The organism is Pseudomonas sp. H1_D04 (assembly GCF_054683855.1).
On record NZ_CP162826.1, the window covers coordinates 3,135,001 to 3,588,393 of the forward strand.

Sequence of the window (453,393 nt, forward strand, 5' to 3'; positions counted from 1 at the left end):
ATAAAGGCAAAAGCGCGCTTGACTGCGAGACAGACACGTCGAGCAGGTACGAAAGTAGGTCTTAGTGATCCGGTGGTTCTGTATGGAAGGGCCATCGCTCAACGGATAAAAGGTACTCCGGGGATAACAGGCTGATACCGCCCAAGAGTTCATATCGACGGCGGTGTTTGGCACCTCGATGTCGGCTCATCACATCCTGGGGCTGAAGCCGGTCCCAAGGGTATGGCTGTTCGCCATTTAAAGTGGTACGCGAGCTGGGTTTAGAACGTCGTGAGACAGTTCGGTCCCTATCTGCCGTGGACGTTTGAGATTTGAGAGGGGCTGCTCCTAGTACGAGAGGACCGGAGTGGACGAACCTCTGGTGTTCCGGTTGTCACGCCAGTGGCATTGCCGGGTAGCTATGTTCGGAATAGATAACCGCTGAAAGCATCTAAGCGGGAAACTAGCCTCAAGATGAGATCTCACTGGAACCTTGAGTTCCCTGAAGGGCCGTCGAAGACTACGACGTTGATAGGTTGGGTGTGTAAGCGCTGTGAGGCGTTGAGCTAACCAATACTAATTGCCCGTGAGGCTTGACCATATAACACCCAAGCAATTTGCTTGCTTCGAGCTGAAAAGCGAAAGAGCACCAGATTGCGGTGTGTGAAGACGAAATGAACCGAAAGTTCGACTCTTGCAAACACCGAAAGCTATCACATACCCAATTTGCTGAAGCGAGGCCAACTGGCCACGACTCAGTCCCCGAATTTCTTGACGACCATAGAGCATTGGAACCACCTGATCCCATCCCGAACTCAGTAGTGAAACGATGCATCGCCGATGGTAGTGTGGGGTTTCCCCATGTGAGAGTAGGTCATCGTCAAGATTAAATTCCGAAACCCCATTTGCGAAAGCAGATGGGGTTTTGTTTTGGGCGATCGGAAAGTGCGAAGACGCTCATCCGAGCAATCTTCAGTGCTAAAGTCCATGCCTCGATTTTGCTTTTCCCAAGGAAGCCGTTATGCCGGATGCGACGTCCCCCAGCGCTGGATTTATGGTGGTTCATGGCAATCGCCTGGACGAACTACGCAGCCTGGTGGTGAGCTGGATGCGCCGCTACCCACTGGCTCCCCTGGAAAACGAAATTGCCCTGGTACAGAGCAACGGCATTGCCCAGTGGCTCAAACTGGCCCTGGCGGAAGACCCAGAAGACGGCGACATGGGCGGCTGCGGAATCGCTGCCGCGATCGATGTTCAGCTCCCCGGCAGCTTCATGTGGCAGCTCTATCGCATGGTCTTGGGTCGTGACGAAATCCCCCCCACGTCCCCGCTCGATAAAGCCCCACTCACTTGGCGCCTGATGCGCTTGCTTCCTGAGCTCATTGATCAGCCGCACTTCGAGCCATTGCAGCGCTTTCTGACGAACGACGCGGACTTGCGTAAACGCTACCAGCTCGCGGAACGCCTGGCTGACTTGTTCGACCAATACCAAGTCTATCGTGCCGACTGGCTGGAGGACTGGGCCGCCGGCCGCCACCAATTGCGCAACGGTCGAGGGGAATCCAAGCCTCTTAACCCCGCCAATTGCTGGCAAGCCGAGTTATGGCGCGCACTGCTGTTGGACGTCGGGGAAGAGGGGATGGCCGAAAGTCGCGCCGGCGTCCACCAACGCTTTATCGAACGTATCAATGCTCTTGAGGAAGCGCCGAAGGGCTTGCCTTCTCGGGTGATTGTTTTCGGGATTTCTTCCTTGCCTGCCCAAGCGCTCGAAGCGTTGGCTGGCCTTGCCCGTTTCAGCCAAGTCTTGCTGTGCGTGCACAATCCTTGTCGCCACCACTGGTCCGACATCGTCGCCGACAAAGATCTACTGCGTAACGAATACAAGCGTCAATCACGCAAAGCCGGTATGCCGGTCACCATCGACCCACAAACCTTGCACCAGCACGCCCATCCGCTGCTGGCCGCCTGGGGTAAACAAGGCCGCGACTACATCAGTCTTCTGGACAGTTACGACGACCCGAACAGCTACCGCGCTGCCTTTCGTGATGGCCGCATCGACCTGTTCAGTGACAGCGAGCCCACGACACTGCTCAACCAGCTCCAGGACGATATCCTCGAACTGCGCCCACTCAACGAAACCCGCGACCTATGGCCCGCAGTCGATCTGGAGCGTGACACCTCAGTTCGCTTCCACATTGCCCACAGCGCCCAGCGCGAAGTGGAAATCCTTCACGATCAACTGCTCCAACGCTTCAGCGCCGACCCCACGCTTCGTCCAAGGGACATCATTGTCATGGTCCCCGACGTCGACAGCTACGCACCGCATATTCGTGCGGTCTTCGGCCAGTTGGAAAGAAGTGATTCACGCTTCATCCCCTTTACCCTGACCGACCAAGGTCAACGTGGCCGCGACCCTCTGCTGATCGCCGTCGAACACCTGCTCAAACTCCCCGACAGTCGCTTTCCCGTCAGCGAGATTCTTGATCTGCTGGACGTCCCGGCCTTGCGTGAACGCTTTGCCATCAAGGAGCGCGACCTGCCCACATTGCACCGCTGGATTGAAGGTGCCGGTATCCGTTGGGGGCTCAACGCGGAACAACGGGCCGGCCTCGGTCTGCCAAGTGAGCTGGAACAAAACAGCTGGAGTTTCGGCCTTCGCCGTATGCTGCTGGGTTACGCCGTCGGCACCGGTGCTGCCTGTAACGGCATTGAACCTTACGACGAAATTGGCGGACTCGATGCGGCATTAATCGGCCCGCTGGTGGCTTTACTCGACGCACTCGGCGATGCCCATCAGGCGTTGTCCCAACCCGCAGCTCCCCACGAGTGGGGCGAACGTTTGCAACGCCTGATGCAACTGTTTTTCCTGCCCAGCAGTGAGCACGACGATTACCTGCTGGGTCAGCTTGAGCAACTAAGGGAAACCTGGCTGGTAACCTGCGAGTCAGTAGGCCTACAGGATGAGTTACCGCTCACCGTAGTCCGTGAAGCATGGCTCGCCGGCCTGGACCAAGGTCGTCTATCCCAGCGATTCCTCGCCGGGGCTGTCAATTTTTGCACCTTGATGCCTATGCGCGCGATTCCGTTCAAGCTGGTTTGCCTGCTTGGTATGAACGACGGCGACTACCCGCGAGCCCAACCACCCTTGGATTTCGACCTGATGGGCAGCGACTATCGCCCAGGCGACCGTTCGCGCCGCGAAGACGACCGTTACCTACTACTTGAAGCGCTGCTATCGGCCCGAGACCAGCTTTACATCAGTTGGGTCGGCCGAAGCATTCGCGATAACAGCGAGCGTCCTGCGTCTGTTTTGATCGGCCAACTGCGCGACCATATCGCCAGCGGCTGGCATAACGCAGAACCAGAAAAGCCACTGCTGGACGCGATGACCCAGGAACACCCACTCCAACCTTTCAGCGCCCGCTACTTCCACGAAGGCGATCCGCTGTTCAGCTACGCTCGCGAATGGCAGTTGCTACACGAAGCGCAGGTAGCCGCACCTGAGCAAGATGATCTGGCACAACACCATCAGGAAGAACCCCTGAGCCTCGGCCAGTTGCAAGATTTCCTACGCAACCCGGTCAAACACTTCTTCAGTCAGCGTCTGAAAGTGTTCTTCGAGGCCGCCGAAGTGCCGCTGGCCGATGAGGAACCCTTCGTTCTCGATGCGCTGCAACGTTACAGCCTGAGCGATAGCCTGTTGAATGCGGCGCTGTCCCAACCCGATCACCTGGACCAAGCCCTCAACGCCCAGGCCCTGCGTTTGCAAGGAAGTGGCTTACTGCCCATGGTCGGTTTTGGCGAGTGCCTGCGCAACGAATTGATCGAGCCTCTGCCGGGTTTGCTGCAACGCTACCAACAATTACTGGCGCTCTGGCCCACTCCACACATCGGTGCCGAACCGATCAGTTTTGAGCATCAAGGCATTGCATTGGAAGGCTGGATCAGCGGCCTGCACCGACGCAGTGATGGCGGATTGCTTAGCGTCACCACCATCCCCAATAGCATTGGATCGATCAAGGCACGCAAGTGGCATCGACTGATCCGCCCTTGGGTCAACCATGTGGTGGCGTGCGCCTGTGGCCTACCGTTGAGCACGGGTCTAGTGGCAAGTGACGATACGTTGTTACTGGCCCCGCTGGATAAGCCCGTCGCCCAAGAAATCCTCAGCAACCTGCTGCTGGCCTGGCACAGTGGAATGAGAAAACCGCTGCCGGTAGCCGTCAAAACGGCCTTCGCCTGGCTTAGCCAAACCGACCCGGCCAAAGCGCAGGCGGCAGCGAGCAAAGCCTATGAAGGTGACGGCCTGACCACCGACGGCGAACGCCGCGAAACTCCGGCGCTTACCCGGCAGTTCCCCGATTACGCAGCCTTGATTGCCAGCGAAGAATTCGAAGGCTGGTGCGAAACCTTATATCGACCGCTGATCAATGCCCCATGGCGATCACTTACAGGCGAAGAGGCCGGCGCATGAGCAGCAAACCCTTGGCCCTGGCCTTCCCGCTGAGCGGCAGCCAACTGATCGAAGCCAGCGCCGGTACCGGCAAGACCTTCACTATTTCTGCCTTGTATCTGCGTCTGGTACTGGGTCATGGTGGTGATGAAGCCGGGTTCGGTCGCGAGTTGCTGCCACCGCAAATCCTCGTCGTCACCTTTACCGATGCCGCCACCAAAGAACTGCGCGAGCGTATCCGCATTCGTCTGGCCGAAGCCGCTCGTTTCTTCCGCGATGAGATCGAACAACCCGACGCGCTGATCGCTGACCTGCGCGCGCAATACCTCCCGGAGCAATGGCCCGCCTGCGCCAACCGCCTGGACATCGCCGCGCAATGGATGGATGAAGCAGCGGTTTCCACGATTCACAGCTGGTGCCAGCGCATGCTGCGCGAGCACGCGTTTGACAGCGGCAGCTTGTTCACCCAAACCCTTGAAACCGACCACAGCGACCTGCTCGGCGAAGTGCTGCGCGACTACTGGCGGCTGTTTTGCTACCCAATGCGTGACGACGCGCTCAACTGGGTGCGCAACAACTGGGGCGGTCCTGCCGCATTGATGCCTCGGGTGCGCGCGCTGTTCGGCAGCGATAGGCCCACCGATGAAACCCGCGAACCCGCGGAGCTGATCAATGCCTGCTTGCGGGAGCGCCGAGAAGCCCTGATAGAACTCAAGGCGCCCTGGCAGCAATGGGCCGCAGAGCTGCGTGACATCTGCCTGCAAGCCGTGGCCGCGAAAGCCGTTGACGGGCGCAAGATGCAAGCGCGTTACTTCGAGCCCTGGTTCGAAAAAATCAGCGCCTGGGCCGCTGATGAAACCTTGGAACAACTGGACATCGGCACCGGCTTCACCCGCCTCACCCCCGACGGCATGGCCGAAGCATGGAAGGGCGACCCGCCGCAGCACCCCGGCATCGACGCCATGGCCGGCCTCAAAGCAGCTCTCGACGCCTTACCAACCCCTGACGCCGCCGTGTTGCAACACGCTGCCGGTTGGGTGGGTAAACGCTTCGAAGAAGAAAAACGCCGTCGCGCAGAAATGGGCTTCGACGACATGCTGATCCGCCTGAATGCCGCTCTGCAGGCAGAGGGTGGCGAACGCTTGGCCAGCGTGATCCGCGAGCAATTCCCGGTGGCTCTGATCGACGAGTTCCAAGACACCGACCCGGTGCAGTACAGCATCTTCGACAGCATTTACCGCATCGAAGAGAACCACCTCGACAGTGGCCTGTTCCTGATCGGCGACCCCAAGCAAGCGATCTACGCGTTCCGTGGCGCCGACATCTACACCTACCTGCGCGCCCGCCAATCCACCACCGGCCGCCACCACACCTTGGGTACCAACTTCCGTTCCAGCCATGCGATGGTCGAGGCGGTGAACCATGTGTTCCAGCGCGCAGAAACGGGCCGGGGCGCGTTCCTGTTCCGCGAGCCGAATGGCGATAACCCGGTGCCGTTCCAGCCGGTGTTATCCCAAGGCCGCAAGGAAAAACTGCAGGTCGACGGCCAAACGCTACCGGCCATGCACCTTTGGCACCTGCCCACCGACCAGCCGGTGTCCAACGCGGTGTACCGCCAACAACTGGCCGCCGCCTGTGCTACCCAGATTGTCGAGTTGCTCAACGGCGGCCAGCAAGGCACGGCCGGTTTTTTAAGGCCGGATGACAGCTTCAAAGGCGTACTGCCGTCAGACATCGCCATCCTCGTGCGCGACGGCAAGGAAGCCCAAGCGGTGCGCGCCGAGTTGGCCGCCCGTGGTGTGCGCAGCGTATACCTGTCCGACAAGGATTCGGTGTTCGCCGCCCAGGAAGCTCACGACTTGCTGGCCTGGCTCAAGGCCTGTGCCGAGCCGGACGTCGAGCGGCCGCTACGGGCTGCCCTGGCTTGCGTCACCTTGAACCTATCACTGCCCGAACTTGAGCGTCTGAACCAGGACGAACTGGCGTGGGAACGCCGCGTGATGCAGTTCCGTGGCTACCGCGTGATCTGGCGAACCCAAGGCGTGCTGCCGATGCTGCGTCGTCTGCTGCACGACTTCAAACTGCCGCAAACCCTGATTGCCCGCAGCGACGGCGAACGTGTGCTGACCAACCTGTTGCACCTCAGCGAGTTGTTGCAACAAGCCGCGTCGGAACTTGACGGTGAACAGGCGTTGATCCGCCACCTGGCCGAACACCTCGCGTTGTCCGGTCAAGCCGGGGAAGAGCAAATCCTGCGCCTGGAAAGTGATGAGCAACTGGTCAAGGTCGTGACCATTCACAAATCCAAGGGCCTGGAATACGACCTGGTCTTCCTGCCCTTCATCTGTTCGGCCAAGCCGGTCGACGGTAGTCGCCTGCCGCTGCATTACCACGATGAAACCGGCAAGTCGCAAGTCAGCCTGCGTCCTACGCCTGAGTTAATCGCCCAGGCCGATGACGAGCGCCTGGCCGAAGACCTGCGTTTGCTCTACGTGGCCCTGACCCGCGCCAAACATGCCTGCTGGCTTGGCGTTGCCGACCTCAAGCGCGGCAACAGCAGCAGCTCGGTATTGCACCTGTCGGCGCTGGGCTACTTGCTCGGCGCTGGAGCTTCGTTGGGCGAGTCTGCGGGACTGGCGCGCTGGCTGCTGGATCTGCAGGAAGGCTGCCCGGCCATCCACTATGCCCACGTGCCCGATGCCCAAGAGATCATGTTTCACCCGCCGCGCAACCAAGCGACTTTGCTCGCACCGTTGCTGCCTAAGCGCAAAGCTGCCGAAAACTGGTGGATCGCGTCCTACAGCGCCTTGCGAATGGGTGAAAGCATGAGCGTCGCCAACCTCGAAGCGCCAGAAAGCCCACAAGCGCAAAAGCTGTTTGATGACGAACGCCTCGATCCCGACGCACCGCGTGAAGTAGCGGCTTCCGGCGGCGATATTCACCGTTTCCCACGCGGTCCTAACCCAGGCACCTTCCTTCACGGCCTCCTGGAGTGGGCCGGCGAAGAAGGTTTCAACGCGACGTCGCAAGCCATCGAGAACGCTGTAGGTGCGCGCTGCAATCGCCGCAACTGGGAAGGCTGGATCATCACCCTCAGCGATTGGCTGGGTCACTTACTGCACACGCCATTGCCTGTGGATAACGACCACGTCAGCTTGAGCAGCCTGCAGCAGTATCAGATCGAAATGGAATTCTGGTTCGCCAGCCACAAAGTCGACGTGCTTGCCCTCGACAAGCTGGTCTGCCAGTACACCCATAACGGTGTCTCCCGTGTCGCTGCCGAGCCGGTGCTGCTCAACGGCATGTTCAAAGGTTTTATCGACCTGACCTTCGAACACGATGGCCGCTACTACGTGGCTGACTACAAATCCAACTGGCTCGGCCCTGACGACTTGGCCTACACCCAAGCGGCCATGGAGCAGTCGATCCTTGAGCATCGATATGACCTGCAATACGTCCTTTACCTGCTGGCGCTGCATCGCCAGCTCAAGGCGCGTCTGCCGGACTACGACTACGACCGCCACGTCGGTGGCGCGCTGTATGTGTTCTTGCGGGGCACCCAAGCCGTCAGCCGAGGAGCGTTTTTCACCCGGCCGCCGCGTGAGCTGATCGAAGGCCTGGACCTGCTGTTCCAGGGCAAGCCCATCCCGCCCAAGGTTGAGCCTGCCTGGGAACAAGGAGTGTTGTTATGAGCCTGTTGCCATCACCGCTTGAGGCACTGGAACCCCTGAGCCGCGCTGCCGACCTGGTGCAGTTGCTGGAGCGTTGGGTTGACCGCGGTTGGCTGCGCGCATTGGACAAAGCCTTCGTCGGTTTCCTGCACGAACTCGACCCACACGCCGACCCTTTGGTGTTACTGGCCGCGGCGCTGACCAGCCATCAACTGGGCCACGGCCATGTGTGCCTGGATCTGTTCGAAACCCTCAAAGCGCCAGACTTTGCATTGTCCTTGCCGCCCGAAGGCGACCTGCAAACCGGCGCCATGCTGCTGCCGTCTCAGTTGCTCGACGGCCTCGACGGCGCCCACTGGTGTCACGCATTGGCCGCCAGCCCGTTGGTCGCCCTGGCGGTGGACGGCAGCGAATCGGCACACAGTCGTCCCTTGGTACTGTCGGGCACACGCCTGTACCTGCGCCGCTACTGGACCTACGAAAGGCGCATCGACACCGCATTGCGCTTGCGTCTCGCCACCCAGGAAAGCGTCGCCGCGGATTTGCCCCAGCGCTTGAATGGCTTGTTTGACCAGCCGCCGCCCGACGGCGTGATCGACTGGCAAAAACTCGCCTGCGCATTGGCCACCCGCGGTGCCTTCAGCATCGTCACCGGTGGCCCCGGCACCGGCAAGACCACCACCGTGGTGCGCCTGCTCGCACTCTTGCAAGCGCCAGCGGTAGAAACCGGCAGCCCGTTGCGTATCCGCTTGGCCGCGCCTACCGGTAAAGCCGCCGCGCGCTTGACCGAATCCATCAGCCAGCAAGTGCTGTCGCTGACAGTGCCGCAAAGCGTGAAGGAAAAGATTCCGACCCAGGTCACCACGGTTCATCGTTTGCTGGGCAGCCGTCCGGGCACTCGGCACTTTCGCCATCACCTTGGTAACCCGTTGCCCCTGGATGTGCTGGTGGTGGACGAAGCCTCGATGATCGACCTGGAAATGATGGCCAATCTGCTGGACGCGTTACCGCCCCATGCCCGCTTGGTGTTACTAGGCGACAAGGACCAACTCGCCTCGGTAGAGGCTGGCGCCGTACTGGGTGATTTGTGCCGCGACGCCGAAGCCGGCTGGTACAGCCCTCAGACTCGTCAATGGCTGCAAGCCGTCAGCGGTGAAGACCTCGACGCCAGCGGCCTGCTGGAGGACCTCGACGGCAGCCATCCTCTGGCCCAGCAAGTGGTGATGCTGCGTTACTCGCGACGTTTCGGCGAAGGCAGCGGCATCGGCCAATTGGCGCGCTGGGTCAACCAGCAAAACGCCGAAGAGGCCCGCAAGTTATTGGCCGCGCGTAGCCATAACGACCTGTTCTGCGTCGGCCTTAAAGGTGAGCATGACCACGCCCTGGAACGGCTGGTGCTGGATGGGCAGGGCGATGGCGCCCAGGGTTATCGCTATTACCTCAACTTGCTGCACAGCGCGCGTCCGGCCCTCGAAACCCCGCGCGACGATCTCGCCTGGACCCAGTGGGCGCAACAACTGCTGCAAGCCTTCGATGCGTTCCAACTGCTCTGCGCCGTGCGCAAGGGCCCTTGGGGTGTGGAAGGGCTGAACGTGCGCATCACTGCAGCCTTGCGCAAAGTGCGGCTGATCGAGGGTGACGAGCAATGGTACGAAGGTCGCCCGGTGCTGATGACACGCAACGATTACGGCCTGGGCTTGATGAACGGCGACATCGGTATCGCCCTGAAGCTGCCCGAAAGTGACGGCGGCCCTCAGGTGCTGCGCGTCGCTTTCCCACGTAACGACGGCCAAGGCGGCGTGCGATTTGTATTGCCCAGCCGTCTGAATGATGTGGAAACCGTATACGCCATGACCGTGCACAAATCCCAAGGCTCGGAATTCACCCACACCGCGCTGATCCTGCCGGACGCCTTGAACCCGGTGCTGACCAAGGAACTGATCTACACCGGCATCACCCGCGCCAAACGCTGGTTTAGCCTGATCGAGCCCCGTGGCGGTGTGTTTGAGGAGGCCGTGCGGCGCAAGGTCAAACGCTTGAGTGGGCTGATGCTGGAGTTGGGTCCGGAGTCAGAAATATCTGACGCTGTGCTATCGTTGCGGCATCACCCCGATAACACCTGAGAGTATCGCTGCATGAACGTGGCCGTCTCGCCCACTGAGCGTAGTTTGAGCTGGAGACGCCTACTGCTGATGGCGGTTCTATGCCTGCTGGCACCTCGCGTATTTGCCGAAGCCCCGGGCCCGGCTGATCAGCGCGCCCAGGCGGTCACCCAAGTGGTACTTGGTATTCTCAGTTATGCCCGCTGGCCCGTGGAGCCTGAGCAACTGCGCCTGTGCATCCTCGGCCCGACTCAATACACCGACGATCTGATCAAGGGCACCACCCAGGCCACCGGTCGTCCGGTCGTGGTGCGACGCCTGCTGGTCGACCACCCCGATGTCGTCAACGCCTGCGATGCCGTGTACATCGGCAAACTCAGCACTGACGAACGCAGCCGCCTGTTTGACTCGTTGATCGGCCATCCGGTGCTCAGCATCAGCGAAGGCGGTGACCAGTGCACCGTGGGCAGCCTGTTCTGCCTGCGCGTGGGCGATGAGCAGGTGTCGTTTGAGGTCAACCTCGACTCGGTGGCGCGCAGCGGCGTGCGTATTCACCCCAGCGTGCTGCAACTGTCCCGTCGTCGGGCGCCGGCCTCATGACAGCCGTGACTGTGCGACCCACTCTGCGCTCCGTTATCGGCCGCGGGCATATGATCCTGGCGCTGGTAGCGGTGACCCTGGCCAGCGTGTCCCTGACCCTGCTCGGCGTCTTGGCGCTGCGGGTCTACGCCGAACACAACCTGCACCTGATCGCGCGTTCCATCAATTACACCGTCGAAGCGGCGGTGGTGTTCAACGACCGCGCTGCGGCCACCGAAGCCCTTAGCCTGATTGCTTCAACTGAAGAAGTGGCCCAGGCCGATGTGTTCGACGCCAGCGGCAGGCTGTTGGCGCATTGGGAACGCCCGGAAACCGGCATGCTCTCGCGGGTTGAACTGGCACTGGCGCATACCCTGCTTGAACAGCCCATCAATCAGCCGATCCTGCACCAGGGGCGGACCATCGGCAGCATCCACCTGACCGGCCACGGTGGCAGCCTGCTGCGCTTTCTACTCAGTGGTCTGGCGGGGATCCTGATCTGTACCGCTCTCAGCGCTTGGGTTGCCCTGCACCTCGCGCGCCGTTTGCTGAAGGGCATCACCGGGCCGCTGCAAAGCCTCGCCGCCGTGGCCCACGCCGCGCGCAGCGAACGCGACTTCGACCGTCGCGTGCCGCCGGCGCGCATCGCCGAACTCGATAGCCTGGGCAGCGACTTCAATGCTTTGCTTGGCGAGATGGAAGCCTGGCAAAGCCACCTGCAAAGCGAAAACGAAACCCTCGCACACAAGGCCAACCATGACAGCCTTACCGGCTTGCCGAACCGTGCGTTCTTCGAAGGCCGGTTGATCCGTGCCCTGCGCAGCGCTGCCAAGGCCAAGGAACAATTGGCGGTGCTTTACCTCGACAGCGACCGCTTCAAAGAGATCAATGACAGCTTTGGACATGCGGCAGGGGATGCCGTGCTCGTGGCCGTCGCCGAGCGCGTGCGTGCGCAACTGCGAGAAGACGACCTGGTAGCACGCCTGGGCGGCGATGAGTTCGCCATCCTGCTGGCGCCGCTGCACAAGGTCGAAGACGCCCAGCGCATCGCCGACAAGATCATCGCCAGCATGGACACGCCGATTGCCGTGCCTGGCGACACCCAGGTGTTTACCTCCCTCAGTATTGGTATCGCCATCTACCCCGAACACGGTGTCACCCCCGGCACCTTGCTCAATGCCGCCGATGCGGCGATGTACCAGGCCAAACGGTTTTCCCAGGGCGGCCAGCAAACGGCAGAGTCGGAGCACTCTACCGCCAATGTTCAACACAGGAGTTGATCCCTTGTTTTCTAGCGCGCGCTTTTTACTTATCTCGTTGCTCGTGGCCTTTCTCGCCCTCGGCGGGTGCCAGACAGCCCCACCCAAAGGCCTGAGCCCGGCGCAGGTCGCAGTCCTCAAACAACAGGGTTTCGAACTCACCGACGAAGGCTGGGCATTCGGCCTGTCGGGCAAAGTCCTGTTTGGCAGCGACGTAGAAACCCTCAACCAACCCAGCACCGATATCGTGCAGCGCATCGGTAAGGCCTTGCTGGGCGTGGGCATCGAACGCGTGCGCGTTGACGGCCACACCGACACCTCGGGCAAGGAAACCTACAACCAGCAACTGTCCCTGCGCCGCGCGAAAAGCGTGGCGACGGTGCTGCAAGGCGTGGGCATGAAAGAAGAAAACATCCAACTGCGCGGGCTGGGCAGCGCTGAACCCGTCGCGTCTAACGCGACAGCGGCGGGGCGTACCGAGAATCGACGGGTGTCGATTGTAGTCATCGCCGACTGACTGGACTCAGCGCGACAGCACTTTGCGATGCAATCAAATGTGGGAGAGGGCTTACCCCCGATGAGGGAGTATCAGTTGATGCATTTTTGACTGATCCACTGCTATCGGGGCAAAGGCCTCTACCTAACTCCCAAAGGCTGACACCTAACTCTGTGGTGAGCGGGCTTGCCCCGCGCTGGGCTGCGAAGCGGCCCCAAAACCAGCCGCTGAGTTCTAACAGGAAACTCACCGGGTGATAGATGAGTAGATACCCATGTCTTGATGGCCGCCTGATAGCCGACCCGGGATGCTGGCCGAGTACATACCCGTTGCTGCGGTAACGGCGACTCAGGGTTCCGCCCTTACGGCGGCTCACTTTTGAAAAGCGCAAAAGTAAGCAAACCGCTTCTTAAAAAATCGTCGGCGCTGGCCCTTTAATCCGCGAACGTGATCTCCCGCGTCTCCCCCATCAACAACCCCTGGTTCTGCTCCGTCACTTCCCTGATGTAATCCCACAACAACGTAATCCGCTTCAGCTTCCTCAAATCTTCCCGGCAATACATCCAGAACTGCCGCGTAATCGCAATCTGCTCCCCCAGCACGGGCAACAACCGTGGATCTTGCGCTGCCAGAAAGCACGGCAAGATCGCCATCGACCGGCCCTGCTGCGCGGCCACGTACTGCGCAATCACGCTGGTGCTGCGCAGGCTGGCGCTGGCGCCGGGCACTACGTTGGCCAAGTAAAGCAGCTCGGAGCTGAACGCCAGGTCGTCCACGTAGCTGATAAACGGATGCTCGGCCAAATCCGCGGGTTTGCGGATGGGCGGATGTTGGTCGAGGTATTCCTGGGTCGCATACAGCTGCAGCTTGTAGTCGCACAGTTTGCAGCACACGTAGGGCCCGTGTTCCGGGCGTTCCAGGGCGATGACGATGTCGGCTTCGCGTTTGGACAGGCTGATGAAGTGGGGCAGGGGCAGGATGTCTACCGAGATCGCGGGATACGTGTCGACAAAGTGGCTCAACTGCGGGGTCACGAAAAAGCTGCCAAAGCCTTCGGTGCAGCCCATGCGCACATGGCCGGACAGCGCAACGCCGGAGCCCGAGACTTGCTCGCAGGCCATGTGCAGGGTGCTTTCGATGGACTCGGCGTAACCCAGCAGACGCTGACCTTCGGGTGTCAGGACGAAGCCGTTGGTCCGGGATTTTTCGAACAGCAACGTGCCGAGGGACACTTCCAGTGAACTGATGCGACGCGACACGGTGGTGTAGTCCACCGCCAGGCGTTTGGCGGCGACGCTGGCCTTGCGCGTGCGGGCCACTTCGAGGAAAAACTTCAGGTCGTCCCAGTTCAGGGAACCCAGTGATGTGATGTTTTTTTGCATATTGGACCGGCTTTTATGTGCGTTCTTATTAGAGATTTGCACATCTATACTCCAAAAACAGTCCGAACGCCTCATTCTTCAAGGCGATTCAACGCCTTGGTTCTCTAGCATAAATATAAGATTTGGAGACCACATGAACGCATCTGCCGATATTTCCGTGCAACAGGTCAAGTTGCTGATCAACGGCGAGTGGGTCGAGTCCAAGACCACCGAGTGGCAAGACATCGTCAACCCGGCTACCCAGCAAGTGCTGGCCAAAGTCCCGTTCGCCACGGCCGATGAAGTCAACGCCGCCATCGACGCAGCCCATCGCGCCTTCCAGACCTGGAAGCTGACGCCGATCGGCGCGCGCATGCGCATCATGCTCAAGCTACAAGCCTTGATCCGCGAGCATTCCAAACGCATCGCCGTAGTCCTCAGCGCCGAGCAGGGTAAGACCATTGCCGATGCCGAGGGCGACATTTTCCGTGGCCTGGAAGTGGTGGAGCACGCCTGTTCCATCGGCACCCTGCAAATGGGCGAGTTCGCCGAGAACGTCGCGGGTGGTGTCGACACTTACACCCTGCGTCAGCCCATCGGCGTGTGTGCCGGCATTACCCCGTTCAACTTCCCGGCAATGATTCCGCTGTGGATGTTCCCGATGGCCATCGCCTGCGGTAATACCTTCGTCCTCAAGCCGTCCGAACAAGACCCGCTGTCGACCCTACTGCTGGTGGAGCTGGCGCTGGAAGCTGGTGTGCCGCCTGGCGTGCTGAACGTGGTGCACGGCGGAAAGGCTGTGGTGGATGCGCTGTGCACCCATAAAGACATCAAGGCCGTGTCCTTCGTCGGTTCGACGGCCGTCGGTACCCACGTCTACGACCTGGCGGGCAAGCACGGCAAGCGCGTGCAATCGATGATGGGCGCCAAGAACCACGCCGTGGTGCTGCCGGATGCCAACCGCGAACACACCCTCAATGCTCTGGTCGGTGCCGGTTTCGGCGCGGCGGGCCAGCGTTGCATGGCCACCTCGGTGGTGGTGCTGGTGGGGGCGTCCAAACAGTGGCTGCCGGATCTCAAGGCGCTGGCGCAAAAGCTCAAGGTCAACGCCGGTAGTGAAGCGGGCACGGATGTCGGCCCGGTGATTTCCAAGCGCGCCAAGGCCCGTATCCTGGAGTTGATCGAAAGCGGCGTGAAAGAAGGCGCCAAGCTGGAGCTGGATGGCCGCGACATTCAGGTGCCGGGCTTCGAGCAAGGCAACTTCGTCGGTCCGACCCTGTTCTCGGGCGTGACTACCGACATGCAGATCTACACCCAGGAAATTTTCGGCCCGGTGCTGGTGGTGTTGGAAGTCGACACCCTCGATGAAGCCATCGCGCTGGTCAACGCCAACCCGTTTGGCAACGGCACCGGGCTGTTCACCCAAAGCGGTGCGGCGGCGCGTAAGTTCCAGAGTGAAATCGATGTAGGCCAAGTCGGCATCAACATCCCGATTCCGGTGCCGGTGCCGTTCTTCAGCTTCACCGGTTCCCGTGGCTCCAAGCTCGGCGACCTCGGCCCGTACGGCAAGCAAGTGGTGCAGTTCTATACCCAGACCAAAACCGTCACCAGCCGCTGGTTCGATGACGACACGGTCAACGATGGCGTCAACACCACCATCAACCTGCGCTGATTCGGGAGACGACCATGAAGATTGCATTTATCGGCTTGGGCAACATGGGCGCGCCAATGGCCCGTAACCTGCTTTTGGCTGGGAATAAGCTGAATGTATTCGACGTTAATCCAGGCGTGTTCAAGGAGTTCGCAGAACTGGGCGCCACCGTCACAGGCTCACCGCGTGAAGCTGCACAAGGCGCCGAGCTGGTGATTACCATGCTGCCAGCCGCCGCCCATGTGCGCAGTGTCTGGCTGAATGAAGACGGTGTATTGGCCGGGATCGGCAACGGCGTGCCCGCAGTGGATTGCAGCACCATCGACCCGCAGACCGCGCGCGATGTCGCCGCTGCTGCCGCCAAGCAAGGCGTGGTGATGGCCGATGCACCGGTCTCCGGCGGCACGGGCGGCGCCCAGGCGGGCACCCTGACCTTTATGGTCGGCGCCACCCCGGAACTGTTCGCCACCCTGCAACCGGTGCTGGCGCAGATGGGCCGCAACATCGTGCATTGCGGTGACGTGGGCACGGGGCAAATCGCCAAGATCTGCAACAACCTGCTGCTGGGCATCAGCATGGTTGGCGTCAGCGAGGCTATGGCATTGGGTGATGCACTGGGCATCGACACCCAAGTGCTGGCCGGGATCATCAACAGCTCCACCGGGCGCTGCTGGAGTTCGGACACCTACAACCCATGGCCGGGCGTGATCGAAGCGGCGCCGTCATCCCGAGGTTACACAGGCGGGTTTGGTGCCGACCTGATGCTCAAGGATTTGGGCCTGGCTACCGAAGCGGCTCGCCAGGCGAAACAACCCGTGATTTTGGGTGCAGTGGCTCAGCAGTTGTACCAATCGATGAGTCAGCGTGGGGAAGGGGGGCAGGACTTCTCGGCGATTATCAACAGCTATCGCAAGCCCAAATAACCCACCGGTGGGACGGCAATTGTAGTGAGCGGGCTTGCCCCGCGCCGGGCTGCGAAGCGGGCCCATTCTTTCAGAAAGAATGCGGCGTTTGTTCTCAGGGCCGCTTCGCAGCCCAGCGCGGGGCAAGCCCGCTCACCACAATAAGTGGCTCAGCTCGGTATTTGGGCATGGCTACTGAAGCGGCTCGCCAGGCGAAACAACCCGTCATTCTGGGTGCAGTGGCTCAGCAGCTGTACCAATCGATGAGTCAGCGTGGAGAAGGGGGGCAGGACTTTTCGGCGATTATCAACAGCTATCGCAAGCCCAAATAACCCACCGGTGGGACGGCAATTGTAGTGAGCGGGCTTGCCCCGCGCGGGGCTGCGAAGCGGGCCCAATGAAAACGCCGCATTCTTTCAGAAAGAATGCGGCGTTTGTTGTCAGGGCCGCTTCGCAGCCCAGCGCGGGGCGAGCCCGCTCACCACAATAAGTGGGTCAGCTCGGTAAACCGGAGCACCACAATAAGTGGGTCAGCTCGGTAAACCGGAGCACCACAATAAGTGGGTCAGCTCGGTAAACCGGAGCACCACAATAAGTGGGTCAGCTCGGTAAACCGGAGCACCACAATAAGTGGGTCAGCTCGGTAAACCGGAGCACCTCAATAAGTGGCTCAGCTCAGTAAACCGGTGCACCACAAAAACCTCAGGCGAATACAAAATACTTGCGCACCGTCTCGACCACTTCCCATGTCCCCTTCATCCCCGGCTCTACCACAAAGATATCCCCAGCCCGCAGGTGAATCGGCTCCATCCCTTCAGGGGTGATGATGCAGTAGCCTTCCTGGAAGTGGCAGTACTCCCACTTCACATAATCCACGTACCACTTGCCCGGGGTGCAGATCCAGGTGCCCATGATCTTGCTGCCGTCTTCGCTGGTGTAGGCGTTGAGGTTGACGGTGTGCGGATCGCCTTCGAGTTTTTCCCATTTGCAGGCATCCAGGACCGGCAGGGGATGGGTGTCGCGCAGTACGGTAATGGGCGTGGACATGATGGCTCCGAGGCAGGTAATGGGAAGATGCACCCTAAGGCCTTGTGCGTTGCGCCAGTGGTCTGAACTCGACATCGGGATGCCCAGAAGCGCAGGTGAATGCGACTCCTCAGGTCATGCGCAGTCAATGTGGGAGGGGGCTTGCCCCCGATGGCGCCGGGTCAGCCTGCACCTGTGTCAACTGACCCACCGCCATCGAGGGCAAGCCCCCTCCCACATTAATCCTTGGTGGCAGCTCCACCGTGGCCAGGCGACACTTCTGAGCGTAAATAAGTAATTTCCTCGCAGTAAGTGCGAAAGATTTCCCGCTTGGCGCAGGAATTCGCAAGAAAATTCAGCCCTGGCCCTCGTATCATTCACCCCAGTAACCGCCGAGAGCCTTTAAATGAACCCAATAAAAACGTGGTGGGATATCAGCCCGCCCTTGAGTACGGCGACCCCGACCTGGCCGGGTGATACGCCGTTCCAGGAAGAGCGCGTGTGGCAGTTCGGCCCGGAGTGCCCGGTGAATGTAGGGCGCATTACCTTGTCGCCGCACACCGGCGCCCACGTGGATGCGCCGCTGCACTACAGCGCAGACGGTGCACCCATCGGTGAAGTGTCGTTGGACGTGTACATGGGCCCGTGTCGGGTGCTGCATTGCCTCGGCAGCGGCGCGCTGGTGCAACCGCATCAATTAGAAGGCCGTGTGGATAACTTGCCGGAGCGTGTGTTGCTGCGTACTTATCCACAAGCGCCGCTGACTGAATGGGACTCGAATTTCACCGCCATCGCGCCGCAAACCATTGAGCTGCTCGCCAGCCTGGGCGTGCGCCTGATCGGTATCGACACGCCCTCGCTGGATCCGCAACAGTCCAAGACCATGGATTCCCACAACGCCGTGGCCCGGCATGGGATGGCGATTCTCGAAGGCATCGTGCTCGACGAGGTAGCGGAAGGCGACTACGAACTGATCGCGCTGCCGCTGCGCTTTGCCAACCTGGACGCCAGCCCGGTCCGCGCTATTCTCCGTCCGCTCAAGGAGCCCACGCGATGAGCCAATGTCCCTTCTCTGCTGATTACCAACCGCCGGAAGAATGGCATAACGCCGAGCTGAATTTTTCCGAGTCCATGAGCTACGGCGACTACCTGGACCTGGGCAAAGTCCTCAGCGCCCAGCACCCGCTGTCGCCGGACCACAACGAAATGCTCTTCATCATCCAGCACCAGACCTCTGAGCTGTGGATGAAACTGATGCTCCACGAACTCAAGGCCGCCCGTGAGCATGTGCGACTGGGCGAGTTGCCACCAGCGTTCAAGATGCTGGCGCGGGTGTCGCGGATCTTTGACCAACTGGTGCACGCCTGGGCCGTGCTGGCGACCATGACGCCTTCGGAATACAAAGCGATTCGTCCGTTCCTGGGGCAATCGTCCGGGTTCCAGTCGTTCCAGTATCGCGAGATCGAATTTATCCTCGGCAATAAAAGCGCGGCGCTGTTGCGGCCTCACGCCCATCGGCCGGAGTTGTTGAACGAGTTGAAAGTGGCGATTGCCACGCCGTCGCTGTATGACGAAGCGATCAACTTGATGACCAAGGCGGGCCTTGCGATTGATCCCCAACGCGCCGAGCGCGACCCGACGGCGGCCACCGTTCACGATGAGTCGGTGGAGGCGGCGTGGCGCGAGGTGTATCGCGATCCGAGCCGTTATTGGGATTTGTATCAGTTGGCTGAGAAGTTTATCGATCTGGAAGATTCGTTCCGCCAGTGGCGCTTTCGGCATGTGACCACCGTTGAGCGCATCATCGGTTTCCAACCCGGTACTGGCGGCACCGAAGGCGTGGGGTATCTGCGCAAGATGCTCGACACCGTGCTGTTCCCCGAGTTGTGGCGAGTGCGCTCCACGCTGTAAACAAAAAGCCCCGGATTACCGGGGCTTTTCATTTGCAATGCAATCAAATGTGGGAGGGGGCTTGCCCCCGATGGCGGTGGGTCAGTGGGCACATAAGTGACTGACACGCTGCTATCGGGGGCAAGCCCCCTCCCACTTGGGTATTACTGCGCAGCGGCGACCGCTTTCGCCTTACTCACTCGCAACCGGTAAGCCACATAGATAATCCCCACCCAAATCGGCATCGCATACACCGACTCGCGAATACCCGGGATCGCCAGCATCACGCTGATGATCATCAGCATGAACGCCAGGCACAGGTAGTTGCTGAACGGGAACCAGAAGGTCTTGAACGATGGCGTCACGCCTTGCTCGCCCATGGCCTTGCGGAACTTGATGTGGGTGATGCTGATCAGCGCCCAGTTGATCATCAGCGACGCAACCACCAGCGCAAACAGCAACTCCAGCGCACTCTGCGGCGCCACGTAGTTGACCACCACGCACAGCATCGTCACCAACGCCGAGATCGCCAGAGCCCGCAGTGGCACGCCTTGCTTGTTGAGCTTCATCAGCGCTTTTGGCGCATCGCCTTGCTCGGCCAGGCCGAACAGCATGCGGCTGTTGCAGTACACGCCGCTGTTGTACACCGACAGCGCCGCGGTCAGCACCACGAAGTTGAGGATGTGCGCGGCGGTGTCGTTACCGATCAGCGAGAAGATTTGCACAAACGGGCTGCCGCTGTAGGGGTCGCCCGACGCGCCGAGGGTTTGCAGCAGTTGGTCCCATGGGTACAGCGACAGCAGCACGGTCAGGGCACCGACGTAGAAGATCAGGATCCGGTAGACCACCTGGTTGATCGCTTTAGGAATCACTTTGCGCGGTTCGGTGGCTTCGGCGGCGGTAATACCCACCAGCTCCAGGCCACCGAACGAGAACATGATGAACGCCATCGACATCAACAGCCCCATGCCGCCATTCGGGAAGAACCCGCCGTGGCTCCACAGGTTACTGATGGACGCTTGCGGGCCGCCGGTGCCGCTGAACAGCAGGTAGCAGCCGAGCACGATCATGCCGACAATCGCCACCACCTTGATGATTGCGAACCAGAACTCGGTTTCACCGAAGAACTTCACGTTCAGGGTGTTGATCAGGTTCACCGCAACAAAGAACACCAGCGCGCTGACCCAGGTCGGGATCTCCGGCCACCAGAACTGGATGTACTTGCCCACGGCCGTCAGTTCGGCCATGCCCACCAGTACGTACAGCACCCAGTAGTTCCAACCGGCCAGGAAGCCCGCGTAGCCGCCCCAGTATTTGTGGGCGAAGTGGCTGAACGAGCCGGCCACCGGCTCTTCGACGATCATTTCACCGAGCTGGCGCATGATCAGGAACGCAATGAAGCCCGCAATCGCGTAGCCCAGGATCATCGACGGGCCCGCCGACTTGAGCACCCCGGCCGAGCCGAGGAACAACCCCGTGCCAATCGCCCCTCCCAAGGCGATCAGCTGAATATGCCGGTTCTTCAGGCCACGCTTGAGGCCCACCGGGTTAACCATGTCATCCGCCATTAACGTTCCCTTCTACTTGTTTTTCTTGGGGTTGATTGCACGCCGCACCAGCCCCTCAGAAGTGCTGAGGAGTCAGATATTACTCTGCGTAAACTTTTCGTAATACAGCTGAACGCCATCAAGTGCCTGATCCGCCAGCCATTGTTGGATGGATTCGACCATTGGAGGGGGGCCGCAGACATACATATCCGCCGATCCGTCCCGCAATTCGGCCAAGTCGAAATGTTGGGTGAGGTAGCCGCGCTTTCCGGGCCAGTCATCTGCGGGGTCGCTGAGGACTTCGGTGTAGCGAAAACCCGGCAGTTTCGCCGCGTAGGCCGCGATGCGTGTTGCTTCGCATAAGTCCTCGGCACCGCGCACGCCATAGTAGAGATGCACCGGCTGGTCGCAGCCAGTGGCGGCCAGTTGATCGAGCATGCCCAGCAGCGCCGACAACCCGGTGCCGCCGGCGACCAGCACCAGCGGTTGGGTGACGTGCCGAAGGTAGAACGCACCCAGCGGTGCCTCCATCAGCAGTTCATCGCCGATTTGGCAGCGCTCACGCAGGTAGTTGCTCATCACCCCATCGGGCAGCAAGCGGATCAGAAACTGCACCTGATTGCCCGCCAGGTTGGCGAAAGAGTAGGAACGCCAACTGTCCGTGCCAGGCACCGAGAGGCGTGCATATTGGCCGGGTAGAAAATCCAGTGGCGCGTCCAATTGCACGTTGAGGATCGCCGTACTGGCCGACACCAGTTGCACCTCGCTGACCGTTCCGCGCACCTGCACCGGGTTCGGTGCATTGCACAAGCTCGAATCAAAGTCGAAGTAGAAGGTGGCGTCGGACTTCACCCGCGTCTGGCAACTGAGCATCTTGCGTTGTTGCAGGTCGAGGCTTGAGAGGGCTTCGTCGTCCACGTAGTCCTGGGTGTAGTCGCCCGATTCGCAACGACCCTGGCAGGTGCCGCATACACCTTCGCGGCAATCCAGGGGGATCTTGATGCCATTGCGCAGGGCCGCATCCAATAGGATTTCATGGGCGCCCACGGGGAAAAACAGGGTCTTGCCGTCGGCAAAACTGAAGGCCACTTTGTGATTCATGTGTTGTTCTCTGCATATTTATGACGTACGTACGGCCTGTTGGGGTGAGCGGTCTTGCCCCGCGCTGGGCTGCGAAGCAGCCACATGAGAGTCGCCGCATTTTTCCCGCCAAACCGCAGTGCTTGCACCAGGGGCCGCTGCGCGGGGCAAGCTCGCTCACCACAAAAAGCCCGCTCACCACCACAACAAGGGTGCTTTAGAGGTGATAGAAATCCAGCACCGAGTTGATGGTGTCGTTGAGCAGCAGCGCATGCTTGCGAGTGATCAGCCAACTGTCTCCCTCAGGTTTGAGGCGGTAAGTGGCCTGTCCGTAAAACTGCTCCGAAGTCGCCAGCCGATAGAACAGCGTGTGCCAGTTCAGCTTCACTTCCAGCGACCCATCCGCCTGTTCTGCGATGCGCACGTTATTGATCAGGTGCAAGGTGCGCGGCATTGGCGTGGCCGAGGCTGCCTTGCCGGTGCGCAGGCGAAAGACTCGGTCTTCCAGGCCTGAGCGGTTGGCGTAGTAGATCAACGACATCTCGCGTTTGGGATCGCGGGTGTACACATGCTCCGAGTCCCATTGCGGCAGATGGAACTCGCTCTGCGGATCGAACAGCTGCACATAGGCGTCCCAGTCTTGGGCGTCGCAGAGTTCGGATTTTCGGTAGAAAAACTGCTCGATCCTGTATTGCAGTTGGGCATTCATCATTGCACCTCCCGCAGTGTCAGCGCTTGTCGATCAAGGCCGTTGAGCAGGAACTGCTGCCAGCTGCGGTGCTGGTTGACGTACAGCCCTTCGTGGGTGAATTCAGTGCCGGTCATGGCCGGTTGGATGCCGATGGCTTCACTGTTCGGTGTCGGGCCGGTCTCCCAGCGATGGCTGCCACGGGAGATATCGCTCCAGCGCTCCAGGCGGCCTTGGAAACCACGCTGGGCTTCACGAAACTCCACCAGGTCGTCCGGCGTGCCCATGCCCGATACGTTGAAGAAATCCTCGAATTGGCGAATGCGGTTTTCGCGGTCAGCGTCGGACTCGTTTTTCACCCCCAGGCATTGGCTGATGATCTCGGTCTTGTTCCACGCAACCGGGCGGATGATGCGCAGTTGCGAGCTGATCTGATCGAGGAAGAACAGGCTCGGATAGATGTTCAGATTGCGCAGGCGGTGCATCATCCATTCGGCTTTTTGCTGGCCGTGTTCTTCCACCAGGCGCGGCATGATGGTGGCGTAGCCGGAACGCACGGTCGGGTTGGGCATGTCGCTGAACAACAGGCTGTGGCCGTTGTTGAAGGCGAACCAACCGTCATCGGTATTCGCGTCGCCTGCACCGAGTTTGCTGTAGTCCAGTGTGGTGCCGGAACCGGTGCCGTTCTCGGTATTCACCTGTTGGCGATGCTGCACCGTGGCCACGTAGTTGTAGTGCACGGTGCTCACGTGATAACCGTCCAGACCGTTTTCGTTCTGCAGCTTCCAGTTGCCGTCGTAGGTGTAGGCGGATTTTCCCGGCAGCACTTCCAGCTCACCGGTGGCGGATTGCGCGACCATCATGTCGAAGAACACTTTGGCATCGCCGAGGAAGTCTTCCAGGCTGTCCGTGCCGTTCACGTCCAGACTGATAAACACAAAACCTTTGTAGCTTTCGATTCGCGCTTTTTTAAGGCCGCGGGTGGCTTTGTCGAAACCTTCCGGGTATTCCCCCGGCGCCTTGACCTTCACCAACCGGCCATCGCTCTTGTAACACCAGGCGTGAAACGGGCAGGTAAAGGTGGACTGGTTGCCCTTGCCGACGCGGGTGAGGGTGGTGCCGCGATGCTGGCAGGCGTTGATCAGCGCATTGAGCTGGCCTTCGCCATCGCGGGTGATAATCATCGGCTGGCGCCCGGCGCGCATGGTCACGAAGTCATGGTTATGGGCGAGTTCGCTTTCGTGGCAGGCGTAGATCCAGTTCTTTTCGAAGATCAGTTCCATCTCCAGGTCGAACAGTTGCGGCTCGGTGAACATGTCCCGGGCGATGCGGAACACTTCGTCTGCCGGACGAAAATCCAGGCAGCTTTCGATAAAGCTTTTCCACTGCTCGACGCTTCTTGCACCACTCATGGGAGGCACCTTTTTGATAGGGGCTAATCGGTGGTTTATTAGAGGCAGCGGGGCAGGGCGTGGGCTATCCGCTTAATGGGGGAAGATGGGCCGCAAAGTTGGGCGCGGAGTACCCAATACGGTGCGGCGAGGTAACGTCATGCGCTACTGTCATAGGGCGCGAGGGGCATGAAAACCGGTGACTTATCCACATAGTCGGCCCTTGCTATCCACCCAGTGGCGCTACCACCGGCGTGGCGCAGAACTTGCTGTCCAACAACGATAACGACGCGCCGTCAGAGCGCGCAAACGCCTAACCGCCGTGGGTGCACCCTGATGAGCAGCCAGACACGCGATATCCATATCCAACGCTTCGACCTCGAAGGCGCCCGCAGCTGGATGTCCGGCATCTGCGGGCCGCACCGCCTGGCGACGACGACCCCGGAGCGCCTGCGTTTTCACCACAGCGCCAATGTGTTCAAGTCCCGCGCGACCACCTTGGGCGTGATCGAATACGGCACCGACGTGACCATCGATATCGAGGATGCCGAGCACTTCAGCAGCTACAGCCTCAGCCTGCCGTTGGTGGGTGAGCAGGAGTTGAGCAAGAACGGTGAGCTCCTGAGTTCCAACCGCGACCAAGGCGTGATCATCTCGCCCAACGAGCACCAGGTGCTGGCGATTTCCGGGGACTGTCGCAAGCTGCAAGTGGTGATTACGCGGGCAGCGATGAGTGAGTCACTGGAAGGTTTGTTGCAACGGCCCATCGACGCGCCGCTGCGCTTTGAGTCGGTGATGGATGCGGTGGATGGCGCCCCGGCCTCGTGGTGGCGCATGGCGCGTTACTTCATTGCCGAACTGGAGCGCAGCAGCGAGTTGTATGAACAGGCCGCGTTTACCCGGGATCTGGAAAGCTCGCTGATCAAGGGGTTGATCCTGGCCCAGCCCAGTAATTACTCCGAAGAACTGCGCGACGTACTGGGCGTGAAACTGCCGCATTACTTGATCCGCGCGCGCCAATACATTCACGACAACGCCCGCGAAGCGCTGCACCTGGAAGACCTGGAAGCCGCAGCAGGCGTGTCGCGCTTCAAGCTGTTCGACGCTTTCCGAAAGTACTTTGCCCTGTCGCCGATGGCCTACCTGAAGAAGTACCGACTGGGCGCGGTGCGCCAGGAAATCCTTGAGCACGGTTCAATTCGTACCATCTCCGAGATTGCCTTGGGCTGGGGCTTTACTCACTTGGGACGGTTTTCGGCGGAGTATCGCAAGCTGTTTGATGAGTCGCCCAGCCAGACGCTGCAGCGCAATCGCCTGCGCAGTACTTGAGCCTGATGAAGAGCAAAATGTGGGAGGGGGCTTGCCCCCGATAACGGTGGATCAGTCAGCCCATTCGTCAACTGGCACACCGCAATCGGGGGCAAGCCCCCTACCACAGGGAGATCGCAGTGTTTAGAGAATTTCAGATCAGTTCTTCAACCAACTGCAGGCAATGACTAAGCCCCGGCGACTGATCATTCACCCTTCGGCTGAGAATAATCGGCGAGGTCGCGGTGGTTTCCACAATCGGCGTGTAACCGATATCCGCCCGATGCAGCACCTGCACCGACGCAGGCACCAGCGTCACGCCCATGCCAGCGCCGACCAGGCCAATCGCGGTCTGCAGCTCGTTAGTCCACTGCGCCACCTTGAGACTTAAACCGTGGGTATCGAACAGCGCGATCACATGGTCGGCATAACTGGGGCGTGGGTTGCCGGGGTAGAGCACAAACGGCTCGGCGGCCAATTGGGCGAGGGTGGCCGGCGCAGCCAGCAGCGGGTGGCCGGCAGGCAGTACCGCCACCAGTCGATCCTCCACCAGTACACGCTGGTCAATGGCTGGGTCGTCGATGCGGATACGCCCGAAGCCGACATCGATGCGCCCGGCTTTGAGCGCTTCAACCTGCTGCAAGGTGGTCATTTCGGACAAACCCAATTCCAGCTCCAGCGCGTCATGGCTGCGCAGCCGCCGGATCAGCTCGGGCAGTACGCCATACAAAGTCGACGGCGCAAAGCCGATGCCCAGCCAGGTCTTTTCGCCCTGGCCGATGCGCCGGGTGCTGTCGCAGACCTTGTTCAACTGTTCGAGCAGCACATTGGCGTGTTCATAGAAAAACCGCCCGGCTTCGGTCAGTCGCAGCGGGCGGCCGCGTTCCAGCAGAATCACCCCCAGCTCATCCTCCAGTTGCTGGATCTGCCGGCTCAACGGTGGTTGGGCGATGTGCAGGCGTTCGGCGGCCCGGGTGAAGTTGAGGGTTTCGCCCAGCACTTGGAAGTAGCGCAGATGACGCAGTTCCATGACGGCTCCTTTCATACCTTGAGAGTATTGTTCGAGACTAATTCTATATTGGCTCCACGCAAAGAGCGGGAACAGAATCAGCGCAGACCTATAAAGAACCCAGCGGGTATTGCCATGCCGATTTGCGCCATTGAGTCGATCGAGACCATTATCGTCGACCTTCCCACCATTCGCCCGCACAAGCTGGCAATGCACACGATGCAGAACCAGACCCTGGTGATCATCCGCGTGCGTTGCGCCGACGGCATCGAAGGCATCGGTGAGTCCACTACCATCGGCGGTCTGAGCTACGGCAACGAGAGTCCCGACAGCATCAAAATCAATATCGACCGCCACTTCGCGCCGCTGCTGATCGGCCAGGACGCCAGCAACATCAACGCCGCCATGTTGCGCCTGGAGCGCAGTATTCGCGGCAATACCTTTGCCAAGTCCGGCATTGAAAGCGCGTTGCTCGATGCATTGGGCAAACGCCTGAACCTGCCGGTGAGCGAGCTGCTCGGCGGCCGTGTACGTGACGCGTTGCCGGTGGCCTGGACCTTGGCCAGCGGCAACACCGAACAAGACATCGCCGAAGCCGAAAAGATGCTCGACCTGCGCCGCCACCGCATCTTCAAACTCAAGATCGGCGCCGGTGAAGTCGGTCGCGACCTCGCTCATGTGATCGCGATCAAAAAGGCCTTGGGCGAGCGCGCCAGTGTGCGCGTCGACGTCAATCAGGCCTGGGATGAAGCCGTCGCCCTGCGCGCGTGCAAGGTGCTTGGCGACAACGGCATCGACCTGATCGAACAACCGATCTCGCGCAATAACCGTGGCGGCATGGCCCGGCTGAACCTGTCGAGCCCAGCGCCGATCATGGCGGATGAATCCATCGAATGTGTCGAGGATGCCTTCAACCTCGCCCGTGAAGGTGCGGCGTCAGTGTTCGCCCTGAAGATCGCCAAGAACGGCGGCCCGCGTGCGGTTTTGCGCACGGCCGCGATTGCTGAAGCGGCGGGTATCGGCCTGTACGGCGGCACCATGCTCGAAGGCGGCATCGGCACCCTGGCCTCGGCCCATGCGTTCCTGACCTTGAACAAGCTGGCGTGGGACACCGAACTGTTCGGTCCGCTGCTGCTCACCGAAGACATCCTCACCGAACCGCCGGTGTACCGCGATTTTCAGTTGCATGTCTCCACTGCGCCGGGCCTGGGCCTGGCCATCGATGAAGAGCGTCTGGCGTTCTTCCGTCGTGACAAACACTAAGAGGCGCTTGCCATGTTGTTCCACGTAAAAATGACCGTGAATCTGCCCGTCGACATGAATCCGGAGCGCGCCGCCCGCCTCAAGGCCGACGAAAAAGCCCTGGCTCGACGTTTACAAGAGCAAGGCAAATGGCGCCACCTGTGGCGCATCGCCGGGCTTTACGCCAACTACAGCGTGTTCGATGTCGACAGCGTGCAAGAGCTGCACGACCTGCTGATGCAACTGCCGCTTTATCCCTACATGGCCATCGAAGTGAACGCTCTGTGCCGGCACCCTTCGTCGATCCATGAGGACGACCGTTAAGCCTGTTCTACACCTAACAATTACAAGATGAGGATCGCACCATGTCCATCCGACTGTCCCAGACTGCCCACGCCCAACAGTTTCTCGAAGAAGCCAGCGGCAACCTTAATGACGGCGGTAACCCGCGCACCAAAGCGCTGATCTACCGGATTTTGCGCGACACCGTGAACATCATCGAAGACCTGGACGTGACGCCGGAAGAGTTCTGGAAGGCGGTCAACTACCTCAACGAACTGGGCAAGAACCAGGAAGCCGGACTGCTTGCCGCCGGGTTGGGCCTGGAGCACTACCTGGACATGTTGATGGACGCCGCCGATGAAGAAGCCGGCAAATCCGGCGGCACGCCACGTACCATCGAAGGCCCGCTGTACGTGGCCGGTGCGCCGCTGTCCCAGTACGAAGCGCGGTTGGATGACGGGACGGATGCCGCAGTGCCGCTGTTCATGCGCGGACAAGTGCGCGACACCAACGGTAAACCGTTGGCTGGGGCGATTGTGGATGTGTGGCAGGCCAACACGGGCGGCACTTATTCCTGGTTCGATAACACCCAGTCGGAATTTAACCTGCGCCGACGCATAGAGACCGACGCCCAGGGTAACTACCGTTTTCGCAGCATCGTGCCGTCGGGCTACGGCTGCCCGCCGACTGGACCGACCCAGCAACTGCTCGATCAATTGGGGCGCCACGGGCAGCGGCCGGCACATATCCACTTCTTCATCTCGGCGCCGGGGCATCGGCACCTGACGACACAGATCAACCTGTCGGATGACCCGTACCTGCACGATGACTTTGCCTACGCGACGCGGGATGAATTAATTGCCGAGATTCGCTTCAGCGACGATCAGCAACTGGCGCGGGAGTTTGGGGTGGAAGGGCGGTTTGCACAGATTGATTTTGATTTTGAGTTGCAGACGGCTGATGCGCCGGTAGAACAGAAACGCATGCAGCGAGTCCGCGCCCTCGAAGACTAAATGCGGTCAAAAATGTGGGAGGGGGCTTGCTCCCGATAGCGGCGGATCAGTCAACATTTAAGTGACTGACACACCGCCATCGGGGGCAAGCCCCCTCCCACATTTGATCTGAGACGTGGCTGACTATTTGCGTACGACGAGATCAAGTACCTCATCCTTATCCTTGATCTTCTGCAGCACGATTTCCGAGCGTATATCCATCACCCCCGCCGTGCGGTTCAGGTGGTTCACGATAAAGTCCGAAAAGTGCTTGAGGTTGCGCGCCTGCACCCGCAGCACATAGTTGCTGGCGCCGGTGATCACATAGGCGCTGGCCACTTCCGGCCAGCCTTGCACCTTCTTGATAAACGTCTCATGCCAATCCTCCACATCCTGGCGCAACGACAGGTGGACGATGGCTTCCAGCTCGATCCCCAATTGCTCGGCATTCAGCACTGCGCGGTAGCCGCTGATGATTCCTTCACTCTCCAGCAGACGCAAACGGCGCAGGCAGGCGGAGGGCGACAGTGCGACTTTTTCCGCCAGTTCCTGGTTGCTGATACGGCCATCCTGTTGCAGGAAATGCAGGAGTCGCAGGTCGGTGGCGTCAAGAATCATGGTTTGAATAAATCCGCGTGTTTAGGGGTTAAATTCGAATTTCCTACTGCTTAATTAGCCTGTTACCCACCACTTTGCACGAAAATTCTCTAAAGCTTCGTTCATTATTTGGTTCATTCCCACCTATAAAAACCAGGACTCTCCATGACCACCCGAAGCCATTGCCAAGCCCTCGACGCCCAGGACCCGCTGGCGCCGTTGCGCAATCAATTTTCCTTGCCGGAGGGTGTGATCTACCTCGACGGTAACTCCCTTGGCGCGCGTCCGGTGGCATCGCTGGCGCGGGCGCAACAGGTGATTGCCGAGGAGTGGGGCAATGGCTTGATCCGCAGTTGGAACAGCGCCGGCTGGGCAGACTTGTCCCAGCGCCTGGGCAATCGCCTTGCGCCGCTGATCGGTGCGCGGGACGGCGAAGTGGTGATCACCGATACCACCTCCATTAACCTGTTCAAAGTGCTCAGCGCTGCACTGACGGTGCAGCGCCAACGCGCAGCAGAGCGCAAGGTAATCGTCAGCGAAGCAAGCAACTTTCCCACCGACCTGTACATCGCCGAAGGTCTGGCTGAATTGCTGCAACAGGGTTACTCCCTGCGCCTGGTGAATAGCCCGGACGAACTGCACCAGGCCATCGACGCCGACGTGGCGGTGGTGCTGCTCACCCACGTCAACTACAAGACCGGCTACATGTATGACATGCAGGCGCTTACTGCCTTGAGCCATGAATGTGGCGCGCTGAGTATCTGGGATTTGGCGCACTCGGCGGGTGCGGTGCCCATCGATCTGCATAACGCCGGGGCCGATTACGCGATTGGCTGCACTTATAAATACCTCAACGGCGGTCCGGGCTCCCAGGCGTTTGTGTGGGTCAATCCGGCGTTGGTCGACCTCGTACGCCAGCCGCTTTCGGGCTGGTTCGGGCATACCCGGCAGTTCGCCATGGAAGCCAACTATGCGCCGAGCGCCGGTATTGCCCGCTACTTGTGCGGCACCCAACCGATCACCTCGCTGGCGATGGTGGAGTGTGGGCTGGCGATTTTTGAGCAGACTGATATGGCCAGCCTGCGCACTAAATCCCTGGCGTTGACGGATCTGTTTATCGAGTTGGTTGAAGCCCGTTGCGCGGCTCATGGCCTGGTGTTGATCACCCCGCGTGAGCATGCCCGGCGCGGTAGCCATGTGAGTTTTGAGCACCCCGAAGGTTATGCAGTGATTCAGGCTCTGATTGCCCGTGGCGTGATCGGCGATTACCGCGAGCCGCGCATCATGCGGTTTGGGTTTACGCCGCTGTACACGAGCTTTACTGAGGTCTGGGACGCTGTGGAAATCCTCGGTGAGATTCTCGACGAGAACACCTGGGACCAGCCGCAATTCAAAGTCCGCCACAGCGTCACCTGAATAAACGCAGACAACATTATGGGAGAGGGCTTGCATCAGATACACAATGGATAAACACCAAAGACCTCATGTGGGAGGGGGCTTGCTCCCGATGGCAGTGTGTCAGTCGCCGGATTGGCAAGCTGATACACCTCCATCGGGAGCAAGCCCCCTCCCACAGGGATCTGCGGCAACAGACAAATAGTGCGACCACAATAATAAAGGGGCACCCCACGTGACTACGCCAGACACCGGCTTTGCCGAGATCACCCAACGCGAACTGGGCCTTCGGCGCCAGCTCACTTCCGGCCAGATGAGCATGATCGCCATCGGTGGCGCCATCGGCACCGGGTTGTTCATGGGCAGCGCCTATGCCATCGGTTATGCCGGGCCGAGCGTGCTGGTGAGCTACGCCATTGGTGCACTGATCACCTTGCTGTTGATGGGCTGCCTGGCGGAGATGACCGTTGCGCATTCCACCTCGGGTTCCTTCGGCGCCTATGCCGAGTTCTACATCAGCCCGCTGGCTGGGTTTCTGGTGCGTTATGCCTATTGGGCGGCGATTGTGCTGGCGGTGGGCGCCGAGGTCACGGCGGTGGCGATGTACATGAAGTACTGGTTCGCCAACGTGCCGGAGTGGGTGTGGATCGTGTCGTTTTCCAGTGTGCTGATCCTGCTTAATGCAATCAGCGTGAAGACGTTTGGCAACTTTGAATACTGGTTCTCCACCATCAAGATCAGCGCCATCGTCGGCTTCATCATCCTGGCCGTGTATGTGGTGTTCGGCTCCGGCAACCCGGAGTATGGCGTGCAGAATTACACCGCACACGGTGGTTTTTTCCCCCATGGCTTGAGCGGCATGTGGATTGCGGTGATTGTGTCGATCTTCAGTTACCTGAGCGTCGAGATGATCGCTGTGGCTGCCGGTGAAGCCGCCGACCCGGAGCAGGCGGTGAAGAAGGCCTTTCGCGCGACCATCGTGCGCCTGGTGGTGTTTTACCTGCTGACCCTGGCGCTGATGCTGGCCATCGTGCCGTGGAATCAGGCCGGGCAGACCCAAAGCCCGTTCGTTACAGTGATGCAGACCATCGGCATTCCCGGTGCCACCGGGGTGATGAATTTCGTGATCCTGATCGCCGCGTTGTCAGCGATGAACAGCCAGCTCTACATCACTACACGCATGATGTTCAGCCTGTCCCGCGCGGGCTTCGCGCCCAAGTCCATGGGCGCGTTGAGCAAAAGCGGCATTCCGCTGAATGCACTGCTGCTGTCCAGTTCGGGCATTGCCCTGGCGACCTTGTTGAATGTGGTGTACCCGGAAAGCTCGTTCACCCTGATGATGGCGATCTCGATGTTTGGCGCGATCTTTACCTGGTTCATGATCTTCCTCACGCACCTGTTTTTCCGTCGCTATCGCAAGCGTCACGGCGGGGCGAAGTTGTCATTCCAACTGCGCCTGTTTCCCTACAGCACATTGCTGGGTCTGGTGCTCATGGGCGCGGTGATGATCACCACGTATTTCACCGAGGCGTTCAAGATGACGTTGGTGTTTGGCGTGCCGTTCCTGTTGATTCTGTCGGCGGTGTATTACGGGGTCTTCCGCAAGGGCAGGGCCAAGGCGTTGAACAAGGCTTTGGCGTAACCCGGCAGTTGCTCGAACGAACGTGCGCAAAGCAACAGCTGTCGGCGGGCCCAGTCTTCTCCCAGAGGCTGGGCCTTGAAGTGGCGCGCCAAGGGCCAGCGATCCAACGCGGCCTGGGGCACGATGCCCAGGCCAGCACCTCGTGCGACCATCCGAATCACCCCATCAAAGCCCTCGGCGCGGATGCGCGTCTGTAAGCGGAACCCTGCGTGCAGCGCTTGTTCTTCCAGGTACACCGACAGTGCGCTGTGGGCCGCGAGGCCGACGTAATCGTGTTGCAGGCTGTCGATAAAACTCACCGGGCTCGCTGCCAGGGGATGATCCAGGGGCATGATCAGCACCAGCGGGTCATCGCGAAAGGGCAGGGTCTGCAAACCGTGGGTGTCTACTGCATCGGAGATGATCCCCAGGTCGGCCGTGCCCTGACGCAGGGCCTGGATGATGCGCAGGCTGGGCAACTCCTGCAGGTCGATATCGAGGTTGGGGTGTTCGCGTAGAAAGTCCGCGAGCAGTTCCGGCAGGTATTCGCTGAGCGCAGTGGTGTTGCAAAGCAGGCGCACTTGGCCTTTGATGCCGTTGGCGTATTCGGCGAGGTCCTGTTGCAGATGGTCGGCCTGTTGCAGCAGCAGGCGAGCGTGGCGCGCGAGGGCTTTACCTGCAGGTGTCGGCGTGACACCCCGACGGCCCCGCTCAAGCAATTCGATGCCCAGCGATGCTTCCATAGCGCGGATGCGTGCGCTTGCGGCTGCCAGGGATAAATGGCTGCGGCTGGCGCCGGCGGTGATGTTGCCGGTGTCCAGGGTATGCAGGTAGAGGCGCAGATCGATCAGGTCAACGTGCATGGGTGGGGTTCTCGGATGGCTCTACTGGCCGCATCGGGGGCAAGCCCCCTCCCACATTTGGATGGGGGAACACAGTCTAAGTGGGAGGGGACTTGCCCCGATGAGGCCCCAAGGCTCTTGCTAAACAAGAGGCTGCCTCAGTATATGGCGAATTTCAGAGCGCATCGAAAAGTCGCACACTCTGCCCATGATTACCTTCCTTGCGTTCTACCAAAATCTCGGTCCCGCCGTTACTTTGCTGGTGATTGGCACGTTCCTGCTGGCGGGCACCGTCAAAGGAGTAATCGGCCTCGGCTTACCGACAGTCGCCATGGGCATGCTCGGCTTGGCTATGTTGCCGGCGCAGGCTGCGGCGTTGCTGATCATTCCTTCAACGGTCACCAACCTTTGGCAACTGGCATTCGGCGGGCACCTGAGTGGCTTGCTCAAACGCCTTTGGCCGATGCTCGTGCTGATTTTCCTCGGCACCGGGCTGGGTACGGTGTGGCTTGGCATGGAAGGTGGGCACTGGGTGGTGCGCGCGCTGGGCGCGGCGTTGCTGGTGTATGCGTTGAGCGGGTTGTTTTTGCCCACCTTCAAGGTCAAGCCGCAGACCGAACGCTGGCTGGGCCCGTTGTGTGGGCTGATCACCGGCTTGATCACCTCGGCCACTGGCGTGTTCGTGATTCCTGCGGTGCCGTATTTGCAAGCCTTGGGCCTGAGTCGCGATCAGTTGGTACAGGCCCTCGGCCTGTCGTTCACCGTGTCGACGCTGGCGCTGGCGGCGGGATTGGCTTGGCGTGGCACCTTGGGCGGCGGTGAAGTGAGTGCCTCGCTGCTCGCGCTGGTGCCGGCGCTGCTGGGCATGTGGCTGGGCCAAGCGCTGCGCCAGCGCATCAGTGCCGTGTTATTCAAGCGGGTATTTTTCATCGGCATGGCCCTGTTGGGCGGTCATCTGCTGATCAGTGGTTAACAATCTCATGGGTATTCGTGCTTTTTGATCAAAGGTATTTTGCCGGGTGACGGCTTATTCCGAAGGGTCATGGCCGATAGTCTGCGTCCAGACATTTTCAACCTTCTGGATCCCCTCCCATGAAAAAAGTACTCCTGCTCAACGGCGGCAAAAAATTCGCCCACTCCGATGGCCGCTACAACACCACCTTGCATGAAACCGCCCTGGCTGTGCTGGATCGAGGCGGTATCGACGTTAAAGTCACCCATATCGACGAAGGCTACGACGTGGCCGAAGAGGTGGCCAAGTTCCTCTGGGCCGACGTGATCATCTACCAGATGCCTGGTTGGTGGATGGGGGCGCCGTGGATCGTCAAGAAGTACATCGACGAAGTCTTCACCGAAGGCCATGGCAGCCTGTACGCCAGCGACGGTCGCACCCGTTCCGATGCCTCGCAGAAATACGGCAGTGGCGGCCTGATCCAGGGCAAGCAGTACATGCTGTCCCTGACCTGGAACGCACCGCAGCAAGCCTTCGACGACCCGAGCGATTTCTTCGAAGCCAAGGGCGTGGATGCGGTGTACTTCCCGTTCCACAAGGCCCACGAGTTCCTCGGCATGACCGGCCTGCCCACGTTCCTGTGCGTGGATGTGATGAAACGCCCAGCCATCGAGGCAGACGTGGCGCGCTATGAGCAGCATCTGGCGCAGGTGTTCAAGCTCTCGGTGTAATAAGCTGCACTGAACCGATACCGAGGACCGTCCGTGAAAGCCCGATCCGATGAGCTACAGATCTTCGTCAGCGTCATCGAGTGCGGCTCGATTTCCGCAGCGGCGGAGCAGGTCGGGCAGACGCCGTCGGCGGTCAGCCGTACCTTGTCGCGCCTGGAAGCCAAGCTCGACACCACGCTGATCAACCGCACCACGCGACGCATGGACCTGACCGAAGAGGGCAAGTATTTCTTCGAACAGGCCAAGCTGATCCTGGCGCAGATGGATGAGCTGGAAGAGCGCCTGTCGTCACGTCAGAAGAACCCTGCCGGGCGGCTGCGTATCAACGCGGCCGTGCCGTTCATGCTGCATGGGATCGTGCCGTACATTGCCGAGTTTCGCAGCTTGTACCCGCAGATCCAGTTGGAGTTGAACAGCGATGACTTGATCATCGACCTGCTGGAACAGAGCACCGACATCGCCATTCGCATCGGCGCCCTGGCCGACTCGACCTTGCATGCGCGTTCCCTCGGTTGTACGCCGCTGCATATCCTGGCCAGCCCTGAATACCTTAAGCAATACGGCGCGCCCACCACGGTGGCCGAGTTGGCTGACCACACGTTGCTCGGCTTCAGTCAGACCGAAACCCTCAACCACTGGCCGCTGCGCCATGTGGAGGGTGACCGCTGGCTGATTCAGCCGAGCATCGCTGCCTCCAGCGGCGAAACCCTGCGCCAGTTGGCGCTGGAGGGGCAGGGTATTTGTTGCCTGTCGAACTTCATGACCAGCGCCGACATCGACGCCGGCCGCCTGGTGCCGGTGCTGGAAGCCTTCAACAGCGGTTATCGCCAGCCGATCCACGCGGTCTTCTACCGTAACTCGCAGTTGGCGTTGCGCATCCAGTGCTTCCTGGACTTTATCCAGGCCAAACTGGCGCGGTATGCCTGCTGATTCGTGACTGCCACGCAAGATTGAATTGGGCGTCAGGGGCTTATTCGGTAAGGGTGGGGCCGGGATACTGGGCCTATCACTTACCCAGTCAGGAGAAACCTCCATGAACGTATTCGTTACCGGCGCCGCAGGTTTTATCGGCGGTTCGATTGCCACCGGCCTGGTCAAGGCCGGCCATCACGTCACCGGCCTGGTACGCAGCGCCGAGCAAGCGGCTGAGCTGACGGCCCTGGGCATCGCTCCGGTGATCGGCAGCCTCGATGACGCTGCCGTGCTTACCGAGCAAGCGCACAAGGCCGATGCGGTGATCAACGCCGCCAGCAGCGACCATCGTGCTGCGGTAGAAACGCTGTTGACCGCCTTGCAGGGATCAAACAAGCCGTTCCTGCACACCAGCGGTTCGAGCATCGTGGGCGATGCATCGGGCGGTAAGGCCAGCGACGTGATCTATTTCGAAGACAACCTGCCGGAGCCGACCGTCGACAAGGCCGCGCGTGTGGCCATCGACAACCTGATCCTGGCTGCTGCCCAGGACGGCGTGAATTCGGCGGTGATCTGCAACACCCTGATCTACGGCCACAGCCTGGGCGTACAGCGTGACAGCGTGCAATTGCCGCGCTTGCTCAAGCAGGCGCGCAAGAGTGGGGTGGTGCGCCATGTGTGCACAGGGCAGAACATCTGGTCCAACGTGCACATCGAAGACGTGGTTGCGTTGTACCTGCTGGCGCTGACGAAGAACGTACCGGGCACGTTCTACTTTGTGGAAAGCAGCGAAGCGGCGTTTGTCGACATGACCACGGCCATCGCTGACGCGCTGAAGCTGGGCAAGCCGCAGGACTGGCCATTGGCCGAGGCTGAAGCCGAGTGGGGTTATGAAATGGCCAATTACGGCCTGGGTTCAAACAGCCGGGTGCGCGGCAAGCACGCCCGCGAACTGCTGGGCTGGGCACCAAAGCGCACGTCGGTGGTTGAGTGGATTCGTCACGAAATGGTGTGATGTTCGCTTGAGACCGAGTCGGCCATCGGGAGCAAGCCACCTCCCACATTAGAATGCGTTCCAAAACTGGAACACGGCCAAGTATGGGAGGGGGCTTGCCCCCGATGGCGACCACTCGGTCTTCCAGACTAGCCCCACCCCGCTCATTTCCGTACCATTCCCCGCCTTATCCCCCGCAACTCCCTGGTACCTCATGAACCTCACCCGACTGCGCGCCGATGCCCTGGCCGGCCTCACCACGTCTTTCGCGCTGCTGCCCGAATGCATCGCCTTTGCTCTGGTGGCTCACCTTAATCCGCTGATGGGCCTTTACGGCGCCTTTATCATCTGCACCCTGACGGCCTTGTTCGGCGGTCGGCCCGGTATGGTCTCCGGCGCGGCGGGCTCGATGGCGGTGGTGATCGTCGCGTTGGTGGTGCAGCACGGCGTGGAATATTTGCTGGCAACGGTGCTGCTGGGCGGGTTGATCATGGTCGCCTTCGGCCTGCTGCGCCTGGGCAAGCTGGTGCGCATGGTGCCGCATTCGGTGATGCTCGGGTTCGTCAACGGCCTGGCGATCATCATTGCCCTGGCGCAGTTGGAGCATTTCAAGAGCGGTGAAACCTGGCTCAGCGGCACGCCGTTGTATGTGATGACCGGGCTGGTGGCGGCGACCATGGCCATTGTCTACCTGCTGCCGCGCCTCACCCGCGCGGTACCGCCGGCCTTGGTGGCGATCCTCGGCGTGGGCCTGGCGGTGTACCTGCTCGGTCTGCCAACCCGCACCCTCGGCGACATGGCCCACATCGCCGGTGGCCTGCCGACCTTCGCGTTGCCGCAGATCCCCTGGACCCTGGAAACCCTCGGCATCATCGCGCCCTACGCTTTCCTGATGGCCATGGTCGGCCTGCTGGAAACCCTGCTGACCCTGAACCTTACCGACGAAATCACCGAAACCCGCGGCTATCCTGATCGCGAAAGCGTGGCGTTGGGTGCGGCGAATATGGTCTCGGGCCTCTTCGGCGGCATGGGCGGTTGCGCGATGATCGGGCAAACCGTGATCAACCTAAGCTCCGGCGGACGTGGGCGCTTCTCCGGGGTGTTTGCCGGGGTGATGATTCTGTTGTTCATTCTGTTTCTGTCACCGCTGATTGAGCGGATCCCGCTGGCGGCGCTGGTGGGGGTGATGTTCGTGGTGTCCCAGCAGACCTTCGCCTGGGCGTCGCTGCGGGTGATCAACAAAGTGCCGCTCAATGATGTGCTGGTGATTATTGCGGTGACGGTGATCACGGTATTTACCGACCTGGCCACTGCCGTGCTGTGCGGTATCGTGATCGCCGCGCTCAACTTCGCCTGGCAACAGGCCCGCGAGTTGTACGCGGATGAGCACCTGGAAGCCGACGGTAGCAAGCTCTATCGCCTGCACGGCACGTTGTTCTTTGCCTCGACCACGCCGTTTTTAAACCAGTTCGACCCGTCCAATGACCCGGATCAGGTGACGCTGGATTGTCGTCACCTGAGCTTTGTCGACTACTCAGCGATTGCCGCGCTGATGACCTTGCGCGAGCGTTATACCAAGGCCGGTAAGCATCTGCGGGTGTTGCATTTGTCTGAGCGCTGCAAGAAGTTGCTCAAGCGTGCGCGGGTGCATCACGACTAATTGAGCCTCTTTGGCGAGGGCGCTTACTACCAAGATTTGCGGCCGCTGCGCAGCCTAACGGGAGTAAGCGCCCTCGCCACCACATCACGGCCCGACCAGGTCTTCCAATTCCTGGGCGCGGGTCTGGGTCATGTCCAGCACGCAGCCGGAACCGTTGACTTGGTCGATGGTGCCGCCGGTGGCGGAGCCGGCGAAGGCGCAATTGGCGTCACGGTATTTGATCCACAGGCGCTGCAGGTCCTGCAGTTGCTGCTGGCGCGTGCCTTCCAGGGCGGCGATGGCGGTCTTGTAGGCTTTGTTCAGGCGAGTGTCCTGCACCTTGGTTTCCTTGACGTTGCAGCTGACCATATCGGCAGTGGTGTTGGCGCCGTCCATGCATTTTTTCAGCGCCGGGTTGTCGGCAGCGGCGGCAGTGCCGCATACGGCGAGAAGCAGGACGCCGGCGGCGAATGTGGTGCGAATCATGCTCGATTTTCCTGGCAACAGTGGGTGTGCATTCTATGACTCAGCCCGCTGGGCTGAGTTTCCGGTCTTCTCTGATCTTCATGTAAGAACAGCCCCCCAATTTTCATACGCAGGTGTAGGGCATGTCCCAACGCGACAGCGCTTGTCTGTGGGCGAAACTTACTTTCATAAAATTTGAAAATGATCCTCAGTAATGATTTATGAGTTTCACAACCAATTCGACGTGACCCTTTCCGAGGAGTACCGCATGGCCGCATCACCGGGCTTCGGGCTGTTGGCATACGCTGCCATCGCCATCATTGCTTTGATCGTGCTGATTGCACGTTACCGACTCAACCCGTTTATCGTCATCACCCTGGTATCCATCGGCCTGGCGCTGATGGCCGGGATGCCAGCGGACACCATCATGGGCTCCTACGAGGCGGGTGTTGGCAAGACCCTTGGGCACATCGCGCTCGTTGTGGCGCTGGGCACCATGCTCGGCAAGATGATGGCCGAGTCCGGTGGCGCCGAGCAGGTGGCGCGCACGCTGATCAATCGTTTTGGCGAGCGCAACGCCCATTGGGCGATGGTGTGCATTGCCTTTCTGGTGGGGTTGCCGCTGTTTTTCGAGGTGGGTTTTGTGTTGCTGGTGCCCATCGCCTTTACCGTCGCCCGACGCGTAGGCGTGTCGATTTTGATGGTCGGCTTGCCGATGGTCGCCGGTTTGTCGGTGGTACACGCGCTGGTGCCGCCGCATCCGGCGGCGATGATGGCCGTGCTGGCGTATAACGCGTCGGTGGGGCAGACGGTGCTGTATGCGATTCTGATCGGTATCCCCACGGCGATCATTGCAGGGCCCGTCTACGCCAAGTTCATCGTGCCGCACATCCACCTGCCGGCAGAAAACCCGCTGGAACGCCAATTTATCGAGCGTGAACCGCGCACCCGTTTGCCGAGTTTTGCACTGACCATGGGCACCATCCTGTTGCCGGTGGTGCTGATGATGATCGGCGGATGGGCCAACGTAATCTCTACGCCGGGGACCGGTTTCAACCAGTTCCTCTTGTTTATCGGCAACTCGGTCATCGCGTTGCTGGTGGCGACCTTGGTGAGCTTCTGGACCTTGGGGCTGGCCCAAGGCTTCAACCGCGAATCGATCCTCAAGTTCACCAACGAATGCCTGGCGCCGACGGCCAGCATCACCTTGCTGGTGGGGGCGGGCGGCGGTTTGAATCGCATCCTGGTGGACGCTGGGGTGACCAATGAAATTCTCGGCCTTGCCAATGCGTTCCAACTGTCGCCCCTGGTGATGGGCTGGCTGTTCGCGGCGTTGATGCGCATTGCGACCGGCTCGGCCACGGTGGCCATGACGACGGCGTCTGGCGTGGTCGCGCCCGTCGCCATGGGCTTGGGTTATCCACACCCTGAATTACTGGTGCTGGCCACCGGTGCGGGCTCGGTGATCTTTTCTCACGTGAATGACGGCGGCTTCTGGCTGATCAAGGAATACTTCAATATGACGGTAATCCAGACCTTCAAGACCTGGACCGTATTGGAGACTCTGATCTCTGTGGTTGCCTTCGGTCTGACTTACGGCCTGTCCTGTATTTTGTAACCCGGAGCCCCCATGGACATCCTCTACCAGATCCGCGCCCGCCAGGCTTCTTTCAGCGCCGGCGAAGGACGTATCGCCAAGCTGATGCTCGATGATGTGGGTTTTGCGGCGTCAGCCAGCCTGGATGAGTTGTCCCAACGAGCTGAAGTCAGTACGGCGACCTTGTCGCGGTTTGCACGCAGCGTCGGTTGCCGCGATCTACGCGATTTGCGCCTGCAACTGGCCCAAGCCAGCGGCGTCGGCAGCCGTTTCCTGGACCCGGCGGGGTTGCCCGAACAGTCGGCGTTTCACCGGCAGATTCTCGGTGATATCGAGGCGACGTTGCGTCAGCACTTGTCGGGGTTCAACCAGGCGAGTTTCGCCGATGCGGTCAGCCTGCTGAGCAAGGCCCGGATGATCCACGCGTTCGGCATGGGCGGCCCGTCGAGTCTGTGCAGCGACGAATTACAGGTGCGCCTTGTCCGCCTGGGCTACCCGATTGCCGCTTGCCATGACCCGGTGATGATGCGCGTCACGGCCGCCACCTTGGGGCCGGAACATGCGCTGACCGGTATTACGCCGGAACTGCTGGACGTGGTGGACCTGGCGCGCAACTACGACGCCCGCATCATCGCTATCACCTTGGCCGATTCCCCCCTGGCGCGATTGGCGGATGTCCTGTTGCCGCTGCAACCAGCCGAAACCAGCTTTATCTACAAACCCACCGCAGCGCGCTACGGCCTGCTGCTGGCCATCGACCTGCTCGCTACCGAGTTGGCGCTGGCCCTGCCGGACGACAACCAGGAACGCCTGCGCCGGATCAAACTGGCCCTGGACGATTATCGCGGCGGCCCCGATAGCTTGCCGCTTGGAGACTGATATGAAGTACGACACGCTGATTCGCCACGCGCTGATCATCGATGGCAGCAACACACCCGGTTATGTCGCGGATGTGGGGCTGCGCGATGGGCGTATCGAGACAATCGGTGATCTGTCTGCTGCGACGGCCGAGCATGAAATCGACGCCACCGACCGCGTGTTGGCGCCGGGGTTTATCGATGTCCATACCCACGACGACACGGTGGTGATCCGTCATCCGCAGATGCTGCCCAAGCTCAGTCAGGGCGTGACCACGGTGATTGTCGGCAACTGTGGCATCAGCGCTTCGCCGGTGAGTTTGCGCAACGACCCGCCGGACCCGATGAACCTGCTGGGCAGCGCTGCGGCGTTTGTATATCCCCGTTTCAGCGACTATCGCAGCGCCGTTGAAAGCGCCCATCCAGCGCTCAACGTCGCGGCATTGATCGGCCACACGGCGCTGCGCAGCAACCACATGGACGATCTGCATCGCACCGCCACACCGGATGAAATCACCGCCATGCGCGTGCAGTTACAAGAGAGTCTTGAAGCCGGCGCCCTCGGCTTATCCACAGGCCTGGCCTACGCCAGCGCGTTCAATGCCGAGACCGATGAAGTGCTGCAACTGAGTGAAGAACTCACGGCCTACGGCGCCGTGTACACCACCCATCTACGCAGCGAATTCGAGCCAGTGCTGGAGGCGATGGACGAAGCTTTTCTGATCGGCCGGCACGCCAAGGTGCCGGTGATTATTTCCCACCTCAAATGCGCCGGGGCGGGTAACTGGGGGCGCAGTCCGCAGCTGCTGGCCGCTCTGGAGCAGGCGGCGAAAACCCATCCGGTGGGATGTGACTGTTATCCCTACGCAGCCAGTTCTTCGACTCTGGATTTGAAGCAAGTGACCGATGCGTTTCGCATCACCATTACGTGGTCCACGCCCCATCCGGACATGGGCGGGCGAGATTTGCAGGACATTGCTGGCGAATGGGACGTCTCCTTGATGGACGCCGCCCGCCGTCTGCAGCCTGCGGGTGCGGTGTACTACGGGATGGATGAAGCGGATGTACGACGCATCCTCGCGCATCCATTGTCGATGGTGGGGTCGGATGGCTTGCCTGAAGATCCGTTTCCGCATCCACGCTTGTGGGGTGCGTTCCCACGTGTGTTGGGGCATTTCAGCCGGGATATCGGGTTGTTCCCGTTGCATACCGCCGTGCACAAAATGACCGGCTTGTCGGCGGCGCGTTTCGGCCTGGTCGAGCGGGGTGAAATTCGTGAAGGGCACTGGGCGGACCTGGTGTTGTTCGACCCGTTGCGGGTGCGGGATGTGGCGGATTTCAAAAATCCAGAGCAGGCGGCAGAGGGCATTGATGGTGTGTGGGTCAATGGCGTGTTGACCTACAGCGATGGACAGGCCAATGGTCAGCGCCCAGGACGATTCCTGGCTCGCCAGGGAGATTTGCGTCGGGGGTTCAGCGCTCTATAGTGGGCGATCTCAAAAACGGAGCGGTTGCCATGCACTTAGGAAAAGTCACCCCTATCCTGCGGATTTTCGACGAGACCAAGGCGTTGGAATTCTATGTGGAGTTCCTTGGGTTCAAGGTTGATTGGCAGCATCGTTTCGAGGCGAATTACCCGCTGTACCTGCAAGTATCATTGGGCGAGTGCGTGCTGCATCTGTCCGAGCATCATGGCGACGCTTCGCCGGGCGCGGCGGTGCGGATTCAGGCGCAAGGGGTAGATGCCTACCAGCAGCAATTGCAGGCTAAGGATTACCGTTATGCCAAGCCCAGCGTTGAAGAAACGCCTTGGGGATCGCGGGAGATGAGCATCAAGGATCCATTTGGGAATCGTGTGGTGTTTGTTGAGGAAGGCGAGGGCTGAGAGGCCAATCGCAGGCAATAAAAAAACCGCCTTAGTAGGGCGGTTTTTTATTGCAGCCCCAGCTTTTGGCTGGGGCTGCATCTGTGGCGGGTCAGGTATCGCAGCGATTCTTAAACCCGGAAATGGCTGACCATCTGCTGCAACTGGCTGCCCAAACGTGCCAGTTCCACACTCGATTTGGCCGTCTCGTCACTGGCGGTGGCGGTCTGTTCCGACACGTCACGTACATTGACGATGCTGCGGCTGATCTCTTCGGCCACGGCGCTTTGTTGCTCGGCGGCGGCGGCGATCTGCTGGTTCATCGACTGGATGTTCGACACCGTACGGGTGATGTTTTCCAGGGATACACCGGCCTTGCGCGTCAGCTCCACGCTGCTGTCGGTGAGGCTGCGGCTGTTGTTCATCACATTGGCCACTTGCTGGGTGCCGTTCTGCAAACCGGCGACCAGACCTTCGATTTCTTCGGTGGATTTTTGCGTGCGTTGGGCCAGGCCGCGCACTTCGTCGGCGACCACGGCAAACCCGCGACCGGCTTCACCGGCGCGTGCTGCTTCGATGGCGGCGTTGAGGGCCAGCAGGTTGGTTTGTTCGGCCACGGCTTTGATCACGTCCATCACGCTGCCGATCTTGTTGCTCTCTTGTTGCAGATGGCTCATGGCGTCGGTGGAACGCGCCACTTCGGCGGCCAGGCGTTCGATCTGGGCAATGGCTTCGGCCACCACTTTGTCGCCTGCACGGGCTTGGCCGTCGGCATCGGCAGCGGCCAGGGAAGCCTGTTCGGCATTGCGCGCGACTTCCTGCACGGTAGCGGTCATTTCATGCATCGCGGTGGCGACTTGATCGGTCTCGATCTTCTGGCTGTTCACGCCGGCACTGGTCTGCTCGGTCACGGCCGATAGTTCTTCGGCGGCGCTGGCGATCTGGGTCACGCCGTCACGAATACCGCTGATCAATTCACGCAAGGTGGTGCCCATGCGCTGGATGCCTTGTTGCAGCACGCCCAGCTCATCGCGGCGGGTGACCTGGATGTTGTGGCTCAAATCGCCGGAGGCAATGCGTTCAACCACGGCCAGGGTTTCCTGGATCGGGCGAGTGATCTGGCGGGTGATGACCAGCGCGGCAATGATGCCAACCAGCAGGGCCAGCAAGGTGCTGATCAATTGCAGGCTACGGGCCTGGGCGCTTTCGGCGTCGCGGCGATCCAACTGGATCTCGTAGAGCTTGTCGCTGATGTTGACGATATCAGTGCCTTGGGTGGTCATTTCTGCGCGAGCAGCAACGATATTGGCGTTGGCCACCTTGTAGTTCTGGACAGCCGTGCGGTAGGCGCCAAGAGCGGTTTCCAGCGCGGTCAGCGCGCTTTGCTGGCCGGCGCCAAAGGCGGCACTGAGGTCTTTCAAGCTGGCAATGGCTTTGTCGATCTGTGCGGCAGCGCGGGCTTCGGTATCCGGGCTGACGTTGCCGGTGTAGCCGCGCACTTCGTAGCGGGCCAGTTGGAATTGCATCTTGGCGTCGGCCACGGCCTGGAACTGAGCAAAGTGCTCCGCGCTGTCAGGCATCTGCTTCACGCTGGCTTCCAGCGCGTCGATCTGGGCGTTGGCGCTGTCGGCCTTGTCGCCCATCACTTGGCGAGAGGCATTGCCGTTACGGTAAGCCTCGCGCATTTTGTTCAGGGATTGCTGGTAGGCAGTAATGACCGATTTCTGCTCATTGAGCAGCTTGAGGTTTTCCGGGCTCTTGAAGCTGTCCAGCAGTTTCTGTTGCTGGGCAACGAACGCATCGAGGCTGGTCTGCACGTTCTGCGCCACGGCTTCGTCACCGTTGGCCAGCATGTATTGAAGGCGCACGATGCGCAGTTTGGTCAGCGACGCGTTGAGCTGGGTGATGTCGCTCATCCAGTTGCTGCGGTCGATCAGGCCGCCCAGGCTGGTCCAGCCAGTGAGTGCCAGGATCGAGGTGAGGACAAGCACCAGGCCGAAGCCCAGGCCCAGTTTGAGGTTGACGCTGATGTTACCGAACCAGCTGTTCATCGAATGCTCCGCAAGAGTGATGTCTGTTTGCTGGACGGTGTTGTTATTTGAGCCAGCCAAGGTGTAGCGCTGTATCGGCGGCGGGATGTGAATCTGAAGGGCGTTTTATTTCAAGTGGCGACGAAGGGTCGTCAGCGGTGTGCAGAACCACTGAGGGCTCATCAACGGGCGGTCTTGTGTGCTAGTCTGCGGGCCCTTTTAGTTTTGGGCAGCGCGGGAAATCGCGTTGTCCTGCAGCGGAGCCTCTTCATGTCCGAAGTTAATCTGTCCACCGACGAAACCCGCGTCAGCTACGGTATCGGCCGTCAGTTGGGCGACCAACTGCGCGACAACCCGCCACCGGGTGTGAGCCTGGACGCAATCCTGGCTGGCCTGACCGACGCGTTCGCAGGTTCGCCAAGCCGCGTTGACCAAGAGCAAATGGCTGCCAGCTTCAAGGTGATCCGTGAAGTCATGCAAGCCGAAGCAGCCGCCAAGGCTGAAGCCGCTGCTGGCGCTGGTCTGGCCTTCCTGGCTGAAAACGCCAAGCGTGATGGCATCACCACCCTGGCTTCCGGCCTGCAATTTGAAGTGCTGACTGCCGGTGAAGGCGCCAAGCCGACCCGTGAAGACCAAGTCCGTACCCACTACCACGGCACCTTGATCGACGGCACTGTGTTCGACAGCTCCTACGAGCGTGGCCAGCCAGCAGAATTCCCGGTTGGTGGCGTGATTGCCGGTTGGACCGAAGCCCTGCAACTGATGAATGCTGGCAGCAAATGGCGCCTGTACGTGCCGAGCGAACTGGCTTACGGCGCTCAAGGCGTTGGCAGCATTCCGCCGCACAGCGTTCTGGTATTCGACGTCGAGCTGCTCGACGTTCTGTAAGACCTGCTGATTACCTGTGGGAGCGAGCCTGCTCGCTCCCACAGTGTTTTAGGGGGTTGCTCATGGATGAAACTTGCCATTGAGCTCCGTCGCCGGGCGCAACGCTCGGGCATAGCAAAACAGAAACAGATTACGCACCACCTCTTTCAGCACACCGGGTTCACTTGAACTCAGGCCATTGACGTCCAGGTCGCCCTGGTCCTGCAATTCATTCAGCGCTTCTTCTTCCAGTACTGCACAGACTTCGCCGGTTTCCCGATGCAGTATCCGCAGGTAAGGGTGTGGGCGGTCCAGCCAGGCATCTATCAAATAAGTCATGGTGCATCTCCTTGATCGGTTTCAATGAGAATAATTCTTATTCGTAGAATAGCAAGCGTCTATTGGCGGTTTCTTGGTTTTTCTGTGTGGATATTGAGGCATTTCAGGGGGAGGGCAAAACGCCATCCCGCGGCTGGCGCGGGATGGATACAGCAGATTCAGACTTTGCGAACGAACTCGGATTTAAGCTTCATCGGGCCGATGCCGTCGATCTTGCAATCGATATCGTGGTCGCCATCGCACAGGCGGATGTTCTTGACCTTGGTGCCGACCTTAACGACCAGAGACGTGCCTTTGACCTTGAGGTCCTTGATCACTGTGATGGTATCGCCGTCCTGCAGGACGTTGCCCACAGAGTCTTTCTTCACGGTTTCATCGCCGGCCACTTCGGCCTCGCCATTGGCGGACCACTCATGGGCGCATTCCGGGCAGATCAGCTGGGCGCCGTCTTCGTAGGTGTATTCGGAATTGCATTTCGGGCAGGGTGGCAACGTGCTCACTAAAGCTCCTTAAAGGTCAGGATGGCTAAAAGTCGCACATTATATAGGGTTTTGTGGTGTTGCAGGCTCTATGAAATTCAAATGTGAGAGGGGGCTTGCTCCCGATAGCGGTGGATCAGCCAGTCATATATCGACTGAGCACCGTCATCGGGGGCAAGCCCCCTCCCACATTGGTCTGTGTCTGCAGGTATGGCTTAGTGCGTACGAGCGACTGCAAACTCACTCAGCTCAACCAGGGCGTCCCGGTATTCGCTGGCAGGCAGGGCTTCCAGGCACTTGATCGCACGGGCCACGTAGTCACGCGCCAGTTGTGCGGTGTAGTCCAGGGAGCCCGAAGCTTCCACGGCTGCGCGGATGCTTTCGAGGTCTTCTATGCCGCCTTTCTGAATCGCCTTGCGCACCAAAGCTGCCTGTTCTGGCGTGCCTTCGCGCATGGTGTAGATCAGCGGCAAGGTCGGCTTGCCCTCGGCCAGATCGTCGCCGACGTTCTTGCCCAGGGTTTCAGCATCGCCACGGTAGTCGAGCAGGTCGTCTACCAGTTGGAACGCCACGCCCAGATGGTCGCCAAAGGTGCGCAGGGCTTCGGCCTGTTCGGCGGTCGCGCCACACAATGCCGCGGCGCTGTGGGTGGAGGCTTCAAAGAGCATCGCGGTCTTGCCGCGAATCACTTCCATGTAGGTTTCTTCGGTGGTGCTGGCGTCGCGGACCTTCGACAGCTGCAACACTTCGCCTTCAGCGATGATGCGCGTGGCCTGGGACAGGATCTTCATCACCGGCATCGAGCCCAGTTCGACCATCATTTCGAACGAGCGCGAATACAGGAAGTCGCCGACAAGCACACTTGGTGCGTTACCCCACATCGCATTGGCGGTCTCGCGGCCACGGCGCATGCCGGACATGTCAACCACGTCGTCATGCAATAGGGTGGCGGTGTGCAGGAACTCGATGGTGGCGGCCAGCAGGCGCAGGTCATCGCCTTCGCGGCCCAGGGCCTTGCCGCACAGCAACACTAATAAAGGACGCAGGCGCTTACCGCCCGCCGACGTAATATAGTCGCCAATTTTGGAGACCAGCGGCACTTTAGACGTCAGCTGCTGCTTGATGATGCCGTCGACGGCGCTAAAATCGTCCGCGACCGCGCGGTAGAAAGCTTGGGGTTGCATCAGCGACAGTCGCTCCAGAAGGGTTGCGCGGCATGCTAGGACCCTGACCCCGTAGTGTCAAGGCGCGATGGACGGCCACTTGCAACACCCATTTACCTTGCGTACAATCGCGCACCCTGAACTTCCTGGGCAGCACCTGCCTTACGCAATTGCATTCGGGACGTCCATCCCATGCAGCCATGCCAGCCAATACCTCTTCTTATAAAGCGCTGGGTGAGCAGGATTATCGGAGAAATACCATGTCGTACGCAGTAATTGTTACTGGTGGCAAGCAATACAAGGTCGCCCCAGGTGAATACCTGAAGATCGAAAAACTGGAAATCGCTACCGGCGAATCCGTTACTTTTGATCGCGTTCTGTTGGTCGCCAATGGCGATGACGTGAACATCGGCGCTCCAGTTGTTGCTGGCGCTACCGTTGTGGCTGAAGTGATCTCCCAAGGTCGTCACGATAAAGTCCGCATCATCAAGTTCCGTCGTCGTAAGCACCACATGAAGCGTATGGGCCACCGCCAGTGGTACACCGAGATCAAAATCACCGGTATTCAGGCTTAATTTCAGCCTAATTCCTCACTAGGAGAATTGACTCATGGCACACAAAAAAGCTGGTGGTAGTACCCGTAACGGTCGCGACTCAGAAGCCAAACGCCTTGGCGTTAAGATGTATGGCGGCCAGAAAATCATTCCGGGCAACATCATCGTGCGTCAGCGCGGCACCCAATTCCACGCCGGTTACGGTGTAGGCATGGGCAAAGATCACACCCTCTTCGCGAAAATCGAAGGCGTGATCAAGTTTGAAGTAAAAGGCGCGTTCAACCGCCGTTACGTGAGCGTTGTCGCAGCTTAATTGCGAAATCGCTGGAAAAGCCCTGTCTCGCGACGGGGCTTTTTCGTTTGTGGGGTGAGTCTCTTGCAAAGCTGTTTGTGATGGGCTCCGGCGCTGGATTTGCGGTCGCTGATTGAGGTCGCTGCGCTCATTTTTGCAAGAGTCTTATGTCTTGGTTTCTTAAGCTCGTCCATGCGGCGAGAGGCGTTTTGTTATGAAGTTCGTTGATGAAGTATCCATCCGAGTAAAAGCAGGCGACGGCGGTAACGGTTGCATGAGTTTCCGTCGCGAAAAATTCATCGAAAACGGTGGCCCCAACGGCGGTGACGGCGGTGACGGCGGTTCCATCTACATGATGGCCGACGAAAACCTCAACACCCTGGTCGACTACCGTTACACCCGGCACTTTGATGCCGAGCGTGGCTCCAACGGCGGCAGTACGGACTGCACCGGTAAAAAAGGCGAAGACCTGGTACTGCGCGTACCGGTTGGCACCACGATCATCGATTCCGCGACCCAGGAAGTGATTGGCGACCTGACCAAGGCCGGCCAGAAACTGATGGTTGTGCAGGGTGGCTGGCACGGTCTGGGTAACACCCGATTCAAGTCCAGTACCAACCGTGCACCGCGCCAGACCACGCCGGGCAAGCCTGGCGAGCAGCGTGACCTCAAGCTGGAAATGAAAGTACTGGCAGACGTGGGTCTGCTGGGCTTGCCGAACGCAGGCAAAAGTACCTTCATCCGCTCGGTATCGGCCGCCAAGCCGAAAGTCGCTGACTATCCATTCACTACCCTGGTGCCAAACCTGGGCGTGGTCAGCGTTGACCGCTGGAAAAGCTTCGTGATCGCCGACATTCCAGGCCTGATCGAAGGGGCTTCCGACGGCGCAGGCCTGGGGATTCGCTTCCTCAAGCATTTGTCCCGCACCCGTTTGCTGCTGCACCTCGTCGACATGGCGCCATTGGATGACACCAGTGCACCAGACGCCGCCGAAGTGATCGTCAGCGAGCTGACCAAGTTCAGCCCGGCCCTGGCCGAGCGTGATCGTTGGTTGGTGCTGAACAAGTGCGACCAGATCCTCGAGGAAGAGCACGAGGAGCGCGTCAAGGAAATCGTTGATCGCCTGGAATGGACGGGTCCGGTCTACGTGATCTCGGCCATCGCCAAAGAAGGCACCGAGCGCCTGACCCGCGACATCATGCGCTACCTCGAAGACCGTGCTGACCGCCTTGCGGCCGACCCGGTGTTCAAGGCCGAACTCGCCGAACTCGACCAGCAGATCGAAGACGAAGCCCGTGCCCAGCTGCAAGCTCTGGACGACCAGCGTGCCCTGCGCCGCAGCGGCGTGAAGTCGGTCCACGACATCGGCGACGACGATTGGGACGAAGAAGACGTGGATGATGAAGACGGTCCAGAAATCATTTACGTGCGCGACTGATTCGTTGCAGTAAACTTAAGCGCCGCTCACATGAGCGGCGTTTTGGTATCTGGGTATTACGTAGCCACGAATAACGTTATGGGCAGCGCTGGGTCGCGCGGCCCTCTATCTAAGGTTGAAGATGATGCGGAGCAAAGTGACAGGTGCGCAGCGTTGGGTCGTAAAGATCGGAAGTGCGCTGCTGACGGCGGATGGCAAAGGCCTGGATCGCGCAGCAATGAGCGTCTGGGTGGAGCAGATGGTGGCCTTGCATGAGGCTGGTGTCGAGTTGGTGCTGGTGTCGTCCGGGGCGGTTGCCGCCGGGATGAGCCGTCTCGGCTGGACCGCGCGACCCAGCGCGATGCACGAACTGCAAGCCGCTGCCGCCATCGGCCAGATGGGCCTGGTGCAAGCCTGGGAGTCCAGCTTCGCCGAGCACGGCCGCCACACGGCGCAGATCCTGCTGACTCACGACGACCTGTCCGACCGCAAGCGCTACCTCAACGCCCGCAGTACGTTGCGCGCCCTGGTGGAGCTCAAGGTGATCCCGGTGATCAACGAGAACGACACCGTGGTCACTGACGAAATCCGTTTCGGCGACAACGACACCCTGGCCGCACTGGTAGCCAACTTGGTGGAAGCCGACTTGCTGGTGATCCTCACTGATCGCGACGGCATGTTCGACGCCGATCCGCGCAACAACCCCGATGCGCAGCTTATTTATGAAGCCCGCGCCGATGACCCGGCGCTGGACGCCGTGGCCGGCAGTGTCGGCGGTGCCCTGGGCCGTGGCGGCATGCAGACCAAGCTGCGGGCTGCGCGTCTGGCTGCACGCTCCGGTGCCCACACCATTATCGTCGGTGGGCGCCTGGAGCGCGTGTTGGACCGCCTCAAGGCTGGCGAACGCATCGGCACGTTGCTGTCGCCGGAACGCGGCATGCTGGCGGCGCGCAAGCAGTGGCTGGCCGGGCATCTGCAAACCCGTGGCACTCTGGTGCTGGACGACGGCGCGGTATCGGCACTGTCCCAGGGCAACAAGAGCCTGCTGCCGGTGGGCGTCAAGCTGGTACAGGGCAGCTTCCGCCGCGGCGAAATGGTGGTGTGCGTAGCGCCCGACGGTCGTGAGATCGCCCGTGGCCTGGCCAATTACAGTGCCCTGGAAGCACAGAAAATTATTGGACAATCGTCTGACGCGATTGTCGGACTATTAGGTTACATGGCCGAACCTGAACTGGTTCACCGCGACAACCTGATCCTGGTCTAACCAAAGGAATATACGATGCGTTTAGTGAAGTTTGCGTTGGGCCTGCTGTTGCTGACGCCGTTGCTGGCCAGCGCCGAAGAGGTTGGCCAGGTGTCGACGGTGTTTAAATTCGTCGGCCCCAACGACCGAATTGTCGTCGAAGCGTTTGACGACCCCAAGGTCGACGGCGTGACCTGCTACTTGTCCCGCGCCAAGACCGGTGGTGTCAAAGGCGGCCTGGGCCTGGCCGAAGATCGCGCTGAAGCATCGATTGCCTGCCGTCAGGTCGGCCCGATCCGCTTCAAGGGCGAACTGAAGGACGGCGACGAAGTGTTCAAGGAGCGCACCTCGCTGGTGTTCAAAACCATGCAAGTGGTGCGTTTCCTCGACAAGAAGCGCAACACACTGGTGTACCTGGTCTACAGCGACCGCCTGATCGAAGGCAGCCCGCAGAACGCCGTGACCGCAATTCCGATTTTGCCGTGGCCGACCGCTCAGTAATCCGCAGGCGGGTTTTGTAATCGGCGTCTATGATTGCAGGCTTGCGGGTTGTAACCTCAAGGCGCCGCTTTGCTAAGAACATGGGATATCTGGAGTTCGTCATGAGTGCTTTCCACGACCTGAAACTCAAAGCTTTGGACGGACAAGAGTTGCCACTGGCGCCCTTCAAGGGGCAAGTAGTGCTGGTGGTCAATGTAGCCTCCAAATGTGGCCTGACCCCGCAATATGCGGCGTTGGAGAACCTCTATCAGCAGTACAAGGACCAAGGGTTTACTGTGCTGGGCCTGCCGTGCAACCAGTTTGCCGGCCAGGAACCGGGCACTGAGGAAGAAATCCGCGAGTTCTGCAGCCTGAACTACGGAGTGACTTTTCCCTTGGGCAGCAAGCTCGATGTCAATGGCCCTGAGCGTCACCAGCTCTACCGGTTGCTGGCGGGTGAGGGGGCCGAATTTCCCGGCGATATCACCTGGAATTTTGAGAAGTTCCTGCTGGGTAAAGATGGTAGGGTCCTTGCTCGATTCTCACCGCGTACCCCGCCGGAAGACCCTTCGATCGTCCAGGCCATCGAAAAAGCCTTGAGCTAAATCACTTCTCTTGTGGTGAGCGGACCTTTCCCGCCTTGGGCTGCGTAGCAGCCCAAATACCCCACCGCTTTTACCCCTTAATCACCAAAATCAATAGTACTACCGGGCGCGTTCCACTCCTCATATTATCCGCATCATAAACCCAGTCTCCCGTGGAGTGCTCCATGCCCGTCCAAGCCTTGTTCAAACCCTTCCAGCTCGGTGCACTGCAACTGTCGACCCGCGTGGTCATGGCGCCGATGACCCGCTCGTTTTCTCCGGGTGGTGTACCTAATTCCAACGTCATCGAATACTACCGTCGCCGTGCGGCCGCTGGCGTGGGCTTGATCATCACTGAAGGCACCGTGGTCGGTCACCAGGCCTCTAATGGCTACCCGAATGTCCCGCATTTCTACGGTGAAGCGGCCCTGGCCGGGTGGAAGAAAGTGGTCGATGCCGTGCACGCCGAAGGCGGCAAGATTGTCCCTCAGTTGTGGCATGTCGGCAGCGTGCGCCGTATCGGCACTGAGCCTGATGCCAGCGTGCCGGCCTATGGTCCGATGGAGAAACTCAAGGACGGCAACGTGGTGGTCCATGGCATGACCGCCCAGGACATCAAGGACGTGATCAACGCTTTCGCCCAAGCCGCCAAAGACGCTCAAAGCATCGGCATGGACGGCGTGGAAATCCATGGCGCCCACGGTTATCTGGTCGATCAGTTCTTCTGGGAAGGCAGCAACCAGCGTACCGACGAGTACGGCGGTAGCCTGGCCAACCGCTCGCGTTTTGCCATCGAGCTGATCCAGGCTACGCGCGCCGCTGTCGGCCCGAACTTCCCGATCATCTTCCGTTTCTCCCAGTGGAAGCAGCAGGACTACACCGCGCGTCTGGTACAAACCCCTGAGGCGTTGGGTGAATTCCTCAAGCCGCTGTCCGACGCCGGCGTGGATATTTTCCACTGCTCAACCCGACGTTTCTGGGAGCCGGAATTCGAAGGTTCCGACCTCAATCTGGCCGGTTGGGCGCGCCAACTCACCGGCAAACCAACTATTACCGTGGGCAGTGTCGGCCTGGATGGCGAGTTCCTGCAGTTTATGGTCAACACCGACAAAGTCGCGCAGCCGGCCAGCCTTGAGAAACTGCTGGAGCGCCTGAACAACGACGAGTTTGATCTGGTTGCCGTAGGTCGTGCGTTGTTGGTTGACCCGGATTGGGCCGTGAAGGTGCGTGAAGGACGTGAGGGTGACATCCTGCCATTCAGTCGTGAGGCGTTGACGACTCTGGTGTAAGTGGCGTCAGGGCGGGCTCCAGGTGCCCGTCCTCGCACACACCGCGCAACTGGCGTTCGAACTGCTCGATAATCGCTGGCCAACCCTGGCGACTGGCATGTTGGCGAGCATTCAGGCGGGCCCTGCGCAACGTTTCGCGTTCTTCCAGCAGCCAGATGGCTGCATCGCAAAACGCCTCTTCATCCCCCGGCATCGCCAGTGCGCCGCTATAGCCGTGCCGCAGGTGCTGGCTTGCGGCTGCCTGGTCGTACGCCACCACACCAAGGCCTGAGGCCATGGCTTCCAGCACTACATTGCCGAAGGTCTCCGTCAGGCTGGGAAACAGAAACAGGTCTCCCGACGCGTAATGCCGTGCCAACTCTTCACCGCGTTGGGTGCCGCAGAATACTGCTTCGGGCAGGTCGTGCTCCAGCAGTGCCCGTTGCGGGCCATCCCCGACGACAATCAGCTTCATTGGGCGGGATGGGTACGTTTTCTGTAGCGCATCAAAGCAGCGCTTGAGCAGCCCGAGGTTTTTCTCCTGGGCCAGGCGGCCAACGTGCAGCACAGCGATATCGTCGTTCTCTAAACCCCAGCTTTCACGCAGTGCATTGTCACGCTTGGTCGGGTGGAATAACTGGCTGTCGACACCCCGCGACAACATTCCCAGGCGCTCGAAATGCCGACGCTCCAACTCCAGGCGTTGGCTGGCGCTGGGCACCAGGGTCAACGTCGAACGGTTGTGAAACCAGCGCAGGTAATGCGTGACCATTCGGCTGAGCAGGCTCAAGCCGTACTGGTTCGAATACTGTTGGAAATTGGTGTGAAAGCCGCTGACCACACTGATGCCCAGGCGCCGTGCTGCACGCAGTGCCGACAAGCCCAGCGGGCCTTCAGTGGCGATGTAGAGCACATCCGGGCGTTGGCGTGTCCAGCGGCGCAGCAACTTGTGCATCGACGACTGACCCCACTGCAGGCCCGGATAACCCGGCAGTGGCCAGCCGCGGCACAGCAGGAGTTCGTCGTCGCTGAGCCGGCTCTGATCGACGCCTTGGCGTGGGCGTACCAGTTCGACTTGATGGCCGCGCGCGCGCAAACCCTCGCACAGGCGACCAAGGGTATTGGCCACCCCGTTGATCTCTGGCGGGAAGGTTTCGGTGATGAGGGTGATATGAAGCGAGGCTGTCGTCATGACCCACAGTGTCCGTGTGGGCCATGTCGCCATTGTGTCATCCAGATGATGGATTTATGACTTGGTGACCTTGGGGTTCGCCATCGCCTCGGCGCCTTGCTCGCGCACCCAGAACAAGGTGGCGCCAGCCACCGCCGCGGGCATCATCAGCAGGTTGACCACCGGCACCAGCAATACCAGATAGACGATGCCGCCAAAGCTCATGCTCTGCCAGCGTTTCTGGCGCAGCCAGGCGAGCATTTCGTTCCAGCCTAGTTTGTGGTTGTCGGCCGGGTAGTCGATGTATTGGATTGCCATCATCCATACGCCAAACAGCAGCCACAACGGCGCGGCGATCAGGTTGACCACGGGAATAAACGAAAGGATAAACAGGCCGATCGCCCGTGGCAGGAAGTAGCCGAGCTTGCGCATTTCTCGGGCCAGGGTGCGGGGGACCATGGCGATCAACTCGCCCCAACTGAAGGCCGGGAAGTCATCGGTACCGCGCACCACCACTTCTACCTTCTCTGAGAGAAAGCCATTGAACGGCGCCGCGATGATATTGGCGAGCATGGTGAAGGTGAAAAACACCATCAGCACCACCAACACTACAAAGAGCGGCCATAGCAGGTAATTCAAAAAGCTCAGCCAACTCGGCAGCGTCGGCATTAAGTGCTCGACCCACAAGCTGAACTGGTGGCCGGCGAAGTAAATCAATCCGACGAACAGCACCAGGTTGATCATCAGCGGCAGCAGCACAAACAGGCGTAGGCCAGGGCTCAACACCAGTTTGAGGCCTTCACGCAGGTATTGCGGGCCGGAAAGAACAGGGGCAGGCATGGAGAACTCCGAGCAGGATGACGAACGCGCCGACCTTACCGACTTTGTATCCGAGGTGAAAGCGGCGACATCAACAGTAACAAACGCCTCGATTAGCTGGGCTGACAGCATAGAGACCGCCTATGAGCTGGATTGTTAAACCGTATTTCCTTAATCTTGCCCCCCTCTATACGCTGCACCCATTATTTTTAGGATCTGCGAGTTAAAGCCTTCCCCAAGTGCTTCGCAGTCCTTTTTTATTCCAGCCGCCTTGTAGTCCGGGCGGTCGATAGGAGTGAGTCATGTCTGATACCCGTCATTCGCGAGTGATTATTCTCGGTTCCGGCCCTGCCGGTTACAGCGCTGCTGTCTATGCTGCCCGGGCCAACCTCAAGCCGCTGCTGATCACCGGCATGCAGGCGGGCGGTCAGTTGACCACCACCACGGAAGTCGACAACTGGCCTGGCGACGTCCACGGCCTGACTGGCCCGGTGCTGATGGAGCGTATGAAAGAACACGCCGAGCGCTTTGAAACCGAGATCGTTTTTGATCACATCAACCAAGTCGACTTCTCGAAAAAGCCTTACAGCCTGACCGGCGACAGCGGCGTTTACACCTGTGACGCGCTGATCATCGCCACTGGCGCCAGCGCCCGTTACCTGGGCCTGCCATCGGAAGAAGCGTTCATGGGCAAGGGCGTTTCAGCCTGCGCGACCTGCGACGGTTTCTTCTACCGCAACAAGCCGGTCGCTGTAGTCGGCGGCGGTAACACTGCCGTTGAAGAGGCGCTGTACCTGGCCAATATCGCCAGCACCGTGACCCTGGTTCACCGCCGCGAGACTTTCCGCGCCGAGAAGATCCTGATCGACAAGCTGCACGCCCGTGTCGCTGAAGGCAAGATCATCCTCAAGCTCAACGCCACCCTGGACGAAGTCCTGGGCGACAACATGGGCGTGACCGGTGCTCGCCTGAAAAACAACGACGGCAGCTTCGACGAGCTGAAAGTCGACGGCGTGTTCATCGCCATCGGCCACACTCCGAACACCTCGTTGTTCGAAGGCGTGCTGGAAGCCAAAGATGGTTATCTGGTGGTGCAGGGCGGCCGTGAAGGCAATGCGACTGCCACCAATATCGAAGGCATCTTTGCTGCCGGTGATGTGGCTGACCACGTGTACCGCCAGGCCATTACCTCGGCTGGTGCCGGTTGCATGGCAGCACTGGATGCCGAGCGTTACCTCGACGGTTTGAAGGACGCTTCGTTCTAAATCGTTGGAATAAAAAAACCGGCTGCGAGGCCGGTTTTTTTATGAGTGCAATTTAAATGTGGGAGGGGCAAGTTCCCTCCCACATTTTGATCCGCGTCTGACTCAGGATTTGCGGGTCAGGGGCTGCGCGGTGAATTTCACACCGGCCAACCCATGGGCAATCAACGCCCGAATATTGCCGTGGTCGCTGCCCTCAGGCGTCGCCACCACCGAGCGGTAATGTTCACCAAACGCTAGCAGCGCTTCTTGGTCGCTCAAGCCTTCCAGCACCGCCAAGCCCAAGGTCTTGCACGACCCTTCATTCTGCCCGGCCGCGTTTTCCACGGTGCCATTGGTGAAGGCCTGCGGTTGGTAATCGTAACCGGCCGCGACAAATGCCAGGGTGTCGGCAAAGACGTGTTCGCCGCTGTTGAGGTTGGCGCGCAGGGTGTTCAAATCAGTCATGGGTTTTTCCTTTGGCGAACGCTGCCTGTTGGTCAGCGCTGGCTTCTTTCTGGTATTGGGCTTTCCACTCGGCGTACGGCATGCCGTACACCACTTCACGAGCGTCATCGAGGCTCAGCTCGATCTGGCGCTCGTCGGCCTCGGCCTTGTACCACTTGGACAGGCAATTACGGCAGAAACCGGAGAGGTTCATCAGGTCGATGTTCTGTACATCCTTGCGGCTGTCCAGATGTGCTACCAGCCGGCGAAAAGCGGCGGCTTCGAGTTCGAGGCGTTGTTGATCGTTCATAGGGTCCACTTCAATGTCAGCGGCTGGCCGCCAGGGTAATCGAAACCGATTCGGCAAAGCGCAGCGCATGGGGCTTATCCACTTCGACCTCGGCGTACAGCACCGATTCATTGCTCATCACCAGGTCCAGCAATTCCTGGGTCAGGCGTTCCAGCAGCGCGAAGCGGTTGCCTTCCACGTGGGCGATGATCGCCTTGGTGATGGTGCGGTAGTTCAACGCGTGGTCAATATCGTTGTCGCGCACGGCGTCCTGGGCGGCGTACAGGATGGTCAGGTTGATCAGCACATCCTGCTTGTTGAGGATTTCGTCCTCATTGATACCGATGAAGGTACGCAGACACAGGTCCTTGACCCGGATGCGTGCCATGCCTGGTTGAAGTTGTGGCATTGCTACTTGCTCCGTCCAATCAGTTGCAGGAACTCCATGCGCGTGGTGTTCGACTCGCGGAACGCGCCGAGCATCACCGAGGTGTTCATGGTTGAATTCTGTTTTTCCACGCCGCGCATCATCATGCACATGTGCTTGGCTTCGATCACCACGGCCACGCCGGCGGCCTGGGTCACGTCCTGGATCGCGTCGGCGATCTGCCGCGTGAGGTTTTCCTGGATCTGCAGGCGCCGGGCGAACATGTCGACAATACGCGCCAGTTTCGACAGGCCGAGCACCTTGCCGGTCGGAATATAGGCCACGTGGGCCTTGCCGATAAAGGGCAGCAGGTGATGTTCGCACAGCGAGTACAACTCGATGTCCTTGAGGATCACCATCTCGTCGTTGTCGGAGGCGAACAGTGCACCGTTGACGATTTCTTCGAGGTTCTGCTCATAGCCATGACACAGATACTGCATGGCCTTGGCGGCGCGCTTGGGGGTGTCGAGCAAGCCCTCGCGTTCCGGGTCTTCGCCCAGGTTCTTGAGGATCTCGCGGTAATGGTGGGGCAGGGATAAGGTCATACAACATCCTCACAAACGGCTTACTTGATATGCCGCCCGCCGTTGACGGTCAGGGTGGTACCGGTGACATAGGGGTTGTCCAGCAGGTAGCGCACGCTCTGGTAAATCACCTCGGGTCCTGGCTCGATGCCCAGGGCTGATTTGGCCAACACCCGAGTGCGATAGGCCGCGTCGTCGTCTTCGTTGAACATCACCATCGCCGGGGCGATGCCGTTGACTTTGATCAGCGGCGCGAACTGTGCGGCAAACGACAGCGTAAGGCTGTCGAGCCCGGCCTTGGTGGCGCAGTAGGCGATGTGCTGGCGGCTGCCCTTGCGCACCACGTCATCGCTGATATGCACGATATCGGCAGGTGAAGAGCGTTGCAGCAAGGTCGAACAATGCAGGTTGATCAGGTACGGCGCAAGCATGTGTACGCTGAACATATCGGTAAACGCGCGGCTTTCGTCGCCCGGCGTTTCCGCGACCCAGGCCGAGGCGTTGTGGATGATCGCGCGCAGGCTTTGGGTGTGGGTACTCAGTTCAGCGATAAACGCCAGGATCCCAGCTTCGTTGGAGAAGTCGGCAAACACACCGATCGCGCCACGCTCGCGCAGGGCCTGTACGCCGGGGCGTTCGCTGCGGTAGCTGAAAATCACCGGTTGGCCCTCGTCCAGCAGGCGCTGGGCGCAATGCAGGCCGACACGTTGGCCGGCGCCGGTGATCAGGATCGGGGCGTTCTTTGCAGTCATGGGAGGCTCGCGTCGCTGGCAGGCGCAAATCATACCAGCGACGGGTCGCCCCTGTACTCACGCCGCCGCTTCGGTGGCCTTGCGCGGTGCAGGCGTGGGATGCAGCCAGTTCGCCAGCAGGTGTGTGGACAGCGGAATGAACCAGTAAACCATCAGAGGCGTGAGTGCCATCGTGCTGACCAGTACGCGGGGCACCAGGTCGAGCCCATTGAGCAATGGCCCCAAGACAAAGTTGAACAGCAGCGACACCGGGAAAAACGCCAGCCAGATTGCCACGGCCTGCTTCCAGCGCGGCGGACGGGCACCCGCGGCACCAAACCAGCCATCGATGCCGCGCACACGGTGCTCGGAGGGGTCGGCAAACAAATCGCTGCCGCGGCTAAGCCAGGCACAACGGGAGGCGGAGAATTCCCAGGCATGCAGTGTTTTTTCGTCGGCGAAGCGGAAAATGATCTGGAATTCGTCATCGTTGGGCGGCGGTGCAAGTACGCCGGAGCCCAGATAACCGGGGAAGTCGGTAGCCAATTGCTCGCCTTCGCGCAGCCAGGCCATCAATTCTTCGTAGCGCCCTTTGGCGACGCGGCGCGCAACCATCAAGGTGACGGGAGAGGTAGACATTGTGTATCTCCAAATGTACGGGTGCGCTGATCCGGGTAGGTGGCGCACAAACGAAGCTGCGGGGTGTTGCAGCGACGTAGAAAAAACAGGCAAGGATTATTCCGGTTTTGCCGAAATACGCCAGCGACATTGGTCCGAAAAGTACACACCTTGAAAAAGAGGAGTCTATAGGCGTTAAATGACCGCCCAATTACCGCTGGTTTGTTGGTCTTGAATGCCAGTGATTACTGCTCCTGCTGACAGCATTTCGCATCTGGATTCGCCTGATTGCGCTGAGCTTTTTCCAATTCGTGATGTATCAAGATTGACAGGCGTCAACCCGGTCACCTTGCGTGCATGGGAGCGTCGTTACGGCCTGATCCAGCCCATCCGCACCGAAAGTGGGCACCGCCTCTACTCCAAGGCCGATATTGAGACGGTCAATCGCATTCTTGGTTGGATTGAGCGTGGCGTGGCGGTGAGCAAGGTCGGCAAGATTCTCGCCCGCGACGATCAGCAGGCCGAAGCGATTCGCGCTGAGCGCGACTCAGTCGAGGAAAGCGAATTGCCGCAATGGCGGGCGAGGCTGTTGCTGGCGGTCAAGGCCTTTGACGACCGTCAGTTGGAAAGCCTGTATGGCCAGATTCTCGCTACCTATCCCCTCAACGTGGCGTTCCAAGAGATCCTGATGCCTCTCTGGAACGAGCTCTTGCGCCACCAGGGGCGTTTTGGTCAAGCCAGCGAATGGCTGTTTTTCGACGCCTTCTTGCGTATCCATGCCTTTCAGCGCCTGCAAGCGGCCACACTGTCGCCTGCGCCTCGGGTATTGCTGTCAGCCATACCCGGCGAATGCCGCAAACTGGAGTTGCTGGTGGCGGCGCTGTTGATGAGCAGCGATGACCTGGTCGTGAAGGTGCTGGGGATGGGGCAGCCGTTTGATGAGCTGACCCTCGTATGTGAAAAGACTCATCCCCAGGCGCTGATCATCTTCTCCAACCACTCCCATAACGTTGATCTGGCTGGCCGCCTCAACCGTTTGGCGTTGACCCTTGATTGCCCGTTATTTCTTGCTGGCGCAGTGTCGGACCTGGCGCAGAGCGCGCTGGCAGGTTCTTCCATCGGTTGTCTGGGCAGCGAAGGGCGCCAGATGCAACGCCGCTTGCAGCAGTTCCTCAGCGGTAACCTGGATACCTGAACTCAGGCGTGCATCTGCGGGTGCACCAGGCGGTGCTGATGCAGGATGAACTGGCGCAGGCGTTCGATTTCATCCGCATCGCTTTGACTGAGGCGATAGGCAAACAAACCCCGCGCGGTTTCCCTCTCAAAGGCGCCGCGCAGGGCAATGCGCTCATAGCCGGAAGGGCTGAACCAAAGGGAAAAGGTTTTTGGTGGTTTGATCCGGCCACGAATCTCCACCAGCACGCCCTTGAATGACACCTCATGCACCCACAGCGCACTTGCGGTGCCCTTGATGTTCTCCAGGGCCACCGGAGCTTCAAGTGCAAGGCGCCAGGCGCGGATCACCGGACCGTCTTCAAAAATACTCGGCACACCCAGACGCAGATGCACTGCATTGAACTCATCCTCCACCAATTGGAGGGGAAAGGTCAGTTGCTGGTTGTCGAACTGCGCTTGGATGGTGACATGGTCGTGGGCGGCCAGGCGGGTGAGCAAGTCGCGAATCTGCGCACCGCCGTTGACGGTCAGGCTCGACGACGCATCCCGCAGATTAAGTTGCGGGTTGTGTTGCATGTTCTGAATGAAATCCAGCTCATCCTTGGTCAGAAGCGCATCGCGTTGCATTGTGCTTGCTCAATAGAGGGGCATTAAAGTGCCATTATCCGCTCATATGGCCGTATTTTCTAAATTTTGTTCAATCCATTTGTCGACTTGAACGCGGCCAGTTCGGCTTTGACTTGGGCCAGTTCGCTTTCTAATTGCTCGACACGCTGCTGGGCCTTGACCTGGAGCGTGACGTCTTTTTGTACGCCGATAAAATAGGTTTGCTTATCAGCCGTGTTGAACACCGTTGAAAGCGACAGTTCGTTCCAGAAATGGCTGCCGTCCTTACGGTAATTGCGCAGGGTTTCCCGGCACGAACCACCCTTCGCCAAAGCATCCCGAATCACCGTCAGCGCTGGCTGATCACGGTCGCCCGACTGCAGGAAGCGGCAGTCCTGATAGAGGATTTCGTCCAGTGTGTAGCCGGTCATCCGTTCGAAGGCCGGGTTCACATAAATCAGGGGCTTTTCATCGCCTTCGCGTTCGGCGACCACGATGCCTTCGTTGGAAGCGTCGATCACCATCTGCATCAGCTTGGCGTTAATCATTGAGCGGTCCGTGGCGTGTTGTTGGAATGGGCAGTTTATGGCAAGTCGTGAATCTTGCACGGTGCGCCCCGAAATATTTGCGTCGCTGTTAATATCCCAGGCTTTCGCTCAACTACAGGATCAGATTGATGAAAGTCGCCATCCTTTCCGGCTCGGTCTACGGCACGGCTGAAGAAGTCGCCCGCCACGCCGCCGGCATCCTCAAAGACGCTGGTTTTGAAGCCTGGCACAACCCGCGCGCGACCCTGGCGGATGTGCAGGCGTTTGCCCCTGAGGCGTTTCTGGCGGTGACTTCGACCACCGGCATGGGTGAATTGCCCGATAACCTGCAACCGTTGTATTCGACGATTCGCGACCAACTGCCTTCGGCCTGGCGCGGTTTGCCCGGTGCGGTGATTGGTTTGGGCGACGCCAGCTATGGCGACACCTTTTGTGGTGGCGGTGAGCAAATGCGCGAGCTGTTTGGCGAGTTGGGCGTGCGCGAAGTACTGCCCATGTTGCGCCTGGACGCCAGCGAGAGCGTGACGCCGGAAGCAGATGCCGAGCCGTGGTTGGCAGAATTGGTCACTGCACTGCGCGCTTGATTGAGCGGTTCCAGCGGTTTTCAGTCCCTTTATTGACGGCGTCTCTTTGACGCCGTTTGTATAGATCTAAACTATTCTCATAGCTGACTCGTACGGTCATCAAGCTGGCTGCGAAGGCAACTCCGTCCGCCAGGGCGTCTGACTAGACTGGCCCATCACTCGAAAAATAATAAGAAGTGCGCCAAGGAGGTCGTTACCGTGAGCCTAGCCCCTGTTGTGCCGCCACAGAATGTCAAAGATCAGGTCAGTGCTGCCGAGTGGCAAGTTCGTGTCGACCTGGCGGCCTGCTATCGCCTGGTGGCGCTGCATGGCTGGGACGACCTGATCTTCACCCACATCTCGGCCAAGGTGCCCGGCACCGATGATTTCCTGATCAACCCCTACGGTCTGATGTTCCACGAGATCACTGCGTCGAGCCTGGTCAAGGTCGACCAGGCCGGCAACAAGCTGATGGACAGCCCCTACGAGATCAACCCGGCGGGCTACACGATCCACAGCGCCATTCATGAAGTTCGCCACGATGTCACCTGCGTGCTGCATACCCACACTGCCGCCGGTGTGGCGGTGGCGGCACAGAAACAGGGCGTGCTGCCGATCAGCCAGCAATCGATCTTCGTGCTGTCGAGCCTGGCCTATCACGCCTATGAAGGCGTCGCGCTGAACCACGAGGAAAAGGCCCGCCTGCAAGCCGACCTTGGCGACAATAATTTCTTGATGCTGCACAACCATGGCCTGCTCACCTGTGGCAGTACCATCGCCGACACGTTCCTGATGATGTTCACCTTTCAGCGCGCCTGCGATATCCAGGTGCTGGCGCAAAACGGCGGCGCTGAATTGATCGCCATTGGTCCGCAGATTCTTGCGGGCGCCAAAGCCATGGTCGCTGCTGTCACCAAGAGCGCTCAAGGTATGGGGGGCGCGCTGGCCTGGCCGGCGTTGCTGCGCAAATTGGATGCTCAAGATCCTGGGTATAGAAGCTGATGCCACTTGCCGAGATCCCGCTCAGAGCCTGGCGCAAACGCAGCCAGAGTTTCGAATTTCACGGACGCACCATCCGTTACTGGGTGTCGGGGCAGGGCGAACCGTTGCTGCTGATCCATGGCTTTCCCACCGCCAGTTGGGACTGGCATTACCTGTGGCAACCCCTGGCCCAGCACAACTTGGTCATCGCCTGCGACATGCTCGGTTTCGGCGATTCAGCCAAGCCTCTGGACCATGGCTACTGCCTGCTGGAACAGGCGGATTTGCAACAGGCTTTGCTGGAGCATCTGCGGGTGGATCAGCCGGTGCACGTGCTGGCCCACGACTACGGTGACAGCGTCGCTCAGGAACTGTTGGCCCGGCACTATGAAGGCCGATTCAAGATGGCCAGTTGTGTGTTTCTCAACGGCGGGCTGTTCCCGGAAACCCATCGCCCGGCGCTGGTGCAAAAACTCCTGCTCAGCCCGCTGGGCTGGATGATCGGCCGCGCATTCGGGCGCAATGCCCTGGCCGACAGCTTCGGCCAGATCTTCGGCCCCAACACTCGCCCCAGCGAAAGCGCACTGGACGATTTCTGGAGCCTGATCGACTGCAACGATGGCACGCGCATCCTGCACAAGCTGATCGCCTACATTCCCCAGCGTCGGCGCCTGCGTGATCGCTGGGTGGCGGCGATGCAGCAGGGTGACGTGCCATTGCGAGTGATCGACGGCGAGATCGACCCGATCTCCGGTATCCATATGGTGGAGCGTTACCACCAATTGGTGCCCCATGCCGACACGGTGTTACTGGCCAACATCGGCCACTACCCGCAGATTGAAGCGCCGGTGCAGGTGCTCAAGCATTACCAGGCGTTTCGTGATCGGATTGGGCAGGTTGAAACCCGCGTGGCTTATTCCTGAGCCTTAGGATCATCCCTCTGCCTTATCGAGCACCATTCAGCCTTGGCTGTCTTTATTGTGACCGGCAGCCCTGTGCCTGACACTCGACCCATTCCCATTGTCGCCATTGGAGTTCGGTATGAGTGAGTCAGTGCAGTTCCAGGATAAGGTCGTGATCGTCACCGGTGCCGGCGGCGGATTGGGCCGGGCCCATGCGCTGTTGTTCGCTAAACATGGGGCCAAGGTGCTGGTCAACGATCTCGGCGGTTCCACCCAAGGCGAAGGCGCCAGTGCTTCGGCGGCCGACCGTGTAGTGGCCGAGATCCGCGAGGCGGGTGGTATTGCGGAAGCCAACCACGACTCTGTCACCGATGGTGACAAGATTGTGCAAAACGCCCTCGACGCTTTTGGCCGCATCGACGTAGTGGTCAATAACGCCGGCATCCTGCGCGACAAAACGTTCCACAAAATGGAAGACGCCGACTGGGACCTGGTTTACCGGGTGCATGTCGAAGGCGCCTACAAAGTCACCCGCGCCGCCTGGCCCCATCTGCGTGAGCAAGGCTATGGCCGGGTGATCTTCACCGCGTCCACTTCGGGCATCTACGGCAACTTCGGCCAGTCCAACTACGGCATGGCCAAGCTCGGCCTGTACGGCTTGACCCGTACCCTGGCGCTGGAGGGGCGCAAGAACAACATCCTGGTCAACGCCATCGCCCCAACTGGCGCCACGCGCATGACCGAAGGCCTGATCCCGCCGCAAGTGTTCGAGCGCCTCAAGCCGGAATTGGTCAGCCCGCTGGTGGTGTACCTGGGCAGCGAAGCGTGCCAGGAAACTTCTGGGTTGTTTGAAGTGGGCGGTGGCTGGATTGGCAAGACCCGCTGGGAGCGCAGCCTGGGTGTGGGCTTTGATCCCGAAGCCGGTTTTTCACCGGACGATGTGGCGGCGCACTGGCAGCAGATCTGCGATTTCGAAGGGGCGGCTCATCCCAAGGACAACATCGAGGCCTTGAAGGAGATGATGGCCAACTTGCAGAAGTACAGCCTGTGATCATTGCTTGAAAAAGTTTGAATCTTACGGGGCGCTGATGGCGCCCCGTTTTATTTCAGGCAAAAAAAAGCCGCTGCAAACGCAGCGGCTGAAGTAAGACGTTGGATCAAGGAGCGACAAATCAACGTCAGTGAACACCGGTAACAGATTGAATAAAGACATCAATCCATTTGAGTCTGGCTTTTCTTCCGTTTGGGGAAGCGGGCCGTTTGCCCTGAAAGCCCGGCAAGAATAGTCGTTTGCGACAAGATGAGTAATAGCGCTTCGGGACAAGGACTGTTGTAAAAACTGCAACAGTCTTGACGCTCGCCATCCATGGCCCTGATAACCCGCCATCCACACGGTTCATGCCCCCGCCCAGACCCAGGCCAGAGCGCCCGGTAATCCTTTCGAGCGACAACACGAATCCCTCCTTGGTGCGCTTATCGCTCCTGATGTGCGGCAGTAGGGTGGGGCCTTCTGTCACTCACCGGGGAAGACGCATGACAAAAACAACAATGCGCGCCATCTTCACGCCACAGGCGCTGGCCGCTGCGGTTGCCTTGGGTTGCTGTGCCCAGGCTCAGGCTGTTTCGTTCAATATTGGCGAGATCGAAGGGCAATTCGATTCGTCGTTGTCGGTGGGTTCGAGTTGGGGCATGCGTGATGCCGATAAAAAACTCGTGGGTACCGTCAATGGCGGCACGGGCCAGGCTTCCACGGGGGATGACGGACGGCTCAATTTCAAGAAGGGCGAGACCTTCTCGAAAATCTTCAAGGGCCTGCACGACCTTGAACTCAAGTACGGCGACACCGGTGTGTTCGTGCGCGGCAAGTACTGGTACGACTTTGAGCTCAAGGACGAAGACCGCGAGTTCAAGCAGATCAGCGACCACAACCGCAAGGAAGGCGCCAAGTCCAGCGGTGCGCAGATCCTCGATGCGTTCGTCTATCACAACTACTCCCTGGGCGACCTGCCGGGCACCGTACGCGCCGGTAAGCAGGTGGTCAGTTGGGGTGAAAGTACCTTCATCGGCAACTCCATCAACAGCATCAACCCGATTGACGTGTCGGCGTTCCGCCGCCCGGGTGCCGAGATCAAGGAAGGCCTGATCCCGGTGAACATGCTGTTTGCGTCCCAGAGCCTGACCAACCAACTGACCGTAGAAGGGTTTTATCAGTTGGAGTGGGACCAGACCGTGCTGGATAACTGCGGCACCTTCTTTGGCGGTGACGTGGCGGCGGATGGTTGCACCGGTAACTACACAGTAGGCAGCCCTGGGATCGCGCCGCTGCAATCGATTGCGGCAAACCGCGGCCAGGGTTTTGTGGTGACGCGCGAGGGTGTGGTGGTACAGCGTGCGGGCGACCGTGATGCGCGGGACTCCGGTCAGTTTGGGGCGGCTTTGCGTTGGCTGGGTGACGACACCGAGTACGGTTTGTATTTCATGAATTACCACAGCCGCACACCCACTGTAGGCACCATCACCAACAACACCACACTGCAAACCATCGGTGGCATTGCCGCCGCCGCTGGAGGTTTCGGGCAGGCCCTCGCCCAGAGCACCATGCTCGGCCGTGGCCAGTATTACCTCGACTACCCGGAAGACATCCGCCTGTTCGGCGCGAGTTTCTCCACTACCTTGCCCACCGGCACGGCGTGGACCGGGGAAATCAGCTACCGGCCCAATGCCCCGGTGCAGTTGAATACCACCGACCTGACATTGGCCTTGCTTAACCCAATCGCCGGCCAATTGGCCTCACCCATCCGCAGCAATTTCGGCAGCGACAACAAAGGCTACCGCCGCAAGGAAATCACCCAGATCCAAAGCACCATGACCCAGTTCTTTGACCAAGTCCTCGGCGCCGAACGCCTGACTTTGGTGGGCGAAGCGGCCGTGGTGCACGTGGCTGGCCTGGAGGACAAATCCAAACTGCGTTACGGCCGCGATTCGGTCTACGGCGCTTACGGTTTCGAGGGTGACACCGACGGTTTCGTCACCTCCACCTCTTGGGGCTACCGCGCGCGGGCGATCCTTGACTACAACAACGCCATTTTCGGGGTGAACCTCAAGCCCAACCTGTCCTGGTCCCATGACGTGGCTGGCTATGGGCCCAACGGGATCTTCAACAAGGGCGCCAAGGCGATCAGCGTCGGTGTGGATGCGGACTACCGCAGCACCTACACCGCCAGCCTCAGCTACACCGATTTCTTTGGTGGCGACTACAACACCCTGACCGACCGCGACTTCCTCGCCCTCAGCTTCGGCGTGAACTTCTGATTTGGCTTAAAGAAGGACAAGAACTTATGCGTAAGACAATTGCAGTGTTGGCCCTGAGTCTGTTGGCTGCTCACGTAATGGCGGCGGTGTCGCCGGAAGAAGCGGCCAAGCTGGGCACCACCCTCACGCCGGTCGGTGCCGAAAAAGCCGGCAACGCTGACGGCTCGATCCCGGCCTGGACTGGCGGTATCCCGAAAAACGCTGGCGCGGTGGACAGCAAAGGCTTCCTGGCCGACCCGTTCGCCAATGAAAAACCGCTGTTTGTCATCACCGCCGCCACCGTCGACAAGTACAAAGACAAACTCTCCGACGGCCAGGTGGCGATGTTCAAACGCTACCCCGAGACCTACAAGATTCCGGTATACCCGAGCCACCGTACGGTCAACTTACCGGCGGACATCTACGAATCGATCAAGCGCAGCGCACTGAACGTCAAGGCTATCAACGACGGCAACGGCCTGGAAAACTTCACCGGCAACCGCTACTACGCGTTCCCGATTCCCAAGAATGGCGTGGAGGTGCTGTGGAACCACATCACCCGTTACCACGGCGGTAACCTGCGCCGCATCATCACCCAGGCCACTCCGCAGACCAATGGCAGCTACACGCCGATCCGCTTCGAAGAAGAAGTGGCGGTGCCTCAAGCGATCCCGGATATCGACGCGGCCAAGGCGGCCAACGTGTTGAGCTTCTTCAAGCAATCGGTCACCGCCCCAGCGCGCCTGGCGGGCAACGTGCTGCTGGTGCATGAAACCCTCGACCAGGTGAAAGAACCGCGCCTGGCCTGGATCTACAACGCCGGCCAGCGCCGTGTGCGCCGTGCTCCGCAGGTGTCCTATGACGGGCCGGGCACCGCGTCCGACGGCCTGCGTACCACCGACAACTTCGACATGTTCTCCGGGGCCCCCGACCGCTACGACTGGAAGCTGGTGGGCAAGAAAGAGATGTACATCCCCTATAACAGCTACAAGCTCGATTCGCCGAGCCTCAAGTACGACGACATCATCAAGGCTGGTCACATCAACCAGGACCTGACCCGCTACGAACTGCACCGCGTGTGGGAAGTGGTCGGCACGGTCAAACCGAGCGAGCGGCACATCTACGCCAAGCGGCACATGTACATCGACGAAGACAGCTGGCAAGTCGCGCTGGTGGATCACTACGACGGTCGTGGCCAACTGTGGCGCGTCGCCGAAGGTCATGCGCAGTTCTACTACGACCACCAGGTGCCGGCCTACACGGTCGAAACCCTGTACGACATCATTGCCGGGCGCTACATCGCACTGGGCATGAAGAACGAGGAGAAGAGCAGCTTCGTGTTCGGCTTCGCGGCCAAGGCAGCGGACTACACTCCGGCAGCCTTGAGGGCTGAAGGCGTGCGCTGATCCCGGATCGAAGCGGGGTCAAAATGTGGGAGGGGCTTGCCCCCGATGAGGGAGTATCAGTCACTGGATTGGTTGACTGATACACCGCCATCGGGGGCAAGCCCCCTCCCACATTGGGTTCTGTGCATGGCCTTCAATCACCCTGCTGAATACTTCTTCAACAACCCCCCGCCACAGGACTAGGGTACGCATCACGTTGCATAACAATAAAAAAGCAGGATGCAGCAATGACCGCCATGACACGCTGCCTGGACCGTCCTGGATTCATGCCCCGGCTGTCCGCCCATCATTTGCTGCGCCCCCGCCTGGCCGAGCCTTTGCTGGGAGCACCGGTCAGGGTCAAGTTGTTATGCGCCCCCGGCGGCAGCGGCAAGAGCGCGTTACTCGCTGAATGCGCGTTGCAGGCGCCCATCGGTTGCCAGGTGTACTGGTTGCCGCTCAATGGCGCGTCGCTCAGCCCCCTCGATCTGTGCCAACGGCTGGCGCAAAACCTTGGCCTGACGTTTACCGACGAAGCCACATTGCTGCTGGACCTCAGCCGCTGGCAGGCCCAGGCATGGGTGTTCCTCGATGATTTCTGCCGCTTACCCACTCAAGACACCGACGCCTTGCTCGATCGCCTGCTCACCGCCAGCAGCCCGGCCCTGACCTGGTGGCTGGGCGCTCGACGGCGTCCGGCCTGTAATTGGCCTCGGCTGCTGCTCGACGATGAGTTACTTGAGTGCGGCGCCGAACTGGCATTTACCCCTGTGGAAATCCAGGCACTGCTCAGCCATGCGCCGGCCCAGTCCGTCGACAGCGTGCTGCAGTTCAGCGCGGGTTGGTGCGCGGGTGTGCGCATCGCCTTGCTGGGTGATGGTCATCCCGATAAGACGTTGCTCGACTACCTGCAACACGAACTGTTCAGCACGCTGCCGCCGGAGTTGGCCGAGGCTTGGCGGGTGCTGGCCCATCTGCCGCGCTTCAACACTGGCCTGTGCGAACACTTGTTCGGCGCTGGCGACGGTGGCCAGTACCTGCGGGATTTACACGCGCTGGGCGCATTTATCGAGCCGTGGGAAGACACCGACTGGTTGCAGGTTTTCCCGCCCCTGGCGCAACTGATGCACAACGAACCCTGGCCTGCCAGGCGCTCTTGGCATCGACGCGCTTGCCAGTGGTTTTGCACCGAGCAGGATTGGCAGGCCGCTTTTGAACAGGCGCTGCTGGCCGAAGAATATGAAATGGCAGTAAGTCTCTTGCAGCACTTCAGCTTTGAGGACCTGTTCCGCCAGCAGAACGCCGTCTTGCTGTTGCGCCTGCATGAGCAGCATGGCGATGAGCTGATGCTCGGCTCGGCGCAACTGGTGGGGTTGGTGACTGCTGCGCTCCTGTTCGCCGGGCGCTTCGAACAGGCGGCTGCGTGCATCGATCAGCTCGCTCGATTTGCCCCGCAACCCTCGGCGGCGCAACAGCGTTATTTACTGGCGCGCTGGCAGGCGCAGTGGGGCTGGTTGCTGCACCTGGGCGGCGATGCCGAGAGTTCCCGTCTGCATTTTCTTGAGGCCCTGCAAGCTTTGCCCGAGAGCGCCTGGACTTCGCGCCTGATGTGCCTGTCGGGGCTGACCCAACAAGCCTTGCTGCGCGGTGAACTGGACGCAGCCCAAGGCCTGAACCGCGAAGCGCTGTGCCTGGCGCGCGCCCATGGTTCGTTGGTGTTGGAGGCGTTGCTGGAGTTGGATCACGCGCAATTGCTGGAACAGCGTGGCGCGCCGTATCGGGCGCAAAGCCTGCTGGAAACGGTGCAGGCGATGTTGCTCAAGCAGCGGCTCAAGGCCGGGCCACTGGTTGGGCGCATCGCCTTGCGGCGCGGGCACTTGGCGCTGCGCCAGGGCCAGGACAGCTTGGCCGCCGACTGTTTCGAGACTGGCCTGAAGATGTGCCTGCACAGCCAGGACAAACGCGTGCTCTACGGGTTTCTCGGTCTGGCCTTGCTGGCCGCCAACCGGGGTGATTACGCCCAGGCCTTTGTGCAACTGCGCGAGGCCGAACGGCTGATGCAGCAGCGCCAGGTGCCGGACACGGTATACCGGGCGGTGCTGTTGTTGGTCAGTGGGCATTTCTGGTTGCAGCAAGGCCGCGCCGAATTGACCGTGGAAGCGGTGCGCCGTGTGCTGCGCCACTTCCGTGGCCCCCAGGCCAAACAGGCGCCACCGGCCACCCTGGAACTGATTCCACGCCTGGAATACCTGCTGGTGTTGGCGGAGGTGAAACTGGGCTGCGCCGATCAACCTGTGGCACGGCTCAACGCGTTGCTGGAAACCACCCATCAGCGCGGCATGCTCTGCCTGGAAACCGAGCTGCACCTGGTGCTGGGCGAAGTTGCTTGGCAACTGGGCGATGCTGCCTTGGCGCGCCGTTCGCTGCAAACCGGCCTGGAACTGGCCGGGCGTTGTCAGGTGCAACAAGCGATTCGTGAACTGCGTTTGCGCTCGCCGGGACTGTTGAGCGAGCTGGGCATGGAACCCCAGGCGTCAACCCCCGGCACGGTAGAAAACCCCTTGAGCCAGCGTGAATTGGAAGTGCTGCAACTGATCGCCCTGGGCAGCTCCAACCTGGAAATTGCCGACCGGCTGTTTATCTCCCTGCACACCGTCAAGACTCACGCGCGGCGCATCCACAGCAAGCTGGGCGTCGAGCGGCGAACTCAGGCGGTGGCCAAGGCCAAGACGTTGGGCTTGATGGTTTAAATGAACGCCTGACGGTAGTCGCCGGGCGTGGCACCCATGGCCTGGCGGAAGCGATGAGTGAAGTGACTGGCACTGGAAAAACCGCACAGCAAGGCAATCTCGCCCAAGGGCAGGGCACCGCTGCGCAGCAGGTGTTGCGCGCGGGTCAGCCGACGCGCCAGTAAGTACTGATGGGGCGGCAGGCCGAAGCTTTGGCGGAACATCCGCGCAAAATGGTATTCCGACAGCGCGCACAGGCCAGCCAGTTGCCCAAGGCTGATGGGGTCTTCCAGGTGCTGGTCGATGTAGTCCACCAACAGCCGTCGCTGGTACGCCGCTAAACCACCTTTCAAACGCAGGCCTTCGCGGGCGCCTACCTGGCTGAGCAGGGTGTGGCTGAGCATTTCATGGGCCAGGCTGCTGGTCAGCAGGCGTTCGGCGGGCTCCTGCCAGTTGAGCGCGATCAACTGGTGGAAGCGTCTGGCCTGGCTGTCGTCTTGCAGAAAGGTGCTTTCGCGCAGTTCCAGGGTGCGCGGTTCGCGGTCGAGCAGGGTGACGCAGCCGAGGGCAAATTGCTCTGGGCTGAAATACACGTGGGCCAGGCGGATTTCACCGTTGATCACCCACGCCGACTGATGCTCGGCGGGCAGGATACACAGCTTGTCGGGGCCGCCCTTGGTGCCCGGCTGGTCACGCCGAAAGGTGCCAGTGCCACCGCCGATGTAGCAGGATAAGGTGTGATGGCTTGGCGCCTGGTAGTCCTGGGAATCGTGATGGTTGCTCCACAAAGCTGCCGACAAGCCGTCACCTAGCTCGGCGCAGGCTTCAAGGCGTGCGTTGGGCGAGCGGTTAAGGGCTTGAAAGACTTGTAGGGATTCCAGATCTGACATGGTGTGTTCTCCGACGCCTTGCATCCTACTCCGCGAGGTGGGCGCTGTGAGCCCACCACCCGACAAAAGCGCAAGAATCTGCAAGAGCGCGGCGCCGTTGAGGGCGACACTGTGGCTCAACCGATGGAGCCCGCTATGAACCTTTCCCTGTATTTACTCACCGTGCTGATCTGGGGCACCACCTGGATCGCCCTCAAATGGCAATTGGGCGTAGTGGCGATTCCTGTGTCCATCGTCTATCGCTTTGGCTTGGCGGCGCTGGTGTTGTTTGCGTTGTTGCTGCTCAGCCGCAAGTTGCAGGTGATGAACCGGCGCGGGCATCTGATCTGCCTGGCGCAGGGGCTGTGCCTGTTTTGCGTCAACTTCATGTGCTTCCTGACCGCCAGCCAGTGGATTCCCAGCGGCCTGGTGGCGGTGGTGTTTTCCACCGCCACGTTGTGGAACGCGCTGAATGCGCGGGTGTTTTTCGGCCAGCGCGTGGCACGTAACGTGTTGATGGGCGGTGGCCTCGGGTTGGCGGGCTTGGGCTTGCTGTTCTGGCCGGAACTGGTGGGGCACACCGCCAGTCCGCAGACCTTGTTCGGCTTGGGGCTGGCGTTACTGGGGACGATGTGTTTCTCGGCCGGCAATATGCTGTCGAGCCTGCAACAGAAGGCCGGCTTGCGGCCGCTGACCACCAATGCCTGGGGCATGTTGTACGGCTCCTTGATGCTGGCGACCTACTGTGTGGTGCGGGGCATTCCGTTTGAGATGGACTGGAGCGCACGGTACATCAGCGCGCTGTGGTACCTGGTAATTCCGGGTTCGGTGATCGGCTTTACGGCCTACCTGACCCTGGTTGGGCGCATGGGGCCGGAGCGGGCAGCGTATTGCACGGTGCTGTTCCCGGTGGTGGCGCTGAATGTGTCAGCGTTTGCCGAGGGCTACCAATGGACCGCGCCCGCGTTGGCGGGGTTGGTGCTGGTGATGTTGGGCAATGTGTTGGTGTTTCGTAAGCCTAAGTCTGCCAGTCCGGTCTTCCAGGCGAAGACAGTCTAATGGGGGAGGGGGCGTGCGCCCGAGGGCAGTGTGTCAGCCAGCCCCTCTATAGCTGGCCCACCGCTATCGGGGGCAAGCCCCCTCCCACATTCCCTGCATTGCATACATTTGGCCGAGCTGTCCTTGCTATTTCAGTCCGAGGCGCTTGGCCATGCGGCCCAGGTTGGCGCGGTCCAGGCCCAGTTCGCGGGCCGCGCTGGCCCAGTTGTGTTGGTGGCGTTCCAGGCAGGCGCTGATGATCTGGCGTTGATAGTCTTCGGTGGCCTGGCGCAGGTCGCCGGTGACCACGGGTGCGGCTTGAGCCTGTGCTTCGATGACCGGCGCATTCACCGTCGGCAAGTCCAGATCCTGCGCACTCAAGCTCAGAATCCTCGGCCGTTCGCGACAGTTGCCCAATGCCTTCAACGCGCTGCGTCCGATCAAGTGTTCCAGCTCCCGCACATTCCCCGGCCAGTTATAGGTCAAAAGCGCGGCCTGGGCATCGCTGGTCAGCCGCAGACTGCCCAGGCCCATGCGTGAGCGGTTCTGTTCGAGGAAGAAGCCCGCCAGCAGCAACACATCGCGCCCGCGCTCGCGCAGTGACGGCACTTGCAGCGGGTATACGCTCAGACGGTGGTAGAAATCGGCGCGGTAGTGGCCGTTGCGGACTTCGTCGGCGAGGTCGCGGTTGGTGGCGGCGATCAGGCGTACGTCAACCTGATGCTCCTTGTCCGAACCGAGGCGCTGCAACTGACCGCTTTGCAGCACCCGCAGCAGCTTGGCTTGCACGGTCAGCGACAGTTCGCCTACTTCATCTAGGAACAAGGTGCCGCCGTTGGCCAGTTCGAACTTGCCGCGACGCTCATTGAGCGCGCCGGTAAAGGCTCCGCGTACGTGGCCGAACAACTCGCTCTCCACCAGCGTCTCCGGCAGGGCGGCGCAGTTGAGGCTGATGAGCGGTTTATCCGCACGATTGGATGCCGCGTGGATAGCCTGGGCCACCAATTCCTTGCCCACTCCGGTTTCGCCGGTGATCAGCACGGTGAGGTCGCTGCCGCCCACCAGTTTGATTTCCTCGACCAAGCGTTTGTGGCTTTTGCTCTGGCCGATCATTTCCTTGTGCTGCTGGCCGCTGGCTTGACGGTAGATCTCGGCACGTTGGTGTTCGTCTTCAGCGCGCAGCGCCAGGCGCTCGATGCGTTCGGCGACGTTGACGGTGGCGGCAGCGAGGCTGGCGAAGGCTTGCAGGGCGTCCAGTTCAACCCGTTCGAAACGTTCGGTGTCTAGGGCATCCAGGGTCAGCAGGCCCCAGGGCTGGTCGTCGACAAACAACGGGCAGCCCATGCAGTCGTGCACTTCCAAGTGTCCGTGCAGGCCATCGACCAGGCCGTCGTAGGGATCGGGCAATTCACTGTCGCTGTCAAAGCGCGTCGGGCCGGGGCTGCCGAGCAGGACGGCGAAGCGCGGGTGCTCGCTCACCTTGAAGCGTCGGCCCAAGGTGTCGGCGCTCAACCCGTCTACTGCCAGCGGCACCAGCCATTCACCGTCCAGGCGCAGCAACGCTGCGGCGTCGCACGGCAGCAGGGCACGCATGGCTTGCAACAGGCGGCGATAGCGCTCGCCTTCGGGCAGGTCGCGGGACAGGTCGGCGACCAAGGGCAGGAGGGTGGTGAGCAATGATTGCGCAGTCATAATGACTCCTTGTAGTCCTTATGACTATAGAGTGTAGGAGGTCATACTGACTACACAATGTTTAAGGTATTGAAAATTAACGATTTATTAGTTGGCATGAATACTGAGTAGCTAAGGGTAATCAGTAAAGAAGCCCAGGAGGCTCCCATGCTTAGTGCCCAAGACCGTGCCATCGTCAAATCCACCGTGCCCCTGCTGGAAAGTGGCGGTGAGGCGCTGATCACCCATTTCTACCGCATGATGCTCTCCGAGTACCCTGAGGTGCGCCCGCTGTTCAACCAGACCCACCAAGCCAGCGGCGACCAGCCTCGCGCCTTGGCCAACGGCGTGTTGATGTACGCGCGGCATATCGACCAGCTCGACCAACTGGGCGACTTGGTGGCGAAGATCATCAACAAGCATGTGGCGTTGCAGATCCTGCCGGAGCACTACCCGATCGTGGGCGCCTGCCTGCTGCGGGCGATTTCCGAAGTGCTGGGCAGCGAGATTGCCACGCCTGAGGTGATGAAGGCCTGGGGCGCCGCCTATGGCCAGTTGGCCGACATTCTGATCGGTGCCGAAGCCGCCATCTACGAAGAGAAAGCCCAGGCTCCCGGCGGCTGGCGCGGTGCGCGGGCGTTTACGTTGGTCAAGCGAGTGGAGGAGAGTGCCGAGATCGTCTCTTTCTATTTCGCGCCTGTGGATAACGGTCCGATCCTTGCCGCCGCGCCAGGCCAATACATCGGTATGAAGCTGGTGCTCGACGGTGAAGAAGTGCGCCGCAACTATTCCCTGTCGGCCCTCAGCGATGCTGGGCAGTATCGCATCAGCGTCAAGCGCGAAGCCGGTGGGCGGGTGTCCAGCTACCTGCATGACCAGTTGCACGTCGGCGCAACCATCGACCTGTTCCCGCCGTCGGGTGAGTTCATCCTGCAGGCCAGCGATAAACCGTTGGTGCTGATCAGCGGCGGCGTGGGCATCACGCCGACCCTGCCGATGCTTGAAGCCGCTCTGGCCACCCAGCGTCCGGTGCATTTTATCCACTGCGCGCGTAACGGCGGGGTGCACGCGTTTCGCGATTGGGTGGACGCGCTCGCCGCGAAGCACCCGCAACTCAAGCGCTTCTATTGCTATGCCGAGGATGACGGCGTGAGCCCAGCGGCGGATAAGGTTGGGCTCTTGAGTCTGGAGCAGTTGCAGGCCTGGTTGCCGCAAGAGCGTGACCTGGACGCGTACTTCCTCGGGCCTAAAGGTTTCATGGCCGCAATCAAGCGCCACCTCAAGGCCCTTGGTGTGCCCGAGAAGCAAAGCCGCTACGAGTTCTTCGGCCCGGCTGCTGCCTTGGAATAACACGGTCAAAATGTGGGAGGTGGCTTGTCCTCGATAGCGGTGTGTCAGTTGAAGATAAGCTGGCTGATCCACTGCTATCGAGGGCAAGCCCCTTCCCACATTTGGCTCTCTATTTCTTCAGATTAATCCCCCGTTAACCCCCCTCTGTTTAAACCACTCTCTGTGTGTAAACTTGCGGCCATTGGCACAACCAAACAAAGGGATACGGGGATGAGTGACGAATTGCGTTTAGGCAGGGAGCGGCGCTTTCTGGTGTTGCTGGGCATCATCTGCCTGGCGCTGATCGGTGGGGCGTTGTACATGCAGGTTGTGTTGGGCGAGGCGCCGTGCCCGCTGTGCATCCTGCAACGCTATGCCTTGTTGTTGATTGCGATCTTCGCGTTCATCGGCGCAGCCATGCGCACCAAGGGTGCCCTGACCTTTTTCGAAGGGCTGGTGATCCTCAGCGCCGTCGGCGGAGTGGCCGCAGCGGGTCACCACGTGTACACCCAGTTCTTCCCGCAGGTCAGCTGCGGCATCGATGTGCTGCAACCCATCGTCGATGACCTGCCCCTGGCCAAGGTCTTCCCGCTGGGCTTTCAGGTCGATGGCTTCTGCAGCACGCCGTACCCGCCGGTGCTGGGCCTGTCCCTGGCGCAGTGGGCCTTGGTGGCGTTCGTGCTGACGGTGATCCTGGTGCCGCTGGGCATCTATCGCAATCGCCAGCGCAAGGCCTGAACCCAACTGTCAAACGCCCCGGTCCTTCTTTGACGAAGGCCGGGGCGTTTTTGTTTGTAGGCTTTTGTGAATAGAGCGTGACACGGGACAACTGAGGGTGCGCGAAGCGTGCGACATGTTGTCACACAGAGGCCGCCGCAGGACGTTTCTGCTCCGCGAAGCCATCGCTTAAATTTGCAAAAAACGCCCAAGGTGTGCTGTCAGTTCGTGGTCTGGACAACGTTGCGCACCTCGCGGCGGACACACCTTTGCGTGATGTCCCAATGCCTTGTTTTCTGGGGGGTTAGATAGGTTTTGCATGCCCTTACGACGACTGAAGGCCGTGGCGGTTCAGCCTATAACACCGCAATTTTTGTGGTTTTTGTTGAGAATCGAACGCGATAAAATCGCGAACCGTTGCAATATCGGTGAAGGATTATTGCTGTAATCGATAAAAATTATTTCTTTATAAGACATGGTTTATACATCGCTAGCTAACTACAATCGCACGCACTGAATGTCCCGTGCTGTTCAATATTTGAGCACTGGAGCGGTCGAGGGGCAGATGGATGGCTCTGTGCGACCCCAAGGTTCCGGCAGCCTTTCAACTATCCGCACCAAACGGAATTGGTCTGTAACAAGGCCTTTAACCACGAAATCGAATAAGAACTCACCGCAGGTCCGTGAAACGCTCCGTTATGGCGTGCCGGGCAGGCTCTTATTCAATCGAAGAGAAATGCCAACCCTTGGCAGGGTGAAGTGTTGGCGATCAAAACCCAACTGCATTGCGCAAGCTGCTTTAGAGGTCGTGAGATGAGTAAAAACAGGTACCCCCGATTACTAGGCTTTTTGCCGCTGCTTGGCATGATGTTAATGCTGGGAGGCTGCAAGTGGACCTTGATGGACCCAAAAGGACAGATCGGTCTGGATCAACGAAACCTGATCATCACTGCCACCCTGCTGATGCTGTTGGTTGTGGTGCCTGTGATCATCATGACCTTCGCCTTCGCCTGGAAATACCGCGCGTCGAACACCAACGCGACCTACGCGCCTAAGTGGTCGCACTCCACCAAGATCGAAATCGCGGTGTGGCTGGTTCCGATCCTCATCATCATCGCCCTGGGTTACATCACCTATAAGTCGACCCACGAGTTGGACCCGTACCGTCCGCTGGAGTCCGACGTCAAGCCGATCAACATCGAAGTGGTCGCGCTGGACTGGAAGTGGCTGTTCATCTACCCGGACCTGGGTATCGCCACGGTTAACCAGATCCGGTTCCCGGAGAACACCCCGCTTAACTTCCGGATCACCTCCGACGCCGTGATGAACTCGTTCTTCATCCCAGCCCTGGGTGGCCAGATCTACGCGATGGCAGGCATGCAGACCCGTCTGCACCTGATCGCGAACGAAAAAGCTGAAATGGAAGGCATCTCCGCGAACTACAGCGGCGCTGGCTTCACCGGCATGAAATTCAAAGCGATCTCGACGAGCCAGGAAGATTTCAACGCCTGGGTAGCCGAAGTCAAGGCCGCACCTAAACAGCTTGATCAAGCTGAATACGACGCCCTGACCAAACCAAGCCAGAACAACCCAGTCGCTCTGTACTCCGCGTATGAGCCGAACCTGTTTCAGAAAATCGTCGACAAGTACGAAGGTATGAAGCCAGGCAAGCCGGTCAAGCACGAGAAGAAAGAAGTGGCCGCGGTTGAAGGTTCTGACACGGGCTCGCATTCAACTGCTGGGGCAGAGGAGTAAACGATGTTTGGTAAATTAAGTTGGGATGCGGTCCCGTTCCACGAGCCGATTGTGATGATTACCATCGCCATGATCGCGCTGGGTGGTCTGGCACTGTTTGCAGCAATCACTTATTTCAAGAAGTGGACCTACCTGTGGACCGAGTGGCTGACGTCGGTCGACCACAAGAAAATCGGCGTGATGTACATCATCGTTGCCATGGTCATGCTGCTGCGCGGTTTTGCCGACGCCATCATGATGCGTACCCAGTTGGCCATGGCCACCGAAGGTTCGCCTGGCTACCTGCCGCCTGAACACTATGACCAGATCTTCACCGCCCACGGTGTGATCATGATCATCTTCATGGCGATGCCTTTCTTCACCGGCCTGATGAACCTTGCGGTGCCGCTGCAGATCGGTGCCCGTGACGTTGCCTACCCGTTCCTGAACTCCCTGAGCTTCTGGCTGCTGGTATCCGGCGTTGTGCTGATCAACGTGTCCCTGGGCGTCGGCGAATTCGCCAAGACCGGTTGGGTTGCGTATCCGCCATTGTCGGGTATCCAGTACAGCCCTGGCGTGGGTGTGGACTACTACATCTGGGCGCTACAGTTATCAGGACTCGGGACGACGCTGACGGGGGTCAACTTCCTGGCCACCGTCCTGAAAATGCGCGCCCCTGGCATGAAACTGATGGACATGCCGATCTTCACCTGGACCTGCACCTGGGCCAACGTCCTGATCGTGGCTTCGTTTCCGATCCTGGCCGCTACCATGGCGCTGCTGTCGCTTGACCGTTACCTGGATTTCCACATTTTCACCAATGAACTTGGTGGCAATCCAATGATGTACGTGAACCTGTTCTGGGCATGGGGTCACCCTGAGGTGTACATCCTGATCCTGCCAGCGTTCGGTATCTTCTCCGAAGTGATCTCGACCTTTACCGGCAAGCGCCTGTTCGGTCACCACTCGATGGTTTATGCATCGGGCGCGATCTCGGTACTGGGCTTCATGGTTTGGCTGCACCACTTCTTCACCATGGGCTCGGGGGCCAGCGTCAACGCCTTCTTCGGCCTGGCGACGATGCTGATTTCCATCCCGACGGGGGTGAAGCTATTCAACTGGCTGTTCACCATCTATCACGGTCGTCTGCGCATGACCAGCCAGGTTCTGTGGACCCTGGGCTTCATGGTGACCTTCGCCATCGGCGGCATGACCGGCGTACTGCTGGCCATCCCGGGTGCTGACTTCGTACTGCACAACAGCCTGTTCGTGATCGCTCACTTCCACAACGTGATCATCGGTGGTGCTGTATTCGGTTACATCGCTGGTTTCAGCTTCTACTTCCCGAAAGCGTTCGGCTTCAAGCTGCACGAAGGTTGGGGCAAGGCTGCATTCTGGTTCTGGATCTCGGGCTTCTTCGTCGCGTTCATGCCGCTCTATGCACTGGGCTTCATGGGCATGACCCGTCGTCTGAACGCCACTACCAACCCTGAGTGGGTACCGTACCTGTACGTTGCCATGTTCGGTGCAATCATGATCGCTGTGGGTATCGCCTGCCAGTTGATCCAACTGTACGTGAGCATCCGTGACCGTAAGCAGAACGCTTGCGACTCCGGCGACCCATGGAATGGCCACACCCTGGAATGGTCGACTTCGTCGCCGCCGCCGTTCTACAACTTCGCCGTGATCCCTACTGCGAACACCATTGATGCGTTCACCGAAGCCAAGGAAGACGGTACTGCGTACCAGCGTCCTAAGCACTACGAGCCGATCCACATGCCAAGCAACACCGCCACTGGCGTGGTGATGGGTGCGCTGTTGACCGTGTTCGGTTTCGCGATGATCTGGCACATCTGGTGGCTGGCAATCGTGAGCCTGGTGGGCACCATCGGCTACTTCATTGTCCACGCAGCACGTGATGATCAAGGCTACATGGTGCCGGTCGAAACGATCGAGCGCATCGAAGCCGAGCAGCACGCTCGCCTGGTCGCCGAGAAGAAAATCCCGGCCAACCGTGTAGAAACCTCGTTGGAACAGGCTTAAACCATGTCGAACTTAGTGACCAATGCTGGACACGCCCATGTCGATGACCATGGGCACGATGACCATCACCACGACTCGGGGCCGATGACCGTTTTCGGTTTCTGGCTCTACCTGATGACCGACTGCATCTTGTTTGCGTCGATCTTCGCGGTGTACGCGGTACTGGTAAACAACGTAGCGGGTGGCCCGTCGGGCCACGACATCTTCGAACTGCCTTACGTGCTTGGCGAAACCGCCTTGCTGTTGTTCAGTTCGATCACCTACGGCTTCGCCATGTTGGCCTTCTACAAGGGCAACAAGAAAGGCGTGCTGACCTGGTTGGGTATGACCTTCCTGTTCGGCCTGGGCTTCATCGGCATGGAGATCAACGAGTTCCACCTGTTGATCTCCGAAGGCTACGGCCCGCACCGTTCCGGTTTCCTGTCGGCGTTCTTCACGCTGGTCGGCACCCACGGTCTGCACGTTACTGCCGGCCTGCTGTGGATGGCGGTGATGATGTATCAGGTCAATAAACACGGCCTGACCAACACCAACAAGACTCGCCTGACTTGCCTGAGCCTGTTCTGGCACTTCCTGGACGTGGTCTGGATCTGCGTCTTCACCGTTGTTTACCTGATGGGGACTCTGTAATGGCTAATGCACACTCCCATGACCATGACAGCCATGATTCGAGCCACGGCAGCGTTAAGTCGTACGCCATTGGCTTCATCCTGTCGGTAATCCTGACGCTCATCCCGTTCGGTCTGGTGATGTACCCGACCCTGCCGAAGTCGATCACCTTGATGATCGTATTGGCATTCGCGGTGATTCAGGTCCTGGTTCACCTGGTGTACTTCCTGCACCTGGATCGTTCTAAAGAGCAGCGCGATAACGTGATTGCGTTCGTGTTCGCAGGCTTAGTAATCCTGCTGCTGGTTGGCTTGTCGATATGGATCATGTTCAGCATCCATACGTTCATGATGGCGAAGTGAGGTAAGACCCGATGTCGCTTAAGCACTTTATCCAAATCACCAAACCGGGGATCATTTTCGGTAACGTGCTTTCTGTGGCGGGCGGTTTCTTCCTGGCCTCCAAGGGACATGTCGATCTGGCCATCTTCCTGGCTGCGATGATCGGTACGTCCCTGGTGGTTGCTTCCGGTTGTGTCTTCAACAACTGCATCGACCGTGACATCGATATCAAGATGGAGCGCACCAAGAATCGCGTGCTGGTCCAGGGCCTTATCTCCCTGAAGCTGGCACTGATCTACGCGACCGTTTTGGGTGTTGCCGGTGTGGCACTGTTGTACAAGGTGGCCAACCCGTTGGCGGCGCTGTTTGCCGTGATCGGCTTTGTCATCTACGTCGGCCTCTACAGCCTGTACCTCAAGCGCAAGTCGGTTCACGGCACGCTGGTGGGCAGTCTGTCGGGGGCGATGCCGCCGGTGATTGGTTATGTGGCTGTAACCAATAGCTTCGACATGGCCGCGCTGGTGCTGCTGGTGATGTTCAGCCTGTGGCAGATGCCGCATTCCTACGCCATCGCGATCTTCCGTTTCAACGACTACCTGGCTGCATCGATTCCGGTTTTGCCGGTCAAGCGTGGCATCCAGGTTGCCAAGAAACACATCCTGCTCTACATCCTGGCTTTCCTTGTGGCGACCTTGATGTTGACCTTCAGTGGCTACGCCGGCATGAGCTACCTCGCCGTCGCGGCTGCCATGGGCATGTACTGGTTGTACATGGCCTGGACAGGCTACAAGGCGGTAGATGACACCGTCTGGGCGCGCAAGCTGTTCGTGTTCTCGATTTTCACCATCACCGCGCTCAGCGTGATGATGTCCCTGGATTTCCAAGTGCCGAAAGAGCTGTTGCTGACCTACGCACACTGAGTGTCTGAGTAGCAAAAGGCCCCGCCTTCGAAAGAAGCGCGGGGTTTTTTATTGAGTGACCTTTAAACTATGCCCACATCCTACCCATGCAGGACGCAGAACGATGAGTAAAAAAGCCGTAATCGTGTTCAGTGGCGGACAAGACTCCACCACCTGTTTAATCCACGCACTGCCGCACTACGATGAAGTGCACTGCATTACCTTCGACTACGGCCAACGCCATGTGGCGGAAGTCGAAGTCGCCCAGCAGCTTGCCAAGCAGTTGGGGGCCACCGTTCACAAAGTGATGGACGTGTCGTTGCTCAACGAGCTGGCCATCAGCAGCCTGACCCGCGACAACATTCCTGTGCCGACCGTGAACAGCTCAGGTGAAAGCCTGCCCAGCACCTTTGTGCCGGGGCGCAATATTCTGTTTCTGACCCTGGCGGCAATCTACGCCTACCAGGTGAAAGCCGAGACCGTCATTACAGGCGTGTGCGAAACCGACTTCTCCGGTTATCCGGACTGCCGCGATGAATTCGTCAAGGCGCTGAATCAGGCACTCAAGCTGGGCATGGAATACGACGTGCGCCTGGAAACCCCGCTGATGTGGCTGAACAAAGCCGAGACCTGGGCCTTGGCCGATTACCACCAGCAACTGGATTTGGTCCGCCAGCAGACCCTGACCTGCTACAACGGCGTCCTCGGCAGTGGCTGTGGCGAGTGTGATGCGTGCAACCTGCGTGCACGGGGCTTGAATGAATACCTGCAGAACAAGACGGATGTCATGCAGAACCTGAAGCAGAAGTTGCAGCTGAACTAAGGTGATGAAGCCGATGGGCAAGGCCCATCGGCGTGTTTCAATCAGGCAGCGTTGCCGGTGATATAGCGCTTGAACAACGAACGCGCGCCATAGGCTGGCAGAATATTAAAGAACGCAAAGCCCACCTTAATTGCGATCTGCACATAGATCATGCTCAGGATATCGCTGGTCTGCATGGCGCCGTAGAACGCAATAAAGCAGAACAGGAAGCTGTCGATAATCACCGCAAAGAACGTACTGAGGAAGATGCGCAGGTATAGGTATTTGGAATTAGTCAGCTCTTTGATCTTGCACAGCAAATACGAGTTAATGTTTTCCGACACCAGGAACGACACCGACGACGCGATCAACACCGACGACACCTGCACAATCACATCGTTATAGGGACCGTCGAGTTTCCAACCGGGCAAGCCGGGTAAGAAGGTGGAGCCGTAGAGCAAAATGATGATCATCGCGTTGCTGGCAAAGGCAAACAGGATGGCCTTCCTGGCGAGCCTCAGGCCAAAGTTTTCGTTGAGCAGATCCACGATCAGGAAGGTCAGCGGGTATAGGAAAGTGCCCGGCGTAACGATGATGTCGAGGGACTCGATGTAGATCGGTTTCGTCGCGGCAATGCTGGTGAAGATGTAAAAGGTGAAGAGCAGCAGGTTGAGGATGATGTAGATCATCCACGAACTTTCATTGCGATCGTTGAGGTCGTACGCCGTCACCGTGCCCGCTTGGGAGTAGTACTTCTTGTACAGGTTTTTAACTTCCATTTTATTCAAGTTATCCATGATTTCGCTGTTTAAGACTTCGCTCAACTTGACCCGAATGATCTTGCCCGTGGCGATGATCATGATCACCGCCAGGCGCTTATCATTTTCGAAGCCCAGCAGTTTGTATTTGCTGTTTTCGATCTCGCTTTCATACGTGGTCATTGAAGCGCTCCTCAATGATATCCCCCAGTACACACAGGCGTTCTGAGCTGGCGCAGGCTTCACGGCTGATAAACAGCGTGTGGGTAGCCCTGTCGAACACCAGTTTTTCCTTATCGTCGCTCGACGAACCCTTCTGGATGATCAACAGGTCACCCGGCTCATTCGCACCCGGTATAGGGCGCTCCAGTCGCACGCCGATCAGGTTGTGGGAGGTGCCGAAGTAGTAAGTGAGCGGGAAGAGGGTAGCCAGTTCGCCAATGCGCTTATCCAAGTGCTGCATGACCTGGCTTTGCTTGAGCACCGGCACGGCTGCGGGGTTCATGTTGCCTTGGGGCGAGGCACTGCTCTCGATGATTTCCTTGGCTTCAAAATCGATGGTCTCGATTTCTTCGTAGGACACGCCGAAGAAGTCGGAAATCTTGCGCAGGGTCGACTGCTGAACATTGACGACCTTGCCTTCGAGGATGTTGTAGATCGTAGTGCGGGTCAGGCCGGCGGCGTTGCACAGCGACAGCTGGGTCTCGCCACGGCTCTTGATCAAGTACTTGATGTTGCTCTTCAAATGCTCGGTTTTTTCTCGTCTGTGCATCACGTGCTCACCACTTCCCTATAGTAAAAACCGTCGATCTTTGAAGACGCCGTATAGATTGTTTCAACAGTGAAACGCCCATCCAGGGCGTTTCATACGTCGCGGCGGGCGCAAGTGTTGCACGCGTGCGACCTAACAATAAAGTCCCGGATGCGAGGGATCCGCATTGCGCAAGGCAAATGGCCATCCGCTCGGTAAGGGGGGACAAAAGCGAACATTTAATTTGGAAAATGTTTAATTTCCTGTTTAATTGAACGCCACGGTTCAGGACGAACTGATACGCAGCGACCAAGGAAAGGACACCCGCCATGGCATTCAATACCGTACACCTGCAGGATCAGGCTGACCTGTTGCGCCGAGGCATGGCGGACCTGCGCGCAGAGGACCTGGAACTGGCGATGCTGCTGGACGCCGAAGTGGCACGCCAACATCGCACGCTGTCATTGGTCGCGTCCTCCTGTGCAGTCAAGCCTCGCACCCTGGCGGCTTCCGCGTCCGCACTGGTCAACGTTACTGCTGAGGGTGCGCCCGGCAAGCGTCATCGCGCCGGCTGCGAGAATGTCGATCTGGTTGAGTCCCTGGCGATCCGCAGGGCGCGTGAACTGTTCGACGCCCACTACGCCGGCGTGCAATCGCACTCGGGTTCCAACGCCAACGCCCAAGTGTTGTCCGCTCTGCTTGAGCCGGGTGATACCTTGCTGGGCATGGCCCACGATCACGGAGGTCACCTGACCCACGGCAGCCCCGCCGTGTTTACCGGGGCCTACTACAAAGCGATTCGCTACGGCACCACTGCCGAGGGCCTTATCGATTACGAGCAGGTGCGCAGCCTGGCGCTGGCCCATCGTCCACGGATCATCATTTGCGGTGCATCGGCTTATTCGCGTGTGCTGGATTTCGAGCGGTTTCGTGCGATTGCCGATGAAGCAGGCGCGATCCTGTTGGCCGATATTTCCCATATCGCAGGGCTGGTTGTGACCGGTCGCCACCCCAGCCCGATTAACGCGGCTCACGTCACGACCACTTGCACTCACAAACAGTTGGGTGGCCCGCGTGGTGGGCTGATCCTGTCCGGTCGCGACGCCCATACCAAGGTGCCTGGCTTGAAGGCGACTTTCAGCCGTGTGCTGGATCAAGCCGTCTTCCCGCGTATGCAGGGCGCACCGGCGGTCAATATGATCGCCGCAAAAGCCGCGGCGCTCGGCTACGCAATGACGGCGGAATTCGACGTTTGCATGGGGCGGGTTCGCGCCCTGGCCGACGAAGCGGCCTACGCGTTTCAGGCCCATGACTATGACGTCGTCGGTGGGCGCAGCGAAAACCATACGGTGTTGATTCGTTTGCGCGGGGACATGACCGGTGCCATCGCTGAGTCGGCGTTGGAAGGCTGCGGAATCGTTGTGAATAAAAGTCGCGTCCCCGGCGAGACCCGTTCGTCTGCCGTTGCCAGTGGCCTGTGTATTGGCACAGGTTCCATGGCCCAACGCAATGTGGATGCCGATGGCTGTCGGCAAGTCGTCGATCTGGTGTGCCGGGTACTCAACCAGGTGACGCCGCTTGGTGAATACGAGTACCACTTCGAGCCCACTGCGCAGGCGCAATTGCGCTCTGAACTTGAGCATTTGTGTGCCAAATACCCCATCGCGGACTATTGGGAGCACTGAAAGCCCGCCCATGAAAAAGCCCCGTCGTCGAAAGTCGTACGGGGCTTTTTCATGGGCGCTCGGTTAAATCCGCTGCGTATTGTCTCGTCATACTCACTTGTACGAGCAGTGCGAATCCATCATCCGCCTACAAGGAGTAGTCACCATGGTCAGCGTTAGTCGTCGATCCCTTCTCGCCCTCGGCGCCGCCCTGCCTTTACTCGGGCGCCTGGATTGGGCGGTGGCCGCGTCGTCGGCAACCAAGACTGACAAGGTGCTGCTCAACTACAACGAAAGTCCCTACGGGCCCTCGGCAGCGGCCCGCGAAGCGATGCAGCGCGGCATCGACACTGCAGGGCGTTATCCGTACAAACACATGTACGCCCTGGCCGAGTTATTTGCACAGCAACAAGGGATTGCCGAAGATCAAGTGGCGGTGTTTTCCGGCTCCATGGCCGCACTGCGCTACGCGGTGCTGGCGTTTACCAGCGAAATCCGGGGCCTGGTGATGGCGACGCCGTCCTACGAGGTACCACGCCAGGCCGCCAAATCACGCAAGGCGCCGGTGAAAGAAGTGAACCTCAACGCCGAGCATGCCCACGACGTCCAGGCCATGCTCGCGGCTGACCCCCAGGCCGGCATGCTCTACCTGTGCAACCCCAACAACCCGACGGGCACCGTGACGCCGACCGAGGCCATCCGCCAGGCTTTGGCGAACAAACCCAAAGGCTGTGTGCTGGTGGTGGATGAGGCCTACATCGACTTCGCCGATACCCCAAGCGTGGTGAGCTGGGTCAAGGACCACGACGATCTGCTGGTGCTGCGTACCTTCTCGAAAATCTACGGCATGGCCGGCGCTCGTCTGGGCCTGGCGATCGGCCACCCGGCGCTGCTGGAGCGCTTGGCGGTATTCGGCGGCGACAACGTCCCGGCCGGTTCGTCCTTGCTCGGCGGCCTCGCCAGCCTGGAAGATGTGAAGGTGCTGCCCCAACGCAAGGCGCTCAACGCGCAACTGCGCGAAGAAACCATCACCTGGCTTAAGGGCCGTGGCTTCACTTGCACGGCATCCCAGGCCAACTGCTTAATGATTGACGTGAAGCGCCCGGCAGAGCAGGTCATCGACACACTGGCCGCCCACGGCGTACTGATCGGACGCGTGTGGGAAAACTGGCCGCAGTGGGTGCGGGTCACGGTGGGGAATAAGCGGGAGATGGCGCGGTTTCGCGAAGTGTTTGCGGCGCAGATTCAGGGCGCCAGCTGACACCGCGCAAAAAAAATGTGGGAGAGGACTCCCACATTGATCCGAGGGTGTTGGTTACTGCTGCGCGATGCTGTAACCCGCAAACGCCGTCTGCTGTTGCAGTGCAGTAATCACGCTCTTGCGGCTCAGCGGCTGCTCGACGCCGGCGTTGTCCACAAAGCTTTCGACTTGCAGCTCGGCTTCATCGCCTTCACCCACAAAGCTGAAGCCCAGGAACTCGAACGCCTCGCGGTCGACGTTCAACTTGGAACGTGGCGTGCGCAGCGGCAGCGTGACGCTGATGCCGTCCTTGCTGATCACAAACACTTCAGCTTCTTTCTTGGGGCGAGCCGCCTTGCCCTTGCCGGCGCTTGGGTTGCTGATTGCCTGGTGAGACTGGTTCAGCACCTTGAGGGCCAGGCCGTAGACCAGTTCCTGAAACTCGGGGTCGTCCTTGAAGCTGGACAGGATGCGGCTGATGGAGAATTTGCTGCTCAGGTCTTCCAGCGCGATGTTATCGGCGGCTTCGGCGTCCTTGAGCTGCTTGAGCTGGCCCATCAGGTCGTAGGCCTTGTCGTCGTCGAAGGCGTCGTGGGCCTGGCGGATGGCGACGCGCAGTTCGCGGATCTGGTCGCTTTCCTTGGAGGTGTGAAAGGCGTCCAGCACCATCTCGCTGATGATCTTGGCGGCTGGCACGTGCTGTGAAAGATTGATGGCGTTTTCGTATTCAGCTTTGGCGTGCAAGGCGACTACGGATTCTTCGGCGGAGTGTTCGGTGTAAGAATCGGACATTGAAATTTCACTACTTCAGTAAACGGGGAAGACAAAAAAGCGTCGCGCATTTTCAGGGGGGAGGGGGATCAGGTCAAGGCAGCACAATGCCCCTATCGCGGCGCAAGGCTGCCGACCGGCGGATACGGGCGTTAAACCAATTGCTTGAGGCACGCTTGAAGAATATCCAGTCCTTCTTCCAGGACCGCAGGCTCAATGGTCAGTGGCGCCAACAGGCGAATGATGTGCCGCGACCTGCCGCTGGGCATCAATAGCAACCCGGCGTCTCGCGCCAGGCTCAACAATTGGGTCAGTTGCTGAGGCGCTGGCGTGCCGTCGGTGCTGGTCAGTTCGATGCCGCGCATGGCGCCGACGCCGGTCAGGCGGCCCAGGTACGGCGACAGGCGCTGCGAACGCCAGGCTTCATAACGGCCGACGATCGCTTCTTCCTGCTGCGAGCTCCACTCCTGCAAATGCTCATCGGTCATTGCATCGAGGGTGGCCAGCGCCGCTGCGCAGGCAATGGGGTTGCCGGAGTACGTACCGCCCAACCCACCTTTGGGCAGGTTGTCCATCAACGTCTTGCGCCCGACCACTGCGCCCAAGGGGACGCCGCCGGCGATGCTTTTGCCGAGCAGGATCAGGTCCGGTTCTATCCCCAGGCGCGAGAAGGCAAAACGCTGGCCGGTTCGGCCGAAGCCGGATTGGATTTCGTCAGCGATCAACAGGATGTCGTGTTCATCGCAAAAGCGCCGCAGCGCCTGAGCGAACTCGATATCCAAGGCGAGGAATCCGGCTTCGCCCTGCACCGGTTCGATGATGAAACAGGCTACGTCGCTGATATCGATTTCCACACTGAACAGTCGATCCATAGCCTTCAGTGCCTCAGCGCAGCTCACGCCGTTATCGGCGCTGGGGTAGGGCAGGTGATACACCGGGCCGGGCAGGACGCCGACCTTTTGTTTGTAGGGCGCCACTTTGCCATTGAGGTTGAGAGTGGCCAGGGTGCGGCCGTGGAAGGCACCGTCAAAGGCGATCACTGCAGTGCGGCCGGTGGCGCCGCGGACGATCTTCAAGGCATTTTCCGCGGCTTCCGCGCCGCTGTTGGTGAGCATGCCGCTGACGGGGTAGTTCACTGGGATAAACGCTGTCAGGCGATCCATGAGTTCGATGTACGGCGTGTGCGGCGCGGCGTTGAACGCAGAGTGGGTCAACTTCGTCGCTTGTTCACGAATAGCCTCCACCACACCGGGATGGCAATGGCCGAGGTTAAGCACGCCGATGCCGCCGACAAAATCGATATAGCGCTTGCCCGTGGTGTCCCAGACTTCGGCGTTCTTGCCGTGGCTGAGGCTGATGGGATGAACGATGGAAATCGACTGGCTGATGGTTTCGCGGCTCATGAATCTCGGACTCGGCAGTGGCGGGCGTCGTTTCATCTAAGCCGCAGGCCAGCCCTTGTCGCAAACGAAATAAAGTCGCCGGGTCATTCCAAATCGGAAGGAGCCATTGCCAAAAGTCGTTTGTGGCAACGCGCTGAACCCGTCAAGCGCGGCCTCAATGCGCTGTGGAGCAGAGGCGGCATCCAGTACCCGCCGACAGTGCCTTGACGGGCTTGGCCTACTCCGACACCCCATCTTTCCCCGCCGCTTTGGCGCGATACAGTGCCTGGTCGGCACGCGCCATCAGTGCGGCGGGGGATTCATCCATGCGCCGCTCGGCCACGCCCAGGCTCAGGGTGACGGTGAGATCTCCGCGCATCGGGATCTTGCGCATCGTTCGGCAGATGTTCTCAGCCAACGCCCTGGCGGTTTCCAGTGAGCTTTTGGGCAGCACCACCATAAACTCATCACCTCCCCACCGAGCCAGTAGGTCGCCTGGGCGAATGCACCTCTCCAGGCATTCCACGACGTGCACCAGGGTTTGGTCGCCCACGCCGTGGCCATGTCGGTCATTGATTGGTTTGAAGTCATCGATATCCACCGCGATCAATGCCAACGGCAGGCGAAAACGCTGTGCGCGGCCGCACTCTTCCAGCAGTACTTTTTCCAGGCGGTAGCGGTTGGCGACGAGAGTGAGGGCGTCCCGCTCGGCCAGGGAGCGGTTCTCGTTCAGCTGTAGTTGTAATTGCTGATTGACCCGCGACAGCTCGCGCGTCCGCTCGGCCACCAGTGCCTCAAGGGATTGATTGCGTCGCTCCAACTGTTCAACGGAGGATTTGCGCAGATCGATGTCGCGATGGGCGCCTACCATCCGTGCTACCGAGCCGTCCTCATTGCGCGCAATGACATAGCCGCGATCCTCTATCCATAGGTAGCTGCCATCTTTTTTGCGGCAACGGTATTCGGTTTGGTAGTGAGGGGTACGCTGGTGGACGTAGTCATCGAACACCGTCATCACACGGGGGTAATCGTCCGGATGGATAACGTTTTCCCAGGTAAACACGTTGTTTTCCAGGGAATGGCGAGGGTAGCCCAGCATTTCGTACCAGCCTGGGTTGCGGTAGACGAACCCGGTATTGGCGTTCCAGTCCCAAATGCCGTCGCTGACCAACTCCAGCACGGCATGCAACATGTCGGCGTTAAGGTGGGAAAAATCATGGTCCAGCGGGTTGTTGCCGGAAGTATCGTCCATCTGCGCATTCCTTGCGTGGGCAGGCGCCTAGGCCTGCCAATGTTGTCGCCGATACTCCGTGGCTGGGGCTACTGTACAGCGGGGATTGAAGGCTTTGAATAGGATGGGTGTGCTGCTTTTGGATGATGGCTATTGGCTATTGCTGCGGCGCCACCATCCTTGTTCGAGGTTTGCCGTCCGCGTTGTGCTGGTAAATAGCCTCAGGCTGCCCCCTTTCGTTGAAAAACACTTGGCCAATTCCGGCCGAATTCCATAACCGTTCACCGGCTTCGGCATGTTCCGGGATATGGGGGACCACCTGCATGGTGCGGCGGCGAGTGAACCAGTTCAGGGGCGATCGCGGCGAGTAAAGCCAGCGGTTGAGGCGGTCGAACCATTCCAGCAATCGAGGTGGGAATTCGTTCTTGATGCCGCTGCTGGTGATCTGCCAGATTCTGGGGCCGGCGTTGCGGTGGCGTATCAGCACTTCATAGACAAACGAGTAGTGCACGTCGCCCGAGAGGATCACGTAGTTACCCGGCGTGCGCGAGTGGCGGAAGATGTTGAGGATGACCTGAGCTGCGCCGCGATGAGCCATCCAGTTCTCGGCGTCCACCAATAAAGGATGGCCGCACCAACTGAAGATTTTTTGCACGGTCTCGATCAGCTTGACGCCAAAAATCGGCGCGGGAGAGACGATGATGGCTGAGGGATGATCGAGCAGCTCTTGTTGCAGTTCGCTCAAGGCTTCCCAGTCAAGGAGGCCTGATGGGTGCTTGAGCGTGAATTCGCTCCGCCAGCGCCGGGTGCGGGTGTCGAGCACCACCAAGGCCGGCGTTGTGGGCAGGACGTAATGCCACTGCTGGAACTTCAGCAGTGTCTCCACCAACTGGTCCTGCGCGAGCGCGTCCAAGTGATTGTCCTGCGTGTGGGTGACCAGTGTCTGGGTTTGGCCCACCAGCTCAACAAAGGCATCCGGGTTATTCCCCCAACCCTGGCACAGCAGGTAGGCGAGCAGCGCGTTACCTATGATGCGTTTGGAAAACGGATGGCCGTAGGCGGTTTCTTCCCATTGGGCGCTGAGGTTCCAGTCGTCGGTGATGTCGTGGTCGTCAAAGATCATCAAGGTGGACAGGTGGGCGAACACCCGTGCTACGTCCGGCAAACCCTCACGGAATGTATCCAGCGTTACTTGCTCGCGCGCATAGCGCGATGACTCCTCGGCGCTCAGTTGCGGCGGTTGTGGGGTGATCAGGTTCCAAGGCGCAGGAGACCACACCAGCAAATACATCGCCATGACTTCGGCGAAGGTCACCAGATGGTTGTCGGCGGTGCTGCTGGTGAAAATCGGTTTTTTCACGCCGCCAAAAAAACGTTCACGCAGGGTCTCGTTGCTGTCCAGCGCCGGGAGCAGATCGGCGCGGTTGTAGTAGCTGGCGTGATGCCCGTAGAGGCTGGCGCTATCGTCTACCACGGCGCCTTCCAGGTATTCGTCGAACAGGCCCAGGCGCGCAATCAGCCCATGGATCGCGCGCAGCATCGGCCCGGCGACATCGTCGGCATACACTTGGTCGCCGCTCATCATCAACAAGGCCGGGCGCTCGGTTGGGTTCTGCGCATTGGCCAGCAGGCGATCAACGCAAAGCAGGCCTTCGTCGGCACTGTGGTGAGGTTTGCGGCACGAGCCGTGCACCAGTTGATGGATACGGCTGTGCAGCACGAAGCTCGGGTATTGGGCGTTGGCGTACAGCAAGTGGGGCGCCCACTGGGCTATGCCGGTGCCGTCGACGAGCAAGTCATAGTCGATGATCACATCCTGCGGCAGCGCCTTTTCCAGCCGTATATCAATCAGATGGACAAACGCCTCGCGACCCACCTGCACGACTTGGCATTGGTCCTGGCCCAGCGGGATATCCAGGTGCTGCTCGGCAGATTGCAGCCTCAGGGTCAGGGTTAATGCTCGGCTTCCCACCAGCCACAACACCAAGCGTTGGGGTTCCAGGCGCCGCAGCAGAGGGCCGGCGAGTACGGCGGGCAAGGTGTCGGGATGTGGCATGCAGTAAAAGGCTCCGGCCAGGGTTGAACCGGAAAGGTTAGCGCAACGGATGTCAGTGTTTTGTTAAGACGCGACGACCTACAAAGACGAGGGGCAGTGCACTGCCCCTCGTACGACGGTTTAAGGCAAGTTGCCCTTGCCCAGGCTGTCTAGGCTGCCGGTATTCCTGTGTCGGCCATCGCGCGCCGAACCGTCAGCGTCCAGAGGTTCGAGCTGCGATTGAGGGCCGTCGATGCTGCGCTTATTGCGTTGAAGGGGGGCGTCGTCATGCGGTGCAGTGGGGTATTGAGCAGGCAGAGGGGGAGAATTTATAGGGCCGAGCATGGAAGTATCCTTCTATCAGTCGAGGGTGACTTCGCCCTGTTGAGCGAAGTGGCGACAAACTTATAGAGGACGAGGGGCGTCGAGCTATAAACGCCCTGCTGCAAGATATGACGGAGGTTGAGGCCCGCTCTCTAGAGCAAGCCATGCCTGGCTATTGCCACAGACCCCTTGCCACAAGGTCGCTGGCGCTTAGGTCGGTGAGTTTTCAATTACGTTCGGCACCGTAAACCGGAACTCGCTGCCGCGCCCCACTTCACTTTCAGCAATGATCTTGCCGCCGTGGGCGTGGACGATGCCCTGGGTGATGTAGAGCCCCAAGCCACTGCCCGTTGGATTGTTTTCGGTCTGGGTCCAATAGCGGTCGAACACATGGGGCAATTGCTCCGGCGCAATGCCTTCGCCGGAGTCGCGCACCGAAAACACGGTCTCCTCACCATTGCTCATGGCACTGATGCCGATAGTGCCTTGGCGCGGCGTGAACTTGATGGCGTTGCCGATCAGGTTCGAGAGCACCTGGAACATCCGCTCAGGGTCGCCGTTGATCACCAGATCAGGCTCGGCGCTGAACGACAGGTCGATGCCTTTTTCCATCGCCAGCGGTGCGAGCAACGAGTAAGCCTCTTCGAACATCTGGCTCACATCCAGCGCCACTGGCTTGACCACATAGCGCCCGGCCTCGATTTTCGAAGTGTCGAGCAAGTCTTCCAGCAGCACATTCATACGCCCGGCGGCTTGCTGCATGGTGTCGATGGCCGTGGAAATCCGCCGCGACGTGTGTGGGCCATCGGAGCTGAAGGCCTTTTGCATCATGCCGCACAACATCGAAATGACCGTCATCGGGTTGCGCAAGTCGTGGGATACCACCGCCACCAGTTCATCACGGGCGCGCACGGCTTGTTGCTCACGCGCTACCTGGCGTGCCAGGTCGTTTTCCAGGGCGGAGCGACGCAGGTCATTGGCGGCAAACAGGTCACCATGGCTCCACTTGGTGGAGATGCCGGCCATTTCCACTTTCCAGATTTCAAACGAAGTGCGTGGGCGAAGGCGCAAGCCAGCGTCGGAGTTTTCCAGATCCAGTGGCTTGTTCGGGTCGCCGCTCCAGTTGATGTTCTCCTTCACTTCCGGGCGGAACCACAGCACACCGTTATCCACCGGTTTAGGCAGGCTCATGGCCAGGACACCGCTGGCCATCTGCTGAAACTCAGCGGCCGGCGGGTAGACGGAGGCCAGGTTATGGCTTGAAAACACCGTATCGCCGCTCTCTTGAAGCCACTTGTGCAACGCGCGGATCTGCGCCGGTTCCGGGCAGTTGCCGTAGCGGTGCAGTTGCTTGTCTTCGATGATCGCCACACCGCCGGACAGGGTCAGGTCCATCAGCACTTGGCCTTGCAGGGCCAGGCCATCGAACACGTTGTCCGCCGAGGCTTTCATCGCCTGATCCAGCAACGCCAGGGACTCGACTTTTTCCTCGCGCTGGCGGCTCAGGTCCAAGGCTTCCATGGCGCTGATCTGCAATGACAACACCTGGCCGATGGTCTGGCAGGCGGTGCGCAACTCGTTGGGCACCAGCAGCGGTTCACGGTTGCCGCAGCTGATCAGGCCCCAGAGTTTGTCGCCCTTCATCAGCGAGATGCTCATGGACGACAGCACACCCATGTTCTGCATGTACTGACAGTGAATCGGCGACACACTGCGCAGGGTGGCGAAGCTGAGGTCCAGCGGCTCACCGTTGTCCGGGCGCAGTTTGGGCAGCAGTGGCACTGGCTCGTAGGCCGCGTTGGGAATGATGCGCAACCAGTTGGTGCGATACAGCTCGCGGGCCTGCTCGGGAATATCGGACGCGGGGAAGAACAGCCCGTTGAACAGTTCCATGGACGGCGCGGACGCTTCGGCGATCACTTGGCCGTGGCCTTCCTCTTCGAAGCGGTAGATCAGCACGCGGTCGTAGCCGGTCATGGCTTGGATTTCATGCACGCTGATTTCGTACAGCGCTTGCAGGGTTTTCGCCGCCTGCAAACGTTGCAGCATCTTGCCCAAATCACTGGTGCGACGATTCATTGCCCGCGGCTGGAAATTCTCCAGCAACGGTTCGAATTCCAGTATCAGGACGCCCTGATGGCGATGCAGCAGGCCATCGAACTTGGCGCCGTTGAAAGTAACGTGCAGCGGCGGCGCGTCGATAAAGTTGTTGAGCTCGACCATGTGTTGCACAGCCTTAGCGTGCTCTGCGCCCAGCAACCGGTGCAGCGGCTGGTCCAGCAGCGTCTCGGGTGCATGATTGAACAGGCTGGCGACGTTGGCGCTGACTTGGATGATCTGCAAGCCGGGGTCAGACAGCGTCAGCAACACACCATGGGGCTGGATGGCCCCTGGAATGCGAATAGGCTCGTCCGCACAGTTGGCAAGCAGCTCTTCAAAATCATCGGGTTTCATAGCAATACCTCCTGGCTGTCGAGCCATTGCTCAAAGCAGCGGAATGTCGAACGGGCCGCGTCTACCGCGTGTTGTTTGGCTGGTGCGTCCAGCGGCTGGTGGCCCAGATAGTCGAGAAAGTCTTTCCAGCGCCGACCAGTCTCGGGGCCATACACATTGAGAAACGCACCGCCGTTATCGGCGTCCAGATCCAGGCGCTGAGCCATTTCCCGGCGCAGTACCTGGCCGCCCAGCGTAGCGCCTTCGAGCACATACAAGGCGCCCAGGCAGGCAGCAGGGGTATCGAGGAGCGGCAATTGGGTGCAGCGGGGCAGGTCGTTGATAGCCATGTCATTCAGGCCAAGGGCGAGAAGATCGCTCAACAGAGTGGGCGTTTTCACACGCAGCTCTGTGTCATAGCCATCAGGGATCAACTCACAATCGTACAGCGCGGCTTCCATTGGCCCATAAAACCCGTAATACGCCTGGAGCAAGCGTCGAAACCAGTCGGTATCCAGGTATTCGCTGAAAAACGGCAGGCGCTTTTCCAGCGCTACATGCAGCAGGGCCGTGCCTGTGCGCAACGCTTCCAACAACGAGGGCACACCACCGTCAGGGGCCTGTGAATGCATTCAATAAGCTCGAACTGTGGGCCTGCCGGCCATAAATGACGCATAGAATTGGGCAGTGATTCTACACACCTCATGGCCATTGGCTGTACGCACAAGGCGAAAAGCCTGACCAGCGGATCAGAAAAGTCTCTCCTTGCTCATTAATGACCGCAGTGTTTGTCCCAAAGTTCGGCTTCAGTGATGTTGCGATGCTATCAATGCAGGTGCGGGCTTTGCTGGGTCAGTGCCGTTTGCACACACTCAATCAGGTGTTCGGCGCTCCACGGTTTCGGTAGAAACCGCACAGAGCTACCCAGTTGCGCCGCGATCTTAGTGTTGCCGGATGTCAGCACTACCTTTACCTCTGGCCAACGATGGGCCACTACCCGGCTCAAGTCATAGCCGTTGAGCAAACCTGGCATCTGAACATCACTGACAATCAGGTCGACCGGTTCATCATCCCGCTCCAGAAAAATCATCCCTTCATCCGCCGAAGGAAATGACGTCACATGAGCCCCAAAATCCTCAAGTACATCCACCATTAACGAGCGAATGATCTCGTCGTCTTCCAGTACTAAAATCGATGGCTGAGCCATGATCGTTACTCCACCATCAGGGTTCAGTAAGGTGGAGTGGAAGACCATCGGATAGGTTCGATTGGATATGTCCAAAACGATGGGTGGTTACTCAGAGGGTCTATTTTGCTTGTTTGCGGGGAGGTGCGGCACGATCCCTGTGCTCTGCAATGCACGCAAAAGGCTGTCGACCCTGAATGCTCCCCTGATCGAGCGTGGACCGAAGCGCTGATCTGGATGGGCATGCGTTCCTGACAAACAGGCATAATCGCCCGCATTCGCCGATGTGGAGTTCCCATGAAGTACGTCCTGCTCACCCTCGCCCTGATCCTCAACACCCAGTCAGCCCTCGCGGCCGGCGACGCCGAGGCGGGTGGCAAGCTTTTTACCAAGACCTGCGGCGGCTGCCACAGCGTCGGCGAAGGGGCGCGTGGTGGGTTCGGCCCGGAACTCAACGGCATCATCGGCAGGCCTGCCGGTACCACCACTGACTATCAGTATTCTGACGCGATGAAAAACTCCGGCGTGGTCTGGACGCGGGACAAACTCGCCGCCTATATCGAGGCACCGAAGAAGGTGGTGAGCGGTACGCGGATGATCTTTTGGGGCATCAGTGATCAGGAGAAAATCGACAACATCCTGGCCTACCTCGAAACCTTCCAACCCAAATAATCACTCCCGTACATTTCTGAACAGCATCAACCGCGCGCTCTCATGCAGCCCACGGGTCAGCGCCTGCAAACGCTGAAACTCTGCGGGATGTTGCGTTGCCACATCCTCTCGCGGCGTCTTTGAGGCCAGGTCATGCAGGGTCGGTGAGCTGCCGTCGTGTTGCATTTGCAACAGGAAGTGTTGGGTCACGCCGCCGATGATTGGGAACGTCCCCTCACGCAACACCAGCGGCACCACGCGCTCGCCTTCCGGAGCAGGCTGTTGGATATCCCGGCCCATGGCGCCACTGGTGAACGGCACGCCTGCCATGCCCGCAACGGTCGGCAACAAATCCGCCAGGCCAACCGCCTGTTCGATCACCCTAGGTGCCAGGCCCGGCGCGTGGATCAACAGCGGCACGTTGTTGCTTTCCAGCCCTAGTTGTTCAAAGGCAGGCGCCATGTGCGGGATCTGGCTGATGCGCGTGTTGTGGTCGCCGAAGAACACAAAAATGCTGTTGTCGTAGTAACCACCGGCCTTGGCGATTTCCATCAAGCGGCCGATGTTGTAGTCGAGCAGGCGCACTGCGTTGTATTGCTCGACACTGCGCGAACCGGCTGCCTGGACTTGCTCCAGGGTCACGTCCGCCACCTGGAAACCGTCGTTGTCTTTGGGAATCGTGAAGGGTCGATGGTTGCCGGAGGTTTGCAGGTAGGCGAAGAACGGCTGGTCCTTGGGCATCCTGCTCAACAGTTCGTCACCTTCCTTGAACAGGTCCAAGTCTGAAATGCCCCACACATCCACCCGTGGCGATTGCCAGTCGCTCTCTTCAAACAGCTGCACGTCGTCGATGCTCTGGCGGATCAGCGCGTTGATATTCGCCCAGCCGGCGTTGCCGCCGATCATGTAGAACTTCTGATAGCCCTCGAATGCGTTGATCAGCGTGTGTTGCCGGGTGATCAGCGGATTGCGCGTGGCAGTCTCCTGGCGGGTGACGTCGGGCACGCCGGTGATGCTGGCCCAGACAGTCTTGGCGGTGCCGGTGACCGGTACGTAGAAGTTCTTGAAGAACCAGCTTTGGCTGGCCAGTTTATCCAGGTTCGGCGTGGGATTGAGCGGGTTGCCGTAGGCCCCGACGGCGCTCGTGCCAAGGGATTCGAGCATCACGAAGATCACGTTCAGCGGGCGCTCGCCGGCCAGGCGATAGGGCTGCACACCCTGGTGGCGGGTGAAATTCAGTTGCTGGGCGTCCGGTTGATCCACCCCCAAGTACTGGGCGACTTGCGGGTAATGCTTACGCACCTGGGCTTCATCGAACTGCGATTGGCCGACCTTGAGGGTGTCGTACAAAAACAGCACCGGGTTGAGGCCCACGGCGGCCACCTGGCTGTTGCCGGAAAAGAACGCATCGCTCCAGCGCAGCGGCACCGGGTTTTCTAGGTTGAGGTTGGCCACGCGCCCCAGCAGGGCGAGCAGCACGGCGACCACGCCAACCACTGAGACTGACGTCACCGCCCATCGATTAATGGGGGTTGGCGCACGGTCCAGGGTCAGGCGCTCCAGGCAGATCAACGCCCATACCCACAACCCCACTGCCGCCAGCCAGCAGGCGGTTATCCACAGCACTGGATAGGTTTCCCACACCATCTGTTGTGAAATCTGTGCGTCTTGCAGGTAGCGCAGCACCGTCGCATTGATGCGTACGCCGAGGTAGGCGTAATGGCCGAAGTCGATGATGTACACCAGGCCGATCATCGCCAGTGCGACCACCAGGTAGGCACGTGCCAGCCAGCGCAGGACTGGCAGCGTGGTGAGGTTCCAGCGCGGCAGCCATGCCAGCACGGCCAGCGGCAGCAGCAGCAACACCGCCAGGCGCAGGTCGAAACGCAGGCCGATGCCGAGGGTTTCCAGCAGCGCCGGGGTTGTCACATCGAGGCCGGAAAAACCCAGCACAAACACCAGTCGCAACGCAGCCAGCAGCACAAACACCAACCCAATCGCGCCCATGCCGTAGCGCAGGCGACGTGATTGCAACGCACTCATCAAATTTTCCATTCTTTAAAGCAGTACAGTTTGAGTTGCATTAATCCAGCGACGACGCAGTAGGCTGCCAAGAGCGGATCAACCAGATAATCCCAATAGTTCTCTGAGGCCTTGAGCCGCAATGCGAACGCCAGCGTGCCGATCACCAACATCCACACCGCCAGCGCATTGCGCAGCCACAGCATCAACAGCGCCGCCACCTCGACCAGCACAATCATCGGTCGAGGGTTGAAGCCCAAGCGGTACGGGTCGAAATAGGTCAGGCCTAACGTGGCCGGGTAGAGCACCAGGCTCAGCAGGCCAAACAGCAGCAACATCTGCACCTGATGTGGTCGAGCCAGCGGCTGCACCACGCCCAGACGGCTCAGCGCAACCCACCCCAACAACACCAGCGTGCTGATCGCCAAATCATCGGTAAAACTGCGGACATAGGCCGCCAATGGCAGCTCATTGATCGGGATAACGCTCACCACCACCAGGACTGGCAGCAACCACGGTCGCCATCGGGCGGTAAATCGAAACGTGCTTAACAGCACAAACCCCAACAGCACAAAACTCAAATGCGCCTGCCATAGCAACACCATCACAGACGCTCCGCGAGCCAGGCTTCGTTGAAGCTGACATGTTTGATAAACGTGTTATTCCATGAGTACACCAGGTGGTACATACCGTCCGGGCTGCGGCTGAAGTACGGGTACTCGTACTCGAAATCGCAGCCACGGGGTTTGCACACGCGGTAGTCGAGGCTGCTGAGAAAACGTTGCTCCAGCGGTAAACGCTGCGCGCCGCTGGAGGCGCGAAAGCCTTCGCCGATGATCTCTTTATAAGCTTCGGGGGCGAACGGTTGGCCGAGCGGGTCCGGTGATTCGTCCAGTTGCACCACAGTGCGCCACTGGCTGAGCTGGGCGTCGGTGCCATAGAGGCTGAGCTTGAAGCGGCCGTCCTGCAGGTCATTGAGCGCCACCAGCAACCCATCGTCCACCGTGCCCACCGCCGCCAGCGACGAGTTAGGGTTGGCCGGTTCCAGCGGGTACGGCTGGCTCCAGGTTTGCCCGGCGTCTTCAGTGCGGCTGGCCAGCACGCGGTGATGGGTGTCGCCGGCATAGCGCAACATCGCCACGGCGCGTTGGCCGTCCAGGGGCACGATGGTCGGTTGCAGGGAATTCTTGCCGCGGCTGATACGGAATTTGTCGATCACCGCTCCGTCTGCGCTCAGGTACAGGTACTCGGCAAACTTGCCCATGAACTCGTGGTACACCGGCAGGCCGATGGAGCCGTCGGCGTGGAACACCGGCGCGGCGCGAACCAGGGTGCTGATATTGAAGAACGGCGAGGTCACCAGTTGCCGAGGGGCCGTCCAACTGCCCCCCAGGTCATCCGACACCATCACGTTGATCGCACTGGTGGCCCAGCCGCCCACTGACACCGACACATAAAACATCCACAGGCGTTTATCCGGCGCCAGGGCAATTACCGGGTTGCCGAGCTTGCGGATATAACGCTGGGTTCCGTCGCGGGTGCTTTCCCGCGTGGCCAGCACCTGTTCGGCGCCCCATTCGCCGGTACGTGCATCAAAGCGCGCGGTGCGCACCTGCACATCAGCGGCACCTTCGCGTGAGCCGGCGAACCACACCGCCATCAAGTCGCCGCCGGGCAGGGCGGTCACGGATGAGGAGTGCACAAAGTCGGTGAGCAGGGTGGATACGAACCGGCTGCTGTACTGCGCCGGCGCCGCCACTTTTGCGGTGTTCGGGCTGGTCTGGGCAAACGGCGCCAGCACATGGGGCGGATGGCTTTGCCAGGCAGCGAAAAACACTGCCAGCAGGCTGCATATCAATAAGGCGGAGCGCATAGGGAACCTGTGGGTAAAAGGATTACTGCGCACGTTCATCCGGCAGGCGCTTCCTGCGACCGGTGAGCATGGATAACGGCAGGTTGTCCCGCACCTGGATACTTTCAAACACGGCAGCCAGTACATGCAGGCAAACCAAGCCAAGCAGCGCATTGGCGGCGGTCTCGTGGACTTGCAGCGGCCAATCGGCGCCCCAGAGGGCATCGACTTCCTGCATCAAAAAGCCACTCACGCCGACGGTGAGTAACGCCAGCAACATCAACAGCATCACCAGCGCGCCAATCGGCGAATGCCCCAAGCGGTGTTGCGGCTTACCCTTGAGCAACGAGCGCACGTGGGCATTCAGCCTTTTTGGCGTAGGCCAAAAGTCTGCCCACCGCGCGCTGCGCGGTCCGACAAATCCCCACACTGTTCGCACCAGCAGCCAGGCCATGGCGTAATAACCCAGCGAGACATGCCAGTCGTCGCCGGCTTCGTTGAAGAAGTAATTGGCGACGAAGACCCCGGCGATGGAGGCATGGAACAGCCTCACCAGCGGGTCCCACAGGCGTAGGGATTCGCCTGGCATCAGCCTTTGATCTCAGTCTTCACGGCCTTGCCGGTGACCGGGTCGTGGTAGATCTCAACTTTGCGCTTGTCCTTGTCGAACCCGTAGATCTCATAGCAGTTTCCATCAGTGACCTTGAACTTGCTGATGGTGTAGCCCTCGGCCTTGAGCTTGTCCTGGAAGGCTTTTTCGTCTTGCCATTGCGAGCGCTCGGCGGTGGTGCATTGCGGGCCGGCGAAGGCCAGGGGGCTGGCGAGGATCAGGGACAGCAGGAGAATTTTGCGCATGGAAAAGCTCTCAGCAAATGTGGGAGATTTCACAGTGCAAAACCAACCTTAGGGCAACCTTAGTTGGCAACGAGCCGTAACATCTTTGCTGAAATAGCCCCGGCCATAACCCGGCATGATGCCGCCGATTCCTACAGAGATTTTGCTATGCGCCTACTCCTTGTCGAAGATGACCGTGCCCTCGGCCAAGGGATTCGTGTGGCCTTGGGCGCCGAGGGCTACACCCTGGATTGGCTGCAGGATGGCGTTGCGGCGCTGCATGCGTTGCGCACGGAGAGCTTCGATCTACTGCTGCTGGACCTCGGCCTGCCCCGCCTCGACGGCCTCGACCTGTTGCAGCAACTGCGCGCCGAGCAACATGATCTTCCGGTGCTGATCCTCACCGCCCGCGACGGCACCGCCGAGCGCATCGCCGGATTGGACGCCGGCGCCGACGACTATTTGGTCAAACCCTTCGACGTCGAAGAGCTCAAGGCACGTGTGCGCGCGCTGTTGCGCCGCAGCCAGGGCCGTGCGCAACCGATGCTCGAACACGCCGGCGTCAACCTCGACCCCGCCACCCAGCAGGTGCGTTACCTGGATGAGGACATCATCGTCACCCCCATGGAATACCAACTGCTGCACCAACTGATGGTACGCCCCGGCAAAGTGGTAACCCGCGAGCGCTTGTCTCGCGCGTTGTATGGCTGGCAGGACCGCGTCGAAAGCAACACCTTGGAAGTGTTGATCCACAACCTGCGTAAAAAGTTATCCACAGAGCTCATACGCACCGTGCGCGGCGTTGGCTATGTGCTGGTGCTCAAGCCATGACCTCCGTGCGCGCGCGCATCCTCGTGCCGGTGCTGGTGTTGATCCTGCTCGGCGATGCCCTGATCAGTTGGCTGGTGCTGCGCGACAGTCACCACGAAATCGAAGAAGTCTACGACGCCCAACTCGCCCAAAGCGCGCGCCTGCTGCAAGGCGTACTGCGCCAGCGCGACCCCGGCGAGGCGGATTGGGACCGCTTGTACCAGGCGTTTGATCAGGCCATGAGCCGCGTGGGCGAAGAGGGCGTGGCTCATCCCTATGAAACTCGCCTGACCTTCCAGGTGTGGCGCAGCGACGGCCAGCTACTTGTACGCTCAGCCGAAGCGCCGGTGCTGGCCGCACCGCCCGCGACCCTTGGTTCCCACGACATCATCGACAACGGCAACGACTGGTGCGCCTTCCTCCTCGCCGACCCGCAACAGGGCCTTTTGATTTGGGTGGGTGAGCGCGACGACATCCGCCAAGACGTGATCCAACGCATCATGCGTCACACCCTCTGGCCGACCCTCATCGGCGTGCCGCTGCTGACGGTGTTGATCTGGCTGTTAATCGGTTGGGGTCTCAAACCCCTGCGCGCCATGGCACTGTCGATTCGTGGACGCAATTCCGACACCTTGCAACCGCTGCACCTCAAACCGCTGCCCTCCGACCTGGAACCCATGCAAACCGCGCTCAACCGGCTGTTGGTGCAGGTGGACGAGTTGTTGGAGCGCGAACGCCGGTTCATCGCCGACGCCGCCCACGAACTGCGCACCCCCCTGGCGATCCTGCGTATCCATGCGCAAAACGCCCAAAGCGCGGAGACAGTGGAGCAACGACGCGAGGCATTGGAATTTCTGGTAAGCGGTGTCGACCGCGCCACCCGCATCGGCAGCCAGTTACTGACCATGGCGCGCATTGAGCCGCAGTTGAACAACCCTGTGCGCAGCCGTGTGCAATTGACAGAGTTAGTACGCGAAGAATTGGCAGAACTTACCCCGCTGGCCATGGAGAAAGGTGTGGAGCTGGTGCTGGAGGGTGACGAAGAATGCTGGGTTGAAACCGAGCCCGTGGCACTGGCCATCGCCCTGCAAAATCTGGTGACCAACGCTCTCAACTTTTCCCCCCGGGCAGCGAGGTGAAGGTGGTGATTGGTGCCTTTTGCCTGAGCGTGCAGGACCAGGGGCCGGGGATTGATGAAGCGGAAATCGGGCGTTTGTTTGAGCGGTTTTATAGCCGTGACAATGCCAATGGCGCCGGGTTGGGGCTGGCGATTGTCGAGATGATCGTCGGCAAGATCGGCAGCCGGCTGGCGTTGCACAACCTGGAGCGTGGTGGGTTGTGTGCGCGGTTGGTATTTAACGAAGAAATCCAGAACAGCAGCCCTTCAACTGCCTGAGCTGAAAGGGCATGTGTAGTGAGCGGGCTTGCCTCGCGCAGGTCTGCGAAGCAGCCCCAACTCGGCCACCGAGATTTTCCATAGGAACCGCAGGGCTTGGTTTCAGGGCCGCTTCGCGCCCCAGCGCGGGGCAAGCCCGCTCACCACAAAAAAAGCCCGCTCACCAGGGAGATCCTCGTCAGCCTTTAGTCGGCGAATGGAGTTTGAATGCCCCTTGGCTCACTTAGTCGTGTGAGGTAATGAATAAGTCAAAGTGAGTGGGCAGCTTTAGAGCAATCGCTTTTTCTATCTTGAGTACTTGTTCTTCCGTCAGTAGATAGTCAAATACGCAATCCTCCAGTTTCTCCCACCCCATAATGTCCATCAGGTCTTGAGTGGACAGAGGTAGCGCCTGTTCAAAGGATGCAAAGTCCTCGTTAGGCAAAACGCCCATAACTGAGTGGTTCATGGTTCTACCGTCCTTTCAGGCTTGGCTGGCTTACGTTGGTTACCGGTCAAATGATCGAACTCGCCGAGATGAATTCCGCGCTTGGAGGACTTTTCCACAGCGCCATGTTGAGCGTCCCATTCATAGATCGTCCCGTCGGGATCTTTCCATCTTGGGCGTTGGCCACCCCCGTCATTGGAGTTTTCGAGCGAGCCCACTTGGCTTTCGGAAATGCAGCTAGGAGTTTTGGTTTGGGGTGATAGGTATGATCCCCAGCCCGAACACTGACCACCACATACAACGGCCGAACCCCCCACTCCACCGGGAACACCAGAATAAAATCCCGATATTCCGGCGGATAAACCGGGTTCACCAAAATCTGCGCAGCCTTCTGGTTTGGCGGGTAAATCCAAATTACCGGCGCCTGCGGTGCAGCCTCCAACGCTGGGATTCCCAGGGCGTCCCCCGGATTCAACCGCAGGCGTCCAGATCTGCTCCACACCTTGGCCCAAATCCGCCACAAACTGATCGCCACGGCTTTGCAACTGCACCACATCGATCATCTGACAGTCGGCATTGTTGCCGGTGTAAAACCCATAGCCCTTGAGCGTGCCGTCCTTCAACTGCTCAACATGCAAACGCATCTGTGAGCGCGCCCGTTGCATCGAGCGCAATTGCTCATCGCTGTACAGCGCGCTATCACCCAGCGCCGATGGCCAAGCCAACGCCACTAACCCCGTCAACAACGCCCCGGCTACAGAGCCGACAGCAGTCGCTGCCGACTCCAACACCGCTGCACGCAACGCCAACTGCCCCAAGCCAACGGGCAATGCGCTTCCGCTGATCTTGCGCAGCGAGACCGTCCCCCGAGCGTCCACTTCACGCCCGCCCAGCAGGCTGAAATGTCCGTATTCCTTGACCAACTCCAGCGGTACGAAACCGCAGGGATCGGCGTAGTGGGTGATGCCGTCGGGCAGTTGGCAGGGTTTGGTGAATACGCAGCCGGGAGGCTTGGTGGGGGAGGGGGCTGGCGCGGGAGGACGGTCGAGTAGATGGAGCGGTGGCGAAAAAGGCCGTGCCGGTTGCGGTGTCAGGATTCGCTGTTTGAGTTGTTGTTCTTCGGTGAGAGGGTATGCGCGCTCTGACATGACAGGCTCACCTCCTTGTGTGGGGACGTGAGCCTAAGAGGGGGTATGAGCGGACTAAGTCGGATTTGTTCGATGATGGGTGTGGGAAAACGAGACAGGGGTCAGAAGAGCGCTATCGTTTCGAATATTTTGATTTTTACCTGCTGATCAGGTCAGCAGGTGCTTGGAAATCAACCGCGAAATCTCAACAATCGACGTCTTCCCCGTAAATTCAAATTTCACCTTCCCCAGCGAAGAAAAGTAAATCTCCAACTCCGAATCCAGATCAAACGTGCCGGACGTTTCCACCGAGTACGCCACGATATTTTTATACGGCAGCGACGTGAAGTCCTTCTTGCTCCCGGTAATCCCCTGCACGTTCACGGCGATGATGCGCTTGGTGGTAAACACTACGCCGTCGCGCATGGCTTTGTAGGCGTCGACCACTTCCTCGCCGTCCAGCAGCAGGGCGGCTACGCGTTCGGCGTATTCGTTGTTTTGTTTGAGCTTGAAGAAACCTTTGTTGTTGAAGTCGATCATGGGCCTGCCTCGTGGGTGTATGCCGATTTGCTCGTGGATCTGTATCTAACGCGGGCATTTTGAACGCCCTACCATGGCGACCAACCTTACAACCTTGCCCAGATGTTTCAACAACCGGAGCCGCACCATGCCTGAACTATCCAGCTGGCTTGCCTATGCGCTGATCTCCCTCGGCATGGTGCTGACGCCCGGACCGAACATGATTTACCTCATATCCCGCTCGATCTGTCAGGGCCGTACGGCTGGATTGATTTCCCTGGGCGGCGTGGCGTTGGGTTTTTTGGTTTATATGCTTTGTGCGGCGTTGGGAATTACCGCGTTGGTCATGGCGGTGCCGTTTGCCTACGACGCGCTGCGGTTTGGTGGGGCGTTGTACCTGGCCTATATGGCGTGGCAAGCGATCAGACCGGGCGGGCGTTCACCGTTTCAGGTGCGCGATTTACCCAAGGACAGCCCACGCAAGCTGTTCACAATGGGGCTTGTGACCAACCTGCTGAACCCCAAGGTGGCGGTGATGTATTTGTCGTTGCTGCCCCAGTTCATCGACCCGAACGGCCATAGCAGTGTGCTGACACAATCACTGGTGTTGGGCTTTACGCAGATTTTTATCAGCGTGGGTGTCAACGCGGTGATTGCCACCCTGGCGGGCTCCATCGCGGTGTTTTTCGTCACCCGGCCCGGTTGGCAAGTGGTGCAGCGCTGGCTGATGGGCTCAGTGCTGATGGGGTTGGCGGTGCGCATGGCGGTGGAAGGGCGGCGGTAGGTCGCCTCACTGGATGTCTTTCAGATAATCCTTGAGGGTGGTTAACGGCTCGGGCAGTTCATCCAGTTGATGGGCATTTTGCACAGCCGCCGCCAGCCGTTGCAGTTCACGTCCCAGTACTGTGTCGGCACCGCCCACCGCCATCAAAGCCTGGCCCGCACACTCATCAATCTTCACCAAGATTTCAGCCAAATCCCCCTGCCGCACCAACAGCCCAAACACCTCCCTGTCATAGCCAACCATCACCGGATCATCCCGCAAAACCGGGCTGCCACCGTCCACCTCATGCACCAACTTGAGTGCAAAAAGCGCCACAGCTTCCAGCGTCAATTCCATGGTCTTGGTTCCTCAACATACGGGGGGAGGGGGATGATCACTGTTCTGTGTGTGAAAAAAAAGACCTGGCCCACTTTGCGGCGTGCATCACATTAAGGCCTCTGCACAAGGAACGATACTAATTGGCCATGTTCCAACTCGCCGTGCCAAGCGCACCCAAGCAGCCCGCTTTATCTACTTACAAGGACGCAAGCCCCCATGCCCTCATCCCCTTTTCAATCGCCTTCCAATACTGGTGAGCTGATCGCCAGCTTCCGTCATGGCAAAGCCTTTCTTGTGGTCAGTTTGATCTTTGGTTCTGTGATGCTGGCGATGGCCGGGTTTGTGCTGTACCTGAGCACCATCCTGCCGCAGGGCAACAATGGCCCCGTCACTCTCCAGACGTCACGCGGCATGACCTTGAATTTCAGCGACCCGCTTATGGTGTTTTATGCCACCAGCGCCTTGCTGGCGGTGATCGGCCTGAGCATGTTTGCGGTCTACGCCTGGCACAAAAAGCTGCGTGCGCCCCGTTATGACGTGTACGAGCATGGCATCGAGCGCTTCGTGAACGATGAGCGCGAATACACGGCCTTTGCCGATATCGAGGACTTGTATCTGTTCGGCTCCGGCCAAACCGTGTTGACCGGTATGGTTACCAACGTTGCCTATCGCCGCAATGCTTCGGAACCGTTTCACCGGGTGATCGAGACCCTCAAGGGCTTTCACGATTTCCAGCAACTGGTGCGTGAACTGCACGTACGCGCACGCCTGCCGGCGGTGGCGGCGACGCTGGAGGCGGGCGGGGCGGTAACGTTCAATTGCATCAGCACTGCGCAGGTCTGGGGCAAGCGGGTCAGCGGCAACTTCCTCAAGATCACCACGACGCCAATTCTGGTCAGCGCCGCCTTCCTTGAGTACCAGGGCCGCAAAGTGCCGATGGCATCGTTGCGCACCGTCGACCTCAACGCCTGGACCGAGAACGTGGTGATCAAGGACGACAGCGGCAAGCCCGTGCTGTCGACCATCGCCACCGGCATCCTCAGCCATGACCTGTTCCTCAACACCCTGGATGTGGTGTTTGCGGTTGAAGAACAAGCCCGTGAGTTGGCCTAAGCCCAGGAGTATCAAACGATGATTTATCGCGGCGCAGGCTGGCTCACGCTGTTCACTCCGGTGGCCATGGTGCTGTTGTTGATGGGGTTGTGGCCTGATCCCAGCGTCAAGCCAGGCAATGTCTCGCTGATGCAGTTCCTGATAGGCGCGGGTGTTGGCTCGGCGATCAACGTGGTGCTGGGCTTCGTGCTCAATCGGCATCCGCACGCTGATGGGGTGCGCCATCACTTCTTTTTCATGCCGATGCAGTGGCCGGCGCTGGTGATCACCGTGGTCTGTGCGCTGATCGCCCTGTTGAAATAAACCTACCGGCCGCTCGGCAAGGGCGGCCGCGTGTCGCGTTGTTCCAGATTGACGCGGAACGTGGTGTACGTGTCGCCATCGGCCAGGTAGAGGTTGCTTCGGTACACCTCGACTGCACCATCGAGTTTGATGTACAGGCCATTGGCGACCCGTTCGATCACTACATTCTGCAAGTCGGTGTCCGAAACCAGGAACGGTGGCTTCTTGCCCAGGCGCACCTTCATCACCTCGTCGCTGCTTTCGTAATCGTCTGCGTAGAACCGCAGGCTTTTGGGCTCCCCTGCGTTCCTCGCGCCTTGCACGATGTACACCCACTGCCCGGGTATGAACGCTTGCTTGAGGACTATTTGCGACGGGAATTGCGGTTTATGTACGAGCGCGTAAGCCAACAGCACTGCCAGGCAGGTTAGAAAGGCCCAACCGAGAAGCGTTTTGGTCCGTTGAGTCATCACTTTGCTCAGCTGTAGTCGAAGGTAAATAACACCAGGCCTTCAATCGGCTCGTAGAACATCACGATCAAGTCGGCCCCCGCGGTGCGGTAATGCCAGCCGGGCACGCTGGCGACGTGGAAAAACCGGTTGCCGGCCGGGCTCAAGGGATACACGTTGGAATCGCCACGGTCGGGGTCCAGTTCAATGATCTGCATCGGAAACTCCACCGATTCCACCCAGTTAGCCAAGCCGTCGACTTCGCCGCCCAGTTGGGTGACAAACTCCACCGCATCCAGCGGCTCGCCGTCTTCGCGCGCCAGTACCCCGTGGGTGTTGAACCGCTCGACCGTGCGGGCAAATGCGCGGTGTTGCTCAGCACAGTGACGCTCCAGGTCCGCCCGCGCGCCGGGGTGAGGGTCGGCCAGTTGCGCGTTGCCTGCATGGAGAAAGAAGTAGCGCGGGTCGCCGCATAGGCGGTATCGCCCCTGCTCAAGCTGAAATCCGATCCAGTTGGTTTTCAGCAGGTCACCGTGAAAGCCGTCCCATTCGGTCAGCTCGCCGACAAGACTCTCATAGGGCTCCAACGGGCTCAGCATGTGCACGACGCCCGACCATTCGGGATTCACCTGGCCTAGGTCAAGGCTGAAGAGCGGATGCAGATGCTTGGCCAGTTCCAGTTGATCGGCGACGAACACGTCTTCAATCGCCGGAAAGGGCTGCATGCCTGTGGGGATTTGGGTGAAGTCTTGGGAGAGCGTATTGGTCATGGGGTGTCTTCCTTGATCGTGGATATCAACGCAAAAAATCAGGTAACGGGCATGTTAACGCCATGCCCCTCGGGTAAGCGCGGTGCCGGGCAATTCCAACTGTATATACGCAATCACCGCGACCATTACTGCGCAAAACAGCCATTGGAGCGCACTCAGCCCGGCAATCCGATAGATCGCCTGCAACGGTCGCCGCCAGCGGTACTCATACTCGGCAGGTGCCCAGCGTGCCGGCTGGAGCACGCCGATCAAACCGGTCACTGCGTAGGTAGCAAGCCCCAACCACCCAAGCCATTGCCACACGACAAAACCCAGCGCTACTAATGGGCCGCCGTTGCGGATCACCCGATAGCGGCGGTCGGGGATCCATTTGCGGCGCACACACCAGCGGCTGACGCGTTGGTCGAGGTCTTGCAGGCTCTCGGCCATGACGGTCCAGTAGGTCAGCAGCCACTGGCCGACGCGGGCCATCAACCAGCCGCCCAGTAGGTATAGCGGCAGCATCAATAAGGTCGGGCCGAGTGCGAATCGGCTGGAGAGACTACCCAACGCCAGGCAGGTTGCAAGGACGGCGGTGGCTCGTTTCAGGCCGTGGCGGGTGGGGCGATAGCCGACGAGGGCCTGCCAGAACCACGGGTTGTGATTGGGGAACAAGCCCAGCAGGTCGGGGAACCGTGTGGAAAACGCTGCGGACAGTTGCTCGCAGGCCTGCCAGTCGGCTTCTCCGAACGTGGCGGCCAATTGCGCTTGCTGCGCGGGTTTTGCACACATCAAAAACAACGCCGCCGCACCCGGTTGTTGCGCCTGATCTCGCAACGCGTTCAGCCAGACGTATTGCTCGCTGCGCCGGACCAGGGCCTGCCACTGGGCTTGATCGATAGGCACCGCAGCGCCAGCGTCCCAGGCGAACAGCTGGCAGACCTGTTGGAAAAGAGTCAGCGACCAGCTTTCTTGCACCGTGAACAGGTGCAACACCTGCACCTGCAACGCCTGGTGATGGGTCAGGTCAACCAGCCAGCCCTGGCGGCATGCCCGTTCCAGTCGTTCGAAGAACGCTCGAGGCTGGGCGTCTGCCAGGTATTTTTCAAGGTCGTCGTACAGCGCGCACTTGAGTGCGTGGACCAGGCGTTGATGGGGAAAACCGCCGCTGTTTATTTGCTGCCATGGCGTGAGCCATTGGCGTTTTTCAATGCCCCAGGTCAACAGCGGTAGATGCCGGTCGGGTGCGTTGACGCAACGCTGGAACAGCAGTTGTTCAAAGTCGGCGGCACACCCTTGTGCCACGGCGCGGGCCCAGCATTCGTCGACTTTCCAGTCATCGAATTCGGCCAGCAGCGCCATCGCTTGTTCATACGCAGCAGGGGGGAGGGCGTGGGCGACGAGGCTGTCGCCGTCACGCAGTCGCTGCAACGCCCGCTCGTACGCTTCCCGCAGACGCTGGAAGGCGACGGGATCATCGTCCGGCCGCGTTACCTTGAGCAGCTTGGCGTACTGGCGTTTGAGGGTGCGCTCGTCAGGGCTGGCCAGCAGATCGTCCATGTTCAGCATCGCCAACCGTTCTTTCAGGGGGGAGGGCGATGATCACTGTTCCTGCGCGCTAAAAACAACCCCGCTGCTCACCGCTCCAATATCCATTCCACCCGGCGGTTATGCGCTCGCCCTTCCGTCAGGCGATTGATAGCGGGACTTATCAGGTCTGCGCGGATTCAGTGTGAGGGGAGCTAAGTCTGTGCGCCGGGCGCGCATTGCTGGGTGGGCTGCTGCATATATTTTGGATCGTGCGGGCTGATGACAGGAGTGGGCTATCTATGCATCTATCTATAGCTGCGCTGCTGCTGGTGTTGCGTTTACCACCGGTGATGCGCCGAATCCCACGGCTTATTGCGAAAAAAGCACCTTCTGCAACAAAAGCGTAATTAACGCTTGACCGCAGATTCTGGGAGCCTATAATTCGCCCCACTTCCGGCGCAGTCGAAACGGAAAACTCCTTGGTAAACAATGAGTTACGCAGTTTTCGGCAGTGAGTTGCTTCAGTTCATCGAAGCCAAAAGGAAGTTGAAAAAGAGGTGTTGACAGCAGCGTGTAACGCTGTAGAATTCGCCTCCCGCTGATGAGAGATCAGAAGCGCAAGTGGTTGAAGTTGTTGAAGAAATCTTCGAAAGCTTCTGAAAATAATCACTTGACAGCAAATGAGGCTGCTGTAGAATGCGCGCCTCGGTTGAGACGAAAGATCTTAACCAACCGCTCTTTAACAACTGAATCAAGCAATTCGTGTGGGTGCTTGTGGAGTCAGACTGATAGTCAACAAGATTATCAGCATCACAAGTTACTCCGCGAGAAATCAAAGATGTAACCAACGATTGCTGAGCCAAGTTTAGGGTTTCTTAAAAACCCAAAGATGTTTGAACTGAAGAGTTTGATCATGGCTCAGATTGAACGCTGGCGGCAGGCCTAACACATGCAAGTCGAGCGGTAGAGAGAAGCTTGCTTCTCTTGAGAGCGGCGGACGGGTGAGTAATGCCTAGGAATCTGCCTGGTAGTGGGGGATAACGTTCGGAAACGGACGCTAATACCGCATACGTCCTACGGGAGAAAGCAGGGGACCTTCGGGCCTTGCGCTATCAGATGAGCCTAGGTCGGATTAGCTAGTTGGTGAGGTAATGGCTCACCAAGGCGACGATCCGTAACTGGTCTGAGAGGATGATCAGTCACACTGGAACTGAGACACGGTCCAGACTCCTACGGGAGGCAGCAGTGGGGAATATTGGACAATGGGCGAAAGCCTGATCCAGCCATGCCGCGTGTGTGAAGAAGGTCTTCGGATTGTAAAGCACTTTAAGTTGGGAGGAAGGGCAGTTACCTAATACGTGATTGTTTTGACGTTACCGACAGAATAAGCACCGGCTAACTCTGTGCCAGCAGCCGCGGTAATACAGAGGGTGCAAGCGTTAATCGGAATTACTGGGCGTAAAGCGCGCGTAGGTGGTTTGTTAAGTTGGATGTGAAATCCCCGGGCTCAACCTGGGAACTGCATTCAAAACTGACTGACTAGAGTATGGTAGAGGGTGGTGGAATTTCCTGTGTAGCGGTGAAATGCGTAGATATAGGAAGGAACACCAGTGGCGAAGGCGACCACCTGGACTGATACTGACACTGAGGTGCGAAAGCGTGGGGAGCAAACAGGATTAGATACCCTGGTAGTCCACGCCGTAAACGATGTCAACTAGCCGTTGGGAGCCTTGAGCTCTTAGTGGCGCAGCTAACGCATTAAGTTGACCGCCTGGGGAGTACGGCCGCAAGGTTAAAACTCAAATGAATTGACGGGGGCCCGCACAAGCGGTGGAGCATGTGGTTTAATTCGAAGCAACGCGAAGAACCTTACCAGGCCTTGACATCCAATGAACTTTCTAGAGATAGATTGGTGCCTTCGGGAACATTGAGACAGGTGCTGCATGGCTGTCGTCAGCTCGTGTCGTGAGATGTTGGGTTAAGTCCCGTAACGAGCGCAACCCTTGTCCTTAGTTACCAGCACGTAATGGTGGGCACTCTAAGGAGACTGCCGGTGACAAACCGGAGGAAGGTGGGGATGACGTCAAGTCATCATGGCCCTTACGGCCTGGGCTACACACGTGCTACAATGGTCGGTACAGAGGGTTGCCAAGCCGCGAGGTGGAGCTAATCCCATAAAACCGATCGTAGTCCGGATCGCAGTCTGCAACTCGACTGCGTGAAGTCGGAATCGCTAGTAATCGCGAATCAGAATGTCGCGGTGAATACGTTCCCGGGCCTTGTACACACCGCCCGTCACACCATGGGAGTGGGTTGCACCAGAAGTAGCTAGTCTAACCTTCGGGAGGACGGTTACCACGGTGTGATTCATGACTGGGGTGAAGTCGTAACAAGGTAGCCGTAGGGGAACCTGCGGCTGGATCACCTCCTTAATCGACGACATCAGCTGCTCCATAAGTTCCCACACGAATTGCTTGATTCATTGAAGAAGACGATAAAGAAGCAGCCCGAAATTGGGTCTGTAGCTCAGTTGGTTAGAGCGCACCCCTGATAAGGGTGAGGTCGGCAGTTCGAATCTGCCCAGACCCACCAATTTTGTGTGGGAAACGCCTGTAGAAATACGGGGCCATAGCTCAGCTGGGAGAGCGCCTGCCTTGCACGCAGGAGGTCAACGGTTCGATCCCGTTTGGCTCCACCACTACTGCTTCTGTTTGTTGAAAGCTTAGAAATGAGCATTCCATTGTGATGATGGTGAATGTTGATTTCTAGTCTTTGATTAGATCGTTCTTTAAAAATTTGGGTATGTGATAGAAAGATAGACTGAACGTTACTTTCACTGGTAACGGATCAGGCTAAGGTAAAATTTGTGAGTGGCTCGAAAGAGTCAAATCGAATTTTCGGCGAATGTTGTCTTCACAGTATAACCAGATTGCTTGGGGTTATATGGTCAAGTGAAGAAGCGCATACGGTGGATGCCTTGGCAGTCAGAGGCGATGAAAGACGTGGTAGCCTGCGAAAAGCTTCGGGGAGTCGGCAAACAGACTTTGATCCGGAGATGTCTGAATGGGGGAACCCAGCCATCATAAGATGGTTATCTTACGCTGAATACATAGGCGTAAGAGGCGAACCAGGGGAACTGAAACATCTAAGTACCCTGAGGAAAAGAAATCAACCGAGATTCCCTTAGTAGTGGCGAGCGAACGGGGACTAGCCCTTAAGTGGCTTTGAGATTAGCGGAACGCTCTGGAAAGTGCGGCCATAGTGGGTGATAGCCCTGTACGCGAAAATCTCTTAGTCATGAAATCGAGTAGGACGGAGCACGAGAAACTTTGTCTGAATATGGGGGGACCATCCTCCAAGGCTAAATACTACTGACTGACCGATAGTGAACTAGTACCGTGAGGGAAAGGCGAAAAGAACCCCGGAGAGGGGAGTGAAATAGATCCTGAAACCGTATGCGTACAAGCAGTGGGAGCCCACTTTGTTGGGTGACTGCGTACCTTTTGTATAATGGGTCAGCGACTTATTTTCAGTGGCGAGCTTAACCGAATAGGGGAGGCGTAGCGAAAGCGAGTCTTAATAGGGCGTCTAGTCGCTGGGAATAGACCCGAAACCGGGCGATCTATCCATGGGCAGGTTGAAGGTTGGGTAACACTAACTGGAGGACCGAACCGACTACCGTTGAAAAGTTAGCGGATGACCTGTGGATCGGAGTGAAAGGCTAATCAAGCTCGGAGATAGCTGGTTCTCCTCGAAAGCTATTTAGGTAGCGCCTCATGTATCACTGTAGGGGGTAGAGCACTGTTTCGGCTAGGGGGTCATCCCGACTTACCAAACCGATGCAAACTCCGAATACCTACAAGTGCCGAGCATGGGAGACACACGGCGGGTGCTAACGTCCGTCGTGAAAAGGGAAACAACCCAGACCGTCAGCTAAGGTCCCAAAGTTATGGTTAAGTGGGAAACGATGTGGGAAGGCTTAGACAGCTAGGAGGTTGGCTTAGAAGCAGCCACCCTTTAAAGAAAGCGTAATAGCTCACTAGTCGAGTCGGCCTGCGCGGAAGATGTAACGGGGCTCAAACCATACACCGAAGCTACGGGTATCACGTAAGTGATGCGGTAGAGGAGCGTTCTGTAAGCCTGTGAAGGTGAGTTGAGAAGCTTGCTGGAGGTATCAGAAGTGCGAATGCTGACATGAGTAACGACAATGGGTGTGAAAAACACCCACGCCGAAAGACCAAGGTTTCCTGCGCAACGTTAATCGACGCAGGGTTAGTCGGTCCCTAAGGCGAGGCTGAAAAGCGTAGTCGATGGAAAACAGGTTAATATTCCTGTACTTCTGGTTATTGCGATGGAGGGACGGAGAAGGCTAGGCCAGCTTGGCGTTGGTTGTCCAAGTTTAAGGTGGTAGGCTGAGATCTTAGGTAAATCCGGGATCTTAAGGCCGAGAGCTGATGACGAGTTAACTTTTAGTTAACGAAGTGGTTGATGCCATGCTTCCAAGAAAAGCTTCTAAGCTTCAGGTAACCAGGAACCGTACCCCAAACCGACACAGGTGGTTGGGTAGAGAATACCAAGGCGCTTGAGAGAACTCGGGTGAAGGAACTAGGCAAAATGGCACCGTAACTTCGGGAGAAGGTGCGCCGGTGAGGGTGAAGGACTTGCTCCGTAAGCTCATGCCGGTCGAAGATACCAGGCCGCTGCGACTGTTTATTAAAAACACAGCACTCTGCAAACACGAAAGTGGACGTATAGGGTGTGACGCCTGCCCGGTGCCGGAAGGTTAATTGATGGGGTTAGCTAACGCGAAGCTCTTGATCGAAGCCCCGGTAAACGGCGGCCGTAACTATAACGGTCCTAAGGTAGCGAAATTCCTTGTCGGGTAAGTTCCGACCTGCACGAATGGCGTAACGATGGCGGCGCTGTCTCCACCCGAGACTCAGTGAAATTGAAATCGCTGTGAAGATGCAGTGTATCCGCGGCTAGACGGAAAGACCCCGTGAACCTTTACTATAGCTTTGCACTGGACTTTGAATTTGCTTGTGTAGGATAGGTGGGAGGCTTTGAAGCGTGGACGCCAGTCTGCGTGGAGCCAACCTTGAAATACCACCCTGGCAACTTTGAGGTTCTAACTCAGGTCCGTTATCCGGATCGAGGACAGTGTATGGTGGGTAGTTTGACTGGGGCGGTCTCCTCCTAAAGAGTAACGGAGGAGTACGAAGGTGCGCTCAGACCGGTCGGAAATCGGTCGTAGAGTATAAAGGCAAAAGCGCGCTTGACTGCGAGACAGACACGTCGAGCAGGTACGAAAGTAGGTCTTAGTGATCCGGTGGTTCTGTATGGAAGGGCCATCGCTCAACGGATAAAAGGTACTCCGGGGATAACAGGCTGATACCGCCCAAGAGTTCATATCGACGGCGGTGTTTGGCACCTCGATGTCGGCTCATCACATCCTGGGGCTGAAGCCGGTCCCAAGGGTATGGCTGTTCGCCATTTAAAGTGGTACGCGAGCTGGGTTTAGAACGTCGTGAGACAGTTCGGTCCCTATCTGCCGTGGACGTTTGAGATTTGAGAGGGGCTGCTCCTAGTACGAGAGGACCGGAGTGGACGAACCTCTGGTGTTCCGGTTGTCACGCCAGTGGCATTGCCGGGTAGCTATGTTCGGAATAGATAACCGCTGAAAGCATCTAAGCGGGAAACTAGCCTCAAGATGAGATCTCACTGGAACCTTGAGTTCCCTGAAGGGCCGTCGAAGACTACGACGTTGATAGGTTGGGTGTGTAAGCGCTGTGAGGCGTTGAGCTAACCAATACTAATTGCCCGTGAGGCTTGACCATATAACACCCAAGCAATTTGCTTGCTTCGAGCTGAAAAGCGAAAGAGCACCAGATTGCGGTGTGTGAAGACGAAATGAACCGAAAGTTCGACTCTTGCAAACACCGAAAGCTATCACATACCCAATTTGCTGAAGCGAGGCCAACTGGCCACGACTCAGTCCCCGAATTTCTTGACGACCATAGAGCATTGGAACCACCTGATCCCATCCCGAACTCAGTAGTGAAACGATGCATCGCCGATGGTAGTGTGGGGTTTCCCCATGTGAGAGTAGGTCATCGTCAAGATTAAATTCCGAAACCCCATTTGCGAAAGCAGATGGGGTTTTGTTTTGGGCGGGCGGAAAGTGCGAGGACGGATCAGGGCGAGCTCTCGAATATCCTCAGGGGCGGCGGGCCTGAACTGGCCTAATGATTTTGAACACTTCAATCGGGCGCTATATTGGTACCCAAGTCTGAGGTGTTTGGATACTTCGCCAAAAAGTGCGCCTTTATCAAGCAGCGCACGGGCGACTACTCGATTCGACGGCTTTGCCTGACGCTGATAGTGCATCCCGGTGGTTATTACAGCGTGGCGGTCTGAGCCGCAATCTATACGCGCCAAAGACGACCAGCGACTGCTGGGTTTGGTCAAGCATTCCTGGCTGGAGAGCGGCGGCGTTTACGGCTATCGCAAAATCCATGACGATCTGCGCTAGGTCTGTGAGGATTGTGGTGGTCATTGTGTGGCTAGGCTGATGCGTCTTTAAGGTATGCGTTCTCAGACAGGTTATCGACGCCGCCCCGGAAAGTGCGGCGGTAAGCCAGCGGTAGCATTACCCAATTTGTTGAAGCGCCAGTTCGATGTCTTGGAATCCAACAGGGTTTGGGTCACTGACATCACCTACATTCGTACGTATGAAACAACGTAAAACGCCGCCATGGTTTCAACAATCAGCTGCCATCGGTAGAGTTTGAAAAGCGTTACGCAGTGAGCTTGCAAGGTGTCTAGAGAATCCGGGGCGATTCACACTGATTGAGAAGGCGCGGGATGACCGGCAAATAGTTAGGATTATTTTTGCCGTCCGAGTTCGGACGATCAATCGCATCTTGAACGTCAAGGATAACAATCAGGATAGGGGCGGATTGGTCCTTCATCTCATCTCCTTTGGGTAGGGCGGCAGGCCGAGTGTGCTGAGACGAGCCTCAACCAACAGTTGATTGCACTCGAAACCTGCCTACAGCTCTTTGCGAAGCCCTCCATAATGAATCTCAAGCTTATGCAAGTTGAGTTCGGCAGACGCTTACCGATACGCGCACTGCCTGATGCGGAACATTTGCCAGGATTCCTACCGGATATTGCCTTCTACCTAAGCTAGAAATCTCTCAATGATCGAGCCTGGGTGTTGCCGACGCCTCGGCGTAGCCCAAATTCGTCCAATCGATAAGGCCGATATCGTAATTCGAGATTCGCGCGTTGGCTTATGCGTGATGGGAGGTGAGCGAGAGTGGGCTTTCGATGTCATCACAAGGCTTCTGGGGCGGGGCGTGAGCGCGCTCAACGATCTTTAAGGCTTGTAACTATCTTGTGGGCTGGTTTTGTCTGTTCTCGCCTTCTGGGCACCTTTGCCGGCCTCTGGCGACGTGACTTCACTTTTCCACAGACGAAAAAAAAGACCTTGAAATTCAAGGTCTTTTTTTAAGATGGTGCCCCGAGGGAGACTCGAACTCCCACTCCTTTCGAAAACGGATTTTGAATCCGCCGCGTCTACCAATTCCGCCATCAGGGCTCAATGGCGGCGAAGTATAGAGATGAGATTACCGTTGGTCAATCACGTTTCATGGTCTATTTTCACTATTTCCGCTAAACTTCCCGGCCCTGCTAGACGAACCCCATCATGCGCGTTTCTGACTTTACTTTTGAACTCCCTGATTCGCTGATCGCACGCCACCCTTTGGCCGAGCGTCGCGCCAGCCGACTGCTTACCCTGGAAGGGGTCAGCGGTGCCCTCGCACACCGTCAATTCACTGATTTGCTTGAGCATTTAAACCCAGGCGACTTAATGGTATTCAACAACACCCGCGTAATTCCTGCGCGGTTGTTTGGCCAAAAAGCCTCCGGCGGCAAGCTGGAAATTCTGGTGGAGCGCGTGCTGGACAGCTATCGCGTGCTAGCCCATGTGCGCTCCAGCAAATCACCGAAGCCGGGTTCGAGCATTCTGATCGAAGGCGGCGGCGAAGCCGAGATGGTGGCGCGCCATGATGCATTGTTCGAGCTCAAGTTCGCCGAAGAGGTTCTGCCTCTGCTGGAGCGCGTCGGCCATATGCCGCTGCCTCCCTATATCGACCGCCCTGATGAAGACTCGGACCGCGAGCGCTATCAGACGGTGTACTCCCAGCGCCTAGGCGCGGTTGCCGCGCCAACGGCCGGACTGCATTTCGACCAGCCGCTGCTGGATGCGATTGCGGCCAAGGGCGTCGAGACGGCCTATGTGACCCTGCACGTGGGGGCCGGCACCTTTCAGCCGGTGCGTGTGGATAACATCGAAGACCACCATATGCACAGCGAGTGGCTGGAAGTCAGCCAGGAAGTTGTCGATGCGGTATCTGCGTGCAAGGCTCGTGGCGGGCGTGTAGTCGCAGTGGGTACCACCAGCGTGCGCTCCTTGGAGAGCGCGGCGCGTGATGGTGTGCTCAAACCGTTCAGTGGCGACACCGATATATTTATCTTCCCAGGCCGGCCGTTCCACGTCGTCGATTGCCTGGTCACCAATTTCCATCTGCCGGAATCCACGCTCTTGATGCTGGTGTCGGCATTTGCCGGTTACCCGGAAACCATGGCGGCTTATCAAGCGGCCATCAATAATGGGTACCGTTTTTTCAGCTACGGTGATGCGATGTTTATCACCCGTAACCCGGCGCCACGCGGCCCAGAGGAAACCTTATGAGTCGTATGTCGTTTGAATTATTGGCCACCGACGGCAAAGCCCGTCGCGGTCGCCTTACTTTCCCTCGCGGTACGGTAGAGACGCCGGCGTTCATGCCGGTTGGCACCTACGGCACCGTAAAGGGCATGCTGCCCCGTGACATCGTCGCCACCGGTGCCGAGATCATTCTTGGTAACACCTTCCACCTGTGGCTGCGTCCGGGCACGGAAGTGATCAAGAAGCACGGCGACCTGCACGATTTCATGAAGTGGCAAGGCCCAATCCTCACCGACTCCGGTGGTTTTCAGGTGTTCAGCCTGGGCGCCATGCGCAAGATCAAGGAAGAGGGCGTAACGTTCGCCTCGCCGGTGGATGGTTCCAAAGTATTCATGGGGCCGGAAGAGTCGATGCAGGTACAGCGCGACCTGGGTTCCGACATCGTGATGATTTTCGACGAGTGCACGCCTTACCCGGCCGATGAAGATGTCGCGAGAATCTCCATGGAGTTGTCGCTACGTTGGGCTCAGCGGTCGAAGAACGCCCACGGTGATAACACCGCTGCGCTGTTCGGTATCGTCCAGGGCGGTATGCATGAAAGCTTGCGTAAACGCTCGCTTGAAGGCCTCGACAAAATCGGGTTCGATGGCCTGGCCATCGGCGGTTTGTCGGTAGGCGAACCCAAACACGAGATGATCAAGGTGCTGAACTACTTGCCAGGCCTGATGCCCGCTGACAAACCTCGTTACCTTATGGGCGTTGGCAAACCGGAAGATCTCGTAGAGGGTGTGCGCCGCGGTGTGGACATGTTCGATTGCGTGATGCCAACCCGTAATGCCCGCAATGGGCATCTGTTTATCGATACAGGCGTGCTGAAGATCCGTAACGCGTTCCATCGCCATGATGATTCGCCGCTGGATCCCACCTGTGATTGCTACACCTGCCAGAACTTCTCCCGTGCTTATCTGCACCATCTGGACAAATGCGGGGAAATGCTGGGTAGCATGTTGAATACCATCCACAATTTGCGTCACTACCAAGTCCTGATGGCTGGTTTGCGCGAGGCTATTCAACAGGGTACATTGGCCGCCTTCGTCGATGCCTTCTATGCCAAGCGCGGGCTCCCTGTGCCGCCCTTGGACTGAGTTTTCCGACCCTAAGATTCACTATTTGCAACTGGAGTGCTAAATGAGCTTTTTTATCTCTAACGCCATGGCTGACGCCGCTGCGCCTGCTGCTGCCGGCCCTATGGGCGGTGGTTTCGAGTGGATTTTCCTGGTCGGCTTCCTGGTCATCTTCTACCTCATGATCTGGCGTCCACAGGCCAAGCGTGCCAAAGAGCAGAAAAACCTGCTGGGCAGCCTGCAGAAAGGTGACGAAGTTGTGACCACTGGCGGTATCGCCGGCAAGATCACCAAGGTTTCCGACGCTTTCGTGGTTCTGGAAGTCTCCGACACTGTAGAAATGAAGTTCCAGAAGGGCGCCATCGCCGCCACGCTGCCAAAAGGCACGCTCAAAGCGATCTAAGTAACAACCTTTACCAATCGACGGGGCGCGCAAGGCGCCCCGCGTTATAAGCGGGCGGCGTGATGCTGAACAAATACCCTCTGTGGAAATACGTACTGATCCTGGCGGTGCTGGCGATCGGTTTTATTTATTCCGCTCCCAATCTCTATCCTGATGATCCGGCGATCCAGATCACTGGCGCCAGCACTTCGTTGCAGGTCAATCAGGCTGACCTGGAACGCGCGAGCAAGGCTCTGAACGACGCGGGTATCCAAGTTAAAGCGGCAACATTGGCGGCTGGTGCGAAGGGCGGCTTGTTGCGCCTGACCAAGCAAGAAGACCAATTGCCGGCCAAAGACGTCGTGCGCAAGGCCATGGGTGACGACTACGTCGTTGCGCTGAACCTGGCACAGACCACGCCGCAATGGCTGCGCAGCATTGGCGCGCACCCGATGAAGTTGGGTCTGGACTTGTCCGGCGGTGTGCACTTCCTGCTGGAAGTCGACATGGACAAAGCCCTCGACGCACGCCTGAAAGTCTATGAGGGCGATGTGAAGAGCCTGCTGCGCAAAGAAAAGTTGCGTTATCGCAGCCTGCCGCAGCTCAACGGCGCCATCCAGTTGGGCTTCTCAGACGAAGCTTCCCGCGAACAGGCCCGTGCGCTGATCCGCAAGAACTTCAACGATTTTGACATCGTACCGGCTGACCTGAACGGTCAGGCCGTGCTGCGTCTTGCAATGAGCCCGGCCAAGATCGCCGAAATCCGCGAGTATTCCATCAAGCAGAACTTGACCACGGTACGTAACCGCGTCAACGAGCTGGGCGTGGCCGAGCCGATCGTTCAGCGCCAGGGCGCCAACCGCATTGTGGTTGAGCTGCCAGGCGTGCAGGACACCGCTGAAGCCAAGCGTATCCTGGGTAAAACTGCCAACCTGGAATTCCGTCTCGCAGCTGAGCCAGGCGCTTCCCGCGCGACTTCCGAGGAGTTCGAATTCCGTGAAGGCAATCGTCCGCCGGCGCAAATCGAGCGTGGTTTGATCATCACGGGTGATCAGGTGACCGACGCCAAGGCCGGGTTCGGCGAGCACGGCACACCTGAAGTTAACATTCGCCTGGATGGTCACGGCGGCGAACTGATGAGCCGCGCCACGCGCAGCAACGTCGGTCGCAGCATGGCGGTGATCTTCATTGAGCAGCGTCCTGTTACTACCTACACCAAGCAGATCGTCAACGGCGTCGAGAAAGACGTGCCGGTGCAGACCTTCAAGGAAGAGAAGAAGATCATCAGCCTGGCGACCATCCAGTCGCCGCTGGGTGCTCAGTTCCGTATCACTGGCCTGAACGGCCAGGGTGAATCCTCGGAGCTGGCACTGCTGCTGCGTGCTGGTGGCCTGGCGGCGCCGATGTACTTCGCTGAAGAGCGCACCATCGGCCCAAGCCTGGGTGCAGACAACATCACCAAAGGCGTGGACGCTGCACTGTGGGGCATGTTGTTCGTGTCGCTGTTCATCATCGCCATCTACCGCTTCTTCGGCATCATCGCTACCGTAGCCCTGGCGGGCAACATGGTGATGCTGCTGGCTTTGATGTCGCTGCTGGGCGCTACGCTGACCTTGCCGGGTATCGCCGGTATCGTACTCACCATGGGTATGGCGGTAGATGCCAACGTGCTGATCTTCTCGCGGATACGTGAAGAGATCGCCGCAGGCATGACTGTGCAGCGCGCAATCAACGAAGGCTTCGGCCGGGCATTTACCGCGATTCTCGACTCCAACCTGACCACATTGCTGGTTGGCGGGATTCTCTTTGCCATGGGCACCGGCCCTGTCAAAGGTTTTGCGGTGACCATGTCCCTCGGTATCTTTACCTCGATGTTCACGGCCATCATGGTGACCCGCGCAATGGTCAACCTGATCTTTGGCGGGCGTGACTTCAAGAAGTTGTGGATTTAAGGGGCTGCCATGTTACGTACAATCAACTTCATGGGCGTTCGCAACATTGCGTTCGGCGTCACTGTGCTCCTTACCGTTCTGGCGTTGTTCAGCTGGTTCCATAAGGGCCTGAACTACGGTTTGGATTTCACCGGGGGTACGCTCATTGAGCTGACCTACGAGAAGCCGGCCGACGTTACCTTAGTGCGCAACGAGCTGGTAAAGGCCGGTTATCACGAGGCCGTGGTGCAGAGCTTTGGTGCGACCACCGACCTGCTGGTGCGCATGCCAGGCGAAGATCCGCAACTGGGTCACCAAGTAGCCGAAGCCTTGCAAAAGGTTGGCGGCGACAATCCCGCGTCGGTCAAGCGCGTCGAGTTTGTCGGCCCGCAAGTAGGTGAAGAGCTGCGCGACCAAGGCGGCCTTGGCATGCTGATGGCACTCGTCGGCATCATGATTTACCTGGCTTTCCGCTTTCAGTGGAAGTTCGGTGTCGGCGCGATTGTGTCGCTGATCCACGACGTGATCGTGACCGTAGGTATTCTGGCGTACTTCCAGATAACCTTCGATCTGACCGTACTGGCCGCTGTGCTGGCGATTATTGGTTACTCGCTCAACGACACAATCGTGGTATTCGACCGGGTTCGTGAGAACTTCCGCGTATTGCGCAAGGCGACGTTGATCGAGAACATCAACATCTCCACCACTCAGACCCTGCTGCGTACCATGGCGACATCAATCTCCACTTTGCTGGCGATTGCTGCGCTGATGATCTTCGGCGGTGACAACTTGTGGGGCTTCTCCCTGGCGCTGTTTATCGGCGTTCTGGCGGGTACTTACTCGTCGATCTACATCGCCAACGTTGTGCTGATCTGGTTGAACCTCAACAGCGAAGACTTGATCCCTCCAGCCGCGACTGGCAAGGAGGTCGACGACCGCCCTTAATGAGCGCTTGTTGATCTGCTGTTACAAGAAAGGCACGAGTATTGAACTCGTGCCTTTTTTTTTGCTCCAAGGCTGGGTATAGCGCGGATCTTTCGGTCCGTTTGTGATGGTCAGGAGGTTCAACGTGAACAAGTCGTTACTGGTTGGTGCGGTATTGGGTGCTGTCGGTGTAACTGCCGGGGGTGCTGTCGCCACCTACAGCCTGGTAAAAAGCGGCCCTGAGTATGCGCAAGTGCTGGCGGTGCAGCCGGTAAAAACCCAGATCAAGACCCCTCGCGAAGTCTGTAAGGATGTCGCAGTTACTCGGCAGCGACCGGTGCAGGATCAACACCAGATCGCAGGTACCGTTGTGGGTGCATTGGCGGGTGGTTTGCTAGGTAATCAGATCGGTGGCGGTAACGGTAAGAAGCTAGCGACGGTAGCCGGTGCGGTCGGTGGTGGTTATGCCGGTAACAAGGTTCAAGAGGGTATGCAGAATCGCGATACCTACACCACCACACAAACGCGTTGTAACACCGTCAACGACATCAGCGACAAGGTAGTCGGCTATGACGTGCGTTACACCTTGGATGGTAAGGAAGGCTCGGTGCGGATGGATCGTGATCCGGGTGGCCAGATTCCGGTCGATAAAGAAGGTCGTTTAGTGTTGGGTCAAAACCAGCAATAATTTGAGGCTTGTCATAGTTGAAGGTGTGAGAGGGGGCTTGCTCTTGATGTGGGCGCATCGGTTAATGAGTCTGTAACTGAGCTGCTGCCATCGGAGGCAACATCCCTTTCACATTGATTGGTAGCGTTGCTGGTATTCAAGTTCGCACCAAATCGCAGGCATAAAAAAAAGCACCCCGAAGGGTGCTTTTTTTTATGCTCGCTAGCTTAGCGCTTCAGCGAGGCTGGCAGGTGTGGCTGTATAGCCGTCAGCACTGCCTTGAAGCATTTGGTGTTGCCAGCAACGACGTGGCCTTTTTCCAGGAAGTCGTGACCACCGGTGAAGTCGCTCACCAAGCCACCGGCTTCCTGGATTAGCAGAGCGCCTGCAGCCATGTCCCACTCGGACAGGCCTGACTCCCAGAACGCATCAAAACGACCGGCAGCAACATAGGCCAGGTCCAGGCTGGCTGCGCCAGCGCGACGGATGCCTGCGGTCTGGCCAACCAGGGCGCGGAACATGCCCAGGTAGTTTTCCAGGTTGTCCATCTGGTCGTCACGGAATGGGAAGCCGGTACCCAGCAGGGCGCCGTCGAGACTGGTGCGGCCGCTGACGCGCAGGCGACGACCGTTCAGTTGGGCGCCACGGCCACGGCTGGCGGTGAATTCTTCCTGGCGAACCGGGTCGAGGACGACGGCATGTTCCAGGCGGCCACGGTATTTGCAGGCGATGCTTACTGCAAAGTGGGGGATGCCGCGCAGGAAGTTGGTGGTGCCATCCAGTGGGTCGATGATCCACAGGTAGTCTTCGCCTTCGCCGCTACCTTTATGCAGGCCGGTTTCCTCACCCAGGATGCCGTGGGTAGGGTAAGCCTTGCGCAGTGCGTCGATGATTTTCTGTTCGGCGGCGCGGTCTACCTCGGATACATAATCCTTGGCGTCTTTTTCGTCGACCTTGATGGTATCCAGGCGCTCGATGGAGCGGAAAATCAATTCACTGGCGCTGCGGGCGGCGCGCAGCGCGATATTCAGCATGGGCTGCATGGATGTGTCACCTAAGGTTGTTAAAGAAAGCCGAGCATTCTAGCAGAAACTTTCTTCAGGTGAAGGACGACGTTAGCTTTCATGGCATAACCTTAGGCTGTTCTGTAAGATTTGCTCCCCTTTCCCATGTCCGAGAGCGCCTCCCTTGCTGCAAAACATTCGTGTCGTCTTGGTCAATACCAGTCATCCCGGCAATATCGGTGGGGTGGCGCGTGCCATGAAAAACATGGGGCTGACGCGCCTGGTGCTGGTCGAACCGCGCGTGTTCCCGCATCACGAGGCCGATGCCCGTGCATCCGGTGCCAATGACATCCTTGAAAAAGCCCAGGTCGTCGCCACCCTGGAGGATGCTTTGGTCGGCTGCAATCTGGTGCTCGGCACCAGTGCCCGTGATCGTCGCATCCCCTGGCCTCTGCTGGATCCCCGTGAATGCGGCGGTAAAGTGGTGGAAGAGGCTGCTGGTGGCGCTGAAATCGCCTTAGTGTTTGGTCGTGAAGACTCCGGCCTCACCAATGAGGAGCTGCAGCGATGTCACTACCATGTGCACATTCCATCGGACCCTGAATTCAGTTCACTGAACCTCGGGGCTGCGGTGCAGGTGCTGACTTACGAAGTGCGCATGGCGTGGCTGGCAGCTGCCGGTCAGCCAAGCAAAATGGAAAAGGAAGAGGTTGCGTCGACCAAAAGTGGCGAGCTGGCCACCATGGATGAGCTGGAGCGGTTTTATGAGCACCTGGAGCAAACCCTGGTGGCTATCGAATTCCTTGACCCTGACAAGCCGCGGCACTTGATGGCGCGCCTGCGTCGGTTGTACGGGCGCAGTTCGGTAAGCCGGGCGGAAATGAATATATTGCGTGGCATCCTCACGGAAACCCAAAAAGCGGCCCGTGGCGAGCTTCTTAAGCGGAAGGATTAAAAATGTTCGAGCGTTTGCGAGAAGATATCCAGAGTGTTTTCCACCGTGACCCGGCGGCCCGCAACGCCTTTGAAGTGCTGACCTGCTATCCGGGTATGCACGCGATCTGGATTCATCGGCTATCCGGCGCCTTGTGGGGCATGGGCTGGAAATGGCTGGCGCGACTGGTGTCGAACTTCGGCCGCTGGTTGACGGGTATCGAGATTCATCCGGGGGCCAAGGTTGGGCGCCGTTTTTTTATCGATCATGGAATGGGTATCGTCATCGGTGAAACTGCTGAGATTGGCGACGATGTCACGCTCTATCAAGGTGTGACGTTGGGCGGCACTAGCTGGAACAAAGGCAAGCGCCACCCAACGTTGGGCGATGGCGTGGTGGTAGGGGCCGGCGCCAAAGTGCTAGGGCCGTTCACTGTAGGTGCTGGCGCTAAGGTTGGCTCCAATGCGGTCGTGACCAAGGCTGTACCGCCTGGCGCAACCGTGGTGGGTATTCCGGGCCGAATCATCGTCAAGCCGGACGTTGGCGATGAGCAGGAAGCAAAGCGCAAGGCAATGGCCGAGAAGATCGGCTTTGATGCCTATGGAGTCAGTGAAGACATGCCTGATCCGGTCGCGCGCGCCATCGGCCAGTTGCTTGACCACTTGCAGGCGGTGGACGGGAAGCTGGACGGTATGTGCGGCGCGCTGAAGGAGCTGGGCAGCAGCTACTGTGCGAAAGAACTGCCCGAACTGCGCGAAGAGGACTTCGCAGAGATCAAGGACGAAGCTGCGACGAAGACTGGTTGAGGTCTTCCAGGCACTGAAAGTCACCTGTGGGAGGGGGCTTGCTCTCGATAGCGGTTTGTTAGTCGTTCCCTGCGTGGGCTGGTCCGCTGCTATTGGGAGCAGTTGCCTCCTGCATCTTGACCTCCATTGGTCTCGGAGTAGCCGCTAGGCCCTGTTCCCGCTGTTCGTCCCCACCCCATCCTGCTATGATTCGCGCGCCCTTTTTACGGGTAATCCTGACTAAAGTACTAGGTCTTATAGTTGACTTAAATACTCGGGAATCGCATACTTGCCCACATTCTGAAACACCTTGGTAATTGTCCATGAGACTGACTACAAAAGGCCGATACGCGGTGACTGCCATGCTCGACCTGGCTCTGCACGCGCAAACTGGGCCGGTGTCCCTGGCCGATATCTCCGAGCGCCAAGGAATTTCCCTGTCCTATCTTGAGCAACTGTTCGCCAAATTGCGCCGTAGCAATCTGGTCTCCAGCGTGCGTGGGCCAGGTGGCGGCTATCAGTTGTCCCGCGATATGCAGGGCATTCAGGTGGCCCAGGTAATCGATGCGGTCAACGAATCCGTCGACGCGACCAAATGCCAGGGCCTGGGTGACTGCCATGCAGGCGACACCTGCCTGACGCACCATTTGTGGTGTGACTTGAGTCTGCAGATCCATGAGTTTTTGAGTGGTATCAGCTTGGCTGATCTTGTGACTCGCCGTGAGGTACAAGAAGTAGCCCAGCGTCAGGACCAGCGCCGTTGCAACACTAAGGTGCCGCGTCTGGACAAGATTGAAGCGTCCGCCGTCGAGTGACAGCCGAAGAGCTAACGGCACGCCAGCCAGCCTGATTTAGGAGAAAGTCCATGAAATTGCCGATTTACCTTGATTACTCAGCGACCACCCCGGTTGATCCGCGTGTCGCGCAAAAGATGAGCGAGTGCCTGCTGGTCGACGGAAACTTCGGCAACCCGGCCTCCCGTTCCCATGTATTCGGCTGGAAAGCCGAGGAAGCGGTCGAGAATGCTCGTCGCCAAGTCGCCGACCTTGTTAATGCCGACCCGCGCGAAATCGTCTGGACTTCCGGCGCCACTGAGTCCGACAACCTGGCAATCAAGGGCGCGGCGCATTTCTACGCGACCAAAGGCAAGCACCTGATCACCACCAAGATTGAGCACAAGGCTGTCCTCGACACCATGCGTCAACTGGAGCGTGAAGGTTTCGAAGTTACCTACCTTGAGCCGACCACCGACGGTATCGTCACCCCGGCCATGATTGAAGCCGCGCTGCGTGAAGACACAATCTTGGTTTCCGTGATCCACGTAAACAACGAAATCGGCACCATCAACGACATCTCGGCCATCGGCGAGCTGACTCGCTCCAAGGGCATTCTGTTGCACGTTGACGCTGCTCAGTCCACCGGCAAGGTTGATATCGACCTGTCCAAGCTGAAAGTTGACCTGATGTCGTTCTCGGCCCACAAGACCTACGGGCCTAAAGGTATCGGTGCGCTGTACGTGAGCCGTAAGCCACGCGTGCGCATCGAAGCCACCATGCACGGCGGTGGTCACGAACGCGGCATGCGTTCTGGCACCCTGGCGACCCACCAAATCGTAGGCATGGGCGAAGCCTTTCGTGTGGCCAAGGAAGACATGGCTGCCGAAAACGTGCGCATCAAGGCCCTGAGCGATCGCTTCTACAAGCAGGTCGAGAACCTTGAAGAGCTGTACATAAACGGCAGCATGACCGCCCGCGTACCGCATAACTTGAATTTGAGCTTCAACTACGTCGAAGGCGAGTCGCTGATCATGGCGCTCAAGGACCTGGCGGTTTCGTCCGGTTCGGCCTGCACCTCGGCCTCTCTTGAGCCTTCGTACGTACTGCGCGCCCTGGGCCGTAACGACGAACTGGCACATAGCTCGATCCGCTTTACGTTCGGCCGCTTCACCACCGAAGAACAAGTCGACTACGCCGCGCAGAAAGTCTGCGAAGCCGTCAACAAGCTGCGCGTTCTGTCGCCGCTGTGGGACATGTACAAAGACGGTGTCGATATTTCCAAGATCGAGTGGGCGGCACACTAACTATAGAAGCCGCCACCCAAGCTCTGTAGGAACGTGGCGGAAAACGCAGGCGTTTTTACAGGGTTCCAGAGCGGCCCTGATGAGTGAGGATTCAGTACCATGGCTTACAGCGAAAAGGTCATCGACCACTACGAAAACCCGCGCAACGTCGGCAAGATGAACGCGGAAGATCCTGATGTCGGCACCGGCATGGTCGGCGCTCCGGCGTGCGGCGATGTGATGCGCCTGCAGATCAAAGTCAACGAAGCTGGCGTCATCGAAGATGCCAAGTTCAAGACTTACGGTTGCGGTTCGGCCATCGCCTCCAGTTCTCTGGCAACCGAATGGATGAAAGGCAAGACTCTGGATGAGGCTGTGACTATCAGCAACACCCAGTTGGCCGAAGAACTGGCCCTGCCGCCAGTGAAAATCCACTGCTCCGTACTCGCAGAAGACGCCATCAAGGCGGCCGTTCGCGACTACAAGCAGAAGAAAGGCTTGATCTAAGCATTTGGCGACGAGTAAGGAGTCAACGATGGCTATCAGCATGACAGAAGCGGCTGCGCAGCATATTCGCCGCTCCCTGAATGGGCGCGGTAAAGGTGAGGGGATTCGTCTGGGTGTTCGCACCACGGGCTGTTCCGGCCTTGCCTACGTGCTGGAGTTTGTCGACGAGGTGGTTGAGGAAGATCAGGTGTTCGAAAGTCACGGAGAGAAAGTGATCATCGATCCTAAAAGCCTGACCTACCTGGACGGCACCGAACTCGATTTCGTCAAGGAAGGGTTGAACGAGGGCTTCAAGTTCAACAACCCCAACGTACGCGGTGAGTGTGGCTGCGGCGAAAGCTTCAACATCTGAGGCTATTCGTGGGTACTCCTTGTCATTTCGCTTTATTCGAGCTGCAGCCGAGCTTTCGGCTGGACCTTGAGCAGCTTGCCACGCGCTACCGAGAGTTGGCGCGTGGGGTGCATCCGGACCGCTTCGCTGACGCTTCCGAGCGTGAGCAGCGCCTGGCCCTGCAGCAGTCGGCCAGCCTCAACGAGGCCTATCAGACACTGAAGAGTCCGCCAAAGCGCGCGCGTTACCTGCTTGCCATGAACGGCGGCGAGTTGCCGATTGAAGTCACGGTTCACGATCCCGACTTCCTGATGCAGCAAATGCAGTGGCGCGAAGAGCTCGAAGACCTACACGACGAGGCCGATGTGGCCGGTGTCGCCGTCTTCAAGCGCCGTCTGAAAGTGGCCCAGGATGAGCTCAACGAAAGCTTCGCAGCCTGTTGGGATGATGCAGCGCAACGTGAACAGGCTGAACGCCTGATGCGGCGTATGCAGTTCCTCGAAAAGCTCACCTACGAAGTGCGCCAGCTAGAAGAGCGCCTCGACGATTAACCCAGTGCTGCCCGTGATGCACGCCTGATAGACAGATAAGACCTGATTACCATGGCATTACTGCAAATCGCCGAACCCGGCCAAAGCCCTCAACCGCACCAGCGTCGTCTGGCGGTCGGGATTGACCTGGGCACCACCAATTCCCTGGTCGCTGCTCTGCGCAGTGGCCTGTCCGAACCGCTGCCGGACGCTGATGGCCAAGTCATCCTGCCCTCGGCCGTGCGCTATCACGCTGATCGCACCGAGGTCGGTGAGTCTGCCAAGTTGGCGGCATCTAGCGATCCTTTGAACACTGTGCTGTCTGTCAAGCGCTTGATGGGGCGTGGCTTGTCCGACGTCAAGCAGCTCGGCGACCAACTGCCGTATCGCTTTGTCGGCGGCGAATCCCACATGCCTTTCATCGATACTGTCCAGGGGCCGAAAAGTCCGGTGGAAGTGTCGGCTGATATTCTCAAGGTGCTGCGCCAGCGCGCAGAAACGACCTTGGGCGGCGAATTGGTCGGTGCAGTGATCACGGTTCCCGCTTATTTCGACGACGCACAGCGTCAAGCCACCAAGGATGCGGCGAAGCTTGCCGGCCTCAACGTGCTGCGCCTGCTCAACGAGCCGACTGCTGCTGCTGTGGCCTACGGTTTGGACCAGCACGCCGAAGGTCTGGTTGCCATTTATGACTTGGGCGGCGGCACTTTTGATATTTCGATCCTGCGCCTGACCGGCGGTGTGTTTGAGGTGCTGGCTACTGGTGGCGACAGCGCGTTGGGCGGCGATGACTTCGACCACGCGATCGCAGGCTGGATCATCAGCAGTGCCGGCTTGTCCGCGGACTTGGATCCAGGCGCACAGCGCAACTTGCTGCAAACTGCTTGTGCCGCTAAAGAAGCGCTGACTGATGCTGCCTCTATTGACGTGTCTTACGGCAACTGGTCGGCACCGCTGACGCGCGAAGCCTTTGATGCCTTGATCGAACCAATGGTCGCCCGCAGCCTCAAGGCGTGCCGTCGCGCCGTACGTGATTCCGGTATCGAGTTGGAAGACGTCGGTGCCGTGGTCATGGTGGGGGGGTCGACCCGTGTGCCGCGTGTTCGTGGGGCAGTTGCCGAGGCTTTTGGTCGCGAGCCACTGACCGAAATCGACCCCGATCAAGTAGTCGCCATCGGCGCAGCGATCCAGGCAGACACCTTGGCCGGCAACAAGCGCGATGGTGGCGAACTGCTGCTCCTCGACGTGATTCCGTTGTCCCTGGGGCTGGAGACTATGGGCGGCTTGATGGAGAAGGTGATTCCGCGCAACACCACCATCCCCGTCGCCCGCGCCCAGGACTTCACCACTTATAAAGACGGCCAGACGGCCATGATGATTCATGTGCTGCAAGGCGAGCGCGAGCTGATCAGTGACTGCCGCTCCCTGGCGCGTTTCGAATTGCGTGGTATCCCTGCAATGGTAGCCGGTGCTGCGAAAATTCGTGTGACCTTCCAAGTCGACGCCGACGGCCTGCTTAGTGTCGCGGCCCGTGAGCTGGGGTCTGGTGTTGAAGCCAGCATCCAGGTGAAGCCTTCCTACGGCCTCACCGACGGCGAAATCGCCAAGATGCTCAAGGACTCGTTCCAGTACGCCGGTGACGACAAGGTCGCCCGTGTGCTGCGCGAACAGCAAGTGGATGCGCAGCGCCTGCTTGAAGCGGTGCAGGGCGCCCTTGAGGCTGACGGCGAACGCCTGCTGGATGCCGAAGAGCGCATGGTCATCGACCTGCAGATGCATGAATTGGCCGAACTGATGAAAGGCACTGATGGTTATGCTATCGAGCAACAGACCAAGCGCTTGTCGCAAGTGACCGATGCCTTTGCCGCCCGCCGTATGGACCAGACGGTAAAAGCCGCCCTGGCGGGACGCAACCTGAATGAAATCGAGGAATAATTAATGCCGCAGGTCATTTTTCTGCCACACGCCGAGCATTGTCCGGACGGTATGGTTGTGGAGGCTGAGACCGGCAAGTCCATCCTCGAAGTTGCCCATGACAACCACATCGAGATCGAAAGCGCTTGTGGTGGCGTGTGCGCCTGTACCACTTGTCACTGCATCATTCGCGAGGGTTTCAATTCGCTTGAAGAAGCCGACGAGCTGGAAGAGGACTTTCTCGATCGTGCCTGGGGCTTGGAAGCGCAATCGCGTCTAAGCTGTCAGGCAAGGGTGGGAACTGAGGACATCACTGTCGAAATTCCGAAATATTCGCTCAACCATGCGGCCGAAGCGCCGCATTGATTCAAGGAACTGTCATGAGCCTGAAATGGGTTGATGTACAAGAAATCGCTATACAACTTGCTGAAGCTCATCCTGAGGTCAATCCTCTTACCGTGAACTTCGTCAAACTGCGTGATCTCGTAATGGCGCTGCCGGAATTCGATGACATCCCGGATCGGGGTGGCGAAAAGGTTCTGGAGGCGATTCAGGGCCTGTGGATCGAAGAAGCAGACTGAGCCGCCTTTTACGCAGTTAGGCAATACCCAATAACCCGCGTATAATTCGCGGGTTTAATTTTTCGTAAATTACCGTTTCTGGAGTTACACCATGGCTGTTCAACGTACTTTCTCCATCATCAAGCCTGACGCTGTTGCAAAAAACGTCATCGGCGAGATCACCACTCGTTTCGAAAAAGCCGGCCTGAAGGTTGTAGCTTCGAAACTCAAGCAACTGTCCAAGGCTGAAGCTGAAGGCTTCTACGCTGAGCACAGCGCTCGTGGCTTCTTCGGCGACCTGGTTGCCTTCATGATCTCCGGTCCTGTTGTTGTTCAGGTTCTGGAAGGCGAAAACGCTATCGCTCTGAACCGTGAGCTGATGGGCGCTACCAACCCTAAAGAAGCTGCTGCCGGCACTATCCGTGCTGACTTCGCTGAATCCATCGACGCCAATGCTGTACACGGCTCGGACTCCGAAGCTGCCGCTGCTCGCGAAATCTCGTACTTTTTCGCTGCTACTGAAGTAACCGCTCGCTAAGCATTGGCTTAAAGAGTGAGGGTGAATCCATGACTACATCGACTGTTAAAACCAACCTGCTGGGTCTGACTCAGCCGGAAATGGAGAAATTCTTCGACTCAATCGGGGAGAAGCGCTTCCGTGCCGGTCAGGTAATGAAATGGATTCACCACTTTGGTGTCGACGATTTCGACGCCATGACGAACGTCAGCAAGGCCCTGCGCGACAAGCTCAAGGCCATTGCTGAGGTCCGTGGTCCCGAAGTTGTCAGCGAGGACATTTCCACCGATGGCACCCGTAAATGGGTGGTGCGCGTGGCGTCCGGCAGCTGCGTCGAGACCGTGTACATTCCCCAGGGCAAACGTGGCACCTTGTGCGTTTCGTCCCAGGCAGGCTGTGCCCTGGATTGCAGTTTCTGCTCCACCGGCAAGCAAGGCTTCAATAGCAACCTCACTGCCGCCGAAGTCATCGGCCAGGTGTGGATTGCCAACAAATCCTTTGGCAGCGTCCCGGCGACCGTCGACCGTGCCATCACCAACGTGGTGATGATGGGCATGGGTGAGCCGCTGCTGAACTTCGACAACGTGATTGCGGCCATGCATCTGATGATGGACGACCTGGGCTACGGCATCTCCAAGCGCCGTGTGACCCTGTCGACCTCCGGTGTGGTACCGATGATTGATGAGCTGGCCAAGCACATCGACGTATCCCTGGCTTTGTCGCTGCACGCACCTAATGACGCATTACGTAACCAATTGGTGCCGATCAACAAGAAGTATCCGCTTAAGATGCTGCTCGAATCTTGCCAGCGTTACATGGCGACTTTGGGTGAGAAACGCGTGCTGACCATTGAGTACACCATGCTCAAGGACATCAACGACAAGGTCGAACACGCGATCGAGATGATCGACTTGCTCAAGAACACCCCGTGCAAGATCAACCTGATCCCGTTTAACCCGTTTCCCCATTCTGGCTACGAGCGGCCGAGCAACAACGCCATTCGTCGTTTCCAGGATCAACTGCACCAGGCAGGCTACAACGTCACCGTACGCACCACTCGTGGTGAAGACATCGACGCCGCCTGCGGCCAATTGGTAGGACAGGTGCTGGATCGCACCCGTCGCAGCGAACGTTATATCGCCGTGCGTGAACTGAATGCCGCCGACGACATGCCGCAAATCGCTGTGAATCGAATCTGAGAGAGGATCTCTATGCCCTTGCGCCTTGCGCTGCTTCTGCTTGTTGCCGGCCTCGCGGCCGGTTGTGTTTCATCGGGCCATGAGAGCCCTTTGCAAACCGGTAAAGGTCGTGATGAGGCGCGAGTTGCCTATGTGCAACTGGGGTTGGGTTACCTGCAGCAGGGCATGAGCGAGCAGGCCAAGGTGCCTTTGAAAAAGGCCCTTGAGCTGGACAACAACGATGCCGACGCCAACGCTGCATTGGCCTTGGTGTTCCAAGCCCAGGCCGAGCCTGAACTTGCCGATCAGTATTTCAGAAAGGCTTTGGCCTCCCGTCCTGCCGACCCTCGGCTGCTGAACAATTACGGCAGCTTCCTGTTCGAACAGAAACGTTATGACCAGGCTTCCCGTTATTTCCAGCAAGCTTCTGCCGACATCCTTTATCCAGAGCGTTCACGGGTCTTCGAGAACCTTGGGGTGACCTCAATGCGTCTCGGCCAGCGCGACAGTGCTCGCCAGCAATTGGAAAAAGCCCTGCACCTGAACAGTCGCCAGCCGCGGGCATTGCTCGAAATGGCTGAGTTGTCTTACGAAGACAGGCATTATGTGCCGGCACGTGACTATTACGAGCGTTTTAGCCTGCTCAGCGGGCAAAATGCACGTAGTCTATTGCTCGGTGTGCGCCTGGCGACAGTTCATGAAGAACGCGACACGGCCGCACATTTTGGCCAGCAACTCGAACGACTCTATCCCGGTACGCCGGAATATCAGCAATACCTGTCGGAGCAATGATGAAAGCGGCGCACCCGGAAGTTGTAGCAGCTAATCGCGTAAACCCAGGCGAAACCTTGCGTCAGGCCCGCGAAAGCAATGGTTGGTCGCTGGCGGAAGTGGCCCTCAAGCTCAATTTGACCACCACGTCCTTGGGCAATCTGGAAGCTGGCGCGTTCGATAAGCTGCCTGGGCACACCTTCGCCCGAGGCTATATCCGCGCATACGCCAAATTGCTGGGTATCGACCAGACCGTTCTGGTTCAGGAGTTCGACCAATTCACCGGCACCGATTCCCAGGGCAGCAGTGTTCATGGCCTGGGTCGTATCGAAGAGCCAGTGCGCGTTTCCCACACCATTTTGCGAATTGTTAGCCTGTTGCTGCTTGTTGCGGTGATCGGTGGCGGGTTTGTCTGGTGGCAAGACCAAGCCTCTCAGCGCAGTAAAGACCTGACCAGCAGCGCGATGGAGCACGTCGAAGTCGAAAGCGCCGATGGCACCACTCAGATCCATCCGTTGGATGAACCGGAAGACCAGGCTGTTGCCGAGGGGCAGGCCACGTCTGAAGCGCCGCTCGCGACCGAGCAACCGGCACCGGAAACCGCTCCTGCGACAACCGCCGCTGTGCCTGCTCCTGTAACGCCAGCGACTCCGGCAGCGCCCACCGCCCAGGCTCATACGCCGGCAGCACCCGCGTCCGCGCCCCCCGCTCCAGCAGCCTCGGCTACGCCAGCTATTTCGCCACCTACCACTCCAGCATTGATCGCCGGTGACGGGCGCGTACAAGTGACCTACATTGCTGACTGCTGGACGCAAGTCACCGATGGCAACGGTAAAGTGCTGTTTAGCGGTCTTAAGCGTAAGGGAGATACTCTTGACCAAGGCGGTAAGCCTCCTCTGACGCTGCGTCTGGGCTTCGCCCGTGGCGCGCAAGTGGCCTACAACGGTCAGCCTGTGGACGTGGCGCCGTTCACCAGTGGCGAGACTGCTCGCCTCAAGTTGGGACAATAGTCATGCACGGCGAATCTCCAATCAAACGTCGCGTATCGCGCAAGATCTGGGTCGGCTCGGTGCCGGTGGGCGGCGACGCCCCCATCGCAGTACAAAGCATGACCAACAGCGACACCAATGATGTAGCCGCCACTGTGGCCCAGATCAACCGTTTGGAAGCCGCTGGCGTGGACATAGTGCGGGTTTCCGTGCCGGACATGGACGCTGCGGAAGCCTTCGGCCGCATCAAGCAGTTGGTCAAGGTGCCGTTGGTTGCAGACATTCACTTCGACTACAAGATCGCGTTGCGCGTGGCTGAACTGGGTGTCGATTGCCTGCGTATCAACCCAGGCAACATCGGTCGTGAAGACCGTGTGCGCGCGGTGGTGGATGCTGCCCGTGATCGTGGGATCCCGATCCGCATCGGCGTCAACGCAGGTTCTCTGGAAAAAGACCTGCAAAAGAAATACGGCGAGCCCACTCCGGCGGCGCTGGTTGAGTCGGCATTGCGCCACGTTGAACACCTTGAACGCCTGAATTTCCAAGACTTCAAAGTCAGCGTAAAGGCCTCCGACGTGTTCATGGCGGTTGAAGCTTACCGGCTGCTGGCCAAGGAAATCGTGCAGCCATTGCACTTGGGTATCACCGAGGCTGGCGGTTTGCGCTCAGGCACAGTGAAATCTGCGGTAGGTCTCGGTATGCTGCTCGCCGAAGGGATTGGCGATACTATCCGCATCTCGTTGGCGGCAGACCCTGTAGAGGAAGTGAAAGTCGGTTACGACATTCTCAAATCCCTGCGTTTACGTTCCCGTGGCATCAACTTCATTGCCTGCCCGAGCTGCTCGCGGCAGAACTTCGACGTGGTGAAAACCATGAACGATTTGGAGTTGCGCCTTGAAGACCTGCTGGTACCGCTGGATGTTGCGGTGATCGGTTGCGTGGTCAACGGGCCGGGTGAAGCCAAGGAAGCGCATGTGGGCTTGACCGGCGGTACACCGAACCTGATTTACATCGACGGCAAGCCGTCGCAGAAGTTAACGAATGACAATCTTGTGGATGAGCTGGAAAAGCTGATCCGCGAGAAAGCGGCCGAAAAGGTCGCCGCTGACGCAGCGCTGATCGCTCGCGGCTGATTGAACGAATTTAAGGATTTGATGTGAGCAAGTCTCTGCAAGCCATTCGTGGCATGAACGACATTCTGCCGGAGCAGACGCCCCTGTGGCGCTACTTCGAGAATACTGTCGCGCGTCTGCTGGATAACTACGGTTACAAGCAGATCCGCATGCCGATCGTCGAGTTCACCGAGCTGTTCAAGCGCTCCATCGGTGAAGTGACCGATATCGTCGAAAAAGAGATGTACACCTTTGAAGACCGTAACGGCGACTCCCTGACTCTGCGTCCGGAAGGCACTGCCGCGTGCGTGCGCGCTGTGCTTGAGCACGGCCTCACCGGTGGCGGCCAGCCGCAAAAACTATGGTACATCGGTCCGATGTTTCGCCACGAGCGTCCGCAAAAAGGCCGCTATCGTCAGTTCCACCAGATCGGCCTGGAAGTATTTAACCTCGACGGTCCGGACATCGATGCCGAGCTGATCGTGATGACGTGGCGGTTATGGGGCATGCTTGGCATTCGTGATGCGGTCAAGCTTGAACTCAACAGTCTGGGCACCAGCGAATCCCGTGGCCGCTACCGCGTCGCACTGGTCGAGTACCTGTCTGCGCATCTGGACAAGTTGGACGAAGACAGCCAGCGCCGTCTGAAAACCAACCCGTTGCGCGTGCTGGACACTAAGAACGCCGACACGCAGGCCGTACTGGTCGATGCGCCGAAAATGGCCGACTACCTGGATGACGAATCCCGCGCGCACTTCGAGGGCCTCAAGGCTCGCCTGGATGCGGCCGGCATTCCCTACGTAATCAACCCTAAGTTGGTGCGTGGTCTCGATTACTACAGCAAAACCGTGTTCGAATGGGTCACTGACAAACTAGGCGCCCAAGGCACTGTGTGCGCGGGCGGCCGTTACGACGGCTTGGTCGAGCAGATGGGCGGCAAGCCGACCACCGGCGTGGGTTTTGCCATGGGCATCGAACGGCTGATCCTGCTGTTGGAAACTCTGGAGCAAATCCCCGCAGAAATCTCCCGTCAGGTGGATGTGTACCTGTGCGCCTTTGGTGAGGCAGCCGAACTGGCGGCCCTGGCCTTGAGCGAGAGCGTGCGCGACCAGCTGCCGAACCTGCGCCTTCAGATCAATGCTGGCGCGGGCAGCTTCAAGAGTCAGTTCAAGAAGGCCGACAAGAGCGGTGCACTGTATGCACTGATCCTCGGCGATGACGAGTTGGCCCAGCAAGTGATAGGTTTCAAACCCCTGCGTGGCCAGGGCGAGCAACAGAACATTGCCTTTGATGCGCTCGCTGCGCACTTGGCCACCTGCGTCGTGCAGGGTTGAAGCTGTCGAACAGCCGAATTTAGCGATTAAGGAGTATTGGGGTGTCGAGTACTGATGATGAGCAGTTGGCCGAGTTCAAGGACTGGTGGCAGCGTAACGGCAAGCCCCTGGTTACTGGCGGTCTGCTGGCTTTAGTGGTGGTGTTCGGCTGGCAAGCCTGGACAAAATATCAGGCCAACCAGTCCCAGGGCGCCTCTATCCTCTATCAGCAATTGCTGGAAACCACCCTGACGCCGGACGGCAAGCCCGACCCTGCGCAAGTGGCGGACCTGGCCGGCAAGCTGAAGAACGAATTCGGCGGTAGCACCTACGCCCAATACGGCAGCCTGTTCGTCGCGAAGGTCGCGGTCGATACCGGCAAGCTGGATGACGCCGCTGCAGAACTGAAGGCTATCGCCGACAAGCCGACCAACCCGACCCTGGGTGAAATCGCACGTCAGCGCCTGGCCCAGGTATTGGCGGCACAGAACAAAGCTGACGAAGCACTCAAACTGCTCGACGGTGATGCGGACAAGGCATTTGTTGCTACTCGCGAAGAGCTCAAGGGCGACCTGTTGGTCCAATTGGGTCGCACCGATGAAGCCAATGCTGCGTACAAGAAAGCCAAGGCGGCGCTGTCTGATGAAGCGGCGGTCGGTGGCTTACAAATCAAGCTCGACGACTTGGCCAAAGGGGATGCGTGACGTGATCCGTTGGAAACATGCAGCATTGCTGGCTCTGGCCGTTCTGGCCGCGGGTTGCAGCAGCAACAGTAAAAAAGAACTGCCTCCGGCCGAGCTGACCAGCTTCAAGGAAGAAGTAGTCCTGCAAAAGCAATGGAGCCGCTCCATCGGTGACGGCCAGGGCGAGACCTACAACATGTTGGTTCCGGCAATCGACGGTGACAACATTGTGGCTGCTGACGTGACCGGCGTAGTGATCTCCATGGATCGCATGAACGGCGATGTGAAATGGAAGACTGACCTCGAATTGCCTGTGTCCGGCGCCGTAGGCGTTGGTTATGGCCTGGTGATGGTCGGCACGCTGAAAGGCGAAGTGGTTGCCCTCGATTCCAGCACCGGTGAAGAGAAATGGCGCGCTCGCGTGACCAGTGAAGTCCTCGCACCCCCTGCCACCAACGGCGACATCGTTGTGGTGCAGACCCAGGATGACCGTGTAATCGGTCTGGATGCCGCTACCGGCAACCAGCGCTGGTTGTACGACAGTACTCCTGCGGTGTTGACCCTGCGTGGTACCAGTGGTCCGGTTGTAACCAACAATCTGGCCGTTGCAGGCCTGTCGACCGGTAAAGTGGTCGCCCTGGACACCCAGAACGGCGTGCCGGCCTGGGAAACCCGTGTGGCGATCCCGCAAGGTCGTTCCGAGCTGGATCGTGTAGTGGACATCGACGGTGGCTTGCTGCTGTCGGGTGAAACCCTCTACGTCGCCACCTATCAGGGCCGTGTTGCGGCGCTGGACCTGCAGAGCGGCCGCGTTAACTGGCAGCGTGATGCTTCCAGCTACGCCGGTGTCTCCCAAGGGTTTGGCAGCGTCTACGTCAGCCTGGCATCCGGCACTGTTGAAAGTGTCGACGAGCGTTCCACCACCGCGTTGTGGAGCAACGACTCCCTGGCTCGCCGTCAACTGTCGGCACCGGAAGTGTTCTCCAGCTACGTAGCGGTCGGCGATTTCGAAGGCTACTTGCATCTGCTGAGCCAAGTGGATGGTCGCTTCGTAGGTCGTGAGCGTATCGACAGCGACGGCCTGCGCGCGCGTCCGCTGGTGGTGGGTAACATGCTTTATGTGTATGGCAACAGCGGCAAGCTGGAAGCCCTGACCATCAAGTAAGAACTATGCTTGGGGTAACACCCAGGCGGCCCCGTTTCGGCGGGGCATGCGGCATCTGACGATGCTGCCCCGAGCACCAGCCGCTGCCCTGCAGCGGCTTTTGTATTTTCTGAAATAACGAAGTGGAGAGCCGCATGGTTCCCGTAATCGCCCTGGTGGGCCGACCTAACGTCGGCAAGTCCACCTTGTTCAACCGCCTGACCAGGACTCGCGACGCTATTGTCGGCGACTTGTCCGGTCTGACCCGTGATCGCCAATACGGTGAGGCAAAGTGGCAAGGGCGCTCCTACATTATTGTCGACACCGGTGGTATCTCCGGTGATGAGCATGGCATGGACGAAAAAATGGCCGAGCAGTCGCTGCTGGCCATTGAAGAAGCCGATGTCGTGTTGTTCCTGGTGGACGCCCGCGCTGGCTACACCGCTGCCGACCAGATGATCGGCGAGCACCTGCGCAAGCGTAACAAGCGTTCCTATTTGGTCGCGAACAAGATCGATAACATCGATCCTGAGGCGGCCCGTGCTGAATTCAGCCCGATGGGCCTGGGCGACGCGATCCCGGTTGCCGGTGCCCACGGCCGCGGCATCACGCAGATGCTGGAAATCGCTCTGCGCGACTTCCCGAAGGATGATGCTGAGGAAGAAGACGGCGAAGAAGAGATCGTTGCCGAAGGTGAGGAAGCCAAGCGCATTCCTGGCCCTAGTGAAAAAGACGGTATCAAGATCGCCATCATCGGCCGTCCTAACGTCGGCAAGTCGACCCTGGTCAATCGTATGCTCGGTGAAGACCGGGTAATCGTGTACGACCAGCCTGGCACCACCCGCGACAGTATCTACATCCCGTTCGAGCGTAACGACGAGAAGTACACGCTGATCGACACAGCCGGTGTGCGCAAGCGCGGCAAGATCCACGAGGAAGTTGAAAAGTTTTCCGTGGTGAAAACCCTGCAAGCGATCAAAGACGCCAACGTGGTGATCTTCGTGATGGACGCCCGCGAAGGCGTGGTGGACCACGACCTCAACTTGCTGGGCTTTGCCCTGGAAGCGGGCCGGGCATTGGTCATCGCGATCAACAAGTGGGACGGCATGACGCCGAGCGAGCGCGATTTCGTCAAGATCGAGCTGCAGCGCCGCCTGTTCTTCGTCGAGTTCGCCGATATTCACTTTATCTCGGCATTGCACGGTACTGGCGTGGGTAACCTGTACGCTTCCGTACAGAATTCGTTCAAGTCCGCAGTCACCCGCTGGCCGACCAACCGTCTCACCCAGATCCTGGAAGATGCGGTGGGCGAGCATGCGCCGCCGATGGTCAACAACCGCCGGATCAAACTGCGTTACGCCCACTTGGGTGGTGCCAACCCGCCGATTATCGTGATCCACGGTAACCAGATCGAGAAGGTGCCTAAGTCCTACGTGCGTTACTTGGAAAACACCTACCGCCGTGTCTTGAAACTGGTCGGTACGCCGATCCGTATCGAGTTCAAGGGGGGCGAGAACCCATACGAAGGCAACAAGAACACACTGACTGACCGTCAGGTGAACAAGAAGCGTCGTTTGATGACTCACCACAAGAAGGCCGACAAGAAGCGCCGCGACAAGCGCTGATTCAAGCTTTAAAAAGGCGCCGGTGGCGCCTTTTTTACGCCTGCGATTCGGAAAAATAACACGCCAGCAGGAAGGTTGGTTCAAGCGTGAGGCCTGATAAGGACATCAATACGAGCAATCGTTTTTGTTGGTCCATGACCAGCCCAATGGGCTCGCTGAACTGCTGGTTGAAGTCCAGCTCAACGATGCCGGTGCCGTTAGGCCCGAAGCTTGTATCTATCTCGCCATTGCTATTGAAGCGCGCCATCACGGCCGTTTTGTTCAATACCTCTTCAAGGGTGCCGACCGCTACGATTTTGCCAGCGTCCACCAGCAACTTGTGCCAACGGGTCACGTTTGCCGTGATTACCGGTAGGCCATTGTTGAAGCCGGGATCCGGCACGCCGTCGGGGTCTAGTGAGATAAGCAGTGCTCCTTGCGCAGCAGAGCCGCACGCAAGGATCTTTTCATGGGTGGCAACGAGATCAAGGTATTGATGATCCTGGGTTCGGTACTCGCCGCTGATCGCGAAGGTTGTATCTACCGCACCTTCCGAGGTGTAACGGTGGACGATTCCCGTCTTGATACCCCTGACATGGACGCTGTGGCCGTAAGCGAGAATCTTGTCGTCCGCTTGAATGGCGAGGCCTGCTAAAGCCGTGTTCTCGCCCGCCTTAAGGGTGTCGATATAGCCACGGCCACTATTGAAGGCGAGGTCGGTTTGGCCGTCGGCATTTATACGGGCTATCAGAGCTCCCCAGTGTCCGGGTTCGCCTGTGTACAAGTGCAGGGTGATTATCTTCCCGGTACTTTGAAGGGCCGCGTCCACGCCTGGCGCTTGGTTGGGGCCTTGTTCGTAGGTGATTGGCAGATTCAGTACCGATAGGCCGTTTTTACCGAATTGAGGGACGGGGGCTCCGGTTAGTTGGCTTTTAGCTACTGCGGGTACGGGAGTGCTTGAGTTGTGCGTCAGGGCTCCGCACAGCAAGTAGGACTGGTGATCCGCCGTGAGCACTTTCAGGCCATTTGAGGGCCATTGCTGATCCGATGGTTCAAAGAGCCCTGTCACGATTCCATTTTTACCGAAACCTTGATTGGGCTGCCCATCTGCTTGCAGGTTGAAATAGACGAAGTGGCCTTGGGTGTAAGTGTTCATATCCTTCAGAACACTGGCGGAAACCAGTAACTTGTCGTCAATGCTGTTCAGTCCATATGCCCTGAAAATCGCTCCATCTTCGATGTTGAGCGGCAAGACTCCGCGTTCACCAAACGACGGATCCAGTTCACCGGTTTTGTGGAGGAGAGTGGTTGACATGGGTTGCCTCGCTGATGGGGTAAGCCTGATTAGTTAGGCGCTTTTTTCTTCGTTGAGGTAACTGTCAGAAATACCTGTTATGCACACTGAGACAGTCCGTTCGTCGCAGAGGACGCGGTAGAAGGCCGATACTGGTCATGGCTATCAATGGCGCGTGCCGGCTTTTTTTCTGACAACCGCATGGGCTATCCTCGACCCTTACCGCGCCATTGCAGCGACAGGTGTTCAGCAGGGACTCACCGAATGATCAACAGCAAGTTACCGAATGTCGGCACCACTATTTTCACCACTATGTCGCAATTGGCTGCCGAAACCGGTGCGCTCAACCTCTCCCAGGGGTTTCCCGACTTCAACGGCCCCCAGGCTTTACTCGATGCCGTGGGCAAACATGTTGCCAGCGGGCATAACCAATACTCCCCGATGACCGGCCTTCCGGCGCTGCGTCAACAGGTGGCGGGCAAGATCGCTCGCAGCTATGGCGCCACGGTCAACCCGGACAGCGAAGTGACCATCACCCCCGGTGCCACGGCTGCGATCTTCTGTGCAATCCAGGCGGTGATCCGCAGTGGCGATGAAGTCATCGTGTTCGATCCCTGCTACGACAGCTATGAGCCCTCGGTCGAACTGGCCGGGGGACGCTGTGTCCATGTGCAACTGAGCCTGCAAGGCTTTGCATTGGACTTTGAGAAGATCAAGGCCGCGCTGTCGCCACGCACGCGCATGATCATCCTCAACACCCCGCACAACCCGACTGGCGCGCTGATCAGCCGCGCCGAGCTGGACCAGTTGGCAGAACTGATCCGCGATCGCGATATCTACCTGCTCAGCGATGAGGTCTACGAACACCTGGTATTCGACGGCGTGCCCCACGTGAGCGTGCTGGCTCATAAAGAGCTGTACCTGCGTGCGTTCGTGGTCAGCTCCTTTGGCAAGACCTACCATGTCACCGGCTGGAAAACCGGCTACGTGGTCGCGCCACCGGCCCTGACGGCTGAATTGCGCAAGGTGCATCAATACGTCAACTTCTGTGGCGTAACCCCGTTGCAGTTCGCCTTGGCCGATTTCATGGCCGAACACCCGGAGCACGTCGACGAACTGCCTGCGTTCTATCAGGCCAAGCGCGATCTGTTCTGCGACCTGCTGGCGCCGTCGCGCTTCAGCTTTACCCGGGTGACCGGAACCTACTTCCAATTGGTGGATTACTCACAAATACGCCCGGAGCTGGATGACGTCGCCATGTCCCTGTGGATGACCCGTGAACACGGTGTGGCGACTATCCCGGTCTCGGTGTTCTACCAGACCCCACCCCAAGGCCAGCGCCTGGTGCGCCTGTGCTTTGCCAAACGCGAGGAAACGCTGCAACAGGCAGCTGAAAAACTATGCGTGATCTGAGTGCACTGCCGAATCTGAATATCGCCCTGATCCAGACCACCCTGGCCTGGCACGACCGCCAGGCCAACCTCGAACATTTCGAAGGGCTGCTGGAGCAGGCCCGCGGCGCCGACCTCATCGTGCTCCCGGAGATGTTCACCACCGGTTTCTCCATGGACTCGCAAACCCTCGCCGAGCCGGAAAACGGCCCGACCCATCATTGGCTCCAGGCCCAGGCTGCGAAGTACAACGCGGTGATCACCGGTAGCGTGATCATCCAGGCCGCTGATGGCAGCCACCGCAACCGCCTGTTATGGGCGCGGCCGGATGGCGAGGTGTTGCACTACGATAAACGTCATTTGTTTCGTATGGCCGGTGAACACAATCACTACACACCCGGCGAGCGCCAGGTGCAGTTCGAGTTGAAAGGTTGGCGTGTTCGGCCGCTGATTTGCTACGACCTGCGCTTTCCGGTGTGGAGTCGGGATCCCCAGGACACTGACTTGCTGCTGTACACCGCCAATTGGCCGGGCGCGCGGCGCCAGCATTGGAACCGGTTGTTGCCGGCGCGGGCTATCGAGAACCTGTGCTACGTAGCGGCGGTCAATCGAGTAGGCACCGACGGCAAGGGCTTTGCCTACACTGGCGATAGCCAAGTGCTGGATTTCCAGGGCGAGAGCCTGCTGAGTGCGGGGGAGGCGGACGGGGTGTTCCAGGTGTGCCTGGACGCGGCTGAACTGGCTGCGTATCGCACCAAGTTTCCGGCGAATCTGGATGCCGATAGCTTTCAGTTTGTCTGACAGACCGCTATCGGGGGGCAAGCCTCCTCCCACACTTTGATTTGGGAATACATTCAAAATGTGGGAGGGGGCTTGCCCCCGATGAGTCCCTGACAGGCAACCCAAATCTGGAACTCAATAAAAAGGCCCCTGGGTTCTCACCCAGGGGCCTTTTGTATGACGGCTAAGGTTACGCCGCTTTGGCTTCCTGCTGGCTCAGCGATCGGTTCAGCGCACTGAACAGCGCCTTGAAGCTCGCCGTGGTGATGTTTTCATCAATGCCCACGCCATGCACTGGACGTTCACCGTTCACACGCAGTTCGATATAGGCCGCTGCCTTGGCGTTGGTGCCCGCGCCGATCGCATGTTCGTTGTAGTCCATGATTTCCACGCCAATCGGCAGGCCAGCCACCAGGGCTTCCAGTGCGCCGTTGCCCTTGCCCTTCCAGTGCAGGTTGGTTTCGCCCTGGCCCTTGCCCGAGACTTCCACTTCGACAAAGCTGTTGCCGTTCTCTTCCTGCAGGCGATGGCTGACCAGCGCGTACGGAGTGTTGGCTTGCAGGTATTCACGCTGCAGCAAGGCGTAGATCTGTGGTGCGGTCATCTCCAGGCCCACGCGGTCGGTTTCGGCCTGGACTACCTGGCTGAATTCGATCTGCATGCGGCGTGGCAAGCTGATGTCGTATTCCTGTTCCAGCAGGTAGGCGATGCCGCCTTTGCCCGACTGGCTGTTCACGCGGATCACCGCCTCGTAGCTGCGACCGATGTCAGCCGGGTCGATCGGCAAGTACGGCACTTCCCACAGGGCATCATCTTTCTGTTGGGAGAAGCCTTTGCGGATCGCGTCCTGGTGGGAACCGGAGAACGCGGTGTGCACCAGATCGCCGACGTACGGATGACGGGGGTGTACCTGGATCTGGTTGCACTCCTCGACGACTTTGCGCACACCGTCGATGTCGGAGAAGTCCAGCTGCGGGTCCAGACCCTGGGTGTACATGTTCAACGCCACGGTGACGAGGTCGACGTTACCGGTACGCTCGCCGTTACCGAACAGGCAGCCTTCGACACGGTCGGCGCCGGCCATCAGACCCAGCTCGGTAGCGGCCACGCCGGTACCACGGTCGTTGTGGGTGTGCAGGCTGATGATCACGCTGTCACGGCGGTTGATATGGCGGCCGAACCACTCGATCTGATCGGCATAGATGTTAGGCGTGGCGCACTCCACGGTGGCTGGCAGGTTGAGGATCATCTTGTGCTCAGGCGTCGGGTTCCACACCTCGATCACCGCGTCACACACTTCCTTGGCGAACTCCAGTTCAGTGGCACTGAAGGTCTCTGGGGAATACTCGAAGGTCCACTGGGTTTCCGGCTGCTGGGCAGCGTATTTGACGAACAGCTTGGCTGCATTGACTGCGATGGCCTTGATGCCGTCCTTGTCCTGGTTAAACACGATGCGGCGGAACGACGGCGAGGTGGCGTTGTACAAGTGCACGATGGCTTTCTTGGCGCCGCGCAGGGATTCGAAGGTGCGTGCGATCAAGTCTTCACGGCCCTGGGTCAGCACCTGGATGGTGGTGTCCTCGGGGATGTGATTGTCTTCGATCAGGGTGCGCACGAAGTCGAAGTCGGTTTGCGACGCGGCAGGGAACGATGCCTCGATTTCCTTCACGCCGACGGCTACCAGGGTCTTCCAGAAGCGCAGTTTTTTCACTGCGTCCATCGGCTCGATCAACGACTGGTTGCCATCACGCAGGTCGGAGCTGCACCAGATTGGCGCGGTGGTGATGGTCTTCGATGGCCAAGTGCGGTCCGGGATATCGATGGTCGGAAACGCGCGGTACTTCGAAGACGGGTCTTTGAGCATGCTCATCGGGAAATCCTTTGTTGTAGGGGCCGAGAAAAGGCGGCCTGCCGTGGAACTGTTTTTGGGGATAAAGCGTAGAGACGAGGCAGATCGATTCAGCCTGGCAGTCGTGCGCTGACGAGGCACAGGCTGCGGTGCTGGCGGAGCTGAATGAGGGTGTGAGAGGTTTTCATAAGCTCAACCCTAACCGCCGGGGTGAAAGATGGCAAGCAGTCGAGAAAAATTGAGAGAAGTTCTGCTATTTACTTAGAAGGCGAGATTTTATGCCTGAAAATTCGGTGGGTTCTGAATTTAATTGCGCGCGCTTTGCAGCGCACGCAATCGAGTCATTCAGGGCTGGAACGCGCCGATAAAGATCGCAGGGTCCACCCGCGCATCGTTGAGGCTGACGTTCCAGTGCATATGTGGGCCGGTGGCGCGGCCGGTCGCGCCGACCTTGCCCACCACTGTCCCACGCACCAGTTGCTGGCCGACCTTCACGTCTATCTTCGACATATGACAGAACATGCTGATAAAGCCTTGGCCGTGGTCGACGAATACGGTGTTGCCGTTGAAGAAGTAGTTACCGACCAGAATCACCTTGCCGTTCGCCGGCGTCTTGATCGGCGTACCGGCCGGCACGGCGAAATCCAGGCCCGAATGCGGGTTACGCTCCTCGCCGTTGAAGAAACGGCGCACACCGAACTTGCTCGACAGGGGGCCGTTTACCGGTTTATCCAGCACCAGGTTACTCGGCAGGTTGGGGCTGAAGCTGCGGTAGGCCTTGAGCTGTACGGCCAGTTCGCCTTCGATGCGCTTCAGTTGAGCCGGGTCGGGGTTGACCTGGCTTTTGTTTTTCAGGGTGATGCGCTGTTCCGGGTATTTCTTATAGCCGACGATAAACGGCAGGCTGCGCCCGCCGCTGCTGATGCGCTCGTTACCCGGCTTGACGCTCAGCGGGATACCGACAATCGCCAGCCAATTGTCCTGTTCCTTGACCACCAGCACCGGCTTGCCTTGATAGGTCGCTTTCGGCGCTGCCGCCGAAGGGCCCAGGTCGACCACGGCCACACCACCCGGCACCGGTTTGTTCAAGGTACGGCTGATATAGCTATCGGCGTGGGCATTAAAGGTAAGGCACAGCAGCATCAACAAACTAAAGAGACGAGGCATCAATCAATCCAATAACGAAAGGGTGACGGGTGTCAGGTGGTTGTCTTCCACGCGCACTTGCAATTGGCCTTCACCGAGACGCGCGGTGAGACGCTGGCCGGTGTGGGTTTGCGCCGCGTTGCGAATGGCATGGCCGCGCTCATCCAGCAGGATGCTGTAACCACGGCCCAAGGTCGCCAGCGGGCTGACCACCTGCAATGTCTGCACCTGGCTTTGCAGTTGCAGGCGACGGGCCTTCAGGCCTTCGCGCATGGCGCGGGGCAAGCGTTCGGCGAGGCTGTTCAGGCGCTGGCGCAATAGCGCCAGTTGACGGCCGGGGTGCTGGCCGGCGAGGCGGGTTTCCAGGCGGATCAGGCGCTCGCGACGGGTATTGAGGCTGCGTTCAAAGGCGCGGCGCAGGCGCATATCCAGATCATCCAGGCGCTGGGCCTGCTGGCGCAGACGTTCGCCGGGGTGGCGCAGGCGACGGGCCATGCCTTCCAGACGCAGGCGGTCGTGGGTCAGGCGGTTACGCATCAGCATGACCAGGCGGCGATGCAGGTTTTCCACCTGACGCACCAGATGGCTGGCGTCCGGTGCCAGCAATTCGGCGGCGGCGGACGGGGTAGGGGCGCGTACGTCCGCCACGAAGTCGCTGATGGACACATCGGTTTCATGTCCGACGGCGCTGACAATGGGGGTCACGCAAGCGTCCACCGCCCGGGCTACGGCTTCTTCGTTGAAGCACCAGAGGTCTTCCAGGGAGCCGCCGCCACGGGCCAGAATCAGTGCGTCAAAGCCTCGCGCATCGGCCAGTTTCAGCGCGCGGACAATCTGCGGGATCGCCTCGCGGCCTTGCACGGCGGTCGGGATCAAGGTCAGCTCAATGTTTGGCGCCCGGCGGCGGAACACGCTGATGATGTCGCGGATCACTGCGCCGGTGGGCGAACTGATAATGCCAATGCGTCGAGGATGGGCCGGCAGTGGGACCTTACGCTCGGCACTGAACAAGCCTTCGGCGCTGAGCTTTTCCTTCAAGGCATCGAAGGCCAAACGCAGCGCACCATCACCGGCGGGCTCCACGGTGTCGAGGATCAGTTGGTAGTCGCCACGGCCCTCGAACAGCGAGACCTTGCCGCGCACCTTCACCGCCAGGCCATCTTTCAGCGCCTGGCGCACCCGTGCGGCATTGTTGCGAAACAACGCACAACGTACTTGGGCGCCGCTGTCCTTGAGGGTGAAATACACATGGCCGGAGGCTGGGCGGGCGAGGTTCGAGATCTCGCCTTCGACCCAGATATTGGTGAACACGTCTTCCAGCAACACCCGCGCACGGCCGTTGAGTTGGCTGACAGTCAGGACTTCACGGTCCAGGCCCAGGCGGGCAAAGGGGTCTTTAATCATGGGCGGCAGTTTATAGGCATTCGTGCAAGGTTTGACAGAACTGCTCAACCAACCGGCTCGGCGTCGGTGGGCAGGCCAGGGCCACGGTGCTCAGGCAATCCGGATCGGCCAGCGGTAGAAAGTGCACATTGGCGGGAGCAATGTCCTGCATGGATTTTGGTAATAAGGCGATACCAAACCCGGCCTGGATCAACTGTAGCTGAGTGGTCTTTCGTGACATGACCCGCGCAGCCTTAGGGAAAAATCCGGCGCGCATGCAGAGCTCGGCCGCCAGATAACTCAGGCCGCCACGCTGTGGGTGGGGGATCGAGATAAACGCTTCATCTTTGAGCTGTTCCAGGTCGATGGGCTCGTTGCTACGTGCCAAACGGTGATTCGGCGGCACAGCAAGCAGCAATTGTTCTTTATATAAGGGCTCCACACGTACCCCTTCACGCTGGCGCAACACCGGCAACCGTAGCAGTCCGATATCCAGCCTACCGTCGGCGATTTCCTCCAGTTGCGCCTCGGATGACAGTTTGACGATGTCCATTGATACGCCGGGGCAACGCTCCAACCACGTGTTGATGCCTTGCAACAAAACGCCGCTCATCGGCACGGTGCTCGAATGGCTCAGCCGCAGGGTGCCGAGCTGGCCGTTACCGACCTGGGTCGCGGTTTCACTGGCCTTGAGTAGCTCGCTCAGCAAATTGCGTGCCCTCGGGTAGAACGCTTCACCGGCGGCGGTCAGGCGTGGCTGACGCGCGGTGCGTTCGAACAATGGCGTTTGCAGCTGTTTTTCCAGCTCCTTGATCTGTCGGCTTAGAGCCGATTGCGCCACAAACAGACGTTCGGCGGCGGCGCTGAAGCTGCCGCTGTCGGCGATTTCAACGAAGTAGCGCAGTTGGCGAGTGGAAATCACGCGTCATGCCTTTTCGAGATGGATGGAGGGCTTTGAAGATATTAGTCGCAACCCTCGCCGATGGCTAAAGTGATGGTTATCTCTTACAAGGAAGACTCCATGAGCCCGCTTGAGCTGATGAGCCAGTGGTCGTTTAGCGGTGTGGATTGGCTGGTGATCGGCCTGGGTGTCGTCGTGGCGTACATCGTGTTTGGTATTGCCGGCTTCGGGACGGCGCTGGTGGCGGGGCCTATCCTGATTCTGTTTATGCCGCTGTCGAAGATCATTCCGTTGCTGGTGCTGCTGGATTTTGTCGCGGCCTTTGGCGGCCTGCTGCAAACGCGGAGGGATGTGAATACGTCGGAATTGCTGCGGCTGCTGCCGTGTATGGCCATTGGTTGCACACTGGGCGTGGTGTTTTTGCTCAATCTGCATTCGGACTTGTTGCTGCTGTTGATGGGGCTGTTTATCAGCGCCTATGCCGTCTACACCTTGGCAGTAAAAGCCCGTCCCACGCAGCTCGGCAAAGGCTGGTCGATTCCCATGGGCACCGTCGGCGGCCTGTTTGGCGCGCTGTTCGGCAGTGGCGGCTTTTTATATGCGATCTATCTGAACAGCCGATTATCCAAGGACGCGGCGCGGGCGACTCAAAGTGCGCTGATCAGTTGCAGTACCGTGGTGCGCCTGAGCCTGTTCCTGATCGCCGGGGTGTATGCGGATGTGCCTTTGTTGCTGTTGGCGCTGTGCCTACTGCCAGCGATGGGCCTTGGGCTGTGGTTTGGGCGTAGGTTGACGATGCGTATGTCGCGTGAGGCGTTTGTGCGGTTAGTGACGTGGCTGGTGCTGGCCAGTGGTATTGCGTTGATTGGACGGTATCTGAGCACTTGACCGGATTTCTTCAGGGATTAAGCTGCCAGCCTCCCGGGCGTCATCGCGGGCAAGCCCGGCTCCCACAGTTGAGCGCATTCCAATATGGGAGCCGGGCTTGCCCGCGATGACGCCAGAAGCCACACCGCAGGACTCTCATGAACTCCCAAAGCATCCTTGTCCCGAAAATCTCCACCTTGCCCGTCCACGAGCCCCGCGCGCGCGCGATCGTGCGTTGGCTGGTGCGCAAGAACATCATCAAGGAAGAACTCACCACCTGCGGGCGCACCGGCAACCGCATGGCCTACGCCCTGGCCGACGGTGCCCGCGCCGTGGTCCGGCACCCCGAAGCGCTGCCGTTCAACGAGCCGGTCAATGGCCTGGAGATCATCTACAAACGCTGCATCTACACCCCGGCCAAGGGCTTTCTCGAAGAAGCCGGCTGCCCGGAATGTCGCAAAGAGGTCGGCGAGGCGCTGTTTGAAAGCCTGGAAGACTGGATGCCCGGCCACACCGACAACTTCACCTGCCCGCTGTGTGGGCATGAAGATGACATCAATGGGTTTCTGTTCCTGCAGGAATGCGGGTTTTCCAACCTGGGATTCATCTTCAATAACTGGGCAGAGGCGGGGTTCAAGCAAAGCTTCATCGACGAATTCGCCGATTGGCTGGACCAAAAGATCAGTTGGGTTAAGGTCGAACTTTAATCCATCTATCAGTATTACCAAGTTTGTCAGAGTTTTACATTGAGCCCGACAGGGTGCATGTATATAATGGCGCGCTTCCATTTTCCCGCTCGGGAGCCCCCGCGATGCTGCGTATCAGCCAAGAAGCTCTGACATTCGACGACATTCTCCTAGTGCCCGGTTATTCCGAGGTGCTTCCTAACGAAGTCAGTCTCAAGACCCGCCTAACCCGTGGCATCGAGCTGAATATTCCCCTGGTTTCCGCTGCGATGGACACCGTTACCGAAGCCCGCTTGGCCATTGCCATGGCGCAGGAAGGCGGTATCGGGATCATCCACAAGAACATGACCATCGAGCAGCAAGCTGCCGAAGTGCGCAAGGTCAAGCGTTACGAAGCCGGTGTGGTGAAAGATCCAATCACCATCGAAGCCGACGCCACCGTGCGTGATCTGTTCGACCTCACTCGTCTGCACAACATCTCCGGTGTTCCTGTGCTGCACGATGGCGACCTGGTCGGCATCGTCACTTCCCGTGACGTGCGTTTCGAAAACCGTCTTGAAGTCACCGTCCGCGAAGTGATGACGCCTAAAGAGCGCCTCGTGACTGTCAAGGAAGGCGCCGACAAGAACGACGTGCGCGAACTGCTGCACAAGCACCGCATCGAGCGCGTGCTGATCGTCGACGACAAATTCGCCCTCAAAGGCATGATGACCGTCAACGACATCGAAAAAGCCAAGGCTTACCCGCTGGCCAGCAAGGATGACCAAGGTCGTCTGCGCGTGGGCGCTGCCGTCGGTACCGGCAAAGACACCGGTGACCGCGTTGCAGCCTTGGTAGCCGCGGGTGTGGACGTGGTGGTGGTCGATACCGCTCACGGTCACTCCAAAGGCGTGATCGACCGCGTACGTTGGGTCAAACAGAACTTCCCTGACGTGCAGGTGATCGGCGGCAACATCGCCACCGGCGCAGCGGCCAAGGCCCTGGCCGAAGCCGGCGCTGACGCAGTCAAGGTCGGTATCGGCCCTGGCTCGATCTGCACCACGCGTATTGTCGCTGGTGTGGGCGTGCCGCAAATCAGCGCCATCGCCAACGTTGCCGCTGCCCTTGAAGGCACCGGCGTTCCGTTGATCGCTGACGGCGGCATCCGTTTCTCCGGTGACCTGTCCAAGGCCATCGTAGCCGGTGCCTCCTGCGTGATGATGGGCTCGATGTTCGCCGGTACCGAAGAAGCACCGGGTGAGATCGAACTGTTCCAGGGCCGTTCGTACAAGGCTTACCGTGGCATGGGTTCGCTGGGCGCCATGTCCCAGGCTCAAGGCTCGTCCGACCGTTACTTCCAGGACTCCTCGGCAGGCGCCGAGAAGCTCGTTCCGGAAGGCATCGAAGGCCGTGTTCCTTACAAAGGCACCCTGAGCGCCATCATCCATCAACTGATGGGCGGCCTGCGTTCTTCGATGGGCTACACCGGCAGCGCCGACATCGAAGAAATGCGCACCAAGCCAGAGTTCGTACGGATCACCGGCGCCGGCATGGCTGAATCCCATGTCCACGACGTGCAGATCACCAAGGAAGCGCCAAACTACCGCGTAGGTTGAGGCTTCCAGCAAAATGTTAAGTAACCGGGGCTGTTCTTCAGCCCCGAGTTGTTTCTGATTCATTAGACGAGACTGACTTCATGGCCCTCGACATTCACGCCCACCGCATCCTGATCCTCGACTTCGGTTCCCAGTACACCCAACTGATCGCCCGCCGCGTGCGTGAAATCGGCGTGTATTGCGAACTGCACCCGTTCGACATGGATGACGAAGCGATTCGCGAATTCGCACCGAAAGGCGTCATCCTCGCCGGTGGCCCCGAGTCCGTGCACGAAGCCAACAGCCCGCGCTGCCCTCAAGCCGTATTCGACCTGGGCGTGCCGGTCTTCGGTATCTGCTACGGCATGCAGACCATGGCCGAGCAACTGGGCGGCAAGGTTGAAGGTTCCGAGCTGCGTGAATTCGGTTATGCCCGTGTAGATGTGGTCGGCAAAAGCCGCCTGCTGGACGGCATCGAAGACCACGTTGACGCCGATGGCCTGTTCGGCCTCGACGTGTGGATGAGCCACGGTGACAAGGTCACCAAGATGCCGGAAGACTTCCACATCCTTGCCAGCACTCCAAGCTGCCCGATCGCCGGCATGTTCAGCGACGAGCGTCGTTACTACGGCGTTCAGTTCCACCCGGAAGTGACCCACACCAAGCAAGGCGGCCGCATCCTGTCGCGCTTCATCCTCGACATCTGCGAGTGTGAAGCCCTGTGGACCCCGTCGAAAATCGCTGAAGACGCCATCGCCAACGTGCGTGCCCAGGTTGGTACCGACAACGTGCTGCTCGGCCTGTCCGGCGGCGTTGACTCCTCTGTGGTTGCTGCGCTGCTGCACAAAGCCATCGGCGACCAACTGACCTGCGTGTTCGTCGACAACGGCCTGCTGCGCCTGCACGAAGGTGAGCAAGTGATGGCCATGTTCGCCGAGAACATGGGCGTCAAGGTGATCCGCGCCAACGCCGAAGACCAGTTCCTCAACAACCTGGCCGGCGAGTCCGACCCGGAGAAGAAGCGCAAGATCATCGGTCGTACCTTCATCGACGTATTCGATGCCCAGTCCAACAAACTGGACAACATCAAGTACCTCGCCCAAGGCACCATCTACCCTGACGTGATCGAGTCGGCCGGCGCCAAGAGCGGCAAGGCCCACGTGATCAAGTCCCACCACAACGTGGGTGGCCTGCCTGAGGAAATGAACCTCAAGCTGGTAGAACCACTGCGCGAATTGTTCAAGGACGAAGTCCGTCGTCTGGGCCTGGAACTGGGCCTGCCGTACGACATGGTCTACCGCCACCCATTCCCAGGCCCGGGCTTGGGCGTGCGTATCCTCGGTGAAGTGAAGAAGGAATACGCCGACCTGCTGCGTCGTGCCGACCACATCTTCATCGAAGAACTGCGCAAGGCCGACTGGTACCACAAGGTCAGTCAGGCGTTCGTAGTGTTCCAGCCGGTGAAATCGGTTGGCGTTGTCGGCGATGGCCGTCGTTACGCCTGGGTCGTTGCCCTGCGTGCCGTAGAAACCATCGACTTCATGACCGCCCGCTGGGCCCACCTGCCGTACGAACTGCTGGAGACTGTCAGCGGCCGTATCATCAATGAGATCGAAGGCATCTCGCGCGTTACTTATGACGTGTCGAGCAAGCCGCCAGCGACGATTGAGTGGGAATGATTGGGCGTCCGGCATTGTCCGGTACGATCTAGCAAGAAATACCCTGAAGCCCGCGTAATTGCGGGCTTTTGGTTTTTTGGTGCTGGCAAATTCTGGCCGCTTTGTGCATCGCTAAGACAGTTACTTCATCAACGATACTCAAGCTGTATCACAGTCTTCCAGTAGGGGGCTAAACCAGTAGATGCAGGGCATTTTCTGCTCCGCCAAATCAAGGATGGAACATTTATGAAAATACGGATCTGGCTCAAAAGCTTCGCGTTGCTAATGCTGGTGGGCCTGGTGTTGAGTACAACGCTTCACCTCGCGCTTTACCTGCCGTTCATTGTGAAATACGTGGGGGTGGGTAGTTCACTCGGCCAGAAGATGCTGATATTCACTGCCATGGACATCCTTGCTTACCTAGTCTGGGTCTTGCCGGCAGGGTTGTTGTTGATATTCAACTTACGAAAGTCCGCCTACGGTGTAATGCTCATCGTAATTCTGACCTCCCTGAAATTCCCAGAGGCTCTTGCGCTGGCGCAATTGCTGATGTGGCTGTGGGCTGTGTGTCTGGTGCTGAGGACTGTGTTGCTGGCGGTGTGGCTAAGCGGGTGCAAACTTCGCGACCTTTATAACTATCACCGTTCCAAATGATTGCGACCCCAGCAGGGCTTCAAGCGAGTTAGAAGAATTCATCCAGCAAGCAGTAAAACCTCATGCGCTGCTCATCAGGCTCAATACCGTAACGCTCGAAAAATGGCTTTACCCATTCCTGCCCAAGGTTACGCCCGATGCTGCGTGCCGCGAGCGCCAAGTCTTGGTATCGGTCGCTGATACCCAGGCGCCCGCAGTCGATGAACCCACTGAAACGGCCGCCTTGCGCCATGAAATTTGGCAGGCAGGCGTCACCATGGGCCACTACCAGATCATGGGTGTTTGGCTGAGTCGACAAGAGTTCGGCCAGCACATCTTCCGCGCTGCGTCCGAGTCGTTCGTCGTCGAAGTCTGTCTCATCGACCAGCCCGGCACGAACGCGCTCCCGCGCGAGCCCGATGCGTTGCTGTAGAGGGTGATCGAAGGGGCATTGCGCGAGGCGTATCTGGTGCAAGGTACGCAGGGCCGTTGCCAGTATGTCGATGGTTTGCGCGGCAGACAGCGTGTTGGCGCTGGCCAGGTCCTGTCCCGGAAGGGCGGTCATCAGCACCCAGTGGTGATGGTTTTCTGTCAGCTGAGCCAGCACGATGGGCGCCGGCAAATTAACCTGCTGGAGCCACCGAAGGCGCTCGACTTCATCCGCAAGCTCACCGAACGCTGCCTGGGGCTCGGCCTTCAGGAACAGGTCTGCACCACAGCCCTGGCTCAGGCGAAACACGTCAGCCCGCGATTCACCGATGGCCTGTTGCTCAATCAGCGCCTGCGGGAACTGTTCACGCCACGCGTTCGGAATATTCACTGTGCTTTCCGTTCTCGGCTCAGCGCCGCGCAATATCCGAAAAGTAAAACTTATCCAACGTATGCCGCGACTCGGTGTACTCGAACTGCCGCCCATCCTGCAAAAACGTCTGGTTGCTCACCACGATCACGTGGCTTTGGCCGTCGAGGTCTAGGTGTGTCTGGTCGTCTTTACTGCGGGGCAGGGCTTCGATGGTGCGTTGGGCGTAGCTGATCTGCAGCTGCAAGGTCTGCTCGATAAACGCGTAGATCGACTGCTCGGCAATTGCTTGGTCCAGGCCAGGGATCAGGTCGGCGACAAAGTGGTTGATGTCGAGAATCACCCGTTTACCACCGATGCGCCGCACGCGTTTGATGCGGGTGATCAGGCTGCCGGGTTCGGCTTCGATGTGTTGCTGCAATGAGCCTTCCAGCGGGAACTGCGTGAACTCGACCACTTCGGTGTGTACGTCATCGCCCAGGTCGGCGTGAGTTTCGTGGAAGCTGACGATGCCACCCAGTTGAAATTCGATCGGGTTGGGCGACAGGACGAAGGTGCCTTTGCCGTGGATTTTTTGCGCAAAGCCGCGTTCCTGCAGCTGCTCGATGGCGCGACGCACGGTGCCACGGCTGGCCTGGTAGCTGTCCATCAATTCGGTTTCGGAAGGAAGGCGCGTACCGCGTTGCAGGCGTTCAGTGGTGATGCTGGCAAGCAGATCCGTATAGATCTGGTTGTATTTGCTCATGTGATGGCTGCTCTGTGCCCGGCTTTCTGTAGGTGAACGGTGCGTTCAAGGCAGGAACCTTAGTGGCAGCGGTGGGGTTTGTCCATTGGGCCTTGGAAAGCGGTAAGCCAATATTTTTAAACTCGTCTGTACGAGTTGTTGCTTTAACTCGTACAGACGAGTACTTTTGGCTTCGGCGTGCTGCCAATGACTGCCCTCAAATAAAAAAATCAAAGTGGAAACCAAGCATGAGCCACGACTATTCAACGATCGCCCGCGAGATTCTCGACAACCTCGGGGGGCGCGAAAACCTTGAGCAAGCTGCCCACTGCGTGACCCGCCTGCGCCTGGCGCTCAAGGACCCAAGCCTGGTCAATAACAGCGCGCTGAACCAGGTCGATCTGGTCAAAGGCTCGTTCTTCACCGGTGGTCTGTTCCAAGTGGTCATCGGCCCCGGCGAAGTGGAAAAGGTCTACGCCGCCCTGCGCGAACAGACCGGCCTCGCCGCTGCCACCATCGCCGACGTAAAGAAGAAGGGCGCCGACAAGACCAACGCCATGCAGCGTCTGGTGCGGGTGTTTTCCGATGTGTTCATGCCGATCCTGCCGGCGCTGATCATCGCCGGCCTGCTGATGGGTGTGAACAACCTGATGGGCGCCAAGGGCATGTTCATCGAGGGCAAGACGTTGCTGGAGGCGTATCCGAACCTGGATGGCCTCTGGAGCCTGATCAACCTGATGGCCAACACCTCGTTCGTGTTCCTGCCGGCGCTGGTGGGCTGGTCGGCGGCGAAGCGGTTTGGCGGCAGTGAAATCCTCGGCATCGTGCTCGGGCTGATGCTGGTGCACCCGGACCTGCTCAATGCCTGGAACTACGGCAAGGCGGTGGCGGGGCTCGACGGCCAGAGCCTGCCGTATTTCGATATTTTCGGCTGGTTCAAGATCGAGAAAGTCGGCTACCAGGGGCAGATCCTGCCGATCCTGATGGCGGCGTATGTGATGAGCGTCATCGAGAAATGGCTGCGTGCTCGCGTGCCCAATGCCATTCAACTGCTGGTCGTGCCGATCACCACCATCGTTGTTACCGGCGTGCTGGCGTTGGCGATCATCGGCCCGGTGACCCGTCACCTCGGCATCCTGATCACCGAAGGCGTGGTCACCCTGTTTGATCTGGCGCCCATGCTCGGCGGGGCGATTTTCGGCCTGCTGTATGCACCGTTGGTGATCACCGGCATGCACCACATGTTCCTCGCCGTGGACCTGCAACTGATTTCCACCCAAGGCGGCACCTTTATCTGGCCGATGATCGTGATGTCCAACCTGGCCCAGGGCAGTGCCGCGCTTGCGGTGTTCTACATGACCCGTAATGCGCGGGACAAAAGCATGGCCTCGACCTCGGCGATTTCCGCGTACTTCGGTATCACTGAGCCGGCGATGTTCGGGGTGAACCTGCGCTTCAAGTTTCCGTTCTATGCGGCACTGCTTGGCTCGGCGCTGGGCAGCATTTTCCTGTCGATGAACAAGGTGCAGGCGTCAGCCATCGGGGTGGGTGGCTTGCCTGGGTTTATTTCGATCGTGCCGAGTGCCATTCCGATGTTTGTGATTGGGATGGTGGTCGCGATGGTGGTGCCGTTTGTTCTGACCTGTGCGTTGAGCATGAAGATTGTTCGGCCGGGTTATCGCGTCGCCTGATCGACCGCTATCGGGGGCAAGCCCCCTCCCACATTTGACCGCGCTCCCCTGTGCCGGCGATAGGGCCCAAGAGGCCGGCACACAATTCAACTGAAGGAACCCAGCATGCAAACCTGGCAACACTCGGTGATCTACCAGATCTACCCCAAAAGCTTCCACAGCCACGCGGGTAACGCCACCGGTGACCTGCTGGGCATCGTGGACAAACTCGATTACCTCCAATGGCTGGGCGTGGATTGCCTGTGGATCACGCCGTTCCTGCGCTCGCCGCAACGGGACAACGGCTACGACATCAGCGACTACTACGCCATCGACCCCAGCTACGGGACCATGGCCGACTGCGACCTGCTCATCAGCGAAGCGGCCAAGCGCGGAATCAAGTTGATGCTCGACATCGTGGTCAACCACACCTCCATCGAGCACGAGTGGTTCCAACAAGCGCGCAGCAGCCTCGACAACCCGTACCGCGACTTCTACATCTGGCGTGACCAGCCGAACAACTGGGAATCCAAGTTCGGCGGCTCGGCCTGGGAATACGAAGCGCAGACCGGCCAGTATTTCCTGCACCTGTTTGACCACACCCAGGCCGACCTCAACTGGGACAACCCCAAGGTCCGTGCCGAAGTGTTCAAGCTGATGCGCTTCTGGCGCGACAAAGGCGTAGGCGGTTTCCGGCTGGACGTGATCAACCTGATCTCCAAGCCTGCCGACTTCCCCGAAGACACCAGTGACGGCCGCCGCTTCTACACCGACGGCCCCAACGTGCACGAATACCTGCAAGAGATGCACCGCGAAGTCTTCGAAGGCCATGACCTGATCAACGTCGGCGAAATGTCGTCCACCAGCCTGGAACACTGCATTCGTTACTCTCGGCCTGAGTCGAAAGAACTGTCGATGACCTTCAACTTTCATCACCTGAAAGTGGACTACCCCAACCTGCAAAAGTGGGTAAAGGCCGACTTCGATTTCCTGCAACTCAAGCGGATCTTGTCTGACTGGCAACTGGGCATGCAGGCCGGTGGCGGTTGGAATGCATTGTTCTGGTGTAACCACGACCAGCCGCGAGTGGTCTCGCGCTTTGGGGACGACGGTGAACACCGCGTGGTCTCGGCGAAGATGCTCGCCACGGCGCTGCACTTCCTCCAGGGCACACCGTTCGTGTACCAGGGCGAAGAGTTGGGCATGACCAATCCGGGTTTCGACGCGATCGAACAGTACCGCGATGTGGAGACCCTCAATATCTATCGCCTCAAACGCGATGCCGGTGAATCCGAGGCGTCGAGCATGGCGGCGATCATGCAGAAGTCCCGCGATAACGGACGCACACCGATGCAGTGGAACACGCAGGCCAACGCTGGTTTCAGCAGTGGCGAGCCGTGGATCGGCGTTGCGGCCAATGCGGCGCAGATCAATGTCGACAGCCAGCGTGATGACCCGGACTCGGTGCTGCATCACTACCGCGCGCTGATCGCCTTGCGTCGTCACGAACCGCTGATTCAAGAGGGCGTTTACTGCGAACTGCTGCAAGACCATCCCCAAGTCTGGGCTTACCTGCGCGAGGGCCACGGCGAACGCCTACTGGTGCTGAACAATTTCTACGGGCAGCCCTGTGACATCCAACTGCCCGAGAGCGTGATCAGTGCGGCGAGCGAGCAGCGTCTGTTGATCAGCAATTACCCCGACTGTCCGCGGCGTACGTCTTCGGTGGTGCTGCGCCCTTACGAATCCTTCGTGCTGCACCTCAAGGACTAAGACCCGTTGTAACCCCCGTATGGGAGTGCGGGGGCGCTGCAAAAAAACATAATAAAAATATCGGAGTGCTTCATGAAAACAACAATAAAGTTGGGCCTCGTTGCATCCTGCCTGAGCCTGCCTCTCGGCGCTCAAGCCCTCGAATTCGCCGGCTATTTGCGTAGTGGCGCGGGGACGTCAACCGGCAGTGGCCCGCAGCAATGTTTCCAACTGCCGGGCGCGCAATCCAAATACCGTTTGGGTAATGAATGCGAGCAATACGGCGAACTGGAACTGCGCCAGGACCTGCTGACCTTTGACGATGGCTCGGTGCTTAGCGTCGATGCCATGGCTTCCCTCTACAACAAGTACGACCGCGAGCTGAAATTCCAGGGCGAGAATAACGGCTCGGCGCGCATGCCGCAGATGTATGCGCAATGGTCGAACCTGCCCGCCCTCAACGGCGGTTCGGTGTGGGCCGGTCGGCGTTACTACAAACGTAACGACATCCATATCTCCGATTTCTACTACTGGAACCAGAGCGCCACCGGCGGCGGCATCGAGGACGTGCTGATCGGCGACCTTAAATACAGCTACGCCATTTCGCGCAAGGACAACCTGTACCAGAAGGAATACGCCACCCGTCACGACTTCAACGTCGCGGGCTTCAAGACCAACCCCGGCGGCGAGCTGGAGCTGGGCTTGAGCTATATCGAGAAAGCCGGCGGTCGCGATACCAACAGCGGCTGGGCACTGACAGCGCAGCACGTGCAAAAACCTTTCCTCGGCGGCAAGAACAAATTCGCCCTGCAATACGGCGAAGGCCCCGGCACTGGCCTGGGCTACACAGGCAATACCTTCCTGGATAAAAGCAGCAAAAGTTATCGCGCCGTGGAGTTCTTCGACTGGCAAGTGACCCCGCGCTTTGGTGGGCAGATCGAGGCGGTGTACCAGAAGGATATTCGCCCCGGCAGCCAGGACCAGACCTGGATGTCCATCGGCGTGCGCCCGGCCTATGCCCTCAGCGAGCAATTCAAACTGGTCACCGAGCTGGGCCATGATCAAGTCGATGCCAGCGGCGGTACGCGCAAGTTGAGCAAATTCACCTTCGCCCCTACATGGTCGCCCAAAGGCCCGGATTTCTGGGCACGGCCCGAAGTGCGCTTGTACTACACCTATGCCACCTGGAACGAAGCTGCCAAGCGTGCGGCGAATGAACTGGCGGCTGGTTCGGCGTTATCCGACACCGGGTCCTACGGCACCGCGCGGCATGGATCGAACTTTGGTGTGCAGGTCGAGTATTGGTGGAAGTGATCCCTCTTCTGCCCAATGATTTTTACAGAACCAAACAGCAGGTGACGTCATGACCGCAACTCAACCCCTGGAATTGCTGGCGCCTTTATCCGGCGTGCTGCTGGCGCTGGATCAGGTGCCGGACCCGGTGTTCGCCAGCCGCATGATCGGCGACGGCCTGTGCATCGATCCCACCTCGCAGACCTTGTGCGCACCGTTGACCGGGGTGGTCAGCAATATTCAGAACACGGGGCACGCGGTGAGTATCACCGACGACAACGGCGTGCAGGTGCTGATGCATATCGGCCTGGATACCGTGAACCTGGCGGGCAAGGGCTTCACCCGATTGGTCGAAGAAGGCCAGCGGGTGGAGGCCGGCGAGCCGCTGATCGAATTTGACGCTGACTACGTGGCGCTCAATGCCCGCAGTTTGCTGACCCTGATGCTCGTGGTCAGCGGCGAACCGTTCACCCTGCTGGCAAACGGTGCTGTCGACATCGGCCAGCCGCTGTTGCAGGTATCCCCAGGCGAGCCGATTGAAGCTGCAAGCGAGGAGGAGGGTGATGCGCTGTTCTCCAAACCGCTGAGCCTGCCCAACGCCAATGGCCTGCACGCGCGCCCGGCGGCGGTATTTGCCCAGGCGGCGAAGGGGTTCAATGCGAGCATTTATCTGCACAAGCAAACCCAAAGCGCCAACGCGAAATCCCTGGTGGCGATCATGGCGCTGCAAACCGTGCAGGGCGATATCTTGCAGGTGAGTGCGGCGGGAGAAGAGGCTGAGGCGGCCATCAAGGCGTTGGTGGAATTGCTGGCGCAAGGGTGCGGCGAGCCGGTCGCGGCAACGGTGGCGGTGGTTGAGTCGGTGGTGTCTGCGACTGTGCTGCGAGGTGTTTGCGCATCGCCGGGTTCGGCGTGTGGTCATGTGGTGCAGGTGGCTGAGCCTGAACTGAACATCCCTGAAAAGGGCGCGGGCGAAGCGGTCGAGCGTGCCGCGCTGGCGCGTGCGCTGCGGGCTGCTACGGAAGCGCTGCAAACCTTGCAAGCCAAGGCGGTCGGCAGTGCCCAGGCGGAGATTTTCCGTGCTCATCAGGAATTGCTCGAAGACCCGACCCTGCTGGAACACGCCCATGGCCTGCTCGCCGCTGGCAAAAGCGCAGCATTTTCCTGGCACAGCGCCACGGCGGCCACGGTCAAGTTGTTCCAGGGGCTGGGCAATGCGCTGATCGCTGAGCGTGCAGCGGACCTGGCCGATGTGGGCCAGCGCGTACTCAAACTGATCCTGGAAATTGAGGACCGCGCCTGGGATCTGCCCGAGTGCGCCATCTTGATCGCCGAGCAACTGACCCCGTCACAAACCGCCAGCCTCGACACCGGCAAGGTGTTGGGGTTTGTCACGGTCGGCGGCGGTGCGACCAGTCATGTGGCGATCCTCGCCCGTGCTTTGGGTTTGCCAGCGATCTGTGGTGTGCCCGTGCAAGTACTGGCGCTGGCCAACGGCAAACACGTCCTGCTGGATGCCGATAAGGGCGAGCTGCACTTGGAGCCGAACCAGGCTGAGATCGAACAGTTGAAAGCCGCACGTCAACAACAGGCACAGCGACAGCAGCGCGACGTTGCACAGGCTGCGTTGCCCGCCATCACGCGCGACGGCCATCACGTTGAGGTCACGGCCAACGTCGCCTCATTGCAGGAGGTGGAGCAGTCGCTGACTCTCGGCGGTGAAGGGGTCGGCTTGCTGCGTTCGGAGTTTCTGTACCTCGACCGCAACCGCGCGCCGAGCCCGGAGGAGCAGGCCAGCACCTACACGGCCATCGCCCGCGCCCTGGGCGCTGAGCGCAACCTGGTTGTGCGCACGCTGGACGTGGGCGGCGACAAACCGCTGGCCTACGTGCCGATGGAGGCCGAGACCAACCCGTTCCTGGGCTTGCGCGGCATTCGCCTGTGCCTGGAGCGCCCGGAACTGTTGCGCGAACAGTTCCGCGCGATCCTCGCCAGCGCCGGCTTGGCGCGGCTGCATATCATGTTGCCGATGGTCAGCCTGCTGTCGGAACTGCACCTGGCCCGCAGGATTCTCGAAGAAGAAGCGCTGGCGCTGGGGGTGGCCGAGTTGCCGAAGCTGGGGATCATGATCGAAGTGCCCTCTGCGGCGTTGATGGCTGACGTGTTTGCGCCCCATGTGGATTTCTTCTCCATCGGCACCAACGACCTGACCCAATACACCCTGGCCATGGATCGCGACCACCCACGCCTGGCCAGCCAGGCGGACAGCTTTCACCCGGCGGTATTGCGCTTGATCGCCACCACCGTCAAGGCCGCCCATGCCCATGGCAAGTGGGTTGGCGTATGCGGCGCGCTGGCGTCCGAAGCGCTGGCGGTGCCGGTGCTGATCGGGCTGGGGGTGGATGAGTTATCGGTCAGCGTGCCGTTGATCCCGACCATCAAGGCCACCGTGCGCGAGCTGGACCTGGTCGACTGCCAGAGCATTGCCCGTCAGGTGCTGGGCCTGGAAGAGGCCGCCCAAGTGCGCGAGGCCTTGCGTGGCTTTCACGCGGCGACCGTCGAAACCTCATCTGTGCTGGAGAACTGAGCATGTTGGATAAATTGAAGCAGGCGTTCTGGAAAGCCCTGACCCCGGATTTGATTGCCGAAACGGTCGAGGCGCCGACGCAGAGTCTAGTGTCGGCCGACGTGCTGAATGCGTTGGGTGGCGCGGATAACCTCACGTCGCAACAGCGTGTGGCACTGACGCGGGTTAGGGTGCAATTGCAGGATGTGGGGCGGTTGGATGAGTCAGCGTTGAAAGCGGCGGGTGTGCCGGGTGTGATGGTGTTGGCGGGAGGTGTGGTGCACCTGATCACTGGCCTACAAGACGACGGTGATCGAATGTGAGCCGTTTGAATGGGGTGGAATTGACTTGCTTGTGGTGAGCGGGCTTGTCCCGCGCTGGTTGGTGGCGTTTAGAGCTTAGGGTTGTCTTCCGCAGGCTTGGTCTTGTCCACACCTGGCACATGCAGGTTGCCTTCGACCACCTGGTTGCCTTCCAGCTGCGGCTGCGTCACCCACGTCAGAATGTCGTAGTAGCGCCGGATGTTCGCCACAAAGTGCACCGGCTCACCGCCCCGGGCGTAGCCGTAGCGGGTCTTGCTGTACCACTGCTTCTGCGACAGGCGCGGCAGCATTTTCTTCACATCCAACCACTTGTTCGGGTTCAGGCCTTCTTTCTTCGCCAGGGTGCGCGCGTCGTCCAGATGGCCGGTGCCGACGTTATAGGCGGCGAGGGCAAACCAGGTGCGGTCCGGCTCGGCGATGCTGTCGTCCAACTCATCCTTGATTTTGGCCAGGTACTTGGCGCCGCCCATGATGCTCTGCTTGGGATCCAGGCGGTTGGACACGCCCATGGCCTGTGCGGTGTTCTGTGTCAGCATCATCAGGCCGCGCACGCCGGTCTTGGAGGTGACCGCCGGTTGCCACAGTGATTCCTGGTAGCCGATGGCCGCTAACAGGCGCCAGTCGACCTTTTCTTCCTTGGCATAGGCTCGGAAGTGTTTCTCGTATTTGGGCAGGCGCTGCTGCAGATGCTGGGCGAAGGTGTAGGCGCCGACATAACCGAGCACATCGACGTGCCCGTAATAGCGGTCTTTGAGACGTTGCAGGGTGCCGTTCTTTTCCACCTTGTCCAGGTAGCTGTTGATCTCGTTGAGCAGGCTGTTGTCTTCGCCGGCGGCCACGGCCCAGCTCTGGTTGCTGGCGTTGCCCAGGTCGAAGGCCACTCGTACGTTGGGGAAGTACACCTGGTTCATCGCGACTTCGTTGGAGTCCACCAGGGTCAGGTCGATTTGCCCCTCGTCCACCATGCGCAGCAGGTCGACCACCTCAACCGCGTCGGATTCTTCGTACTCGATTGCAGGGTTTTGCTTTTTCAGCTCGGCCAATTGCTCGGCGTGGGTACTGCCCTTGAGCACCATGATCTTTTTGCCCACTAGGTCCGCCGCGTTCGTCGGCCGTGACTGGCCGTTGCGGTAGATGACCTGCGGAGTGACTTCAAGGTAAGGATGGGAGAAACGCACCTGTTGCTGGCGCTGCTCGCTGCTGACCAGGCCGGCGGCGGCGAGCACCGGGCCATTGGTCTTGCCCAGTTGGCCGAACAGGTCGTCGAGGTTGTCGGCAGTCTCGATCTCCAGCTTCACGCCCAGGTCGTCGGCAAAGCGCTTGACCAGTTCATATTCGAAACCGGTTTCACCGTTGCGGTCCTGGAAATACGTGGCCGGGCTGTTCCGGGTAATGACCCGCAATACGCCATCCTCCTTGATTCGCTCAAGCGTGCTGGGTTTATCAACACAGGCGCTGAGCATCAGGAAGAGTCCGGTGGCGATGAGCCATTTGGCGCATCGCGGGCGCAAAGCAGTTGGTGAGAACATCTGCGCAGTATACGCAAACGGCCCACGGCGCCATATCTCGACAGCGGGGGACTTGTCTGCTAGCGCCGCCAAAACTGTGCTGCAGCCCGCAGAAACGTGGCTTGGCGGGCAAATGTGACGGTTAAAATAACTACGCGCAATGCCTTGGATAACGCCCCGATAGTGTGCAAACCGTGCCAACTGACGTCCGGCAGCAGCCAGCGATGCCGTTTCGGGTGCCGTTGGCGATGGTTTACGCTAGAATGCACGGCCTCAAAGCACACCCCTTCCCGAGGCTGTCCCGAAGATGTTGATCCTGCGCGGCGCTCCTGCCCTTTCTGCCTTTCGCCACAGCAAACTCCTTGAACAACTGAGCCAGAAGGTTCCAGCGGTTACAGGCCTGTATGCTGAATTTGCTCACTTCGCCGACGTTACCGGCGTATTGACCGCCGACGAACAGCAAGTGCTCGCACGCCTTCTGAAGTACGGCCCAAGCGTTCCCGTTCAAGAGCCGACCGGCCGCTTGTTCCTGGTTCTGCCACGGTTCGGCACCATCTCGCCCTGGTCGAGCAAGGCCAGCGACATCGCCCGCAACTGCGGCCTGGAAAAAATCCAGCGCCTGGAGCGCGGTATCGCCTTCTACGTTGCCGGCCAGTTCAGCGATGCCGAGGCCGAGCTGATCGCCAGCAGCCTGCACGACCGCATGACCCAGATCATCGTCAGCCAGCTCGAACAGGCTGCCGGTCTGTTCAGTCACGCCGAGCCCAAGCCGCTGACCGCGATTGACGTGCTTGGCGGTGGCCGCGCCGCCCTGGAGAAGGCCAACACCGAACTGGGCCTGGCTCTCGCCGAAGACGAGATCGACTACCTGGTCAACGCCTTCAACGGCTTGAAGCGCAACCCGCACGACATCGAACTGATGATGTTCGCCCAGGCCAACTCCGAGCATTGCCGTCACAAGATTTTCAACGCCAGTTGGGACATCGACGGCCAGAGCCAGGAAAAAAGCCTGTTCGGCATGATCAAGAACACCTACGTGATGCACAGCGAAGGCGTTCTGTCGGCGTATAAGGACAACGCCTCGGTGATCGTCGGCTCCGTCGCCGGCCGTTTCTTCCCGGATCCAGAGACCCGCCAGTACGGCGCGGTTCAGGAACCGGTGCACATCCTGATGAAAGTCGAAACCCACAACCACCCGACCGCGATTGCCCCGTTCCCTGGCGCAGCCACCGGTTCCGGCGGTGAAATCCGTGACGAAGGTGCTACCGGACGTGGCGCCAAGCCAAAGGCCGGCCTGACCGGTTTCACCGTGTCCAACCTGCAGATCCCTGGCTTTGAACAGCCGTGGGAAGTGCCGTACGGCAAGCCTGAGCGCATCGTTACCGCCCTCGACATCATGATCGAAGGCCCGCTCGGCGGCGCCGCGTTCAACAACGAGTTCGGTCGCCCGGCTCTGACTGGCTACTTCCGTACCTTCGAACAGTCCATCACCACGCCCCATGGTGATGAAGTGCGCGGTTACCACAAGCCGATCATGTTGGCCGGCGGCATGGGCAACATCCGTGAAGAACACGTCAAGAAAGGCGAGATTCTGGTCGGCTCCAAGCTGATCGTGCTGGGTGGCCCGGCGATGCTGATTGGCCTGGGCGGCGGTGCTGCTTCCTCTATGGCAACCGGCACCAGCTCGGCTGATCTGGATTTTGCTTCCGTACAGCGTGAAAACCCGGAAATGGAGCGTCGCTGCCAGGAAGTCATCGACCGTTGCTGGCAGTTGGGTGACAAGAACCCGATCAGCTTCATCCATGACGTCGGTGCTGGTGGTTTGTCCAACGCCTTCCCGGAACTGGTCAACGATGGTGACCGTGGTGGCCGTTTCGAACTGCGCAACATTCCAAACGACGAGCCGGGCATGGCCCCGCACGAAATCTGGAGCAACGAATCCCAAGAGCGTTACGTGCTGGCCGTCGGCCCTGAAGACTTCGCGCGCTTCCAGGCCATCTGCGAACGCGAGCGCTGCCCGTTTGCCGTGGTCGGCGAAGCCACTGCCGAGCCGCAACTGACGGTCACTGACAGCCACTTCGGCAACAGCCCGGTGGACATGCCCCTCGAAGTGCTGCTGGGCAAAGCCCCGCGCATGCACCGTTCAGCGGTGCGTGAAGCCGAGCTGGGCGATGATTTCGACCCAAGCACACTCGAACTGGCCGACAGCATCGAACGCGTGCTGCATCACCCGGCCGTGGCGAGCAAAAGCTTCCTGATCACCATTGGTGACCGCAGCATCACCGGCCTCGTAGCCCGTGACCAAATGGTCGGCCCATGGCAGGTGCCGGTGGCCGACGTTGCCGTCACCGCCACCAGCTTCGACGTCTACACCGGTGAAGCCATGGCAATGGGCGAGCGCACGCCGCTGGCCCTGCTGGACGCCCCGGCGTCGGGCCGCATGGCCATTGGTGAAACCCTCACCAACATCGCCGCGTCGCGTATCGGCAAACTGTCTGACATCAAACTGTCGGCCAACTGGATGTCCGCTGCCGGTCACCCGGGTGAAGATGCGCGTCTGTATGACACCGTAAAAGCGGTCGGCATGGAGCTGTGCCCGGAACTGGGCATCACCATTCCAGTGGGCAAGGACTCGATGTCCATGGCCACCCGTTGGAACGAAGACGGCACCGACAAGAGCGTGACCTCGCCGCTGTCGTTGATCGTGACCGGTTTTGCACCGGTTACCGATGTTCGCCAGACCCTGACCCCGCAACTGCGCATGGACAAAGGCACCACCGATCTGATCCTGATCGACCTGGGCCGTGGCCAGAACCGCATGGGCGCCTCGATCCTCGCGCAAACCCACGGCAAGCTCGGCAAAGTGGCGCCGGATGTTGACGACGCTGAAGACCTCAAAGCCTTCTTCGCCGTGATCCAGGGCTTGAACGCCGACGGCCATCTGCTGGCTTACCACGACCGTTCCGACGGCGGCCTGCTGACCAGCGTTGTCGAGATGGCGTTTGCCGGTCACTGCGGCCTGAACATCGTGCTCGACAGCGTTGCCGAGGATGCATCCGAGATCAACGGCATCCTGTTCAACGAAGAGTTGGGCGCCGTGATCCAGGTTCGCCAGGACGCGACTCCGGACGTACTCGCTCAATTCAGCGCCGCTGGCCTGGACGACTGCGTGGCGGTGATTGGCCAGCCGATCAACAACGGTGAAATCAATATCTCGTTCAATGGCGATACAGTGTTTGCCGGTCAACGCCGTCTGCTGCAACGCCAGTGGTCCGAGACCAGCTACCAGATCCAACGCCTGCGTGACAACGCCGATTGCGCCGAGCAGGAATTCGACGTGATCCTGGAAGAAGACAACCCGGGCCTGAGCACCAAGCTCAGCTTCGACGTCAACCAGGACATCACCGCGCCGTACATCAAGAAAGGCATTCGCCCACAAGTTGCTGTGCTGCGTGAGCAGGGCGTCAACGGACAGGTGGAAATGGCGGCGGCGTTCGACCGTGCCGGCTTCAATGCGATTGACGTGCACATGAGCGATATCCTCGCCGGTCGCGTTGACCTCAACGAGTTCAAAGGCCTGGTCGCTTGCGGAGGTTTCTCCTACGGCGACGTGCTGGGTGCCGGTGAAGGCTGGGCCAAGTCGGCCCTGTTCAACAGCCGTGCCCGCGATGCGTTCCAAGGCTTCTTCGAGCGCAACGACAGCTTCACCCTGGGTGTGTGCAACGGTTGCCAGATGATGTCCAACCTCAGCGAACTGATCCCGGGCAGCGAGTTCTGGCCGCACTTTGTGCGTAACCGTTCCGAGCAGTTCGAAGCCCGTGTCGCCATGGTGCAGGTGCAGGAGTCCAACTCGATCTTCCTGCAAGGCATGGCCGGTTCGCGCATGCCGATCGCCATCGCCCACGGCGAAGGCCATGCGGAGTTCGCCAGCGAAGAAGCCTTGCTCGAAGCCGACCTGTCCGGTTGCGTGGCCATGCGCTTCGTCGACAACCACGGCAAAGTCACCGAAAACTACCCTGCCAACCCGAACGGCTCGCCGCGCGGGATCACCGGCCTCACCAGCCGCGACGGCCGCGTGACCATCATGATGCCGCACCCGGAACGTGTATTCCGCGCTGTGCAGAACTCGTGGCGCCCGGAAGAGTGGAACGAGGACGGTGCGTGGATGCGCATGTTCCGTAACGCTCGCGTTTGGGTGAACTAAGGTCGTGTACAAGCTTGCCTTCTTTGTGCCCGACAGCCATGTAGAGACGGTGAAAACCGCCGTCTTTGCAGCTGGCGGCGGGCGCATTGGCGACTACGACAACTGCGCCTGGCAAGTGCTGGGCCAGGGCCAATTCCGCGCGTTGGACGGCAGTCAGCCGTTTATCGGCCAGGTTGGCCAGGTCGAAGTCGTCGAAGAATGGAAGGTCGAGTTGGTGGTGGCGGATGCGCTGATCGTGGCTGTTGTGGCTGCGTTGAAGCTGAGCCACCCCTACGAGACACCGGCGTATGAGGTGTGGCAGTTGGCGGATTTCTGATTCGTTGACTGCATAAACAAGAAACCCGCTGGGCCAGTTTGGTCAGCGGGTTTTTTGTTGCCTGGATTACGGCGCGGGCGTCAGTTGTACCTGGGCGCGTACGGCGTCGATCAAGGTGGTTTGGTAGAGGAAGCGCTGCTGCGCCATGCCCCAGCGATCGATGTAGAACAGGCCCTGGTCATCGACCTGGATCGGGGTCGAGACGATTTCGCCGCTGCGGGATTTGTGCAGCAGGTTGCTTTCGGCCATTGACGGGTGTTCGACCAGAAAGTGTCCGGACACTTTCAGTCGGGTGCGGTCCAGCGGTACGAATGCGGCAGGCTCACGCATGCCAGCCACGCCGACCTTTAGCGTGAAGTCGCTGCGCAGTGCCGTCCAGCGGGTTTCCAGACCTGTCTCCCAGCGGCCGGGGTGGATGGGGGACGCCAGGTTGGGCGCAGCATCGCGGATATGCAGGCTGGCGGCGCCTTGCAGCTCGGCCAGGCCGGGCACTTGCAGGTTGGTGTTGGTGTGGGCGCTGCCGATGAACGCCACCCATTTGTGTGGGCCGTGCGCCGCCTGGTCAGCGTCGATCACCCGTGACGCGAAGTAGCTGAACATCTGGTTGCGCGCCTCTGTGTTGGCGCCCTTGACGTGGTAACTGGCGGTGCAGTCGAGTGCGCGTACACGCAACCCATATTTGTTGGCTTGCTGGATCACTTCGAAGTAGGTGTTAGCGCCACTGTAGAGCGGCATGTGCCCGGCATCCTGGCGTTTGAGGTAGTCCTTGAGCGTGGGCGAAAGGCGTTTGGATTGGCGGAAGGCATCCAGCTCTGCCTGGTGCAGGTCGGTGAGCAAATGTTCGACGTACAGCGTGTCGAACTTGAGCGCCTTGAGTTGCTTCATGTGTTTGATCAGAAACACCTTGCTCGTCTGCGCGCTGTGGGCCTCGCCGATGACCAGCCCCGCCAGCCGGCTTTCGCTGACAGCGCGCAGAAACGGTTCCGGCTGCGTCTGCCCGCTGAGTCGCGACAGTTCCGGGCGAGCCGGCAGGGTGTGCTGGCTGAAGTACTGCTGTGCATCTTGGGTCAGACGCTCCCGCGTTTTCTTGAACACTGAAAACGCCTTGCGGTGCTCGGGGGCCGGCAGGAAATGACTGTCCAGGCCGTGGGACTGGTATGACTGGGTCTGGATGCTTTCGCGCAGGTCCGCAGCGATATCGTAGTCGCTGTAATGCGTGACCGTTGCCGCACCACTCGACGGGCCAGGGGATTCTACGGTTCGTTCAGGCCCGCGCACGGCCAGGGTGTAATCGGCGGAAGCGTCGCTGGCGTCGATGCGCAAACCCACGGCATGGTCAGCGCCGACATTTTCCACGCGCACAGAAACCGCCTTGTGCAGATCGGCCAAGCCCGGGACTTGATCAGCCGCGCGCATGCGCGCGGGGTCCAACAGGGCAATCCAGCGCTCATCGGGCAGGGCTTCGCTGTCGCCTTGCAGGACTTTGTGCGAGTAGAAATTGCGCAACTCAGTGCTGCGCGTTGTGGTGGGTGGGGTGTCGCCTAGGTTGAGGGCATCATCCAGGTCGTAGCAGGTCGAGGCGTCCAGTGCCTTGATCTTGATGCCTTTGGCCGAAGCCTTGCGTACCAGCGCCACGTAGGAAAATTCGGCGTTGTCGGCAAAGCCCATTGCCTTGTCGACGAGCTTCAGATGCCGCTCGATGTGCTTCCAGGATTTGCCGCTGTTGAGCTTGTCCAGTTTCGGGCGGAACACATCACCGGGCAGGTATTCGATGTACAGGCGCTTGAAGCCTTTGTTGAGCAGCGCGTCGATGTTCTCGATAAGCACCTGCTGGCCGACACCGCTGCCGGGGATGGCGCCAATGATCAGGTTCGGTGCGCGGCTAAATGCGGGGTTATCGGTGAGCGTGGCCAACGATGTCTCCCGCGTTACGGTAGGTACCTCGGCACGGGGCGCGACGGGCGGCTGCTGGCGGAAAAAGTCCTCGGCGTCGCGGGTCAATTGGCTGACTTGTTGCTGATACACATCGCGCACCGGCTGCAATTCCCGGGACGCCGCAGCGACGGTGACGTGCGGGTTTTGGTACACCCAGTCACCCTGTTGGCGCAGTTGCGCCGTGAGGTCGGGGTTGAGCACCTGCTCCAGTTTGTCCGCGTACTGGGCGGGCATCTCGTAGTGCTTGAGCGCATCGGGGGCCTGCGGGACTTTTTGATACTTCGGCGCGCCGCCAGTCACTCCGGTACGGCGCCATACACCTTGGGCATCCGGTGCGGCGAGGCGGGTGGTGGAGACCAGCTTGCCGGTGACCGGGTCGAGGCGATAGAGCAAATAGCGTCCGATCGGGTCCGGGGTCTGATGAGCCCAGAGATATTCGCCATTGAACAGCACCGATTGCATCCCCGCAGGCTTGAGTGGCGCCGGTTCCACGGCGCTGATCAACTGCAGTGTCGGGCTCTGTACGAGGCGCCTTGGGGCCTGGTGCACGGCGAACTGTTGCAAGGTGCCGAGGGCCGGGCGCAGGTCGGTGAACAGCCCGCCGGCGCTGTTGAGCAGGTAACCCATCAAGTGTTCCAGGGCCTGGGCGTTGTCGCCCTGGTGGTAAGCGTGCAGAGCCAGCATGGCGTCCTTGAACGCCAGCGCCAGACCGATGCTCAGGCTCAGCACTGGAAAAGGCGCGGTAGCGATGGCGGCAACCCATTCCACACAGGTCCAGGCGATGCCGCTGATCATCTGAGTGCGGTTGACGGTAGTCGCGTGAACATCATCAATGGTGCGTTGCAGCTTGAGGTCATACACCTCGCGCCGCAGGTCCTGGATCTGGGTTTGCGCGCGTATCGGGTCATAGCGCGGCGGGCTGATGCTGGTTTTATCCAGCCCTTCAGGCAACTGGTGCCGGGCGTCCTCCAGGAATGTGCGCACTCGTCCCTGGGACTGCACCGCGACGCGTTGCACCAGGTAACCGAGCATGCCGGGCAGCTTTTTCAGCAAGTAGTTGAACTGCCTGGCTTCACGCACGCTGATGCCGTCCGGAGCATTGGGGGTGTAGAGCAGCGTTGGGTCATCGGCATGGGTGAACAGATAGCAGCCGATCACCCAGTCGCCGTCGATGACCAGGCGGTGGATCCCATGGTCGCGGCGGATGGCCGGTGCCGTCTCGCCCATCTTCGCAATACTGCGCTCCAGCCATTCCCGGTCGATGGACGCGATATCCCCCTGCAAGTGAGATTCCAGAGCGGCACTGCGCAATTGCCATTGAGTAATGGCCAGTGTGGTATCGCGGCGCAGCTTGTAGTCCGGGCTGCCGACGTTCAGTAGGCGTGTCTTGATCTCATCGATGTAGCGCTGGCCGATCCAGACGCCGGTGACCGAGCGTGCGACTTTTTCGGCGGTCAATGGGCTCAGGTCGATGCCTTCGGGGCCTTTGAAACGTGCCGAGCGCGAGAACTTTTCGTCGAGAAAACCGATGCCGTCGGCATAGCCGTCGCGATACAGCTGGGTGTAGTTGATGGGCGCAGCCTTTGCCGACCCCGGTGAGTAGGCCCAAACAGTGTCGGGGTCGACATCGTTGCGTGGGCGTCCCAGCAGCTCATTCAGACGGGCGCGCGCCTGCTCATGCAGGTAAGCGCTGAAGCCCGGCACTTGCGCCTCGGACAACGAATAATCGTTGTAGGCGCGCAGACCGCCTTTGGTGTCGTCCGCCAGTTTCATCAGGGTTCGCCGCGTGGTCAGCGGCGCCGCGCGGAACCAGGTGGGCGTGCTGAACTCATCGTCATCCAGGCGCGTGGCCAACACATGGGTGGCCATGGCCTTGAGGCAATCGGCATGGCTGCCGGCGTGTCCGAAGCTGATTTCGCGGTGTTCCTGGGCGTGAAACTTGTAGCTCAGGCCGCTGAGCACCTGTTTCATCTTGGCCCGAAAGCGCAGGGCGACGCGGCTGATCAGGTAATCGGTGAGGGTACCTGGCGGCGATTTGAGGCCATTGTCCAAAGTCCAGACGAGGATGTGGTTCTGGCAGGAAATTTCACTGTCGAACGCCTGGAACTGTTGCTCGCGCGGAGCCTGCGGCGTACACAGCAACACGCGGTCGACGGCGCCGCTGGCGTCGCGCCGGAGCAGCACCCACAGGTCTTGCAGTTGGGCCTCGTGCAGCGCCAGGGTCGTGGCGCTCAGCAATGGATCGCTGCCTTGGCGCACGCGTTGGATCAGTTCGAAATCGTCAGCAGTGAGATGCCCCTGCAGCATTGCGGTGCAGGCCAGCGCGTTGATTCTGTGGTCGAGCATGGCTTCGATGGCCTGGCACAGCTCGGTCTTGGCATGCAGCTGCTTTTGCAGGTCCCTGAAGTCGATACGCGGTTGCAACGTGCCCATTTGTTGCGCGAGCCAGGCCGGTGTCAGCGCGGCGTAGGTGTCGGGCAGTGGCGCGCCGTCGTAGCTGAGGCTGGTCTTTTCGAGGAAATCGGAACCGGCGTTTTCATCGTCGGGATGCAGGCCGCGCAAGGCCAATTCGACCAGGTCGCGTTTGTGGCTGTATTCACCGATCGGTGTGACGGCGCGGCGGGTGGTCACCAGCAAGCGTTGTGGTTCCAGGTCGTGGATATCCAGGTCATCGCTCAGGCGCTCCAGCCATTGGTGGCGTGCCAGGGTGTACGGCGTGGCCAGGGCACCGAACAGTTGTTCCAGGCGCTGCCGGGACTGGTCGTAATGCTGCAAGTGTTCGGCGAGTCGTGCGCGTTGGGTGTCTGAGGCGCTGCGGTACCAGTCTGGCGCGCTGTGCCGCAACCATCGGTCGAGCAGCAGTTGGGCGCGCCATTGCAGTCGCGCGCCGAGGTCGGGCACGGCGTCGACGATGGCCTGCTCCAGCGCATTGATCAGTGCCTGCGCGTCAGTGTGCGGGTTGTCCACCAGGCTCAGGGCGCGGTCAATGTCGGCACTGCGCTTGGCGATCAGTTGGTTGTCGAGGTGCTCGAACAGTGGCCGTTCGCTGATCGGGGTCAATGCCAGCGGCCAGATGGCTTGCGGCGTCAGTGCGCGGTAGTCGGTCGCCAGCATGCCCATGAAGTGAGTGCGCTCGGCGGCGGCGTCCAGGCGTTGGAACAGATCGCTGTTGAGGTCGGCCAGGGAGGCGAAAAATTCAATCCCGCGCGAGGGAGTGAACAGTGCCACGCGGCCAACCGGCGTGCTCGATTGAAGCTCGCTTACCACCGGGCTTGAATGTTCGGTCAGCACAAACGCACCGGCCAGTTCGATGGTTTGCCCCTGGTATTCAAAGGTCAGTGCATACAGGCCGGGGCGTTGCGTGACGCCCAGTGGTACGCGGTCCAGGATCGCCTGCTCTTGAGGGTGGAACAGGCGATCGGCGACCGCGAGTGCGGTTTCGTGGGTCAGTGCGATGTAGCCGGCTTCAAAGGTCATGAAGGATTTGCGCGCTTTGCCGTCGATCTGCTCGCGGCTATCCATGTCCAGCAATTGCGTGTTGAGCGTGGCCTTGAGCGTGGTCAGCAGGGCCTGACCTTCAGTACTGCGCAGATCGCTGTTGTCCAGGTTCTGGTACAGCACGCGGCTGTTTGTCAGGAACTGCTGGCGGTAGTTTTCCAGATGGGTATTCAGGCGCTCCAGGTACGCGAGTGGAGGCGACGCCGGCTGCGTCGGCAGCAGCGGTGCATCGAGGTCGAGCAGGTGATGGCCGATCAAGTTGAGTGAGCCTTTGATCTCGTCAAAGGTCAGGGGTGGGGTGGAAGTGCTCACGGGCACAGGCTCCATGCTGAGGATTGGAGCCCTCAGCATGGGCACGACCGCCCCGAACAGGGCGGTAGATAGGTAGGTCAGGCGCCGGCGCGGACTGGCTGGCGAGAGGTCAGGGTCTTGAGTGCGGCGCTTAAGCCTTGGGCCTGCTCGCCGACCAGCAGGTGCCACACACCGGCGTCGATCCGGCTGACACCCTGGCAACCGAGTGCCGTGAGCTGTGCCTGCGACAGCGCGTTTTCGTCGGCCAGGTGCAGGCGCAGGCGGGTCATGGCCACGCATTCCAACTGCACGACATTGGCCTGACCGCCCAGCGCATCCAGCCATTGCTGCGCCACGGTCGAGGCAACGTTGCTGGCTTGAGTCGGCGCAGTGGCGCTGGCAGGTGATGTGCTGGCGGAGGTCGGCATCGCCAGACGAATCTCATCGGCAATGCTGTCTGCCAGCGGCCCGACCACTACCTGCAAACTGCCCCCGTTGCCCGGCCGCACAATGGCCATCGCGCCCAGGGCTTTGAGCTCGGCATCCACTGCCTTGTTGCGGTCAACCATGTCCAGGCGCAGGCGAGTGGTGCAGGCGCCGACGCTCAGCAGATTGTCCGCGCCGCCCAAGGCGCGGATGTACGCCGTGGCGCGCTGGTTGTCGCTCATTGCTTCGGCCGGTGCCACTTGGCCGTCTTCACGGCCCGGGGTTTTCAGGTTGAAGCGGCGAATGCAGTAGCTGAACACCGTGTAGTAGATCGCTGCGTACGCCAGCCCCACCGGCACCACCAGCCAGCCATTGGTGGACTTGCCCCAGCCCAGCACCATGTCGATAAACCCGCCGGAGAAGGTAAAGCCCAGGTGGATATTCAGCATATTGGTCACGGCCATCGACAGACCGGTGAGCAGCGCATGGATCAGGTACAGGAACGGCGCGAGAAACATGAATGCGAATTCAATCGGCTCGGTCACGCCGGTGAGAAACGAGGTCAGCGCCATCGATAGGAAGATCCCGCCCATCACCTTGCGCCGTTCCGGCAGGGCGTTGCGGTACATCGCCAGGCACGCGGCGGGCAGGCCGAACAGCATCACCGGGAACATGCCGGTCATGAATTGGCCACCTTTGGGGTCACCGGCAAAATAGCGGGTCAAGTCGCCGGTCACTACGGCGCCGGTGGCCGGGTCGGTGAAGCTGCCGAACACAAACCAGGCCATGTTGTTGAGGATGTGGTGCAAGCCGGTGACGATCAGCAGGCGGTTGAACACGCCGAACACGAACGCGCCGATGCTGCCGCTTTCCATCAGCAGCACGCCGAAACTGTTGATGCCGTGCTGGATCGGCGGCCAGATCAGGCCAAAGATCACCCCCAGCCCAACCGCTGAGAACCCGGTGACAATCGGCACGAACCGTCGCCCGCCGAAGAAGGCCAGGTACTCAGGCAGCTTGATGTCCTTGAAACGGTTATACAGCGCACCGGCCATCAAGCCGCTGGCGATCCCGGCGAGCATGCCCATGTTGATGCTGGTGTCCATCACCTTGAGGGTAGAGATCATCACCAGGTAGCCAATCGCACCGGCCAGCCCGGCTGTGCCGTTATTGTCGCGGGCAAAGCCCACGGCGATACCGATGGCGAAGATCAGCGCCAGGTTGGCGAAGATCGCCTGGCCGGCATCGTGCATCACTGCGATGTTGAGCAGGTCGGTATCGCCCAGGCGCAACAGCAGGCCGGCAATCGGCAGGATGGCGATAGGCAGCATCAGCGCGCGGCCCAGGCGTTGCAGGCCTTCGATGAACAGTTGGTACATGGCGGGTCTCCTTTTTCTTGTTGTTGTCAGCTCAGCGGCCAGTGGTGTTGACAGGCTTGGCGTACGGCTTTGGCGCTGCTCAGGTCGAGCAGGCTAAGGCTCAGTTGCCGGCATTGCGCCGCATCCAGGTGGCGGACGCGGTCCTTGATTTCTGCGATTTGCGGCGGGCTCACCGACAGCTCGCTGACCCCCAGGCCGATCAGTGCGGGGGTGGCCAGCGGGTCGGACGCCAGCGCGCCGCAGACGCCAACCCAGCGCCCATGCTTGGCTGCGCCGTCGCAGGTTTGGGCGATCAGCCGCAGCAGCGCCGGGTGCAGCGCGTCGACCCGCGCGGCGAGTCCGGCGTGGTCGCGGTCCATGGCCAGGGTGTACTGGGACAGGTCATTGGTGCCGATGGACAGGAAGTCCGCATGTTCGGCCAGTTGTTCGGCCATCAGCGCGGCGGCGGGAACTTCGATCATCACCCCCAGTTCAGGGCGCTGGGTCAGCTTCAGCTGCGCACACAGTTCATCCAGGCGCTGGCGGATCTCCAGCAGTTCGTCGACTTCGCTGACCATCGGCAACAGGATGCGGCAGCGCGCCAACGGTGTGAGTTGCAGCAGCGCGCGCAGTTGCTGGTCGAGCAGTTCGGGACGCACCTGGGCCATGCGGATACCGCGCAGGCCCAAGACCGGGTTGGCTTCGACGGGCAGGGGCAGGTAGTCGAGTTGTTTGTCGCCGCCCACATCGATGGTGCGGATGATCACCGACTTGTCGCCCATGGCGTCCAGCACGGCTTGATAGGCCTGGCGTTGCTCCTGTTCATCCGGCGCGGTGCGGCGGTCGACAAAGAGGAATTCGGTACGCAGCAGGCCGACACCATCGGCGCCGTTTTCAAACGCTGTTTGAGCTTCTGCGCTGGAGGCAACATTGGCAGCCACTTCAATGCCTACGCCGTCACTGGTGCGTGCCGGTTGGTGGGCCTGGGCCTGTTGCTGTTGGCGGCGCAGTTTTTGCGCGTCGCGAATCTGGTGCACTTGAGCGTGACGGGCTTCGCTGGGCGCCAGTTCCAGGCGACCGTTGGCGGCGTCTAGTACCACCCGCTGGCCTTGCGGTACGTCGAGGACTTCGCTGCCCAGCGCGACCACGCAGGGCAGCCCTTTGCCGCGCGCCAGAATCGCCACATGGGAGGTCGCGCCGCCTTCGGCCATGCACAAGCCGGCGGCCTGCTGCGCGCTCAGTTGCAGCAAATCCGAGGGCGTCAGTTCATGGGCGCTGACGATGGCGCCAGCGGGTAACTCGAAGTGCCAGGCTTCACCCAGCAAGGTGCGCAGCACGCGTTGTTGCAGGTCGCGCAGGTCGTTGGCGCGCTCGGCGAACAACGGCTTGCCCAATGCCAGCAGCACTGCGCACTGGGCCTGGATCGCATCGCGCCAGGCATGGGTGGCGGCGCTGCCTTGCTCGATGGCACCCGTGGCGGCTTCCAGCAGGGTCGGGTCTTCCAGCAGGGCCAGGTGGGCGGCGAAGATGTCTTCTTCCTCGACGTTTTTACGCTGGCGGGCGTGCTCCAGGGTGTTGCGGATTTCACCGCGCACCTGCTCCAGCGCCGTGTCCAGACGTTGCAGTTGTTCGTCGGCCGAATGCTGGCCCGTGTCTGCGGGCAGCTCGATACCGCTCAGGCGAAACAGCGGCCCGCAGACCAGGCCGGGCGCCGCGCAGACACCTTGCAATACACCGGCTTCGGTATTGGCTCGGCGTGGCGTAACGGCGGCAGGCGCGTGATGTTCTTCTTTCATCGGTGCAGACAGCGCGGCAACCAAGGCCTGCAACGCCGCCTCGCAGTCCTTGCCGCGGCAAGTGACGCGCACTTCGTCGCCTTCGCCGATGCCGAGCCCCATCAAACCGATCAAGCTGTCGCAGGCGGCCGACTTGTCAGCGTAGTGCAAGCGCGCCTGGCTGCTGAAGCCCTGGGCCGTCTTGCGGATCAGCGCTGCGGGCCGAGCATGCAAGCCGCCTCGATGGGTGATGTGCACACGGGAGCTGGCTTCTTCGATGGAGTTATCCACAGCCGTCTGAGCGGGCGCTGTCGACCGCGCGATGACCTGCATCAGTGGCTCGCCGACGTTGACGGTTTGCGACGCCAGAGGCAGCACGTCGAAGTGCTCGCCATTGGTTAGGATGATCAGGCTGATAAGGCTCTTGCACTGGCGCGCAATGCAATCCAGGTCAAACCGTACCAGCGCCTGGCCCAGGCTCACCCGGGCGCCCTGTTTGACCAGCAGCGCAAAACCTTCGCCCTTCAGCTCGACGGTGTCGATGCCCAGATGCATCAGCAGCTCGGCGCCATTGTCGGCGCGGATTGTCAGCGCGTGGCCGGTACGCGCGACGTGAATGATCTCGCCGTCGCAGGGCGCATGCAGGCAGTTATTAAGCGGGTCGATCGCAAGGCCGTCGCCCATGGCACCGCTGGCGAATACCTCGTCGGGGACGTTGCCCAGGGTCAGCACCGGCCCACTGAGGGGGGCGCTGAGGGTCACTGCATTATTGTTGTTAGACATGGGCACGGTACTCATCAGGAAAACACGGCACACCACTCAGTGAGTGCGGGTGACTTTGCTCAGGTGGCGCGGTTGGTCCGGGTCCATGCCGCGGGCGACCGCCAGACCGGCGGCCATGACGTAGAAACTCTGGATCGCCAGCACCGGGTCCAGGCTCGGGTGTTCGGCGCGGCTCAGGGTCAGGTCGCGTTCGGCGATATCGTCCGGCGCGGCCAACAGCACGCGGGCACCGCGCTGGCGCATGTCGGCGGCCAGGCTCAACAGGCCTGCCTGCTCGGCGCCGCGCGGGGCAAACACCAACAGTGGATAGTTGTCGCCGATCAAGGCCATCGGCCCATGGCGCACCTCGGCGCTGCTGAAGGCTTCGGCCTGGATCGCCGAGGTTTCCTTGAGCTTGAGTGCGGCTTCCTGGGCAATGGCAAAACCGGCGCCACGGCCGATCACCATCAGGCGCTGACTGTCGCGCAGGGCGTCGATGGCGCGGCTCCAATCCTGGCGGGCCGCTTCACGCAGGCCATCGGGCAACGCCTGGCAGGCTTGCAGCAGGTCGGCTTCCTGATTCCAGTGGCCGACCAACAGCGCGCTGGCGCTGAGGGTGGCGATAAAGCTTTTGGTCGCGGCCACGCTGAGTTCCGGCCCGGCGCACAGCGGCACGTGGAATTCACAGGCGGCTTCCAGCGGCGAGTCTTCGGCGTTGACCAACGAGATGCTCAAAGCCCCGCGCTTACGCAGCAGGCGCAGGCTGTTGACCAAGTCCGGGCTTTGGCCGGACTGCGAGAAACCGAACGCCACCTGGCCGCTGACCTTCAACGGCGCTTGCAGCAAGGTCACCACCGACATCGGCAACGACGCCACCGGAATGCCCACATGCTGCATGGCCAGGTAGGCGAAATAGCTGGCGGCGTGGTCCGAGCTGCCACGGGCGATGGTCATCGCCACTTGCGGCGGCTGGCGGCGCAGGCGGCCGGCGATTTCTTCCAGTGCCGGGTTCAGGCGTTGCAGTTGCGCCGCGACGGCGTCACAGGAGGCCAAGGCCTCTTCAAGCATTTTTGAAGACAATGGTTTCTCCTTCGACCATGACGTCGGTGAGTTGCAGGGAGCGGTCCAGGCGCACGCAGTCGGCAAAGCTGCCGGGTTGCAGGCGGCCGCGTTCTTCCAGGCCCAGGTAATCCGCAGGAAATTGCGACAGGCGTTGTGAGGCTTCGCTGATAGGCAGGCCGATCTTCACCAGATTGCGCAGCGCCTGGTCCATAGTCAGCGTGCTGCCGGCCAGGGTGCCGTCGGCCAGGCGTACGCCGCCCAGGCATTTGGTCACGGTGTGGCTGCCCAGCTTGTATTCGCCATCGGGCATGCCGGCGGCGGCGGTGGAATCGGTAACGCAATACAGGCAAGGGATCGACCGCAGCGCCACGCGCATTGCGCCGGGATGCACATGCAGCAGGTCCGGAATCAACTCGGCGTACTTGGCGTGGGCCAGCGCGGCGCCGACGATCCCCGGCTCGCGGTGATGCAACGGGCTCATCGCGTTGTACAGATGGGTAAAACTGGTGGCGCCCGCAGCGAGGGCGGCGACGCCTTCTTCATAGCTGCCCAAGGTGTGGCCGATCTGCATGCGTACGCCGCGCTCGCTGAGGGTGCGGATCAGGGCGTCGTGGCCGGCGATTTCCGGGGCGATGGTGATCACTCGGATGGGCGCCAGGCGCAGGTACGCCTCGACTTCTTCCATCAGCGCGGTGTGGGCGAAGTTGGGTTGGGCGCCAAGTTTGCCTGGGTTGATGTAAGGCCCTTCCAGGTGTACGCCGAGTACTCGGGCGCTGCCGGCAGGGCGCTGCTCGCAAAAGCCGCCGAGTTGACCGAGCACGCTGGAGATTTCATCCACCGGCGCGGTCATGGTGGTGGCCAGCAGCGAGGTGGTGCCAAAGCGCACGTGGGTGCGGGTGATGGTCTCGAAGGCGTCGATGCCTTCCATGATGTCCTTGCCACCGCCGCCGTGCACATGCAGGTCGATAAAGCCCGGCAGCAGGTAGGGCAAATCGTTTTGCGTCGGGTCGCAAGGCACGCCTTCAATGGCGGTTACCTTGCCGTGTTCATGCACCAGGCGGCCGCGAATCCAGCCGTGGGGCGTGAGGATATTATCTTCGGACATGGGCAGTTCTCTAAGGCCGCTACTCGGCGGCAAAGTCATATCGACGCAGCTCTGCGACAAAGTCGTAGTAGTCGTTGCGGCAGTAGGTGTCGGTGATTTCAATCGGCGTGTTGTCGGCGGTGTAGCCCACGCGGGTCATCAGCAGCATGGCGGTGCCGGGGGCGATGCCCACCAGGGCGGCGAACTCGTCCGAGGCGTTGACCGCCTGGATATGCTGCAGGGCACGGACGATGGGCTTGCCGATACTTTCCAGGTACTCGTACAGCGAGCTGCCGATGGCTTGCGGTTGCGGCAGCACCGAGGCGGGCATCGTGGTCATCTCAATGGCCATGACGGTGTCGTCGACTTTACGCAAACGCTTGAGGCGCGCCACTTTGTCGGTGGGCGACAGGGCCAGGCGGATCAGCTCTTCATGGGTCGGCGGGGTGATGTCACGCTCCAGCCATTGGGAGCTGGGCACAAAGCCCTTGAGGCGCAACATCTCGCTGAAACCCGACAGGCGTGAGAGCGGCTGTTCCAGGCGAGGCGTGATAAAGGTACCGGAGCCCTGGCTGCGGCGGATCAGGCCTTGGGCAAACAACACTTCCAGCGCCTTGCGGGCGGTGACTCGCGAGATGCTCAGTTGCTCGCTAAGGACGCGTTCAGACGGCAATGCCTGTTCGGATTTCCACTCGCCGGCATGGATGGCCGCTTCCAGCTTGCGGGCCAATTGCAGGTAAAGCGGCGTGGATTGTTTGTCGTCAGGGCGCAGGGCCAGGATGGGATTCATCTGTCAAGTTTCCGATGCGTTATTGGAGTGTTGTCGCCCGGTATTGGCCGGAAATTAATACCACTTAAATACCATGTCAATGCAGCGAAAACGGTGCAAATCCGGTTTTTATGGCCCTATAACGGGGCTCGGTCTTAAGTGGTATTAGAGAGGTCTTTATGGCGCGCAGAACGGCGCAGCCCGCGCGGTGAACTGGTATTCACCGGCGGGCGCTGTTGAAGGCGGGAAAAATTTTCGAATTATTTTACGAACGGTCGACGATTACGGCCGAATCTCGATCAGGGTGCCGTCTTTGACCAGGGTCCAGACTTCACGCATATCGACGTTGCGCATGGCGATGCAGCCGTCGGTCCAGTCCAGGGTGTGGAACCACTGTTCGGGATAGTCTTCGGTGTCAGGCGTGCCGTGGATCATGATCATGCTGCCGGGCTTCACCCCTTCGCGGCGCGCGCGGGCGGCGTCGCTGATATTGGGGTAGGAGATGTGCATGGCCAGGTTGAAGCGGTCGCTGGTCTTGCGCCAGTCGATCCAGTACAGGCCTTCCGGGGTGCGGCGGTCGCCCTCTATCAGCTTGTGGCCCTTGGGGTTTTTGCCCAGGGAAATGCGGTAAGTCTTGATCGGCTTGCCGTCGTTGATCAGTTGCAATTGATGGGCGGACTTGAGCACCAGGACTTTTTCGACGGTTTTGCCGCCCAGGGTCTCCACGGTAGAAGCCGGCGAAAGGGTAGCGAACGACAGGCAGAGCAGAGCAAGCAACCAACGCATTAAAACGATTTCCCTTGATGCCGGATTATTATTGGGCGGGCTTGCCCATCGGCGGCACAGCCTCGCTGCGCACCGGGTAGGACTCAAGTCTGCGGTCAGCGAAAAAGCATTCTAAGGTACGTCCCACCGTGCGGAAAGCCAGCTCGGACCAAGGGATGTCGGCTTCGTCAAACAGCTGCACTTCAAGGCTTTCGGGGCCTGCGGCGAAGTCCAGGTCGACCAGTTCGGCGCGGTAGAAGATATGCACCTGATTGATGTGCGGCACATCGATCAGGGTGTAAATCGCCAGGTTGCGCACGCGTGCGCAGGCTTCTTCCTGGGTTTCGCGCGTGGCGGCCTGCTCGACGGTCTCGCCGTTTTCCATAAAGCCCGCGGGCAGGGTCCAGTAGCCCAGGCGCGGTTCGATGGCGCGTCGGCACAGCAGCACTTTATCGCCCCACACCGGCACGGTCCCGGCGACGATATTGGGGTTCTGATAGTGAATGGTCGAGCAGTGATCACACACAAAACGCAGGCGCCCGTCGCCTTCTGGAATGCGTTGGGTGACCGGTTTACCGCACTGGCTGCAGAATTTCATGCTGGGGTTCCTGGAAAGTGCGCCTATCTTGGCGTGGCGGGCAGGGGCCTGCAAGTTGTCGTTTAGCGACACCCGCCGGGTTTTGGGGTTGGGCGCCCGCACGCTTTGGTGCATGATGCATGGTAGCCAACAGACCGAGATGACTCATGCTGGACGAGCTACTTCGCCGGGTAAGCAACCACACCCCCCACACGCTGGAAACCGACGGGCGTTTCCCCGAGGCTGCGGTGCTGGTGCCGATTACCCGCAGTGATGAACCCGAGCTGATCCTGACCCTACGCGCCAGCGGCCTGTCGACCCACGGTGGCGAAGTGGCGTTTCCCGGCGGTCGTCGCGACCCCGAAGACCCGGACCTGATTTTCACCGCCCTGCGTGAGGCCGAAGAGGAAATCGGCCTGCCGCCTGGCTTGGTCGAAGTGATCGGCCCGTTGAGCCCCCTGATCTCCCTGCATGGTATTCGCGTCACACCTTATGTCGGCGTGGTCCCTGATTACGTCGAATACCTGGCCAATGATGCAGAGATTGCCGCCGTTTTCAGCGTACCCCTGGACTTTTTCCGACAGGATCCGCGCGAACATACCCACAGAATCGATTACCAGGGCCGCAGTTGGTATGTGCCCAGCTATCGGTTTGGCGAATACAAGATTTGGGGGCTGACGGCGATCATGATCGTCGAGTTGATTAACCTGCTCTATGACGACGCCCAGATCAGCCTGCACCAGCCGCCCAAGAGCTTCATCAATATCTAAGCCATCGTTTGAATGGCAAGCCGTGAGGACACACCATGAAATACCGCCTGGGCGACGCCCGCGTCGAGACGCATCCCAACAGCTGGGTGGCGCCGAACGCCACGCTGGTGGGCAAGGTCAAGCTGGAAGAGGGCGCCAACGTCTGGTTCAACGCGGTATTGCGTGGCGACAACGAACTGATCCTGATCGGCAAGAACAGTAATGTGCAGGACGGCAGCGTGATGCACACCGATATGGGCTATCCGCTGACTCTGGGCACGGGCGTGACCATCGGCCATAACGCCATGCTGCACGGCTGCACCGTGGACGATTACAGTCTGATCGGCATCAATGCAGTGATCCTCAACGGCGCGAAAATCGGCAAGCACTGCATCATTGGCGCTAACTCGCTGATTGGCGAAGGCAAGGAAATTCCCGATGGCTCGCTGGTCATGGGCTCGCCGGGCAAAGTGGTGCGGGAGTTGACCGACGCGCAAAAGCGCATGCTCGAAGCCAGCGCCGCCCACTATGTGCATAACTCACAGCGCTATGCCCGCGACCTGGCTGAGCAGCAAGAATGAACCCGATTGAACGCCCCGTTGGCTCGCCGTGCGTGAGCATTTGCGCGCTGGATGATGACGACATCTGCACCGGCTGCCAGCGCACCGTGTATGAAATCACGCGCTGGAGCCGCATGGACAACGCCGAACGCCGGGCGGTGTTGTGCTTGTGCCACGAGCGAGCGGTGGCGGCTGGGCTGGTGTTTATGGCTTCTGGTAAATCCGGCGCCTGATAGATCGCCATCGGGGGGCAAGCCCCCTTCCACACTTAACCGCGTTTAATCTGTAGGAATACGGTCAAAATGTGGGAGGGGGCTTGCCCCCGATGAGGCCCTCCCAGACGACATATTTCAAAATGTGAAGTACCCTGTGCCCCTTGTTCACAGGTCTTTCGCCCCATGCTCTTCCTGATCGCCTACATCAGCAGCGTCGTGCTGATCAACTTCGCTTTCTCCACCGCCCCGCACCTTGACGTGATCTGGTCCGCCTGGGGTGGCCTGGTATTTATTCTGCGCGACATGGTGCAAACCCGCTTCGGCCACGGTGCGATCATCGCCATGTTGGCGGCGCTGGTACTGTCCTATGTCACTTCCGACCCTGCCATTGCCCTGGCCAGTGCCACGGCATTCGCGGTGTCCGAATGCATCGACTGGCTGGTGTTCAGCATCACCAAGCGCCCGCTCCACGATCGCCTGTGGATAAGTTCGGCGCTGAGCATTCCCCTCGACACGTTTATCTTCTTCGGCCTGATCGGCGCGCTGACGCCGGCGGTGGTGGGTACGGCCTTGGCATCGAAATTCGCCGGGGTCACGGTGGTGTGGCTGATCATGGCCTGGCGTATCCGCAAGCGGGCCGTCGCCAACTGAGGCCAATTTTTACAGTTCATGTAAAATGCCGGCCTTTCTCCCCATGATCCGCTCCCCTGAGGACCTGAGATGACCCGAATCGGAACTCCATTGTCGCCAACCGCGACCCGCGTTTTGCTGTGTGGCTGCGGTGAGCTGGGCAAGGAAGTGGTGATCGAACTGCAACGCCTGGGCGTTGAAGTGATTGCCGTGGATCGCTACGCCAATGCGCCGGCCATGCAGGTTGCCCACCGTAGCCATGTGATCAACATGCTCGACGGCGCCGCCCTGCGTGCGGTGATCGAAGCGGAAAAACCGCACTTCATCGTGCCGGAAATCGAAGCCATCGCCACCGCTACCCTGGTGGAGCTGGAAGCCGAAGGCTTCACCGTGATCCCGACCGCGCGCGCCACGTCGCTGACCATGAACCGCGAAGGTATCCGTCGCCTGGCCGCCGAAGAACTGGACCTGCCGACCTCGCCGTACCACTTCGCCGACACCTTTGAAGACTACAGCAAGGCCGTCCAGGATCTGGGCTTCCCGTGCGTGGTCAAGCCAGTGATGAGCTCGTCTGGCAAAGGCCAGAGCTTGCTGCGCAGCGCTGACGATGTGCAGAAGGCCTGGGATTACGCCCAGGAAGGCGGGCGGGCTGGCAAAGGCCGCGTGATCATCGAAGGTTTTATCGACTTCGACTACGAAATCACCTTGCTGACCGTGCGCCATATCGGCGGCACCACCTTCTGCGCGCCAGTCGGCCACCGTCAGGAGAAGGGCGACTATCAGGAATCCTGGCAGCCACAGGCCATGAGCCCGGTTGCCCTGGCGGAATCCGAGCGCGTTGCCAAAGCCGTGACCGAAGCCTTGGGTGGCCGTGGTCTGTTTGGCGTGGAGCTGTTCATTAAGGGCGATCAGGTGTGGTTCAGCGAAGTGTCGCCGCGCCCGCATGACACGGGTCTGGTGACCTTGATTTCCCAGGATCTATCGCAGTTTGCCCTGCACGCGCGCGCCATTCTGGGCTTGCCAATCCCGTTGATTCGCCAGTTCGGGCCTTCGGCCTCGGCGGTGATTCTGGTGGAAGGGCAGTCGACCCAGACCGCATTCGCCAACCTCGGCGCTGCACTGAGCGAGCCGGACACCGCGTTGCGTCTGTTTGGTAAGCCAGAAGTGAATGGCCAGCGCCGCATGGGCGTGGCGTTGGCGCGGGATGAGTCGATTGAAGCGGCTCGGGCCAAGGCAACCCGTGCTTCCCAGGCGGTTGTGGTAGAGCTCTAGAAAGCATCGGGGGCAAATCGAATCTTCGCACCGCCCCTCCCACACTTGACCGCGTTTAATCTGTAGAAATGCGCTCAAAATGTGGGAGGGGCGGTGCGACGATTCGACTTGCCGCCGATAGCGGTCTATCAGGCAACCTTGTTCAAATCATTATCCCGCGTCTCTTTCAGGCACAGCACAGCAATCAAGCTGAGCAACGCTGCCGCCGACACATACCCGCCGACATAACTGAGCCCGCCCATCGCCACCAGCTTGGTTGCGAAAAACGGTGCCGCCGAAGCGCCCACAATTCCACCCAAGTTATACGCCGCCGAAGCGCCGGTATAACGCACGCGGGTTGGGAATAGCTCTGGCAGCAGGGCGCCCATCGGTGCGAAGGTCACACCCATCAGGAACAGCTCCAGCGCCAGGAACAGTGCCACGGCCCAGGTCGAGCCATGAGTCAGCAGTGGCTCCATGGTGAAGCCGGACAGGATCGCCAGGACTGCGCCGACGATCAGCACCGGCTTGCGCCCGTACCGATCACTGGCCAAGGCAGCCAACGGTGTGGCCAAACCCATGAACAGCACCGCGAAGCACAGCAGGCCAAGGAATGTCTCGCGGCTGTAGCCCAAGGTCGACACGCCGTAGCTCAGGGAGAACGCCGTGGTGATATAGAACAGCGCATAGCACACCACCATCGATGCGGCGCCCAGCAGCACCGGCAGCCAATGCTGGCTGAACAATTCCACCAGCGGCACCTTTACCGGTTTTTCCTTGGCCACGGCGTTGGCGAACACCGGGGTTTCATGCAATTTCAACCGCGCGTACAGGCCGACCATCACCAGTGCTGCGCTGAGGATGAACGGGATGCGCCAGCCCCAGCTACGGAATTGCTCGTCGTTGAGGCTCATGGCCAGGATCAGGAACAAGCCGTTTGCGGCCAGGAAGCCGATCGATGGGCCAAGCTGCGGGAACATGCCGAACCAGGCGCGTTTGCCCTTTGGCGCATTCTCGGTAGCCAGCAGCGCCGCGCCGCCCCATTCCCCGCCCAGGCCAAGGCCCTGGCCGAAACGCAGCACGCACAACAGAATCGGCGCCCAGGCCCCGATGCTGTCATAGCCGGGCAGCAAACCGATCAACGTGGTGCACACGCCCATCAGCAGCAGTGAAGCCACCAGCGTCGACTTGCGGCCGATACGGTCGCCAAAGTGGCCGAACAGCGCTGAACCCAGTGGGCGGGCGATAAAGGCGATACCGAAGGTCAGGAATGACGCCAGCATCTGCGCGGTGCCGGAGGTTTGCGGGAAGAATACCGGGCCGATCACCAGGGCAGCGGCGGTGGCGTAGATATAGAAGTCGTAGAACTCGATGGCGGTACCGACGATGCTCGCGGTGGCGACTCGTGCAGTCGAGTTGGTCGGGGCGGCGGTCGCAGCCTCGTTATAGGTGGTGCTCATTGAGTTATCCCTGACAGTCATTGCGCGTTTGGACGCGGATTATTATTGGTCGAACACCCCTGGATCAGGGTTGTGCGCGGGGCGGCTCGGGATGGGAGCGTACACCGGTCAGACAGGATGCTGCGGTGCCTGGACGCGCTCAGTGCGGATAGCACACGGTCGGGCGGGGCTTGGGTAAGCCGACCCGATTATAGGAAGGGGGTTGCGCATCGAACAAGCGGATTAAACGGCCACCGGCACTCGACTGGTGTGCCAGATCAGTACCTTGCTCACCCGGTTGTCCTCGGTTTCGAGGATTTCCAGGCGGTAGCGGCCGATCTTCAGGCACACCGCGCAATCCGGAATTGTCTCCAGGGCTTCGGTCACCAGGCCGTTGAGCGTCTTGGGGCCGTCGCTTGGCAGGTGCCATCCCAGGCTCTTGTTCAGTTCGCGGATCGAAGCGGCGCCATCAATGATGTAGCGGCCATCGGGCTGCGCTTCGATATGCGGGTTGTCCGTACCCTGTTCACTTTCGAACTCTCCGACGATTTCTTCGAGGATGTCTTCCAGAGTAACGATGCCCAGCACTTCGCCATATTCATCCACCACCATGCCCAAGCGCCGCTGCTGTTTGTGGAAGTTCAGCAGTTGCAGCTGGAGGGGCGTGCTTTCCGGTACGAAGTAGGGTTCGTAGGAGGCCTCGAGCAAAGCTTCCTTGGTCAGGCTGGCGTCCGGCAGCAGATGCTGGATCAGTCGGGTGTTCAGTACGGCTTCGACCTGATTGATGTCACTGTGGAACACCGGCAGGCGAGTGCGCGGTGAGGTGCGCAGTTGCTCGATGATTTCTTCGATCGAGTCATCCAGGTTGATACCGTCCACTTCGCTGCGGGGTACCAGGATGTCATTGACGGTGATGTTGTCCAAGGCGTGGATGCCCGGCATACCAGGGGTGCGGCTGTCGTCGGCCTCGGGCTGCGGCTCATCGTCGTGGTCGGGCTGTGGCTCGTCGCTCTTTTTCACCACGCCGGGCTTTCGGGCAAACGGGCGTAGCAGCAACAGGCTGATGCCATTGAGCAGCCAGGCGGCGGGATAGAGGATTTTCAATGGCACGCCCAGCAGCGTGTTGCCGAAGCCCAGCACCGCTTGCGGATGGCGGGTTGCCAGGGCGCGTGGCAGGTAGTCGGCCAGGATCAGTAGAACAGCGCAGGAGATCAGCCAGCCGAGCCACGGGCCGTTCTGTGCCCAGGCATAAATCGCCAGCAGGGTGCAGAGGATTACCACGGCCGCACGGCACAGGCTGTTGCACAGGATCAGGCTGTGGCGCGGGAAACTCAGGCGGGCGGCAGCCTTGTCGCCCTGACGTGTACCGGGGCGCAGGGCCAGCAGGTGTTGTTGTGCGGCTTCGATGGCGGTAAACAGCGCCGCCCATAACACCAGCAAGGCGATTACCGCGAGCATCGGCCCAAGGGGCAAGTTGTCCATGATTGCTGCCCGTCAAATATGCAGGATGTATTCGCGAACCAGCTTGCTGCCGAAATAGGCCAGCATCAGCAGGCAGAAACCGGCCAGGGTCCAGCGGATCGCCTTGTGCCCGCGCCAGCCGAGGCGATTGCGGCCCCACAGCAACACGCTGAACACCACCCAGGCCAGGCACGCCAGCAGGGTCTTGTGCACCAGGTGCTGGGCAAACAGGTTCTCGACGAACAACCAGCCGGAGATAAGCGACAGCGAGAGCAGCGTCCAGCCGGCCCATAGGAAACCGAATAGCAGGCTTTCCATGGTTTGCAGCGGAGGGAAGTTCTTGATCAGGCCGGAGGGGTGCTTGTGCTTGAGCTGGTGATCCTGCAGGAGCAGGAGCAGGGCCTGGAACACCGCGATGGTGAACATGCCGTAGGCCAGTATCGACAACAGAATATGGGCGAGGATACCGGGTTCTTCGTCAATCACCTGCACCGTGCCGGTGGGCGCGAACTGCGCCAGCAGCACCGTCAGTACGCCCAGGGGGAAGAGCAGGACCAGTAGGTTCTCAACGGGGATCCGGTAGCAGGCCAGCAGCGTCAGCGCGATGACCGCTGCAGCGATCAGGCTGGCGGCACTGAAAAAGTCCAGGCCCAGGCCGACCGGCGTCATCAGGTGGGTGAACAGGCTCGCGGCATGAGCCAGCAGGGCGAGTACGCCCAGGCCGACCAGCAGGCGTTTGTCCGCCTTGGTGCCTTGGGCAAGACGAGTGCCCTGATAGAAGGTCGCAGCGGCATATAAGAGGGCGGCGGCGAGACTGGGTAGCAAACTGGGTGACAAGGGGACCATAAATCCTGATAGACAAGCCCGAAAGGCGCTGAGTTTGGCATACACCTGCGTTCCACGAAAGACTCCCGGACCAGACAGCGGGTGTGCATGGGCGCAGTCTTCGCTATAATCCGCGACCTGCCCACGCCGCAGGCTCGCCGAGCGCTGTTTTTAATAGCGATTTACCACAGCCTGGGCCGCCATTACCTCGGTCTACAATGCATTTCGATGAATAGGGCCTGAAAGGATCGCGCATGTTTGAAAACCTGACTGACCGTCTCTCGCAGACGCTGCGCCACGTAACCGGCAAGGCCAAGCTGACCGAGGACAATATTAAAGACACCCTGCGTGAAGTACGCATGGCGTTGCTGGAAGCCGACGTGGCCTTGCCTGTGGTCAAGGACTTCGTCAACTCGGTCAAGGAGCGTGCGGTCGGCACTGAAGTGTCCCGCAGCCTGACCCCGGGCCAGGCCTTTGTGAAGATCGTCCAGGCCGAACTCGAAAGCCTGATGGGCGCCGCCAACGAAGATTTGAACCTCAGCGCCGTGCCACCGGCCGTCGTGCTGATGGCCGGTCTGCAAGGTGCGGGTAAAACCACCACCGCCGGCAAGCTGGCGCGCTTCCTTAAAGAGCGCAAGAAGAAGTCAGTAATGGTTGTGTCGGCCGACGTGTACCGTCCTGCGGCCATCAAACAGTTGGAAATGCTGGCGGGCGAAGTGGGCGTAACCTTCTTCCCGTCCGATCTGAGCCAGAAGCCAGTCGACATTGCCAACGCAGCTATTAAAGAGGCCAAGCTCAAGTTCATTGATGTCGTAATCGTCGATACCGCCGGTCGCCTGCACATTGATGAAGAGATGATGGGCGAGATCAAGGCGCTGCATGCCGCGATCAATCCGGTCGAGACACTGTTCGTGGTCGACGCCATGACCGGCCAGGATGCGGCTAACACCGCCAAGGCTTTCGGTGATGCGCTGCCGCTGACCGGCGTGATCCTGACCAAGGTCGATGGCGACGCCCGTGGCGGTGCTGCGCTGTCGGTACGCGCCATTACCGGCAAGCCGATCAAGTTCATCGGTATGGGTGAGAAGAGCGAAGCGCTTGAACCGTTCCACCCTGAGCGTATCGCCTCGCGTATCCTCGGCATGGGTGATGTGCTCAGCCTGATCGAACAGGCCGAAGCCACCCTCGACAAGGACAAGGCCGATAAACTGGCCAAGAAGCTGAAGAAGGGCAAGGGCTTCGACCTCGAAGACTTCCGCGACCAGTTGCAACAAATGAAGAACATGGGCGGCCTCGGCGGCCTGATGGACAAGCTGCCGAACATCGGCGGTGTGAACCTGGCGCAAATGGGCAATGCCCAAGGCGCGGCAGAGAAGCAGTTCAAGCAGATGGAAGCCATCATCAACTCCATGACCCCGGCCGAGCGCCGCGACCCTGAGCTGATCAGCGGTTCGCGCAAGCGTCGGATCGCCATGGGTTCCGGCACCCAGGTGCAGGACATCGGTCGCTTGATCAAGCAGCACAAGCAGATGCAGAAGATGATGAAGAAATTCTCCGCCAAAGGCGGAATGGCCAAGATGATGCGCGGCATGGGCGGTATGTTGCCCGGCGGCGGCATGCCGAAAATGTAAAGAATTCGAGCGCAAGTTCGCTTGCGCTCCGACCCACAGGGATGTGGGATCTCCAGCAAACCCGCCGTTGGCGGGGGCTGACCTGCCGTTTTAAACGACGGCTCTATAGCAGATCTGAATGGCACGCTGATAGGCGCCAGAAAAAGACATTTGCAAAAGTCCGGATATTCCTTAGAATATGCGGCCTTTCGGGCACCTATGCCCGCTGTGCATTTAGATTTGCAGCACCGACTACAGGAACGATCTTCACATGCTAACAATCCGTCTTGCCCTCGGCGGCTCCAAAAAGCGCCCGTTTTACCACTTGACCGTAACCGACAGCCGCAACCCGCGCGACGGTTCGCACAAAGAACAGGTTGGTTTCTTCAACCCTGTTGCTCGTGGTCAAGAAGTTCGTCTGTCCGTGAACCAAGAGCGCGTAGCCTATTGGCTGAGCGTTGGCGCACAGCCATCCGAGCGCGTTGCAAAACTGTTGAAGGACTCGGCTAAGGCCGCAGCCTGAGCAATATGAACGCGACGCCAACTGTTGCTGATGATTTGATCGTTATCGGCAAGATTTATTCTGTTCATGGCGTTCGCGGCGAAGTGAAGGTGTATTCCTTTACTGATCCGACAGAAAACCTGTTGCAGTACAAAACCTGGACGCTCAAGCGCGAAGGTAGTGTGAAACAGGTCGAGCTGGTCAGTGGGCGTGGGAGCGATAAGTTCCTGGTCGCGAAGCTCAAGGGTCTTGATGATCGTGAAGAAGCTCGTCTTCTGGCTGGTTATGAGATCTGCGTGCCGCGCAACCTGTTCCCTGAATTGACCGACGGCGAGTACTACTGGTACCAGCTGGAAGGTCTGAAGGTTATTGATCAACTCGGGCAATTGTTCGGGAAAATCGATCATCTTCTGGAAACCGGCGCCAATGATGTAATGGTGGTCAAGCCTTGTGCTGGCAGCCTGGATGATCGCGAACGCTTGTTGCCCTATACGGAGCAATGCGTGTTGGCTGTTGACCTGGCAGCGGGCGAGATGAAGGTGGAATGGGACGCGGACTTCTAAGCGTGGCTAATTTGCGCATTGAAGTGATCAGTTTGTTTCCCGAGATGTTCTCCGCCATCAGCGAGTACGGCATCACCAGTCGGGCGGTGAAACAGGGGCTGTTGCAGCTCACCTGTTGGAACCCGCGAGACTACACGACGGATCGACATCACACTGTGGACGATCGCCCATTTGGCGGTGGCCCGGGCATGGTGATGAAGATCAAGCCCCTGGAAGACGCGTTGGTTCAGGCCAAGGCAGCTGCTGGGGAGAAGGCGAAGGTAATTTACCTGTCCCCTCAAGGCCGTCAGCTGAAACAGGCGGCGGTACGCGAACTGGCGAATGAGGAAGCATTAATCCTGATTGCCGGTCGCTATGAAGGCATTGACGAGCGCTTTATTGAGGCTCATGTCGATGAAGAGTGGTCGATTGGGGACTATGTCCTGTCTGGCGGCGAGCTGCCGGCGATGGTCCTGATAGATGCGGTTACACGACTGCTGCCTGGAGCTTTAGGGCATGCGGACTCCGCGGAGGAAGATTCCTTCACGGATGGTTTGCTGGATTGCCCGCACTACACCCGTCCGGAGGTGTATGCGGATCAGCGTGTTCCCGACGTATTGCTAAGTGGCAATCACGCACACATCCGGCGTTGGCGTTTACAGCAGTCCCTTGGTCGGACCTATGAACGACGCGCCGATCTTCTGGAAAGCCGCTCGCTTTCTGGAGAAGAGAAGAAGCTGCTCGAGGAATACATCCTCGCGCGGGACGATAGTTAACAACGTATCGATGGTAGGTCCATTGACTTACCTTAGGAGCACAGCATGACTAACAAAATCATCCTTGCACTCGAAGCAGAGCAGATGACCAAAGAGATCCCTACCTTTGCCCCGGGCGACACTATTGTCGTTCAGGTGAAAGTGAAGGAAGGCGACCGTTCGCGTCTGCAAGCGTTCGAAGGCGTGGTAATCGCCAAGCGTAACCGTGGTGTGAACAGTGCTTTCACTGTTCGTAAAATCTCCAACGGTGTTGGCGTAGAGCGTACTTTCCAGACCTACAGCCCGCAAATCGACAGCATGGCCGTTAAGCGTCGCGGTGACGTACGTAAAGCCAAGCTGTACTACCTGCGTGACCTGTCCGGTAAAGCAGCTCGCATCAAGGAAAAACTGGCTTAAGTCCAGCTTTCCGATGCAGAAAAAAGCAGCCTACGGGCTGCTTTTTTGTGCCTGAAATTTGTCCATTTTCCGGTATTTGCCCATGACTACTCGCCTCGAAGAAATTCAGCGCCGTACTGACCTCTCTGTCACCCATGTGACCAAGGCTGTATTCCCGCCGACGACCAACCACCACAACACCTTGTTCGGCGGCACTGCACTGGCCTGGATGGATGAAGTATCGTTCATCACTGCCACGCGTTTTTGCCGTTTGCCGTTGGTGACGGTTTCTACCGACCGCATCGACTTCAATCATGCGATCCCGGCGGGTTCCATCGTTGAGCTGATCGGCCGTGTGATCAAGGTCGGCAACACCAGTCTCAAGGTTGAGGTGGAAGTGTTCGTCGAGAGCATGAGTGCCGATGGCCGTGAAAAGGCGATCCAGGGCGTGTTCAGCTTTGTCGCGATTGATGCGGACAAGCGCCCAGTACCTGTGCTGCCGGGATTTGCAAACTGAAACATCCTTTTGTAGGGGCCGGCAAGCCGACTTCTACATGCGGTAGCATCCCCCTATTCTTTTCAGCCCCGAGCCCTCATGCCTGCTATCGACCACCCCCTGATCGACCGCTTCCTAGACGCCCTCTGGCTGGAAAAAGGCCTTTCGGACAACACTCGCCAGGCTTACCGCAGTGACCTGGCGCTGTTCAACGGCTGGCTGCAGGAGAATAACCTTGAGCTGGTCAGCGCTGGCCGTGAGCTGATCCTCGATCACTTGGCCTGGCGCCTGGATCAGAATTACAAGCCGCGCTCCACTGCACGGTTTCTATCTGGTGTACGTGGCTTTTATCGCTATCTGCTGCGAGAAAAGCTGATTGCCCTGGACCCGACCTTGCAAGTCGACATGCCGCAACTGGGCAGGCCATTGCCCAAATCCCTATCGGAAGCCGACGTCGACGCCTTGCTCGCCGCCCCTGACCTGAGCGAAGCCATCGGCCAGCGTGACCGCGCGATGCTTGAAGTGTTGTACGCATGCGGGCTACGAGTTACCGAGCTGATCAGCCTGACCCTGGAGCAGGTTAACCTGCGTCAGGGCGTGCTGCGTGTGATGGGCAAGGGCAGTAAGGAGCGGCTGGTGCCGATGGGGGAGGAGGCGATTGTGTGGGTCGAGCGTTATATGCGCGATGCCCGTGGCGAATTGCTCGGTGGGCGCCCCAGCGATGTGCTGTTTCCCAGCCTGCGCGGTGAGCAAATGACCCGCCAGACTTTCTGGCATCGCATCAAGCACCAGGCCAAGGTCGCCGGAATTGGCAAGAGCCTGTCTCCCCACACGCTACGCCATGCATTTGCCACCCATTTGCTCAACCACGGTGCGGATTTACGCGTGGTGCAAATGCTGCTCGGGCACAGCGACTTATCCACCACCCAGATCTACACCCATGTGGCGCGTGCGCGATTGCAGGATATGCACGCCAAGCACCACCCGCGCGGCTGAAAACCGCCAATTTATCCCGCCGCGGGCTGCCCTGCGGCCCAACTGTGGTAGGCTTTGCCGGTTAGCAAAGGTGACGGTCCCGACCCGTGTCTACAGAGACAGCGGTGTTCCTTCCCGTCCCTGCATCTGCCTTCAGGAGTTCCCATGCGCTTGACCCAGATTATTGCCGCCGCAGCCATTGCGTTGGTTTCCACCTTTGCCGTCGCCGATGATGCTGCCGAGCAGACCATCCGCAAGAGCCTGGCCAACCTGCAACTTGATACCCCGATCGAAAGCATCAGCGCCAGCCCGATGGCCGGCCTGTATGAAGTCAAGCTCAAGGGTAGCCGCGTGTTGTACGCCAGTGCCGATGGCCAGTACATCGTCCAGGGTTACCTGTTCCAGTTGAAAGACGGCAAGCCGGTCAACCTGACCGAGAAAGCCGAGCGCCTGGGCGTGTCCAAGCTGATCAACGGGATCCCGGTGGCTGAAACCGTGGTTTACCCAGCTATCGGCGAGACGAAGACCCATATCACCGTGTTCACCGACACCACCTGCCCGTACTGCCATAAGTTGCACGCCGAAGTGCCTGCGCTGAACAAGCTGGGTGTGGAAGTACGCTACGTAGCGTTCCCGCGCCAGGGCCTGGGTTCGCCGGGCGACGAGCAGCTGCAAGCCGTATGGTGCTCGGCCGACAAGAAAGCGGCCATGGACAAGATGGTCGATGGCAAGGAAATCAAAGCCGCCAAGTGTGCCAACCCGGTGTCGAAGCAGTTTGCCCTGGGCCAGTCCATCGGCGTCAACGGTACACCGGCTATCGTTTTGGCTGACGGCCAGGTTATTCCGGGCTACCAGCCGGCGCCACAAGTTGCCAAACTGGCGCTGAGTGCCAAATAAACCAGCATCGTCGAACCTTTGACGATCATGGCTCGTTGATCAGTCGACGGGTCATTAATTGAAAGCCGCAGTTGTGCGGCTGTTTTCCACGGCCGACCTAGCGTCGGCCGTTTCATGGGGAGTTCTTCAGTGAAACCGGTCAAAGTAGGCATCTGTGGTTTAGGGACCGTCGGTGGCGGCACCTTCAACGTACTTCAGCGTAATGCTGAAGAAATTTCCCGCCGTGCAGGGCGCGGGATTGAAGTGGCGCAAATTGCCACGCGTTCGCCAAAGCCTCAGTTCGAAACGACCGGTATTGCGATTACCAACGATGTCTTCGCCGTGGCCACCAATCCGGAGATCGATATCGTCATCGAGCTGGTAGGCGGCTATACCGTTGCCCGTGAGCTGGTGCTCAAAGCCATCGAGAACGGCAAGCACGTGGTCACTGCCAACAAGGCGCTGATCGCCGTGCACGGCAACGAGATCTTCGCCAAGGCGCGTGAGAAGGGCGTGATCGTAGCGTTCGAAGCCGCAGTAGCCGGTGGTATCCCGGTGATCAAGGCGATACGTGAAGGCTTGTCCGCCAACCGTATCAACTGGGTGGCCGGCATCATCAACGGCACCGGTAACTTCATTCTCACCGAAATGCGTGAGAAGGGCCGTACCTTCGAAGACGTGCTGGCAGAAGCCCAGGCTCTGGGTTACGCCGAAGCCGACCCGACTTTCGACGTGGAGGGGATCGACGCGGCCCACAAGCTGACCATCCTGGCGTCCATCGCCTTTGGTATCCCGCTGCAGTTCGACAAGGCCTACACCGAAGGCATCACCAAGCTGACCACGGCCGACGTGAACTACGCCGAAGCCCTGGGCTACCGCATCAAGCATCTTGGCGTAGCGCGCAGCACCCCGGCTGGTATCGAGCTGCGTGTGCACCCGACGCTGATCCCCGCCGATCGCCTGATCGCCAACGTCAACGGCGTGATGAACGCAGTGATGGTCAACGGTGACGCTGCGGGTTCCACGCTGTTCTACGGCGCCGGAGCTGGTATGGAGCCGACCGCTTCCTCGGTGATCGCCGACTTGGTAGACGTGGTTCGCGCCATGACCAGCGACCCGGAAAACCGCGTCCCGCACCTGGCCTTCCAGCCTGATTCACTGTCGGCCCACCCGATCCTGCCTATCGAAGCGTGCGAAAGTGCCTACTACCTGCGCATCCAGGCCAAGGATCATCCGGGCGTATTGGCCCAGGTCGCCAGCATCCTGTCGGAGCGCGGTATCAACATCGAGTCGATCATGCAGAAGGAAGTCGAGGAGCAAAATGGCCAGGTGCCGATGATCCTGCTGACCCACCGCGTGCTTGAGCAGCACATCAACGACGCCATCACCGCGCTGGAAGCCTTGCAAGGCGTTGTCGGCCCGGTCGTTCGTATTCGTGTTGAACACCTGAACTAACCGATTGTTCCAGGGGCCCCGCGCGTTCGGCGGCCTCTGTTCGAGAATGTTTTAGAGGAGCCAGTCATGCGTTACATCAGCACCCGCGGCCAGGCACCGGCCCTGAATTTCGAAGACGTTTTGCTGGCAGGCCTTGCCACTGACGGCGGCCTGTACGTGCCGGAAAACCTGCCACGCTTCACTCAGGAAGAAATCGCCTCCTGGGCCGGGCTGCCGTACCACGAACTGGCGTTCCGAGTGATGCGTCCATTCGTCACCGGCAGCATTCCAGATGCGGACTTCAAGAAGATTTTGGAAGAAACATACGGCGTGTTTTCCCACAGCGCCATCGCTCCGTTGCGCCAACTGAACGGCAATGAGTGGGTGCTGGAACTGTTCCACGGCCCGACTCTGGCGTTCAAGGACTTTGCCCTGCAACTGCTCGGTCGCCTGTTGGATTATGTGTTGGAGAAGCGCGGCGAGCGCGTTGTGATCATCGGCGCTACCTCCGGTGATACCGGTTCGGCCGCCATCGAAGGCTGCAAGCACTGCGAAAACGTCGACATCTTCATCCTGCACCCGCACAAGCGTGTGTCGGAAGTGCAGCGCCGTCAGATGACCACCATCTTTGGCGAGAACATCCACAACATCGCCATCGAAGGCAACTTCGATGACTGCCAGGAAATGGTCAAGAACAGCTTCGCTGACCAGAGCTTCCTCAAGGGCACCCGCCTGGTCGCGGTGAACTCGATCAACTGGGCGCGGATCATGGCCCAGATCGTTTACTACTTCCACGCATCCCTACAGTTGGGCGGCCCGGCGCGTTCGGTGTCGTTCTCGGTGCCGACCGGCAACTTCGGCGATATCTTCGCCGGTTACCTGGCGCGTAACATGGGCCTGCCGATCAACCAGTTGATCGTCGCCACCAACCGCAACGACATCCTGCACCGCTTCATGAGCGGCAATCAGTACGTCAAGGAAACCCTGCACGCTACCCTGTCGCCTTCCATGGACATCATGGTCTCGTCGAACTTCGAACGCCTGCTGTTCGACATGCACGGTCGCAACGGTTCGGCGATTGCCGGCTTGATGGACACCTTCAAGAGCGGCGGCGGTTTCAGCGTTGATGAGGAGCGCTGGACCGAAACCCGCAAGCTCTTTGACTCCCTGGCCGTGGACGATGCACAGACCTGCGAGACCATCGCCGAAGTCTATGCCCAGACCGGCGAACTGCTCGACCCGCACACCGCCATCGGTGTGAAGGCCGCCCGCGAATGCCGTCGCAGCCTGGATATTCCAATGGTGATCCTCGGTACCGCGCACCCGGTCAAATTCCCGGAAGCGGTGGAGAAAGCCGGTGTCGGCAAGGCGTTGGAGCTGCCGGTGCACTTGACCGACCTGTTCGAGCGCGAAGAGCGTTGCACGGTGTTGGCCAATGACTTGAAAGCGGTGCAGGCGTTTGTCAGCCAGCACGGCAATCGTGGTAAGCCGTTGTAAGGCAGACCGCGTACACAAAAACGCCGCTTTCCCTTGCTGGGTCAGCGGCGTTTTTTGTTTTTTGGCAGCGCTCATTAAGTAAAGGGGCGACCTGCGATAGCGCCCGGCCAAACCCCAAACCACCGCCCATTGCGCAAGCATTTATGTGTCGCCGTTTTTTGCTTGTCATATTGCAAGCGCATGCTGGAAACCTCATCCCCCGGTAACCCCCGTAAATACGAAAAAGCGAACTTTCCTACGTCATAACCAGTCACTTAGGATAGATGCAGTTCCCGTTGAAACGATTGTTCCCGAACTATTGAGTGGTGATCGAGATGGAAAGTATCAGCCTATTGCTCGAAGAAGCACTGACCCCTTATCAGGTTACGCTGACCACTGCGGGTGTTCAGGACGAGTGCTTGGTGACAGTAAAGAATCCTACTGGCGCTATTGTGGTCGAGCGTGAGGTTGACCGTGCCCAATTGATGGATAAACGCGTGCTGGTGGACGTAGTGGACTGCCTGCTGCGTGACATCAAAATTGCAGAAGGCCGATTGGAACCCTCGGTCATCGCCGCCTTACGCAATGCCGCCCAGACCCGTGGCATTGCCCGCGCATGAAGAATTGTTCATCGATGGAAACTTCCTACGGCATGGCCGGTCAGATTTTGTAACAGCAAGAGCAAACATTGTGCTCCGGTGTTTGTGGCTTGCTGTACTGGTCTTTGTTGGCCACGTTTAACCCTGAAGTGTCTCCCCACGCTTCGGGGTTTCTTTTTGCCCGCGATTTGTCAGGGCGTAGGCGCGTCTTGGTAAAACTGGAGATGGTCGGTCAGGTATTGCGCGCGCAGCGCCGGGTCGAGCCAGGCGGCATAGGCGTGCAGTAGTTGAGCCTGGGGCAGCGCGTTCAACACTTGGTTGATGTGTTCAATTGCCTGGTGGCCCTCAGGCGTATCGGAGCAGCCGATATGCACACGCTGGTAGGGCATGACGCCAGCAATCGGATAGAACGCCAAAGTCAGCGGATCAATCCCCTGGCGCAGGGCGTGATAGCGAATTTCAGTCCAGTAGCCCAGCACGGCTTCCAGGCGACCCAATCGCTGCATTTGCAGCAGGCTGCCCAGGGCGTCGTTTCCGTAGTGCAGCACGCGGGTGGGCGCATCCGTTTGGTCCAGCATTTCATCGATGAGCGTCCCGTAGCTGCGCTCGGCCACCACGCCCAGGCGTGCGCGCTTATCCAGCAGGAGCGCCGCGAGGTCCACCCTTTGCTGTGCGACAAGCGGCGCGAGCACGTCACGGCGGTCCTGACGTACCACCACCCCATTACTGACCATGGAAAAAGCCGGGCGCGAATACACCACCCACTTGGCCCGTTCTGCGGTCCATAGCATGGTGGGGTCGCAGGTCAGTGCGGGGGTCTGAAGTATCTGCAGGCCGCGTGCACGGTTAACGTGCAAAATCTTGTGTTGGTACTCGGGCAGGCGCTCCATCAGCATCGGCAGCAATTCGTCGATGACGCCCTGGCCCTTTTGCGGGCCGTCGAGGATGGTCATCGGGGGCAGGTCGCGGATTAACCAGGTCAAGGTGTCCGCTGCCTTGGCAGACAGCGGCAGAAGCCCGAGCAACGGTGCACAAACACCCAGGAGCCAACGCCGCGCCATTATTGCGAGTGCGCCATCAGATCGCGCCTTGTTCACGTAGCCGGGTGATCGCGGCCGCGTCGTAACCCAGCTCGTTAAGCAGCACGTTGGTGTGCTCGCCCAACTGCGGCCCGACCCACTCGCAGCTCCCGGGCGTGTCCGACAGCTTGGGCACGATGCCCGGCATCTTAAAGTCCTTGCCGCCTGGCAGTTGCGCCTTGAGGAACATCTCCCGCGCCAGGAATTGCGGATCGCCAAGCATGTCCTCGGCGCTGTAGATCCGGCTGGCGGGTACCTCGGCCTTGTTCAGTTGCTCCACCACCTGCTCCAGTGACAGCGAATTGACCCAACGATCAATCACGCCATACAGCTCATCACGGCGGGTATCACGCCCGTCATTGCTCGCCAACTGCGGATCATTCGCCAGGTCTTCACGGCCAATGGCACTCATAAACCGTTTGAAGATTGCATCCCCATTTGCGCCGATCTGCACATGCTTGCCGTCCGCGCTGGTATGGATCGACGACGGTGTAATGCCGGGCATGATGTTGCCGGTGCGCTCACGGATGAATCCGAACACGTCAAACTCAGGAATCATGCTTTCCATCATGGCGAAGATAGCTTCATACAGCGCCACATCCACCACTTGGCCTACGCCGCCATTCACTTCGCGATGACGCAGCGCCATCAATGCACCGATTACAGCCCACAACGCAGCGATGGAGTCGCCAATGGAAATCCCTGTGCGCACCGGCGGGCGGTCCTCGAAACCGGTGATGTAACGCAGCCCGCCCATGGATTCACCGACGGCACCAAACCCCGGCTGGTCTTTCATCGGTCCGGTCTGGCCAAAGCCCGAGAGGCGCACCATCACCAGTTTCGGGTTCAGCGCGTGCAGGGTTTCCCAGCTCAGGCCGAGCTTCTCCAGTACACCGGGGCGAAAGTTCTCGATGAGGATGTCGGCGTTCGTCAGGAGTTGCTTGAGAATCTCCAGACCGTCCGGGTGCTTTAGGTTCAGCGTCAGGGATTTTTTGTTGCGTGCCTGCACGAACCACCACAGCGAGGTGCCCTCGTACAGCTTGCGCCATTTGCGCAGCGGATCGCCGCCATTCGGGGATTCGACCTTGATCACTTCTGCACCAAATTCAGCGCAGATACGCGAAGCGAACGGGCCGGCGATCAGGGTGCCGAGTTCGATGACTTTCAGGCCGGCAAGCGGTTTGGCATTAAACGACATGGGGATCCTTGTCTGCGCGGAGCGGGTGTGTGATGCCTTTTAACATAGGCGAGCGGCCAGGGATAAGCGTGAAACAGCGCAGGATTCGTTGAATGGCACCACCATCAGTTAGACTGGCCGCCTTTCCCTGTCTCTAGAAGCCCGTTCATGGCCCAGCCGTCCACGACCTACAAATTCGAACTCAACCTCACCGACCTCGACCGTTCGGTGTACGAGAGCGTCAAACAGACCATCGCCCGCCATCCTTCGGAAACTGAAGAGCGCATGACCGTGCGCCTGCTGGCCTACGCCCTTTTTTACAATGAGCAATTGGCATTCGGTCGTGGCCTGTCAGATGTAGACGAACCAGCCCTGTGGGAAAAAAGCCTGGATGATCGGGTTTTGCACTGGATCGAAGTCGGCCAGCCCGATGCCGACCGCCTGACCTGGTGCTCGCGTCGTACTGAACGTACCAGCCTGCTGGCTTATGGCAGCCTGCGTGTATGGGAAGGCAAAGTGGTGCCGGTGGCGAATAATCTGAAAAACGTACACATCGCTGCGGTGCCCCAGGAGATTCTGGAGGTTCTGGCCAAGGACATGCCCCGCGTAATCAAGTGGGACGTGATGATCAGCGAAGGCACGATCTTCGTCACTGATGACCGTGGCCAGCATGAAGTGCAACTGCAATGGCTGGTCGGCGAGCGCGGTTGAATACTGCGGGGAGGGCTTGCCCCTTCCACATGCGCCCCGTGTTGCCTTCAGCGTTGTCGTTTAACCGTCGTATCAAAGAGAAGCGCCCATCACCCCATGCGTATCGATCCTCGTCCGTTGCCCGCTGTCCTGCCATTTCTCGGTGAATTGCCACCGCTGTTGACCCGTCTTTATGCCGCACGCGGGGTGCAGTCCGAGGCCGAGCTGGATAAAAGCCTGGCAAGGTTGATTCCCTATCAACAGCTCAAGGGCATCGACGCCGCCGTAGACCTTTTGGTGACGGCCTTGGAGCAACGCCAACGCATCCTCATCGTTGGCGACTTCGACGCCGATGGCGCCACCGCCAGCACTGTAGGCACCCTGGGCCTGCGTTTGCTCGGTGCCGCCCATGTCGATTACCTGGTGCCCAATCGCTTCGAATACGGCTACGGCCTGACGCCGGAGATTGTTGCCGTGGCCCTGCAGCGCGAGCCGCAGTTGCTGATTACCGTGGACAACGGCATCTCCAGCGTCGAAGGCGTGGCGGCGGCGAAGGCGGCGGGGTTGCAGGTGTTGGTCACCGACCACCACTTGCCCGGAGACGAGCTGCCGGCGGCAGACGCCATCGTCAATCCTAACCAGCCAGGCTGTGAGTTTCCGAGCAAGGCGTTGGCCGGTGTTGGCGTGATTTTCTACGTGCTGATGGCGCTGCGCGCGCGCTTGCGTGAGCTGGGCTGGTACGCGAACAAGCCGCAGCCGAATATCGGCGATCTGCTCGACTTGGTTGCCCTGGGCAGTGTCGCCGACGTGGTGCCGCTGGACGCCAACAATCGCATCCTGGTGCACCAAGGCCTGGAGCGTATCCGCGCAGGTCGCGCGCGGCCGGGGATCAAGGCGATCCTTGAAGTGGCCAAGCGCGATGCGGCGCGCATCACCTCCACCGACCTGGGCTTTATTCTCGGGCCGCGGCTCAACGCCGCCGGGCGCCTGGACGACATGAGCCTGGGTATCGAATGCCTGCTCACCACGGATTTCGCGGCGGCGCGGGAAATGGCGGCGCAACTGGACGGCATGAACCAGGACCGTAAATCCATCGAGCAAGGTATGCAGCGCGAGGCTCTGGCCCAGCTCAAGGACTTGCCGGTGGAATCAATGCCCTTTGGCCTGTGCCTGTTCGACCCTGAATGGCACCAAGGCGTGATCGGCATTCTGGCGTCGCGCATGAAAGAGCGTTATTTCCGCCCGACCATCGCCTTCGCCGATGCGGGTGATGGCCTGCTTAAGGGCTCTGGGCGCTCTGTGCCGGGTTTTCACATCCGTGATGCGCTGGCGGTGGTTGCTAGCCAGCATCCCACTCTGATCGCCAAGTACGGCGGCCATGCCATGGCGGCGGGTCTGACATTGCCAGAGGCGAATTTCCCTCTGTTTGCCGAAGCTTTTGATGCCGAAGTGCGTCGTCAACTGCGTGAAGAAGACCTCACCGGTCGCCTGTTGTCCGACGGCACACTGGCGGTTGAGGAGTTTCACCTGGAGCTGGCCCGCGCCCTGCGGCACGCCGGTCCTTGGGGGCAGCACTTCCCCGAGCCGCTGTTTCACGGTGTGTTTCAGTTGGTGGAGCAACGTGTGGTGGGGGAGCGGCACCTGAAAGTGGTGCTCAAGAGCGAATGCGGGTCAGTGAAGCTCGATGGCATCGCCTTTGGCGTGGACCGTGAGGTCTGGCCGAATCCGACCGTGCGATGGGTGGAGTTGGCCTACAAGCTGGACGTGAACGAGTTTCGTGGGAATGAAACCGTGCAGTTGATGATTGCCCACATCGAACCGCGCTAGATTTTATTAACACCGCAAAACAACTGTGGGAGGGGGCTCGCCCCCGATAGCTGAGTGTCAGTCAACAATGCTGTGACTGACCTACCGCTATCGGGGGCAAGCCCCCTCCCACATTTTGATTTGTGTAAGGCCTGGGGTTATTCGCTTTTGGCCTGGTGCTTGACGATGATATCCACCAACCGCTTGGCCAGCGCCGGGTAGTTCTCATCGAAGTGATGCCCGCCGGGCAGCTTCACAGCCTCGCCCACGGCGGTCTTGTCGGTGCAGCCACTCTCGTCGACTTCTTCGGCGCCGTAGATGCACACCACTTTCTCAGGCGGCAGCTTGGCCATTTCCGGGCCGGTCGCGGCTTCTTTGCCGGCGTTGCCCAGCCAGCCTTCCACTTCGATCTCAAAGCTACCTGTCCGGGCGAAGGCCAGCAGGATGATCGCATCGACGCGCTGTTGCTCGTTCTCCGGCATGCGGTTATAGATCGCTGGCAGCACGTCGGCGCCGAACGAATAACCGGTCAGCACAAAGCGCTTGGTGCCCCACTTTTGCCGGTAGTGCTGCATCAGCTCGGTCAGGTCTTTGGCGCTTTGTTCCGGCGTCTTGTGCTGCCAGTAGTAGCGCAGGGTATCGATGCCGACCACTGGGTAGCCGATCTTGGCCATTTCACCGGCCACGTCGCGGTCCAGGTCCCGCCAGCCGCCGTCCCCGGAGAGGAACAGGGTTACGGTGTCCTTAGCCTGGCCTGCCGGGACTTCCACCACGGGAATCGCTAGGCCACCGTTATCCGAACCCACCAGTTGCTTGCGCAGTTCGTTGTTCAGTACTTGCGGGTAGTGAATGTCGTAGTCACTGATGCTGGTTGTGGCGCGTGGTGTATCGCGTACGAAACTGGCGCTCTCGTCGTCAGGGTTGTCGTTCCACGCCACCAGCCAGTTGCCGTGCTCTGCAGTTTTCGGCAGCGGATCTTTGCAGCCTTCCTGCGCCAGAGCGAAGCCGACAGAGATGGCATTGGCCTTGTCGTCGTTCTGAGTGGCCAGCCAGCGCCAGGCAAGCGCCGCGCCAGGGCCGATGCCGCTGACCAGCGTCGCTGGGCCCTTGAGCTGGCTCAAGGCGCTTTGCAGCGCTTGTTCCTGCAGCTTGCAGTCATCTTTTGGCAAGACCACCTGGACGATCTGCGCTTTGCCACCCTGGCTCAGGGTTAACAACTGGCTATCGGTCAGGGTTTCGTCGGCCATCACCGCCACGGCCACACGGACTTTCGGGTTGCCGGCCGGGGTCACGCGGGTCATTACCGAGCCATCGGCCTGGGGCAGTTGCTCCAGGGTCGGCTGCGGGGCAGGGCGTTTCAAATACCAAAAGCCGCCACCCAGAACCAGGGCCAGCAGCACTACAAAGGCCAAGACATACCGCCAGGAGCGTCGAATCATCAGCGTTTCACCAATCCAGTCAAGCCACCCGCGATCAGGGCGGCGGTATCGGCCAGTGCCACCAGCGGATCAAGTCCTGCGGGCACGGCCATGTAACGGGGTTCCCAGTCTGGCTGGAACTTATCTTTGAAGCGGCGCAAACCTTGGAAGTTATACAGTTGCTCGCCACGACGGAACACCATCGAACCCAAACGCTGGGTCAGTGGCGCGCCGCGTCGCGGTTGCAGGCCCGACAACGGCACCATGCCGAGGCTGAAACGGGCGTAGCCGTGACTCTTATAGTGTTGAATCAGACCGACCATCATGAATTCCATGGTCAACTTGGGCGCATCCGGATGGGCGCGCATCAGGTCGAGGCTGGCCAGGTCGTGATTGTAAGTCTCAAGCAAGTTGGCGAAGGCTACCGGGCGTCCTTCGAAGCGAATGATCGCAATCCGAAAATGCTTGAGGTAGTCGTCACTGAAGCGTCCCAGGGAAAACCCTTTTTCGCGCACATTCTTACCGGTAAGCCATGCGTCCGAGATGACTTTTAATTCATCCATCGGCGCCGTACCCGGTTCATGGATCTCCAGAGACAGACCGTCCCGGGTGCCACGGTTCCAGGTGTAGCGCAGATCCTTCATCTCTTTGCCTTTGGCTTCCAGGTCAAAGCGTTTCAGGTCGACGCGCGCCTCTTCGCCCAGCTTGATCGCGGTTAGGCCGATGTCCATGTAGTAGGGCAGGTTCTCTGCCCGTACCTGATAGAACACCGGACGCGCGTGGTGGATGTCGCACAGGTCGCGGAACTGCCAAATCATCTCGGCCCTTGGCTGGGTCGGTCCAATTGGGTCGTACAAGGCCACCAGGCTGCGGCCGCGACGGGCATACATCAGGAAGGCTTCGTCGTTGGGGTGGAACAGCAGCGCCTTATCACCGGTCAGCGCAAGGCCACCGTCGGGTTGGGACGAAGCCATCAGGATCTTCGAGGCGCGCTCCAGCTCATCCGGGGTCGGCAGGTGGATCACCGGGCGGGCGGTGCGCAGCAGCCAGGTCAGCGATACGATCACCAGCAGCACGGCGGCTCCCAGCAATGAGCGCAGGCCGCGTGGGGCGTTGGCATCGAGGGTGAACTGCCACCACAGTTGATGGCTGTACGGCACATCTTGATAGGCAAACAGCAGCAGCCAGATCGAGGCACCCAGCACGCAGACGCTGGACACCAGGTATAGCGGTGAGAACGGCAGTTCTGTCAGGCGGCTGGCGCGGTAGAACGAGCGGCGAAAGATCGCCAGCAGCACCGCCGTCATGGTCATCAGGCTGGCTTCTTCCCAGTCGAAGCCTTTGAGCAGCGAGAGCAGGGCGCCCACCAGCAGCAGCACCATGGTCAGCATCCAGGCCGCCGACAAACGTCGACGCAGGCCCTGGGCCAGCAATAGGCACAGTACGCCGATCAGGCTGGCACCAAAGTGCGAGGCATCAATCAGGCGGTGGGGAATCAGGAAGCCGATGTTTTCCAGGCGTGAATCGATCTCTGGCGTGGCGCCTGAAAACAGCAGGACCACGCCGGACAAAAAAACCAGTACGGCCAGCACTGGCGCCGCCAGACCTGAGGCTACGCGCAGGCTCTGCTGGGTCTGGAATAGTCGTTGCGCCTCGTTGATCAGCAGGAACACGCACGCGATCAGGAGCGGCAACACTACGTAGATCATGCGATACAGCAGCAGGGCAGCGGCCAGTGGTGCGGCGCCGAGCTTGTCTGCAAACGCGGCGAGCAGGATCGCTTCGAACACCCCGACTCCGCCCGGTACGTGGCTGAGCACGCCAGCGGCGAGGGCCAGCAGGTAAACCAGCAGGAATGGACCGAAGGGCGGCGCTTCTGGCAGCAATAGATAGAGGACAGTGGCGGCGGCGGCGACATCCAGGGCAGTGATGACCAATTGCAGGAGCGTCAGGCGCCGGCCGGGCAGGCGCAGGGTGCGACGGCCGACTTTGACCAGCAGGTTGTCCGGGTAAGGTTGCTCCGGCAAGCGGCGGCGGTAAATGCCGATACACAGCGCGGCCGACAACAGCAGCACGGCACCGGCAATCGCGCCGAGCAGGCCTTGCGACAGATGCAAGTAGGTCGACGCCGCAGGCAGGTTGCTCAGTGTCGCGAGTGCGGCCAGCGGGGGCAGGGCGCAGCCCAGGGCCAGGCTGGCGAACACAGTCATATGGGCGACTTCCGAGGCCCCGATGCCATGGCGTGCATATAAACGGTAGCGCACCGAGCCGCCGGAGAGCATCGACAGGCCAATCGCATTGCCAATGGCAAAGGCGGTGAAGCCGCCATGGGCCAATGTCTTGGCGGGCAGCTTCACGCCGGCATAGCGTGCGCCGGAGAACTCATAGCCGAGAAGAATGACAAACCCTGCGACGCCCGCGGCAAATGCTCCCAGCAGTGCAGGCTTCGGCACTTCCAGGATCGAGTCGTGAAGTGCGTACAGGTCGAGTTCCAGCAGAAGGTGGCGGCAAGCGATCAAGGCGATGGCGAACAGCAACAGGGTGACCGCCAGCCCGAGGGGTTGCCGGTACTTGCTGATCAGATCCAGCCAACGCAATCGGGTAGGCGTGATCGGTTGTTCTGCTGTGACGGTGTCTTGTGGTTCAGACGAGTTGGCGCGCATCAATCACCTCGTGGATTGTGCGCGACAGGATGGGGGTATCCAGCCAAGTTACCAATCCCTATGGACAAAATAATTACAAATATTAACGCGTATCACCGGGGGCGGCGACAGCGGCCCTTGGTCGTAGAGGAGTAAGCATAGCGTGCGATGAGATGGACTCTACAAACCGTGTACGGTTTCATGAAAGATGCCATCCCATTGTTTCAGAAGAACTTTTTCACCGGATACAAAAAAGGCCACTCTTTCGAGTAGCCTTTTTTGATGTTTGGTTGCGGGAGCCGGATTTGAACCGACGACCTTCGGGTTATGAGCCCGACGAGCTACCAGACTGCTCCATCCCGCGTCTGTGGGCGGCATTCTACAGCCAAGCGGCGAGGTGTCAACCGTTAATCAACCGATGGTGCAAATAAGTGTGAATTAACCGCCCATGCAACCTAAGTTCTCGATTGAGAAGGCTTTTTGTGGTGAGCAGGCTTGCTCCGCGTCGGGCGCGAAGCGTTCGTAATGAAGTGCACGCGATCCAGGTTTGAAAAACACACGCGCACAAAAAAGGCCACTCTTTCGAGTAGCCTTTTTTGATGTTTGGTTGCGGGAGCCGGATTTGAACCGACGACCTTCGGGTTATGAGCCCGACGAGCTACCAGACTGCTCCATCCCGCGTCTGTGTGTCGGCATTCTACAGAGGATCACGAGTGTGTCAACCTGTGAGTTGAAGAAAAGCGCTTGTGCTTCAATCGGTTAGCTCTCCAGAAAGCCTTGTAGGGGCCGCGCGAGCCAGGCGGGCCAAGGGTTTCGGCTCTATCGGGATGCTGTTTTCGATTGAAAAAATAAATCCATTTGTGAAATTTCCTACCGCTTAGGCAGAAGATTCAAACTACTGGTGCTATATACAGGTGCGAGTGCGATACTGCCCACCCGTAGGATTTCACCCCTCTATATATGACGCAGCGCAAAATCATCCACGTCGACTGTGATTGCTTCTACGCCGCTATCGAGATGCGCGATAACCCGAGCCTGGCGCAAAAGCCTCTGGCTGTGGGTGGCTCGGCGGACCGAAGGGGCGTGATCGCTACGTGCAATTACGAAGCGCGGGCGTACGGGGTGCGCTCAGCCATGTCGTCGCGCCATGCCTTGAAGCTTTGCCCGGACCTGACCATCGTCAAGCCGCGCATGGATGCTTATAAAGAAGCGTCGAAGGAAATTCAGACGATCTTTCGCGACTACACCGATCTGATTGAGCCATTGTCCCTGGATGAAGCCTATCTGGACGTCTCGGACAGCCCGCATTTTGGCGGCAGTGCCACGCGTATTGCCCAAGACATTCGTCGGCGGGTCTCCAACCAGTTGCACATCACCGTATCCGCCGGCGTGGCCCCGAATAAATTCCTGGCCAAGATCGCCAGCGACTGGAAAAAGCCCAACGGCTTGTTTGTGATCACCCCGGACCAGGTCGAAGACTTTGTCTCGCAGTTACGCGTGAGCAAGTTGCACGGCGTCGGCAAGGTCACGGCCGACAAGCTGGCTCGTTTGGGCATTGAAGACTGCCTGCAACTGCGCGAGTGGAGCAAACTGGCGTTGGTACGGGAATTCGGTAGTTTTGGCGAGCGACTCTGGAACCTGGCTCGTGGGATCGATGAGCGCGCGGTGCAGAACGACAACCGTCGGCAATCGATCAGTGTGGAAAATACCTACGACGTGGACCTGCCGGATCTCTCAAGCTGCCTGGAAAAACTCCCTGAACTGATGGAGACCCTGGCCGGGCGCATGGCGCGCATCGACAGCAGTTACCGTGCGGGCAAACCGTTCGTTAAGGTGAAGTTTCACGACTTTACCCAGACCACCTTGGAGCAGGCGGGGGCAGGGCGGGATCTGGAGAGTTATCAACAGCTGATGACCCAGGCGTTTAATCGTGGTGATAAACCGGTGCGATTGTTGGGTATTGGCGTGCGGTTGCTGGACCTAAGCGGCGGCCACGAACAGTTAGAGTTCTCTTGGTAGAGACCGGAAACAAAATGTGGGAGGGGGCTTGCTCCCGATAGCGGTGGGTCAGCTACGTATAAGCTGACTGATGCACCGCAATCGGGAGCAAGCCCCCTCCCACATTTGGATCTACAGTGTTTTCGAAGTCTCAGCGTGCTCCGGGATCTGCGACTAACCGCCCCGCGTCCTTGGTCAGCGCCTGCAGGAATTCCTGCTGCAGCTCCGGATCATTTCGGGTCAGCTCAATCAGGCTTTGTTCCAGTTCACTGGCTTCTTCTTCCAAGCCCAGCTCCGACAGACGCTTGACCCGGTGCACCCATTGGCTGACTTCGTCGTCTTCCAGGTCGTCGTAGATCAGGCCGTGGGCTTCCAGCAACTTGCCGCGCAAGGTACTGCTGATTGCCAGGGTCGAGTCCGAATGTACGTCGTCCTGGCCATCTTCCACGCTGATCTTCAGCGTCGTGATGCGATTCAGGTCCTGCTCGGCAAACGGGCTGTCCAACAGGTTCAGGCGCAGGACGCCGTTGCGGTCGGTGGTCAGCTCGTGAATCTTTTTGCCGGCGGTGACCTGCACCGGTCGTTCGCTCCAAGGCAGGCTTGAATACTCCACGCGCTTGTCACGCTGGACTTCATCGATACCTGCCAGATTCTGTTGCGCCCGGCCGTGGGATTGCACGTTCATGAACGGGTTGAGACCGTCCACGCCGTAAGTCAGCCAGTCGTGGGTCATGCTGGTAGGCAGGTTGCCGAGGGCGAAGATATTCGCCACGTTGGCACCCGCGCCCGCCACCAATGCCACCGCACCCAGGGGCAACTCATAGAGTTTGCGCCAGGGCTGGTAAGGCGTGTAGCGGTCGTAGCGACGGGTGACTTCGAATTCGGTGACCTCGAAAGTCTTCTGCTCGTGAATGCGAACCCGGCGTTGCGGCAGTTCCAGCACTTTGGGATCGCCTACATCGATCTGCAGACTGTGGTCGAGCAACTTACGCTCGACCCGCTCCTCGTGCTCACTGCGTTGCGACATCTGGTTGGCGCAGCCGCTGACCAGCAGGGCGCCGCACAAGGCGGCGCCCCCCAGGGCTCTGGTGTTTCGCTTGAACATGACTTCTCTTGATCTGGTTTTCAGCGACGAATACGCGCCTGAAGGAAAGACAGCACGTCAGCCACCGGTAATGGTTGGGCTTCGGCTTCGGTCCGGCTCTTGTATTCCAGATTGCCATCGGCCAGGCCGCGGTCACTGACCACGATCCGGTGCGGGATGCCAATCAGTTCCATGTCGGCGAACTTGATGCCCGGGCTGGTTTTCTTGTCCCGGTCATCGAGCAGCACTTCAAAACCGGCGGCCGTCAGTTCGGCATACAGTTTGTCGGTGGCTTCGCGTACTTGCTCGGTTTCGTAACGCAGCGGTACGAGCGCGATCTGGAACGGTGCCAGGGTGTCGCTCCAGATGATGCCTTTCTCATCGTTGTTCTGCTCGATAGCAGCAGCAACCACGCGGGATACGCCAATGCCGTAGCAACCCATGTCCAGGGTGATCGGCTTGCCGTTTTCGCCCAGCACTTCGCACTTCATCGCCTTGCTGTACTTGTTGCCCAGCTGGAAGATGTGCCCGACTTCGATGCCGCGCTTGATTTCCAGGGTGCCCTTGCCATCCGGGCTTGGGTCGCCGGCGACGACGTTGCGCAGGTCCGCTACGGTCGGAACTGGCAGGTCACGTTCCCAGTTCACGCCGAAATAGTGCTTATCGTCGATGTTCGCGCCGATACCGAAGTCGCTCATCAACTCTACCGAACGGTCGATGATGATCGGCAGTGGCAGGTTCAGCGGGCCGAGGGAACCGGCGCCGGCGCCAATGGCGTTGCGCAGTTCGTCGTCGGTGGCCATGACCAGCGGGCTGGCCACGCCAGGCTGTTGGGCAGCCTTGATTTCGTTGAGTTCGTGGTCGCCACGGATCACCAGGGCGATCAGTTTGCCTTCTTCCTCGGCGCGCACGATCAGGGTCTTGATGGTCTTTTCAATCGGCAGATTGAATTTTTCCACCAGGGCCGCGATGGTCTTGGTTTCCGGCGTGTCCACCAAGCGCAGTTCTTCAGCCGGCGCTGGGCGCGAGGTTTCGCGCGGTACGGCTTCGGCTTTCTCGATGTTGGCCGCGTAGTCGGAACCGTTGCTGAACGCGATATCGTCTTCGCCGGATTCAGCCAGCACGTGGAACTCGTGGGAACCGGCACCGCCGATGGAGCCATTGTCCGCTTCAACTGCCCGGAACTTCAGGCCCAAGCGCGTGAACACATTGCAGTAAGCCTGGTGCATACGATCGTAGGTGACCTGAAGCGATGCCTGGTCAGCGTGGAACGAATAGGCGTCCTTCATGATGAATTCGCGGCCGCGCATCAAACCGAAGCGTGGGCGGATTTCATCACGGAATTTGGTCTGGATCTGATACAGGTTCAGCGGCAGCTGCTTATAGCTGCTCAGCTCGTTGCGCATCAGGTCGGTGATCACTTCTTCGTGGGTCGGGCCAGCGCAGAAGTCGCGGCCATGACGGTCTTTGAAGCGCAGCAACTCAGGGCCGTACTCTTCCCAGCGCCCGGATTCCTGCCACAACTCAGCCGGTTGGGTGCTCGGCATCAACACTTCGAGAGAGCCGGCGGCGTTCATTTCTTCACGAACGATGGCTTCGACCTTGCGCATCACCTTCAAGCCCATGGGCAGCCAGGTGTACAGGCCGGAGGCCAGTTTGCGGATCATGCCGGCGCGCAGCATCAGCTGATGGCTGATCACGACCGCGTCGGAAGGCGTTTCTTTCTGTGTGGCGAGCAAATATTGACTGGTACGCATGGTAGGCCGTTGTCGGTTGCTTGGACTTGAAATGACTTGGGATTGTACGGGCGCAAACTGCCGCCGTACAGGCATCAGAATATAGGGCTGTTTGAAGGAGCGAGGGGGACGCCTAGTTCATGCTCGCTATGGGGGCGCCGCAGTCTGGCTTTTAAAGGGCCCCCAAAATCAGTCTTCTGCCGGCGGATTCAACCGAATCCGCCGATTCTCCTGAAACCAGTGCAACGCAATCAGCAGCAGCGTCGGCACCCCCAGCATGCAGGTGATCAGGAAGAAGTTGTGATATCCGAACTTCTCCACCATCACCCCCGAATACCCACCGATCAGGCGCGGCAGCAGGAGCATGATCGAACTGAGCAAGGCATATTGAGTGGCGGAAAACTTGAGGTTGGTAAGGCTCGACAGGTAAGCCACAAATGCCGAGGTGGCCAGGCCGGAGCTGAAGTTGTCCAGGGAGATGGTGAAGATCAGCATCTGCAGGTCGGGGCCCATGTCTGCGAGCATCACGAATAGCAGGTTGGTGCCGGCCGACAGGACACCGCCGATAAACAGGATCGGCAGGATGCCGAACCGCACAATCAGCAAACCACCCATGCCGGCGCCGAGCAGGGTCATGATCAGGCCGAAGATCTTGCTGACCCCGGCGATCTGATCCTTGGTAAAGCCCTGGTCGATGTAGAACACGTTGGCCATCACGCCCATCACGGTGTCGGACATGCGATAGGTGGCGATTAGCCCGAGCAACAGCAGTGCCTGCCAGCGGTAGCGCAGGATAAAGTCGTTGACCGGTGTCAGCACCGGCGCCAGGCCGCGACGGCCCATGGTCGAGAGGCACAGTGCGGTGAGGATGATATAGAGAATGGCGCGCAGGAACGCGCGGTCCTCCATCAGCAGGTCCCACACGCTGGTGTCGTGGAACACCACGCTTCCGAAGTCGGTGTTGTACAACTGGGTAAACATGGCGGGCACTGACACCAGCAGAACGATCAGCACAAACACCGACATCAGTTGGTGCATGAAACTGTAGCGCCCGGCCTGCAGCTGGGTGCGCAATGGCACATTGGGTTCGCGCATGAACAGGGTGGTCAGCAGCGCCGGGATCATCAGCACGCCGAACAGCACATAGGTGCCGGTCCACGCCGAGTGTTTATAGTTGAAGCCGGTGGAGCCAAAGCCTTCGGCAAAGAACAGTGCACCCGCCGTGGCCAGCAGGGCGGCTATGCGGTAGCCGGACATATAGCTGGCGGCCAGCGCGGCCTGGCGGCTGTCGTCGGCGATTTCCAGGCGATAGGCATCGACCGCGATGTCTTGGGTGGCGGACGCGAAGGCGACGACGACGGCAATAGCGATCAGCCAGGACAAATGTTTCTGCGGGTCGCAGAAACCCATGCCGATCAATCCAAGGATCACCAGCGACTGGGCCAATACCAGCCAGGAACGACGCCGTCCAAGTTTGCCGAGCAGCGGCAGGCGCCATTGGTCGAGCAGTGGTGACCAGACCCATTTGAAGGCGTACGCCAGACCGATCAGGCTCGCATAGCCGATGGTCTCGCGGGCCACACCGGCCTCGCGCAGCCACACCGAAAGCGTCGAGAACACCAACATGTAAGGCATGCCGGCGGCAAAGCCGAGCAACAACAGCACTAACGTCGAGGGGCTGGCATAGGCGGCGAGCGCGGCGCGCCAGGTTTTACGGGGCATGGGCTGGAGTCTGCCTCAGGTTTGCGGAAACAAAGCGCGCACTCTAACCGCTGTGCTCTACCGGGCGCCAGCCATGGCGCTGAATATCCACGCGATTATTACGGACAGTGACGCCTTCATCGCGCAAACGCGCGCGCTGCTCGTCGCCCGAGGCGCTGCCCACCGGCAGGCTTATCCGACCGCCGGCACCCAGCACGCGATGCCAGGGCAATGTGGTGCCTTCTGGGAGTTGGCTCAAGGTGCGCCCCACCCAGCGTGCAGCGCGGCCCAGCCCGGCCAGTTGCGCCAGCTCGCCGTAACTCACCACGCAGCCGGCGGGGACTTGCGCCAATGTCAGGTACAACGCGGTACGGCGCATCTCGGCCGCGTTTTGCGGGGTGTTGGCAGATTGATTCACTGAGGTGCTATCCGTTGAAAATGTCGGCATATCTGTAAGAAATATGCTGTAAGCAGGGTGTTGAGAATTGAACTCAATACAGATCCTTGAGTCAGTCCTTGCTAACACGTCATCTAAGACGATAATGCCCTCTTTTCGCCAAAACCGAGCCTCGAATCCGCATATGTTGTCCAGAACCCTGCTGTGCCTTGCTGTTTTCAGCGCCTCAACACCTTTGCTCGCCGATACCGTCTGGTTGAAGAACGGTGACCGCCTGACCGGCAAGATCAAGGTATTTGACGGTGGCAAGCTGCTGATCCAGACCGACTACGCGGGTGCAGTCCCGGTGGACTGGAAGCAGGTTAAAACCCTGGAGAGCGACCAGGAGTTGTTGGTCAAGCAGGACGCCTACACTGGCGAGAAGGCTAAATCCCTCAAAGCTGCGGATGATGGCAAAGTGGTGCTGGCCAATGGCGAAGCGCCCAAGACTGTAGAACTGGCCAGCATCCAGCAGATCATCAAGCCCAAGCCTGTGATCGAAGACCTGGTGTGGAAGGGCAACGTCGACATGGCGCTGGACTACAAACGCGCCGAGAACGACACCAACGACTACGATATCGACTTCAAAACCACTGCCCGCCATGGCCAGTGGCGGCATACCGGTCAAGGTGAGTACAACCGAGAATTCCAGGACGACGTGACCACCACCGACAACTGGGCTTTGGAATACGACCTGGACCGGTTCATCACCGAGCATTGGTTCTGGCAAGGGCGTTTGACCTACAAGCGCGACAAAGTGGAAGACCTTGCGCGTCAACGCACGGTCGGTACCGGTCCGGGCTACCAGTTCTGGGACGACGAATTGGGTGCGTTCTCCCTGGGGTCGCTGGTCAACCGCACCGATTATGAATATGCCGATGGCGGTAAGGACAACTTCTATTCCCTGGCTATGAAGTGGAACTACAACCGCTATCTGGTGGGCAAGACCGTCGAGTTCTTCACCACTGGCGAACTGGGCAAGCCTATCGATGCGCCCGCGGATTACTCTCTGGATGCGGAAGTCGGCCTGCGCTACAAGGTCACCGAGTGGGCTTCCCTCAATCTCAAGGCCGAGCGCGACGTTATCAGTGGCGACTCGGAAAGCAGTTTGAGCAAGACCCGCTACACCGCAGGCTTCGGCGTGGCCTGGTAATAAGGCTGCATAAAACCTGCTTGGCAACATGCGCGGATATTGATTACCTTGTGTTGCGATCCATTCCCATATGGGTTGGGCGGCTGAATACCCGAGGAGTCACACGTTGAGCGCGCACGTTGCCAAGAACGCCCGAGAGCTATTGCTCAAGGAATACCGTGGGGCTCTCGCCACACAGTCAAAAGCCATGCCGGGTTTTCCCTTTGGTTCGGTCGTGCCGTACTGCCTGGACGAACAGGGTCGCCCGCTGATCCTGATCAGCCGTATCGCCCAGCACACCCACAACCTGCAAAAAGACCCCAAGTGCTCGCTGCTGGTGGGCGAACGTGAGGCCGACGATGTGCAAGCCGTTGGGCGTCTGACCTACCTGGGTGAAGCCGAGAAGTTGGAGGAGGGCGCCGCCATCGAGGCTGCCGCCGAGCGCTATTACCGCTACTTTCCCGATTCTGCCAACTACCATAAAGCTCACGATTTCGACTTTTGGGTGCTCAAGCCGGTGCGCCACCGTTACATCGGCGGCTTTGGCGCGATTCACTGGGTCGACCAGTTGACCCTCGCCAACCCGTTCGCGGGCAAGGATGAGCGCAGCATGATCGAGCACATGAACAGCGATCACACCAAGGCCATCGCCCATTACGTTCAGCTTGCCGGCCTGCCTGCCGTGGAGCCCGCGCAATTGGCCGGCATCGACAGCGAAGGCATGCACCTGCGTATCGGCCAAGCCCTGTACTGGCTGCCGTTTGCCGAGCCTTGCAACACGCCGACACAAGTACGCGAAGCCCTGGTTTCATTGGCCCACGCCCAAGCCTGGCCGAAAAAAGCCGCGGCTGACGCTTGAATTCACGAAACGGCGACGTCATCTAAGGTGGACTGGCAAGGCATTCTTGCGTTGAGGAACCATTTGATGCGCCCTTTTTTATTGCTCTTTCTGCTGTTCCCGGTGTTGGAGCTGTTCGTATTCGTCCAAGTCAGCAGTGCGATCGGGTTTTTCCCGGCCCTGTTGCTGATCATTCTCGGCTCGATGCTTGGCGTTCTGGTGCTGCGCGTCGCCGGCCTGGCAACGGCACTGCGTGCCCGTGAAAGCCTGAACCGTGGCGAACTACCGGCCCAGACCATGCTTGAAGGTCTGATGATGGCCCTGGCGGGTGGCCTGTTGATCCTGCCGGGTTTCGTCAGCGATGTTGTCGGGCTGCTCCTGCTGCTGCCGTTCACTCGCAAACTTCTGGCGGGCAAGATGCGCCAGCGCGCCGAAGAGGCGGCGATTCGCCAGCGTGCGTTCGCCGACGACCTGCAACCCCGTGGTGGCCCGGCTCCGCGCCAGCCTTTGGGGCGTGAAGGCGATGTGATCGAAGGTGAGTTCGAACACCGCGACAGCAAATAACCGCTTTATTGACACGGCACCTGCGGGTGCCGTGTTGCTTTTATCGCTCGGCAACTGCAAAAAAATTCCGCCGATCGCCCTTGTAATAAGCTTATGCGCCCTTATGTAACGGTCACCGCAAGGTTTCTGGTGGCGACACCAGACAGACTTCCGCGTCTTGCTTGGCGAGGCGCGACCGGCACAGCCGGATAACAACCTGCCGGTACTGACACCGGCCGATGAAAAACACAATTAGGAGAGATCGACAATGAGCAAGCTTCGTCCTCTGCACGACCGCGTCGTAATCCGTCGCAGCGAAGAAGAAAAGAAAACCGCTGGCGGTATCGTTCTGCCAGGTTCGGCTGCTGAAAAAGCCAACCACGGTGTGATCGTCGCTGCAGGCCCAGGCAAGACTCTGGAAAACGGTGACGTACGTGCGCTGGCCGTTAAAGTCGGTGACAAGGTTGTATTTGGCCCTTACTCCGGCAGCAACACTGTGAAAGTCGACGGCGAAGACCTGCTGGTTATGGCTGAGAACGAGATTCTCGCTGTTCTGGAAGACTGATTTCCCCGCTCATTTTCCCGTTACTACAAAGTATTTAAGGAATATCGATCATGGCTGCTAAAGAAGTTAAATTCGGCGATTCCGCCCGTAAAAAAATGCTCACCGGTGTCAACATCCTGGCTGACGCAGTAAAAGCTACCCTGGGCCCGAAAGGTCGTAACGTGATCATCGAGAAGAGCTTCGGCGCTCCGACCATCACCAAGGACGGCGTTTCTGTAGCAAAAGAAATCGAACTGGAAGACCGTTTCGAAAACATGGGCGCGCAGCTGGTCAAAGACGTTGCCTCCCGTGCCAACGATGACGCAGGCGACGGTACTACCACCGCCACCGTTCTGGCTCAGTCGATCGTCAACGAAGGCCTGAAAGCCGTCGCTGCCGGCATGAACCCGATGGACCTCAAGCGCGGTATCGACAAGGCCACCATCGCCGTTGTTGCCGAGCTGAAAAACCTGTCCAAGCCATGCGCTGACACCAAGGCTATCGCTCAGGTAGGTACCATCTCCGCCAACTCCGACAGCTCCATCGGCGACATCATTGCCGAAGCCATGGAAAAAGTCGGTAAAGAAGGCGTGATCACCGTTGAAGAAGGCACTGGCCTGGAAAACGAACTGTCGGTTGTAGAAGGCATGCAGTTCGACCGTGGCTACCTGTCCCCGTACTTCGTCAACAAGCCAGAAACCATGGTTGCCGAGCTGGAAAGCCCGCTGATCCTGCTGGTCGACAAAAAGATCTCCAACATCCGCGAAATGCTGCCAGTGCTGGAAGCCGTTGCCAAAGCCGGCCGCCCACTGCTGATCGTTTCCGAAGACGTTGAAGGCGAAGCCCTGGCGACTCTGGTTGTGAACAACATGCGTGGCATCGTCAAGGTTGCAGCCGTCAAGGCTCCAGGCTTCGGCGACCGTCGCAAGGCCATGCTGCAGGACATCGCTGTTCTGACCGGCGGTACCGTAATCTCCGAAGAGATCGGCCTGAGCCTGGAAAGCGCCACCCTGGAAAACCTGGGTAGTGCCAAGCGCGTGACCATCTCCAAAGAAAACACCATCATCGTTGACGGTGCTGGCGTTGATGGCGACATCCAGTCCCGCATCAATCAGATCCGCGCCCAGGTTGCCGAGACTTCCTCGGACTACGACCGTGAAAAACTGCAAGAGCGTCTGGCCAAGCTGTCCGGCGGCGTTGCAGTGATCAAGGTTGGCGCCGGTTCCGAAGTCGAAATGAAAGAGAAGAAAGCCCGCGTTGAAGACGCCCTGCACGCAACCCGTGCAGCCGTTGAAGAAGGCGTGGTACCTGGCGGTGGCGTTGCGCTGATCCGTGCTCTGGAAGCCTTGGTTGACCTGAAAGGCGATAACGCTGACCAGAACGTCGGTATCGCTGTTCTGCGTCGCGCCGTTGAATCCCCACTGCGCCAGATCGCTTCCAACAGCGGCGACGAGCCAAGTGTTGTGGTCAACGAAGTGAAGAACGGTAAAGGTAACTACGGTTACAACGCTGCAACCAGCGAGTACGGCGACATGGTTGAAATGGGTATCCTGGACCCAACCAAAGTCACCCGTTCGGCACTGCAAGCTGCCGCTTCGATCGCCGGTCTGCTGCTGACTACCGAAGTTGCCATTGCTGACAAGCCGAAGGCTGAAGGCGCTGGCGGTGGCGGTATGCCAGACATGGGCGGCATGGGTGGCATGGGCGGCATGATGTAAGCCAGCCTTACCCCTGTACTGAAAAAGCCCCGCCTGCAGTGATGCAGGCGGGGCTTTTTTGTGGGCGTTGCTTTGGGTTCAGGTGTGCGTTGCGCGCTTGGATGGCCGGTACAGCAAAAGGCAATACAGCCCCAGGCAGATCAGCCAGCAGAAAATCGCCGTCCACACGTTATGGGAAAAGAAGTGTGCGCCTTGCATCATGCGGCTGACGGAAAAGACGCTGCCCAAGCCGACGGCGAAGATGAATGCGTAGCGAGCCATGCGCGGCTGCCTGTCACGCAGTGCAAAAAACAGCGCGAACAAGGCGAATCCGGTGGCGGCATGACCGCCTGGCCAGCAGCGCCCGGGTTTATCGGTGGGCGGGCGAGGGCTCAGCAGTTTGCTGTAGGTTTCCTGACCGCCGAACTCCTGAACACTCCATGGGCACTGGACGCCGGTGATGGTTTTCAGCGGAGAGACAAACGCCGTCGCCAGCCCGAGTGAGAGCACCAGGCAGCCCAGTTCGCGACGATAGGGTTTGAGCCGTTGGAGGACAAACGTGCCGACAAATCCCAGTATCGCCAAGACCGAGAACAGGATGACCAACTCTTTGGCGCGGTCATGCAGGATGTCTTCGAGGAAGAAACTGTAACGCCCGATGAAACCGCCCTCCGCGCCGTTGTAGAACAGCTTGGCGAGGTCCATGTCCAGCGAGGTTAGCTCCAGCAACAGCAATAGGAGCGCAGCGCCGCCAGGGATGCCGAGGCATAGCCATAAGTTGAGAGGTTTGGAAGCCGGTACGGCGGGGGTGGTTCGCATGGTGAACCCTGGTGAAACAGTCCCGTACTGACCTGTACGGGACGTTTTGGTTAGCGCGTGCTCAATGCCGGGGCCTCTTCCTTGGGCGCCCTCCAGCTCAGCAACTGTTGTTTGAAACCATAACTGGCAGCCTGGTAGTAGCTGATCGCCCGCTGGATCAACGGATCATCGCTGCCGACGCGCAGCTCTTTGCTTTCACCTAGGGCTTGGTCGTGGCGGCGTAGGCCCAGGCGCGGGCTGAGAATGGCCAGGTCCTTGCCGTCGAACAATCCCAGGTGCTGGTAGTTACCGACCACGACCCGAGGTGGCAGTGGGTTTTCCTGCAGCAGGTTACGGCCAAAGAACGTTGATTCGTAGCTCAGGTTGAGCAGGCCCAGTAGCGTAGGCGCCAAGTCGATCTGGCTGGCCAGTTGCGCGCTTTCTCGTGGGTCGATCAGCTTGGGCGCATAGATGAAGAGCGGAATCTGGTAGTTGGTGATGGGCAGATCTTCTTTACCTGCGCTGCCGGCGGTGTGGTCGGCGACGAAGATGAAGATCGTGTTATCGAACCAGGGTTTTTGACGGGCGGCTTCCAGGAATTGGCCGATGGCATGGTCGGTGTACTTCACGGCGCCGTCGCGGCCATTCCCGGATTTGATGTCGATGCGCCCATCCGGGTAGGTGTAGGGGCGGTGGTTGGAAGTGGTCATCAACTGCAGCAAAAATGGCTGCTGCTTGGCGTAGTCGGTGTCGGCCAGTTTCAGGGTTTGTTTGTACAGGTCCTCGTCAGCCATGCCCCAGGCGTTCTTGAACGAGATTTCCGACTCGGGCACGCTGCTCTGGTCCACGACGCGATAACCGTTACCGCTGAAAAACGCGTTCATGTTATCGAAGTACCCGCGCCCGCCGTACACAAACACGCTGTCGTAACCGACGGCCGTGAGTTGCTGCCCCAGGCTGGCGAAGCCGCTTTCACGACCAATGCGCTTGACGATCGAGCGCCCGGGCGTAGGGGGGATCGCCAGGGTAATTGCTTCCAGGCCACGGTCGGTGCGGGTGCCGGTGGCATAGAAGTTATTGAAATACAGGCTCTGTTTGCGCAGCGCATCGAGGTAAGGCGTGAGGTTGCGTTCGTCGCCGTTGCTGCCCATGTATTTGGCGCTGAAACTTTCGATAGTCACCAGCACGATATTGGGTTTGCGCGGCGTGCCCGGGTTGGTGATGGCGCGGCGAATATCCAGCGGGTCCTGACCGATAAAACGGGCGTTGGGCTCGCTGAGTTCGGTGCGCATTTGCTGGGCAACGACGTCCGTTGGCAGGGTTTTGTAGAACTGCGGGTAATCCAACTCATTATTACGGAAGGCGGCAAAGAACTGATACGGGCCATTGCTGGCCAGTTCGTTCTTGTAAGCGTTACCGCCCTGGGCGCGCGGGCTGTCTTGGCTGATCAGTTGCAGGCTCAGCCCGGTCACGATCAGCAGGCCCAAGGCATTCGCCAGCCGGCCACGCATTGTCGGCAGTGGGGCGCTCACCGCCGCGTTGAACGGCTTGCGCAAGGCCAGGCTCAGCACAATGGCCAGCATGGCTAGCAGGCTCAGCAGTTTACCGATCGGATAGGACTCCAACAGGTTGTTCAACACCTCATCGGAATACACCAGATAGTCAACGGCAATAAAGTTGAAGCGCACGCCGAACTCATCCCAGAACAGCCACTCGGCCACCGAGGTAAACAGCATGGCGAACAGGCTGACGGTGAGCACCGCCTGCAGGAACCAGCGGTGACCGCGACGGCGCCACAGCGCGGGTGGGCACAGCAGCAAATACAGCCCCAGCGGCAGTGCTGCATAGGCCAGGAAACCCAGGTCGTACAGCAGGCCCACGCCAAACACCGGCAGCAGGTTGCCGCCGACTTCATCCAAGTGGGTGATGAGCAGTACGCTGCGAGTGAGCAGGAAAATAACCAGCCAGGCACCGGTTACCAACAGCAAATAGCGCATTGGCGCCATCTTGAGAAACCCCATGTCAATGTTCCTTATATCAATGGGAGGCGATCTTCTGCCTGACACTGTAGTCAGTTTGTGAAGCTATAGTGAAAAACTTGTTCAACTCCTTACAAGGTTGAAAACCTTTATCGTCGTACCTCTCAGCTCTATCCCTTAGCCACACTTGGCCTTAAGCTGCGCGAGCCAACACGGCCGTTACCGCGTACGGAGACACTGCCCATGCGAATTCTATTGGTTGAAGACAACCGCGATATTCTGGCCAACCTGGCCGACTACCTGGGGCTAAAAGGCTACACCGTGGACTGTGCGCAGGACGGTTTGTCGGGCTTGCACCTGGCCGCAACCGAGCACTACGACTTGATCGTGCTCGACATCATGCTGCCTGGCATCGATGGCTACACCTTGTGCAAACGCCTGCGTGAAGACGCCCGCCGCGACACGCCGGTGATCATGCTCACCGCTCGCGACCAGTTGGATGACCGGTTGCAGGGCTTCAAGTCCGGCGCCGACGATTATTTGCTCAAACCGTTTGCCCTGTCGGAATTGGCCGCGCGTATCGAAGCCGTGCTGCGGCGTGCCCAAGGTGGCGGCCGTCGCGCCCTGCAAGTGGCCGATCTTAATTACGACCTCGATACCCTAGAAGTTACCCGCGAAGGGCGCCTGCTCAAACTCAACCCGGTCGGCCTGAAGCTGCTCGCGGTCTTGATGCAGAAAAGTCCCCACGTACTGCGTCGGGAAGTGCTTGAAGAGGCGCTGTGGGGCGATGACTGCCCGGACAGCGACAGCCTGCGCAGCCATGTGCACCAGTTGCGGCAAGTGATCGATAAGCCGTTCGCCAAACCGCTGCTGCAAACGGTGCATGGTGTGGGTTACCGCTTGGCCGAGGGCCGTGATGGAGTTTAAGCAAAGCCTTGCCCAGCGGATCATCATCGCCTTTGCCTTGATGAGTGCGTTGGTGGCGGGCGCCTTCGCCATGGGCATCGTCGCGACCGTGCACCTGGTGGAAGAGAAGTTGATCTCGGCAGGCTTGGGCGGTGACTTGCAGCGCCTGCTGCTGATGGACACCGTTGAGGACTGGCGGCACCGGCCCGAGCCCGATCAGCTGTTTTACTTCAGCGGTGGCCCCGGCGATTTTGAATTGCCCAAGGACCTGCGCCATCTGGAGCCAGGGTTTCATGAGGTGTTTCGGGAGGCGCTGTCGTACCACGCCATGGTCGAAGTAGTCGACGGTCGGCGCTATGTGCTGCTGCAAGATCAAAGCGATTTCGAAGAGCGCGAGCGCGTGCTGTTTGCCGTGGTGTTGGTGGGCTTCGTGCTCAGCCTGGCGCTGGCGGTGTTCCTCGGTTGGGTGCTGGCCCGTAAGGTGATGGCGCCGGTGGTGCGCCTGGCTCGTCAGGTGCGCCACCGTGACCAGTTGCTTGGCCTGGCGCCGCCCCTGGCGCCCGACTATGCCGCCGACGAAGTGGGGGAGTTGGCCGTGGCCTTCGACGCCACGCTGGGGCGCCTGCGTCAGGCATTGTCACGCGAGCAGTTGTTTACCAGCGATGTCAGCCACGAACTGCGCACGCCCCTGATGGTGCTGGCCAGTTCCTGCGAACTGCTACTGGAAAACCCCGCGATCGATCAGCGTGGGCGTAACCAGGTCGAGCGAATCGCCCGTGCCTGTGAAGAAATGCGTGAACTGGTCCAAACCTTCCTGATGCTCGCCCGTGCCCAACATGACGATGGCAGCATGTCGCCCAAGGTCAACCTGTCGCAGGTGGCTGATGATCTGCTTGGCATTTGGCGCGAGCCCATTGAGCACAAGGGCCTGGAGTTGATCTACCAACCGGGCAACCCTTTGGATACCCGCTACAACGCGACCTTCCTGCATGCCGTGATGGGCAACCTGTTGCGCAATGCGCTGCATTACACCGAACGCGGTTTTATCCGGCTGACCCTGGAGCCTACCGGGTTTGTGGTGGAAGACAGCGGCGTCGGCATTCCCGAAGATAAGCGCGAAGCGATGTTCGAGCCGTTTGTCCGCGGCAGTGAGAAGCGCGGTGAGGGCCTCGGATTGGGTTTGTCACTGGTCCAGCGAATCTGCGAGAACCAGGGCTGGAGCGTTACCCTCAGCACTATGGAACCCAATGGCTGTCGCTTTCATGTTCAGTTGAGTCAGGTCAACGCCTGACCGTTTCCCCTGCCGTTATCCTGCCAGAGATCGCCGTAATTCGGCGAAGATGGCCCCATGATATTGCTTGTATCTGTAAAGTCTTGAAATATATGAGATTGGACAGGACAAGTTTTTCACAATGGGTTGACCTGTTGATCACAGGACGCTGCTTAAGGTTGTAGGCATCAGCAACAGGAGATCCGTTGATGCCTACCCCGATCAAACTCGAATTTTCCGACAAGTACGACGACGAACACGCCCACGAATATTTGCTCAAGCATCAGGACAATTTGGCCCGCCGCTTGTCCCACAAGCGCGACGAACAATTGGCCCGTGGTGCGTTGGCGATGGCGGGTGAGCCTAGCCTGGTGCTGGACTTGCCGTGTGGTGCGGGGCGCTTCTGGCCGTTGCTGGCGGAAAAACCCAACCGTGTGATTATTGGCGCCGACAATTCCGCGTCGATGTTGAAGGTCGCAACCGCCGCCCAACCGGCGGATGTGGTGAAACGGGTACGACCTTTGCAGACATCTGCCTTTGATATCGATTTGCCGGATAACTCGGTCGATAGCATTTTCTGTATGCGCCTGTTGCACCACATTGGTGATCCGGCGCACCGACTGGCGATATTGCGGGAGTTTCAGCGTGTTACCCGCGACAGCGTGATCATTTCGCTGTGGGTCGATGGCAATTTCAAAGCCTGGAAACGCAAACGCCTTGAAGGGCAGCGACGCAAGAACGGTGAGCAAGAAGGTTACCAAAACAGATTTGTGTTACCAGCTGCTACTGTTGAAGCAGAATTTGAGCAAGCGGGTTTCCGTGTTCAGGATTCTCTGGATTTCATCCCGCTGTACGCCATGTGGCGAGTGTATGTATTGCGCAAGAGGTAAGAGCATGGCAGTTGAGTGCGTAGCAGGCAGTCACGTAGCTCCCGAAGAAAGATTTGATTATTTCTGGCGCCAACAAGGCGAGTGGGTCGAAGAGCCCAATCGTCGTCGCGGCGGTGAAAGTGGTGTGCAGCGAGTGATGAGCGCCAATGGGCGTCTTCTCTACAGCAAGCGCCAGACTGGCCACATCTACCGCAGTTGGCTGCACCCCTTTGGGCGCCCCACGGTGCTGCGCGAGCGTGATGCCCTCAAGGGGCTGCGCTTGCTGGATGTGCGGGTGCCGGAGTTGGTGTTCTGCGAGGCGCGCCGCGATGCTGAGCACCAGTGGCAGGCGTTGCTGGTCACCGCGTCCCTAGACGGTTTTGACGAAATTGAAAACTGGTACTCCGCGGGTGGCCGTGAACGCTACGGCGAATTAGTCCACGAGCGCGTACTCAAGGAATTGGCCTGCACCCTGGCACGTATGCACAAGGGGCGTTGGCAGCACGGTTGCCTGTACATCAAGCATATCTTTGTAAGGGTGACGGGCGAGGGCGACGCGGCCAACGTGGAAGTGGCACTGCTGGATTTTGAGAAGTGCCGCCAGCGCATTACCGCTCATAAGGCAGCGTCCCACGACATGCTGCAACTGCGCCGCCATTCGTCGTGGAACGATAGCGACTGGGCAAAACTCAGCTACTTTTACGAGACGGCGTTTGGCAGCGCTATCAAGGGTTTAACCAAATGAAGCTAGAAATAGCACGAGGTGTGTTTCTGGTAGGGGCGTTAGGCGTTGCAGCCTTGGCCCTGGCCGCGTGGGAACAGCCTCGCACACAGGTACTCAGTGCGACGCAGGACGGGGCGCAATGCCTGTTGCCGCGCGTCGTCAAGGCGAGTGTGGCGGCCAAGCCTGATCACGAGTTGCTCCTGTTCATGTTTGGAATGTCTCAAGGGATGAGGCCGCAGAGTTGAAACGATTTAAACCACCCCGAAAGGGCCTTGCGATGCGAGGCCCTTTTTTTTGCTTCAAGCCTTATCCGGTTTGGACAGGAGGGTATAAACGCAGGGCAGTACAAACAGCGTAAACAACGTACCGATCGACATCCCCGTCGCAATCACCATCCCGATATCAAACCGGCTGACGGCACCCGCCCCGGTCGCGAAAATCAGCGGCACCATGCCGAACACCATGGCGGCTGTGGTCATCAGCACTGGTCGCAGGCGAATCGATGCGGCTTCCTCCACGGCTTGTCGGGGCGTGAGGCCCTTGTCCTTACGCAACTGGTTGGCAAATTCCACGATCAGAATGCCGTGCTTGCTGATCAAGCCGATCAGCGTTACTAACCCCACCTGGGTGTAGATGTTCATGCTCGACCAGCCCAGGAACAGCGGAATCAGCGCCCCACAGATCGACAACGGCACCGTCACCAGGATCACCAGCGGGTCACGGAAGCTTTCGAACTGCGCCGCCAACACCAGGAAGATAATCGCCAGGGCCAGGCCAAAGGTTACCCACAGCGCCGAGCCTTCCTGAATAAATTGTCGGGACGCACCGCTGTAGTCGAACGCATAGCCGGGTGGGGTTTCTTCAATGGCGATCTGGCGCACGGTGTCGATGGCCTCGCCCATGCTCACGATCGGAAAGCCTGATATCAGCGCCGAGTTGAGTTGCTGGAACTGATTCAACTGGCGCGGTCGGGCGCGGTCGGTGAGTGTGATCAGGGTCGACAGCGGCAACAATTCACCCTGGGTGTTTTTCACGTAGTAGTTGTTCAGCCAGTCGGGGTTATCGCGGTAGGCGCGTTCTACCTGAGCGATCACCTTGTAACTGCGCCCATCGAGGGTGAACCGGTTGATCTCCGCCTCCGCCAGCAGGGTTGCCAGGGTGCCGCCGAGGTCTTGCATCGACACACCCATCTGCGCCGCCTTGGCGCGGTCGATATCCACCACCACTTCGGGTTTGTCGAAGGCCAGGTCAATGTCGACAAAGGCAAACTTGCCCGACTCCATCGCGCGCTTTTTCACGCGGTTGGCCACTTCCAGCAACGACTCATAGTCATTGGCGGTGTTGATCACAAAGCCAAACGGCAGGCCCTCACCCGTGCCGGGCAGGGACGGCAGGTTGAAGCCGAACACTTGCAGGCCGGGAATCTGCTCGAGGCGATGCTGCACCTCGGGGAGGATTTGCATCTGGGTGCGGTCGCGCTCGTTCCACGGCTTGAGCAGGAAACCGCCGATGCCCGATTGCACGCCGTTGAAGCCATTGATCTGGAACGAAGAGTAGTACTCCGGAAACTCCTTGAAGATGTTGATGAACTCGTCGGTGTAGGTGTTGAGGTAGTCCAGGTTGGTGGGCTGCGGCGCGCTGGCAATCATGAAGATGATGCCCTGGTCTTCGTCCGGGGCCAGTTGCGACTGGGTGAACTTGAGGAACACCGGGATCAGGCACAGCACGATCAGCGCAAACACGATCACCACCGGCCGCGTATTCAGGGTGCCGTGGAGCATGCGTTGATAACGCCGCTTGAGTCTGTCAAAAATCCGATCGAGGCGATGAGCCAGGCCGCTCGGGTTTTCATCGTGGCGCAACAGCAGGGCGCACATCATCGGTGACAGGGTCAGGGCGACAATGCCGGAAATGATCACCGCCCCGGCCAGGGTCAGGGCGAACTCCTTGAAGAGCGCCCCGGTGAGCCCTTCGAGAAAACCAATGGGCGCATACACCGCGGCTAACGTGATGGTCATGGACACCACCGGCAGAGCAATTTCCCGCGCGCCTTCCAGCGCCGCATCCAATGGCGTCTTGCCTTCCTCGATATGCCGGTGGATGTTTTCTACGACCACGATGGCATCGTCCACCACCAGGCCGATGGCCAATACCATCGCCAGCAGCGTCAGCAAGTTGATCGAATAGCCCATCAATTGCATGAAAAACAGCACGCCGATCATCGACAGCGGGATGGTGATCACCGGGATCACCACCGAGCGCAACGCGCCGAGGAACAGGAACACCACCACGATGACGATCAGTACCGCCTCAAACAGGGTCTTGACCACTTCGTTGATGGAGGCCTGGATAAATAGCGTGGCGTCGTAGGCAATTTCTGCCTTGAGGGTGGGCGGCAGCTGGGCTTCCAGCTCCGGCATGATCTTGCGCACTTCCTTGATCACCTCCAACGGGTTGGCGCTGGGGGTTGCCTTGATACCGATGTACACCGAGGGCGTGCCGCCAAACGAGCTGATGGCGTTGTAGTTTTCCGCGCCCATTTCTACGCGGGCCACGTCCCGCAGCAGCACACGGCTGTCACCGTCGGTTTTAACGGCGATGGCGCCAAAGGCTTCAGCGGACTTGAGGTCGGTGTTGGCGTTGATGCTGGTCACCACGAACTCGCCCTTCACCTCGCCGGCGGCGGACAAGAAGTTGTAACGGCGCACGGCGTCGGTGATGTCGCTGGCGCTGAGGCCGAAACCGGCGAGCTTGACCGGGTCCAGCCAGATACGCATGGCGAACACCTGATTGCCGAGGATCTCCGCTTCTGCCATGCCCGGCAGGGTGGCGAGCTTGGGCTGGATGACGCGAGACAGGTAGTCGGTGATCTGCGGGTTGCTCAATTGCTGGCTGGAGAAACTGATGTACATCAGCGCCGAAGCGTCGGCCGCCTCTTTGCTCAACACCGGGTCTTCGGCGTCTTGTGGCAGTTTGTTTTTTACCTCATTGGCTTTGGCCAGCAACTCGGTAAACAAGCGGTCACTGTTGGCGCCGATGCGCGCGTAGATGGAAATCACCGAAAAGTTCTGGCGACTCACCGAGGTCATGTAGTCGATGCCCTCGGCGCTGGCCAGGCTTTGCTGCAACGGCTGAGTGATATAGCCCTGGATGGTTTCGGCGTTTGCACCGGGGTAGGCGGTGGTCACCGTTATCAGGGCGTTTTCCATGGTCGGGTATTGGCGCAGCGGTAACTTGCTGTAGGCCTGCAAACCCAGCAGCACGATGAGCAGGCTGACCACCATGGCCAGCACCGGACGGCGGATAAAGGCATCTGTGAACTTCATGGCTCAGTGCCCTGCCGGCAGGTTTTTGTCCGGACTGATGGCGATGGGCGTGCCGTTATCCAGCTTGAGCTGACCGGCGCTGACCACCTGCTCACCGGCGCTCAAGCCCTTGCTCACCAGCACCAGGCCGCCGCGTCGTTCGCCGGTCTCGACAAAGCGTCGCTCGGCGATCAGCAGCGGTTGGCCATTGGCGTCCTTTTCCAGCTCGCCGCTTTCGTTCTTCTTCTCGGCCACGGCGTACACCGAGTTGCCGTAGAGGGTGTAGGTAATTGCGCTTTCCGGCACCACGATCTGTGCGGTGGGGTTGGGCAGCAAGACGTCGAGGCTGGTGAACATGCCGGGCAGCAGTGTGTTGTCCGGGTTGGCCAGGGTGGCGCGCACCAGGACATTGCGTGTGCTGTCCTCGACCTTGGGGTTGATTGCGCTGATGCGACCGGGGAATTGCTGCCCGGGGTAGGCTGAGACCTGCACCTGCACGGTTTGGCCGATGGCGACCTTGGGCACCGCGTGCTCGGGGATATAGAAGTCGACATACAGGCTGCTGATGTCCTGCAAGGTGGCGATCACCGTGCCGCTGGCCAGGTAGTCGCCCACGTCCACCTGGCGAATGCCGATGGTGCCGCTGAACGGCGCGACAATATGCTTCTTCGCCAGTGAGGCCTTGAGCTGGTTGACCGTGGCTTTGTTCTTTTGCAGTTGCGCGGACAGGCGGTCGAACTCGCCTTTGGAAATCGCCTGGCTGCCCACCAACTGGCTGCCGCGTCCGTAGTCCAGCTGGGCCAGGCCCAAGTCGGCCTGGGCAGTTTCCAGCAGCGCGCTTTCTACGGCGCTGTCCAGTTGCACAAGGGGTTGCCCGGCCTTGACCTTCTGCCCGGATTCGAACTGCACGTCTTTGACCGTTCCCGCAATTTCCAGGCTCAGGTTGACGCCTTGCAAAGCCTTGAGCGTGCCCACCGACGGTAGGCGTTGCTGCCATGGCTGCTCGACAGCGGTGGCGACGGCGACACTCACGGGCGGCTTGGGTTTGGAAAAGACCTGGATCTGCTGATAGATGGAAAAGGCTTTATAGCCCGCCAGCAGCAGGACGATTAACAGGACGACACCCAACATGATCAGCATGCGACGGCGCAGCATATTCCGGTTCCTTGGAAAAACTGAGACAGACGAAAACAGACAAGCTCGAAACATTACTCCGAGTGTAGTGGGGATTCCAGACGGTATTTTTGACAGGTCAACGGCCCTGTAATAGCCCGACTTGCCGGCGATGGCGCCTTCAAGCCCTGCGGCGATTTGAAGTACACCATCGCCGGCAAATCGGGCGGCTACAGGGGGATGTCAGATCAAGTGGAGATGGTTGTCCCAGAGCCCTGCTGGTAATTCCAGCGGTTTGGCGACCAACTGTTTCTGGCGGCAATCGTAGTAGCGGCAACGGCCTTGGCCGGAGGTGACGACAAACCCATCCTCTACTGCACCGACCCCTGCGCAATCGGGCAACGGACCATCAAGACGCAGTTCGCCGCTGTCCATGTCCCAGATAAAGAAGCGATTGCCACGTGGCGCCGTCAATGCCACCAGGCGCAACTCGCTGTGCACCGCGACGCTGGCGGTGTAATGCCCCATGGCCTGCAATTGCTCGTCTGCCACTGGAAACGCCACGAACGGTTGCCCCGGACGCTTGATCGCCAGCAACTCGGAACGCTCCTGGGACGGCCCCATGAACTGCTGCCCGGTAAGGATGGTGCCATCGCTGGCGATGCCCATATGGCGCACGCTGTTCATCTGCTGGGCCAGGGTTTCCTTGCTGATGAGCGTGCCATCGCGCTGCATCAACACCAGGCTCGGCTCCATGGCATTGAGGTTCATCTCCACGCGGCTTTCGGCTTCGGTGCGAATGCCGCCATTGGCCACGATCAACGTCTCGCCGTCGGGCATCCACGACACCTGGTGCGGGCCAATGCCGTGGGTGGAAAGTTCGCCGCTGTGCACCAGCCGCTCGCCTTCGAACTTATACACACCGAGCAAGCCACGGCCGGGGTCTGACGTATCGTTCTCGGTGGCGTACAGCCAGTCGCCGCTCTTGTGAATCACCGCATGGCCGTAGAAGTGGCGATTGGTGTTCGAGGTGATGGTTTGCAGCAGCGCGCCATCACGCAGGTCGATCAGGTAACTTTCGGTGCCCGGGCGACGGGCGACGAACAGCGCAATCGGCAGTGTCGGGTGGTTGATGATGTCGTGGCAGCGCTGGCCGACCTGAGTGGCAAACACTTGCTTGCCGTCCAAGTGATAGCCCACGGCGTAGTGCTTGCCGTCTGCATCATCGCGCGCCGACAGCAGCAGCGGACCCTTGTCTTTCTGCTTGAACAACGTCCAACCACCCAGTGTGAGTGCGCTGAGCAGTACGCTGCCAACCGCCAAAGCCTGTCGCCTGAGCATCATCAGTCACCGTCGTTGGCGTTAAAGCCCAGTTGGATGCCCAGCGCCTTGGCCAGTTCGCCTTCGTGCAGGCGGTGGACGACGTTGAGGCTGTCATAGATGTCGTTGAGTTGCTGGCGACCGGCGTCATCGTTCAACAGTTCGTTGAGGGTGCGCTGGTTGCTGGCGAACAGTTTCAGGGACGCGGCGTAGGCGGCGTCGATTTTGTCGGCCAATGGTTTCTGATCCGACGGCAGCAGGCCACGCAGGCCTTTGTTGTCGACGCCGACCCATACGGTCTGGGCGGCAGCAAGGCTGGCCTCCAGGCTTTGCAGGGACGACTGGCTGCGCCACGCGTCGGCCTGGAACGGCTGCGGGATGCCCTTGGTCTGGCGGCCCATGGGCGTGCCGAGTTTTTTCTTCAGGCTGTCCAGGGCGGTCACTTGGACGCGCAGCAGGTCGGCGATGGCTTCGTGGGAATCGGCGTAGCGCTGGTTCGGAAACTTGGTCATCTGCGCGAGCATGCCATCGGTGCTGTTCCAGCTGGCTAGGATCTCTTCGGCCAGGGTTTTCTGACGCTCGCCGATGGCCACCAACAGTGGGCAATAACGGGCTTTGTTCGCATCGTCGGCGATGTCGGTCTTGGCGTCGTAGAGGATGTATTCGTAGGCCGACAGGCCTTGCACGACTACGCTGGACTTGGCCAGGGCGGCGCCGTCGATCTGCGGCTGGCTGGTGACCAATTGCTCGACCTGGCGCCCGACCAGGTTTTTCTTGTCCGGCCAGAACTGTATTTGCCATGCACGGTTGCCCTCGGCCAACGGGCCGATCAGCAGCGGTTGCAACTCGGCCCAGGCTTTTTGCGCATGGATGAAGTCGGCGCGGGCGGTGTCCAGGCTTTCCTTGCCCTGGCAGTAGGCGAGGGCGCTGACGGCCAACTGACGGTCGGCTTCGACCCAGCGGCTGTAGGTCGGCAGGATCACTTGTTTGGCGATCGCTGCAGAGGTCACGGCTTGCGGGTCTTGTGGCGAGCAGGCGCCCAGGGCGAGGGCGGCCAGGCTGGTGAACAACAACTTGGGACGGAACATGTCGAGCTCCCTTCTGTAAGTGGGGCGAAGCTTATAAAGAATTCAGGAACGCCAGCAACGCAGCGCGCTGTTCGGCATTAAAGGACAACACATGCTGCTGCGCCGCTTGTGCCTCACCGCCGTGCCAGAGCACGGCTTCCAGCAGGTTGCGGGCGCGACCGTCATGCAGAAACTGGGTATGGCCACTTACGGTGTGTGTCAGGCCAATGCCCCACAACGGCGGCGTGCGCCAGTCGCGGCCACCGGCCTTGAATTCGCTGCGGTTGTCGGCCAGGCCATCGCCCATGTCGTGCAGCAGCAAATCGCTATAGGGGCGGATCACTTGGTTGGCCAATTCAGGCTCGGCGGCATTGGCTGAGGTGGTGAACGTCGGCTTGTGGCACCCCTGGCAACCGGCCTGGAAGAACAGGTTTTTTCCGGCCAGGACTTGCGGATCGTTGACTTGGCGGCGCACGGGCACGGCAAGGTTACGGGTGTAGAACAGCACCAGGCGCAGAATGTTATCGCTGACTTCCGGCTCGCCATCGGCGCCATTGCCGTTGGGCGCCTGTTTGCAGGCCACTTGGGCGTCGGTGCAGTCATCGAAGGGTCTCAGGGACGTAGTGAGGCCCATATCACCAGAAAACGCGTGAACATTTTGTTGATTGAGGTTGGGTTGTCCGGCTTTCCAGCCAAAACGCCCGAGCACGGTTTTTTGCTGGGCGTCATCCCACACCTGATTGGCCCGGCCGACGATGGCTTCTTTATCGGCGGTTTTGGGGTCGGTATTGCGCAGGATGTCCGCGTCGCTGATGGCTTCAAGCAGGCCAAGGCCGATCATCGGCGGGGCGATGCGCGCCGAAAAACGGGTGTCGGGGTGCATTGGGCCATAGCCGAGTTGGGTGATCTGCAGGTCCGGCTTGCGCAGTTCGACGACGGTGCCGTCCTTGAAGGTGACGTTGACCGGTGTGTAGTCGACCCGCACTTTGCCTTCCGGAGTGACGCCGGGCACGGCCATGTCCTGCAATTGCCCGCCGTATATCGGCTCTGGCACCACGCCTGCTTGCTCGATGAGTTTGGCGTAGGGTTGCTGATCCTGAGTTGGCAGGGCGATCGACAGGCGCACCAGCATCGAGACCGCATTGGCTGCGTCGGGCAACGGCGGGTGGCCACGGCCGTCCTTGATGTGGCAGTTCTGGCAAGCGTTGGTGTTGAACAACGGTCCCAGGCCATCACGGGCGGTGGTGGTGGACGGCGCGATCACCCAAGGACTGCGAAAGAAACTGTTGCCGACGCTGAAGTCCAAGCGGCGCGTCGGCGACAAGTTGGCCGACGGCAGGGAAAACGCGTTCTGGTCGCGCTTATTCACCGTCGTCGCGCCGCCTGCCCGCGATTCACCCGGCTCGGCCTTGGTGAACCTGGGGGCGTCATCGCACGCAGTCAGGCCCAAGGCCATGCATACGACGGACAGACGAAGAAGCGAACGGAACATCGAGTTTCCTGAACGAGCGTGAAAAATATGGTCGCAAAGTCTAACAGGGCCGGGGGGAATGAATAAGAGCAATTATCGTTTGGTGGTCGCCGGTTTATTCCCGCTAGAATGACCGCACATTTTTTCTGGAGGTGGCCAATGCAGGCTCTCGACGCTTTGCTCAACCGTGTTTCCGTGCCGCGTTTGCTGGAGCCGGCACCGACCCAGGAGCAGCGCGACGTGCTGTTCGCCGCTGCCATGCGTGCACCCGACCACGGTCAATTGCGCCCTTGGCGTTTCCTCACCGTAGAAGGCGCCGCCCGTGAGCAGATGGGGACGCTGCTGGCCGAGGCTGCACGCCTGCAAGACGCCGACGCTCCGCAAGCCGCCATCGACAAGGCCCAGAACGGCCCATTGCGCGCACCGCTGGTGGTGGTGGTGATCGCCCGTTTGCAGGAGCACTTCAAGGTACCCAAGTCTGAGCAACTGCTGGCGGCGGCCTGTGCGGCCCACGGCATTCTGTTGGCGGCCTATGCCCAAGGGATTGGTGCGGTGTGGCGTACGGGTGAGTTGTCCTACTCGGCCCACGTTGCCAAAGGCCTGGGGCTGACGGCGGATGAGGAAGTGATTGGCTTCCTCTATTTGGGTACCCCGCAGAACCCGCCGCGTACGGCGCCGAAGGAAGATGTGGCGGCGTTTGTGCAGGCTTGGACGGGTCTCTAAGCAGTACGCGATCAAAATGTGGGAGGGGGCTTGCCCCCGATAGCGGTGTCTCAGTCAATGAATCTGCTGAATGACACACTGCTATCGGGGGCAGGCCCCCTCCCACATTTCACCTGTGGTGTTTCTTAAACCTTGAACTGATCCATGAGTTTCATCTGCTGGCTGGCCAACGCATTGAGTTGGCTGCTGATAGCCGCCGATTCGGTGGCCTGGCCGGTGAGGGTTTCGGTCACGGTGCGGATCGCCGAGACGTTACGGTTGACCTCTTCGGCCACCGCGCTCTGTTGTTCGGCGGCGCTGGCGATTTGCAGGTTCATGTCGCTGATCACCGTCACGGCGTCGCTGATCTTGCCCAAGGCCTGCACGGCCTGATGGATCTGCCCGGCATTGCTCTGGGCCTGGCTTTGGCTTGAGTGCATCGTCGCGACCACGCCACGGGTGCCGCTCTGGATGCGTTCGATCACCAGGCGGATCTCCTCCACGGAATCCTGGGTGCGCTTGGCCAAGTTACGGACTTCGTCGGCCACCACCGCAAAGCCGCGGCCGCTTTCGCCCGCGCGTGCCGCTTCAATCGCCGCGTTCAGCGCCAGCAGGTTGGTCTGTTCGGCAATGCTGCGGATCACTTCCAGCACCGAACCGATTTGCTCGCTGTTGACTGCCAGGGCTTCGACTTCGCCCACGGCCCTGCTGACTTCTTCGGCGAGGATCGTGATATCCCGCGTACTCTTTTCAATGATCTGCATGCCTTCGCGCGCCGACTGATCGGCACCGCGTGCCGCGCTGGCGGCATTCGAGGCGCTGTTGGCGACGTCATGGGCGGTGGCGCTCATTTCGTTGGACGCCGTGGCCACTTGGTCGATTTCACGGAACTGCACCTGCATGCCTTCGCTGGTCTGGCGGGCGATGGCCGAGGACTGGTCCGCCGTGCCGCGGGCCTCGGTGATGCTTTGCTTGATCTGGGCGATAGTCGGTTGCAGCTTGTCGAGGAAGCGGTTGAACCAGTTCACCAGTTCGCCCAGTTCATCCTTTTTGCTGTAGGCCAAGCGTTGGGTGAGGTCGCCGTCGCCGCTGGCGATGTCCTTGAGCATCGCGGCCACGCTGTTGATCGGGCGGGTTACGCCGGTGGCGGTCAGCCAGATCAACAGCAGGCCGAGCAACGCGGCGGCAGCCGCTACCAGTAAGGCTTTGAGCGTACCAGCCGCCTGCGCATCATCGAGCACGGCTTGCAGCTTGACGTTATCAGCCAGCATCACGGCTTTTGGCAGCTTGATCACCACGCCCCAGGATTTGGCATCGCTAATCGGCTTGACCGGGTACACGGCGCGAATGGTATCGCCCTGTTCTCGGATCACGTGATTGTCACTGGCCAGCAGTTGCACGATCTCTTTGCCTTCGGCGCCGAGGGTATCGATAAGATTCTTGCCGACCTTGGCTGGTTCGCCGCTGTACGCAGCAATCAGGCCGGTGCTGGAGAGAATCTCCAGGTGCGCCGCGCCATTGAACAAGTCTTTCTGTGCGGCATCGGTGGACGCTTGCAGGGCGGTAAGGGCGATATCGACACCAACGATACCGATGACTTTGCCTTCCACGATCAGCGGCATCGAAATGGTGGTCATCAGCACGGGTTTGCCGGCCACTGTGTCTTCATACGGGTCCAACAGGCATGTACTGCGGGTGTCGCGCGGGCAGGTGTACCAGATGTTGTAGGGCGTACCACTGAGGTTGAGGGTAGTCTTGGTCAGGTCGTCCTCGACCATGATGGTGTTCAGGCCTGCGCCACCGGCTCGGCTCCAGTAGCTGGAGAAGCGGCCTTTTTCGTTGGACACGCGAGCCTTGTCGTCGACGAATTCGCTGTCCTTGCCATCCAACCCGTTGGGCTCGAATGACAGCCAGATGCCCAGCACCTTGTTGTTGCGCTCGAATGCGGTTTTTACGCTCTGGTTGAGTTCTTCGCGCAGGGCGCCGGCTTCAAGGGCACGTTTGGTCCCCAAGTTACGCAGGTCTTTGATCTGGTCGGCAAGGGCAGTCAACGCTACCTGACTGTCACCGAAAGTTTTCTGCAGTTGCACGGCCTGCTCCGCAGCCTTGGCTTGCAGCAACTGTTCCACGCCAGCGGTGAGCATGCGTGAGCTTGAATCACTGACTAACTGATCGTTCTGGTTAGTGGTGTAGATATTGATGCCGACCACCAGTGCAATCACGCCCAATAGGCAAAGCCCGGACAGCAGCACGATTTTCAAGCGGATAGAGAGGGTGTCGAACATAGGTTCACTCACGAATGGTCTTGTTGGAATGCACAGCACGGCCAAGTCCATTCAGCGCTATATCCGGAGCATCGGCGCGGTAGGGGCTTTCATGAGCAGAAGGCGATGGGCGGTAGGAAAACGCCTACAGGTAGGGTTATACGGGCTGTGCGAGCCGTTCGGGGCGTGACCAGATCCACAGATTGCCCAGGCTCATCCCGGCAATCGCCAGGTAGATGGGCCAGCCATGGTCGAGCATCACCAGCATCAGGATCGCGCACAACAGCATGCTCACGGTGGCACTGACTTTGGCCCGGCGCGCGATGATCTTGCCGTTGCGCCAGTTGAACAGGATCGGCCCAAACAGGCGGTGGTTTTCCAGCCAGGCGCTGAGGCGTGGCGAGCTTTTGGTCGCGGCCCAGGCGGCCAGCAGGATGAACTCGGTGGTGGGCAAACCGGGTATCACAATCGCCACCAGCCCGATGCCCAGGCTGACATAGGCCAGCAGGCCAAACAGGATCTGTGCGATTTTCGAGGTGGATTGGGTTTTGCCGGTCATGGTGAAGCTTTTCTTGGGGAAGGTTTACAAAAAAGTCCGAACTCAAATGCGATCAAAATGTGGGAGGGGGCTTGCCCCCGATGGCGGTGGGTCAGTTACCTATTTGTTGGCTGATGCACCGCTATCGGGGCAAGCCCCCTCCCACATTGGGTTGCATTTCAATTTGCGGGATCAGGCCAGTTCAGGCGCGCTAGCGTACGCCTGTTCCAGCAACACGGTGAAGCGCACAAACGCATCCACCGCGCCTTTTTCTACTGCGGCCTCTTCCTCGGGGCTGAATTGCAGGCCGTCGAGGGTGCGGGTGAAGCGCTTCCAGCCTTCGGCACGACCGCCGGCTGGCTCACCCAAGTGGCGGGCCCCAAAGGTTTCGCTCAAGCCGAGGCCTACGGCGCGCTTGATCAGGAACGCGGCGCCCAACTTGGAGCCTTCCGAGACGAACAGCCAGCCCAGGGCTTCGGCTTTGCTCGGGTTGCTCACTGCACCGGCCACCGCGGCCGGTACTTCGGTGTCCAGGTCGGCGAGGTCCAGCTTGGCGGCTTCGGCGCGGCAGCGTGCGGCGAGGTCTGGCACGATCTTGATCAGTTCGGCATCGTTGTACAGGGCCACCAGTTCAGACTGGAACAGGTACTGCGCCACCACGAAACGGGCAAAGTTGGCCTGGGTTTCGAACGGGGCATGGGCCTTCACCAGTGCATCCAGCTTGGTGTGCGGCTCGTTGGTGATCTGGTTCAGGCGCTGGGAGCGCAGGCTTGGACGTTCTGCGTTAGGAGAAGCGGTCATGAAAAAGTCCTTGAGAAGGGGAGCGCCTTGGTGCCCGAAAGAGAGCGGTTATCAACTAGACGAACAAGAAGACGCGGCACAGTAAAAAATCCTCACCTCGTCGTTGATATTTCGACGAGGTGAGAAGGGCTTGGTCAGATATCCCAGATCACGTTAATCGCAAAGTTGCGGCCGGGCTGGGTGAGGCGGTCGAGGTTGGCCGGGCCGGTTACCGCGGCTTCGCCGACGCTGTCGTAGCTGCGTACGTCATCCCAGTTCCAGTACTTCTTGTCGGTGAGGTTGTAGAGGCCGCCGTTGATGGTCACGTCGCTGGTGACTTTGTAGTAGGCGGTCAGGTCGACAACGCCGAAGCCGGGCGTCTTGAATGGGCCGCTGGTGTCGCCGTCCGGCGCGTGGAAGGTGGAGCTGTCTACGCGATTCTGCTTCTTCACCAGGGTCCAGCTCAGCAGGCCGCCGTAATTGTCCTGGTCGTAGCCCAGGCCGAACACGCCCTTGAGCGGGTTGACGCTGTTCAGCGGTTCGCCGTTTTGGTCGTTGCGACCGTAGGCATAGGAGACCGCACCCTGGGTGTATAGGCCTTGTGGGGCACCGAATGCATCCAGGTTCAGGCGGCCCTTGGCTTCGGCGCCCTTGACGCTGGCGCGCTTGATATTGACGGCTTGGAACTGCTCGGCAGTGCCGCCGACCACGACGTTGTCTTCGTCGATAAAGTCGCGGTATTTGTTATAGAACACCGCCACCTCGAAGGAACCCTCGTCGAACTTGCCGCGAATCCCGGTTTCGATGCCTTTGCTGGTCTCCGGCTTGAGGTCCGGATTGGGTTCAACGGTGTAGCCCAGGTTCAAGTTTTCAAAGCGGCCGTACAGCGACTTGGCGGACGGCGTGCGGAAACCTTCGGCGTATTGGCCGAACCAGGTGTATTGGTCCGTCAGCGCGTAGGTCAGGCCAAACTTGGGCGTCACGCGGTGCCAGGTTTTCTTCTTGTCGCTCACCATTTCCGCACCTGTCGGGTTGACGGTGTTGAGGAATTCCTGGGTCAGCTTGGGTTTGAGCTGGGTGTAGTCATAGCGCACGGCGGGGAGGAAGGTCCATTTGTCCCAAGTGATCTGGTCCTGTGCGAACAGCGAATAGGTGTTGATGGTCGGGTCGGGGAAGTCGCTGGCCTTCTTCACGCTATCGGAGGCCATCGGGCTGGGCGCGCCGATGGCGGTGCAACCGCTGCCGACGGCCACGCAGGTGGCGCTGCCCTCGCGCGAGCCGGTGACTTTCTGCTGCTTAAGGGTGGTGCCGTAGGTCACTTGGTGATCGGTTTCACCGAGGCTGAACGCTTTGTCCAACTGTGCATCGAAAACCCACTGTTTTTCCTGGTAGAGCGTGTCACGTGTGCGCAGGACGCGACGACCGGATTGATAGATTTCGGCGGTGGTCTGGTCGGTCTTGGCGATCTGGTAATTGACGCTGGTCTTGATGCGGTCGGCAATCGGCGACTCAAGGGCGAAGCTGTTTTCCAGGCCGAAACGTTCACGGGTGATGGTGTCGTTACCACGACGATCACGGTAGAGGTTGAAGCCTCGGCCGCCGATGAACGGGCCGCCCACCGCGTTCTTCAGGTTGACGTCGCGATCATCCTTGTACTTCTCGTACGTCAGACCCAGGCGGTTGTCATCGCCATAGTTCCAGCCGAGCTTCGCCAGGATGTTAGTGGTGCGCGCTTCTTCCGGGTTGGCGCCTGTGCGATCCAGGCCGGTGGCGTTGTTGCCGTCGTAGGACTCAGTTTCGTGACCGTTGCGCTGGCTCAGGTGCAGCAAACCGTCGAAGTCTTGAACGCGGCCGGCGAAGGTGCCAGAGGTCAGCCAACTTTCGTCGGCGGAGCTGTAGCCGGTCTTCAGGCGGGCGCCGAAGTCTTGGCCTGGCTTGATGATGTCAACCGGGTCGAGGGTGAAGTAACTGACGGCGCCGCCGATGGCGCTGCTGCCGTAGAGGGCCGACGCCGGCCCGCGCAGGATTTCTACGCGCTTTACGATTTCCGGGTCGACGTAGTTGCGGCGGGTCTTGGCGTAGGGGCCGTTGAAGAAGTTGCCCGGCACTTCCACACCGTCCACTTGAGTAAGGATACGGTCGCCATCGATGCCGCGAATGTTGAAGCCGGCATTACTTGCTCGTGTACCAGCGCCGCCCACCGAGACGCCGGGCTCGTAGCGCACCAGTTCCCGGATGTTGTTGACGTTCTGGCGGTCCAGTTCCTCACGTTCATGCACGCTGACGGTGCTCGGCACGCTGTTCACATCCTGCGCGTTACGGGTTGCGCTGATGGTCACCTGTTGCAGGTTGAGGGTGCTACCCGCTGCGCGCTTTTCCAGCACGATGTTGTTATTGCCCAGTTTGCGGTAGCTCAGGTTGGTCCCCACCAACAGCCGGTCTAACGCTTTTTCTGGCGACAACGGGCCGCGTGCGCCAGGAGACGACACGCCCTGGCCCAGCTCTGCGGGCAGGCCGACTTGCCAGCCGGTCACGGCGGTAAAGGCATTGAGCGCCGAGACCAGCGGCTGCTGTTCGATGCTGAAGGTGTAGTTGCCCTGGCTGCGCGAAACCGGTTCGGCAGCGGTGGCGGCCATGGCCGGCGCGCCGGCCAGCAGGATGGCGGCAGTCAACAAGGACAGGACGGGCGAAGAAGACCGGCGGTTGAAACGAGAGGACATCGAAAGCGCTCCGGGGGACGAATCTTATAGTTGCGAACCGAATCAAATAGGAATCAGTTGCATTGGCTAAGACGAGACGTACCGCCGAAGGTTATCGAGTAAAAATAATTCTCATTTAGTTCAGGATGACCAGCGCCGGGTATTCCGAGAGCTTGGCAGAGGTGATGTGCGCCAGTGAGCGCACGACGTCCAGGGGTTGATCGAGCCGGTAATTGCCGGTGACCGCGACGCTGGCGAGTTGGTCGTTGGTGTTGACGATCCAGCCGGGGTAATAGCGGCGCAACTCGGCGAGCACTTCGCTCATCGGGCAGTTTTCAAAAATCAACCGGCCTTGCACCCAGGCCAGGTCCTTATTGGCGTCCAGCTTGGCCGGTTGGCCGAAGCCTTTGGGGCCGATGCGGATACTTTCGCCGGCGCGCAGGCGTACGCGGGCATCGTCGAAAGTGTTGCTCAGGTCGACATCACCGCGCTGCACTTGCACCTGGGCCTCGCCATTGAGGTAGCGCACGGCGAAGGCGGTGTCGCGCACGCTGGCGCGCACCGGGCCGGCGTCGATTTCCAGGGGCTGGCCATGGTTGGGCACAACCTCGAAAAAAGCCTCGCCCTGGTACAGGCGGGCGATGCGCTGGTGGTCCTTGATGCTGCTGGAGAACGCCGAGTTGGTGTTCAGCAATACTTTCGAGCCGTCGTCCAATTGCAGACGTTGTCGTTCGCCCACCACGGTGAGGTGGTCGGCCTGCAGGCGCACCGGCAGGTTGCTGAAGCTGAACAGCCCGATCAGCAACACGGCGGCGGTGGCGAGCGGTTTCCAATGGGGTTTCATTCGGCGCCAGGCGCTGGGCTTGCGCGGCGCGGCCAGGGCCACCGCGGCGCTGTGAACCGGCGCGCCACCCCAGGCGGCCTGGGCCTTGGCGAAGGCGTTGACGTGGGCCGGATCGCGGGCCAGCCAGGCTTCAAACTCGGCCTGCTGCCCAGCTTGCGGGCACTGCAAGGCAATCAGCCAATCCAGGGCCTGGTCCATAGCCGTGTCTTGCAGCACCTCATGAGCCAGCTCATGAGGGCGCAGTTTATTGGGGTCCGTCACGGTGTTCCTCGGGTCTTCGCCACGTTCTATTCATTATTCCTACAGCTCGGGTCGACATTTCTGTCGCGTGCAGCTTAAGGCCGATCCAGCCGGTCGGCCACACCTACGCAGATGGCCATGATCAATTTCAGTTCCTTTTGCACGGTGCTCAGGGACACGTCCAACTGATCGGCAATCTCCTGATAGCTGCACCCGTGCAGGCGGCTGAGGATGAAAATCTGCTGCTGGCGGGCGCTCAATTGGCCCAGGCTGACGCTCAGGTGTTCAAGCAGTTGCTCGGCCTGAGTCGCATCTTCGGGGGTGCTGATAGGGGCGGCGACGCTTTGCAGGATGTCCAGCGGGACATCTTCCTGCAGCGTGCGGGCCTGGATTCTGCGTGAGCGCAGGTGGTCCAGCGCGAGGTTACGTGCGGTTTGATAAACGAAGGGTTCAAGGTGATCGATCGGCCGCTCGCTGAGGGCCCGTGTGACGCGCAGGTAGGTTTCCTGCAGCAGGTCCTCGGCGGTGCTGTGGTTATTCACCATCCGCTGCAAGGTGCGTAGCAGAATCACCCGTTGGGTGAGAAAGACTTGGTTGAAGCGAGATTGGCTCACAGTGATACCAGACCGATTTGCAGCAAATGATAATGCTTATCATCAACTCAAATGGCAAGGGGCTATTTCTCTGGGCCTACTTAGAACAATGTGGGAGGGGGCTTGCCCCCGATAGCGGTGTGTCAGTCAACACATTCCTGACTGATACACCGCCATCGGGAGCAAGTCGAATCGCCCCTCCCAAAGGATCGCATTATTCGGCGTTACACAATGCCAGGCAGTTATCCAGCATACGGTTGGAGAAGCCCCACTCGTTGTCGTACCAGGCCAATACTTTGAGCAACTTGCCGCTGACCTTGGTGTGATTGGCGTCGAAGATCGACGACAGCGGGTTGTGGTTGAAGTCACTGGAAACCAGCGGAAGGGTGTTGTAACCGAGGATCTTCGAGTGCTGGCTGGCTTCCTTGAGCAGCGCGTTGACCTCTTCGGCAGTGGCTTCTTTCTTCAGCGTTACGGTGAGGTCTACCAAGGACACGTTGATCACCGGCACGCGCACGGCCATGCCGGTCAGCTTGCCCGCCAGTTCCGGCAGCACCAGGCCCACCGCTTCGGCAGCGCCGGTCTTGCTTGGGATCATATTCTGGGTGGCGGAGCGCGCGCGGTACGGGTCGGTGTGGTAGACGTCGGTCAGGTTCTGGTCGTTGGTGTAGGCGTGGATGGTGGTCATCAGGCCACTCTCGATGCCCAGCTCGCGGTGCAGCACCTGGGCGACCGGCGCCAGGCAGTTGGTGGTGCACGAGGCGTTGGAGATGATCTGGTGGGACTGACGCAGAATGTCGTGGTTCACGCCATACACCACAGTGGCGTCCGCGCCTTTGGCCGGTGCCGAGATGATCACCTTGCGCGCGCCGGCGGTAATATGGGCGGCGGCCTTGTCACGGTCGGTGAACAGACCGGTGCATTCGAATACCACGTCAATCTTGTGTGCAGCCCATGGCAGGTCAGCCGGGTTGCGAATGGCACTCACGGCAATCCGGTCACCGTTGACGGTCAGGCTTTCCTGATCGTGGGCGACCTCTGCGTCGAATGTGCCATGTACGGTGTCGTATTTGAGCAGGTGGGCATTGATCGAGCTGTCGCCCAGATCGTTGATGGCGACGATCTGCAAATCCTGGCGGTAGCCTTGGGTATACAGTGCGCGCAGGACATTACGGCCAATACGGCCAAAACCATTGATTGCGATACGAAGAGTCATTGGAGAGTGCCTGTCGTCGATTTGTTGTAAGAATTACAAGATTATTCGCATAAAAATAGAAAACAAGCCTTTTTAGTGGCAATATTTTGTTCAATCTACAACGAGTGACCTGAATCAACTGGTCCGATGATTCAAACGACACCCTGCCATCCCATGAGCTGCGGGCGTTTGATCAGCATAGACACTCAGGTCGCCACATCCGTTAGCCTGGAGTTCTACACATGCATCCCCGCGTTCTTGAGGTCACCGAACGGCTTATCGCCCGCAGCCGCGCCACCCGCGAGGCTTACCTTGCGCTCATTCGCGGCGCCGCCAGCGACGGTCCGATGCGCGGCAAGCTGCAATGCGCCAACTTTGCCCACGGCGTGGCCGGTTGCGGCACCGAAGACAAAAACAGCCTGCGCATGATGAATGCCGCCAACGTGGCAATTGTTTCCTCATATAACGACATGCTGTCGGCGCACCAGCCGTACGAACATTTCCCTGAACAAATAAAGAAAGCTCTGCGTGAAGTCGGCTCGGTCGGCCAGTTCGCTGGTGGTACGCCTGCAATGTGCGACGGCGTGACCCAGGGCGAGCCGGGTATGGAGCTGAGCCTGCTCAGCCGTGAAGTCATTGCCATGTCCACGGCGGTGGCGCTGTCCCACAACATGTTCGACGCCGCACTGATGCTGGGCATCTGCGACAAGATCGTCCCCGGCCTGATGATGGGCGCGCTGCGCTACGGTCACCTGCCGATGATCTTCGTACCGGGCGGCCCGATGCCGTCGGGTATCTCCAACAAGCAGAAAGCCGACGTGCGCCAGCGCTACGCCGAAGGCAAGGCCACTCGCGAAGAGCTGCTGGAATCGGAGATGAAGTCCTACCACAGCCCCGGCACCTGCACCTTCTACGGCACTGCCAACACCAATCAACTGTTGATGGAAGTGATGGGCCTGCACTTGCCGGGCGCTTCATTCGTCAACCCGTACACGCCGCTGCGTGACGCGCTGACCCGTGAAGCCGCGCATCAGGTTACGCGCCTGACCAAGGCCAACGGCAACTTCACGCCGATCGGCGAGATCGTTGACGAGAAATCCATCGTCAACTCCATCGTCGCCCTCAACGCGACCGGCGGGTCCACCAACCACACCCTGCACATGCCGGCCATCGCCATGTCGGCAGGCATCATCCTCACCTGGGACGATATGGCTGACCTCTCCGAGGTGGTGCCGACCCTGTCCCACGTGTATCCAAACGGCAAGGCCGATATCAATCACTTCCAGGCGGCGGGCGGCATGTCGTTCCTGATCCGTGAGCTGCTGGAAGCGGGCCTGCTCCACGAAGACGTCAACACCGTGGCCGGCAAGGGCCTGAGCCGATACATCCAGGAACCATTCCTGGTCGACGGCGAGCTGGTTTGGCGTGACGGTCCTATCGAAAGCCTCGACGAAACCATCCTGCGGCCCGTGGCCCGTGCGTTCTCGCCGGAAGGTGGTCTGCGCGTGATGGAAGGCAACCTCGGCCGCGGTGTGATGAAAGTCTCTGCGGTAGCCCCAGAGCACCAGATCGTCGAAGCGCCGGCGGTGGTGTTCCAGGATCAGCAGGATCTGGCCGATGCGTTCAAGGCTGGTCAGTTGGAAAAAGATTTCGTCGCGGTGATGCGCTTCCAGGGCCCGCGCTCCAACGGCATGCCCGAGCTGCACAAGATGACGCCGTTCCTGGGTGTGCTGCAGGACCGTGGTTTCAAGGTGGCATTGGTGACAGACGGGCGTATGTCCGGCGCGTCGGGTAAGATTCCCGCCGCGATTCACGTCAACCCCGAAGCCCAGAGCGGCGGGCCGCTGGCGCGAGTACGCGATGGCGATATCATTCGTGTGGATGGCGTTACCGGCACCTTGGAGCTTAAGGTGGACGCCGAAGAATTTGCAGCGCGCACGCCTGCCACGGGCCTTCTGGGCAATAACGTGGGGGCCGGCCGCGAGCTGTTTGGATTTATGCGCTTGGCCGCAAGCTCCGCAGAGCAGGGCGCCAGCGCCTTTACCTCTGCCTTGGAGACGCTTAAGTGAAGTTAGCGCTGGTCGGTGATATCGGGGGTACCAACGCCCGTTTTGCAGTGTGGCGGGATTCGGCACTGCATTCGATTCGGGTGCATGCCACGGCGGATTACCCAACCCCTGAAGAGGCGATCAAGGTCTATCTGAAGGAAGAGGGCCTGGAAATCGGGGACATCGGCGCGGTGTGCCTGTCGGTGGCCGGGCCGGTGAGTGGCGATGAATTCAAATTCACCAACAATCACTGGCGCCTGAGCAAGACGGCGTTCTGCAAGACCTTGCAGGTGGATGAACTGCTGCTGGTCAATGACTTCTCCGCCATGGCCCTGGGGATGACCCGCCTGCAACCCGACGAATTTCGCGTGGTTTGTGAGGGCACGCCGGAGCCGTTGCGCCCGGCGGTGGTGATCGGGCCTGGCACTGGCCTGGGCGTCGGCACACTGCTGGATCTCGGCGCAGGTCGTTACGCGGCGTTGCCGGGGGAGGGCGGCCACGTCGACCTGCCCCTGAGCAGCCCTCGGGAAACCCAGTTGTGGCAACACATTTACAACGAGATTGGCCACGTCAGCGCTGAAACGGCGTTGAGCGGTGGCGGCTTGCCGCGTCTGTACCGCGCGATTTGTGCGGTGGACGGTCACGCGCCTGTGCTCGACACGCCCGAAGCCATCACGGCTGCAGGCTTGGCCGGCGACCCGGTGGCGATGGAGGTGTTGGAGCAGTTCAGCGTCTGGCTGGGCCGAGTGGCGGGCAATAACGTGCTGACCACCGGTGGACGCGGTGGTGTGTATATCGTGGGTGGGGTGATTCCGCGGTTTGCCGACTTTTTCATCAACAGCGGCTTTGCCAAGAGTTTCAGCGACAAAGGCTGCATGAGCGACTACTTCAAAGGTATTCCGGTGTGGTTGGTGACCGCGCCGTATTCCGGGTTGACCGGGGCGGGTGTGGCGTTAGAGCAGGCATTTGCTTAGGCAGTGACCTGCCCCCGATGAGGCCATCAAGAACACCCCATAACAACAAGGAGGACCCCGTGAGCGTAATCAGTAAATCGATTCTCCTCGTCGACGACGACCAGGAAATCCGCGAATTGCTGCAAACCTACCTCAGTCGCGCCGGTTTCCAGGTGCGTGGCGTGCCGGATGGCGCGGGGTTCCGCCAGGCGATGAACGAGGCGCCGTGCGACCTGGTCATCCTCGATGTGATGCTGCCGGACGAAGATGGCTTCAGCCTCTGCCGTTGGATCCGCCAGCACCCGCGCCAGGCGCAGGTGCCGATCATTATGCTTACCGCCAGTTCTGACGAAGCCGACCGCGTGATCGGCCTGGAACTGGGCGCCGATGACTATATCGGCAAGCCGTTCAGCCCTCGCGAGTTGCAGGCGCGGATCAAGGCTCTGTTGCGGCGCTGCCAGTTTGGCCAGGAGCGCAGTGGGAGTGGCGATGTGCTGGTGTTCGATGAGTGGCGCCTGGACATGATCAGCCATCGGCTGTTCCACGTGGACGGCGAGGAGGTGATTCTCTCCGGTGCCGACTTCGCACTGCTCAAGTTGTTTCTCGACCATCCGCAACAAATTCTCGATCGCGACACTATCGGCAACGCCACCCGTGGCCGCGACCTGATGCCGCTGGACCGCATCGTCGACATGGCGGTCAGCCGCCTGCGCCAACGCCTGCGCGACACCGAAAAGCCCCCGAGGCTGATCCGCACCGTACGTGGCAGCGGTTATCAACTGGCAGCCAGCGTGGTTGCCGGCAATGTCCACTGAGCCCGTGACCGAACGCCGGCGCCGCTTCCCGGTACCGCGCTCGCTGCTGGGACGCATGCTGCTGCTGACATTGCTTGCGGTGTTGTTCGCCCAGGCGTTGTCCAGCGTGATTTGGGTTTCGCAGTTGCGTGCTACCCAGCTTGAGGGCCTCGTCACCAGCGCTCGCAGCCTGGCCCATTCGATGACCGCCAGTGTGAGTTACTTCCGTTCGTTGCCGGTGGCCTATCGTCCGCTGGTTCTCGACCAATTGCGTAGCATGGGCGGCACCCGGTTTGTAGTCACCCTTAATGACCGTCCGCTGGACATGCAGGTATTGCCCGAAACCCCACGCAAGCAGGCGGTGCTGGTGGCCGTGGACGAAGTGCTGCGCCAGACCCTGGGCGCCGACGTGCACATCTCGGTGGAGTTCGTCAGCGCCGAAGACCTGCGCATCTTCAACGCCGGCCTCAAGCTCGATGAGTTGCCGCGCTCTTGGGCCCATTACGCGCTGACCCTGGAACCGGTAAACCCGCCGGTGCTGGTGACCCAGATCCAACTCGCCCCCGGCGAATGGCTGTACATCGCCTCGTTGCTGCCTGAGCCCTACACCAGCCTTGAAGAACAGGGCCTACCGTCCCAGCAGGTGTGGTTTATCGTGTTGACCAGCGGTTTTCTGCTGTTGTTCATTGGCCTGCTGGTGCACTGGCAAAGCCGCCCCCTCAAGCGCTTGGCGCGGGCGGCGCGAGACATGTCTCTCGGCGCCGATGTGGAGCCGGTGGCCGAAGGCGGCGGCAGTGAAGTGGTGGAAGTGGGCCGCGCGTTTAATGCCATGCGCGAGCGCATCAGCCGCTATTTGACCGAGCGCAGCCAACTGTTCAGCGCGATTTCCCACGACCTGCGCACACCGATCACCCGCCTGCGTCTGCGTGTGGAACTGCTCGAAGACGAAAACCTGCAAACCAAATTCGGCCGTGACCTGGATGAATTGGAGTTGCTGGTGAAGGGCGCGCTGCAATGTGTGAAAGACACCGATATCCACGAGAACATCCAGCCGGTCGATCTCAACCATGTGCTCGAATGCCTGGTAGAGCCTTATGTGGCGCCAAACGGTAACGGCCGTGTGACCCTGGATGGCGCTGCATTGGCGACCTATCCGGGCAAGCCGCTGGCGCTCAAGCGGTGTATCGGCAACCTGATCGATAACGCGTTGAAGTACGGGCAGAACGCGCATTTGCATATCGAGGATGATGGTGCGCAGTTTGTCCTGCACGTCGACGATGAAGGTCCCGGCGTTCCGGAGCAGCGTTTGGAACAGGTATTCGAGCCGCACTTCCGCCTTTCCGGGCAGCAGCAGGGCTATGGGTTGGGCCTGGGGATTGCGCGCAATATTGCCCACAGCCATGGCGGTGAAGTGAGTTTGCAGAATTTGCGGGAGGGGGGCTTACGGGTGACCCTGCAACTACCGCGCACCCTGGATTGAATGCTCGCGGACCCATGTGGGAGGGGGTTGCCCCCGATGGCAGTGTCTCAGTCAGGTATCTAAAGCAGATCCACCGCTATCGGGAGCAAGCCCCCTCCCACACTTTGATCTTCATTCGGTCAGATGCTTTGGCGCAGGCGGGCCAGATCCCGCAGCGGCGGCGCCCCAAACAATCGGCTGTATTCCCGACTGAACTGCGACGGGCTTTCATACCCCACCCGATACCCCGCCGCTGATGCTTCCAGCCCTTCGGCAATCATCAATCTGCGTGCTTCCTGCAAGCGCAACTGCTTCTGGTACTGCAAGGGGCTCATGGCGGTGATTGCCTTGAAGCGGTGGTGCAATGTCGAAACGCTCAGGTTCACTTCCTTGGCCAGATCATCAATGCGAAGCGGTTGTTCGTAGTTGCCATTGAGCCACTTGATCGCTTGGCTCACCCGATGGCTCTGGCTGTTGGCCACGGCAATTTCATACAGGCGATAACCCTGCGGCCCACGTAGCAAGCGGTAAAGAATTTCCCGGTTGATCAGTGGGGCCAGCATGGCGATGTCTTTGGGCGTATCCAGCAAGCGCGCCAGGCGCAGCACCGCGTCGAGCAATTGGTTGTCAATCCGGTCCACGTACATGCCGCGTGATGTCGGGCGTGTGGGTACGCCCATGGGGCCGGCTTCAGCGATCAGGGCGGTCAGCTGCGCCGGGTCGATATTGATCCGCACCGACAGGTTTGGATCGTCGGGCGTGGCGTCGATGATCCGCCCGGCCACCGGCATCGCCACCGAGAACACCAGGTAATTGAGCGGGTCGTAGGCAAAGATTTCATCCGCCAGGCGCACTTCCTTGCTGCCGTTGGCAAGGATGCACAGCGCGGGTTCCACCAGCACCGGCATAAAGTCGCGTGGCGTGTTGTGGCGGTTCAGGTAGAGCGACGTGATCGCGGTACCGTAGGAGCCATCTTCCCAAGTATGCCTGTGCACGATACTGGCCAGTTCGGCACGCTGCTTTTCCATCTCGGCATCGAGAGGAATGGACTGATATTCGGGCGACGACATGAAGCGTCCTCTGCAGGCGGCTTTGATGGGGTCAGCTTAGCGGCGGCTTTTCAAATAGTGTTAGGTCGATTCTGCACAATCCTTGCCTGATCCTGCGGCGTATCGCCAATCAGGCAAGCGTGAGGCCTGTCATCTCCCTGAAATACTGCGTTTGTGCATGGCGCAAAACCAGTGAGCCGAGTACCCGGTTTACGCTTCTCGCAGGATTGTGCAATAAGCCGGCAGGAATCGACTAACCGCGCCTACCTGCGCGCCGTTATCTTTGATCCTGTGGCAGCACACCCTCACCGTGTTTGCCGAGCATCACTTCTCAACGGGAGAGTCGAACATGTCCACCCCCATTCCCGCGAGCCATATGGCCTTTATCCGCGCCCGCACCGGGTGCAGCACCGAACTCGGTGCACGCTTGAGCAGTTTGATCGAACCGGGTCGCCAGGCTCAGGGTTGTCTGCAATTCTCGTTGCAGCATTCCCAGGTCGATCCCGATGTGTGGTTGGTCTCGGGTTTCTGGAGCAGCGAGCAGGCGATGAGTGCCTACTTCAGCTCGCCGGCCCTGATGATCTTTACCGAGCTGTTGAACGACATGGTGGTGCGCAGCATGGACTTCCAAACCTTCACTGATGCATCCGCCACCAACGCCTATGGCGAGTACCTGCAACTCGCTGGGTGAACAGGTTTAGAATGGCCGCCTTTCCATTGGCCAGGACCTGCAACATGGCACGTAAACAATTTGCCCACCACGAAGCCGTATCCGCCGTAGTACCGGGTGAAGGGGGCTACAGCGCCGCCGTCGCCGTCAAGGCACTGGATGGTATGGGGGCACCGAAGTTTCACAAGATCCTGGATGGACAGACTTTCAAGACCGCCTCCGACGCCGATGATGCAGCCACTGTGCAGCTTGAGCGGTTGATCGGTGTGGATGAAGAGGGGCAGCTGACCTGGGCGAGCGCCGCCATCTGAACAACGCCGACAATCTAATGTGGGAGGGGCTTGCCCCCGATAGCAGTGTGTCAGTCAACAAAGATGTTGAATGTGCCATTGCCATCGGGGGCACGCCCCCTCCCACATTTTTGTTGTATTTCAGTCAGGGTTTGCTGGCGCCTGGGCGATACATCTTGAACAGCGCCTCCGGCCCCAACTGGAAGTAGTCCGCCGGGCCGCCACCACGCAGGATCGGCTCGGCGGCGGCGGTGTCGTAGATGCCATCCTTGAGCAACCACTTGGCAATGTGCACCGCGACCACCTCGCCCAGCACCAGCCAGCTCGGCACCAACCCTTTGTCGGCGCGTTGCAGCTGGATGATCTGCGTCACCTTGCATTCGAATGACACCGGGCTTTCGCCCACCCGTGGCACGGCGACGATTTTCGAGGCCACCGGCGTCAGGCCGGACAACTCGAACTCATTCACCTCCGGCGAGACCGCCGCGCAACTCTGGTTCATCTGCTCGGCCAGCGGGCGGGTAGCCAGGTTCCACACGAACTCGCCGGTCTGTTCGATATTGTTCAGGCTGTCTTTGCGCCCGACACTGGAAAACCCAATGATCGGCGGAATGTAGTTGAACGCATTGAAGAAGCTGTAGGGCGCCAGGTTCAGGCGGCCTTCGCTGTCGTTCGACGAGATCCAGCCGATTGGCCGTGGACCAACGATGGCGTTGAACGGGTCATGTGGCAGGCCGTGGCCGTTGGCGGGTTCGTAGAAATGGATATCGTCAGACATGAGCCGGGGTTCCTGCTACGCAATTCTGGGAGGCGGTCATAGTGCAACCCGTGGCAGCGAATTTCCATCAAGCCATGGAATTTTCATTCATCGCCCACCTATTTTTCACAGCGGCCCGTTCAGTCTGCGCACAAGGTCGACACCCCTATAAGTCGGCCATCGAAAGACTGAGCTTCGGAGCCTTCTACCTTATGAATAAACTTCCTCAGATCACCCTGGCGTTCTGGGTCATGAAAATCTGCGCAACCACCTTGGGCGAAACCGCCGGGGACTTGCTGTCGATGACCCTGAATGTCGGTTATGCGATCAGTTCGATGATTTTGATCAGCGTGTTCCTGGTCACCCTGGTGACGCAACTCTGGTCCAAAACCTACAACCCGGTGCTGTACTGGATCGTGATTTTGTCCACCAGCACTGCGGGTACCACGATGTCCGACTTCATGGACCGTACCCTGGGGCTGGGTTACGCCACGGGGTCGATGATCCTGATTGTGATCCTGATGATCATTTTTGCGCTGTGGCACCTCAGCGGTGACTCGCTGAACGTGAACAAGGTGCAGACCTTCCGGGGTGAGTTGTTCTATTGGATGGCGATCCTGTTCTCCAACACACTGGGCACCGCATTGGGCGACTTCCTGGCGGATGATTCGGGTCTCGGCTTCGCCGGTGGTGCCTTGTTGATTGGCTCGACCATCGCTGCGGTGGTGGCGCTCAAGTACTTCACCCAAATCTCGTCGGTGTTGTTGTTCTGGGTGGCTTTTGTATTGACCCGGCCGTTTGGTGCAACCCTGGGCGACTTCCTGACCAAGCCCCATGAAAAGGGCGGATTGGATTTCGGCACCATTGGATCATCGGCGGTATTGGCGGCGGTGCTGGTGGTGATGATTGCCGGGGCGTCGTATGCGCAGCGGCGGTATGGGCGCAACGAGGTGGCGGAACTGTCCTGATTAACCCAGCGATGTAAAACCAATGTGGGAGGGGGCTTGCCCCCTCCCACATGTTTAGTCAGTGGTAATCCGCGAATGTTTGCGGGTGTCTTTCATGGTCACGTAGACCATCAGCGACACCGCGATACACGCAGTCACGTACCAGTAGTAGCCGGTTTCCATCCCGATGCTCTTGAACCACAGCGCGATGTATTCAGCTGTACCGCCGAAGATCGACACGGTCAGTGCATACGGCAGGCCCACGCCCAGGGCACGGATTTCGGTCGGGAACAGTTCGGCCTTCACCACCGCGTTGATCGAGGTGTAGCCACTGACGATGATCAGCGCGGCCATGATCAGGAAGAACGCGCCCCACCAGGACTGGATGGTGTGCAGGGTGGTGAGGATAGGCACGGTGAACAGGGTGCCGAGGATGCCGAAGGCGATCAGGATCGGACGACGGCCGACTTTGTCGGACAGCCCGCCGATGATGGGCTGCAGGCACATGAACAGAAACAGCGTTGCCGCCGAGATGGTGGTGGAGTCGGAGATGCTCATCCCGACGGTGTTCACCAGGTATTTCTGCATGTAGGTGGTGTAGGTGTAGAACGCCAGGGTGCCGCCCATGGTCAGGCCGACCACGGTCATCAGTTCCTTGGGGTGACGCATCAAGGTGCGCATTGCGCTTTCCTTGGCTTTTTCTTTCTTGGTGAAGGACTCGGTTTCTTCCATGCCACGACGCAGGTACAGCGCGACGACTGCGCACAGGGCGCCGATGGCGAACGGGATACGCCAGCCCCACGCGTACAGTTGCTCGGTGGTGAGTACCTGTTGCAGCACGATCAGCACCGCCAGGGCGATGAGCTGGCCGGAGATCAGGGTTACGTACTGGAAACTGGAGTAGAAGCCGCGACGTTCCTTGGTCGCCATCTCGCTGAGGTAGGTGGCGGAGGTGCCGTATTCGCCGCCGACTGATAGCCCCTGCAGCAAACGGGCAAACACCAGCAGGATGGGCGCACCGATACCAATGGATTCATAGCCCGGGCTCAGGGCAATCAGCAGCGAGCCAAAGCACATCAGGTAGACCGAGGCCATCAGGGCTTTTTTACGCCCGACCTTGTCGGCGTACAGGCCCATCAGCCAGCCACCGATCGGGCGCATCAGGAAGCCCACGGCGAAGATCGCGGCGGTGTTGAGCAGTTGGGCGGTGGTGTCGCCTTTCGGGAAGAAGGCTTTGGCGAAGTACAGCGAGAAAGCGGCGTAGACGTACCAGTCGTACCACTCGACCATGTTGCCGACCGATCCGCTGAAGATCGATTTGATGCGGCTGGAGGTGGTGCGTTCTTTTGCCGGCGCTGCCGCCGACCCCAGAGGCAGGGAGTTGGAGTTATCCATTGAAGGATCCTTCATCTAGTTGTTTTTATGGAGCGGCGCGAGCGCTGCCTGGCTGGGCTATAGCAGGAGCTGTGCCAGGTAGATGAAGGCCCGATCTAGAAGGGTTTGCAGATTTTTTTGAGCGGAAACTTGCTGAAGATTCGGGGCCAATGAGCGGAAATCCGCTCATTCGTCCTTGAGGAACATGTCTCGTGCAAGGCCATGGCGCTGCATCTTTTCATTGAACGTCCGGCGGGGCAGTTGCAGCTCCGTCAATACCGCCTTGATATCGCCCTTGTGCCGGGTCAAGGCGGCCTTCAGGCAATGGGCTTCGAAGGCTTCCTGCTGCGCAGCCAGTGATTGCCCGGCCTCGATGCCCTCCGGCTCCGGCTCGCCAAGGCCTAATACCTGACGCTCGGCGACGTTGGCCAGTTCACGCACATTGCCGGGCCAGTCATGGCTGAGCAGGCGCCCCAAGGCTGGGCCGCTCAACGGCTCGGGCGTGCGGCCTAAACGTTCGGCAGCGCTGTGGGCAAAGTGCTCGTACAGCAGCGGAATATCTTCACGACGCTCGCGCAAGGGCGGCAGGCGCAATTGTGCAACGGTGAGGCGATAGGCCAAGTCTTCGCGAAAGCGTCCGGCGCGGGCCTCTTCGAGCAGGTCAGGCTTGGTCGCGGCAATGATGCGCAAGTCCACATGGATGCTCTGGTTAGAGCCCAGTCGTTCCAGTTTCTGCTCTTGCAATACCCGCAACAGTTTCACTTGTTGGGCCAAGGGCATGCTTTCGATTTCATCCAGGAACAGCGTGCCGCCGTGAGCGTACTCCAGCTTGCCGATGCGCTTGCCCTGGGCGCCGGTGAACGCGCCGCTTTCGTGGCCAAACAACTCGGCTTCAAACAACTGCTCGGGAATTGCCGCGCAATTGAGCGCCACAAACGGCTTCTTGGCCCGCGGGCCGAAATCATGCAGGCAGCGCGCGACCAGTTCTTTACCGCTGCCGGTCTCGCCACGGATCAACACGTTGACCGGCAAGCTGGCCAAGTCGAGCACCTGGCGGCGCAGGTTCTGCAACCCGCGGGACACGCCGAGCAGGCTGGATTCAAGCTGCGAGCGGTGATCGGCCTGTTGATGCAGGCGACGGTTTTCCAGGATCAGCCCGCGTTTGTCCAATGCACGTCGCAGGCTGTTGAGCAGGGCCTCGGGGCTGAAGGGTTTTTCCAGAAAATCGTAGGCGCCGTCGCGCATGGCTTCGACGGCCATCGGCACGTCGCCGTGACCAGTGAGCAATATCACCGGCAAGTCGGCGTCGCGGCGCTGTACTTCGGCGAGCAATTCCAGGCCGCTGAGACCAGGCATGCGCACGTCGCTCAGGATCACACCGTGAAAGTCCTTGGGCAGGTGCGCCAGGCATTCCTCGGCGCGGCTGAACAACTGCACCTCAAACCCTGAGAGGCTCAACCACTGCTCCACGGCCGTGCGAATGCTGGCTTCGTCATCGACCACAATCACCGCATTCAGCATAGGTCCGGCGTCTCCAGCGCGATGGGCAAGGTCAGGGTGAAAGTCGCGCCGTCGCCCTGGTTATCGGCGATCAGGCGTCCACCCAGTTCGTGCACGATAGCGAAGGACACCGCCAGCCCTAAACCGAGGCCGTCACCCACCGGCTTGGTGGTGAAGAACGGATCGAACACGTTGTTCAGGTGTTCTTCGGGGATCCCGCCGCCGCTGTCGCTGACGGTCAAAAGCCAAAGCTGTTGGTCGGCGTGCAGGCGGATCTCAAGGCGCTTGCGCGGTTTGTCGGCCATGGCGTCGAGGGCGTTGCGCAGCAGGTTGATCAGTACTTGTTCCAGGCGGATGGCATCGCCGCGCACCCAAGCCGGGCGTGTCAGGTCCAGCACGACGCCAATGGCTTCATCGCGCAGGCGCGCGTCGAGCAGATGCAGGGACTGGTCGACCACCGTGGCCAGGTCCAGGCGTTCGCGCAGGCCACTAGGACTTTTGCGAGCGAAGGTCTTGAGATGGCCGGTGAGTGCGGCCATGCGCGTGAGCATGTCGTCCAGCGGCGTGAGCGCCTTGTAGGCGTCGTCCACACGGCCGTGATCCAGCAACAGGCGCAGGGTAGCAAGCTGCATGCGCTGGGCCGTGAGTGGCTGGTTGATTTCGTGGGCGAGGGCGGCGGACATCTGCCCCAGCGCTGCCAGCTTGGCTGATTGCACCAAACCATCCTGGGCGGTGCGCAGGGCTTGGGTGCGTTCTTCCACCAGTTGCTCCAGCTCTTCACGGCTGCGCTGGCGCAAGCGGGCCAGGCGCCAGCGTTGGCTCAGGAACAGCGCGAGGAACACCAGTGCCAGCCAGGAACCGGCGGCGGCCAGTCCCGCGTTGCGTTGGTCTTCAAAAGGAAATTGCGGTTTGCGCAGCAGGTGCAGGGTCCAGCCTTCTGCCTTCAATGGCAGGGATTCCCAGATGTATTGGGCGCTGCCGTCGGGGCCGTTGACGCGCATCAGGTGACTGTTTTCGTCGAAGCGCTGCAGGGTGTCGGTTTCCAGCGCCAGCAGTTGTTTCTTGTCGTACTGGCGGGTGGCCTTGAGCTCAGCGAGGTCATTGGCCGATAGCGGCCGCAGGTTCCGATAGCGCCAGCCAGGCTGGTTGGCGATGAACACGATGCCGCGCGCATCGCTGACCAGCAGCAAGTCATTCCCCTGGGCCCATTCTTGCTCAAGCTCAGGGAACTCCAGCTTCACCACCATGGCGCCAAGGAACTGCTCGTGTTCATCGAGCACTGCGCTGGAAAGGAAGTAACCCGGAATCCCGGTGGTCACACCCACCGCGTAAAAGCGCCCGGTGCCCTGGCTTTTGGTCTGGCTGAAATACGGCCGAAATGCATAGTTGTGCCCGACGTAACTGCTCGGCAGCGCCCAGTTGCTGGCAGCCACGGCCAGGCCGGTGCGGTCCATCAATTCCAGGGTGGACGACTGCGCGGCGCCGTTGATGCGTTCGAGCTTGCGGTTAAGCGCGTCCTGGGTAGCGGTGTCCAACGGGCCTTTTAACGCGCTGATCATTTCCGAGTCCAGCGCGAGCACGGCGGGCAGGGCGCGGTAGCGTTCGATCAGGGTGTGCAGCGAGTTGGCATATAACGCGAGCTGTTGGTTGGCGCGGGCGGCCTCATCCACGAGGGCCTGGCGTTCGGCCTGGCGCGTGGCCAATGCAGCGGCCAGCACCGCACCAGCGATGATCAACAGGGCGTAGAAGGTCAGGCGCAGGGGGCGAGGGATCGCGATCATACGGTGATGAGCAGGCACGGTAAGGGGCAAGCACCATACCACGCGCCATAAAAAAGGCGACTGGGCCATGGGGCCGCAGTCGCCTTTATCCTTGAGGGAAAGCGCTTACTGCACTTCTACCGCCAGGCTTTCACTGATCTTTTGTTGCCAGATGGCGGGACCGGTGATGTGCACGGATTCGCCTTTGCTATCGACTGCAACGGTGACCGGCATGTCTTTGACGTCGAACTCGTAGATCGCTTCCATACCCAGTTCGGCGAACGCGACAACCCGCGACTTCTTGATAGCTTGCGCCACCAGGTAAGCGGCGCCGCCCACGGCCATCAGGTACACGGCCTTGTGGTCCTTGATCGCGTCGATGGCGGTCGGGCCGCGCTCGGATTTGCCGATCATGCCCAAAAGGCCGGTTTGCTCAAGGATCTGACGGGTGAACTTGTCCATCCGCGTCGCGGTGGTCGGGCCAGCCGGGCCAACCACTTCTTCGCGCACCGGATCAACCGGGCCGACGTAGTAGATGAAGCGACCCTTGAGGTCTACCGGCAGGGTTTCGCCCTTGTTCAGCATCTCGACCATGCGCTTGTGCGCAGCGTCGCGGCCAGTGAGCATCTTGCCGTTGAGCAACACGGTTTCGCCCGGTTTCCAGCTCTGGACTTCTTCCGGGGTCAGGGTGTCGAGGTTGACGCGACGAGCCGACGGGCCGGCTTCCCAGACGATTTCCGGGTAGGCGTCCAGCGGTGGCGCTTCCAGCGACGCCGGGCCCGAGCCGTCGAGCACAAAGTGTGCGTGACGGGTGGCGGCGCAGTTGGGGATCATGCACACCGGCAGGGAGGCGGCGTGGGTCGGGTAGTCCATGATTTTCACGTCGAGCACGGTGGTCAGGCCACCCAGGCCTTGAGCGCCAATGCCCAGTTGGTTGACCTTCTCGAACAGCTCCAGGCGCATCTCTTCGATACGGTTGGACGGGCCGCGCTTTTTCAGCTCGTGGATGTCGATGGATTCCATCAACACTTCCTTGGCCATCACTGCGGCTTTCTCGGCGGTGCCGCCGATGCCGATGCCGAGCATGCCCGGTGGGCACCAGCCGGCGCCCATGGTCGGAACGGTCTTGAGCACCCAGTCGACGATCGAGTCGGACGGGTTGAGCATGGCCATTTTTGACTTGTTCTCGGAACCACCACCTTTGGCCGCCACGTCCACTTCCACGGTGTTACCCGGGACGATGGAGTAGTGGATCACGGCCGGGGTGTTGTCCTTGGTGTTTTTACGTGCACCGGCCGGGTCTGCCAGGATGGATGCGCGCAGGACGTTTTCCGGCAGATTGTAGGCGCGACGCACGCCTTCGTTGATCATGTCGTCCAGGCCCATGGTGGCGCCATCCCAACGTACGTCCATGCCCACGCGCACGAACACGGTGACGATACCGGTGTCCTGGCAGATCGGGCGATGGCCGGTGGCGCACATGCGCGAGTTGATCAGGATCTGCGCCATGGAGTCACGGGCTGCCGGCGATTCTTCGCGCAGGTAGGCCTCGTGCATTGCCTGGATGAAGTCAACGGGGTGGTAGTAGGAAATGAATTGCAGGGCGTCGGCAACGCTCTGAATCAGGTCGTCTTGCTTGATCACGGTCATGAGTCGCGCTCCTCTATAAGGGAACATTCAATAAAGGTGGGCTCAGTGGGGTACATCGGTCGGCTGAGCCCACCTTTCCAAGGCACGCCAAAGTGGTGCAGGCGCGACGCTAAAAAGGCGCGGCAGTATAACCCGACGCGGTGGCCGATACACCCGACTATGGTCAAACTGTCGCAGGCATGATTCCCTGTGCGCGTCCCCTGTAATTGAGTCCTTATATGCCTGAACTGTACGTCGGCGAACGCCATTGGTCGGTAACTGCCGGCAGCAATCTGCTGGATGCCTTGAACCAGGCGGGTGTGGCCGTGCCCTACAGTTGCCGGGCGGGCAGTTGCCATGCATGTTTGGTGCGCTGCCGGGGCGAGGTCGAGGACAAGCAGCCCGATGCCCTGAGCCCCGCGCAACGCCAGGACGGTTGGCGGTTGGCCTGCCAGTGCCAAGTGACGGGCGATCTGCAGGTCGAGGCGTTTGACCCGCTGCGTGACGGTTTGGCCGCCCTGGTGGTGGGTGCTGATTGGCTGAACTCGAATGTAGTGCGCCTGCGCCTGCAACCTGAGCGCGGTCTCCGTTATCGGGCTGGACAGCACCTGGTGCTGTGGGTAGGGCACGTCGCGCGGCCTTACTCCCTGGCGAGCCTGCCCCAGGAAGATGCATTTCTGGAGTTTCATATCGATTGTCGGCAGCCCGGTGAATTCAGTGATCTTGCCCGGCAGTTGCAGGTCGGGGATCAACTGCGCCTGGGCGAGCTACGCGGCGGCGCTTTGCAATACGATCCCGACTGGCAATCCCGGCCGCTTTGGCTGCTTGCCTCCGGCACTGGCCTCGGCCCGTTGTGGGGCGTGTTGCGCGAGGCTTTGCGCCAGGATCACCAAGGCGCCATTCGTGTGATTCACCTGGCCCATGATGCCGACGGCCATTATCTGGCTGAACCCCTGATGGCGCTGGGTGCATGTCATCCGAACCTTACGGTGGAACTGTGGACCGCGGCCGAGTCGGCCCAGGCATTGGCGCAACTGCGGCTTGTTTCCCGGCAAACGCTCGCCTTACTCTGCGGACACCCCGCCAGTGTCGAGGCGTTTTCCAAGCGCCTGTTTCTGGCGGGACTGCCGCGTAATCAACTGCTGGCCGATGTGTTCCTGCCCCGTGGTTGAGCGCTGAACTCTACAGCCGCGAGACTCACCATGACCGACGCCATCCTGCTGCACCGCGAGCGCGGGTTGCTGACCCTGCAGCTCAACCGCCCGGATAAGAGAAACGCCCTGACCCGCGCCATGTACACGCAACTGGCCGAGGCGCTGGAGCAGGCGGATGCCGACTCAGCGATCAGCGCCGTGCTGATCCAGGGCAGCAGCGAGTGTTTTACCGCCGGTAATGACATCGGCGATTTTCTTGAACAGCCGCCCAGTGATCTCGACAGCCCAGCGTTTCATTTTATGAAAAGCCTACTCAACTGCCGTAAGCCGGTGATCGCGGCAGTGGCGGGAGTCGCGGTGGGGATTGGCACAACCCTCCTGCTGCACTGTGACCTTGTTTACATCAGTCGTGATGCGCGCTTGCGTATGCCGTTCGTCAACCTGGGGCTGTGCCCGGAGTTTGGTTCGAGCCTGATCCTGCCGCGTTTGCTTGGGCATGCGAAGGCAGCTGAACTTTTGCTATTGGGCGAGGGGTTTACCGGGGAGCAGGCTGCCGCCTGGGGCATCGCCACTGAGGCGTTGGGCAGTGGTGAAGCGGCGTTGGCCAAGGCGCGGGAAATGGCTGAGCGTTTTGAAATCCTGGCGCCGGGGGCGGTGCAGGTGACCAAGCAATTAATGAAAAGTGTGGACCGTGATCAGTTACGCCAGGTCATCGAGGAGGAGGGCGCGTTGTTCGTCCAGCGCTTGAAGTCACCGGAGGCGATTGCGGCGTTATCGGGGTTTATCGCCAAACGCTAACCCACATTAAAAGCAAAAAAGCCCCGCCATTCGCATGGCAGGGCTTCTGTTTTCAGCGTGTCACTTAGACCATTGGGTCGCCAACGTGCAGGATCTTCATGCCGTTGGTGCCGCCGATGGTGTGGTAGCTGTCGCCCTTGGTCAGGATGACCCAGTCGCCTTTCTCCACGACGCCACGCTTGATCAGTTCGTCGATGGCCGCTTGGCTGACTTCATGGGGCGGCAACGAAGCCGGGTCGAACGGAACGGTGTACACGCCACGGAACATGGCCGCGCGGGCCTGGGTTTCGCGGTGAGGGGAGAACGCGTAGATCGGAACCGAGGAACGAATGCGCGACATGATCAACGGCGTGTAGCCACTTTCGGTCAAAGCGATGATCGCTTTGACGCCCGGGAAGTGGTTGGCGGTGTACATGGCTGCCAGGGCGATGCTCTGGTCGCAGCTTTCGAAGACCTTGCCGATACGATGGCTGGAGGTCTTGCTGGTCGGGTGCTTTTCGGCGCCGACACAGATGCGCGCCATGGCCTGCACAGCTTCCAGCGGGTACGGGCCGGCGGCACTTTCAGCCGAGAGCATCACGGCGTCGGTGTAGTCGAGCACGGCGTTGGCCACGTCGGATACTTCGGCGCGGGTCGGCATCGGGTTTTGGATCATCGACTCCATCATCTGGGTCGCGACGATCACCGCTTTGTTGTGGCGGCGTGCGTGCAGGATGATCTTCTTCTGGATACCGATCAGCTCGGCGTCACCGATTTCCACACCCAGGTCACCACGGGCAACCATCACGGCGTCGGACGCTTTGATCAGACCGTCGAGAGTTTCGTCGTCGGCCACGGCTTCGGCGCGTTCGATCTTCGCCACCAACCAGGCAGTACCGCCAGCTTCGTCGCGCAGTTTGCGGGCGTATTCCATATCAGCGGCGTCGCGCGGAAAGGACACGGCCAGGTAGTCCACTTCCATTTCAGCAGCGAGCTTGATATCGGCCTTGTCTTTTTCAGTCAGGGCCGGGGCAGTCAGGCCACCGCCGCGACGATTGATGCCTTTGTGATCGGACAGCGGACCGCCGATGATCACGGTGCAGTTCAGTTCGGTCGGGGTGGCGGTGTCGACACGCATTACCACGCGGCCGTCATCCAGCAGCAACTCGTCACCGACGCCGCAGTCCTTGACGAGGTCCGGGTAGTCGATACCCACGACGTCCTGGTTGCCTTCGGTCAGCGGGTGGCTGGTGGAGAAGGTGAATTTGTCACCGATCTTCAGCTCGATACGCTTGTTGGTGAACTTGGCAATACGGATTTTCGGGCCTTGCAGGTCACCCAGCAGTGCGACGAAGCGGCCGTGCTTGGCGGCCAGGTCACGCACCAGCTTGGCGCGAGCCTTGTGCTCGTCCGGGGTGCCGTGGGAGAAGTTCAGACGGGCAACGTCCAAACCAGCCAGAATCAGCTGTTCGAGGACTTCCGGCGAGTTACTGGCCGGGCCAAGGGTGGCGACGATTTTGGTACGACGGACGGACATGCACAGACTCCTGAGTTCAAGCGCTGAGGAAGGCTACTATGCTCTTTGGTTGTAGTCATTGTTCGTTTGCACTACTTATCGCCGATTCACTTGTTTTCGCGCCGATTGAATAGATGAACATCTTTGAAGATTTTGGACGAGGGGTCGATACACTGCACAAGACAGGAGAACCTTCATGCGAATTTTGCTCATTGCTGCCCTGGCCGTCAGTGTTGTCGGCTGCACCCGCTGGTCGATGGACCACCATTTGAACAACGCCTACCGCGCTTACAAGGTCGGTGACTGCGAGCGTGTCACCTTGGAATTGTCCCAGGTCGACCGCGAGAGCCGCACCCGGCGTTATGTACAGCCAGAGGTCTCGATGTTGCGCGGGCAATGTCTGGAACGACAGAAACTGTTTGTCGACGCGGTGCAAACCTACCAATTCATCATTAATCAGTACCCGTCGAGCGAATACGCCTACCGAGCACGCGCAAGGTTGGACACCCTGCAACAACTGGGTCACTACCGCGGCGTGAGTGTTGCACAGCCGCGTCCAGCCTCATTGTGATGAGATTCGCCACTTTATAACTGGCCTCTTGCCAGTCTTGGGCTATTCTTTGGATGTCCGTTTGTATAGGTTTCTATTCAAATGGAGGCAGGGCCCGGATTCGGCAGCTGTCTAGTGACAGAGCGTTGTCTTTTGTCATACCGAGATCCAGGGAGAGCGAGCAATTACGCTCGTTCCGAATCACTGGACCGGCCACAACCATGGCCACTGCATGGCGATCTCACCATGTTTACCGACCGACGGATTGAGCGGCATCAACTACGTTATTTCCTCCAGGTGTTTAACCGTGTTACCGACAAGCCCATCGGCTATTTGGGCAACGTCTCTTGCGACGGGCTGATGTTGATCAGCGAGTTGCCCATGATGGTCGATGCTGATTTCGAGCTGCGCCTGAAAATTCCCGGGGCTGACGACACCTTCCATGCCGTTGACCTAACGGCAACCTGCCTGTGGAGCCGTGAAGATATCAACCCGCAGCGTTACGACTCCGGGTTCAGCGTGCTTCAGGCTCCAGCGGAATATGGGCAACTGATCAAGTTGTTGTTGCGGTACTTCAGCTTTGACTCATTGCAGGCTTCAGCCTAAGAAGCAGCGAGCGGTCGACGCGGCTGGGGTGTTGCTGTCCAGCCGTAGTCGTACGTTTTTTTCAGAACACTCCCGCTTTCTTCCAATCCAGATAGCGTGTCACCAAGGCTGCTCCCATGTCTGATGGCAACGTATCCAACACCGACAGGCCGTGGGCGTTCAAGCGGTCGTGCAGTTCATTCCGGGTATTGAGGTAGTCGACAGTGCCGCTGTAGGCCAGGGCTTCGGGCAAGGTTTGCACAGGGGACTGGCGCAGTAGATCGAGCACTTCCTCTCGCATGCTGGCCACCATTACCCGATGTTGGCGACTGATGCGCTTGACGGCGCAGAGTAGCGCTTCATCGTCCTCGTCTCGCAGATTACTGACCACAATCACCAATGCCCGACGCTTTTGCCTAGAGAGCAGTTGACTGGCCGCCGCCTCGTAGTCGGCAGTTCTACGGGTGGTGTCCAGGTCATATACCGCATTGAGCAGCAGGTTCAACTGACTGCTCCCTTTGACCGGCGCCAAGTAGCGTGGCTGGTCAGAAGCAAAGGTGCACAACCCCACGGCATCGCCCTGGCGCAAGGCCACGTAACTGAGCAGCAGGCAGGCATTGAGTGCGTGGTCGAAATGGGACAGCTCATCATCCTGGCTGCGCATGCGTCGGCCGCAATCGAGCATGAACACGATCTGCTGGTCGCGCTCGTCCTGATACTCCCTTGCGATGGGGGTACGTTGCCGCGCCGTGGCTTTCCAGTCGATCTGCCGCAGGCTGTCGCCCTCACGAAACTCGCGCAGCTGATGAAACTCCAGCCCCAAACCGCGACGCTGACGTTGACGCACTCCCAGTTGACTCAACCAGTTATCCACCCCCAGCAGTTGTGCCCCGTACAGGCGAGCGAAGTCTGGGTAGACGCGGGTGGCATCCTCGACTTCGATGAAGCGCCTGGCGGACCAGAGCCCCAATGGGCTGGGCAGATGGATTTCGCAGCGGCTGAACGTAAAATGCCCTCGCCGCAGGGGCCGCAGGCGATAGCCCAGTTCACTGCGTGCACCGGGGCGCAACTCAATGGATTGGGGCATGTTCTCCATGCTCAACCCATCGGGGACGTGATCGAACACCTGAACCGTCAGCGCCTGCGAGGAGTCGTGTTCCAGGGCCAGACGTACTTCGCCCCAGCGACCCAGCGCCAGGCTGCCGGGCATATGCCGATGCACACGAGGCGACGGTCGACGGCGCAGTCGCGCGGCGTCCAGCAAGGTCAGCAGCAACAGCGCCAGGAGCAAGCCCCACGCCACCGAGTGCAAGGTGGCGGGCACCTTGAACTGCAAGGCGGTTGCAGTGCCTAGCAGGATGCTCAAGCCCAGCAGTACGCCAAGCCAAACTGATAACAGGCGGGTCGGTTTCATGGGCGATTCATTGCCGGGGAGCTGCAATCTGGTCGAGTAACTGTTTGAGTACCTGGTCGACCTCCAGCCCGTCGATGTCCAGTTCTGCCGCTATACGTACGCGATGACGGAGTACTGCAAGAGCGCAGCTCTTGACGTCATCCGGCGTGACGAACTGGCCCCCACGCAACAATGCTCGAGCGCGGGCGCCGCGGACCAGTGCGATGGAAGCTCGCGGGCCTGCGCCGATGGCCAGACCTGGCCAACTGCGGGTGGCTCGTGCCAGGCGCACGGCATAGTCGAGTACGTGTTCATCCAGGGCTAGCTCACTGGCGATCTGTTGCAGTTGCAGCACATCTTCGGCCTGTAGCACGGTGCGCAACGGTTGCACATCCAGCATGTCGGCCCGTGAAGAGCGTGTCACTTCGCGCACCATATCCAGTTCCTGCTGCGCGTCGGGATAGTCCATGCGTACCTTGAGCATGAACCGGTCCAGCTCGGCTTCTGGCAGGGGGTAGGTGCCTTCCTGCTCGATAGGGTTCTGGGTGGCCAGCACCATGAAGGGTTGCCCGATGGGCAGCGCTTCACCTTCTAGGGTTACTTGTCGTTCCTGCATGGCTTCGAGCAGGGCGGCCTGGGTCTTGGCCGGGGCGCGGTTGATTTCGTCGGCCAGCAGCAGGTGGGTGAATACCGGTCCCTTGCGCAGCTTGAATTGCTCGGTGTGCAGATCGTACACGGCATGGCCAGTGACATCGCTGGGCATCAGGTCAGGGGTGAACTGGATCCGCGCGAAGTCGCCGTCAAAGCAGCGGGCCAAGGCGCGTACCAGCAAGGTCTTGCCCAGCCCGGGTACACCTTCAAGCAATACGTGGCCGCCGGCGATCAGTGCAGTCAGCACATCATCGATCACCTGATCCTGCCCGATCACCGCCTTGCGCAGTTCCATGCGCAAGGCCTGGGCTTGCTGGCTGGCGTGCTGTAAGGCTTCACCGGACAGGGTGTTAGCGCTGGGAATTTCGCTCATAGGGCATTCCTGAGAGTTTGCAGGCATGCCACCTGCCGGCTGAAATCGGCGCTGGAAAGCCGTTTTGCCGGGAGTGGGCCGAGGGCCTGGCTGATGACGTGAAAGGGTTGGCGCGTAAGGTGTTCCAGTACCCGCCATTGTTCTGAGTTGTCGAGGTGTTCGAAGCCTGGATGGCGGCGTCGGGCCGCACGTAGGATGTCGTGCTGCAAAGCCTTCAGTAGCGTGCCTTGGCCGCTGCGGCGCAGCAGGAAGTCGGCGCTGGCTTTCAGGTGTTCGTGCAACTGCCGGCGCGCCTTCGAGGCGGGGGCTTGGATCGGGCCCTGGCGCATACCCGCCTGCCAGAGTACGAGGGTTATCAGCGCAATGAGTGCTACCACCGCCTGGGGGAAATATCGCAACAGCAGGGTGAACAGATCATCCACGTCGCTGTTGAACAACAAAGTCACGGCAGTCCCCTGGTTCAGGTGCCACAGCAGCCAGGCATTGTCGTGTTTGCCGATATCGGGTGTTTTCCACAGTTCGCTGTCGGTGATTACCGTAACGCGGCCTTGCCCGAGGTTAAGTTGCATCAGGTGGCTAGACCTGGCGCTATTGGCTGAAAATTGTGCCATGTGCTTGGGGTCGATGAGGTTGAAGTCAGTGTCGAAGCTGAAGTAGGCCGGAGCGGTGTCATTGTCGACATAGAGCTTGGTCAGGTCTGGCGTTTTGTTTTTACGGGCCGGTGCGGGTTCTTCGGGGTCGTCACTCAGCGTCTGGTGGATATGCAGGCGATCTAGCAACAGGTCGCCGCTCTTGCCGGTCTCTTCATCCCACAGCGCTTCGGCCACTAACAATAGATGTCCGCCGGATTTGGCCCAATCCAGCAGTTGCCCTACCTGGCGTGGCGACATGTTGCTACGTTCGCCCAGTAACAACAGGCTATTGCCGGCGGCGGGCAGGGTGGCCAAGCGTTCGAGGCTATTGGCATGTGCCACGGCCAGGCCTTGCTGGCGCAGAAAATATTCGGCAGCCAGATAGGGGTTGGCAAGGGCTTCCGGGGCGGGGCCGCGGTCCACCACTTTTTCATAGGGGGTCGCTTTGCTCCAGGCGTAAAATCCGCCCGCAGTAAGCAGGCATGCCAGGAGCAATCCTATCCCTAATAAAAAACGGTTCATCGGGCGCCCTCCGAGCTGAACAGGGCACGCCAATCGCTGCATAATTTTTGCTGGGCTGAGGCGGGTGGGAGTTGATGGCCGTAGGCTAGGTTTTGCCAGTGCCGAGTCAACTCTTCACTGAACGCCAGCAGTTGCGGTTGCTGCAGCAGGTAAACGCGTTGCAGCACCTGGCCTTCAGTGTCGGCGTTTTTAAGTGGCAGGTTGAAGTCATGCAACAAGCGGCTCAGAAGACCACGATACAAAAGACCCAGGGCTTCCCGTGGTTGGCTAGGCCAGAGTTGTTCTGCAGTGCTGGCGATATCCGTGGGCAAGGTCTCGGTGCCCAATTCGAGGCCGAAAAGTTGTGCGGGCACTGGCCTGGCTGCTTTGGGGCCGCGTGGTCCGCGCCGGGTGACAAAGGTGCGTAGCCAGTCACGATAGCGCCACACCAACAGGGCCAGGCCGCCGATAAGTACGCTCCACAGCAGCACTTCCAGGCCTTGGGCCACATGCTTGAAAGTATCGCTGTTGAGGTTATCCAAGAGTGTCTGCAGCCACGCCGGAAGTTTGCCGTCACCGTGTGCCTTGTTTTTAACGGCGGGCTTTTCCTCACCAAAGCGATAGCGGGTGACGGTTTCCGGGTTTTTGAACGGGGGCTTTTCCAGCAGCGAATGGATTGACTGGCTTGCGCTTTCAGGGCTCAGCGGTTTGCTTTCATCAGCCATGGCGGGTGGGGTGTATGGCAGTAATGTCAGCCCTAACGCCAGTAATAAAAGTGACGCCACATTGCTCAGGCGCTGGCGTAGGCGGCGGAATACCAGTTCCAGGTCCCAGGCTTCAAGCACGGTGCGACGATTCAGATAAAGGCTGAAGCCACAGGCGACATAGACGGGCTCCCAAAACACCAGAATCAAGGCGTAGAACGCGTTGCCCAGATGCTCTAGCCACACCGCTTCGGAGCCGGTCGCCAGCGCCAACCGCTGCCAATCCCAATCCAGTTCAAGTTGTTGCGGGATGAGTAGATAGAACAGCGCCATGCAGCCAAACCATAGGCCGATTTCCAGGTGCACCCCGACAGTGGTTAACCAGCGAGCGGCGCCGGCGTTGCGCTGCAGCAGTACACCCAGGCGTTGCTGACGCGCCTGGCCGTCCATGCCTTCAAGCTGACTGACCGGCATCACAAAACTGCGGCTGAGGCTGAGTCTGCGCCAGGTCAGGCTGGCCAGCAGTTGGCTGTTAAGCAGTTTTGGCCATTGGCGCACAGCCTGCTTGAGGCTAGGCGCTTCGCCGAACAGGGCTGTGGAGAGGATATATAAAGGTAAGCGGTCGAAAGCCGGTTTCAACCACCAGAACAGGAACATAGCCATGGAGGGGTAATTCCATAGCAGTGCGGTGAGCAACGCAAAAACCGGAAGGGTCACCAGCGCCCAGCTCCCCATCAACAGCAAGCGATGTTCCTGGGCCATTAATACGCCAAGATCCATGGCCTCCCAGGCGGTGCGTGGGCGAATCACTACGCTGGCATCACTCAGACGCATGGCGAGCCCTTCCGGCAAAGGTCAGGTAAGCGCCCACCAACAGCCACAGTGCAGCGCCCACCAGGTATTTGATCCAAGGGGCTACCTGGGTGGTGGAAGACCAGTAGGCTTCGATAAAGGCTGCGATCAGTAGAAACACCATGACGCCGCACAGGAGTTGCACGCTCTTGCGAGCGGCAAGTCGCAAGGATTCGCTTCGTGTCAGTTGCCCAGGTGCAATCAGCGCCCAGCCCAGTTGCAAGCCTGCGGCGCCAGCGAGGGCGATAGCCGTCAACTCAAAGGCACCATGGCCGATGACAAATGACCAGAAGGTCTGCCCATAGCCGATTTCAGTCAGGTGCCCGGAAATCGCGCCGATGATCAGCCCGTTGAATATCAGGAAAAACACACTGCCCAAGCCGAACAGCAACCCGGCGGCGAATGTCTGGAAGGCGATGCCGATGTTGTGCATCACGTAGTAGCCAAACATCATCCAGTCTTCGCTCGATGCTCGCTCGGCGGCTCGACCCAAGCGGCTGGCATCGGGGTCATACATGCCCTGCATCTCCGCCACTTGCTGGGGGCTGACAATGCTGTAGATCAGGTCGGGAAACAGATAGACCAGCAAGGCAATGCTCAGCAGGCTGCCAAAGAACAGCAGGCTGGCAATCAACACGAAGCGCCACTGTTCCCGCACCTGTCGCGGAAAGTCGGCCAGCACAAAGCTCAGCACATTCGCCGCCAATTGGCTGCGGTGGCGATAGAGTTGTTGATGTCCGCGCAACGCCAGTTGTTGCAGCGGGTCCACCAGGTAACTGCTGTAACCGCGCTCCTGGGCCAGGGCCAGGTGCTGGCATAGACGCCGGTATTGGTGAGGGAAATCGGCCATGTCACCGGCCTTGGCCTTGCCTTGTTCCAACTGTTTCAGTTGTTCGGCAAAGGCTTGCCATTGCGGTTGGTAACGGCTTTCGAAGAGGCTCTGTTTCATGTTGGCCCCAACAGGCCACGGGCCAAGCCATTGAGTTGCTCCACGGCACGGGCGGGGGAGACTTGAAGCGGCGTTGCGAGGATGGAAGCGAGTTCGTGTACCCGCTCGGCGGAGAGTTCGCCTTGGCGTTCCGCGAAACCCAGGATCGCCCGCTGTTCACTCAGGTCCAGGGCAAACGGTAAGCGCAGTGCTACAGCTTGAGGCACCTGGGGGCGTTTCAGGGGCTGTTCTCGGTAGATCACCAGGGTGCCGGCGGCCAGGTCACCAAGGCGTTTGAAGTGAGGGTGTTGCAGGCAACTGATCGCGCCAAGAAAGTAGCCGAACGGCAGCATGTCGACAAACCGCAGCAAGTTGCGGATCAGCGAGGCTGACCAACTGATGGGCGTGCCGTCGTCCTGCACGACCCGCAAGCCCATAACCTGTTTACCCGGTGAGCAGCCCTGATTGAGCACCTCGAACAGCACCATGTACCACCAACTGACCAGGAACAGCAGCAGCGAGCCCAGGCCGATACCAATATTGCCGAGCAGGGCCAGTGGCACCAGAAGTACGCCCATTATCACTGCGCGGGCGACGAGGTCGAAGGCAAATGCCAGCGCCCGTGGCACCAAGCCGGCGGGGCGCAGTGGCAGGTCGATTCCTTCTGGGGTCTCGATCTGGTAGCGGGTATCCAATGGGATTGATGGCATCGCGATCCTTGGCAGTGCAGAGCGGCTTGGTGGCACGGATGCTAACAGCGTCGGCGATGGAAGCAACTATTCAAGGTTTTGCTGGATGTTTGTACAGGTTATTTGGTGCTGGCCCCGAACAGGGCTCAACGCCTAGACTTTGTGGATCTTCAGCACAGGAATAGCCCGTGACCTCCATTTTCTGGTACGACTACGAAACCACCGGCATCAACCCGCGTAGCGATCGACCGCTCCAGGTAGCTGGCATTCGTACGGATCTCGAACTGAACGAGGTCGGCCCACCGGTCAACATTTACTGCCAGCCCAGCGACGATATTCTGCCCCATCCCGCCGCCTGTGCCATTACCGGGATCACCCCTGCCATTCTGGCCGAAAAGGGCTTGGCCGAGGCTGATTTCATGACTCGCGTACATGCCGAACTGGCGGCTCCGGGGACGTGCGGTGCCGGCTATAACACGTTGCGGTTTGACGATGAAATGACGCGCTACAGCCTGTATCGCAATTTTTTCGACCCTTATGCGCGCGAATGGCAGGGCGGTAATAGTCGTTGGGACTTGATCGACGTGGTTCGCACCGCTTATGCCCTGCGCCCGGAAGGTATCGAGTGGCCGCAGCAGGACGGGCGCGTGACCCTCAAGCTTGAGCGTCTGACTGCCGCCAATGGTATCGACCATGGTCAGGCCCACGATGCGTTATCCGACGTGCGCGCCACAATCGCCCTGGCTCGATTGGTGCGCGAGAAACAGCCCAAGCTTTATGATTGGCTGTTTCAACTACGCAGCAAACAACGGGTAATGGACCAAGTGCGATTGCTGCAACCGATGGTGCATATCTCCGGGCGGTTTTCCGCCGAACGTCATTACCTGGGCATTGTGCTGCCTCTGGCCTGGCACCCGCGCAACCGCAACGCGCTGATTGTCTGCGACCTTGGGCTCGATCCTCAGGGGCTGCTGGATATGGATGCCGACATTTTGCGTCGACGCTTGTACACCCGCCGTGATGAGCTCGCAGAAGGTGAGTTGCCGGTACCGCTCAAACTGGTGCATATCAACCGCTGCCCCGTGGTTGCGCCCTTGAACGTACTGCGGGTCGAAGATCGTGAGCGCCTGCAATTGGACATGAATGTTTTCCAGTCACGGGCTCTGCGGCTAACTGACGCACAGGAACTTTGGCTCGATAAATTGGCAGTTATTTACGGCGAGGAAGATTTTGCACCGAGTGTCGATCCCGAACAGCAGCTTTACGAGGGTTTTATCGGGGATCGTGATCGACGGTTATGTGAGCAAATTCGCGCGGCTGAACCTGAGCAATTAGCTCGTCAGCAGTGGCCTTTTGATGATCACCGTCTGCCTGAATTATTGTTTCGCTACCGGGCGCGTAACTTCCCCGATACGTTGAACAGCGAAGAGCTACAACGCTGGAAATTTTTCTGTCAGCAGCGTTTGTCAAATTCCGAATTTGGCGCACCGAATACCCTTGAGGCATTTAATCAAGCGCGATTGGAGTTGATGGTTAGTGCGACGCCGTTTCAGCAGCAGGTGCTGGAGCAATGGCAAGAATATGCCGACTCTTTAGCTGCTCGTATGGACCTGTGATAGAGGTTTGTAAAAAATACGATCAATAAAAAACGCCAGCATGCTGGCGTTTTTAATGGGTCGCGCATCAGGCGCAGACCTGGTGAAGCTTAGCCCAGCAGGGTAGCCCAACCTTCAACCACGTCACCGCCCCACTTGGCTTTCCACTCTTTCAGAGTTTTGTGGTTGCCACCTTTGGTTTCAATCACTTCGCCGTTGTGCGGGTTTTTGTATTGTTTGACTTTGCGAGCACGTTTGGTGCCGGTAGTTTTCACAGCGCCACGTGGAGCTTTAACTTTCGACTCTGGGTCCAGCAGCGCGATGATGTCACGCAGGGATTTGGAGTACTCACCCATGAGGGTGCGCAGTTTGCCTTCGAATTCCAGCTCGGTTTTCAGTTTGTCGTCTTGGGACAGGTTCTTCAAACGAGCTTGCAGCTCTTTGATAGCTTCTTCGGTGGCGCGGTATTCGTTGATCAGAGACATGTGGACTACCTTATGTAGAACGCTGATTGACAGGGATAGTGGCCTAATAATAGTCAGGCGATTTGCTCAAGTAAACATTTAAGACTGCATTTAGGTGAATTACTTTGAATGTTTGTGAATGCGCTATGCAATCGAGTTAATTAAGTAGGTGATGCACCTGAAGATAATGCCGTTAATTTTTTGTATAACTGCGTCAGCCTGCGCTGTTCGTTCATATAGGGGTGGTAAAACCATACGCTATTAAGGGATGTGCCTCGGGGGCGGATCAGAATAAGGCTCATTGAATACTGCAGTTTTTCTGCACAATCGCTAGAATGGCGGCCTTTGCGAAGTTCTGGAGTTTCCCCCTAATGCGCACTTTTCGGCTGGTGATTGCTTGCCCGGACCGGGTCGGCATCGTTGCCAAGGTCAGTAATTTTCTGGCCTCCCATAACGGCTGGATTACTGAGGCGAGCCATCACTCGGACAATCTCAGCGGTTGGTTCTTCATGCGTCACGAAATTCGTGCCGACACACTGCCCTTTGGCCTTGAGGCTTTTCGCGAGGCATTTGCGCCAATCGCTGAAGAGTTCTCAATGACTTGGCATATCACCGACACCGAGCAGAAGAAGCGCGTGGTGTTGATGGCAAGCCGCGAATCTCACTGCCTGGCCGACTTGCTGCACCGCTGGCACAGTGACGAACTGGACTGCGAGATCGCTTGCGTAATCTCAAACCATGACGACCTGCGCAGCATGGTCGAGTGGCATGGCATCCCTTACTACCATGTGCCGGTCAACCCTCAGGACAAGGAGCCTGCATTCGCCGAGGTTTCTCGCCTGGTGAAGCAGCATGAGGCTGACGTGGTGGTGCTGGCGCGCTACATGCAGATCCTGCCGCCGGAACTGTGCCGCGAATACGCCGGCAAGGTGATCAACATTCACCATAGCTTCCTGCCGTCGTTTGTGGGGGCCAAGCCTTACCATCAGGCGTCTCTGCGTGGCGTGAAGTTGATCGGTGCAACTTGCCATTACGTCACCGAAGAGCTGGATGCCGGCCCGATCATCGAGCAGGACGTAGTGCGTGTCAGCCATAGCGACAGCATCGAGGACATGGTGCGCTTCGGTCGCGATGTCGAGAAGATGGTGCTGGCCCGTGGCCTGCGTTACCACCTGGAAGACCGCGTGCTGGTGCACGGCAACAAGACCGTCGTGTTCTGATCAAGCCGTTTTGATTGAAGAAAAAAGGGCCTGGGCGTTAAATCGTTGCAGGCCCTTTTTCTTTGTCTGTCGTTGAGGATTGATCGATGAGTGACCCACTGGAAAAAGCCACCTCCAAAGCACCGTCGACACTAGGTGAGGGGTGCTTGAGCCGTTACGACCCGGAGGATCTGGACAGTGAGGACGGCACGGAATTTCCCGGTGCCGCCGAGTTATGGGAACGCGAGCAGGCTAAGTCAGATCCCGCTGCAAAATAAAGCGAATCAGATCCGGAAGCTGCCCACCAATTGTTTCAACCGCGCCGCCTGCTGTTCCAGGTCGGAGCACGCGCGCAGGGTCGATTGCAGGTTTTCCACGCCTTCCTGATTGAGGGTGTTGATTTCAGTGATGTCCATGTTGATCGACTCCACGACCGAGGTCTGCTCCTCGGTGGCAGTCGCCACCGACTGGTTCATGCCGTCGATTTCCCCAATACGTAGGGTGACGCTGTTAAGACGCTCACCGGCCAGGTTAGCGATTTCCACGCTGTCATGACTGTGTCGCTGGCTTTCGCTCATGGTGCTGACCGACTCCCGGGCGCCGACTTGAAGTTCCTCAATCATCTTTTGTACTTGTTGCGCCGATTCCTGGGTGCGGTGTGCCAGGTTGCGCACTTCGTCGGCGACGACTGCAAACCCGCGTCCTGCTTCACCGGCACGTGCCGCTTCAATCGCAGCGTTCAGCGCCAGCAGGTTGGTTTGCTGGGAAATGCTGGTGATCACTTCGAGAATCTGGCCGATGTTCACTGTCTTGCTGTTAAGCGCTTCTATATTGCTGCTGGAGGCGCTGATCATCGCGGACAACTCAGTCATCGCCTTGATATTGCGCTCAACCACCTGTTGACCGTCTTCGGCCAAATGCCGCGCATCGCTGGCCTGGTTGGAGGCTTGCGCGGCATTACGCGCGATTTCCTGAGCTGCGGCGCCCAGTTCATTGATGGCAGCAGCCACGCTGTTGGTGCGGTTGGCCTGTTCGTCGGAGTTGACCATCGACGAGTTGGATGCGCTGACAACCCGCAGTGCTACTTCATTCACCTGTTCGGTGGCCGAGGACACTTCGCGGATGGACGTGTGAATACGCTCCACGAAGCTGTTGAACGCATTACCCAGGATGCCGAACTCATCGTGGTTCTGGATGGTCAGGCGACGCGTCAGGTCACCTTCGCCGTCGGCGATGTCCTGCATGGCGCGGGTCATCACATGCAGCGGTTGCAGCAGGACGCGAATCAGCATGCCCAGCAGGGCAATGATGATCACTACGGCAATGATCGTGGCGATCACCGCTGAGGTGCGAAATTCGCTGAGCATGGCGAAGGATTTGTCTTTATCCACCGAAATACCCAGGTACCAGTTCACCGACGGCAGGCCTTTGATCGGTGTGAAGGTCACGATGTTGTCCTTGCCATTGGCTTGAACTTCACTGAAGTCGCCGCTGATCTTCGGCGTGCTTTTTGGATACATGTCGGCCAGGGTTTTCATCACCAGGCTTTTGTCCGGGTGTACCAGCACTTTGCCGTCGGCGCTGACCAGGAACGCGTAGCCCATGCCACCGAAGTTCAGCGCGCCAATGTTATCCACCAGGGTTTGCAGGCTCAGGTCGCCGCCTACCACGCCAATGCTCTGGCCGCCTTTGGCGCTGGGGGTGGCAATGGAAATGATCAATTGACCTGTAGCGGCGTCGATATACGGCTCGGTCAGGGTCGAGCCGTTGCTGCTCTGGGCGCCCTTGTACCAGGGGCGAACACGTGGGTCGAAGCCATCCGGCATCTTGGTGTCGGGGCGGATGGTGAAGGCCCCTTTGCTGTCACCAACGTAGGTTGCCATGAAGGACGACGTCAGGGTTTTCTGTTCCAGCAGGCTGGCAACGGTCGAAGGCTCAGGGTTGATAGCGATGTTTTGTGCAGCGTTTTCCACCAGCGCAATACGCCCGGTGAGCCAGGTTTGAATGTTGCTTGCGGTGACATCGCCCATTTCGTGCAGGTAGCTGTTGAGGTCTTCACGAATGGCGTTACGTTGCAGGTAGTCGTTGTAGAGGGTGAATAGAGCGAAGGCCGCGATGACGATAAGGGAGGCTGCAAGCAGGATCTTGTGGCTGAAACGCAGATTTTTATTCATAGCTTGAAGGGTCCGCTAAGGTCTTAATATCCAAAGCGCGTCCTTGTGGAACACGCGGAAGGGTAGCGTAAAAAAAGTTTGATATTTCCGTTGGTCCCTGTAGGAGATATCTGAGCGATTTTTAGACTTTATGGGTCTCACATCTCTCTTATCGACCTGGCGGCACTAAAGATTAACCATGGGTGACGAAATGCCTGACTCCACACAACTTCTTATCGGTGCCGGTCTTGATGGCCAGCCAATTGCCCAGGCCATGCGCCTTGCCAACCGCCACGGGTTGATCGCAGGCGCCACGGGCACAGGCAAGACCGTCACGTTGCAACGCCTGGCCGAAGCCTTCAGTGATGCGGGCGTCGCGGTATTTGCGGCTGATATCAAAGGCGACCTCTGTGGCCTGGGTGCCGCCGCCAACCCTCAGGGCAAGGTTGCCGAGCGTATTGCCGGGATGCCTTTCCTTAATTACACGGCCAAGGCTTACCCCGTCACGCTGTGGGATATCCACGGGCAGTCCGGTCATCCGTTGCGTACCACCATCAGTGAGATGGGGCCGTTGTTGCTTGGCAGTTTGTTGGAGCTGACTGACAGCCAGCAGTCGGCCCTTTACGCCGCATTCAAGGTGGCGGATCGCGAAGGCCTATTGCTGCTGGATCTCAAGGATCTCAAGGCACTTCTCAATCACCTTCGCTACCACCCGGAACTGCTTGGCGAAGACGCGGCGCTGATGACCACAGGCTCCAGTCAGGCGCTGTTGCGGCGCTTGGCTGTCTTGGAACAGCAGGGTGCCGAGGCGTTGTTTGGTGAGCCGGCCTTGCAGCTTGAAGACATCTTGCAGCCCACAGGCGATGGGCGCGGACGTATTCACTTGTTGGACGCTAGCCGCCTGGTGCATGAAGCGCCGAAGGTGTATGCGACCTTCCTGTTGTGGCTGTTGGCAGAATTGTTCGAACAACTTCCGGAGCGCGGTGATGCGGACAAACCGCTGCTGGCGCTGTTCTTCGACGAAGCGCATCTCTTGTTTGCCGACACTCCCAAGGCTTTGCAAGATCGCTTGGAGCAAGTGGTGCGGCTGATTCGTTCCAAGGGGGTGGGGGTGTATTTCGTCACTCAATCGCCGGGCGACTTGCCGGATACCGTGCTGGCGCAACTCGGTTTACGGGTGCAGCACGGCCTGCGGGCGTTCACCACGAAAGAGCAGAAATCCTTGCGGGCGGTAGCGGACGGCTTCCGCCCCAACCCGACATTCGATGCGTTATCGGTTTTGACTGAGCTGGGCACCGGTGAGGCATTGGTGGGTACGCTGCAGGAAAAAGGCACGCCGGAGGTCGTTCAGCGCGTATTGGTCGCGCCGCCGCAATCGCGCATCGGGCCGCTCAGTGCGGCAGAGCGTGCCGCATTGGTGGCCACTTCACCGTTGCAGGGTCGCTATGACAAGCCGATTGATCGGGAGTCCGCCTATGAAGTGTTGATGGCGCGCAAGGAGCTTGGGCCTAACGAAGAGCCCCGGCAGGGCGCCGAGGAGCCCAGCTTCACGGACAAAGCTGGGGCGTTCCTTGGAACAACCGCAGGCAAGGCGCTGAAGTCAGCGATGCAGCAGGCGGCCAACCAGATGGGGCGTCAATTGGTGCGTGGTTTGTTGGGGTCTTTGCTGGGCGGCAGTAAGCGCAAGTAGTGCCTCAGGCCTTGGGCTTGCCATGGGCGGCCAAGCGCTCAAGCGCGGCGCGCAAGCCTGGATCGTTGATGCCGTCGGCCGTGGCCTGAATCGTCTCGGCCGCATGCTCCGACAGGTCCAGAGTGTGTCCGACTGCGCCTTGCTGCACGGTCGGTGGCTGTACCTTGAACTGGATACGCGTCAAGCTGGCGAACTCATCGAATGCCATCAATTGACCCTGCAGGCGTTTTTGCTGATAGCGCAAACGGGTCGCCCAATGACCGTCGGTGACAATCAATAGCAAATTACCTTCACGCCACGACGCCACGTGGCAATGCTCGCGGGCGGCGGGTTGTAGTTGGCTTTCGAGCAGGCGTTGCAAATGGCCCAAGCGTTGTGCATGGCCAAAGATGGCTTTCAGCGGCTTGGCTTCGCGAAGCAACACGCTGGGCGCGCGGGCTGTAAGAGGGCGAAATGCCATGATTGGACACCTTAAGTAACAGAGCGGCCATCTTAGCAGAATGCGTCTGCGCGGCCCCTGACAATGCATTGCCGGGCGGTTTCCCAGGAAATCAATCGGCTCCATGGGTTGAAGTTCGCGCAAAAGCCCTTATTTTAAACAAGCCCTCTCACAGCACCATGCCAGCATCGGGGAACAACGCCACTTTCCTCACCCACGATTCCGGGTAGAATGCGCGTTCGCATGCGGCCGTGAGGGCTGCTCGGGCCACTCACGGTGCGCCCTCCATCCCTATGTGTGGAAGAACCTGCCGATATGTTTGCGCCTTTGTTAAAGAAACTTTTTGGAAGCAAGAATGAGCGCGAAGTCAAACGCATGCTCAAGACGGTGCAGCTGGTCAATGCCTTCGAAGAGCAGATGGTTGCCCTGTCGGACGAGCAATTGCGCGCCAAGACCCAAGAGTTCAAGGCCCGCATAGCCAAAGGTGAAACCCTCGACAAGCTGCTTCCCGAAGCCTTTGCGGTTGCCCGTGAAGCCGGTAAGCGTGTCATGGGCATGCGCCACTTCGACGTCCAGTTGATCGGCGGCATGACCTTGCATGAAGGCATGATTGCCGAAATGCGTACCGGTGAAGGCAAGACCCTGGTAGCTACTCTGGGTGTTTACCTCAACGCACTGTCCGGCAAGGGCGTGCACGTTGTGACAGTGAACGACTACCTGGCTCGCCGGGACGCCAACTGGATGCGCCCGCTGTATGAATATCTCGGCCTGACCGTCGGCGTAGTAACGCCGTTCCAGCCGCCGGAAGAGAAGCGCGCTGCTTACGCGTGCGACATTACCTACGGCACCAACAACGAATTCGGTTTCGACTACCTGCGCGACAACATGGCGTTCAGCATGGATGAAAAATTCCAGCGTGAACTCAACTTTGCCGTGATCGACGAAGTCGACTCCATTCTCATCGACGAAGCCCGTACCCCACTGATCATCTCCGGCCAGGCCGAAGACAGCTCGCGCCTGTACACCGAGATCAACAAGTTGATCCCGCGTCTGGAGCAGCACATCGAAGAAGTGGAAGGCGTTGTGACCAAAGAAGGTCACTTCTCCATCGACGAGAAGACCCGCCAGGTCGAACTCAACGAAGCCGGTCACCAGTTCGTCGAAGACATGCTGACCCAGATCGGCCTGCTGGCTGAGGGCGAGAGCCTGTACTCGGCGCACAACCTGGGCCTGTTGACCCACGTGTATGCGGGCCTGCGCGCCCACAAGCTGTTCCATCGCAACGTCGAATACATCGTGCAAGATGGCCAAGTGGTATTGGTTGACGAACACACCGGCCGTACCATGCCGGGTCGTCGTCTGTCCGAAGGCCTGCACCAGGCCATCGAAGCCAAGGAAATGCTCAACATTCAGGCCGAAAGCCAGACGTTGGCCTCCACCACCTTCCAGAACTACTTCCGTCTGTATAACAAACTGTCCGGCATGACCGGTACTGCGGACACCGAAGCGTTCGAATTCCACCAGATCTACAACCTGGCCGTGATGGTGATCCCACCGAACAAGCCGCTGGCGCGTAAAGATTTCAATGACCTGGTGTTCCTGACCGCCGAAGAGAAGTACGCGGCGATCATCAACGACATCAAGGACGGCATGGCCCAGGGCCGCCCGATTCTGGTGGGTACCGCCACCATCGAGACTTCCGAGCACGTGTCTAACCTGCTCAACAAGGAAGGTATCGAGCACAAGGTTCTTAACGCCAAGTTCCACGAAAAAGAAGCTGAGATCATTGCCCAGGCCGGTCGCCCAGGCGCATTGACCATCGCCACCAACATGGCCGGTCGTGGTACTGACATCCTGTTGGGCGGTAACTGGGAAGTGGAAGTCGCCTCCCTGGACAACCCTACCCCTGAGCAGATCGCCCAGATCAAGGCTGACTGGCAGAAGCGCCACCAGGCCGTGCTCGAATCCGGTGGTTTGCAGGTGATCGCGTCCGAGCGTCACGAATCGCGCCGTATCGACAACCAACTGCGTGGTCGTGCCGGCCGTCAGGGTGACGCCGGTTCCAGCCGCTTCTACCTGTCTCTGGAAGACAGCCTGATGCGCATCTTCGCCTCGGATCGGGTGAAGAACTTCATGAAAGCCTTGGGTATGCAGTCCGGTGAAGCGATCGAGCACCGTATGGTGACCAACGCCATCGAGAAGGCCCAGCGCAAGGTTGAAGGCCGTAACTTCGATATTCGTAAGCAACTGCTTGAGTTCGACGACGTCAACAACGAACAGCGTAAAGTGATTTATCACATGCGTAACACGTTGCTGGCCGCTGACAACATTGGCGAGACCATCGCCGATTTCCGTCAGGACGTGCTCAACGCGACCGTCAGTGCACACATCCCGCCACAGTCCCTGCCAGAGCAGTGGGATGTTGCTGGTCTGGAAGCCGCGTTGAAGAGCGACTTCGGTGTCGACTTGCCGGTCCAGCAATGGCTCGACGAAGACGATCACCTGTACGAAGAGACGCTGCGCGAGAAGCTGATGGCCGAGCTGCTGGCCGCGTACAACGAGAAAGAAGAGCAGGCGAGTGCCGAAGCACTGCGCACCTTCGAGAAACAAATCGTACTGCGCGTGCTGGACGACCTGTGGAAAGACCACCTGTCGACCATGGACCACCTGCGTCACGGCATCCACCTGCGTGGTTACGCCCAGAAGAACCCGAAGCAAGAGTACAAGCGCGAGTCGTTCACGCTGTTCTCCGAGTTGCTGGATTCGATCAAGCGCGATTCGATTCGCGTGCTGTCCCATGTTCAGGTGCGCCGCGAAGACCCGATCGAGGAAGAAGCTCGCCTGCGTCAGGAAGCCGAGGCACTGGCTGCGCGCATGCAGTTCCAGCACGACGAAGCGCCTGGTCTGGAAGCGCCTGAGGTGTTGGGCGAAGAGGTCGATTTGGCCTTGGCTCAGGCGCCGGTTCGCAGTGACCAGAAGCTGGGCCGCAACGAACTGTGCTACTGCGGTTCGGGCAAGAAATTCAAACACTGCCACGGCCAGATCGAATAAGATTTTCGCCTGACGCTGCAATACCTAGCGCCGCGACCGGCCTCTGCCGTCGCGGCGTTTTGCCATTAATTTCACCGTCGATCACGACGGCACAGACATCATCTATTTTTTAAGGAGCGCGTTCATGGCTGTTGGTCTTGGTCCTTTGCCCACATTGCACCCGGTTGCCGGTTTTGAGCTCGGTATCGCGTCGGCCGGCATCAAGCGCCCGGGGCGCAAGGATGTGGTGGTGATGCGCTGTGCCGAAGGTTCGACCGTCGCCGGTGTGTTCACCCTCAACGCCTTCTGTGCCGCTCCGGTGATCCTGGCCAAGCAGCGCGTTGCCGGCTCCATCCGTTACCTGCTGACTAACACTGGCAATGCCAACGCTGGCACCGGTGAGCCTGGTCTGGTCGCTGCTGCGCGTACCTGCGCCAAGCTGGCCCAGTTGACTGGCGTGGATGCCAGCCAAGTGTTGCCTTACTCCACCGGTGTCATCGGCGAGCCGCTGCCGGTTGAGAAAATCGAAGGCGCCTTGCAGGCCGCGTTGGACGACCTGTCTGTGGATAACTGGGCGGCCGCCGCCACTGGCATCATGACCACGGACACTTTGCCGAAAGGCGCGAGCCGTCAGTTCGTGCACGACGGTGTGACCGTCACCGTGACCGGTATCAGTAAAGGCGCGGGCATGATCCGCCCGAACATGGCAACCATGCTCGGCTACATTGCTACCGACGCCAAAGTTTCCCGCGACGTGCTGCACAGCCTGATCCTCGACGGCGCCAACAAGTCGTTCAACCGCATTACCATCGATGGCGATACCTCGACCAACGATTGCTGCATGCTGATCGCTACCGGCAAAGCTGATCTGCCGGAAATTACCGAGGCCAGCGGCCCGCTGTTCGCGGCATTGAAGCAGGCTGTGTTCGAAGTGTGCATGGACGTGGCCCAGGCCATCGTGCGTGACGGCGAAGGCGCCACCAAGTTCGTGACGGTTGAAGTCAACGGCGGCGGCAATCACCAGGAATGCCTGGATGTCGGCTACACCGTGGCCCACTCGCCGCTGATCAAGACGGCACTGTTCGCCTCCGACCCCAACTGGGGCCGCATCCTCGCCGCCGTTGGCCGTGCTGGTGTGCCGGATCTGGACGTGAGCAAGATCGACGTGTTCCTCGGTGACGTGTGCATCGCCAGCCGTGGCGCCCGTGCCGAGAGCTATACCGAAGCACAGGGCTCGGCGGTGATGCAGCAGGAAGAAATCACCATCCGCATCGAGTTGGGCCGCGGCGATTGCAGCGAAACCATCTGGACCACCGACCTGTCCCACGAGTACGTGAAGATCAACGCGGAATACCGTACCTGATAGAAGAGGATAACCGCGGTGAAACGAGTGCATGTAGCAGCAGCGGTGATCCGCGGTGTCGACGGCAGGATCCTGCTGGCGCGCCGCGCGGATACCCAGCATCAGGGCGGTCTCTGGGAGTTTCCCGGTGGCAAGGTGGAGGCCGGTGAGTCGGTCGCCACGGCCCTGTCCCGTGAATTACAGGAAGAACTGGGTATCCAGGTCGCCACGGCTCGGCCGTTGATCAAGGTGCAGCATGACTACCCGGACAAGCAGGTCTTGCTGGATGTCTGGGAAGTCTCGGCTTTTACCGGCGAGCCCCACGGTGTCGAAGGGCAACCCCTGGAATGGGTGGCGCCTCGGGATTTGCTCAACTACGAGTTCCCGGCCGCTAACGCTCCAATCGTTGCCGCCGCGCGCTTGCCTGCCGATTACCTGATCACCCCCGGCGAACTCGAAACCCCGACGCTGTTACGCGGGATTCAGAAGGCTGTCGCGGGCGGCATCAAGCTGGTCCAACTGCGTGCGCCGAACGGTTACGACCCCAAATACCGCGACCTCGCGGTAGATGCGGTGGGTCTGTGCGCTGGCAAGGCGCAGTTGATGCTTAAAGGACCGTTTGAATGGCTGGGGGATTTTCCTGCCGCCGGCTGGCACATGACCTCGGCGCAACTGCGCAAATACGCGAGCAAGGGCCGGCCGCTGCCGAAAGACCGTTGGTTGGCTGCTTCCTGCCACAACGCTGAAGAACTGGCGCTGGCAGAAATGATGGACGTGGATTTTGTCACGCTGTCGCCGGTGCAGCCGACCCAGACCCACCCTGATGCCCAGCCTTTGGGTTGGGAGCAGGCGGCAGAGTTGATCCGTGGGTTCAGCAAACCGGTGTTTCTGTTGGGTGGGGTTGGACCTGCTGATCGGGAACAGGCTTGGGAAGCTGGGGCTCAGGGTGTGGCGGGTATCAGGGCGTTCTGGCCACAAGTTTGAAGCTGCTCTGGCGGGCCTCATCGGGTGCGACGATTCGACTTGCCCCCGATCAGGCCCTGCGAGTCAGCGAATCATGATCAGTGTGGCTTAGCCGCCGCCTGCCACAAAATCTCCGCAATCCCCTGGCGCCTGGCAATCACCCGCGCCGCCACAAACAGCAAATCCGACAGCCGATTGATATACGCCAACCCCACTCCCTCTAACGGCTCCACCGCGTTGAGGTGCTGACAGCGCCGCTCCGCACTGCGCGCCAGGCTGCGACACACATGGGCCTGGGCGATCAACGCCGAGCCACCGGGCAGGATGAAGTTTTCCAGCGGCCCGACCTCTTCATTCCAGCGATCAATCGCGGCCTCCAGCCGATCCACTTCCGCTGCGTTCAGCGCCTTGTACACCGGCATCGCCAGCTCACCGCCGAGGTCGAATAATCGATGTTGGCATGGGGTCAGTACCTCGATCACATCTTTGAGTTCCGGATGCTTGCCACTCTGCTCTTCCAGGCCCGCCAGTAATAATCCCAGTTGGCTGTTCAGCGAATCGACTTCGCCGATGGCCTCAACTCGCGGGTGGTCCTTGGGTACACGGCGACCGTCGCCGAGGCCGGTTTCGCCTGTGTCTCCAGTACGGGTGTAAATCTTCGACAGGCGAAAGCCCATGGTCAGTGCTCCAGTTGGGTCAGTTCATTGGGCGGCAGTTGGCTGCCCGCCAAGGGTAAGCGCAGGGTAAAACAGGTGCCTTGACCGAGGGTGGAATGCACCTCCATCTGCCCTTTGTGGTTGTTGGTGACGATGAAGTACGAAACCGAAAGCCCAAGCCCAGTGCCCTGGCCGATCTCTTTGGTGGTGAAGAACGGCTCAAAAGTGCGTTTACGTACGTTCTCACTCATGCCGATACCGTTGTCTTCCACCTGAATCTCTGCCCACGGCGGGTTAAGACGTGTGCGCAGGATGATGCGCCCCGGTTCGCGATCGTCTTCACGCAGATGAATGGCCTGGGCTGCGTTTTTCAACAGGTTGAGCAGTACTTGTTCCAGCTCGTTGGCAGTGCCGGGCACCGGGCCCAATTGGGGGTCGAACTGACGAATGATCGCCTGGCCCTTGAAGTCGAAACCGATGGCCAGATCGAAGTCGTTACCGGCAATTTCCACGGCCTGGTCGATCAGCGCCGGCAGGTCGCAAGGCGCCATCTGCCGATTACTGCGGCGGCTGAAGCTGAGCATGTGAGTGACGATCTTGGCCGCTCGCGCACCGGCTTGCTGGATGCCATCCAGCAATTGTGGCACCTCACGGCCTTCCAGGTAGCGGTTGATCTTTTCCAGTTCGATACCTGCCTGCTCGGCGAATTCCAGGTTTTTGGGTAGGTCGGACGACAGCCGGCGCCGGATGTTCTGCACGTTATGCAGGATCGCCCCCAGCGGATTGTTGATCTCGTGAGCCATACCGGCGGCAAGCCCACCGACCGAGAGCATTTTTTCCGACTGCACCATCATTTCTTCCAGGGACAGACGCTGAGTGATGTCGTCGATACGGATCACCACGCCCCGCCCGGCACCGCCCATCAGCGGGTAGAAGGTCAGGGCGTAATGCTTGGGTTCATCATCCTTGATCCAGGTGACACGCTCGATGCGTTCTACCGTGTGCTGCTCCACCGTAGCCTTGATCTGCGGCAGGTACGGCTTGAGCGGTTGAAAAGCGAGGTAGATCGGCTGATTCAGCGCTTCATCCAGACGCGTACCGGAAAGCGCGCTGGCCTCCTGGTTCCACTGGGTGACGTAGAGTTGTTCGTCCAGGGCGATCAACGCCGAGGGCATCGAGTCGATGATGCTGTTCAGGTAGTTTTGAAAACCGGTGAGTTTTTTCTCGATCTTGCTGCGAACCTGGACTTCCAGCTCCAACTTTCGGTTGGTATGGCGTGTTTCTTCGGCCAGGCCTTGGGCTTGGTCGTAAGCGGCCTGGGAGTCGTCCCGTGCGCGCTTGAGCTGCTGTTCGCGAGCTTCGATACGCGACAGCATGGTGTTGAAGGCTTCGGCCAGGCTGCCGATTTCATCGCGGTTGCCGCGGCCGGCGCGCAGGGCGTAGTTCTCTTCGCGGGTTACTTGGCGCGACAGTTCTTCCAATTCGTGGATCGGCCGTGTAATCAGGCGCTTGATCTGCCGGGCGATGATCAGCCATAGCAGCACACTGAAAATCAGGATACCCAGGCTGGCCGTCAGCGTGCCGGTGTAGAAGGCCACCGGCAGTTCGCTGCTGGCCACCAGCAGCAAATGCCCGGAAGGCTGGCCTGCCCGGGGCAGGGTGATGATCTGGTTACTGCGAAACTCGGTAACACGCCACGCCTCGATATGCCGATAGTTGTCCGGCAAGTGCAGGCGATCACCGTGTTGCATCTGCGCCAGGCGGTTGCCTTCGCCGTCATACAGGGCAGCGGCGCGTAATGGCGAATAGCTGGTCAGCTCACTGAGCAGGGCATCGGCTTGGGCGGGGGATTCGAGCGCTTCGGCGGCGAGGCCCGGGTTGGATACCAGGCGACCGATGGCCTGCAACGCCTGAGGTGCCATGCTTTCCTGGGAAATCCAGTACGCAGCGCTGATAAAGGTCAGGTTGGCCACCAGCAATACGGTGGTCAACAACACCAACAGGGCGGCCAGCAGTTTCTGCCCAACCGGTAGATTTTCGAGGCGCTGGCGCAGCGGCATCAGGGTTATCCCAGGTGATAGACAGGCGGGCAGGGTAGCGCGTGGTTCAGTCGCGGGGCAATCCGCGTGCAACTAACTGATCAATCAAACGCACCTGCAACTGCTGCAAATGCGGCAGGTTCAATTGGTGGCGTGCGGCCGCCTGGCAAGCATAGCCCAACAGGTAACTGATTTCGGTGCGGCGGGCGTTGGCGACGTCCTGGTACATGGAGGAGTAGTTAGCGGCTGTGGCGTGGATCACCCGTTCTACTTCGTGTTGCAGGTCCAGCGCGGCGTCGGGTTGGCCGCAACATTCCAGCAGTTCACCGAGTTCAGCGCACAGGGTTGCCACTTCACATTGATGGGTTTGCAGTTCGCCGTTGCGGCACTGGTAAAGCACGGTCAGCGGGTTGATCGCGCAATTGAGCGCGAGCTTGCGCCATAGCCGGGTCAGAATGTCGGTGCTCCATTCGTGGGGGATCCCGGCGGCGTGAAGGTCGTTCAGCCACAGCGGTGGGGCAGGGTGGGCTGCATCCCCCAGCCAGGTGTAGCCGTGGCCTGCAAACACCACGCGCCAATCGCCGTCGCGAAACGCGCCTTCGGTGCTGGAGGCGAAGATGCAGCGTGCTTGGGGGAACTGAGCAACCACTGCGTCCTGGCTGCCAAGGCCGTTTTGCAAAAGGACCAGCTCGGCGTGTGGCGACAGGCGATGCTGCAAATGTGCGACGGCGCTCTGGGCGTCGTAGGCTTTGCACGCAACCAGCAGGCGATGAATCGGCTCGGGGTTGTCAGGCGTTTCGCCAATCACCGGATAAGTCTTTTCTATACCGTGTTCGACCAACGTCAGCCCCTTACCGGCCTGATAGCTGGCAAGGCGCGCCTTATCGCGCAGAATCATCCTCACGGGCAGGCCGGCGCGAGCCAAGCGCGTGGCCCAGAGTGTGCCCAGGCTGCCGGCGCCGAGAATATGCCAGGTGGTCGACATCAGTTTGTGCTCCGTAGGGTCGCCTGCGGTGAACGGGGCGAAAGAACCGCTATAATGCCCCGGCATTTTAGCTCGGGCGCGCTCCATCTCTACTGAACCCGCCCCTTATATTGGAGAAATCACATGCCTTCGTTCGACGTGGTATCTGAACTGGACAAACACGAAGTCACCAACGCCGTCGAGAACGCCGTCAAGGAGCTGGACCGTCGCTATGACCTGAAGGGCAAGGGCAGCTTCGAGTTCAAGGAAAAGGAACTGACCGTCAACCTGACCGCTGAAGCCGATTTCCAGCTGGAAGCGATGATCGAGATCCTCAAGCTGTCGTTGGTCAAGCGCAAGATCGATGCACAGTGCCTTGAAATCAAGGACGCCTACGCTTCCGGCAAGCTGATGAAGCAGGAAGCAGTGTTAAAGGAAGGCATCGACAAGGAGCTGGCGAAGAAGATCGTCGCCCATATCAAGGACGCCAAGCTGAAAGTCCAGGCGGCCATCCAAGGTGAGCAGGTTCGCGTCACCGGCAAGAAACGTGATGACCTGCAAGAGGCCATCGCTGCCCTGCGCGCCAAAACCTTCGACATGCCGCTGCAGTTCAATAACTTCCGCGACTGATGGCATTTTGGGGAACCAGCGGGCGATTTTGACGTCCCACGCCCCATAACCTGTGCCTGCACTTGAGCCCTACGGGGCTCATTTGCGTTTTTAGGCCGTCAATAAAGCCGCACATCCGCCAAACAGGAGACGATAGATGGATTTCAATGCTGAAGTGGATCACCTGATCAAGACCTCACAGTCGTGGATCCCGATGATCATGGAATACGGCAGCCGAGTACTACTGGCAGTGATCACCCTGGCCATTGGCTGGTGGCTGATCAACGTATTGACCCACCGTGTAGGTCGCTTGCTGGCTCTGCGTAACGCGGACCTGGCACTGCAACACTTCATCACCAGCCTGGCGAACATTGCGCTGAAGGTCATGCTGATTGTCAGCGTGGCCTCGATGATCGGCGTGGCGACTACCTCGTTCGTGGCGGCCATCGGTGCCGCGACCCTGGCCATTGGCCTGGCATTGCAGGGCAGCCTCGCAAACTTTGCTGGTGGTGTGTTGATTCTGTTGTTTCGCCCATTTCGCATTGGTGACTGGATCGAAGCGCAGGGCACCTCGGGCACTGTCGACAGCATCCAGATCTTCCACACCGTGCTGCGCACTGGCGACAACAAGACCGTGATCGTACCTAACGGCATCCTGTCCAACGGCATCATCACCAACACCAACCGTCAGCCGACCCGCAAGGTGGTGTTTGATGTGGGCGTGGATTATGACGCCGACCTGCAAAAAGCCCGTGACGTGCTTCTGGAACTGTCAAAAGATCCCCGTGTACTGACTGATCCTGCAGCGGTTGCGGTGGTCTCGACCTTGGGCGATAGCTCTATCACGGTTTCCCTGCGTTGCTGGACCAAAACCCCGGATTATTGGGATGTAGTCTTCATGCTCAATGAACTGGCGCGTGATCGATTAAAGGCGGCGGGGATTGATATTCCGTTTCCGCAACGGGTTATTCGTGTGGTTCAGGAAGCGGCTGTGTAATCAGTTGCTTTATTAACTTGGCCGCTTGGTCAGCTATTGCTGTTAAAGACAAGGGGCTTCATGCCCCTTGTTTTTTGTCACTCCCCCTTTGGCAACTATCAAGTTTTAATCGACGCCGAGTAACATAACTAGTAAGCGTAGGTTTCTTAGTTAGCTTGCTATGTAAAATTGAAGCGCTTTTTGTAGGTCATAAAAAAACCGGCGACCTGATTAAGGGCGCCGGTTTTTATTAGCGTTACGCGTTAGCGCAATCAGCTGACCACTGAAATTACAAGATGCTCAGTGGGTATTCTACGATCACACGGGTGTCGACCAGGTTGTCGTAGTTGGTCGCGCGGTAATCGCTGTTGGTGCCGCTGTAGATTGCGTTACGAACGCGGAAGGACAGACCTTTGGCCGGGCCTTCTTGCAGTACGTACTTGGCTTCCACGTCCCACTCGTGCTCTTTACCATCGCTGGAATCTGCAACGGTAACGTTGCTACCGCGAGTGTAACGGGTCATGAAGCTCAGACCTGGCACGCCGAACGAGGCCATGTTCAGGTCGTAGCGAGCCTGCCAGGACTTCTCGTCTTCGCCAACGAAGTCGGAGATTTGCACGGAGTTGGCCAGGTAAACGGTACCGCCACCGTCGACACCGTAGTTGTAACCGGTTTTACCAGAGGACTGCTGGTAAGCCAGGGTGAACTTGTGTGCGTCGATGCTATACGCAGCTGCCAGGCTCCAGACGCGGTTGTCCAGGTCGCCGTTCAGCTTTTTGCCGTCGTCCTTGCTGCGGTAGCCGTTGAAGTCGAAACTCAACGATTGCTTGTCGCTCAGCGGCAGGGTGTAGAAGACGTTGACGTACTGCTTCTTCCAGTAGTCTTCAACATCGGAGGCGTGGAACGCGAAAATGAAGTTCTCAAGGCCCGAGTAGGTAAAGCCAGCGATATTCGCTGCACTCAGCCCTGGGTTTTGCTTGCCGGTAACACGGCTGCGACCGTTGATGCTGTCACGGCCCATGCCGGTTTGCGCGCTCAGTGCGGTGAAGCGGCCAGCGGTCAATTCCAGACCTTTGATCTCGTTGCTGGTGATCAAGGTGCCGGTGGCGACTTCAGGCAGCAGACGGCCGTCGTCGGTAGTGAAAACCGGGCTGGATACGAACTGGTTGCCATATTTCAGCACGGTGTCGGAGATGCGGAGTTTCGCTGCCCCAGCCACTTTGGACTGAGTGGATTCTGGCTCGCCAGCGCCATTGGTTGCGAACAGACCGTTACCGGCACGGCCCGCACCGCCATCAAGCTTATAGCTGCCCATGGCCATGGCATCGACGCCGAAGCCGACGGTGCCTTGGGTGAAGCCGGATTGGTAGGTGAGCAACTCGCTGATACCGGTGTCTTGACGGTAGCCGCTGACTTTGTCGTCGGTGCCGGTGGTGTAGGTACCGTTACCACGACGCACGTTACCCACGCCGTCCTTGTAGTCACGGTTCATGTACATTGCACGGGTTTTCGCGGTCAGGGTGCTATCTTCGATAAAGCCCTTTGCGTCGTCCTGAGAGGACGCGATTGCGAACTGCGAGGTGCCTGCAGAAACAGCCAGGGCGATCATGCTCCACTTCATCACGCGCATCGTGATTTGCTCCTTTGGTTTTCGGAAGAGTACTGCCGTCCCACCTGTATTTTTATCTGGGCGGCTCTTTCTTTTTTGTGTCGGCGCAAAGTTATATCACGCAGACTCTAATGACGATACTTACCAAACTTTCCTTTCAGCTTCTTTACGAGGCTGTCGTAAATTGCTAGCTCCATGTCGCAAATTCACAGTCCTGAATGTTACGGGACTGACAACTTCAATGCTGTTTTCAGACCTCTTTCGAAGTTTGAAACCTTCCGTGGGGCGCATCGAAACGCTGCTGTTCTTTTATCGCGAAACACCTGCTTCCAAACGGGTGTCGTTGCCGACGATGTGAGTGTGAATGCAACAAGCGCGCCCAAACCGGTAACCGAATGTCATTTTTTCGTGAAAAGCATGGTGGGCGTGTAAAAACCTCATATGTACGGGGTTTTTACGCCGTTGTGTTTGGGCTTGACGTGCATGGGTTACGCCTGTTCGGTGGTACTAAAACACTGTGCCAGAGAAAAACGTTACCGGTTCACCCTACAAGTGGGTAGTCGGCGGATCCCTTTGATGCACAAGTGGGTCATTTTGGTGCGCCCTTGAAAGGCCCGGATTAGCGTAGCTCAAATATTTGCCTGCCTCTTAAGAGTGCAGGTTTTTATCGGTTTGCGTTACGTTGCTGCCATTCGCCGTGAAGCCTGGCGCGTTCAAAGGTATGCTGGCGCCTGAAACTGACCTGCCGAACGGAGTGCCCGTGGTGTTCGCCTTAGATCAACGTTTGCAACAAGACACACTGGTCATCGGGGACTTCCCGCTGTGCCGCCTGCTGCTGTCCAATGATTCGAACTACCCCTGGTTCATCCTGGTGCCGCGTATCAACGGTATCAGCGAAGTGTTTCAGCTGGATGTCGCAGATCAACATACCCTGTGGCAAGAGACCACGGCCTTGGCGCAGTGGCTGAATGAAGGGTTGGCCGCCGACAAGATGAACATTGGCGCGCTGGGCAACGTCGTCAGCCAATTGCATGTGCATGTGATCGTACGCAAGCGTGATGACGCTGCCTGGCCTGCTCCAGTGTGGGGCAAGCATCCGGCCCAGCCGTACACTGAAGAGCAACTGGTCGCCATTCGTTCGCGTCTGCGCGAGCTGCTGCCCGCCGACTTTATCTTTACCCAGGGCTGAACCATGGATCTGCAAGACCGCGTCACTGAACTGGAAAGCCGCCTGGCCTTCCAGGACGACACCATCGAAACCCTGAATGACATCCTGGTCACCCAGCAGCGGGCCGTCGAACGGCTGCAGTTGCAGATGACCGCACTGCTTAAGCGCCAGGAAGAAATGGGCGGGCAATTCGAGTCATCCGAAGAAGAAGCGCCGCCGCCTCACTACTGATCGACAGGCAATAAAAAAACCGCGACCCAGCCAGGCTGGATCGCGGTTTTTTTTGCTGCGACGGCTGGAATCAGCGACGCGGCAATGCAGCGATCACGTCTTCGGCTTGTAGGCCTTTGTCGCGATTCATCACGGAAAACTCCACGCGCTGGCCTTCAACCAGAACACGATGGCCTTCGCCGCGAATGGCCCGGAAGTGGACGAAGATATCGTCGCCCGAATCACGGGAAATAAAGCCGAAGCCTTTGGATGTGTTGAACCACTTGACGGTACCGGTATCCCGATTGGTCATGTCGTAGTTTTGCGACGCGGCCGCGGGGGACGAGCGGTAGAAGCTGATAGCCAGGTGAAGAGCGATGGCGACCACAGCAATTACCAGGCTGAGCAGGATGGCCGGATGGCCGCCGACTTCAGGCATGGGTGCCAGGAGGGTGAGGGTTTGTACGACAACGGTCAGTACCAGCAGCGCGCTGACCAGGTTTTGCAGTTGATGGCGCGTGCCTTTGTTCCAGTAAGGGATTACTGGGGCGAGCGTCAGGTTAAGAAGGCCGAACAAGGCCAGGTACAAAGCGTCATGTTGTTGCAGGTAGGGCAGGCTTTCAGGCTGCAGGCTCGGGATAAAGGACAGCAGCAACGCTGCAACGCCCGTTAGCAGGTGGACGATTTTCAACATTTTGATTAACTCACGTTAAGACGGATCACAAGGAAGAGCTGACTGGCACGGTTCGCTTCTGAACAATGGGAGGCGTTGGGCACGTGCACGGGTATCAGCCTATGCCGCTCGCCGTGAAAAAACGGCGGCGACACGCTGCCTATTTAACAGCAAAGGCTGTGCCTACTCAAATCAAGCATTTTCGTGCTTTGCAGGGTGCGGGGCATTTCTGCGTGAAACGCTGGTCCTAGACAGGTGCCAGTGTTTTTTGGGCGGTTGGCGGGAATTTTCCTGCGTAGCTCAAAGGGCTTGGTTGCCGCCGAAGAGGGCGTAAAGCGCAGGACCATTTGCCGCACCGTGTCCTTGGCGGGCTGCGCGTCAGCAGCACTCTTGCTACAGTGGTCCTGCACCTGATCAATGAATGCTTGTCAATTGAAGGGGATAAACATGGCAATCGATATCGGTATCAGTGAAGAAGATCGTAAATCCATCGTCGATGGGCTTTCACGACTGCTTTCCGATACCTATGTACTGTACCTGAAGACCCACAACTTCCATTGGAACGTCACGGGCCCCATGTTTCGGACGCTGCACTTGATGTTCGAGGAGCAGTACAACGAGCTGGCGCTGGCGGTTGACTCTATTGCCGAGCGTATCCGTGCCCTGGGTTTTCCGGCGCCGGGCGCCTATTCGATCTATGCCCGTCTGTCTTCCATCAAGGAAGAAGAGGGCGTACCCAGCGCAGAAGAGATGATCAAGCAGTTGGTGGCGGGCCAGGAAGCTGTCACACGGACCGCGCGGGGTATTTTCCCGCTGCTTGATAAAGTCAGCGATGAGCCGACTGCAGACTTGTTGACTCAGCGTATGCAGGTTCACGAGAAAACCGCGTGGATGCTGCGCTCCCTGCTCGAAAATCAGTAGTCGTTGACCCGGAGTGGCGCCATCGCGGCGCCACTTGCTTGTTTCCATGCATTTCCTAGCGTTGTCCTACGCCTTTCAACGTCCCGTCTTCTGGCTGCCTGCCTCGTCCTGCTGTTTTATAGGGTCACTGCCCAATGGGAGGACCCGTGGGCTGCTGTTTGGCAATGGAGTGTCAGGTGTATGTCACGTGGAGTGGATATTGGAGTAATGGAAACCGGTGGTTTTCATAAGATAAACGTCGACCCCTTCGCCAAGGGGTTCGATATGGGGCTGGCCAAGCCAATGTCCCGATCGGTACGGCTCAATGGGTTTTCCACTTGTCTGCGGCTCGAGCAGATCTATTGGAACATCCTCACGGAAATAGCCAGGATCAATGCCTGCTCTGTCAGTGCGCTGCTGTCCTATGTCGATCGGGAAGTGCACTTGCGGTATGGAGGTGTGAAGAACTTCAGTGGCTTGGTCAGGGTTGTGTGCGTGGTTCATCTATTAAAAGGCCGTGTTGCCTCGCCAAACCCTGAGTGATCGGTCGGCTTTGGGGCCGGTCCGCCGTCGAAGTGGACCAGGCTCCGGGCAGAAAGCCGGCTGCGCTGCCTCGATTTACCAGATATAATCTCGCGCTTTGCTGCTGCCGGGGCTTTCTCCCTCTGCTCTACTCCAAGAGCGGGCGCGGCACAGTAACGATCGATCGCCGAGACATCGCCATGCCCATGTACGACTATCAATGTGCTTCCTGTGGACATCAGTTGGAAGCCATCCAGAAGATCAGCGCCGCGCCGTTGGTCGATTGCCCGGCCTGCCAGGCACCCGAGCTCAAGAAGATGTTGTCCATGCCAGGCTTCCGCCTGAGCGGCAGCGGCTGGTACGAGACCGATTTCAAGACCGGCTCGAAGAAGAATCTGGCCGGCGGCGACAAAGCAGACTGAGTTGAACTCCACGCGCAGGCTACTGCATTATCCGTCCCCTGCTTAACTGTGCGGTGACGAGGCAAGCCTCCACCGAATTTCGAATTACGAGAAGTGAAACCACGACCATGATGCGCAGCCACTATTGCGGCCAACTGAACGAGACCCTGGAAGGTCAGGAAATTACCCTTTGCGGATGGGTTCACCGTCGCCGCGACCACGGCGGGGTGATCTTCCTCGATATCCGTGATCGTGATGGTCTGGCCCAAGTGGTATTTGACCCGGACCGCGCCGAGAGCTTCGCCGCCGCTGACCGTGTGCGCAGCGAATATGTCGTGAAGATCACCGGCAAGGTTCGCCTGCGTCCGGCCGGTGCCGTGAACGCGAACATGGCGTCCGGTGCGATCGAAGTGCTGGGTTATGAGCTGGAAGTGCTGAACGAGTCGGAAACTCCGCCGTTTCCACTGAATGAATATTCCGACGTCGGCGAAGAAACCCGCCTGCGCTACCGCTTCCTCGACCTGCGTCGTCCGGAAATGGCCGAAAAGCTGCGTCTGCGTTCGCGCATGACCACCAGCATCCGCCGCTTCCTCGACGAAAACGGCTTCCTTGACGTAGAAACGCCGATCCTTACCCGGGCCACCCCGGAAGGCGCGCGTGACTACCTGGTGCCTAGCCGTACCCACGCCGGTTCGTTCTTCGCTCTGCCGCAATCGCCGCAGTTGTTCAAGCAACTGCTGATGGTGGCCGGCTTCGACCGTTACTACCAGATCGCCAAGTGCTTCCGCGACGAAGACCTGCGCGCCGACCGCCAGCCGGAATTCACCCAGATCGACATCGAGACCAGTTTCCTCGATGAAAAAGAGATCATGGGCCTGACCGAGCAGATGATCCGCAACCTGTTCAAGGAAGTGCTGGACCTGGAGTTCGGCGAATTCCCGCACATGACCTTCGAAGAAGCCATGCGCCGCTACGGCTCCGACAAGCCAGACTTGCGTAACCCGTTGGAACTGGTGGACGTTGCCGACCAACTGAAAGAAGTTGATTTCAAAGTTTTCAGCGGCCCGGCCAACGACCCTAAATGCCGCATCGCGGCCCTGCGCGTGCCTGGCGGCGCGAGCATGCCGCGCAAGCAGATCGACGACTACACCAAGTTTGTCGGCATCTACGGTGCCAAGGGCCTGGCGTACATCAAGGTCAACGAGCGCGCCAACGGTGTTGACGGTCTGCAATCGCCGATCGTGAAAAACATTCCGCTGGACAACCTCAACGCGATTCTGGATCGCGTTGGCGCGGTCGACGGCGACATCGTGTTCTTCGGTGCAGACAAAGCCAAGATCGTCAGCGAAGCCTTGGGCGCGCTGCGCATCAAGCTGGGCCACGACCTGGACCTGCTGACCTGCAAGTGGGCACCGATGTGGGTTGTCGACTTCCCAATGTTCGAAGAGAACGACGACGGCAGCTTCAGCGCCTTGCACCATCCGTTCACCGCGCCGAAGTGCTCGCCTGAGGAATTGGAAGCCAACCCGGCTGGCGCACTGTCCCGTGCCTACGACATGGTGCTCAACGGCACCGAACTGGGTGGCGGTTCGATCCGTATCCATCGCAAAGAGATGCAACAAGCGGTATTCCGCCTGTTGGGCATCAACGAAGCGGAGCAGGAAGAGAAGTTCGGCTTCCTTCTCGACGCCCTGAAGTACGGCGCGCCGCCTCACGGTGGCCTGGCGTTCGGTCTCGACCGTCTGGTGATGCTGATGACCGGTGCCCAGTCGATCCGTGAAGTGATCGCCTTCCCGAAAACCCAGAGTGCTGCGGACGTCATGACCCAGGCTCCGGGTGTGGTGGATGCCAAGGCGTTGCGCGAACTGCACATCCGTCTGCGCGAGACGCCAAAGGCTGAGTAAGGCTGCTGCGTGAAAGCGCTATAGGGTTTTACGCAGTCAAAAAGGCGCATCTTCGGATGCGCCTTTGCGTTAAAGAGCTGTATCCCGCCTGGGGCGGGGTTGATCAAGGTTTCTAGAGAATTTCGGAGTTGTGTTATGGCTGGCCATTCCAAGTGGGCGAACATCAAGCACCGCAAAGAGCGTCAGGATGCCAAGAAAGGCAAGATTTTCACCAAGTGGATTCGCGAGCTGACCGTCGCTGCCCGTCAAGGCGGTGGTGATCCGGGCTCCAACCCGCGTCTGCGCCTGGCACTGGACAAAGCGCTCGGCGCCAACATGAGCCGCGACATTATCGACCGCGCTGTGGCCCGTGGTGCCGGCGCTGCCGATACCGACGACATGGTTGAGCTGACCTACGAAGGCTATGGCCCAGGCGGCGTGGCGGTGATGGTCGAGTGCATGACCGATAACCGCAACCGCACTGCCGCAGCTGTGCGTCACGCATTCAGCAAGTGTGGCGGCAACCTCGGGACTGACGGTTCGGTGGCCTATCTGTTCGAGCGCAAGGGCCAGATTTCCTTTGCGCCTGGCACGGATGAAGATGCGCTGATGGAAGCCGCGATGGAAGCGGATGCCGACGACGTGGTGACCAACGAAGACGGTTCCATCGATGTATTCACCTCGTTTGCCAGCTTCTATGCCGTGCGCAACGCCCTAGAAGCTGCTGGTTTCAAAGGCACCGACGCGGAAATCGTGATGCTGCCGACCACCAGCGCCGAGTTGGACTTGGATGGCGCGCAGAAGGTGCTGAAGCTGCTGGATATGCTGGAAGACCTGGATGATGTGCAAAACGTGTATTCCAACGCCGATATTCCGGAATCCGTGGCCGAACAGCTAGGCTGAGGAATGACGTAGATCCAAATGTGGGAGGGGGCTTGCTCCCGATGGCGGTCGTCCAGTTAGACATAAGCTGACTGACACACTGCTATCGGGAGCAAGCCCCCTCCCACATTGGAACTACGGTGTATCAAAAAATGTGTTTATCCAACCTGCAGGCGTTATGACTTTAATCCTAGGTATCGACCCCGGTTCGCGCATCACCGGCTTTGGTGTGGTGCAACACACCCCGCGCGGCTGCGTCTATGTCGCCTCGGGCTGCATCCGCACCGGCGCGGGCGAGTTAGCCGAGCGCCTGCAGATTGTTTATCGCGGCGTGCGCGAAGTGATCCAGACCTACGGGCCGGTGACCATGGGCATCGAAAAGGTATTCATGGCAAAAAACGCTGACTCGGCGTTGAAGCTCGGCCAGGCCCGTGGCGCTGCCATCGTCGCCGGCGCCGAAGAGAGCCTGGAAATCGCGGAATACACTGCTACTCAGGTCAAGCAGGCCGTGGTCGGCACCGGCGCCGCTAATAAAGAGCAGGTTCAGATGATGGTCATGCACATGCTCAAGCTCACCTCAAAACCGCAGATTGATGCCTCTGACGCCCTGGCTATTGCCATTTGCCATGCACACACTCGTTCCAGCCTGCTGCCCCACGGGTTGGGCACAGCACGCAGTCGTGGCGGGCGGCTGCGTCTCTGATAGCATCAGCGCAATCGAAATTTGCGGTCAGGCCTCGATCTGACCCCCACGCTTTAAGGATTTGAACCGTGATTGGACGCTTGCGCGGCACCCTGGCTGAGAAACAGCCGCCGCATCTGATTCTGGATGTAAACGGGTTGGGGTATGAACTCGAAGTGCCCATGACCACACTCTATCGCCTACCGTCGGTCGGTGAGCCGATAACGCTGCACACCCATTTGGTGGTGCGCGAAGACGCGCAATTACTCTATGGTTTCATCGGCAAGCGTGACCGAGACTTTTTTCGCGAACTGATTCGCCTCAATGGCGTAGGGCCGAAACTGGCGCTGGCCTTGATGTCGAGCCTGGAAGTAGACGAGTTGGTGCGTGCCGTTTCGGCCCAGGACACCTCGGCTTTGACCAAGGTACCGGGTGTGGGCAAGAAAACCGCCGAGCGCCTGTTGGTCGAGCTCAAAGACCGCTTCAAGGCCTGGGAGGTTGTGCCGAGCATGTTCGCCCTGGTGCCGAACCAACCGGATATGCCGGCGAGCCAAGTAGCGAGCGCCGAAAGCGATGCGGTCAGCGCGCTTATCTCTCTGGGCTATAAGCCGCAGGAGGCAAGCAAGGCGGTGTCGGCTATTAAAGACAAGAACCTGAGCAGCGAAGACATGATCCGCCGAGCCCTGAAGGGAATGATTTAAGTGATTGAAGCTGATCGTCTGATTGCGGCCACTGGCCCGCGCGACCGTGAAGAAGTTCAGGACCGGGCCATCCGCCCCCTGAGCCTGGCCGACTACATCGGCCAGCCCACCGTGCGTGAGCAAATGGAGTTGTTTATCCAGGCCGCGCGCGGGCGCAGTGAATCCCTGGATCACACATTGATTTTCGGTCCACCGGGGCTGGGTAAAACCACCCTGGCCAATATCATTGCGCAGGAAATGGGGGTGTCGATCAAATCCACCTCCGGCCCGGTGTTGGAGCGTCCGGGTGATCTTGCGGCGCTGCTCACCAACCTTGAACCTCACGACGTACTGTTTATCGACGAGATTCACCGGTTGTCGCCCATCGTTGAGGAAGTGCTGTACCCGGCGATGGAGGACTTTCAGCTCGACATCATGATCGGCGAAGGTCCGGCGGCGCGCTCGATCAAGCTCGACCTGCCACCGTTCACCCTGGTGGGGGCGACGACTCGTGCGGGCATGCTCACCAACCCATTGCGAGACCGTTTCGGCATTGTTCAACGTCTTGAGTTCTATAGCACGGCGGATCTGGCGACCATCGTCAGCCGTTCGGCGAGCATACTTGGCTTGCCCCTGGACCCGGAAGGCGCGTTTGAGATTGCGCGTCGTGCACGTGGCACGCCACGGATCGCCAACCGATTGCTGCGTCGTGTGCGCGATTTTGCTGAAGTGCGGGCCAAGGGGCATATCACCAAGGCAGTGGCTGACTTGGCGCTGAACTTGCTGGACGTGGACGAGCATGGTTTCGATCACCAGGATCGACGTCTACTCTTGACCATGATCGAGAAATTCGACGGCGGCCCGGTGGGCGTTGACAGCCTGGCTGCGGCCATCAGTGAAGAGCGGCACACCATTGAGGATGTTCTTGAGCCGTACCTGATTCAGCAGGGCTACATCATGCGTACGCCAAGGGGGCGGGTGGTGACGCGTCACGCTTATCTGCACTTTGGGTTAAACATTCCGTCACGATTGGGTGAGATGCCCGTGGTAGACGAATTCCTCGATGCAGTGGACGATTAAAAGCTTGATGGGAGTCGATTTATTCGATGTTTGTGCTGTCCCAGTGTCTGGCGTCGTCATTCAGTCACTGCAAATGTTTCAAAGAATGAAAAAACAGTTGCCCAGCCGGATTGGCAACCTCAGGAGTAAGCACTAGAGTATGCGCGCGCAAAACGGGGATCAGTCGTTCGCACATCGCTGTCGCGTTTATTACGAGGACACCGATGCCGGCGGCATCGTTTATTACGTCAATTACCTCAAGTTCATGGAGCGGGCTCGAACCGAGCGGCTACGGGAGCTGGGCTTTGCCCAATCCCAGCTGGCAGGGGAGGACCTGTTATTCGTCGTGCACTCCAGCGAGGCGCGTTACCACGCGCCGGCGCGACTGGACGACGAGCTTCTGGTTAGCGCTGAAGTAATCGAATTGAACCGTGCCAGCCTGCGTTTCAAGCAGCAGGTCAGGCGGGCAACGGATGCAACGCTGCTCTGTGAGGGGCAGTTCCTGGTGGCGTGTGTACGCACCAACAGTTTGAAACCTCGGGCCATTCCCGAAACTCTACGTGCGGCCTTTGCCGCCGTGAGCGGCGCGGGTAAACAATCAAAGCAGGAGATTTAGCGTGGAACCTACCGTCGTCGACCATTCCTCCATGTGGAGCCTGGTCAGCAATGCCAGTGTTGTGGTTCAACTGGTGATGCTGATCCTGGTAGCCGCATCGGTTACCTCTTGGGTCATGATTTTTCAGCGCAGCAACCTGCTGCGTGCCGGTCGACGTGCCCTGGAGAGCTTTGAAGAGCGCTTCTGGTCGGGTATCGACCTGTCCAAGCTCTACCGCCAGGCCGGCAGCAACCCGGACCCGGATTCGGGTGTGGAGCAAATCTTCCGTGCCGGCTTCAAGGAATTCTCGCGTCTGCGTCAGCAGCCGGGTGTTGATCCGGAAGCAGTGATGGAAGGTGTGGCTCGTGCCATGCGCGTCGCCATCTCCCGTGAAGAAGAGAAGCTGGAGCAGAGCCTGCCGTTTCTCGCCACCGTTGGTTCCGTCAGCCCGTACATCGGCCTGTTCGGTACCGTGTGGGGGATCATGAACTCCTTCCGAGGTCTGGCCCAGGCCCAGCAAGCTACCCTGGCCACAGTGGCCCCAGGTATCGCCGAAGCTCTGATCGCTACCGCGATCGGCCTGTTCGCCGCTATCCCCGCTGTTATCGCCTACAACCGTTTTGCCGCGCGCGGCGAGAACCTGATTGGCCGTTACTACACCTTCGCCGATGAATTCCAGGCGATCCTGCACCGTAAAGTGCACACCAGCGAAGAATAAGCAGGTACTCCCCGATGGCTTTAATCACTCGAGCTCGAACCAAGCGCAAGCCGGTCGCCGAGATGAACGTAGTGCCTTACATCGACGTGATGCTGGTGCTGCTGGTGATCTTCATGGTGACCGCGCCGATGCTCAACCAGGGTGTGAAGGTTGATCTGCCCAAGGTTTCCAGCGAAGCCTTGCCTCAGGACAACAATACCCAGGTCTTGACCATCTCGATCAAGGCTGACAAGACCTATTACTGGAACCTTGGCAGCGAAGTCGACACCCAGAAGCAGCAGGACAAGGCTCTGACCCTGCCGGCGATGACTGATGCTGTGACCAAGATCATTCGCTCCGGCAACGAAGGCGGCAAGCACACCCAGGTCTTCATTCGCGGCGACAAGTCGGTCGACTACGGCTCCGTCATGGGCGCCATGGGCGGGCTGCAGAAGGCCGGCGTCGGTAACGTTGGCTTGATTACCGAGGCGCCCTGATGCAGCAACAGCGAGAGCCGTCCGCCTCGGAAAGCTACTTCTGGCCTAGCGTCTGGGCAATTGCCCTGCACGTCCTGGTGTTTGGCATGTTGTTCGTCAGCTTTGCCATGACCCCGGACTTGCCGCCAGCCAAGCCGATCGTGCAGGCGACCCTGTATCAGCTGAAATCGAAAAGTCAGGCCACCACCCAGACCAATCAGAAGATTGCGGGTGAGGCCCAGAAGTCGGCTGCGCGCCAGACTGAAGTCGAACAGATGGAACAGAAGAAGGTCGAGCAGGAAGCGGTGAAGGCTGCTGCGGAACAAAAGAAAGAAGAGGCGGCTCAAAAGGCCGAGGAATCGAAAAAGGCTGACGAAGCGAAGAAGGCCGACGAGGCGAAAAAGGCTGATGAAGCCAAGAAGTCCGAGAAAGCTGCCGAAGCTAAAAAGGCTGAAGAGAAACAATTGGCTGATATAGCCAAGAAGAAATCTGAAGAAGAAGCGAAAAAAGCTGCCGAAGAAGAGGCCAAGAAAAAGGCAGCTGAAGAGGCCAAGAAAAAGATAGTCGAAGACGCGAAGAAGAAAGCCGCCGAAGACGCCAAGAAAAAAGCTGAAGCAGACGAGGCGAAGAAGAAGATCGCCGACGACGCGAAGAAGAAAGCTGCCGCCGACGCCACCAAGAAAAAGGCCCAGGAAGCAGCGCGTAAATCCGCCGAAGAGAAAAAGGCCCAGGCCTTGGCAGATTTGCTCTCCGACACGCCGCAGCGTCAGCAAGCCTTGGCCGATGAGCGTGGTGATGAAGTCGCGGGCAGTTTCGACGACCTGATTCGGGCACGGGCAGCAGAAGGCTGGACACGTCCACCTTCGGCGCGCAAAGGCATGACAGTAGTGCTGCAGATCGGCATGTTGCCGGACGGTACGGTGACTTCGGTCAGCGTGGCCAAGTCCAGTGGTGATGGTTCGTTCGACAGTTCGGCGGTTGCCGCAGTCAAGAACATTGGCCGGTTGACCGAGATGCAGGGAATGAAACCAAGCGACTTCGCTCCCTATCGTTCATTCAAGATGACATTCACACCTGAGGATCTAGCCTTGTGAGAAACCTTCTTCGAGGAATGCTTGTCGTTATTTGCTGTATGGCAGGGATAGCGGCGGCGGATGAAAAGAACATCCTGGTAACCAGCGGTAGCGACCGGGCCACCCCGATCGCTGTTGTACCGTTCGGTTGGCAGGGCGGCAGTGTGCTGCCGGACGACATGGCCCAGATCGTCAGCGACGACCTGCGCAACTCCGGTTACTACGCGCCGATTCCGAAAGGCAACATGATCAGCCAGCCGAACCAGGCCAGCGAAGTCGTGTTCCGTGACTGGAAAGCCGTTGGCGCCCAGTACCTGATGGTCGGCAACATCGTGCCGGCCGGCGGTCGCCTGCAAATCCAATACACCTTGTTCAACGTGGCCACCGAGCAACAGGTCCTGACCGGCAGCGTTTCGGGCACCACCGAACAACTGCGGGACATGGCCCACTACATCTCGGACCAGTCGTTTGAAAAACTCACCGGTATCAAAGGGGCGTTCTCGACACGCCTGCTTTACGTAACGGCTGAGCGTTTCTCTGTAGATAACACCCGCTACACTCTGCAGCGCTCGGACTACGACGGCGCACGTGCCGTGACGTTGCTGCAATCGCGTGAGCCAATCCTGTCGCCGCGCTTTGCGCCGGACGGCAAGCGCATTGCCTACGTGTCGTTCGAACAGAAGCGTCCGCGCATTTTCGTCCAGCACATCGATACTGGTCGTCGTGAGCAGATCACCAACTTCGAAGGCCTCAACGGTGCGCCAGCCTGGTCGCCGGATGGTTCGCGCCTGGCATTCGTGCTGTCTAAAGACGGCAACCCGGATATCTACGTGATGAACATGGCTTCGCGCCAGATCAATCGTGTTACCAGTGGCCCGGGTATCAATACTGAACCGTTCTGGGGCAAGGATGGTTCGACCATCTATTTCACCTCTGACCGGGGCGGCAAGCCACAAATCTACAAATCGAGCATTAGTGGTGGCGGCGCGGAACGAGTGACCTTTATTGGTAACTACAACGCTAACCCTAAGCTTTCGGCTGATGAAAAGACGTTGGTGATGATTCACCGTCAGGATGGCTTCACTAATTTCCGGGTTGCGGCCCAGGATTTGCAGCGTGGAACCGTAAAAATCCTCACAGATACCAACCTTGATGAGTCAGCTACTGTTGCGCCCAACGGCACCATGGTAATCTACGCCACCCGCCAGCAGGGCCGGGGAGTCTTGATGCTCGTGTCCATTAATGGACGCGTGAGGCTCCCGCTTCCTACCGCTCAAGGCGAAGTCAGAGAACCGTCCTGGTCCCCTTACCTGAACTGACGCGGCGCTACAAAAAGAAGTACTTAACACACTGGGGTTCATTAGGAGTTTCACGATGGAAATGCTGAAGTTTGGTAAGTTTGCTGCTCTGGCTCTGGCTCTGTCCGTAGCCGTTGGTTGCTCGTCTAAAGGCGGCGACAATGCCGGTGAAGGCGCAGCTGTTGATCCAAACGCTGGTTACGGCGCTAACACTGGTGCAGTTGACGGCTCCCTGAGCGAAGAAGCTGCTCTGCGCGCTATCACCACTTTCTACTTCGAATACGACAGTTCGGACCTGAAACCAGAAGCCATGCGCGCTCTGGACGTTCACGCGAAGGACCTAAAAGCTAACGGCGCTCGCGTTGTTCTGGAAGGTAACACCGACGAACGTGGTACTCGTGAGTACAACATGGCACTGGGCGAGCGTCGTGCGAAAGCCGTTCAGCGCTACCTGGTACTGCAAGGTGTTGCTCCAGGCCAACTGGAACTGGTTTCCTACGGTAAAGAGCGTCCAGTTGCTACTGGCCACGACGAGCAGTCCTGGGCTCAAAACCGTCGCGTCGAACTGCGTAAGTAATTCGTCATGCGAACGTGCCGTCGTGCTCTAACTGTATTGGCTCTCAGCTTCGCACCGCTTGCGGTGTGGGCTGCGGTTCCTGTGGAAGATAGCAACTCTGGCTATAACAATAGCGGGAGCAGCTATCCGCCAGCAGGTTATGGCACGAACGGCGCCTATGCTGGGGGGCGGCTACGTCCGCCCCTTCGGCACAGGGCGAACTGTTCAACCAGCTGCAACGCATGCAGGATCAATTGGCGCAGCAACAAGGCACCATTGAAGTTCTGCAGAATGAAGTGCGTCAGCTGAAGCAAGAAGGCCTGGAGCGTTACCAGGATCTTGATCGACGCATAGGAGCCGGCGTTACACCTGCCGCTACTCCTGATAATTCTTCTGCCGGTGGCGCGCCAAGCGCCGCTGCCGGTGGTGCAGCAGTAGGGGCCGCGGCCGCGAGCCAAGCCCCTGCCGCCAGCAGTGAACCGGGTGATCCTGCGAAGGAAAAGCTGTATTACGATGCAGCCTTCGACCTGATCAAAGCCAAGGATTTCGATAAGGCCAGCCAGGCGTTTACCGCCTTCCTGCGCAAATACCCAAACAGCCAGTACGCGGGCAACGCCCAGTACTGGTTGGGCGAGGTGAACCTGGCAAAGGGTGATTTGCAGGGGGCGGGCCAGGCATTTGCCAAGGTGAGCCAGCTGTACCCCAAGCACGCCAAGGTGCCGGATTCGCTGTACAAACTCGCTGACGTAGAGCGCCGCCTGGGTCATACCGACAAGGTCAAAGGCATTCTGCAGCAGGTCGTTGCCCAATATCCGGGCACTTCTGCTGCACAGTTGGCTCAACGGGATCTGCAGCGCTTGTAAGCGATGCTGCCCGTTTAGAAGAAACCCGCGCCTGGCGCGGGTTTTTTCGTTAGAATCCACGCCCTTTTATGACACCCGCTTCCTGGGGCCTACGCGTTGGCGGGGTTCCTTGAAGTGCCTGACGGAGGCGGACAGCCTGTTTAGCTGTTACGCCCGTGGCGACTATGCAAGACACATTACGCATCACCGAAGTTTTTTACTCGTTACAGGGTGAAACACGCACCGCCGGCCTGCCCACAGTATTTGTGCGCCTGACCGGCTGCCCGTTACGTTGCCAATACTGTGACAGCGCCTATGCCTTCAGTGGCGGCACCGTTCGAACCCTTGAAGACATTTTGGAGCAGGTTGCCGGCTACCGGCCGCGTTACGTCTGTGTGACAGGCGGCGAGCCCCTGGCTCAGCCCAACGCCATTCCTTTGCTCAAGCAGTTGTGTGATGCCGGTTACGAAGTCTCCCTGGAAACCAGCGGTGCTTTGGATATCTCCGCGGTAGACCCGCGTGTGAGCCGAGTGCTAGACCTCAAAACCCCAGGCTCCAAGGAAGCGCACCGCAACCTTTACGAGAACATCGAACTGCTGACGCCCAACGATCAGGTCAAGTTTGTCATCTGTTCTCGTGAGGATTACGACTGGGCTAACTCCAAGTTGATCCAGTACGGCCTCGAACGCCGTGCCGGTGAAGTGCTGTTCTCCCCCAGCCACCATGACCTGAACGCACGCGATCTGGCCGACTGGGTGGTTGCCGATAACTTGCCCGTACGCCTGCAATTGCAGCTGCATAAATACCTGTGGAACGACGAGCCGGGGCGCTGAGATGACTGATCAAAAGCGCGCAGTCATTCTGCTGTCCGGTGGTCTCGACTCCGCCACATTGGTGGCCATGGTGCGAGCGCAAGGCTATAGCTGTTACACCATGAGCTTCGATTATGGCCAGCGTCACCGCGCCGAGTTGAACGCGGCTTCGCGTGTCGCCCGCGACCTCGGTGTGATCGAGCACAAGGTGGTTGGCCTGAATCTAGGCGGCATGGGGGGTTCGGCGTTGACCGACAACACCATCGACCTGCCAGAAGAACCCTCGGAAGGCATCCCGGTCACTTACGTACCGGCACGCAACACAGTGTTCCTGTCCCTGGCCCTTGGCTGGGCCGAAGTGCTTAACGCCCGCGACATCTTTATCGGCGTCAATGCGCTGGATTATTCCGGTTACCCGGACTGCCGTCCGGAGTTCGTCGAATCCTTCGAGCGCATGGCCAACCTGGCGACCAAGGCCGGCGTAGAAGGGCAGGGGTTTCGTATTCAGGCGCCGCTGCAAAACATGAGCAAGGCCGATATCGTGAAGGCTGGCGTAGGACTTGGCGTCGATTACGCGCTGACTGTTTCCTGCTATCAGGCAGACGAAGGCGGTAGTGCCTGTGGGAAATGTGACAGCTGCCGGCTGCGTGCAGAGGGCTTCAAAATGGCCGGAATTACGGACCCAACGCGTTATTTCTGATTTATTTCAAATAAGGTGTTGAATAATCCTTAGAAATCAGTATTATACGCGCCACCACACAGCGGGTCGTTAGCTCAGTTGGTAGAGCAGTTGGCTTTTAACCAATTGGTCGTAGGTTCGAATCCCACACGACCCACCATTTTTGGCGGTTTAGAAAATCCGGAAGGCCCACGTAAGTGAGGATTTCCGGGTTTTTTTGCCTGCGATTTGGAGCTTACCTGCCGGTGCGCAATGCACCCGGCTATACCAGCATTTGGCAAACCTCCCTGTTGACTCTCCCGTTACGGGCACACCCTATTCTGAACGCTCAACTTTCAGGATGAAGTGATGATGAGTAAGCGAGTTCTGGTGATTTTGGGGCATCCCTCAACCGACAGTTTCTGTGGAGCACTGACCGACACTTATGTGGAGGCGGCTACACGTGCGGGGCATGAGGTGCGTCTGTTACGGCTGGATGCGCTGCGCTTCGATCCCGTGCTGCACGATGGCTACAAGCAGGTTCAGCTCTTGGAGCCTGATCTGCTCAAGGCGCAGGCCGATATCACATGGGCTGAGCACCTGGCGTTTGTGTATCCCATCTGGTGGGGAGGGATTCCGGCCTTGATGAAAGGCTTTTTCGATCGGATATTCCTTCCCGGTTTCGCCTTCAAGTACCGCGAAGGCAAAGCCTTTCCCGACAAGCTCTTGAAGGGGCGCACCGCTCACCTGCTGGTCACGATGGATACCCCGCCGTGGTACTACAAATGGTTCTATCGCATGCCGGGGCTGCACCAGATGCGCAAGACCACGTTGGAGTTCTGCGGCATCAAACCGTTGAAGACCCTCACGTTCGGGCCGATCCTCGGTTCCGGCGATTCCCAGCGGCAAGCTTGGCTCAAGCAAGCTCAGGAGATCGCTGCTCGTTGACACACCGCTGTACAGCATCGCCTTGCAACAGGCGATGCCTGCTTCATCTCTGCCACTGCATAGCCTTTTGACACTGTCGGGTTTCAGACGCCGCACACATGTGTGAAGATGCGGCGCGCCAAAGTGCGCACCCCCCGTCTGTGCCATAAAAAAGGACTTTTACATGTATATCGGCAAAGCAGCCCAGCTGTCGGGCACGACAGTCAAGACCATCCGCCACTATGAAGACATTGGTTTGCTGCCACCGCCTGCGCGCGAAGGTAAGTACCGGGTCTATAGCCAGCAAAGCGTTGAACTGCTGACGTTCATCAAATGCGCGCAGCAGCTTGGCTTCAAACTCAAGGAAATGCAGGCGATCCTTCAGGATCACCGCGGCCAGGAGCTGCCGTGGGATTTGGCCAACCAGGCCATTGCGGATAAAAAGCTGGAACTGAAGACTCAGATCGAAGGGTTGCAAAGCATCTACGACGGCCTTGAACAGTTCGAAAGCAGCCTCAAGGACGCCCAGTACCAATGCCAGTTTGAACATCTGTCCAAAACGGCCTGAACGAACGTGCTGCACAATCTCATGAAGCGGTGTGTGCGCTTCGCAAACGCCGGCAATCCGTGGGTGCTCAATGGATATGGCCGGCGGCGTCCTCTTCAGCGTCTATCCCAAAGCGCCCTGGCGTTCTGGGTGTTCGCGTTCATCTCCCCGTTGCTCGGGCACAATGGCTGCGAAGAACCACGGAGATATCAGCGTTACTAACAAAATGGTCATCACACCGCTGGAGAACAGAGCCAGCGCGACCAGCGTGCCCAAGTCAATGACCGGCTTGTAGGCGGAAAACAGCAGGGCCAGGAAACCTACGGAGAAAATCACCACGTTGACCACCGTCGAACGCCCGACACTGTGCATCGCCGTCAAAATCGCCTCGTCCACGTGGATACCTTCCTGGACCAGCAACTTGATACGCGACAGCAGGTGCACCGCGTAATCCACCACGCCCACTACAAGGAACGTTACCAGTGTCGTGCCAATGTTCAGCTCAATGTTCAGCAGGTACATAAAGCCGTACACCGTCACCGAGGTGGTCAGCAGCGTCAGCATGCCCAGAATCCCCAGCCGGACGGATTTCAACCAGAACATCATCATCAGCGTGACCACCAGCAGCGCGAGCGAGAAGCTCAGGACTTGGCCCTGGGTGATCTCCGCCAGGATGCCGGTCCAGATTTTCGGCGTACCGGCATGGGTAACCTGCAGGTTGGCCGGCTTGTTCACCAACAGCCAGGCGTCCAGGCGATCAAGCATGTCTTTGTAGTCGCTGGCCACCGAAGAGGTCATGGTGTAGAGCGTCAAGGCCTTGGAGTAGTCGGCATTGAGCACGTTCTGCAAGTCTGAGCCGCCGCCGTTCTCGAACATCATGATGTGTTGCTCGATCAGCGAGTTTCCGTCGACTTCAAAGGTTTCCGCCTGCCCCTCATCGTTGACTGACGTCACCTGCTCCACGGCCTGCGGTACTCGCAGGTATTCGGGGTTCATGTCATTGAGCACAAGGTTCATGCGCTTGACGTAGGCCGCCACCGAATAGGTATAGCTGACGTTGGGCTGGGACTTGAGAAAGTGGTCGAGTTTGTCGAGGAACTGCACGGTCTCAGTGGTCAGCGCGCCACGCGGAGTCTTGGTATCGAACGCAATCCAGCCAGGGGAAGTGCCCGCGATCCGTGAGCGGTTGATGAACTCATCGGAAACACGCACCGGGCTGTCTTTCTTGAAGTAAGCGATGCCCGAGTCTTCGATATCGACCATGAAGGTAAACACCGTCATCAGCGCCAACATCGGCAAGCTGACCAACAGCACCGGTTTTCGCCAGCGGATCAGGCGGGCACAAAAAGCCACCAGGTAGCGCGAGATAATCGACTCTTTGTGTACGGTTTTACGCAACGGCTGGTCTTTACCCCAGATGGAAATCCACGCCGGAATCAACAGCAGCGAGATGATCAGCGCGGCCGTCAGCCCGATGGACATGAATACCCCGAAATTGCGGATGCTGACGATGTTGTTGGTGGTGGAGATCATGAACGTGGCGATGGTGGTCACGGTGGTCAACACGACCGGGACCACCATGCGGCGCATAGTCTCGCGGTTGGCCTCGCGGTACGTCTTGCCCGCATTGAGTTGCTCATAGTACTCAGCCATCACGTGTATCGCGTCGGCACAGCAGATCGTGAACAAAAATACCGGCAGCACACTGGTAAGCAGGTCGATGGGCACCTTCAACAATGCCATCAGCCCCAGCGTCCAGATCGTGCAGAAGAGGATATTGAACAGCGGCAGGAACACGCCCAAGGGCTTGCGGAAAAAGAACACCAGCATGGAGGTCACGAGCAGGAACACGATCGGAAACAGCAGCGCCAGGTCGTGATCGATGATCTCTTGTTGGGCGGCGATGAAGATCGGGGTTCCGGCGATGAACACTTCATCGGTGAACTGCGGATGTTTGCTCTGGTAGTCAGCGACGATCTGGCGAACCTGTTGGTAAGCCCGCAGTTGCGCCTGAGCATCGTCTTGCTTGGTGCCTAACTCGGCCACCACCACCGCGACTTTCCTGTCAGGGGAAACCACTCCACCGACCATTTGCTCATTGCCCATGATCTGGGCTTCAACGAGTTGCGGGTCCATGTCCAAGGCGTGCAGTGTCTTGTGAATCCACAGTTCGCCGTCGGCGCTCAGGCTGATGTTTTCCAGGTCGGCCATCGAGGCCATTTCCTGGATCGGATTGATCCGTTCTGCCAGGAAGGCTAGAAACTGCTGATCGCGTTCCTCCCAGCCCTGGCTGCGGGCGTGATCGCGCAGGGCCTTGGCTTGGGCGTAATCGTTCTGGCTGAACCCATCGCCGAGGATATCGCTGGCCAACAGTTGGGCGCGACTGTCGCTTTCGTGTTTGCCGACAATGCGGCGCAACTCGACCTCATCGTCGGCATTGGCCAGCATCAGCCGGCGAAGGGCCTGGGAGATTTCGAACTGGGCGTTAAGCGACTGAGTGTTAAACACACTGTGCGCATTACTCTGGGCCACCATGACCGAGTCATAGGTGCCGGTGAACTCGTGTTGCAGTTCAATAATGGTTTTTCGCGCTGGATGGCTTTCCTTGAGCAAATAGGGATTGGTGTCCGACATCAGCGAGCCGAGGGCATAGGTGAAGTAGGCCGTGATCGCCACCAGCACAAATACAATCGTGCGCGCATAGCGCTCAACGAAGTTCAGGGTATCGTTCCATAGTTCAATCGGTTCCACGAAAGGCAGGCGCAGTATTCAGCGAGCGGAGACGGCAAATTCAGGCAGGTCGCCAGTTTTGAGGCCGCGTTTGATCGCGGTCTGGTTGAACAGCCAGTCGTCCAGTTCGACGTTGTACTGCAACTGGTTGAACTTCAGTTGGGAGCGCGTGCCGGCGATGAAGTCTTCGGTTTCGCTGAGGGTGATGCTGTCGATCTGATCGACTGTCTCGACTTTCAGCGTCCGCATCTGCTTGAACATCACGCCTTTGACGTCGAAGAAATCCTGACGCATGACCAGCCTGTTCTGCTTGTCGATCCAGACCTTGAGTTGGTTGTAGCCGGTTTTGGCCAGGATCTGCGCAGACACCGGCGTGCGCTCGATGACGTAGCATTCACGCCCGTTGATGGTCTCTTCGCCTACCAGTGTCTGGCTGTAGTCGTCGGCCCGGATCTTGTCCAAATCCGCGTAGGAGTAATCACTGCCCATGAATGCGCCACGCTTGTCGGTGGTCGAGATCCGGCGGGTTTGCCGGCTGACCGGCAGGTACATCCATTGGCTGTCCTCGGCACTCAGGGCTTCGTGGGGGTTTTCGATGTGGAAGGCGACGTTGCGGACATCGTTGGGGGCCGAGAAGTACATGGTGAACTTGTCACTGTCCGGGTAATCCTTTTGCAGGTAGCTGAACTCGCGCACCCGGCTGTTGCCTTGCTTGTCCAGCAGGATCAGCGAAACCTGCGACATGAAGCTCTTGCCGTCATTGCGGTCACGGGCCTGACGAATGATTTCGTCGGCGTTCGGGGCGGCCAGTGCCCCCATGCTGGTGAGCATCAGGAGGCTGGCGGTCAGGACCTTGAGGGGCGGCAACATAGAAATTTCCTTTTCTTGAAGTGGTTTTTTATTGAGGTCGGAACGGGGCTCAGAACAGATAACCCGCCGACACACGCAGTTGGTCGCGCTGGCTGTATTGGCCAAACGTGCGGTCTTCTTTGCCAAAAAACACATCCACCTCCAGCCCCAGCTTCAGCCAGTCCACGGGGGTGTACGTGAAGATGCCTTGCAGCAAGGCGTCGTCCTTGGCGGGAGGGGACATCGCCAGTACCAGGCGGGATTTGAGGCGGTCACGCAGGTGGGTGCCTTCGGCGGACAGCGTGAACAGCGGCTCGCGTTTGTCCTGCACCATGCCCTGCTGCCAGTCGAGCAATTGCTGCTCCTGCCATTGCACGGAGATCAGCCAGTTGCGCAGCAGGTAGTCCACGCCCAGCAAGGACTTGACCATCGGGCTCTGGCTGCTGCCGTGGTTACGGTACGGATTGGTGACGTGCCAGCGGTCGAAGTAGGCCACCTCACTGCGCACCACGATGCTGTGGCCGGCGTCGATCGCCAGGCCGGCACCGCCCATGCTGTAGCGGGGGAACTGGCGCTCCAGAACCACGCGCTGATCGTCAGCGATACCTTCGACGGCATACACCGGGTCTTGCTGGCGGGCGTTGAGGGCGACAAAGCTGGCGTCCACCGAACCGATCCTGCCGTTGGCGCTCATGCCATAGGAGAACCCCTTGTGCCCGCTGTAGTCCGGCTTTGAACCGACCAGGAACAGGTTCGGGTCCGGTACTGCGAACAACGGAGCGTCGAATTCGCTGCCTTGGGCCGGCGCCTGGTTTTTCAGGAAGTCGGTTATCCACAAGGCTTCTACTTCCCACTCGCCCACGGGTTGGGTCAAACGCACCATTGGCACCGCGATGCGGCTGTCTTCAAGCAAGGCCGTCACGCCTTCGCGGTAATCGATAGGGTTGACCTGGTCCAACACCCGCAACTCATCGGCGCGGCCCCAGACGACTTGCTGCCAACCCACGGTGACCTCACCGTCACCCAGGTAATGGCCCCAATACAGATGCCGCCAGTCGGCACTGAAACGGTAGTCATCCCGTGCCTCCTGGCTATAAGGGTTATGCCCGTCATAGCGCGCGTCGTAGCGTACCCGGCCTTTGGCCTTGTAGTAGCCGCTGTCCCAGTTGTCTTCCAGGTTGGCCTTGAAATACACCGCTTTCTGCGTGACCGGATCATCCCCGTGCAAGCGCAGGGCACTGGCCAATCCCACTTCCGCGTCGGCATGGGTCGGCAGCAGGTCCGCACCCGCCAGGCGTGGCGCCAGCGATATCAGGCCAAGCAACAGGCTGCGTGTGAGCAATGCTGTGTTCATGGCTACATCCCCAACCCGGCGCCGCCGTCGATCATCAGGCTCTGGGCCGTGACGCCGGAGGCCTCCGGGCTGACCAGGTAACGCACCATGGCGGCGACTTCGTCAGCCTGGATAAAACGGCGCAACGGCAGCTTTTTCTTGGCATTGCGCAGGATCTGCTCCTGACTGATTCCGGCAATACTGGCTTGAGTCGCCAATTCGCCTTGAAGCATTGGCGTATCAATCCAGGCTGGCAAAATCGCGTTCACGGTAATCCGGCGCGGTGCCAGGTCCAGCGCCAGTGCTTTTGTCATGCCGATAATGCCGTGCTTGGAGGCGCAGTAAGCGGTGTTGCGGACCTTGCCGATGCGGCCCAGGATCGACGACAAATTGATGATTCGCCCTCGGTCCGCCAGCAGTGGCAGGCACAGCGAAGTGACATAAAAGGTGCCGTTCAGATTGACCGAAATCACCTTGTGCCAGTTGTCCAAGTCCTCCGGTTCGTTCTCGTTGCAGACACCGGCGCTGTTGACCAGGACATCGATGTAACCGAGGCGCACCGACAGGTCGTTGAATAACGCTTGCACGCTCGCAAGGTCGGCGATATCGACGCCATGGGTTTCGATGCTTGCGGCAAATGCCCCGTTGCCGACCCAGCTCTGTAGCTGGGCCAGGTCACGGTCCACCAGGATCAGGCGATGGGCTTCGTCGGTGGCGAAGTGTTCCGCGACTGCGCGGCCGATGCCGTTGGCGGCACCGGAAATCAAAAAAGTTCGAGATGCGTTCATGGCATTTTCAACCCGCCATTGACCGACAACACTTCGCCGGTCACATAGGTGGCGCGGTCGGCCAGGTACAGCACGGCCTCGGCGATATCCCCTGGCACGGCAAAGCGCTTGATCAGCAGACGCGACTGGACCTCCTGCTCGTGGGTTTCGAGCAAGGCGGCGGTCATGTCGGTGCTGACGATCCCCGGCGCCACCGCGTTGACGCGGATATTGCGCGGCGCCAACTCGACCGCCAGGGCACGTGTCAGCGCCTCCACACCACCCTTGGCGGCGGCGTAGCTGCTTTGGCCTTTGCCAGGCTTTTGCGCCGCCACCGAACTCAGGTTGATGATGCAGCCTTGACGCTGGCGCATCATGCCGGGCACCACCTGTTGGCAGCAGAGCAGTGTGCCGATCAGGTTGGTCTGGATCACCTCGCTGATGGCCTCGACCGAGAGCGTTGCCAGCAAACCATCCCGAGTAATCCCGGCGTTGTTGACCAGCAGGTCGATGCGTTCGAAGTGTTGTTCAACCTGTTCGAAAAACGCCTTGATGCTGTGCGCGTCGCTGATGTCGCACTGCGCGGTAAGGCATTCGCCGCCCATCTTTTCGACTTCATCGCGCACCGCCAGGGCCGCCGCTTCGTCACGCACGTAGTTGAATGCAACCCGGTAGCCGGCCTCGGCCAGTGCCAGGACAACCGCTTTGCCGATGCCGCGACTGCCTCCGGTGACTACCGCTGTTTTAGTGGTCATGGCCGTTCCTTAGAGTGAGTTGTGGGTCTTGAACTGCGCCAGGCCAAAGCCATGGATCGCCGCCAACGCACGAATCTGCTGCACTTGTTCGCGGCTGATGTCGCCGTAGGAGTAATGCTGGGTAATTCCCGCAAGCCCCATCAGCACCGACTCGGCCATGCAGGCATACAACTGGCCCTGTTTCAGGTAGGCCCGCACATTCGGCGCGAGCCCGTCGTCGAACGGCGTCTGGACAATGCCACCGTGCATGTACAGCACGTCGCTGCGCTGGGTGCCGATCGCTTGGTCAACGTTCAGCGGCACGGCGATGTCGCAGATCACGCTGTGTTCGGCGAAATGCCCAGCGTCGAGAAACGGCTGCGCTGCGTTTGCCGCACACAGCACGATGCGTGCGCGCTTGAGTGCTTGCAGGTCATCGGTGACGGTAATGAAGGCGTTGGCCCCCAGGCGTTCTTGCACCAGGCGCGAGACCTGCAGGCCCAACTGCGAGCTGCTGCCGAAGTCCTTTATCAGCGCGTGAATGCCGTCGATGTCGAGCAGGCGCTGCGCCAGCAAGTCGTCGCTGGCCGTGCCCTTGAGAATCGAGCGGGCCGCGTCGGCGTAAATCAGATGGGCGGTTTTTTCCAGACGGCGCAGCGAGCCATCGCGGCCGCTGCCAATCAGGATCACGTGGTCGACAGCGGCTGACAGCAGCGACGCATAGGTCGACGCCACGTTACCGGCCGCGCCGACCACGGCTGCCGTTTGTGCGTGCAACTCAAGTCCCTGTTGTTTGCAGCCTTGCTCGATGGCCTCAAGGCCCATGCCGATGGTCAAGGCGTTACCGGACGTCAGCGCCATGTCCGGAATTTTCAGGGCCTGGCAGTTGTTGGTCACGATGGAGGTGTACATCCCCAACCCGGCAACGCGGTAGCCATCGGCGCGTGCGTCCAGGATGCGATTGCCGACTTCTTTGCGAATCACGTCGAGATCGCCGCTGATGATGTAGTCCGCCATGGCGTTGGAGTCCATGCACAGTGGGTACAACGTGAACTCCACTGCCATGCCCAGCTTCGAGCGGATCACCACCGGGCCCACGGGGGCCGCCCGGCGTTCCGGTGCGGTGCGTTGCATGAACACACATTTTTGTTCGGTGCTCAGTTGGCCGAGTGAGGGATCGACATCACCGAGGATGTCGGCATCGATCAAGTGATTGATAAAGGCCACGCGGGCGACGATGGGGGTGTCCTGCGGGGCGTTGGGCAGGGCGTTGACCTGGAAGCCGGTGTCGCGCGGCGCGACCGCCGGGATCAGGTCATTGCAAATGGTAGCGGCCAACGGGAACGCATCTCCGCGTTGCAGCATGTCGCAGACCTTTTGCAGGGCTTTGATCAGCCCGTCGATCTCGGCGAATGTGATGCAGGCGGGCGGCTCCAGGCGGATCACATTGGAGTTGCTGCCCGAAGGCGCCACGCGCAGGGCTTCAAACTGCAAGAGGTAGCCGGCAATCAGGTAACCCAAGGCGTCGTTGTACTGGGCTGAAGCCTGCACCAGCGAGCTGTTGGCGCTTTGGTCGTGCAGCTCAAAGCCCAGCAACAGGCCGCGGCCCCGCACATCGGCGATCACCCCTGGGTAGGCCGCCTTGAGCTCAAGCAGTGAGGCCTTTAGGTATTCGCCCTTGGTGTGCACGTCCTTGAGCATCGCTTGGTCATCGGCAAACAGACGATTGAGTGCCGAGAGGGCGATGTGGCAGGAGGCATCGTCTTCGGCGAAGGTCGAGCTGTGGATATAGCTGAAGTCTTTTTCATAGTGGCTGCTGCGAATCACGGTGGCCGCGATCTTCATCAGGCCACCGCCCAGCGCTTTGGACAGGCAGTAGTAATCGCCTTGCAGATTGAAGTGACTGCTGGCCAGGAAGGTGCCGGTTCGTCCGAAGCCCGACTGCACCTCGTCGATAATCAACGGGCACTGCTGCTCGTTACACAGGCGACGCAACGCCCGGTAAAAATCAGTCGAGAATTCGATGATGCCGCCTTCGCCCTGGATCGGCTCCATCAGTACGGCGGTGATCGCGCTGAACGCATCGCGCTTGACCAGCAGTTGATCCCCGCTCCATTGCAGGCTCAGCCAATGTCGGGTGTGGCGCGCGGGCAGCTCCTGGAGTTGATGGGGTTGCTGGGGGTCAATGAACTCCACGTTCAGGCCGAAACGCGCGAACGGCTGGCGATACTGGCGGCCGTACGTCAGTTGCACAGTGTTGACCAGTTTGCCGTGAAAACTGCCGCGCAAGGCGACAAAGACCGGCTCGACATGTAATTCGGCCAGGTTGTGCTGGCGAACCGCTTCAACCACCTGGCGCACCGTGGCCGTGTTCAGGTGCGCGGGCAGCAGGCCTGCCGGCAAGTCGAGGTCAGCGACATCCACTTCGCGGTAGGCGCGGTCGCTGGAGGTCAATTGGGCCAGGGTAAAGTCGAGTTCGTCGAACTGGCGTTGCAGGTTTTTCTGACGACGAAACTCGGCATGTTTGACGGCAATTTCGACCGCTTCGGCACCACTGTTGGAAAAGGTCGAAATGTATTGTTCGTTGTTCTTCAGCTCGCGATTGAAGGCTTCGCTCAACGCGCGTGCTAGGGCTCCGGCCGTGCCGCGGATCGACATCTGGGCGTTAAAGGGCACGTCATTGCGCAACAGTGTGCAGAGCTGTTCGACAAACTGCGGGTCGTTGTGACCAAACAACGCCGCGCCATAGCCACCGAGAAAATCCGTCACGGTGACCTCGTCACCCTTGCGGTTGCGGTAGAACAATTGACTGCCCAGTGCGCGTTTGAACTCACACTCAAGCCCCAGGGCCTGGAGCAGATCTACAAACTTTGGGCGAACAAAATCACGGTAATCCATCACATCCATGTCCTATAAAAGAGGAGGGTGTTGTACAAAAAACGTCAGGCGTTATTGGCCTGCTCGCTGTACTTCAATTGGTAACAAGCGCTGAAACCGTTGTCGTCGCGGTTGAGCACCAGGCAATCGGTGAGCGTCGTTGAATAGGGAGCGCCCATCACAAAGGGCAGGTGCGCGGCCACGGGTTGGCTTAGCCCGGCAATCGGTGGCACACGCTGGGCGAGCAGGGCGCAGCGGGCCAGGATCAGGTCCGCCAGGCTGGGAGCCGCACTGAGCAGGCCGGTCACCGGCACGCCACTGGTGATGTGGGCGCCGCCGGTGCGGCCCAGTACGTGGCTCAATTGCAGATCTTTGTCGGGCGTGCCGGTGCCAGTGCACACCAGCAGATCGGTTGGCTGGTCTGGCAGGTTCAGTGCCTCGATAGAGACATGGGCGGTCATTGTTTGCAGGCAGACCTGGGGTTCATCCCCCAGATCCTCGCGACGGCGCAACACCAGGGCTGCCGCGCCTTCACCCGCGATACCGCCCGTGCCTTGCGCGTCGAAAGCTCGCAGGGTCTCCGAGCCGTCCGCACTGATGGTGCCGGCCTGTACCAAGGCGCTGAGTGCCAGGGCATCGAGTTCGCTGCCCGCACCGACAATGATCGCGACATCAATGCGCCCGCTCTGCAAGGCGGCACAGGCTTCACGCAAGGCTGCCAGGTTGCCGGAGACGCCCTGCATGTAGGCGTTGCATTCACACTCCAGCTTGAGCGCCAGGCTGGTCACGCCCAGCAGGATATTGCTCAGGCCCTTGAGCACCAGGAACGGATCCTGCGCCCGCTCCTGCAAAATACGTCGGGCCAGCAGGTGCATGTCTGCCCCTTCGCCCTGGCGGCATTCGTGGAGCAATTCGCCGTAGGACGCCAGAGAAGGGTGGGTGTATCCACCCTGGCAGCAATAGAGCCCATAGGTCAGGCCGTCTGCACCGGGTGTCAGGTTGGCATCGGCCAGTGCCTGACGAACCGCGCTGACACCCCAGATGACGGCGGGCGTGCAGTAGCGTTGCAGGTTCTGCGCGAGGTCCTGACGACTGCGTTGATGATCGTCATAGTGGATCTGGCCAAAGGCCGTAACCCGCTCGCTGTGAAACTGCAAGGAGCGCAAGGGCTTGATCCCGCTGCGCGACTCGCAGGCCGCAGTCCAGAACGCGTCCACGCCCCATCCGCTGGCCAGGACACAGCCGCTGCCGGCGATAGCGATGGGTGTTTGTGCGGCACTCATTGTGCGTGCTCCTGGTATTTGCCCAGCACCAGGCAGGTATTGAGCCCACCGAAGCCGAATGAATTGCTCAGCGCCACGTCAACTCGGCGGTTGACCGTCTGATGGGCGCAGTAGTCCAGATCACAGTCGTCGGCGGCGCTGTGCAGGTTGAGGGTCGGGGTAATCCGGTCGTGCTGGCAGGCCAGTGCGGTGACGATGAACTCGGGTGCGCCAGCGGCGGCGATCAAGTGCCCGAACTGGGACTTGTTGGCGCTGATTGCCAGCCGTCGATAGTGCTCGTCCTGGGCGAATACCGACTTGATGGCCAGGGTTTCGGCGGCATCGTTGAGCGGGGTGGACGTGCCGTGAGCGTTGATCAGGTCCACCTGTTGCGGGCGGATGCCGGCATCGTGCAAGGCCGTCTGCATCGCCAGGGCGGCGCCTCGCCCTTGCGGGTCGGGTGCGGTGACCTTGTAGCCGTCCAGGCTGCTGCCAAACCCCAGCACTTCGGCATAGGGCACGGCGCCACGGGCAAGGGCGCTCTCCAGGGTTTCGAGCACTACAAAACCACCGCCTTCGCCAGCAACCAGGCCGCTGCGATGGCGATCGAATGGACGGCAAAGCCCTTCGCCCCAGCGTTGCTCGCTGCTGGCTGCGCCCAACAGGTAAAGCGCGGTCATGGTGTCCAGGCTCAACACCGAGTCGGCCCCGCCGGCGACAGCGACGTCGACTTCACCCCGGCGGATCATCTGGAAGGCATTCCCGATGGCCTGGGACGCCCCGGCGCAGGCGCTGCTGATGTTGATCACCGGGCCTTCGCAACCGCTGTCGTCAGCGATCACCCTGGCCAGCCGGTCGTTGCTCTGGCACAGCGAGTGGGCCGCACTGACCTGGTCAGCCTTGGCCATCAAGTGGCGCCATGCAGGGCAAGCCTGCTGCTCGCCGGACACGGTCAGCAGCATGTCCTGAATGTTGTGGGCCGGTGCGCCGGACGCGCACAGTACGGCCGCATCGCGCAGTTGTGCGGCGCTCAGGCCGCTGTCGGTGATCGCTTGGCTGGCCGCCACCCAACCCAACTGGCTGCGTTTTTCCAGGGGCATCTGCCAGGCGCGATGGCCTTTCAAGTAGTCCGGCAGTTGGCGGGTGTCTACTGGCGCGGCGTAACGCACCGGGAAGCTACCGTCGGCCACGCCTTCGGGTTGCCATGGGCGGATGCAGTGCTCACCGCGCAGCATCTGCGCCCACATTGATTGCCATTCGAAACCGAAACCGGTCACGGCACCCAGGCCGGTTATCACAATCCTTGGTGGGCTCATGCCTGTTTCTCCATGGCTTCTTTGGCCAGTAATACGGCGCCCCAATGGCCCGCACGGCTGTGATTGAGCAGCAATGTGTACCCATCGCGCTGGTCGTGAAGGGTCAGGGCGATTTCAGTCAACAGGGCGCTTGCTCCCAGGTCGCCGGTCATGGGCCGGGAGCTGTGAAGCGTCGCCTGGGTGTCTGCGAGCAGAAGCGGCAGGAAGGGGGTGTCCGGCGCGGCGACGACATGTGCTACGTCGCGCAAACCTACTTTCTCTCGGCTTAATGCTTGTTGGATGACCTTGTGCGCCACGGCGTTCGAGCGTTCGGGGCAAGCACTGTAACCACGGGCGAACCCGGCGATGCGCAAGGCGCCGTGGGTTGGCGTGCACGACGTCAGCAACAGGCACGCTGCGCCTTCCCCATAACGATCCGGCGCCGGGAGTGCAGGCTGTTCGGTGCTGTCGCGCAGGTACAGCGCGGGCGAGAGGTTCGGGCTACTGCTGACCACAACCCCGGCGTCGGCTCGGCCACCGGCGATGTGTTCGAACGCCTCAATCAGCGCATCGACTCCCGCATTTCCCTGTGAGCAGAAACCGCCCATCGGGCCACGGCAGTGCAGCGCCTCGGCTACATAGGCCATGACGCTGCTGTTGAGCATCATCAGTGCGTGCAGCGGCGGGGTATAAGCGAAGAGTTGTGCGAGCAGTGCGTCCGGTTGTTCGGCGATGGCCTGCACGGCTTCCCAGCAGGAACTGGGGCCGTCCACTTCCGGAATGGCGGCCATCAGCGCCACGCGCTCGCCAGGCAGGTGCAAGTCATTCAACGGGCCGGCAAGCTGCCCGGCGCAATACAGCAAACGGGCGCCCTGAGGTTCGACGCTGCGTTGAATCTTGCGGTCGAACACCGTTGTGGGCAGTCGCGGTACGGTCACGGGATAGGCCAGGTGGTCCGGGGCAAAATCCAACGGCTGGGCGGCCCGCACCGGACCATGTAAATCGGCGCACTCAGTGCCTGCGTGGTTGAACACCGACGCAGCGATCAAGTAGACGGGTTTTGTCTGGAGGCTGTTCATTTCATGCATTTCCCAACACCAGCGAACTGTTGACGCCGCCGAAACCGAACGAATTAGACAGCACCACCTTGATGGGCTGTTGCTGGGCTTCGGTCAGGAAGTTCAACTCAGGGAACTCGGCATTTGCCGGGTCATAGTTAAGGGTGGGGAGCAGCACGCCTTGCTGCAGACTCATCAGTGACAGCACCGCCTCAATGGCGCCGCTGGCCGCCAGGGAGTGGCCAATGGCCGATTTGTTGGCGGTGAATGTCATCGTGCTCACGGCGGTGCCGAATACCCGCTCAATCGCCAGGGCTTCACTGCGATCGTTGGCCTGGGTCGAGGTGCCATGGGTATTGACGTGATCGACGGCGTCGCAGTCCAAGCCGGCATTCGCGATGGCGGCTTGCATGCAGTGGGCGTAATGGCTGCCATCGCGGCTGCTGGAGGTGATTTTCTGCGCTTCGCAATAGTTGGCGTAACCCAGGACGCGGCCGATCGGGCTGGCCTTGCGTCGTTCGGCATGTTCCCTGGACTCCAGCACGATCATTGCCGCGCCTTCGCCGAGGACGAAACCGCAGCGGTCGTTCATGAACGGGCGGCTCTGTTGTTCGGCAGTGAGGTCGGCCCGCTGGCAAATGGCACCGAGGCCGTCGAAGCTGTAATAGGACAGTTCATGGGCCATCAACTCAACGGCGCCACAGATGGCCAAGTCGATCTCGCCGCGCTCAATGGCGCGAAACGCACTGCCGATCGCCATGGTGCCGGCCGCGCAGGCATCGGAATGGGTGCTGATATGGTCGCGAATGCCGAGCAGGTTGGCGATGTGCCAAGTCTGCTGATCAATCCGTCGAGCAAACGGGCCGCCCGCCAGTGTGTGCTGATCCAAGTAGCGATCAAGGTCGACGCTGCCGGCGTCGTCCATATAGCGGCTGGCCTCTTGCAGGTCACGGCTCACGCAATGCTTGTTGGCGCCGAGGAACACACCGCTGGCCGCGCGGGAGAAGTCCGCGGGAACCAGGCCGGCCTGCTGGAGCGCTTGCCTGGCAACAAACTCCGCGAGCAGGCACTGACGGGGCAGTGGCGTGGCGCCCACCGCAACCTGAGCGCCAATGGCGTGCCACTGATCGTGATCGATATAACCTGCGGCGTTTACCGCAAAACCCAGCTCGGCAAACACCGGGTGTTGACGAATGCACGACCGCTTGGAGCTGATCTGCGAAAACAACGTTGCAGCGTCCAGTACCGTGGGCGCTACCAGCCCGTAGCCTGTGACTAAAACCTCTCGCGGCCCCATGAAAAACTCCTAGGCCGTTTCTGGCAAACGGGACGCGGCAAACTGCTCTACCAGTTGGCGAGAAATTTCGTCGCCTTCCAGCGGCGTCAGTCGCGCACTGCAACCGCCGCACACCACTTGGCGACGCTCATTGAGACGTGCCTGCTCGGCGTTGCACTCAGGGCAGGTGGCGGGCAAGTGGTCAAACATCCGGTAGCACTGTTCGGCCCAATTGCGCACGGTCGTGGCCGCGAACACATCTGCCGGCTGCATGCCTGGACGCAATTGGCCGGGCGCAAATGCGCTCAGGCTTTGCTCCAGAAGGTCCACGCCGGACTGGGTGATACGGCCTTTTTCGACCAGCTCGCTCACGTCGCCAAACACCGCAACCGCATGGTCCAGCACGCTGGTCTTGGGCAATGTGCAGCCGTAATGGCGACCCAGCTGAAAACTCAGGTCGACGATATCCAGGGAGTCGGCATTGAGGTCCTCGACGATGCTGCTGTGTTCGTTCACCTCTGTGAGGTCCATCACCAACAGCTGCGCGAGGATTTCGCGGGTAGTGGTAATGACGCTGTTCAAGTCCAATGGATTGTTCATCGGCTATCTCCCTATAACGCGTGAATGGGGGGCTAAGCAGTGGCGCTGAGGGGCCATTTGCTTGAGGTGATGTGTGAAGGCGGCGCAGCGTAAACCCTCCCCTGAGGGGGAGAGTCAATGTGCCATTACCCTTTTTTGTCGGACAATCGAACGCGTCAAAAGCCAGATTAGGCTTTTGAATCCATTCGATATTCTGTAGCCTTGCGCAGCTTCACTTTTAGCCGTGCTTGATGAACACAATCACTTCGTCCGGCGGCGCCCGAAGGGCTCCAGAGCCGGTGGTACACTCGACTTTCGCGCTACTGCGCCTGCAGGTCTTGCGAACATGACGCAGATATCTGAACGCCTACTGGTTCAAGCCCACCTCGACGCCAAGCAGCCCAAGGCCCTCAGCGCCGATGAAGAGGCGAGCCTGCGTGCCGCCATCGCCGCCGAGCTGAAAGCTCAGGACGCGGTATTGGTTGCCCACTTCTATTGCGATCCGGTGATCCAGGCCCTGGCCGAAGAAACCGGCGGCTGCGTCTCCGACTCCCTGGAAATGGCCCGCTTCGGCGCCGCCCACCCGGCCAAGACCGTACTGGTCGCCGGTGTGCGTTTCATGGGCGAGACCGCCAAGATCCTCACCCCCGAAAAACGCATCCTCATGCCAACCCTGGAAGCCACGTGCTCCCTGGATCTTGGTTGCCCGGTCGATGAGTTTTCGGCGTTCTGCGACCAGCATCCCGAGCGCACGGTGGTGGTGTATGCCAACACCTCGGCGGCGGTCAAAGCCCGAGCCGATTGGGTGGTGACCTCCAGCTGCGCGCTGGAAATCGTCGAAAGCCTGATGGACAACGGCGAGACCATCATCTGGGGACCGGACAAGCACCTGGGCACTTACATCCAGCGTCAGACCGGTGCCGACATGCTGCTGTGGGACGGTGCCTGCATCGTCCACGAAGAGTTCAAGTCCAAGCAGCTCGAAGACATGAAGGCGCTATACCCGGATGCAGCGATCCTAGTACATCCGGAATCGCCGACCGCGGTGATCGAACTGGCGGATGCCGTAGGTTCTACCAGCCAATTGATCGCTGCGGCGCAACGACTGCCGAACAAAACCTTTATCGTCGCCACCGACCGCGGCATCTTCTACAAGATGCAGCAGCTGTGCCCGGACAAGGTCTTCGTCGAAGCGCCCACGGCCGGTAACGGCGCGGCGTGCCGCAGTTGCGCGCATTGCCCGTGGATGGCGATGAACACGCTGGAGCGCACGTTGCAGTGCCTGCGTGAGGGCAGCAATGAGATTTTCGTCGAGCCGTCGGTGATTCCTCACGCTGTTCGACCGCTCAAGCGCATGCTGGATTTCACCCAGGCGGCGCGCCTGAAGCTGGCGGGCAACGCCTGAACCGAGGCAAGCTCGGTTAAAAATGTGAGAGGGGGCTTGCCCCCGATGATGGTGTGTCAGTCAATAGAAATATTGAATGTAGAGCCGCTATCGGGGGCAAGCCACCTCCCACATGTAGATCTTTAATTAAGAAGGGTTTTATTTCTTTTGCTTCGGGATGCGCACTAACTGGGTGTCCGAATAGATGTCATGCCAGCCGCGTTTCTGTTTATCGAACAACGCCCAGATAAACCCCAGCCCCACGCACAACCACGACGCAATCGACACCACAAAGCGCAACAGCGCCTGCCACAGGCTGATGCGCGAGCCATCGGCGTTCTGCACGCGCACGCCCCACACCTGCATGCCCAGGGTCTGCCCGGAATGGGTCCAGAACTTGGCGAAGAAGCCGAACAGCACAAAGAACAGAATCGTCGACAGCAGCGGGTCGCCGTCCAGGGCACCGGATTCGGTGAGGGTGCGCATCCTGGCTTCGCCTAGAAATGCCATCCACACCAGCTTGTAGATAAATGCGGTGACGATCAGCAGGGCGGTGCACAACAGGAAGTCATAGAACATCGCTGCCAGGCGACGGCCCAGGCCAACGGCGGGGAATTCGCCTTGGGGGCTCAGCAGGGGTTTGGACATGGCAGGATTCTCTGAGGAAAAAACGCATTTTACGGAATCGCGTCCATAAAAAAGCCCCTGATGTCATATCAGGGGCTTTTTGTCGCAGTAAGGATCAACCTTCTGCTTGTACTTCGTCAGCCTGCATGCCTTTTTGGCCCTGCACCGCAACGAATGTCACTTTCTGGCCTTCTTTGAGGCTCTTGAACCCGTTGCCCTGAATAGCGCGGAAATGTACGAACAGATCCGGACCGCTTTCTGGAGTGATAAAACCAAACCCTTTTTCGTCGTTAAACCACTTGACGGTACCGCTCTGACGTTCAGCCATTTTCTTATTTCCTTGACGCTATAAATTGATGACAGCCCCTTTCACATGAAAGAGTACTGGGCTGGGTTGCAGGAAAGTAAGAGACGTCGAACGGGTTGTAGCACAACTACTTCAGCTACTGCCCAGGTCCAGGTTCCAAGCGACCCATGCAAACACAGTGGGCAAACTCTACGCCAACTAATAGAGAAAAAACAAGCCCTGCAAAACCCCATGTTTTGCTCGGCCGCATGACACTTCGTTGAATAATGTAGAGCGGACTTATTCGATAGATTCGCTCACTTGTTATAGCTGTACACCTATAACAATAACTATCGTGAATGCACTGTTTTATGGCGGTTGCGTTACAGATTAGTGCACGTTAACGCAACCGCGTTACTTATAGGAACAGTCAATCAACCACGATAGTAACGCTGTGGCACGAATGGCATTTTACTTACACGAAGCGGCACCTTTTTCCCACGCACCAACGCAGAGACTTCGGTATCCAGTGCAATGAATGCGCTGTCCAGGTAACCCATGGCCAAAGGGCCGCCGAGGCTTGGGCCAAAGCCGCCGCTGCAGACGCTGCCGATCACAGTGCCGTGCTCATCGACAATTTCTGCCCCTTCGCGCACCGGAGTGCGTTCCTGGGGTAACAGGCCGACGCGTTTGCGGCTTACACCGGTCTGCTGCTGGGTGAAGATTCGGTCGGCACCCGGGAAGCCGCCGGCACGTGCGCCATCGGCACGGCGGGCCTTGGAGATGGCCCACAGCAGGCTGGCTTCAATCGGTGTGGTCTCGGTGTTCATGTCGTGGCCGTACAGGCACAGGCCGGCTTCCAGGCGCAGGGAGTCGCGGGCGCCCAGGCCGATGGCCTGTACTTCGCTCTCGGCCAACAGGCTGCGCGCAAGGCTTTCGGCATTGGCCGCAGGCACGGAGATTTCAAAGCCGTCTTCACCGGTATAACCGGAGCGGCTGACGTAGCAGTCCACACCCAGCAGGCGCAGCGAAGCGAACTGCATAAAGGTCATCTTGGTCACTTCCGGCGCCAGGCGCGCCAGCACCTTCACCGCTGCGGGGCCTTGCAGGGCAAGCAGGGCGCGTTCTTCGAACAGCGGCTCGATGGTGCACTGATCACCAATGTGTTTGCGCAGGTGCGCCAGGTCCTGGTCCTTGCAGGCGGCGTTGACCACCAGGAACAGTTCGTCGTTGCCCAGGTTGGCGACCATCAGGTCATCCAGGATGCCGCCTTGCTCGTTGGTGAACATTGCGTAGCGCTGCATACCTACGGGCAGGTCGATGATGTCCACGGGCACCAGGGTTTCCAGGGCCTTGGCGGCATTGGCACCGGTCAGGCGGATCTGGCCCATGTGGGACACGTCAAATAACCCGGCGTGTTCACGGGTGTGCAGGTGTTCCTTCATCACACCCAGTGGATATTGCACCGGCATGTCATAGCCGGCGAAGGGCACCATGCGTGCGCCCAGTTCGATGTGCAGGGCGTGCAATGGGGTTTTCAACAGGGTTTCGGTGGACATATTCAGCTCCTGAAAAACGTGCTGCCGCGCCTTTAGGCGTCAGCACTCGATAATGTTGACCGCCAAACCGCCACGGGCGGTTTCCTTGTATTTGCTTTTCATATCGGCACCGGTCTGGCGCATGGTGCGGATGACCTTATCCAGCGAAACGAAATGCTGCCCGTCGCCGCGCAAAGCCATGCGCACCGCATTGATGGCCTTCACCGAGCCCATGGCGTTGCGCTCGATGCACGGCACCTGTACCAGGCCGCCAATCGGATCGCAGGTCAGGCCGAGGTTGTGTTCCATGCCGATCTCGGCAGCGTTCTCCACTTGGGACACGCTGCCGCCCAGCACTTCGCACAGCGCGCCGGCAGCCATGGAACAGGCCACGCCGACTTCGCCCTGACAACCGACTTCGGCGCCGGAGATCGACGCGTTTTCCTTGTACAAAATCCCGATGGCAGCGGCGGTGAGCAGGAAGCGCACCACGCCGTCTTCGTTCGCGCCTGGGATAAAGCGCATGTAGTAATGCAGCACGGCCGGAATGATCCCGGCTGCACCATTGGTGGGCGCCGTGACCACGCGTCCGCCGTTGGCGTTTTCTTCGTTGACCGCCAGCGCGTACAGGTTGACCCAATCGAGCACCGACAACGGATCACGCAGCGCCGATTCCGGGTGCTTGCACAGTTGGCGATGCAGCGCGGCGGCACGGCGTTTGACCTTCAGGCCACCGGGCAAAATCCCTTCATTGCGACAACCGGCGTCCACGCAGTCCTGCATCACCTGCCAGATTTTCAGCAGGCCAGCGCGGGTTTCCGCTTCAGGGCGCCAGGCACTTTCATTGGTCAGCATCACTTGGCTGATGGACAGGCCGTAAGTGGCGCAATGGCCGAGCAAGTCCTTGGCGTGCTTGAAGGGGAATGTCAGCGGCGTGGCATCTTCGACAATCCGGTCGGCACCGGCGGCGTCTTCATCCACTACAAAACCACCGCCAACCGAGTAGTACTCGCGGCTGCGAATCTGGATGTTGGCAGCGTCGAAGGCACGAAAAATCATGCCGTTAGGATGGTAGGCGAGGGGTTTGCGAATCATCGCCAAGTGTTCTTTCTCGTTGAACGCAATGCTGTGTTCGCCGAGCAGGTTCAAGCGGCCATCGCTGCGCATCTGTGCCAGGCGTGCGGCGACGGTTTCAGTGTTCACGGTGTCCGGGTGTTCGCCTTCCAGGCCAAGCAACACAGCCTTGTCGCTGCCGTGACCTTTACCGGTGGCGCCGAGGGAACCGTAGAGTTCCACCTTGATGCTGCAGGTGGTGGTCAGCAGGTTGTCACGTTTGAGGCCTTCGACGAATCGAGCGGCGGCGCGCATGGGGCCGACGGTGTGGGAACTGGAGGGGCCGATGCCAATCTTGAACAGGTCGAACACGCTTAAAGACATGAGTGGTTCTCCGGTTTCTTATTATGTTTTGGGTGTACTCGGTCAGTGTGGGAGGGGGCTTGCTCCCGATGGCAGTGCGTCAGTCAACAGAGATGTTGAATGTAAAACCGCCATCGGGAGCAAGCCCCCTCCCACATTTGATTGAGTTCAGCCTCAGGTTACGCGTAGCTCTCGATTGAAGGGCATGCGCATACGAGATTGCGATCACCAAACACGTTGTCGACCCGACCAACCGGCGGCCAGTACTTGCCTTCGATCAGCGAAGCAACCGGATACACCGCCTGTTCACGGCTGTAGGGGTGGCTCCATTCGCCCACCAGTTCCGCCGCGGTGTGCGGAGCGTTCTTGAGTGGGTTGTCGTCCTTGTCCAGTGTGCCGTTTTCCACTGCGCGGATTTCTTCGCGAATGGCGATCATGGCGTCGCAGAAGCGGTCCAGTTCTTCTTTGGATTCACTTTCCGTCGGCTCGATCATCAAGGTGCCGGCCACCGGGAACGACATGGTCGGTGCGTGGAAACCGAAGTCGATCAAGCGCTTGGCCACGTCATCCACGCTGATGCCGCTGCTGTCTTTCAGTGGGCGCAGGTCGAGGATGCATTCATGCGCCACCAGGCCGTTGCTGCCGGTGTAGAGCACGGGGTAGTGCTCTTCCAGGCGGCGGGAGATGTAGTTGGCATTCAGGATCGCCAGTTGCGAAGCGCGCTTGAGGCCAGCGCCGCCCATCATGCTGATGTACATCCAGGTGATCGGCAGAATGCTCGCGCTGCCGAACGGTGCCGCACAGACCGCGCCTTCTTTGCGCTCCATGGCCGCGTGGCCCGGCAGGAATGGCGTGAGGTGGGACTTGACGCCAATCGGGCCAACGCCCGGGCCGCCACCGCCGTGAGGAATGCAGAACGTCTTGTGCAGGTTCAGGTGGGACACGTCGCCGCCGAACTTGCCCGGGGCGCAGAGGCCGACCATCGCGTTCATGTTAGCGCCGTCGATGTACACCTGGCCGCCGTTGTCGTGGATGACGCCGCAGATCTCGCGGATGCCTTCCTCGAACACGCCGTGGGTAGACGGGTAGGTGATCATCAGTGCCGCGAGGTGATCGCGGTGCTCGATGGCCTTGGCGCGCAGGTCTTCAATGTCCACGTTGCCTCGGGCGTCGCAGGCGGTGACGACGACACGCATGCCGGCCATGTTGGCGGTGGCCGGGTTGGTGCCGTGGGCCGACGACGGGATCAGGCAGATGTCGCGGCGTTCTTCGCCACGGCTCTGGTGATAGGCACGAATGGCCAATAGACCGGCGTATTCGCCTTGGGAACCGGCGTTCGGCTGCAGCGAGATCGCGTCATAGCCGGTGGCCGCGCAGAGCATGGCTTCCAGGTCGGAGGTCAGTTGCAGGTAGCCGGCGCTTTGTGCGGCTGGTGCGAAGGGGTGCAGGGCACCGAATTCGGCCCAGGTCACCGGGATCATTTCGCTGGCGGCGTTGAGCTTCATGGTGCACGAGCCCAGCGGGATCATGGTGCGGTCCAGGGCCAGGTCTTTGTCTGCCAGCTTGCGCAGGTAGCGCATCAACTCGGTTTCGGAGTGATAACGGTTGAACACCGGGTGGCTGAGGATCGGCGACTGGCGCAGCAGCGCGGCCGGCAGGGTGCTCTCAGTTGCCGCGAAGGCTGGCAGGGCCTTGCCGTCGGCGAAGATCGCCCACAGGGTTTCGATATCGGCTGGGGTGGTGGTTTCGTCCACCGACAGGCCAACACGCTCAGCGTCCACCACACGCAGGTTGATGCGCTGGGCGCGGGCCTTATCGTGCAGGGCGGCGGTGTGGGCGCCGGTGTTGAGGGTGAGGGTGTCGAAGAAGTGTTGCTGCTCGACGTTCAAGCCCAAGGCAGTCAAGCCTTTGGCCAGGATCGCGGTCAACTGGTGAATGCGCTGGGCGATCTGGGTCAGGCCTTTAGGCCCGTGGTACACGGCGTACATGCTGGCGATGTTGGCCAGCAGGACTTGGGCGGTGCAGATGTTGCTGGTGGCCTTCTCGCGGCGGATATGTTGCTCGCGGGTCTGCATGGCCAGGCGCAGGGCCGGCTTGCCGAAGCGGTCAACAGACACACCGACCAGACGGCCCGGCATGTCGCGCTTGAACGCATCCTTGGTGGAGAAGTACGCCGCGTGCGGGCCACCGAAGCCCAGCGGCACGCCGAAGCGTTGCGCGCTGCCGATGGCCACGTCGGCGCCGAATTCGCCCGGAGGGGTCAGCAGGGTCAGGGCCAGCAGATCGGCGGCCACGGCTACCAATGCGTTGGCGGCGTGGAAGCGTTCGGTCAGTTCGCGGTAGTCGAACACGTCACCGTTGCTGGCCGGGTATTGCAGCAGGGCGCCGAAGAACGGGCTGACGTCGGTCAGTTCACGCTCATCGCCCACAACCACATCAATGCCCAGCGGTTCGGCGCGGGTACGCAGCACGTCGAGGGTCTGCGGGTGACTGTGCACCGAGGCGAAGAAGGCGTTGCTGCCTTTGTTCTTGCTCAGGCGTTTGCAGAAAGTCATGGCTTCGGCAGCGGCAGTAGCTTCGTCCAGCAGCGAGGCGTTGGCGATCGGCAGGCCGGTGAGGTCGCTGATCAGGGTCTGGAAGTTCAGCAGCGCTTCCAGGCGGCCTTGGGAAATTTCCGGCTGGTACGGGGTGTAGGCGGTGTACCAGGCCGGGTTTTCCAGCAGGTTGCGCAGGATCGGTGACGGCGTGTGGCAGTTGTAGTAGCCCTGGCCGATGTAGGTCTTGAACAGTTGGTTCTGGCTGGCGATGGCCTTGATCTTCGCCAGGGCCTCGGCTTCGCTCAGGCCGTCTTCCAGGCCGAGCACGCTGGTGCCCTTGATGCTTTCCGGGATCACACTGGCGCTCAGGGCTTCCAGGGAGTCAAAGCCCAGGCTGGCGAGCATGTGCTGCTCATCTTCCTGGCGCGGGCCGATGTGGCGGGCGATGAATTCGTTAGCGGTGCTGAGATTGATCGTCATGGTGCGCTCCTCAGGCTTCAGCGTTGGCTTTGATCAGGCGGTCGTACGCATCCTGATCCAACAGCTTAGCCACTGCGTCGGCATCGGCCGGTTTAAAGCGGAAGAACCAGCCTTCGCCCATCGGATCTTCGTTGACCAGTTCCGGGCTGCCATCGAGCTTGTCGTTCACTTCGAGGACTTCACCGTCCAGCGGCATGTACACACCGCTGGCAGCTTTTACCGACTCCACGGTGGACGCTTCGGCGCCCTTGTCATAGGTCTGCAGCTCAGGCAGTTGCACGAAAACCACATCACCCAGCGCGTTCTGCGCAAATGCGGTAATGCCCACGGTGACGCTGCCATCGGCTTCGGCACGCAGCCATTCGTGATCTTCAGTAAAACGCAACTCGCTCATGGAAATTCCTCAGGGCCAGATTCGTCTGGTGGACGGGATTGGAATAATGGGGAGTTACTTAGCAAGATCGCGGCCAATGTTATTAATCACTTATAAATCAATAGCTTAATAATTTTGGCTGCGACATTGGCCACGGCGGCTGTAGCGATTTCGATACAGCGCGGTGCGCGAAAAAAAGCCTATGTGGATCAAAGCCTTGCATGGCGCGTAAAAAGCAGGACTGTAGCGATATCGTTCCACTGTAGCGCTTTCAGTACGGTGAAGGTCGCTTTCAGCCCTTTGTGCAAGATAGATGTACTGCTTTGGGCGTTCCCTGACGCTTTAACGTGCAGTGATCTCGTTATCAGGATGCATCCCATGCGTGCTTCAACTGCAAATTCTCCGGAGCTCACCCAGGCGCGGATGTCCCGCGATTACTTATCCAAAGTGTTTGCCCGTCGCTTGAGCCTGACCGCTGTGGCCCAGTCCATGATCCAGGGCTGGCTGGAGGAGCGGTTCGTCGGTGCGCGCCTGCGGGCGCCCACTGCCTGGATCGGTGTGATACAGGCTGGCGGTGGTTACACACAGCTCATCACGTTGAGCGATGCGCTGATCAAACGCTGCATGAGCGGCGAAGCGCTGAACTACACGCCAGGCCATCATCAACTGCTGACTCGCTCGGGCGAGCGGGTGTTCGAGGCGGTGACCGACGCGATCACCGTGGACGACATCGAACAGATGCTCAACGCCCTGGCCCCCGGTGTGCTGGAGGGGTTTGCCGAGCGGTTGGTGGACTACTGGAACGAGCGCGTGTCGGACGGTTCGGCGCACAGTCGCTGGGACGCGGTCGGCCGCCAATTGCGTGCGTGCCTGATGACGGCGCGGCAGAACCCGCCACTAAGCTCGGAGCACGCGCGCGCGCTGCTGGGGCAGGGCGATGAACATACCCAGGTCTGGAGCGACCGCGCGGATCGCGAAGCGTTGGGCCAGCCGCATGTATTGCGGATCTATCAGGTGTTTGCGGTCCAGAACGAACGCCAGGGCGAATGGCTGCCTTTGCTGGTGTTGCAACGTCAGGTGCAGGGCCAGCGTGTCACGCTGCTGTACGTCCCGGCGCTGAACCTGCTGACGCTCGATAACCTCGACGCGTTGGGCAATCTGTTGCCGCGCTATATGAACCACTATTTGCCCGGGGTTCCCGTCCACTGGGTGCTGCGCGAGCCCGAGGGCAACGTGTTCGATGCCCTGGCCCAGACGTTGCTGGAGCGCCAGTTGCGCAGCCTGTATCGGGTCGATTGGTCGGCACTGCCGGAGATTGGCAGTTATGAACAGTTGTTTATTTCACTCACCTCACCGCTGGCCTGGTTCGACCCCGACGCACTGCAGCAACCCCACGAAGAACAGTTGCCGCTCTGGTTGCAACTGGCCAGCAGCGCAGATCGTCTGGTTTATGGCCAGTGGCTTGAGCGCCTGCAGCAAACCACCGGTGGCGCATCATTTCTGGATGGCCTCGACTCAATAGATGTTTACGCGCGCAACGCCCTGCGCCGGCAAATGCGCCTGGACCGCCCCGGCCAGGCGATCATCGACCCGGATGATTACCAACTGACCTTCGAGCGCACCCAGGGCGGCACCGTTGGCTGGACCCAACGCACTGCCAGGACCTTGACCCAATGGTCGCTGGAAAACCCCTTCGTCACGGCATACGCCAGCGTGCAGATCAGCCATCAGACCCAGCCGGAAAGCGTGCCCGGCTGGCTGACAGCTGCGTACCTCAAGCAACTGATCGAACGCGTGGACGTGGGCAAGCACTATCCGACGCTGCTTGAGCGCGCGTTGATTTCGGACCCGGTGGACTGCCCACGTCGGCGTCGCTTGTTTGTTGATCAGATGACGATCCAACTGCCCATGCGCGCCTTTGAAAACAGCCTGCGCCGGCGCCACGGTTTTACCCGGACCGGCGCCCTGGTGGTGCGCACGATGCTGCAGGACGACCCGCTCAAGCGTGTGCTCAGTGGCGAGGTGATTGTGGCGCGGCCCCTTGCGTTCCTGCTCCATGCCGGCGGGCGTGCCCACAAGGCGGACAACCTGTGTGTGATCGGCCCGCGCGATAACAGCCCGCTGCCCCACATTCTTTATCGGCCGGATCACGTCGACGCCGTGTTGCAACAATTCCCCAGTCGCCAGGCGCTACTTGATGAAATCGCCCGCGTCGACAGCGATCTGCAGCGCCTGGTGCTGCAACGCTTGCCGGACGCCAGTCGGGCGTTGTTCGGCAATGGCGGTTTTCTGCGGCCCCACGTTCAGCGTTTTCTGCCGGGGGATGAATACGACGCGCAGCCCACTTCAAGCCCGGTCCTGCTCAGTGATGAAGTGATAACCGGTGATTTTCTGGCGGTCGTGTTCGATGAAAACGCCCACAGCCTCTGGCAACTGGCGGTGAAGCAGTCGGCGTCCAACGAGGCGTTGAGGTGGGCCATGTTCAAGAATGATCTGTGGCAATTGTTCAATGCGCTGCTGCCCATGATTCGCGGGCCGGTGGCGGTCGCGGGCTGGCTGTTTCAAACCTTCAAGACGTTTCGCGCGGTCCTGGCGCTGCCGCCAGACGCTAGCCAGGAAGACGCCGCCGCTGCCCTCACCGAACTGATCGGTAGCCTGGCCGGGTTGCTCCTGAGCCCGGTGGTCAAACTGGATGAACGTTTGGGCCTGAGTGCGAGCAAATCCGTCACCACCGGCACGGTGCACACCACGGACGTCATCCCGGTCGGCCACGTTCGCCAACCAACGTCGACGTTTGCCTGGCCGCGTTCGCTCGCGGATATCACCGCCATGGATTATTCCTGGGCTAATTCACGGCTCAAGCTCAATCCGCAGCAGCAGGCAAAGCTTGAGACCTTCCAGTGGGCGCCTGGTCGGGGAGAGCGTGGGCCAGACAGGCCCGCGGTGTTCTCGGCCGACAGCCCGGTGCGCGGTCAGGTCCAGGTGCTGCGCGACGGTGGCGCTGCGAGCCAGGAAAACTACACGTTGCTCGACAGCAAGGTATACGGCGTGACGGCAGTGGAAGGTGGCTGGCGAATAGCTGATCTCAGGGATCCCCAGCGCCTGGGGCCGTGGCTCAGAAAGAGCGCGGATGACGTATGGACAATCGACCTCGGCCTGCGCTTGCTCGGTGGGCAGAAGAGAAGCCCGGCTGCGCGGCGCTATGCGCAAGTCGAGCGCAAGAGTCTCTTGATTAAGGATGAGTACGACGCGGCTGTCGCTGAACTCATAGCGTGCGAACGCAAAGTGAAGGCAGCCGAAAGCCTGTGCGAAAAGGCCCATTCAAGCGCTGAAGGGCTATTTACCGACCAGCACCGGCGCGATGCCAGGATGCGCTTTTTGGCGGAAATGGAAAAACAAGAGGGCGCGCAACAAAAACAACTCAATCTGCTTATCCGCAAGAACAGCATTAAGCCCATGGATGGTTTTGAAAGAGAGCATTGCGCGCAACTGAAGACCATGCTGGAAACCATGCGCCGACGCATGTACGTATTGACCTTCAATCGTCGTGAGGAGCAGTTGCCACCAGCGCGCATAGAGCAAGTGACCGCGCAGTTTGAGGATGCTGACGTGACGGTGTCCCAGGCCGCCGAGCGTGTGCTGAACGAAGAAGCGCATAAGATCGGCGAGTTCCAGCAATCCATGGTTAACCTGAGCTTCTGGGAGCGTGTGTTCTACCAGCGTTTGCAGGGTATACCTGGCTATAAATCCTTCGTCGGCGACTTGGCGCCTTCGTCCTATGGTGCGCCGCTCGACTGGAGGACGCTGCAGTTGCAGACCCTCAAACAGATGATCTGGCGTCGACGGCCGACGCCCGAAGAACACGACGATTGCATGCGGGTCAAGGGGGCGATCGACGAGGCGATTCAATCGGCCCAGTCGCAAAAAACCATTGATGAAGCGGGCGTGCTCAGTGTGCAGCAGCGCATTGAAGGTATTCGGGCGATTCTGCACGAGTACGCCAGCACCCTGGCGATACTCGCGGAGTACCGCGAAGCACTGCCGGAGGTGATTCACAGCGATATTGAAGTGCCTGTGGAGTCGACAATCCTCAGCCTGGATCAAGAGTCGCGAATATCGTTGGCTAAACTGCTGCGCGAGCAGGAGGGTAGCCCCCAGGCCACGGCATTGCGACGCCCTGGCGCCGATCAACGGCTGGTCCGTGACTCGAAAAAACGCTACCAACTTGGGCGGGTGCGTGCGCGTACGCCGGATTCGGGTGAAGAGATCGTCGACCTGATCAGCCCGGTTGATCAGCGCGTGGTGGTCAGTTTGCAGGAGCGGGCCGGTTCAACTGAGTTCGAAGCGATTGCCGAGGCGGCGCCCGTTGTGCCGCGTCCGACGCGTTCCCTGGAAAACCTCAAGGGCGACGCCCGCCGTTTGTTGCAACGCGAACCCATGGTGCTGCAACAGGCGCGCAACGAGGCGCTCGGCAATACCCCGCCGGAGAACGTTGAGGCGCGGCTGACGCGGCAATCCGCGACCGTCCGGGCGGTTGCCGACAAGTTGCGCAAGGCGCTGCCAGCCGCGCCCGATGTTGTGTCGCAGACGTTGTTGGATGATCTGGAGAAGGTCGCGCGGCGGTACCTGGAACAGGGGCGATTGTTGCGCATCGAGATGATCAAGCGTATGCCGCCCAATGAAAGCGGGATCGCCTGGCTTCATGCTCAAGACCAACTGCAGATCGTGCGCATCGAGGGGCGTATTGCCCTCAAGCGCGTCGATGATTTTTTGCAGGAGTATGTGGTCAAGGACAAGCAGGGCAGGGTGCTGGCGTACGCGCACTTTCATTATTTGACGCCCACCGCAGCGGATGCCGATTTCAAGGCCGGGCATCTGAAACTCCCGGAGCAGCGCTTCACTAGTTTCCGCAGCCTGGCCGACAAGACCGATTCGGATGTGGTCGCGATCTATTACTCGCGCATCAGCGCGCCCATGGCCGAGCGGCTGTTCTTTCGCGCAACTGACTCCGTCAAGCACCGAGGGCGGCGCGCGTTCTGGTGACGATTGGGTTCAGGATTTGCCGGGAATGCCGTACTTGCGCAGGCGATGGGCGATGGCGGTGTGAGAGGTCTGCAGGCGGCTGGCCAGTTGTCGGGTCGAGGGGTAGCTGACGTAGAGCGTCTCCAGCAGGCCGCGTTCGAAGTCCTCGACCGCCTGTTCGAGGCTGTCGACTTCGCCGTCGCTCTGGCGTGCCACCGAGGTGCCGGCGATGTCCAGATCGCCGATGTCCACCAGGCTGCTTTCGCAGATGGCGGCGGCGCGGAAGATCACGTTCTGCAACTGGCGCACATTGCCTGGCCAGCGATTGCCCAACAGCGCCGGGTAGGTGCCTGGCGCCAGGCGGCAGACCGGACGCTGGATCTGCGCGCAGGCTTGCTGCATGAAGTAACGCGCCAGCAACAGAATGTCCTGGCCACGCTCGCGCAGCGGCGGTACTTCGACGTTGAGCACGTTGAGGCGGTAGAACAGGTCTTCGCGGAACGTGCCTTCGGCGACCATTTTTTCCAGGTCGCGGTGGGTGGCGCTGAGGATGCGCACATTGACCTTCACTTCACGGTCGCCACCCACCCGACGAAAACTGCCGTCATTGAGGAAGCGCAGCAGCTTGGCTTGCAGGTACGGCGACATTTCGCCGATTTCATCGAGGAACACCGTGCCCTGGTTGGCCAGCTCCATCAGCCCCGGCTTGCCGCCGCGCTGTGCACCGGTGAAGGCGCCGGGGGCATAACCGAACAGCTCGCTTTCGGCGAGGTTCTCCGGCAGCGCCGCGCAATTCAATGCCAGAAACGGTGCGCTGTGGCGCGTGCTGATAGCGTGGCAGGCGCGCGCCACCAGCTCTTTGCCGGTGCCGGTTTCGCCCTGGATCAACAGTGGCGCATCCAGTGCAGCGACCCGTTGGGCACGTGCCTTGAGGGTGCGGATCGCCGGTGATTCGCCGAGCAGCGCATCAAAGCCTTCGGCGTGGTCGTGGTGCAGCGCCGACAGTTGTTCGCCGATGCGGTTGGGTTGGTACAGCGTGAGCAGGGCGCCGGCGTCGGTGATCGGCGTGGCATCCAGCAGCCAGGTCTGACCGTTGATGCTGATCTCGCGCAAGGGCAGGCGAAAGCCCTGCTCCAGCAAGGTATCGAGCAACGCCGTGTCATTGAAAAGCTCGGCGATACTTTCTCCGGCCGGTTCGCGCCCGTACAACGCAATCAGCGCCGGGTTGGCCAGCAGGATCTTGCCCGCACTGTCCAGCGCCAGCACCGGATCGGTCATCGCTGCCAGCAAAGCATCGAGTTGCAGGTGGCGGCGTTGGCCGGGGAGGATGTCCACCACCCTTACCGCTTGCACGCCCTGAACGCTGAACAGCGCGTCGCGCAACTCTTCCAGTACCTCGGCGCTCAGCGTCGGGGCGTCGATATAGACGTTGGGCGGCACCATTTCCACCGCATCCAGGTTGAGATTGCGCCCACCGAGCAAGGCCAGGACTTCCTGGGTAATGCCGACGCGGTCGATGAAGCTGACGTGGATACGCATGGGGCGCTAACAATTCTGAGGAGCGGGAGGCGGCAAGTATGCCTTGGCGCGGATGTAGATCAAAATGTGGGAGGGGCGGTGCGACGATTCGACTTGCCCCCGATAGCAGGGTCTCAGTCAGCTTATTTTCAGCTGACACACCGCCATCGGGAGCAACCCCTCCCACATTTGGAGCAGAGTGGTGTCAGTTATTCCAAGTGTTCAGGCTTGATCGGGTCGCCGGATTTCACATCCAGCTGATGCCGCACATCCTCGAACATCTGGTCGTACTGCTTGTGCATCGAGCCATTCAACACCGCGATCTTCGGCATCCCGTACTTCTGCGCGATGTTCATCGCGTGCCGTGCGAAGTCGAAGGCCTGGTCCTTGGGCAGATAGAACTCTTCGTTGATGTCCTTACCCTGCACCGAGCCGTGCAGCTTGAACAGCATGCCCGTGCCTTCCTTTGGGTCCTGGCTGACTTCATAGTCAATGCACAGGTTGTAGCTGTAGTCGTCCTTGTTAAGGGCGTGACGTTCGACGTGCAGGTGACCGGGTTCAAAGGTGGCCATAGGCGTATCTCCTCTACTTCACAGATAGGTGATGCCAGGTGTTGCCGTGCTGATGCGCGTGCCGGCGCTGCCCTGGACGATGGCTTCGATGTCCGAGAGTGAACCGATGACCGCAGTTTTGCCAGTCTGACGGGCGAATTCACAGGCGGCCTGCACCTTGGGCCCCATGGAGCCGGCGGCGAAGCCGAGTTTTTCCATGTCATCGGGATGGGCCTGGCCGATGGCCTTTTGCGTCGGTTTGCCAAAGTCGATGAACGCTGCGTTGACGTCGGTGGCGATCACCAGCAGATCGGCGTTCAGTTGCGAGGCCAATAGCGAAGAGCACAGGTCTTTGTCGATGACCGCTTCAATACCTCTGAGCTTGCCGTCTTCACCGTACATGGTCGGGATACCGCCACCGCCGGCGCAAATCACAATGGCGCTTTTTTCCAGCAGCCACTTGATTGGGCGGATTTCAAAGATGCGTTTGGGGCGCGGGCTGGCGACGACGCGGCGATATTTATCGCCATCCGGGGCAATGGCCCAGCCTTTCTCGGCGGCGAGTTTTTCCGCTTCCGCCTTGGAGTACACCGGGCCGATGGGTTTGGTGGGGTTCTGGAAGGCCGGGTCCTTGGCGTCCACTTCCACCTGGGTGAGCAGGGTGGCGAACGGCACTTCAAAGTCCAGCAGGTTGCCCAGTTCCTGTTCGATGATGTAGCCGATCATGCCTTCGGTCTCGGCGCCAAGCACGTCCAGCGGGTAAGGAGAGACGCTGGTATAAGCGGCCGCCTGCAACGACAACAGGCCGACTTGCGGGCCATTGCCGTGGGCGATCACCAGCTCGTTGCCGGAGTGAATCTTGGCGATCTGTTCGGTGGCGATGCGGATATTGGCGCGTTGGTTGTCTGCGGTCATGGGTTCACCACGGCGCAGGAGGGCGTTGCCGCCCAGGGCTACGACGATGCGCATAATTCAATCCTTCTATGGGTGTGAACACAGAGGCCAATGTGGGAGGGGGCTTGCTCCCGATAGCGGTATGTCAGGCAACTTATCTGTAGCTGATCCGCCGCCATCGGGGGCAAGTCGAATCGTCGCACTGCCCCTCCCACACTTAACCCGTGTAGCCTTTAGATATCCGCGAGTGCCGACACCAGGATCGCCTTGATGGTGTGCATGCGGTTTTCCGCTTGCTCAAAGGCGATGTTGGCCGGCGACTCGAAGACTTCCTCGGTCACTTCCACGCCATTGGCCAGGTTCGGATACCGCGCGGCAATGTCCTTGCCGACCTTGGTCTCGCTGTTGTGGAACGCCGGCAGGCAGTGCATGAACTTCACACGTGGGTTGCCCGAGGCTTTCATCATCTTGGCGTTGACTTGGTACGGCAGCAGTTGCTCGATGCGCTCGTCCCACGCTTCCACCGGCTCGCCCATGGACACCCAGATATCGGTGTGAATGAAGTCCACGCCTTTGACTGCTTCTTTCGGGTCTTCAGTGATGGTGATGCGTGCGCCGCTTTCCTCAGCAAACGCCTGGCATTGCTTGATGAAATCTTCATGGGGCCACAGGGCTTTCGGCGCGCCGATGCGCACGTCCATGCCGAGCTTGGCGCCGATCATCAGCAGCGAGTTGCCCATGTTGTAACGGGCGTCGCCCAGGTAGGCGTAGCTGATGTCATGCAGCGGCTTGTCGCTGTGCTCGCGCATGGTCAGGGTGTCGGCGATCATTTGGGTCGGGTGGAATTCAGCGGTGAGGCCGTTGAACACCGGCACCCCGGCGAACTTGGCCAGTTCTTCGACGATTTCCTGTTCGAAGCCACGGTATTCAATGGCGTCAAACATGCGGCCCAAAACGCGGGCGGTGTCTTTCATGCTTTCTTTGTGGCCGATTTGCGACGAAACCGGGTCGATATAGGTGACGTGGGCGCCTTGGTCATGGGCCGCCACTTCGAACGCGCAGCGGGTGCGGGTCGACGTTTTTTCGAAGATCAGCGCGATGTTCTTGCCTTTGAGGTGTGGGCGCTCGGTGCCGGTGTATTTGGCGCGCTTGAGGTCGCGGGACAGGTCCAGCAGGTAGTTCAGCTCGCGAGTGGTGTGGTGCATCAGCGAGAGCAGGCTGCGGTTGCGCATATTAAAAGCCATGGTGGATCTCCTTAGGTTTCGGTTATCCCCTCGGCTGCTGCTGGATAAGCAGCGGCCAAGGCCAAAAATTAATAGTCGATAGGGTCGCGGATGATCGGGCAGGTCATGCAGTGGCCGCCGCCACGGCCACGGCCGAGTTCACCGGCGCTGATGGTGATGACCTCCACGCCAGCCTTGCGCAGCAGGGTGTTGGTGTAGGTGTTGCGGTCGTAGCCGATCACCACGCCTGGCTCCAAGGCCACTACGTTGTTGCCGTCGTCCCACTGCTCGCGCTCGGCGGCGAAGCTGTTGCCGCCGGTCTCGACTACGCGCAGGGCCTTGAGGTTGAGCGCGGCGGCAACGGTCTCGAGGAAGTTGGTTTTCTCCCGTTGGATGTCGATGCCGTGGGGCTTGCTGTCGTCAGGGCGCAGGGTGAAGGGCACGATCTGGTTGACCACTTCCGGGAAGATGGTCACCAGGTCGCGGTCGCAGAAGCTGAACACGGTGTCCAGGTGCATCGCCGCGCGGGATTTCGGCAGGCCGGCAACGATCACCCGTTCCACAGCTTTGTTCTTGAACAGGTTGCGCGCCAGTTGGCCAATGGCCTGGTGGGACGAACGCTCGCCCATGCCGATCAACACCACGCCATTGCCAATGGGCATGACGTCACCGCCTTCCAGTGTGGCGGCACCGTGTTCCTGGTCGGGGTCGCCGTACCAGATCTGGAAGTCGGCGTTGGTGAACTCGGGATGGAATTTGTAGATGGCGCTGGCCAGCAGGGTTTCCTGGCGTCGCGCCGGCCAGTACATCGGGTTGAGCGTCACGCCGCCGTAGATCCAGCAGGTGGTGTCGCGGGTGAACTGGGTGTTGGGCAGCGGCGGCAGAATGAAACTGGCGTGGCCGAGGAAGTCGCGGAACATCTCGATGGTCTTGCCACCGAAGCTGCTCGGCAGGTCATCGGCCGACACGCCACCAATCAGGAACTCGGCGATCTTGCGCGGCTCCAGGCTGCGCAACCAGGAGCTGACTTCATCGACCAGGCCCAGGCCCACGGTGTTGGAGGTGATCTTGCGTTCCAGGATCCAGTCCATGGCTTCGGGGATGGCAACGATATCGGTCAGCAGGTTGTGCATTTCCAGCACATCAATATCCCGCTCGCGCATTTTGGTCACGAAGTCGAAATGGTCGCGCTTGGCCTGGGCCACCCACAACACGTCATCGAACAGCAGTTCATCGCAGTTATTCGGGGTCAGCCGTTGGTGGGCCAAGCCTGGGGAGCACACCATGACTTTGCGCAGTTTGCCGGCTTCGGAATGTACGCCGTACTTCACTTTTTCCGTGGTCATTACAGATCCTCCAAGGAGCAACAGTTACAGAGTCAGGAAGCCGTCGTAGAGGCCATAGGCTGCCACCAGGGCGCCAATGACTACTGCGGCGAAAATCAGCTTCTCGACGTTGGTGAAAATCGGTTTGCCCAGTTCATGCTTAGCCTTGGCGAACAGGATCGCGCCGGGGGCATAGAGCAGGGCGGACAACAGCAGGTACTTGGTGCCGCCGGCGTAGAGCAGCCAGACCGCGTAGATCAGCGCGACTGCGCCGATGAACAGGTCTTTCTTGCGCTCTTTGAGGGCGTTTTCGTAGGTTTCGCCGCGCACCGCCAACAGCAGCGCGTAGGCCGCCGACCACAGGTAAGGCACCAGGATCATCGAGGTGGCGAGGTAGATCAGCGACAGGTAAGTACTGGCGGAAAACAGCGTGATCACCAGGAACACTTGGACCATGGCGTTGGTCAGCCACAGGGCGTTGACCGGCACATGGTTGGCGTTTTCCTTACGCAGGAACTCCGGCATGGTGTGGTCCTTGGCGGCGGCGAACATGATCTCCGCACACAGCAGCACCCACGACAGCAACGCCCCCAGCAGCGAGATGATCAAGCCGACGCTGATCAGCACCGCGCCCCAGTGGCCTACCACATGCTCCAGCACCGCAGCCATTGACGGGTTCTGCAACTTGGCCAGTTCCGGCTGGGTCATGATGCCCAGGGACAGCACGTTCACCAGCATCAGGAACAACAGCACAGTGATAAAGCCGATCACGGTGGCCTTGCCGACGTCGCTGCGTTTTTCCGCACGGGACGAGAAGATGCTCGCGCCTTCGATGCCGATGAACACCCACACGGTGACCAGCATCATGTTGCGCACTTGGTTCATCACGCTGCCCAGGTCCGGGTTTTTTACGCCCCAGATGTCAGCGGTGAAGATGTCCAGCTTGAACGCGAACACGGCGATCAACACGAACAGTACCAGTGGCACCACCTTGGCGACCGTGGTCACCAGGTTGATGAACGCCGCTTCCTTGATCCCGCGCAGCACCAGAAAGTGCACGGCCCACAGCAACACCGATGCGCCAATCACCGCTGCGGGTGTGTTGCCTTCGCCGAAGATCGGGAAGAAGTATCCGAGTGTGCTGAACAGCAATACGAAGTAGCCAACGTTGCCCAGCCAAGCGCTGATCCAGTAGCCCCAGGCTGACGAGAAACCCATGTAGTCGCCGAATCCGGCCTTGGCGTAGGCGTACACGCCGCCATCGAGGTCGGGCTTGCGATTGGCCAGGGTCTGAAACACGAACGCGAGGGTCAACATGCCGATGGCGGTAATCACCCAACCGATCAATACCGCGCCAACATCAGCGCTGGCGGCCATATTTTGCGGCAGGGAAAAGATCCCGCCGCCGATCATTGAGCCCACGACAAGTGCAACCAGTGCACCTAATCGAAGTTTTCCGGGGGATTCAGACATTGCATAACTCCAATGCAGGAGAAGAGAGACCACAGAATAATTCCGTGTGCTAATCAAACAGCTGACTCAGATCACTTCATTGGCACATCCTATTGTGAATAAATGACTTAGCCTGGAAACTCGTGGGCGATGAAAATCCTTGGAAACGCGCTGCGCAGAGCGGTTAACCCCATTAAAATTTAATTATTTGGCCGGTGAGATGGACGTTTGAAGCTAAACCTTTTTGCCGGATGTGCAAACTATTTGAGCGGTGTTTCACTTATTCGCTATAAATATTAAGAGTTGATGCACTATTTAAAATCTAAATAAGCCTAAATGTTGTTAATTTAAATGCCATTTGGTTATGAACGGATTGATTTAATCGCCATCCCTACTAAACGCTACACTCGCTGATTTAATTAGTTGAGTGCTCAGTTGTCAGCTCAACTCGGTTTTTCAGTCAGGAGTGTTCATGTCTCAACCGGCCCAGAAACTTCGACTCAGCGCCCTGATCGCCTTGGTGGTGGGGTCGATGATCGGCGGCGGGATCTTTTCCCTGCCGCAAAACATGGCCGCCCGTGCCGAGGTGGGCGCGGTATTGATCGGCTGGGCGATCACCGCCGTCGGCATGTTGACCCTCGCGTTTGTGTTCCAGACCCTGGCCAATCGCAAACCCGAGTTGGATTCAGGGGTGTATGCCTACGCCAAGGCCGGTTTTGGCGATTACATGGGGTTTTCGTCGGCTTGGGGCTATTGGATCAGTGCCTGGATGGGCAACGTCGGTTACTTCGTGTTGCTGTTCAGTACCCTTGGCTACTTTTTTCCGGTATTCGGCCAGGGCAATACGCCGGTTGCCATCGGCTGCGCATCGTTGTTGCTGTGGGCGGTGCATTTCCTGGTCATGCGTGGGATCAAGGAGGCGGCATTCATCAACCAGATCACTACCGTGGCGAAGATCGTGCCGCTGCTGATGTTTATCGTGATCGCGGCCGTGGCCTTTAAAGCCGATATTTTTACCCGTGACATCTGGGGCCTGGGCAACCCGCAGCTCGGCAGCGTGGTGGATCAGGTGCGCAACATGATGCTGGTCACGGTGTTCGTGTTTATCGGCATCGAAGGCGCCAGCGTCTATTCGGCGCGGGCCGATAAACGCTCGGACGTCGGGCGCGCCACGGTGATTGGCTTTCTTGGCGTGCTGGCGCTGTTGGCGCTGGTGAATGTGCTGTCCCTTGGAATCATGAGCCAGCCAGAGCTGGCCAGCCTGCAAAACCCCTCCCTGGCGGGCGTGCTGGAGCATATTGTCGGCCCTTGGGGCGCCCTGCTGATCAGCCTGGGCCTCGCGGTGTCGCTGTTGGGCGCATTGCTGTCCTGGGCGTTACTCTGCGCGGAAATCCTCTACGCCACGGCTCACGACAAGACCATGCCGGCGTTCTTGAAGAAGGAAAACGCCAACCAGGTGCCGGTCAATGCCTTGTGGCTGACCAATGTGATGATCCAGATTTTTCTGGTGATCACGCTGTTTTCCCACAGCACTTACACCACGCTGATTTACCTGGCGTCGTCGATGATTCTGGTGCCGTACCTGTGGTCGGCGGCGTATGCCGTGCTGTTGAGCGGGCGGGGAGAAACCTATGAAGGTGCCCACCGCCATCGCATCAAGGACCTGCTGGTGGGGTTGATCGCCCTGGGCTACGCCCTGTGGCTGCTCTACGCGGGGGGGCTGAAATACCTGCTGCTGTCGGCGCTGCTGTATGCGCCGGGCGTGATCCTGTTCGCCCTGGCCAAGCGCGAACAGGGCCAGCCGTTGTTTACCCATGTTGAGAAGGGCATTTTCAGCTGCGTGATCGCCGGTGCAGGGCTGGCGGCGTATGGGTTGTACAGCGGGGTATTGTCGTTGTAGTGGGGGGACGGTACTGGCGTCATCGGGAGCAAGCCCCCTCCCACATTTTGATGGGTGAACCTATTCAAAATGTGGGAGGTCCCACTACCTTTTCGACGTAGCGCTGTCGCGTAGCAAACGGGCGAGCTGGCTTGCCCCGCGTTGGGGGGAAGCGCCCCTGATTAAGACGAATGGGGTGTATCGGGCACTCCTCTGCGCCTGGTTTTGGGGCTGCTTCGCAGCCCAACGCCGGGGCAAGCCCGCTCGCCACAGGAATGCGCTCGTCTGAAATGGTTTATGCAAGACTCAGGGCTTGCTCCCCATAGCGGAGGTCAAGTCACCATTGCGGCCTGTGCGAGCCCAACTCTCCAGCCGGCAAATCCCATTGCAATGGCGTACCGACGATGGTCAGCGGGGGCAGCAGCCGGTGGGCCTGGCCCCAGGCGGTTTGTTCTACGACCAGGCCCTGATCTCCAGGTTCTTCCTCTCGCAACGCTGGTTGCTCCGCGGCCTGGCCTGCTTCCACCAGTAACGTTGCGGTGCGCGCCAACGACAACCGCGCCGAACCACCGCGCCCGGACTGCAACCGTTCGCCCAGCGCCTGAATCGCACTGGCCGCCATGAGGTACCCGGTCGCGTGATCCAGCGCCTGCAACGGCAGCGGCACCGGTTTACCCGCGTGTTTCCAGAGCATGCCCGCCTCGGCGATCCCGCTGCTCATCTGCACCAGGCTGTCGAAGCCCCGACGATTTCGCCACGGGCCGCTCCAGCCATAGGCGTTGAGGCTGACGTCAATCAGGCCGGGGGCTATGTGTTGCAGTTCTGGGGCGGTGTAGCCCAGGTGCTCCAGGGCGTCAGCGCGGTAACCGTGGAGCAGGATGTCGGCGTCCTTGAGCAAACGCTCGAACATCATCCGGCCTTCGGGCGTTTTCAGGTCCAGGCGCGCGCAGCGTTTGCCCAAGGTCATTTCCGGGACCACGCCGGGTTCGTTCCAGGTGGGGGAGTCGATGCGCAGTACATCCGCGCCGAGGCCAGCAAGAAAACGACTGGCCACGGGGCCGGCCAATACGCGGGTCAGGTCCAGCACCTTGAGGCCGGCCAGCGGGCGTGCGGCCGAGCCGAGCCAGGGTTTGTCGGTTGTGGTTTCGAAAGTCCGGCGTTGGACCAACGCCTCGGCGTTCACCGCCAACCCTTGCGGATGTTGCTGCCAGGCGCGCCACGCACGCATCTGCGCCGCGCAGCCACCTTGGTCGACAATCGCCTGTTCCAGTTCGGCGGCGTTCCACGCAGCGACCTTGCTGGTCATCTCGGCGCGGTCGGCGACCTTGCCCAGCACCCGTTCGGCGGCGGCGCGGTGATGGGGCGCGTTGGTGTGCAGGCGAATCCAGCCATCGGCGCTGGCGTAGTCGCCGGCTACCGGGTCCCACAGTGGCGGCACTTGCCAGCCTATCGGGCGGATCGAGGAGGAAAACCAGAAAGAGGCGAGGCGCCGGTCCACACTCACACTGGGTAAGCGCCCGGTCTGTTGCTGGATCAGTTGTGCGACGGCCTGCCCGGCGGCGCCGATGCTGGCACTGGCCAGTTCGGTGACGGCGTAGGTAGAGGGCAGGGCGCCAGCCTCGGTGAAGGTCAGCGGGGTGTGGGGTAGATCGAGTGCGGCTTGGATGGGAGTCAGCAGGTCAGTCATCGAAGGCCCTCCGTAAGAGAAGGGCCACTATAGAAGATCATCACACCGGCGTTGTAACCCCTGGTTCCAACGGCAGGTCGATGCTGGCGATAAAGCCGCCGTCAGGATGATTGGCCAGGATCAGGCTGCCGCCATGGCGTTCGGCTGCACGCCGCGCAATCGCCAAGCCCAGGCCGTGGCCTTGAGCAGTCTGGCCGGGCGCGCGGTAGAACGGCTCGCCCAGTTGGCTCAGGTGTTCGGCGTCAACACCGGGGCCATGGTCGCGCACGCTGATCAGGATGCGCTCGCCGTGGCGCTGCGCCCGTAACTCGATCGCCTGGCCTGGCGGGTTGAACCGTTGGGCATTGCGCAGCAGGTTGTCGACGGCGCGTTCGATCATGGTCGGCCAGCCCTTGAGCTGCAGGTCATGTTCGCTGGCCAGTTGCACCACTTGGTCTGGCGCGCCGAGCTGGGCGTCTTTTTGCAGGGTCTTGAGCAGGGGGTTGAGGTCGACATCCTCAGCGCTGGCGTTGTCGGCATCGACGCGTGCCAGTACCAGGATCTCGCTGATCAAGGCTTCCAGGCGGTCGCATTCGCGAGTCAGGCGCGGCCAGAGTTTTTCTCGTTCTTCGGGCCCGGCGCGTTCGGCCAAGGCCAGCGCGATCCGCAGGCGGGCCAGGGGCGAGCGCAGTTCGTGGGACACATCGCGCAGCAACTGGCGCTGGCTGCCGATCAGGCTTTGCAGGCGCGCGCCCATGCGGTTGAAGTCAGTGGCGAGTACACCGAACTCATCACGCCGATTGGCCAGGCGCGCCAGGCTGTTTTGCTGGTAGGTGGCCTGGCCAAGGTCATGCACCGCACCGCGCAGGCGGCTCAGCGGGCGGGTGATGGATAAGGTGACGAACAGGCTGAACAGGGTCAGCACCACCAGGGCAATGGCCAAGGCGCTCAATGGCCACGTCAGGCTGCTGCGGTGCCATTCGTCGAGCTCCGGGTGGGCGATGCGGTAGATCAGCAGGTACGTGTCGCCGGTTTTCTCGCTGGTGTACTCGGCGGTCAGACGGCGCCAGGGAAGGTGGCCTTCCTTGCTGTCGTTCTGTCGGGCTTCAAAGGCGGCGGCGCGGCGCGGGAAGGTGCCACGCACCACTGGCTCGCCGCTTTCGTTCAGCACTTGCACGTCGAGGTGATACTGGCGCTTGCGCTGTTGCAGCAATTCCTGGGCAGCATCTTCGCCCTGGGTTTCGTAGAGTTGGGTCCACTCTTCGGCCAGGTTTTTGAGGCCAGGGTGCCGGCTGAGAATCCAGGCGTCTTGATTGAGCATATGCCCAAGCAAGATCGACAACCCGGCAACCAAGGCGATGGCCAGCCAGAAACTGGCCAGGATGCGCCAGAACAATGAACGCACAGGAAACCCTCAAACAGGAAAAGCCCAGTGGCGGGAGCCACTGGGCTGGGAGCTTTAACGCGGGAGCATTATTGCGCTTTTTGCGGCTGTTGCGCTTTCCAGGCCTGGAATTCCTTCCATTCGGCTCGACGCTGTTCCTGCTTCTTGACGATCTCGTCAAACTTCTTCTGCTGGTCAGGTTTGAGCACGGCACGGATATCGGCCTGCGTTTTCTGCTTACCGGCGGCGATTTCATCCTGCATGGCTTTCTGGTCAGCGGCCGGGAGTTTGTCCAGGTACTTTTTGGTCAGGTCTTTGCGAGCGTGCCATTGGTCGCCCATCAGCTTGCCGATCTGCTGGCGCTGTTCCTTGCTCAGGTCCAGTTGGCTGAAAGGGCCGCCTTTGCCACGCGGACCGTGTTCACCGCCGTGGCCCGGGCCGCCCATCATGTGGCCTTCAGGACCGCCCATCGGGCCTGGGCCTTCGGGCATCGCGGCCATGGCAACGGTTGGCAGGGCAGCGGCGAACATCAAAGCGATAAGGGTCTTGCGCATGGTGATTCTCCTGTCTCTATTCCGGTGAGTCCGGATGTGAGTAGGTTACCCAGATCAAGGTCAGCGGCAGTCAGGGGAGCGTAAAGCTTGGGTAAAGACGATTTTGTGCTAACTGACAAAACTTTCACGGGGCGTAGTAATAGCCTCGGCTGCGCAACGCCACGATCCGTGGACGTCCGTCCGGGTGCGGGCCGATCTTTTTGCGCAGGTTGCTCACGTGCATGTCCAGGCTGCGGTCGTACAGGGTCAACTTGCGGCCAAGGGCGATCTGCGCCAGTTCCTGCTTGTCCAAGGGCTCGCCGGGCTGGCGCAGCAAGGCTTCCAGCAGGCGGCTTTCGGAGACGGTGAGGGTAAATTCCTGTTCATCGATGCTGACCACGCCACGCACCGGGCTGAAACACAGGTCGCCCAGCTCAAGCTGGCTGGACACGGCGGCCGGGTGGCTGCGGCGTAATACCGCGCGCAGGCGGGCGGTCAGTTCACGGGGGTCGCAGGGCTTGGCGAGGTAATCGTCGGCACCCAGTTCCAGACCGAGGATGCGGTCCAAGGGTTCGCCCCGGGCCGATAGCATCAGCACCGGCAGCTCCGGGTGATCGTTGCGCAATTGCTTGAGCAGCTCCAGGCCGCTGCCGTCTGGCAGCATTACGTCGAGCACGACCGCTGCCGGAGCACTGTCGGCCAAGGCCTTGCGCGCGCTCAAGCCATCGTGGCAGGCATGCACCTGAAAGCCTTCCTGGCTCAACCAACTGGTCAGCAGCTCGCAGAGCTCCTGGTCATCATCTATCAGTAACAGCTCGCTCATGACTCACTCAATTTAGCCATTGTCGACGGCGACGGTGCCCCCCGCTGGCGAAGATCCCGCACAGCAAGGCGATCAGTGCGACGGCCCCGCCGGTGACAAACCACTGCTGTTGCTCGGTCAGCCATCGGCTTAAGGTACCGCCCTGTGAATCTTTGAGTTGCTGGGCCAGCTTTTGGTTCTCTTGGCGAAGGCGACTCAATTGGGCGCTTTCGCGCGTAGCATCCGCGCTTTGCAGTTGTTTGGTCAGTGCTTCACGCTGCCGTTCGCTTTCTTTCAAACGTTGCTGCAGCTCGCTGATCTGGCTGCCGGCACTCAAGGACAAGGGCGTGGAACTGCCGGTGTTCGAGGTTTCTTCAGCGTGGGCCGTAGCCCCGATTGTTAACACTGCCAACAGACAAAACTGACGTAAGCGCATCGGAACTCCTAATTCCACACGAATATTCAGAACGTTGTCGGCAGGTTACCGAGAATAATGAGTAATAAGCAGCGCGCCGAACGCAATCGGTTCGGCGCAGCTTGGGTTAAGGCAGGACTTGTTTGAACGGCTTGATCACGACATCGGCGTAAACGCCCGCCGCGACATAAGGATCAGCCTTCGCCCAGGCCTGAGCATCGGCCAGGGAGGCGAACTCGGCGACGATCAGGCTACCGGTGAAGCCAGCGTCGCCTGGGTCGTTGCTGTCTACGGCCGGGTGCGGGCCGGCTAGTACGATGCGGCCTTCGGCTTGCAGCACTTTGAGGCGCTCGACGTGTGCCGGGCGTACGGAAAGGCGTTTTTCCAGCGAGTTGGCAACGTCAGTAGCAATGATTGCGTAGAGCATGTCAGTCCTCGGTTTTCGGCGTAGTGGTCTCGGCATCATGCAGGTGGCGCGACAGATAAATGCCCTGGGCGACCAGGAACAACACGGTCATGCCCAGGCTGCCGAACACTTTGAAGTCGACCCAGTAATCCTGGAAGGTAAAGGCCACGAACAGGTTGGCGGCGCCGCAGAAGATGAAAAACACGATCCAGGCGATGTTCAGGCGCGTCCAGACCGGTTCTGGCAGGGTCAGCGCGTGGCCCATGATTCGCTTGATGAGCAGGCGGTCGCCGATGAAGTGGCTGCCGATAAACGCCAGGGCAAACAGCCAGTTCACCACCGGGGCTTTCCATTTAAGAAAGGTTTCGCTGTGGAAGGCCAGGGTCAGGCTGCCGAAGACCAGGCACGCGACCAGGGTCAGCCATTGGCTTTTTTCCAGTTTGCGCTGGGAGATGAAGATAGCGCCGTAGACCACGACAGAGCTGATGATCAGCACAGCGGTGGCGCTGTAGATGCCGCCGAAGGTGAGCTCGTGGCCGGCCAGATCGATGACCCGAGGGTCGAGTTTGTAAACGATGAAGAACAGCAACAGCGGGATGAAGTCGATGAATTGTTTCACAGTAAGAGCCAGAAGCTGGATGTGGCGGCATAATAACAAACATCCTTGGTTGCGAAAGCGCCAGCTGACTTGAGGTTACACACTCCCGTGAATGTTGATTTGCACTGCCACAGCACGGCCTCCGACGGCGCCCTGGCGCCTGCGGTACTGGTTGCGCGTGCGTTTGAAAAAGGCGTGCGAGTCCTGGCGTTGACCGACCACGACACCCTTGAAGGTCTTGAGGAAGCGCGCGCAACCGCCCATTCGTTGGGCATGCAACTGGTCAACGGTGTCGAATTGTCCTGCACCTGGGGCGGGGCCACCATTCATGTGCTCGGTTATGGTTTCGATCAAAACGCCGCGCCGTTGATGGAGGCTATCGCGCAATTGCACGATGGCCGCTGGCTGCGGTCCGAAGAAATAAGCCGCAAGCTGGCCCTCAAAGGCATGCCTAATGCCCTCGACGGCGCCCGCGCGATCCAGCAGGAGCTGGGCGACAGCGGCAATGCGCCGGCCCGTCCGCACTTTGCCGATTGGATGGTGCGTGAAGGTTTTGTTAAAGACCGCGCCGAGGCTTTTCGCAAATGGTTGGGCGCCGGCAAGTTGGGCGATGTGAAGCAACATTGGCCGACCCTTGAAGACACCGTCGAGACCCTACGGGCCTCCGGGGCCTGGGTCAGCCTGGCGCATCCCTGGCATTACGATTTCACGCGCAGCAAGCGCCGCAAGCTGATCAGCGACTATATTGGAGCGGGTGGCCACGCAATCGAAGTGGTCAACGGGCATCAACCCGCCGAACAGGTCGGCAGCCTGGCGATTCTTGCCCGCGAATTTGGTCTGCTGGTCAGTGCCGGCAGTGACTTTCATGGCCCAGGCGGCTGGTCCGAGATCGGCGAGTACCGCGCGATCCCGGAAGATTTGCCGCTTTTGTGGGGGCGATTCAAGCATGACCCCATTGTTGCCACCGTCTGAACAGGTAGAGCTCGTGAGTCAATTCTTCCAGATTCATCCGGAAAATCCCCAGGCGCGCCTGATTAAACAGGCCGTGGAGATTATTCGCGCCGGCGGCGTGGTGATCTACCCAACAGATTCGTCCTACGCCATCGGTTGTCAGATCGGTGACAAGGGCGCGGTCGAACGTGTGCGGCGCCTGCGTCAGCTGGACGACAAGCATAACTTTGCACTGATCTGCAGCGATCTATCCCAACTGGGGCTGTTCGCCAAGGTCGATACCGGTACTTTCCGCCTGCTCAAGGCCCACACGCCGGGGCCTTACACCTTCATTCTCAACGCCACACGCGAAGTGCCGCGCCTTCTGCTGCATCCCAAAAAACGCACCATCGGCCTGCGTGTGCCGGAGCACCCGATTGCCCTGGCGTTGCTGGCGGAGCTGGGTGAACCGCTGATGAGCGTTTCGTTGATCATGCCCGGCGACACCGAGCCGCTGGAAGACCCGTACGAAATGCGCCAATTGCTGGAAAAGCAGGTAGACCTGATCATCGATGGCGGCTTCGGCGGCGGCAAAGCCTCCACCGTGATCAACCTGGCCGACGGCGAACCTGAAGTGATCCGTGTGGGTTGTGGCGATCCGGCGCCCTTTATGGTCGAGGCCTGAATGTCGTCAGTGGAAACCGTCGACCCCCAGGCAGGTGCGCAGCAGGAGCTGCCATTTGCGATGGTGTACGGCCAGGCCGTGCTGGAAATGCCCCTGGATCTGTACATTCCGCCGGACGCCCTGGAAGTCTTCCTTGACGCCTTCGAAGGCCCGCTGGATTTGTTGCTGTACCTGATCCGCAAGCAGAACATCAACATCCTCGACATCCCGGTGGCGGAAATCACCCGGCAGTACATGGGTTATGTCGAGTTGATGCAGTCGGTGCGCCTGGAGCTGGCAGCCGAGTATCTGGTGATGGCCGCCATGCTGGCCGAGATCAAATCGCGCATGCTGTTGCCGCGTTCGGAGACGGTGGAAGCCGAAGAGGACGACCCGCGCGCCGAACTGATCCGTCGCCTGCAAGAGTACGAACGCTTCAAGGCGGCCGCCGAAGGCATCGACGGTCTGAGCCGCGTGGGCCGCGACGTGGTGGTGCCCAAGCTGGATGCTCCCGAAGCTCGCGCACGCAAGCTGCTGCCGGACGTGAGCCTGGAAGAGTTGCTGATGTCCATGGCCGAGGTACTGCGCCGGGGCGATATGTTTGAACACCACCAGGTCAGCCGCGAGGCCCTGTCTACTCGCGAACGCATGAGCGATGTGCTGGAGCGCCTCAAGGGCGGCGGCTTTGTGCCGTTTGTCGAGCTGTTCACCAAAGAAGAAGGGCGACTGGGGGTGGTGGTGACCTTTATGGCGATCCTCGAATTGGTCAAGGAATCCTTGGTCGAGCTGGTCCAGAATGAGCCTTTTGCGGCTATCCACGTGCGGGCGCGAGCCGAATAAAGAGCTGAATTGATGAATCTGACTGAACCCCGCGAACTGGCGCCGTTGCTGGAAGCCTTTCTCCTGGCCTCGGGTAAACCGCAATCCCTGGAGCGCCTGTTCGAACTGTTTGAAGAGGCTGAGCGCCCTGAGCCGCCGGTGTTCAAGAAAGCGCTGGAGATCTTGCGCAAGTCCTGTGAAGGCCGCGCGTTTGAACTGCGCGAAGTGGCGTCGGGTTATCGTCTGCAAATTCGTGAGAAATTTTCCCCGTGGGTTGGCCGCCTATGGGAAGAACGCCCTCAGCGTTACTCACGGGCGATGTTGGAGACCATGGCGCTGATCGCCTATCGCCAGCCGATTACTCGGGGTGAAATCGAAGATGTGCGGGGCGTGGCGGTCAACAGCCATATCGTCAAGACGTTGCTGGAGCGCGAGTGGATCCGCATCGTCGGCTACCGCGACGTGCCGGGCAAACCGGCGATGTTCGCCACTACTAAGGTGTTCCTCGACCACTTCAACCTGAAAAACCTCGACGACCTGCCGCCGCTGGCCGAATTGCGTGAGATGGAAGCCGAGCCGGTGCTGGACTTCGACGACGCCCCAGTGCCGCCAGGTTTGCAGGAACTTGCCGATGCCACGGCCGAGCCTGAAGAACCGAAAGACGAAACCAGTTTCCACACCCTTTTGCTGGAACTGGACGACATGGAGCAGGGGATCAAGACCGACTTCGATGATTTGCTGCGTGATGGTGCGGCTGAGCCTGAAGCCGAAGTGAACGTTGAAGTTGAGCCTGAAGTCGAAGCTGAACCTGAGGAAGATATCCTTGGCGTGGCTGAAGCCCGCGAGAAACTCCTGGCTGCCGTTGCCGCTCTCGAACCGCCGCCGCTGAGCGATGAAGAAGACGAAGCCCGTGCATTGGCCGAAGCTATTGAGGCGGAACGCCGCGAATTCGAAGACTGATGCGGTCAATGCGGGATGTGAGAAGACATGAGTTCAACCAAAGACCCTTGCATCAGCGTCTGCAAATTCAGCGATGAGATCTGCGTCGGGTGCGGTCGCAGCAAGCGCGAAATCCGTGTCTGGAAGAAACTCGACAAGACCGACAAGCGCACTGTCCTGGCCGAAGCCGAACTGCGTTTGTTGGCCTTGGGCGCCACCGGTCGGCGGAAAAACAAATGACTTGGCGCATATCGACTAGTCTGTGATGCGCAACGCGCGCCTTACGCGTATGATTCGCGACCCTTTGCCGACCTATTCGGCCAAAGCCCCGCTTTCAACACTCTTCAGGCCACGCCTGAATCGACCCACCGGGAGGTGCTTAAGATGAACGATAAAGACCAGAACGACAGCCAGGAAATCGGCCCTGCAGGCGAAAAGCTGCAAAAGGTGCTGGCGCGTATCGGCGTGGGCTCGCGCCGCGACGTCGAAGCCTGGATCACTCAGAAGCGCATCAAGGTCAACGGCGTCGAGGCCACCCTCGGTCAGCGCGTCGATCTGCACGATGCAATCACCATTGATGGCAAAGTCATCAAGCGTGAAGAGGCCGCCGAATCGGTGCGCCGCGTGATCATGTACAACAAGCCCGACGGCGAGATCTGCACCCGTGACGACCCGGAAGGCCGTCCGACCGTGTTCGACAAAATGCCTAAGCCCAAAGAAGGCCGCTGGATCAACATCGGTCGTCTGGACATCAACACCACCGGCTTGCTGATGTTCACCACCGACGGTGAACTGGCCAACCGCCTGATGCACCCGTCCTACGAGATGGACCGTGAATACGCGGTACGTGTACGTGGCGAAGTCGATGACGAGATGATCGAGCGCTTGAAAGCTGGCGTCGTCCTCGAAGACGGCCCGGCCAAGTTCACCGACATCAAGCAGGCTCCAGGTGGTGAAGGTTTCAACCACTGGTACCACTGCGTGGTGATGGAAGGCCGTAACCGTGAAGTACGTCGCCTGTGGGAATCCCAGGGCCTGGTGGTCAGCCGCCTGAAGCGCGTGCGTTTTGGTCCGGTGTTCCTGAACTCCGACCTGCCGATGGGCCGCTGGCGCGAAATGAGCCAGTACGAAGTCGACATCCTCAGCGCCGAAGTGGGCCTGACGCCAGTTGCCATGCCGCAGATGAACGCCAAGAGCAAAGACAAGCTTGAGCGCATGCAGCGTAAATCGTCGCGTCCTGTGGCACGTGCCGAGCGCGTGGCGCGCACTGTGCGCCCGGCGCTGGATGCTCCGGCGACCGGCGGGCGTATCTCCCGTCAGCCGCATATTGAAGGTGAGCGTCGTCCAACGGCCCCATCGCGTCAGGAAGGCGAGCGCGCACCGCGTGCACCGCGTCCTGCGCCGGCCGGTGGTCGCAGCAACCGTGGCGAAACGGATCGCCCGGCCGACAACGCCAGCACCAAGCGTCCAGCCAAGCCGGCGGCGAACAAGCGTCCCGGCCCGAAACTGGTCGCGGACGAGCCGTCGGGCAAGCGCCGTGGCGCTCCAGCGGGTTCGGGTCAGCGTCCGGGGTTTGGTCGCAAGAAGCCGCAGTGATGCAATAAGCGCTGCATAAAAAAAACGCCAACTGTTGAAGTTGGCGTTTTTTTTTGCGGCGGGATTTGCGCCTGGAGCGTTTCACCGGATCGTTATTCGTCGAGTGATGGTGTGCGGTGTGGGCTAAACAGTTACCACCGGCGTTCACCACCGCGGCACTAGATTGAGCCCTGCACTCACTTATGCCACGAGGCGACGACCATGGATATCCGCATCAATCACCGCTACATGACCCGTGAACAGAAAGCCCTTTTTATCCAGGCCATCCTGCTGCTGAAAAACGAAGTCCAAAGTGTCCTGCGTCCCGGACAGCAAATGCGCTATGACGATTACGTACAGGTTCACAGCAACGCCTTCGACGGCCCGGAGGCTTTCACGCCGATGCCGCACCGCTCGCCGCTGTTTTTCCCTTGGCACCGCGTATTCCTGCGTCAATTCGAGCGGGATCTGCAAAGCGCGGTTAACGATACCAGCGTCACCCTGCCATTCTGGGACTGGTCGATGGAGGGCTCAAGCAATCCATTCACGCCTGGCTTTTTGGGCGGCGATGGCGACAGTGCTCAAGCCCAGCGTGTAACGTCGGGCCCATTCGCTTATCAGGACGGGCGCTTTGAAATTCGCCAGGGGGTTCCGGAGGGGGATAAGGGCTTGCGCCGCGAACTGGGCGCAGGGCCCGGCGCGCATCTGCCGAACTCCGAACAAGTGCTGGATGCGCTGGCCAAGACGCCGTATGCCCCGGGGCCGGACAGTTGGGGCAATTTCTGTGAAGGCGTGCTGCATGACCCTGTGCATCGCTGGGTGGGCGGTAACATGTCGATGCCGTCCTCACCCAACGATCCGGTGTTTTTCCTGCACCACTGTTACCTTGACCTGTTGTGGGAGCGCTGGAAGCGTCAGCATCCCACCTCTTTGCCCTATTATCCGGTATCGGATATGCCTGGGCTGGATCGTCAGGCCACACTGGTCTTCCATGCTCCGAACAATCCCGCTCCTTGGCCGGAGACCTGGACTGTTGACAGCGTGATCACGACTGAGAGCCTGGATTACACCTACGGTCTGTTCACCTCAGTACCTGCATCCCTCGGCTCGCCGACGCTGACGACATGCGAGATGGGCTCGCAGAACGTGTGACTCTCCTCTGACACACCTGATCGATCAAGAAAACAGCAGGAGGCTTGCTCGCGCAGACGGTGTGTCAGGCGCTTCACACAGGCGTTGTCATACGGCCTCGCGAGCAAACCCATACTGGCAATATCGTTAGAACGCAAAGGTGCCATCGAACACGGGCTTGTCATCCAGTGCCAGCACCCCACTGGCGAAGATCAGGTCCAAGTGATGGCTGCCTTTCTGCCCTCCACCCAGACCCAAGTGCAGTCCACAGTGGCGCTCCTCGAACCCGGCATTGCGCGCATACAAGTCTTTCACCCCTTCATTGGTGCCAATTCCCAATTCCTCCACCCGACGATTGGACGGGTTGGCGTTCAAGTATTTGTTGAAGTCATCCACCAGCCCAGGCACTTCGCTGGCCACGCTGCAGACGGTCGAGTTCTCAATCCACAGCTCCAGCGGTGATTGCAGCACGCCGTATTTGCGCGCGAACGGGATGGTGCTGAGAAAGGTGCCGACAAACCGTACCTGCCCGTTGATGGCCTCGCTGTGGGTGGCGATCTCACCGGGGGCAAGGTCGTGGTTGCCCACGCCGTTTATATTGGTCCACTTCTTGATGCTGCTCAGCGGCGCCTCAAGGCGTGAGCCGTGCTTATCGGTAAAGCTCAGCACAGTGGCCTGGCCCATGCGCCGGATCAGCGTGGCGTTGAGGTCGGCAATGCGTTGCGGTTCGACGCTGAAGGTGTCGTAGAAGTAGTCACCGTAATCCTTGAACAGTAAGGACTTCTTCCAGTGTTCAGCCATCACACCCTGCAGGGCACGGATAAAGTCAGGGCCTTCGGCGCGAGGGTTGGGCAGGGTCGAGGAATCGTAGAGAAACAGATACAGGTCACAGCCTTCAATAGCCTCCGCCAGGGTGTCGCTGGCGGTCAGGTCCAGGCGCTGCACCTGGAAGTTGAAGCGTGCGGCGTTGCTGTGGTTGATGGCTTGGGCGATGGCATCGTAGCGCTCAGTATGGCCCAGCAGTACGTTTGGGCAGTTCAGGCCGCTGAGGGCCGGGTGGTGGGCGAGGTAGTAGAGAAAGTGTTCAACGGCGCGGGCCTTGTCCATGACGTCTGTCCTTGTGTGCCTTGGGTAAGGGGGCAGGCGCCGTGCACAGCACCTGCCGGATGCCTGCCGGTTAGAAAGGCCACATCGCGGTGCCAAATGGCACTACGGCATCAGCTTGCATCATTTCTACGGCGGCCTCATGGGTCGGCGCTTCAAACCAGTCGTCGAGTTGCAGTTCGGTTTCCAGGTCGTTTTCCAGTGCTTGCATGGTGTATCTCCTAGAGGACGGTGTTTGAGAACGGCCTGCCAACGGGCGTCGCTGGCAAGTGGAATGAACCTAGGAGACCCTGTTGTTTAATGCAAAATATTTATTGACACGGTTTCATTTGGATTTTTTCTTCTGTTTTTTTAGCGGGCGTTTTTTCTGAGGAAATACAGTGAGCTGCCAGCGCCTTTTGCGCGGAAATTTCTTACCGCCAATTTTTCCAAAGATGACAGCTGTAACGCAGTGTTTCCGCTATGTAACGATTAGTTTACGAGTAAGTCTCGGCGTTGTTGGTCAACTCAAGGCTGTAAGGAATCCCTGACAGATCGTCGCACGCACCGTTCGGGGGCGGGCGTAAGCTGTCGAGCGGTGTACAATGCGCCGCGTTTTACTGTGACCCCCTTTGCGTAACCCGCAAAAGGCCAAGACCTCGGGGTTTGCCGACCCTGATCATTCCGCCTGGCCACGAGCCTGGCGGGTTCGATTTCGTCACAGATAAAAACAAACAGGTGACGCATGACCGTTAGAAAGACGCTGTACTCCTTGTGCCTTCGCTGGGGTTTGAGCGGCGCTGCTTGAGGCGGAATTCAAGTCAGCCACGTGCATTCACATCATCAAACCTTGCGTGAGACCCTTTTCATGAGTGGACCCAATTCCTCTTCAGGCGAGCTGAAACGCGGCCTGAAAAATCGGCACATCCAGTTGATCGCCCTCGGTGGCGCCATCGGCACCGGCTTGTTCCTCGGCTCGGCCGGGGTGCTCAAGTCCGCCGGCCCGTCGATGATCCTGGGCTATGCCATTTGCGGCTTCATCGCCTTCATGATCATGCGCCAACTCGGCGAAATGATCGTCGAAGAGCCGGTCGCCGGTTCCTTCAGCCACTTTGCCCACAAGTACTGGGGCGGTTTCGCCGGCTTCCTGTCGGGTTGGAACTGCTGGATTTTGTACATCCTGGTGGGCATGTCCGAGCTGACCGCCGTCGGAAAATACGTGCACTACTGGTGGCCGGAGATCCCGACGTGGGTCTCGGCAGCGGCGTTCTTCGTGTTGATCAACCTGATCAACCTGGCCAACGTCAAAGTCTTCGGTGAAGCCGAGTTCTGGTTCGCCATCATCAAGGTAGTGGCGATCGTCGGCATGATCGCCTTGGGCAGCTATCTGCTGGTCAGCGGCAGCGGCGGCCCGCAAGCCTCGGTGAGCAACCTGTGGGAACACGGCGGGTTCTTCCCCCATGGCGTGGGTGGCTTGGTGATGGCCATGGCGATCATCATGTTCTCCTTTGGCGGCCTGGAAATGCTCGGCTTCACCGCCGCCGAAGCCGATCAGCCACGCACTGTGATCCCCAAGGCGATCAATCAGGTGATCTACCGCATCCTGATTTTCTACATCGGCGCCTTGGTGGTGCTGTTGTCGCTGACGCCATGGGACAGCCTGCTGGCGACCCTTAATGCGTCCGGCGATGCCTACAGCGGCAGCCCGTTCGTGCAGGTGTTCTCGATGTTGGGCAGCAACACCGCCGCGCACATCCTCAACTTCGTGGTCTTGACCGCAGCGTTGTCGGTGTACAACAGCGGCACCTACTGCAACAGCCGCATGCTACTGGGCATGGCCGAGCAGGGCGATGCGCCCAAGGCCCTGGCCAAGATCGACAAACGCGGTGTACCGGTGCGATCCATCCTCGCCTCGGCGGCCGTGACCCTGGTGGCCGTGCTGATGAATTACTTCATCCCGCAACATGCCCTGGAGCTGCTGATGTCCCTGGTTGTGGCCACGCTGGTGATCAACTGGGCGATGATCAGCTTCTCCCACTTCAAGTTCCGCCAGCACATGAACCGCACCGGCCAAGTGCCGCTGTTCAAGGCGCTGTGGTACCCGTATGGCAACTATGTGTGTCTGGCGTTCGTGGTGTTTATCCTGGTCATCATGCTGATGATTCCGGGGATCCAGGTGTCTGTGTATGCGATCCCGGTGTGGGTGGCGTTTATGGCGGTGTGTTACTGGATCAAGAACAAGCGCAGTGCCGAAGCGGCGCTGACTGCGGCAAGTGCGCTGAAGTAAGCCCGCTGGCATAAACAGGAAACCCGGCGCTTTGCCGGGTTTTTTGTTGGCGGGGCGGTGATTTGAGCGGATTTCGTCTCAATGATGCCAAACTGTTCAAAGGCGCCGTGATTTCCAAAGCCCAGGCGTCGATGTTGTTGTCCGAGTAGGGCTTGTCCGTTTCGTAAGGTTTTTGATTGATGCTGGTTATTTCCAACAACGTGCACCTGCCCGACGCCGAGATCGAGCTGACCGCCATCCGTGCCCAGGGCGCGGGTGGGCAGAACGTCAACAAGGTGTCGAGCGCGGTGCACCTGCGTTTTGACATTCCGGGGTCGTCGTTGCCGGAGTTCTACAAGGAGCGGTTGCTGGCGCTGCGCGACAGCCGGATCACCAGCGAAGGGGTGCTGATACTCAAGGCCCAGCAATATCGCACGCAGGAACAGAACCGTGCCGATGCGTTGGAACGTCTGGTGGAGTTGATCCTCAGCGCCACCAAGGTGGAGAAAAAGCGCCGGCCGACCAAGCCTACCCTGGGTTCGAAGAAGCGGCGCCTGGAATCCAAGACCAAGCGCGGCAGCATCAAGGCGGGGCGTGGCAAGGTCGACTTTTAGTCGCCGCGTGCCTCGCGGGCCAGGGGTGCTTGCCGGTAGAGGTACACGCTCAGCAGCAAGCCACCGAGGGCGGCGAGGGCGGCGAACAGGAAGATCGACGCAAAACCGAAGCCTGCCGCCACGGCCCCGGCCAACGGACCGGTGATGCCCAAGGACAGGTCGATAAACAGCGAGTAGGCGCCCACCGCCGAACCGCGGCTGGACGCGGGCACCAGGTTGACCGCTTCCACCCCCAGTGCCGGAAACACCAGGGAAAACCCGAACCCGCTCAATGCCGCGCCGGCCAAGGCCAGGTTGGCGTCAGGCGCCAGCCACAGCAACAGCAGGCCGAGGATCTCTACTGACAGGCACGCAATCGCCACGCGAAAGCCGCCGATGCGGTTGATCAAATTCCCGAACAGTAGCCGTGCGCCGATAAAACTGGCGCCAAACAGGCTCAGGGCCCACACCGCGTTATCCCAGTGCTGAGTGGTGTAATACAAGGTGATGAAGGTGGCGATGGTGCCAAAGCCGATGGACCCCAAAGCCAGCGCGCAGCCGTGGGGCAATACGCGGCCCAGCACGTTCATGAACGGTAAGCGCACACCGGCCACGATCGGCGCGGCAACCTTGTTCCAGGCCAGCAACAGGCCGACGACGGCCAGCAGGATAATGCTGACGCCCATGCTCCACAGCCCGAAATTCTTCACCAGCACTACGCCCAACGGCGCGCCGACGGCCAGCGCGCCATAGCTGGCAATGCCGTTCCAGGAGATGACCTTGGCCGTATTCGCCGCGCCAACTCGGCCGATGCCCCAGCCGATGGCGCCAGACCCCACCAGGCTTTCTGCGCTGCCCAGTACCAATCGACCGACGAGCAGGCTGCCCAGGCTGACAGCCGGCAGGTTTGAAAACCACGCAGCGAGCAACATGAACACGCCACTCAGGCCGCAGCCCGCCAGGCCGATCAGCACCGCGCGCTTGCTACCCAGGTTATCGATGATTTTGCCCGCGTAAGGACGGCTCAGCAGGGTGGCCAGGTATTGCACGCTGATCACCAGCCCTGCGATCACCGCGCCATAGCCCAACTCACTGTGGACATAGCCCGGCAACACGGCCAGGGGGATACCGATATTCAGGTAGCCGATAAAGGTGAACAACACGATGGAAACAACTTGCAGCGTGACCGCCATGGGGCGCTGGGTATCTGGCATGGGGAGAGGTCCACTGTCGCAGCAGGTAAAGATAGGCTGCTAATGATACCGGTGCTTTGACGTGTGCAGGGCGGTAAAACGCAAAAACGTCAGATCAAAAAGACGTCAGGTTTTGGTCGGGGCCAGTAATTGGGTGGTGACCAGAGCAGCCAAGGCGTTTTCCTGGGTACCGAAGCGCTTGAGCAGTACGGCTTGCTTGTCCGCGCTGAGGCGGTTCCACACTTCGACCATCTGCAAGGCAGCGTCGAGTACGGCGGTGTCCGGGGTATTGGGGAGGGTATCGGTCATGGCGGGGATCTCGGAGGATTCAGGCAGTGTGGAAAGCGCTCAAAGCTGCGCTTTCCACACGGTCTGGTACGGCGTCAGTCCTGGCTTTTGCTGTCGACTGGTTTTGCTTCTTTGGCCTCAGGCTGCTTCGCGCTGGCCTGCTGCGGTGTTGGCTGCTCAGTTTCGTGCAGGCTTGGGAAGGGGAGATTAGGTATCTCGTGCATCGTCGTCGCTCCTCGCAAGGTCTGTTTTTTCAATCGCAGGTGATTCCGCGCTCTCAAAAAGCTTTGGCAGGATACAGCACTGTAAATGACAAAAAGACTTTTATATCGGCGGATGCACAAACCTTTATGGCTTTACGCAAGTGACAAGAGGTCACACCGTTCAGAACGGCACCTTGCCCAGGATCATGTCGCGGTACATCACAAAATCTCCCAGCAGGCTATAGAACGGGTGCTGAAAGGTTGCCGGGCGGTTCTTTTCGAAGAAGAAGTGTCCGATCCAGGCAAAGCTGTAGCCGGCAATCGGCACGGCCAGCAATAGGCCTAACGACCCCCTGCCAATGGCATAGGCCAAAATACCGATCACGAGGGTGGTGCCGATAAAGTGCAGGCGACGGCAGGTGCTGTTGGCGTGTTCGGCCAAATAGTAAGGGTAAAACTCGGCGAAGCTATTGAATCGCTTGACGTTTTCCACGGTGACCGGCCCTTTTGATTGTTGTGCCGCCCAACAGATGTTCGGCGGGGAGCTTATTTGAGTCTAGAGTGATCAGTGGTAACAGCCAGTGACATTAGATGCCACTTTAGTATCCTTGGATTCCTGGCTGCCGTTATGAGCCTGCTTTATTAAGAAGACGCCATGAGCGAACGAACAACTTCTGCAAGCTGGGCGATGGGGATAGTCAAGGCACTGGAAATGGATGGTCTGGATTGCCGCGCCCTGTTCAAGCAACTGGGCCTTGACTACGCCGCCCTCAATGACCCCGATGCTCGGTTCCCGCAAGACTCCATGACGCGCCTGTGGCAACGGGCAGTCGAGCTGTCGGGCAACCCCGCGATTGGCCTGAACATGGGCAAGGTAGTGCGCCCGGCGTCGTTTCATGTGGCGGGTTATGCGTTGATGTCCAGTAACACCCTGGCCGAGGGCTTCATGCGGCTGGTGCGTTACCAGCGGATCATTGCCGAAAGCGCCGACTTGAGTTTCCGACTGCTGCCCGAAGGCTATGCGCTGATTCTGACGGTGCATGGCGATCATCTGCCGCCCACAAGGCAAAGTGCCGAAGCCTCTCTGGCCTGTGCATTGGCACTATGCGGCTGGCTGACCGGCCGTACCTTGCAGCCGCGTAAAGTCATGTTGCAAGGTGAACAACCGGCGGACCTGGAGCCTTATAAGCAAGCTTTCCATGCACCATTGGAGTTCAACGCGCCCTATGACGCGTTGATTTTCGAACGAGCCGACATGGACGCACCGCTGCCGACGGCCAACGAGGCGATGGCGTTGTTGCACGACCGTTTTGCCGGTGAATACCTGGCGCGCTTTTCCGAGAGCCGCGTGACCCACAAGGCGAGGCAAGTGCTGTGTCGTTTGCTGCCCCAAGGCGAACCCAAGCGTGAAGTGGTGGCCCAGACGTTGCACCTGTCCCAGCGCACCTTGCAGCGGCGTCTGCAGGAGGAGGGCACGAGTTTTCAGACCCTGCTCGACGACACCCGCCGCGAACTGGCCGAGCAATACCTGGCACAGCCGAGCATGACGCTGCTGGAGATTGCCTACCTGCTGGGCTTTGCTGATCCGAGCAACTTCTTCCGCGCGTTTCGCCGCTGGTTCGATACCACGCCCGGCGAATACCGGGCGCGGTTGCAAGACACGTCGACCGTCAGTGACGCCAGAACGCCGGGATGCACAGAACAAAGACTGTGATGATCTCCAGCCGGCCCAGCAGCATGCCCAGGGACAGGATCCACTTGGCCGCATCCGGCAGGCTGGAGAAGTTGCCCGCCGGGCCGATGGTTTCCCCAAGGCCAGGGCCGACGCCGGAGACGGTACTGGCGGCGCCGGTGAGTGCGGTCATCCAGTCCAGGCCCAGGAGCGACAGGGCTAACGCGATAGCGCAGATGGTGATGGCAAAGAAAAACGAGAAGGTCAGGATCGAGCGCACGATCTCTTCGTCGAGACGGTGGCCGTTGTACTTCTGCTTGATCACCGCGCGCGGGTGAATCAGCTGGTTCAAGTTGGCCTTGAGCAGGATATAGGCGACCTGGAAGCGGAAGATCTTGATCCCACCGGCGGTGGAACCTGAACAGCCACCGATAAAGCCCAGGTAGAAGAACAACATCAGTGAGAAGTTGCCCCACAGGCTGTAGTCCCCCAGCGCAAAGCCGGTGGTCGTGACGACTGAGGTGACGTTCAACGCCACGTGGCGCAGTGCATCCAGCCAGTGCAGGTTGGTGGTCCACCAGTACCAGGTGCCGAGCACCAGCCAGGTTACTACCAGCAAACCGAGCAAGCCCTGTACCTGCTGGTCCCTGAGCAGCGCCCGGCGGTTGCCGCGTAAAGTGGCGACGTACAGGGTGAATGGCAGGCTGCCGAGGATCATCACCACCACCGCGACCCAATGCACCGCCGGTTGTTTCCAGTGGGCCAGGGATTCGTCGGAGGTAGAGAACCCACCGGTGGAAATCGCCGACATCGCATGGTTGATCGCGTCAAACAGGCCCATGCCGGCCCACCAGAACGCCAGGCTGCCGAGGATGGTGATGCCTACATACGCCGCCACAATCAGCCGCGCCACCATGTGAGAGCGGGGCATAACCTTTTCCGAACGATCCGAGGACTCGGTCTGGAACAGGCGCATGCCGCCAATGCGCAGCAGCGGCAGGATCGCTACCGCCATGCCGATAAACCCGATACCGCCCAGCCAGTGCAGCAGCGAACGCCACATCAGGATGCCCGGCGACATGCTGTCCAGCCCGCTGAGCACCGTAGAACCGGTGGCAGTAATGCCGGACATGCTTTCGAAAAACGAGTCGGTGTAGCTGATGTGCTGGGTCAGCAAAAACGGCAGCGCGGCGAACACACACACCACCACCCAACTGGTGACCGTCAGCAGGTACATGTCCCGCGGGCGCAGGTGCACGTGCTCCGGGCGACCGGGGATTACAAGGGCAAGGCCGGCGATAAAGGTGATGAGGCTGGCCCACAGGAACGAGGGCAGGTCGCTGGTGCGTTCGAAGATCACCAGGGTGGCCATGGGCACGACCATGGCGATCGCGAGGGTGATCAGGAAGATGCCGATGATGAAACCGATGATGCGTAGGGTCGGCAACGCCATGAAATGAGCTCGAAATAGGGCAGAGGCGTCATTCTACCTAGGGTGCAGGGCATGTAAACCGGGCCTTGAAAGCGACGCAAATCAAATGAGGGAGGGGGCTTGCCCCCGATGGCGGTGTGTCAGCGAAGAAAATATCTGCTGAACCAGCGCTATCGGGGGCAAGCCCCCTCCCGCATTGGTTCCTGGGTGGTGGTACTGCTGTGAAAGGCAGGTAAAAAAAAGGCGACCCGAAGGTCGCCTCATTCAACACGGCACTGATCAGAACTCGTGATCAGCGTTATCCGGGTTCAGGTCGCTGATGCCCAGCTTGCCCGCTGCGGCTTCGATCGAACCGGTCTGCTTGACCAGCGAAGCAATCGCGTCGCGCACGATTTGGTTGCCTGCGTCGTTGCCGGCCGCGATCAACTGGTCGTAGTGCTCACCTTTGTTGGCATGATCAACGATGACCTGCATCTTGGCTTCGGTCGCAGCCAGGTCGGCCTTCAGAGCGGTGTCGGCAGCCGGATCGGCCTTGGCTACCAGGGACGAGAGGCTCGCGCCGGTCATCTTGGTGCCGTCGACGCGGGTGTATTCGCCCAAGTAGACGTTGCGGATGCCCTTGGCGTCGTAGAACTGCGAGTTGTGGGTGTTATCGCTGAAGCAATCGTGTTCGTCTTCCGGCGAGTTGGCTTCCAGGGAAACCTTCATGCGCTCACCGGCCAGCTCGCCCAGGGACAGGCTGCCCATGCCGAACAGCATTTTGCGCAGGCCGTCGGTGGCAGGTTCTGCCTCCAGGGTGGCGCGGTAGTTGTCTTCGACGTTGGGTTTCCAGTTGCCGACCATTTCCTGCAGGTCGCTGACCAGCAATTGGGTCACGGCGCTGAGGTAGGCACGACGACGCTCGTTGTGGCCGCCAGTGGCGCCATCACCGGTCAGGTAGTCCGAGGCAGGACGGTTGCCAGCGCCAGGGCCGGTGCCGTTCAGGTCTTGGCCCCAGAGCAGGAATTCGATGGCGTGGTAGCCGGTGGCGACGTTGGCTTCGGAACCTCCCAGCTCGTTAAGACTGGCGAGTTTTTCCGGGGTGATGTCCTTCACGTCGATCTTGTCTTCGCCGACCTGGATCTCGGTGTTGGCGATGATGTTGGCAGTGGCGCCAGGGTTACCCAGGGCGTGCTCGTAGGATTTGTCGACGTAGTCGATCAGGCCTTCGTCCAGGGGCCAGGCGTTAACCTGACCTTCCCAATCATCAATGATGGTGTTGCCGAAGCGAAACACTTCGCTCTGCAGGTACGGCACGCGCGCTGCAACCCAAGCGGCACGGGCGGCTTTCAGGGTTTCGTCGTTAGGCTTGGCGAGGAAGGCGTCGATCGCGGTTTGCAGGGTTTTTGCGGTGGATTCGGCATCGCTGTACACCGCGAAGACCATATCGGCGTAATGCGCGACAACGGCCTTGGCAGCCGCTTCGTCGACCTGACCGGCAGGAGTGGCAGCCGCTGGAGCGGTGGTGCTGGCGGCCGGGGTCGGCGCCTGGGGCGCTGCGGCCTTGTCTTTACCTTCGCCGCAACCGGCGAGAGAAATGGCAATGGCCAGCAGACTGGCGGTGGCCAGGGGCATACGAATCATGGCGAACATCCTGCTTCGGTTGTTAATAGGGCACGCGGGGGCGCGCAAAACTGCAACATAATGCGAAAGATTTGCATTTTGTGTAAAGGGTTAAACGCGGGAAATATTCAGTATCGTTTTGCCACGTCAGAGAATGGCTGCGTTATTACTCTCAGCCTGCTTCAGAAAAACTGCCAGCTCCCGTGCCTGCAAGGGTTTGCTGTAGTAGTAGCCCTGACCTTCATGACAGCCCTCAGAGATGATGTAGGCCTCTTGCTCGGCGGTTTCCACGCCTTCAGCGATGACCTGCATGCCCAGGCTTTTGCCCAGTTGGATAATCGCCCGCACGATGGTGGCATCGTCGTCGTCGTCCAGCAGGTCTTGGACGAAGCTTTTGTCGATCTTGATCTTGTCCAGCGGCAGGCTCTTGAGATAGCTGAGCGATGAATAGCCGGTGCCAAAGTCATCGATGGCGATCAACGCCCCGGAGCGGCGCAGGCTCAGCAGGTGTTGGGCGGCGGTGCTGATGTCTTCCATCAGCCCGGTTTCGGTAACTTCCAACTCCAGGCTGCGCGGCGGTAAACGGTAAATCTGCATCAGGTTATTGACCACCCGCGGCAATTCGGCGTGGTGTAACTGCACGGTGGACAGGTTGACCGCCATGCGCAGGTCGATGAAACCCTGGTCATGCCATTCGCGCAATTGCCGGCAAGCCTGGTCCAGCACCCATTCGCCGATCGCAATAATGGTGCCGTTCTGTTCGGCCAGCGGGATAAACAGGTCCGGCGGCACCAAGCCGTGTTCTGGATGTTGCCAGCGGATGAGCGCTTCCACACCGACCACATGCTGGTCGCGATAGCTGATCTGCGGTTGGTACACCAGGTGAAACTGGTCACGTCCCAGGGCGTCCCGCAGGTCTTTCTCCAACTCACGGCGACGGCGCATCTCGCTGTCGACGCTGGCGATATAAAACTGATACCGGTTGCGCGAACGGCTCTTGGCCAGGGTCATGGTCTGTTCGGCTTTTTGCAGCAGCTTCTCGGTGCTGTCGCCGTCTTCGGGGAACAGGGTGATGCCGATGGTGGCGCGCAGGCGAATCTGTTCGTGGTCGAGGGCGAATTCCCCTTCCAGATCGTCGAGGATACTTTGCGCCAGTTCGGCGGCTTCATAAGGCTGTTCGATATCGGCCTGTACCAGGGCGAACTGGTCACCCCCCAAGCGGGCGAGCGCGCCGAGGCGGCCGCTGTGGGCCCGCAGACGGTCGGCCAGGGCGAGTAGCAATTTATCGCCGGCCTGGTAGGTGAACTGCTCGTTTACGCTTTTAAAATCATCCAGCCCCACGCACAACACCGCTACGCGGCGCTGACGGCGGCCGGCGTCGATCAGGATCTTGTCCAGTTGCTCCTGCAGTTTCTGGCGATTCGGCAGGCCGGTCAGGAAATCATACTGGGCCATGCGCAGCAGGCTGCTTTCTGCTTCGTGGCGCAGATGGGTATTACGTTCGATAGATTCGAGTAACTGATTGGCGGTATTGATCCACAACCCTAATTCGTTGCGTTCATGGCCCTTGAGCTGCGGGATCTTGTGTTCGCTGGGGCGGTCCGGGTTGATCGACGTCAGGTGCCCGATAATCCGCGACAGCGGCTTGGTCAGCAGCCAGTGATACACCAAGTACAACACCAGGCCCATGGCCAATGCGCGTAATACCCCGGAAATAAAGATGATCACTGAGCTGACAATAAAGCCTTTGCCATAGGTGGCGGTGTCGAGGGTGATGCTCAGGTCGCCGTAGTACTCGCTGTAGGGGCCTTTGCCGACCAATGCGGTGGTGAACGTGCGCTCCTGTCCCAGAATCAGGTCGGTCAACCAGCGGCTGGAGGAATGCTGCAAAGCGCGGCTTTTTTCCGCGAGCATGGTTTCGTTGGGATGGCCGATGGAGGCCATGCGCACGGCATCGTCCTGAAACAGGCCTTCAATCACCTGCATACCCATCTCGCGGTCCAGGCTGTAGACAGCCTGGGTCGAGGGGTCGCGGAACATGTCGAGGATGCGCTGGGCATCTTCGGCCACGGCCTGGCGCGTCTTGTAGGCATCGAAAACGATCTGCGCCACGCTCAGCGCAACGCCCACGATCAATGCCGACAGCAGCACAACCCGTAGCAACTTCACCGACAAGCTGTTTTTGAGTTCCAGCTTCAAAGGGGCATTCCTTGTCTCATGCGGGTGGCCTTCAATATGCCATGAGTATTGGCAATCTAGTGATGGCAGTCAAAGGAACATTGCAGGGAGAAGGGGATGGATGTTTTGTTCGGGCAGGGGGCAGGAAAACGGCGGATTTGATCCGCCGTTATTTGTTACGCGTGCGAGTGCGAAGGGGCGTCAGCGGGTGGCGGATTAAAACTCAATCTTTGGCGGGGCTGGTGGCTGTTGATCCGCCCCTAACTGAGGGGCCTTGGCGCCCAATATGTCCTTAACCACATCCATCCCTATTTCCGCCGCTTTACCCAGGACAGGCAAGAGCGCGGAGGCTGCGCCGCCGATCATCGACATTGGATTCATCATTGATTCTCCGACATTGAATGAGAGGTGTATTCCTCTCACCGGTTGGGTGGCGTATTCCTCTTATTGAGTTCCGCACTTCCCGGTCGGTCCAGAGTCGACGCCCACAAAAAAGCCCGGCAATCGCCGGGCTCTTTCTACTGCAAGGGTTGCTTAGGCAGTGAAGGTCTTGCCTTCGAACTGCTCAGCCACGAACTTCCAGTTGACCAGGTTCCAGAACGCTTCCACATACTTTGGACGTACGTTGCGGTAGTCGATGTAGTAGGCGTGTTCCCAAACGTCGCAGGTCAGCAGCGGGGTGTCGCCGCTGGTCAGCGGGTTGCCGGCGCCGATGGTGCTGGCCAGGGCGAGGGAACCGTCAGCCTTTTTCACCAGCCAGCCCCAACCGGAACCGAAGGTGCCGACGGACGTCTTGGTGAACTCTTCCTTGAACTTGTCGAACGAACCGAACGCAGTGTTGATGGCTTCAGCCAGCGCGCCGGTTGGTTGGCCGCCGGCGTTTGGCGCCAGGCAGTTCCAGTAGAAAGTGTGGTTCCAGACCTGAGCGGCGTTGTTGAAGATGCCGCCCGAAGAAGATTTGACGATCTCTTCCAGAGTCTTGCCTTCGAACTCGGTGCCAGGCACCAGGTTGTTCAGGTTCACGACGTAGGTGTTGTGGTGCTTGTCGTGGTGGAACTCCAAGGTTTCCTTGGAGATGTGCGGCTGCAGGGCATCGTGTGCGTAGGGCAGCGGCGGCAATTCGAAAGCCATGATGATTCTCCTAATCAGGTCAGTTGCGGTGAGCGCAAGGCCGATCACGGGCGGCCAAACAAGCGCCGGGGAGTTTGTACTCTTTGCGGCGCAGGGGCAGGATCATAGCACCGGGGGTGCGGCAAAACCACGCAACAACTGTGTGGGATAGAGGTTCCAGAGCCTTTTGGAATAAGTTCATGGCGCGCTTATTAATTGGTAAGCCACGCTGAACATCATCACTGCCACCACCAAGTCCAGCAGCCGCCATGTGGCCGGGCGTGCGAGCCAGGGGGCCAGCCACGCGGCGCCGAGTGCCAGGGTGGCAAACCACAGGAATGATGCACTTGCGGCCCCTGCTACGTAGGCGCCAGGTTCGGTCTGTTGCGCGCCGAGTGAGCCGATCAGCAGCACCGTGTCCAAGTAAACGTGAGGGTTGAGCAGTGTCACCGCCAAGGCACTGAGCATCACCGCGCGCAACGAGCGCACTTTGAGGTTGCCGCCTTGTTCCAGGCTCTGTGTCGAGAACGCCCGACGCAGTGCCAGGGTGCCGTACCACAACAGGAAGGCCGCGCCGCCCCAGCGGGCAACTGCCAACAGCAGCGGGTTCTGCGCAAGGACCGTGGCCAGGCCGAACACCCCGGCCGCCACCAGTAGCGCATCACACACCACGCACAACGCCGCCACCGGCAGGTGATGTTCACGGCGCAGGCTTTGCGCCAATACAAAAGCGTTCTGCGTACCGATGGCCATGATCAGGCCCAGCGCCACCAACAGCCCATTCAGATAGCTTTGCCACATAGGGTTTACTCCGAGTCCGTAGCCAGTTGCCGCAACACATGCATCGCGCGTTCTGCATCGGCCCGGCCGACAAATAGATGGTCGTGGTAGTAGCCGGCAATCACGTTACAACTGATCCCAGCCTTGCCCAGCGCACTGGCGAAGGCGGCCGTCAGGCCAACGGCTTCCAGGGCTGAATGCACATTCAGGGTGATCCAGGCGGCTACGTAATCGAAGGCCAACCCAGCGTGTTCGGCTTGCTGGCGTTCCAGGATCAGCGTCAGGCCTTCCTGTTCACGGAAGCTGCCGATCACCTCGCATCCTGCCGGGATGTTGTGATCGGGCAGGGTGCAGAACACGTAATCACCGTCATTGAGGTGAGGGCTCATACTGCGCAACAGGGTTGCCAGGGCGGTTTCGCCAGCCATGTGAGATTCCTTGATAGAGGTAAGCAATGCTGGTCATTCTCACGGGCTTACCTGTATAAGAAAAACCAATACTGCTGATCGCTCATTAGAGAAACTGATGTTCGACTATAAATTGCTTTCCGCCCTGGCGGCGGTGGTGGAACAGGCTGGCTTTGAACGAGGCGCCCAAGTGCTGGGGCTGTCGCAATCGGCGATTTCCCAGCGCATCAAATTATTGGAGGCGCGCATCGGCCAGCCGGTGCTGGTGCGCGCCTCACCGCCGACGCCGACCGATATTGGCCGACGTCTGCTTAACCATGTGCAGCAGGTGCGCTTGCTGGAGCGCGATCTGCAAAGCCAGGTGCCCGCGCTGGACGAAGAAGGCATGCCCGAACGCCTGCGCATCGCCCTCAATGCCGACAGCCTTGCCACGTGGTGGGCTGAGGCCGTCAGTGACTTCTGCGCCGAACAGCATTTGCTGCTGGATCTGATTGTGGAAGACCAGACCGTTGGTCTCAAACGCATGCGCGCCGGTGAAGTGGCTGCGTGTATCTGCGCCAGCGAACGTCCGGTGGCCGGCGCCCGCAGTCTGTTGTTGGGCGCCATGCGCTATCGGGCCCTCGCCAGCCCGGCCTTTATTGCCCGTCACTTTCCACAGGGAGTGCGCGCCGATCAACTGGCCCGCACACCAGCGCTGGTGTTTGGTCCGGATGACTTCCTACAGCACCGCTACCTGGCATCCCTCGGCGTGGACGGTGGTTTCGAACACCACTTATGCCCATCGTCCGAAGGCTTTATCCGCCTGGCGGAATCCGGGCTTGGCTGGGGGTTGGTGCCTGAACTGCAGGTGCGCGACCAGCTGGAAAAGGGTGTGCTGGTGGAGTTATTGCCAGATAAGCCCATCGATGTGCCGTTGTACTGGCATCATTGGCGCAGTGGCGGGCAGTTGTTGGGCCTGCTGACCGATCACTTGGCCCACGCATGTGGCCAATGGTTGGTGCCGTTGGACTGAGAGCGGTCGTCAAGGCAACAGCGATGAAAAACGAAAGAACACGGGGTAATACATGAAGATTCTGGTCACCGGCGCAAGCGGCTTCATCGGCGGGCGCTTTGCGCGTTTCGCCCTGGAGCAGGGCCTGGACGTGCGGGTCAACGGGCGGCGCGCCGAGGGTGTGGAACACCTGGTACGGCGCGGCGCCGAGTTTATCCAGGGTGATCTGAACGACGCCGACCTGGTGCGCGACCTGTGCCGCGATGTCGAAGCCGTGGTGCACTGCGCGGGTGCGGTGGGACTGTGGGGGCGTTACCAGGACTTTCACCAGGGCAACGTGCTGGTCACCGAAAACGTCGTTGAAGCCTGCCTTAAACAGCGGGTTGGGCGCCTGGTGCACCTGTCGTCGCCTTCGATTTATTTTGATGGCCGCGATCATCTGGGCCTGACTGAAGAACAAGTGCCAAAACGCTTCAAACATCCCTACGCTGCGACTAAATACCTGGCGGAACAAAAGGTTTTCGGTGCCCAGGAGTTCGGCCTTGAAGTGCTCGCCCTGCGCCCGCGTTTCGTTACTGGTGCCGGGGACATGAGCATTTTCCCGCGCTTGCTGAAAATGCAGCGCAAGAAGCGCCTGGCGATCGTCGGCGACGGCCTGAACAAGGTCGACTTCACAAGTATCCATAACCTCAACGAAGCCCTGCTCAGCAGTTTGCTGGCCCCCGGTTCGGCGTTGGGGCGGGCCTACAACATCAGCAACGGCGCGCCAGTGCCGGTGTGGGATGTGGTGAACTACGTGATGCGCCAAATGGAACTGCCCCAGGTCACCCGGTATCGGTCCTACGGCTTGTCCTACAGCGTGGCGGCGCTGAACGAGGCAGTCTGCGCACTGTGGCCCGGGCGCCCCGAGCCGGCGTTGACGCGTCTGGGCATGCAGGTGATGAACAAAGATTTCACCCTCGACATCAGCCGCGCCAGGCATTATTTGGATTACGAGCCGAAGGTCAGCCTGTGGACCGCCCTCGACGAGTTCTGCAGTTGGTGGAAGGCGCAGGATCCGGGGCTCAAATAAGGTCACACCAGGCAACACATCGGGAACCGAATTCAGGGTTCCGGGTCGATCAGTGCGACGGGGCTGGGGTTTATACTCCCGTCGCTCGGCCACCAGCCAGCTAACTCACCGATTCAGGGTTGATTCATGCGTAACGATGCTAAAGACGATTTCGACAACGTTCCCAGCCTGCGGGCCGATCATGGGGATGACGATGATTTCGAACCTTCCCCGGCCACCTCGGTGCGTTCGCGCAACGTGCCGGTCGTCAAGGTCAAGGGCGCCAGCACCGGCCCGCTGTGGGCATTGATCGGCGCGCTGCTGATCGCCTTTGCCGGCCTGGCCTGGTGGAGCTTCCAGCAGATATCCCTGATGGGCCAGCAGTTGGTTGCCACCCAGGAAAGTTTTGCGCGGATCAGCGAAGAAGCGGCGGGGCGCCTGCAGGATATCTCCGGCAAAGTGGTAGCCAGCGAAGCCAGCGTGAACAACGGCAGCGAAGCATTGAAACTGCAGATCAAGCAGTTGGAAAGCCAACTGCTGGAGCAGGGCAAGCAGCAACTCGGCGTAGCCGGCCAGGCCACCGAACTGGACAAGCGTCTCGCACAAATGACGTCCAGCACCAACGAGCTGTCGAGCGCCAATGCCAAGCTGCAAGGTCAGGTGCAGGCCCTGACCGACGCCGTAGCCAGCCTCAAGGCTGCGCAAGGTGATGCAGGCAAGCGCGACGGTGAGATAAAAGAGTTGGTCGCCGACGTTGCCGCGCTGAAAAAACAAGGCAACCCAAGCGCCGCCATCGCCCGTCTTGAGCAGGATTTGGTTGTGCTCAAAAGTGCGCAGGACAACCAGCCGGCCAATAACGATGCGCCGACCAATAAAGAGTTCGATGTGTTCCGCATCCAGACCACCCGCAATATCACTACCCTGCAAAGCCAGGTGCAGAACCTGCAACAACAGCTCAACGCACCGGCGAAGATCACCCCTCTGGGTCAATGACCAAAACCAGCCTTAATGTGGGAGGGGGTTTGGTCCCGATGGCGGTGGATCAGTCAATAGATGTAACGACTGACACTCTGCTATCGGGAGCAAGCCCCCTCTTACATTTGGATTGGTTGCTTAGGGTGGAATAATGCTCACCTATAACATTGTCACTGCTTGGTGACATTTACCTTCCCCTTCGTTACTTGCCCTCATCTCGCCCTTGTTTAGACTCCGGTCACCCCACAAAAAATAATAAGGGCCACCCATGACTACGCAACGACTGCCTGCCAGCAGTTGGCTGAACGCACCTGCCCATCACGCTTGGCTCGCCGCCGAAGGGCAGCGCTTGCTGGCATTCGCCAAGGCCTCGCGTCTGCCTGAAGGTTTTGGCAACCTCGACGAAAAAGGCCAACTGCCAGCCAATGCCCACGCCGAAACCATGAATACCGCACGCATGACCCACAGCTTCGCCATGGCCCATGCCATGGGCTTGCCGGGCTATGCCGAACTGGTTGAGCACGGTGTTGCGGCCCTCAGTGGCCCTTTGCGTGATAGCAAACACGGCGGTTGGTTCGCCACGCCTCAGGCCTTCGATGGCAATACCGGCAAGGCCGCCTACCTGCATGCTTTCGTCGCCCTGGCAGCCAGTTCTGCCGTGGTGGCGGGCGCGCCTGGTGCGCAAAACCTGCTCAATGATGCGACCCACATCATCGACCAGTTTTTCTGGAGCGAAGACGAGGGCGTTATGCTCGAATCCTTTGCTCAGGATTGGAGCGGCGTCGAAGCCTATCGCGGCGCCAACAGCAATATGCACGCGACCGAAGCCTTCCTTGCCTTGGCCGATGTGACGGGCGATACCCGCTGGCTGGACCGTGCACTGCGTATAGTCGAGCGCGTGATCCACACCCACGCCGCCGGTAACCAGTTTATGGTCATCGAGCATTTCGACCCGCACTGGCGCCCGTTGCTGAACTACAACGAAGACAACCGCGCCGACGGCTTCCGCCCCTACGGCATCACCCCAGGTCACGGTTTTGAATGGGCGCGGCTGGTGCTGCACCTCGAGGCCGCACGCCTGCAAGCGGGGCTGGCCACGCCGGATTGGCTGGTGAGCGACGCCAAAGGCTTGTTCGCCAGCGCCTGCGAATACGCCTGGGCCGTGGATGGCGCCCCCGGCATCGTTTACACCCTGGACTGGAACCACCAGCCGGTGGTGCGCGAACGCTTGCATTGGACACACGCCGAAGCCTGCGCCGCAGCCCAAGCCTTGCTTAAACGTACTGGCGAACTGCATTACGAAACCTGGTATCGGCGCTTCTGGGAGTTCTGCGAAACCCACTTTATCGACCGCATCCACGGCAGTTGGCACCACGAGCTCAACCCGCATAACCAGCCCAGCAGCACTATCTGGGGTGGCAAGCCGGACCTGTACCATGCCTGGCAAGCGGTGGTGCTGCCTGCACTGCCCTTGGCACCGAGCATGACCAGCGCATTAAGCGCTGGGCGCTATGTCACCAACTGGTGACATTTGTGCGTCCCTTTGTTACCCGCGCTCGAAAAAACCATGTTTAAACTCCGTGCAGCGCAAGCTCTAGACTTGCATGCATAACAACAAGAAAAGGTATTCAGATGAACGCGATTAATCGCCTCGCCGTAGCTATTTCCGTTGCCTCGTTGTTTCCCCTCAGTGCATTTGCCGCCGACTCCAAAGGTACGGTTGAAGTTGTGCATTGGTGGACCTCGGGTGGCGAAAAAGCGGCTGTAGATGTCCTGAAGGCCCAAGTCGAGAAAGACGGCTTCACCTGGAAAGACGGTGCCGTTGCAGGCGGCGGTGGCGCCACTGCCATGACCGTGCTCAAAAGCCGCGCGGTCGCCGGTAACCCTCCCGGCGTTGCCCAGATCAAAGGCCCCGATATCCAGGAATGGGCGTCCACTGGCCTGCTCGACACTGACGTGCTCAAAGACGTCGCCAAAGAAGAAAAATGGGACTCCCTGCTCGACAAGAAAGTCTCCGACACCGTGAAGTACGACGGTGACTACGTCGCCGTGCCGGTCAACATTCACCGTGTGAACTGGCTGTGGATCAACCCGGAAGTCTTCAAGAAAGCCGGTATCACCAAGAACCCAACCACCCTCGAAGAATTCTACGCAGCCGGCGACAAGCTCAAAGCTGCGGGCTTTATTCCGCTCGCCCACGGTGGCCAGCCTTGGCAGGACAGCACCGTGTTCGAAGCGGTCGTGCTCTCGGTGATGGGTGCCGATGGCTACAAGAAAGCCTTGGTTGACCTGGATAACGCCGCGCTGACCGGCCCGGAAATGGTCAAGTCCCTCACCGAGCTTAAGAAAGTCGCGACCTACATGGACGTCGATGGCAAAGGCCAGGACTGGAACCTCGAAGCCGGCAAAGTCATCAACGGCAAGGCCGGTATGCAGATCATGGGTGACTGGGCCAAGTCCGAATGGACTGCCGCCAAGAAAGTCGCCGGTAAAGACTACGAGTGCGTAGCCTTCCCGGGCACCGACAAAGCCTTCACTTACAACATCGACTCCCTGGCGGTGTTCAAGCAGAAAGACAAAGGCACCGCTGCCGGTCAGCAGGACATCGCCAAAGTCGTGCTGGGTGAAAACTTCCAGAAAGTGTTCAGCATCAACAAGGGTTCGATCCCTGTTCGTACTGACATGCTCAATGAAATGGACAAACTCGGCTTCGACTCCTGCGCCCAGACCGCTGCCAAAGACTTCCTGGCAGACGCCAAGTCTGGCGGCCTGCAGCCAAGCATGGCGCACAACATGGCCACCACACTGGCCGTGCAAGGCGCGTTCTTTGATGTCGTGACCAACTTCATCAACGACCCGAAAGCAGACCCGGCCGACACCGCCAAGAAACTCGGCGCTGCGATCAAGTCAGCCAAGTAAAAGCTGACCTTGTGAGGGGGACCCCTAACCCCTCACAAGGCCTGTTCCTGTAGTCCTTTTTCCCTGTATTGGATTTCCCCATGAGTTCTGTTGCTGTGTTCAGCAAAGCCTCGCCGTTCGATGCACTGCAGCGCTGGCTACCCAAACTGGTGCTGGCGCCCAGCATGTTCATCGTCTTGGTGGGCTTCTACGGCTACATCCTGTGGACGTTTGTGCTGTCGTTCACCACATCCACGTTCCTGCCAAGCTACAAATGGGCGGGTCTGGCGCAGTACGAGCGTTTATTCGACAACGATCGCTGGTGGGTGGCGAGCAAGAACCTGGCGCTGTTTGGCGGCATGTTTATCGGCATCACCTTGGTGATCGGCGTGACGCTGGCGATTTTCCTTGACCAGAAAATCCGCCGCGAAGGCTTCATTCGCACCATTTACCTGTACCCGATGGCGCTCTCGATGATCGTCACCGGTACCGCCTGGAAATGGCTGCTCAACCCGGGCATGGGCCTGGACAAACTCCTGCGTGACTGGGGCTGGGAAGGCTTCCGTCTCGATTGGCTGATCGACCCGGATCGTGTGGTCTATTGCCTGGTAATCGCTGCTGTGTGGCAAGCCTCCGGATTCATCATGGCGATGTTCCTCGCCGGTTTGCGTGGCGTTGATCAATCGATCATCCGCGCCGCGCAAATCGACGGCGCGAGCCTGCCGCGCATCTACTGGAGCGTGGTGCTGCCGAGCCTGCGTCCGGTGTTCTTCAGTGCGGTGATGATCCTGGCGCACATTGCCATCAAGAGCTTCGACCTGGTAGCGGCGATGACCGCTGGAGGTCCGGGCTACTCGTCCGACCTGCCAGCGATGTTCATGTATTCGTTCACCTTCAGCCGTGGCCAGATGGGCATGGGGTCGGCGAGTGCAATCCTGATGCTCGGTGCGATCCTCGCGATCATCGTGCCTTACCTCTACTCCGAGCTGAGGACCAAACGTAATGACTAGTCTCGCCTCTAAGCCGTCCATCAGCCTGAGCCGCATCGCGATTTACGCGGTGCTGATCCTCGCCGTGCTGCTGTACTTGGTGCCGCTGGTGGTGATGCTGCTCACCAGCTTCAAGACCCCGGAAGACATCACCAACGGCAACCTGCTGAGCTGGCCCACCGTGGTCACCGGCATCGGCTGGGTCAAGGCCTGGGACACCGTCGATGGTTACTTCTGGAACTCGATCAAGATCACCGTTCCGGCTGTGCTCATTTCCACCGCCATCGGCGCATTGAACGGTTATGTGCTGTCGTTCTGGCGCTTCCGTGGCTCGCAGCTGTTCTTCGGTCTGCTGTTGTTCGGCTGCTTCCTGCCGTTCCAGACCGTGCTGCTGCCCGCGTCGTTCACCCTCGGCAAGATGGGCCTGGCCAGCACCACCACAGGCTTGGTGTTCATCCATGTGGTCTACGGCCTGGCGTTCACCACGCTGTTCTTCCGTAACTACTACGTGAGCATTCCGGATGCGCTGATCAAGGCTGCGCGCCTGGACGGTGCAGGATTCTTCACCATCTTCCGTCAGATCATTCTGCCGATGTCGACGCCGATCATCATGGTCTGCCTGATCTGGCAGTTCACTCAGATCTGGAACGACTTCCTGTTCGGCGTGGTGTTCTCCAGTGGCGACTCCCAGCCCATCACGGTGGCGCTGAACAACCTGGTCAACACGAGCACCGGGGCCAAGGAATATAACGTGGATATGGCGGCGGCGATGATCGCCGGGCTGCCGACCCTGCTGGTCTATGTGATCGCAGGCAAGTATTTCGTGCGCGGCCTGACGGCCGGCGCGGTCAAGGGGTAATCATGGCTACGCTTGAACTTCGCAATGTAAACAAGACCTATGGCGCCGGCCTGCCCGACACCTTGAAGAACATCGAACTGTCGATCAAGGAAGGTGAATTCCTGATCCTGGTCGGCCCTTCGGGTTGCGGTAAATCCACGCTGATGAACTGCATCGCCGGCCTTGAGACCATCACCGGCGGTGCGATCATGATCGGTGATCAGGATGTGAGCGGCATGAGCCCCAAGGATCGCGACATCGCCATGGTGTTCCAGTCCTACGCGCTGTACCCGACCATGAGCGTGCGCGAGAACATCGAGTTTGGCCTGAAGATCCGCAAGATGCCGCAAGCCGACATCGACGCCGAAGTGGCGCGCGTGGCCAAGCTGCTGCAAATCGAACACCTGCTTAACCGTAAGCCGGGCCAACTCTCCGGCGGCCAGCAACAGCGCGTGGCCATGGGCCGTGCCCTGGCGCGTCGGCCGAAGATCTACCTGTTCGACGAACCGCTGTCCAACCTCGACGCCAAGCTGCGCGTCGAGATGCGCACCGAAATGAAACTGATGCACCAGCGTCTGAAAACCACCACCGTCTACGTGACCCACGACCAGATCGAAGCCATGACCCTGGGCGACAAAGTGGCGGTGATGAAGGACGGCATCATCCAGCAGTTCGGCACGCCGAAGGAGATCTACAACAACCCGGCCAACCAGTTCGTGGCGAGCTTCATTGGTTCGCCACCGATGAACTTCGTACCTCTGCGCCTGCAACGTAAGGACGGTCGCCTGGTGGCACTGCTCGACAGCGGCCAGGCCCGTTGTGAGCTGGCGCTGAACGTGACGGATGCGGGTCTTGAAGACCGCGACGTGATCCTGGGCCTGCGCCCGGAGCAGATCATGTTGGCGACAGGCGAGGGCGACAGCGCATCGAGCATTCGTGCCGAAGTTCAGGTCACCGAGCCAACCGGACCGGACACCCTGGTGTTCGTGCAACTCAATGACACCAAGGTCTGCTGCCGCCTGGCGCCCGACGTGGCACCCCAGGTGGGCGAGACCCTGACCCTGCAATTCGATCCGGCCAAGGTGTTGCTGTTCGACGCCAAGACGGGGGAGCGTCTGGGCACTGCTGCCTCAGTGCCGACACAGGGACATGCCGATAACGTGGCTCAGTTCAAGGGCCGCTGAACGATATAAGTCGTTGTTTTAGTTAAAAAATGTAACCCGCGTTAGATAAAAACAGTTTAATAACAATAAAGACGAGGATGTAGGGATGAAAAAGCAACACAACAACACTCGGCTGATCTGCCAACTGTCAGCAGCAGCAGCCCTGGTATTGTCCGCCAATGCGATGGCGGCCGATGCATTCAGCGCCGATTCCAAGTGGATGACCGGCGATTGGGGCGGCGAGCGTACCAAGCTGATCGAGCAAGGTATCGATATCAAGGCCGACTACGTTGGGGAGATGGGCGCCAACCTGCATGGTGGCTACAACGACGACAAGACTGGTCGTTACTCCGACCAGTTTGGTTTGGGCGTAGCACTGGATCTGCAAAAGCTGTGGGGCTGGGATAACACTCAGGCCAAGATCCAGTTGACCAACCGTAATGGCCAGAACATCTCCAACGACCGCATTGGCGATCCGCGTGCCAGCACGCTGAGCTCGTCGATGGAAGTCTACGGTCGTGGCCACATGGTGCGTCTGACCCAGTTCTGGATTCAACACCAGATGTTCGACAACAAGCTGGACGTGAAGCTCGGTTACTTCGGTGAAGGCGAAGACTTCAACACCTTCCCATGCGACTTCCAGAACCTGTCGTTCTGCGGCTCGCAAGTCGGTAACTACGTGAACACTTGGTACAACTGGCCTGTCAGCCAGGCGGCCATTCGCGTCAAGTACAACATCACGCCTGAGTTGTACGCGCAGATCGGTGCATACAACCAGAACCCATCGCAGCTTGAGCACGGCAATGGCTTCAAGCTCAGCGGCAGTGGCACCAAGGGCACCGTGATTCCGGTGGAATTGGTCTGGTCGCCGAAAGTTAACAACCTGCCGGGCGAATACCGTGTGGGTTACTACAAGAGCGCGGCTGATGCACCGGACGTGCGTGAAGACGTCAACGGCGGCAATGCGGTCCTCACTGGCGCAGACTTCCGTACCCGCAGCAGCAAGAAAGGCTACTGGTTCGTTGCACAACAGCAGCTCACTACGCACAACGGCGATGCTTCGCGCGGCCTGAACATCGCAGCGAACGCCACCTTCCACGACAAGGAAACCAACCTGGTCGACAACTACCAGTCCTTGATGCTGGTGTACAAAGGTCCATTCGACGCGCGTCCAAAAGATGACGTCGGCATTGGTGCTGCTCGTCTGCACGTCAACAATGATGTGAAGAAGAACGCTGAGCTGCTGAACGCCGATAATGGCGTAAGTGACTATGACAGTGCGCAGTACACGCCGATTCGCGAGACCGAGTACAACTTCGAAATCAACTACGGCTTCCACGTCACCAACTGGCTGACCGTGCGTCCCAACCTGCAATACGTTGTCCAACCGGGCGGCGTGGATAAAGTCGACAACGCGTTGGTGGCTGGCCTGAAAATTCAGTCTACGTTCTAACGTTGTTGCGATAAGCTCCTTCTCTCTGTGCGCATTTGCGGGTAGCCATGGCTATCCGCTTTTTTTTGGGTGGCACTGTGATATTCGGGACCGTGGCACATGCATGAGCATCCGCTGCAACGCTTTTTCAAATCCTTGCGCGAGCGTCCAGTGTTCGCCTGGGAGCGCTTTCAGATGCGCGATGTGTTGGTGATTGACCATCCGCTGTGTCAGGCGGTGTTCAGCCGGCAGGGCGCGCAACTGTTGCATTTCCAACCCCGTGGCCAGAAACCCTGGTTGTGGTGCGCGGCCAAGTGGCCGCAAGTCGGCGCCATCCGTGGTGGCGTGCCGGTGTGCTGGCCGTGGTACGGCCGTCACCCGAGCGAGAACGCGTGGCCATCCCATGGCTGGGCGCGATTGATCGACTGGAAACTGCTCGACAGCAGCACCGACGACGACGGCGTACGCCTGCACTGGCAATTGCAGTTGTGCGACTGGCAGGTCGACCTGCACGCGCACCTGGGTGAAACCCTGGAACTGCGCCTGAGCACCGAGCATCAAGACGAGCTCCCATGCCAGTTGAGCCATGCTTTGCACGCTTACTGGCGTATTGGTCACGTCGACGAGATAGCGCTGTCTGGGCTCGACGGCGCCCAAGGTTATGACCAGCTCAATCGTCAGGCTTGCCAGCAGGAAGGCGAGTTGCGGGTGGACGGTGGGTGCCAGCGGGTGTTCCAGCACGAGGGTGAACTGCAGCTCAAGGATCACGCCTGGCAGCGTGAACTGTGTATCGACACTGGCGACAGTGCGGACACCGTGGTGTGGCATCCAGGCAGCCGGCCGTTGCTGGGGGTCAGTTTTAACGAGGCGTCGGGGTTTGTGTGCGTGGAGTCGGCGATGGCTGGCGCAAGTCTGGCGCCGGGGGAGCGGGCGCATCTCAGCTTGCAGGCGCGGGCTGGGGTTTAGCGGTGTGGCTGATGGCCCTATCGGGGGAAAGCCCCCTCCCACAGTTTGATTTGTGAATACATTTCAAATGTGGGAGGGGGCTTGCCCCCGATGAGGCCAGTGAAGCCAACACACAGACTGGCTTAGTTGAACTCATCCCCAACCGGATACCGGCTGTCATTCAAACTCTCTTTGATCTTGCGCAGATGCGGCTGGAAATCCACGCCGCGGCGCAACGTCATACCGGTGGCCAGCACATCCAGCACCGTCAGCTGAATGATCCGCGAGGTCATCGGCATATAGATGTCGGTGTCTTCCGGCAGCGGAATGTTCAGGCTCACGGTACTGGCCTTTGCCAGCGGTGAATTCTCGGCAGTCACGCCCAGCACCGACGCGCCGTTTTCCCGTGCGATACGCGCTACTTCCACCAACTCGCGGGTACGCCCGGTGTAGGAAATAATCACGAACAGCTCGCCGGTGTGCGCCACTGAGGCGATCATGCGTTGCATCAGCACGTCGGCGTGGGCGGTCACCGACAGGTTGAAGCGGAAAAACTTGTGCAGCGCATCCATGGCCACCGGCGCAGACGCGCCCAGGCCGAAGAAGTGGATCTGCCGCGCCTGGATCAACAAGTCCACGGCCTTGCTGATCAGGTTCGGGTCCAAGGCCTGGCAGGCGCTGTCCAGGGACGCAATGGCGCTGCCAAAGATCTTCTGGGTGTAGGCCTCGGGGTTATCATCGGCCTCCACGGCACGGCTGACATAAGCTGCGCCACTGGCCAGGCTTTGCGCCAACTGCAATTTGAGTTCAGGGTAACCGCTGACGCCGAACGAACGGCAGAAACGGTTGACCGTCGGTTCACTGACCGAAGCGGCCTGGGCAAGGGCGGCAATAGAGAAGCGGGTCGCCTGCTGCGGGTTGAGCAGGATGACCTCGGCGACTTTTTTCTCAGCCTTGTTCAATTCTTCGAGGCGGTTCCGGATCTGTTCCAGAAGATTTCGCACGCGGTCCATTCAGTCTTTCCTTCGGGCGACGATGCAAATAAAGGGCGGCAGCCAATCGACGAGTGGCTTTTCGCGGTGGCCTATCCTACTGAGGGTAGCTGAACACCACCACTCGGAATGCGTATTTCGGGAGAATGTTGTGGTTATTACTACATTTTTCCTTGAGTGATGCCTTGAAAAAAGGTATTTGTAGCTTAACTTGATAAAAGAACAAACATCATGCCTTCGATAACCGTAGAACCCTGCACCTTTGCCCTGTTTGGCGCCTTGGGTGATCTGGCGCTGCGCAAGTTATTTCCTGCCCTCTATCAACTTGATGGCGCTGGGCTGCTGCACGACGATACGCGCATCCTGGCCCTGGCCCGTGAAGCCGGTTCCGAGCAGCAGCACCTGGCTCATATCGAAAAAGAACTGCGTAAATATGTCGGCAACGAACTGGACGAAAGCATCGCCCAGCGTTTCCTGGCGCGCCTGACTTACGTCCACGTCGACTTCATGAAGGCCGACGACTACGTGGCCCTGGCTGAACTGGCGGGTACCGAGCAACGCCTGATCGCTTATTTCGCCACCCCGGCCGCAGTGTACGGCGCGATCTGCGAGAACCTGTCCAAGGTCGGCCTGGCGGAAAACACCCGCGTGGTGTTGGAAAAACCCATCGGTTCGGACCTGGAGTCCTCGCGCAAGGTCAACGATGCCGTGGCGCAGTTTTTCCCGGAAAACCGCACCTACCGTATCGACCACTACCTGGGCAAAGAGACCGTCCAGAACCTGATCGCCCTGCGTTTTGCCAACAGCCTGTTCGAAACCCAGTGGAACCAGAACTACATCTCCCACGTGGAAATCACCGTGGCCGAGCAAGTCGGTATCGAAGGCCGTTGGGGCTACTTCGATAAGGCAGGCCAGTTGCGGGACATGATTCAGAACCACCTGCTGCAACTGCTTTGCCTGATCGCCATGGACCCGCCGGCCGATTTGTCCGCCGACAGCATCCGTGACGAGAAGGTCAAGGTGCTCAAGGCCCTGGCGCCGATCAGCCCGGATGGCCTGACCACTCAGGTTGTACGTGGCCAGTACATCGCCGGCTACAGCGCCGGTAAAGCGGTGCCGGGTTACCTGGAAGAAGAGAATTCCAACACCCAGAGCGACACCGAAACGTTCGTCGCACTGCGGGCCGATATTCGTAACTGGCGTTGGGCCGGGGTGCCGTTCTATCTGCGCACCGGCAAGCGCATGCCGCAGAAGCTGTCGCAGATCGTCATCCATTTCAAGGAACCGTCTCACTACATCTTCGCCCCCGAGCAGCGCTTGCAGATCAGCAACAAACTGATCATCCGCTTGCAGCCGGACGAAGGGATTTCCCTGCGTGTGATGACCAAGGAGCAGGGCCTGGACAAGGGCATGCAACTGCGTAGCGGGCCTCTGCAACTGAATTTTTCCGACACCTATCGCAGCGCGCGCATCCCCGATGCCTACGAGCGTTTGTTGTTGGAAGTGATGCGCGGCAATCAGAACCTGTTTGTCCGTAAAGATGAAATCGAAGCCGCGTGGAAGTGGTGTGACCAGTTGATCGCCGGGTGGAAAAAATCCGGTGATGCGCCCAAGCCGTATGCGGCGGGGTCCTGGGGGCCGATGAGCTCCATTGCACTGATCACGCGGGATGGGAGGTCTTGGTATGGCGATATCTGAATTGAAACTGCCTCGTGGCGTAACTGCCCATGAGTACCGCACGCCAGTGCAACTGGCGGACGGCCTGGCCAATGACGTGGCAGAGCAACTGCGCAGGGCCATCAGTGCCCGTGGCGAAGCGACCCTGGTTGTGTCCGGTGGCCGCAGCCCTGTGGCGTTTTTCCAGAACTTGGCCAAGCAAGGCCTGGACTGGTCCAAGGTCACGATTACCCTGGCCGACGAGCGCTGGGTGCCGGTGGAACATGCCGACAGCAATGCTGGCTTGTTGAAACAGCATCTGTTGCAAGGCCCGGCCGCCAAGGCCAAGTTTTTGAGTCTGTACAGCGCCGCCGCCAATCTAGAAGACGCTGCCGAGCAGGCCGATCGCCTGCTGGCCGAGTTGCCAGCCATTGATGTGCTGGTACTGGGCATGGGCGATGACGGTCACACCGCATCGCTGTTTCCCAACAGTCCGAACCTCGCCGAAGCGTTGCAGACCGACGGTACCCGCCGTTGCTGGCCGATGCTGGCGCCGACCGTGCCGCACCAGCGCCTGACCATGAGTCGCGCGTTGCTGGCCACGGCCAACTACACCGTGCTGTCGATTTCCGGCAGTTCGAAATTGACCACCTTGAGCGCCGCCCTGGCCAGTGACGACGTTGCTGCCATGCCGATTCGCGCGTTTTTGCAACCTACTTTAGAGATTTACTGGTGCCCATGAGCCAAGGATCAGCCGCTATGAAAAGCCCCCAACCGACCGTGTCCATGGCGGATAAAGTTGCCTTGATCGACAGCCTCTGCGCCAAGGCGCGGATCCTGCCGGTGATCACCATCGCCCGCGAACAGGACATCCTGCCGCTGGCCGATGCCCTGGCAGCCGGTGGTTTGACCGCCTTGGAAGTGACCCTGCGTTCCGAGTTCGGCCTCAAGGCCATTCAGGTACTGCGCGAGCAGCGTCCGGAACTATGCACTGGTGCCGGCACCGTGCTCGACCGTCACATGCTCGAAGCGGCCGAAGTGGCTGGCTCGCAATTTATCGTCACCCCCGGGATTACCCGCGACCTGCTGGAAGCCTCGGTGCACAGCCCGATTCCTCTGCTGCCAGGTATCAGCAACGCCTCCGGCATCATGGAAGGCTATGGCCTGGGCTACCGCCGCTTCAAGCTGTTCCCGGCCGAAGTCAGCGGCGGTGTGGCGGCGATCAAGGCTCTGGGTGGCCCGTTCGGCGAAGTGAAATTCTGCCCGACCGGCGGCGTTGGCCCGGCCAACATCAAGAGCTACATGGCGTTGAAAAACGTGATGTGCGTAGGCGGTAGCTGGATGCTTGACCCTGAGTGGATCAAGAACGGCGACTGGGCCCGTATCCAGGAAGTCACCGCCGAGGCGCTGGCGCTGCTGGATTGATCTGATTTACCGAATCGTTGTTGCTGTGCTTAACGGCATTTTTGCGGTGCACTTGGTCGGTGTACCGCTTTTTTTTGCCTGTAGAAAAGCGCTTATTCGGCGCTCAACTCGGTAATAGCGTTGATCAGCGCATGAATGTCCTGCGCGGAGGTCACCAACCCTGGCGTCACTCGAATACACGTGCCAAACGCTGCTCCGGTTCGCGTGGTGGCAAACAGGTCGTACTCTTTGAGCAGCCGATCGACCATGCCTTGCTGATTGCGGCCGACGAATTTGAACGCGGTAATCCCGCAATACAGCCGTGGATCATCCGAGGTCAGGACCTCAATGCCTTTCAGTGGTCGCACCTGACTTACCCATAAATCGCGCAGGTAATTCACCCGAGCACCTTTGGCTGCTGCGCCACCCAATGCCCGATGTTCTTCAAATACCAGTGGCAGTGTCATCAGCGCCGGAAAGTTCGGCGTGCTGTAAGACGTGCGTGCGCGAACATCCGTGATGGGGTAGTGGAATTCGCTCATGTCCGGATCGATGTCTGCCAGGCGTTCCGGAGCGATATACAGAAAGCCCAGGGTCAGCGGTGCACCGATCCATTTATGCAGGTTGAAGCCGGCGAACTGGATACCCAGCTCGGCGAGGTTGAAGTCGATCTGGCCCAGGGCATGGGCGCCATCGAGGATCACGTCGACGTCATGTTCACGCGCCGCCTTGGCGATGGCTGCGATGGGCATCACCAGGCCGGTGCGGTGGGTGACGTGAGTCAGCGCCATCAGCTTTAAACGTGGGTACTCAGCGAAGGCACTGCGATAGGTCTGCAACAGACTGTCGAAACTGGCCGGGTGCGTGTGGGAAAGCTCGATCACCTCTACACCGCGGACCCCGGCCAGCCAACGCATGGCGCCCTTGACGGTGTCGTACTCCAAATCACTGATCAACACCTGGTCGCCCGGTTGCAGACGGTTGTAGTTGCGGATCAGCGACTGCAACGCTTCGGTGGCATTGCGGGTAAAGGCCACCGACTCAGGATCTACATCGATTAGTTCGGCCAATTGGCGACGGATCTCGACGTTCTCGCCCTGTTCAAAGCGCTGGCGCACGTGCAGCGAATTGCTGCGGTTGATAAACGCCACATGGTCCAGATACTGCGCCTGTACTGCGCGGCTCATGCGCCCGAAGTAGCCGTTTTCCAAATTGATCGGACCCGGTTCCAGGTCATACCGCTGGGCGATGGCGCGCCAGTGACGTTCGTTGTTTGCATTCCCTTGCATGGCGCAGTTCCTGATTAATGGCGCGGGGCGGGCTTGCCGTGTTTAGTGCGCAAGGGTTCGAGCAGTTCCGACAAACCGTTGTGGTCGATTTCCTGCATCAAGGCCAGCAAACCGCCCAGCTCGCCGTGGGGAAAGCCTTCGCGGGCAAACCAGTTCAGGTAAGGACCCGGCAGGTCGGCGATGATCCGGCCCTTGTATTTGCCGAAGGGCATTTCGCGGGTGATCAGCAGTTCGAGTTTTTCGGGGTTCATGGGGGGGGATTCAATGGCGTGAGTCGAGACGTTCGAAAATACAGGCATTCTGCATGAAGGCCAAATGACAGATCATGCAAATAACGTACATACAGATCGTTCAAATATTTTTAAGTTGTTGAAATTAAACATAAAAGTTGTTTTTAAAAACCTGGCACGAGCGCTGCAATCATTAAGACAACCCTTCGTAACCTGCCTAAGGAATTGAAAAATGACTGACATCAATAAAGAATCGATCTCCGTACTCAATGACCTGATCGAGACCAGCATCGACGGCCAGAAAGGTTTCAAAGAATGCGCCGAAGACATCAAACACCCAGAACTCAAGGCGCTGTTTGCCAAGCGTTCCGCTGACTGTGCAACCGCCGCCGCCGAGCTGAAAACCGCCGTGCGTGCCCTGGGTGGTGATCCGGAAGATTCGGGTAGTGTGGCCGGCGCCCTGCACCGTGGCTGGGTCGACGTAAAGTCGATGGTTACCGGTAAAGATGAAGAGGCTGTGCTGAACGAAGCCGAGCGCGGCGAAGACCACGCACTCAAGGCTTATAAAGAAGCGATCGAGAAGATCAACAAGCACAACCTGCTGGGCATTCGTGACTTGGTTGAGCGTCAGTACCACGGCGTACAGCGCAACCACGACCAGGTGAAAGCCCTGCGTAACCAGGCTCGCGCTCAGTCGTAAGCCCTGCTGTGTAACAACTGTGGGAGGGGGCTTGCCCCCGATAGCGGTGGATCAGTCGATATTTCAATGACTGACACACCGCAATCGGGAGCAAGCCCCTCCCACATTTGTATGGCGTTGGCCTTGAAACCAGACTCAGCCGATGCTGATCGGCGGCAGCTCGGTCAAGGTCACGACCTGCTGTTTGCGTGGCGCGAGGATTTCCGCCTCGCCATCCACTACCAACTCATCGCGCTGATTGAACACGCGAGTGGCGATACGTACGCGAAACTTCGGCAGCTTCTCGAGGATTTCCAGACGCACGGTCAGGGTATCGCCGATTTTTACCGGCTTCTGGAAGGTCATCTGCTGGCCGATATAGATAGTGCCCGGCCCAGGCAGCTCGCAGGCAACGGCCGCGCTGATCAAGGCGCCGCTGAACATACCGTGGGCGATACGCTCCTTGAACATGGTCGCCTTGGCGTATTCGACATCCAGGTGCACCGGGTTGTGGTCACCGGACATGGCGGCGAACAGCTGGATGTCGCGCTCTTCGACCGTCTTGCTGTAGCTGGCGGTCTGGCCGACTTCGAGGGCTTCGTACGGGGTGTTGGTTACCTGAGTCATCTAAAGGTGCATCCTGTGGCTAAACGGTAATTATCGGCCGATTTTAAACGGCTGATTTTAAAAGAAAAGTTATTCGCAGCGGGCTGGCCTGCGCAAGGTCAGGGCTTGGTCGAGCCACGTCAGCACATCCGCGGTGACGGCGTCGCGGTTAGTTTCGTTGAATACTTCGTGGCGCGCCTGCGGGTACACATTCAATTGCAGATGCTGGCAGCCGGCCTCGCGCAGGGCGTGGGCCAGGTTTTTGAGACGCTTGCCCTCACTCACCGGATCACATTCGCCGCCCATCACTAGGATCGGCAGGCCCGGATCAATCTGGGCGAGATTGGACGCTTTGCTGATTTGCTGCAAGCCGCCAAGCAGGTCGATCCACAGCTGGTTGGTACACCGGAAGCCGCAGAGTGGATCGCTGATGTATTTGTCCACTTCATCCGGGTCACGGCTTAGCCAGTCGAACGCCGTGCGGTTGGGCTTGAAGGCCTTGTTGAACGAGCCGAACGACAGGAACTCGATCAGCGCACTTCGCCCCCGTACACCCTGGCGCAGACGTTCGGCCCGAGCGATCACCCGCGCTGCGCGGTACAGCGCTACCGGTTGGAAATTCGAGCCACTGAGAATTGCCCCGTGCAGGCTGGCGCTGTGGTGCAGCAGGTAGGCTTGGGCGATGTAGCTGCCCATGCTGTGGCCCAGCAGGATGATCGGCAGCCCTGGTTGCTGCTGGCCGATGTGTTGATTGAGGCTTGCCAGGTCGCCTACCACTTTGTTCCAGCCATCCTTCTCGGCGTACAACCCCAGCGTACCTTCGTCGGCGGTACGTCCATGGCCACGCTGGTCCGGTGCATACACGCCATAGCCTGCGCTGCATAACGCTTCGGCCAAGCGTCCATAACGCCCGCTGTGCTCGGCCATGCCGTGGGACAGCATGACTACGGCGTGAACCGGGCCGTCGGGCATCCATTGATTGACGTACAGGCGGCTGCGGTCATTCGCGGTCAGCCAGAAGGTGCTGTGGTTCATGGCGCTTCCTTTGCTATGGGTCGTTGCAGTGTATAGCTGATCTGCCGAGGGGCGGGGTATCTGCCTACGCATCAGCGGCAAGATTCATACAATCAATGACACGATTTAGCGTATTTGCCTGTTTGGTCATAGCTGCTAACGTCCCCAAAGCTCCGCTTGTTATAAGCGGCCGGACATACTCAGGTAAGGGGACAAGAATAATGCAACCTGGTTTCTGGAATGACAAACGCGCGGCGGGCGTTCCCAACGATATCGACCTCACGGCCTACAAGTCGGTGATCGAAGTCTTCGAGCGCTCGTGCAAGGCCTTTGCCGACCGTCCGGCATTCAGCAACATGGGCATCACCCTGACCTACGCCGAGCTTGAGCGCCAGAGTGCGGCGTTCGCCGGTTACCTGCAACAGCACACCGACCTCAAGCCCGGCGATCGCATCGCAGTGCAGATGCCCAACGTGCTGCATTATCCGATTGCCGTGTTCGGCGCCTTGCGCGCGGGGCTGATCGTGGTCAACACCAACCCGCTGTACACCCCGCGCGAGATGCGCCACCAGTTCAAGGACGCCGGCGTGCGTGCGCTGGTCTACCTGAACCTGTTTGGTTCGCGGGTACAGGAAGTGTGCAACGACACCGAGATCGACTACCTGATCGAAGCCAAGATGGGCGACTTCCTGCCCGCCGCCAAAGGCTGGCTGGTCAATACCGTGGTCGACAAGGTCAAGAAGATGGTCCCGGCCTATAGCCTGCCGCGCGCGGTGTCATTCAAGCGTGCCCTGCGCATGGGCTCGGGCCTGGCGGTGCCCCGTCACCCCGTGACCCTGGATGACATCGCCGTGCTGCAATACACCGGCGGCACGACCGGCCTGGCCAAGGGCGCGATGCTCACCCATGGCAACCTGGTGGCAAACATGCAGCAGGCGCGTGCGTGCATGTCCCAGGTCGGCGACGACGGCCATCCTTTGATCAAGGAAGGGCAAGAGGTGATGATCGCGCCGCTGCCGCTTTACCACATCTATGCCTTCACCGCGAACTGCATGTGCATGATGGTCACGGGTAACCACAACGTACTCATCACCAACCCGCGGGACATCGGCGGGTTTATCAAGGAGCTGAAAAAGTGGCGCTTTACCGGGTTGCTGGGGCTTAACACGCTGTTTGTGGCGTTGATGGACCATCCGGAATTCAAGACCCTGGATTTCTCCCACCTCAAACTCACCAACTCCGGTGGCACGGCACTGATCAAGGCCACGGCCGAACGCTGGCAGCAAGTCACCGGCTGCACGATTGGCGAGGGCTACGGCCTGACAGAAACCTCACCGGTGGCGTGCACCAACCCCTATGGCAACAAATCGCGCCTCGGTACCGTGGGCATTCCCGTGCCGGCTACCGCGATGAAGGTGATTGATGACGAAGGCGTGGAGTTGCCTCTGGGCGAACGCGGCGAGCTGTGCATCAAGGGGCCGCAGGTGATGAAGGGCTACTGGCAGCAACCGGCCGCCACTGCGGAGAGCCTGGACGCTGAGGGTTGGCTCAAGACCGGCGACATCGCGGTGATCGATGAGGATGGCTTTGTACGCATTGTCGATCGCAAGAAAGACCTGATCATCGTCTCGGGTTTCAACGTGTACCCCAACGAGATCGAAGACGTGGTGATGGCCCACCCGGCCGTGGCCAACTGCGCGGTGATCGGCGTGCCGGACGAGCGCACGGGGGAGGCGGTTAAGTTGTTTGTGGTGGCGCGTGCCGAAGGCGTGAGCCTTGAGGAGTTGAAGACCTACTGCAAGGCCAACTTCACGGGGTACAAGGTGCCCAAGCAGATTGTGTTACGAGACTCGTTGCCGATGACGCCAGTGGGCAAGATTCTGCGCAGGGAGCTACGCGACATCGCCTGACCATGAATTGAAATGCAATCAAATGAGGGAGGGGCTTGCTCCCGATAGCGGTGTATCAGTCACTGATGTATTGACTGAACCACGGCAATCGGGAGCAAGCCCCCTCCCTTATTTGTTTTTGATTGTTCTGAAGACCCCATTCCAGAGCCTTTCAGTGGGTAATTCGAGCGCCAAAATAATTGTGACTAAATATTGTCCTACAGTCGAGTTTATGACTGTAAGGCCCGCTTTTGGCTCTAGTCGGCCCTTGGCAAAGCTGCTACTCTCGGCGCGCTTTGTGACGTCTAGGCCTGCTTGAAAGCGCCAGATTCACCTAAAAAAACATACACCAATAATAATCGCATCAAATGCGATGATGAATTCGCGTCGCTGAGGAGTGGGCTTCCATGAACGAAGACTTTTGGAAGGATAAGTACCCCGCCGGGATTGCTGCAGAAATCAATCCAGACGAGTATCCAAATATTCAGGCGGTACTGAAACAGTCCTGCCAGCGCTTCGCTAACAAACCGGCTTTCAGCAACCTGGGCAAGACAATCACCTACGGTGAACTGTACGAATTGTCCGGCGCCTTCGCCGCGTACCTGCAACAACATACCGACTTGAAACCCGGCGATCGCATCGCCGTGCAACTGCCCAACGTCCTGCAATACCCGGTCGCGGTATTCGGCGCCATCCGTGCCGGCCTGATCGTGGTCAACACCAACCCGCTGTACACCGCGCGGGAAATGGAACACCAATTCAACGACTCCGGTGCCAAGGCCCTGGTCTGCCTGGCCAACATGGCCCACTTGGCGGAAAAGGTCGTGCCCAAGACCGCCGTCAAGCATGTGATCGTCACCGAAGTCGCCGACCTGTTGCCGCCGCTCAAGCGCCTGCTGATCAACAGCGTCATCAAGTACGTTAAGAAAATGGTCCCGGCCTACCACTTGCCACAGGCGATCAAGTTCAACGACGTACTCGCCAAGGGCAACGGCCAACCAGTCAACGATGTCAACCCGGCGAGCAGTGACGTGGCCGTGTTGCAATACACAGGTGGCACCACCGGCGTGGCGAAGGGCGCGATGCTCACCCATCGCAACCTCGTTGCCAATATGTTGCAGTGCAAGGCGCTGATGGGCTCCAACCTCAATGAAGGCTGCGAGATCCTGATCACGCCGCTGCCGCTGTACCACATCTATGCGTTCACCTTTCATTGCATGGCGATGATGCTGATCGGCAACCACAACATCCTGATCAGCAATCCGCGTGACTTGCCGGCAATGGTCAAGGAACTGTCGAAGTGGAAGTTCAGCGGCTTTGTCGGTCTCAACACCTTGTTCGTGGCGCTGTGCAATAACGAAGGCTTCCGCAAGCTGGACTTCTCTGCACTCAAGGTCACCCTGTCGGGCGGCATGGCCCTGCAACTGGCGGCCGCCGAGCGTTGGAAGGCCGTGACCGGGTGTGGCATCTGCGAAGGTTACGGCATGACCGAAACCAGCCCGGTAGCCACTGTGAACCCGATCCAGCACATCCAGATCGGCACCATCGGCATTCCGGTGCCGTCCACGGTGTGCAAAGTCATTGCCGATGACGGCACCGAGTTGGCGCTGGGCGAAACTGGCGAGCTGTGCGTCAAGGGCCCGCAGGTGATGAAGGGCTATTGGCAGCGCCAGGACGCCACCGACGAGATGCTCGACAGCGAAGGCTGGCTGAAGACCGGCGACATCGCGATCATCCAGCCGGACGGCTACATGCGTATTGTCGACCGCAAGAAAGACATGATCCTGGTCTCAGGTTTCAACGTGTACCCCAATGAGCTGGAAGACGTACTGGCAGGGCTGCCGGGCGTGCTGCAATGCGCGGCCATCGGCGTGCCGGACGAGAAATCGGGGGAGATCATCAAGCTTTTCATCGTGGTCAAGCCGGGCGCCACCCTCACCAAGGATCAGGTGATGGAGCATATGCGCGCCAACGTCACCGCCTACAAGGTGCCCAAGGCTGTCGAGTTCCGCGATGCATTGCCGACCACCAACGTGGGTAAGATCCTGCGTCGTGAATTGCGTGATGAAGAGTTGAAGAAGCTGGGCCTGAAAAAGTAAGCCGATAAAAAACCCGCCGATGCGGGTTTTTTAATGACTGGATTGGAATGCAATCCAATGTGGGATGGGCGGTGCGACGATTCGACTTGCCTCCGATAGGGAGGGATCAGTCACCAGATTCAGTGACTGACACTCTGCTATCGAGAGCAAGTCAAACCGTCGCACCGCGCCTTCCACCTTTAAATCCGGTGCTTACAGGGCGAAATGCGCGAAGCTCACGTTAGCGCCTGCTGGGCGTACGTCTTTAAGGAACGAATCCTTGTCCGCGCTCAATTCCAACGTAATCTCGGGCTTGCGCTTGCCCGAATTGCGCACTACCAGACCTTCGATATGCTCGCGCAGGAACGCCGTCGGCACCTTCAGGTGCAGCAACTGATCCGTCTCGGCGTTGTGCATCAACAAGTGAATCCACTCGTAATGGCCCACCGCAATACGGCCCAGCGGCAGGTCGAACCACCAGATATTGCGCTTGCGGTCCAGGTCGGTGAAATGGCAGTTGTTGACGCCGAGTACGGCACCGCCCAGTTCCTGGTTTCTACGGGCGATGGCCTGTGCTTTATTGAGTTTCATAACCTTCCTACGGGATCTGTTATTCAGCGTTATAGCCTGAATGTGCCGCGCATTCTCGTGGGTTGGTCGACAAACATAAAGCCAAACCTGCCGTTTTGGACGAAATGCCCGCTGAAAATAATTGAAACTCTGCCGAACGGCCTCTGGTCAATCTTTGTGTAATCACCAAAACCCTTGATTGTTCTTTCGGAGAAATACCATGAGCAGCACATCGGACAAGGCAAAAGGCTTGGCAAACGAAGCGATCGGCAACATCAAGCAAGGCGTCGGCAAAGTGACCGGCAACGACAAGCTTCAAGCTGAAGGTGTGATTCAGGAAAAGAAAGGCGAAGTGCAGAAAGCAGTCGGCGATACCAAAGATGCGGTCAAAAAAGCGACCAAGTAAGTCTGTATCACTGGCTGTATTCGTACAGCCCGGCGGCCATCCACGGATGGCCGTTTTTGTATCCCTTATTGCAACTAAACTTTCGAAATTGTTTCAAAGTCGCCATATGGGCTACTTTGATGTAGAAAACGGCCCCTGAGTCGCCCACGATCTCACCCTCTTTGCGGCGAAAGGAGACGCTATGATCTTTCCGGTTCTCGATGGTCTCAAGCTGCACAAGGTGCTGGTACGCACCGTCAAGGAATTCGTCGACGACGAGATGTCCACCTACGCGTCTGCACTGGCCTACCAGATGCTGTTCTCGCTGTTTCCCTTCCTGCTGTTCCTGATTGCCCTGATCGGTTTCCTGCACCTGCCTGACTTCTTTACCTGGCTGCGCCTGCAGTCGGAACTGGTGTTGCCGCCCCAGGCTTTGGAGCAGGTCAACCCGGTGATCGACCAGTTGCAGCAGTCCAAGGGTGGCCTGCTGTCGGTGGGTATCGTGATTGCGCTGTGGACCGCTTCGGCTGGTGTACGGTTGATGATGAGCGCCATGAACGCAGCCTACGACGTGGTGGAAGGGCGGCCGATTTGGAAGCGTTTTCCGCTGTCGATTTTCTACACCATTGGTATCGCCGGCATGCTGTTGGCCGCTGCGGCGTTGATGGTGCTCGGCCCCCAAGTGATGGAATGGGTGGCGGGGCAGATCGGCATGCAGGAGTTCGTGGTCACCTTGTGGACCATCCTGCGTTGGCCGCTGATCGTGATTTTGCTGATGTTTGCCGTGGCCTTGATGTACTACGTGATGCCTGACGTCGAGCAGAAATTCCGCTTTATCACCCCAGGCTCGGTGCTCGCAGTGGTGGTGTGGATCGTGGCCTCCCTGGGGTTTGGCTACTACGTCAAAACCTTCGCCGATTACAACGCCATGTATGGCAGTATCGGTGCGATCATCGTCCTGCTTTTGTACTTCTATATTTCCGCTGCCGTGCTGCTGCTCGGCGCGGAGATGAATGCCGTGATCGAACACATGTCGGCCGAGGGTAAAGATCCCGGTGAAAAAGAGTTCGATGAACCCGGCCACACCGATGAAAAACAGCACGTCTCAGGCCTAGGCCGTGACCACTCCAAGCCCACCCCCGTTGAGCCTGATCAATGATTCGTGAAATCCTGAAAATGGGCGATGAGCGCCTGCTGCGTATCGCGCCACCGGTTCCGCCGGAGATGTTCGACAGCCCTGAGCTGTGGCAATTGATCGACGACATGTTCCAGACCATGGAGCACGTCGGCGGTGTAGGTCTGGCTGCGCCGCAGATTGGCGTCGACCTGCAACTGGTGATCTTTGGATTTGAGGCCAGCGAGCGCTACCCGGACGCGCCGCCGGTGCCGCAGACTATTCTCATCAATCCGTTGATCACGCCGCTCAGCCCAGTGCTGGAAGAAGGCTACGAAGGTTGCCTGTCGGTACCCGGTCTGCGCGGTGCAGTGGACCGTTACCAGCAGATCCGCTACGAAGGTTTCGACCCCAAGGGTGAGCCGATCGTCCGCACTGCCGACGGCTTTCATGCGCGGGTGGTGCAGCACGAGTGCGATCACCTGATTGGCCGGTTGTATCCGTCGCGGATCACCGACTTCAGCAAGTTCGGATTTATCGAAGTGATGTTCCCCGACATGGACCCAACGGCTGACGAGTAATCCCCAGACACACTGAAAAAATGTGGGAGGCCAAGCGCCTCCCATATTTGAATCGCGCTTCACATCGGGTTATCGGGTCGGCTTCACGAACTTCAACGTCATCCGATCCGATTCGCCAATCGCCACATACTTGGCCTTGTCCTGCTCTCCCAGCTTCAATGCCGGCGGCAATGTCCACACGCCCTCCGGGTAGTCTTTGGTGTCTTTCGGGTTGGCATTCACCTCGCTTTGCCCCTCCAGTTTGAAGCCCGCGTCGGTGGCCAGTTTCACCACATACGCTGTGGTCAGATAGCCGCTGTGCTTGATGTCTTCCAGCGACGCTCCGTCTTTGGCGCGGTGATCCACCACACCTAGCACGCCACCGGGTTTAAGCACCTTGTAGAACGCGTTGAAAGTGGCCCTGTCGGTATCAGCCAGCACCCAGTTGTGCACATTGCGGAATGTCAGCACCGTATCGACCGAGGCCGGTTTGCCGAATACCGGTGCCTTGGGGTCGAACTCGATCACCTCGGCCTTGGCATAACGCGTAGGGTCGGCGGTAAATTTTTTCTTGAGGTTTTCTTCGGACGTACGCGCGTAAGCGCTGCTGCTCGCGGCCTGCACCGCAGCGATGTAGTGCCCTTGGTCCTTGAGCAATGGCGCCAGCACCTCGCTGTACCAGCCGCCGCCGGGGGTGATTTCGATCACGCTCTGTTTGGCGCCCAGGCCAAAGAATTCCAAGGTCTGCTGTGGATGCCGATACCCATCGCGGGCGCTGTTTGCTGGGTCGCGCCAACTGCCGGCGAGCACGCTGGCGTATTGCTGGGCACTGATGGGGGCGTCGGCTGCCTGGCTCAAGGCCGGGGCGAGGAGGGCGGTGAGGGCGAGGGCTGCAAGCGTCGGTTTCATGATCATCCTGGTAAAGGCCACTGTGCTGCCGAGGCTAGCATGGGCGCTTTACCGGCCGATCACACATTATCTGAGGTCGACCTCACCAACGGTTCTAAGCCCATGGCGATCATCGGTTTGTTGCGCTTGTAACGCACCAGCCGTTCGCTGAGGGATTGGGGCAGGATCGTATCCTGGGTGAATCCCATGCGCTGATACAGGCTTTCCAGGTCTGGATGGCACAGCAGCCATACCGTGCCTTGCACATCAGCTATTGCCTGAAGAATCAAGCGCGCCGCCAACCCTTGGCGGCGATACGCCGGAGCCACAAACACTCCGGTCAGCCATTGCCCGCCTACCACCGGCGACAGGCACAGCCCGGCGACAATTTCACCATCGCGCGCCACCCATAAACGCCCGCCTTTGAGGGTCTTCATCGACGAGTCGTGGCTGCGGTAGAACTTGTTCAGCAGCGGCCACAGAGGCTCTGCCAGCAGATCAATGGACAACTCAGTCATGGTGTTCAGACAGGCTTTATAAAGGGGCGCGGATTATAAACCCCTTCTGGCAGGTGATCGGTGTTATACCCAGTGTTACATCCCCTTTCAGTGGAGCACGCATCATGGCCAAAGGTATGGATTCAAAGAAAGCAGCGAAGAAGAAACCGGCAAAGACCGCCGATGAAAAACGCGCCGACAAAAAAACCAAGAAATCCGAGAGCGGCCTGTTCGGTCACTGATCACCCTTCAACTGAAGGATTTTAAGCGGCCAACGCAACCCGCTCTGTTGGCCGTTCCTTGCCCCGCGCTCAACCTCCCTTCCTGCCCCGCCTTGCCATAACTAATGGCTGACTGATGGCCTTGCATAGCGCCAAGCCCTGTCTATGCTCACCCAGAACCGTTGATGACGCTCGGCGTGTAAAGCGTTTCGGATGGTTATCCCATAAAGGTCTGCCAGCACTATCCAACTGATGAATGGAATGCGCCTAGCCAGGCGCGGGTTACTTAAGGGTGTCCGACATGTTCAACCTCCATCACAAGTCTGACCTGCTTGAAATCCAGCGTTTCTCCTGTGCACTCACCGAATCCAACGCCAAACTCGCCGCTATCAGCCGTTCCATGGCCATGATCGAATTTGATCGCGATGGGGTGATACTCGATGCCAACGACAACTTCTGCAAAACCATGGGCTACAGCGCCGAGGAAATTCGCGGCCAGCATCATCGGATCTTTTGTGACGAGGCCTACACCCATACCGACGCCTACGCCAAGCTCTGGCGCGACCTGGCGCGGGGTGAGGCCCTCAGCGGCACGTTCGTACGCTTGAACAGGCACGGCCAAGAGGTGTGGCTCGAAGCCAGCTATATGCCCGTGCTGGACAGCGACAACCACGTACAGAGTGTGATCAAAGTCGCGTCCGATATTTCCGCGCGGGTCCACCATGAACATGAAAACCAGAGCCTGATCGACGCCATCAGCCGCTCCATGGCGATGATCGAGTTCACCCCTCAAGGCCAGATTCTCAAGGCCAATAACAACTTTCTGAAGACCGTGCAGTACTCACTGGATGAAATCGTCGGCCAGCACCACAGCCTGTTTTGCCATCGCAGCGAAGTGGAGTCGCCGGCATACAAAGCGTTCTGGGCGTCCCTCAATCGCGGCGAATACCACTCGCACCGCTTCGAGCGCAAAAACAAATACGGCAAAACCCTGTTTTTGGAAGCGTCCTACAACCCGATTTTCGACACCAACGGGCGCCTGTACAAAGTGGTGAAATTCGCCAGCGACATCACCGACCAAGTGACCACCCTGCGCACCGCCGCCGATTCGGCTCACGCCACCTCGGTACAAAACGACGCCTGCGCGCGCAAAGGATCGGAGGTGGTGCAGCAAACCGTGCAGATCATCGAAGAGATTTCTCACAATTTGAACCAGGCGGCACAGAGCATCGACGCGGTGAGCAAGCAGTCGGACATCATTGGCGCCATTGTGCAGACCATCCGCAGCATTGCCGAGCAAACCAATATGCTGGCGCTCAACGCCGCGATTGAAGCGGCACGAGCCGGTGAGCACGGACGCGGGTTTGCGGTGGTGGCCGACGAAGTGCGCAGCCTCGCCGCACGTACCAGCCACGCCACGGTGGAGATTGTGGAGGTGGTGCGCAAGAACCATGATCTGTCGTTGAGCGCAGTGTCGAGCATGCAGTCGAGCTTGAGCCGAACGGGGTTGGGGGTGGAACTGGCGAACGAGGCGGGGCAGGTGATCCTGGAGATTCAGGAAGGGTCACGGCATGTGGTGGATGCGATCGGGCAGTTCAATTCGACGCTTCAACTGCAATAGCCAACCTATCCATTTCCAATTTGGAAAGCCAATCCCTGTGGGAGAGACCAAGTTCTCCCACAGGTTGACCCGATGTGTGGCTTAGATTGCCGCCAGGGTTTCTTTCACCGAGTGCGCAGGATCAGTGGCTTTCGCCGCTACTTGCTGCTCTTGTTGCTGCTTCAACCGGTCGGCCACTTGCTTGGAAATCGCGTCCTGTTTTTCCAGGGACATGTTCTGTACATCCGCCTCAGTCAAACCCTGCTCCTTGAGCAACTGCTCACGGATGCGTTCGGCCGGGGTTTTGCTCATGTACTCCGTGAATTCAGAGCGCGCGCCAGAGGTGGATGTGGTGGCAGGCGTCTCGGTCGAGGAGGTGGTTGCCGTGGTGGAGGCTTGCAACTGCACGCGGGTCTTGGCGAAGGCTTCGTCGATACGGTCGGTGGCTTTGTCCAGGTCCTTCTGCGCGACCGGTACGGTCACACTTTGCTGCGCGGCTTGAACGGCGCCGCTGTACAGCGCACTGGCGGCAGCGTTGGCTGGATCCATATCGGGGCGTTTGAGCTGTTGGACGGTCGATACGGCTTGGGTGTTGTTGTTAACCAGCATGATCGGGCACCTGGAGGAAATGTACGGTGCTACAGCTGGAGCAAATAGCGTGCCGGGCGCAAAAGCCCAGGTTTTGCTAGGGGCGGCTCGGCTGTTGCGGCAAGTGCTGGCCCATCGACGGCCAGCCATTGCCGCCTGCAACTCAGTAGGTGATGGGAATCTCGAATGTCTGAAACGCATCATCCACCGGTTGATAGCCCAGCACACGCGTGGTTTCGCTCAAGTCCAGACGCTTGAAACGGTTATTGGAAATGCCGTGGGCGATCAAGTGCTTTACGTCTTTAGTTTCAACCGAACGTTGCAGCAATTGCACCGCATCCCGTGGGCTGAGCCAAGCGCTGAGGTCGCGGGCGTTGTTCAGGTCGTGGCTTTCGGGGAATTCAAAGGCGCCAATGCGCAGTGCGATGGTCGACAGTGGCGTTTTCGCCGCGTAGTAGCCGCACAGCGCCTCGCCATAGCATTTGCTCACGCCATACAGATTGGCGGGCAGCACTGGCATGCCAGGCGTGATCTGCCGATCCACCGGGTAGCCTTCGATGGTCTGGGCGCTGCTGGCGAAAACCAGACGCTTTACCCCGGCGGCCACGGCAGCTTCGAACAGGTAGGTGGTGGCGAGGATGTTGTTTGGCAGCAGTTCGTCGAACGAGGCGCTGGCATGGGGGATGCCCGACAGGTGCACGATCACGTCGATGCCATCGAGCAGCGCGACGAGCGCGGATTTATCGCTCAAGTCGGCGTGTACGAAGCGATGGTCGCCCAGTTCAAAATCCGGCGTGACGCGGTCTGTAAGCGTAAAGCGGTAGTGGTCTTTCGAGGCTTCGAAAAACGTCTTGCCGATTCTGCCGCAGGCGCCGGTGAGCAGTATGTTGAGTCCTTTCACGTGCATGTCCTTAGTTGTGGCCGTCGAGGGCGAAGGTCTGGAAGCCCGGATGCTGGCTGAGGCGTTCGTAATACGCTGCGATGGCGGGGTAGGGCGGATGTTCCATGGGCGTCATGCGCCAGCGGTGCACCGAAAGGCCGATAAGGACGTCGGCGAGGGTGAATTCGTCGCCGGTGACGTAAGCGTTGGTTTTGGTCAACTGTTGTTCCAGCAGGCCCATCTTGTCATTCCAGCCCTGTACGCCGGCTGCGATTCGTTGCGGGTCCTGATGCTCAGGACTCTGACGCACCAGCGCTTGGAACGCGTAACCCCAGGAAGGGTTGAGCTCGGTGGCTTGCCAGTCCATCCACTGCTCCACCCTGGCCCGTGGCGCGGGTTCGGCGGGCAAGAGGTCGTGGCGTTGGTAGAGGCTGACCAGGTAGCGGCAGATGGTGTTGGATTCCCACAGCACGCCGTGGTCGTCGATGAGCACGGGTATTTGCGCGTTAGGGTTCAGGGCCAGGAATTCGGGGGATTGGGTGGGGGGGTAGCCGATACCCCAATCTTCGCGTACGTATTCGATGCCCAGTTCGTGGCATGTCCACAGGACTTTGCGTACGTTGATGGAAGAGGTGCGGCCCAAGATTTTCAGTGAGTGTCCCATGGTGCTTCCCTGGCAGTGGAGAAGGGACAATCTAGCAGGGGCCGGGGAGGTTAAGCGAGCGCGGTCAAATTGAGGGAACCGGCAGGCTAGCTCCCTCGATGGATCACGTTCGGCTTGAAGGTCAGGTGCTTTCCCGCACCTGCAACGCAAAGCCCATGTCCACTACCGGCTTGGCGACCTTGTTGCCCGCCATGATCGTGAGCAGATGCTCCGCCGCACGGCGGCCAATGGCTTCGCGTGGCGTGCTGATGCTGCTCAGGCGCGGCACCATAAAGGACGACGCGGGCAAGTCGTTGAAACCCAGCACCGCCACGCGCTCTGGCACCTTGATGCCATGGCGCAGGGCTTCCAGCAGCGCGCCTTGGGCCAGGTCGTCGTTGCCGAAGAAGATCGCATCCACGTCCGGATGGGCGGCCAGCAACTGCAGGAACAACTCACCGCCCAGGCCCACGGAAGAAGGACGCGGCGTCAGCAGCTCCAGCGCCGGGTCGTACATTCCGGCCTGTTGCAGGGCGCGGCGGAAACCCTCGCCACGCAGCAAGGTACGTTGGTCCAATTGCGCGCCGATATAGGCCAGGCGCTTGCGGCCACGGGACAGTAAATGCGCCGCGGCTGTTTCACCGGCGGCCAATTGCGAGAAGCCCACGCAATTCACTCCAGCGTTAGGGTCCAGGTCCATCATGTAAACGCAAGGCACATTGCTGGCCTCGACCATTCGTCGGGCGCTTTCGGTGCGATCGAAGCCCGTCAACAGCAAGCCCCGTGGCTGATAGGCCATGTAGTTGCGCAGCAGGTTTTCTTCTTCATCGCGGGAGTAGTGAGAGTTGCCGATCAGCACTTCAAAGCCTTTAGGCCGTAGCACCTGATGGATGGCTTCGAGGGTTTCGATAAATAGCAGGTTGGACAACGACGGTACCAACACCACCACCGAATGGCTTTGAGCCGAGGCCAGGGCGCGGGCTGCGGGGTTGACCACGTAGTTGAGCTCGGCAGCTGCCTGTTGGACTTTTTCTACCAGTTCGATGGCCACAGTGCTGATGCCGCGCAGGGCGCGTGAAGCGGTGATCGGACTGACGCCAGCCAGGCGGGCAACTTCGTTGAGGGTCGGGCGACCCGTGGTGCGCGTATTTTTATCGTTCTTAGAGGTCATCAGGCGGCTTGCCAAACAAAAATCGAGGCACTAAGGTAGCGCTGTCTCCAAATGGCTGCAAATTATTGAACTTTGGGTTGCCTGATCCGGTTCAAATGATTGGAGCGGATGCACGCGTCACTCCATAAAAATGACAAGACGGCGCGGGAAAAGCCTGTTTTTGCACGTGCCTTACAGCGTGCGAAGGTAGCGCTATCTGCGTCTTGAGGTGTTTCATGAGTCAACCTGTTACCGCCCTGGTCATCATGGGTGTTGCCGGCTGTGGCAAGACCAGTGTCAGCGAGGCCTTGTGCCGGCTGAACGGCGCCACCGCCATTGAAGGCGACAGCTTTCACCCTGCCGCGAACATCGAAAAGATGAGCGCCGGCCACCCCCTCAACGACGACGACCGCGCCGGCTGGCTCGACATCCTGTGCGATGAACTGCGCCGCTCGCTTAAAGCGGGTGAACATCCGGTGCTCACCTGTTCGGCTCTCAAGAAGAAATACCGTGACCACCTGCGCGAAGCCGCGCCAGGTCTGGGTTTCGTATTCCTGGAACTGACCCGTGAAGTCGCCTCGGACCGCGTGTCCCATCGCCCCGGCCATTTCATGCCGGCAAGCCTGATCGACAGCCAGTTCGCCACCCTTGAATCGCCCAAAGGCGAGCCACTGACCCTGGCCCTCAACGCCAGTGAAGACAGTGTCGAGGCGTTGGCCGAGCAGACCAACGCTTGGTGGCTGCAACACGGCTTTGAACGAACTCATTAATTTTTTGCCGGAAAAGATAGCGCTATCCCCGGCAAGAAATTCAACACCCGCTTTAATAACAACAACAAACAGGAGAGACCCCCCATGTTTGGCATGTCCCACGAGTCGTACCTGCTGCTAGACGCAGTCGTCACTATCATCGGGTTGATCGTTCTGATCACCAAGTTCAAGGTCCACCCGTTCATTGCACTGATCATCGCGGCCGGCTTCCTCGGCCTGACCTCGGGCATGCCCGTGGACAAGATCATCAAGGCCTTCCAGGACGGTTTCGGCGGGGTGCTCGGCTTTGTCGGCATCATCCTCGCGCTGGGCACCATGCTCGGCAAGATGATGGCCGAATCCGGCGGTGCCGATCAGATTGCCCAGACCCTGATCCGCGCCTTCGGCAAAGAGAAGGTCCAGTGGGCCATGATGTTCGCCGCGTTCCTGGTGGGCATCCCGCTGTTCTTCGAGATCGGCTTTGTGCTGCTGATCCCGCTGGTGTTTATCGTCGCGCGCCGCACCGGTGTGTCGCTGATCAAGATCGGCATCCCGCTGCTCGCAGGCCTCTCGGCAGTGCACGGCCTGGTGCCACCGCACCCGGGCCCGCTGCTGGCTATCGGCGTGTTTGGCGCGGACATCGGCAAGACCATCCTGTATGGCCTGATCGTCGCACTGCCGACCGCCATCATTGCCGGCCCGATCTTCGGTACGTTCATCGCCAAGTACATCCCCGGTAATCCCTCCCAGGAACTGGTGGATCAACTGGCCCGCGAGACCGATAACAAGTCGCTGCCAAGCTTCGGCATCACATTGGTCACCGTGCTGCTGCCGGTGTTTCTGATGTTGCTCAAAACCTTCGCCGACATCGCCTTTGCCGAAGGCAACGTGGTGCGCAACTGGATGGACATGATCGGTCACCCGATCACCGCCTTGCTGCTGGCGCTTCTGCTGTCGCTGTACACCTTTGGTAGTCGCCAGGGCATTCACTCCAAGCAAATCCTTAAGCTGCTCGACGCCAGCCTTGCGCCGACGGCCGCGATCATCCTGATCATCGGTGCCGGTGGTGGCTTCAAACAGATGCTGGTAACCAGCGGCGTGGGTGACGTGATCGGCCATATGGCGGTGAATGCGCAGATCAACCCGATCCTGCTGGCCTGGCTGGTGGCGGCGGTGATTCGTATTGCGACCGGTTCGGCAACCGTGGCGACCATTACCGGCGCGGGCATCGTAGTGCCGGTGGTGGGGATGATCCCAGGGGTTAACCGTGAGCTGTTGGTGCTGGCGACGGGGGCGGGTTCGTTGATCCTGTCTCACGTCAACGATGCGGGGTTCTGGCTGGTGAAGCAGTACTTCAACATGACCGTGGCCGAGACCTTCAAGACCTGGACGGCGATGGAAACCATTCTGTCTGTGGTGGCGTTGATCTTCATCATGCTGCTGTCGTTGGTGGTCTAACAGACACACCAGCAGCAAGGGTGAAAACCCAATGTAAATGTGGGAGGGGCTTGCCCCCGATGGCGGTGGGTCAGTCACCAGATGAAGTGATTGAACCTCTGCTATCGGGGGCAAGCCCCCTCCCACATGTTGACCACATTTGTTCAGGTGGATCGGGTCAGGCTTTAGCGACCAGCCCATCCGCCCGGAACATCCCGCGAATCCCGCGCACCGCCTGGCGAATCCGGTCCTGGTTTTCGATCAGCGCAAAGCGCACATGATCATCCCCATACTCGCCAAATCCAATCCCCGGCGACACGCAGACCTTGGCTTCCAGCAGCAGCTTCTTGGCAAACTCCAGCGAACCCATGGCGGCATACGCCTCCGGGATCTTCGCCCAGACGTACATCGACGCCTTGGGATTCTCCACCATCCAGCCCAACTCATGCAGGCCATTGACCAGCACATTGCGGCGCTGGCGGTACTGCTCGGCGATGTCCTTCACGCACTGCTGATCGCCTTCCAACGCAGCAATCGCGGCGACTTGCAGCGGGGTGAAGGTACCGTAATCGTGGTAACTCTTGATCCGTGCCAGGGCGTTGACCAGTTCCGGGTTGCCCACCATGAAACCGATGCGCCAGCCAGCCATGTTGTAGCTCTTGGACAGGGTGAAAAACTCCACCGCAATGTCCTTGGCCCCCGGCACTTGCATGATCGATGGGGCTTTCCAGCCGTCGTAGACGATGTCGGCGTAGGCCAGGTCATGCACCACCAGCACGTCGTACTGCTTGGCCAGGGCGATCACCCGTTCGAAGAAATCCAGCTCCACGCACTGCGCAGTCGGGTTGGACGGGAAGCCGAGGATCATCATCTTCGGCTTCGGGATCGACCCACGAATCGCCCGTTCCAGCTCGGCGAAGAAGTCCACGCCCGGAATCAGCGGCACCGAACGCACCTGGGCGCCGGCAATCACGGCACCGTAGATATGAATCGGGTAGCTCGGGTTGGGCACCAGCACCGTGTCGCCCTGGTCCAGGGTGGCCAGCATCAAATGCGCCAGGCCTTCCTTGGAACCGATGGTGACGATGGCTTCCGTCTCGGGGTCGATGTCCACCTCGTAGCGGTCTTTGTACCAGCGCGAAATCGCCCGGCGCAGACGCGGAATGCCTTTGGAGGTGGAGTAACCGTGGGTGTCTTCACGCTGGGCGACGGTAACCATTTTCTCCACGATATGGGGAGGCGTGGCACCGTCGGGGTTACCCATGCTCAAGTCGATGATGTCTTCGCCGCGCCGACGCGCAGCCATCTTCAGCTCGGCAGTGATATTGAAAACGTAAGGGGGGAGTCGATCTATGCGCGCAAAGCGGCGCGGCGAACCTTGGTCGGCCATTGTTGCCTCGAAGTACGTAAGCGCCCGGAACCGTCCGAGCGACGTCGGCCACTGCGGTGGCCTGCGGAGCAGACAATACGGTCGATGATGGCCAGTTGTCCATATGCGTAGGAAAATTTTCTGCATGGAGTACGGCACGGATATGCCCCTATACTCGATGCGGGTTTGTTCCCTCATAAGAAGGAGACTGTTCGTATGGATCAGCAGACAAAACAACCGTTAGAGCCACGCATGGAAGCAGGCAAGGCCTTGGTGATTGCTGGGGTACAAGGGCGTTATTCCAAGGCGACGGTGGGCGATATTCCCAAGTTGTGGGAGTTGTTCGACACCTGTATCAAGGACATCAAGAAGCGCATCGGCGGTGTGACCTATGGCGTTTGCCATAACCCCAATCACGGCGAATTCGATTACATGGCGGGGGTGGAAGTCCCGAGCAAAAGCGACGTCCCGAGCAACTTCGAAGCCATTGAAATTCCACCGCTCAACTATGCGGTGTTCCCGCATTACGGACCGGTGCAGGCATTGGAACAGACGTACGAGCGCATCATGTTCGAGTGGTTGCCACATTCGGGCTACAAAGTGGCAGGGCCGGATTTTGAACGCTATAGCGCTGATTTTGACGTGAGGAAAGGCACGGGGACGGTGGAGATCTGGTTGCCGGTAGTCAAGGCCTGATGTCACACGACTGAGCTGCGTTGGCAGCTCAGTCGTGGGTATCACTGGCTGAGCAGGCGGCCGATGAAGGAGTGGACACCTTCCAGCACACCGCTGGTTTGCAGTGTTTCACCCGCATTTACCCATTCAAGCTTGTTGATGTTGGAGATTTGGGGTCTTGATTGCGGGTCGCGCCATGCATCGGCCACACCCTGATCGCCAAAGGTGAGGTCCAACTGCCCAGTCGCGGTGTACCTGGTCAGTTCGACGAGGCTGCCGTTTGTATTGCGCCACAAGACGACGATTTTCCCATCGGGTTGAACCGTCACGCTGTCATAACTTCCATGACGAGCATCGTTCTCCTTGGGGATTCCGCCATTGAACTGCGGATCAGGTTGGCCGTTGGCAAGCAGGCTCGTCACGAAGTTCTGCTTGCGCGGCAACCGGTGCTCACCGCCGACGACAACTATCCGGCCATCGGGTCCTTTGGCCAGCGCTGAGGCCAGTTTTTCCTCAGTACCTGAAAGCTCCAATTGGACGTAACCTGCGTTACCAAAAGCCGTGTCCGCATCTCCAGCATGTGTGAATCCTTTAATAAGGGCCTTGCCGTTTATAGAGCCCGCAATCAAAAAACCCCTCTCAGTGGTCAATACTGGGCCCATAAGGGCGCCGCGCTCTTCAAGCGGATCTAAAAAGCCGAAGTTGAGTTCCTGGCCGGAACTGCTGAGTTGATAGATAAAACTGCTTGTACCGTCATTAAATACACAAATGATCTTGTCATCGGACTGTAAAGCTAAACCGGCTTTGCTGTTTAAATTCAACTGAATCCGCTTATTCAGCACCACCTCGCCATTATTGCCGAACCTGAAGTCTGAATTGCCGTTTGCTTCGTTGAATCGACTGATAGAGACCGCCACATTGTTGATATGGGTGGCCAGTAACAGTTGCCTGCCATTAGGCTGAATGAGCATGTCGATGAAGGTTTGGCGTTGCTGCATCGCCGTCAGCCCTCGCCCGAATCGAGCGTCGTTCTCTCCCGTAGGCGTTTGTTTGGTGATGCCAATGAAGGGGCCATCCGGCTCGCTATACGGGCCTGCTGTGATGGTTGAACCGTCTTCGAGGACTCGGGAGATCCCTGCGGTGCGGGTGTTTATAACGGTACCGTCTTTGAGTGGAGGGGTGCCAAAGGAAAGATCCGGGCTCCCCGCAGTGTTAAGCGTATTGTTGCTCGGTGGAGTATTCATGGAGGGTCTCCGTGCTGGGCGTTGAGCGTTTCCACGCCTGCTCGTTGCACCGCTTGAGCGACTACCTTGGCATTCCAGTACAGAGCAATCGGCAACGCCTGTATAGCTGTGAACTTTGACAGTGGACAGCCAGGGAGGGTGGGCCAGAGTGGTCGATTTATCGGCGTTGGGATATTTAAAGCAGGCTGGGGTCGTCTCGTCCAAACACCCACTTTAACTTTCGCTCATACCCAACCCGCCCCTTATACGCCTCCCCGCTGTCTACCCATCCCGCGCCCAGATACAACCCCATCGCCGCCACATTGTCGGTGTCCACCGACAACTCCAGCGCCTTGATCTGTGGCCACGTCTCTATCGCTGCGGCCGGCAATGCCTGCAAACACGCCTTGCCGAACCCACTGCCTTGTTGCCGCCGATCCACCTGGAACGCATGCAGCGTGGCGCTGTGTGCATCGGCCCAATGGGGCAGGCAAGGCGGGCGTTTGAGCAAGAGGAAGGCCACCGGAATGTCATCGGCCAGCAGGGCGAACCCTTTGACGCCTGGGCTTGGTTTGGCCAGCAGCGAATTGAGCGCGCAATACATATCGCCGCAAAACGGCAGTTGTTCGGGATGAACTTCGATGGCGCTGGCTTGCTGTCGTTGCACAGCAGTGAGCGCCTCGTAGGCGACAAGGCGGGTTTGCATCGGAACGTCCGAACGGCTGCAAGGAAGCGCGCAGTCTAGCGGGTTTGAGGGCGACACAGTGCTTAGTGATAAGCAGGCGGGCCCAGAGCGAGGCGCGCCAATTCACCACATACTCTGAGCCTGATCACTCATCCAGCATCTGCGCCAGCATCCAGCTGCCCGCCGGTCCCGGTGGATACTGCCGCGACCACAGCGCATCCACCGCTACCAGTCGCGGCCAACCGCGCACTGGGAGTTCCACCAGCCCAGTGTTGCCAAAGCGTTCCACCAGCCAACGCGGCAGCTCGGCCCAACCGAAACCGAGCTGGGCCATTTCCATCAGCATCAGAAAACTCGGCGCCGACCAAACGCGGCCGCTGGGGCGGGTTTCATTCGGGTTGATGATGCTCGCCAGCCGAAGTTCGCGGTGTTGCTGTAAGCACTGCACGTCGATGTTCGGCAGCGTGGCCAACGGATGCTCGGGCGCGACGAACAGCGCGATTTCCGTGCGTTCAGCCACGGGCGCGCGGCTGAGGTCGGGTGGGTAATGCGCCTGGGCTTCGACAAATGCGATCTGCGCACGACCGCTCTGCACCAGCGCGATCAAGTCTTCGCACTCGGCGATCAGCCATTCCAGTTCAAGGTCCGGGTAACGCTGCTCGAAGGCCTTGAGCGCGAGTTCGAAGCGCTCAGATTGATAGGTATCGGACATGGCAATCGTGACTTTCGGCTCCAATCCCATGGCCAACTGACTCGCGGCCAGCGACAGGCGACTGCTGGCTTCCAGGACTTGCTCGGCGCGTTGCAGCAACACCAGGCCGGCGGGCGTGAGCGTCGGCTTGCGGCTGCTGCGATCAAACAGCACCACATCCAAATCAATCTCCAGGCTGGCTACCGCCGCGCTGACGGTGGACTGGCTCTTGCCCAGTTTGCGCGCCGCCGCCGAAAACGAGCCTTGGGTGGCCGCCTGCACAAACGCCTGCAGCACTTCATTAGAGGCCATGACTATCGCCTTGATCGATGGTTATTGGTTATGAAGTATCGATTCAAAGGGTAATGATGGCAACCGTCGTCACTCTCGGAGACGGGTCATGAACCCTACCAAATCCATCACTGAACGCGTTTGCCAGGCTGTTGGTTTCGAAGCCCTGGCGTTGTTGATCTGCACCCCTTTGTTGGCGTGGATCATGGACAAACCCGCCCTGGAAATGGGCATGGTCACCCTGGCGATCAGCCTGATGGCGCTGACCTGGAACGTGATCTTTAACGGCCTGTTCGACCGACTCAAGGCACGCCTGCAACTGGCCAACAATGGCTGGACCCGTGTGTTGCACGCGCTCATGTTTGAAGGTGGCTTGATTTTGGTGTGCGTACCGCTGATTGCGGCGTGGCTGAACATCAGCCTGATGCAGGCATTTATCCTCGACATAGGTGTATTGCTGTTCTTCCTGCCGTACACCTATGTGTATCACTGGGGCTATGACGTACTGCGCGACAAGCTCCTACAGAAACATTCCGCCCGACGCCTCGATGCGCTGGCCGGTGATCCAGTGGCTGCCGTCGGCCAGCAGGCTGGCAATCGCTCCACCGATATCGTCCGGTAAGCCGGCGCGGCCCAGGGCGGTGTTGCTCGCGACCATGGCATTGAGGTTGGCGTTGTCGCGTACAGCGCCGCCGCCGAAGTCAGTTTCGATCGCGCCAGGGGCCAGGATGTTGACGCTGATCCCGCGCCCACCCAGCTCTTTGGCCTGGTAGCGGGTCAGCACTTCCATGGCGCCTTTCATCGCCGCGTAGGCGGCATAGCCCGGCAGGCTGAAACGCGCCAGGCCGCTGGAGACGTTGAGGATGCGGCCGCCGTCGCGGATCAACGGCAACAGCTTCTGCGTCAGGAAAAACGGACCCTTGAATTGGATCGCCACCAGTTGGTCGAACTGGGCTTCGGTGGTCTCGGCAAAACTGGCGTGAATGCCGATCCCGGCGTTGTTGATCAGAAAGTCGATGTGATCCTGTGCGAAAACATCCTTGAGCACGCCGGCCACGTCGCCGACAAAACCTTCGAATGTTGCGCTTTGGCTCACATCCAATTGCAGCATGGCGGCGCGGCCACCCAATTGTTCGATCTCGGCCACCAATGCCTGCGCCTCGTCGGCCTTGCTGTGATAGGTGCCGATGATGTCTACGCCTTGCGCCGCCAGGTGCAATGCAGCGTTTTTACCCAAGCCACGGCTGGCGCCGGTGATCAATGCGATTTTGCGGGTCATGGTGCAGTCCTCTTCAGATGTGAACGTGGGACTGAGTGTATTTGTCCGCTGCTAACGTGATAAACAGGGCCAGGCCGGAATCACTGGCCGGATAAGGCGAACAATCCTATGAACAAACTTGAGTTGCTGCGCACCTTCGTGCGGGTCACCGAACTGTCGAGTTTTACCCAGGCGGGCGAGAGTCTGGGGCTGCCGCGTTCCACGGTGTCCGAGCATGTGCAGGCGCTGGAAGAACTGCTCGGCGCGCGTCTGTTGCAGCGCACCACACGCAAAGTGCAGGCGACCCAGGACGGGCGCGTGTTGTACGAGCGCAGCAAGGACCTGCTCGCGCATATGGAGGAACTCGAAGGGCTGTTTCGCCAGGACGAAGCGCAACTGAGCGGGCGCATCCGCGTCGACATGCCCAACGTGATGGCGCGGGAACTGATCCTGCCGCGCTTGTCGCAGTTCATGGACGCGCACCCGTTGATCGAGTTGGAGATCAGTTGCACCGACCGCCAGGTCGACCTGCTCGCCGAAGGCTTCGACTGCGTACTGCGCGTCGGCGCCCAGCCGGACCACAGCGTGGTCGCACGCGTGCTGTGCCGCATGCCGATGATCAACTGCGCGAGCGCGGGTTACGTGCAACGTTACGGCGTGCCCGCGACCTTGGCCGATCTGGCGCAGCATCAATTGGTGCATTACGTGCGGCCGTTGGGTTCACGCTCGGCCGGTTTCGAGTATCAGCAAGGCAACAAGGTGCAGCGCATCCCCATGGCCGGGCGGGTGACGGTCAACAGCACGGATGCGTATCGCGTGGCGTGCCTGGGCGGTTTTGGCATTACTCAGGTGCCGGCCTTGGGTATTCGTGACTTGCTCGCCAGTGGTGAGTTGGTGGCCCTGCTCCCGGACTACCCGGCGCCGCCGCTGGATGTGTCCTTGCTCTACGCGGGCCAGCGGCATTTGCCGTTGCGGGTGCGCGTGTTCATGGACTGGTTGGCGGCCACCCTGCAAGCCCATCTTTAACGGCGCGCCGACAGTTGCTGCGGCGCCAGGAACGCGTCGTGAAAGTAATCCCGGAACGCCTGCATCGCCGGGGTAAATGCCCGCTCGCGGTGCCAGGCCAGTCCGACGCTCATGGGCGTGACCGGGTCGGTGACGGTCAGGGTTTCGATGCGCTTGCCTTCCAGTGACCACGGGCGGTGCACCAAGTCCGACAGAATCGCCACGCCGCTGCCATTGGCGACCATGCTGCGTACTGCCTCCACCGAACTGGTGCGCAGCCGCACCTTAGGCGTTTGCCCGGCCTGTTCCCAATAGCGCATGGCGCTGTGTTCGGCTTCATCGACGGTCAGCAGGATGTAGGGCTCCTGCGCGACATCCGCCAGGCTCACGGCGCCGCGCTCGCACAATGGGTGATGGCTGGGCAGCCAGAGGCGACGTTCCGAGTTGAACAGAATCTCGGAAACGATCGCCGGGTGAGTCAGGTTGGCGGTGAGCACCACGGCCATGTCGAACTGACCGTCGAGCAGGCCTTGTTCGATCGCCTGGCGTTCCTGCTCGAAGACCTCGATGGTCACGTCCGGATGCCAATGCTCCATGCGCTGCAAGTGATGGGGCAGGAAGTAACCAAGCACGGTGTAACTGGCCGCTACCCGCAGGATGCCGCTGGCGCGGTAGTCGGGCAATGGACTGTTCAGCGCATCGTCCACGCTGCGCACAATCACATAGGCGCGGTTGAGAAAGTGTCGCCCGGCATCGGTCAAGTTCATGCCTTGGGCCGAGCGCACAAACAGTTGCACGCCGAGCATCGCCTCCAACTCCTTGATCGCCGTGGTCACCGCCGACTGCGAGATGTTCAGGTGGATCGCTGCCTGGGAAATCTGGCCGATCTCAGCGGTGGCGACGAAGTAGCGGATTTGGCGCAAGGTCAGCGACATGAGCGATATCTGTTTTTCAGAAGATAGGGCATCTGATAATAGATCTTCCCAAGGGGTCAAGGCGCAGCCTACTTTTCCAACATCATTTCTGGCGGAGCGACCCCGATGCAGGCAGTGGATTTCAATTCGGACATGGGCGAAGGTTTCGGCCCCTGGACCATCGGTGATGGCGTCGACGCGGAGCTGATGGCCTACATCAGCTCGGCCAATATCGCCACCGGCTTCCACGCCGGCGACCCCGGCACCATGCGCCGCACCGTAGAACGCGCCAAGCAACTGGGCGTGGCCATCGGCGCCCATCCCGGCTTTCGTGATCTGGTCGGCTTTGGCCGTCGGCATATCAACGCACCGGCTCAGGAGCTGGTGGACGATATGCTCTACCAACTCGGTGCCCTGCGGGAAATCGCCCGCGCCCAAGGCGTGACGCTGCAACATATCAAGCCTCACGGCGCGCTCTACATGCACCTGGCCCGTGACGAAGAAGCGGCCCGGCTGCTGGTGCAAAACCTGCAACTCATCGAACCGACGCTGTTGCTGTACTGCATGCCCAACTCGGTGATCTGGCGGGTGGCCAAGGAGTTGGGGCAACCGGTGGTCCGGGAATTTTATGCCGATCGTGAGTACGATCTGACGGGCTCCATCGTGTTTACTCGCACTGTTCGCGCGCTTGATCCTGCAACGGTGGCGGCACGTGTCCTGCGGGCTTGTCAGACGGGGTTGGTGCGCACCGTAGAAGGCGAAGACCTGTTTATCGAATTCGATTCCATCTGCCTGCACAGCGACACTCCCGGCGCCCTGGAACTGGTGGAAGCCACCCGCGAAGCCTTGGACCAGGCGGGTATCACGGTCAAAACACCCTAATAAGATCGACCCCTTACTTTTTTGCCTGCCTTTCCATAACCATTCCAAGAGGAAGCGACATGGCTGAAACGACCCCCATCCGCTACAGCTTCGGCGGTGATGAACACCTGTTTGCCGAGGTCAGCGACAGCATGTCGTTGGAGGCCTTTTTCAAGGGCATGGCGGTGACCCGAGCGGTGGAGCGCCTGGCGCTGGAAGGCGTGCTGGATGTGTGCCTGGCCAATGCCTCGTTCCAGATCCGCTTCGACCCCGACCGCATCGCGCCCCATGTGTTGCTCGACGCCGTGCAAAGCGCCGAAGCCCAGGCCGTGGCCGAACGCACCTTGCGCACGCGCATCATCGAAATCCCGGTGCTGTACAACGACCCCTGGACCCATGAAACCCTAATGCGTTTTCGCGATCGCCATCAAGACCCCAGCGGCACCGACCTGGAGTACGCCGCGCGCATCAATGGTCTGGCGGATGTGGACGCGTTTATCGCCGCTCACAGCGGCGCGCCGTGGTTTGTGTCGATGGTCGGGTTTGTCGCGGGTCTGCCGTTCATGTTCCAAATGGTCGAGCGCGAGCGGCAGTTGCAGGTGCCCAAATACCTGCGCCCGCGCACCGACACGCCCAAACTCACCCTCGGCCATGGTGGCTGCTTTGGGTGTATCTACTCGGTGCGCGGCGCTGGCGGTTACCAAATGTTCGGCGTGACCCCGGCGCCGATCTACGACCCGGCGCAGCAGTTGGCCTACCTCAAGGAGCACATGGTGTTCTTTCGCCCCGGTGACATCGTGCAGTTCAAACCCATAGAACGTGATGCCTACGACCTGGCCGTCGCCGAGGTGGACGCAGGACGTTTCGACCTGCGCATCCGCCCGGTGGAATTTTCCCTCGACGCCTTTCTGGCCGACCCGGTGGGCTATCCGAAAACCCTGCAGGAGGCGCTGGCATGATCAAAGTCCTCAAACCCGGCCTCGCCACCTCTGTGCAGGACCTTGGCCGCGAAGGTTATTACCACTTGGGCATTCCGCCGTCGGGGGCGCTGGACCAATACGCGCTGAGCGCGGCCAACCATCTGGTGGGCAATCCGGTCGGTGCGGCGGGCCTGGAATGCACCTTGATCGGGCCTGAATTGGAATTCCAACAGGATGCGTTGGTGGCACTCAGCGGCGCGCTCATGTCGCCGCGCCTTGACGGCGAAGTGGTGCATCAGGACACCGCGTTCCAGGTGCGTGCCGGGCAGGTGCTGCGTTTCGAATTTCCCAAGGCCGGCGCACGGACTTACCTGGCGGTGGCCGGCGGCATTGATGTGCCCGTGGTGCTCGGCAGTCGCTCCACTTACACCCTGGGCGCGCTTGGTGGGTTTAAAGGTCGACGCTTGCAGGAGGGTGATGAATTGCCCATCGGTGAGCTCTGCGGGCAGGGGCGGGCGGGCAACAGTTTGCCCATGGCCTTGCGCCGGTCGGTAGGGGGCGATATCACCCTGCGTGTGGTGCCTGGCCTGTATTACGAGCGCCTGACCGATGCCGCCAAAAGCAGCTTTTTTGCCGAACCGTGGACCGTGGGTTCCGAAGCGGACCGTATCGGCTATCGCTTCAAGGGCGGTAGCGCGTTGAGCTTTGAACCACGGGAACAGCCGTTTGGCGCGGGCTCGGATCCGTCGAATATTGTCGACAGTTGCTACCCCATCGGTTCTATCCAGGTACCGGCGGGGCTGGAGCCGATTGTGTTGCATCGAGATGCAGTGTCGGGCGGAGGCTACGCGATGATCGGCACGGTGATCAGTGCCGATCTGGATTTGATCGGGCAGATGCAGCCCAACCAGCGCGCGGGGTTTGTGGCGGTGACGCTGGAGGAGGCCCTTGAGGCGCGGCGGGTGTACAAGAAGCGGCTCAAGGCCATGACGGGACTTTTCAACAACTGACACAACACACATCCAACTGTGGGAGGGGGCAAACCCCCTCCCACAGTTTCAATCTATGTTGTGTCAGAAAAGTTGGGTGAACAGCCAGTAGAGGCTGCCAGACAGAAGAATCGCCGCCGGCAACGTCAGCACCCACGCCATCAGCAAATTGCGGATCGTCCGCATCTGCAACCCAGCACCATTGGCCACCATGGTCCCCGCCACACCGGATGACAGCACATGGGTTGTCGACACCGGCAACCCATACATATCTGCGGCCCCGATGGTCAGCATCGCCACTGTTTCTGCCGCCCCACCTTGGGCGTAGGTCATGTGGGTCTTGCCGATTTTCTCGCCCACCGTGACCACGATGCGCTTCCAGCCGACCATGGTGCCCAGGCCAAGCGCAATGGCCACCGCGATCTTCACCCAAAGCGGAATAAAGCGCGTGGCGTTGTCGATCTGTTGCTTGAACAGCTGCAGTTTGTCTTGGGTGTCGGCGTCGAAATTGCCGACCTTGCCCTTGTCCATCAGGCGAATGGTTTCGCTGGTCAGGTACATGTCGTTACGCACGTTGCCGACCGCCTCGGCGGGGACTTTGGCCAGGGAGCCGTAGCCTTTGACTTCTTCGCCGATATGCCCGGTGAGCGCGGCGAGGGCCGGCACCAGGTCCGGTGTGGCTTGCTTGGTGCGCACGTAGGTCGACAGGACGGGGCGAGGGTCGCCGGGCAATGCCTGCGCCGTGGTTTTCATCAGGGCGGCCTGGGTCACTTCGGCCACCGCCGCGAACTGCAACGACTGCTCGGCGGGCATGGTGCGGTTCAACGCATAGGCCATGGGCAACGTGCCGACCAGAATCAGCATGATCAGGCCCATGCCTTTCTGCCCATCGTTGGAGCCGTGGGCGAACGACACGCCGGTGCAGGTGGCGATCAACATGCCGCGAATCCACCACGGCGGCGGAGTGTTGCCTTTGGGCGCCTTGTACAGCGATCGGTTCTTCACAAAGGCGCGCATGGCCAGCAGCAACAAGGCTGCAAACGCAAAGCCGATCAAGGGGGACAGTAGCAACGCATAACCAATCTTGGTCGCCTGGGCCCAATCTACCCCGCTGGTGCCGTCACGTCCGTGCATCAAGGCATTCGCCACGCCGACGCCGATGATCGAGCCGATCAGCGTATGGGAGGACGAGGCCGGTAAACCCAGCCACCAGGTGCCGAGGTTCCACAGGATCGCAGCGATCAGCAGGGCGAAGATCATCGCGAAACCGGCCGATGAGCCCACCTGCAAAATCAGCTCCACCGGCAGTAGGGCGATGATGCCAAACGCCACCGCGCCGCTGGAGAGCAGCACGCCGAGGAAGTTGAAAAAGCCTGACCACACCACCGCGAAATGCGGTGGCAGCGAGTTGGTGTAGATCACCGTCGCGACGGCGTTGGCGGTGTCGTGGAAACCGTTGACGAACTCGAAGCCCAGAGCGATCAACAACGCGACGCCCAGCAGCAGGAACGGCGTCCAGGTGGTGACCACCGTGCCCAGTTCGTGCATGTCATGCATCAGGCTGTAGGCGGTGAACAACAGTCCCATGGCGAGGACGGCGAAGAAAATGATCACGGTCACCAGGCCAGGTTTCTTGTCCAGGCGCGGTTTTGAATCGACGGAAGATGAGTGCGTGGAGGCAGTCAGGGAAGGGGTGGCCATGCCGGAGCATCCAGGTGATGAAGGATGTCGTTCATAGTCATTGCAGAATGTTACAACGGTGCTGCCGCAGGTCAGTGTTTGGTCAATCAGGCACGCCATTAGTCTGTCTTGCAGCGCACACAGCCGCGAAACTCATAGACACCACCGATCCCTGTGGGAGATGTCGAGCTTCAGCGAGGCTTCGATAGCGGCGGCAGGGCTGGCAGAGGTGTTGGCTGACACACTCTCATCGGGAGCAAGCCCCCTCCCACAGCGGATCTCATTTCAATTTGAAAATCTGCGAAACGCCCAACGCCCGGCAATCAAGGTAAAGGTCGCGACCAGCGCCACCAAAATCCAGAAGCCTTCCGGGTCTTGTGAAAGCGGCACGCCGCCGACGTTCATGCCAAAAAAACCGGCGATGATGTTGATCGGCAGTGCCAGCACCGTCACCACCGTAAGGGTGAACAGTGTGCGGCTGCTTTGCTCGTTGAGGTTGGCGGCGATCTCTTCCTGCAACAGTTTGATGCGTTCGCCCAGAGCCGTCAGGTCGTTGATGATCAGCGCAAACTCTTCGGTGGATTTGCGCAACTCCTTCACGTCTTCCTTTTGCAGCCATTGCGGCGGTCGGTTGAGCAGGCGCAGCAACGAGCCCGGCTCCAACGCCAGCAAGCGTTGCAGGCGCACCAGTACCCGGCGCGCGGCACCCAGTTCGGCGCGGTTGGTGGACAGGCGCGAGGACAGTAATTGGTCTTCGATATGGTCGACGCTGATGCTGGTCTTGCGCACGATCTGCGTCAGCACTTCGCCCTGGTCGCGCAGCAAATGCACCAACAGTTCCAGTGGCGAGCGAAAGTGTTCTCCGGCCTTTACCGACGAGCGCAACTTGTCCACCGAGTGCAGCGGTTGCAGCCGCGCGCTGATCAACAGGCGGCTGCGAGCGCATACCCACAGCGTGGAAATATCCGACGAGACCATGCTGCTGAAGTTGAACACCACGTCGTTGACCACCGCCAGCAAGGCCGAGTCGACGTGTTCGATGCGGGTGGAGCGCGAGCCCTCGTGAAGGGCCTCGAAAAACTCTTCAGGCAGTTCCAGGTGCGCCTGCATCCAGCGCTCGCAGGCGGCATGGGCAAGGTTCAGGTGCAGCCACAAGAACTCCTCCGGGTCCTGCGGTTGCTTCAATGCCGCCAGGGCGGTAGCCGAGTCAATCTGCTCCCCCTTAACACCTGGGCGAAAACGGAAACCGTAAAGCAAGCCAAACAGATCGGAGTCCTGATGGCTGTGATCGATGCTGTGATTCATGGAGGCTCGCAGAGAAAAGGCCTGTAGGACATTTCACAGGTCGCGTGGCGAATAATTACAGGGTTATTTGACATTTTTATGACAGTCGTTGGTTTATTTCGCATTCGTGACATTTTATTGACCATTTGTCCGAATCCCTTCAAGAAGGCTCTATTCCGGCCGATTCAGCTCATTAACAACCGTTAGGGATGTGCGGTGTCTTTGTCGACAGGGAGGTCAAGGCGTGCACACGCCACTTACCTGTATCGAGGCTTTCCCCGATGAATGTTTTGCGAACCTCCTTGAGAGCACAAATCCTGTCGCTGCTCGGTGGCAGCTTGCTGGCGATATTGTTGATCGCCCTGGCCTGTTTCAACTTCCTCTCCAACGGGGTGCAGAGTTATCGCAGTTTGATTGACGGGCCGTTGCTCACTTCGCAATTGATCGACGAAGCCAACCTGCAGTTCAAGGTGCAGGTGCAGGAATGGAAAAACGTGCTGCTGCGCGGCAAGCAGCCTCAGGATATGGAGAAATATTGGGGCCAGTTCCAGGACCGCCAGCGCGATGTGCAAAGTATCCTCGCTCGCCTGGTCACCCAGACCAGCAGCGACGCGCCGTTGAGCCGACGCATCGAAACCCTGCGCCTGGAGCACCAGCAACTGGGCGTGGCCTATCAGAAGGGCCGTGATGCCTATATGGCGGCGGGTGGTGATGCAACCGTCGGCGATACGGCAGTCAAAGGCGTAGACCGCGCCGCCAGTGAGCAGATGAGCGCTCTGGTCAGCGACCTGCGTGCCCAAGGCAGCCAGCAATCTCAGGCCATCAGTGCCTACGCCGAGCGCACCGTGCTGGTGGGGCTGGCGATTATGTTGCTGTCTGGTGTGCTGATCGGCCTGTTCAGCCTGTGGCTGATCAACCGCAACCTGATCCTGCCGATTCGTGGCTTGATCGACTACGTCACGCAACTCAGCCACGGCCGCTTTGCCGAGCGCGTGGCCAGCCGTCGTCAGGATGAACTGGGCCACCTGGCCGCCGCCGCGAATACGCTGCGCGACTTCCTCGCTGAAACCTTCAGCCGCTTGCAGCGCAGCGCCACCGACTTGGTCAGCGCCAGCGGCGAGTTGAACTCGATTGCCGGCCTGATGGCTACCGGCACCCAAGAACAATTCAACCGTACCGACCAAGTGGCCACGGCCATGACCGAAATGTCGGCCACCGCCCAGGAAGTCGCACGCCACGCTGCCAGCGCCTCGCGCGCGGCTGACGAGGCGGATCACTCGGCCCGCGAAGGCGGTGAAGTGATGAAGGTCACCATCGCTACCATCGGCCAGATGCGCACGGAAATCCTCAACACCGGCACCATCATCCGACGCCTGGAAGCTGACAGCGTACGTATCGGCAAAGTGTTGGAAGTGATTCGCGGCATCGCCGAGCAAACCAACCTGCTGGCGCTCAACGCCGCTATCGAGGCGGCGCGAGCGGGCGAGGCGGGGCGTGGTTTTGCAGTCGTCGCCGATGAAGTCCGCAGCCTGGCGCAACGCACGGCCGCGTCGATCATCGAGATCAACCAGATTATTCAGGCGGTGCAGACCGGCGCGATCGATGCGGCCGAGGCGATCGTCAGCGGCCAGTCGTGCAGCGATGACAGCGTGGAAAAAGTCAGCCAGGCCGGCGCCATGCTCGACCACATCACTCAGGCGGTGGAAGCGATCCGCGACATGAACCGCCAGATCGCCACGGCGGCCGAGGAGCAGACGTCGGTCGCCGAGGACATCTCGCGCAATATCACCCAGATCACCACCGTGGCCACGGCCAACCTCGACAACGTGCAACGCACCGAAGCCGCGAGCCACAATCTGCGCGGTTTGTCCGGTGAGTTGAATGAGGTGACGGCGCGCCTGGGCGCCTGATCAGCCGGTTGGCAGGCTGAAGCTAAACACCGTGCCGTGCTCCGCGGTGGTGGACACTTTGAGTTCACCGCCATGAGCTTCGGCAATCTGCTTGACGATATACAACCCGAGGCCCAGGCCGGCCTGGGGCGTGTTCGTCGCTGGGCGTGAGTAAGGCTCAAAGAGCCGGGGCAAGGCTTGCGCGCTTATCTGGCCGGCGTTTTTCACTGACAGGTGGAAATGGTCGTCCTCAACCTGCGCGCGCACCTCCACCGGGCCGTCATGGCTGCCATGGTGAATGGCATTGGCCACCAGATTAGAGAGCAACTGCGCCAAGCGGTCTCGGTCGCCACTGACCCCTTGCAGATCACCGATATCCGCACGAATCTCGCGCTGCGGGTGCACGCTCTGCACTTCCGATACCACATGCTGCAACGCCGCCTGTAACCCCTGGCAGTCGCCGATGTTCAGTGGAATACCGCTGCCCATGCGGCCCCTGGCGAAATCCAGCACGTCTTCCACTAACTGCGCGGCGCGTCGGCCGCTGGTGAGAATGTGCCGCACGAGGGTATCGGTGGCGGGGTCCGGGTATTTACGCAGCAGCCGTTCGGCACCGAAGTTAATTGCAAACAACGGGTTGCGCAGGTCATGGCCGAGCACGGCGATAAATTGCTCACGCAGTTCGGCGGTACTGCGTTCTTCCTGCAATTGCGCTTGTGTTTGCTGCGCGGCTTCTTCGGCTTCGATCTGCAATGACAACACCCGCGCAAACGATTCCATGGTCGATCGGATCGTGCTGCTGCGCAGCATGGCGGGATTGGGGTCCAAGGCGCAGATCGTGCCGAAGAAGCGCCCGTCGGTGCGGAATACCGGCACCGAAATGTAGCTTTCGAAGTGGTACAGGCGCGGTGTGTGGTGGTCGTGGTAGACCGGGTCTTCGCTGGCCTTGTCGATCACCACGGAGATATGGGAGCCGCGAATCTCGTGGCAAATGGTGGTGGTCAGGTCCAACTCGCCTCCGACGCCGAGGCCGAATCCCAGGCGGTCGAGTACGGCGCAGGCGGTCCAGGTTTCGTCGGTCACCCGCGCAACGGCGGCAAAGCGCAGGCCAGTCATGTCGCTGATCACTTGGAGCATTGCGGGAACGGCACTGATTCGGCCAATGGTGGCAATGTCGACGGCTTTTTGCTCCATGACGTGTTCTCGGTGTGCTGTGCGATGGCGTAATGCCCTGGCTGATGCGGGGAAGTCTAACGACCTTGAATTGAGTCGGGGGAATTTGATTCACCGCGACGGCGCTTTTTCCTGGCATTACTGACGAGCGCCCATAAAAAAACCGCGCCACCCGAAGGTGGCGCGGTTTTGAGGATTCAACTCAGGTGTCTTGCTTGTTTTCCAGCACGGCACCGGTCTTGGCGTCGAGCTTGACTTCAAACTTCTTGCCAGCGGTGTCGGTCAGGTCTACTTCGTAGACATATTGATCGGCTACACCGTGTTTGTTGTCCAGTTCGGTGTCGGTAATTGTCGCGCCAGGGTGAGTGGCTACGGCCGCGGCGTTGAGCTTGTCAAAAGGCATCACTGCGCCGGATTTGACCAGGCCTTCAATATGATCCGGACGAACATCCGCTTGGGCCAGGCCGGCAGTCAGCGTCAGGGCAGTTGCGGCGAACAAAGTGGTCAAAGTTTTCATGGTGTATGTCCTTCTTTGGTGAGCTGTTTAAGTGGCGCCAGATTAACTGGCGCAACTTAATTCATCCTTAATGGCGCACTGACACCAACGATGCCTCAGTACTTATAGTCGTTGAGCAAATCCTGCACGCTGGACGACGGCCAGCGCTTGTAGAACTTCAGCAGCTCGGCGGCGCGGTTGGTGAAGATGCCGTCGACGCCGGCTTTCATCACTTTCTCGAAATCCACTGGCTCATCCACGGTGTAGACATGCACCAGCAGACCTTTGTTGTGGGTCAGCTTGTTCATTTCAGGCTTCACCAGGTCCGAATAGCTCTGGTCGCCGTGGTCGGTCAGCTCGGCGGATGGGCCGGTGCCGATGGCGCCGAGGCTCTTGGCTTCGTCGACCCATTTTTCGAACTCGGCGGCGTCTTTCGGTTCTTGCTTGGCGTAGTAGGCGGCCTTGGTCGGCTCGCCGGATTCGGCGAAGGTCTGCTTGGATTTCGGCTCGATGCTGCCTTCACCCACCCACAACAGCAGGATCTTCGGGGTGTTCGGCATTTCTTTCTGCAGCTCTTTGAGGCTGGCGGTCTCGAAGGTTTGCAGCACTACGCGGCCCTTGCCCTGGCCGACGCCGGTGTTGCTCTTGCCCAGCTTGGAGCCGGCGGAGCTCAACCAGCCTTTATCCAACAGCTTGTTTTTGAGGTCGGCTTCGATGCCCGGGAACTGCTTGGGCTCCTTGGTCTCGATGTACAGGCCGGGTTTGTGCTGCGGATTGCCTTCGGCGATCTTGATGATGTCGTCCAGGCTCAGGATCTTCAGACCGACGAAGCCTGGACGCGCGCGGTCCGGGTAGGCGGCGTTGAACCAACTGCCGGCATCGAGGCTTTGCAGTTCCTTCCAAGTGAATTCGTTGGCCGGCGCGTCTTTGCGCTCGGGAAACTTGGTGGCCACATCGGTGGTGCGCTGCAGGTTGTTGTCGTGCAGGGCGAACAACACGCCGTCCTTGCTGCGCTGCAGGTCCAGTTCCAGGTAGTCGGCACCCAGGTCGCGCGCAACTTTGTAGGCGGCGGCGGTGGATTCCGGAGCGTCGTAGGAGGCGCCTCGGTGAGCGATCACGGCAGGGTGGGGAATGCCTTCGTTGGTTGCCAATTCAGCCGGGCTGATCGGGTCGGCAGCCTGCGCCTGGCCAAGGCCGAGCATCAGGGCCAGCAGCAGGGCGCTCTTGGTAAACGTGACAGGCATATGCGAAGTCCTTTCGTGGAGGTAGCTTTTAGAAGGCCTCCTTTTTAACAATTGATTGCGAAAGGCGCTATCACCAAACCGACATTAACGTGCGCACCCGTCAATTTTCTCGGTTTTTTTGCCAGGCATTGCAGTACTCTTGACCGCAGCCGCCCCGCTAGAGGGCAGTACTTTCCGCCACGCGTGTAAACCATCTTTCCAGTCCCTGTGGGACTTTTCAGTGAGGTTTACCATGCGCATCACTTCCGAGCTCATCTGCCAGGCCGCCGACCAACTTCACGGATTTGTGGGCCTTAATCGCAAGACTGGCCAGTACATCGTACGTTTCAGCGAAGACTCCTTCGGCATGGACGTGGCCGATGACGGGATCATTCCTACCGCCGAATTTGTCTGGCTGCCCGCCCCCGAGCAGACCATGACCCTATCGCGTGAACGCATTCAGTTGCTGCTGGACCAAAACATCGATGACCGCATCAACATCACTGAGCCGCTGCGCGTGTATATGCGTCGGGTTGAGATTCCACAGATCAGTGCGTTGCGCAGTCTTGTGAGCTAGTTCGCTTCAAAACCGTAGGCCCGCTCCACCTTGCACACCCGTGTCTGAAATGCCGAGTACCAGGTGGCGCGGCCCTGCTCACGCACGTTCCGGTGCTCGGCCTGCTGCTTCCACGCCAGGATTGCCGCCTCGCTGCTCCAGTACGACACGGTAATCCCCAGGCCATCTTCCCGCGCCGATTCCACGCCCAGAAAACCAGGTTGCTGCCGTGCCAGTTCCAGCATGTGTGCGGCGGCCTCGCCGTAGCCGTGATCGCCCTCGGTGCGCAGTGAGCTGAAAATCACTGCGTAGTAGGGCGGGGTGGGTGTCTTGGCGATCATGCCGATTGCTCCTGGCACGCCTTGAGCAGGGCGATCGCCAGGGGCGGCGCGATGCCCTTGAGCGCCGCGCGTTCGGGCTGGAACAGAGTGGCGACGAAGAACGGATGGCCGAGCAATTCCACTGCTCGCAGGTCCCCTGCGCAGTCGTGGCCGGTGGCGATCAGATCGCCCTCCAGCAACGCGCTGGCGAATTCGGGGTTCACCCCGTAACGGCAACGATAACCTTCTTCAAGATCAAGGGTGCCGTAGGCCTCGGCGATGCGCGTGTAGGGCAATAAACGTACGGTGTCGGTGGCCTCCACCAGCGCGCAGGTCAAGGGTGTGATCACGGCGCGTTTTGCGTCAGGAGCCACTTCACCGTGTTCGGCGTCGACCCAACCCAGCGCGTTACGTGCATATTCCAGCAATGCATGTTGAAAACCACCGCAGGTGCCGAGCAATGGTCGGCGCTGCTCGCGGGCAAAGCGGATCGCCCGGAGTGCGCCATCGGCATCCCGGTAAGGGGTGGCGGGTACACACCAGAAACCGTCGAAGTCGTGCAGGGATTCCGGCAGGGTGTCGGTGTCGAGCCAGTGCACATCAACAGTCATGCCCAGCGTATCGGCCGCCCGTTGCAGGGCCACGGGAATGGCTTGGTGCGCGGTGACATGCGGGTTGTAATCGCCAATCAGCGCGAGGCGTAAGGGGGTGGCTTTCATCGTGTGCGTTCCATGGCTTGTTGTGGGCTGAGGCGCACTATAGATTGGCGTTCACGCAATCAATATTGGCGTTTGCCCATATGCTCAATGCACCGACGCACTATTCAATTGACTACGCTGACCTTTCGCTGATCCTTGCACTTGTGCGCGGCGGCTCCCTGGCGCGGGCGGCAGCGTTGTTGCGGGTGGATGTGTCCACGGTGTTTCGCGCGATACGACGCTTGGAGGCGGCACTGGGCCAGACACTGTTTGAAAAAAGCCGCGCCGGCTACCTGCCCACCAGCCTGGCCAACAACTTGGCGCAGCAGGCTGAACGCGCCGAACTGGCCCTCGAAGCGGCGCGTATCGGGGTGGAGCAGGGGGGCGAGGTGATCAGCGGCACAGTGCGCCTGACCTGTACTGACTTGGTGCTGCAAGGTCTGTTGCTGCCAGCATTGGCGCAGTTCATGCCGGACTACCCTGCGCTGATCCTGGAACTGAGCACCTCCAATGATTTCGCCAACCTCAGCCGCCGCGATGCAGATATCGCCCTACGCCTGACCAAGACTCCACCTGAGCATCTCGTAGGACGTTGCCTCGGCACCGTGTCGTACCAAGTCTACGCAAGCGCCGACTATGCCCGCCGTCATGCAGGCCGTGAACTGGCCGACCTGACCTGGATCGCGCCGGATGACTTCCTGCCCGATCATCCCACCGTCGCCTGGCGCCGCGAACACTTGCCGGGAATTCGGCCCAGCTATCGCTGCAACAGCATGTTGTCGGTGACCGAATTGGTGCGGGCGGGAATGGGTGTGGCGGCGTTGCCGGACTTTCTGCTTGATGAGGGTCTGCAACCACTGGGCCCTGCATTGGCAGGGCATGACACGGCGCTGTGGTTGCTCACACGTCCCGATTGCCGGGCATTGCGCTCGGTGGTCACGTTGTTTGATGAGTTGGGACAGCATGTACGGTTGCCGGATCGTTAGGTTTTTCGTACGAAGTGCTCATGCATTTCGCACGTCAGGCTTTCGATATGCTCGGTCAGTTGCTTGGTCATTTCCGTCAGTCGGGTGTTTTGCTCCAGCAATTCCAGCAGCTGTTTGGTGGTCTGAGCGGCCTGGGCCTGGCGTTCGGTATTGGCAGTGGCCAAGGCTTCGCGATGTTGCGCGTCGGCGTCTGACTGCGCCTTGTCTCGCGCAGCCTGGCGAGTCTGGGCCAACAGGATCAGCGGCGCGGCATAGGCCGATTGCAAGCTGAACGCCAGGTTGAGCAGGATGAACGGGTACACGTCGAAGTGAGTGATGCCGGTCGCATTCAGAACCACCCACAGCACCACAATCGCGGTTTGCGCGCCGAGGAAGGTCGGGGTGCCGAAGAAACGGGCGAAGGCTTCGGCCTTCAGCGCGAAGGTATCGTTACCGAAAGTCGGCGCCAGGTGAGCGTGGGGGCGGTGGAAACGCATGTGGTCAATAGGTGCGGTTTCAGGCTTCTCTGGGGTCATGGCGGGCTCGGGTCATCACGGTTAAGACGTTGGTTCACTATAGTCCTGGCGACCTGTCTTACACATGAATAACCCAAATCCTACTTAGTGGCGGACACGGTCATTGGCAAACGCACTCACCGCCTGTAACGCCTCGTTAGTGCCTTGGCGTATTTGCAGGATCACGGTCCCGGCGCGGTTGGCCAAGTCCACGCCCTGGGCTGCACGGTCGCGGGTACCGTCCATGCTGTCGATGGCTTGGCGCGTTTCGTTCTGGATCATTGCGATCATGCTGGAAATTTCCGCCGTCGAACGGCTTGTGCGTGCGGCCAGTTGCCGAACTTCATCGGCCACCACGGCAAACCCACGCCCTTGCTCACCCGCGCGCGCCGCCTCGATGGCCGCGTTGAGCGCCAACAGGTTGGTCTGGTCGGCGATGCCGCCAATGGTGTTGACGATGGCGGTGATCTGCTGCGAACGCTCACCCAGCTTGGCGATCAGTTGCGAAGAACCGTCGATGTCTGAGGCAATTTCGCGCATGCCGTTGGCACTTTGCTGAATCACTTCGGCGCCTTTTTCCGCGATGTCCTGGGTGTTCAGGGAAATGTGATACGCCTGAGACGCGCTTGCCGCATCGGCGGCATGTTGCTCCACCTTGGCGGTCACGTCCGAGGCAAATTTCACCACTTTGCACAGGCGCCCGCTGGCGTCATATACCGGGTTGTAGTTGGCTTCAAGCCACACCGTCCGGCCGTTCTTATCCACTCGCTCGAATTGGCCGCTGAACAGCTCACCTTGGTTGAGGCGCTTCCAGAACTCGGTGTAAGCCGAACTGTTGGCCAGCTCCGCAGAACAGAACAGGCGATGATGCTTGCCCTGGATTTGCGCGAGGCTATAGCCCATGCGCTGCAGGAAGTTAGCGTTGGCCGTGATGATGGTGCCGTCGAGGTTGAACTCGATCACCGCCATGGCCCGGTCGATCGCCTCCAATTTGGCGCTGGCTTCGCTCTCGGCTTGCAGGCGCGGGGTCACGTCCAAGGCGAACTTAACCACCTTTATCACGTGCCCTGCCTCATCACGGACTGGGTTGTAGCTGGCTTCCAGCCACACCGATTCCCCATTGCTCGCCTGGCGTTCGAACGTTCCGGATTGAAATTGGCCATTGCGCAGGTTCGACCACAACTGGTCATACTCGGCGCTGCGGGCGAACGCCGGTGTGCAGAACATTCGATGGGGCTTGCCCACAACTTGCTCTGCGCGATAGCCCATGGTGTTAAGGAAATTGTCATTGGCCCGCAATACATTGCCTTGCGGATCGAATTCGATCACCGCCATGGAGCGCTCGATGGCATCCAGCATGCTGGCTTGGTGGGAAACCGTGTGCTGCAGGGCGTTGATGGTTTTTTTATGGGTGTTGAATAGCATGGTGGCGGCTCGGGCAGGCAGAGTCTGAGTTTTCCATGTATAGGCGCCTGCCCCGTACGGCGCTCGGCCTACGGTTGACGTGCTCATTGTCGGCTTCCTGCTGCCGACAGAGGGAGGTGGAACAAGGGATTCAGAGTGATCAGATTGCCAAGAAGTTCGCCCCAAGGGCAGGACCTTTTTTGGGTAGGCGACAGATGGTGGCTCTGTGCTATCTCCGCGGGTGCGCTGGAGGCTGTATCAGGCCGAATAGGCGACTCTTTCGTCGCTGACATTCACCCGGTTGCGGCCGTTATCTTTCGCTGCATATAGCGCTCGATCTGCCGCATTCAGCCACATAGCGGCGCTGGTGAAGGAGGGCTGGAAGTCCGCCAAGCCAATGCTCAGGCTCACGCGCAGCTCAGGGATGTGTGGGGCGCGGTAGTTGCTGAAGGTTTCGCGCATGCGCTCCATAACCTGTGCGGCTTCTTCTTGGTTCATTCGCGGAAGAATCACACAGAACTCGTCGCCCCCGTAACGTCCAGCCAAGTCGTTTTCCCGCAAGTGGCGCCTTAATTCCAAGCTCAACTGGCGCAGCACGGCGTCGCCGGCGATATGGCCATGAGTGTCGTTAATCTGTTTGAAGTGATCGATATCGATCAGCGCAATGGTGCCGTGGGTTTGTTGTTGCTGGCACTTGTGGAACTTGAGGTGCAACAAGTCTTTCCAGGACCCGTGATTGAGTAATCCCGTGAGGCTGTCGATGCGGCTCAAGGCACGGAGGGCGCGTTTGTGGTCCGAGAGTTTGATCGCCAATTGATAGCAGATCATGCCGATGGCCATGGGGTAGAAGGTCAGCATCGGCAGGCACGCGTAGACCTGGACCACGCTGATGCCAGGGTTGAAGTGCAGGCCAAACAGCAAAACAGCGACGCCGGCGCCGAGCAGTTGCGCCAGTGCTCCGCGTAACAGCAGGTATCTGCCGCCAGCGGCGACGTTGTTCATGGACACCATGGACAGCAAGGTCACGGTGGTTAACGGCGCGAACTGCAACGTCGCGACCCAAAAGCCGCTGAATAACGCGTCGTACACCAGATTGCGTCGCTCGGCGTCGTAGGGGACTTTGGCGCGGGTCGCCAGTTGATACGCGAGGTGCGGCCAGACAAAACCATTGGCCAACAGCGCTGCCCAGACCCACCCCGGCATCGCCAACGGATACAGGGCGGCTATTACACTGATGCTGCACATGGCAGAGCCGATGATTCTGGGCCTGTAGATGCGCCTGGCAAACGAGAGTCCTTTGCCTTGTCTGTTTTCCATAAAGTCCTGATTGAGCTGCTTTTCTACCTATATGAAGGCACACGTTCGCTGGATGAACCGTTGATCGGATAAGGCCGATGAATATTGTCAGTTATTCCGGTGGGAATAATCAGTGTCCTTCCAGGCCATTTACGCAAAACAGAGGGCGAAAGCGTCAAATACGACCTTAAGTGTCGCTTACACAACAGGCATTACTGGGCGGGTGTGGGCCTGACTTCGTAGCCGGCCAGGAACAGGTCAATGGCGGACTCGATCACGCTGGCCTGGTTGGCGGCGTCCAGGGTTGGTTGGCCGAGGGTAATCTGCGGCCAGAATGCGAAGGCTTTGAGCAGACTCTGGATCTGATGGGCGGCAAATGCCGGGTCGGTGCAGGAGAGACGGCCGTCTTCCTGGGCGGCGCGCACCCACTGGGTGAAGCCTTCTTCGCGCTGGCTCAGGCGGGTAACCATGTCTTGCGCACGTTCCGGCGAATGAATGGTAGCCGCGATGGCGACTCTGGCGAGATCGAGGAAGTTGGCGTCCGACATCATCTTCATCTTTGCCTCCAGCAATCCGCGCAATTGCTCACGCAGCGGGCGGTCGCTGGCATAGCAGACGTCAAGCTGAGCGACGCTGCTGGCCCAGAGCTGGTGGAGAATCTCGGCGAACAACTCTTCCTTGCTGGGAAAGTGGTTGTACACCGTGCGCTTAGAAACGCCGGCGGTGGCGGCGATCTTGTCCATGCTGGTGACCTCGAAACCGTTATCGCGAAACTCAGCGATGGCAGCAGCCACGATGGCTTGGCGTTTGCGGTCGGTGAGGCGTTGAGGGGCAGTCATGGAGGGCGCTCAGCTCTTGAAGGAAAATTACACTCGGTAGTTTACTTGCTCTCTGTTTTGTTGCAATCTTGAAACTACACTGTGCAGTGTAATTTATGAGCGGACCGTAGGAGTCACTCTGCAATGGCCACCATCTCACCCCGCGTCGACCGCACGTCTGCAGCGCTCAAGCCGGCAGAGCAGGGCAAGGCGCACTTCAGCAACGACGCCCCTGTGCAACATGGCGGGCTTGGCAAAACGCTGCGTATTTTTTGGAACATGGTGTTTAACAAGCCGCGCACCACGCGACCGGTGGGGGCGATTCCGGTAAAGCCTCTAACGCGCGAGCAACTGTTGGCGGCGCCTGATCACAGCGTATTTCGCTTGGGGCATTCCACCGTATTGCTGAAAATGCGCGGTAAGTTCTGGGTGACCGACCCGGTGTTCGCCGAGCGTGCTTCCCCATTCAGTTGGGCCGGCCCCAAACGCTTCCATCAGCCGCCGATCAGCCTTGAAGAGCTGCCTGATCTCGAAGCGGTGATTCTTTCCCACAACCATTACGACCATCTGGACCGCAAGGCTGTCGTCCAATTGGCCAACAAGACCCGTCATTTTCTAGCACCGCTTGGCGTGGGTGACATTTTGATCAAGTGGGGTGTCGACGCCAGCAAGGTTCGCCAACTGGACTGGTGGCAGGGCACCGAGGTAGACGGCATCCGTTTTGTGGCAACGCCGGCTCAGCACTTTTCCGGGCGTGGCCTGTTTGATGCCAATCAGACCCTATGGTGTTCGTGGGTGATGATCGACGGTGCGCGGAGGATTTTCTTCAGCGGTGACACGGGTTACTTCGATGGCTTCAAGCGCATCGGCGAGCAATACGGCCCGTTCGATCTGACGCTGATGGAAACCGGTGCTTACAACGTTGACTGGCCCCATGTGCACATGCAGCCGGAGCAAACCCTACAAGCGCACATCGACCTCAAGGGCCGCTGGTTGCTGCCGATCCACAACGGTACCTTCGACCTGGCGTTTCATGCCTGGCACGAACCGTTTGACCGCATTATGGCGCTGGCTTGGGAGCGCAATGTGTCGATCACTACGCCACCCATGGGCCAGGCGTTCAGCTTGAATCAGCCTGAGCGTGGGTATGCATGGTGGCTGGAAGTTGAAACTCAAAAAGATGCACAAGAGCAGCTTTTGAGCTGATGGAAGAGGTGTGGGAAAAAGGAGTTTTCATGTTGTTTCAGGGCTGCGACACACGCCAGTGAAGGATGCGATGATCCCCGGAAAATCACGGTTCAGGGGGTAGTTTTGGTGGAAAAAAAATGCAGTAAACATCCGCGAACAGAGGCGGTTTGCCAGTTAGGGCAGCCGCTGGCTGCACTCATGGATATAGCCGGTCGGGCAACGTCGTGCCACGCTCCGTCCTCTGAGCAGCCCTCTCCCCGCAACATCGCTTTTTGTGGCGATCCACACGTTCAAGTCCATCCCAGGGATGGCGTCCTGATCCCCGGATATAACGCGCCGGCCCTGCCGATAAAACCCGTGCGTGACCCCCTCATTGACGCTGATTGCCTTGAGCGGCATCGAACCCGAGGGACCGGTGATGGTGGAGGTGCCTCTGGTGCAGAACAACAGCACTTTTACTGCCCTCAGCATGCTGGCTGGCCGGCGCGTAGGTTTTGCCGACCGATATGAGCGCAACGGTGATCAAGAACCCCTCAAGCATCGGGCGCCGTTCCTGCGAGCGTTGGAGCAATTACGACAGGCCGGTGCGCTCCTTGTACCGGTGTCTGCACAACAGGTCGATGGCTCGCTGCAATTCGACCTCCACACGCGTAATGAAATCGACGACCTTATGACTGAGCATCGGCTGGATGCGCTGGTATCGGACAGTCAGAGTGCCGCGTTCCATCAGGCGTGTTGGAGTGGATACCCAAGGCTGGGCGAGCCTTTGGGAGCCGGGGCTACGTTGTGGTTCTACGGTGCACGATGGTCGAAGGATTCACTGGCAGTCCTGGTGCAGGGGTATCGCAGTGTTCGTGGCCATGCAGATGCACGGTAGGGGCTGACTGTGGCGTCGGGCAATCCCACTCGTTGATCTCCCTACGTAGCGTGCGCCGGCATGAGACCTGGTTAAAGGTGCCGGCTGGTCCGCTGACTTGGATAGGCTTTACGCACCATTCGGTTGGGCATTGGGAGAGTCTATTGATGCGGTGGTTGAGCCCATCAGCCGAGACATGATGCCCTGTGCCACGGGTTCAGGTGGCGTGATATTAAGGCGGCGCGCACTCATTCCCCAGCCCGGCGCAAAGCCTGGGAAAAATACCAGCCCTTCAGCCTCCAGCCGAAACGCCAGCGCCAGGCGCGTTGCATCATCGCTGTCACCCTGGCTTTCAAACCGTTGAATAGCCTCCACCGCCACACCGACATGACGGGCCAGGTCTTCCCGACTCCAGCCCAGCATCGCGCGGGCTTGTGCGCTGTGTTTGGCGGTGAATTGGTGCAGGACGATCTGCTGTTCTACGAAAGAGCTCATTGCCAGAGAGGACATGGGGTTTCTCCAGGGTTCGACGGGGGAGGACAAACTATACTGTGTTTTTGTACAGTTGTTTTGACCGCTCATCAACTGGATTTTTCCGATGGCTTTTTACCACTGACTATTCCAACCCCGGCGCCTCCCGAATAATCAGGTGATCCAGGTTCTCGATATCCGCGCTGAACACCCCGAACGTTTGCTCGGGATTCTTCTTGCTGGGCACATGCTTGAGCTCTGGCGTCACCCCGTAGAAGAAGCAATACAGCGCACGCTCACTGTCCACTGCCGCCTTGATCTGTTCTAGGAACGCCGTGCGCTTGCGGTAGTTTTCGATGAGTTTTTTGCTCAGATAAACGTTGACCGAGTAGGGCTTCTTGTCGAGCCACACCTTCTTTTCGAAGTCGATGCGAAAGCTGCTGGTGTAGTCCTTGATCGCCTTGATCTTGCCCCAATAGATCAGGCCCTTGCTGTCTTGCAGGTATTCGATCTTCTTGAAAAACGTCCAGTAGGTCGCGGTGTGATCGCCGATTTTCAGCGGCATGCGCTTGAGCGTGTCCTTGTCGTCGATGTTGGACACGTAACATTCCACCGGGTGGGCGAATACGCTGGTTTTATCCGGGGTGGTGTCGCTGGAACTGACGGACGTGCTGGTTCGGTTTGAAGGTGTTTTCGCAGGTGACGCTGGGATTTGAGCTTCGGCACCGGTCACCGGAGTGTTGCGCGGGTACGTTCGTCGGGTCAGTACAAATTCCGACGGGAAATGGTCTTCGCGCTCGTCTTCAGTTTCCCCCGCAGCGCCCCTGTGCGTGCTGGCATAGCGGCAGCCCTCGATATGCTGGGTGCTGGTTTTGTTCTTGAAGTGCGGCGTGCGCACATAGTTGACGTTTTTTGCATTGAATGTGCTCAACGCATTGCCCGTATCGAACGTCCCTCGGCACGCATCGTTGGGGCAGAGGAAATGGTCAGTGTCGGAGTCGTATACGGCAGTTTCGTCGAAATTCAGGTCACGCACGTCGTAGATCGACAGCTTGTCATCGAGACTCAAACTGTAGGCCGTGTCGAATTTCATGAGGCTCGGGTCCGTGAGAAGTTTCGCTATTAATAGCGGGATCCCATGTAAATATCAGCAAGAACCTGCAACCCGCCGCCCACTCAGGAAACACAAGGTGCCACCCACAGCTGTCAGTGCGCCCAAGGCATAGAACATGCTGGTGGGCGCCGCATTGATCAGCAAGTACCCACAAATCACCGGGCTCAACGCTCCGCCAAAGGCGGCCAGGTTCTGTGCACCGTAGTAACTGCCGCGCAGGGTGTCGGGGGCGATGGTGTCGATGAACAGGAACTCCGAGGGGTAGATGATCATCTCGCCCAAGGTGAATACAAACATCGCCAGGCACCAGGTGACCAAGCTGTCCGCCAGGCTGAAACCGATCAAACCGGCAATGAACAGCAACGTCCCCAGCACGATCCAGTAGCGCAGTTGTTCACGCTTGAGAAACCGGCCTATCTGGTACTGCATCAAAATCACCGTAATGGCATTGCATGCCAGCACCGCCGAGAGAATCTTCAGAGCTTGCGCAGGCTTGTAGGCCACCAGCAGAAATTGTGACAGATACAGGGTGTAGCGCCCGTGGACAATGGTGCTTAACAGGCTGCCACCGGTGAACAGAATCAATGCACGGTCGTTGCGCAATGTGCGCAGGGTGCTGAGAAAGCTCAGCGGTTTGTTGCTTTCGTCCCGTTGAGTCGGTGGGATGCCGATCATCAGGAACACACTGCAGAAGGCAATTGCGCTGGCGATCAGGAACGGCGCCAACTGCATGTGCCCCGCAATTACTACACCCACCATGGGGCCCGTGGCGTAGCCGACGTTGGTGAGGGTGTAGCGCAGGGAAAACACCTTGGCACGCTCACCCACTGGCAGGTTTTCGCTGATGATCGCTTTGGAGCCAATCAGGAACAGCGCCGACGCGGCTTCGGTGATTACCAGGGTCAGTGTGGTCAGGTAGAGGTTGCTGGCAAAGGTCAGCAACAGAAAACCGATGGCGCTGGAGAGCATGGCCAGGATCAGCAGCTTGCGCTTTTCCAGGCGGTCAATGATGTAGCCGCCGTACAGGCCCAGCAGCGTGGCGATAAACACGGCGATCCCCATCAGCAGACCGATGTCCTGCTGGTTGAGGCCCAGGCGCGTGCTCAGCAGCAGGGCCAGCAACGGGCTGGTCATGGCGCGGCTGACCACGATGGTCACCGAGCAAATCATCAGGCGGCGGATTACCAGGGAGTAGGTGGCCACGGTGGGTCGGATGTTCTTGTTATCTTTTTTGAACAACAAAAATCCAGTGTGGGAGGGGCTTGCCCCCGATAGCGGTGTACAGCCAAGCATCAGGTGACAGAACCACCGCCATCGGGGGCAAGCCCCCTCCCACATTTTTTTAGACCGAGTTATTGGCCAGCGTTAATGGTGATCTTCTCGACCGCCCCTTGCTCCAGATCCCACTTCTTCAAAATCTTGCCGTAGGTCCCATCATCAATCATGCCCTGCAGCGCCTCACTGATCGCGGTCACCAGCTCAGTGTTGCTTTTCTCAATCCCCAGCCCGGTGAACTGCTTGGAAATCGCCAGCCCAACCGGCTTGTACTTACCTTTATCCAACGACATCAGATAAGGAATCGTCTCGCTGCCCTGCATCGCCGCATCCAACCGGTTCTGCTGCAACTGCGCCCGCGCATCCGCCGAACCTTCAGTCCCGATCACCACGATTGCCGGTTTACCCGCCGCTTCGCAGTTTTCCTTGCTCCACGCGGCAATTTCCGACGGCCAAGTAGTCCGGCGACTGGTGCCGACTTTTTTACCGCACAGGTCAGTCAGTTCCTTGATCTCTTCACGCTTGGCCAGGGTGTACAGCTGCGGGCCACTCGTGAAGTAGTCGACAAAGGTTACGGATTTCTGGCGTTCGGCGGTGTCCGACATGCCCGACAGCACGATGTCCACGCGCTTGGTGGTCAGGCCGCTGAGCATTTGCTCGAAGCCGGTTTCCTGCCACTTGATCTTCACGCCCAGGCGCTCGGCCAGAGCGTTGCCCAGGTCGAAGTCAAAGCCGGTGAGTTTATTGGTGGCCGGGTCCTTGAAATCCATCGGCGGGTAGTTCGGCACGATAGCCGCGCTGATCTCACCCTTGTCCTTGATGGCCGCCGGCAAGGCCGCGAATACACAGGTGGAGGCCATCAGGCCTGCGAGCATCGTTGGGATAAACAATTTTTTCATGGGGGCGTTCTCGTTAGTTTTTAGTTAAGTGCGAACGGCAGAAATAAAGCTTTGGGTACGCGGGTTTTGTGGGCTTATTAGAATTTCTTCGGGGCTGCCGGCTTCCACAATCTGGCCGGCGTCCATAAACACCATGCGGTTGGACACTTCACGGGCGAAGCCCAATTCATGGGTGACCACGATCATGGTCATGCCGGTGGTGGCCAAATCGCGCATCACCGACAGCACTTCTCCTACCAGCTCCGGGTCGAGGGCTGACGTGGGTTCGTCGAACAACATCAGCTTGGGACGCATCGCCAGCGCACGGGCAATCGCCACGCGTTGCTGCTGGCCGCCGGACAATTCCACCGGATAGGCATTGCGTTTGTCCGCCAGGCCCACGCGGGCCAGCAGTTCCAATGCATCTTCGATGGCTTCCTTGGGCGAGCGCTTGAGCACCTGGCACGGGCCTTCGATGATGTTTTGCAACACGGTCATATGCGGGAACAAATTGAAGCGCTGGAACACCATGCCGGTGGCCAGGCGCTGTCGGGCGATCTGCGATTCGTTCATCTCATGCAGCTTGTTGCCGACGACCCGGTAACCCACCAGTTCGCCGTCGACCCACAGGCCGCCCTTATCGATTTTTTCCAGTTGGTTGACGCAGCGCAGCAGCGTGCTTTTGCCCGACCCGGACGGGCCGATGATGCACATCACTTCGCCTTGCTCGACTTCGATATTGATGTCGCGCAGCGCGTGATACTGGTCGTAATACTTGTTCAGGTTGACGGCCTTGACGATGCTTCTCATGGGGCAAATCTCCTCAACCCAAACTTACGAACGCTTGCCGGCGCCGCGAGCGAAACGACGCTCCAGACGGCTCTGGCCAAATGAAAGAACAGTCACCACCGCCAAGTACCAGATACCGGCAACGATCAGCAGCTCCATGACCCGGGCGTTGGCGTAGTAGATGTTTTGCGCGTTGTGCAGCAGCTCCGAGTACTGGATGACGCTGGCCAGGCTGGTCATTTTCACCATGCTGATGAACTCGTTGCCTACAGGCGGAATGATCACGCGCATGGCCTGCGGCAGAATGATCCTACGCAGCGCTTGCAAGCTCGGCATGCCGATGGACTTGGCGGCTTCGTACTGGCCCGTGTCCACTGACAGCAAACCGGCGCGCACCACTTCGGCGGTATAGGCACCCTGGTTGATGCTGAGGCCGAGCAGGGCGGCCACGAACGGCGTCATCAGGTCAACGGTGTCGATGCTGAACAGGCCGGGAATCGCGATTACCGGGAAAATCAGCGCCAGGTTGAACCACAGCAACAGCTGCAAAATCAGCGGTGTACCGCGGAACAGCCAGGTGTAGGTGATGGCCACATAGCGCAGGATCGGGTTGGCCGACATGCGCATGATTGCCGTGATCACGCCGATCACCACACCCAGCGCCATCGCCAGAATCGACATGACGATGGTATTCACCAGGCCCCATAGAATGGCCTCAGACGTGAGGAACTGACCGATGTAGGACCATTCGATCTGGCCATTGGCGAAGGCGCGCAACAGTGCGGCCAACACAATCACTATCAACGTGGCAAAAAACATCCGTCCGTAATAGCGGCGCGGCACGTGTTCGTACTGGGTTATGTCGAACTGGTTCTCGGACAGCTTGCGCTCTATTTCCAAGCGCTCGGCCGGGGTTTGGTTCATGGTGATTCTCCAAAACTGATGACGCTACTACTGATGTACTCGGTCCAAATGTGGGAGCGGGCTTGCTCGCGAAAGCGTCAGCCCCCGCACCACACCTCTGACAGGCTTAAATCCGAAAGCCCTGATAGCTCTCAGCCCACTGCTGCTGAGCCGCCAATGCAATCTTCAAACGTCCAATCTGCTCTCGAACCCGCTCCGGTGCCGTCCCACCCCAGCCACTGCGTGCCGCAATCGCCGCTTCCAGCGTCAAGCAATCCCGCACCTCAGGCAGCAGCCGAGCATCCACCTCGGCCAACATCGCCGTTGAGGCTTCCCACAACTCAATCTCATGCTTCTCACAGGCTTGTACCAACGCGCCGGTAATCTCATGGGCCTCCTTGAACGGCACACCACGGGTGGCTAGCCAATCCGCCACCTCGGTCGCCAAGGTAAAACCCATCGGTGCCTGGCGCCGCAGTTCGTCCACCTGGACTTTCATGGTCGCCACCATCCCGGCCATGGCTGGAAGTACCAGCAGCAACGTGTCCACGCTGTCCAACACGCTGTGTTTGTCTTCACTCAAATCGCGGTTGTACGACAGCGGCAAGGATTTGAGCGTCGACATCAACCCGGTCAGGTTGCCAATCAAACGCCCAGCCTTGCCCCGGGCCAACTCGGCAATGTCCGGGTTCTTTTTCTGCGGCATGATCGAGCTGCCGGTAGCGTAGGCATCGTCCAACACCACCCAGCGAAACTGGCGCGACGACCAGAGGCAAAACTCTTCCGACAGCCGCGAAATATTCACACCCAGCATGCCCGCCACAAACAGGAACTCCGCCACATGGTCGCGGCTGGCCACAGCGTCGATCGAGTTTTCACACGGCCCGGTGTAGCCCATTTCCTTGGCCGAATGCTCCGGCCGCCGCGCAATCGCCGAGCCCGCCATTGCTGCGGCGCCCAATGGCGACAACGCCGTACGCGCATCCCAATCCACCAGGCGCTGTACATCGCGCAACATCGACTGCGCGTGAGCCAGTAAGTGGTGGGCGAACACGATGGGTTGGGCCTGCTGCAAATGGGTAAAGCCGGGGCAGATGCTCTCGACATGCTGCTCGGCCTGTTCCACCAACGCCTGCTGCAAACCCAACACCTCGGTGGTGATGGTGCGTGCATGGTCGCGTAGGAAAAGGCGCAGATCGTTAGCTGTCTGGTCGTTACGCGAACGACCGGCGCGCAGCTTGCCGCCCAGGGCGCCCAGGCGCTCGGTCAAGACGCGTTCGATAAAGGTATGTACGTCCTCGTCATCCAGGGTTGGATGCAGGCGGCCGGCGGCGAAGTCTTCACCGATGCGGTCCAGGGCTTCGAGGGTGCGCAAGGTCTCCGATTCATCCAGCAAACCGGCGCGCTGCAACTCACGGGCATGGGCGCGTGAGCCCGCCAGGTCGTAGGGCGTCAGGCGAAAATAGCGCTCAGGGCAACGTGACAACGCGGCCAACGCAGCAGACGGACCGGTCTTGAAACGAGCGCCCCAAAGGCGGTCGGTGGACTGAGACATGGGTATTCCTCACGCTTGTTTTTAGAAGAGTCGGAGGCAGTAAAAAAAGGTTTTCAACTAAACTGAATCAGCGTCTGACGCGCCGTATTCAAGGTTGCCAAGGGCGGATGTTTATGTTCATTATCGCCGCCTGGCTATGTTCAAGGATTGGGTTGAAGCCTGTTGAATATGGTACTTGAGGTCAACGCGTATTATGGAAACTCCACTTTCCACTTCTGGAAACCTGCCACCCAAACCGGGCACAAGACCACCGCTGCAACTGAGCGGACTGGACTTCAAATTGCTGCGGGTATTCATGGCCGTGGTCGAAGCCGGCGGCTTCAGTGCTGCGCAAAACGAGCTGAACGTGGGGCTGGCGGCCATCAGTAAACAGATCTCTGACCTCGAGATTCGTATCGGCATGCGCCTGTGTACACGGGGTCGAGAAGGCTTCGGGCTGACCGAAGAAGGGAAGTTAGTGTATCAAGCGTCCATCGAGTTATTTACCTCGGTGGACAGTTTCAGAGACAAGCTTAGTTCGGCGCAAAACGAGCTTATTGGTGACCTTAGTGTCGGGGTTATTGATAACACCGTGTCGGATGTTAATTCCCCGCTTATTACCGCATTGGGAAAATTATATAGCGAATCACCAAAAATAAGATTGCGCCTACAGGCTTCACAGTTGGACGAAGTTGAACGCGGCGTGGTGGAAGGGCGGTTGATCGTCGGTATCGTTCCCGTGTACCAGCGCCGTGAAGAGTTCGATTACTTCCCGCTGTACGAAGAAAAGGCTCACGCCTACTGCGCTGTAGGACACCCGCTTTTTACTGCGAGCGACATTACGCCGGAGGTACTGCGCCAATATGAAGTGGTCAACCATCGTTATGCGATCCATCGCGACAAGACTAACTTCGTCAATTACGACAGCCAGTCCGCCTCCGCCTCGCAAGTCGAAGCCGTCGCGATCCTGATCCTTACTGGTCGTTTCCTCGGCTTCTTGCCCGAACACTACGCCAAGCCCTTGCTAAGAGAAGGGCGCCTTCGCGCACTGTGCCCGGAGCAAGTTCACTTGAGCACCGCCTTCAACCTCATCCTGCGCCACAACGCCCCGCGCAGCCCGATGGTAAAAGCCTTTGCGACGGCGTTGGGCATAGACCTCAAAACCGCCGTCTGACCAACCTGTGGTGAGCGGGCTTGCCCCGCGCTGGGCTGCTCAGCAGTCCCAATAAAAACGCCGCATGCTGTCAGACAGAATGCGGCGTTTGGTTTTAGGGCCGCTACGCGCCCCATCGCGGGGCAAGCCCGCTCACCACAATGGTCAGCACAGCGCTTTCGCCCGCTTCTTCTTCGCATGAAAATGCCGAAACGTCCCACGCAGCCCGATGGTAAAAGCCTTTGCGACGGTGTTGGGCGTAGACCTCAAAACCTATGTCTGATCAACCTGTGGTGAGCGGGCTTGCCCCGCGCTGGGCTGCGCAGCAGTCCCAATAAAAACGCCGCATGCTGTCAGACAGCATGCGGCGTTTGGTTTTAGGGCCGCTACGCAGCCCAGCGCGGGGCAAGCCCGCTCACCACAATGGTCAGCGCAGCGCTTTCGCCCGCTTCTTCTTCGCATGAAAATGCCGAAACGCCCCGCGCAGCCCGATGGTAAAAGCCTTTGCGACGGCGTTGGGCGTAGACCTCAAAACCTATGTCTGATCAACCTGTGGTGAGCGGGCTTGCCCCGCGCTGGGCTGCGCAGCAGTCCCAATAAAAACGCCGCATGCTGTCAGACAGAATGCGGCGTTTGGTTTTAGGGCCGCTACGCGCCCCAGCGCGGGGCAAGCCCGCTCACCACAATGGTCAGCACAGCGCTTTCGCCCGCTTCTTCTTCGCATGAAAATGCCGAAACGCCCCGCGCAGCCCGATGGTAAAAGCCTTTGCGGCGGCGTTGGGCGTAGACCTCAAAACCGCTGTCTGATCAACCTGTGGTGAGCGGGCTTGCCCCGCGCTGGGCTGCGCAGCAGTCCCAATAAAAACGCCGCATGCTGTCAGACAGCATGCGGCGTTTGGTTTTAGGGCCGCTACGCGCCCCAGCGCGGGGCAAGCCCGCTCACCACAATGGTCAGCGCAGCGCTTTCGCCCGCTTCTTCTTCGCATGAAAATGTCGAAAATGCGCATCCTGCGCCGCCGCCAACAACTCCCGGTCCCCGCGCGTATCGCCCCAGGCCCGGAGCCGATACTCCCCCAGGTCTCCGTACACCGCCTCAAGCCGCAGCACCTTGTTCTCACACCGGCAGTTATTCCCGGTGAGCTTGCCGGTCAACACCCCGTCGACTACCTCAAGCTCGGTGCCAATCAACTTGATCCCAAGTCGATTGGCAAACGGCTGCAACACTAACGCAGGCGAAGCCGAACACAATGTCACCTCCGCGCCGGAGCCCAACTCCTGCTCCACCGACAACACCCCGGCCGGGCGCATCAACCGCGCCCAATTGCGCTGGCAATACTCCTCGGCCTTCTGTTGCACCCACGTCTTCTCCACCCCTGTCATAAAGGTGCGGATCAACTGCGCTTTCAACTCATCCCGGCTGATCTGCCGAACCAAAAAGCGCAGCCCAGGCACCGCCAGCTTGACCATCCGGCCATAGAACTCGCCGGTACCAAAGGCAAACTTGAGGAAGGGCACGAAACTGTCGTGGTGGGTCAGGGTGCCGTCGAAGTCAAAGACGGAAAGTACTTTGGCGTCAGCGGGGCCGGCTTCGAGCATGTCTGGGTTCACGGGTTGGCCTCGGTCCTATCTAGTATTTTTTGAGCGTGCATCAGGTGTGACAGCAGGAGTTTACTCCCGTGCCAATCTTCCGACCTTGGCGTAAAGCCCCTCGGTGAAAGCCTCCCGGTCACTCGACCGGTGACAACGCTGATGGCAATTGGGGCACAAGGCTACAGCATTGGTGATGCGATCCGAACCCTTCTGGGCCAGGTGCTTGACGTGATGTACTTCAAGAAATGGCAAACCGTCGACCTCAAACGGCGCGTTAGAGCCGCAGCCTTCGCAGATGCCCTTGGCCTCTTTCAGTACCCAGGCGCGTACCTTTGGGTCGCGAACAAAAGCGGTGCTGACGGTCGAGACCTGCTGCGGCTGGGCAATGCCGTCCGGTCGCTGAGTGAAAGGTTGCTGCTGCAGTTTGGACGCACGGCGAATAAGCGTTTGCTCGTCTGCTGTTTGTGCGGCGTCTTCGGATTCGAATACGCCCTGCGCGGCAAGTGCTTGGCGGATGCGTTGCTCCACGCCTGTGCCCACGTTCTTCGCAGGCTTATAGCCTTCGATGCGGTCCCAGCCCATACGCACAAGCACGGTGGAGATGTTTTGCATGCGGAATTCGATGGAGCCCTTTGCACGGCCTGCCACTGGGCCTTCGCGCAGGAGGCGGTTTTCGAGGGCTTTGTTGAACGGTTGGCCGCTCTTTTCCCAGGCCAGCATCTTCAAGTACGCCTCGACCGCAGCTGCCAGCTCCGCGTCGCTCCAGTCCGTTTTGTCTTTCGTAATGTCCATACAACCGCCGAGGGTAGAAAACCCTCGGACGATACTGAGTAGCCATTATTGCGTCTACGAAATTTCCTACGAGTCAGAAGGATTTGGCGGTCAGCTACTTTGGTAAATTCGCTGCTTTGTAAGGAGAGTCTTTAGTGAGCTCGCATAAAAAAGCCCCGAACAAGTCAGGGCTTTTTGGTGTTGCTGTGCTAAGGAATCAATCCCAGCTCAGCGCGCCGCCAGTCTGATACTCGATCACACGGGTTTCGAAGAAGTTTTTCTCTTTCTTCAAGTCCATGATTTCGCTCATCCACGGGAACGGGTTAGTGGTCCCTGGATACTCTTCTTTAAGACCGATCTGCGACAGGCGACGGTTAGCGATGAACTTGAGGTAATCCTCCATCATCGCCGCGTTCATGCCCAATACGCCGCGCGGCATGGTGTCGCGAGCATATTCAATCTCCAGCTGAGTCCCTTGCAGGATCATCTGGGTCGCTTCTTCTTTCATCTCGGCATCCCACAGGTGTGGGTTTTCGATTTTGATCTGGTTGATCACATCGATACCGAAGTTCAAGTGCATCGACTCGTCGCGCAGGATGTACTGGAACTGTTCCGCGACGCCGGTCATTTTGTTGCGGCGGCCCATGGAGAGGATCTGGGTGAAGCCGCAGTAGAAGAAGATGCCTTCCAGCACGCAGTAGTAAGCAACGAGGTTGCGCAGCAGTTCTTTGTCGGTCTCAACGGTGCCGGTTTCAAACTTCGGATCGGAGATCGAACGGGTGTACTTCAGGCCCCAAGCCGCTTTCTTAGCGACCGATGGAATCTCGTGGTACATGTTGAAGATCTCGCCTTCATCCATGGCCAACGATTCGATGCAGTACTGGTAGGCGTGGGTGTGGATCGCTTCTTCGAAGGCCTGGCGCAGGATGTACTGGCGGCACTCCGGGTTGGTGATCAGGCGGTACACGGCCAGCACCAGGTTGTTGGCAACCAGGGAGTCGGCGGTGGAGAAGAAGCCCAGGTTGCGCATGACGATGCGGCGTTCGTCGTCGGTCAGGCCTTCTGGGTTTTTCCAAAGGGCGATGTCGGCGGTCATGTTGACCTCTTGCGGCATCCAGTGGTTGGCGCAGCCGTCGAGGTACTTCTGCCAGGCCCAGTCGTACTTGAAGGGCACGAGTTGGTTGAGGTCGGCGCGGCAGTTGATCATGCGCTTTTCGTCAACGGCGACGCGGGCGGCGGAGCCTTCCAGCTCGGCGAGGCCTTCGGCGACGTCGAGTTTGTCCAGGGCAGCCTTGGCGCGCACGATGGCGGCGGAGTCACTGGCGGTGACGGCGCGGGCTTCGATGGCGGCAGCGGCGCCGGCACCGTCGAGGCGGTCCATGTTGGCTTCGGTGGCGTGGCCGGCGTTGGCGCCTTTGGTGGCTACTTCGCCTTCTTCTTCTTTGTCGAATTCGTCCCAGCTCAGCATGACGTGTCGTCTCCTGCGTGAGGGCTCAAAGGTGCCCGTGTGAAACCGGATGGTTGGGTGTTCACACGGCCCTAGGGCCGCGGTGGATCTTAAGGAATCGTTTGTTGCAGCAGCTAGCGCAGGCATTAAACGGAATAGGGTTACGGGTACTCTGCTTGAGGCTTGAGGTGCGCAGCGGTAGGTGCAAGCTCGCGCGGAGGCCTCAGGTCTGGCTCTTCGTCCCAGTGTAAAGGGATATTGCAGGCCCGATTTACCCGCGCATTATAGGGAAAAATTCGGTTTTGTGTTGCGGTGGATGGTCACGGGCGAGGGCCAAAATGGCGTGGTTTTCGGCCAAAGCGTGTGTTTGCGAGGCTTTGCTGGGGTTGGTTTTTTTTGAGGAGCGATGAGCGGCTTTTTGCGGGTGGGGGCAGGGGACGGGACGTAGGGCGTAATAGAGAGGTGCGGCGGTTGACGCTATCGGGAGCAAGCTCCCCCCACATCTGGACTGCGTGGTGCCTCAAGCCGGTTCTTTGCCGCAAGAACGATTTCTTGCGGCGAATAAGATCCGGGTGTTTTCTAACTGACTAAGTTGTTAGCCGTTAGAGCAACCGTTGCCCATAATCTTGTAATTAAGAATATGGCGTTGACCCTGGGAATCTTCATATTCCATCTTCGCAGGTACAACTTCACATACATTCGGAACTTCGCTCATGGACAATACTTTGGCAACGTCCAAGTGGGTGCTGTAGGTGTAATCTTCAACAATCGGGGCGTTCTGGCCGGCCAGCTCGGTCGGGGCTTCGTCGGCCAGGGCGGCGGTGGCGCACAAGCTGCTGAGGGCCATAACTACGAGAGCTTTCATTTCTTTACTTACCTTCTTCAGGGCGAAAGGGGTCACGGGGCCCTTGTGAGGCCACGTGTGTAACTTAGGATTGGTTAGTTCGGATTAACGTTGCCTTCGTGGGGGCTGTTACGTTGTTAATCACTGCCGTGTAAACCACGGCGTCGTGTTGACGGAGTTGATTTTAGGCCTGCGGGTTATATTCATATACCCGTGCTTTTGATAAACACTATTGGCGGTTTTTGTAACAATCCCGTGGTAAAGGTTTTTTCACACAGCGCCAGAAGCCTTGCAGCCCTTGGCCCAGAGCCCTGTCAGCCGATACCAGGGCAATGTGTAGGGGCTTGTTACTACCATCGTCGAATGGTTCTATGGGGTCGCCCCGGCTACAACAGGGCATACAAAAACAACTATTGTCACCGAGGTAAGAAAGATGAGTGCGGCTTCCCTGTACCCCGTTCGCCCCGAAGTAGCAGCCAACACGCTGACCGATGAGGCGACCTACAAGGCCATGTACCAGCAGTCGGTGGTCAACCCCGACGGTTTCTGGCGTGAGCAAGCCAAGCGTCTTGACTGGATCAAGCCTTTCACCACGGTGAAGCAGACCTCGTTCGACGATCACCATGTCGACATCAAGTGGTTCGCCGATGGCACCCTGAACGTGTCCTATAACTGTCTGGACCGTCACCTCGCCGAGCGTGGCGACC

The 453,393-nt window shown here is 59.5% G+C and carries 408 protein-coding genes, 6 tRNA genes, 5 rRNA genes and 10 pseudogenes (2 of these 429 cut by a window edge); 231 read left to right on the top strand and 198 right to left on the bottom strand.

All coding sequences use genetic code 11. The annotated features are described in order from the left end of the window. From AB4N82_RS14480 to AB4N82_RS14515, 8 genes are all read left to right on the top strand, one after another. Positions 1-580: ribosomal RNA gene (locus tag AB4N82_RS14480) — 23S ribosomal RNA — on the top strand; it begins 2,312 nt to the left of the window's first position. Positions 581-749: 169 nt separating this feature from the next. Beyond that, positions 750-865, top strand: a 5S ribosomal RNA gene (rrf, locus tag AB4N82_RS14485). A 135-nt stretch (positions 866-1,000) separates the two neighbouring features. After that, entirely contained in the window at positions 1,001-4,453 is a 3,453-nt protein-coding gene (gene recC / locus AB4N82_RS14490; RefSeq protein WP_122763902.1) for an exodeoxyribonuclease V subunit gamma, read from the top strand. Next, on the top strand, positions 4,450-8,124 hold the full coding sequence (gene recB, locus AB4N82_RS14495) for an exodeoxyribonuclease V subunit beta (protein ID WP_460105091.1): 3,675 nt from the start codon (positions 4,450-4,452) through the stop codon (positions 8,122-8,124). Before recC ends, recB begins: the two co-directional genes overlap by 4 nt. Then, positions 8,121-10,226, top strand: coding sequence for an exodeoxyribonuclease V subunit alpha (recD, locus tag AB4N82_RS14500; protein WP_099602223.1), 2,106 nt, complete (start codon positions 8,121-8,123; stop codon positions 10,224-10,226). The genes recB and recD overlap by 4 nt, the downstream gene beginning before the upstream one ends. A 12-nt stretch (positions 10,227-10,238) precedes the next feature. Then, positions 10,239-10,805 carry a YfiR family protein gene (locus tag AB4N82_RS14505; RefSeq protein ID WP_032885562.1) on the top strand — a complete coding sequence of 189 codons (567 nt, stop codon included), beginning with the start codon at positions 10,239-10,241 and terminating at the stop codon, positions 10,803-10,805. Then, on the top strand, positions 10,802-12,064 hold the full coding sequence (locus AB4N82_RS14510) for a diguanylate cyclase domain-containing protein (protein ID WP_032885563.1): 1,263 nt from the start codon (positions 10,802-10,804) through the stop codon (positions 12,062-12,064). Before AB4N82_RS14505 ends, AB4N82_RS14510 begins: the two co-directional genes overlap by 4 nt. Before the next feature lie 4 nt (positions 12,065-12,068). Further along, positions 12,069-12,560, top strand: coding sequence for an OmpA family protein (locus AB4N82_RS14515; protein ID WP_099602221.1), 492 nt, complete (start codon positions 12,069-12,071; stop codon positions 12,558-12,560). 413 nt (positions 12,561-12,973) lie between these two features. On the opposite strand, the gene AB4N82_RS14520 is transcribed toward AB4N82_RS14515, so the two are convergent. Further along, complete coding sequence (locus AB4N82_RS14520; RefSeq protein ID WP_095186354.1) at positions 12,974-13,921, bottom strand: LysR family transcriptional regulator; 948 nt, start codon at positions 13,919-13,921, stop codon at positions 12,974-12,976. 133 nt (positions 13,922-14,054) lie between these two features. Between AB4N82_RS14520 and AB4N82_RS14525 the strand changes: the two genes are divergently transcribed. From AB4N82_RS14525 to AB4N82_RS14535, 3 genes are read left to right on the top strand one after another with little or no spacing between them, the layout of a single operon-like run. Next, entirely contained in the window at positions 14,055-15,572 is a 1,518-nt protein-coding gene (locus tag AB4N82_RS14525; protein WP_032885566.1) for a CoA-acylating methylmalonate-semialdehyde dehydrogenase, read from the top strand. Between the two features lie 14 nt (positions 15,573-15,586). Next, positions 15,587-16,474, top strand: coding sequence for a 3-hydroxyisobutyrate dehydrogenase (gene mmsB / locus AB4N82_RS14530; protein ID WP_460105095.1), 888 nt, complete (start codon positions 15,587-15,589; stop codon positions 16,472-16,474). Next, positions 16,471-16,785: an NAD-binding protein gene (locus AB4N82_RS14535; RefSeq protein ID WP_460105134.1), complete on the top strand. Its 315-nt coding sequence runs from the start codon at positions 16,471-16,473 to the stop codon at positions 16,783-16,785. The genes mmsB and AB4N82_RS14535 overlap by 4 nt, the downstream gene beginning before the upstream one ends. Positions 16,786-17,155: 370 nt before the next feature. Here the strand turns inward: AB4N82_RS14535 and AB4N82_RS14540 are convergent, their stop codons facing one another. Continuing rightward, positions 17,156-17,500: a cupin domain-containing protein gene (locus AB4N82_RS14540; RefSeq protein ID WP_032885568.1), complete on the bottom strand. Its 345-nt coding sequence runs from the start codon at positions 17,498-17,500 to the stop codon at positions 17,156-17,158. A 385-nt stretch (positions 17,501-17,885) separates the two neighbouring features. Here AB4N82_RS14540 and kynB point away from each other — a divergent pair, with 385 nt between their 5' ends. Beyond that, the gene (gene kynB / locus AB4N82_RS14545) at positions 17,886-18,536 is read left to right on the top strand and encodes an arylformamidase (protein WP_095186356.1); all 651 of its coding nucleotides are present in this window, start codon (positions 17,886-17,888) and stop codon (positions 18,534-18,536) included. Further along, positions 18,533-19,390 carry a tryptophan 2,3-dioxygenase gene (gene kynA / locus AB4N82_RS14550; protein ID WP_032885570.1) on the top strand — a complete coding sequence of 286 codons (858 nt, stop codon included), beginning with the start codon at positions 18,533-18,535 and terminating at the stop codon, positions 19,388-19,390. The genes kynB and kynA overlap by 4 nt, the downstream gene beginning before the upstream one ends. A 143-nt stretch (positions 19,391-19,533) precedes the next feature. Here kynA and AB4N82_RS14555 read toward each other — a convergent pair whose 3' ends face one another. From AB4N82_RS14555 to antA, 4 genes are all read right to left on the bottom strand, one after another. Then, a complete protein-coding gene (locus AB4N82_RS14555) occupies positions 19,534-20,937 on the bottom strand; it encodes an amino acid permease (protein ID WP_122680718.1) in 1,404 nt (467 codons plus the stop codon). 72 nt (positions 20,938-21,009) lie between these two features. After that, entirely contained in the window at positions 21,010-22,017 is a 1,008-nt protein-coding gene (gene antC / locus AB4N82_RS14560; protein ID WP_122763899.1) for an anthranilate 1,2-dioxygenase electron transfer component AntC, read from the bottom strand. Between the two features lie 196 nt (positions 22,018-22,213). Next, on the bottom strand, positions 22,214-22,705 hold the full coding sequence (antB, locus tag AB4N82_RS14565) for an anthranilate 1,2-dioxygenase small subunit (RefSeq protein WP_032885573.1): 492 nt from the start codon (positions 22,703-22,705) through the stop codon (positions 22,214-22,216). Further along, positions 22,705-24,096, bottom strand: a complete 1,392-nt coding sequence (gene antA / locus AB4N82_RS14570) for an anthranilate 1,2-dioxygenase large subunit (protein ID WP_122763898.1) — start codon at positions 24,094-24,096, stop codon at positions 22,705-22,707. Before antA ends, antB begins: the two co-directional genes overlap by 1 nt. Positions 24,097-24,411: 315 nt before the next feature. Between antA and AB4N82_RS14575 the strand changes: the two genes are divergently transcribed. Beyond that, complete coding sequence (locus AB4N82_RS14575) at positions 24,412-25,404, top strand: AraC family transcriptional regulator (protein ID WP_122763897.1); 993 nt, start codon at positions 24,412-24,414, stop codon at positions 25,402-25,404. A 133-nt stretch (positions 25,405-25,537) separates the two neighbouring features. Here AB4N82_RS14575 and AB4N82_RS14580 read toward each other — a convergent pair whose 3' ends face one another. After that, entirely contained in the window at positions 25,538-26,413 is an 876-nt protein-coding gene (locus tag AB4N82_RS14580; protein WP_095186358.1) for a LysR family transcriptional regulator, read from the bottom strand. Positions 26,414-26,527: 114 nt separating this feature from the next. Between AB4N82_RS14580 and AB4N82_RS14585 the strand changes: the two genes are divergently transcribed. Genes AB4N82_RS14585 through catA form a run of 3 tightly spaced genes read left to right on the top strand, consistent with a single transcriptional unit; the run spans position 26,528 to position 28,929 of the window. Next, complete coding sequence (locus AB4N82_RS14585) at positions 26,528-27,655, top strand: muconate cycloisomerase family protein (RefSeq protein ID WP_032885576.1); 1,128 nt, start codon at positions 26,528-26,530, stop codon at positions 27,653-27,655. Between the two features lie 12 nt (positions 27,656-27,667). After that, complete coding sequence (gene catC, locus AB4N82_RS14590; RefSeq protein ID WP_032885577.1) at positions 27,668-27,958, top strand: muconolactone Delta-isomerase; 291 nt, start codon at positions 27,668-27,670, stop codon at positions 27,956-27,958. Between the two features lie 41 nt (positions 27,959-27,999). Continuing rightward, a complete protein-coding gene (catA, locus tag AB4N82_RS14595; protein WP_122680716.1) occupies positions 28,000-28,929 on the top strand; it encodes a catechol 1,2-dioxygenase in 930 nt (309 codons plus the stop codon). 123 nt (positions 28,930-29,052) lie between these two features. On the opposite strand, the gene AB4N82_RS14600 is transcribed toward catA, so the two are convergent. After that, positions 29,053-29,526, bottom strand: a complete 474-nt coding sequence (locus AB4N82_RS14600; RefSeq protein ID WP_032885579.1) for an Lrp/AsnC family transcriptional regulator — start codon at positions 29,524-29,526, stop codon at positions 29,053-29,055. 144 nt (positions 29,527-29,670) lie between these two features. Between AB4N82_RS14600 and kynU the strand changes: the two genes are divergently transcribed. After that, the gene (gene kynU, locus AB4N82_RS14605) at positions 29,671-30,921 is read left to right on the top strand and encodes a kynureninase (RefSeq protein WP_095186360.1); all 1,251 of its coding nucleotides are present in this window, start codon (positions 29,671-29,673) and stop codon (positions 30,919-30,921) included. 214 nt (positions 30,922-31,135) lie between these two features. Further along, positions 31,136-32,542 carry an amino acid permease gene (locus AB4N82_RS14610; protein WP_122753938.1) on the top strand — a complete coding sequence of 469 codons (1,407 nt, stop codon included), beginning with the start codon at positions 31,136-31,138 and terminating at the stop codon, positions 32,540-32,542. Here AB4N82_RS14610 and AB4N82_RS14615 read toward each other — a convergent pair. Beyond that, entirely contained in the window at positions 32,488-33,384 is an 897-nt protein-coding gene (locus tag AB4N82_RS14615) for a LysR family transcriptional regulator (protein ID WP_122753937.1), read from the bottom strand. The two genes, AB4N82_RS14610 and AB4N82_RS14615, sit on opposite strands and share 55 nt — an antisense overlap. A 187-nt stretch (positions 33,385-33,571) precedes the next feature. Between AB4N82_RS14615 and AB4N82_RS14620 the strand changes: the two genes are divergently transcribed. The 5 genes from AB4N82_RS14620 to AB4N82_RS14640 all read left to right on the top strand — a co-directional run bounded on the left by AB4N82_RS14620 (position 33,572) and on the right by AB4N82_RS14640 (position 38,612). Next, on the top strand, positions 33,572-34,336 hold the full coding sequence (locus AB4N82_RS14620) for a sulfite exporter TauE/SafE family protein (protein WP_099602213.1): 765 nt from the start codon (positions 33,572-33,574) through the stop codon (positions 34,334-34,336). A gap of 119 nt (positions 34,337-34,455) precedes the next feature. Then, entirely contained in the window at positions 34,456-35,046 is a 591-nt protein-coding gene (locus AB4N82_RS14625) for an NADPH:quinone oxidoreductase MdaB (protein ID WP_032885584.1), read from the top strand. 33 nt (positions 35,047-35,079) lie between these two features. After that, positions 35,080-35,976 (top strand): LysR family transcriptional regulator, encoded by an 897-nt coding sequence (locus tag AB4N82_RS14630; RefSeq protein ID WP_095186365.1) that lies wholly within the window; start codon positions 35,080-35,082, stop codon positions 35,974-35,976. A gap of 103 nt (positions 35,977-36,079) precedes the next feature. Next, complete coding sequence (locus AB4N82_RS14635; protein ID WP_460105101.1) at positions 36,080-36,973, top strand: NAD-dependent epimerase/dehydratase family protein; 894 nt, start codon at positions 36,080-36,082, stop codon at positions 36,971-36,973. A gap of 193 nt (positions 36,974-37,166) precedes the next feature. Continuing rightward, positions 37,167-38,612, top strand: coding sequence for a SulP family inorganic anion transporter (locus tag AB4N82_RS14640; RefSeq protein ID WP_032885587.1), 1,446 nt, complete (start codon positions 37,167-37,169; stop codon positions 38,610-38,612). A gap of 84 nt (positions 38,613-38,696) precedes the next feature. Here the strand turns inward: AB4N82_RS14640 and AB4N82_RS14645 are convergent, their stop codons facing one another. After that, positions 38,697-39,077, bottom strand: a complete 381-nt coding sequence (locus AB4N82_RS14645) for a lysozyme inhibitor LprI family protein (RefSeq protein ID WP_032885588.1) — start codon at positions 39,075-39,077, stop codon at positions 38,697-38,699. Between the two features lie 193 nt (positions 39,078-39,270). Between AB4N82_RS14645 and AB4N82_RS14650 the strand changes: the two genes are divergently transcribed. Genes AB4N82_RS14650 through AB4N82_RS14665 form a run of 4 tightly spaced genes read left to right on the top strand, consistent with a single transcriptional unit; the run spans position 39,271 to position 43,395 of the window. Then, the gene (locus AB4N82_RS14650; RefSeq protein ID WP_032885589.1) at positions 39,271-40,674 is read left to right on the top strand and encodes a GntT/GntP/DsdX family permease; all 1,404 of its coding nucleotides are present in this window, start codon (positions 39,271-39,273) and stop codon (positions 40,672-40,674) included. A gap of 12 nt (positions 40,675-40,686) precedes the next feature. Then, a complete protein-coding gene (locus AB4N82_RS14655) occupies positions 40,687-41,532 on the top strand; it encodes a MurR/RpiR family transcriptional regulator (RefSeq protein ID WP_460105104.1) in 846 nt (281 codons plus the stop codon). 1 nt (position 41,533) lies between these two features. Next, the gene (locus tag AB4N82_RS14660; RefSeq protein ID WP_122763896.1) at positions 41,534-42,997 is read left to right on the top strand and encodes an N-acyl-D-amino-acid deacylase family protein; all 1,464 of its coding nucleotides are present in this window, start codon (positions 41,534-41,536) and stop codon (positions 42,995-42,997) included. Between the two features lie 29 nt (positions 42,998-43,026). After that, positions 43,027-43,395, top strand: coding sequence for a glyoxalase superfamily protein (locus tag AB4N82_RS14665; protein WP_032885592.1), 369 nt, complete (start codon positions 43,027-43,029; stop codon positions 43,393-43,395). Between the two features lie 110 nt (positions 43,396-43,505). On the opposite strand, the gene AB4N82_RS14670 is transcribed toward AB4N82_RS14665, so the two are convergent. Further along, a complete protein-coding gene (locus AB4N82_RS14670) occupies positions 43,506-44,369 on the bottom strand; it encodes a methyl-accepting chemotaxis protein (protein WP_371260691.1) in 864 nt (287 codons plus the stop codon). After that, a pseudogene (locus tag AB4N82_RS14675) lies at positions 44,361-45,425 on the bottom strand (methyl-accepting chemotaxis protein); the annotation flags it as partial. The pseudogene AB4N82_RS14675 and the gene AB4N82_RS14670, both read right to left, overlap by 9 nt. A gap of 249 nt (positions 45,426-45,674) precedes the next feature. On the opposite strand from AB4N82_RS14675, the gene AB4N82_RS14680 reads away from it, so the two are divergent. Continuing rightward, a complete protein-coding gene (locus tag AB4N82_RS14680; RefSeq protein ID WP_032885594.1) occupies positions 45,675-46,292 on the top strand; it encodes an FKBP-type peptidyl-prolyl cis-trans isomerase in 618 nt (205 codons plus the stop codon). Positions 46,293-46,352: 60 nt separating this feature from the next. On the opposite strand, the gene AB4N82_RS14685 is transcribed toward AB4N82_RS14680, so the two are convergent. From AB4N82_RS14685 to AB4N82_RS14695, 3 genes are all read right to left on the bottom strand, one after another. Beyond that, positions 46,353-46,610 (bottom strand): PA4570 family protein, encoded by a 258-nt coding sequence (locus AB4N82_RS14685; RefSeq protein ID WP_003194088.1) that lies wholly within the window; start codon positions 46,608-46,610, stop codon positions 46,353-46,355. Positions 46,611-46,768: 158 nt separating this feature from the next. Beyond that, entirely contained in the window at positions 46,769-47,110 is a 342-nt protein-coding gene (locus AB4N82_RS14690) for a zinc ribbon domain-containing protein YjdM (RefSeq protein WP_003230858.1), read from the bottom strand. Positions 47,111-47,304: 194 nt separating this feature from the next. Then, positions 47,305-48,273, bottom strand: coding sequence for a polyprenyl synthetase family protein (locus AB4N82_RS14695; protein ID WP_032885595.1), 969 nt, complete (start codon positions 48,271-48,273; stop codon positions 47,305-47,307). Between the two features lie 239 nt (positions 48,274-48,512). On the opposite strand from AB4N82_RS14695, the gene rplU reads away from it, so the two are divergent. The 7 genes from rplU to AB4N82_RS14730 all read left to right on the top strand — a co-directional run bounded on the left by rplU (position 48,513) and on the right by AB4N82_RS14730 (position 54,111). Then, positions 48,513-48,827: a 50S ribosomal protein L21 gene (gene rplU, locus AB4N82_RS14700; RefSeq protein ID WP_003176051.1), complete on the top strand. Its 315-nt coding sequence runs from the start codon at positions 48,513-48,515 to the stop codon at positions 48,825-48,827. Positions 48,828-48,861: 34 nt separating this feature from the next. Continuing rightward, positions 48,862-49,119, top strand: coding sequence for a 50S ribosomal protein L27 (gene rpmA, locus AB4N82_RS14705; protein WP_003176049.1), 258 nt, complete (start codon positions 48,862-48,864; stop codon positions 49,117-49,119). A 193-nt stretch (positions 49,120-49,312) separates the two neighbouring features. Then, a complete protein-coding gene (cgtA, locus tag AB4N82_RS14710; protein WP_015885843.1) occupies positions 49,313-50,536 on the top strand; it encodes an Obg family GTPase CgtA in 1,224 nt (407 codons plus the stop codon). A gap of 124 nt (positions 50,537-50,660) precedes the next feature. Next, positions 50,661-51,779 (top strand): glutamate 5-kinase, encoded by a 1,119-nt coding sequence (gene proB, locus AB4N82_RS14715; protein WP_026013771.1) that lies wholly within the window; start codon positions 50,661-50,663, stop codon positions 51,777-51,779. 15 nt (positions 51,780-51,794) lie between these two features. Continuing rightward, on the top strand, positions 51,795-52,259 hold the full coding sequence (locus AB4N82_RS14720; protein ID WP_032885596.1) for a CreA family protein: 465 nt from the start codon (positions 51,795-51,797) through the stop codon (positions 52,257-52,259). A gap of 101 nt (positions 52,260-52,360) precedes the next feature. Continuing rightward, entirely contained in the window at positions 52,361-52,843 is a 483-nt protein-coding gene (locus tag AB4N82_RS14725; protein WP_099602207.1) for a glutathione peroxidase, read from the top strand. A 164-nt stretch (positions 52,844-53,007) separates the two neighbouring features. Continuing rightward, positions 53,008-54,111: an NADH:flavin oxidoreductase gene (locus AB4N82_RS14730; RefSeq protein WP_032885598.1), complete on the top strand. Its 1,104-nt coding sequence runs from the start codon at positions 53,008-53,010 to the stop codon at positions 54,109-54,111. Here the strand turns inward: AB4N82_RS14730 and AB4N82_RS14735 are convergent. Continuing rightward, positions 54,080-55,282 carry a glycosyltransferase family 4 protein gene (locus AB4N82_RS14735; protein WP_032885599.1) on the bottom strand — a complete coding sequence of 401 codons (1,203 nt, stop codon included), beginning with the start codon at positions 55,280-55,282 and terminating at the stop codon, positions 54,080-54,082. The two genes, AB4N82_RS14730 and AB4N82_RS14735, sit on opposite strands and share 32 nt — an antisense overlap. A gap of 54 nt (positions 55,283-55,336) precedes the next feature. Then, positions 55,337-56,101: a sulfate transporter CysZ gene (cysZ, locus tag AB4N82_RS14740; protein ID WP_032885600.1), complete on the bottom strand. Its 765-nt coding sequence runs from the start codon at positions 56,099-56,101 to the stop codon at positions 55,337-55,339. Here cysZ and AB4N82_RS14745 point away from each other — a divergent pair. Continuing rightward, positions 56,100-56,240 carry a hypothetical protein gene (locus AB4N82_RS14745; protein WP_163034891.1) on the top strand — a complete coding sequence of 47 codons (141 nt, stop codon included), beginning with the start codon at positions 56,100-56,102 and terminating at the stop codon, positions 56,238-56,240. The two genes, cysZ and AB4N82_RS14745, sit on opposite strands and share 2 nt — an antisense overlap. Before the next feature lie 142 nt (positions 56,241-56,382). Continuing rightward, on the top strand, positions 56,383-57,345 hold the full coding sequence (gene trxB / locus AB4N82_RS14750) for a thioredoxin-disulfide reductase (protein ID WP_010206474.1): 963 nt from the start codon (positions 56,383-56,385) through the stop codon (positions 57,343-57,345). A gap of 102 nt (positions 57,346-57,447) precedes the next feature. On the opposite strand, the gene AB4N82_RS14755 is transcribed toward trxB, so the two are convergent. The 6 genes from AB4N82_RS14755 to AB4N82_RS14780 are packed head-to-tail and all read right to left on the bottom strand — an operon-like array spanning position 57,448 to position 60,378. After that, positions 57,448-57,789 (bottom strand): HopJ type III effector protein, encoded by a 342-nt coding sequence (locus tag AB4N82_RS14755; RefSeq protein ID WP_122763895.1) that lies wholly within the window; start codon positions 57,787-57,789, stop codon positions 57,448-57,450. Beyond that, on the bottom strand, positions 57,782-58,078 hold the full coding sequence (locus tag AB4N82_RS14760) for a DUF1244 domain-containing protein (RefSeq protein WP_010206472.1): 297 nt from the start codon (positions 58,076-58,078) through the stop codon (positions 57,782-57,784). Before AB4N82_RS14760 ends, AB4N82_RS14755 begins: the two co-directional genes overlap by 8 nt. Before the next feature lie 16 nt (positions 58,079-58,094). After that, on the bottom strand, positions 58,095-58,466 hold the full coding sequence (folX, locus tag AB4N82_RS14765) for a dihydroneopterin triphosphate 2'-epimerase (RefSeq protein WP_032857710.1): 372 nt from the start codon (positions 58,464-58,466) through the stop codon (positions 58,095-58,097). Positions 58,467-58,468: 2 nt separating this feature from the next. Further along, the gene (folE, locus tag AB4N82_RS14770) at positions 58,469-59,029 is read right to left on the bottom strand and encodes a GTP cyclohydrolase I FolE (protein WP_032885602.1); all 561 of its coding nucleotides are present in this window, start codon (positions 59,027-59,029) and stop codon (positions 58,469-58,471) included. Between the two features lie 20 nt (positions 59,030-59,049). Next, the gene (gene folM / locus AB4N82_RS14775) at positions 59,050-59,760 is read right to left on the bottom strand and encodes a dihydromonapterin reductase (RefSeq protein ID WP_032885603.1); all 711 of its coding nucleotides are present in this window, start codon (positions 59,758-59,760) and stop codon (positions 59,050-59,052) included. A 57-nt stretch (positions 59,761-59,817) separates the two neighbouring features. Next, positions 59,818-60,378 (bottom strand): antibiotic biosynthesis monooxygenase, encoded by a 561-nt coding sequence (locus tag AB4N82_RS14780; RefSeq protein WP_032885604.1) that lies wholly within the window; start codon positions 60,376-60,378, stop codon positions 59,818-59,820. Positions 60,379-60,592: 214 nt separating this feature from the next. Here AB4N82_RS14780 and AB4N82_RS14785 point away from each other — a divergent pair, with 214 nt between their 5' ends. Further along, complete coding sequence (locus tag AB4N82_RS14785) at positions 60,593-61,552, top strand: MerR family transcriptional regulator (RefSeq protein WP_032885605.1); 960 nt, start codon at positions 60,593-60,595, stop codon at positions 61,550-61,552. A gap of 2 nt (positions 61,553-61,554) precedes the next feature. Here AB4N82_RS14785 and AB4N82_RS14790 read toward each other — a convergent pair whose 3' ends face one another. Both AB4N82_RS14790 and AB4N82_RS14795 read right to left on the bottom strand, forming a co-directional pair. Next, positions 61,555-62,160 carry a hypothetical protein gene (locus AB4N82_RS14790; RefSeq protein ID WP_032885606.1) on the bottom strand — a complete coding sequence of 202 codons (606 nt, stop codon included), beginning with the start codon at positions 62,158-62,160 and terminating at the stop codon, positions 61,555-61,557. 59 nt (positions 62,161-62,219) lie between these two features. Next, a complete protein-coding gene (locus AB4N82_RS14795; protein ID WP_032885607.1) occupies positions 62,220-62,687 on the bottom strand; it encodes a PAS domain-containing protein in 468 nt (155 codons plus the stop codon). Positions 62,688-62,815: 128 nt separating this feature from the next. On the opposite strand from AB4N82_RS14795, the gene AB4N82_RS14800 reads away from it, so the two are divergent. From AB4N82_RS14800 to AB4N82_RS14815, 4 genes are all read left to right on the top strand, one after another. Then, positions 62,816-63,271 (top strand): flavodoxin, encoded by a 456-nt coding sequence (locus AB4N82_RS14800; RefSeq protein WP_095186375.1) that lies wholly within the window; start codon positions 62,816-62,818, stop codon positions 63,269-63,271. Between the two features lie 198 nt (positions 63,272-63,469). After that, on the top strand, positions 63,470-64,252 hold the full coding sequence (locus tag AB4N82_RS14805) for a class II aldolase/adducin family protein (protein ID WP_460102041.1): 783 nt from the start codon (positions 63,470-63,472) through the stop codon (positions 64,250-64,252). Further along, positions 64,252-65,154, top strand: coding sequence for an alpha/beta fold hydrolase (locus AB4N82_RS14810; RefSeq protein WP_122755877.1), 903 nt, complete (start codon positions 64,252-64,254; stop codon positions 65,152-65,154). Before AB4N82_RS14805 ends, AB4N82_RS14810 begins: the two co-directional genes overlap by 1 nt. Before the next feature lie 118 nt (positions 65,155-65,272). Then, positions 65,273-66,184, top strand: a complete 912-nt coding sequence (locus tag AB4N82_RS14815) for an SDR family oxidoreductase (RefSeq protein ID WP_032885611.1) — start codon at positions 65,273-65,275, stop codon at positions 66,182-66,184. A 127-nt stretch (positions 66,185-66,311) separates the two neighbouring features. On the opposite strand, the gene AB4N82_RS14820 is transcribed toward AB4N82_RS14815, so the two are convergent. Beyond that, on the bottom strand, positions 66,312-66,587 hold the full coding sequence (locus AB4N82_RS14820) for a hypothetical protein (RefSeq protein WP_163034890.1): 276 nt from the start codon (positions 66,585-66,587) through the stop codon (positions 66,312-66,314). A gap of 79 nt (positions 66,588-66,666) precedes the next feature. On the opposite strand from AB4N82_RS14820, the gene AB4N82_RS14825 reads away from it, so the two are divergent. The 3 genes from AB4N82_RS14825 to AB4N82_RS14835 all read left to right on the top strand — a co-directional run bounded on the left by AB4N82_RS14825 (position 66,667) and on the right by AB4N82_RS14835 (position 72,559). Further along, on the top strand, positions 66,667-68,445 hold the full coding sequence (locus tag AB4N82_RS14825; RefSeq protein WP_032885612.1) for a DUF1302 domain-containing protein: 1,779 nt from the start codon (positions 66,667-66,669) through the stop codon (positions 68,443-68,445). A gap of 26 nt (positions 68,446-68,471) precedes the next feature. Beyond that, on the top strand, positions 68,472-69,830 hold the full coding sequence (locus AB4N82_RS14830) for a DUF1329 domain-containing protein (RefSeq protein WP_032885613.1): 1,359 nt from the start codon (positions 68,472-68,474) through the stop codon (positions 69,828-69,830). A gap of 227 nt (positions 69,831-70,057) precedes the next feature. Next, positions 70,058-72,559: a LuxR C-terminal-related transcriptional regulator gene (locus AB4N82_RS14835; RefSeq protein WP_122763893.1), complete on the top strand. Its 2,502-nt coding sequence runs from the start codon at positions 70,058-70,060 to the stop codon at positions 72,557-72,559. Here the strand turns inward: AB4N82_RS14835 and AB4N82_RS14840 are convergent. Then, complete coding sequence (locus AB4N82_RS14840) at positions 72,556-73,428, bottom strand: helix-turn-helix domain-containing protein (protein ID WP_032885615.1); 873 nt, start codon at positions 73,426-73,428, stop codon at positions 72,556-72,558. The two genes, AB4N82_RS14835 and AB4N82_RS14840, sit on opposite strands and share 4 nt — an antisense overlap. A gap of 135 nt (positions 73,429-73,563) precedes the next feature. Between AB4N82_RS14840 and AB4N82_RS14845 the strand changes: the two genes are divergently transcribed. Beyond that, positions 73,564-74,466, top strand: a complete 903-nt coding sequence (locus AB4N82_RS14845) for a DMT family transporter (protein WP_032885616.1) — start codon at positions 73,564-73,566, stop codon at positions 74,464-74,466. A 126-nt stretch (positions 74,467-74,592) separates the two neighbouring features. On the opposite strand, the gene norR is transcribed toward AB4N82_RS14845, so the two are convergent. Beyond that, positions 74,593-76,137, bottom strand: coding sequence for a nitric oxide reductase transcriptional regulator NorR (norR, locus tag AB4N82_RS14850; RefSeq protein ID WP_122755878.1), 1,545 nt, complete (start codon positions 76,135-76,137; stop codon positions 74,593-74,595). Between the two features lie 147 nt (positions 76,138-76,284). Here norR and hmpA point away from each other — a divergent pair, with 147 nt between their 5' ends. The 8 genes from hmpA (at position 76,285) to queC (AB4N82_RS14890) (ending at position 84,611) form a co-directional block, all read left to right on the top strand. After that, complete coding sequence (hmpA, locus tag AB4N82_RS14855) at positions 76,285-77,466, top strand: NO-inducible flavohemoprotein (RefSeq protein ID WP_122763892.1); 1,182 nt, start codon at positions 76,285-76,287, stop codon at positions 77,464-77,466. A 210-nt stretch (positions 77,467-77,676) separates the two neighbouring features. Beyond that, positions 77,677-78,183: a disulfide bond formation protein B gene (locus AB4N82_RS14860; protein ID WP_032885619.1), complete on the top strand. Its 507-nt coding sequence runs from the start codon at positions 77,677-77,679 to the stop codon at positions 78,181-78,183. A 792-nt stretch (positions 78,184-78,975) separates the two neighbouring features. Beyond that, positions 78,976-79,917, top strand: coding sequence for a ubiquinol oxidase subunit II (cyoA, locus tag AB4N82_RS14865; RefSeq protein ID WP_032885620.1), 942 nt, complete (start codon positions 78,976-78,978; stop codon positions 79,915-79,917). A gap of 3 nt (positions 79,918-79,920) precedes the next feature. Beyond that, the gene (gene cyoB / locus AB4N82_RS14870) at positions 79,921-81,939 is read left to right on the top strand and encodes a cytochrome o ubiquinol oxidase subunit I (RefSeq protein ID WP_032885621.1); all 2,019 of its coding nucleotides are present in this window, start codon (positions 79,921-79,923) and stop codon (positions 81,937-81,939) included. Between the two features lie 3 nt (positions 81,940-81,942). After that, positions 81,943-82,569 carry a cytochrome o ubiquinol oxidase subunit III gene (locus AB4N82_RS14875; protein WP_032885622.1) on the top strand — a complete coding sequence of 209 codons (627 nt, stop codon included), beginning with the start codon at positions 81,943-81,945 and terminating at the stop codon, positions 82,567-82,569. Then, positions 82,569-82,910: a cytochrome o ubiquinol oxidase subunit IV gene (gene cyoD / locus AB4N82_RS14880; protein WP_017734785.1), complete on the top strand. Its 342-nt coding sequence runs from the start codon at positions 82,569-82,571 to the stop codon at positions 82,908-82,910. Before AB4N82_RS14875 ends, cyoD begins: the two co-directional genes overlap by 1 nt. An 11-nt stretch (positions 82,911-82,921) precedes the next feature. Continuing rightward, positions 82,922-83,809 (top strand): heme o synthase, encoded by an 888-nt coding sequence (gene cyoE / locus AB4N82_RS14885; RefSeq protein ID WP_014719864.1) that lies wholly within the window; start codon positions 82,922-82,924, stop codon positions 83,807-83,809. 103 nt (positions 83,810-83,912) lie between these two features. Then, complete coding sequence (gene queC / locus AB4N82_RS14890) at positions 83,913-84,611, top strand: 7-cyano-7-deazaguanine synthase QueC (RefSeq protein WP_032885623.1); 699 nt, start codon at positions 83,913-83,915, stop codon at positions 84,609-84,611. A 41-nt stretch (positions 84,612-84,652) separates the two neighbouring features. Here queC (AB4N82_RS14890) and AB4N82_RS14895 read toward each other — a convergent pair whose 3' ends face one another. Both AB4N82_RS14895 and AB4N82_RS14900 read right to left on the bottom strand, forming a co-directional pair. Next, positions 84,653-85,531, bottom strand: a complete 879-nt coding sequence (locus AB4N82_RS14895) for a queuosine precursor transporter (protein WP_032885624.1) — start codon at positions 85,529-85,531, stop codon at positions 84,653-84,655. After that, complete coding sequence (locus tag AB4N82_RS14900) at positions 85,518-86,120, bottom strand: helix-turn-helix transcriptional regulator (RefSeq protein WP_095186382.1); 603 nt, start codon at positions 86,118-86,120, stop codon at positions 85,518-85,520. Before AB4N82_RS14900 ends, AB4N82_RS14895 begins: the two co-directional genes overlap by 14 nt. 308 nt (positions 86,121-86,428) lie before the next feature. Here AB4N82_RS14900 and AB4N82_RS14905 point away from each other — a divergent pair, with 308 nt between their 5' ends. Next, a complete protein-coding gene (locus tag AB4N82_RS14905) occupies positions 86,429-87,784 on the top strand; it encodes a serine hydroxymethyltransferase (protein ID WP_032885626.1) in 1,356 nt (451 codons plus the stop codon). 145 nt (positions 87,785-87,929) lie between these two features. Then, complete coding sequence (gene ptaA / locus AB4N82_RS14910; RefSeq protein WP_122763891.1) at positions 87,930-89,024, top strand: pyoverdine biosynthesis transaminase PtaA; 1,095 nt, start codon at positions 87,930-87,932, stop codon at positions 89,022-89,024. A gap of 54 nt (positions 89,025-89,078) precedes the next feature. Here ptaA and AB4N82_RS14915 read toward each other — a convergent pair whose 3' ends face one another. From AB4N82_RS14915 to AB4N82_RS14945, 7 genes are all read right to left on the bottom strand, one after another. Then, on the bottom strand, positions 89,079-89,795 hold the full coding sequence (locus tag AB4N82_RS14915) for a hypothetical protein (protein WP_095186385.1): 717 nt from the start codon (positions 89,793-89,795) through the stop codon (positions 89,079-89,081). A 131-nt stretch (positions 89,796-89,926) separates the two neighbouring features. Further along, a complete protein-coding gene (locus tag AB4N82_RS14920; RefSeq protein ID WP_122763889.1) occupies positions 89,927-91,177 on the bottom strand; it encodes a 2-aminoadipate transaminase in 1,251 nt (416 codons plus the stop codon). 217 nt (positions 91,178-91,394) lie between these two features. Next, positions 91,395-92,408 carry a diguanylate cyclase domain-containing protein gene (locus tag AB4N82_RS14925; protein ID WP_095186387.1) on the bottom strand — a complete coding sequence of 338 codons (1,014 nt, stop codon included), beginning with the start codon at positions 92,406-92,408 and terminating at the stop codon, positions 91,395-91,397. A 136-nt stretch (positions 92,409-92,544) separates the two neighbouring features. Next, positions 92,545-94,443 carry an alkaline phosphatase D family protein gene (locus AB4N82_RS14930; protein WP_122763888.1) on the bottom strand — a complete coding sequence of 633 codons (1,899 nt, stop codon included), beginning with the start codon at positions 94,441-94,443 and terminating at the stop codon, positions 92,545-92,547. Between the two features lie 513 nt (positions 94,444-94,956). Continuing rightward, complete coding sequence (locus tag AB4N82_RS14935) at positions 94,957-97,200, bottom strand: ATP-binding protein (protein WP_122763886.1); 2,244 nt, start codon at positions 97,198-97,200, stop codon at positions 94,957-94,959. Continuing rightward, positions 97,197-97,811 (bottom strand): biliverdin-producing heme oxygenase, encoded by a 615-nt coding sequence (locus AB4N82_RS14940; protein ID WP_122680693.1) that lies wholly within the window; start codon positions 97,809-97,811, stop codon positions 97,197-97,199. The genes AB4N82_RS14935 and AB4N82_RS14940 overlap by 4 nt, the downstream gene beginning before the upstream one ends. A 194-nt stretch (positions 97,812-98,005) precedes the next feature. Beyond that, positions 98,006-98,386: a response regulator gene (locus tag AB4N82_RS14945; RefSeq protein ID WP_122755884.1), complete on the bottom strand. Its 381-nt coding sequence runs from the start codon at positions 98,384-98,386 to the stop codon at positions 98,006-98,008. Between the two features lie 276 nt (positions 98,387-98,662). Between AB4N82_RS14945 and AB4N82_RS14950 the strand changes: the two genes are divergently transcribed. Then, complete coding sequence (locus AB4N82_RS14950; protein WP_032885636.1) at positions 98,663-99,037, top strand: c-type cytochrome; 375 nt, start codon at positions 98,663-98,665, stop codon at positions 99,035-99,037. Here the strand turns inward: AB4N82_RS14950 and AB4N82_RS14955 are convergent, their stop codons facing one another. The 5 genes from AB4N82_RS14955 to AB4N82_RS14975 are packed head-to-tail and all read right to left on the bottom strand — an operon-like array spanning position 99,038 to position 103,745. Continuing rightward, positions 99,038-101,059, bottom strand: coding sequence for an LTA synthase family protein (locus AB4N82_RS14955; protein ID WP_460102061.1), 2,022 nt, complete (start codon positions 101,057-101,059; stop codon positions 99,038-99,040). After that, on the bottom strand, positions 101,059-101,643 hold the full coding sequence (locus AB4N82_RS14960; protein ID WP_122763884.1) for a hypothetical protein: 585 nt from the start codon (positions 101,641-101,643) through the stop codon (positions 101,059-101,061). Before AB4N82_RS14960 ends, AB4N82_RS14955 begins: the two co-directional genes overlap by 1 nt. Next, on the bottom strand, positions 101,643-102,911 hold the full coding sequence (locus tag AB4N82_RS14965) for a sialidase family protein (RefSeq protein ID WP_122763883.1): 1,269 nt from the start codon (positions 102,909-102,911) through the stop codon (positions 101,643-101,645). The genes AB4N82_RS14960 and AB4N82_RS14965 overlap by 1 nt, the downstream gene beginning before the upstream one ends. Positions 102,912-102,933: 22 nt before the next feature. Beyond that, positions 102,934-103,479: a cytochrome b/b6 domain-containing protein gene (locus AB4N82_RS14970; protein WP_460102065.1), complete on the bottom strand. Its 546-nt coding sequence runs from the start codon at positions 103,477-103,479 to the stop codon at positions 102,934-102,936. Then, positions 103,479-103,745, bottom strand: a complete 267-nt coding sequence (locus AB4N82_RS14975) for a PepSY domain-containing protein (protein WP_032885640.1) — start codon at positions 103,743-103,745, stop codon at positions 103,479-103,481. Before AB4N82_RS14975 ends, AB4N82_RS14970 begins: the two co-directional genes overlap by 1 nt. A 147-nt stretch (positions 103,746-103,892) precedes the next feature. Between AB4N82_RS14975 and AB4N82_RS14980 the strand changes: the two genes are divergently transcribed. Together AB4N82_RS14980 and AB4N82_RS14985 are read left to right on the top strand one after the other, a co-directional pair. After that, positions 103,893-104,555 (top strand): response regulator, encoded by a 663-nt coding sequence (locus AB4N82_RS14980; RefSeq protein ID WP_032885641.1) that lies wholly within the window; start codon positions 103,893-103,895, stop codon positions 104,553-104,555. Continuing rightward, positions 104,552-105,930, top strand: a pseudogene (locus AB4N82_RS14985) (ATP-binding protein). The gene AB4N82_RS14980 and the pseudogene AB4N82_RS14985 overlap by 4 nt, the downstream one beginning before the upstream one ends. 223 nt (positions 105,931-106,153) lie before the next feature. On the opposite strand, the gene AB4N82_RS14990 reads toward AB4N82_RS14985, so the two are convergent. From AB4N82_RS14990 to AB4N82_RS15000, 3 genes and pseudogenes are all read right to left on the bottom strand, one after another. Then, positions 106,154-106,378: a pyocin S6 family toxin immunity protein gene (locus AB4N82_RS14990; RefSeq protein WP_122763880.1), complete on the bottom strand. Its 225-nt coding sequence runs from the start codon at positions 106,376-106,378 to the stop codon at positions 106,154-106,156. After that, positions 106,375-107,505, bottom strand: a pseudogene (locus AB4N82_RS14995) (colicin E3/pyocin S6 family cytotoxin). Before AB4N82_RS14995 ends, AB4N82_RS14990 begins: the two are co-directional and overlap by 4 nt. Positions 107,506-107,652: 147 nt before the next feature. Then, on the bottom strand, positions 107,653-108,024 hold the full coding sequence (locus tag AB4N82_RS15000; RefSeq protein WP_032885644.1) for a PH domain-containing protein: 372 nt from the start codon (positions 108,022-108,024) through the stop codon (positions 107,653-107,655). Positions 108,025-108,151: 127 nt separating this feature from the next. Between AB4N82_RS15000 and AB4N82_RS15005 the strand changes: the two genes are divergently transcribed. Beyond that, positions 108,152-108,787, top strand: coding sequence for a LysE family translocator (locus tag AB4N82_RS15005; RefSeq protein ID WP_122763879.1), 636 nt, complete (start codon positions 108,152-108,154; stop codon positions 108,785-108,787). Between the two features lie 6 nt (positions 108,788-108,793). Here AB4N82_RS15005 and AB4N82_RS15010 read toward each other — a convergent pair whose 3' ends face one another. Continuing rightward, positions 108,794-109,123, bottom strand: a complete 330-nt coding sequence (locus tag AB4N82_RS15010; RefSeq protein WP_122763878.1) for a hypothetical protein — start codon at positions 109,121-109,123, stop codon at positions 108,794-108,796. A gap of 198 nt (positions 109,124-109,321) precedes the next feature. On the opposite strand from AB4N82_RS15010, the gene AB4N82_RS15015 reads away from it, so the two are divergent. Then, a complete protein-coding gene (locus AB4N82_RS15015; RefSeq protein WP_286819965.1) occupies positions 109,322-110,218 on the top strand; it encodes a hypothetical protein in 897 nt (298 codons plus the stop codon). A gap of 18 nt (positions 110,219-110,236) precedes the next feature. Continuing rightward, entirely contained in the window at positions 110,237-110,521 is a 285-nt protein-coding gene (locus AB4N82_RS15020; RefSeq protein WP_032885648.1) for a hypothetical protein, read from the top strand. 2 nt (positions 110,522-110,523) lie between these two features. On the opposite strand, the gene AB4N82_RS15025 is transcribed toward AB4N82_RS15020, so the two are convergent. The 3 genes from AB4N82_RS15025 to AB4N82_RS15035 are packed head-to-tail and all read right to left on the bottom strand — an operon-like array spanning position 110,524 to position 113,258. Continuing rightward, positions 110,524-110,970: a hypothetical protein gene (locus AB4N82_RS15025; RefSeq protein WP_099602184.1), complete on the bottom strand. Its 447-nt coding sequence runs from the start codon at positions 110,968-110,970 to the stop codon at positions 110,524-110,526. An 8-nt stretch (positions 110,971-110,978) separates the two neighbouring features. After that, entirely contained in the window at positions 110,979-111,719 is a 741-nt protein-coding gene (locus tag AB4N82_RS15030; RefSeq protein ID WP_099602183.1) for a hypothetical protein, read from the bottom strand. Between the two features lie 54 nt (positions 111,720-111,773). Then, positions 111,774-113,258: a hypothetical protein gene (locus AB4N82_RS15035; RefSeq protein WP_460102074.1), complete on the bottom strand. Its 1,485-nt coding sequence runs from the start codon at positions 113,256-113,258 to the stop codon at positions 111,774-111,776. A gap of 215 nt (positions 113,259-113,473) precedes the next feature. On the opposite strand from AB4N82_RS15035, the pseudogene AB4N82_RS15040 reads away from it, so the two are divergent. The 7 genes and pseudogenes from AB4N82_RS15040 to AB4N82_RS15070 form a co-directional block, all read left to right on the top strand. Beyond that, a pseudogene (locus AB4N82_RS15040) lies at positions 113,474-113,635 on the top strand (protein-methionine-sulfoxide reductase heme-binding subunit MsrQ); the annotation flags it as partial. Positions 113,636-114,123: 488 nt separating this feature from the next. Beyond that, positions 114,124-115,660 (top strand): 16S ribosomal RNA (locus AB4N82_RS15045). Between the two features lie 83 nt (positions 115,661-115,743). After that, positions 115,744-115,820: transfer RNA gene (locus AB4N82_RS15050), tRNA-Ile, on the top strand. Between the two features lie 30 nt (positions 115,821-115,850). Continuing rightward, positions 115,851-115,926, top strand: a tRNA-Ala gene (locus AB4N82_RS15055). 247 nt (positions 115,927-116,173) lie between these two features. Continuing rightward, a 23S ribosomal RNA gene (locus tag AB4N82_RS15060) occupies positions 116,174-119,065 on the top strand. 169 nt (positions 119,066-119,234) lie between these two features. Next, a 5S ribosomal RNA gene (rrf, locus tag AB4N82_RS15065) occupies positions 119,235-119,350 on the top strand. The 16S, 23S and 5S rRNA genes sit together here with 2 tRNA genes alongside, the layout of an rRNA operon. A 193-nt stretch (positions 119,351-119,543) precedes the next feature. After that, positions 119,544-119,964 (top strand): annotated as a pseudogene (locus AB4N82_RS15070) (IS3 family transposase); the annotation flags it as partial. Between the two features lie 85 nt (positions 119,965-120,049). Here AB4N82_RS15070 and AB4N82_RS15075 read toward each other — a convergent pair. Together AB4N82_RS15075 and AB4N82_RS15080 are read right to left on the bottom strand one after the other, a co-directional pair. Continuing rightward, entirely contained in the window at positions 120,050-120,199 is a 150-nt protein-coding gene (locus AB4N82_RS15075) for a hypothetical protein (RefSeq protein ID WP_241089549.1), read from the bottom strand. A gap of 547 nt (positions 120,200-120,746) precedes the next feature. Next, positions 120,747-120,831 (bottom strand) — tRNA-Leu (locus tag AB4N82_RS15080). A gap of 108 nt (positions 120,832-120,939) precedes the next feature. On the opposite strand from AB4N82_RS15080, the gene queA reads away from it, so the two are divergent. The 6 genes from queA to AB4N82_RS15110 all read left to right on the top strand — a co-directional run bounded on the left by queA (position 120,940) and on the right by AB4N82_RS15110 (position 127,014). Then, a complete protein-coding gene (queA, locus tag AB4N82_RS15085) occupies positions 120,940-121,989 on the top strand; it encodes a tRNA preQ1(34) S-adenosylmethionine ribosyltransferase-isomerase QueA (protein WP_099602713.1) in 1,050 nt (349 codons plus the stop codon). A gap of 5 nt (positions 121,990-121,994) precedes the next feature. Continuing rightward, positions 121,995-123,110 carry a tRNA guanosine(34) transglycosylase Tgt gene (gene tgt, locus AB4N82_RS15090; protein WP_163034935.1) on the top strand — a complete coding sequence of 372 codons (1,116 nt, stop codon included), beginning with the start codon at positions 121,995-121,997 and terminating at the stop codon, positions 123,108-123,110. A 43-nt stretch (positions 123,111-123,153) separates the two neighbouring features. Then, positions 123,154-123,492: a preprotein translocase subunit YajC gene (yajC, locus tag AB4N82_RS15095; protein ID WP_003175975.1), complete on the top strand. Its 339-nt coding sequence runs from the start codon at positions 123,154-123,156 to the stop codon at positions 123,490-123,492. A gap of 62 nt (positions 123,493-123,554) precedes the next feature. Beyond that, positions 123,555-125,423 carry a protein translocase subunit SecD gene (gene secD, locus AB4N82_RS15100; protein WP_032890673.1) on the top strand — a complete coding sequence of 623 codons (1,869 nt, stop codon included), beginning with the start codon at positions 123,555-123,557 and terminating at the stop codon, positions 125,421-125,423. 9 nt (positions 125,424-125,432) lie between these two features. Further along, positions 125,433-126,347: a protein translocase subunit SecF gene (gene secF, locus AB4N82_RS15105; RefSeq protein ID WP_032890676.1), complete on the top strand. Its 915-nt coding sequence runs from the start codon at positions 125,433-125,435 to the stop codon at positions 126,345-126,347. Positions 126,348-126,471: 124 nt separating this feature from the next. After that, the gene (locus AB4N82_RS15110; protein ID WP_032890678.1) at positions 126,472-127,014 is read left to right on the top strand and encodes a glycine zipper 2TM domain-containing protein; all 543 of its coding nucleotides are present in this window, start codon (positions 126,472-126,474) and stop codon (positions 127,012-127,014) included. Between the two features lie 206 nt (positions 127,015-127,220). On the opposite strand, the gene suhB is transcribed toward AB4N82_RS15110, so the two are convergent. Continuing rightward, positions 127,221-128,036, bottom strand: coding sequence for a type III secretion system regulator SuhB (suhB, locus tag AB4N82_RS15115; protein ID WP_003175971.1), 816 nt, complete (start codon positions 128,034-128,036; stop codon positions 127,221-127,223). Between the two features lie 145 nt (positions 128,037-128,181). On the opposite strand from suhB, the gene trmJ reads away from it, so the two are divergent. The 19 genes from trmJ (at position 128,182) to der (ending at position 144,949) form a co-directional block, all read left to right on the top strand. Then, on the top strand, positions 128,182-128,952 hold the full coding sequence (gene trmJ / locus AB4N82_RS15120) for a tRNA (cytosine(32)/uridine(32)-2'-O)-methyltransferase TrmJ (protein ID WP_122753173.1): 771 nt from the start codon (positions 128,182-128,184) through the stop codon (positions 128,950-128,952). Positions 128,953-128,954: 2 nt separating this feature from the next. Then, positions 128,955-129,737 carry a serine O-acetyltransferase gene (cysE, locus tag AB4N82_RS15125; protein WP_122763851.1) on the top strand — a complete coding sequence of 261 codons (783 nt, stop codon included), beginning with the start codon at positions 128,955-128,957 and terminating at the stop codon, positions 129,735-129,737. Between the two features lie 302 nt (positions 129,738-130,039). Next, positions 130,040-130,531 carry a Fe-S cluster assembly transcriptional regulator IscR gene (gene iscR / locus AB4N82_RS15130; RefSeq protein ID WP_122763850.1) on the top strand — a complete coding sequence of 164 codons (492 nt, stop codon included), beginning with the start codon at positions 130,040-130,042 and terminating at the stop codon, positions 130,529-130,531. Positions 130,532-130,581: 50 nt separating this feature from the next. Next, positions 130,582-131,796 carry an IscS subfamily cysteine desulfurase gene (locus AB4N82_RS15135; RefSeq protein ID WP_032890684.1) on the top strand — a complete coding sequence of 405 codons (1,215 nt, stop codon included), beginning with the start codon at positions 130,582-130,584 and terminating at the stop codon, positions 131,794-131,796. Positions 131,797-131,895: 99 nt separating this feature from the next. After that, positions 131,896-132,282: a Fe-S cluster assembly scaffold IscU gene (iscU, locus tag AB4N82_RS15140; protein WP_003209682.1), complete on the top strand. Its 387-nt coding sequence runs from the start codon at positions 131,896-131,898 to the stop codon at positions 132,280-132,282. A gap of 28 nt (positions 132,283-132,310) precedes the next feature. Further along, a complete protein-coding gene (gene iscA, locus AB4N82_RS15145) occupies positions 132,311-132,634 on the top strand; it encodes an iron-sulfur cluster assembly protein IscA (protein ID WP_003209680.1) in 324 nt (107 codons plus the stop codon). A gap of 8 nt (positions 132,635-132,642) precedes the next feature. Beyond that, positions 132,643-133,164 carry a co-chaperone HscB gene (gene hscB / locus AB4N82_RS15150; protein WP_122763849.1) on the top strand — a complete coding sequence of 174 codons (522 nt, stop codon included), beginning with the start codon at positions 132,643-132,645 and terminating at the stop codon, positions 133,162-133,164. A gap of 51 nt (positions 133,165-133,215) precedes the next feature. Then, entirely contained in the window at positions 133,216-135,078 is a 1,863-nt protein-coding gene (hscA, locus tag AB4N82_RS15155; protein WP_032890687.1) for a Fe-S protein assembly chaperone HscA, read from the top strand. 3 nt (positions 135,079-135,081) lie between these two features. After that, positions 135,082-135,423, top strand: a complete 342-nt coding sequence (gene fdx / locus AB4N82_RS15160; protein ID WP_099602716.1) for an ISC system 2Fe-2S type ferredoxin — start codon at positions 135,082-135,084, stop codon at positions 135,421-135,423. Positions 135,424-135,437: 14 nt separating this feature from the next. Beyond that, complete coding sequence (gene iscX, locus AB4N82_RS15165; protein ID WP_032890702.1) at positions 135,438-135,638, top strand: Fe-S cluster assembly protein IscX; 201 nt, start codon at positions 135,438-135,440, stop codon at positions 135,636-135,638. A 91-nt stretch (positions 135,639-135,729) separates the two neighbouring features. Next, entirely contained in the window at positions 135,730-136,155 is a 426-nt protein-coding gene (gene ndk, locus AB4N82_RS15170) for a nucleoside-diphosphate kinase (RefSeq protein ID WP_003175956.1), read from the top strand. A 29-nt stretch (positions 136,156-136,184) separates the two neighbouring features. Beyond that, positions 136,185-137,333: a dual-specificity RNA methyltransferase RlmN gene (gene rlmN, locus AB4N82_RS15175; protein WP_122763848.1), complete on the top strand. Its 1,149-nt coding sequence runs from the start codon at positions 136,185-136,187 to the stop codon at positions 137,331-137,333. 12 nt (positions 137,334-137,345) lie between these two features. Next, on the top strand, positions 137,346-138,104 hold the full coding sequence (gene pilW, locus AB4N82_RS15180) for a type IV pilus biogenesis/stability protein PilW (RefSeq protein ID WP_122763847.1): 759 nt from the start codon (positions 137,346-137,348) through the stop codon (positions 138,102-138,104). Beyond that, on the top strand, positions 138,104-139,093 hold the full coding sequence (locus tag AB4N82_RS15185) for a RodZ domain-containing protein (RefSeq protein WP_032890708.1): 990 nt from the start codon (positions 138,104-138,106) through the stop codon (positions 139,091-139,093). Before pilW ends, AB4N82_RS15185 begins: the two co-directional genes overlap by 1 nt. A gap of 2 nt (positions 139,094-139,095) precedes the next feature. Continuing rightward, positions 139,096-140,205 (top strand): flavodoxin-dependent (E)-4-hydroxy-3-methylbut-2-enyl-diphosphate synthase, encoded by a 1,110-nt coding sequence (gene ispG / locus AB4N82_RS15190; RefSeq protein WP_003175952.1) that lies wholly within the window; start codon positions 139,096-139,098, stop codon positions 140,203-140,205. 23 nt (positions 140,206-140,228) lie between these two features. After that, positions 140,229-141,518 (top strand): histidine--tRNA ligase, encoded by a 1,290-nt coding sequence (gene hisS, locus AB4N82_RS15195; RefSeq protein ID WP_122756092.1) that lies wholly within the window; start codon positions 140,229-140,231, stop codon positions 141,516-141,518. Positions 141,519-141,559: 41 nt separating this feature from the next. Continuing rightward, the gene (locus AB4N82_RS15200; RefSeq protein ID WP_032890712.1) at positions 141,560-142,201 is read left to right on the top strand and encodes a YfgM family protein; all 642 of its coding nucleotides are present in this window, start codon (positions 141,560-141,562) and stop codon (positions 142,199-142,201) included. Further along, positions 142,194-143,345, top strand: coding sequence for an outer membrane protein assembly factor BamB (gene bamB, locus AB4N82_RS15205; RefSeq protein WP_032890714.1), 1,152 nt, complete (start codon positions 142,194-142,196; stop codon positions 143,343-143,345). The genes AB4N82_RS15200 and bamB overlap by 8 nt, the downstream gene beginning before the upstream one ends. Positions 143,346-143,479: 134 nt before the next feature. Next, positions 143,480-144,949: a ribosome biogenesis GTPase Der gene (gene der / locus AB4N82_RS15210; RefSeq protein ID WP_122763845.1), complete on the top strand. Its 1,470-nt coding sequence runs from the start codon at positions 143,480-143,482 to the stop codon at positions 144,947-144,949. Between the two features lie 34 nt (positions 144,950-144,983). Here the strand turns inward: der and AB4N82_RS15215 are convergent, their stop codons facing one another. Next, on the bottom strand, positions 144,984-146,243 hold the full coding sequence (locus tag AB4N82_RS15215) for an NHL repeat-containing protein (protein ID WP_095185819.1): 1,260 nt from the start codon (positions 146,241-146,243) through the stop codon (positions 144,984-144,986). Positions 146,244-146,486: 243 nt separating this feature from the next. Here AB4N82_RS15215 and AB4N82_RS15220 point away from each other — a divergent pair, with 243 nt between their 5' ends. Beyond that, complete coding sequence (locus tag AB4N82_RS15220; protein WP_122756093.1) at positions 146,487-147,635, top strand: pyridoxal phosphate-dependent aminotransferase; 1,149 nt, start codon at positions 146,487-146,489, stop codon at positions 147,633-147,635. Next, complete coding sequence (locus tag AB4N82_RS15225) at positions 147,623-148,414, top strand: amidohydrolase (RefSeq protein WP_099602808.1); 792 nt, start codon at positions 147,623-147,625, stop codon at positions 148,412-148,414. Before AB4N82_RS15220 ends, AB4N82_RS15225 begins: the two co-directional genes overlap by 13 nt. Positions 148,415-148,583: 169 nt before the next feature. Here AB4N82_RS15225 and leuA read toward each other — a convergent pair whose 3' ends face one another. The 4 genes from leuA to AB4N82_RS15245 form a co-directional block, all read right to left on the bottom strand. Beyond that, the gene (leuA, locus tag AB4N82_RS15230) at positions 148,584-150,263 is read right to left on the bottom strand and encodes a 2-isopropylmalate synthase (RefSeq protein WP_017530007.1); all 1,680 of its coding nucleotides are present in this window, start codon (positions 150,261-150,263) and stop codon (positions 148,584-148,586) included. Positions 150,264-150,587: 324 nt separating this feature from the next. Continuing rightward, positions 150,588-151,409 carry a M23 family metallopeptidase gene (locus tag AB4N82_RS15235; RefSeq protein WP_032890722.1) on the bottom strand — a complete coding sequence of 274 codons (822 nt, stop codon included), beginning with the start codon at positions 151,407-151,409 and terminating at the stop codon, positions 150,588-150,590. A gap of 3 nt (positions 151,410-151,412) precedes the next feature. Beyond that, a complete protein-coding gene (xseA, locus tag AB4N82_RS15240; RefSeq protein WP_122680807.1) occupies positions 151,413-152,792 on the bottom strand; it encodes an exodeoxyribonuclease VII large subunit in 1,380 nt (459 codons plus the stop codon). 10 nt (positions 152,793-152,802) lie between these two features. Further along, on the bottom strand, positions 152,803-153,693 hold the full coding sequence (locus tag AB4N82_RS15245) for a LysR family transcriptional regulator (RefSeq protein WP_122763842.1): 891 nt from the start codon (positions 153,691-153,693) through the stop codon (positions 152,803-152,805). Between the two features lie 99 nt (positions 153,694-153,792). Here AB4N82_RS15245 and AB4N82_RS15250 point away from each other — a divergent pair, with 99 nt between their 5' ends. From AB4N82_RS15250 to AB4N82_RS15270, 5 genes are all read left to right on the top strand, one after another. Further along, a complete protein-coding gene (locus AB4N82_RS15250) occupies positions 153,793-154,560 on the top strand; it encodes a sulfite exporter TauE/SafE family protein (RefSeq protein WP_122763841.1) in 768 nt (255 codons plus the stop codon). 137 nt (positions 154,561-154,697) lie between these two features. Then, positions 154,698-155,246: a hypothetical protein gene (locus tag AB4N82_RS15255; RefSeq protein WP_032890730.1), complete on the top strand. Its 549-nt coding sequence runs from the start codon at positions 154,698-154,700 to the stop codon at positions 155,244-155,246. A 104-nt stretch (positions 155,247-155,350) separates the two neighbouring features. Further along, the gene (gene guaB, locus AB4N82_RS15260; protein WP_003209646.1) at positions 155,351-156,820 is read left to right on the top strand and encodes an IMP dehydrogenase; all 1,470 of its coding nucleotides are present in this window, start codon (positions 155,351-155,353) and stop codon (positions 156,818-156,820) included. Positions 156,821-156,900: 80 nt separating this feature from the next. Continuing rightward, a complete protein-coding gene (guaA, locus tag AB4N82_RS15265; protein ID WP_032890732.1) occupies positions 156,901-158,478 on the top strand; it encodes a glutamine-hydrolyzing GMP synthase in 1,578 nt (525 codons plus the stop codon). A gap of 225 nt (positions 158,479-158,703) precedes the next feature. Then, the gene (locus tag AB4N82_RS15270) at positions 158,704-159,111 is read left to right on the top strand and encodes a hypothetical protein (protein ID WP_122756096.1); all 408 of its coding nucleotides are present in this window, start codon (positions 158,704-158,706) and stop codon (positions 159,109-159,111) included. Between the two features lie 28 nt (positions 159,112-159,139). Here the strand turns inward: AB4N82_RS15270 and AB4N82_RS15275 are convergent, their stop codons facing one another. Beyond that, complete coding sequence (locus AB4N82_RS15275; RefSeq protein ID WP_206073143.1) at positions 159,140-159,910, bottom strand: APH(3')-II family aminoglycoside O-phosphotransferase; 771 nt, start codon at positions 159,908-159,910, stop codon at positions 159,140-159,142. Positions 159,911-159,929: 19 nt separating this feature from the next. After that, on the bottom strand, positions 159,930-160,634 hold the full coding sequence (gene treR, locus AB4N82_RS15280) for a trehalose operon repressor (protein WP_032890738.1): 705 nt from the start codon (positions 160,632-160,634) through the stop codon (positions 159,930-159,932). Between the two features lie 227 nt (positions 160,635-160,861). On the opposite strand from treR, the gene treP reads away from it, so the two are divergent. The 5 genes from treP (at position 160,862) to AB4N82_RS15305 (ending at position 168,217) form a co-directional block, all read left to right on the top strand. Then, on the top strand, positions 160,862-162,304 hold the full coding sequence (treP, locus tag AB4N82_RS15285; protein ID WP_032890740.1) for a PTS system trehalose-specific EIIBC component: 1,443 nt from the start codon (positions 160,862-160,864) through the stop codon (positions 162,302-162,304). A gap of 105 nt (positions 162,305-162,409) precedes the next feature. Next, entirely contained in the window at positions 162,410-164,056 is a 1,647-nt protein-coding gene (gene treC / locus AB4N82_RS15290; RefSeq protein WP_122753163.1) for an alpha,alpha-phosphotrehalase, read from the top strand. 72 nt (positions 164,057-164,128) lie between these two features. Beyond that, positions 164,129-165,349: a maltoporin gene (locus AB4N82_RS15295; RefSeq protein ID WP_122680810.1), complete on the top strand. Its 1,221-nt coding sequence runs from the start codon at positions 164,129-164,131 to the stop codon at positions 165,347-165,349. A gap of 49 nt (positions 165,350-165,398) precedes the next feature. Beyond that, positions 165,399-167,915, top strand: a complete 2,517-nt coding sequence (gene ptsP, locus AB4N82_RS15300) for a phosphoenolpyruvate--protein phosphotransferase (RefSeq protein ID WP_122763826.1) — start codon at positions 165,399-165,401, stop codon at positions 167,913-167,915. A gap of 2 nt (positions 167,916-167,917) precedes the next feature. Continuing rightward, positions 167,918-168,217, top strand: coding sequence for a PTS transporter subunit EIIB (locus AB4N82_RS15305; protein ID WP_032890748.1), 300 nt, complete (start codon positions 167,918-167,920; stop codon positions 168,215-168,217). 68 nt (positions 168,218-168,285) lie between these two features. On the opposite strand, the gene mltF is transcribed toward AB4N82_RS15305, so the two are convergent. After that, positions 168,286-169,746 (bottom strand): membrane-bound lytic murein transglycosylase MltF, encoded by a 1,461-nt coding sequence (mltF, locus tag AB4N82_RS15310; RefSeq protein WP_032890750.1) that lies wholly within the window; start codon positions 169,744-169,746, stop codon positions 168,286-168,288. A 286-nt stretch (positions 169,747-170,032) separates the two neighbouring features. Here mltF and purL point away from each other — a divergent pair, with 286 nt between their 5' ends. Further along, complete coding sequence (gene purL / locus AB4N82_RS15315; protein ID WP_095185811.1) at positions 170,033-173,929, top strand: phosphoribosylformylglycinamidine synthase; 3,897 nt, start codon at positions 170,033-170,035, stop codon at positions 173,927-173,929. Positions 173,930-173,933: 4 nt separating this feature from the next. Beyond that, complete coding sequence (locus AB4N82_RS15320) at positions 173,934-174,245, top strand: YqfO family protein (protein WP_095185810.1); 312 nt, start codon at positions 173,934-173,936, stop codon at positions 174,243-174,245. Positions 174,246-174,311: 66 nt separating this feature from the next. Here AB4N82_RS15320 and AB4N82_RS15325 read toward each other — a convergent pair whose 3' ends face one another. From AB4N82_RS15325 to AB4N82_RS15360, 8 genes are all read right to left on the bottom strand, one after another. Further along, positions 174,312-179,990, bottom strand: a complete 5,679-nt coding sequence (locus AB4N82_RS15325) for a membrane-targeted effector domain-containing toxin (protein WP_460102099.1) — start codon at positions 179,988-179,990, stop codon at positions 174,312-174,314. 77 nt (positions 179,991-180,067) lie between these two features. Then, entirely contained in the window at positions 180,068-181,774 is a 1,707-nt protein-coding gene (nagE, locus tag AB4N82_RS15330; protein ID WP_122763824.1) for an N-acetylglucosamine-specific PTS transporter subunit IIBC, read from the bottom strand. A gap of 26 nt (positions 181,775-181,800) precedes the next feature. Then, positions 181,801-184,311 (bottom strand): phosphoenolpyruvate--protein phosphotransferase, encoded by a 2,511-nt coding sequence (ptsP, locus tag AB4N82_RS15335; RefSeq protein ID WP_122763823.1) that lies wholly within the window; start codon positions 184,309-184,311, stop codon positions 181,801-181,803. Between the two features lie 36 nt (positions 184,312-184,347). After that, the gene (locus AB4N82_RS15340) at positions 184,348-185,358 is read right to left on the bottom strand and encodes an SIS domain-containing protein (protein WP_032890762.1); all 1,011 of its coding nucleotides are present in this window, start codon (positions 185,356-185,358) and stop codon (positions 184,348-184,350) included. Further along, entirely contained in the window at positions 185,351-186,457 is a 1,107-nt protein-coding gene (nagA, locus tag AB4N82_RS15345; RefSeq protein ID WP_122753155.1) for an N-acetylglucosamine-6-phosphate deacetylase, read from the bottom strand. The genes AB4N82_RS15340 and nagA overlap by 8 nt, the downstream gene beginning before the upstream one ends. 19 nt (positions 186,458-186,476) lie before the next feature. Further along, complete coding sequence (locus tag AB4N82_RS15350; protein ID WP_460102102.1) at positions 186,477-187,226, bottom strand: GntR family transcriptional regulator; 750 nt, start codon at positions 187,224-187,226, stop codon at positions 186,477-186,479. A 261-nt stretch (positions 187,227-187,487) separates the two neighbouring features. After that, the gene (locus AB4N82_RS15355) at positions 187,488-187,991 is read right to left on the bottom strand and encodes a L,D-transpeptidase family protein (protein WP_095185804.1); all 504 of its coding nucleotides are present in this window, start codon (positions 187,989-187,991) and stop codon (positions 187,488-187,490) included. Between the two features lie 28 nt (positions 187,992-188,019). Then, a complete protein-coding gene (locus tag AB4N82_RS15360) occupies positions 188,020-188,568 on the bottom strand; it encodes an NUDIX hydrolase (protein WP_032890771.1) in 549 nt (182 codons plus the stop codon). A gap of 146 nt (positions 188,569-188,714) precedes the next feature. Between AB4N82_RS15360 and AB4N82_RS15365 the strand changes: the two genes are divergently transcribed. The 5 genes from AB4N82_RS15365 (at position 188,715) to purT (ending at position 191,973) form a co-directional block, all read left to right on the top strand. Then, positions 188,715-189,317, top strand: coding sequence for a CoA pyrophosphatase (locus AB4N82_RS15365; RefSeq protein WP_032890773.1), 603 nt, complete (start codon positions 188,715-188,717; stop codon positions 189,315-189,317). Positions 189,318-189,352: 35 nt separating this feature from the next. Continuing rightward, complete coding sequence (locus tag AB4N82_RS15370; protein WP_032890775.1) at positions 189,353-189,877, top strand: gamma carbonic anhydrase family protein; 525 nt, start codon at positions 189,353-189,355, stop codon at positions 189,875-189,877. Beyond that, positions 189,874-190,089: a DUF1289 domain-containing protein gene (locus AB4N82_RS15375; protein WP_460102108.1), complete on the top strand. Its 216-nt coding sequence runs from the start codon at positions 189,874-189,876 to the stop codon at positions 190,087-190,089. The genes AB4N82_RS15370 and AB4N82_RS15375 overlap by 4 nt, the downstream gene beginning before the upstream one ends. A gap of 165 nt (positions 190,090-190,254) precedes the next feature. After that, positions 190,255-190,722 carry a VUT family protein gene (locus tag AB4N82_RS15380; RefSeq protein WP_032890779.1) on the top strand — a complete coding sequence of 156 codons (468 nt, stop codon included), beginning with the start codon at positions 190,255-190,257 and terminating at the stop codon, positions 190,720-190,722. Positions 190,723-190,791: 69 nt separating this feature from the next. Continuing rightward, complete coding sequence (gene purT, locus AB4N82_RS15385) at positions 190,792-191,973, top strand: formate-dependent phosphoribosylglycinamide formyltransferase (RefSeq protein ID WP_003193969.1); 1,182 nt, start codon at positions 190,792-190,794, stop codon at positions 191,971-191,973. A gap of 128 nt (positions 191,974-192,101) precedes the next feature. On the opposite strand, the gene AB4N82_RS15390 is transcribed toward purT, so the two are convergent. The 3 genes from AB4N82_RS15390 to AB4N82_RS15400 form a co-directional block, all read right to left on the bottom strand. Beyond that, positions 192,102-193,412, bottom strand: coding sequence for an MFS transporter (locus tag AB4N82_RS15390; protein ID WP_032890781.1), 1,311 nt, complete (start codon positions 193,410-193,412; stop codon positions 192,102-192,104). Positions 193,413-193,634: 222 nt separating this feature from the next. Further along, entirely contained in the window at positions 193,635-194,873 is a 1,239-nt protein-coding gene (locus tag AB4N82_RS15395) for a transporter associated domain-containing protein (RefSeq protein WP_122763820.1), read from the bottom strand. Positions 194,874-194,885: 12 nt separating this feature from the next. Further along, the gene (locus tag AB4N82_RS15400; protein ID WP_032890784.1) at positions 194,886-195,698 is read right to left on the bottom strand and encodes a cytochrome C assembly family protein; all 813 of its coding nucleotides are present in this window, start codon (positions 195,696-195,698) and stop codon (positions 194,886-194,888) included. Positions 195,699-195,931: 233 nt separating this feature from the next. On the opposite strand from AB4N82_RS15400, the gene ffh reads away from it, so the two are divergent. The 11 genes from ffh to AB4N82_RS15455 all read left to right on the top strand — a co-directional run bounded on the left by ffh (position 195,932) and on the right by AB4N82_RS15455 (position 205,359). Then, positions 195,932-197,308, top strand: coding sequence for a signal recognition particle protein (gene ffh / locus AB4N82_RS15405; RefSeq protein ID WP_003193965.1), 1,377 nt, complete (start codon positions 195,932-195,934; stop codon positions 197,306-197,308). 250 nt (positions 197,309-197,558) lie between these two features. Next, a complete protein-coding gene (gene rpsP, locus AB4N82_RS15410; RefSeq protein ID WP_003175899.1) occupies positions 197,559-197,810 on the top strand; it encodes a 30S ribosomal protein S16 in 252 nt (83 codons plus the stop codon). 5 nt (positions 197,811-197,815) lie between these two features. Then, entirely contained in the window at positions 197,816-198,352 is a 537-nt protein-coding gene (rimM, locus tag AB4N82_RS15415) for a ribosome maturation factor RimM (RefSeq protein ID WP_027605457.1), read from the top strand. After that, positions 198,334-199,107 (top strand): tRNA (guanosine(37)-N1)-methyltransferase TrmD, encoded by a 774-nt coding sequence (gene trmD / locus AB4N82_RS15420; RefSeq protein WP_024077235.1) that lies wholly within the window; start codon positions 198,334-198,336, stop codon positions 199,105-199,107. The genes rimM and trmD overlap by 19 nt, the downstream gene beginning before the upstream one ends. A gap of 45 nt (positions 199,108-199,152) precedes the next feature. Continuing rightward, on the top strand, positions 199,153-199,503 hold the full coding sequence (rplS, locus tag AB4N82_RS15425; protein ID WP_003175895.1) for a 50S ribosomal protein L19: 351 nt from the start codon (positions 199,153-199,155) through the stop codon (positions 199,501-199,503). A gap of 82 nt (positions 199,504-199,585) precedes the next feature. Next, the gene (locus AB4N82_RS15430; protein WP_032890787.1) at positions 199,586-199,999 is read left to right on the top strand and encodes an acyl-CoA thioesterase; all 414 of its coding nucleotides are present in this window, start codon (positions 199,586-199,588) and stop codon (positions 199,997-199,999) included. 78 nt (positions 200,000-200,077) lie between these two features. Next, positions 200,078-200,974, top strand: coding sequence for a site-specific tyrosine recombinase XerD (gene xerD / locus AB4N82_RS15435; protein WP_032890789.1), 897 nt, complete (start codon positions 200,078-200,080; stop codon positions 200,972-200,974). Positions 200,975-201,118: 144 nt separating this feature from the next. Further along, the gene (locus AB4N82_RS15440; RefSeq protein WP_003175893.1) at positions 201,119-201,850 is read left to right on the top strand and encodes a thioredoxin fold domain-containing protein; all 732 of its coding nucleotides are present in this window, start codon (positions 201,119-201,121) and stop codon (positions 201,848-201,850) included. Positions 201,851-201,979: 129 nt separating this feature from the next. Beyond that, positions 201,980-203,284: a homoserine dehydrogenase gene (locus tag AB4N82_RS15445; RefSeq protein ID WP_032890791.1), complete on the top strand. Its 1,305-nt coding sequence runs from the start codon at positions 201,980-201,982 to the stop codon at positions 203,282-203,284. A gap of 66 nt (positions 203,285-203,350) precedes the next feature. Next, positions 203,351-204,760, top strand: a complete 1,410-nt coding sequence (thrC, locus tag AB4N82_RS15450; RefSeq protein ID WP_032890793.1) for a threonine synthase — start codon at positions 203,351-203,353, stop codon at positions 204,758-204,760. A 314-nt stretch (positions 204,761-205,074) separates the two neighbouring features. Further along, on the top strand, positions 205,075-205,359 hold the full coding sequence (locus AB4N82_RS15455) for a DUF3509 domain-containing protein (RefSeq protein WP_032890795.1): 285 nt from the start codon (positions 205,075-205,077) through the stop codon (positions 205,357-205,359). A 170-nt stretch (positions 205,360-205,529) separates the two neighbouring features. On the opposite strand, the gene AB4N82_RS15460 is transcribed toward AB4N82_RS15455, so the two are convergent. Next, positions 205,530-206,399, bottom strand: a complete 870-nt coding sequence (locus AB4N82_RS15460) for a TIGR02285 family protein (protein WP_122763819.1) — start codon at positions 206,397-206,399, stop codon at positions 205,530-205,532. A 16-nt stretch (positions 206,400-206,415) separates the two neighbouring features. After that, the gene (locus AB4N82_RS15465; RefSeq protein WP_122763818.1) at positions 206,416-207,615 is read right to left on the bottom strand and encodes a CaiB/BaiF CoA transferase family protein; all 1,200 of its coding nucleotides are present in this window, start codon (positions 207,613-207,615) and stop codon (positions 206,416-206,418) included. A gap of 147 nt (positions 207,616-207,762) precedes the next feature. On the opposite strand from AB4N82_RS15465, the gene AB4N82_RS15470 reads away from it, so the two are divergent. Both AB4N82_RS15470 and recJ read left to right on the top strand, forming a co-directional pair. After that, positions 207,763-208,305, top strand: a complete 543-nt coding sequence (locus AB4N82_RS15470; RefSeq protein ID WP_032890801.1) for a YaeQ family protein — start codon at positions 207,763-207,765, stop codon at positions 208,303-208,305. A 96-nt stretch (positions 208,306-208,401) separates the two neighbouring features. Continuing rightward, positions 208,402-210,111 carry a single-stranded-DNA-specific exonuclease RecJ gene (gene recJ / locus AB4N82_RS15475; RefSeq protein WP_032890803.1) on the top strand — a complete coding sequence of 570 codons (1,710 nt, stop codon included), beginning with the start codon at positions 208,402-208,404 and terminating at the stop codon, positions 210,109-210,111. Positions 210,112-210,248: 137 nt separating this feature from the next. Here recJ and AB4N82_RS15480 read toward each other — a convergent pair whose 3' ends face one another. The 4 genes from AB4N82_RS15480 to AB4N82_RS15495 form a co-directional block, all read right to left on the bottom strand. Further along, complete coding sequence (locus tag AB4N82_RS15480) at positions 210,249-211,529, bottom strand: virulence factor family protein (protein ID WP_122763817.1); 1,281 nt, start codon at positions 211,527-211,529, stop codon at positions 210,249-210,251. Continuing rightward, entirely contained in the window at positions 211,529-214,171 is a 2,643-nt protein-coding gene (gene mprF / locus AB4N82_RS15485) for a bifunctional lysylphosphatidylglycerol flippase/synthetase MprF (protein ID WP_032890807.1), read from the bottom strand. The genes AB4N82_RS15480 and mprF overlap by 1 nt, the downstream gene beginning before the upstream one ends. Before the next feature lie 266 nt (positions 214,172-214,437). Next, positions 214,438-214,514 (bottom strand) — tRNA-Met (locus AB4N82_RS15490). Between the two features lie 240 nt (positions 214,515-214,754). Beyond that, positions 214,755-214,831, bottom strand: a tRNA-Met gene (locus AB4N82_RS15495). Between the two features lie 279 nt (positions 214,832-215,110). Between AB4N82_RS15495 and dinB the strand changes: the two genes are divergently transcribed. Then, a complete protein-coding gene (gene dinB / locus AB4N82_RS15500) occupies positions 215,111-216,169 on the top strand; it encodes a DNA polymerase IV (RefSeq protein WP_032890809.1) in 1,059 nt (352 codons plus the stop codon). Positions 216,170-216,299: 130 nt separating this feature from the next. Here the strand turns inward: dinB and AB4N82_RS15505 are convergent, their stop codons facing one another. The 4 genes from AB4N82_RS15505 to AB4N82_RS15520 all read right to left on the bottom strand — a co-directional run bounded on the left by AB4N82_RS15505 (position 216,300) and on the right by AB4N82_RS15520 (position 221,048). Further along, positions 216,300-217,253 carry a hypothetical protein gene (locus AB4N82_RS15505; RefSeq protein ID WP_032890811.1) on the bottom strand — a complete coding sequence of 318 codons (954 nt, stop codon included), beginning with the start codon at positions 217,251-217,253 and terminating at the stop codon, positions 216,300-216,302. Between the two features lie 20 nt (positions 217,254-217,273). Then, a complete protein-coding gene (locus AB4N82_RS15510; RefSeq protein WP_095185795.1) occupies positions 217,274-218,989 on the bottom strand; it encodes a proline--tRNA ligase in 1,716 nt (571 codons plus the stop codon). A 168-nt stretch (positions 218,990-219,157) separates the two neighbouring features. Next, positions 219,158-220,690, bottom strand: coding sequence for an AmpG family muropeptide MFS transporter (locus tag AB4N82_RS15515; protein WP_032890815.1), 1,533 nt, complete (start codon positions 220,688-220,690; stop codon positions 219,158-219,160). A gap of 43 nt (positions 220,691-220,733) precedes the next feature. Then, on the bottom strand, positions 220,734-221,048 hold the full coding sequence (locus tag AB4N82_RS15520; protein WP_375803693.1) for an MGMT family protein: 315 nt from the start codon (positions 221,046-221,048) through the stop codon (positions 220,734-220,736). 202 nt (positions 221,049-221,250) lie between these two features. Here AB4N82_RS15520 and AB4N82_RS15525 point away from each other — a divergent pair, with 202 nt between their 5' ends. The 5 genes from AB4N82_RS15525 (at position 221,251) to groL (ending at position 225,880) form a co-directional block, all read left to right on the top strand. Next, positions 221,251-222,258: a DUF481 domain-containing protein gene (locus AB4N82_RS15525; RefSeq protein WP_122763814.1), complete on the top strand. Its 1,008-nt coding sequence runs from the start codon at positions 221,251-221,253 to the stop codon at positions 222,256-222,258. A gap of 106 nt (positions 222,259-222,364) precedes the next feature. Continuing rightward, the gene (locus AB4N82_RS15530) at positions 222,365-223,096 is read left to right on the top strand and encodes a HugZ family pyridoxamine 5'-phosphate oxidase (RefSeq protein ID WP_460102124.1); all 732 of its coding nucleotides are present in this window, start codon (positions 222,365-222,367) and stop codon (positions 223,094-223,096) included. 66 nt (positions 223,097-223,162) lie between these two features. Then, positions 223,163-223,639, top strand: coding sequence for an FxsA family protein (locus AB4N82_RS15535; RefSeq protein ID WP_122763812.1), 477 nt, complete (start codon positions 223,163-223,165; stop codon positions 223,637-223,639). A gap of 247 nt (positions 223,640-223,886) precedes the next feature. Further along, entirely contained in the window at positions 223,887-224,183 is a 297-nt protein-coding gene (locus tag AB4N82_RS15540) for a co-chaperone GroES (RefSeq protein WP_003175874.1), read from the top strand. A 50-nt stretch (positions 224,184-224,233) separates the two neighbouring features. Further along, positions 224,234-225,880: a chaperonin GroEL gene (gene groL, locus AB4N82_RS15545; protein WP_032890825.1), complete on the top strand. Its 1,647-nt coding sequence runs from the start codon at positions 224,234-224,236 to the stop codon at positions 225,878-225,880. A gap of 78 nt (positions 225,881-225,958) precedes the next feature. Here the strand turns inward: groL and AB4N82_RS15550 are convergent, their stop codons facing one another. Together AB4N82_RS15550 and AB4N82_RS15555 are read right to left on the bottom strand one after the other, a co-directional pair. Continuing rightward, entirely contained in the window at positions 225,959-226,678 is a 720-nt protein-coding gene (locus AB4N82_RS15550) for a phosphatase PAP2 family protein (RefSeq protein WP_122756113.1), read from the bottom strand. Between the two features lie 50 nt (positions 226,679-226,728). After that, positions 226,729-228,678 carry an LTA synthase family protein gene (locus tag AB4N82_RS15555; RefSeq protein WP_122763811.1) on the bottom strand — a complete coding sequence of 650 codons (1,950 nt, stop codon included), beginning with the start codon at positions 228,676-228,678 and terminating at the stop codon, positions 226,729-226,731. Positions 228,679-228,879: 201 nt separating this feature from the next. On the opposite strand from AB4N82_RS15555, the gene colR reads away from it, so the two are divergent. From colR to AB4N82_RS15580, 5 genes are all read left to right on the top strand, one after another. After that, positions 228,880-229,563 carry a two-component system response regulator ColR gene (gene colR / locus AB4N82_RS15560; protein ID WP_027605482.1) on the top strand — a complete coding sequence of 228 codons (684 nt, stop codon included), beginning with the start codon at positions 228,880-228,882 and terminating at the stop codon, positions 229,561-229,563. Next, positions 229,553-230,833: a sensor histidine kinase gene (locus AB4N82_RS15565; protein ID WP_032890831.1), complete on the top strand. Its 1,281-nt coding sequence runs from the start codon at positions 229,553-229,555 to the stop codon at positions 230,831-230,833. The genes colR and AB4N82_RS15565 overlap by 11 nt, the downstream gene beginning before the upstream one ends. A gap of 188 nt (positions 230,834-231,021) precedes the next feature. Beyond that, entirely contained in the window at positions 231,022-231,702 is a 681-nt protein-coding gene (locus AB4N82_RS15570) for a class I SAM-dependent methyltransferase (protein WP_032890833.1), read from the top strand. A gap of 4 nt (positions 231,703-231,706) precedes the next feature. After that, positions 231,707-232,426, top strand: a complete 720-nt coding sequence (locus tag AB4N82_RS15575) for a lipopolysaccharide kinase InaA family protein (protein ID WP_032890835.1) — start codon at positions 231,707-231,709, stop codon at positions 232,424-232,426. Continuing rightward, positions 232,423-232,650, top strand: a complete 228-nt coding sequence (locus AB4N82_RS15580; RefSeq protein ID WP_032890836.1) for a hypothetical protein — start codon at positions 232,423-232,425, stop codon at positions 232,648-232,650. Before AB4N82_RS15575 ends, AB4N82_RS15580 begins: the two co-directional genes overlap by 4 nt. 54 nt (positions 232,651-232,704) lie before the next feature. Here the strand turns inward: AB4N82_RS15580 and AB4N82_RS15585 are convergent, their stop codons facing one another. From AB4N82_RS15585 to AB4N82_RS15605, 5 genes are all read right to left on the bottom strand, one after another. Then, entirely contained in the window at positions 232,705-235,731 is a 3,027-nt protein-coding gene (locus tag AB4N82_RS15585; RefSeq protein WP_122763810.1) for a multidrug efflux RND transporter permease subunit, read from the bottom strand. Between the two features lie 3 nt (positions 235,732-235,734). Beyond that, positions 235,735-236,865: an efflux RND transporter periplasmic adaptor subunit gene (locus tag AB4N82_RS15590; protein WP_122763809.1), complete on the bottom strand. Its 1,131-nt coding sequence runs from the start codon at positions 236,863-236,865 to the stop codon at positions 235,735-235,737. 201 nt (positions 236,866-237,066) lie between these two features. Continuing rightward, positions 237,067-238,164 carry a DUF1513 domain-containing protein gene (locus tag AB4N82_RS15595; RefSeq protein ID WP_032891083.1) on the bottom strand — a complete coding sequence of 366 codons (1,098 nt, stop codon included), beginning with the start codon at positions 238,162-238,164 and terminating at the stop codon, positions 237,067-237,069. A 2-nt stretch (positions 238,165-238,166) separates the two neighbouring features. Continuing rightward, positions 238,167-239,231 carry an imelysin family protein gene (locus tag AB4N82_RS15600; RefSeq protein WP_032890843.1) on the bottom strand — a complete coding sequence of 355 codons (1,065 nt, stop codon included), beginning with the start codon at positions 239,229-239,231 and terminating at the stop codon, positions 238,167-238,169. A gap of 31 nt (positions 239,232-239,262) precedes the next feature. Then, positions 239,263-240,702 (bottom strand): di-heme oxidoreductase family protein, encoded by a 1,440-nt coding sequence (locus AB4N82_RS15605; protein ID WP_122763808.1) that lies wholly within the window; start codon positions 240,700-240,702, stop codon positions 239,263-239,265. A 138-nt stretch (positions 240,703-240,840) separates the two neighbouring features. Here AB4N82_RS15605 and AB4N82_RS15610 point away from each other — a divergent pair, with 138 nt between their 5' ends. Then, positions 240,841-241,404, top strand: coding sequence for an NAD(P)H nitroreductase (locus AB4N82_RS15610; protein WP_032890847.1), 564 nt, complete (start codon positions 240,841-240,843; stop codon positions 241,402-241,404). 125 nt (positions 241,405-241,529) lie between these two features. On the opposite strand, the gene AB4N82_RS15615 is transcribed toward AB4N82_RS15610, so the two are convergent. From AB4N82_RS15615 to gap, 7 genes are all read right to left on the bottom strand, one after another. Further along, the gene (locus AB4N82_RS15615; protein WP_122680788.1) at positions 241,530-243,668 is read right to left on the bottom strand and encodes a methyl-accepting chemotaxis protein; all 2,139 of its coding nucleotides are present in this window, start codon (positions 243,666-243,668) and stop codon (positions 241,530-241,532) included. 136 nt (positions 243,669-243,804) lie between these two features. After that, positions 243,805-244,206, bottom strand: a complete 402-nt coding sequence (locus tag AB4N82_RS15620; protein WP_032890851.1) for a YbaN family protein — start codon at positions 244,204-244,206, stop codon at positions 243,805-243,807. A 171-nt stretch (positions 244,207-244,377) separates the two neighbouring features. Further along, positions 244,378-244,986, bottom strand: coding sequence for a biliverdin-producing heme oxygenase (locus AB4N82_RS15625; protein ID WP_095185783.1), 609 nt, complete (start codon positions 244,984-244,986; stop codon positions 244,378-244,380). 134 nt (positions 244,987-245,120) lie between these two features. Further along, positions 245,121-247,685, bottom strand: coding sequence for a TonB-dependent receptor (locus tag AB4N82_RS15630; RefSeq protein ID WP_122763807.1), 2,565 nt, complete (start codon positions 247,683-247,685; stop codon positions 245,121-245,123). Positions 247,686-247,800: 115 nt separating this feature from the next. Then, positions 247,801-248,769, bottom strand: coding sequence for a FecR family protein (locus AB4N82_RS15635; protein ID WP_122753139.1), 969 nt, complete (start codon positions 248,767-248,769; stop codon positions 247,801-247,803). Positions 248,770-248,843: 74 nt separating this feature from the next. Continuing rightward, positions 248,844-249,362 carry an RNA polymerase sigma factor gene (locus AB4N82_RS15640; protein ID WP_032890856.1) on the bottom strand — a complete coding sequence of 173 codons (519 nt, stop codon included), beginning with the start codon at positions 249,360-249,362 and terminating at the stop codon, positions 248,844-248,846. Positions 249,363-249,555: 193 nt separating this feature from the next. Continuing rightward, positions 249,556-250,557, bottom strand: coding sequence for a type I glyceraldehyde-3-phosphate dehydrogenase (gene gap / locus AB4N82_RS15645; RefSeq protein WP_032890857.1), 1,002 nt, complete (start codon positions 250,555-250,557; stop codon positions 249,556-249,558). A gap of 221 nt (positions 250,558-250,778) precedes the next feature. On the opposite strand from gap, the gene edd reads away from it, so the two are divergent. Genes edd through AB4N82_RS15665 form a run of 4 tightly spaced genes read left to right on the top strand, consistent with a single transcriptional unit; the run spans position 250,779 to position 255,811 of the window. Next, positions 250,779-252,605, top strand: coding sequence for a phosphogluconate dehydratase (gene edd / locus AB4N82_RS15650; protein WP_032890858.1), 1,827 nt, complete (start codon positions 250,779-250,781; stop codon positions 252,603-252,605). Next, on the top strand, positions 252,602-253,558 hold the full coding sequence (locus tag AB4N82_RS15655) for a glucokinase (RefSeq protein ID WP_032890859.1): 957 nt from the start codon (positions 252,602-252,604) through the stop codon (positions 253,556-253,558). The genes edd and AB4N82_RS15655 overlap by 4 nt, the downstream gene beginning before the upstream one ends. A 17-nt stretch (positions 253,559-253,575) precedes the next feature. Then, positions 253,576-254,352 carry a response regulator gene (locus tag AB4N82_RS15660; protein WP_185168276.1) on the top strand — a complete coding sequence of 259 codons (777 nt, stop codon included), beginning with the start codon at positions 253,576-253,578 and terminating at the stop codon, positions 254,350-254,352. Beyond that, positions 254,342-255,811, top strand: a complete 1,470-nt coding sequence (locus AB4N82_RS15665; RefSeq protein WP_032890861.1) for an ATP-binding protein — start codon at positions 254,342-254,344, stop codon at positions 255,809-255,811. Before AB4N82_RS15660 ends, AB4N82_RS15665 begins: the two co-directional genes overlap by 11 nt. A 119-nt stretch (positions 255,812-255,930) precedes the next feature. Here the strand turns inward: AB4N82_RS15665 and AB4N82_RS15670 are convergent, their stop codons facing one another. Next, the gene (locus AB4N82_RS15670) at positions 255,931-256,860 is read right to left on the bottom strand and encodes an AraC family transcriptional regulator (RefSeq protein ID WP_032890862.1); all 930 of its coding nucleotides are present in this window, start codon (positions 256,858-256,860) and stop codon (positions 255,931-255,933) included. Between the two features lie 328 nt (positions 256,861-257,188). Here AB4N82_RS15670 and AB4N82_RS15675 point away from each other — a divergent pair, with 328 nt between their 5' ends. Both AB4N82_RS15675 and AB4N82_RS15680 read left to right on the top strand, forming a co-directional pair. Further along, a complete protein-coding gene (locus AB4N82_RS15675; RefSeq protein WP_032890863.1) occupies positions 257,189-257,530 on the top strand; it encodes an antibiotic biosynthesis monooxygenase family protein in 342 nt (113 codons plus the stop codon). Between the two features lie 44 nt (positions 257,531-257,574). Next, on the top strand, positions 257,575-257,820 hold the full coding sequence (locus tag AB4N82_RS15680) for a hypothetical protein (RefSeq protein ID WP_032890864.1): 246 nt from the start codon (positions 257,575-257,577) through the stop codon (positions 257,818-257,820). Positions 257,821-257,944: 124 nt separating this feature from the next. On the opposite strand, the gene AB4N82_RS15685 is transcribed toward AB4N82_RS15680, so the two are convergent. Beyond that, positions 257,945-258,577 carry a flavin reductase family protein gene (locus tag AB4N82_RS15685; protein ID WP_122763806.1) on the bottom strand — a complete coding sequence of 211 codons (633 nt, stop codon included), beginning with the start codon at positions 258,575-258,577 and terminating at the stop codon, positions 257,945-257,947. 191 nt (positions 258,578-258,768) lie between these two features. Here AB4N82_RS15685 and AB4N82_RS15690 point away from each other — a divergent pair, with 191 nt between their 5' ends. Then, positions 258,769-259,524: a COG4705 family protein gene (locus AB4N82_RS15690; RefSeq protein WP_032890866.1), complete on the top strand. Its 756-nt coding sequence runs from the start codon at positions 258,769-258,771 to the stop codon at positions 259,522-259,524. Between the two features lie 54 nt (positions 259,525-259,578). Here AB4N82_RS15690 and AB4N82_RS15695 read toward each other — a convergent pair whose 3' ends face one another. The 4 genes from AB4N82_RS15695 to AB4N82_RS15710 all read right to left on the bottom strand — a co-directional run bounded on the left by AB4N82_RS15695 (position 259,579) and on the right by AB4N82_RS15710 (position 265,787). After that, positions 259,579-260,898, bottom strand: coding sequence for an MFS transporter (locus AB4N82_RS15695; protein WP_032890867.1), 1,320 nt, complete (start codon positions 260,896-260,898; stop codon positions 259,579-259,581). A gap of 165 nt (positions 260,899-261,063) precedes the next feature. Continuing rightward, complete coding sequence (locus tag AB4N82_RS15700) at positions 261,064-262,398, bottom strand: sigma-54-dependent transcriptional regulator (RefSeq protein WP_122763805.1); 1,335 nt, start codon at positions 262,396-262,398, stop codon at positions 261,064-261,066. Further along, positions 262,392-264,158: a sensor histidine kinase gene (locus tag AB4N82_RS15705; protein ID WP_032890869.1), complete on the bottom strand. Its 1,767-nt coding sequence runs from the start codon at positions 264,156-264,158 to the stop codon at positions 262,392-262,394. Before AB4N82_RS15705 ends, AB4N82_RS15700 begins: the two co-directional genes overlap by 7 nt. Positions 264,159-264,263: 105 nt before the next feature. Further along, a complete protein-coding gene (locus AB4N82_RS15710) occupies positions 264,264-265,787 on the bottom strand; it encodes a fumarate hydratase (RefSeq protein ID WP_032890870.1) in 1,524 nt (507 codons plus the stop codon). Between the two features lie 218 nt (positions 265,788-266,005). Here AB4N82_RS15710 and AB4N82_RS15715 point away from each other — a divergent pair, with 218 nt between their 5' ends. Continuing rightward, complete coding sequence (locus tag AB4N82_RS15715; protein WP_122763803.1) at positions 266,006-266,938, top strand: iron-sulfur-binding ferredoxin reductase; 933 nt, start codon at positions 266,006-266,008, stop codon at positions 266,936-266,938. A gap of 30 nt (positions 266,939-266,968) precedes the next feature. Continuing rightward, positions 266,969-267,718, top strand: a complete 750-nt coding sequence (locus AB4N82_RS15720) for an enoyl-CoA hydratase-related protein (RefSeq protein ID WP_099602755.1) — start codon at positions 266,969-266,971, stop codon at positions 267,716-267,718. 64 nt (positions 267,719-267,782) lie between these two features. Here the strand turns inward: AB4N82_RS15720 and pyk are convergent, their stop codons facing one another. Continuing rightward, entirely contained in the window at positions 267,783-269,234 is a 1,452-nt protein-coding gene (gene pyk, locus AB4N82_RS15725; RefSeq protein ID WP_032890873.1) for a pyruvate kinase, read from the bottom strand. Between the two features lie 175 nt (positions 269,235-269,409). Between pyk and AB4N82_RS15730 the strand changes: the two genes are divergently transcribed. Both AB4N82_RS15730 and AB4N82_RS15735 read left to right on the top strand, forming a co-directional pair. Continuing rightward, positions 269,410-269,784: a tol-pal system YbgF family protein gene (locus tag AB4N82_RS15730; protein ID WP_032890874.1), complete on the top strand. Its 375-nt coding sequence runs from the start codon at positions 269,410-269,412 to the stop codon at positions 269,782-269,784. A gap of 225 nt (positions 269,785-270,009) precedes the next feature. Continuing rightward, a complete protein-coding gene (locus tag AB4N82_RS15735; RefSeq protein ID WP_095185774.1) occupies positions 270,010-270,369 on the top strand; it encodes a PilZ domain-containing protein in 360 nt (119 codons plus the stop codon). A gap of 61 nt (positions 270,370-270,430) precedes the next feature. Here the strand turns inward: AB4N82_RS15735 and AB4N82_RS15740 are convergent, their stop codons facing one another. From AB4N82_RS15740 to AB4N82_RS15765, 6 genes are read right to left on the bottom strand one after another with little or no spacing between them, the layout of a single operon-like run. Then, positions 270,431-271,762, bottom strand: coding sequence for a DUF58 domain-containing protein (locus AB4N82_RS15740; protein ID WP_460102150.1), 1,332 nt, complete (start codon positions 271,760-271,762; stop codon positions 270,431-270,433). Between the two features lie 7 nt (positions 271,763-271,769). Further along, the gene (locus AB4N82_RS15745; RefSeq protein WP_095185772.1) at positions 271,770-272,765 is read right to left on the bottom strand and encodes an AAA family ATPase; all 996 of its coding nucleotides are present in this window, start codon (positions 272,763-272,765) and stop codon (positions 271,770-271,772) included. Next, positions 272,762-273,919, bottom strand: coding sequence for a DUF4350 domain-containing protein (locus AB4N82_RS15750; RefSeq protein WP_122763801.1), 1,158 nt, complete (start codon positions 273,917-273,919; stop codon positions 272,762-272,764). Before AB4N82_RS15750 ends, AB4N82_RS15745 begins: the two co-directional genes overlap by 4 nt. Further along, positions 273,916-275,436: a DUF4129 domain-containing protein gene (locus tag AB4N82_RS15755; protein WP_095185770.1), complete on the bottom strand. Its 1,521-nt coding sequence runs from the start codon at positions 275,434-275,436 to the stop codon at positions 273,916-273,918. The genes AB4N82_RS15750 and AB4N82_RS15755 overlap by 4 nt, the downstream gene beginning before the upstream one ends. Further along, a complete protein-coding gene (locus tag AB4N82_RS15760) occupies positions 275,423-276,403 on the bottom strand; it encodes a stage II sporulation protein M (protein ID WP_122753177.1) in 981 nt (326 codons plus the stop codon). The genes AB4N82_RS15755 and AB4N82_RS15760 overlap by 14 nt, the downstream gene beginning before the upstream one ends. Beyond that, complete coding sequence (locus AB4N82_RS15765; protein WP_099602761.1) at positions 276,400-277,092, bottom strand: RDD family protein; 693 nt, start codon at positions 277,090-277,092, stop codon at positions 276,400-276,402. Before AB4N82_RS15765 ends, AB4N82_RS15760 begins: the two co-directional genes overlap by 4 nt. Positions 277,093-277,259: 167 nt before the next feature. On the opposite strand from AB4N82_RS15765, the gene sbcB reads away from it, so the two are divergent. Then, complete coding sequence (gene sbcB / locus AB4N82_RS15770) at positions 277,260-278,687, top strand: exodeoxyribonuclease I (RefSeq protein WP_122763800.1); 1,428 nt, start codon at positions 277,260-277,262, stop codon at positions 278,685-278,687. A gap of 89 nt (positions 278,688-278,776) precedes the next feature. Here the strand turns inward: sbcB and mvaT are convergent, their stop codons facing one another. Beyond that, a complete protein-coding gene (mvaT, locus tag AB4N82_RS15775; protein WP_003175830.1) occupies positions 278,777-279,151 on the bottom strand; it encodes a histone-like nucleoid-structuring protein MvaT in 375 nt (124 codons plus the stop codon). A 350-nt stretch (positions 279,152-279,501) separates the two neighbouring features. On the opposite strand from mvaT, the gene purU reads away from it, so the two are divergent. Both purU and AB4N82_RS15785 read left to right on the top strand, forming a co-directional pair. Next, positions 279,502-280,350 (top strand): formyltetrahydrofolate deformylase, encoded by an 849-nt coding sequence (gene purU / locus AB4N82_RS15780; RefSeq protein WP_015885632.1) that lies wholly within the window; start codon positions 279,502-279,504, stop codon positions 280,348-280,350. 86 nt (positions 280,351-280,436) lie between these two features. Continuing rightward, positions 280,437-280,607, top strand: a complete 171-nt coding sequence (locus AB4N82_RS15785; protein WP_163033193.1) for a hypothetical protein — start codon at positions 280,437-280,439, stop codon at positions 280,605-280,607. Positions 280,608-280,613: 6 nt separating this feature from the next. Here the strand turns inward: AB4N82_RS15785 and AB4N82_RS15790 are convergent, their stop codons facing one another. Both AB4N82_RS15790 and AB4N82_RS15795 read right to left on the bottom strand, forming a co-directional pair. After that, positions 280,614-281,378: a methyl-accepting chemotaxis protein gene (locus AB4N82_RS15790; protein WP_460105139.1), complete on the bottom strand. Its 765-nt coding sequence runs from the start codon at positions 281,376-281,378 to the stop codon at positions 280,614-280,616. A gap of 93 nt (positions 281,379-281,471) precedes the next feature. Next, positions 281,472-282,503, bottom strand: a pseudogene (locus tag AB4N82_RS15795) (HAMP domain-containing protein); the annotation flags it as partial. A gap of 190 nt (positions 282,504-282,693) precedes the next feature. On the opposite strand from AB4N82_RS15795, the gene AB4N82_RS15800 reads away from it, so the two are divergent. Then, the gene (locus AB4N82_RS15800) at positions 282,694-284,172 is read left to right on the top strand and encodes a helicase HerA-like domain-containing protein (protein WP_032891084.1); all 1,479 of its coding nucleotides are present in this window, start codon (positions 282,694-282,696) and stop codon (positions 284,170-284,172) included. A 4-nt stretch (positions 284,173-284,176) separates the two neighbouring features. On the opposite strand, the gene AB4N82_RS15805 is transcribed toward AB4N82_RS15800, so the two are convergent. Continuing rightward, on the bottom strand, positions 284,177-284,632 hold the full coding sequence (locus AB4N82_RS15805) for a DUF721 domain-containing protein (RefSeq protein ID WP_460102158.1): 456 nt from the start codon (positions 284,630-284,632) through the stop codon (positions 284,177-284,179). Positions 284,633-284,926: 294 nt separating this feature from the next. Here AB4N82_RS15805 and secA point away from each other — a divergent pair, with 294 nt between their 5' ends. The 3 genes from secA to AB4N82_RS15820 all read left to right on the top strand — a co-directional run bounded on the left by secA (position 284,927) and on the right by AB4N82_RS15820 (position 289,967). After that, positions 284,927-287,662, top strand: coding sequence for a preprotein translocase subunit SecA (gene secA, locus AB4N82_RS15810; protein ID WP_122763798.1), 2,736 nt, complete (start codon positions 284,927-284,929; stop codon positions 287,660-287,662). Between the two features lie 124 nt (positions 287,663-287,786). Beyond that, complete coding sequence (argJ, locus tag AB4N82_RS15815) at positions 287,787-289,004, top strand: bifunctional glutamate N-acetyltransferase/amino-acid acetyltransferase ArgJ (RefSeq protein WP_032890890.1); 1,218 nt, start codon at positions 287,787-287,789, stop codon at positions 289,002-289,004. Positions 289,005-289,022: 18 nt separating this feature from the next. After that, positions 289,023-289,967: a Nudix family hydrolase gene (locus AB4N82_RS15820; RefSeq protein WP_032890892.1), complete on the top strand. Its 945-nt coding sequence runs from the start codon at positions 289,023-289,025 to the stop codon at positions 289,965-289,967. 77 nt (positions 289,968-290,044) lie between these two features. On the opposite strand, the gene AB4N82_RS15825 is transcribed toward AB4N82_RS15820, so the two are convergent. From AB4N82_RS15825 to AB4N82_RS15835, 3 genes are read right to left on the bottom strand one after another with little or no spacing between them, the layout of a single operon-like run. Continuing rightward, positions 290,045-290,623 carry a cob(I)yrinic acid a,c-diamide adenosyltransferase gene (locus AB4N82_RS15825; RefSeq protein ID WP_095185765.1) on the bottom strand — a complete coding sequence of 193 codons (579 nt, stop codon included), beginning with the start codon at positions 290,621-290,623 and terminating at the stop codon, positions 290,045-290,047. Positions 290,624-290,625: 2 nt separating this feature from the next. Next, positions 290,626-292,662, bottom strand: coding sequence for a sensor histidine kinase (locus AB4N82_RS15830; RefSeq protein WP_032890895.1), 2,037 nt, complete (start codon positions 292,660-292,662; stop codon positions 290,626-290,628). A 46-nt stretch (positions 292,663-292,708) separates the two neighbouring features. Beyond that, positions 292,709-293,626 carry a putative 2-dehydropantoate 2-reductase gene (locus AB4N82_RS15835; RefSeq protein ID WP_032890897.1) on the bottom strand — a complete coding sequence of 306 codons (918 nt, stop codon included), beginning with the start codon at positions 293,624-293,626 and terminating at the stop codon, positions 292,709-292,711. A 123-nt stretch (positions 293,627-293,749) separates the two neighbouring features. On the opposite strand from AB4N82_RS15835, the gene AB4N82_RS15840 reads away from it, so the two are divergent. Together AB4N82_RS15840 and AB4N82_RS15845 are read left to right on the top strand one after the other, a co-directional pair. Continuing rightward, positions 293,750-294,235, top strand: coding sequence for a YajQ family cyclic di-GMP-binding protein (locus tag AB4N82_RS15840; protein WP_003175814.1), 486 nt, complete (start codon positions 293,750-293,752; stop codon positions 294,233-294,235). Positions 294,236-294,371: 136 nt separating this feature from the next. Then, positions 294,372-295,211, top strand: a complete 840-nt coding sequence (locus AB4N82_RS15845) for a mechanosensitive ion channel family protein (protein ID WP_032890899.1) — start codon at positions 294,372-294,374, stop codon at positions 295,209-295,211. Positions 295,212-295,479: 268 nt separating this feature from the next. Here AB4N82_RS15845 and AB4N82_RS15850 read toward each other — a convergent pair whose 3' ends face one another. Beyond that, complete coding sequence (locus tag AB4N82_RS15850) at positions 295,480-296,820, bottom strand: OprD family porin (RefSeq protein WP_032890901.1); 1,341 nt, start codon at positions 296,818-296,820, stop codon at positions 295,480-295,482. A gap of 742 nt (positions 296,821-297,562) precedes the next feature. Here AB4N82_RS15850 and AB4N82_RS15855 point away from each other — a divergent pair. Beyond that, positions 297,563-297,988: an HIT domain-containing protein gene (locus AB4N82_RS15855; RefSeq protein WP_032890903.1), complete on the top strand. Its 426-nt coding sequence runs from the start codon at positions 297,563-297,565 to the stop codon at positions 297,986-297,988. A gap of 3 nt (positions 297,989-297,991) precedes the next feature. Beyond that, on the top strand, positions 297,992-298,198 hold the full coding sequence (locus AB4N82_RS15860; RefSeq protein WP_032890904.1) for a SlyX family protein: 207 nt from the start codon (positions 297,992-297,994) through the stop codon (positions 298,196-298,198). Positions 298,199-298,268: 70 nt separating this feature from the next. On the opposite strand, the gene AB4N82_RS15865 is transcribed toward AB4N82_RS15860, so the two are convergent. Then, positions 298,269-298,871 carry a cold-shock protein gene (locus AB4N82_RS15865; RefSeq protein WP_032890906.1) on the bottom strand — a complete coding sequence of 201 codons (603 nt, stop codon included), beginning with the start codon at positions 298,869-298,871 and terminating at the stop codon, positions 298,269-298,271. A gap of 426 nt (positions 298,872-299,297) precedes the next feature. Here AB4N82_RS15865 and AB4N82_RS15870 point away from each other — a divergent pair, with 426 nt between their 5' ends. The 20 genes and pseudogenes from AB4N82_RS15870 to AB4N82_RS15965 all read left to right on the top strand — a co-directional run bounded on the left by AB4N82_RS15870 (position 299,298) and on the right by AB4N82_RS15965 (position 314,361). Then, complete coding sequence (locus AB4N82_RS15870) at positions 299,298-299,771, top strand: Dps family protein (RefSeq protein ID WP_003193874.1); 474 nt, start codon at positions 299,298-299,300, stop codon at positions 299,769-299,771. A 180-nt stretch (positions 299,772-299,951) separates the two neighbouring features. Then, positions 299,952-300,293 (top strand): ribbon-helix-helix domain-containing protein, encoded by a 342-nt coding sequence (locus AB4N82_RS15875; protein WP_095185763.1) that lies wholly within the window; start codon positions 299,952-299,954, stop codon positions 300,291-300,293. Positions 300,294-300,472: 179 nt separating this feature from the next. Further along, a complete protein-coding gene (locus AB4N82_RS15880; protein ID WP_010208103.1) occupies positions 300,473-300,694 on the top strand; it encodes an FmdB family zinc ribbon protein in 222 nt (73 codons plus the stop codon). 107 nt (positions 300,695-300,801) lie between these two features. Further along, positions 300,802-302,577 carry an aspartate--tRNA ligase gene (aspS, locus tag AB4N82_RS15885; protein WP_032890910.1) on the top strand — a complete coding sequence of 592 codons (1,776 nt, stop codon included), beginning with the start codon at positions 300,802-300,804 and terminating at the stop codon, positions 302,575-302,577. Between the two features lie 135 nt (positions 302,578-302,712). Continuing rightward, the gene (locus tag AB4N82_RS15890; protein WP_032890912.1) at positions 302,713-303,459 is read left to right on the top strand and encodes a YebC/PmpR family DNA-binding transcriptional regulator; all 747 of its coding nucleotides are present in this window, start codon (positions 302,713-302,715) and stop codon (positions 303,457-303,459) included. 157 nt (positions 303,460-303,616) lie between these two features. Continuing rightward, a complete protein-coding gene (gene ruvC, locus AB4N82_RS15895) occupies positions 303,617-304,141 on the top strand; it encodes a crossover junction endodeoxyribonuclease RuvC (protein WP_032890913.1) in 525 nt (174 codons plus the stop codon). Between the two features lie 68 nt (positions 304,142-304,209). Beyond that, positions 304,210-304,821 carry a Holliday junction branch migration protein RuvA gene (gene ruvA, locus AB4N82_RS15900; protein WP_071489393.1) on the top strand — a complete coding sequence of 204 codons (612 nt, stop codon included), beginning with the start codon at positions 304,210-304,212 and terminating at the stop codon, positions 304,819-304,821. After that, positions 304,822-305,880 carry a Holliday junction branch migration DNA helicase RuvB gene (ruvB, locus tag AB4N82_RS15905; protein ID WP_003175801.1) on the top strand — a complete coding sequence of 353 codons (1,059 nt, stop codon included), beginning with the start codon at positions 304,822-304,824 and terminating at the stop codon, positions 305,878-305,880. A 139-nt stretch (positions 305,881-306,019) separates the two neighbouring features. Next, positions 306,020-306,475 (top strand): tol-pal system-associated acyl-CoA thioesterase, encoded by a 456-nt coding sequence (ybgC, locus tag AB4N82_RS15910; protein ID WP_032890914.1) that lies wholly within the window; start codon positions 306,020-306,022, stop codon positions 306,473-306,475. A gap of 1 nt (position 306,476) precedes the next feature. After that, positions 306,477-307,172: a protein TolQ gene (gene tolQ / locus AB4N82_RS15915; RefSeq protein WP_032890916.1), complete on the top strand. Its 696-nt coding sequence runs from the start codon at positions 306,477-306,479 to the stop codon at positions 307,170-307,172. Between the two features lie 23 nt (positions 307,173-307,195). After that, positions 307,196-307,648, top strand: a complete 453-nt coding sequence (gene tolR / locus AB4N82_RS15920) for a protein TolR (protein WP_160384999.1) — start codon at positions 307,196-307,198, stop codon at positions 307,646-307,648. Beyond that, positions 307,648-308,721: a cell envelope integrity protein TolA gene (gene tolA, locus AB4N82_RS15925; protein WP_032890917.1), complete on the top strand. Its 1,074-nt coding sequence runs from the start codon at positions 307,648-307,650 to the stop codon at positions 308,719-308,721. The genes tolR and tolA overlap by 1 nt, the downstream gene beginning before the upstream one ends. 17 nt (positions 308,722-308,738) lie before the next feature. Continuing rightward, the gene (gene tolB, locus AB4N82_RS15930) at positions 308,739-310,019 is read left to right on the top strand and encodes a Tol-Pal system beta propeller repeat protein TolB (RefSeq protein WP_032890919.1); all 1,281 of its coding nucleotides are present in this window, start codon (positions 308,739-308,741) and stop codon (positions 310,017-310,019) included. 55 nt (positions 310,020-310,074) lie between these two features. Further along, positions 310,075-310,575 carry a peptidoglycan-associated lipoprotein Pal gene (gene pal, locus AB4N82_RS15935; protein WP_003209827.1) on the top strand — a complete coding sequence of 167 codons (501 nt, stop codon included), beginning with the start codon at positions 310,075-310,077 and terminating at the stop codon, positions 310,573-310,575. 6 nt (positions 310,576-310,581) lie between these two features. After that, positions 310,582-311,417, top strand: a pseudogene (ybgF, locus tag AB4N82_RS15940) (tol-pal system protein YbgF). A gap of 164 nt (positions 311,418-311,581) precedes the next feature. Then, positions 311,582-312,229, top strand: coding sequence for a 7-carboxy-7-deazaguanine synthase QueE (queE, locus tag AB4N82_RS15945; RefSeq protein ID WP_095185762.1), 648 nt, complete (start codon positions 311,582-311,584; stop codon positions 312,227-312,229). A 1-nt stretch (position 312,230) separates the two neighbouring features. Continuing rightward, positions 312,231-312,908: a 7-cyano-7-deazaguanine synthase QueC gene (gene queC, locus AB4N82_RS15950; RefSeq protein WP_122763797.1), complete on the top strand. Its 678-nt coding sequence runs from the start codon at positions 312,231-312,233 to the stop codon at positions 312,906-312,908. Positions 312,909-312,971: 63 nt separating this feature from the next. Next, positions 312,972-313,047: transfer RNA gene (locus tag AB4N82_RS15955), tRNA-Lys, on the top strand. A 188-nt stretch (positions 313,048-313,235) separates the two neighbouring features. Beyond that, entirely contained in the window at positions 313,236-313,814 is a 579-nt protein-coding gene (locus tag AB4N82_RS15960; protein WP_032890927.1) for an NAD(P)H-dependent oxidoreductase, read from the top strand. A gap of 163 nt (positions 313,815-313,977) precedes the next feature. Next, positions 313,978-314,361, top strand: coding sequence for a MerR family transcriptional regulator (locus AB4N82_RS15965; protein WP_032890929.1), 384 nt, complete (start codon positions 313,978-313,980; stop codon positions 314,359-314,361). A gap of 102 nt (positions 314,362-314,463) precedes the next feature. Here AB4N82_RS15965 and AB4N82_RS15970 read toward each other — a convergent pair. The 11 genes and pseudogenes from AB4N82_RS15970 to AB4N82_RS16020 form a co-directional block, all read right to left on the bottom strand. Beyond that, positions 314,464-317,074, bottom strand: a pseudogene (locus tag AB4N82_RS15970) (efflux RND transporter permease subunit). Between the two features lie 35 nt (positions 317,075-317,109). Further along, positions 317,110-317,940 (bottom strand): outer membrane lipoprotein-sorting protein, encoded by an 831-nt coding sequence (locus AB4N82_RS15975; RefSeq protein ID WP_032890933.1) that lies wholly within the window; start codon positions 317,938-317,940, stop codon positions 317,110-317,112. Positions 317,941-317,989: 49 nt separating this feature from the next. Continuing rightward, positions 317,990-319,273, bottom strand: a complete 1,284-nt coding sequence (locus tag AB4N82_RS15980) for a DUF1302 family protein (protein WP_122763796.1) — start codon at positions 319,271-319,273, stop codon at positions 317,990-317,992. A gap of 2 nt (positions 319,274-319,275) precedes the next feature. Further along, positions 319,276-320,040, bottom strand: a complete 765-nt coding sequence (locus AB4N82_RS15985; protein ID WP_122756135.1) for an SDR family NAD(P)-dependent oxidoreductase — start codon at positions 320,038-320,040, stop codon at positions 319,276-319,278. Further along, the gene (locus AB4N82_RS15990; RefSeq protein WP_032890939.1) at positions 320,037-320,774 is read right to left on the bottom strand and encodes a 3-oxoacyl-ACP reductase family protein; all 738 of its coding nucleotides are present in this window, start codon (positions 320,772-320,774) and stop codon (positions 320,037-320,039) included. The genes AB4N82_RS15985 and AB4N82_RS15990 overlap by 4 nt, the downstream gene beginning before the upstream one ends. Before the next feature lie 9 nt (positions 320,775-320,783). Next, the gene (locus AB4N82_RS15995; protein ID WP_122763795.1) at positions 320,784-323,651 is read right to left on the bottom strand and encodes an aminotransferase class III-fold pyridoxal phosphate-dependent enzyme; all 2,868 of its coding nucleotides are present in this window, start codon (positions 323,649-323,651) and stop codon (positions 320,784-320,786) included. A 44-nt stretch (positions 323,652-323,695) separates the two neighbouring features. Continuing rightward, positions 323,696-324,913, bottom strand: a complete 1,218-nt coding sequence (locus tag AB4N82_RS16000; RefSeq protein WP_460102175.1) for a beta-ketoacyl synthase N-terminal-like domain-containing protein — start codon at positions 324,911-324,913, stop codon at positions 323,696-323,698. Next, on the bottom strand, positions 324,910-326,208 hold the full coding sequence (locus AB4N82_RS16005; RefSeq protein WP_122763793.1) for a beta-ketoacyl-[acyl-carrier-protein] synthase family protein: 1,299 nt from the start codon (positions 326,206-326,208) through the stop codon (positions 324,910-324,912). The genes AB4N82_RS16000 and AB4N82_RS16005 overlap by 4 nt, the downstream gene beginning before the upstream one ends. Then, positions 326,205-327,266, bottom strand: coding sequence for a beta-ketoacyl-[acyl-carrier-protein] synthase family protein (locus AB4N82_RS16010; RefSeq protein WP_241089467.1), 1,062 nt, complete (start codon positions 327,264-327,266; stop codon positions 326,205-326,207). Before AB4N82_RS16010 ends, AB4N82_RS16005 begins: the two co-directional genes overlap by 4 nt. 1 nt (position 327,267) lies before the next feature. Next, complete coding sequence (locus AB4N82_RS16015) at positions 327,268-328,542, bottom strand: beta-ketoacyl-[acyl-carrier-protein] synthase family protein (protein WP_099602772.1); 1,275 nt, start codon at positions 328,540-328,542, stop codon at positions 327,268-327,270. A gap of 9 nt (positions 328,543-328,551) precedes the next feature. Then, the gene (locus AB4N82_RS16020) at positions 328,552-329,121 is read right to left on the bottom strand and encodes an acyl carrier protein (protein ID WP_032890945.1); all 570 of its coding nucleotides are present in this window, start codon (positions 329,119-329,121) and stop codon (positions 328,552-328,554) included. Positions 329,122-329,446: 325 nt separating this feature from the next. On the opposite strand from AB4N82_RS16020, the gene nadA reads away from it, so the two are divergent. Then, on the top strand, positions 329,447-330,505 hold the full coding sequence (nadA, locus tag AB4N82_RS16025) for a quinolinate synthase NadA (RefSeq protein WP_032890946.1): 1,059 nt from the start codon (positions 329,447-329,449) through the stop codon (positions 330,503-330,505). Positions 330,506-330,643: 138 nt separating this feature from the next. Here nadA and AB4N82_RS16030 read toward each other — a convergent pair whose 3' ends face one another. The 6 genes from AB4N82_RS16030 to gcvH all read right to left on the bottom strand — a co-directional run bounded on the left by AB4N82_RS16030 (position 330,644) and on the right by gcvH (position 337,762). Further along, positions 330,644-331,132 carry an RDD family protein gene (locus AB4N82_RS16030; RefSeq protein ID WP_032890948.1) on the bottom strand — a complete coding sequence of 163 codons (489 nt, stop codon included), beginning with the start codon at positions 331,130-331,132 and terminating at the stop codon, positions 330,644-330,646. A gap of 94 nt (positions 331,133-331,226) precedes the next feature. Next, complete coding sequence (locus tag AB4N82_RS16035) at positions 331,227-331,439, bottom strand: cold-shock protein (protein WP_003365337.1); 213 nt, start codon at positions 331,437-331,439, stop codon at positions 331,227-331,229. Positions 331,440-331,831: 392 nt separating this feature from the next. Beyond that, positions 331,832-332,956 (bottom strand): glycine cleavage system aminomethyltransferase GcvT, encoded by a 1,125-nt coding sequence (gene gcvT / locus AB4N82_RS16040; RefSeq protein WP_032890950.1) that lies wholly within the window; start codon positions 332,954-332,956, stop codon positions 331,832-331,834. Positions 332,957-332,995: 39 nt separating this feature from the next. Next, entirely contained in the window at positions 332,996-334,372 is a 1,377-nt protein-coding gene (locus tag AB4N82_RS16045) for an L-serine ammonia-lyase (RefSeq protein ID WP_032890951.1), read from the bottom strand. Positions 334,373-334,530: 158 nt separating this feature from the next. Then, positions 334,531-337,368 carry an aminomethyl-transferring glycine dehydrogenase gene (gene gcvP / locus AB4N82_RS16050; RefSeq protein ID WP_122753120.1) on the bottom strand — a complete coding sequence of 946 codons (2,838 nt, stop codon included), beginning with the start codon at positions 337,366-337,368 and terminating at the stop codon, positions 334,531-334,533. A 10-nt stretch (positions 337,369-337,378) separates the two neighbouring features. Beyond that, positions 337,379-337,762, bottom strand: a complete 384-nt coding sequence (gene gcvH, locus AB4N82_RS16055; RefSeq protein ID WP_032890954.1) for a glycine cleavage system protein GcvH — start codon at positions 337,760-337,762, stop codon at positions 337,379-337,381. Positions 337,763-338,119: 357 nt separating this feature from the next. Between gcvH and AB4N82_RS16060 the strand changes: the two genes are divergently transcribed. After that, positions 338,120-342,784 carry a hypothetical protein gene (locus tag AB4N82_RS16060; protein ID WP_163034921.1) on the top strand — a complete coding sequence of 1,555 codons (4,665 nt, stop codon included), beginning with the start codon at positions 338,120-338,122 and terminating at the stop codon, positions 342,782-342,784. Positions 342,785-342,793: 9 nt separating this feature from the next. Here AB4N82_RS16060 and AB4N82_RS16065 read toward each other — a convergent pair whose 3' ends face one another. The 6 genes from AB4N82_RS16065 to arcD (AB4N82_RS16090) all read right to left on the bottom strand — a co-directional run bounded on the left by AB4N82_RS16065 (position 342,794) and on the right by arcD (AB4N82_RS16090) (position 349,747). Then, a complete protein-coding gene (locus tag AB4N82_RS16065) occupies positions 342,794-344,302 on the bottom strand; it encodes a sigma-54-dependent transcriptional regulator (protein ID WP_032890957.1) in 1,509 nt (502 codons plus the stop codon). 188 nt (positions 344,303-344,490) lie between these two features. After that, positions 344,491-344,853, bottom strand: coding sequence for a DUF5064 family protein (locus AB4N82_RS16070; protein ID WP_032890958.1), 363 nt, complete (start codon positions 344,851-344,853; stop codon positions 344,491-344,493). Between the two features lie 18 nt (positions 344,854-344,871). After that, complete coding sequence (arcC, locus tag AB4N82_RS16075) at positions 344,872-345,801, bottom strand: carbamate kinase (protein ID WP_095185751.1); 930 nt, start codon at positions 345,799-345,801, stop codon at positions 344,872-344,874. Between the two features lie 158 nt (positions 345,802-345,959). Then, positions 345,960-346,970, bottom strand: coding sequence for an ornithine carbamoyltransferase (locus tag AB4N82_RS16080; protein ID WP_032890962.1), 1,011 nt, complete (start codon positions 346,968-346,970; stop codon positions 345,960-345,962). A 68-nt stretch (positions 346,971-347,038) separates the two neighbouring features. Beyond that, complete coding sequence (arcA, locus tag AB4N82_RS16085; RefSeq protein ID WP_122763791.1) at positions 347,039-348,295, bottom strand: arginine deiminase; 1,257 nt, start codon at positions 348,293-348,295, stop codon at positions 347,039-347,041. A gap of 24 nt (positions 348,296-348,319) precedes the next feature. Continuing rightward, complete coding sequence (gene arcD, locus AB4N82_RS16090) at positions 348,320-349,747, bottom strand: arginine-ornithine antiporter (RefSeq protein ID WP_032890966.1); 1,428 nt, start codon at positions 349,745-349,747, stop codon at positions 348,320-348,322. 451 nt (positions 349,748-350,198) lie between these two features. Between arcD (AB4N82_RS16090) and arcD (AB4N82_RS16095) the strand changes: the two genes are divergently transcribed. Next, positions 350,199-351,626, top strand: coding sequence for an arginine-ornithine antiporter (arcD, locus tag AB4N82_RS16095; RefSeq protein ID WP_122763790.1), 1,428 nt, complete (start codon positions 350,199-350,201; stop codon positions 351,624-351,626). 316 nt (positions 351,627-351,942) lie between these two features. On the opposite strand, the gene AB4N82_RS16100 is transcribed toward arcD (AB4N82_RS16095), so the two are convergent. The 7 genes from AB4N82_RS16100 to AB4N82_RS16130 form a co-directional block, all read right to left on the bottom strand. Further along, complete coding sequence (locus AB4N82_RS16100) at positions 351,943-353,292, bottom strand: CoA transferase (RefSeq protein WP_122763789.1); 1,350 nt, start codon at positions 353,290-353,292, stop codon at positions 351,943-351,945. A gap of 40 nt (positions 353,293-353,332) precedes the next feature. Next, a complete protein-coding gene (locus AB4N82_RS16105; protein WP_122763788.1) occupies positions 353,333-354,676 on the bottom strand; it encodes a sensor histidine kinase in 1,344 nt (447 codons plus the stop codon). A 68-nt stretch (positions 354,677-354,744) separates the two neighbouring features. Then, a complete protein-coding gene (locus AB4N82_RS16110; protein WP_032890971.1) occupies positions 354,745-355,209 on the bottom strand; it encodes an LTXXQ domain protein in 465 nt (154 codons plus the stop codon). Positions 355,210-355,333: 124 nt separating this feature from the next. Then, positions 355,334-356,011: a response regulator transcription factor gene (locus tag AB4N82_RS16115; RefSeq protein ID WP_032890972.1), complete on the bottom strand. Its 678-nt coding sequence runs from the start codon at positions 356,009-356,011 to the stop codon at positions 355,334-355,336. 7 nt (positions 356,012-356,018) lie between these two features. Then, a complete protein-coding gene (locus AB4N82_RS16120) occupies positions 356,019-356,426 on the bottom strand; it encodes a hypothetical protein (protein ID WP_032890973.1) in 408 nt (135 codons plus the stop codon). Between the two features lie 106 nt (positions 356,427-356,532). Then, positions 356,533-356,832 carry a YciI family protein gene (locus AB4N82_RS16125; protein WP_027605568.1) on the bottom strand — a complete coding sequence of 100 codons (300 nt, stop codon included), beginning with the start codon at positions 356,830-356,832 and terminating at the stop codon, positions 356,533-356,535. A gap of 1 nt (position 356,833) precedes the next feature. Continuing rightward, on the bottom strand, positions 356,834-357,430 hold the full coding sequence (locus tag AB4N82_RS16130; protein ID WP_032890974.1) for a septation protein A: 597 nt from the start codon (positions 357,428-357,430) through the stop codon (positions 356,834-356,836). 87 nt (positions 357,431-357,517) lie between these two features. Here AB4N82_RS16130 and AB4N82_RS16135 point away from each other — a divergent pair, with 87 nt between their 5' ends. The 7 genes from AB4N82_RS16135 (at position 357,518) to AB4N82_RS16165 (ending at position 363,488) form a co-directional block, all read left to right on the top strand. Beyond that, complete coding sequence (locus tag AB4N82_RS16135) at positions 357,518-358,381, top strand: PHP domain-containing protein (RefSeq protein WP_122763787.1); 864 nt, start codon at positions 357,518-357,520, stop codon at positions 358,379-358,381. Between the two features lie 13 nt (positions 358,382-358,394). After that, the gene (locus AB4N82_RS16140; RefSeq protein ID WP_015885581.1) at positions 358,395-359,024 is read left to right on the top strand and encodes an L-threonylcarbamoyladenylate synthase; all 630 of its coding nucleotides are present in this window, start codon (positions 358,395-358,397) and stop codon (positions 359,022-359,024) included. A 120-nt stretch (positions 359,025-359,144) separates the two neighbouring features. After that, entirely contained in the window at positions 359,145-359,843 is a 699-nt protein-coding gene (locus tag AB4N82_RS16145) for a segregation and condensation protein A (RefSeq protein WP_177326464.1), read from the top strand. A 12-nt stretch (positions 359,844-359,855) separates the two neighbouring features. Then, on the top strand, positions 359,856-360,782 hold the full coding sequence (gene scpB / locus AB4N82_RS16150; protein ID WP_032890978.1) for an SMC-Scp complex subunit ScpB: 927 nt from the start codon (positions 359,856-359,858) through the stop codon (positions 360,780-360,782). Positions 360,783-360,809: 27 nt separating this feature from the next. Further along, positions 360,810-361,001 carry a DUF1289 domain-containing protein gene (locus AB4N82_RS16155; RefSeq protein WP_122763786.1) on the top strand — a complete coding sequence of 64 codons (192 nt, stop codon included), beginning with the start codon at positions 360,810-360,812 and terminating at the stop codon, positions 360,999-361,001. 144 nt (positions 361,002-361,145) lie between these two features. Next, on the top strand, positions 361,146-362,357 hold the full coding sequence (rluB, locus tag AB4N82_RS16160) for a 23S rRNA pseudouridine(2605) synthase RluB (RefSeq protein WP_032890980.1): 1,212 nt from the start codon (positions 361,146-361,148) through the stop codon (positions 362,355-362,357). Positions 362,358-362,558: 201 nt separating this feature from the next. Then, positions 362,559-363,488, top strand: coding sequence for a tyrosinase family protein (locus tag AB4N82_RS16165; RefSeq protein ID WP_122763785.1), 930 nt, complete (start codon positions 362,559-362,561; stop codon positions 363,486-363,488). Between the two features lie 126 nt (positions 363,489-363,614). Here the strand turns inward: AB4N82_RS16165 and AB4N82_RS16170 are convergent, their stop codons facing one another. Both AB4N82_RS16170 and AB4N82_RS16175 read right to left on the bottom strand, forming a co-directional pair. Further along, complete coding sequence (locus tag AB4N82_RS16170) at positions 363,615-364,574, bottom strand: M29 family metallopeptidase (protein WP_122763784.1); 960 nt, start codon at positions 364,572-364,574, stop codon at positions 363,615-363,617. Between the two features lie 70 nt (positions 364,575-364,644). Continuing rightward, positions 364,645-364,782 carry a hypothetical protein gene (locus AB4N82_RS16175; RefSeq protein ID WP_003175756.1) on the bottom strand — a complete coding sequence of 46 codons (138 nt, stop codon included), beginning with the start codon at positions 364,780-364,782 and terminating at the stop codon, positions 364,645-364,647. Between the two features lie 636 nt (positions 364,783-365,418). On the opposite strand from AB4N82_RS16175, the gene AB4N82_RS16180 reads away from it, so the two are divergent. Together AB4N82_RS16180 and arfB are read left to right on the top strand one after the other, a co-directional pair. Further along, positions 365,419-366,837: an amino acid permease gene (locus tag AB4N82_RS16180; protein ID WP_099602783.1), complete on the top strand. Its 1,419-nt coding sequence runs from the start codon at positions 365,419-365,421 to the stop codon at positions 366,835-366,837. 179 nt (positions 366,838-367,016) lie between these two features. Further along, on the top strand, positions 367,017-367,430 hold the full coding sequence (arfB, locus tag AB4N82_RS16185) for an alternative ribosome rescue aminoacyl-tRNA hydrolase ArfB (RefSeq protein ID WP_095185741.1): 414 nt from the start codon (positions 367,017-367,019) through the stop codon (positions 367,428-367,430). Here the strand turns inward: arfB and AB4N82_RS16190 are convergent. Together AB4N82_RS16190 and AB4N82_RS16195 are read right to left on the bottom strand one after the other, a co-directional pair. Continuing rightward, positions 367,427-368,623: an MFS transporter gene (locus tag AB4N82_RS16190; protein WP_032890985.1), complete on the bottom strand. Its 1,197-nt coding sequence runs from the start codon at positions 368,621-368,623 to the stop codon at positions 367,427-367,429. The two genes, arfB and AB4N82_RS16190, sit on opposite strands and share 4 nt — an antisense overlap. 105 nt (positions 368,624-368,728) lie before the next feature. Next, on the bottom strand, positions 368,729-368,911 hold the full coding sequence (locus tag AB4N82_RS16195; protein WP_032890986.1) for a hypothetical protein: 183 nt from the start codon (positions 368,909-368,911) through the stop codon (positions 368,729-368,731). Positions 368,912-368,937: 26 nt separating this feature from the next. On the opposite strand from AB4N82_RS16195, the gene AB4N82_RS16200 reads away from it, so the two are divergent. Beyond that, positions 368,938-369,258 carry a hypothetical protein gene (locus AB4N82_RS16200; RefSeq protein WP_163033190.1) on the top strand — a complete coding sequence of 107 codons (321 nt, stop codon included), beginning with the start codon at positions 368,938-368,940 and terminating at the stop codon, positions 369,256-369,258. Positions 369,259-369,274: 16 nt separating this feature from the next. Here the strand turns inward: AB4N82_RS16200 and AB4N82_RS16205 are convergent, their stop codons facing one another. Continuing rightward, positions 369,275-369,586 (bottom strand): Mpo1-like protein, encoded by a 312-nt coding sequence (locus AB4N82_RS16205; RefSeq protein WP_032890988.1) that lies wholly within the window; start codon positions 369,584-369,586, stop codon positions 369,275-369,277. A gap of 162 nt (positions 369,587-369,748) precedes the next feature. Here AB4N82_RS16205 and AB4N82_RS16210 point away from each other — a divergent pair, with 162 nt between their 5' ends. Continuing rightward, positions 369,749-370,807: an AraC family transcriptional regulator gene (locus AB4N82_RS16210; protein ID WP_032890989.1), complete on the top strand. Its 1,059-nt coding sequence runs from the start codon at positions 369,749-369,751 to the stop codon at positions 370,805-370,807. Here AB4N82_RS16210 and AB4N82_RS16215 read toward each other — a convergent pair. The 6 genes from AB4N82_RS16215 to AB4N82_RS16240 form a co-directional block, all read right to left on the bottom strand. Next, positions 370,764-372,218, bottom strand: coding sequence for a TrkH family potassium uptake protein (locus tag AB4N82_RS16215; RefSeq protein WP_032890990.1), 1,455 nt, complete (start codon positions 372,216-372,218; stop codon positions 370,764-370,766). The two genes, AB4N82_RS16210 and AB4N82_RS16215, sit on opposite strands and share 44 nt — an antisense overlap. A gap of 258 nt (positions 372,219-372,476) precedes the next feature. Continuing rightward, positions 372,477-373,820 (bottom strand): imelysin family protein, encoded by a 1,344-nt coding sequence (locus tag AB4N82_RS16220; protein WP_032890991.1) that lies wholly within the window; start codon positions 373,818-373,820, stop codon positions 372,477-372,479. A gap of 126 nt (positions 373,821-373,946) precedes the next feature. Then, a complete protein-coding gene (locus tag AB4N82_RS16225) occupies positions 373,947-375,998 on the bottom strand; it encodes a putative bifunctional diguanylate cyclase/phosphodiesterase (RefSeq protein ID WP_460102200.1) in 2,052 nt (683 codons plus the stop codon). A 513-nt stretch (positions 375,999-376,511) separates the two neighbouring features. Next, positions 376,512-377,108 (bottom strand): superoxide dismutase, encoded by a 597-nt coding sequence (locus AB4N82_RS16230; RefSeq protein ID WP_032862548.1) that lies wholly within the window; start codon positions 377,106-377,108, stop codon positions 376,512-376,514. Positions 377,109-377,285: 177 nt separating this feature from the next. Next, a complete protein-coding gene (locus AB4N82_RS16235; protein WP_032890993.1) occupies positions 377,286-377,888 on the bottom strand; it encodes a LysE/ArgO family amino acid transporter in 603 nt (200 codons plus the stop codon). Between the two features lie 5 nt (positions 377,889-377,893). Further along, positions 377,894-378,295, bottom strand: a complete 402-nt coding sequence (locus AB4N82_RS16240; RefSeq protein WP_032890994.1) for an ACT domain-containing protein — start codon at positions 378,293-378,295, stop codon at positions 377,894-377,896. 97 nt (positions 378,296-378,392) lie between these two features. Between AB4N82_RS16240 and AB4N82_RS16245 the strand changes: the two genes are divergently transcribed. The 10 genes from AB4N82_RS16245 to AB4N82_RS16290 all read left to right on the top strand — a co-directional run bounded on the left by AB4N82_RS16245 (position 378,393) and on the right by AB4N82_RS16290 (position 389,577). Then, the gene (locus tag AB4N82_RS16245) at positions 378,393-379,286 is read left to right on the top strand and encodes a LysR family transcriptional regulator ArgP (RefSeq protein WP_032890995.1); all 894 of its coding nucleotides are present in this window, start codon (positions 378,393-378,395) and stop codon (positions 379,284-379,286) included. Between the two features lie 52 nt (positions 379,287-379,338). After that, positions 379,339-380,337: an NAD-dependent epimerase/dehydratase family protein gene (locus AB4N82_RS16250; RefSeq protein ID WP_032890997.1), complete on the top strand. Its 999-nt coding sequence runs from the start codon at positions 379,339-379,341 to the stop codon at positions 380,335-380,337. A 126-nt stretch (positions 380,338-380,463) separates the two neighbouring features. Beyond that, positions 380,464-381,309 (top strand): ATPase, encoded by an 846-nt coding sequence (locus tag AB4N82_RS16255; RefSeq protein ID WP_032890998.1) that lies wholly within the window; start codon positions 380,464-380,466, stop codon positions 381,307-381,309. A gap of 250 nt (positions 381,310-381,559) precedes the next feature. Next, positions 381,560-382,819, top strand: a complete 1,260-nt coding sequence (locus AB4N82_RS16260; protein WP_122763783.1) for a D-mannose isomerase — start codon at positions 381,560-381,562, stop codon at positions 382,817-382,819. Between the two features lie 104 nt (positions 382,820-382,923). After that, a complete protein-coding gene (locus AB4N82_RS16265; protein WP_032891000.1) occupies positions 382,924-384,210 on the top strand; it encodes an ABC transporter substrate-binding protein in 1,287 nt (428 codons plus the stop codon). An 80-nt stretch (positions 384,211-384,290) separates the two neighbouring features. After that, complete coding sequence (locus AB4N82_RS16270; RefSeq protein ID WP_003175732.1) at positions 384,291-385,199, top strand: carbohydrate ABC transporter permease; 909 nt, start codon at positions 384,291-384,293, stop codon at positions 385,197-385,199. Next, a complete protein-coding gene (locus AB4N82_RS16275; protein ID WP_032891002.1) occupies positions 385,192-386,037 on the top strand; it encodes a carbohydrate ABC transporter permease in 846 nt (281 codons plus the stop codon). The genes AB4N82_RS16270 and AB4N82_RS16275 overlap by 8 nt, the downstream gene beginning before the upstream one ends. A 2-nt stretch (positions 386,038-386,039) precedes the next feature. After that, positions 386,040-387,200 carry an ABC transporter ATP-binding protein gene (locus AB4N82_RS16280; RefSeq protein ID WP_032891003.1) on the top strand — a complete coding sequence of 387 codons (1,161 nt, stop codon included), beginning with the start codon at positions 386,040-386,042 and terminating at the stop codon, positions 387,198-387,200. Positions 387,201-387,285: 85 nt separating this feature from the next. After that, the gene (locus AB4N82_RS16285) at positions 387,286-388,632 is read left to right on the top strand and encodes a carbohydrate porin (RefSeq protein WP_099602787.1); all 1,347 of its coding nucleotides are present in this window, start codon (positions 387,286-387,288) and stop codon (positions 388,630-388,632) included. 99 nt (positions 388,633-388,731) lie between these two features. Further along, positions 388,732-389,577 (top strand): D-hexose-6-phosphate mutarotase, encoded by an 846-nt coding sequence (locus tag AB4N82_RS16290; protein WP_032891005.1) that lies wholly within the window; start codon positions 388,732-388,734, stop codon positions 389,575-389,577. 122 nt (positions 389,578-389,699) lie between these two features. Here the strand turns inward: AB4N82_RS16290 and AB4N82_RS16295 are convergent, their stop codons facing one another. After that, the gene (locus AB4N82_RS16295; protein ID WP_169851198.1) at positions 389,700-390,560 is read right to left on the bottom strand and encodes a MurR/RpiR family transcriptional regulator; all 861 of its coding nucleotides are present in this window, start codon (positions 390,558-390,560) and stop codon (positions 389,700-389,702) included. A gap of 219 nt (positions 390,561-390,779) precedes the next feature. Between AB4N82_RS16295 and zwf the strand changes: the two genes are divergently transcribed. Genes zwf through AB4N82_RS16310 form a run of 3 tightly spaced genes read left to right on the top strand, consistent with a single transcriptional unit; the run spans position 390,780 to position 393,629 of the window. Beyond that, positions 390,780-392,246 (top strand): glucose-6-phosphate dehydrogenase, encoded by a 1,467-nt coding sequence (gene zwf, locus AB4N82_RS16300; RefSeq protein WP_032891006.1) that lies wholly within the window; start codon positions 390,780-390,782, stop codon positions 392,244-392,246. After that, a complete protein-coding gene (pgl, locus tag AB4N82_RS16305) occupies positions 392,233-392,946 on the top strand; it encodes a 6-phosphogluconolactonase (RefSeq protein ID WP_122763782.1) in 714 nt (237 codons plus the stop codon). The genes zwf and pgl overlap by 14 nt, the downstream gene beginning before the upstream one ends. Positions 392,947-392,963: 17 nt before the next feature. Then, complete coding sequence (locus tag AB4N82_RS16310; RefSeq protein ID WP_017735662.1) at positions 392,964-393,629, top strand: bifunctional 4-hydroxy-2-oxoglutarate aldolase/2-dehydro-3-deoxy-phosphogluconate aldolase; 666 nt, start codon at positions 392,964-392,966, stop codon at positions 393,627-393,629. Positions 393,630-393,721: 92 nt separating this feature from the next. Here the strand turns inward: AB4N82_RS16310 and AB4N82_RS16315 are convergent, their stop codons facing one another. Both AB4N82_RS16315 and AB4N82_RS16320 read right to left on the bottom strand, forming a co-directional pair. Next, positions 393,722-394,897 carry an aminotransferase class V-fold PLP-dependent enzyme gene (locus AB4N82_RS16315; protein ID WP_122763781.1) on the bottom strand — a complete coding sequence of 392 codons (1,176 nt, stop codon included), beginning with the start codon at positions 394,895-394,897 and terminating at the stop codon, positions 393,722-393,724. Between the two features lie 14 nt (positions 394,898-394,911). Next, positions 394,912-395,148, bottom strand: coding sequence for a DUF3820 family protein (locus AB4N82_RS16320; RefSeq protein ID WP_032891009.1), 237 nt, complete (start codon positions 395,146-395,148; stop codon positions 394,912-394,914). Between the two features lie 211 nt (positions 395,149-395,359). Here AB4N82_RS16320 and AB4N82_RS16325 point away from each other — a divergent pair, with 211 nt between their 5' ends. Beyond that, on the top strand, positions 395,360-395,827 hold the full coding sequence (locus AB4N82_RS16325) for a ferritin-like domain-containing protein (protein WP_032891010.1): 468 nt from the start codon (positions 395,360-395,362) through the stop codon (positions 395,825-395,827). Positions 395,828-395,962: 135 nt separating this feature from the next. On the opposite strand, the gene AB4N82_RS16330 is transcribed toward AB4N82_RS16325, so the two are convergent. Both AB4N82_RS16330 and AB4N82_RS16335 read right to left on the bottom strand, forming a co-directional pair. After that, on the bottom strand, positions 395,963-396,433 hold the full coding sequence (locus tag AB4N82_RS16330; protein ID WP_122763780.1) for a MaoC family dehydratase: 471 nt from the start codon (positions 396,431-396,433) through the stop codon (positions 395,963-395,965). A 69-nt stretch (positions 396,434-396,502) separates the two neighbouring features. Next, positions 396,503-397,447, bottom strand: a complete 945-nt coding sequence (locus tag AB4N82_RS16335; RefSeq protein ID WP_032891012.1) for an alpha/beta hydrolase — start codon at positions 397,445-397,447, stop codon at positions 396,503-396,505. A gap of 200 nt (positions 397,448-397,647) precedes the next feature. On the opposite strand from AB4N82_RS16335, the gene fadD2 reads away from it, so the two are divergent. Together fadD2 and fadD1 are read left to right on the top strand one after the other, a co-directional pair. Then, positions 397,648-399,336, top strand: a complete 1,689-nt coding sequence (gene fadD2 / locus AB4N82_RS16340; RefSeq protein ID WP_122763779.1) for a long-chain-fatty-acid--CoA ligase FadD2 — start codon at positions 397,648-397,650, stop codon at positions 399,334-399,336. A gap of 386 nt (positions 399,337-399,722) precedes the next feature. After that, positions 399,723-401,414 (top strand): long-chain-fatty-acid--CoA ligase FadD1, encoded by a 1,692-nt coding sequence (gene fadD1, locus AB4N82_RS16345; protein ID WP_032891014.1) that lies wholly within the window; start codon positions 399,723-399,725, stop codon positions 401,412-401,414. Positions 401,415-401,606: 192 nt separating this feature from the next. Here the strand turns inward: fadD1 and AB4N82_RS16350 are convergent, their stop codons facing one another. After that, positions 401,607-401,984 (bottom strand): hypothetical protein, encoded by a 378-nt coding sequence (locus AB4N82_RS16350; protein ID WP_032891015.1) that lies wholly within the window; start codon positions 401,982-401,984, stop codon positions 401,607-401,609. A 199-nt stretch (positions 401,985-402,183) separates the two neighbouring features. Between AB4N82_RS16350 and AB4N82_RS16355 the strand changes: the two genes are divergently transcribed. The 3 genes from AB4N82_RS16355 to def all read left to right on the top strand — a co-directional run bounded on the left by AB4N82_RS16355 (position 402,184) and on the right by def (position 404,043). Further along, positions 402,184-402,369 (top strand): CsbD family protein, encoded by a 186-nt coding sequence (locus tag AB4N82_RS16355; RefSeq protein ID WP_032891017.1) that lies wholly within the window; start codon positions 402,184-402,186, stop codon positions 402,367-402,369. A 181-nt stretch (positions 402,370-402,550) separates the two neighbouring features. Next, complete coding sequence (locus AB4N82_RS16360) at positions 402,551-403,507, top strand: YihY/virulence factor BrkB family protein (protein ID WP_032891018.1); 957 nt, start codon at positions 402,551-402,553, stop codon at positions 403,505-403,507. Continuing rightward, the gene (def, locus tag AB4N82_RS16365) at positions 403,504-404,043 is read left to right on the top strand and encodes a peptide deformylase (protein WP_032891019.1); all 540 of its coding nucleotides are present in this window, start codon (positions 403,504-403,506) and stop codon (positions 404,041-404,043) included. The genes AB4N82_RS16360 and def overlap by 4 nt, the downstream gene beginning before the upstream one ends. Positions 404,044-404,112: 69 nt before the next feature. On the opposite strand, the gene AB4N82_RS16370 is transcribed toward def, so the two are convergent. Further along, positions 404,113-404,931 carry a class I SAM-dependent methyltransferase gene (locus AB4N82_RS16370; RefSeq protein ID WP_122763777.1) on the bottom strand — a complete coding sequence of 273 codons (819 nt, stop codon included), beginning with the start codon at positions 404,929-404,931 and terminating at the stop codon, positions 404,113-404,115. A 59-nt stretch (positions 404,932-404,990) separates the two neighbouring features. Continuing rightward, on the bottom strand, positions 404,991-405,428 hold the full coding sequence (locus AB4N82_RS16375; protein WP_122763776.1) for a GNAT family N-acetyltransferase: 438 nt from the start codon (positions 405,426-405,428) through the stop codon (positions 404,991-404,993). A gap of 501 nt (positions 405,429-405,929) precedes the next feature. Here AB4N82_RS16375 and AB4N82_RS16380 point away from each other — a divergent pair. Beyond that, positions 405,930-406,706: pseudogene (locus tag AB4N82_RS16380) on the top strand (PAS domain-containing protein); the annotation flags it as partial. Between the two features lie 138 nt (positions 406,707-406,844). Continuing rightward, a pseudogene (locus tag AB4N82_RS16385) lies at positions 406,845-407,249 on the top strand (methyl-accepting chemotaxis protein); the annotation flags it as partial. An 81-nt stretch (positions 407,250-407,330) separates the two neighbouring features. On the opposite strand, the gene AB4N82_RS16390 reads toward AB4N82_RS16385, so the two are convergent. The 4 genes from AB4N82_RS16390 to gntR all read right to left on the bottom strand — a co-directional run bounded on the left by AB4N82_RS16390 (position 407,331) and on the right by gntR (position 410,513). Further along, positions 407,331-407,837, bottom strand: coding sequence for a hypothetical protein (locus AB4N82_RS16390; RefSeq protein WP_095185729.1), 507 nt, complete (start codon positions 407,835-407,837; stop codon positions 407,331-407,333). 142 nt (positions 407,838-407,979) lie between these two features. Beyond that, the gene (locus tag AB4N82_RS16395; protein ID WP_122763872.1) at positions 407,980-408,717 is read right to left on the bottom strand and encodes an NAD-dependent epimerase/dehydratase family protein; all 738 of its coding nucleotides are present in this window, start codon (positions 408,715-408,717) and stop codon (positions 407,980-407,982) included. Between the two features lie 10 nt (positions 408,718-408,727). Continuing rightward, positions 408,728-409,360 carry a glutathione S-transferase family protein gene (locus AB4N82_RS16400; protein WP_122763775.1) on the bottom strand — a complete coding sequence of 211 codons (633 nt, stop codon included), beginning with the start codon at positions 409,358-409,360 and terminating at the stop codon, positions 408,728-408,730. A gap of 121 nt (positions 409,361-409,481) precedes the next feature. Continuing rightward, positions 409,482-410,513, bottom strand: coding sequence for an HTH-type transcriptional regulator GntR (gene gntR, locus AB4N82_RS16405; RefSeq protein WP_163034923.1), 1,032 nt, complete (start codon positions 410,511-410,513; stop codon positions 409,482-409,484). A 212-nt stretch (positions 410,514-410,725) separates the two neighbouring features. Here gntR and AB4N82_RS16410 point away from each other — a divergent pair, with 212 nt between their 5' ends. Both AB4N82_RS16410 and AB4N82_RS16415 read left to right on the top strand, forming a co-directional pair. Next, positions 410,726-411,259, top strand: coding sequence for a gluconokinase (locus AB4N82_RS16410; protein ID WP_032891028.1), 534 nt, complete (start codon positions 410,726-410,728; stop codon positions 411,257-411,259). 84 nt (positions 411,260-411,343) lie between these two features. Beyond that, positions 411,344-412,696: a GntP family permease gene (locus AB4N82_RS16415; protein WP_032891030.1), complete on the top strand. Its 1,353-nt coding sequence runs from the start codon at positions 411,344-411,346 to the stop codon at positions 412,694-412,696. Positions 412,697-412,853: 157 nt separating this feature from the next. Here AB4N82_RS16415 and alaC read toward each other — a convergent pair whose 3' ends face one another. Continuing rightward, positions 412,854-414,065, bottom strand: coding sequence for an alanine transaminase (alaC, locus tag AB4N82_RS16420; RefSeq protein ID WP_460102220.1), 1,212 nt, complete (start codon positions 414,063-414,065; stop codon positions 412,854-412,856). A 195-nt stretch (positions 414,066-414,260) separates the two neighbouring features. Between alaC and AB4N82_RS16425 the strand changes: the two genes are divergently transcribed. Further along, the gene (locus AB4N82_RS16425; protein WP_032891033.1) at positions 414,261-414,740 is read left to right on the top strand and encodes a GyrI-like domain-containing protein; all 480 of its coding nucleotides are present in this window, start codon (positions 414,261-414,263) and stop codon (positions 414,738-414,740) included. Between the two features lie 41 nt (positions 414,741-414,781). Here the strand turns inward: AB4N82_RS16425 and AB4N82_RS16430 are convergent, their stop codons facing one another. The 3 genes from AB4N82_RS16430 to AB4N82_RS16440 form a co-directional block, all read right to left on the bottom strand. After that, on the bottom strand, positions 414,782-415,963 hold the full coding sequence (locus AB4N82_RS16430; RefSeq protein ID WP_122680743.1) for an NHL repeat-containing protein: 1,182 nt from the start codon (positions 415,961-415,963) through the stop codon (positions 414,782-414,784). Positions 415,964-416,138: 175 nt separating this feature from the next. After that, positions 416,139-416,648 carry a GNAT family N-acetyltransferase gene (locus tag AB4N82_RS16435; protein WP_122763773.1) on the bottom strand — a complete coding sequence of 170 codons (510 nt, stop codon included), beginning with the start codon at positions 416,646-416,648 and terminating at the stop codon, positions 416,139-416,141. 124 nt (positions 416,649-416,772) lie between these two features. Continuing rightward, positions 416,773-417,630: a LysR family transcriptional regulator gene (locus AB4N82_RS16440; RefSeq protein WP_122763772.1), complete on the bottom strand. Its 858-nt coding sequence runs from the start codon at positions 417,628-417,630 to the stop codon at positions 416,773-416,775. Between the two features lie 88 nt (positions 417,631-417,718). Between AB4N82_RS16440 and AB4N82_RS16445 the strand changes: the two genes are divergently transcribed. After that, a complete protein-coding gene (locus tag AB4N82_RS16445; protein WP_032891040.1) occupies positions 417,719-418,231 on the top strand; it encodes a multidrug/biocide efflux PACE transporter in 513 nt (170 codons plus the stop codon). Here the strand turns inward: AB4N82_RS16445 and AB4N82_RS16450 are convergent. Continuing rightward, positions 418,130-418,888, bottom strand: coding sequence for an SDR family NAD(P)-dependent oxidoreductase (locus tag AB4N82_RS16450; RefSeq protein ID WP_032891041.1), 759 nt, complete (start codon positions 418,886-418,888; stop codon positions 418,130-418,132). The genes AB4N82_RS16445 and AB4N82_RS16450 overlap by 102 nt on opposite strands. Positions 418,889-418,996: 108 nt before the next feature. Here AB4N82_RS16450 and AB4N82_RS16455 point away from each other — a divergent pair, with 108 nt between their 5' ends. Then, positions 418,997-419,893: a LysR family transcriptional regulator gene (locus AB4N82_RS16455; RefSeq protein WP_032891043.1), complete on the top strand. Its 897-nt coding sequence runs from the start codon at positions 418,997-418,999 to the stop codon at positions 419,891-419,893. On the opposite strand, the gene AB4N82_RS16460 is transcribed toward AB4N82_RS16455, so the two are convergent. Further along, entirely contained in the window at positions 419,890-420,807 is a 918-nt protein-coding gene (locus tag AB4N82_RS16460; RefSeq protein WP_122763771.1) for a LysR family transcriptional regulator, read from the bottom strand. The genes AB4N82_RS16455 and AB4N82_RS16460 overlap by 4 nt on opposite strands. A gap of 105 nt (positions 420,808-420,912) precedes the next feature. Between AB4N82_RS16460 and AB4N82_RS16465 the strand changes: the two genes are divergently transcribed. From AB4N82_RS16465 to AB4N82_RS16475, 3 genes are read left to right on the top strand one after another with little or no spacing between them, the layout of a single operon-like run. Then, on the top strand, positions 420,913-421,668 hold the full coding sequence (locus AB4N82_RS16465; RefSeq protein ID WP_095185721.1) for a 5-oxoprolinase subunit PxpA: 756 nt from the start codon (positions 420,913-420,915) through the stop codon (positions 421,666-421,668). Positions 421,669-421,727: 59 nt separating this feature from the next. Beyond that, entirely contained in the window at positions 421,728-422,606 is an 879-nt protein-coding gene (locus tag AB4N82_RS16470; RefSeq protein WP_122753097.1) for a 5-oxoprolinase subunit B family protein, read from the top strand. After that, entirely contained in the window at positions 422,603-423,577 is a 975-nt protein-coding gene (locus AB4N82_RS16475; protein WP_032891050.1) for a 5-oxoprolinase subunit C family protein, read from the top strand. Before AB4N82_RS16470 ends, AB4N82_RS16475 begins: the two co-directional genes overlap by 4 nt. 63 nt (positions 423,578-423,640) lie before the next feature. On the opposite strand, the gene AB4N82_RS16480 is transcribed toward AB4N82_RS16475, so the two are convergent. Both AB4N82_RS16480 and AB4N82_RS16485 read right to left on the bottom strand, forming a co-directional pair. Beyond that, positions 423,641-425,257, bottom strand: a complete 1,617-nt coding sequence (locus AB4N82_RS16480; protein WP_032891052.1) for an inorganic phosphate transporter — start codon at positions 425,255-425,257, stop codon at positions 423,641-423,643. A gap of 264 nt (positions 425,258-425,521) precedes the next feature. Beyond that, entirely contained in the window at positions 425,522-426,541 is a 1,020-nt protein-coding gene (locus AB4N82_RS16485) for a transporter (RefSeq protein WP_032891053.1), read from the bottom strand. A gap of 260 nt (positions 426,542-426,801) precedes the next feature. Between AB4N82_RS16485 and AB4N82_RS16490 the strand changes: the two genes are divergently transcribed. Next, entirely contained in the window at positions 426,802-428,430 is a 1,629-nt protein-coding gene (locus AB4N82_RS16490; protein ID WP_032891055.1) for a methyl-accepting chemotaxis protein, read from the top strand. Here AB4N82_RS16490 and AB4N82_RS16495 read toward each other — a convergent pair whose 3' ends face one another. The 3 genes from AB4N82_RS16495 to AB4N82_RS16505 form a co-directional block, all read right to left on the bottom strand. Then, complete coding sequence (locus AB4N82_RS16495) at positions 428,431-429,603, bottom strand: GAF domain-containing sensor histidine kinase (RefSeq protein ID WP_122763770.1); 1,173 nt, start codon at positions 429,601-429,603, stop codon at positions 428,431-428,433. Positions 429,604-429,784: 181 nt separating this feature from the next. Next, positions 429,785-430,099, bottom strand: coding sequence for a PepSY domain-containing protein (locus AB4N82_RS16500; protein WP_122753094.1), 315 nt, complete (start codon positions 430,097-430,099; stop codon positions 429,785-429,787). Positions 430,100-430,194: 95 nt separating this feature from the next. Continuing rightward, positions 430,195-431,322, bottom strand: coding sequence for a glycerophosphodiester phosphodiesterase family protein (locus AB4N82_RS16505; RefSeq protein WP_122763769.1), 1,128 nt, complete (start codon positions 431,320-431,322; stop codon positions 430,195-430,197). A 232-nt stretch (positions 431,323-431,554) separates the two neighbouring features. On the opposite strand from AB4N82_RS16505, the gene AB4N82_RS16510 reads away from it, so the two are divergent. Beyond that, complete coding sequence (locus AB4N82_RS16510) at positions 431,555-431,878, top strand: DUF2025 family protein (protein WP_032891062.1); 324 nt, start codon at positions 431,555-431,557, stop codon at positions 431,876-431,878. Here AB4N82_RS16510 and AB4N82_RS16515 read toward each other — a convergent pair. Together AB4N82_RS16515 and AB4N82_RS16520 are read right to left on the bottom strand one after the other, a co-directional pair. Continuing rightward, the gene (locus AB4N82_RS16515; protein WP_032891064.1) at positions 431,875-432,198 is read right to left on the bottom strand and encodes an antibiotic biosynthesis monooxygenase family protein; all 324 of its coding nucleotides are present in this window, start codon (positions 432,196-432,198) and stop codon (positions 431,875-431,877) included. The two genes, AB4N82_RS16510 and AB4N82_RS16515, sit on opposite strands and share 4 nt — an antisense overlap. Then, positions 432,195-432,896, bottom strand: a complete 702-nt coding sequence (locus AB4N82_RS16520; RefSeq protein ID WP_122763768.1) for a CTP synthase C-terminal region-related (seleno)protein — start codon at positions 432,894-432,896, stop codon at positions 432,195-432,197. Before AB4N82_RS16520 ends, AB4N82_RS16515 begins: the two co-directional genes overlap by 4 nt. Positions 432,897-432,976: 80 nt before the next feature. Here AB4N82_RS16520 and AB4N82_RS16525 point away from each other — a divergent pair, with 80 nt between their 5' ends. Beyond that, on the top strand, positions 432,977-433,861 hold the full coding sequence (locus AB4N82_RS16525; protein ID WP_122763767.1) for a LysR family transcriptional regulator: 885 nt from the start codon (positions 432,977-432,979) through the stop codon (positions 433,859-433,861). On the opposite strand, the gene AB4N82_RS16530 is transcribed toward AB4N82_RS16525, so the two are convergent. From AB4N82_RS16530 to AB4N82_RS16545, 4 genes are all read right to left on the bottom strand, one after another. Further along, on the bottom strand, positions 433,858-434,376 hold the full coding sequence (locus AB4N82_RS16530) for a DUF1003 domain-containing protein (protein WP_032891067.1): 519 nt from the start codon (positions 434,374-434,376) through the stop codon (positions 433,858-433,860). The genes AB4N82_RS16525 and AB4N82_RS16530 overlap by 4 nt on opposite strands. Positions 434,377-434,460: 84 nt before the next feature. Beyond that, on the bottom strand, positions 434,461-435,780 hold the full coding sequence (locus tag AB4N82_RS16535) for a methyl-accepting chemotaxis protein (RefSeq protein WP_122680731.1): 1,320 nt from the start codon (positions 435,778-435,780) through the stop codon (positions 434,461-434,463). Between the two features lie 237 nt (positions 435,781-436,017). Further along, complete coding sequence (locus tag AB4N82_RS16540) at positions 436,018-437,076, bottom strand: diguanylate cyclase (protein WP_032891069.1); 1,059 nt, start codon at positions 437,074-437,076, stop codon at positions 436,018-436,020. Between the two features lie 191 nt (positions 437,077-437,267). After that, entirely contained in the window at positions 437,268-437,894 is a 627-nt protein-coding gene (locus AB4N82_RS16545; RefSeq protein WP_032891070.1) for a TetR/AcrR family transcriptional regulator, read from the bottom strand. A gap of 123 nt (positions 437,895-438,017) precedes the next feature. On the opposite strand from AB4N82_RS16545, the gene AB4N82_RS16550 reads away from it, so the two are divergent. Next, the gene (locus AB4N82_RS16550) at positions 438,018-439,079 is read left to right on the top strand and encodes an MBL fold metallo-hydrolase (RefSeq protein ID WP_122680729.1); all 1,062 of its coding nucleotides are present in this window, start codon (positions 438,018-438,020) and stop codon (positions 439,077-439,079) included. A 343-nt stretch (positions 439,080-439,422) separates the two neighbouring features. Next, the gene (locus AB4N82_RS16555) at positions 439,423-439,938 is read left to right on the top strand and encodes a hypothetical protein (RefSeq protein WP_460102236.1); all 516 of its coding nucleotides are present in this window, start codon (positions 439,423-439,425) and stop codon (positions 439,936-439,938) included. Between the two features lie 108 nt (positions 439,939-440,046). Here AB4N82_RS16555 and AB4N82_RS16560 read toward each other — a convergent pair whose 3' ends face one another. The 7 genes from AB4N82_RS16560 to argH all read right to left on the bottom strand — a co-directional run bounded on the left by AB4N82_RS16560 (position 440,047) and on the right by argH (position 446,902). Further along, complete coding sequence (locus AB4N82_RS16560; protein WP_032891073.1) at positions 440,047-440,427, bottom strand: helix-turn-helix domain-containing protein; 381 nt, start codon at positions 440,425-440,427, stop codon at positions 440,047-440,049. Between the two features lie 106 nt (positions 440,428-440,533). After that, positions 440,534-441,481 carry a hypothetical protein gene (locus tag AB4N82_RS16565; RefSeq protein ID WP_122763766.1) on the bottom strand — a complete coding sequence of 316 codons (948 nt, stop codon included), beginning with the start codon at positions 441,479-441,481 and terminating at the stop codon, positions 440,534-440,536. A gap of 54 nt (positions 441,482-441,535) precedes the next feature. Then, the gene (locus AB4N82_RS16570; protein WP_122680797.1) at positions 441,536-442,705 is read right to left on the bottom strand and encodes an MFS transporter; all 1,170 of its coding nucleotides are present in this window, start codon (positions 442,703-442,705) and stop codon (positions 441,536-441,538) included. Between the two features lie 149 nt (positions 442,706-442,854). Further along, entirely contained in the window at positions 442,855-443,676 is an 822-nt protein-coding gene (locus AB4N82_RS16575) for an ABC transporter substrate-binding protein (RefSeq protein ID WP_032891075.1), read from the bottom strand. A 24-nt stretch (positions 443,677-443,700) separates the two neighbouring features. Continuing rightward, positions 443,701-444,465: an amino acid ABC transporter ATP-binding protein gene (locus tag AB4N82_RS16580; RefSeq protein ID WP_010208290.1), complete on the bottom strand. Its 765-nt coding sequence runs from the start codon at positions 444,463-444,465 to the stop codon at positions 443,701-443,703. 24 nt (positions 444,466-444,489) lie between these two features. Continuing rightward, positions 444,490-445,368 (bottom strand): amino acid ABC transporter permease, encoded by an 879-nt coding sequence (locus AB4N82_RS16585; protein ID WP_025859372.1) that lies wholly within the window; start codon positions 445,366-445,368, stop codon positions 444,490-444,492. A 106-nt stretch (positions 445,369-445,474) separates the two neighbouring features. Next, positions 445,475-446,902 carry an argininosuccinate lyase gene (gene argH, locus AB4N82_RS16590; protein ID WP_122763765.1) on the bottom strand — a complete coding sequence of 476 codons (1,428 nt, stop codon included), beginning with the start codon at positions 446,900-446,902 and terminating at the stop codon, positions 445,475-445,477. Positions 446,903-447,095: 193 nt separating this feature from the next. Here argH and AB4N82_RS16595 point away from each other — a divergent pair, with 193 nt between their 5' ends. Next, positions 447,096-448,055: a LysR family transcriptional regulator gene (locus AB4N82_RS16595; RefSeq protein ID WP_032891077.1), complete on the top strand. Its 960-nt coding sequence runs from the start codon at positions 447,096-447,098 to the stop codon at positions 448,053-448,055. Between the two features lie 930 nt (positions 448,056-448,985). Here the strand turns inward: AB4N82_RS16595 and AB4N82_RS16600 are convergent. From AB4N82_RS16600 to AB4N82_RS16615, 4 genes are all read right to left on the bottom strand, one after another. Then, entirely contained in the window at positions 448,986-449,630 is a 645-nt protein-coding gene (locus AB4N82_RS16600) for an HAD-IB family hydrolase (protein ID WP_032891078.1), read from the bottom strand. Positions 449,631-449,702: 72 nt separating this feature from the next. Beyond that, the gene (locus tag AB4N82_RS16605; RefSeq protein ID WP_122763764.1) at positions 449,703-450,416 is read right to left on the bottom strand and encodes an HNH endonuclease; all 714 of its coding nucleotides are present in this window, start codon (positions 450,414-450,416) and stop codon (positions 449,703-449,705) included. A 196-nt stretch (positions 450,417-450,612) separates the two neighbouring features. After that, positions 450,613-451,863, bottom strand: a complete 1,251-nt coding sequence (locus AB4N82_RS16610) for a ribonucleotide-diphosphate reductase subunit beta (protein WP_005790649.1) — start codon at positions 451,861-451,863, stop codon at positions 450,613-450,615. Positions 451,864-452,437: 574 nt separating this feature from the next. Continuing rightward, positions 452,438-452,707, bottom strand: coding sequence for a DUF2790 domain-containing protein (locus tag AB4N82_RS16615; protein ID WP_032886743.1), 270 nt, complete (start codon positions 452,705-452,707; stop codon positions 452,438-452,440). Between the two features lie 412 nt (positions 452,708-453,119). On the opposite strand from AB4N82_RS16615, the gene acs reads away from it, so the two are divergent. Then, on the top strand, positions 453,120-453,393 hold the start of the coding sequence (acs, locus tag AB4N82_RS16620; RefSeq protein WP_032886744.1) for an acetate--CoA ligase. It continues 1,682 nt past the right edge of the window; only the first 274 of its 1,956 coding nucleotides appear in the window; its start codon is at positions 453,120-453,122; its stop codon lies off the right edge, out of view.

Excerpts from the sequence above, each read along its gene's own strand:
- recC (WP_122763902.1), top strand. The coding sequence starts at position 1,001 with ATGCCGGATGCGACGTCCCCCAGCGCTGGATTTATGGTGGTTCATGGC.
- recB (WP_460105091.1), top strand. The coding sequence starts at position 4,450 with ATGAGCAGCAAACCCTTGGCCCTGGCCTTCCCGCTGAGCGGCAGCCAA.
- recD (WP_099602223.1), top strand. The coding sequence starts at position 8,121 with ATGAGCCTGTTGCCATCACCGCTTGAGGCACTGGAACCCCTGAGCCGC.
- AB4N82_RS14505 (WP_032885562.1), top strand. The coding sequence starts at position 10,239 with ATGAACGTGGCCGTCTCGCCCACTGAGCGTAGTTTGAGCTGGAGACGC.
- AB4N82_RS14510 (WP_032885563.1), top strand. The coding sequence starts at position 10,802 with ATGACAGCCGTGACTGTGCGACCCACTCTGCGCTCCGTTATCGGCCGC.
- AB4N82_RS14520 (WP_095186354.1), bottom strand. The coding sequence starts at position 13,921 with ATGCAAAAAAACATCACATCACTGGGTTCCCTGAACTGGGACGACCTG.
- AB4N82_RS14525 (WP_032885566.1), top strand. The coding sequence starts at position 14,055 with ATGAACGCATCTGCCGATATTTCCGTGCAACAGGTCAAGTTGCTGATC.
- mmsB (WP_460105095.1), top strand. The coding sequence starts at position 15,587 with ATGAAGATTGCATTTATCGGCTTGGGCAACATGGGCGCGCCAATGGCC.
- AB4N82_RS14540 (WP_032885568.1), bottom strand. The coding sequence starts at position 17,500 with ATGTCCACGCCCATTACCGTACTGCGCGACACCCATCCCCTGCCGGTC.
- kynB (WP_095186356.1), top strand. The coding sequence starts at position 17,886 with ATGAACCCAATAAAAACGTGGTGGGATATCAGCCCGCCCTTGAGTACG.
- kynA (WP_032885570.1), top strand. The coding sequence starts at position 18,533 with ATGAGCCAATGTCCCTTCTCTGCTGATTACCAACCGCCGGAAGAATGG.
- AB4N82_RS14555 (WP_122680718.1), bottom strand. The coding sequence starts at position 20,937 with ATGGCGGATGACATGGTTAACCCGGTGGGCCTCAAGCGTGGCCTGAAG.
- antC (WP_122763899.1), bottom strand. The coding sequence starts at position 22,017 with ATGAATCACAAAGTGGCCTTCAGTTTTGCCGACGGCAAGACCCTGTTT.
- antB (WP_032885573.1), bottom strand. The coding sequence starts at position 22,705 with ATGAATGCCCAACTGCAATACAGGATCGAGCAGTTTTTCTACCGAAAA.
- antA (WP_122763898.1), bottom strand. The coding sequence starts at position 24,096 with ATGAGTGGTGCAAGAAGCGTCGAGCAGTGGAAAAGCTTTATCGAAAGC.
- AB4N82_RS14575 (WP_122763897.1), top strand. The coding sequence starts at position 24,412 with ATGAGCAGCCAGACACGCGATATCCATATCCAACGCTTCGACCTCGAA.
- AB4N82_RS14580 (WP_095186358.1), bottom strand. The coding sequence starts at position 26,413 with ATGGAACTGCGTCATCTGCGCTACTTCCAAGTGCTGGGCGAAACCCTC.
- AB4N82_RS14585 (WP_032885576.1), top strand. The coding sequence starts at position 26,528 with ATGCCGATTTGCGCCATTGAGTCGATCGAGACCATTATCGTCGACCTT.
- catC (WP_032885577.1), top strand. The coding sequence starts at position 27,668 with ATGTTGTTCCACGTAAAAATGACCGTGAATCTGCCCGTCGACATGAAT.
- catA (WP_122680716.1), top strand. The coding sequence starts at position 28,000 with ATGTCCATCCGACTGTCCCAGACTGCCCACGCCCAACAGTTTCTCGAA.
- AB4N82_RS14600 (WP_032885579.1), bottom strand. The coding sequence starts at position 29,526 with ATGATTCTTGACGCCACCGACCTGCGACTCCTGCATTTCCTGCAACAG.
- kynU (WP_095186360.1), top strand. The coding sequence starts at position 29,671 with ATGACCACCCGAAGCCATTGCCAAGCCCTCGACGCCCAGGACCCGCTG.
- AB4N82_RS14615 (WP_122753937.1), bottom strand. The coding sequence starts at position 33,384 with ATGCACGTTGACCTGATCGATCTGCGCCTCTACCTGCATACCCTGGAC.
- AB4N82_RS14620 (WP_099602213.1), top strand. The coding sequence starts at position 33,572 with ATGATTACCTTCCTTGCGTTCTACCAAAATCTCGGTCCCGCCGTTACT.
- AB4N82_RS14625 (WP_032885584.1), top strand. The coding sequence starts at position 34,456 with ATGAAAAAAGTACTCCTGCTCAACGGCGGCAAAAAATTCGCCCACTCC.
- AB4N82_RS14635 (WP_460105101.1), top strand. The coding sequence starts at position 36,080 with ATGAACGTATTCGTTACCGGCGCCGCAGGTTTTATCGGCGGTTCGATT.
- AB4N82_RS14640 (WP_032885587.1), top strand. The coding sequence starts at position 37,167 with ATGAACCTCACCCGACTGCGCGCCGATGCCCTGGCCGGCCTCACCACG.
- AB4N82_RS14645 (WP_032885588.1), bottom strand. The coding sequence starts at position 39,077 with ATGATTCGCACCACATTCGCCGCCGGCGTCCTGCTTCTCGCCGTATGC.
- AB4N82_RS14650 (WP_032885589.1), top strand. The coding sequence starts at position 39,271 with ATGATTTATGAGTTTCACAACCAATTCGACGTGACCCTTTCCGAGGAG.
- AB4N82_RS14655 (WP_460105104.1), top strand. The coding sequence starts at position 40,687 with ATGGACATCCTCTACCAGATCCGCGCCCGCCAGGCTTCTTTCAGCGCC.
- AB4N82_RS14660 (WP_122763896.1), top strand. The coding sequence starts at position 41,534 with ATGAAGTACGACACGCTGATTCGCCACGCGCTGATCATCGATGGCAGC.
- AB4N82_RS14665 (WP_032885592.1), top strand. The coding sequence starts at position 43,027 with ATGCACTTAGGAAAAGTCACCCCTATCCTGCGGATTTTCGACGAGACC.
- AB4N82_RS14670 (WP_371260691.1), bottom strand. The coding sequence starts at position 44,369 with ATGGGCACCACCTTGCGTGAATTGATCAGCGGTATTCGTGACGGCGTG.
- AB4N82_RS14680 (WP_032885594.1), top strand. The coding sequence starts at position 45,675 with ATGTCCGAAGTTAATCTGTCCACCGACGAAACCCGCGTCAGCTACGGT.
- AB4N82_RS14685 (WP_003194088.1), bottom strand. The coding sequence starts at position 46,610 with ATGACTTATTTGATAGATGCCTGGCTGGACCGCCCACACCCTTACCTG.
- AB4N82_RS14695 (WP_032885595.1), bottom strand. The coding sequence starts at position 48,273 with ATGCAACCCCAAGCTTTCTACCGCGCGGTCGCGGACGATTTTAGCGCC.
- rplU (WP_003176051.1), top strand. The coding sequence starts at position 48,513 with ATGTCGTACGCAGTAATTGTTACTGGTGGCAAGCAATACAAGGTCGCC.
- rpmA (WP_003176049.1), top strand. The coding sequence starts at position 48,862 with ATGGCACACAAAAAAGCTGGTGGTAGTACCCGTAACGGTCGCGACTCA.
- cgtA (WP_015885843.1), top strand. The coding sequence starts at position 49,313 with ATGAAGTTCGTTGATGAAGTATCCATCCGAGTAAAAGCAGGCGACGGC.
- proB (WP_026013771.1), top strand. The coding sequence starts at position 50,661 with ATGCGGAGCAAAGTGACAGGTGCGCAGCGTTGGGTCGTAAAGATCGGA.
- AB4N82_RS14720 (WP_032885596.1), top strand. The coding sequence starts at position 51,795 with ATGCGTTTAGTGAAGTTTGCGTTGGGCCTGCTGTTGCTGACGCCGTTG.
- AB4N82_RS14725 (WP_099602207.1), top strand. The coding sequence starts at position 52,361 with ATGAGTGCTTTCCACGACCTGAAACTCAAAGCTTTGGACGGACAAGAG.
- AB4N82_RS14730 (WP_032885598.1), top strand. The coding sequence starts at position 53,008 with ATGCCCGTCCAAGCCTTGTTCAAACCCTTCCAGCTCGGTGCACTGCAA.
- AB4N82_RS14735 (WP_032885599.1), bottom strand. The coding sequence starts at position 55,282 with ATGACGACAGCCTCGCTTCATATCACCCTCATCACCGAAACCTTCCCG.
- AB4N82_RS14745 (WP_163034891.1), top strand. The coding sequence starts at position 56,100 with ATGGAGAACTCCGAGCAGGATGACGAACGCGCCGACCTTACCGACTTT.
- cysZ (WP_032885600.1), bottom strand. The coding sequence starts at position 56,101 with ATGCCTGCCCCTGTTCTTTCCGGCCCGCAATACCTGCGTGAAGGCCTC.
- trxB (WP_010206474.1), top strand. The coding sequence starts at position 56,383 with ATGTCTGATACCCGTCATTCGCGAGTGATTATTCTCGGTTCCGGCCCT.
- AB4N82_RS14755 (WP_122763895.1), bottom strand. The coding sequence starts at position 57,789 with ATGACTGATTTGAACACCCTGCGCGCCAACCTCAACAGCGGCGAACAC.
- AB4N82_RS14760 (WP_010206472.1), bottom strand. The coding sequence starts at position 58,078 with ATGAACGATCAACAACGCCTCGAACTCGAAGCCGCCGCTTTTCGCCGG.
- folX (WP_032857710.1), bottom strand. The coding sequence starts at position 58,466 with ATGCCACAACTTCAACCAGGCATGGCACGCATCCGGGTCAAGGACCTG.
- folE (WP_032885602.1), bottom strand. The coding sequence starts at position 59,029 with ATGACCTTATCCCTGCCCCACCATTACCGCGAGATCCTCAAGAACCTG.
- folM (WP_032885603.1), bottom strand. The coding sequence starts at position 59,760 with ATGACTGCAAAGAACGCCCCGATCCTGATCACCGGCGCCGGCCAACGT.
- AB4N82_RS14780 (WP_032885604.1), bottom strand. The coding sequence starts at position 60,378 with ATGTCTACCTCTCCCGTCACCTTGATGGTTGCGCGCCGCGTCGCCAAA.
- AB4N82_RS14785 (WP_032885605.1), top strand. The coding sequence starts at position 60,593 with ATGCCAGTGATTACTGCTCCTGCTGACAGCATTTCGCATCTGGATTCG.
- AB4N82_RS14790 (WP_032885606.1), bottom strand. The coding sequence starts at position 62,160 with ATGCAACGCGATGCGCTTCTGACCAAGGATGAGCTGGATTTCATTCAG.
- AB4N82_RS14795 (WP_032885607.1), bottom strand. The coding sequence starts at position 62,687 with ATGATTAACGCCAAGCTGATGCAGATGGTGATCGACGCTTCCAACGAA.
- AB4N82_RS14800 (WP_095186375.1), top strand. The coding sequence starts at position 62,816 with ATGAAAGTCGCCATCCTTTCCGGCTCGGTCTACGGCACGGCTGAAGAA.
- AB4N82_RS14810 (WP_122755877.1), top strand. The coding sequence starts at position 64,252 with ATGCCACTTGCCGAGATCCCGCTCAGAGCCTGGCGCAAACGCAGCCAG.
- AB4N82_RS14815 (WP_032885611.1), top strand. The coding sequence starts at position 65,273 with ATGAGTGAGTCAGTGCAGTTCCAGGATAAGGTCGTGATCGTCACCGGT.
- AB4N82_RS14825 (WP_032885612.1), top strand. The coding sequence starts at position 66,667 with ATGACAAAAACAACAATGCGCGCCATCTTCACGCCACAGGCGCTGGCC.
- AB4N82_RS14830 (WP_032885613.1), top strand. The coding sequence starts at position 68,472 with ATGCGTAAGACAATTGCAGTGTTGGCCCTGAGTCTGTTGGCTGCTCAC.
- AB4N82_RS14835 (WP_122763893.1), top strand. The coding sequence starts at position 70,058 with ATGACCGCCATGACACGCTGCCTGGACCGTCCTGGATTCATGCCCCGG.
- AB4N82_RS14840 (WP_032885615.1), bottom strand. The coding sequence starts at position 73,428 with ATGTCAGATCTGGAATCCCTACAAGTCTTTCAAGCCCTTAACCGCTCG.
- AB4N82_RS14845 (WP_032885616.1), top strand. The coding sequence starts at position 73,564 with ATGAACCTTTCCCTGTATTTACTCACCGTGCTGATCTGGGGCACCACC.
- norR (WP_122755878.1), bottom strand. The coding sequence starts at position 76,137 with ATGACTGCGCAATCATTGCTCACCACCCTCCTGCCCTTGGTCGCCGAC.
- hmpA (WP_122763892.1), top strand. The coding sequence starts at position 76,285 with ATGCTTAGTGCCCAAGACCGTGCCATCGTCAAATCCACCGTGCCCCTG.
- AB4N82_RS14860 (WP_032885619.1), top strand. The coding sequence starts at position 77,677 with ATGAGTGACGAATTGCGTTTAGGCAGGGAGCGGCGCTTTCTGGTGTTG.
- cyoA (WP_032885620.1), top strand. The coding sequence starts at position 78,976 with ATGAGTAAAAACAGGTACCCCCGATTACTAGGCTTTTTGCCGCTGCTT.
- cyoB (WP_032885621.1), top strand. The coding sequence starts at position 79,921 with ATGTTTGGTAAATTAAGTTGGGATGCGGTCCCGTTCCACGAGCCGATT.
- AB4N82_RS14875 (WP_032885622.1), top strand. The coding sequence starts at position 81,943 with ATGTCGAACTTAGTGACCAATGCTGGACACGCCCATGTCGATGACCAT.
- cyoD (WP_017734785.1), top strand. The coding sequence starts at position 82,569 with ATGGCTAATGCACACTCCCATGACCATGACAGCCATGATTCGAGCCAC.
- cyoE (WP_014719864.1), top strand. The coding sequence starts at position 82,922 with ATGTCGCTTAAGCACTTTATCCAAATCACCAAACCGGGGATCATTTTC.
- queC (WP_032885623.1), top strand. The coding sequence starts at position 83,913 with ATGAGTAAAAAAGCCGTAATCGTGTTCAGTGGCGGACAAGACTCCACC.
- AB4N82_RS14895 (WP_032885624.1), bottom strand. The coding sequence starts at position 85,531 with ATGACCACGTATGAAAGCGAGATCGAAAACAGCAAATACAAACTGCTG.
- AB4N82_RS14900 (WP_095186382.1), bottom strand. The coding sequence starts at position 86,120 with ATGCACAGACGAGAAAAAACCGAGCATTTGAAGAGCAACATCAAGTAC.
- AB4N82_RS14905 (WP_032885626.1), top strand. The coding sequence starts at position 86,429 with ATGGCATTCAATACCGTACACCTGCAGGATCAGGCTGACCTGTTGCGC.
- ptaA (WP_122763891.1), top strand. The coding sequence starts at position 87,930 with ATGGTCAGCGTTAGTCGTCGATCCCTTCTCGCCCTCGGCGCCGCCCTG.
- AB4N82_RS14915 (WP_095186385.1), bottom strand. The coding sequence starts at position 89,795 with ATGTCCGATTCTTACACCGAACACTCCGCCGAAGAATCCGTAGTCGCC.
- AB4N82_RS14920 (WP_122763889.1), bottom strand. The coding sequence starts at position 91,177 with ATGAGCCGCGAAACCATCAGCCAGTCGATTTCCATCGTTCATCCCATC.
- AB4N82_RS14925 (WP_095186387.1), bottom strand. The coding sequence starts at position 92,408 with ATGGACGATACTTCCGGCAACAACCCGCTGGACCATGATTTTTCCCAC.
- AB4N82_RS14930 (WP_122763888.1), bottom strand. The coding sequence starts at position 94,443 with ATGCCACATCCCGACACCTTGCCCGCCGTACTCGCCGGCCCTCTGCTG.
- AB4N82_RS14935 (WP_122763886.1), bottom strand. The coding sequence starts at position 97,200 with ATGAAACCCGATGATTTTGAAGAGCTGCTTGCCAACTGTGCGGACGAG.
- AB4N82_RS14940 (WP_122680693.1), bottom strand. The coding sequence starts at position 97,811 with ATGCATTCACAGGCCCCTGACGGTGGTGTGCCCTCGTTGTTGGAAGCG.
- AB4N82_RS14945 (WP_122755884.1), bottom strand. The coding sequence starts at position 98,386 with ATGGCTCAGCCATCGATTTTAGTACTGGAAGACGACGAGATCATTCGC.
- AB4N82_RS14950 (WP_032885636.1), top strand. The coding sequence starts at position 98,663 with ATGAAGTACGTCCTGCTCACCCTCGCCCTGATCCTCAACACCCAGTCA.
- AB4N82_RS14955 (WP_460102061.1), bottom strand. The coding sequence starts at position 101,059 with ATGAGTGCGTTGCAATCACGTCGCCTGCGCTACGGCATGGGCGCGATT.
- AB4N82_RS14960 (WP_122763884.1), bottom strand. The coding sequence starts at position 101,643 with ATGGTGTTGCTATGGCAGGCGCATTTGAGTTTTGTGCTGTTGGGGTTT.
- AB4N82_RS14965 (WP_122763883.1), bottom strand. The coding sequence starts at position 102,911 with ATGCGCTCCGCCTTATTGATATGCAGCCTGCTGGCAGTGTTTTTCGCT.
- AB4N82_RS14970 (WP_460102065.1), bottom strand. The coding sequence starts at position 103,479 with ATGCCAGGCGAATCCCTACGCCTGTGGGACCCGCTGGTGAGGCTGTTC.
- AB4N82_RS14975 (WP_032885640.1), bottom strand. The coding sequence starts at position 103,745 with ATGCGCAAAATTCTCCTGCTGTCCCTGATCCTCGCCAGCCCCCTGGCC.
- AB4N82_RS14980 (WP_032885641.1), top strand. The coding sequence starts at position 103,893 with ATGCGCCTACTCCTTGTCGAAGATGACCGTGCCCTCGGCCAAGGGATT.
- AB4N82_RS14990 (WP_122763880.1), bottom strand. The coding sequence starts at position 106,378 with ATGAACCACTCAGTTATGGGCGTTTTGCCTAACGAGGACTTTGCATCC.
- AB4N82_RS15000 (WP_032885644.1), bottom strand. The coding sequence starts at position 108,024 with ATGATCGACTTCAACAACAAAGGTTTCTTCAAGCTCAAACAAAACAAC.
- AB4N82_RS15005 (WP_122763879.1), top strand. The coding sequence starts at position 108,152 with ATGCCTGAACTATCCAGCTGGCTTGCCTATGCGCTGATCTCCCTCGGC.
- AB4N82_RS15010 (WP_122763878.1), bottom strand. The coding sequence starts at position 109,123 with ATGGAATTGACGCTGGAAGCTGTGGCGCTTTTTGCACTCAAGTTGGTG.
- AB4N82_RS15015 (WP_286819965.1), top strand. The coding sequence starts at position 109,322 with ATGCCCTCATCCCCTTTTCAATCGCCTTCCAATACTGGTGAGCTGATC.
- AB4N82_RS15020 (WP_032885648.1), top strand. The coding sequence starts at position 110,237 with ATGATTTATCGCGGCGCAGGCTGGCTCACGCTGTTCACTCCGGTGGCC.
- AB4N82_RS15025 (WP_099602184.1), bottom strand. The coding sequence starts at position 110,970 with ATGACTCAACGGACCAAAACGCTTCTCGGTTGGGCCTTTCTAACCTGC.
- AB4N82_RS15030 (WP_099602183.1), bottom strand. The coding sequence starts at position 111,719 with ATGACCAATACGCTCTCCCAAGACTTCACCCAAATCCCCACAGGCATG.
- AB4N82_RS15035 (WP_460102074.1), bottom strand. The coding sequence starts at position 113,258 with ATGGACGATCTGCTGGCCAGCCCTGACGAGCGCACCCTCAAACGCCAG.
- AB4N82_RS15075 (WP_241089549.1), bottom strand. The coding sequence starts at position 120,199 with ATGAAGGACCAATCCGCCCCTATCCTGATTGTTATCCTTGACGTTCAA.
- queA (WP_099602713.1), top strand. The coding sequence starts at position 120,940 with ATGCGCGTTTCTGACTTTACTTTTGAACTCCCTGATTCGCTGATCGCA.
- tgt (WP_163034935.1), top strand. The coding sequence starts at position 121,995 with ATGTCGTTTGAATTATTGGCCACCGACGGCAAAGCCCGTCGCGGTCGC.
- yajC (WP_003175975.1), top strand. The coding sequence starts at position 123,154 with ATGAGCTTTTTTATCTCTAACGCCATGGCTGACGCCGCTGCGCCTGCT.
- secD (WP_032890673.1), top strand. The coding sequence starts at position 123,555 with ATGCTGAACAAATACCCTCTGTGGAAATACGTACTGATCCTGGCGGTG.
- secF (WP_032890676.1), top strand. The coding sequence starts at position 125,433 with ATGTTACGTACAATCAACTTCATGGGCGTTCGCAACATTGCGTTCGGC.
- suhB (WP_003175971.1), bottom strand. The coding sequence starts at position 128,036 with ATGCAGCCCATGCTGAATATCGCGCTGCGCGCCGCCCGCAGCGCCAGT.
- cysE (WP_122763851.1), top strand. The coding sequence starts at position 128,955 with ATGTTCGAGCGTTTGCGAGAAGATATCCAGAGTGTTTTCCACCGTGAC.
- iscR (WP_122763850.1), top strand. The coding sequence starts at position 130,040 with ATGAGACTGACTACAAAAGGCCGATACGCGGTGACTGCCATGCTCGAC.
- AB4N82_RS15135 (WP_032890684.1), top strand. The coding sequence starts at position 130,582 with ATGAAATTGCCGATTTACCTTGATTACTCAGCGACCACCCCGGTTGAT.
- iscU (WP_003209682.1), top strand. The coding sequence starts at position 131,896 with ATGGCTTACAGCGAAAAGGTCATCGACCACTACGAAAACCCGCGCAAC.
- iscA (WP_003209680.1), top strand. The coding sequence starts at position 132,311 with ATGGCTATCAGCATGACAGAAGCGGCTGCGCAGCATATTCGCCGCTCC.
- hscA (WP_032890687.1), top strand. The coding sequence starts at position 133,216 with ATGGCATTACTGCAAATCGCCGAACCCGGCCAAAGCCCTCAACCGCAC.
- fdx (WP_099602716.1), top strand. The coding sequence starts at position 135,082 with ATGCCGCAGGTCATTTTTCTGCCACACGCCGAGCATTGTCCGGACGGT.
- iscX (WP_032890702.1), top strand. The coding sequence starts at position 135,438 with ATGAGCCTGAAATGGGTTGATGTACAAGAAATCGCTATACAACTTGCT.
- ndk (WP_003175956.1), top strand. The coding sequence starts at position 135,730 with ATGGCTGTTCAACGTACTTTCTCCATCATCAAGCCTGACGCTGTTGCA.
- rlmN (WP_122763848.1), top strand. The coding sequence starts at position 136,185 with ATGACTACATCGACTGTTAAAACCAACCTGCTGGGTCTGACTCAGCCG.
- pilW (WP_122763847.1), top strand. The coding sequence starts at position 137,346 with ATGCCCTTGCGCCTTGCGCTGCTTCTGCTTGTTGCCGGCCTCGCGGCC.
- AB4N82_RS15185 (WP_032890708.1), top strand. The coding sequence starts at position 138,104 with ATGAAAGCGGCGCACCCGGAAGTTGTAGCAGCTAATCGCGTAAACCCA.
- ispG (WP_003175952.1), top strand. The coding sequence starts at position 139,096 with ATGCACGGCGAATCTCCAATCAAACGTCGCGTATCGCGCAAGATCTGG.
- bamB (WP_032890714.1), top strand. The coding sequence starts at position 142,194 with ATGCGTGACGTGATCCGTTGGAAACATGCAGCATTGCTGGCTCTGGCC.
- der (WP_122763845.1), top strand. The coding sequence starts at position 143,480 with ATGGTTCCCGTAATCGCCCTGGTGGGCCGACCTAACGTCGGCAAGTCC.
- AB4N82_RS15215 (WP_095185819.1), bottom strand. The coding sequence starts at position 146,243 with ATGTCAACCACTCTCCTCCACAAAACCGGTGAACTGGATCCGTCGTTT.
- AB4N82_RS15220 (WP_122756093.1), top strand. The coding sequence starts at position 146,487 with ATGATCAACAGCAAGTTACCGAATGTCGGCACCACTATTTTCACCACT.
- AB4N82_RS15225 (WP_099602808.1), top strand. The coding sequence starts at position 147,623 with ATGCGTGATCTGAGTGCACTGCCGAATCTGAATATCGCCCTGATCCAG.
- leuA (WP_017530007.1), bottom strand. The coding sequence starts at position 150,263 with ATGAGCATGCTCAAAGACCCGTCTTCGAAGTACCGCGCGTTTCCGACC.
- AB4N82_RS15235 (WP_032890722.1), bottom strand. The coding sequence starts at position 151,409 with ATGCCTCGTCTCTTTAGTTTGTTGATGCTGCTGTGCCTTACCTTTAAT.
- xseA (WP_122680807.1), bottom strand. The coding sequence starts at position 152,792 with ATGATTAAAGACCCCTTTGCCCGCCTGGGCCTGGACCGTGAAGTCCTG.
- AB4N82_RS15250 (WP_122763841.1), top strand. The coding sequence starts at position 153,793 with ATGAGCCCGCTTGAGCTGATGAGCCAGTGGTCGTTTAGCGGTGTGGAT.
- AB4N82_RS15255 (WP_032890730.1), top strand. The coding sequence starts at position 154,698 with ATGAACTCCCAAAGCATCCTTGTCCCGAAAATCTCCACCTTGCCCGTC.
- guaB (WP_003209646.1), top strand. The coding sequence starts at position 155,351 with ATGCTGCGTATCAGCCAAGAAGCTCTGACATTCGACGACATTCTCCTA.
- guaA (WP_032890732.1), top strand. The coding sequence starts at position 156,901 with ATGGCCCTCGACATTCACGCCCACCGCATCCTGATCCTCGACTTCGGT.
- AB4N82_RS15270 (WP_122756096.1), top strand. The coding sequence starts at position 158,704 with ATGAAAATACGGATCTGGCTCAAAAGCTTCGCGTTGCTAATGCTGGTG.
- treR (WP_032890738.1), bottom strand. The coding sequence starts at position 160,634 with ATGAGCAAATACAACCAGATCTATACGGATCTGCTTGCCAGCATCACC.
- treP (WP_032890740.1), top strand. The coding sequence starts at position 160,862 with ATGAGCCACGACTATTCAACGATCGCCCGCGAGATTCTCGACAACCTC.
- treC (WP_122753163.1), top strand. The coding sequence starts at position 162,410 with ATGCAAACCTGGCAACACTCGGTGATCTACCAGATCTACCCCAAAAGC.
- AB4N82_RS15295 (WP_122680810.1), top strand. The coding sequence starts at position 164,129 with ATGAAAACAACAATAAAGTTGGGCCTCGTTGCATCCTGCCTGAGCCTG.
- ptsP (WP_122763826.1), top strand. The coding sequence starts at position 165,399 with ATGACCGCAACTCAACCCCTGGAATTGCTGGCGCCTTTATCCGGCGTG.
- AB4N82_RS15305 (WP_032890748.1), top strand. The coding sequence starts at position 167,918 with ATGTTGGATAAATTGAAGCAGGCGTTCTGGAAAGCCCTGACCCCGGAT.
- mltF (WP_032890750.1), bottom strand. The coding sequence starts at position 169,746 with ATGTTCTCACCAACTGCTTTGCGCCCGCGATGCGCCAAATGGCTCATC.
- purL (WP_095185811.1), top strand. The coding sequence starts at position 170,033 with ATGTTGATCCTGCGCGGCGCTCCTGCCCTTTCTGCCTTTCGCCACAGC.
- nagE (WP_122763824.1), bottom strand. The coding sequence starts at position 181,774 with ATGTACCAACTGTTCATCGAAGGCCTGCAACGCCTGGGCCGCGCGCTG.
- ptsP (WP_122763823.1), bottom strand. The coding sequence starts at position 184,311 with ATGTCTAACAACAATAATGCAGTGACCCTCAGCGCCCCCCTCAGTGGG.
- AB4N82_RS15340 (WP_032890762.1), bottom strand. The coding sequence starts at position 185,358 with ATGCTTGAAGAGGCCTTGGCCTCCTGTGACGCCGTCGCGGCGCAACTG.
- nagA (WP_122753155.1), bottom strand. The coding sequence starts at position 186,457 with ATGTCCGAAGATAATATCCTCACGCCCCACGGCTGGATTCGCGGCCGC.
- AB4N82_RS15350 (WP_460102102.1), bottom strand. The coding sequence starts at position 187,226 with ATGAATCCCATCCTGGCCCTGCGCCCTGACGACAAACAATCCACGCCG.
- AB4N82_RS15355 (WP_095185804.1), bottom strand. The coding sequence starts at position 187,991 with ATGCGTTGGTTGCTTGCTCTGCTCTGCCTGTCGTTCGCTACCCTTTCG.
- AB4N82_RS15360 (WP_032890771.1), bottom strand. The coding sequence starts at position 188,568 with ATGAAATTCTGCAGCCAGTGCGGTAAACCGGTCACCCAACGCATTCCA.
- AB4N82_RS15365 (WP_032890773.1), top strand. The coding sequence starts at position 188,715 with ATGCTGGACGAGCTACTTCGCCGGGTAAGCAACCACACCCCCCACACG.
- AB4N82_RS15370 (WP_032890775.1), top strand. The coding sequence starts at position 189,353 with ATGAAATACCGCCTGGGCGACGCCCGCGTCGAGACGCATCCCAACAGC.
- AB4N82_RS15375 (WP_460102108.1), top strand. The coding sequence starts at position 189,874 with ATGAACCCGATTGAACGCCCCGTTGGCTCGCCGTGCGTGAGCATTTGC.
- AB4N82_RS15380 (WP_032890779.1), top strand. The coding sequence starts at position 190,255 with ATGCTCTTCCTGATCGCCTACATCAGCAGCGTCGTGCTGATCAACTTC.
- purT (WP_003193969.1), top strand. The coding sequence starts at position 190,792 with ATGACCCGAATCGGAACTCCATTGTCGCCAACCGCGACCCGCGTTTTG.
- AB4N82_RS15390 (WP_032890781.1), bottom strand. The coding sequence starts at position 193,412 with ATGAGCACCACCTATAACGAGGCTGCGACCGCCGCCCCGACCAACTCG.
- AB4N82_RS15395 (WP_122763820.1), bottom strand. The coding sequence starts at position 194,873 with ATGGACAACTTGCCCCTTGGGCCGATGCTCGCGGTAATCGCCTTGCTG.
- AB4N82_RS15400 (WP_032890784.1), bottom strand. The coding sequence starts at position 195,698 with ATGGTCCCCTTGTCACCCAGTTTGCTACCCAGTCTCGCCGCCGCCCTC.
- ffh (WP_003193965.1), top strand. The coding sequence starts at position 195,932 with ATGTTTGAAAACCTGACTGACCGTCTCTCGCAGACGCTGCGCCACGTA.
- rpsP (WP_003175899.1), top strand. The coding sequence starts at position 197,559 with ATGCTAACAATCCGTCTTGCCCTCGGCGGCTCCAAAAAGCGCCCGTTT.
- rimM (WP_027605457.1), top strand. The coding sequence starts at position 197,816 with ATGAACGCGACGCCAACTGTTGCTGATGATTTGATCGTTATCGGCAAG.
- trmD (WP_024077235.1), top strand. The coding sequence starts at position 198,334 with ATGGGACGCGGACTTCTAAGCGTGGCTAATTTGCGCATTGAAGTGATC.
- rplS (WP_003175895.1), top strand. The coding sequence starts at position 199,153 with ATGACTAACAAAATCATCCTTGCACTCGAAGCAGAGCAGATGACCAAA.
- AB4N82_RS15430 (WP_032890787.1), top strand. The coding sequence starts at position 199,586 with ATGACTACTCGCCTCGAAGAAATTCAGCGCCGTACTGACCTCTCTGTC.
- xerD (WP_032890789.1), top strand. The coding sequence starts at position 200,078 with ATGCCTGCTATCGACCACCCCCTGATCGACCGCTTCCTAGACGCCCTC.
- AB4N82_RS15440 (WP_003175893.1), top strand. The coding sequence starts at position 201,119 with ATGCGCTTGACCCAGATTATTGCCGCCGCAGCCATTGCGTTGGTTTCC.
- thrC (WP_032890793.1), top strand. The coding sequence starts at position 203,351 with ATGCGTTACATCAGCACCCGCGGCCAGGCACCGGCCCTGAATTTCGAA.
- AB4N82_RS15455 (WP_032890795.1), top strand. The coding sequence starts at position 205,075 with ATGGAAAGTATCAGCCTATTGCTCGAAGAAGCACTGACCCCTTATCAG.
- AB4N82_RS15460 (WP_122763819.1), bottom strand. The coding sequence starts at position 206,399 with ATGGCGCGGCGTTGGCTCCTGGGTGTTTGTGCACCGTTGCTCGGGCTT.
- AB4N82_RS15465 (WP_122763818.1), bottom strand. The coding sequence starts at position 207,615 with ATGTCGTTTAATGCCAAACCGCTTGCCGGCCTGAAAGTCATCGAACTC.
- AB4N82_RS15470 (WP_032890801.1), top strand. The coding sequence starts at position 207,763 with ATGGCCCAGCCGTCCACGACCTACAAATTCGAACTCAACCTCACCGAC.
- recJ (WP_032890803.1), top strand. The coding sequence starts at position 208,402 with ATGCGTATCGATCCTCGTCCGTTGCCCGCTGTCCTGCCATTTCTCGGT.
- AB4N82_RS15480 (WP_122763817.1), bottom strand. The coding sequence starts at position 211,529 with ATGATTCGACGCTCCTGGCGGTATGTCTTGGCCTTTGTAGTGCTGCTG.
- mprF (WP_032890807.1), bottom strand. The coding sequence starts at position 214,171 with ATGCGCGCCAACTCGTCTGAACCACAAGACACCGTCACAGCAGAACAA.
- dinB (WP_032890809.1), top strand. The coding sequence starts at position 215,111 with ATGACGCAGCGCAAAATCATCCACGTCGACTGTGATTGCTTCTACGCC.
- AB4N82_RS15505 (WP_032890811.1), bottom strand. The coding sequence starts at position 217,253 with ATGTTCAAGCGAAACACCAGAGCCCTGGGGGGCGCCGCCTTGTGCGGC.
- AB4N82_RS15510 (WP_095185795.1), bottom strand. The coding sequence starts at position 218,989 with ATGCGTACCAGTCAATATTTGCTCGCCACACAGAAAGAAACGCCTTCC.
- AB4N82_RS15515 (WP_032890815.1), bottom strand. The coding sequence starts at position 220,690 with ATGCCCCGTAAAACCTGGCGCGCCGCGCTCGCCGCCTATGCCAGCCCC.
- AB4N82_RS15520 (WP_375803693.1), bottom strand. The coding sequence starts at position 221,048 with ATGCGCCGTACCGCGTTGTACCTGACATTGGCGCAAGTCCCCGCCGGC.
- AB4N82_RS15525 (WP_122763814.1), top strand. The coding sequence starts at position 221,251 with ATGTTGTCCAGAACCCTGCTGTGCCTTGCTGTTTTCAGCGCCTCAACA.
- AB4N82_RS15535 (WP_122763812.1), top strand. The coding sequence starts at position 223,163 with ATGCGCCCTTTTTTATTGCTCTTTCTGCTGTTCCCGGTGTTGGAGCTG.
- AB4N82_RS15540 (WP_003175874.1), top strand. The coding sequence starts at position 223,887 with ATGAGCAAGCTTCGTCCTCTGCACGACCGCGTCGTAATCCGTCGCAGC.
- groL (WP_032890825.1), top strand. The coding sequence starts at position 224,234 with ATGGCTGCTAAAGAAGTTAAATTCGGCGATTCCGCCCGTAAAAAAATG.
- AB4N82_RS15550 (WP_122756113.1), bottom strand. The coding sequence starts at position 226,678 with ATGCGAACCACCCCCGCCGTACCGGCTTCCAAACCTCTCAACTTATGG.
- AB4N82_RS15555 (WP_122763811.1), bottom strand. The coding sequence starts at position 228,678 with ATGGGGTTTCTCAAGATGGCGCCAATGCGCTATTTGCTGTTGGTAACC.
- colR (WP_027605482.1), top strand. The coding sequence starts at position 228,880 with ATGCGAATTCTATTGGTTGAAGACAACCGCGATATTCTGGCCAACCTG.
- AB4N82_RS15565 (WP_032890831.1), top strand. The coding sequence starts at position 229,553 with ATGGAGTTTAAGCAAAGCCTTGCCCAGCGGATCATCATCGCCTTTGCC.
- AB4N82_RS15570 (WP_032890833.1), top strand. The coding sequence starts at position 231,022 with ATGCCTACCCCGATCAAACTCGAATTTTCCGACAAGTACGACGACGAA.
- AB4N82_RS15575 (WP_032890835.1), top strand. The coding sequence starts at position 231,707 with ATGGCAGTTGAGTGCGTAGCAGGCAGTCACGTAGCTCCCGAAGAAAGA.
- AB4N82_RS15580 (WP_032890836.1), top strand. The coding sequence starts at position 232,423 with ATGAAGCTAGAAATAGCACGAGGTGTGTTTCTGGTAGGGGCGTTAGGC.
- AB4N82_RS15585 (WP_122763810.1), bottom strand. The coding sequence starts at position 235,731 with ATGAAGTTCACAGATGCCTTTATCCGCCGTCCGGTGCTGGCCATGGTG.
- AB4N82_RS15590 (WP_122763809.1), bottom strand. The coding sequence starts at position 236,865 with ATGCTGCGCCGTCGCATGCTGATCATGTTGGGTGTCGTCCTGTTAATC.
- AB4N82_RS15595 (WP_032891083.1), bottom strand. The coding sequence starts at position 238,164 with ATGCTCAGGCGACAGGCTTTGGCGGTTGGCAGCGTACTGCTCAGCGCA.
- AB4N82_RS15600 (WP_032890843.1), bottom strand. The coding sequence starts at position 239,231 with ATGTTCCGTCCCAAGTTGTTGTTCACCAGCCTGGCCGCCCTCGCCCTG.
- AB4N82_RS15605 (WP_122763808.1), bottom strand. The coding sequence starts at position 240,702 with ATGTTCCGTTCGCTTCTTCGTCTGTCCGTCGTATGCATGGCCTTGGGC.
- AB4N82_RS15610 (WP_032890847.1), top strand. The coding sequence starts at position 240,841 with ATGCAGGCTCTCGACGCTTTGCTCAACCGTGTTTCCGTGCCGCGTTTG.
- AB4N82_RS15615 (WP_122680788.1), bottom strand. The coding sequence starts at position 243,668 with ATGTTCGACACCCTCTCTATCCGCTTGAAAATCGTGCTGCTGTCCGGG.
- AB4N82_RS15620 (WP_032890851.1), bottom strand. The coding sequence starts at position 244,206 with ATGACCGGCAAAACCCAATCCACCTCGAAAATCGCACAGATCCTGTTT.
- AB4N82_RS15625 (WP_095185783.1), bottom strand. The coding sequence starts at position 244,986 with ATGACCGCTTCTCCTAACGCAGAACGTCCAAGCCTGCGCTCCCAGCGC.
- AB4N82_RS15630 (WP_122763807.1), bottom strand. The coding sequence starts at position 247,685 with ATGTCCTCTCGTTTCAACCGCCGGTCTTCTTCGCCCGTCCTGTCCTTG.
- gap (WP_032890857.1), bottom strand. The coding sequence starts at position 250,557 with ATGACTCTTCGTATCGCAATCAATGGTTTTGGCCGTATTGGCCGTAAT.
- edd (WP_032890858.1), top strand. The coding sequence starts at position 250,779 with ATGCATCCCCGCGTTCTTGAGGTCACCGAACGGCTTATCGCCCGCAGC.
- AB4N82_RS15660 (WP_185168276.1), top strand. The coding sequence starts at position 253,576 with ATGAGGCCATCAAGAACACCCCATAACAACAAGGAGGACCCCGTGAGC.
- AB4N82_RS15665 (WP_032890861.1), top strand. The coding sequence starts at position 254,342 with ATGTCCACTGAGCCCGTGACCGAACGCCGGCGCCGCTTCCCGGTACCG.
- AB4N82_RS15670 (WP_032890862.1), bottom strand. The coding sequence starts at position 256,860 with ATGTCGTCGCCCGAATATCAGTCCATTCCTCTCGATGCCGAGATGGAA.
- AB4N82_RS15675 (WP_032890863.1), top strand. The coding sequence starts at position 257,189 with ATGTCCACCCCCATTCCCGCGAGCCATATGGCCTTTATCCGCGCCCGC.
- AB4N82_RS15680 (WP_032890864.1), top strand. The coding sequence starts at position 257,575 with ATGGCACGTAAACAATTTGCCCACCACGAAGCCGTATCCGCCGTAGTA.
- AB4N82_RS15685 (WP_122763806.1), bottom strand. The coding sequence starts at position 258,577 with ATGTCTGACGATATCCATTTCTACGAACCCGCCAACGGCCACGGCCTG.
- AB4N82_RS15690 (WP_032890866.1), top strand. The coding sequence starts at position 258,769 with ATGAATAAACTTCCTCAGATCACCCTGGCGTTCTGGGTCATGAAAATC.
- AB4N82_RS15695 (WP_032890867.1), bottom strand. The coding sequence starts at position 260,898 with ATGGATAACTCCAACTCCCTGCCTCTGGGGTCGGCGGCAGCGCCGGCA.
- AB4N82_RS15700 (WP_122763805.1), bottom strand. The coding sequence starts at position 262,398 with ATGCTGAATGCGGTGATTGTGGTCGATGACGAAGCCAGCATTCGCACG.
- AB4N82_RS15705 (WP_032890869.1), bottom strand. The coding sequence starts at position 264,158 with ATGATCGCGATCCCTCGCCCCCTGCGCCTGACCTTCTACGCCCTGTTG.
- AB4N82_RS15710 (WP_032890870.1), bottom strand. The coding sequence starts at position 265,787 with ATGACCGTGATCAAGCAAGACGACCTGATTCAGAGCGTTGCCGACGCC.
- AB4N82_RS15715 (WP_122763803.1), top strand. The coding sequence starts at position 266,006 with ATGCCTGAACTGTACGTCGGCGAACGCCATTGGTCGGTAACTGCCGGC.
- AB4N82_RS15720 (WP_099602755.1), top strand. The coding sequence starts at position 266,969 with ATGACCGACGCCATCCTGCTGCACCGCGAGCGCGGGTTGCTGACCCTG.
- pyk (WP_032890873.1), bottom strand. The coding sequence starts at position 269,234 with ATGTCCGTCCGTCGTACCAAAATCGTCGCCACCCTTGGCCCGGCCAGT.
- AB4N82_RS15730 (WP_032890874.1), top strand. The coding sequence starts at position 269,410 with ATGCGAATTTTGCTCATTGCTGCCCTGGCCGTCAGTGTTGTCGGCTGC.
- AB4N82_RS15735 (WP_095185774.1), top strand. The coding sequence starts at position 270,010 with ATGTTTACCGACCGACGGATTGAGCGGCATCAACTACGTTATTTCCTC.
- AB4N82_RS15740 (WP_460102150.1), bottom strand. The coding sequence starts at position 271,762 with ATGAAACCGACCCGCCTGTTATCAGTTTGGCTTGGCGTACTGCTGGGC.
- AB4N82_RS15745 (WP_095185772.1), bottom strand. The coding sequence starts at position 272,765 with ATGAGCGAAATTCCCAGCGCTAACACCCTGTCCGGTGAAGCCTTACAG.
- AB4N82_RS15750 (WP_122763801.1), bottom strand. The coding sequence starts at position 273,919 with ATGAACCGTTTTTTATTAGGGATAGGATTGCTCCTGGCATGCCTGCTT.
- AB4N82_RS15755 (WP_095185770.1), bottom strand. The coding sequence starts at position 275,436 with ATGCGTCTGAGTGATGCCAGCGTAGTGATTCGCCCACGCACCGCCTGG.
- AB4N82_RS15760 (WP_122753177.1), bottom strand. The coding sequence starts at position 276,403 with ATGAAACAGAGCCTCTTCGAAAGCCGTTACCAACCGCAATGGCAAGCC.
- AB4N82_RS15765 (WP_099602761.1), bottom strand. The coding sequence starts at position 277,092 with ATGCCATCAATCCCATTGGATACCCGCTACCAGATCGAGACCCCAGAA.
- mvaT (WP_003175830.1), bottom strand. The coding sequence starts at position 279,151 with ATGTCTCTGATCAACGAATACCGCGCCACCGAAGAAGCTATCAAAGAG.
- purU (WP_015885632.1), top strand. The coding sequence starts at position 279,502 with ATGCGCACTTTTCGGCTGGTGATTGCTTGCCCGGACCGGGTCGGCATC.
- AB4N82_RS15785 (WP_163033193.1), top strand. The coding sequence starts at position 280,437 with ATGAGTGACCCACTGGAAAAAGCCACCTCCAAAGCACCGTCGACACTA.
- AB4N82_RS15790 (WP_460105139.1), bottom strand. The coding sequence starts at position 281,378 with ATGGTCAACTCCGACGAACAGGCCAACCGCACCAACAGCGTGGCTGCT.
- AB4N82_RS15800 (WP_032891084.1), top strand. The coding sequence starts at position 282,694 with ATGCCTGACTCCACACAACTTCTTATCGGTGCCGGTCTTGATGGCCAG.
- AB4N82_RS15805 (WP_460102158.1), bottom strand. The coding sequence starts at position 284,632 with ATGGCATTTCGCCCTCTTACAGCCCGCGCGCCCAGCGTGTTGCTTCGC.
- secA (WP_122763798.1), top strand. The coding sequence starts at position 284,927 with ATGTTTGCGCCTTTGTTAAAGAAACTTTTTGGAAGCAAGAATGAGCGC.
- argJ (WP_032890890.1), top strand. The coding sequence starts at position 287,787 with ATGGCTGTTGGTCTTGGTCCTTTGCCCACATTGCACCCGGTTGCCGGT.
- AB4N82_RS15825 (WP_095185765.1), bottom strand. The coding sequence starts at position 290,623 with ATGGGCTTTCGCCTGTCGAAGATTTACACCCGTACTGGAGACACAGGC.
- AB4N82_RS15830 (WP_032890895.1), bottom strand. The coding sequence starts at position 292,662 with ATGCCGCTGCGCCAGCGCCTCGAAAATCTACCGGTTGGGCAGAAACTG.
- AB4N82_RS15835 (WP_032890897.1), bottom strand. The coding sequence starts at position 293,626 with ATGTCGACCACCTGGCATATTCTCGGCGCCGGCAGCCTGGGCACACTC.
- AB4N82_RS15840 (WP_003175814.1), top strand. The coding sequence starts at position 293,750 with ATGCCTTCGTTCGACGTGGTATCTGAACTGGACAAACACGAAGTCACC.
- AB4N82_RS15845 (WP_032890899.1), top strand. The coding sequence starts at position 294,372 with ATGGATTTCAATGCTGAAGTGGATCACCTGATCAAGACCTCACAGTCG.
- AB4N82_RS15850 (WP_032890901.1), bottom strand. The coding sequence starts at position 296,820 with ATGCGCGTGATGAAGTGGAGCATGATCGCCCTGGCTGTTTCTGCAGGC.
- AB4N82_RS15860 (WP_032890904.1), top strand. The coding sequence starts at position 297,992 with ATGGATCTGCAAGACCGCGTCACTGAACTGGAAAGCCGCCTGGCCTTC.
- AB4N82_RS15865 (WP_032890906.1), bottom strand. The coding sequence starts at position 298,871 with ATGTTGAAAATCGTCCACCTGCTAACGGGCGTTGCAGCGTTGCTGCTG.
- AB4N82_RS15870 (WP_003193874.1), top strand. The coding sequence starts at position 299,298 with ATGGCAATCGATATCGGTATCAGTGAAGAAGATCGTAAATCCATCGTC.
- AB4N82_RS15875 (WP_095185763.1), top strand. The coding sequence starts at position 299,952 with ATGTCACGTGGAGTGGATATTGGAGTAATGGAAACCGGTGGTTTTCAT.
- AB4N82_RS15880 (WP_010208103.1), top strand. The coding sequence starts at position 300,473 with ATGCCCATGTACGACTATCAATGTGCTTCCTGTGGACATCAGTTGGAA.
- aspS (WP_032890910.1), top strand. The coding sequence starts at position 300,802 with ATGATGCGCAGCCACTATTGCGGCCAACTGAACGAGACCCTGGAAGGT.
- AB4N82_RS15890 (WP_032890912.1), top strand. The coding sequence starts at position 302,713 with ATGGCTGGCCATTCCAAGTGGGCGAACATCAAGCACCGCAAAGAGCGT.
- ruvC (WP_032890913.1), top strand. The coding sequence starts at position 303,617 with ATGACTTTAATCCTAGGTATCGACCCCGGTTCGCGCATCACCGGCTTT.
- ybgC (WP_032890914.1), top strand. The coding sequence starts at position 306,020 with ATGCGCGCGCAAAACGGGGATCAGTCGTTCGCACATCGCTGTCGCGTT.
- tolA (WP_032890917.1), top strand. The coding sequence starts at position 307,648 with ATGCAGCAACAGCGAGAGCCGTCCGCCTCGGAAAGCTACTTCTGGCCT.
- tolB (WP_032890919.1), top strand. The coding sequence starts at position 308,739 with ATGCTTGTCGTTATTTGCTGTATGGCAGGGATAGCGGCGGCGGATGAA.
- pal (WP_003209827.1), top strand. The coding sequence starts at position 310,075 with ATGGAAATGCTGAAGTTTGGTAAGTTTGCTGCTCTGGCTCTGGCTCTG.
- queE (WP_095185762.1), top strand. The coding sequence starts at position 311,582 with ATGCAAGACACATTACGCATCACCGAAGTTTTTTACTCGTTACAGGGT.
- queC (WP_122763797.1), top strand. The coding sequence starts at position 312,231 with ATGACTGATCAAAAGCGCGCAGTCATTCTGCTGTCCGGTGGTCTCGAC.
- AB4N82_RS15960 (WP_032890927.1), top strand. The coding sequence starts at position 313,236 with ATGATGAGTAAGCGAGTTCTGGTGATTTTGGGGCATCCCTCAACCGAC.
- AB4N82_RS15965 (WP_032890929.1), top strand. The coding sequence starts at position 313,978 with ATGTATATCGGCAAAGCAGCCCAGCTGTCGGGCACGACAGTCAAGACC.
- AB4N82_RS15975 (WP_032890933.1), bottom strand. The coding sequence starts at position 317,940 with ATGTTGCCGCCCCTCAAGGTCCTGACCGCCAGCCTCCTGATGCTCACC.
- AB4N82_RS15980 (WP_122763796.1), bottom strand. The coding sequence starts at position 319,273 with ATGAACACAGCATTGCTCACACGCAGCCTGTTGCTTGGCCTGATATCG.
- AB4N82_RS15985 (WP_122756135.1), bottom strand. The coding sequence starts at position 320,040 with ATGAACGCATCTCGAACTTTTTTGATTTCCGGTGCCGCCAACGGCATC.
- AB4N82_RS15990 (WP_032890939.1), bottom strand. The coding sequence starts at position 320,774 with ATGACCACTAAAACAGCGGTAGTCACCGGAGGCAGTCGCGGCATCGGC.
- AB4N82_RS15995 (WP_122763795.1), bottom strand. The coding sequence starts at position 323,651 with ATGGATTACCGTGATTTTGTTCGCCCAAAGTTTGTAGATCTGCTCCAG.
- AB4N82_RS16000 (WP_460102175.1), bottom strand. The coding sequence starts at position 324,913 with ATGAGTGCCGCACAAACACCCATCGCTATCGCCGGCAGCGGCTGTGTC.
- AB4N82_RS16005 (WP_122763793.1), bottom strand. The coding sequence starts at position 326,208 with ATGAGCCCACCAAGGATTGTGATAACCGGCCTGGGTGCCGTGACCGGT.
- AB4N82_RS16010 (WP_241089467.1), bottom strand. The coding sequence starts at position 327,266 with ATGAACAGCCTCCAGACAAAACCCGTCTACTTGATCGCTGCGTCGGTG.
- AB4N82_RS16015 (WP_099602772.1), bottom strand. The coding sequence starts at position 328,542 with ATGGGGCCGCGAGAGGTTTTAGTCACAGGCTACGGGCTGGTAGCGCCC.
- AB4N82_RS16020 (WP_032890945.1), bottom strand. The coding sequence starts at position 329,121 with ATGAACAATCCATTGGACTTGAACAGCGTCATTACCACTACCCGCGAA.
- nadA (WP_032890946.1), top strand. The coding sequence starts at position 329,447 with ATGACGCAGATATCTGAACGCCTACTGGTTCAAGCCCACCTCGACGCC.
- AB4N82_RS16030 (WP_032890948.1), bottom strand. The coding sequence starts at position 331,132 with ATGTCCAAACCCCTGCTGAGCCCCCAAGGCGAATTCCCCGCCGTTGGC.
- AB4N82_RS16035 (WP_003365337.1), bottom strand. The coding sequence starts at position 331,439 with ATGGCTGAACGTCAGAGCGGTACCGTCAAGTGGTTTAACGACGAAAAA.
- gcvT (WP_032890950.1), bottom strand. The coding sequence starts at position 332,956 with ATGTCCACCGAAACCCTGTTGAAAACCCCATTGCACGCCCTGCACATC.
- AB4N82_RS16045 (WP_032890951.1), bottom strand. The coding sequence starts at position 334,372 with ATGTCTTTAAGCGTGTTCGACCTGTTCAAGATTGGCATCGGCCCCTCC.
- gcvP (WP_122753120.1), bottom strand. The coding sequence starts at position 337,368 with ATGACGATCAATCTCAGCACCGCTAACGAATTCATCGCCCGCCACATC.
- gcvH (WP_032890954.1), bottom strand. The coding sequence starts at position 337,762 with ATGAGCGAGTTGCGTTTTACTGAAGATCACGAATGGCTGCGTGCCGAA.
- AB4N82_RS16060 (WP_163034921.1), top strand. The coding sequence starts at position 338,120 with ATGCGTGCTTCAACTGCAAATTCTCCGGAGCTCACCCAGGCGCGGATG.
- AB4N82_RS16065 (WP_032890957.1), bottom strand. The coding sequence starts at position 344,302 with ATGCGTATCCACGTCAGCTTCATCGACCGCGTCGGCATTACCCAGGAA.
- AB4N82_RS16070 (WP_032890958.1), bottom strand. The coding sequence starts at position 344,853 with ATGGCCACCTTTGAACCCGGTCACCTGCACGTCGAACGTCACGCCCTT.
- arcC (WP_095185751.1), bottom strand. The coding sequence starts at position 345,801 with ATGCGCATCGTCGTAGCCCTGGGCGGCAACGCCCTCCTGCGCCGTGGT.
- AB4N82_RS16080 (WP_032890962.1), bottom strand. The coding sequence starts at position 346,970 with ATGGCTTTTAATATGCGCAACCGCAGCCTGCTCTCGCTGATGCACCAC.
- arcA (WP_122763791.1), bottom strand. The coding sequence starts at position 348,295 with ATGACCACGGAAAAAGTGAAGTACGGCGTACATTCCGAAGCCGGCAAA.
- arcD (WP_032890966.1), bottom strand. The coding sequence starts at position 349,747 with ATGTCTGAATCCCCCGGAAAACTTCGATTAGGTGCACTGGTTGCACTT.
- arcD (WP_122763790.1), top strand. The coding sequence starts at position 350,199 with ATGTCTCAACCGGCCCAGAAACTTCGACTCAGCGCCCTGATCGCCTTG.
- AB4N82_RS16100 (WP_122763789.1), bottom strand. The coding sequence starts at position 353,292 with ATGACTGACCTGCTGACTCCCATCCAAGCCGCACTCGATCTACCCCAC.
- AB4N82_RS16110 (WP_032890971.1), bottom strand. The coding sequence starts at position 355,209 with ATGCGCAAGACCCTTATCGCTTTGATGTTCGCCGCTGCCCTGCCAACC.
- AB4N82_RS16115 (WP_032890972.1), bottom strand. The coding sequence starts at position 356,011 with ATGAGCGAGCTGTTACTGATAGATGATGACCAGGAGCTCTGCGAGCTG.
- AB4N82_RS16120 (WP_032890973.1), bottom strand. The coding sequence starts at position 356,426 with ATGCGCTTACGTCAGTTTTGTCTGTTGGCAGTGTTAACAATCGGGGCT.
- AB4N82_RS16125 (WP_027605568.1), bottom strand. The coding sequence starts at position 356,832 with ATGCTCTACGCAATCATTGCTACTGACGTTGCCAACTCGCTGGAAAAA.
- scpB (WP_032890978.1), top strand. The coding sequence starts at position 359,856 with ATGAATCTGACTGAACCCCGCGAACTGGCGCCGTTGCTGGAAGCCTTT.
- AB4N82_RS16155 (WP_122763786.1), top strand. The coding sequence starts at position 360,810 with ATGAGTTCAACCAAAGACCCTTGCATCAGCGTCTGCAAATTCAGCGAT.
- rluB (WP_032890980.1), top strand. The coding sequence starts at position 361,146 with ATGAACGATAAAGACCAGAACGACAGCCAGGAAATCGGCCCTGCAGGC.
- AB4N82_RS16165 (WP_122763785.1), top strand. The coding sequence starts at position 362,559 with ATGGATATCCGCATCAATCACCGCTACATGACCCGTGAACAGAAAGCC.
- AB4N82_RS16170 (WP_122763784.1), bottom strand. The coding sequence starts at position 364,574 with ATGGACAAGGCCCGCGCCGTTGAACACTTTCTCTACTACCTCGCCCAC.
- AB4N82_RS16175 (WP_003175756.1), bottom strand. The coding sequence starts at position 364,782 with ATGCAAGCACTGGAAAACGACCTGGAAACCGAACTGCAACTCGACGAC.
- AB4N82_RS16180 (WP_099602783.1), top strand. The coding sequence starts at position 365,419 with ATGAGTGGACCCAATTCCTCTTCAGGCGAGCTGAAACGCGGCCTGAAA.
- arfB (WP_095185741.1), top strand. The coding sequence starts at position 367,017 with ATGCTGGTTATTTCCAACAACGTGCACCTGCCCGACGCCGAGATCGAG.
- AB4N82_RS16190 (WP_032890985.1), bottom strand. The coding sequence starts at position 368,623 with ATGCCAGATACCCAGCGCCCCATGGCGGTCACGCTGCAAGTTGTTTCC.
- AB4N82_RS16195 (WP_032890986.1), bottom strand. The coding sequence starts at position 368,911 with ATGACCGATACCCTCCCCAATACCCCGGACACCGCCGTACTCGACGCT.
- AB4N82_RS16210 (WP_032890989.1), top strand. The coding sequence starts at position 369,749 with ATGAGCGAACGAACAACTTCTGCAAGCTGGGCGATGGGGATAGTCAAG.
- AB4N82_RS16215 (WP_032890990.1), bottom strand. The coding sequence starts at position 372,218 with ATGGCGTTGCCGACCCTACGCATCATCGGTTTCATCATCGGCATCTTC.
- AB4N82_RS16220 (WP_032890991.1), bottom strand. The coding sequence starts at position 373,820 with ATGATTCGTATGCCCCTGGCCACCGCCAGTCTGCTGGCCATTGCCATT.
- AB4N82_RS16230 (WP_032862548.1), bottom strand. The coding sequence starts at position 377,108 with ATGGCTTTCGAATTGCCGCCGCTGCCCTACGCACACGATGCCCTGCAG.
- AB4N82_RS16235 (WP_032890993.1), bottom strand. The coding sequence starts at position 377,888 with ATGTGGCAAAGCTATCTGAATGGGCTGTTGGTGGCGCTGGGCCTGATC.
- AB4N82_RS16240 (WP_032890994.1), bottom strand. The coding sequence starts at position 378,295 with ATGGCTGGCGAAACCGCCCTGGCAACCCTGTTGCGCAGTATGAGCCCT.
- AB4N82_RS16245 (WP_032890995.1), top strand. The coding sequence starts at position 378,393 with ATGTTCGACTATAAATTGCTTTCCGCCCTGGCGGCGGTGGTGGAACAG.
- AB4N82_RS16250 (WP_032890997.1), top strand. The coding sequence starts at position 379,339 with ATGAAGATTCTGGTCACCGGCGCAAGCGGCTTCATCGGCGGGCGCTTT.
- AB4N82_RS16255 (WP_032890998.1), top strand. The coding sequence starts at position 380,464 with ATGCGTAACGATGCTAAAGACGATTTCGACAACGTTCCCAGCCTGCGG.
- AB4N82_RS16260 (WP_122763783.1), top strand. The coding sequence starts at position 381,560 with ATGACTACGCAACGACTGCCTGCCAGCAGTTGGCTGAACGCACCTGCC.
- AB4N82_RS16265 (WP_032891000.1), top strand. The coding sequence starts at position 382,924 with ATGAACGCGATTAATCGCCTCGCCGTAGCTATTTCCGTTGCCTCGTTG.
- AB4N82_RS16270 (WP_003175732.1), top strand. The coding sequence starts at position 384,291 with ATGAGTTCTGTTGCTGTGTTCAGCAAAGCCTCGCCGTTCGATGCACTG.
- AB4N82_RS16275 (WP_032891002.1), top strand. The coding sequence starts at position 385,192 with ATGACTAGTCTCGCCTCTAAGCCGTCCATCAGCCTGAGCCGCATCGCG.
- AB4N82_RS16280 (WP_032891003.1), top strand. The coding sequence starts at position 386,040 with ATGGCTACGCTTGAACTTCGCAATGTAAACAAGACCTATGGCGCCGGC.
- AB4N82_RS16285 (WP_099602787.1), top strand. The coding sequence starts at position 387,286 with ATGAAAAAGCAACACAACAACACTCGGCTGATCTGCCAACTGTCAGCA.
- AB4N82_RS16290 (WP_032891005.1), top strand. The coding sequence starts at position 388,732 with ATGCATGAGCATCCGCTGCAACGCTTTTTCAAATCCTTGCGCGAGCGT.
- zwf (WP_032891006.1), top strand. The coding sequence starts at position 390,780 with ATGCCTTCGATAACCGTAGAACCCTGCACCTTTGCCCTGTTTGGCGCC.
- pgl (WP_122763782.1), top strand. The coding sequence starts at position 392,233 with ATGGCGATATCTGAATTGAAACTGCCTCGTGGCGTAACTGCCCATGAG.
- AB4N82_RS16310 (WP_017735662.1), top strand. The coding sequence starts at position 392,964 with ATGAAAAGCCCCCAACCGACCGTGTCCATGGCGGATAAAGTTGCCTTG.
- AB4N82_RS16315 (WP_122763781.1), bottom strand. The coding sequence starts at position 394,897 with ATGCAAGGGAATGCAAACAACGAACGTCACTGGCGCGCCATCGCCCAG.
- AB4N82_RS16320 (WP_032891009.1), bottom strand. The coding sequence starts at position 395,148 with ATGAACCCCGAAAAACTCGAACTGCTGATCACCCGCGAAATGCCCTTC.
- AB4N82_RS16325 (WP_032891010.1), top strand. The coding sequence starts at position 395,360 with ATGACTGACATCAATAAAGAATCGATCTCCGTACTCAATGACCTGATC.
- AB4N82_RS16330 (WP_122763780.1), bottom strand. The coding sequence starts at position 396,433 with ATGACTCAGGTAACCAACACCCCGTACGAAGCCCTCGAAGTCGGCCAG.
- AB4N82_RS16335 (WP_032891012.1), bottom strand. The coding sequence starts at position 397,447 with ATGAACCACAGCACCTTCTGGCTGACCGCGAATGACCGCAGCCGCCTG.
- fadD2 (WP_122763779.1), top strand. The coding sequence starts at position 397,648 with ATGCAACCTGGTTTCTGGAATGACAAACGCGCGGCGGGCGTTCCCAAC.
- fadD1 (WP_032891014.1), top strand. The coding sequence starts at position 399,723 with ATGAACGAAGACTTTTGGAAGGATAAGTACCCCGCCGGGATTGCTGCA.
- AB4N82_RS16350 (WP_032891015.1), bottom strand. The coding sequence starts at position 401,984 with ATGAAACTCAATAAAGCACAGGCCATCGCCCGTAGAAACCAGGAACTG.
- AB4N82_RS16355 (WP_032891017.1), top strand. The coding sequence starts at position 402,184 with ATGAGCAGCACATCGGACAAGGCAAAAGGCTTGGCAAACGAAGCGATC.
- AB4N82_RS16360 (WP_032891018.1), top strand. The coding sequence starts at position 402,551 with ATGATCTTTCCGGTTCTCGATGGTCTCAAGCTGCACAAGGTGCTGGTA.
- def (WP_032891019.1), top strand. The coding sequence starts at position 403,504 with ATGATTCGTGAAATCCTGAAAATGGGCGATGAGCGCCTGCTGCGTATC.
- AB4N82_RS16370 (WP_122763777.1), bottom strand. The coding sequence starts at position 404,931 with ATGAAACCGACGCTTGCAGCCCTCGCCCTCACCGCCCTCCTCGCCCCG.
- AB4N82_RS16375 (WP_122763776.1), bottom strand. The coding sequence starts at position 405,428 with ATGACTGAGTTGTCCATTGATCTGCTGGCAGAGCCTCTGTGGCCGCTG.
- AB4N82_RS16390 (WP_095185729.1), bottom strand. The coding sequence starts at position 407,837 with ATGCTGGTTAACAACAACACCCAAGCCGTATCGACCGTCCAACAGCTC.
- AB4N82_RS16400 (WP_122763775.1), bottom strand. The coding sequence starts at position 409,360 with ATGGGACACTCACTGAAAATCTTGGGCCGCACCTCTTCCATCAACGTA.
- AB4N82_RS16410 (WP_032891028.1), top strand. The coding sequence starts at position 410,726 with ATGAGTCAACCTGTTACCGCCCTGGTCATCATGGGTGTTGCCGGCTGT.
- AB4N82_RS16415 (WP_032891030.1), top strand. The coding sequence starts at position 411,344 with ATGTTTGGCATGTCCCACGAGTCGTACCTGCTGCTAGACGCAGTCGTC.
- alaC (WP_460102220.1), bottom strand. The coding sequence starts at position 414,065 with ATGGCCGACCAAGGTTCGCCGCGCCGCTTTGCGCGCATAGATCGACTC.
- AB4N82_RS16425 (WP_032891033.1), top strand. The coding sequence starts at position 414,261 with ATGGATCAGCAGACAAAACAACCGTTAGAGCCACGCATGGAAGCAGGC.
- AB4N82_RS16430 (WP_122680743.1), bottom strand. The coding sequence starts at position 415,963 with ATGAATACTCCACCGAGCAACAATACGCTTAACACTGCGGGGAGCCCG.
- AB4N82_RS16435 (WP_122763773.1), bottom strand. The coding sequence starts at position 416,648 with ATGCAAACCCGCCTTGTCGCCTACGAGGCGCTCACTGCTGTGCAACGA.
- AB4N82_RS16440 (WP_122763772.1), bottom strand. The coding sequence starts at position 417,630 with ATGGCCTCTAATGAAGTGCTGCAGGCGTTTGTGCAGGCGGCCACCCAA.
- AB4N82_RS16445 (WP_032891040.1), top strand. The coding sequence starts at position 417,719 with ATGAACCCTACCAAATCCATCACTGAACGCGTTTGCCAGGCTGTTGGT.
- AB4N82_RS16450 (WP_032891041.1), bottom strand. The coding sequence starts at position 418,888 with ATGACCCGCAAAATCGCATTGATCACCGGCGCCAGCCGTGGCTTGGGT.
- AB4N82_RS16455 (WP_032891043.1), top strand. The coding sequence starts at position 418,997 with ATGAACAAACTTGAGTTGCTGCGCACCTTCGTGCGGGTCACCGAACTG.
- AB4N82_RS16460 (WP_122763771.1), bottom strand. The coding sequence starts at position 420,807 with ATGTCGCTGACCTTGCGCCAAATCCGCTACTTCGTCGCCACCGCTGAG.
- AB4N82_RS16465 (WP_095185721.1), top strand. The coding sequence starts at position 420,913 with ATGCAGGCAGTGGATTTCAATTCGGACATGGGCGAAGGTTTCGGCCCC.
- AB4N82_RS16470 (WP_122753097.1), top strand. The coding sequence starts at position 421,728 with ATGGCTGAAACGACCCCCATCCGCTACAGCTTCGGCGGTGATGAACAC.
- AB4N82_RS16475 (WP_032891050.1), top strand. The coding sequence starts at position 422,603 with ATGATCAAAGTCCTCAAACCCGGCCTCGCCACCTCTGTGCAGGACCTT.
- AB4N82_RS16480 (WP_032891052.1), bottom strand. The coding sequence starts at position 425,257 with ATGGCCACCCCTTCCCTGACTGCCTCCACGCACTCATCTTCCGTCGAT.
- AB4N82_RS16485 (WP_032891053.1), bottom strand. The coding sequence starts at position 426,541 with ATGAATCACAGCATCGATCACAGCCATCAGGACTCCGATCTGTTTGGC.
- AB4N82_RS16490 (WP_032891055.1), top strand. The coding sequence starts at position 426,802 with ATGAATGTTTTGCGAACCTCCTTGAGAGCACAAATCCTGTCGCTGCTC.
- AB4N82_RS16495 (WP_122763770.1), bottom strand. The coding sequence starts at position 429,603 with ATGGAGCAAAAAGCCGTCGACATTGCCACCATTGGCCGAATCAGTGCC.
- AB4N82_RS16500 (WP_122753094.1), bottom strand. The coding sequence starts at position 430,099 with ATGAAAACTTTGACCACTTTGTTCGCCGCAACTGCCCTGACGCTGACT.
- AB4N82_RS16505 (WP_122763769.1), bottom strand. The coding sequence starts at position 431,322 with ATGCCTGTCACGTTTACCAAGAGCGCCCTGCTGCTGGCCCTGATGCTC.
- AB4N82_RS16510 (WP_032891062.1), top strand. The coding sequence starts at position 431,555 with ATGCGCATCACTTCCGAGCTCATCTGCCAGGCCGCCGACCAACTTCAC.
- AB4N82_RS16515 (WP_032891064.1), bottom strand. The coding sequence starts at position 432,198 with ATGATCGCCAAGACACCCACCCCGCCCTACTACGCAGTGATTTTCAGC.
- AB4N82_RS16520 (WP_122763768.1), bottom strand. The coding sequence starts at position 432,896 with ATGAAAGCCACCCCCTTACGCCTCGCGCTGATTGGCGATTACAACCCG.
- AB4N82_RS16525 (WP_122763767.1), top strand. The coding sequence starts at position 432,977 with ATGCTCAATGCACCGACGCACTATTCAATTGACTACGCTGACCTTTCG.
- AB4N82_RS16530 (WP_032891067.1), bottom strand. The coding sequence starts at position 434,376 with ATGACCCCAGAGAAGCCTGAAACCGCACCTATTGACCACATGCGTTTC.
- AB4N82_RS16535 (WP_122680731.1), bottom strand. The coding sequence starts at position 435,780 with ATGCTATTCAACACCCATAAAAAAACCATCAACGCCCTGCAGCACACG.
- AB4N82_RS16540 (WP_032891069.1), bottom strand. The coding sequence starts at position 437,076 with ATGGAAAACAGACAAGGCAAAGGACTCTCGTTTGCCAGGCGCATCTAC.
- AB4N82_RS16545 (WP_032891070.1), bottom strand. The coding sequence starts at position 437,894 with ATGACTGCCCCTCAACGCCTCACCGACCGCAAACGCCAAGCCATCGTG.
- AB4N82_RS16550 (WP_122680729.1), top strand. The coding sequence starts at position 438,018 with ATGGCCACCATCTCACCCCGCGTCGACCGCACGTCTGCAGCGCTCAAG.
- AB4N82_RS16560 (WP_032891073.1), bottom strand. The coding sequence starts at position 440,427 with ATGTCCTCTCTGGCAATGAGCTCTTTCGTAGAACAGCAGATCGTCCTG.
- AB4N82_RS16565 (WP_122763766.1), bottom strand. The coding sequence starts at position 441,481 with ATGAAATTCGACACGGCCTACAGTTTGAGTCTCGATGACAAGCTGTCG.
- AB4N82_RS16575 (WP_032891075.1), bottom strand. The coding sequence starts at position 443,676 with ATGAAAAAATTGTTTATCCCAACGATGCTCGCAGGCCTGATGGCCTCC.
- AB4N82_RS16580 (WP_010208290.1), bottom strand. The coding sequence starts at position 444,465 with ATGAGAAGCATCGTCAAGGCCGTCAACCTGAACAAGTATTACGACCAG.
- AB4N82_RS16585 (WP_025859372.1), bottom strand. The coding sequence starts at position 445,368 with ATGAACCAAACCCCGGCCGAGCGCTTGGAAATAGAGCGCAAGCTGTCC.
- argH (WP_122763765.1), bottom strand. The coding sequence starts at position 446,902 with ATGTCTCAGTCCACCGACCGCCTTTGGGGCGCTCGTTTCAAGACCGGT.
- AB4N82_RS16595 (WP_032891077.1), top strand. The coding sequence starts at position 447,096 with ATGGAAACTCCACTTTCCACTTCTGGAAACCTGCCACCCAAACCGGGC.
- AB4N82_RS16600 (WP_032891078.1), bottom strand. The coding sequence starts at position 449,630 with ATGCTCGAAGCCGGCCCCGCTGACGCCAAAGTACTTTCCGTCTTTGAC.
- AB4N82_RS16605 (WP_122763764.1), bottom strand. The coding sequence starts at position 450,416 with ATGGACATTACGAAAGACAAAACGGACTGGAGCGACGCGGAGCTGGCA.
- AB4N82_RS16610 (WP_005790649.1), bottom strand. The coding sequence starts at position 451,863 with ATGCTGAGCTGGGACGAATTCGACAAAGAAGAAGAAGGCGAAGTAGCC.
- AB4N82_RS16615 (WP_032886743.1), bottom strand. The coding sequence starts at position 452,707 with ATGAAAGCTCTCGTAGTTATGGCCCTCAGCAGCTTGTGCGCCACCGCC.